Below are 453,737 nucleotides of genomic sequence, written 5' to 3'. Positions count from 1 at the left end.
GCAATCTCAGCGACTGCGCCTCCGGTTTGTAGCGATACTGCACATTGTCGGCATCATAGTTCAGCAGCTCGCCAATATCCGGTACGCTGACCCCCCGGCTGCCGGACATCAGGGCGATCAGCGGGCTGGGGCAGGCGTACTGTACCTGTTTCTGCTCGCCGGCGTACCAGACGCGGGCGATCGGCTGGACTTTCACCGGTCGTTTTATTTTCAGCCGCGCCCGCTGCGGCAGGGCGGCGATATCCTGATACTCCCTTTCCAGTTTGCTCTGCCACTGCTCCCGGGTCCACGGCGGCACCGCCCGCGGCGCTTGCAGGCTTTTCTCCAGCATCATCAACACCTGGTCGCGGGTCAGATTCTTGATGACGTGCTTATTGGCCCAGCCGAAGCGGATGGTGCTCGGGTCGACGAGGGGCGTCAGCGTGCGGTAGGCGCTAAGGGTGATCAACCCCGGCAAATGACGGTGTACCCACTCAAAACGGGCGGTGGGGGGCAGGCCGGAGTCGACGGTGACGATCTTCTCGAAGGTGGCCTTCAGGGCATTGATATGCTGAATACGCGCCAGCAGATCCTGCTGCTCCGCGGCGGTAACCTGCAGGCAGATAGCCCCCGGCAGGCGTACGGCGGCCTTGCTGCTGCGGTTTTCCGATTGCTGCTGGATAAACAGATGGCTGTAGTGGCGCAGGGCGCGCGCCAGGGCCGTCTTGCCGATGTGCTGCACCACTGGAATGGTGGCCAGCGGATCGTGCTCGGCATCCTTACCGATCGCCGGCAGTTCAAATACCCGGCCCGCCAGCAGACGGCAGTCACTTAACGCCTGCTGGAGCGCCTGCAGCTCCAGCTCGATCTGGCGAAAGGTATTATTCAGACGTTCAACGAGGTCGTAGCTGGCCATTATTACCACCTTAGTTACAACATACTATTAGATTTTTGCAGCATACCCAGCCCGCGGCTTCTGCGCAAGTTTTATTCAGGCAGAGGTGAAATCAGGCAGCTGATGATAGACCGGCCAGCTAAAGCAGAAGCGGGCGCCGCCGAGAGGGCTGGCCTCGCAGCGCACCTCGCCGCCCATCGCCTGGGCGATGCTGTGGACAATCGCCAGGCCGAGACCGCAGCCTCCTGTCGCCCGGTCCCGGCTGGGGTCAAGGCGGACAAAGGGCTCAAACACCCGCTCGCGCTCCTCGGGGGCGATTCCCGGGCCGTCATCCTCAACCAGCAACGATGCGCGCGAACCCTGCAGCGTCAGGCTGACCGCTACCCGCTGGCTGCTGTAGCGCAGGGCGTTATTGACCAAATTATCCAGCACCCGCTCCATCAGTCGCATATCCAGCGCGCCGTAGTTACCGTGGGTCAGCGTCGCCAGGGCGACCTCGCGCTGTGGGTTAACCATCTGGATATCCTCGACGTGATCGCTGATCCAGGCGGGAAAATCGGGAGTCGTCAGGCTGAGCTCCGTCTGCGGGCGGTCGAGGCGGGCGTAGGTCAGGAGCTCTTCAATCAGCGCCTCCAGCTGACCGATATCGCGGTTCAGCGCCTGCGATTCCGCCTCGGTGAGATTCTCGCTCATCTCCAGACGGTAGCGCAGGCGTACCAGCGGTGTCCTGAGTTCATGGGCGATGCCGTCAATCAGCTGCTTTTTGCTGGCAATAAGCGCATTAATGTTATCGGCCATTTGGTTAAAGGCCACCCCGAGCCGCTCGAAGCTGGACATACTGTCGAAGTGAATGCGCTCGCTGAGGTGACCTTCGCCAAAGCGCTGGGCGGCCGTCTCAATGCGCAGCATGTCCTGCCAGTGCGGGCGCATCCAGATAAACACCGGAAAGGCCAGAGAGATAGCAATAAACGCCATTAGCGCCACGTCCAGCAGGCGCATCTCATGCAGAAAATAGAGATAGGGCACCGGGCCCACCGACAGCACATAGTGGCTGCGGGGAATGCGCTGAATAAAGGTGTACTGATCGTCGAGGGCGACGATATCGCCGGCGCGCAGGTGCTGCATCGAGATTTCCGACAGCTTAAATTTGCTGATCGGCTCGATGTGCAGATCAAACGATAAATTCAGGTCCAGCTCTTTAAGGGTCTTGCTCCAGTCGCGCGGCGGTATCTCCCGCAGCTCGCTGCGCATCAGATACAGCGAGCTTTTCATCAAATCGTCAAGCGACTGCCGTCCGGCGCGCTCCGCGGTAAATTTATAGACCAGACCGACCAGCATGGTCATCACCAGAAAGCAGACGAAGAGCAGAAGATAGAACTGCACGAACAGCTTTTTCATTACATTACCGCGTATTCAAGAGAAACCTGTCTGGCGCCCCAGGGGCATCTTCTGCGCGTCGGGGAGTCAATGTTATCGATATCCCCGGGCGAGGCGCGGGGAAATCATAGATACGCTATCAAAGCAGGGTTTATGCCCCCTGACAATAGCCAGCCTGGAGACAGAACGGTGAAAAGGTGACAGTGTCACTCGATGCGGTGATTTCTTCACCCTCGGGGGGAGCAGGGCAATCGTATTTTGTGCGTCGATGGATACGCTACTCACGATAATAAGGAATGTCTACCGGATAGGTGGTCGTCAGACTCAGCAGCCGACAGCGCACCAGCTTTTCCGTTTCGGCATACCAGTAAGCAAACTCGCCGGTGGTCTGGTGGTAAATCATCTGATCGAGGTTGGCAAACGGGATCACCAGCAGCGGCCCCTGGCGAACGTGGCCGCCGCCGGTTTCAAAGTGATGCTGCCCCCAGGATTGCTGGGTATGTTCATAGCGATGAAGGATCACCTCGATTTGCCCGCGCTGCGGACAGAGGAGTCGAATATCGGCGTTGTCGAGGGAAAAAGCCCAGCCAGAGAGAGAAGTGAACAGTGAGAGTGCCAAAAGTACAACGTATTTCATCATGCAAAAGTCCTGTGTTTTCAGGCTTTATGCCACTCTGACAGCGGTAAGTCCTTGAGCACAATCATATTGAGGAGTTATGTGATGGGGTTCTGTACGGCTAATTCTAATGATTTAGTCAATATGACAAGTTCCGGTGATGAATGTGCGCGCCAGGGACGAACGCAGCAGGCAGCAAACGTGATAACTTTGCCGCCGGCGAGCGCGCGATGAGCGGGCCCCTCGCAGGGCCGCAGAAGGGCTGCTTAGTTATCCCAGGCGTGAGGGGCGAACAGGTAGCCTTTGTTGCGAACGGTCTTAATACGATATGGCTCCGTGGCGTTGTCGAGCAGTTTTTTGCGCAGGCGGGAGATAGCCACGTCGACGCTGCGATCCATCCCGTCATAGGTAACGCCGCGTAAATTTTTCAGCAGTGCGTCGCGGTCCATAATCTGCCCGGCGTGGGTGGCCAACTCCCACAGCAGATCGAAATCGGCGGTCGACAGGGCGACGTTTTCTCCGCCAAGCAGCACCTGGCGGTTGACCGGGTCAATGGTCAGCGAGCCGAAGGAGATGGTTTTATGTGGCGTGAGCGTTGAGGAGGCGGATCCGGCGCCTGCCGGAGCAATATGCTGGCGCAAATGCAGACGCAGTCGCGCGAGAAGTACCGCTGGCGGGGTGGTTTTCAGAATATAATCGCTGGCGCCCATCTCCAGGGAGAGGATATGGTTCATATCGCTGTCGAGCGAAGTCAGCAGGACAATCGGCCCTTGCCATTGCCCGCGCAGATCGCGACAGAGCGTCATTCCGTCCTTGCCGGGCAGCATAATGTCCAGCAGCACCAGATCCGGTTTCTCCCGCGCGATCACCTCCTCAGCGCGGTCGCCGCGAGGCTCGACCACCACATCCATATCATGCTTGCCGAGATAGGCGGCGATCAGCGTGCCTACCTCAGGGTCATCCTCAACAAAAACGATTTTATTCATGTCTATTGCACATCAGTAAAAGAAGTAACATACACCGCACTTATTTTACCCGCCATTACTCTTTTATAAACAGCGTTAAATCCGCTATGCTGCCCTAACTTATTGATTCACTGTTAAGGCATACGGGCATGGGGCTGTTAATCAAAGGGCTGTTGGGAGCGCTGGTGGTGGTGCTGATTGGCGTGCTGGCGAAAACCAAAAACTACGCTATCGCTGGCCTGGTCCCGCTGTTTCCCACCTTTGCGCTCATCGCCCATTATATTGTCGCCAGCGAGCGGGGGATCGAAGCCCTGCGCGCGACCATCGTATTCGGCATGTGGTCGATTCTTCCCTATTTTATCTATCTGCTGTCACTGTGGTATTTCACCGGGATTATGCGCCTGCCGTTGGCGCTGGCAGGCGCAGTGGGATGCTGGGGGCTGTGCGCCTGGCTGTTAATCCTCGGCTGGAGCCGTTTCCACTAGCGCAGCGGGCGGCCGCCGTCGACAGCGAATGAGCGGCCGGTAACGTAGCGGCTGGTAAACAGGTAATCGATGAGATCGCTAATCTCTTTTTCGCCAGGGGCGATTTTCATCAGCGATTTATCCAGCGCCTGCTGACGATAGGCCTCGTCGTCACCCTCATTAAACATGATTAGCGACGGCGCGATGGCGTTGACCTTAACCTCTGGCGCCAGCTTGCGAGCGAAGGAGCGGGTCATGTTATCCAGGGCGGCTTTGCTGGCGGCGTAGGCGATATGTTTGTCGCTCCCGCGCTCCACCACGTAATCGGTGATATGGATAACGTCGCTGGCGGCATGGCCGTGGCCGCGCAGCAACGCCTCCAGCGCATGGTTGAGCAGATAGGGGGCGTGGACGTGGATCTGCATCATGCGGTTGATGACGGTGCTCAGCGGGACGCCCGGCTTTTCCGCCATCCAGTCGCTGGCGTTATGGATGATGGCGCGCAGACCGTCGGTGTGTGATTTGACCGCTTCAGCGAAGGTCAGAATGCCGTCATCGCTGCTAAAATCGGCCTGCAGGCAGAGCGCGCCCGCTTCGCGCAGGCCGTCAATCGCCGGATAGGGCGTACGATAGCTGACGATGACCGGCTGGCGCTGCTGCAGAAAATGGTGTGCCAGAGCGAGGCCGATGCGGCGGCCTGCTCCTGTGATCAGAATCGGGCGGGGCTGTTGTTCAGCCATGGGTATCTCCTATGCGTTCTGCGGCAGGGCGACCGCTTACCCCACCAGCATCCACGTTGCCGGCACAGCGGCAACCAGCAATAAACCAATTAGCGCCACTTCGCGGCGTTTGAGCGAACGATCGTGCTGGTGCGTACGTCGGGCGTACAAAAAGACCAGAAGACCCGGAGCGTAAAGTACCACCGACAACAGCAAATGCACAGGCCCCGACGCGTATAATAACCATATGCCATAAATACAGGCGCCGATAGCCACCGCTTTATGCAGCGGGCGAGTGGCGATTTTCAGCAGAAAGGCGCCGACCAGCAGATAGGGCACGAGAATCATCTCAGAGGCAATGGTCAGCAGCGTGCCGTAGTCCGATCCGGTCAGCCAGATCAGCACCAGCGATACCTGAACGCTGATATTGGTCAACCACAATGAGGCGGAGGGGGCGTTGTTGCTATTCTGACGGGCAAACAGGCGCGGGAAGGCTTTATGAGTGGCGGCGAGGAAAGGCACCTCCGCGGCCATGATGGTCCAGCTGAGATAAGCGCCGCACACCGACACGATCAGCCCGGCGGCAATGACGATCTCCCCCCATGACCCCATCAGCCTGACCATCAGTCCCGCCATCGACGGGTTGCGCATTTCGGCCAGTTCGCTGCGCGGCACAACGCCCAGCGACAGCAGGGTGACCAGCAGATACACCGCGAGGGCCGACAGCACCGCCAGCAGCGTCGCGCGGCCAACGTCGCGCTTGTGTCGCGCCCGCGCGGACACGACTACCGCCCCCTCCACGCCGATAAACACCCACAGGGTGATCAGCATGGTGTTTTTGACCTGCTCCCATACCGGCACGCCCAGCGCCAGGCCGCTAAAATCGAGGCGGAACGTATCCAGCTGAAAGGCCAGGGCGGCGAGCGCGACGAAGGCGCCCAGCGGCAGAAGCTTGGCGAGGGTGGCCACCAGGTTAATCCCCGCTGCCGTCTGGACACCGCGCAGGACCAGAAAGTGGACGACCCACAGCAGAACCGACGCGCCAACGATAGACTGCCAGGTATTACCATCGCCAAACAGGCGCAGCTCAGGGGTATCGGTGAAAAAACTGAGCGCCGAAAAGACGATAACCAGATAGGAGACATTGGCGATCACCGCGCACAGCCAGTATCCCCAGGCGGAACAGAAGCCGATCAGTTCGCCGAATCCTTCGCGAGCGTAGGTGAAGATCCCGCCGTCGAGGTCGGGACGAATACGGGTCAACAGCAGCATGGCGAAAGCGAGAAACAGGATCCCGACGCCGGTGATGGCCCAGCCAATGAGCAGAGCGGAGGGGCTGGCCACGGCAGCCATATTTTGCGGCAAACTGAATACGCCAGCGCCGAGCATTGAGCTAAGGACCAGGGCGGTCAGGGCGCTCAGGCCCAGTTTCTTTTCCATTGCATTCCCGAGGTGAAAATGGCTGTTCCAGAATATTTATTTTGCGAAATCGCATAAAAATGGAGGATTGCGCTAAGGCGCGGGATTTTACGGAGTGTCCGGGGGCCATGCAATGGCGGGGGATGAAAAAAAATGAAAAGGCGGCAATGCGCCGCCTTTTTAGCCAGCCAGCAGCGATTATTTGTACAAATCGGCGCTGATGGTGATGTTGCCGCCGCGTTCCTGCCACTGGCGGGTGATGTGGTAGTACTTCGCCCCTTTCTTCGCCGCGCGTTTCGCCGTCTGATAGGAGATTTCGGTCATGTTGCCGTAGTTGCCGGTGAACTGGATGTTATCGAACGGCACCATTTGCGCCGCAGTCACTTTGTTCACTTCTTCGACCTTAGTGCCGTTCGGCAGAGTGACAGTGTAACGTCCACCTTTCGAAGACTGAGTCTCAAAGAAACGCCCAACGCCGGTACCCGAACCCACCGCGGCGGTGGTGGCAACGCCCGGAATTTCCACGTTCTTCGCCGCTTCGCCGCCTTTGGCCAGCGCTGCGCGGCCAGCTTCAGAGTCAGCCGGGATAGCGTCCGGGCTCTGCAGCACGCGTTTTTCAGCATCTTTTTTGTAGATATAAGCGGTAATGCGCTGGTTGCCGCCCTGGTTGGCGTCAACCTGGCGGACGATAAAGAACGCATAGGCGCCTTTTGCTTTCGCCGCTTTGGTGATGGCGTCGTTGACTTCCGGCTGGCTGCGATAGAAGCCCTGAACGGTGACGGTGTCGTAAGGCATCAGCTCAACGGCCTGATCTTTCGGCAACTCCATCACGCCGTTGATAATGCGATTCTTCGGCGCATCCGCTTTCGGCGCGTCTTCTTTATAAAGGTCAGCCGTGACGCGCCAGTTGCCGCCATTGCCGTAGTCCGACGTGTCGACAACATAGAATGAGGCCGCGCCGTCTTTGTCGGCTTTGCGCGATACTGCCTGTACCGCATCGCCAATGGCATTAAACCGGCCGGTGACGACAACGCGATCGTAGGGCTTCAGCGCAGCCGCCTGCTCCGGGGTCAACTCGGTCGCTGCATGGGCAGACAACGTGGCGGTTGTCAGGAGAGCAGACGCCAGGAGGGTGTTTTTAAGCTTCATAAAAATAATCCTTTGCCTTGCGCAAACCATATACTGGTGTTGTTGTTGACTGAAAACGTTTGATTATTGCATTTAATCGCCGTGACTGTCTGCGTCAATTTTTGCTTGCCGCCCGAATCGTATACTACGGAAAGATAACATTTTTCGATATGTTGAAAAAACAGGCGCTTGACCAGCAAAAACGATAATCAATACCACTTTTATTAGTTAATGTAATGTTAACACAATGATCTCAATGGCGATAAATGGCGTTTTATACCGCAGGATAAGCGGATTATCAGGCCTGAGCGGCAAATTCAGGTAAATATTGCTGCCCGGACCCATCTGAGCTGACAATAAGCAATAAAATCAAAATTTGTGTTTTATCGCAGTAGATCACAATCGGTATTTTCAGTAGGTTATAAAAAGTTTGTTACTGTTTCATTTTGTAGACAGCGAAAGATGGCGAGGAAGATTTTGCCGTCCTGGCGTTGTTGGGCAGAAAAGTAAACCATCATCAAAAACCGATGGAAGGGAAAACTATGCGTATTGGTGTACCACAAGAAAGGCTAGCCCAGGAGACCCGGGCCGCCGCCACGCCGAAGACCGTTGAGCAATTGCTCAAACTCGGCTTTAGCGTCGCGGTAGAAAGCGGCGCCGGGAAGCTGGCCAGCTTTGACGATGAGGCCTTTGCCGAGGCAGGAGCTGAAATCGTGACCGGCGACGAGGTATGGCAGTCTGATGTCATCCTTAAGGTCAATGCTCCGAATGACGATGAAATTGCCCTGCTGAATCCGGGGACCACGCTGATTAGTTTTATCTGGCCGGCGCAAAACCCGCAGCTGATGGAAAAACTGGCGGCCCGTAATATCAACGTAATGGCGATGGATTCCGTGCCGCGTATTTCCCGCGCCCAGTCGCTGGATGCGCTCAGCTCAATGGCCAACATCGCCGGGTACCGCGCTATCGTTGAAGCGGCGCATGAATTTGGTCGATTCTTTACCGGGCAGATTACGGCGGCAGGCAAGGTTCCGCCCGCCAAGGTGATGGTCATTGGCGCCGGGGTAGCCGGTCTGGCGGCGATTGGCGCCGCCAACAGCCTGGGCGCTATTGTTCGCGCCTTCGATACCCGTCCGGAAGTGAAGGAGCAGGTGCAGAGTATGGGCGCCGAGTTCCTCGAGCTGGATTTTAAAGAGGAAGCGGGCAGCGGCGATGGCTACGCCAAGGTGATGTCTGAGGCCTTTATTAAGGCTGAAATGGCGCTGTTCGCCGCGCAGGCGAAAGAGGTCGATATCATTGTCACCACGGCGTTAATCCCGGGCAAACCGGCGCCGAAGCTGATCACCCGCGAAATGGTCGACTCCATGAAATCGGGCAGCGTGGTGGTCGATCTGGCCTCGCAAAACGGCGGCAACTGTGAGTACACCGTACCGGGCGAAGTGGTGACCACCGCCAACGGCGTGAAAATCATCGGTTATACCGATCTTCCTGGCCGTCTGCCGACCCAGTCCTCCCAGCTCTACGGCACCAACCTGGTGAACCTGCTGAAGCTGCTGTGCAAAGAGAAAGACGGCAATATCGTTATCGATTTCGATGACGTGGTAGTGCGCGGTGTGACCGTTGTTCGCGAAGGTGAAATCACCTGGCCGGCGCCGCCGATTCAGGTCTCCGCTCAGCCGCAGGCCGCGGCGAAAAAAGTGGAAGCGCCGAAAGAAGCGGTGAAACCGGCGTCGCCGTGGCGCAAATATGCGCTGATGGCGCTGGCGATTATTCTCTTCGGCTGGCTGGCCAACGTGGCGCCAAAAGAGTTCCTCGGCCATTTCACCGTCTTCGCGCTGGCCTGCGTGGTGGGTTACTACGTGGTGTGGAACGTCTCCCATGCGCTGCATACGCCGCTGATGTCGGTGACCAATGCCATTTCGGGCATTATCGTGGTTGGCGCGTTGTTGCAGATAGGCCACGGCGGCTGGGTCAGCTTCCTGAGCTTTATCGCGGTGCTGATCGCCAGCATTAATATTTTCGGTGGTTTTACCGTGACTCAGCGCATGCTGAAAATGTTTCGCAAAGGATAAGGGGTAGCACATGTCTGGTGGATTAGTAACGGCTGCATACATTGTTGCTGCAATCCTGTTTATTTTCAGCCTGGCGGGCCTGTCGAAACACGAAACGTCGCAGCAGGGCAACTATTTCGGCATCGCCGGGATGGCCATTGCCCTGATTGCTACCATCCTGGGGCCGGACGCCGGCAACGTCGGCTGGATTATTCTTGCGATGGTGATCGGCGGGGCGATCGGTATTCGTCTGGCGAAGAAGGTCGAGATGACCGAGATGCCGGAGCTGGTGGCTATCCTGCACAGCTTCGTGGGGCTGGCAGCGGTGCTGGTGGGTTTCAACAGCTACCTGCAGCATGAAACCGGTATGGAGCAAATTCTGGTCAATATTCATTTGACCGAAGTGTTCCTCGGGATCTTCATCGGCGCGGTGACCTTCACCGGTTCGGTGGTGGCGTTTGGTAAACTGCGCGGCAAAATTTCCTCCAGGCCGCTGATGCTGCCCAATCGCCATAAGCTGAACCTGGCGGCGCTGGTGGTTTCCTTCATCCTGATGGTGATTTTTGTTCGCTCTGACAGCACCGGCACCCAGGTCCTGTGCCTGCTGGTGATGACCGCGATCGCGCTGGCCTTTGGCTGGCACCTGGTGGCCTCTATCGGCGGTGCTGACATGCCGGTGGTGGTCTCGATGCTCAACTCCTACTCGGGCTGGGCGGCAGCGGCGGCGGGCTTTATGCTGAGTAATGACCTGCTGATCGTCACCGGCGCGCTGGTGGGCTCTTCCGGCGCCATCCTCTCTTACATTATGTGTAAGGCGATGAACCGCTCCTTTATCAGCGTGATCGCCGGGGGCTTCGGCACCGATGGTTCCTCCAGCGGCGGCGATGAAGAAGTGGGCGAGCATCGTGAGATTAGCGCCGAAGAGACGGCGGAGATGCTGAAAAACTCGCACTCGGTGATCATCACCCCGGGCTACGGTATGGCGGTGGCTCAGGCGCAGTATCCGGTAGCAGAAATTACCGAGAAGCTGCGGGCGCGGGGTATCAAAGTACGCTTTGGTATTCATCCGGTGGCCGGGCGCCTGCCGGGGCATATGAACGTCCTGCTGGCGGAAGCCAAAGTGCCTTACGACATCGTGCTGGAGATGGATGAGATCAACGACGATTTCAGCGACACCGACACCGTGCTGGTGATCGGCGCCAACGATACCGTCAACCCGGCGGCGCAGGACGATCCGAAGAGCCCGATCGCCGGCATGCCGGTGCTCGAGGTGTGGAAAGCGCAGAATGTGGTGGTCTTTAAGCGTTCAATGAACACCGGTTACGCCGGCGTACAGAACCCGCTGTTCTTTAAAGAGAACACTCATATGCTGTTTGGCGATGCTAAAGCCAGCGTCGATGCGATCCTGAAAGCGCTGTAATGTAACATAATTGTTTTACAACGTTTGTTTATAAGCCGTCTCCTGTGAGACGGCTTTTTTATATGCAGGGGGATGCCTGGAATTGTTCATAAAATAAGCGGCAAGAGGTGATATAATGTTCCGGTTCTTACATCAGACAGAGGATATTATGGATACCGAGTTAACCCCAACGCAGATGGCCATCGAATTCTTACGCCGCGACCCCACCGTCATGACCCCAGCGCAGTATCTGAAAAAACTTAAACTGCTGGAGCTGGAGTTTGCTGACCTGATGGCGCTCTCCTCGCTGGAGCTGAAAGAAGAGATCGATCTGGCCTGGCGTCTGGGTATCCACTAAGCCATTCTCGCTGGACAGCGACAGGGGCCGCCAACGGCCCTTTTTTTGTGCCTGGCTGGCAGCAAGCAAAAAAATCCCCCGCGAGGCGGGGGAAGATGAGCGGTGGCGGTTAATCGTCGTCGTCGTCGTCCAGTTCCACCGGCGTCTGGTAGGCCTCCGGTTTCAGCACCAGCAGGTCACAGCGCAGGTGGTCGACAACCTGTTCCGCGGTATTGCCGAGGAACGCCGCCGACAGGCCGGTACGTCCGACCGTTCCCAGCACCACGATCCCCGCCTGCAGATGCTCGGCGAGGTCCGGGATCACCTCTTCAGGCAGTCCTTTTTCGACGTGGGTGAATTTTTCATCGATGCCAAACTTCTGCCGCAGCGCTTTCATCGCCAGCAGATGCTGGCCGCGGATCGCGTCGTTGTAGACGCTGGGATCAAAATCCGGCAGTTCTATCGCGATATTGATCGGCGTCACCGGGTAGGCACCGATCAGGTGCACTTCAGTGTGGTTGACTTCTTCCGCCAGCGACAGCGTCTCGCGAACCAGCTTCTCGTTAAGGGTGTTGTGATAATTCTCTTCGCTGGCGAGATTGACGGCGACCAGCGCTTTGCCGCCTTCCGGCCACGGCTGGTCTTTGACCATCCACACCGGGCAAGGGCATTTACGCAGCAGATGCCAGTCCGTCGGGGTAAAGATCACCGCCTCCAGTTTGTCGTGCTGGTGGGCCATCTTCAGCAGCAGATCGTGTTTCTCACTGACCACCTCCTGAATAATCGCTTCGAAGGGACGGTTGTGCCACACCACTTTCACGTCAATCGGCACGCCCGATTCCAGGTAGAATTTCGCCTGCTCGCGGATCCAGGCCGTTCGTTGGGCAATGACGCCCTGGCGCATTGCCGTCCGCTCGTCCGGCGACAGCAAGGTGGTCATTTCATAGGAAAAATCATAGATCGGCAAAAAGGCTTTGATGCGTCCACCAATCCGTTGGTGCAGGTACACCGCTCGCCTTAGCGCCGGCTGGTCGTCCTGGTTAGGATCGATTACTACCAGCATGCTCTGATACTTCGCCATACAGGGTCTCCTTACAACTGCAGCTACCGTCAGTTATTAAAAAGATAACCTATATGGATGAATTGAAACAGGGGAGGAGCCTGGTCAGATCAACAAATCTGAAAAAATTGCCGATCGTGACCAGGTATTGCGCAGAGATTAAGCGACGTTGCGCGCCTGTCCGGCCAGCTGGGCCAGCAGATCGCTGTTTTCAATAGTGATATATTTGCCTTTCACCGCCAGCATGCCGCTTTTCTGAAAACGGCCCAGCAGACGGCTGATGGTTTCGACGGTGAGGCCGAGATAGTTGCCAATATCGCCGCGGGTCATGGTCAGCCGGAACTCACGTGGTGAGAAGCCGCGCTGGGCGAAACGACGAGAAAGGTTATAGATAAACGCGGCCAGGCGCTCTTCGGCATTCTTTTTGGAAAGCAACAGGATCATATCCTGGTCGCCTTTAATCTCACCGCTCATCAGGCGCATCATCTGCTGACGCAGATTGGGCATTTTTCCGGAAAGATCGTCAAGGGTTTCGAAGGGGATCTCGCAGACCATTGAGGTTTCCAGCGCCTGCGCAAAGCTCGGGTGCAGACCGGTGCCGATGGCGTCAAAGCCCACCAGGTCGCCCGCCAGATGGAAGCCAGTGATCTGCTCATCCCCTTGCTCGGTGATGGTATAGCTTTTGATGGTCCCGGAGCGAATAGCGTACAACGACTTCAGCTCATCACCGGCTTTGAACAAGGTTTGACCTTTCTGGATAGGCTTTTTCCGCTCGATAATATTATCCAGCTGATCAAGCTCATGCTCGTTCAGAGTAAAGGGGATGCAGAGCTGGCTAATGCTGCAATCCTGACAATGGATTGCACAACCGCCAGACTGAATGCGTCGAATAATTCGCTTCTCAGGGATCATATGTCTGCTCAGGCCTTAATTGATATTGGTCAATTTTAACATCTTTTTGATCAGCAGGTAAGTCTTCAGACCCGGAAACACGTAATATCAGCAGGGTAAATCAAATCGCTTGTGTATCTATTTGATTAAAAACAGATTATTACGCCACTTTTGATTGTAAAATTACCTGAAAATTCCAGAAAAGGCATTTTCAGTCAAAGCAACAGATAGCCCTCGTGACGCAAAAGCCACTCTTTACGCTGTACGCCGCCGGTATAGCCGGTCATGGTGCCGTTGCGCCCGATGACCCGATGGCAGGGCACCACGATACTCACCGGATTGGCGCCATTGGCGGCGCCCACCGCGCGCGCGGCGCCGGGACGACCGAGCGCCTCGGCCAGTTGGCCGTAGTGCATCACCTGGCCACAGGGGATATCGCGTAACGCCTGCCAGACCTGGCGCTGAAAAGGGGTGCCGGCGGTGGCGGTAGGCAGAGTCTCGATAATGGCTAAATCGCCGGCAAAATAGTCGCTCAGCTTACTGCTGAGACCGCCGGGATTGCGGCAGTCGACGCGCTGATAGCCTTCCCGGCGATAGTGAACGTCGAGCAGCGTTTCCATCCGATCGCGGTGCTCGTCCCACTCGACGGCGCGCAAATTAAACTGTTCGTCGCAAAGCACCCACAACGGCCCCAGCGGGGTATCCATTTTATCCTGCAGCAAGGTCAACATCGTTTCTGTCATCCACCATCGTACATGAGAGGCACACGATACCACGCGCTGACGGCAGTCAACTATACTCCCAAAAGGTAAAACCGCATCGCCAGATAGCACGGCGGGCTATCCGCCGTGGAGGCATTCTGCGATCGCCACGATGATTTATTTTTGGATCGATCCTGGCGGGTTACCGGACAGGGTTTTTGCTACTTTTAAGCTGACGACGTCGGTCCTCCGCGCCGCTGTGCGCGCTCGGGAAAGTGCTACCGCGTCGGCGCGGCGCGGTTAATAACTCAGAGGTGGAGCTATGCAATATATACTGACTGGCGTAATCGTACTGATCTTCAGCGGTCTGGTTATTCACGGTATGTCGCTGTTGCTTGAGCGAGGGTATCGCGCGCTTTTCGGCATATTCGCCGGAGCCGGGGAAGCGACCCGTAAGTTCAAAGTGAAGATATCGCGTTAAGCTAAGGCGGCCGTCCCTGGCGCATCGGTGGGTTAAGACAGCCGCGGATAGATGCCAGGGCCGATCGGCAGTCCCACCAGATACCAGCCCACCAGCAACAGCAGCCAGACGGCGAGAAAAATCAGCGGGTAAGGGAGCACCAGCGAGTAGTAGGTGCCGAGGCGGGCATCCGGCCGGTAGCGCTGTAGAAAGCCGAGAAACAACGGCACAAACGGTGACACCGGCGCCAGCGGCAGCACCGATGAATCAGCGATACGAAACAGGATCTGCGCAAACGCCGGGTGAAAGCCCAACAGCATAAACATTGGCACGAAGATCGGCGCCAGAATCGACCAGATGGCCGAGCCGCTGGCGATAAACATACACAGAAAAGCCGACAGCAGCGCAAGACCGACAAACGCCGGAACACCGTTCATGCCTGAACTCTCCAGCAGATCCGTCAGCCCGACGGCCATAAACTTGCCCATGTTGCTCCAGTTGAACATCGCCACGAACTGCGCCAGCGGGAAGACCATCACGATAAACCCGGCCATCTCTTTCATCGGCTCAATCATCAACTGCGGCAGGTCGGCCTGGCGGCGAATTTTGCCGGTGGCGATGCCGTATGCCAGCGACACGACAAAGAAGAAAAAGATAATTAGCGGCACGATGCCTTTGATAAACGGCGAGGGCATGACCGTATGCTGAACCGGATCGCGAAGAATACCGTTTTCGGGGACCACCATCAGGGCGATGACCGCCACGAATACCAGCGTCGCCACGCCGGCGATGCGCAGGCCGAACCGCTCCGCGGGCGTCAGCGTCTGCAGCTTTTCATCACGACTGCCTTGCCACTGGCCCAGCCGCGGCTCGACCAGCTTATCGGTGATCAGTCCGCCGACGAGCGTCAGAACGATCACCGAGGTCGCCATAAAGTACCAGTTGTCGATCACGCTGACGTGCAAAGAGGCATCGATGGACTTTGCCGCCTCGGTGCTGATCCCGGAGAGCAGCACGTCGGTGGTGACAATCAGTAGATTGGCGGTAAAGCCGCAGCCCACGCCGGCTATCGCCGCCAGCAGACCAGCGACAGGATGCCGACCGACGGCAAGAAACATCAGCGCCCCCAGCGGCGGCATAATCACCAGCGCCGCATCGGAAGAGATATGGCTGAAAAAGGCGATAAACAGCACCATATAGCTGGCATAGCGGGCGCTGACGTGCGAGGCCATCTTGACCATCAACGCCGGTAACAGGCCCACCCGCTCGGCAAAGCCGGCGCCCAGCACCAGGGCGAGGATCGCGCCCAGCGGCGCGAAACCGCTGAAGTTTTTAATCACGTTCGGCAAAAACCAGTGCAATCCTTCCACGCTGAGCAGGTTTTTGACCACCACCCGCGAACCGTCAGTTGGGTTTTGTACCCCAACGTTGAGGGCGGAGAGGATTGCCGTGGCAGCGATCAGCACGGCGATGAGATAGATAAACAGCAAAAACGGGTGCGGGACCTTGTTACCGATCTTCTCTACCCAGCCATAGCGCTTTCCGCCGGGGGAAGATGACGGTATGGATGACATACTCATGGGCATTCCTCTGTTGTCGTTGTTGTGTTGGGCAGGCCTGCTCCCGTACTGCCGGCGGTTATTATGGGCGGTGCGTGCCGCGATCCGGTCAGCGTTGGCCAGGAGTAGCCTCTAAGTGGTTATCGTAAAACGGACGGACTCACCTCCGCCGGGATCGGGCAACGATAGGGGCGTTCGGCCAGTACCTGCCTGAGCTCTTGCTGGCTGGCCGCCAGCAGGGCGCTGTCGCTGAATAAACGGATGGCGGTCGCCGCGAGGACTTTCCCCGCCAGCAACATCCCTTTATGGGCAATGGAGGTTCTGCCCTGGCTCACCAGCTGCCAGCTGTGCAGCGGGGTACCCACCGCGAAGCACGGGCTGAAGCACTGGGCCACCGGCGCTTTCCAGCTAACATCGCCGACGTCGGTGGATCCGGCGAGGACGTTATCCGTGGCCGCCCAGGGCGCCACCTCATCAATCAGCAAGGTGTCGCGGTGGCGACGAGCGAACGTTTTGCCTTCCTCGCCACTGGTGCCGGCAATATTGTTCAGGCTGTTGTTAATATCATTGGCGCTGAGAGTGGCGCGGATCGCCGCGGCAAAAGCGCGTTCCTCGTCGCTCCAGGCGGGGGTACCGTAATGACAGACCGCCTGATACATCGCCGCCTCAAGCGTGCGGTTGGGCAGATAGCTGGAGCAGGCTTTTTCAAAGCGGCAGCTGACCTGGGTCTCGGTCATCAGCGCGGCCCCCTGGGCAATCTTCTCTATGCGGGCGAAGATTTGCTCAGCGTCGGCCATCTCCGGCGCGCGGATCAAATACAGCACTTCCGCCTGCGCCTGCACCACGTTGGGCGAGACGCCGCCGGTATCGGTAATGGCGTAATGGACGCGCGCCTTCTCGATGATATGTTCATTGAGGAAATTGCTGCCGGTGGTCATCAGGGTGACGGCATCCAGCGCGCTCCGGCCCAGGTGCGGCGAATTAGCGGCGTGGGCCGCGGTGCCGGTAAATCGCCATGCCGCCTGAATGTTGGCGAGGGTGCGGGTGCTGAACATCCCGGCCCAGGCTTCCGGATGCCAGGTCAGCGCCGCATCGACATCATCAAACAACCCTTCGCGCACCATAAAGGTTTTTCCCGAACCGCCTTCCTCGCCGGGACAACCGTAGAAGCGCAGAGTGCCGCTGTCGCCGTGCTGCTGCAGCCAGCCTTTGGCGGCGACCGCCGCGGCGAATGCCGCGGTGCCGAGCAGATTGTGCCCACAGCCGTGGCCGTTGGCTCCCGGTGTCAAGGGCGTCGGTTCCGCGCTGTGGGCCTGCTGGCTGAGTCCCGCCAGGGCGTCAAATTCGCCGAGCAGGGCAATGACCGGTTGGCCCTCACCGACGCTGGCGATAAAGGCATTCGGGATCCCGCCAGCATCGCGGGTGAGCTGAAAACCTTCCGCCTCCAGGGCGTCGGCCAGCCGTTGGGCTGACCAGAACTCCTCAAAGCGGGTCTCCGGGTGGTCCCAGATGTCGTCGGCGATGGCGCAGTAAGTGTCGCGTTGTGCCTCAACCACCTCGTCCACAAACTGAAAAATGGCTTCCATTACACCCCCCGCTGCCAGGGAAAGTTAAGCGCGACGCGCGCCAGGGTTTCGACCGCTACCGCCATCACGCTCTCGTCGAAGTCAAACTTTTCGTTGTGGTGACCGGCGCTGAGTTCAGTGCCGAAAATCATGTACGAGGCGAGGCCGCCGCGCGCCTGGACCCGGGCCATCATCAGGGTGGCGTCTTCCGAGCCCGCCGGGGCGGCGATGCGATCCACCGCCTGTTGCACGCCGGGCACCCGGGCGGCCTGTTCGCGCAGATAGTCCACCCACGCCGGCGACGGTGCGCTGGCGGTCGCCGCGCCCATCATGCGCAGTTCGTAGCGGGCTTCGTACATCACCGCAGCCCCGGCGACGACGTGCTGCGCCCGCTCGAACACGTACTGATTAATGGCTTCGCTTTCGCCGCGGGTTTCCACTTTTAACAGCGCGGAAGAGGGCACCACGTTGCGCCCGGTACCGGCCTGCATCACCCCGACGTTGACCCGCGAGGCGCCGGCGCTGTGCGGCGGGATGGCGTGCAGGCCAAGGGCGGCCTGGGCGGCGGCCAGCAGCGCGTTGCGCCCGTCCTCGGGCTTGCCGCCGGCGTGGGCGGCCACGCCGCTGAACTGCACGTCGAATTTGGTGGTGGCCATAAAGTTGTCTCCACCGCAGACGACGGTACCTGCCGGCACGCCGGTCCCAATATGGATCGCCGTGAAATAATCCACGTCATCAACCACGCCGGCGGCCACCATCGCGCGGGCGCCGCGGGTACCCTCTTCAGCAGGCTGGAAAATCAGTTTAATGACGCCATTGAGCTGGGCGGCATACTGCTTGAGCACATGCGCCAGCCCCAGCCCGATGGCGGTATGGCCGTCATGGCCGCAGGCGTGCATCATGCCGGCGTTGCAGGAGGCGAAATGATCGCGATGGGGGCGGTGGCTATCGTCATGCTGTTCGTTGAGATCGAGGGCATCCATATCGACGCGAAAGGCCAGGGTTGGCCCGGGCCGCCCGGTGTCGAGCGTGGCCACCACGCCGGCGAAACCACCTTCAAACGCCGGCAGCCAGCGCTCCGGCGCGCCCTGTTCGCGGGCGCGTTCGAAAGCCCGGGCCAGGGTCTCCTCGTCCGGCAGCCCCATCCGGCTGTCGGCATCGATGACGTCGCGGCCTAGCGCCAGCTGATAGCCGAGCCCGTCAAGAATATCCGCGACCTTACTGGCGGTGCGAAACTCCAGCCAGCCGGATTCAGCGTGCAGGTGAAAATCGCGGCGCCATTGGGTCATGGAGGGCGCCAGCTGGCGGAGGTATTCATCAAGTTGCGGCATAGCTTATCCTGTCATAAGTAAAAAATGTGACGGCGTTCACGATGTGATAGCTTTTGTTTATCACTTGCGTTTTACAGGCCGTATCCCACTTAACCTGCCACAGCCTGATGGATTACAGTAGATGTGAATTTCTTCTGTCTGATAAACAATGGTTATCACCGAAAGCATGGCATTTCAGATTAAATTTCATCATATCCGCGCCTTCGTCGAAGTGGCCCGGGAAGGGAGTATTCGCGGTGCCAGCCGGGCGCTGGCGGTCTCGCAGCCGGCGCTGACCAAAGCGATTAAAGAGCTGGAGGAGGGGCTTTCCGCCCAGCTGTTCGTCCGCCGCAGCCAGGGGGTGGCGTTAACCGACAATGGCGAAAGTTTTTATCAACATGCGAGCCTGATCCTTGAGGAGCTGCGGGCGGCGCAGGATGAACTGCTGCAGCGCCAGGGGGAACAGGCCGGGCAAATTAATATTGGCCTTGGCGCCAGCGTCGCCCGGTCGCTGATGCCGTCGGTGATCTGCCGCTTTCATCAGCAGCATCCGCAGGTGAAGGTGCGGATCATGGAGGGTCAGCTGCTGGCGATGATTAATGAGCTGCGCCAGGGGGAGCTGGATTTCACCATTAATACCTATTACCCCGGGCCGTACGACCATGAGTTCAGCTTTGAGAAACTGTTTGAGAAACCGTTCGCGGTGTTCGCCCGCGCGGGCCATCCGGCGGCGCAGGCCACCTCGCTGGGGGAGTTGATGGATCACCACTGGACCATGCCGACGCCGCGCGGCAGCTACTTCAAGCAGCTGCAGGAATGCTTCGAACAGCTGGGACGGGAGCCAAAGGTGGGGATCGTCTGCGAAACGTTCTCATCCTGCATCAGCCTGGTGGTGAAAAGTGATTTTCTCAGCATCCTGCCGGTGGAGCTGGGCAACGACCCGCTGATGGCCGACAAACTGGTGATGATCCCCATCCGTGAAGTGTTACCCACCGCCACCTATTATCTGATCCAGCGGCGCGATACCCGGCAGACGCCGCTCACGGCGTCGTTAATCACCCTGTTCCGCCGCCAGAGCCGACAATTGTTTCCTTAATCGTCCGTCGCGCTCACTTTGCCAGCGAACGCGGCTAAACGCGTTGAGAGGGGAGCGCGAGGCGGCTATAGTAGCTGGCGACAGCCGCTGGAGGAGAGCCCATGAACCTTGATGACAAATCCCTGTTTCTTGACGCCATGGAAGATGTCCAGCCTCTGAAACGTAATCATGACGTGCACTGGCATCCCGGGCGTAACAGCCGGGCCCCGCAACGCGTCGATACCCTGCAGCTGGATAATTTTCTCACCACCGGCTATCTCGATATCGTGCCGCTCGCCACGCCGCTGGAGTTTAAGCGAGAAGGGCTGCAGAGCGGCGTGCTGGATAAGCTGCGGCGGGGGAAATACAGCCAGCAGGCGAGCCTCTCCCTGCTGCGCCAGCCGGTGGAACAGTGCCGGCAGATGCTCTTCGCCTTTATGGTACAGGCGCAGAAAGAGGGGTTACGCAATGTGCTGATCGTTCACGGCAAAGGCCGCGACGACCAGTCCCACGCCAATATTATCCGCAGCTATCTGGCGCGCTGGCTGGAAGAGCTGCCGGAGGTGCAGGCCTTCTGCGCCGCGCTTCCGCATCATGGAGGCAGCGGCGCCTGCTATGTCGCGCTGCGTAAATCGGCGCAGGCGAAGCAGGAGACCTGGGAGCAGCACGCCAAGCGCAGTCGTTAGCGCAGAAGCAGCGTCAGCTCGCGGGCGGCTTTTTGCAGCTCCGGCAGCACGCGCTCGATCATCTCGCGGGCCGTCATCTGGCCCGCATGCACCCCGACGTTGAGCGCCGCCTGGACCTGCCCCTGAGCGTTAAACAGCGGGACCGCGAGGGAGCGCAGCCCCATCTCCAGCTCCTGATCGTTGAGGGCATACCCCTGCTGATGCACCCGTTTCAGTTCGGCGCGCAGCTTCGCCACCGAATCCACCGTCTGTGGGGTATAGCGGATCATGGTCACCCGGCCCAGCATATCGTTGAGCTTCTCCTCCGGCTGATGGCTCAGCAGCACCCGGCCCATCGAGGTCGCCCACGCCGGAAGGCGACTGCCGATATCCAGGTCGATGGTCATAATCCGCGAGCTGGAGGCGCGGGCGATATACAGGATATCGTCGCCGTCGAGGGTGGCGATGGAGCAGGACTCATTGAGCATTTCGCTTAGATGCCGCAGCACCGGCTGCGCCGAACGCGCCAGCGGCGTCGAGGCCAGCCAGGCGTGGCCCAGCGCCAGGATCCGCGGCCGCAGCTGGAAATTCTTACCGTCTTCGGCATACACGAACCCCAGCTTGCTCAGGGTATACAGGCAGCGGCGCACCGCGGCGCGCGGGATGCCGGTCTTCTGACTGATCTGTGAGATAGACAGCAGGGGCCGCTGCGGCGTGAACGCCTGAATCACCTCCAGACCCCGCGCCAGGGAGGCCATAAAGTTAGGATCGCCTTTAAACGGATCGCCGTCGCCGGTCAGTAAATCGTCTGGATGCTTGTCCATTTCTGTTCCCCATATTTGCCATCGATCACATTCTTTCGCTAAAGATAACCGATGTTCGATTATCGCACCATATTTCGATTATCGCCCTTGACCGACATCGTTAAGCGGGTCACATTTTGTGCGAACAACGAATAAAAGTGCGATTACCGCACATCACTGGAGCGACCTGATGATTGATAAAAGCGTATCGACGCTGAGCGAGGCCATCGCCGGGATCCACGATGGGGCGACTATTATGATCGGCGGCTTTGGCCCCGCCGGCCAGCCGACCTTTCTGATTGACGCCCTGATTGACCAGGGCGCTCGCGACCTGACCATCATAAATAACAACGCCGGCAACGGGGAAGTGGGTCTCGCCGCGCTGCTCAAGGCGGGCCGGGTGCGCAAAATGATCTGCTCCTTTCCGCGCCAGGTGGATTCGCAGATTTTCGATGATCTCTACCGTCGCGGCAAAGTGGAGCTGGAGCTGGTGCCGCAGGGCAACCTCGCGGCGCGGATCCAGGCGGCTGGCGCCGGGCTGGGGGCGGTGTTTACCCCCACCGGCTACGGCACGCCGCTGGCGGAAGGTAAGGAGACACGGGAAATCGACGGTCGCCACTACGTGCTGGAGTACCCGATCAAAGCCGATTTCGCGCTGATTAAAGCCCACCAGGGCGACCGCTGGGGCAACCTGGTCTATCGCAAGGCGGCGCGCAACTTTGGCCCGATCATGGCGACAGCGGCGAAAACCACCATCGTAGAGGTCTCGCAGCTGGTGGCGCTGGGCGACCTCGACCCGGAAAACATCATCACCCCCGGCATTTTCGTCCAGCGCGTCTTCTCGCTGGAAAACCTGACTGCCGCACAACGCGCCTGAGGAGCCCGACATGCAAAAACTGACCCGTGACGAAATGGCCCAGCGCGTGGCCCGCGATATTCCCGAAGGCGCTTACGTCAACCTCGGCATCGGCCTGCCGACCCGCATCGCCAATTACCTGCCCGCTGACAAAGAGGTGTTCCTGCACAGCGAAAACGGCCTGCTGGGGATGGGGCCGAAACCGCAGCCCGGGGAAGAAGATCCCGAGCTGATCAATGCCGGTAAAGAGTATGTCACCCTCCTGCAGGGGGGCTGCTATTTCCACCACGGCGACTCCTTCGCCATGATGCGCGGCGGCCATCTCGATATCTGCGTGCTGGGGGCCTATCAGGTCTCCGCCAGCGGCGACCTCGCCAACTGGAGCACCGGTGCGCCGGATGCGATCCCGGCCGTTGGCGGGGCGATGGATCTGGCCATCGGCGCCCGCCAGGTATTTGTGATGATGGACCACCTGACCCGTGACGGCGAGTGCAAGCTGGTGGCGCAGTGCAGCTACCCGCTGACCGGCGTCGGCTGCGTCAGCCGGATCTATACCGACCTGGCGGTGATCGACATCACCGACCGCGGCCCGGTTGTGCGGGAAATCTTTAACGGCCTCTCTTTTGAAGAGCTGCAGCGCATCACTCCGGTGGCGCTGACCTTTCAACAACTGGCGGAAAGCGCGTAAGGAACCTATGATGAATCAGGCATTTATCTGTGATGCGGTGCGTACACCCTTTGGCCGTTTCGGCGGTGCCCTGGCGACGATGCGCGCTGACGACCTGGCGGCGCTGCCGCTGAAAGCGCTGCTGGCGCGGAACCCGGGACTGGATCCCTCGCGCATTGACGATGTGATCTTTGGCTGCGCCAACCAGGCCGGGGAAGATAACCGCAACGTGGCGCGGATGGCGCTGCTGCTGGCCGGCCTGCCGGAGAGCGTGCCCGGGAGCACCATCAACCGCCTGTGCGGTTCCAGCCTTGACGCGATCGGCGTCGCGGCGCGGGCGATTAAAAGCGGGGAGACGCAGCTGATGATCGCCGGCGGGGTGGAGAGCATGTCCCGCGCGCCGTTTGTGATGGGGAAAGCGGAGAGCGCCTTTAGCCGCAGCATGCAGATGGAGGATACCACCATCGGCTGGCGCTTTATTAACCCGCAGATGAAAGCCCTGTACGGCGTGCATTCCATGCCGGAGACGGCGGAAAACGTCGCCGATGAGTTTGCCATCTCCCGTGCCGATCAGGACGCGTTCGCCTTACGCAGTCAGTTGCGTACCGCCGCGGCGCAAGAGGCGGGGCGTTTCGCCGATGAGCTGATCGCCGTCCAGGTGCCGCAGCGCAAAGGCGAGCCGCTGCTGTTTAGCCGCGATGAGCACCCGCGCAGCACCTCGCTGGAGGCGCTGGCTAAACTGCGCGGCGTGGTGCGCGCCGACGGCAGCGTTACCGCCGGTAACGCCTCCGGGGTTAACGACGGCGCCTGCGCGCTGTTGCTGGCCAGCGAGACGGCGCTGTCGGCTAACGATCTTCAGCCGCTGGCCCGGGTGGTCGGCGTGGCGACGGCGGGCGTTGCGCCGCGGATCATGGGGTTTGGCCCGGCGCCGGCGGTGCGCAAGGTGCTGGCGCAGACCGGCCTGACATTAGGCCAGATGGATGTCATTGAGCTGAATGAAGCCTTCGCCGCGCAGGCGCTGGCGGTGACCCGTGATTTGGGCTTACCGGACGATGCCGCCCACGTGAACCCTAACGGCGGGGCGATTGCGCTGGGCCACCCGCTCGGCGCCTCCGGCGGCCGGCTGGCGATGACCGCGGCTTATCAGCTGAAACGGACCGGCGGTCGTTACGCCCTGTGCACCATGTGCATCGGCGTCGGACAGGGGATCGCCCTGATTATTGAACGTGTTTAAGGAGCCAGAATGAGTTTGTTGACCCCGATGCTGCGCAGCAGTCCGCTAACCGACTGGTTCAGCGACGCGCAGCGGGTGCAGGGCATGCTGGATTTTGAAGCGGCGCTGGCGCAAGCGCAGGCCGCCTGCGGGATGGTGCCGCCGGAAGCGGTCGGGCCAATTGTGGCGGCCTGCCGCCACGAGGCCATCGATTTTGCCGCGCTGGGTGAGGCGGCAGTGGGAGCCGGTAATCTGGCCATCCCGCTGGTGAAACAGCTGACGGCGCAGGTAAAAGCGCGAGATCCCGAGGCTGCGCGCTACGTTCACTGGGGCGCTACCAGCCAGGACGCCATCGACACCGGACTGGTGCTCCAGCTGCGCGGGGCGCTGGATGCCGCTGAGACTCTGCTTGAGCAGCTGTTGGCGACCCTGGCTCTTCAGGCGGATCGTTATCGCGATACCGTGATGCCGGGACGGACCTGGATGCAGCACGCGCTGCCGGTGACCTTTGGCCTGAAGCTGGCGGGCACCCTCGACGCGCTCCTGCGCTGGCAGCAGCGGCTGCGCGAGATGCGTCCGCGGCTGCTGGTGCTGCAGTTCGGCGGCGCCGCGGGCACTCTGGACGCGCTAAAAGAGAAAGGTTCGGCGGTTGGCCTGGCGCTGGCGCAGATCCTCGGTCTGTCGCTGCCGGATACTCCGTGGCACAGCCAGCGCGATCGGCTGCTGGAGGCGGGCACCTGGTTTGCCGGCGTCTGCGGCACGCTGGGGAAATTCGCTAACGACTTTTCCCTGCTGATGCAGACCGAAGTGGCTGAGGTGGGCGAGCCGGTGGCGGAAGGTCGCGGCGGTTCGTCGACGATGCCGCATAAGCGCAATCCGGTGGCCTGCGCGGCGATCCTGACCGCCGCCCAGCGTACGCCGGGGCTGATGGCGACGCTCTACGCCAGCCAACTCCAGCAGCATGAGCGGGCGCTGGGCGGCTGGCAGGCGGAATGGGAGACCCTGCCGGAGCTAATTACCCTGGTGGGCGGGGCGTTGGCGCAAAGCGAGGCGCTGGTGCGCGACATGCAGGTTTTCCCGCAGAAAATGCGCGCCGATCTCGATATCACCCATGGGCTGATTATGGCTGAGGCGGTGACTCTGGCGCTGGCGGAATTCATTGGCAAAGCCGAGGCGCATCATCACATCGAAGCGCTGTGCCGCCAGGCGCTGGACCGTCACTGCCCGCTGGTCGATCTGCTCGCGGCTGACCCACAGGTCAGTCAGTATCTCTCTCGTGAACGCTTAACCACGCTGCTGGACCCGGCAACGGCGACCGGCAGCGCCGAACGCTTTGTGCGCCAGGTGCTGGCGCGTTATCAGGAGCAACGTGATGAATCTTGATTATCAACTCGACGGGCCGGATGGCGCGCCGGTTATCGTCCTCTCCAATTCGCTGGGCACCACCCGGGCGATGTGGCAGCCGCAGATCGAGGCGTTAACCGCCCATTTCCGGGTGCTGCGCTACGACACGCACGGCCACGGTAAAACGACGAAAAATGGCAAAGTGACCCTCGCCCAGTTGGGTGAGGATGTGATTGCGCTGCTCGATCACCTGAATATCGACCGCGCCTGGTTCTGCGGGATCTCGATGGGCGGTTTGACCGGCCTGTGGCTGGGACGCTTTGCGCCGGAGCGTTTTCATGGTCTGGCGGTCGCCAACACCGCGGCGCGCATTGGCGATCAGGCCAGCTGGCTGTCGCGGGCGCGGGCCGTACGTCAGGAGGGGATGGCGGTGGTGGCCGCCGGAGCGGCAGACCGCTGGTTCACCCACGCGTTTCGCCAGAAGGCGCCGGAGGTGGTCGAGGCGCTTTGTCACCAGCTGACCCATACCGATGCTGAAGGCTATGCCGCCTGCTGTGAGGCGCTGGCCGCCGCCGACCTGCGGGGCGAAGTGGGGCAGATCCCGCTGCCGACGCTAATCATCGCCGGGGAAAGTGACCCTGTCACCACGGTCGGTGACGCTCATTTCCTGCAGCAGCAGATCCCCGCCTCCGAGGTGGTGGTTCTGGCGGCATCGCATCTGTCTAACATTGAGGCGCCGAAAAGCTTTACTTCGGCGCTGCTGAGCTTTTTCCAGGGGGAACGCCATGGATGATAAACAGCGCTATCAGGACGGGATGGCGGTACGGCGCAAAGTATTGGGCGACGCCCACGTCGACCGGACGCTGCAGCATCTGACGCCGTTGAATGATGAGTTTCAGGACTTTATTACCCGCTATGCCTGGGGCGAGACCTGGACGCGTCCGGGGCTCGATCACCATACCCGCAGCATGATCACTATTGCCATGCTGATCGCTCTCAATCGCGAGGCGGAGCTGAAGATGCATCTGCGCGCGTCGTTTAACAACGGGGTGACCCGCGATGAGCTGAAAGAGCTGATCATGCACTCTGCGCTGTACTGCGGGCTGCCGGCGGCCAATGCCACGATGCATCTGGCGCAGCAGGTGTTTGACGACATCGACGCCGCGCAGGGTTGAGTCGTCGTCCGAGTCGGATTGCCCGGCAGTCGTTGTAGGCCGGGTAAGGCGCAGCCGCCACCCGGCGAAATGGCGGGTACGCGCCGATAGATTGCCCGGCGGCGCAGCGCTTGCCGGGCCTGGGAAGCGAAGATCGCCTGTAGACCCCGTAGGCCGGGTAAGGCGTAGCCGCCACCCGGCGAAATAACGGCACAACCGGAAATGTCCCTGTTCGCACTATGTTTGGCAGGGCCACAACGTTTGGCAGGGCTACAAATTCTATGTTAATTCCGGGCAGATTGCGCTCCCGGTTGATCTTCTGCGTTATGTCTCGTATGGCGCAGGGAGCGCACAGGGGGCGGCCAGTCGCCGCCGCCCCCTGTACCCCCGGGCTCCGGCCAGCAAAATCGCCGCTGCGCGGTCCCTTCGACTTATCCCTGCAGGCTGCGGGTCGGGCCGAGGCAGCGTCCCTGCAAAACACAGCCCTCAGCCCGCATCCATGCGGGCTGCCCCGGCCTTCCGGGAACGTCTCAGCGATTTTGAGGCCGCCAGCACCGGCAGTTTCAGTCGCGCAAGTGGGTAAATGAGTGACAGGCCGCACGAACCCCTGGCCGGGTAAGGCGCAGCCGCCACCCGGCGAAATGGCGGCACAACCGGAAATGTCCCTGTTCGCACTATGTTTGGCAGGACCACAACGTTTGGCAGGGCTACAACTTCTATGTTAATTCCGAGCAGATTGCGCTCCCGGTTGATCTTCTGCGTTATGTCTCGTATGGCGCAGGGAGCGCACAGGGGGCGGCCAGTCGCCGCCGCCCCCTGTACCCCCGGGCTCCGGCCAGCAAAATCGCCGCTGCGCGGTCCCTTCGACTTATCCCTGCAGGCTGCGGGTCGGGCCGAGGCAGCGTCCCTGCAAAACACGGCCCTCAGCCCGCATCCATGCGGGCTGCCCCGGCCTTCCGGGAACGTCTCAGCGATTTTGAGGCCGCCAGCACCGGCAGTTTCAGTCGCGCAAGTGGGTAAATGAGTGACAGGCCGCACGAACCCCTGGCCGGGTAAGGCGCAGCCGCCACCCGGCGGAAATGCCGCTACGTTAACCCTTATTTCTCAGGCTTCTGCGGCGCGACGGCCGGGGCGGCGTACCAGGCTTCCTGCGGCACCACTACCGCCGCCTTTGGCTGCATCACAAAGTTCGGCGACATAATCTGCACGCCGAATTCGTTAAACACATCAATAATGCTGCTATGCAATGCGTTGCGGCCATCCGGCAGCTTGGTTGTGGGGAGTAAGCGCACCTGCAGCTCATACGAGGTGTACCAGTCAAGCAATCCCAGCTTACGCACCACCGGCGCAATTTGCTGATCGATCCCCGGGGTGCGTCTCGCCGCCAGCTCCAGCAGCGCATGGACCTGACGCCACGGCGTATCGTAGCCGATGGTGACGCTGGTGGTGAGGTTGACTCCACCGTCGGCGCTTTCGGCGCTGAGATTAATAATTTTCCCGCTCACCACCACCGCGTTCGGGACGGTAACGATGTAATTTTCGCGGGTGAGAATTTTGGTCGCCAGCACGCCAATCTCGCTGACCTGACCCTCATTATCGGCGAGGCGGATCCAGTCGCCTTTGCGCAGCGCCCGAGAGTAGATCAGCACCAGGCCGCTCATCGCATGGGTCATCACTCCGGTTGACCCGAGGGTGAGCATCAGGCCGAAGAACACGCTAATGCCTTTGAAGGCGAGAGAGTTGGCGCCGGGAAGGAACGGGTAGGCGGCGGAGAGGGCAAACAACCAGATGACCACCGAGATAAGCCGACGGGTGGCGCTAACGGTCTCCGGATGAATGCCGGGAATCTGAATGCGGCCGGCGGCGACCTGGTCGAGAACCACCTTCACCAGGCGAATGATAAGCCAGGTGAGAAGGAAAATAAGCACCACGATCATCAGCCCCGGCAGGGAGGCGACAATCGACAGAGAGAGGTGGCGGATCACCCCCAGCGACCAGTCGCCCAGCGATTCGCTCCACACCCGCGTCCAGGGAAACAGGCTGAAGGCCCAGCTCAGCCAGAGATAACAGGCCAGCATGCCGAGAAGGATGACCAGCACAGCATAGAGCCGAACTTCAATATTGCCGAGATAGCGCCGCCAGTGCTGCGGTATGGCGCTACGTTTTTCGAGGATCCGCAGCAGGAAAAAACGTCGCACCCGCCGCCAGGCGCGGAAGGCGCCGTAGTAAAACAGCGCCAGCAGCAGCGCCCCGGCCAGGGCTTTACCGGCGGAGATGAACAGATAGCGGTTGTTGAACTGCTCCTGGAGGCTGGTGCGCTGGGCTTCCATACGCGCCAGCACCCGCTGGGCTGCCTGGTCGAGGGTTAAATCATCGCCCTCGTCGAGATCCGCCTGGCTCAGCAGCAGCACCGGTTTGCCGTTCATCAGCAACAGTCTGCCTGGCTGACCATAGCGGATAACCGGCACGACCCGCAGCGGCTGGCGAATATCATCTTCGGTGAAGGCGCGCAGGGCGCTACGGGTGCGCAAAACGCGCTCTTCGGGCGTGGTCTGGCCAAAGGTGGCCTGCAACATGACGACAGGTTGGTGGAAAATCGTGACCGTGCGTGCCTGCTCGCGCGCGGTTGGCTGCTGTCGCGGTTCGGCGGCCAGCGCCGGCTGGAGCACCAGCAGCGCCAGCGCCCAGAGGATAACGATGCTCATCCTGTTCATTGAGGCACCTGAGATAAGAATTATTGTTATTTTTCAGCAAAAAACGGAGGGCTTGTAGTTGAGCATAGCCTGGTGCGAAGTGAATTCAAGCTGGGTAAACGCGGACATAAAAAAGCCGTCGCCCAAACGGCGACGGCCTGATATCAGCGTCAGAGGATAGCGTTAGCCGTGCTGTTTACAGCCCGCGCACTGCTTATTCTGGATCTGCTGGAAGAAGTCGTTGCCTTTATCATCGACGAGGATAAACGCCGGAAAATCTTCCACTTCGATTTTCCAGATAGCTTCCATCCCCAGTTCCGGATAGGCCACGCACTCGAGGCTCTTGATACTCTGCTGGGCGAGCACTGCCGCCGGGCCGCCGATGCTTCCAAGGTAGAAGCCGCCGTGTTTATGGCAGGCATCGGTCACCTGCTGGCTGCGGTTGCCTTTCGCCAGCATCACCATGCTCGCGCCGTGGGACTGCAGCAGATCAACGTAAGAGTCCATGCGGCCGGCAGTGGTTGGGCCGAGGGAGCCGGAAGCGTAACCGGCTGGCGTTTTAGCCGGGCCCGCGTAGTAGATCGGGTGATCTTTGACGTACTGCGGCAGCGCCTCGCCGTTGTCGATAAGCTCCTTCAGCTTGGCGTGGGCGATGTCGCGGGCCACGATAATGGTGCCGTTAAGGCTCAGGCGGGTGGAGACCGGATGTGCCGACAGCTGCGCCAGGATCTCGCTCATCGGCTGATTCAGGTTGATACTTACCACTTCGCCTTCGCCGGCCTGACGCAGATGTTCAGGAATATATTTTCCCGGATTGCTCTCCAGCTTCTCGATCCAGATACCGTCGCGGTTAATTTTGGCTTTGATATTGCGGTCGGCGGAGCAGGAGACGCCCATGCCGATCGGACAGGAGGCGCCGTGGCGCGGCAGACGGATCACCCGGATATCGTGGGCGAAGTATTTCCCGCCGAACTGCGCGCCGAGGCCGAGGTTCTGCGCTTCCTGCAGCAACTCCTGCTCCAGTTGCACGTCGCGGAACGCCTGACCGTGTTCGTTACCTTCGGTCGGCAGACCGTCGTAATAGCGGGTCGAGGCCAGTTTGACGGTCTTCAGCGTCGCTTCCGCCGAGGTGCCGCCGATCACAAACGCGATGTGGTACGGCGGGCAGGCGGCGGTGCCGAGAGTGCGCATCTTCTCAACGAGGTAGTTTTTCAGCTTCGCCGGGGTGATCAGGGCCTTGGTCTCCTGGTACAGATAGGTTTTGTTGGCGGAACCGCCGCCTTTCGCCATGCACAGGAACTTATATTCTTCACCGTCGACGCTGTAGAGATCGATCTGCGCCGGCAGGTTGGTGCCGGTGTTAACCTCTTTATACATATCCAGCGGCGCGTTCTGTGAGTAGCGCAGGTTATCTTCGGTATAGGTGTTGTAAACGCCCTGCGCCAGAGCGGCTTCATCGCCGCCGCCGGTCCAGACGCGCTGGCCTTTTTTCCCCATGATAATCGCGGTGCCGGTATCCTGGCAGGTCGGCAGCACGCCCTTGGCGGCAATTTCCGAGTTGCGCAGGAACTGCAGGGCGACATATTTATCGTTATCGCTGGCTTCCGGGTCGAGCAAAATCGAGGCGACCTGTTGCTGATGGGAGACGCGCAGCATAAAGGCGGCGTCGTGGAAGGCCTGCTGAGCGAGCAGGGTCAGCGCCTGCGGCTCTACTTTCAGGACCTGCTGGCCGTCAAATTCGGCGACGGAGACGTGCTCTTTGCTGAGCAGATAGTATTCCGTATCGTCGTGCGCCAGCGGAAACGGATCCTGATAAACAAACGGTTTAGTCGACATAGTCACTTACTCCATAAAGATAAAAACCGCCGGGGTAGTCCCGGCGGTTATGAATCAGAACATCATGGACATCCACGGATAGCCAATCAGCAGCAGGGCGGCCAGGAAGATGGCGCCAAAGATGGTGCCGAGGCGCCAGTAATCTTTGGTCGGCAGGTAGCCGCTGCCGTAGTAGATTGGGCTTGGGCCAGTACCGTACGGGGTGATGATCCCCATCACGCCCAGCGAGGTGACCATCAGCAGGACAAACACTTCCATATTCATTCCCGGGATAGTCGAGGCAATGGTCAGCATGGCCGGCAGCAGCGCGGTGGTGTGCGCGGTGGTGCTGGCAAACAGATAGTGCAGCAGGTAGAACGCCAGCAGCAGGACGATGGTCGCCATCCCCGGGGAGATGCCGCTCATCAGCGCGCCGCCCTCTTTACCCAGCCAGGCGATAAAGCCGGTGGAGGAGAGGCCGTCGGCCAGTGCCACCAGGGTGGCGAACCAGACAAAGGTGTTCCATGCCGCTTTGTTGTTGGTGATATCGCTCCAGGAGAGCACGCCGGTCCACAGCATCAGCACGATAACCAGCAGGGCAGCCAGCGCCGGTTCGATCCAGTCGGCGGCGAAGATCCACATCATCAGCGCGAAGCAGACGAATACCAGCAGCAAAATTTCATTGCGCGACAGTTTGCCCAGTTTTTCCAGTTCACGCGCGGCCCACAGTGGCACTTCGTTATTGACTTTCACTTCCGGCGGGTAGAACCAGTAGGCCAGCAGCGGCATGGCCAGAATCAGCAGGATACCCAGCGGCAGGAAGGCGATGAACCAGGTGCCCCAGGAGATATTGATGCCAACAATGCTTTTGACCAGCGCCAGGGCCAGCAGGTTCGGGGCCAAAGCCGACAGGAACATCGAGCTGGTAATACAGGCGGCGGTGATCGCTACCCACATCAGATAGGAACCGATTTTACGTGCGCTCGGATCGTTTGGCTTTGAACCGTACAGCGGCGGCAGGTTAGCGATAATCGGGTAGATAGTCCCCCCGCTGCGTGCGGTGTTAGATGGCGTAAACGGCGCCAGCAGCAGATCCGCGAAGGTGATGGCGTAGCCGAGCGTCAGGCTGCGACGGCCAAGATATTTCACCAGAATCAGCGCCAGGCGGCGGCCGAACTGCGTTTTATCGTAGCCGGCGGCGAACATGAACGCGCCGAAGATAAGCCACACGGTGGAGTTGCCGAAGCCGCTCACCGCCCACTTAAAGGAGGCGCCAGCCATTTTGAAGCCTGGCGCGGCCATCTGATCCGGGCTGAACAGCAGCCACTGGCTGCACAAGGCAATAACTACCACGCCGGTGATACCGATAACGGCGCCGGGCAGCGGTTCAAAAATCAACCCGACGATCACCCCGACAAAGATAGCGAAGTAGTGCCAGGCGTACGGCGGCAGGCCTTCGGGGACCGGGACGAACAATAACAGCACGGCAACGATAATCGGCAGCGCCATCATCAGGAGAGGTTTTTTATTCGCAGTCGTTGGCTTGACTGCACCGGCAGGCGGTATGGTTGTCTTTTTCTCTTTCATAATGAGTATCTGCAAGTTGTTGAAAATAACGTTTACGCCAGCGTCTTACTCAGTGGTTTCTTTAATTACAAAAGTTACTTTAGTTTTTATTTTGCGTTTCTGAGTATCGACAGGGCGCTTATTTAACGCGTTTTATGAGGCGTTAAATTAAATTTGTTGGTTATTTATATATTGCGCTTTCAATGGCCGTTGCAATTGATCAAGATCAAGAAAAGCCGGTGATTTCACTATTTTTTTATTATCAGTATAACCCTATGTGATGAGGTGTTATTTTGGCGAAAATATCGATAGATGTTAAAGGAAAAAATGAACAATAAATGCTGAAATTATTTTCTGTTTTAGTGTCTTAATGATTTTATTATATTTTTTGTTGTTTCCTTGTCATTGTTTATGTTAACAAAAGTATCCTAATTGTTATCACGCATTTGTATTATGTAAATGCTATTTATTATTTTAATAATACAATAGAGGTAGCGATGTTATTGCTGGGGTTAAATAGTTTTATAACTAACGTAATTGGTTTAGTAATTAAAAAACGCGCTATATTATTGGCATGACAAAAGGAATTAAAAAACCAAAACCATTAATGATTCCGTCACCCCATTCTGAGCTTTTAATATTTTAAAATCTGGAGCGTAACTTATGACCAGTAACGAACGTATTTTGCAGCCATTTACTTTACCAAATGGTACCGAGCTGAAAAACCGTTTGCTCATGGCGCCAATGACCACCTGCACCGGTTATTTCGATGGTACTGTCACCAGCGAGCTGGTGGAGTACTACCGCGCGCGCGCCGGAAGCATCGGTACCATTATTGTCGAGTGCTGCTTTATTGATGACTACGGTCTGGCCTTCCCGGGCGCGATCGGCATCGATAATGATGAAAAAATTGCCGGCCTGGCGAAAATCGCTGAGGCGATCAAAGCCGAGGGTTCAAAAGCGATTCTGCAGATCTACCACGGCGGCCGTATGGTCGACCCGCAGCTGATCGGGGGGCGCCAGCCGGTGGCGCCGAGCGCTATTGCCGCGCCGCGTGAGGGCGCCGCCATGCCGCGGGCGCTGAGCGGAGAAGAAGTGGAAGGGATGATCGCCAAGTTTGGCGACGGCGTTCGTCGCGCCATTCTCGCCGGTTTCGACGGGGTCGAAATTCACGGCGCCAACACCTATCTCATTCAGCAGTTCTATTCGCCGAACTCCAACCAGCGCGATGACGAGTGGGGCGGTAGCCGCGACAACCGCGCCCGTTTCCCACTGGCGGTGCTGGATATTACCCACAAAATGGCCCGCCAGTATGCTGACGATGCCTTTATCATCGGCTATCGCTTCTCGCCGGAGGAGATGGAGGTCCCGGGGATCCGCTTTGACGACACCATGTATCTGCTGGAAAAGCTGGCCGCCCGCGGTGTCGATTATCTGCACTTCTCGGTGGGTGCCACCCTGCGTCCGTCTATCGTCGATACCAGCGACCCGACGCCGCTGATCGAGAAATACTGCGCGATGCGCTCTGACACCCTCGCCCAGGTGCCGGTGATGGGCGTCGGCGGGGTAGTCAACGCCGCCGATGCCGAGCAGGGCCTCGATCACGGTTATGACCTGATTGCGGTAGGCCGCGCCTGCATCGCCTATCCGGACTGGGCGTCACGTATCGCCGCCGGCGAAGAGCTGGAGCTGTTTATCGACAGCACCCAGCGTGAAGCGCTGCACATTCCGGAACCGCTATGGCGTTTCTCGCTGGTGGAAGCGATGATCCGCGACATGAGCATGGGCGACGCCAAATTTAAACCGGGGATGTTTGTTGAGACCGTCCACGATGACGCCAATGAGCTGGTGATCAACGTCAGCCTCGAAAATGACCATATTGCCGATATCGAACTGGCGGCGAGCCCGGTCCAGACTGTGGAATTCACCACCAGCTTCGAAGAGATCCGCGAACGTATTCTCACCGCCAATACCCCGCACGTCGATGCCATTTCCGGGGCCACCAGCCAGAGCGAGGCGGTGAAAAAAGCGGTCGCCAAAGCGATGCTGAAATCGAGTAAAGCGCTGGCGGCGGAAGAGGGCGGCAATGACGCCGCGCCGAAAAGCTATGATGTGGTGGTGGTCGGCAGCGGCGGCGCCGGCCTGGCGGCAGCCATTCAGGCCCACGACGAAGGGGCCAGCGTGCTGATCGTTGAAAAAATGCCAACCATCGGCGGGAACACCATCAAGGCTTCCGCCGGGATGAACGCCGCGGAAACCCGCTTCCAGCGCGTGAAAGGTATCGAAGACAGTAAAGAGCTGTTCTATCAGGAAACCCTGAAGGGCGGCCACAACAAAAACAACCCGCAGCTGCTGCGCCGTTTCGTTGAAAACGCGCCGCAAGCCATTGAGTGGCTGGCGGACCGGGGCATTATGCTCAACGACATTACCACCACCGGTGGGATGAGCATTGACCGTACCCACCGTCCGCGCGACGGGTCAGCGGTCGGCGGCTATCTGATTAGCGGCCTGGTGCGCAACATCACCAAACGCGGTATTGACGTCCTGCTGGATACCTCGGTGGAAGAGATCCTGATGCGCGGGGATGAGGTTAGCGGTGTACGTCTGATCAACGACGAAAAAGAAGTCATTGAAGTACAGACCAAAAGCATCGTAGTGGCCACCGGCGGCTTCAGCGCTAACAGCGCGATGGTCGTGAAGTATCGTCCTGACCTTGAAGGCTTCGTCACCACTAACCACAAAGGGGCTACCGGGAGCGGTATCGCGTTGCTGGAACGCATCGGCGCCGGCACCGTGGACATGGGCGAAATTCAGATTCACCCGACCGTCGAGCAGCAGACCTCGTATCTGATTTCCGAATCGATTCGCGGCGGCGGCGCTATTCTCGTTAACCAGCAGGGGAACCGCTTCTTCAACGAGATGGAGACCCGCGATAAAGTCTCGGCGGCGATTATCGCTCTGCCGGAACACTATGCTTACATCGTCTTCGACGAGCATGTGCGGGCGAAAAACAAAGCTGCCGACGAGTACATCGCCAAAGGCTTCGTCACCAGCGCCAGCTCACCGCGGGAACTGGCGGAGAAACTGGGGATGGATTACCATGCCTTCCTCGCCACCCTCGAGTGCTATAACGGGGCGGTGGAAAAACAGCATGATGAACAGTTTGGCCGGACCACCGCGCTACGCGCGCCGATTAACGAAGGCCCGTTCCACGCTATTCGCATCGCCCCCGGCGTGCACCACACCATGGGCGGCGTGACCATTAATACCGATGGCGAAGTGCTGAATGTGGCGCAGCAGCCGATTCGCGGCGCCTACGCCGCCGGTGAAGTGGTGGGCGGGATCCACGGCGGCAACCGTATCGGCGGTAACGCGGTGGCGGATATCATCATCTTCGGTACCCTCGCGGGCCATCAGGCGGCGAAACGTGCCAGAGGATAACCTGTAACCTTGCTCCTGCCGGGTTGGCGCTTTCGCCGCCCGGCTTGCCCCTTCTAAGGAGAGCCCGATGTCCGATAACCGCGTCTATAGCTACTCCGCCGTGTTGATGGGCTCGCCCATCCTGCTCAAACTCTGTTCCCACGATGAGGCGATGGCCTCCCGCGTATTCCAGCTTATCAAGCGCTACGAAGACCTGCTCACCGTTAACCGCGCCGAGTCGCAGGTGATGGATATCAACCATGCCGCCGGGCGTCATCCGGTCACCGTCAGCCGACCGGTCTTTCAGCTGATCCAGTGCGCCAAAGCCGCCAGCATGGTGCGCGACAGCGCCTTTAACCTCGCGATCGGCCCGCTGGTGAAGCTGTGGCGAATTGGTTTTCACGGGCACAGCGTGCCTGACGCGGCTGAGATCAGAGCCCGACTGGCGCTGACCCGCCCACAGGAGGTGATCCTTGATGAGGCAACCTGCAGCGTGTTTCTCCAACAGCCGGGGATGGAGCTGGATCTCGGGGCGATCGCCAAAGGCTATATCGCTGACCGCGTGCGCGATTTTCTCCGTCAGCAGCAGGTGGAGAAGGCGCTGGTCAACCTCGGCGGCAATGTGCATACCCTCGGCGAATGGGCCATTGGCCTGAAAAAACCATTTGCCGACGCGCAGGCGCTGATCGGTTCCCTGACGGTCAACAGGCAATCGGTAGTCACCTCCGGGACCTACGAGCGCTATTTCGAACAGGATGGCAAACGCTGGCACCATATTCTCGACCCGCGCAGCGGTTATCCGCTGGACAACGAACTCGACAGCGTGACGGTCATTTCCGCGGATTCTTTAGACGGCGACATCTGGACCACGCTGCTGTTCGGCCTCGGCGTGGAGAAGGGCTGCGCAGCGCTGCGTCAGCGGCAGGATATCGACGCGATTTTCGTTACCAAAAATCGCGACATTATTCTCTCATCGCCGCAGCGGCTGCGTTTTGCGCCGCTGGACAGCGGCTATCGGGTTATTGACTGTACTGCTTAAGCAAACTGTACTGTTCGGCGACCAGGCGGTAGCGATAGACCGGCCGCCCGGTAGCGCCGTAGTGGATAGTGGTATAGAGAATATTGATCTGCGCCAGCCAAATCAGATATTTGCGGCAGGAAACGCGGGAGATATTCACCGCCGCCGCCAGCTCATCGGTAGAGAATTCGACATCCGGATGGGCGTCAATCCACTGGCAGAGTGTGCGCAGCGTTTGCGCGGTTAACCCTTTAGGCAGCTTGCGCGCGTCGCTGGCCTCCGGCGCGCCGCCGTGCAGCAGGCGGTCGACATCGGCCTGTTCGTAATAGGGCTGGCCGGTTATTAGCTTGCGCTTCTCCCGCCAGGTGGTGAGCGCCTCTTCAAAGCGCGGAAACTGGAAGGGTTTGATCAGGTAATCGACCACCCCGTAATGCATCGCGGTCTGTACCGTGGCGGCATCCGCCGCCGAGGTAATCATGATAACGTCGATGGCGCGACCCGACTCGCGGATGGTCGGCAGGAGATCGAGCCCGCTGTCCTGCTGCATGTAGACATCCAGCAGCACCAGATCGATCTCCTGCTGCGGATCGTTAATCATCTCCTGGGCCTGACTGAGCGTCGAAGCGCTCCCGCTGCAACGAAAGCCGGGAACCCTTGCCACGTACAGGCGATTCAGTTCGGCCACCATGGCATCATCGTCAACAATTAAAACATTTATCACGCAGGTTTCCTTTTACTATCCCAGGGGAGATGAACAAAAAATTGGGTAAATACGCCGGGTTCCGATTCGACGGCGAGGGTGCCGCCGAGCTCGCGCAACTGCTGGTTGGCAAGAAACAGCCCGACGCCGCGATTCTCGCCTTTGGTGGAGAAGCCTTTGTTAAAGATAGCGTCGATGTTGTTCTCCGGGATCCCCGGCCCATCGTCGCTCACTTCACCGCTTAGCCAGCCGTCCTGGTAGTGCAGCAGCAGGCCGATCTCACCCTCCGCCTGGCCGCTCATGGCGTCCAGCGCGTTCTCAATAAGGTTGCCCAGCACCGTCACCAGCACCGTGACCTGTTTCTCGTTCGGACAATCCGGCACCAGGCTCTCCTCCGCCAGCGTCAGGGTAAAGCCGCACTCTGTGGCGCGCTGAATTTTACTTATCAGGAAGCCGGCCACCACCGGGGATTTAATGCGATGTTGAATGTCGCCGATGTCCGCCTGGTAGCGGTGGGCGGTCTGCAGCACGTATTCCTCGAGTTTGCCGTAGCTTTTCATATTCAGCAGACCGAGGATCACGTGCAGTTTATTCATAAACTCATGGGAGGTGGTGCGCAGGGCATCCACATAGCTCATCATGCCGTCCAGTCGCTGCAGCAATTGGCTGACCTCAGTTTTATCGCGGAAGGTACAGATGGCGCCGACCACCGCACCCTGGCTGCGAATGGGCACTGTATTGCCGATCAGCAGCAGACCATTGCACCCCAGTTCGCGGTCGTACATTGGCTCGCCGCTCTGCAGTACGGTCTGCAGATCGTCGAGCAGGGGGCTGTGAACGAGAGTCTTATCCGGGCCGGAAAAGAGGATCTCTTCCGCCGCGGGGTTGATGAGATTTACCTCGCCATGGGCATCGACCGCCACCACCCCCTCCTTGAGGGCGTGAAGCATGGCCTGACGCTGCTGAAACTGGGTGGATATTTCGTGCGGCTCCAGCCCCAGCAGTACGCGCTTCAGGCCGCGAACCAGGCTCCAGGTGCCCAGCGCGCAGACCAGCGCGCTGAACAGGATGGTCAGCAGCACGTCCCAACGGCTGTTGGCGATCTGTTCGTCCACTTTACTCAGTGAAATGCCGACCACCACCACGCCGATTTGCTGATGCCGTTCGTTGAACACCGGCGTAAACACCCGTAGCGCCGGGGCCAGCACCCCGTGGTTGATGGCGACATTCTCTTTTCCCTGCAGCGTTGGCTGAATATCGTGGCCGATGAACGGTTTGCCGATGATTGAGCTGTCCGGATGCGAATAGCGAATACCCTGCATATCGGTGACGATAGCGTACAACAGGTCGTTGCGGCGGGTAATGGCCTGCGCCAGCGGCTGAATGATCTGCTGCTGCGGGGGCGCCTCCAGTCCGCGCTTCACCTGCGGCATATCGGCCATGGTGCGCGCCACCGCCAGCGCGGTCTCTTTCAGACCGTCGCGGGTGGCGTTGCTGATCTGCATATACCACAAGGCATACACCAGCAGCAGCACGGCGCCGATGACGCTGCCGATCATCAAGGACACGGCGGTGCTCAGCTTTAACGGTAAGGCGCGTTGGCGAACGCGAGGCGGGTGCTCTGAAGCCTTCATGACGACCCCGGGTAGATTCAGTGAAAGATTATTATCGCCGATAGCGCGGCATACATAAAGCCGTGTAATAAAAGCAAAAGGCCGCTTTTGCTACGGCAGACTCCTCCAGCGCGCGGTACACTGCGGCTTTTCGCCACAGGCTTAAGGGAGACACTATGGAACTGGCTTCTCTGGTCCGGGATATCCTCCGGCAGCGGCACGTTGAACGTCTGGCGCAGCATCGTGAACAGGATAATGAAGCGGAAGCAGAGTGGGAGATCGCCCGCTGGCGGCATCGCAGCGGGGTGGTGATCCAGCGCCGCTATGAGCTCGAGATCGCGCAGCAGGATAGCGCATCCTGCCCGGAGTGCTGGATTGACTGGCAGGTTATCGACGCCGCCGGCCAGGAGGTCAACCCGATGCGCAAACAGTTTTATAACCTTTGCCAGCAATCCTTCTGGCTGGCTATGCAGGCGGGTGGTGAAGATGAGACCTCAGACAGAATTGCTCAGATAACCGACAATCACCCGTAAACGCGCGTTGGGGACGGTAAACTGTGACCCCGACGGCGGTAAAGCGCAGAACATTCCACTTATAGTGGCGGCAGAGGTTAAATAGTCCTGATGAATATAAGGATATGCATCAGGCCGCTGATTTTGCCGAGATGCGCTTTTTCTGTCGTAAATGGAGGTTGTTATGAGCAGTTCGCTAACCGCGTCAATGCAGGCTCGTCGTCACCCGGAGACCACCCACATCGATCGCCTCGCCACCGCCGATATGCTGGCGATGCTGCATCAGGATGATAAGCAGATATCGGAGGCGGTCGGCGCCTGTCTGCCGGATATCGCCCGGCTGATTGATATCGCCACCGCGACGATAAGCCGGGGAGGGCGCCTGGTCATTATTGGCGCCGGCGCTTCGGGCCGGACGGCCATTGAGGCGGTCAGCGACTATTCGCCGGAAGGTAAGCACGCGCTGGTGGGGCTGATTGCCGGTGGGCAGACGGCGGCGATGGCCGAGCGGGAGACTGCGGCGAATAATTATGACCTGGGCGCCTTTGAGCTGCAGTCGCTGGACTTCAGCAACCGCGATATGCTGCTGGCGCTGACCGTCAGCGGCAAGACGCCATGGGTGTGGGGGGCGATGCGCCACGCCTGGTCGCTGGGCGCCCCGATAGCGGTCATCACCCAGCAGCCGACCAGCGAGGCGGCGCAGCTGGCGGATATCATTATTGCTCCGCAGACCGGGCCGGAGGCGGTGGCGGGGTTAGCCAATCCGAAGGCTCAGTTGGCCCAGAGGCAGATCGTCAATATGCTGACAACCGGACTCGCCATCCGTGACGGTCGGGTGTACAGCAATTTGCGGGTGGACGTGCAGGCTGACAATTCGCACTGGGCGGAGCGGCAGATAGCGATTGTGATGGCGGCCACCGATTGCACGCGCAGTGAAGCAAAGGCCGCCCTGGCCAGCTGTCATCAGCACTGCCGCACCGCGATCCTGATGCTGCTCAGCGGGCTTGACGCCTGGCACGCGCGGGAGCTGCTAACCAAACATCACGATCATCTGCGTCTCGCCCTGCGTGAAGCCCAGCGTAGCGCTGTCACTCCCGCCCAGTAATCCCTTCTCTGCCAGGCGCGCGATGAGCATGCGCGCCTGGACTTTTGTAATTAAAGAAATTCTTATCTTTTATTTTACCCGGCAATAGATATTGAATTTTCGACCTTATTTTTTATCCGTCTTCGCTCTGTTTTTAAAATTGATTTTTTAAGTTAAATAACTGTTTTGTTTAAAATGCGAGAGTGTAAATGATATTTTAAAATAAAGTAAAAGTGCGTTAATATGCTGCCTCTTATGACCGTGTGCTACGTGATAATTCTATTATGCCTGCAATGAAAAAAACGATTATTTCCTTAACCGCATTAGCGATGTTCGTCAGCGCGGCGACGCATGCTGAAGCGGATACCTCGAAAAAAACCGACTTCCTGCTGATTGGCGGCGGGATCATGAGCGCCTCGCTCGGCACCTGGCTGCAGGCGCTGCAGCCGGACTGGGATCTGACCATGGTGGAGAAACTGGACGGCGTGGCGCTGGAGTCTTCCAACGGCTGGAATAATGCCGGTACTGGCCACTCGGCGAATATGGAGCTGAACTATACGCCGGAGCGGGCGGACGGGTCGATTGACGTCAGCAAAGCGCTCGATATTAACGAGCAGTTTATGATTTCCCGTCAGTTCTGGTCGGCACAGGTGAAACGCGGTATTTTGCACGATCCGCACTCGTTTATTAATTCCACGCCGCATATGAGCTTCGTCTGGGGTGATAATGTGGATTATCTGCAGAAGCGTTATAACGCGCTGCAGCAGACCACTTTATTCCAGGGGATGAAATTCTCCACCGATCACGCGCAAATTAAACAGTGGGCGCCGCTGGTGATGGAAGGCCGCGATCCGCAGCAGAAAGTGGCAGCCACCTGGACGCCGGTGGGTACCGATGTCAACTACGGCGAAATCACTCGCCAGCTGATCGGCAGCCTGAAGAAAAATAACCACTTCACCCTGCAGACCTCCTCTGAGGTAACGGATTTCAAACGTAATGCCGACAACTCCTGGCACGTAACGATTAAGAATGTGCAGAGCGGGGAAGCGCAGACTATTGACGCCAAATACGTCTTTATCGGCGCCGGCGGCGGCGCGTTGAAGCTGCTGCAAAAAACCGGTATTCCGGAAGCGGACAACTATGCCGGCTTCCCGGTGGGCGGCTCGTTCCTGATGACCGAGAACCCGGCGGTCACTGCGCAGCACCTGGAGAAAGTGTATGGCCAGGCTTCAGTCGGCGCGCCGCCGATGTCGGTGCCGCACCTTGATGCACGTTACCTCGACGGTAAGCGCGTGGTGCTGTTTGGGCCATTCGCCACCTTCTCGACCAAGTTCCTGAAAAATGGTTCGTTCTTCGATCTGCTCAGCACTACCACCACCAATAACGTGCTGCCGATGACCCACGTCGGTCTCGACAACTTCGATCTGGTGAAATACCTGGTTAGCCAGGTGATGCTCAGCGATGATGACCGTTTCGCTGCGCTGAAAGAGTACTACCCGGACGCGCGTAAAGAAGACTGGAAACTGATCCAGGCCGGCCAGCGCGTACAGATCATCAAGAAAGACGCAGAGAAGGGCGGCGTGCTGAAGCTCGGTACCGAAGTGGTGGTCGATCAGCAGAAAACCATTTCCGCGCTGCTCGGCGCTTCGCCGGGGGCTTCCACCGCCGCGCCGATCACCCTGAACGTGCTCAAGCAGATGTTCCCGCAGCAGTTTAACTCGCCGGAGTGGCAGAGCCGCATTCACGCTATTGTGCCGAGCTACGGCCAGAAGCTGAACGGTAACGTGGCGCTGACCCAGCAGGTTTGGGATGACACCGCTGCGACCCTGCAGCTGACGAAACCGCCGGTGATCCAGATGCCAGCGGCTGCGCCTACCGCGACCGCCAAGCCGGCAGAGACGCCGCGCGAGGCCTCGCCGCAGCACGATATGGCGCTGTAAAAGCAAACTCGACAGTGAACAAAAGGGAAGACCATGGTCTTCCCTTTTTTGCGTTATTTACCGGCTGAGGCCGCGCGCTGCCTGCAACTTTGGCGTCATAAAAGATATACTGGTTTGAATTGAAATAAGAAAATTAAACCAGGAGTGTGGAAGGGCCATGCAAGAGGATATTAACCAGGAGATCACCTTCCGCAAGCTGTCGGTCTTTATGATGTTTATGGCGAAAGGTAATATCGCCAGAACCGCCGAAGCGATGAAACTCAGCAGCGTCAGCGTTCACCGCGCGCTGCATACCCTGGAAGAGGGGGTGGGCTGCCCGCTGTTTGTCCACAAAGGGCGCAACCTGCTGCCGCTGCAGGCGGCGTGGACGCTGCTTGAATACTGCCAGGATGTGATAAGTCTGATGAACCGCGGGCTCGAGGCGACGCGCAAGGTTGCAGGCGTCGGTCAGGGGCGGTTGCGCATCGGTACCCTCTATTCTCTGACCCTGGAAACCGTTCCGCGCATCATTATGGGGATGAAGCTGCGTCGCCCGGAGCTGGAGCTGGACCTGACGATGGGTTCAAATCAGATGCTGCTGGATATGCTGGAAGACGATGCCCTCGATGCCATCCTGATCGCCACCAACGAAGGGGAGTTCAATAATACCGCTTTCGACGTGGTGCCGCTGTTTGAGGACGATATTTTTCTCGCCGCCCCGGCGACTGAACGGCTGGATGCCTCACGGCTCGCCGATCTGCGCGATTACGCCGACCGCAAGTTTGTTTCGCTGGCGGAGGGGTTCGCCACCTATGCCGGATTCCGGGAAGCATTCCATATCGCCGGCTTCGAGCCGGAGATCGTCACCCGGGTGAATGATATTTTCTCGATGATTAGCCTGGTGCAGGCTGGCGTCGGTTTTGCCCTGCTGCCGGGGCGGATGAAGAAAGTGTATGAGAAGGATGTACAGCTGCTAAAGCTGGCGGAACCCTACCAGATGCGCCAGCTGATCTCTATCGTCTATTCGCACCATCGCGAACGCGATGCCGACCTGCTGGCGCTGGCGGCGGAAGGACGGATGTACGCCCGCAGTATTAATCGCTAAGCCGCTGCGCCAGATGGCGGGCGACGTCCAGGCCGCTGCGCTCCAGCGCAATGGTCTCCCCGCGCCAGCCCGCCTGGCGGGTCAGGCAGGTGAGCACCCCGCCGGGGGGCATCTCAATGGCTAAGCGCGCATCGCGCTCATCGGCGGCGACCATCGCCTCCTGCCAGTGGACCGGGCGCGCCATGTTCATCGCCAGATCGTCGGCGATCCGCTGCGGATCCCACAGCACGCGCGCCGTCGAGCCGCTTAAATAGGCGCACCGTGGGCGCCTTAAGCTGGCGCCGGCAAAAGCTTTCGCCAGCTCAGCGGCGGGTTTATCCAGCAGCGCGCAGTGCGACGGCACGCTGACCGCCAGCCGCTGGGCTTTACTGGCCCCCGCTCGCAGCGCCAGCTGCGCCACCTCGGCCATTGCCTCATCACGGCCCGCAATCACGAACTGCGTTTCGGCGTTCAGGTTGGCGAGATAAACCTCGTGGCCCTGCAGCAGGGCTTCAATCTGCGAACGGGTCAGACCCATAATCGCCGTCAGACCGTAACCTTCGGGATAGGCCTGCTCCATTAAATCGCCGCGCAGGGCCACCAGCCGCAACGCGCTGGCGAAATCGAGCGCGCCGGCAATCACCGCGGCCGGAAACGCGCCGATGGACAGGCCGCTGACCATCTGCGGATCCACGCCCTGACGCTGTAGCTCGCGCGCCCAGGCTACCCCGGCGATAAGCAGACAGAGCTGGACCGCACGGGTGTGTTGTAGCGCGTCGGCGCTATCGAGGGTATCGACTTCATCCCCCAGCACGGCGCGCGCCTGGGTGAGGATCGCCTCGCGATCGGGGAGCGCCGATAGCATGCCGGGGCGCTGGCCGCCCTGGCCGGGAAAGGTAAATAAAATCTTCATTATTCCTCCCTGTGCCACGGCGTCGCGGTTAAGCGCGCGCCGCGGGACGTTTTCAGCAGCGCGCGCCCGTCGCGCAGCCATTCATTAAGGGCGAAGGCGCCGTACGGCGTTTCGACCTGGGTATCAGCGCGGCATGGGAGTTGGGCCACCCGGGTCTGCCATTCCAGCAGCGCCTCGCGGTCAAGCGGCTGTGGCGCGCGGATCAGCAGATCCAGATCGCTGGCCGCATGCAGCACCGGGATCTCGGTTGCCAGCGCGTAGCCGGTACTGCCGGTGACGCCCCAGCCCCAGGGCCAGCGGTGTAAGGTGAGGGCGATAGCCCCCTGGACCGGCGGCTGAGAGACAAAAGGCGAATGGAGTAAGACCTCACGATCAACAAGCATCTCCGGGGTGACGCTGCGCACGATATTGCGCGCCTGTACCCAGCCGGCGGCGCGCTGCTCGCGCTTCATGCCCCGCACCCCAACCGGGACGCGGGCCTGGTCGTCAACGTCGCGCCTCACCACCACCGGCAGCGCGGCTCGCCACTGCTGAGCCACCCACGGCTCGGCAATGTCTTCCAGGGCGCTGGCGCGGTTTAACCAAACTAGATCATGGGGACGCGGCGTTGCTGACATGGTTTACAGTCCTGAAGTCAAAGAGATAAACAGCGGTAGCGACAGGATACACAGAACCGAGCTCAACAGCAGCACGGCTTCAGCATCCGGAGACTGGACGCCGAAGCGGTTGCCGAAGACCACGCCAAAGAAGCCGGCGGCCAGGGCAATCATCAGGATCGCGGTAATGGCAATGGAACCGTGCAGCCCAAGTAACATCACCAGACCCCAGGCAATAAACGGCTGCACCAGCAGTTTCACGATGGTTGATGTAGCGATCAGCGCATTGAGCTGCAGTTTACGCGCCGACAGGATCACCCCGGTGAGGAACAGCGCGGCGGCGGTGGCGGCCAGGCCCAGCGGTTTGATCGACGCCAGCAGCAGGTCCGGCATTTTAATGCCGATCGCGGAAAGCACCACCCCAAGCAGCGGGCCCCAGACGATCGGTTTTTTCACCGAACGCCACATCAGCACCGGCAGCATCGCCAGCGTAGAACCGCTGTTTTCTCCCGCGGCGCGGGCTTTTTCACGTTCCAGAATCAGCAGGCAGAACGGGGTCATCAGCACCGAGCCGCAGGCGATAGAGACCGCTACCGACAGTGAGGTTGACGCGCCTTCACCCAGCACGCTGCCGAGGATCGGCAGACCTAACGCGGCATAGTTTGGCAGGGCGACGGTGAGGGTCAGCACCGCGGCATCCTGCGGCGTGCGTTTGAACACGCTGGTGGCGAGGAAGTAGATCGCGGCATAGGTGATCCACATCGCGCCGGTCAACACCAGCACCAACGGCGACTGGGCGACGATACCGGCCCACGGCGTTTGTACCGTCGCGCTAAACAGCGTGGCGGGTAAGGCAAAATCCATTACAAAAATATTAAGCAGCGAGACGTTTTTGTTATCTACCATCCCGGCCTTACCGGCCCAGAAGCCCAGCAGCCCAGCAGCATGATAACGAAAATCGGGGCAAGAGCATGAATAATCACATAAGTCATAAATCACCTGTAAATAAGATAGAGTACTGGCGCGATTGTTATTTTTTCTAAAAGCCGTCCCTACCCGGCGCGGTTATTACGCGCTCCGGGGGACGGCTTCCGGCAGGTTTTCTTCTACTACTTACGTACGAACGTCTTACCAGCTGGCGCGCATGCGATCGCGAACCAGTTGCGAGCTGCGGCGGTTTTCCGCGCCCAGGCGGCACTTCAGTGAGGTATCGGTGCGCGCGTCAGCGATGGCGTCGCGCAGGGTACGGCTGACCAGTGACAGATCGCCTTCGTCTGGCGCATCCGGATGGTTGATATCAAGCAGGGCGGAGAGCAGGCCGAGCGTAGCGTAGTTGCTGACGTCGTAGGCCATTGGCGGAATGGTAGCCGCCAGTTTCTCCAGCGCCTCTACGGTACGCAGCGTAATGCGCGCCGCCGACGCTTTACCCATCGCGTGGACCAGCACGCCGCTATCGTTAAAGGCGATCAGGCGGTTGGCCTGGTAGCCGTGGGCCAGAAACGCCCCGGACATCGCTTTGCCGACGATCAGGCCAATTACCGGGTGGCCGGCCAAACGGGCTTTGGCATAAGCGCCAGCCGCCCCGGCCAGCGCCTGGTGAATGCCGAAAGCTTCTTCGCGGCGGCCATAGGCCTGGCTTGGCACATCGATCACGGCGACGATCGGCCGTTTGACTGGCTGGTCGGCGTCGGCGGCAATGGTTTCATTAACCACTTTCGCCAGCGTCCAGCCTTCCAGCAGGCCGACTTCGCCGGCGGCGGCGCGCGGGTAGTGGTTGTTAGCATCCGGGACCACGGCGATAAAACGCACGTTTTCGCCATTAATCTGGCCGTCTGCCACCTGGACGGAAGGGCACAGGCCGCTCATCAGCGGCGCGTCGGGCGCCAGTTTGTTCAGCCACAGCGCGGCGCGGTTTGGGAACTGACTCATTATTTATCCTCCCGGGCAAAAAGCTGTTTAATCTGCGCGGTATCCGCCTGCTGGCGGGTGTCGAACTGGCTCAAGCGACGCAGATAATCGTCATAGTTGTCGCTTCGGTGCTGTACCGGTACGCCTTTGGCGATCGCCTCATTCATTGCGGTTTTAACGGCGTTAACGCCATCGTTAACCAGCGCGTCTACCAGCCCGCTGGCGGCGCGAATTTCGCCGCCGGTCATGCTCCAGATAAACGGCCGGTTGCGGGAGTCGTACTCTTCAATGCCGGCTTCCTGCTCGATAACCTGCGGGCCGTTGAGGCCGAGACGGGCTTCACGAGTGACGATAAGGTAACTGCACAGCGCGGCGGCGATAGACATACCGCCAAAGCAGCCGACGGTGCCGGCGATGATGCCGACCACTGGGGTGTAGCGGCGCAGATCGACAATCGCCGCGTGAATATCAGCGATGGCGGCCAGACCGAGGTTGGCCTCCTGCAGACGTACGCCGCCGGTTTCGAGGCACAGCACCGCCTGCGTCGGGATACCGTTGCGGTTATCTTCCGCCGCCAGCTCCAGCGCGGCGGCCATTTTGGCGCCGGACACTTCGCCCATACTGCCTCCCTGGAAGGTGCCCTCGATGGCAATCACCACCGCAGGCTGGCCGTTGATCGTGCCTTTGGCGACCACCATACCGTCGTCGGACTGCGGGACGATGCCCTGGGCGCCGAGCCACGGCGACATAATGCCTTCAAACGGATCCAGCAGTTCGCGGTAGCTGCCGTCGTCCAGCAGAGCGTGGGCGCGTTCGCGAGCGCGCAGTTCGATAAAGCTGCGATCGTTACGCATGAGCGGCCTCCTCAAAAACCTGTTCAATACGAATACGGGCGACGCCCGGCGTGGCGCCGAAGTCGTGGATAATCAACTGCCCGGCGGGCAGGCCGTTGATCAGGTTCAGCCTGTCGAACAGCGCCTGCCAGCGCGCCTGGCTGTTATCCACTGAGGTGGTGATCTGTACGTTGAGCGTGGCGCTCTGTGCGGCGGTATAAAGTACTTCCATATCGCCTGAACCCACGACTCCTGCCAGCGCTCGGCCGCTCAGGGCGCGGCTGGCAGGAAATGACAATGTAATCTGTTCCATAACATCCTCTGAATGCGTTAGCCAGCAACTCTGTCGAGAAACAGGGTGGCGGCAAGGAGATCGGCGGCGCCTCCCGGCGAGGCGTTTAGCGCCAGCATGATTGCGTCCAGGCGGGCCAGGGCGGCGCGCCCGGCGAAACTGGCGCAACCGCCAGCCGCCAGCACCTCGCAAGCGCCTTGCTGCATGGCCTGCAGCCCGGCCATACCGGCGCGCGACAGCACGCAGGTATCGCTCAGCGAGGTCATGATGGCCATCAGCGCATCAAGCTGCGCCTGCGGCTCACTGGCGCCTCGCGCCCGGCTTTGCTGTAGTTGCGGCAGCGCCAGGCGGGTGATATGCGGGAAACCACACTGCGCTTCCTCGCGGGCGCCTGGCACCTGCCAGCGGCGGCTGGCGCGAAGCCCTTTACTAAAGCTTTTCGGCGCGAAGCCGTCGGGCAGGCGGGCGAGGGCGGCGGCCGCGTCGGCGATCGCCTGTGACTGACCCTCTCCACCCAACATCGCCACCGCGCTGACCAGCAGGCCTAGCGCCCAGATAGCGCCGCGGTGGGTGTTAACCCCCCCCGTCGCCAGCATCATCTGCGCTTCGCCTTCGCGACCAAGGCGGCCGACGGTTTCGCGCAGCGCAATGTCCGCCGGGCGACGCCAGCTTTGCTCTGCCAGCGCGTGAAAGGTGGGCTGCAGGCTGCGGGCAGAGCGCTCCATCAGCGCCAGATTCAGGTCCTGATGCGCGCCGTTGCCGCGGCTATCCACCAGACCCGGTTTCGGGCTCAGACGGGCTTCGTCAATCAGACAGGCGCTGGCGGTATGCGCCAGCCAGCTGACGCGGCTTTCTGCGTGCAGGGAGGAGAGATTTTTCATTACCAGCTCCGGAATTTTGCCGGTGGGTTATACAGTCCGTCGGACCACTCCACCAGGTCGGCGACGCTGCCGGCGGCCAGCAGGGAGCGGGTGGCATCGCTGCGGCGAATCCCGAGATCTTCCGGGTAGACCACTTTGCCGCTCTGACGCAGCGCGGCGACGCGTTTGGCGTCCACACCAAGGCCGATATCGGTGATCCCGGCCACCGCGGCGACCATCGCCCGGCGCTCTTCAAGGCTCTCCGCACGGTACAGGTAGGCGATACCCTCTTCGGTCAGGACGTGGGTGACGTCATCACCATAAATCATTACCGGCGCCAGCGGCATGCCGGAGGTTTTCGCCACCTCAACTGCATCCAGCGTCTCAACGAAGGTTGGTTTCACGCCGGCCTGGAAGGTTTCGACCATCTGCACCACCAGCTTTTTCCCGCGCTGCATCGGGTCCGGCTCGGTGATCATATTGAGCCATGCCGGGGTGGCGTGGCGGCGACCGTGCGGGTCGTGGCCCATGTTCGGCGCGCCGCCGAAGCCGGAAAGACGGCCGCGGGTGACGGTCGAGGAGTTAGCCAGACCATCCACCTGCAGGGTTGAACCAATGAACATATCTACCGCGTACTGGCCCGCCAGCTGGCAGAAGGCGCGGTTAGAGCGCATCGAGCCATCCGGGCCGGTAAAGAAGATATCCGGGCGGGCGCGGATGTACTCTTCCATCCCCAGTTCGCCGCCGAAGCAGTGCACGCTCTCCACCCAGCCGCTCTCGATGGCCGGGATTAAGGTTGGATGCGGATTCAGGGTCCAGTGTTTACAGATTTTGCCTTTCAGGCCGAGCTGCTCGCCATAGGTCGGCAACAGCAACTCGATGGCGGCGGTATTAAAGCCGATACCGTGGTTAAGCGACTGCACCTGATGTTCCGCATAGATGCCCTTGATCGCCATCATCGCCATCAGTATGTGTTCTTGCTTAATCAGGCGCGGATCGCGGGTGAAGAGCGGTTCGATAAAAAACGGCTTGTCGGCAACCACCACGTAATCGATCCACGAGCCGGGAATATCGACGCGCGGCAGATCGCATTCGTCGTCCACCAGTTCGTTGACCTGGGCTATCACAATGCCGTCGTGGAAGGCGGCGGCTTCCACCAGCGCCGGGGTATCTTCGGTACTCGGTCCGGTATACAGGTTGCCTTTGCGGTCAGCTTTATAGCCGGCAATCAGCGCGACGTTTGGCGACAGATCGACGTACAGGCGCGAGTAGAGTTCGATATAGGTGTGGATGGCGCCGATTTCGAGCAGGCCATCTTCCAGTAGTTGCGAAATGCGCAGGCTCTGGGTGCCGGAGAAAGAGAAATCCAGCTTGCGGGCAATACCTTTTTCAAACAGGTCCAGATGCTCGCTGCGCCCGACGCTGGGCATAATCATATGCAGGTCGTGAATTTTTTGCGGATTAACTTCCGCCAGCATGCGCGAGAGGAAATCGGCCTGTTTCTGGTTGTTGCCTTCCAGCACAACCCGGTCGCCGGGGGCGAGCAGGTTTTCCAGTACGCTGACCAACTGGTCAGTCGGGATGACCTTACCTGGCATGTTCGCCTCGGCCAGCCGCCGCTGTTTTTCCGTTCGGCGACGGTTCCAGACCCGCCCCGTCGTTTGTTCGGCATTCATTAATAACCTCCTGATTCGACAAATCGTTTTGTTTGTCCTGGTGGAGATTAGTGTGCGACGCGAGGCTATGAGCATCAATTAAGCGCGGTGGCCGATCGTTAGCATCAGAGTAACGATTCCGCCGCAACGTTTGTGATGCGGATCAATAATCCATAAGGCGTAGTGGTCTACGGAGAGAGTGTAGGGCAGGGAGCAGGCCGGCGAAGCGCCGGCCTGCGGAAGGACTACTGTTTACTGACATCGCTTAATAAGAAAGCGATACTCTGCCCGCCGCTGGTCTGCTCGAGGGCAATTTTGACGATAATCGTCAACGGCACCGAGAGCAGCATGCCAACCGGACCCAGCAACCATCCCCAGAAGATTAAGGACAGGAATACCACCAGCGTCGAGAGGCCCAGCCCGCGCCCCATGATACGAGGTTCGAGAATATTGCCGAATACCAGGTTGACGATCAGGTAGCCGGCCAGCACTACCAGCGCCTCGTACAGACCACCGAACACCAGCACCTGCAGGATCGGCGGAATTGCCGCCAGCACGGAACCGATATTGGGAATATAGTTAAGCGCGAAGGCCAGTAGCCCCCACATAAAGGCGAAGCGCACATCCAGCAGCACCAGCATGCCCCAGACCACCAGGCCGGTGATCAGGCTTATCGCAGTTTTCAGCACCAGATAATGCGATACGCTGTCGATGGCCCGCTGGATGGCGCCCATGCCTTCTACTGGTCTGGACATTAACTGCTGCAGCTTAGCGGGAAGCTGCGGCACCTCCAGCAGCATAAACACCACCGTCAGCAGCAGCAGAAAAATAGAGGACATGGCATTCGACAGCTGAGTGAGCAGGCTGGTGACCAGGGTCATTACGGCGTTAGGGTCGATGTACTTATTGAGCTCGACCACCGAAACGGTGAATCCCATACGCTGCAGCCAGGGCGCGATGGTTTGCATCGGCTCATAAAGATAGTTGCGATACTGCGGCAGGGTGCGCGCCAGCTCGTTGAGCGAGGTCCCCAGCGAGGCCAGCAGCACAATGGCTAACATAACAATCAGGCCAATCAGTAGCGAGATCGCCAGCACGCGCGGCACCCGGCAGCGGACCAGGAGCTGGACCAGAGGATTGATGATCACCGCCAGAAAAAGCGCCAGGATAAACGGGACGATTATGTCCGCCGCAAAGCGAATGCCGGTAAGGATGATCACCAGCATGCCCAACATGATGACCATCTTTAATCCGTTAAGTGTAATAATGGGTTTAGCCATAGGATCCCGACCTCAAACTTCCTTGCCTATTAACAGGTTGCGTTACATTAGCATAATGACGCTTTTTTGCAGAACAAACGCATTGAAGAAAAACCGCGGCGTAAAGAATTGCAAAGTCTTTGAATTAAATGTAGCACTATGCTACAAATCTACCTGTGTTTAACTACTGAGGACAATTTTCATCCGCACCGGACGAGAAGCAACACCGCGGATAATTGTAATTTTATGGACAATCAGTTCAGGATGTATATTTTAAATCACCCCGCAGTATCCCTCACTTTTTCCCGTTTTGCCGGCGAACAGCACTGGCATTCGGCGCTATAGTCACCTTCTTTCTGCCTGAGCTGGCGCCAAGCGCACAGCGATATCTACGTCAGAAATTTTCCTGTTTACGTCTCGCGTAAACGGTAATGGATTATATTCTCAAGCAGGAGAAGGGATCATGTTTTATTGGATTTTATTAGCTTTAGCAATTATTGCTGAAATTACCGGCACCTTGTCTATGAAATGGGCAAGCGTGAGCGGCGGGCACACCGGCTTTATTTTAATGCTGGCCATGATTGCCCTGTCATATATTTTTCTTGCCTTTGCGGTTAAAAAGATTGCCCTCGGTGTGGCCTATGCGTTGTGGGAAGGGATCGGTATTTTACTGATTACCCTGTTCAGCGTGCTGCTGTTTGATGAGAGTCTGTCCCTGCTGAAAATAGCCGGCTTGACCACCCTGGTGATAGGGATCGTCTTAATTAAGTCCGGAACCCAGAAAAAAGCGTCTTCCAAGCAGGAGGTGGCCCATGCAGCAGTTTGAGTGGATCCACGCCGCCTGGCTGGCAATCGCCATTGTGCTGGAAATTATTGCCAACGTCTTTTTGAAGTTTTCCGACGGCTTCCGCCGCAAGATCTACGGCATCCTGTCCCTGGCGGCAGTATTGGGCGCGTTCAGCGCCCTGTCGCAGGCGGTTAAAGGGATCGATCTCTCGGTCGCCTATGCGCTGTGGGGCGGCTTCGGTATCGCGGCGACCATCGCCGCCGGCTGGGTGCTGTTTGGTCAGCGTCTGAATAACAAAGGCTGGGCGGGGGTTATCCTGCTGGTAGCCGGCATGGTGTTAATTAAACTCGCCTGACGTCTCGCCGCCTGCAAAGCCAGGCGGCAAACGGAAACTTCCTTCACGCCTTGCCCCGCTGTAATTGTGTCAGGTGACGCTGAGGGCTGCGCAGGTTCACTGCTTTCGGCTGGCGGAAAATCATTTCCGCCAGGACGATGTCAATAATGATATTCTTCACCGGCCTCGGTCCATTACTCACCGGCAAGCGCCTCCAGCTTATCGCGAAAGCCAGTCACCGCAATGGCGCGATTGTCCGCCCGCCAGCGATCCTGCGGGCCGGGGGCCGAACTCTGCACGGCGATCACCTGCCAGCCGTCCTCCGTTTTCAGCAGCAGCGGCGAGCCGCTGTCGCCAGGCAGGGTGTCACACTGATGCGACAGTACGCTGGTTTGCGCCCACCCTGTCACGATGCAATCCTGGTGGCTGTAAAGATTATCGAGATGATCTTCAGGATAGCCAGACTGGGTAACTTTACGGTCCGCCGCCTTCAGCGCGGCGGTGAGATCGGCCTTGCTGCCCGGAAAGAGCGGGATCGGCGTAATGCCAGACGGAGCATAGCGCAGCACGATCAGGCCAAAATCGGACGGCGCCGCAGCGGAAGGGACAATCCAGCCGTCGCCATCGGCTTTCAGGCGTCTGCCTAAGCTGGGATCGACTCGCCCGTCAATGCCGTGGATCTCATAGACCCAGTTGCCCTTGCGGGAAATAAAGCGCAGGGCGACCGCTTTGTCCGGCTTGCCGCGCGGGGGCGTTAACAGACAGTGGCCCGCGGTCAGCGCCAGATGCGGAGAGATGAGCGTCGCCGTACACAGATTGCCGCTGGCGGTTTCCAGCTGGCCAATCGCGTCCCACGGACTCTCCTCGGGGCGGTTCACCGCTTTGCGGTCATCGTGACCGAAAAACAACGTCTTAATATCTTTGGCGCTCAGTCCGCTATCATCGGCATGTGCGCCCAGAGGTAACAGATAAAATGAACACAGTAATAACAGAACGTCTCTACGCATATCACTCTCTGGGGAGGCTATGATGTCTATTGACAGTAGCAGGAGATTTAAGTTTTTGAAAGTAAACAATAATTCTAAACAGGCCAAACCGTATACCACATCAGCGCGCGGTGGGGTCTGGCGCTGGTAAAACCTCCTGATTTCAAGCGGTTAATACCAGTGTTCTGCTTGTGCTATTTCCGCAGAAAGTGGCGTCTTGCGCAACAAAATTCATGTATCAGAACGTACTGAATTCGGTTAATAATGCAGCAATTCATCCGTGGGATTATTCCTGGTTTGTCAGCATAATGCCCAAAAATAATACTTTTACCCACCAGATCTTCACCGGAATTCGCACTTCTTTACGCCTCTCGTAATTATTTTCAATGCGAAACATTTTCTCACCGAAAACGTTGTTACCGTCGCCCTGCCGTTGAGTAAATAGAGAGGTAGTACCGGCGATGATAGCCTGAACTCTATTTCCCCTGCGTTCGGAGGGCTTATGTCTAAAAAAGGTATTCGCGCACTGGTTTATGTTTCCCTGGTCTCAGTCGCTATCTGGGGCGCGACCGGCTATCTGGTGATGGAAGCCGTGCGTGCATTGTGATGGGCGCGCCACCCGGCAAGGGCCAGGCGTGCGACATATTACGACTAACATGTCTGGCGTCTTCTGGCGCCGGACATTTTTTTGCGCCGCAGAGAGTCACAGGATAATGGGAAGCGGGGAGCGGGTCAGCGATAGCCGCACGGTATTCATTTTAATGAAAAGCTGGTAGAAGCAGCAAAATGCGAACGCGGGATAAATAATTAAGAGAGGAAAAAACGGGTTGCAACCACTGCGCATATAATTAGCAGGATCAGGATGAGCTCAAAACGATAGCGCCGCAGCATAGTGCTCTCCAGAAAAAACGGCGCTGATACAGCGCCGATTATTAAGAAGGTTGGTTCACCGGGAGGAATTATGCTGCCGGCTGTGCAGTCGGTTTAGCGGCCTGGTGTTTAGTGGTTTTGTGGTGTTTTTTCGCTGCCTGCGCTTTCTGGGCTGCCGGTTTAGCCGCAGCTTTGTGATGCTTTTTCGCCGCCTGAGCTTTCTGCGGAGCAGCTGGTTTAGCTGCTACTTTTTTGTGTTTTTTAGCGGCCTGGGCTTTCTGAGCAGCGGCTGGTTTAGCTTCTGCTTTTTTGTGTTTTTTGGCAGCCTGAGCTTTCTGCTCTGCAGCCGGTTTTGCCGCGGCTTTGTGGTGTTTTTTGTGATGGGTGGTCTTGGCAGCCGTGCTGTGGGTGGCAGCCGGTGCCTGAGTGGTGCTTACTGCGTCAGCAGCGAAAGCGGCGGAAGAGAGACCCATAGCAGCGGCAACGACCAGAGCTAATACTTTTTTCATTCTGATATCCTCGAAAAGTTTTCTTAATTTCAACCCCACTGCGGGGCCGGTGAAATCACTATATGCTTGTCTTTTCGAGCTTTCCGTGAGTGTTTGGTATCGGCGTGTAACCGAATGTACAAGGCGGGAACGACAGGACGCGCCGGGTAGCCCGGCGCGTATGATTACAGGTAGCGAGTGGTCAGGTGCTCGCGGAAGTAGCGGCTATTAAGATCCTCACCGGTGGCCTGCTGAATCAACTGCGAGGTGGTGAAGCGGCTGCCATGCTGCCAGATATTCTGCCGCAGCCAGTCGAACAGGGCGCTGAAATCGCCTTCCTCAATATCGCGATCTAATGTCGGCAGCGCGCGGCGGGCCGCGGCCATCAACTGCGCGGCATACATCGCGCCCAGGGTATAGGAAGGGAAATAGCCGAATCCGCCGTCGGTCCAGTGAATATCCTGCATGCAACCATCCCGATAGTTGCCGGTGGTCGACAGCCCCAGCCAGTGCTGCATTTTCTCGTCCCACAGCGACGGGATATCATCTACCTCAATCTCGCCGTCGATCAGCGCACGTTCAATTTCATAACGCAGGATGACATGCGCCGGGTAGCTCACCTCATCGGCATCGACGCGAATAAAGCCGGGTTTCACCTGCTGATTCCAGGCGACAAAATTGTCCTGGCTAAAGGCCGGCCGATCGCCAAACCGCTCGCGCACCGCCGGTAACAGGCGGTTAAGAAACCGCTCGCTGCGTCCCAGCTGCATTTCAAAGAACAGGCTCTGCGACTCGTGGATAGCGGTGGAGCGGGCGAGTCCTACGGGCTGGTCGACCCACGGGCGAGGTAGATTCTGCTCGTAGCGGGCGTGGCCGGTTTCGTGGATCACGCCGAACAGAGCACTGAGCAGGTCGTTTTCGTTGTAGCGGGTGGTGATGCGCACATCCTGGGGTACGCCGCCGCAGAACGGGTGGGCGCTGATGTCGAGGCGCCCGCCGTCGAAGTCAAAGCCAAGAATGCGCATCGCCTGCAGGCCCAGCTCCCGTTGTTCAGCAATGGGGAAAGGCCCCTGCGGGGCGATTAGCGTCTGCTTCGCCTGCTTCTCCACCGCCTGGCTAAGCAGGGAAGGTAACCACGATTTGAGATCGGCGAACAGGCTGTCCAGCCGCGCGCTGGTCATATCCGGTTCGAAAATATCCAGCAGCGCGTCGTAGCGTGAGCCGCCCCTGGCATCGGCGCGGATCTGCGCTTCCTGGCGGCTCAGTCTGACCACCTCGCGTAGGTTGTCGGCAAAGCCCGTCCAGTCATTGGCGGGACGCTGGCTGCGCCAGGCATGTTCGCAGCGGCTGCCGGCCAGCGATTTTGCTTCCACCAGGCTCTCCGGCAGCAGCGCCGCCTGATCGTACTGACGCTGCATTTCCCGCAGGTTGGCCTGTTCAACATCATTAAGATCCTGCTGGCGGGCTTCCTGTAACCATTGTCCCACTTTTTTATCGGTCAGGATTTGATGCTGCAGCACGCCGAGCTCGGCCAGCGCTTCGCCGCGGGCGACGCTCCCGCCCGGAGGCATCATCGCGAACATATCCCAGCCGGCGATGGCGGCGAGATGCGAAAAGCGCGACAGGCGCTGAAAGGTACGGGTAAGCTGCTGATAAGGCGTATTTTCAGTCATAGTGGCGTTCGGTCCGTGACAGGTGAATAAAGAGATTATCGCTTTGCCTCTACACTATCCTGATACGCCCGGCGGGTCGAGCGTTGCGCACAGGGGAAGGGAAAGACACATGGCGGGAGAATAAGCTCACCTCTGTGATCGGTGTGACAGAAAACGGTAACATATCGGTACTAAACTGTGATCGATTACACAGGTCTGGAGGTTCGGGGGTGGTTTATGAATCCGTTCACCTGGCTGTTTATTGCACTGCTGTCCGTTGATGCCGTCAGAGAGCTGATGGGCTTGTCTTCCATAATGGGCATGTGGTGAAACGTGGCCCACAGGCCACGTCACACGCGACTATTTCAGTCGCTGATGTAAGCAGGTGCCGGTCAACAGCGCGGCAAGGAGAAGCAGCGCGATAAACCCACCGACGCCGTTCCAGCCGTAGTGATGCCAGAATACCCCGCCTAACGTCCCGGCAAGACTTGAACCCAAATAATAGCTGAACAAATACAGCGATGACGCCTGACCGCGGGCGCGGCGGGCGCGTGGGCCAATCCAGCTGCTGGCGACGGAATGCGCGGCGAAGAAGCCAGCGGAAAACAGCAGCATGCCGATGAAAATAAGCCACAGGGAAGAAAAGAGCGTCAGCAGCAGGCCGCAGAGCATCACCGCTGTAAAGCCAAGCATCACCGGCCCGCGGCCAAAGCGTACGGTCATGGCCCCTGCCTTCGGTGAACTCCAGGTCCCGGTGAGATAAGCTACCGACAGCAGGCCTACCACCGCCTGGCTTAACGACCACGGCGACATCATCAGCCGGTAGCCAATATAGTTAAACAGGGTGACAAAAGCGCCCATCAGCAGAAAACCTTCGACGAACAGCAGCGGCAGGCCACGGTCGCGCCAGTGCAGACGGAAGTTAATCAGCAGCGTTTTCGGTCGCAGCGAGGTCGGGCGGAAATGGCGCGACTCGGGCAGGATACGCCAGAACATAATCGCCGCGGCCAGCGCAAAGCCGCTGATCGCCGCCAGCGCCACGCGCCAGCCGAAGAAATCGGTAAAGACCCCGGTCAGCAAGCGGCCGCTCATGCCGCCGATGGAGTTGCCGCTGATATAGAGTCCCATCGAAAAGGCGACGAAACTGGGGTGGATCTCCTCGCTCAGATAGGTCATGCCGACCGCCGCTACGCCGCTCAGCGACAGGCCGATGAGCGCGCGCATAATCAGGATGCCGTGCCAGCTGGTCATCATAGTCGACAACAGTGAACAGCAGGCGGCCAGCAGCAGGGCGGTGACCATCACCGGCTTGCGGCCTATAGCGTCCGACAGCGGGCCGGTAAACAGCAAGCCCACCGCCAACATCGCCGTGGAAATTGAAAGCGAAATACTGCTGCTGGCCGGCGACACGCCAAACTCGTTCGACAGCACCGGCAGGATCGGCTGCACACAGTAGAGCAGGGCAAAGGTGGCCAGACCGGCGGAGAACAGCGCGAGAGTGACGCGCATAAACTGCGGGGTGCCACGTTTAATAAACGGATCCGGACGGGATGCACCAGCGACGCTGACCTCGCCCGCCGGCACGGTGTCAACGGTTGTAGTACGACTCACAGAGAATTCCTTGCGTAGAAGTTGCTGCTTACCAACAGAGTGTTGTGACCATTCAGCTCACATTTTTAGGGTATGAAAATGTAAATATTCTGTCTAATATATTAATAATCTCAAATAAGACGTTTTAAATATGAATATCGAGTTGCGTCATTTGCGCTACTTTGTCGCCGTCGCCGAGGAGCTACATTTTGGCCGCGCCGCGGCGCGACTGAACATCTCTCAACCTCCGCTAAGCCAGCAGATTCAGATCCTTGAGCAGCAGACCGGCGCTCGCCTGTTTGCCCGTACCAACCGCAGCGTCAGCCTGACGGCGGCCGGAAAGCAGTTTCTCGCCGATAGCCGACAAATCCTCGCCCAGGTGGATGAGGCGGCTGCTCGCGCCGCCCGTCTACACCATGGCGAAACGGGTGAGCTGCGCATCGGCTTTACCTCCTCAGCCCCTTTTATTAAGGCCGTCTCCGATACGCTATCGATGTTTCGCCAACGCCATCCGGATGTGCATATTCTCACCCGCGAGACTAACACCCGCGAACAGATAGTGCCCCTGAGCGAGGGGGCTCTGGATTTGGGGCTGCTGCGCAATACTCAACTGCCGGATACCCTGGCGTGGGAGCGGGTTCTGCGCGAGCCGCTATTGGCGATGGTCCCGGCGAATCACCCGCTGGCCCGCCAGCCCTCGGTCAGCCTGGCGGCGCTGGCGCGCGAGCCCTTCGTCTTTTTCGACCCGCACGTCGGCACTGGCCTGTATGACGACATCCTCGGCTTGCTGCGCCGCTACGGCCACACGCCGAAGATTGCCCAGGAGGTGGGGGAGGCAATGACGATTATTGGTCTGGTGGCCGCCGGACTGGGGGTATCGATCCTCCCGGCCTCCTTTCAGCGCGTCCAGCTCAGTGAAATGCGCTGGCTGCCGATCGACGAACAGGATGCGGTATCGGAGATGTGGCTGGTGTGGTCTAAACACCATGAGCAAGGGGCACTGGCAAAACGCTTTCGTGAGGCGCTGCTCTCCTGGAAAAGCGAGCATAATTGAGGCGAAAAGGGGCTGGAAATGTGCGGTAAATCACAAGGCTAAGTAAAAATTTGACGTTCACCGTCGAAGTGCTTCACCATAGCCGAAAGTTTATTTCGAAGCGCGAAAATAAGGGAGTCAATGGTGGTAGCGGATAGTCAACCAGGCCATATCGATCAAATAAAGCAGACCAATGCGGGCGCCGTGTATCGCCTGATTGATCAGCTCGGCCCGGTATCGCGTATCGACCTTTCCCGATTTGCGCAACTGGCGCCGGCCAGCATCACCAAAATCGTCCGCGAAATGCTGGAAGCGCATCTGGTTCAGGAGACCGAGATCCAGGAGCCCGGCAGCCGCGGCCGCCCGGCGGTGGGGCTGATGGTGGAGACCGAGGCATGGCACTATCTGGCGGTGCGCATCAGCCGCGGTGAGATCCATCTTTCGCTGCGTGATTTAAGCAGTCAGCTGGTGGTGGAGGATCAGCTGGAGTTGGCGCTCACCGACAGCACGCCGTTTTTGACGCGCGTTATCGACCATATTGATCGCTTCTTTATTCGCCATCAAAAGAAGCTGGAACGCCTTACCTCCATCGCCATGACGATGCCCGGTATTATCGATACCGAAAATGGCATTATTCATCGCATGCCGTTTTATGAGGATGTTAAAGATGTCCCGCTCGGCGAAGCGCTGGCCAATCATACCGGGGTGCCAGTCTATATTCAGCATGACATCAGCGCCTGGACTATGGCGGAATCTTTGTTTGGCGCCTCGCGCGGCGCCCGGGACGTCATTCAGGTGGTCATCGATCATAACGTCGGCGCCGGGGTGATCACCGATGGGCGCCTGCTGCACGCCGGCAGCAGCAGCCTGGTGGAGATTGGCCATACCCAGGTCGATCCCTACGGCAAACGCTGTTACTGCGGCAATCATGGTTGTCTGGAGACGATTGCCAGCGTAGAAAGCGTGCTGGAGCTGGCGCAGATGCGCATGGCGCAGTCGATGAGCTCGCTGCTGCACCAGCGTCCGCTGAGCGTGGAGTGGCTTTGTCAGGCGGCGCTGCAGGGCGATTTGTTAGCCCGGGACATCATCAGCGGCGTGGGTAATCACGTTGGGCGGATTCTGGCGATCATGGTCAATCTGTTTAATCCGCAGAAAATTCTGATTGGCTCGCCGTTCAATCTGGCGGCAGAAATTCTTTTTCCGGCAATTTCCAGCTGTATTCGGCAACAATCTCTCCCAGCCTATAGCCGGCATATTACCGTTGAAAGTACTCAGTTCTCCAACCGCGGAACGATGGCTGGCGCGGCGCTGGTCAAAGATGCGCTCTATAACGGATCCTTACTCATACGACTGTTACAGGGTTAACATTTTTTCATAGTCACACCAAAAATTGCGCTATCTCAAGCTGACCTCAGACGGCTTCACGTAGACTTTGCCCACCGTTGATTATTTCTCTCCCGTATATTTCATCGACAAAACTGTGGGGTTAGTGATGTTTAAGCGTTTCTTTATTACAGGTACAGACACCTCTGTCGGGAAGACAGTGGTTTCCCGTGCGCTGTTGCAGGCACTTGCTGCCAGAGGCAAAAGCGTGGCCGGGTATAAGCCTGTGGCGAAGGGCAGCAAAGAGACGCCGGACGGTTTACGTAACAAAGATGCGCTGGTGTTGCAGAGCGTCTCCACGCTGGCGTTACCTTATGAGGCTGTCAACCCCATCGCCTTAAGCGAAGACGAGAGCAGCGTGGCGCATAGCTGCCCGATCAACTACGGTCTGCTGTCCGATGGTTTGCAGCGTCTGGCCGCGCAGGTCGAACACGTGGTGGTTGAAGGCACCGGCGGCTGGCGCAGCCTGATGAACGACCTGCGGCCGCTCTCCGAGTGGGTGGTTCAGGAGCAGCTCCCAGTGCTGATGGTGGTGGGGATCCAGGAGGGGTGCATCAACCATGCGCTACTGACAGCCCAGGCGATCGCCAATGACGGTTTACCGCTGATTGGCTGGGTGGCCAATCGGATCAACCCCGGTCTGGCGCACTACGCCGAAATCATCGATGTCCTCAGCAAAAAGCTGCCGGCGCCGCTGATCGGCGAGCTGCCTTATCTACCGCGCGCCGAACAGCGTGAGCTGAGCCGCTACGTCGACTTAGACATGCTCGGCAACGTGATGGCGATAGATCGAATCCCGGCGTAACGTCCGCGACAGCACAGACGACACGACGCAGGTTATCAGCAGACCGGGCAGCAGCGTATACTGCCCGGTCATCTCGCAAATCATCAGGGTTGACATGATCGGCGCATGGGTCGTGGCGGCCAGAAACGCCGCCATGCCGGTCAAACCCATCATGATGGCCATTTCTTCACTTCCCGGTAGCCACAGCCTGCTGAAGCAGGCAAACAGCATGCCCATCGCCAGGCCGACAAACAGCGTCGGGGTGAAGACCCCGCCAGGCGCGCCGGAGCCGCTGCTGGCCAGCACCGCCAGCAGTTTGCAGATAAATATGCCCACCAGCAGCGCAACGGACGGCGGCAGCAGCAAATAGCTTTGCACTACGCTGTAGCCGTTGCCCCATACTGCCGGGGTGATGAGCGATAAGCCGCCGACAATTAGGCCGCCCAGCGCCAGCTGCCACGGCGGCGCCAGCTTTAGTTTAACGAACCCACGGTGGCTGTAGTCCATCAGCCAGATAAACAGCGGCCCGCACAGCCCGGCCAGCAGGCCAGTCGCCAGCATTAAGCCATAGTGCAGGGCGCTGAGGTTTTGCTGTAACACGACGTGATACAGCGGCGCGGCGCCGCCATTAAGAAACTGCGTCAACAGCAGGGCGATCACCGCCGAGATCACCACCGGCCCAAGCGAGGCCAGCATCAGCGTACCAAAGAGAATTTCAGCAATAAACAGGCTGCCGGCCAGCGGGGCATGATAGGCGCTGGCCATCCCGGCAGCCGCGCCGCAGGCGACCCATAGCTTCCATTCACTCTGCGGCGTGAAGCGACGGGCAAACAGCGAGGCCGCCAGCGCGGCCAGCAGGATCATGGCGCCTTCCCGGCCAATCGCGCTGCCGGTCACCACGACCAGCAATGACGCCAGCGATTTCACCAGGCTTGCCGGCGTATCGAAACAGCCGTCGCCGGTCTCCAGGGCTTCCATATAATCGGTGGCGGCATGCGGACGCGCGACGCTGCGTCGTTGCCAGAGCCAGAGTAAGGTTCCCGCCGTCAGGCCGCCCAGCGCGGGGGTAACCAGCCGACGCCACGCCGGCAGCGACTGTGCGGCGTTGACCAGGCTCCCGCTGTCATTACTGAGCAACAGCGTTTCCAGCACCACCATAGCGTGGCGAAACAGCGCCACCGCCAGGGCGGCGAGAAGGCCAATCAGGGTGGCGATCAGCAGGCGGCGAAACATCACCTGCACATCAGGATAGGGATGAAGACGATGCATTAGTCACGGCGAGGTTCAGAAAACATTGGCTTATTGTGATAGGGAATAACCTTAGATGCAAAAGCGATAAGTGCGGGTGAAAGGCTGGGAAGCGGCAAAATAAAACCGCGCCGGATACCGGCGCGGCGAAGGGTTAACGATAGAGCGGTTTTTGCGCCACGGCGATCGGCAGATTCTCCTGCCACTGCGCCAGAGTCGCCTGCGCCAGCTGACCCAGCGCCTGATAGAAGGGGTGGGCGGCATGGTCGACAAAGACGCTCAGGAAACGCCCGGACCACGGCAGCAGGTGCCAGGCCAGCAGCTGAGCGAACAACGCATCCTGCTCCGTTTCGCACAACCATGCCGCCAGGAGTAGCACGGTGCCGAAATGATCTTCCGGTTCGTTGCCATCGGCCTCCAGTGCGATACCGTTCTCGCGCATCCACTGGCGCAGAGCCAGCGTGGAATCGCCAAACAGCACAGACTCTTTATCCAGCCAGACAGAGCCCCAGGGCGGCGCCGGCAGGGCCCATGGCCCGATAAACAGGCGCTGCCAGGCTTCCGGCAACGTTTCTTCAGCCGATGCGGCAAACCCTGACGCCAGCGGGGCTGCGACCGGGAAGGGCCACTGCTGCTGCCAGCTCCCGTCCTGGAAGGCGGCGACCAGCGGCGCAATTTCCGCGCTATTCGGCGCATAAGAGAACAGCGCGCCCAGGGTGCGGGCGCTTAACGCGACGGCGTCGCGATTTGGGATCGGCATCATCACTTATTCCTTTCTGCGGCGCGCGCCTGCGCGCCGTCTCATTAACCGGCAACCGCCATACCGACGGTCATATGCAGACCATAAAACAGGCCGCGGCCAATACATTCGGCGATCAAGACCAGCAGCAGGCCGATCAGCAGCCCCGTAGCGCGCGGCGGCTGGCGGCGGATCAGCGGACATAGCCAGCAGCCGAGGCCCAGCGCCAGCAGTACCAGGCGTAGCGCCTGGAGTTTGCCGTAATCTGGCAGCAGGGTGGCCGCCTGCTGAACCGAGCTGTGAAGGGTACTGAGCCCGGCGCTTTGCATAATGATAACTGCGGCGCTGATGACCAGCGCGGCCACGCTCAGTCCGGCAAAAAACCAGCCGTTAAAGTCGACTTTCGCCAGCCGCAGCAGCAGGGCGGCAAACAGCGGCCCGCTGAGGAGCACCGTCAGAAAGAACGCGCTGGTGGTGTAGCCATTGTACCATGTTGGCACGGTATTGATTTGGTAAACCCGGGTCATTGCGAGGACAAACAGCAGCCCTAACAGCATGGCGATCGCCAGCCAGACTTTACCCAGCGTCGCCGGCATTTTTTCCAGCACCGCCAGCAGCCACCAGAATCCGCCCACGGCGAAGAACAGAGCGCCGCTGGCGATTTCGTTGCTCAGCGCCGAGGCGCCGATGCGGTTCAGCGAGTTAAACGCGCGCAGCGGTGAACCGAGATGCATCACCGAAGCAAGAAAACCAATGCCCATCAACAGCCAGATAAAAAACATATTGCGCACCAGCCGCCGCCGGGCTTCCCGTTGGTCCCCCAGCGCCAGCCAGCCAAGACCGCTGACGATGGTCGCGCCGACCACGCACTGACCCAGCACCGTAAACAGCACCAGCGGCCATTCATGCCATCCGTTTCCCATCTCACACCTCCTTCGGGTTCGCCAGGTAACCGGTGGTATCGCCACACGGCCGGGCATTGGCGTTAGGTTTGATAACGATACTCGGCCGGGTAAAGTGCGCCGACGGCAGCGGCGCTACCGCGGCCAGCTGGCCGTGCTTAGCGCGCAGTTCGGCAATTGGCCCGAAATCCAACGCCCGCAGCGGGCAGGACTCGACGCAGATCGGCTTTTTCCCCTCGGCGACGCGCTCGTGACAGCCATCGCATTTGGTCATATGGCCTTTGTCGGCGTTATACTGCGGGGCGCCGTACGGGCAGGCCATATGGCAGTAGCAGCAGCCAATGCATACCTCTTCGTTGACCACCACAAAACCGTCTTCGCGCTTATGCATCGCGCCGCTCGGACAGACCTTGGTGCAGGCCGGATCTTCGCAGTGGTTACAGGCGATGGAGAGGTAATAGGCAAACACGTTCTGCTGCCAGACGCCGTTGTCCTCCTGCCAGTCGCCGCCGGCATACTCATAGATCCGGCGGAAGCTGACCTCCGGAGTCAGGTTCTTGTAGTCCTTACAGGCCAGCTCGCAGGTTTTGCATCCGGTACAGCGAGCGGAGTCGATAAAGAATCCATATTGCGTGCTCATGGTTTACTCCTTAAACCTTCTCGATATCGACCAGGTTGGTATGCTGTGGATTCCCCTTCGCCAGCGGCGACGGGCGGTGGGTGGTCAGGGTATTCATGCAGGCGCCATGGTCGATCCGATCTCCGGTCATATTGGCGTCGTGCCAGGCGCCCTGGCCCATCGCCGAGACCCCCGGCATGATGCGTGGCGTCACTTTCGCCGGAAGACGGACTTCGCCGCGCTGATTAAAAACGCGCACCATATCGCCGTTTTTAATCCCGCGTTTTTCCGCGTCAAGCGGATTGATCCATACTTCCTGGCGACAGGCCGCTTGTAATACATCAACGTTGCCGTAGCTGGAATGGGTGCGCGCTTTATAGTGGAAACCAAACAGCTGCAGCGGATACTGGCTGCGCAGCGGATCGTCCCAGCCTTCAAATGTGGAGGCGTAGACCGGCAGCGGGCTAATAACTTCGTCTTTCTCCAGCTGCCAGCGGGCGGCAATCTCTGCGAGTCGGCTGGAGTAGATTTCAATTTTGCCGGACGGGGTTTTGAGCGGATGCGCTTCAGGATCGCGCCGGAAGTCGCGATAGGCGACGAAGTGGCCGTTCGGGTCTTTGCGCTTGTAGATGCCCATTCGCTTCAGATCCTCGTAGGCCGGCAGCGCCGGATCTTTCGCCACCATTTTGGCGTACAGATACTGCAGCCACTGTTCCTGGGTACGCCCCTCGGTAAAACGTTGATGCACGTCGTCGCCGAGCCGTTTCGCCACTTCGCTTAGGATCCAGTAAATCGGTTTGCGTTCGAACTTCGCCGAGGTGGCGGGCTGAATAAAAATCAGATAGCCCATATTGCCGGCGTAATCGTTAGGAATGATATCCTCCTGCTCAACGGTCATCAGGTCGGGCAGCAGCAGGTCGGCGTATTTCGCCGACGAGGTCATAAAGTTGTCGATAACCACAATGGTTTCGCACTTGCTTTCATCCTGCAGAATTTCGTGGGTCTTATTGATGTCGGAGTGCTGGTTGATGATGGTGTTGCCCGCGTAGTTCCACAGGAACTTGATCGGCACATCCAGCTTCTCTTTTCCGCGTACGCCATCGCGGCTGGCGGTCATCTCTGGACCGCGGGCGATGGCGTCGGTCCAGGTAAAGCAGGAGATGGCGGTCTTCACCGGGTTTTCCAGCACCGGCAGGCGCTCAATGGTGATGGTGTAGGTTGATTCGCGGGCGCCGCTATTGCCGCCGTTGATGCCGACGTTGCCGGTTAAGATCGGCAGCATGGCGATCGCCCGGGCGGTGAGTTCGCCGTTGGCCTGGCGCTGGGGCCCCCAGCCCTGGCAAATGTAGGCCGGCTTGCTCATGCCGATTTCGCGCGCCAGCTTAATGATGCGATCGGTGGGGATACCGGTTATACGCGAGGCCCACTGCGGCGTTTTAGCGATCCCGTCGTCGCCCTCGCCGAGGATATAGGCTTTGTAATGACCATTCGCCGGCGCCCCGGCCGGGAGCGTTTTCTCGTCGTAGCCAACGCAGTATTTATCAAGGAAAGGCTGGTCCACCAGATCTTCGTTAATCAACACCCAAGCGATACCGGCCACCAGCGCGGCGTCGGTGCCGGGGCGAATGGGGATCCACTCATCTTCCCGACCGGCGGCGGTATCGGTGTAGCGCGGATCGATGACGATCATTCGCGCGTTAGAGCGCTCGCGGGCCTGCTCCAGATACCAGGTAATGCCGCCGCCGCTCATCCGGGTCTCCGCCGGATTGTTGCCGAACATCACTACCAGCTTGCTGTTTTCAATATCCGAGGTGCTGTTGCCGTCGTTACTGCCGTAGGTGTAGGGCATGGCGCAGGCAATCTGCGCAGTACTGTAGGTACCGTACTGGTTAAGCGAGCCGCCGTAGCAGTTCATTAAACGCGCCACCGGCGACGCGGAAGGCGACGAACGGGTGATGTTGCCGCCGACGATCCCTGAAGAGTAGTTAATGTATACGGCTTCGTTGCCATACTGCGCTACCACGCTCTTCAGGCGGTCGGCGAGGGTATCCAGCGCCTCCTGCCAGCTGATGCGGACAAATTTGCCTTCTCCGCGCTTGCCGACGCGCTTCATGGGATAGTTAAGGCGATCCGGATGATTGATGCGCCGGCGAATCGAACGCCCGCGCAGGCAGGCGCGGACCTGATGGTCGCCGTAGCGGTCGTCGCCGGTGTTATCCGTTTCGACGTAAACCACTTCATCATCACGCACGTGCAGCCGCAGGGCGCAGCGGCTGCCGCAGTTAACCGAGCAGGCGCCCCAGACAATGCGGGTTGTGTCGCCTGTAGCCTGCTGAACTGCCGCCGCGGCGCGGCGCAGCGTAAAGGGCAGGGTCAGCCCGCCGGCGGCCAGCGCCAGGGAGCCGAGGGCTGTAGATTTTAGTAGCGCGCGTCGGCTGACGCCGCCGGGAGATTCCTGATTCGACATTGCTCACTCCATGATAGTTATGCTGTGCGGAGAAGGACCGCCACGTCATTAACCGACGCAGGGGTGAGCGATAATACGTTATGGGTAGCCAGTAGACCTTATCCCTGGTCAATGCAGGGATAAGATCTTTCACTTGAAACCGAATAGGGCCTACTGAGCGTCGTTTTCGGCGGGACTGTCGCTGTTACGCGTATAGGTGATTTTGAAGGTGTCGTTGGCGCAATGACCGACCACCTGAACCCCGGGCTGGTCTGCCTGATCGTTTGGCACAATGGCCAGGCTGAAGGCGGTTTCCGGTACGCCATTGTTGATGATCTTCTGCTGGATGTCGCTTTTGACCCGTTCACAGGAGTCGGGAGCCGCCAGTACGGCCGTGGAGCACAGCAGTAGCGCAGCGCCGGTGCAGAGGGATAGTTTCATCTTACGCTCCTTATCGATGTTATCCAGATTTAAGCATAGCAGAACTGGTGTAAACAATTGTATTTGCTAATATGATCGGATGTACACAAAAGGAATCGTCTGTGAAAAGATTGTATTGGCTGATCCCGGCAGCGCTGCTGCTGACGGCATGCGACCGTAAAAGCGCCCCGGACGCCTTCACCCCGGAGATGGCGAGTTTTTCCAATGAGTTTGAGTTTGATCCCCTGCGCGGGCCGGTGAAAGATTTTAGCCAGACGCTGCTGGATGAACACGATGTGGTGGTCAAGAAGGTAAGCGCTCAGCTCTCCAGGGAAGGGTGTTTCGATCTGCTGACCCTGGAAGATGTGGAGAACAAAACCGGCGCCACGCTGCTGCTGGACGCCAACTATTACGTCGACGGGCGCACCCACGAGAAGCGGCTGCGCCTGCAGGGCAAGTGTCAGCTGGCGGAGATGCCTGCTGTCGGGGTGAGTTGGGAGACGGATGATAACGGTTTTATTATCAGCGCACGCGGCAAAGAGACCACCGCCACCTACCGCTATGACAGCGATGGCTATCCGCTGGGAAAAACCACCACCGCCAAAGAGGAGCGATTTACCGTCGCCTCAACGCCGTCAAAGGATCCGCGTAAGAAATTGGACTATACCGCCATCAGCACCTTCAACGATCGCACGCTGGGCACGGTGCGTCAGACCTGCGACTACGACGATCACGACAATCCGCTGAGCTGTGAGCTGCAGGTGATCGATGAAAGCGTCCAGCCGCCGCTGACCCGCCACTACACCATTAAAAACCGTATCGATTATTACTGAGCCGTCGGCTTCAGCAGGGACGGCCCGGACGTTTTGTGCTCGGCCAGATACTGGTGCTGGAACAGGCACATGCGGATGGTGTTGCGGTACTCGCCGTTAATGAAAAACTCATGGATCAGTTCACCCTCGACCATAAAGCCAAGCTTACGGTAAATATGGATCGCTTTTTCATTCTCTTTATCAACGATTAAATACAGCTTATACAGATTGAGCACGGTAAAGCCATAGTCCATCGCCAGACGTGCGGCGCGGGTGGCGAGACCTTTTCCCTGGAAGTCGGGGGAGATGATGATCTGGAACTCGGCCCGGCGGTGCACATGGTTGATTTCAACCAGCTCCACCAGTCCGGCTTTATCGCCATTGCATTCGATGACAAAGCGGCGCTCGCTTTGATCGTGAATATGTTTGTCGTACAGATCGGAGAGCTCAACGAAGGCCTCGTACGGCTCTTCAAACCAGTAGCGCATGACGCTGGCGTTGTTATCGAGCTGGTGGACGAAGCGCAAATCTTCGCGCTCAAGCGGGCGGAGTTTGACGTGTAGCGCGTCGGTCATGGAGATTCCTGTGGTCAAAACGGAAAAGGGATTACAGAAAGGCGGCGCCCGCAGGCGCCAGCGTGGTCAGGGAGCGGCTCAGGGATTGATCGCGCGGCCGGTGCGACGGTCAAGACAGCGCAGGGTGTTTGGCTCCCAATAGGCATTGACGTTGGCGCTCTTCTGGCAGTTATCCTGCGCGTCGAAAGCGACATCGGCTTTATCCCACTCTTTTTCCGCCCGTTTGTTCACCTTCTGGCGCAGGCTGCGGGTGTCGTTCCATTGCTCTTTTTCCATCGACGCCTGCTGACGGCTCTGCGCGCTGTCGCCAGATTCAATCACCAGCCGGTCGGTGGCGGCATAGGAGCTGGAGGTGTAGACCACAGCGCTTAACGCCAGAATGGCGGTCAGGCACCAGCGTTTGTTCAGTGTCATGTTCATCACGATTTCCTTTAAGTGATGGGTTAACCCTCAGATTCAGTTTACTACAGCTCTTTTGTCGGGCATAGCCGGCAAAACAGCGTGGGGCAGAAGCTATTATCGCGTAGAATAGTTCAACGCTTTGTCTCTTTTACGAATCTTTTAATGCTCAAAACAACGCTGCTGTTCTTTGCTACCGCTCTGTGTGAAATCGTCGGCTGTTATCTACCGTGGCTATGGCTCAAGCGCGGGGCAACGCCGCTGCTGCTGATCCCCACCGCCCTGGCGCTGGCGCTATTCGTCTGGCTCCTGACGCTCCATCCGGCCGCCAGCGGGCGGGTATATGCCGCCTACGGTGGGGTGTACGTTTGTACCGCATTGCTCTGGCTGCGGGTCGTTGATGGGGTCAAATTAACCCATTATGACTGGGCGGGCGCGGCCGTCGCCCTGTGCGGCATGCTAATCATCGTGGCGGGGTGGGGACGGGCCTAAGCTCGTCATGTGTGATCCCTGCCGCTTTTTTCAACCCTAATTCTTGTATGGTAGTCGACCTGTTGCCTTACTTATCAGACATCCTATTTCATATGACTCTGTAAGGAACAACGATGGCTATCGAGACTCTTGTCGCCCGGACCGGGGCGACGCCGTTACGCATCCGTCGGGTGCAGAAGATCACCCTGACGCTGCTGTTTATCGCCGGTATCGTCAACTTTCTTGACCGCTCTTCGCTGAGCGTCGCCGGGGAGGCGATACGCGCCGACCTGGGCCTTAGCGCCACCGAGTTTGGGGTGCTGCTCTCCGCCTTTTCGCTCTCCTACGGCTTCGCGCAACTGCCCTCCGGTATTTTGTTGGATCGCCTGGGACCACGGATTGTGCTGGGCGCCGGGCTGATTTTCTGGTCCGCGATGCAGGCCCTGACCGGGATGGTCAATTCGTTCTCGCATTTTATTCTGCTGCGCATTGGCCTCGGGATCGGCGAAGCGCCGTTTATGCCAGCCGGCGTGAAATCGATCAACGACTGGTATGCGCAAAGAGAGCGCGGCACGGCGGTGGGAATATTCAACTCCTCGACGGTGCTGGGCCAGGCTATCGCCCCGCCGGCCCTGGTCATCATGCAGTTGGCCTGGGGTTGGCGAACGATGTTTGTGGTGATTGGTTTAGCCGGGATCGTGGTCGGCCTGTGCTGGTATGTGGGCTACCGTAACCGTCGGCAGTTTACCCTGCAGGAGGAGGAGCAGCAGTATCTGGCCAGTGAGGAGGCGGCCCGCCCGGCGCTGAAGTTTAGCGAATGGCTGGCTCTGTTTAAACGGCGGACTACCTGGGGGATGATCCTCGGCTTTTCCGGTGTGAACTACACCGGCTGGCTGTATATCGCCTGGTTACCCGGCTATTTGCAGGCGCAGCAGGGGTTAAGCCTGGCCCGTACCGGCTGGGTGGCGGCGATCCCGTTTCTTGCCGCGGCGGTGGGGATGTGGGTCAACGGCCTGGTGGTCGATGCCCTGGCGCGCAGAGGCTACGATCTGGCGAAAACCCGCAAAACGGCGATTGTTATCGGTCTGGTGCTGTCGGCGCTGGGCACCTTGCTGGTGGTGCAATCGTCGACGCCAGCCCAGGCGGTGGCTTTTATCTCCATGGCGCTGTTTTGCGTTCATTTTGCCGGGACGTCCGCCTGGGGGCTGGTGCAGGTAATGGTGGCGGAGCATAAAGTGGCTTCGGTGGCGGCGATCCAGAACTTCGGCAGCTTTGTGTTTGCCTCCTTCGCGCCGATCGTGACCGGCTGGGTAGTGGATACGACTCACTCTTTCAATCTGGCGCTGGTGATCGCCGCCGGGGTGACCTTTGCCGGGGCGCTGTGCTATTTCTTTATCGTCAAAACTCGCATCGATTAACAACGCTCGGCGATTCGTCAACAGCAGGCCCGCAGGGACGCGCGGCCGCCATGTTCTTCTCCTCCCGTTACCTGCGCTATCCTGTCACTGCGGCGATTGCAGCCACGTGCCCCGTGCTTTATCAGGCGAGATCTTCTTGTATGGTAGTTGACAGAAATCAAAGATGTTATACCAATTGCGTGAGATGGTTGAGGCACAAAGGCATTCTCCTCGAGAGTTCTCCCCGAGAATGGTTGATGGGCTACATAACAACGAGAGTCATCATGGAAAACACCCTCTTAACCGCTAACGCCACGCTGCCGACCTACGATCGCAGCGCACTGATCCCCCGTATCGTTCATCTTGGTTTTGGCGCGTTTCATCGCGCTCATCAGGCTGTGTATGCCGATATACTGGCCAGCGAGCACGGCAGCGACTGGGGCTACACCGAAGTTAATCTGATTGGCGGCGAGCAGCAGATCGCCGATCTCCAGCAGCAGGATCTGCTGTATACCGTCGCCGAAATGTCCGCCGACGCCTGGACCGCGCGCGTGGTTGGTGTGGTGAAGCAGGCGCTGCACGCCGGGGTTGATGGTCTCGAAGCGGTGCTGGCGGCGATGTGTCAGCCACAGGTGGCCATTGTCTCCCTGACGATTACTGAGAAAGGCTATTGCCATTCGCCAGCCAGCGGCGAACTGCAGCTCGATCACCCGCTGATCGCCGCCGATCTGCATAACCCGCACCAGCCAAAATCGGCGGCGGGGGTAGTGGTGGAGGCCTTATCTCGCCGCCGGGCGGCCGGCCTGCCTGCTTTTACCGTGATGTCCTGCGATAACATGCCGGAAAATGGTCACGTGATGCGCAACGTCGTCTGCGCCTACGCCCGGGCTTTAGACGAGGATCTTGCCGCATGGATAGAGCAGAATGTCACCTTTCCGTCGACGATGGTGGACCGGATTGTCCCGGCGGTGACTGCCGAAACCCTCGATAAAATTACCCAGCTGACCGGGGTGCGCGACCCGGCCGGGGTGGCCTGCGAACCTTTCCGTCAGTGGGTGATTGAGGATAACTTTGTTGCCGGACGTCCGCAGTGGGAGAAAGCGGGAGCGGAACTGGTCGCCGACGTGGTGCCTTTCGAAGAGATGAAGCTGAGAATGCTCAACGGTAGCCATTCGTTCCTCGCTTATCTCGGCTATCTGGCCGGTTATCAGCATATCAACGACTGTATGCAGGACGATAACTACCGTCGCGCGGCGCTGTCGTTGATGCTGGACGAACAGGCACCAACGCTGAAGGTGCAGGGGGTGGATCTGTCACGCTATGCCAGTTTGCTGATTGACCGTTACTGCAATCCGGCACTGAAGCACCGCACCTGGCAGATAGCCATGGACGGCAGCCAGAAGTTGCCCCAGCGCATGCTGGACTCCATACGCTGGCATCTGGTGCATCAGCGTGATTTTACACTGCTGGCGCTGGGCGTGGCAGGGTGGATGCGTTACGTTGGCGGCGTTGACGATGCGGGCCAGTCAATCGAGATATGCGACCCGTTGTTGCCGGTTATCCAGCAAGCGGTGGCTGCCAGCGCCGATGGCGAAGCGCGAGTCAAAGCGCTGCTGGGTATTGAGGCTATTTTCGGCGTCGAACTGCCGCAGGAGTCACGCTTTGTCACGGCGGTGACCCGCGCCTACTTAGCGCTGCAGCGGCAGGGGGCTAAAGCTACCGTCGCCGCGTGGGCCGCCGCGCAATAATCTTTTTCCGGTGTCGGTCCCGGGGTCGACACCGGCTCTTCAGTTATTTCTACGATACTCCGCTGATGTCTATTTTTTGCTAGCGATCGGTTTTAGCAGACGCAGAATATGATCGAACGCAATGTCTATACATAACTCTATATTTCCCTGATTTACTGAAGATAATTAGCTGTTATTTTTCCGAACAATGACTGGTATTTCACCGCAATAATGGCATAGTTAAGTTATTGAAAAAGAACTTTCTCTGCAAAAGGAGTACGGGCCATGTATAAAAAAATTTTATTGCCTGTTGATGTCTTTGAAATGGATTTAAGCGATAAAGCGGTGCGTCACGCGGAATTTCTCGCTTCGGCCGAAAATGGCGAGATCACCTTGCTCAACGTTCTGCCGAACAGCAGCCGTTCGCTATTGCGCGGTTTTACGGCGGATATTCGTAAGTTTGAAGCCTATATGGAAGAAGAGTCGGAGAAAAAAATGCGCGAGGTGGCGCGACTGTTCGCCATCCCCATGACGCGGATCCATACCCGCGTAGTCTTTGGCAACGTGCGTGACGAAATTCTGGCTATCAGTAACAACGAAGAGTTCGATGTCATTGTGATTGGTTCCCGCAAACCGGGGATCTCCACCCATCTGCTGGGCTCCAACGCCGAGTCAATTCTGCGCTACGCCAAAACGCCGGTATTGGTCGTTAGATAATCCCTTCAATGAGGACGGCTGCGTCGGCCATGCCGGCAGCCGTCTGACTCTTATTCTTCACTAAACCAGTCGCGGTTCTCCTGGCGAATCAGCAGTACGGATTCGCTGATTTCATGCAAATGGATACTCATGGCTTTTTCTACCGCCTCGGCATCGCGTTTTTCAAGCGCGGTGAAAATCTCATGATGCTGGCGCAGAAGCATCTCAGGAGAGGTGACATGGTCCAGACTCATATAGCGGACGCGATCGATGGCGGCTTTAATATTTTCCACTGTCTCCCAGGCCAGCTGACAGTCGGCGATAATCGACAGCTTCTGGTGAAATTCATCATCGAGCAGGAAAAAGTCGTTTAACTGCTGCCGATCAACAGCAATACGCTGCTGGTGAAGATTCTGTTCCAGCTGATAAAGTTGCTCTTCGTTAATCATGCCGGCGGCACGGCGAACCACCGCGCACTCAATCGCCTGGCGGACGAAGCAACCATTACGCACCTGCGACAATGAGATTTTATTGACGTAGCTACCGCGCTGGGGACGAATCTGGATAAGTCCGTTTTCCGCCAGCTTAATGAAGGCTTCGCGCACCGGCTGACGAGACACCGCAAAACGCACGGAGACTTCTTTCTCCGACAGCGGTGTACCAGGCGGGATCAGGCAGTGAACGATATCCCGGCGGAGGATGCGATAAATTTGCTGATTGACGGGTTGCGTCGGATTCAGTTGCGATTCTGCGGCCATTGATGGTTACTTTTTAGGGGGTTATGCGCACTATTTTACGCGTTTTTTGCGTTTCCGCCCATACCCGGCCCGCAGGCCGGGTGGCTGACGGTTAGCCCTGACGGTGAACGCTGAGTCCGGCAAAGCTGACTCACCGGCATCATCTCCAGGGTGTTGATGTTGACATGTTTCGGCAGGGTGGCGACCCACCAGACCGCCTCGGTCACATCTTCCGGCGTTAGCGCTTGGGTATTTTCGTAAGCTTTTTCGGCTTTAGCGTCATCGCCCTTAAAGCGGACGTTAGAAAACTCGGTGCCGCCCACCAGACCCGGCTCGATGTCGGTCACGCGCACCGCGGTGCCGTGCAGGTCGGTACGAAGATTGAGGCTAAACTGACGGACAAAGGCTTTGGTCGCCCCATAGACGTTTCCGCCGGCGTAAGGCCAGCTGCCTGCCGTAGAGCCGATATTGATGATATGGCCGCGATTGCGCTCAACCATCCCCGGCAGCACGGCGCGGGTCATGTACACCAGCCCTTTATTATTGGTGTCGATCATATCTTCCCAGTCTTCCACACTGGCGCGGTGCGCCGGCTCCAGACCAAGCGCCAGGCCGGCGTTGTTCACCAGCACATCGATAGCCAGCCACTCGGCGGGCAGGTCAGCAATCAGCGTCTCAATGGCGGCGCGGTTGCGGACGTCAAGTTGCGCGATATAAAGGTTATCGCCCAGCTCGTCTTTCAGCGTCTTCAGGCGCTCTTCACGACGACCGGTGGCAATCACTTTATGACCGTTAGCGATAAAACGGCGAGTAATACTTTCACCAAAACCGGCGGTGGCGCCGGTGACCATGATAATCATCTTACTGTTCCTCAACGCTTTTTGTGTTTTCATACCATAGCACGCACAGGCGGCGACCGGTAACGGAAATCATTGCGACCCCTTAAGGAGAGGCCTAATCTTACAGCATTAGCCTGTACAGGAGAGAAAGATGTCCGAACGAAACCCCTTTTTTAGCGTCAGTACGTTGCCTTACCAGGCGCCGCCGTTCGATGTGATTGACGACAGCCACTATCGCCCGGCGTTTGATGAGGGCGTCCGGCAGCAGCGGGCCGAAATTCGCGCTATTATCGACAATCCGCAGCCGGCCAGTTTCGCCAACACGCTCGAGGCGCTGGAGCAGAGTGGTCAGCTGCTGGCGCGGGTGACGCGGGTCTTTTTCGCCATGGCTGGCGCCCATACCAATCCTTATATTCAATCACTGGATGAACAATTTTCCGCCGAACTCGCCGAGCTGGGGAATGACATCTGGCTTAATGCGGCCTTGTTTCAGCGCGTGAACAGCGTCTACGAGCAGCGCGACGCGCTGGCGCTGGACAGCGAGTCCTATCGTCTCCTGACCCTGACGTGGCAACGTTTTGTTCACGCCGGGGCGACGCTGGCTCCCGAGCAGCAGGCGGCGCTGCGCACACTGAACACCGAAGCGGCTACGCTGCAAAGTCAGTTCCAGCAGCGACTGCTGGGAGCGGCAAAAAGCGGCGGCCTGGTGGTTGATTACCGGCATCAACTGGCTGGCCTGAGCGATGAGGAGATAGCGGCGGCGGCTGACGCAGCGCGTGAAAGAGGGCTTAGCGACCGCTGGTTGCTGACGCTGACCAATACCACCCAGCAGCCGCAGCTGCTTGCGCTGCGCGACCGGCAAACGCGGGAGAATCTCTTCGCCGCCGGCTGGACCCGCAATCAGCAGGGCGATGAGCATGATACGCGTGACCTGGTACTGCGGCTGGCGGCGATCCGCGCGCAGCAGGCTGAGCTGTTGGGAGCCGCTGATTACGCCAGCTGGGCGCTGACCGATCAAATGGCGGCTTCCCCGGCGGAGGCATTGGGCTTTATGCGTCAGATCGCGCCGGCGGCGCGGGCGAGGGCGGAACGAGAGCTGGCGGACATCCAGCAGGTGATCGACAACGAAGGCGGGGGTTTTCGCGCGACGGCATGGGACTGGCTTTACTACAGCGAGCAGGTGCGGCGGGCTGCCTATGCCATTGATGACGCGCAGCTCAAACCCTATTTTGCCCTCGAGCGGGTGCTGCAAGACGGTGTATTCTGGACGGCCTCGCAGCTCTTTGGTCTGCGCTTTGTTGAGCGCTTCGATATACCGGTCTATCACCCGGATGTGCGGGTCTGGGAGATCTTCGATCACAACGGCGAAGGGATGGCGCTGTTTTACGGTGACTACTACGCTCGTGACTCAAAGAGCGGCGGCGCATGGATGGATGTGTTTGTCGAACAGTCGACTCTGCGCGCGCAGCGCCCGGTTATCTACAATGTCTGCAACTACGTCCGCCCGCAGGCAGGGCAAAGCGCGCTGCTGTCGTGGGATGAGGTGATCACCCTGTTTCATGAGTTCGGCCATACCCTGCATGGGCTGTTCGCCAGCCAGCGCTACGCCAGTCTCTCGGGGACCAATACGCCGCGCGATTTTGTCGAATTTCCTTCGCAGATCTTCGAACACTGGGCCAGCCAGCCGCAGGTGTTTGCCCACTACGCGAAGCACTACCAGTCCGGGGAGCCGATGCCGCAGGCGCTACGCGACAATATGTTGCGTGCGGCAACCTTCAATAAAGGGTATGACATGAGCGAGCTGTTGGCTGCTGCGTTACTCGATATGCGGTGGCATAGCCTGTCGACCTCGGCATTACCGGAGGAGGTGGACGCGTTTGAGCAGCTGGTGCTTCGGGAAGAGAACCTGGATCTGGCGGCGGTCCCCCCGCGCTATCGCAGCAGCTATTTCTCCCATATCTTCGGCGGCGGCTATGCGGCAGGCTATTACGCCTATCTGTGGACCCAGATGCTGGCCGACGACGGCTATCAATGGTTCGTGGAGCAGGGCGGTTTGACCCGTGAGAACGGTCAGCGTTTCCGTGAGGCGATTTTATCACGCGGGAACAGCACTGATTTAGCTGAACTATATCGCCAGTGGCGCGGACACGATCCGCAGATTGAGCCGATGCTGAAAAATCGCGGGTTGAGTGCGTAGGGCAATTTTAGTCTGACAAGATAACCGGGCGTGCTGCCCGGTTTTTTGTCTGATCTAGTCGTAACCTTATATTTCTTTTACCTCACGCTGCCTAAATCTCTATCGCTCTCTCTCCCTTTAAGCATTAACGTGGCTTCTTCGATACGAATGAAGCGCCCGGAATCATCTATTTCAGCGAACATATAAACTTCCATGTCCACCTCTTCTCCGCTGCGCCTGGTGCACAGAACGCGATGCCTTGTGGCATAAAGATTCCCGTTACGAAGTTCGTCATGTAACTCAATTTTAGCGAAGGCGATAATTTCCCGGAGTCTACGCGCATGCTGAGCAAAGCCATCTAATCCTTCCCACTTGTTATCAGTGCGCTGCCGATAACCGGGACTAAAATAGCGACTGAGTATCCGATCCAGTGGTATCTGTTGGTGGTTGATAATGTCATCCAATACCCTAGTAATAGTAATCATTTTGATGGTTAGTCCTCTGTGAAAGCGATGAATACTTTACAATCGACTAACTGGCTTCAGTACGGTATAAAAGACATTAAACACCTCAAACACGCCAATATGCACGATCCATTGATTCCATTCGAACCGGTGTTTTCACCCCAGGGACCCACTTTACTCGTCGCGGTACGTCAGTCTGAGGTAATACGGGAGACTCCACGCCACCATCACAGCTGTGGGCAGTTAATCGGTGCCATACGTGGGCTACTTACGGTCGATGGCGGTGATTGTCGCTGGGTGGTACCGGCAACACATGCCGTCTGGATACCGCCAGGTGTTCCGCACGGCCTGCGCTCGCACGGTCCATATTCAGGATGGAGTGTTTATGTTTCTGCCAAAGCCTGTGGCGAGCTACCTGATAAGCCATCTGTTCTCTCAATGACAAATCTGCTGCGTGAAGCGATAACGCGAGCGGCTGCATGGCAAGGTGTAGAGCTTACTGCGTCCCAAAAACGTTTAGCTGGCGTTATTCTTGATGAAATTGGTTCCCTTCCCAGGGTTAATCTTGGGCTTCCAATGCCGCAAGATAGCCGATTGCTCAGAATCGCGCAGGCGCTGTCAGCAAACCCGGACGACGGGCGCAGGTTGGAAGAATGGGCAGCCTGGGCCGGCATGTCATCACGCACGCTCACGCGACGATTCCGAGCCGAAACGGGTTTTAGCTTCAATGAATGGCGACAGCGGATACGCTTACTCAGGGCTCTTGAGCTTCTGGCTGCCGGCAAGCCAGTGACGGCGATAGCGCTGGATCTGGGATATGACAATGTGAGTGCCTTCATAGCCTTGTTCCGTCGGATGTTCGGCACTACTCCAGGGCGGTATAAAATTTAATTATCTCTTCGCTGAACATGATGCGTTATCCGCCGCTTTGATTACGTTTGTCATGGGATGAGAGGGGCAAGTAATTCGGGCCCCTGATTTTTCACATTGCCGACCGCCCGCGTTACCGGGTGCCAGGTAAAATCGTCGGCGGAAACGGCTCCGTCGCTGGCTATCTCCGCCGCTTCCGCGCCGGTGACATCCTGCCTCATCCATTCCCGGGCGGCTTCAGGCGCCAGGACCAACGGCCGACGGTCATGAATATCGACAAGACCGCGATCGGCGGCGGCCGTCACGATCAAGAATCCTTCGGCATGGTCCCCACGTTCGAACGGAGTCCGACCAATCGCGGCCATAAAAATTGGCTGGCCATCCTTACGCTGGATAAAGTATGGCTGCTTTGTATTTCCTTCCTTTTTCCACTCAAACCAGCCGTCGGCGAAGCAGATCGCCCGTCCGTGCTCCCACAGCGGCTTGAACATCCTGCTGGAGGCTGCAGTCTCAACCCGGGCATTAATCAGCGGCGGTTTATCCCACCATCCTGGCGCATAGCCCCAGTAAACGGCATCGAAATGGAGTTGCTCATCGCGTTCATTGAGGAGTAAAACTTTTGTCCCGGGCGCGACGTTATAGCGCCCGATAGGCGGCGGGTCCCAGGCAATATCTCGTTCGGCCGCTTCAACGAGATGCGCCAGGTATTCCTCCCGGCTTTGCGCTTGCGCAAAACGTCCGCACATAGCCACCTCCAGCGTGATGTCTGACTAACAGTATAGATCAGCTGCAAAACGGTGTTTTCACCTGCCCAAATACCACGCTCCTTCCACGTTAGTAGACCATTATTTCAGGCCGTCATCTTGCCTGACGTCGCGACAGTACACGCTGGGCGTTAGGCCTGGCATTGTCCGTTTATGCTTCATCGTTATTGCCCTAACGCCTGTCTGATAAAGGAAATCGTTTTTACTCTTTTTATTATCTTTCAGAATTATCGCACAGAGTTTTACCTTTGTTTGAAATGGTTGTCGCTGGGTTGTATTTGAAAATATCCACCCCTTATTATTTAAAAAGTCATCTTTATCTTTTAAAAGGTTGTTATGAGTAACTTACTATTATTAGTCCTGGCGGTGGTGTTATTGTTTACATCTTTGTTTTTGGCCTGTCCTATGTTAGAGAAAGAAGAAAAATGAAGATGCGCTTTAATAAATTCCGACGTTAACCGATCCTTCCTGCGGAAAGCGCAAGAGCAACAGATGAGAATCTCGTTAACTCTTGTTTGGTAGCTATTTGGAATTTTTTCATAATATTGATTTTGTGAGAGAAGATCGTCTTATGACTGATGCCCAGTTTTTGCGCTATCTGCTGATTGTTCATTCCCGTTCTGATCGCATTGATAATATAAAGTTGTGATTTGGTCAAGGTTAACCGAGGGCATTTGACACAGCGTCTGCTGTCTTTTTCCAGCCCACCGCAACTAGATGTTGTCGACTCCGTCAGACGTTTTGCAATCTGATTTTTTACGCGGCGCAAGTCGCTGTTCATGCTGATAAAAGTGGCATCGCGTAGACAAAGTGGTAACTGTTCAACCTGCAAAGCGCTGTCGGTGGCGACGAAAATAAAAATAGACGTGTGCGGAGGAAGTTTTTTGAAAAACGGGTGGCATAGATAATGTTCACCAGCGGCCATTTCTGTGAACAGCATATCAATCGGATCTAATATATCTGTGGAACAGTCCACAACGGAATACGGTTCACGGATGTGTTCTTCTTTCGCGATCTCGCTAAGCAGTTCGCAAATTCCGCGATTAAGAAATATGTTTTCAGTGTTAATTAAAATATCAGGCATAGTCATGGCGATCGTGAAAGTTGTCATGCATTTAAAGTGGAGAACATTAAATGCGTATGCCTTTAGGATATTTCTAATAATCAACAAATGCAATAAGTCTAATTTTGGACTTTGAGCTGGCGAGTAAAATTAATGGTATATTAATCAATGGCTTATTTTTTAGCGTTGCGCGGGCATGACCGCTAATTTGGCACAAACTGCTTAAATTGCTTATATTGCATGCGTTAATTCTGGTCTCAAATATATTAATCAGAGTTACTTATTCACTGTATGAATTGCTTTTTCAAAAATACCTTTTGCAGGCGCGGGTCCTTGAGGAGATTGCGCCTGAGCGAAACCTGGGTGGTCATTGATAAAAAGGGGCGGGGTAGACCCGCCGCTGCGGAGGGTGAACAGCAACGGCGTACAACAGAATCAGTTATCAGGATTGTTGGAAATGCTTTTCCACACCATTCCCAGGCCGATCAACATCGACGCGAAGAGGGCGAACAGGGTGGTTGAGATAAAAATGCTGGTCATGGCGGTGCCTCAGAAAGTGCGTATGCAGATCATTAGGCACGGTGTCGGATGAAAGGTTCCTTACCCGGCCGGGTATATTTTCACCAGCGGCGTCCGGTTGACGGCAACAAGGCGAATGCCACGTCGAAGCGCCGCTGTTGGCAAGGGGACCCTGACAGGCAGCCGGGTTGCTAAACGCACTGTTCATGGGGAGAATACACGACGGCAAAGGGGGAGCGATTCGGACGTTGACATCCCCTTAAACAAGTTATATATACATGTCGCTTCTGTTTATTGAATGTTAAACAGCATCAGTTATGGGACTCAGAAGCGCCACAGCCCCCGCCGTCGGGCGGGGGTAACTTCGCCACCGGCATGCTTATTTTTCACTGAGGCTGGCGAAGAAAAATTTTTTATTTCGGGTCTTGAAAAACGCGCCTTAGATATTATTTTATATAGCGGACAAGCAATGCTTGCCTTTATGTTGAGCTTTTGAATGAATATTCAGGAGGTTAATTATGGCACTCAAAACCTTGTCAGCACTCCCGGTATTTGCTGATTCTCTTTTTGCCGATCGCTTTAATCGTATTGACCGTCTTTTCAGCCAGTTAACGGGCGATACGCCGGTGGGCACTTTACCGGCTTATGATTTACAGAAAGTCGACGACAGCAATTTCCTGCTCAGCGTCAGCGTGCCTGGCTGGAAAGATGATGAGCTGGAAATAGAAACCGTAGGGGGGAATCTGCATATTTCCGGGAAACGCCAGGAAACCGATGCCTCGACAGACAGCGGTGAGCGCTGGATTTATAAAGGTATCCGCCGCGCTAATTTCCAGCTCAGTTTCTCTCTTCCTGAACACGCCCAAATTAATCAGGCGCAACTGGATAGCGGCATCTTAAAAATAGCCATCCACCAGGAGATCCCGGAGAGCGAAAAACCGCGTAAAATTGCGATCGAGAATCAGGGGCGCGTGATAGAACATAAAGTTTGATTCACCGTTGTTCCGAGGATGTTACCTTAAAGGCCCGCCCTGCGGGCCTTTATCCTTTCCCCCCTGAAAATATAAATGGCCTCCCGACGACAAAGAAATCGATATGCTATTCTGTTAACAGACGCAGTGAGTCTGCTATTTCTTTCAATTTCGGCGAGGAGGAAGAATGACTGACGAGATCGATAGCGACGCAAACAGTACGCATGAACTAACCGCTGAAGTGGCTCGGGCGCTGATCGCGCGCGGTTGGCGACTGACCACGGCGGAGTCCTGCACCGGAGGGAATCTGGCGGCAGCGCTCTGTGCCCAGGCGGATACCGCGGCATTTTATGATACCGGCGTAGTGACCTTCAGCGATGAAGCCAAGCGCAACGTGCTGCAGGTTCGCGCGGAAACCCTGGCGGTACACAGCGCCGTCAGCGAAGCCTGCGTTCAGGAGATGTCCTCTGGTATTCTGGCGCTCGCCGGGGCCGATATCGCCATCGCCGTCAGCGGCTACGCCGGACCGGAGGGCGGGGAAGATGGTACCCCCGCCGGCACGGTATGGTTTGCCTGGAATTTTCGCGGCCAGACTGAAACCAAACGGATGTGCTTTGCCGGCGACTGTGAGACCGTGGTGGCGAAAGCGGTACGATATGCCCTGGCGGCGCTGAGCGAAAAGCTTGCCCACTGGCAGTGACGATGCCCGGGGGCGCGGCCTTACAGGTCCATTGCCTGGCGCGCTACCGGCCAGCAAATCTCCCCGATGCCGTTAAGGCAGGGTCGGGAAAATAGAAAGCCCTGAAACAGGCGTATGCCCACCGACTGCAGCCAGCACCACTCCTCCAGGGTTTCGACACCTTCAGCCACCACCGTAATGCCAAGATCCTCGCAGCAGCGGACGACCGAGGCGACAATCGCCTGTTTGGTGCCGCTAATATGGATATCGCGCACCAGTTCCGCATCCACTTTGATTTTATCAGGCTGAAAACGGGTAAGTAACGACAGGCCGGAATAACCTGCGCCAAAGTCGTCGATGGCCAGCTTCATGCCCGCGACGCGCAGGGCTTTGAGCACCTTGCGGAACTGGTCAAAGCAGGTTATCACCTCTGTCTCGGTCACCTCGATCAGTACCTGATCCGGTCTGAGGCCGGCCGCCAGCAGGCTGTCCATCAGCCAGCCTACGGCGTCAGGGTGGTGATACAGCGATCCGGGCAACAGGTTAATCGCCAGCTGATGTTTCCCGAGCGGCAGCTGGCCTGCGAGAGCGAATGCATACGCTTTGCTTTCAAGATCAAAACGGTAGCGATCCTCCGCCGCAATGGCGGCAAACATTTCCACGGGAGAGCCGCCGGTTGGGCTGCGGATCAGAGCCTCAAAGGAAGAAACTCGCTTTTTAGCCGGCTCGACAATAGCCTGCAGAGCAAACTGGCAAGGTTGACCGGGCAGGTGCTGCGGCGCGGCCGTACCTGACGCGGGCATCATCATCCAGCGAGAGGGCTGCAGCGGCTCGGGCAGGCAATAGCGGCCGCCGTCGGCAATGAAGGCGCTAAGCAGCCGGAACATCCGGTCGTTGACCGGTTCGGTGACCCCAAACGTGCTAAAGCGCAGAATTTCCTCCAGCGCGCCATCGGTTTCAAACAGCCGGAGATCCAGTATGCGCATTCCGGTGCCGTGAAAACGTCGGTAGGCTGAGTAATCGCGCATCAGCTCCACTACGTCGCGATGACGCGGGTCGCTTTGGATTTCGCTGAACAGCGACTCAAGTGCCTCCTCAGTCCCTTCCAGGACCTGGAAAAACTGCAGGCCGTTAAACAGCAGAATGCCGGTGATGCCAAGGGGCAAATTTTTACTGCTGGCGCGATGGACTAAAGCGTCGAGATCGACGGGCGGGCGGTCAGGATGAACCTGGCTGCGGTAAATCAGGGTGGTTAGCATAGTTGTTACGATCGCTCCCGCGGCGTAAGAACATCCGCGCTCAGCATGCAAGATGAGTATGGCCTGACCCTAAAGGAGGGCGAGGCTGATATGTACAAACATTCAACCAACCGTGATGTCCGCTACGCGGAACGCGAGCTTCACTTTGTGATTCCCTCCACTGTACAGGGAATTACACATTTGGCTATCTTTTTCTCATCCTCAATGCAAAAAGACGCTAACAGGCCTCTCATTCCCTCCTCAGACACTGGCGCTGCGTCTTATTTTACCTGTTAATATTCGCTACCAGGAATTATCCTACCATTCTATTTCCCACTCTCAAAAATGAGGCGCTGGTCTTGCCTGAATATAATCGAGTGAATATTATCACTCTAAATTAAATTCTTTTGTCAGGTTTGATATGAGCGACTTCTTTATTATTTTGTGTCTGACTTTATGTCCCATCATTTCTTTATGGAGTGGCTTTTCCTATATTCAGGAAAGGCGCAAGAGACGGTATGTTTTCCGTTCCAGAAGATGATTGTTTGACAGAATAAAATGACGAGTTGTATCAGCGTTTGGCGAGCAGTTGCACAAGGTTGTTAAACTGCTGACGGCTATTCAAATTAAATTTACTCATAATATTCTTTTTATGTGAATGAATCGTTTTGGGACTAATATTTAGCGCAGCGGCGACTTCATGCGGGCTCAGGCCAATACTGAACGCGTAAATGACTTTGGTTTGCGCGTCGCTGACCGACCTGCAGGCGCAATTAATGCAACGCCGCAGACGATTGAACGGCGGGTCTTGCCGCGGTAGCAGCGGACGTTCAATGGCGTTAGCTATCTCATCTTTCAGCCGCTGAACGCGAGCGTGAGGCGGCATAAATACCGCATGCTGCAGACAATTCGGTAAACCCTCATCTACGGTAGCGTGTTCATTGTCCGGGAAAATAAAAAGCGTATATTGTTCCGGGGCATGCTGAAAAAGATCCTGGCACAAGTACCACTCCCCCGCGACCATTTCCGTGAATATCACATCAGCTTGCGCCATCGATCCTGCATCCCATTGTTGAGAAAACTGATAGTGTGGCCGCCCGGCGGCCTTCATCGCTTCATCAACCAGTTCAGCAATAGCGACTCGCAAATAGTGATTTTTTATATTGAACAAAAAATTAGTCATATAACTTCCCTGTGGGCATTAAAAAACATATCTGGATAAATTAAAGAATATAATGATGATGCAGGTACTATTTTTAGCCGTGGTAATCTAAGGGATGTTTTCCATTAATGCAATATCTGGTGGGGAAAGTGAGATAACGGTATATTGATATGCGAAAGTTCCTAATAAACAAAACCTTAAGCATATATTTGTAACTATTTAAAGCCGTTTGCTGTTTTTTTATTTTTGCGATGCATAAAAAGCTTAGTGATAGCCGCGCTCTGTTGTTAAAATTAGCGGAGGACAAGAATACAGGATGTATGCCGTACTTATGAAGCAGATGCTCTATTTGAAAATGCTGGCGTGGCTGGAGGATAATATCTATTGTAACCCGGCGATCGATGACCTGGCGCTGTATATGGGCTATTCACGTCGGTTTGTGTACGACGTGTTTTACCAGTATGGCCAGTTACCCATCGGGCAGTATATTCGTCTGCGGCGGTTGACCATCGCAGCGGTCAGTCTGCGCTTAACACGGCAACCGATCGCCGCTATTGCCTGGCAGTTAAGCTATGACTCGCCGCAGACCTTTTCCCGGGAGTTTAAGAAGCGCTTTTCGCTCTCGCCACGTGAATACCGTTGCGCGGCGCACTGGGACACGGCAAAGCTGTTGAAAAAGTTTCACCCGGACGGAGAGAGCCTACCTCTGGCTCGTTTTTTTTCTCTTCCGGAACAGGTCTATTACGGCTATCCGATGAAGTATGAACTGCGCCTGTCGGATTTGGTGTTGCAAAGCACCGCTAAGACGAGCATCAGACAAAAGGTTGACCGTTTTTTCACCGCTGGCGGAGGCTCGCTTTCCGTACTTTCCGACTACGCCGCGGCGAGTAAAAATGAGCTTAACGTCGAGGTTAACGCTTTTGTCGGCTGTCATGAGGCGGGAAAGCTGCCCCCCGCGCTGGCCATGAAAAGCTCGCTGACCACCCGGTCAGGGCTTTATGTCGGGGTTGAATTCTACGGCAGCTGGTCACGTTATGCTCGTTTATCCAGCGATCTGTATATGGAGCTGCTGCCATCCCTGGGGGTAAGTCGTCGGGACGGCTATGACATTGAATGTTTTATAACCCGCCATGCGGAAGGCGAAGAGGCAGGGGACAGGCGCTATCGCGTACGCTATTTTATCCCGGTGACGCTGTCGGCAGCGGGTCTGCGGTCTGACAGCGGTAGTGGGTCAGGGCCTGCGCCGGGGCGAAGTTAAGGTGGCCGGAGCCACCCAGGTTAACATCAAAGCGCAAACCACAGCAGCCAGGTGATGAGAAAGCCCGTCACCCCCATGATGGTTGTCAAGACGGTCCAGGTTTTGAGTCCATCCGGCACCGAGAGTCCGAGATAGCGCGTGACGACCCAGAATCCGGCGTCGTTGACGTGCGACAGCCCGAGCGAGCCGAAGCAGGTCGCCAGCGTCACCAGCACCAGTTGCAGCGGCTCCAGACCGACAACCGCCTGCGACAGCAGACCGGAGGTGGTGAGGATCGCCACGGTGGCCGAACCCTGCGAGGCTCTGAGCACCAGCGATAGCAGAAAAGCGGCGGGCATCAGCGGCAGATGTATTGTCTCCAGCGCCTCGGCTAAGGCATTACCGATGCCGGAAGCGACCAGTACGCCGCCAAAGGCGCCGCCGGCGCCGGCGACGAGGATCACGTCCGCCGACGAGGGGATCGCGCTGCCGGTGACTTCGCCCAGCTTTTTCAGGCTCATCCGCCGACGGATGCCCAGCGTCCAGCTGGCCAGGCCCAGGGAGATCAGCAGGGCGACCGGCGGGGTACCAATGACGGTCATCAGCTGGCGAACCGCGTTTTCCGGCAGCAGAAGCGCCTGACACAGCGTCCCGGAAACAATCAGCATGATGGGCACCACGATCAGCCCACCGATAACCAGCGCATTCGGCGGCGGCAGACGGGTCTGCTGCGCGTTAACCGAGAGATCCGGTACTTCCGCCGTTTGTTGCTGCTCCAGCACGTTAATCGACAGATGATAATGGCGCCGATTGATAAACCGGGCGACAAAATAGCCCACGATACCGACGACCACCGACACCCCAATCCCCGCCAGCATCAGCCAACCGACATCGCTATGCAGAATGCCTGCCGCAGCCGCTGCGCCAGGATGGGTGGGCAGCGCCACGTGGACGGTTAACATCACGCCGGCCATCGGCAGGCCAAACTTCAGCGGCGATACGTGGGCGACTTTGCTGAAGCCGTAGATTAACGGAATGATGATGATAAAGCCGACTTCAAAAAAGACCGGGGTGCCGAGAATAAAAGCCACGATGGTTAAGGCGGCAATGGTTCGTTTTGCACCCAGTACGCCGGTCAACGTTTTCGCCAGCGATTCGGCGCCGCCGGACATTTCAATCAGTACCCCCAGCATTGAGCCCAGAATAATAATGCTGGCGATGTGGCCAAGCAGGCCGCCCATGCCTTTTTCAATGGTGGTTATAATTTTATCTGCCGGAATGCCGGTGGCGAATGCCACCAGCAGACTGACGATCAGGAGCGCCACAAAAGGATGTGCTTTCGCTTTGATCACTAACAGGAGCAACAGCACTACGCTGGCTAACGCAATAAGTAACAGCGCCGATGTCGACATAGGTTTGCCTCGGGTATTAACAGGTGTACAGAGAGTTATTTTTTTAGAAAACGGCGTTTATTTTTTCCGGTAGGGCGAGAACCACCCCAGCCCGGAAAGCGTGTCTGTCCGGGGGATATATTCGCAGCCGATCCAGCCGTCATAACCGGTTTTATCCAGTAGCGCATAGAGCCACGGATAGTTTATTTCGCCCTCATCCGGTTCATGACGGTCGGGCAGGGAGGCAATCTGAATATGGCGATACTGGCCGGCATATTCGGTAATAAGATGGCTTAAATTGCCGTCCACCTTCTGCGCGTGAAACAGATCTAACTGCACCGCCAGGTTCGGCCTGTCGACCCGTTTCACCATCGCCAGCGTCTGATATTGACTGTGGTAGAGATAGCCCGGTTTGGTCTGCGGATTCAGTGCTTCGATGAGTATCCGCTTGTCGTGGCGGGCAAAGCACTCCGCGGCGTAGCGCAGATTATCGATAAGCACGGCCTCGCAGGCTGCGCGATCCGCTCCCGGCGGCACCACGCCGGCCATGATATGCACCTGCGGGCAACTGAGCTGGCAGGCATACTCCAGCGCCAGCTCAATATCGCGTCGGGCCTCCGCGCTTCTCCCGGGAATGGCGGCGAGCCCCCATTCTCCGGCGTTGACGTCGCCGGGTGGGGTATTGAACAGCACCAGCTGCAGCTGGTTCTCCTGCAGGCGCTGTCTGATTTCCCCGGCGGCATACTCATAGGGAAACAGAAACTCAACGGCTTCAAATCCCGCCCGGGCAGCGGCGGCAAAGCGTTCCAGGAACGGCAGTTCGGTAAACAGCATGGATAAATTTGCAGCGAATTTTGGCATGGTTTTATCTCAGTTCTTTCACTTCGTCAGCGGTCAGGTAGCGGATCTCGCGGTTGCCGAGGGTAAATATCAGCCGTGCGGTCTCTTCCAGTTCCTCGGTATTGTTGGTGGCTTCGCGCAGCGATGAGCCAGTAACCACCGGTCCGTGGTTGGCCAGTAAAAAGGCGTTATAGCGGGGCGCCAGCCCGGCCAGCGCCTGGGCAATACGGTCATCGCCCGGCCGGTAGTAGGGAACCACCGGGACGTCGCCGACGCGCATCACCACATAGGGGGTAAAGGGGCGGATACAGTTGTGCGGATCGAGCCCCTGCAGGCAGGAGAGCGCGGTCAGATAGTGGCTGTGCAAGTGGACGATCGCCTTGCAGGCCGGGTTGTGCAAATAGACTGCCCGGTGAAAAGTGACCTCTTTCGACGGTTTGTCGCCGGAGATCCATTCTCCTTGCAGCGTCACCACCGACAACCGCTGAGCCTGCAGTTCGCCGAGGCAGGCGCCGGTCGGCGTCGCCAGCAGGTTGCCGTCCGGCAGCAGCAGCGACAGATTGCCAGCGGAGCCGGTGGCATAGCCGCGGCTAAATAACGAGGCGCCAATCTGCACCATTTCCTCTCGCAGTTGTTGCTCAGTCATGACGAAACTCCTGCTGGGCACGGGCAAAGAACTGGATATCGCCGAAGTTACCTGACTTCAGCGCCAGGGAGAGCGGCTGGCGGGTGTCACGCACCCAGGGCACGCCAGGGGAGATGGTCGGCCCAATATGGAACGCCTCAACCCCCAGGGTCTGCGCCACAATGCTCGACGTTTCCCCTCCGGCCACAATAAAGCGGGTAAATCCTTTCGCCTTCAGGGCGGCGGCAAGAGCGGCAAACAGCTGTTCCACCCGTTCGCTGCTGGCCTTGTCGCCATACTGCGCCTGGATCCGCTGCAGCGTTTGCGGCTCGGTGGTGGCATAGATCATCGGCGCCAGCGGCGCATCGCGCTGCGCGTCCACCCAGTCAGTCAGCGTCCTGACGTAGCTCTCCAGATCGGTAAAGCAGGCGCTTAAGTCGACGGCGCGGGCGGGGGCCTGTTGACGATAGGCCGCCACCTGGCTGTTGGTCATCACCGAGCAGGAGCCCGAGAGCACCACCGCCGGGCCGACCAGCGGCATGCCGGCCTGAGCGCTTTCACCCCGGGCGCCATGGCGCTGCGCCCAGTCGCGGGCGAGGCCGATGGCGAGGCCGGAACCGCCGGAGACCAGCTTCATCTCCCGCAGCGCCACGCCCTGGGTGAGCAGATCCTGTTCACTGAGGGCGTCTAGCACCACATAGCGCACCGCCGGATCGTTGACTGCCGCCAGCGCGGCGGCGACCGCCTCCGGCCCCCGGGCGACAATCGGCCAGGCAATCAGCGCGGCTTTTCCGCGCCCCTGGCGCTCAATTAAGCGGCCCAGGTGCGCATCCTCCATCGGCGTCACCGGATGGTGGCGCATCCCGGACTCATTCAGCAGTTGCTCACCGACGAACAGATATCCCTGATAGACCGTGCGGCCGTTAACCGGCAGCGCCGGGGAAATCACCGTCCGCGTCTCACCCAGCTCGGCCAGCAGGGCATCCAGCACCGGGCCAATGTTGCCCTGCGCGGTGCTGTCGAAAGTGGAACAGTACTTGAAATAAAACTGCTGACAGCCCTGGGCCTGCAGCCAGCGCAGGGCCGCCAGCGACTGGCTGACGGCCATTTCCGCCGGGCAGGAGCGAGTTTTCAGGCTGATGACCACCGCCTCGCTGGTCAGCGGAAGATCGCGGGTCGGCACGCCATTCAGTTGCACCGTCGGCATGCCGTTGCGCACGAGGAAGCTGGCAATATCCGTGGCGCCGGTGAAGTCATCGGCAATGACACCAAGCTGCATGTTGTCTCTCCTCACTGTTTATGGCCCGGCAGGGTGATGCCGTTGAAAATCTTGATCACCGCGCTGTCATCTTCCCGACCGAATCCGGCATTACTGGCGGAGGTGAACATATTCAGCGCGGTAGTGGCGAGCGGCAGCGGGAAGGTCAGCGCCCGGGCAGTGTCATTCACCAGCCCGAGATCTTTGACAAAAATATCGACAGCGGATTTTGGCGAGTAATCGCCATCCAGGACGTGCTGCATGCGATTCTCAAACATCCAGGAATTACCCGCCGCGTGGGTGACCACGTCATACATCGTCTCCAGTGGGATCCCGGCGCGGGCGGCAAGCGCCATCGCTTCGGCGGCAACGGCGATGTGCACCCCGGCCAGCAGCTGATGGATAATTTTTACCGTCGAGCCAAGACCAATGTCGCTCCCGATGCGGTAGACTTTGCCGGCCACGGCGTCCAGCACCGGCGCGAGGCGGGCAAAGGCGGCATCGCTCCCGGAGGCCATCACCGTCATGTCGCCGGCGGCCGCTTTCACGGCGCCGCCCGATACCGGCGCGTCGAGCATCAATAGCTGGTACTCCGCCAGCGCCTCGGCAATGGCCTGAGCATCGGCGGAGGCGATGGTGGACGACACCATCACGACGGTGCCCGGCTTCAGATGGGCGGCGAGGCCGCTCTCGCCGAACAGGATCCCCCGCACCTGGGCGGCATTGACCACCAGCAGCACAACTGCATCCAGTTCCGCGGCGAACGGCACCGCGCTGGGGCCCGCGCCTTTGGCGCCCGCCGCCAGCAGTGCGCGACAGTTGTCGGGATTGATGTCAACGCCCCAGGTGTTCAGGCCCGCCTGCAGGCAGGCGCGGGCGGCGCCCATGCCCATTGAACCCAGTCCAATCACGCAGACATTAGTGTGTGCAGCCATGCTGGTCTCCTTGTGAATATTAGTTAATTAATGTGATTTAATGATAGAATAAAGCGTTATCATGTGAAAATATGTGAGAGTTATCACGAATAACCCACATGAATATAAAAAATTCACAGGTGGAAAGAGGCTGCACAACGGCGATTCTTGCCCTAAAATAGCGTAAAAACAGCGGCAAAGCGCGATAACAACACCGGGTGTCGCCAGGGCCGTAGCCTGGGTGGTGACGCCTGGTGTGAAAAAATGGTAAGGGGAGAGCGGTGATTCCAATAGAACGACATCAGCGTATTTTAGCCCTGGTGGAGCAGCGTGGGGCGGTAAGCATTAACGAGCTGACGGAGATCCTCGGCGTGTCCCATATGACCATCCGTCGGGACGTCAGTAAACTGGAGGAGCAGGGGCTGCTGGTCAGCGTCTCGGGCGGCGTGCGCGCCGTCAGCCGGCTGGCCGCGGAACCCAGTCATCTGGTGAAAAGCACGCTGCAGAGTGAGGAGAAACAGGCGATCGGCGCGCTGGCGGCGAGTCATATCGCTAAAAACAGTTGCATCTATCTGGATGCCGGGACTACCACCCTGGCGCTGGCGCGGGCGATCCTCGACCGGAACGATCTCCAGGTGGTCACCAATGATTTTGAGATAACCCAGCTGCTGATCGATGCCAGCCAGTGCGGCGTGATCCACACCGGCGGCACTCTGTGCCGGGAGAACCGCTCCTGCGTGGGCGAATCGGCGGCGCGTACGTTACGCCACCTGGCTATCGATACGGCCTTTATCTCCGCCAGCGGCTGGGACAGTCGCGGGATATTCACCCCTGATGAGAACAAGGTTACCGTCAAGGAGACCGTCAGCCAGGTCAGCGCGAGAAGCATCCTGCTGTGCGACAGTTCGAAATACAATCAGGTGGCCACGTTTATGGCGTTACCTTTGACCCGGTTCACCACCATCATTACCGACCGGCATCTTTCCGATGCCGCCGCCAGTCATATCGCCCGGCACGCCTGCGAGGTGCTGCGGGCCGGATAACGCGCGCGGCCACCGCCGGGTTAGCGTTGCCAGTGTTCGATCAGCGCCGCGCCGATCCCGGCGATTTGCTGATTTCGCTCGGCCATGCTCGCCGGGGTATCCCGCAGATAAATCACCACAATGCGCTCTGCTTTGTTATTCGGGCCAAGCAGGGCGACAATCCCGCGCGCACCCCGCTCGCCAGCTCCGGTCTTATCGGCGATAAACCAGCCCGCCGGCAGCACGGAGCGGATCAACGGTCCGGCGACCCGATCGTCCACCATCCACTGCAGCAGCTGCCGTTGCGAACGGGCGCTCAGACGCTGGCTGGTCAGCAGCTTGCGCAGGGTCGCGGCCATGCTGGCCGGGGTAGTGGTGTCGCGGGCGTCGCCGGGAAGCGCCTCATTCAGTTCCGTTTCCCAGCGGTCAAGGCGGGTGACGTTGTCGCCGATCTGGCGCAAAAAGGCAGTCAATCCTGCGGGGCCGCCGACGGTGGCCAGCAGCAGATTGGCGGCGCTGTTATCGCTCATGGTAATGGCGGCGGCACAGAGTTCGCCGACCGTCATGCCGTCGGCAAGATGTTTTTCGCTGACCGGCGAGTAGTCCACCAGATCCTGCTGGCGATAGTGGATCTTTCGCTCCAGCTGTTCGTCACCGGCATCCACCCGCGCCAGCACTGCGCCGCAGAGCACTACTTTAAAGGTGCTCATCATGGGAAAGCGTTCATCGGCGCGCCAGGCGGTCAGCGTGCGGCCGCTGGCCAGATCCATTTCTATCATGCCTACGCGGCCCGACAGCTGGCTTTCGCTTTGTTTAATTTGCTCAAGCGGCTGCGGGCTGGCGTGTACCGCCAGCGGCAGGGTGGCTAACAGGGAGATAATACACAGGCGAATATAACGCATAACCACAATACATCCTTGAGTGAGGGCCGATAAAGGCGAGTAAAGAAGCGACAAATAAGAATAACCCGGCGTTTTGCTGATTCACAATTCCTCTTTTTTCCTTCATCATTTGTCATCTTTTATTTCGAATAATCAATATCTAGCCCTGCCTAAGCACGCTATTTTTTGACTCAAGGCCGTGATGAACTATAAGAAAGTACTAAGTACCGCACTCTGTCGGGCGTCGCTGTTTGCCGATCACCACGCCCGCCGGTCCCTGCGGTTCGCCAACGCTATATGCCATCCCGGGAGGAACTGGTGCACCCGATAATTAAGGTCATGCTGGTGGGCGGTAAGGCGGACGGGCTGTTGGTCAGCGTCGCCGATGACGCGACCGAGGTCTCGGTGACGCCTGCGCAGTACGGTGCGCTATCCGGGCAACCGTTGAGCTACCGAATTGTTAGCCAAACCATTGACGATGAACGCTATTTTTTTGGCGTTTTCAGCGACGCCCATCAGGATAGCGATAAGCTGACGCGGGTCGCCCTGACCCGTGGAATGAAAAAAATGTTCTGTTAAACCCTGCCCGAAAGGGGGCGTAAGAGGGTATGCCGGGCGCCGCTGTGCTACTGTGGCAGCCTTCTATTTCCAGGGCCGGACGCATAATGATTCAGTACATTCGTATTCAAAATTTTCGCTCAGTGAAGGATATCGCGCTGGAGCTCGGGCCGCTGAACATTGTCTTCGGCCCTAACGGCTGCGGTAAATCCAATATTTATAACGCCATCCACCTGCTGACCGCTGCCGCTGAGGGCAGGCTTTCGGGGTTTATCAGCGAAGAGGGCGGTCTGGAGAATATGATGTGGTCCGGGGAGCGTTCGCCCCTCGATCGTCACCCCCGCCGGCTGCAAATCGCCTGCCGGACCGACAGCTTCGATTATGAGCTGCAGATAGGCTTCCCTGAAAAATTGCCCTATCCGACGCAATTCATGCTCGATCCTATCGTTAAAGAAGAGAATATCTGGCTGGCCGGCTACTCCCGCCGGCCTTCCTCCCGCGTACTGCAGCGCAAGAATCAGGCGGCGTTTCTCGTCGATGTCACCGGGGAGAAAAGTACTTTCACCGAGAGTATTTATGAAAATGAGTCGGTGTTCGGTCAGCTTGGCGAGCCGCACCGTTTCCCCGAAGTATCGCGAGTGCGGGAGACCTTGCGCCGTTGGCGGTTTTATCATGAATTCGCGATTGGCCGTCATTCGCCGCTGCGTCAGCCGGCCGTGGGTTACCGTTCGCCAGTCCTCGACAGCGATGGCCAGAATCTCGCCGCCGCCTTTCAGACCATTGTCGAGATCGGCGCGGAGGAGATTTTGCATGAAATCCTTGCCGACGCCTTTCCCGGCTGCCAGTTTTATTGTGAAAACGAGCACTCGCGTTTCGCTCTGAAAATGCGTCGCGAAGGGATCCGCCGCCCGCTGCTGGCGGCGGAGATGTCCGACGGTACGCTGCGCTTTTTGTGCCTCGCCGTCGCGCTGCTCAGTCCACGCCCGCCGGCGTTTCTGGCGATCAATGAACCGGAGAACAGCCTGCATCGCGACATGTTGCCCGCGCTGGCCCGGCTGATTATCGAGGCCTCGCGCTACAGCCAGATCTGGCTGACCAGCCACTCGGCGGAGCTGGCGGAGCTTATCGCCGCCGGGGCGCCTTGTCAGCGCTATGCGCTGGAGAATCGCGGCGGTGAGACGCGGATTGTCGAGTGAAGCCCGTCATCCCTGACGGGGGCGCTGGAGTCAGGCGGGGCTCTGCGTCTCTGCGGTCGGCAGCAGACGGTTGCCGCCGCGTAGGGTGACGAACGAGAGCAGGGTGAAGCTCAGGGTTATGCAGCCGAGGATCAGATAGGCCTGATGGAAGCCGACGGTGTCGTACATCCGGCCCACCCAGGCGGAAAGCACCACCCCGGACAACTGTTTTGACAGATTAAAACCGATCAGGAACAGGGTGGCCGAGAGGCGCGGGTTAAAGGCGGAAGAGATATATTTAAAAGTTCCCACCAGCAGGAAGGGGATCTCAAACATATGCAGCATCTTGAGGATCACCACCTCGACTGCCGATGAGGCGAAGGACGACCCGAGAATACGCACCGACATGATCATCCCCGCGGTCAGCAGGGCGTTTTTGGCGCCGATGCGGTTAACGATGGCCGGCGCGCAGAACATGATCAGCGCGTTGAGCAGCTCGCCGCCGGTGGTGACGAAGCCAAACACTTCGGTACCGCGCTGCGGACTGGCGAAAAAGCTTTTGAAAAAGTTGGCGAACTGCTGGTCAAACACGTCGTAGACGCTGGCGACACCCACCACATAGACGATAAAGCCCCAGAAGCGCGGCATACGCAGCAGCTCTGCCGCCGTACGCAGCGAAAAGGCCTGGCGATTGGCGCCCAGCGCCTCGATAACCTGGGCGCTGTTGCTGCTTTCCGGCCGCGACAGCCAGAGCAGCAGACCGAGCACCAGCGCAAAGCCGGAGGCGATCCAGAAGGTGATATTGGGATCGATGCCGAACAGCACGCCGGTTATCGAGGCGCATAGCGCCCAGCCGACGCAGCCTGCGACCCGCACTTTGCCATATTCAAAGCGGTTGGCCCGGCTGACGCGTTCGATATAAGCTTCCACCGCCCCGGAGCCGCTGGAGAAAACAATCCCCAGGTAGATCCCGCCTACCAGCGAACCAGCGATAATATTCATCTGCAGCAGCGGAGAGAAAACGAAAATAAAGAATGGCGCGAACAGAATTAACAGTACCGTAATGGTCCACAGCAGATGTTTGCGCAGGCCGAGCTTATCCGACATCAGGCCGAACACCGGCTGAAAAATAATGGCGAATAACGAGATAGACGAGAAAACGATCCCGGTTTCCGTTTTAGTTAAATGGTTAACGTCCGCCAGCCACACCGGAAAAAACGGGAAGTAGGCCGACATAATGAAATAGTAAAAGAAAAAGAACAGCAGGAAATAGACGAAATTATGCCGTTCTCGTGGCGCCAGTTCTGAGAATTTCATCACCATGATCCCTTGTTATTCTGTTTGTGGGGTAGGGGCTGTCGCCCCCACGGATTAAAAGCAACGCAATGAGACCTCGTACTGCCAGCGCGTTTGGCTCAGGAGCCACTGCGGCAGCACGCTGGGGGTCCAGGAGTCATCGCCTCCCACCCCCATATGCAGGCCGTCGAGGGTGATCCACACGCCGTCTTCGGCCTGCATCTTGTGCCAGTGGTCGGTCTCCATCAGCTGACGGGTGCTCCATGGCTGAACGGAGAAGTGGAAATGACCGCTGATGTGCCAGCGCCCCCAGTCCAGCGCCTGGGTATCACAGCGCAGGCCGTTTTCCGTCGGGAAGATATAGGGGGTGGTCATCGCCGCCAGCGGCTGCTCCCAGCGGGCGAAGCAGGCGCTGCTCCGCCGGTCGGGGTAGTTCTCATGCGGCCCCAGACCCAGCCAGCTCACCGGCGCCTGCTGATCCGCCACCTGGAAGTGCAGCCCGACCCGCGGTAGCGGCGGCAGGGTTTCCGCCCGTTCGCCGTCCACCGCCAACCGCAGGGTTCCGTCAGCAGTGAAGTGCATGCGCCAGTGGCTGACAATCACTACCTCTTCGCCGCGCAGGTAGTGCCAGCGGCAGTCGACGAGGGTTTCATTTGCCAGGCGCTGCGCATCGCACTGGACGCAGTGCGCCTCAAGATCGTACAGGCCGGCGCTTTTCCAGCGCTCCACCCAGGCGTTGGGGTCGATACGCTCTACTTCGCTGACCCCGATGTCGTTGTCGAGCGGCGCGCGAATAAACTGGTCACGCAGGGGAGTCAACAGCTGCTCCTGACCGCCAACCGACCAGCGGCTCAGCAGACCCGTCCGGCGATCGATGGTCCAGCATTGCGAACCGGCGCGGATCTGCCAGACCTCATCGCTGACGATAAGATCCGGAGCGCCGGCAGACACGGTGGGCGCCGGCAGCGCCAGCGGGGCGGGCAGGGGAAACTGTTGCCAGGCGACGCGGTGCTCCGCTTCTGACCAGGCGGTCGCCTGGGGCTGGGTCACCTCCAGCGTCAGCCACACCGCGCGGGCGCCTTCAGGCAGGATCAGGCTATCGAGCAGCGTTATCTCGTCGCTGCCCTCAGGGGGCAGCGCCAGGGTCAGGTCGCCGTGATACAGGGGTTCACCGGCCGCCTGCACCTGCCAGCGCAGCACTTCGTTATCGGTTGGGCGGAACAGGTATTCGCTGATGATGCGCACCCGCAGCGGCGAGGTCGACAGCAGCGTGAACTGAAAATACTGCTGGGCGTGCTTCGCCTCCACCAGCGACGGATGCGGCGTGCGATCGGGAAACACCAGACCGTTCATACAGAACTGGCGATCGTTAGGCTTATCACCAAAGTCGCCGCCATAGGCCCAGCCGACGCTGCCGTCGGCAAAGGTTTTGCGGATCGCCTGGTCGGCCCAGTCCCAGATAAACCCGCCCTGCAGCCGCGGATACTCGCGAAAGGCCTGCCAGTAATCGGCGAAGTTGCCGAGGCTGTTGCCCATCGCGTGGGCGTACTCGCAAAGGATCAGCGGCCGCTGCTCACCGGGCAGGCTGATCCATTTTTTGATCCCCCATTTGGGGACCGCCGGGATCGGCTGGTCGCGTTCGACGCGGGCGTACATCGGACAGATAATATCGGTGGCGGTGGTATCCGCGCCGCCGCCCTCGTACTGCACCGGACGGCTCGGATCGTTGCGTTTCAGCCAGTGGTACAGCGCTTCGTGGTTGCCGCCGCCGCCGGACTCGTTGCCCAGCGACCAGATGATAATGCACGGATGGTTGCGGTTGCTCTGTACCATCCGGGTGACGCGGGCGCTGAAGGCTGGCAGCCACGCCGGATCGTCGGACAGCCGATTCATCGGCACCATCCCGTGGGTTTCAATATTGGCTTCATCGACCACGTACAGACCGTAGCGGTTGCAGAGTTCATACCAGCGCGGCGCGTTGGGATAGTGCGAGCAGCGCACGGCGTTAAAGTTGTTCTGCTTCATCAGCAGAATGTCCTGCACCATATCCGCCTCGGTGACCACCTGCCCGCGCAAATGATGATGCTCATGGCGGTTAACGCCGCGGATCAGCAGCGGTTTACCGTTGAGACGCAGCAGGCCATCGGCAATCTCGATGCGGCGAAAACCGATGTCCCACGCTTCGGCCTCCAGCAGTTCGTCGCCGCGCCACAGGGTGACCACGGCGCGATAACAGTTCGGGGTTTCCGCGCTCCAGTGCGCCGGCGTCGCCACCGCCAGGGAGAAATCGACCCGTTCCGCGTAGTGGCCGCGCTCATCCACCGTCGGGGTACCTAACGGCTGCCGCCCGGCGGCGATCTGCTCCTCGCCGCGCCACAGGCTAACCCCGACGCTGAGCCCGGCAAGCGCCGCCTCAGTCGCTTCGACGGTCGCCTGGACCTGCAGAGTGCCGTCGCGATAGAGGGCGTCAAGGGCTGGCGTCAACTGCACGTCGCATAGCCGTTGCTGCGGCTTATTCAGCAGCCATACCGAGCGGAAAATACCGCTCATCCGCCACATATCCTGGTCTTCCAGCCAGCTGCCGGCGCTCCAGCGCATGACCATCACGCACAGGCGGTTGTCGCCCGGACGCAGAAAGGGGCTGAGATCGAACGCCGCCGGCAGGCGACTGTCCTGCGAATAGCCGACCCACACGCCATTGCACCACAGATGAAACGCCGAGTTGACGCCATCGAAAATAATCTGCGTTTGCCCGTTCTCGCGCCATGTGTCCTCAACCGTAAAGTGCAGGGAGTAGCAGCCGGTCGGGTTATCCTCCGGCACCCGCGGTGGGGTGGTGTCGATGGGATAGCGTACGTTGGTGTAGATCGGCGCGTCATAGCCCTCCATCTGCCAGTTGGAAGGCACAGGCGTGCCGCGGCAGTCCGGAAGATCCTGCGTCAACCACTGTGCATCGACGGCAAACGGGCTGCGGGCGTAAGAGAACTGCCACTCGCCGTCCAGTTGACGGCGGCGGGATGAAGGTAGGTTATCGCGGGCGGCAAGCTCATCGCGCCAGCTGGCGAAAACGGGATGCGCTGGCAGGCGGTTAAGGTGGGTAATGCTCTGGTTCTGCCAGTCTTCACGGGCGAGGACGGCGTGAAAGTCAGGAGTGTAGCTGCGGCCGGTATCGCTAATTTGCATATTAAACCCCGGTAAGTCAGAAATTGTCGTTCGCTAAACAGGATGGTTAACGTTATCGGGTAATTTGTTTTGTCCAGCAATCTCGGGGGAATCGAAATTAACAGACGATCACGAAAGCGGGGGCGAAGCGCTGTTTTTTGTCGCGCGTTAAACATAAAATGTTAGCGCACAACATTGTTATTGCTGAGGAGAAAAGATGCCGCGTCGTACCGCAACCCTGGAGGATGTCGCCCGCGCCGCGGGCGTGTCCCAGCAGACGGTCTCCCGGGTGCTGAACCGTCCTGAGGTGGTGTCAGTCCGCACCCGCGAGCAGGTGATCCGCGCGATGCAGGCGCTGCACTATGTGCCTAACCGCTCGGCGCAGCTGCTTGCCGGCAAAGCGGCGCCCTCCATCGGGCTGATTACCGCCTCGCTGACGCTGCACGCCCCCTCGCAGATCGCCGCCGCGATAAAGAGCCATGCCAGCCTGCATCAGCTGGAAGTGGCGATAGCGATGCCGGCGCAGGCTGATTTTGTCGCGCTGCAGGCCCGGCTGGACGAGCTGCGCGCCCAGCATATTCGCGGGGTGATCGTCAGTCTGCCGCTGGAGAGCGCCACTGCCGAGCGGCTGGTGCAAGACAATCCGGATATGGCCTGCCTGTTTCTCGATGTCTCCCCGGAGGCCGATGTCTGCTGCGTGCGCTTCGACCACCGCGACGGCTGCGGGGCCTGCGTGCGCCACCTGTGGGAGCTGGGGCATCGCGAATTTGGTCTGCTGGCGGGACCGGAAAGTTCGGTTTCCGCCCGTCTGCGTCTCGCCAGCTGGCGCGAGGCGTTGCACAGTCTGAATATTGCCCGCTCTACTACGGTGTTTGGCGACTGGAGCGCCGCCAGCGGTTGGCAGAAAACTTTCGAGCTCCTCCACCTGCAGCCGCGGATCAGCGCCATAGTGGTGGCAAACGATCAGATGGCGCTCGGCGTGCTCAGCGCGCTGGCCCAGCTCAATCGCAGCGGCAGCCAGGCGGTATCGGTGACCGGCTACGATGACACCGCCGACAGCCTTTACTTCCAGCCGCCGCTCACCACGGTGGCGCAGGACTTCGATCTGTTGGGCAAAAGGGCGGTGGAGCGGCTGATTGCCCTGATGGCGGCCCCGCAGCTGCGGATCCGCGAGCTGCTGCCGACCCGGCTCATCGTGCGCCAGTCGGCCTGGCCTGTCGCCGCCGCGGAGGACCGGCAGCAGACCCTGGCGCAGTTGAAAGCGCTGGTGGAGAAGCTTTAGCTGCTGGTCGTTGAGGCTTTATTGAAGTTGAGCATGCTAACTTCGGCAGCAAACGTAGAGAGGTAAAGCTTATCTGTCTGCGAAAAATGCAAAACACAATCTATCCATGCAAGCATTGATTTACCGCCAGTCATATGGCGGTTTTTTTTTGCCCCTTCCACCCTGTACCGACTGCTTCAGTCCGGCTTTCCATCTGGCATATCCTGCCGCGGCATGCTAGATCTTGCTTCCGGGAGACGCCGGGAGACAAGGTCATGATGGTGATTGAGGGTAAAGAGGCGATCGGGCGGGTGGACTGGCAGCGAGTGCGAACGATCATCGCCGAGGCCGGGCTGAATGAGCGTGATGTTCAGCAACTGGAGCAGGCGTTCCGCCAGAGCACCTTCTGCTGGTTTGGCTATGAGAACGGTCAGCTGATTGCCGTGGCGCGAGCCATCAGCGACTGCACCTGGAGCAGCTATCTGGCGGATGTAGCGATCGTCCCCGCTCTTCAGGGACAGGGCTACGGGCAACAGCTGATGCTGGCCATCCGGGAGCAACTCCTGCCCTTTGGCAAAATATTTATCTATGCGGTGGCCGATAAAATTACGTTTTATCAGCGCTTTGGCTTTGCCATGTTGACTACCGGCATGGTCTGCGCCAGCGAGGAAGGCATGCAGAAAATGCAGGCGCAGGGCTATATCCGTCAGCCCTGAAAGCTGACGCTTAGAAACGCCTGGCTTAAACGTGTAAACCAGGCGCAGGCTATCAGAGGGGGCGTTCGAGCACGAAAAGATACGCTTCCCGCGACCAGAACAGGGCGGTACGGCGGCGCTCCACCGACATGGTTTTCACTTCCCATCCCTCACGGGTATAGCTGCTGAGAAACTGGCTCATTTTGTCAGGGTCGGCCTTGGCTTCGCCAAAAAACAGACTGCCCAGCAGCCCCTCTTTATAGATCACTACCCGACACTCTTTCTTCATCATCGACCCTCCTGGCGACCGGTTTACTGTGGCCGTCTATTGTCCGTGGCTGCGACGATTTTGCAATCGGAGAAGGCGTAAACTGTTTACGGTACTGCAGCGGGCTGAGCGCGAAGTGCTGGCGAAAATGGTGGCGCAGGGTGCCGGCGCTGGCAAACCCGCAGCGCTCAGCGATCTGATCGATGCCCATCGTGCTCTCCGTCAGGTGCTGGCGGGCGCGCAGCAGTCGTTCCTCCAGCAGCCAGCGGGCGGGCGTTTTACCGGTGGCCTCCTCAAAGCGGCGCAAAAAGGTGCGCGTCCCCATGCCGGCGCGCTGGGCGAGGGAAGCGACGGTATGGCTGGCGGCAAGATGCTGGTGCAGATAGTCAAACAGCTGACCGAGGCGCAGGCTCTCCCGGCTGCGGGCTACCGGGCGCAGGACCTGCTGCGCCTGACCGCCGTCGCGATGGGGAGAGACGACCAGGCGGCGGGCGACGACGTTGGCGGCTTCGCTGCCGAAATCTTCACGCACCAGATGCAGACAAAGGTCGATCCCCGCCGCGCTGCCGGCGGAAGTCATCAGCAAAGCATCGCCCACGTAAAGGACGTCCTCCACCACCTGGATCTGCGGAAAACGGGACTGCAGCGCCGCGGTGTAGCGCCAGTGGGTTGTCGCCTGGCGGCCATTGAGCAGCCCGGCGGCGGCGAGAACGAACACCCCGGAACAGATAGAAATAATCCGACATCCGCGGGCGTGGGCGGAAGCCAGCGCGGCGCACAGCGCCTCGGGGACCGGGGCGTCGACGCCGCGCCAGCCGGGGACCACGATCGTATCCGCCTGGGCGAGAAGTTCAGGACCGCCGTCGGTCATCAGGCGGATGCCGCCGGTGGCGCACAGGGGACCTTCATCGATCGCGGCGACGGCGAACTGGTACCAGTTGTCGCCCATTTCCGGGCGCGGCAGGCCGAAGATCTCCACGGCTACGCCAAACTCAAAGGTGCACAGGCCATCGTAGGCGAGGGCGACCACCTGATGACGTGACGGTGTCACAGAAGGGGTTGTCAGGATGTTAGCGTTTTCTGTCATGGTTGTCGGCAGATCAGGGTGATGGGCGTCAGTAAAGTAGTGTTATCACAGACAAGGAGAAGACGCCATGAGTGTAGTAACCCAATTTACCCCCGCCACCTCCGCTGAGGCTATCCGCTGGTTCAGCCATAAGCTGCATCTTGAGACCGACTGCGCCGATGTGCACAGCGCCCAGCGTGCCGGCGAGGTCGACTTCGTCCTGCTGCACGTGGTCGGCAGCGAGGAAGCTTTCGCCAGACGTCACCTGCCAGGCGCGCAGCATCTCCCGCACAGCCAGATCACCGCCGAGCGAATGGCGGCCTGGCCGGCGGATACCCTCTTTGTGGTCTACTGCGCCGGGCCGCACTGCAACGGCGCTGACGTTGCCGCGCTGAAGCTGGCCGAGCTGGGGCGGCCGGTGAAAATGATGCTCGGCGGACTCACCGGCTGGGAAGATGAGGGCTATGCGTTTGCTTCCGGTGATTGAAAATTTTTCATGTACCATGAAATATTCTCGTTTGCGACCCACCACTCTGCATGCCAGTATCTGGACATATAGCCATCCAGAAGTCTAAAAATTCAAGTAATGAACTATCACGGTGGGCAACTAACGCGCCCACCGCTAAGGAGACAGCATGCAACGTCAACAGGCCCCGTTCCGCGCAGACATCGTCGGCAGTTTTTTGCGCCCGGACAGCATTAAACAGGCGCGTCAGCAGCTGGCTGAGGGGATTATCGACGCCGCTCAGCTACGCGAGATTGAGAATAACGCGATCCGTCATCTGGTTCAGCAGCAATGCGACTGCGGCCTGCATGTGGTCACCGACGGTGAGTTTCGTCGCGCATGGTGGCATTTCGATTTCTTCGATGGCCTGCAGGGCGTTGAACGTTACGATGCCGAGCAGGGGATCCAGTTCAACGGCGTGCAGACCAAAGCGCACGGCGTTCGCGTCACCGGCAAGCTGGCGTTTGGCGACCACCCGATGCTGGAGGATTTCCGCTATCTGAAAAGCATCAGCGGCGACGCGCAGCCGAAGATGACCATTCCCAGCCCGAGCGTGCTGCACTTCCGCGGCGGGCGGAAAGATATCGATGCCACGGTCTACCCGGATCTTAGCGACTACTTCGACGATCTGGCCACCACCTGGCGCGACGCCATCCGCGCGTTTTATGACGCCGGCTGCCGCTATCTGCAGCTGGACGATACCGTGTGGGCCTATCTGTGCTCCGATGCCCAGCGCCAGCAGGTACGTGAGCGCGGCGAGGATCCGGATGCGCTGGCGCGTATTTATGCCCGGGTGCTGAACCAGGCGCTGGAGGGTAAGCCGGCCGATCTGACGGTGGGCTTGCACGTCTGCCGGGGTAACTTCCGTTCAACCTGGATCTCGGAAGGCGGTTACGAGCCGGTTGCCGAGGTGCTGTTTGGCAGCGTTAATGTCGATGCCTTCTTCCTGGAGTACGACAACGACCGCTCCGGGGATTTCGCGCCGCTGCGCTTTATTCGTCCCGGCCATCAGCAGGTGGTCCTCGGGCTGATCACCACCAAAAACGGCGAGCTGGAGAATCCGCAGGGGGTAAAAGCGCGACTCGCCGAGGCCGCGCAGTACGTGCCGCTCGAGCAGATCTGCCTCAGCCCGCAGTGCGGTTTCGCCTCCACTGAAGAGGGGAATGCCCTCAGCGAAGACCAGCAATGGCAAAAGGTCCGTCTGGTGACCTCCATCGCCGCCGACGTCTGGTAATTGCTTTCTTAGCGCAGCGTTGCACCGTGATGAGGCAACGCTGCCATCCTCTTCGCCACTATCGCCCACCTGCGCCGCATCCCGCTGTTTTCACAACCTGGCACCTTTTTTGCCTTATCACCTCTGGTTAGCTGTTAATTCTTTATTTTTTGCGCTAGTCAGGAGTGAATCATGCAACGTAGAACGTTATTAAAAGCTTTTGCACTCTCCGCCTCTGTTATGGCTATGGGTCTCTCCTTCCAGGCCTATGCCGCCGACACCATCAAAGTCGGGATCATGCATTCGCTCTCCGGGACGATGGCGATTTCCGAAACGCCGCTGAAAGACGTCGCGCTGATGGCCATCGACGACATCAACGCCAAAGGCGGGGTGCTGGGCAAGAAACTGGAGCCGGTGGTGGTCGACCCGGCCTCCAACTGGCCGCTGTTTGCCGAGAAGGCGCGCCAGCTGCTGGCCCAGGATAAAGTGGCGGTGGTGTTTGGCTGCTGGACGTCGGTCTCGCGTAAATCGGTCCTGCCGGTGTTTGAGGAACTGAACGGCCTGCTGTTCTACCCGGTGCAGTACGAAGGGGAAGAGATGTCCCCCAACGTCTTCTATACCGGCGCGGCGCCTAACCAGCAGGCTATCCCGGCGGTGGAATACCTGCTGAGCGAGGACGGCGGCGGCGCTAAACGTTTCTTTCTGCTGGGGACGGACTACGTCTATCCGCGCACCACCAACAAGATCCTCCGCGCCTTCCTGCATGCCAAAGGGATCCAGGACAAAGATATCGAGGAGGTCTACACCCCGTTCGGCTACAGCGATTACCAGACCATCGTCGCCAATATCAAAAAATTCGCCGCCGGTGGCAAAACGGCAGTGGTCTCCACCATCAATGGCGATTCCAACGTACCGTTCTACAAAGAGCTGGCTAACCAGGGTCTGAAAGCGACCGATGTACCGGTGGTGGCCTTCTCGGTGGGGGAAGAGGAGCTGCGCGGCATCGATACCAAACCGCTGGTCGGCAACCTCGCGGCATGGAACTACTTTGAGTCCGTCGATAATCCGACCAACAAAGCCTTCGTCGCCGATTATCGCGCGTATGCCAAAGCGCACAAGCTGCCGAATGCCGATACGGTGGTGACCAACGATCCGATGGAAGCGACCTGGGTGGGTCTGCATATGTGGGCGCAGGCGGTGACCAAAGCGGGCACCACCGATGTCGATAAAGTGCGCGAGGCGATGGCCGGGCAGACCTTCAACGCGCCGTCCGGTTTTACCCTGACCATGGATGCCACTAACCATCATCTGCATAAGCCGGTGATGATCGGTGAAATTGAAGGCAACGGCCAGTTCAACGTGGTCTGGCAGACCGATAAACCCGTTCGCGCGCAGCCGTGGAGTCCGTGGATCCCCGGTAATGATAAGAAACCTGACCATCCGGTGAAAACCGTCAGCCAGTAAGCGCCACGGCCGACGGGGCGGGAGCGTCGCGCCCGTCGGCCGCTGACCAGAGGAGAACGACATGAACGCATTGCGTCTCATGAATGTGTTGGCGCTACTGCTGATCCTGCTGCCATGGCGGGCGCAGGCCGCGGAGGCGGACGACTTCGTTGCCGCCAGTCGCAGCCAGCAGGCGCAGCTGTTGACCCAGTGGGCGGCAGCGCCGCAGGCGGATCGTCTGCCGCTGCTGCGGGCGTTGACCACCGAGAGCCTGGTGATGGACGACGGAAAACATGCTTTCCGCACCCGACAGGGCGGATTACAGCCATTGGGCGCTGTCGCCGCGCCGCAGGGCGAAACCCGGCCGGTCCGTCTGACCAACCGGCTGCGCAATCTGGCTGCCGGCGCGCTGGCCAGCCACCTTATTTTAAGTGACAACGTCACGGAGAGAGCTTCCGCCGCACGAACGCTACAGCGGGAAGCGACTCCGGCCATGGCCGCGCTGCTGCAACAGCGGCTGCAGGCGGAAACCGATGATAATGTGCGGGGTCTGCTGGAGGTGGCGCTGGCTCGCCTGCAGCTCACTCAGCCTGAGGCCAGCGCGCGGCTGGCCGCCGTGACGCTGCTCGGCCATTCCGCGGACCCGGAAACCCAGGCGCTGCTGATCCCCTTTACCGATGCCCAGCATGAGCCGGATGCGGCGGTGCGCGAGGCGGCCAGCGATAGCCTGCAAAAGATCAAACATCGTCTGCTGCTCGGCGATCTGCTGGGCCAGGCCTTTATGGGGCTGTCGCTGGGCTCGGTGCTGCTGCTGGCCGCGCTGGGGCTGGCGATCACCTATGGCCTGCTGGGGGTGATTAACATGGCCCACGGCGAGATGTTAATGATCGGCGCCTACAGCTGCTGGCTGGTACAGCAGGCGCTGGCGCAGCTCGCGCCGCAATGGCTGGCCTTTTATCCGCTGGTCGCGCTGCCGGTGGCGTTTCTGGTGACCGCCGGGATCGGCATGGCGCTGGAGCGCACCATTATTCGTCATCTGTATGGTCGGCCGCTGGAAACGCTGCTCGCCACCTGGGGGATCAGCCTGATGCTTATCCAGCTGGTGAGGATGCTGTTTGGCGCGCAGAACGTGGAGGTGGCAAACCCGGCCTGGCTCTCCGGCGGCGTGCAGGTCCTGCCGAACCTGATCCTGCCGTGGAACCGGCTGGCGGTGCTGGCGTTCGTCCTGCTGGTGCTGTGTTTTACCTGGCTCATCCTGAACCGTACCCGTCTGGGGATGAACGTCCGCGCCGTGACGCAGAACCGGGCGATGGCCGCCTGCTGCGGCGTGCCTACCGGGCGGGTGGATATGCTGGCCTTTGGCCTCGGCTCTGGTATTGCCGGGCTGGGCGGCGTGGCGCTGTCGCAGCTTGGCAACGTCGGGCCTGAACTGGGTCAGGGATACATCATCGACTCGTTTCTGGTGGTGGTGCTGGGCGGCGTCGGCCAGCTGGCCGGCAGCGTGGCGGCGGCCTTTGGGCTGGGCATTTTCAACAAAATTCTCGAACCGCAAATGGGTGCGGTGCTGGGCAAGATCCTGATCCTGGTGATGATTATTCTGTTTATTCAGAAACGCCCACAGGGTCTGTTCGCACTGAAAGGGAGGGTTATCGACTAATGAGCCAACCAATCACCTTAACGCTGGCGCAGCGCGCGCCGCGGCCTCTGCGCTGGCTGGGGATCCTGCTGGTGCTGGGGCTGCTGAGTATGCCATTCCTGGCGCTGCTGCCGGCCTCCCATCCGCTGGCGGTGCCGAGCTGGCTGCTGACGCTGAGCGGCAAAATCCTCTGCTACGCCATTGTGGCGGTGGCGCTGGATCTGGTCTGGGGCTATGCGGGCATGCTGTCGCTGGGGCACGGGATCTTCTTTGCCCTCGGCGGGTACGCCATGGGAATGTACCTGATGCGCCAGGCGGCGGGCGACGGTCTACCGGCGTTTATGTCTTTTCTCTCCTGGAGCGAGCTGCCCTGGTTCTGGTGGGGCACGCAGCATTTCGCCTGGGCGATGGCGCTGGTGGTGCTGGTTCCCGGTCTGCTGGCCCTGGTGTTCGGCTGGTTTGCCTTTCGCTCGAAGATCAAAGGGGTCTATTTCTCGATCATGACCCAGGCCCTGACCTATGCCGGTATGCTGCTGTTCTTTCGCAACGAGACCGGGTTTGGCGGGAATAACGGCTTCACCGGTTTTACTACGCTGCTGGGTTTTCCTGTCACCGCCACCGGCACCCGCGCCAGCCTGTTTATGGCCACGGTTTTGCTGCTGTTGCTGACCCTGTGGCTGGGCGCGGCGCTGGCGCAGAGTAAGTTTGGCCGGATCCTCACCGCGGTGCGTGACGCCGAAAACCGACTGATGTTCTGCGGGTACGACCCGCGCGGCTTCAAGCTGCTGGTGTGGACGCTGTCGGCGGTGCTCTGCGGTCTGGCGGGGGCGTTATATGTCCCGCAGGTCGGGATCATCAACCCCAGCGAAATGTCGCCGACCAACTCCATCGAGGCCGCCATCTGGGTGGCGCTCGGCGGGCGCGGCACCCTGATTGGCCCGGTGCTTGGCGCCGGATTGGTCAACGGTGCGAAAAGCATTTTCACCGTGGCGATGCCAGAGTACTGGCAGCTGTTTCTCGGCCTCATCTTCATCATTGTGACCCTGTTTTTACCCCGCGGGGTGATGGGCCTGCTGCGTCGAGGAGACCGCTAATGCAACCGGATGAAGGACTATTTACCCGCCAGCTGCCCGGCGATCGCTTTCGCGAACAAACCGATCCGGTGCTGCAGCTGGAGAACATCAACGTCAGCTTTGACGGTTTCCGGGCGCTGACGGATCTGTCGCTGGCGATAGGCGTCGGCGAACTGCGCTGTGTGATCGGCCCCAACGGGGCGGGCAAGACCACCCTGATGGACGTGATCACCGGCAAGACCCGGCCGCAAAGCGGCAAAGCGCTCTATGACCAGTCGGTGGATCTGACCACTCTTGACCCGGTGGCCATCGCCCGCCAGGGCATCGGGCGCAAGTTTCAGAAGCCGACGGTCTTCGAAGCGCTGACGGTGGCGGAAAATCTCGCCCTGGCGATGAAGGGGGATAAATCGGTGTGGGCCAGCCTGCGCGCCCGGATAAGCAGCGAACAGGACGATCGGCTGAATGAGGTGCTGCGCCTGCTGCGTCTTGACGGCGAGCGCTACCGCCAGGCCGGTCTGTTGTCCCATGGTCAGAAACAGTTTCTTGAGATCGGCATGCTGCTGGTGCAGGAGCCGCATCTGCTGCTGCTTGATGAGCCGGCGGCCGGCATGACCGATGCGGAAACGGAGTATACGGCGGAGCTGTTTCGTACCCTGGCTGGACAGCACTCCCTGATGGTGGTGGAGCACGACATGGGATTTGTCGAGACCATCGCCGACCGGGTGACGGTCCTGCATCAGGGCCAGGTGCTGGCGGAGGGATCGCTGCGGGAGGTACAGGCCAATGAGCAGGTCATTGAAGTTTATCTGGGACGTTAAGGAGCGCCAATGTTACAGGTGAGTCAGCTACATCAATACTACGGCGGCAGCCATATTTTACGCGGGGTGGATTTTTCCGCCCGCCAGGGCGAAGTCACCTGCCTGCTGGGGCGCAATGGCGTCGGTAAGACCACGCTGCTGAAATGCCTGATGGGGCTGATCCCGGCGCGCAGCGGTGAGGTACGCTGGCAGGATCAGAACATCACCCATCGCAAACCGCACCAGCGGGTGCAGGCCGGGGTCGCCTACGTCCCCCAGGGGCGCGAGATATTTCCGCGCCTGACGGTGGAAGAAAACCTGCTGATGGGGCTGTCGCGCTTTCCCGCCCGCGAAGCGCAGCAGGTGCCGGAGGAGATCTACCAGCTTTTCCCGGTGCTCAGGACCATGAAGCAGCGGCGAGGCGGTGACTTATCCGGCGGCCAGCAGCAGCAGCTGGCGATTGGCCGCGCGCTGGCCAGCCGCCCACAGCTGCTGATCCTTGATGAACCCACCGAGGGGATCCAGCCCTCGGTCATCAAAGAGATTGGCGAGGTGATCCGCCAGCTGGCGAGCCGCGGAGACATGGCGATCCTGCTGGTGGAGCAGTTCTATGACTTTGCCGCCGGACTGGCGGACCACTACCTGGTGATGTCGCGCGGCGCCATCGTCCAGCAAGGCAAGGGTGGTGATATGGAGAGCGACGGCGTGCGCGCCATGGTGACCATCTGACCATGCCGGCGGCGGTCGCGCCGCCGGTTTGCGGCCTATTTGCGCAGCAGCCGCTGCAGGCGCGCCTGGCGCCAGTTTTTAATCCATTCGCCGAACACGAACAGGCGTAATCCTCTCACCACCAGCAGGGCGCCCCAGATCAGGGCGACCCAGCCGGACCAGTAGTACTGTGGATTAGTGAAGCGGTTAAGCACCGCCAGCAGCACGCAAACCACCAGCGCCACCGACAGCGAACGGAAAAAGCGGCTCTCCTGATGCACCCGCGCTTTGGCTTCCTCTATGCGCAGATCCAGTGAGGCTTCCTGGCCCGGCGCGTCTTCCCGCCGGGCTTCGCCGCCGATCTCGGCCACCGTCACCTCAAAGACCGCGGCGAGGGCGCTGAGGGTCTCCAGCCCCGGGCGTTCGCCATTCTCAATGCGCTGGATCGTGCGGACGCTGAGACCCGCCATTTCGGCCAACTGCTCCCGGGACCAGGCGCGCTGCAGCCGTAATTGTTTGACCTGATTGTTGCTGTTCATATTCGTATGCTCCATAACGTTCTGCGGATGTAAACCTGTGATGGAGTATGGTGAACCGGGCCGCCAGCCACCACGACAGCGACCCGACAACGGCCCGACAGCAACCTGACAGCCGCATGCCAGCTGGCGTCAGGCGTTGGCCAGCGGAGAATCCGGTTGCCAGGGGCGGGCATTGATCCCGCGGAAAATCATCAGCCAGGCGGCGACAATCGCCACGATAAGAATGACAAAAAGCGACCAGTGCGGCAGATGGGTGAGGATCAACCCCGTCAGCATCGGGTTGAATGCCGCCCCCAGCCACCCCAGCGACTGGGCGGAGAAGTAGCTGGCCTTCATCCCCGGCGGGGCAATATGGTCAATCAGCATATACTCCCCGGGGGCATAAATCACTTCCCCGAGGGTGAAGATCGCCGCCGAGATCCCCCACGCCCACAGGCTGGCGCCAGAGAACATAAAGCCCACAAGGCCGATCACAAAGCAGACGGTGCCGAAGGTCATCAGCGGGCGGATATTTCTCGCGCTCAGCCGCCGGCCAACCGCGTACTGCAGAGCAACCACCACCGCGGCGTTGACCGGCAGCACCACGGCCACCACTTTCTCGGCGAAATCGCTGCTGGCGACCACCAGCACATACTGCGAGAGACAGGAGGCGAAGGCGCCGCCGACGAAGGAGGCCAGCAGCCCGGAGCAGGTAAACCACAGCAGCGCCCGGTCGCGCAGCAACACCGAAGGCGACCAGGGCGCGGCGCCCGGCTGGGCCGCGGCGGCGTCATCCCGCTGAAGAAACAGCTGAATAAACACCAGCGGAAAGGCGGCGCAGGCGGCCGCCAGCCAGAACGGCAAATTGATACTGTGCATTACCAGCAGGGTGCCGATGGGCGGCCCAACGGTCCAGCCGATGTTGAGGATGGTGTAGTTCAGCGAGAAGATGCGCGCTTTTTTCTCTGCCGTCAGCCGATCGGCGAACCAGGCTTTCAGGACGGTGGAAAAGACCGAGTAGGCGCAGTTGATCAGCGCAAAGAAGATCACCACCAGGAGGGCGTTATTGACCAGCGGTATTGCGCTGAAGCCGAGAATAAACACCAGCACTGACCACACCATATAGCGCTTTTTATCGAACCTGTCAGCGAGGATGCCAAAACCCATGCTGAACAACACCCCAACCACCAGCGCCAGCGACAGGGCATAGCCAATCACATCCACCTCCAGCTGAAAGCGTCGGGTGAGATAGATGGTCATAAACGGCAGTGTGGCCCCGCGGCCGATAGTCAACAGTAACGACGATGCCAGCAGCGCGATGGTGGAGCGCCGGAGAGTGGTGATCATGATTTCCTTGCCTGTCATGTTGTTATAATTTTATGTCTTCGATCACAAATAACACGGTCATTACGCCTTGTACAGGTCATCGCGGTCGACGGGCGCACTTCCGGGCCTGCCAAAAATAATGATCTATCCCGGCGGCCGCTTTTTCGCTACTTTGATTTTGTTCACAAAAATTCCAATAACGACAGAGGCAGGGGTATGACGAGGAAAGATGGACTACTGGCGCTGCTGGTAGTGGTGGTGTGGGGGCTTAACTTTGTGGTGATTAAGCTGGGGTTGCACAATATGCCGCCGCTGATGCTGGCGGGGCTGCGCTTTATGCTGGTCGCCTTCCCGGCGCTGCTGTTTGTCGCCCGGCCAGCTATTCCGCTGCGCCTGCTGCTGGGCTATGGCCTGACCATAAGTTTCGGTCAGTTCGCCTTTCTGTTCTGCGCTATCGGCCTGGGTATGCCGGCCGGGCTGGCCTCCCTTGTGCTGCAGGCGCAAGCCTTCTTCACCATCATCCTTGGCGCCTTCGTCTTTGGCGAACGTCTGCAGGGCAAGCAGCTGGCGGGGATCGCCCTGGCGATCTTTGGCGTGCTGGTGCTGGTGGAGGGCAGCCTTGGCGGGGAGCATGTGCCGCTGGTGGGCTTTATGCTGACCCTCGCGGCGGCGCTCAGCTGGGCCTGCGGCAATATTTTCAACAAGAAAATCATGTCCCAGGCGAGCCGGCCGCCAATCATGTCGCTGGTGGTCTGGAGTGCGCTGATCCCGGTGCTGCCGTTTATGCTGGCCTCATTGTTGATCGATGGTCCGCAGACCATGCTGGCGAGTCTGCAACACATCGATCTGCTAACGATACTGTCGCTGCTTTATCTGGCGTTTATCGCCACTATCGTCGGCTATGGCATCTGGGGATCGCTGCTGGGGCGGTATGAAACCTGGCGGGTGGCGCCGCTGTCGCTGCTGGTGCCGGTGGTGGGAATGGCCAGCGCTGCGCTGCTGCTCGGGGAGACGCTGAGCGGACTGCAGCTCACCGGGGCGGTGCTGATTATGGCCGGGCTCTACATTAATGTCTTTGGCTTACGTTTGGTGCGGCCTGGCATGGCGCGCGGATAAAAAAAAGCCCCGGAGACGGGGCTATACACAATTATGCGTGTAATGGCATCACAGGTCGTGCTGCTGGTAGTACGGCACGCCAAGTTCGTCAGATTTATCATTACCAGCCGCCATATGATTGAAATCAAACGGCGAATCATTATGTTCGGAAGGGATAATCATTGTATCACGCTGGTTTTGACGCACCGGCGTGGTGTTTTGCTCCGCATAGCTGAGGCTGGAGGCCAGCGACAAGAGTACGATAGCTGCGGCAGCGAATAGTTTCATGATTTCCTCAATACGTCTTTTATAGTGCAGGCGATTAACATCAGTTATTTAGCGGATGTAGATAGCGGGATTCGCCAGGTACATTCGTTATGCGATACTTGTGGGGCGGAACATCGAAATAGTTCTTGAACGTTCGCGTCAGGGTCTGCTGCGACTCGAAACCATAGCGTTCCGCCAGGTACAGGATTGGCTCATTGCTCTGCTTGAGCTTCTGCGCAATCTCCGTCAGCTTGCGGCTGCGGATGTACTGGCCGAGGGAATGGCCGGTCTCTTTCTTAAACATACGTTGCAGGTGCCACTTAGAGTAACCGGAGCGCTCAGACACTTTTTCCAGCGACAGGGGCGATTCCAGGTTATCCTCGATCCACGACAAAATACTATGGATAGTGATGGCGTCATTATTACGTCTGGACATCATCTTACCTCTTCTTATTTTTACGGCAGGACCTTCTTGAGCAGTTGCTCAAGCATGGCGACTTCGTCCGCCGACAGATTTTTCGTTAACTCCTGGTGTAACTTCTGACCCACAACCTGATGACACTGCTCGCAAAGGGCTGCGCCGTCCGGCGTCAACTGCACCAGCACGCCGCGCTTGTCAGCGGGGTTGGGTAACCGTTCAATCCAGCCTTTGCACGCCAGGCGGTCGAGCATGCGCGTCATCGCGCCCGGGTCGACGGAAAGCACGGTTTTCAGCTCAACGGGGGTAATACATACTTCGCAACGAATGGAGCAGAGCACGCGAAACTGGGTCGCGGTAATATCCATAGGTGAGAGGTAGTCATTGAGCAGGCGATCTTTTTTCTGGTTAACCATCTGGATCAAGCGACCCAGCGGGATCATTTCATTAAACAGGTCGCTGGTACTTTTCATAATGGTTGCCCAGGCAAGTAATTAGTTGCAGGTGATACTATTGCCCAGGCAATCATAAGTCAACATTATGAATTGGCCGATGCCACGATTTGCTAAAATGGAAAAGTACGATGTGGGTCACTCTTTATGATTTTTCTAACGCTTGTTATTTTTTTGCAGAAGTGATTTATCAGCAGGCTGGCGTCAAATTTGTTGAAGCCGATATACTCACGGAATGAAACCATTCTTAAAAAATGAATATTAACGGGACTTTAATTAACTATGTTCGATTTGTTTAAAGCAATAGGGCTCGGCCTGGCGGTGCTTTTACCGCTGGCGAATCCACTCACAACCGTGGCGCTGTTCCTTGGCCTGGCCGGTAATATGAACAACGCCGAGCGTAATAAACAGGCGTTAATGGCATCGGTGTATGTCTTCGCCATCCTGATGGTGTCGTGGTATGCCGGTCAGGTGGTGATGAATACATTCGGCATATCAATACCTGGGCTGCGTATCGCCGGCGGATTGATTGTGGCCTTTATCGGTTTCCGCATGCTGTTTCCCCAGCAAAAAGCCCACGATTCGATGGAAGCGAAGATCAAATCGGAAGAACTGCAGGATGAACCGACCGCCAATATCGCCTTTGTGCCGCTGGCGATGCCAAGCACCGCCGGTCCGGGCACCATCGCGATGATTATTAGCTCCGCCTCGACCGTTAAGCACGGCGTGGACTTCCCGGAGTGGGTGGTGCTGGCGGCGCCGCCGATCATCTTTTTGCTGTTAGGGGTGATTCTGTGGGCTTGTCTGCGCAGTTCCGGCGCGATTATGCGTCTGGTTGGCAAAGGCGGCATCGAGGCCATCTCGCGACTGATGGGCTTTCTGCTGGTCTGCATGGGCGTGCAGTTTATTATTAACGGCGTGCTGGAGATCATTTCGACCTGGCATCCCTGACCGCCCGCGATGCGCAGAGAAAAAAAGCCCGCCGGCGCGATACCGGCGGGCTTTTTTGTGCGACGGAATCAGGAGTGGTGCGGCTGATGGTCTTCCAGCGATACCGGCCAGCGACGGAATATCATCAGCGACCAGACCAGCGCGACCAGCGCCGGAATGGCGCCGACGTAGCCGACGGAGGCCATGGAAAGATGCAGACTCACCTGGCTGCCGACCAGCGCCCCGGCGCCTATGCCGATATTAAAGATGCCCGAGAACAGAGACATGGCGACGTCGGTGGCATCCGGAGCGGAGGCCAGCACTTTCACCTGCATGCCGAGACCGATAATCATGATCGCCACCCCCCAGAAGATGCTGAGCAGCATCAGGTGCTGCGGGTTATGCGAGGCCGGCAGCAGCAGCAGCAGGCAGGCGAGCAGCAGGGCAATCGCCAGGCTTATCAGCCCCGACGCGTGCTGGTTACCGAGTTTACCGAACAGAATGCTGCCGATAATACCGGCCCCGCCAAGGATCAGCAGCAGTACGGTGGCAAAGTTGCCGCTCAGGCCCGCTACCGTCTGGACAAAGGGCTCGATATAGCTGTAGGCGGTATAATGAGCGGTCACCACCACCACGGTCAGAATGTACACGCTGACCAGCGCCGGGCGGCGGAACAGCACCGGCAGGCTTTTCAGCGAGCCAGAATGTTCGCTCGGCAGGGTCGGCAGCAGTTTTACGAGGCAGGCCAGGGTGGCTAACGCGCCGAGGCCGATCGCCAGGAAGGTCATCCGCCAGCCAAAGTACTGGCCGATAATGCGCCCGATCGGAATACCAAACACCATCGCCAGCGCGGTACCGGTGGCGATCAGGCTCAGCGCCTGCGCCCGTTTGCCCGGCGGGGCCATGCGGATGGCCAGTGCCGACGTTATCGACCAGAACACTGCATGCGCAAAGGCGATACCAATGCGGCTGATCACCAGCACGTCAAAATTCCAGGCAAAAAACGACAGGACGTGGCTGGCGATAAACAGAATAAACAGGCCGATAAGCAGGCGCCGGCGCTCCACTTTGCTGGTCAGCAGCATAAACGGCAGCGACATTAACGCCACCACCCATGCGTAGATGGTCAGCATCATGCCCACCTGGGCGGTTTCCATGCCGAAGCTGTCGGCAATATCCGACAACAGACCGACCGGGGCAAACTCTGTGGTGTTAAAAATAAACGCGGCGATGGCCAACGTCACGACACGTAGCCACGCTACCTTGCGTGAGACCGTATTCGTAGTCATAAGCTCTGGACTGGTGATTCAGGGAAAGATGTGACGCTGATCTTAAAACGATTGTTGGCGAGAAGACAATCATTTTGTGATCTGCGTCTCATTTCATCGCAAGGGGCTGGCCGCGGTTAAGCGATTAATTTTGCTATGGATAGTGTCAAGGGGACGCTTTTATGTCATGTTGAAGGAAAGTAAAAAAAGTAAGGACAGGGTATGCAGGAAATTCAATTTTATCTGGTCGATGCTTTCAGCGATAAAAACTTTGGCGGCAATGCCGCGGCCGTCTGCCCGCTCAGCGAGTGGTTAGCCGACGATGTGCTCCTGAAAATGGCCCAGCAGCATAATCAATCCGAAACGGCTTTCTTTGTCCGTACCGACGAGGGCTATGAGCTGCGCTGGTTTACCACACTCGCTGAGATCAATCTCTGCGGCCACGCGACCCTCGCCGCTGCGCACGTTATTTTCGAATATCTCGACCATCCTTCGGCGACGATTCTCTTTAGCACCCGTTTTGTTGGTGAGCTGCGGGTCACCCGCAATGGCGACTGGCTGACGCTCGATTTCCCGGCGTGGTCGACCTCTCCGGTGGAAAACCCGCCGGCGGATCTGCTGACCGGGCTAGGACTCGAGGCCGCCGTTGAAGTTCGGGAAGGGCGCGATTATCTGGTGGTGCTGGCGGATCGCCAGCAGGTTGAAGCGGTGCGACCGGATATGGCGCGGCTGCGAACGCTTGGCAAAATGATCTGCGTCAGCGCGCCGGATGAAGAGTATGACTTTGTCAGCCGCTTCTTCTGCCCGGGAGAAGGGGTGCCGGAAGATCCGGTCACCGGCTCCGCCCATAGCATGCTGATCCCCTGGTGGGGCGAGAAGCTGGGGAAAACCACCATGATGGCGCGCCAGGTCTCCGCTCGCGGCGGCGACCTGCGCTGCCAGTGGCAGGGCGACCGTGTGCTGATTAGCGGCCAGGCCACCACCTATATGCGCGGAACGGTTTACCTGCGTTAATCATCGCCCCCGCGTCGCCCCGGGGAGCGGTAATCTACTTCCGCTCCCCGGGTGCGACATAGCATCAGGCCAGCGATGCGCCGCCACACATCACCAGCTCCTGTCCGGTCATCGCCGATGCGCCCTCGCTCAGCAACCAGCTCACCAGAGAGACCACTTCCTGCGGAGTAATGAGTCGCCCAAGCGGCGGAAGCCGCGGCGGGGAACTTTCTCTGCCTGGCTGATGAAGCATCGGCGTATCGGTTGCGCCGGGGGCCACGACGTTGACCGTCACCCCGGCAGGCGCCAGCTCTGCCGCCCAGCTCCTGGCGAGAGCGACCAGCGCGGCTTTGGTGGCCGCATACTGCGAGCGACCAGCGGCGCCTCGTGACGTACGGCTTCCCAGCAGAACGATCCTCCCGCCTGGCCCCATGGTCGGGGCGAAGTGATTGACCAATGTCTGAGCAGCATCGACGTGTAAACGCCACAACGACTCGCTGCGCTGAGGGTCCAGATTACCCAGGGTGGCGGCCGCCATTGAACCCGCGGCGTGAATGATGGCCTGAGGGGGTTCAATCTGCTCCAGCGCCGCCAGCAGCGCGCTGCGTTGGCTGACGTCGACCATCAGATGGCGAAAGTTCGGCTGTGAGAAGGGCGGCAGCGAACGGCTCATGCCGATCACCTGCCAGCCGTCCGCCAGCAACTGCCTCACCACTGCGGCGCCGATCCCGGAGCTGGCCCCGGTTACCATTGCCCGCTTCATCGCGCCTCCAGCATCTCAGCGGGGATTTTGAATACTGCCTTTCTGACCGGCGCTGGCGTCGAAACCGCACACAGCGCCTGGTGCGGTTCGCCGGGGTAAAAGACCGCGAAGTCGCCGGGACGCAGCAGAATAGAGACACTCTCCGGGGCCGGCTGACATATATAGAGGTCGGGCTTAAGCTCATGATCTTCCGGGCGCATCGCGGGAGCCATGCCCGCCTGGATGCGCTCCTCGCCGGCCAGGATGACCTGAACATCCGCCCACTGGCGATGATATTCCGTATGCCGCTCGGCCGCAGGCTGGGTTTGCACCACGCTGAGGGTGCAGAACCACGGCGCATCGTCGGGCTGGAAGCGGCCATTCTCTCTGGCACTGAGGGCGGCCAGCGAACAGGCCTCGCTGCTCAATAGCTGCTTTAACGCCGGCGGCAGACCAGCCTGCTGCAGCGCCTGCAGATTACCGATAATCATGCGCTTTCTCCTTTTACCCACTGTGGCGAGACACGAACATACTTGATCGCCTGGCGATACCAGGTGTAGGCGATATGCAAATTACCGTCTGCTCCCTGTTTGATGCTGGGGTAGGAGAACTCCCGGTTCAGCTTCTGCTCCGAATTATTGGTCATGCAGTAGCCGTCACCCTCATCGAGATTGCGCAGCCACGGCCAGCTTTCACCACCATCGGCTGAAATAGCGACGGTCATCGGCGCGCGTGGTGCGCCCCAGAAGGCGCTTTTCCCGGTCGCTTCCGGCTCCCTACGGCCATCGTCGTCAGCAATTTCATCATACAGCGAGGCGCGGCGTTCCGTGGCGCCGGCGGCGCTCATATTATTGAACACCAGCGCCAGTTCACCATTGTCCAGGGGGGTCGCCTGAATGGACGAGTTGTTGTTCGGAAGCGTCGTCGGTACCGGCGCAGACCAGCTCTCTCCCTGGTCGCTGGACTGGCTGAACCAGATATGATCCGCCCAGCGGCTGCGGAAGAAGGCTGCCAGTCTGCCGTCCGGAAGCGGAGTGATACTCATATGGACACAACCCAGGCTCTCCGGGACCGCCACGTCACGCCAGCTTTTTCCGCAGTCTGAAGAGATCTTCACCGCGCTGACGTCATTGTTACCCACCCATTTCTCGCCGGGTTCGGTACGGCAGTAAAAGACCGGCAGCAGCCAGTTGCCGTCAGACATAACGCTTATTGGCTGGCGAATAAAGGTACCCGGCTGATCCAGCAGCGTATCGATGGCCCCCCAGCTTCGTCCGCCATCGTGGGAGAGGCGGTAGCGCACAATGGCGGTATCCTGGTTTCCGGCAAATTGCGCTGTCCACAACAGCCACAGCACGTTATCGGGCGCCTGAAACAGCACCGGGTTTTGTTCTGAGCGGTCTGGGTCATCAGATAGCTTGACCGCCTCACTCCAGCGGTCACTGCCGGGGGCTAACCGCGATCCCCAGATAGAAATATCGGCTTTTCCCTCCTGGGAGCCGCCAAACCAGACGCACATCAGGCTGCCGTCATCCAGCGGCAGCAGATTGGCGGCATGGTTCTGCGGGCAGGCGCAGGGAAGCATTGCCCATGCGATGTGTTCATCTTGCTGGTGTTGGCGAATGACGCCGTCAAAAGGCGGAATTACGGTCATGTTTTATACTCCACGTTGCTCAACTGGGGCGGGGGATGGTTGTGATTTATTTGGGATCAGGCGGTCAATCACCATGATGATGGCCGGGGTCGCCAGGGCGACATACATGTTATTGATGCCGAACGGGTCGCCGAGTAAATACCAGACGGACGTCACCACACAGGCGCCGATCAGGCCGGCATTCGCGCCCCGAGTGCTTCTGAAGAAGGGGGCATAGAAGGCGATGACCGCCACCACGGTAATGGAGAGGCGAATGGCGCGGGTAAAGAAGGAGAGTTTCAGCACCTCCGGTACCAGCAGCACAAAGATCAGCGGCAGGAAGCCGATAATTAGCGACGCCCAGCGTGTGGCTCTGAATTCCTGGTCCGGCGTTGGGTTGCGCCATGGTACGTAAAAATCCTTCACCACCAGCGAGGCAATGGCCAGGGCTACGGTACTTACGCTGACGAAAATCGATGCCACAAGTGACGTTGTCACCAGACCTGCCAGCCACGGGTTCATGTCCTGCAGAAAGACCGGGAGGGCATACAGGCTGTTGATCTCGGGATGCAGGTATTTCGCCGCGACGCCGATAATGGCGATGGCAAAGGCGATAGGCAGGCAGAAAAAGAAGGCGATCCAGGTGGAGCGTTTCGCTGACCGAACGTCTTTGGTTGAGCTAATGGCCTGAATGACAAACTGGGTGCAAAAAATGGAGCCGATAGTGCCGATGAGCCAGGCGAAGATCGTGCCAGCACCAATGTTGCCATCCCATGTCCAGTAATAATCCGGCATCTTCTCCATCATCGGCGAGAAGCCGCCGGTTTTGGACAGGGCAAAACCCAGAATGATCAGCAGACCGGCGTATTTCAACGCGCTGTGTAACATGGTGACCCAGGCGACGCCCTTCATGCCGCCGAACGCGAAATAAAAGGTACTCACAATGGCGGTAATAAAGGCGGCTACCGGTAAATTCACTTTTAATACGGTGGAGATGGCTGCGGCACCGCTGACGTAATTGCCCACGTTAACCAGCAGCAGCGCATAAATCATAATCAGGGAGATAATATTTTTGGTACTGTTGCCATATTTTTCAGCGATGGCGCCGGAAATGGTGATTTTTCCGGTGTTATAGATGCGTTTCACCAGGATTAAACCGAACAGCGGAAAGCCGATGGCTGCCCCCAGCACGGACCACGAGGCGGCAATTCCGCTCTCAAAGGCGGCCTGGGCAGTACCGATGGTCGATTTGGCGCCAATATATTCTGACATCAGTAATATACCGACAATAAAGGCCGGCATGGCGCGCGAGCCTTCCATAAAATCCCCGGAATTTTTACTACGAATACGGAATGTCAGCCAGGTGGTAAACAGAATATAGGCAATAACAATGCCGACAATAATAAAGGTATCTTCAGCGGTAAAATGATTCATCTTAGCCTCTCTCTGGGCGTACGAATCCTGGGCACGGCGGTACCCGGTCTGTTTTATTAAAAAAGCGCAGCAAGTATTACGCTAAATAACGAGCGATGATGTCGCGTATCTGCTGCAGCTGGTGGTCACTAAACTGCACCGCGTAGCGGCTGTCGCCCACCTCGTGACCCATTAGCTGCAGGGCTTTCTTCACCGCCGCAGGCGAGAACGCCACTTTATACAGATCGGTGCGCAGGCCCGTTACCTGCTCCTGGGCCTGGCGCGATCCGGCGATATCCCCGGCGTGAAAGCGCGACCAGATGGCGTTAATTTCAGCGGGGGCGACGTTAGCAAGCCCCGAGATGCAGGCCGAGCAGCCGTCGACGAATCCCTGATGGATAAGCGAGTCCGGTCCGTTCAGAACGTCGAAACCGTCGATATCGCGCACCGCGTCGAGAAAGCCTTTCAGGCTGTCGTAGCTGCCGGCGCTATCCTTAATGCCGACGATATTCTCGTGGCGGGCCAGCTGGCGCGCGGTCTCCGGGGCAATAGTGTTCCCGGTGCGGGCGGGAATGTTGTAAAGAAAGAGCGGGACGCTCAGCGCGTCGGCGATCGCCGTATAGTGGTTAATCAGCTCTTCCTGCTTCAAGGGCACGAACCACGGGGTAATGGCCGATACCGCGTCAACTCCGAGGCGGGCGATATGCTGGCCCAGCCGGCGCGTCTCCCGGGTGGAAACCTCCCCAATATGGGCCACCACCGGCGCGCGACCGGCCGCCTCTTCCACGCAGGTTCTGGCGACGGCGATCTTCTCTTCCTCATTGAGGACAAAAAACTCGCCGTTGGTGCCGCCGCAGAAAATACCGTTGCCTGCGGCGAGCTGGCGCTGCACCTGCTGGCGTAGCGCCGGCAGGTTAAGCGCTCCCTCGGCGGTAAAGGGAGTGACAATGGCGGTGAGTACGCCGCTAATAGCTTTCCTCATTTAACTTTCTCCTGTTAGGCATGTTCTGGATACAGCGTTTGGTAGATGGCCGCGATCTCTTCGCGGCTGACGCTGCATGGGGCATTGTTCATCAGGCGTTTGACGTTTTGCGCCGCTGCGCTGAGGGCGGAAATACTCTCCTGAGGCACGCCTAGCGCGGCCAGGTTGTCCGGCAGCGGCAGTCGTTTGACCAGCGCCGCCAGCCATGCGACCAGCGCATGGGATTTCTCTTCCGCGCTGAGCGTGCGATCTGCATCGGGGATCAGGTCCCAGACTTGAGCGAACTTCGCCACCGCGTGAGGGCGGACCACTCGCATGCAGGGCGCCAGCAGAATGGCGTTGGCCACCCCGTGCGGCAGGTGCCAGGTACCGCCAAGCGGATAGGAGAGCGCATGCACCAGGTGAGTGCCGGCATAGTTGATCGCTGCGCCGCCGTACCACGAGGCCCAGAGCATCTCCAGCTTCGCCGTCAGATCCTGCGGCTGATTTACCGAACGCTCGATATGGCGTACCAGCTTGTGTAAACCGATTAACGCGGCGTTATCGCTCACCGGGTTGGCGACGGTGGAGGTAAAGCACTCCAGCAGATGACACAGAGCATCGATTCCGGTCGACGCCGCGATGCTGGGCGGCATGCTGGTGGTCAGCTCCGGCAGCAGGGCGACATAGTCCGGAAGCAGCACCGGGGAGATGATCCCCACCTTCGTCTGCTGCTCGGGGATCGCCAGAATGGCGTTCGGCGTCGCTTCGGATCCGGTGCCCGCGGTGGCCGGGATTAACAATGAGCAAATTCGTCGTTGCGGCTGCTCGCCTGCCAGCAGGGACGTCAGCGAGGGCGCCTCAGGGTGCAGAAGTACTGACAGCAGTTTTGCTACATCCAGTACGCTCCCCCCGCCGATACCAACGACCATCTGCGGCTGGCTGGCGCCCAGCTGGCTGACGATCTGCGTAACATCGTGATGGTTGGGCTCAGCTGGCACGCTGTCAATGATCTCAACTTCACGCCCTTCAGCCGCCAGCAGGCGATGAATCGCCTGGGTTGCCTCCAGCGCCCCGACGTTCTTGTCGGTCACCAGCAGGATTGAGGTTTTACCGGCCAGCAGCGGGAGCAGGGCCGATGAGGCGCCAGCCCCGCTGATGATTGTGCTGTGTATCGTCGCCACGCGTTTCTCCTTGGTAGTAATTGATTGAATTCAATCATTCATAAATCTTGCCACTCGTCTGATGGGGAAAAGTTATAATTTATACGGCAGCTTAATAACTTGAACTTGCTCACATTTAATCAAATATGATTGAATATAATCAATTTAAGATTTTATCGACTACAAGGCAGGACAATGAACGACGGCAATAACAGAGTGCTGGTGCTGGCGGATGACTTTACCGGGGCCAATGACGCCGGGGTCAGCCTGGCGGAGGCGGGTATGTCGGTGGAAGTGGCCTTCACCGCCGGACAGCCATCAACCGCCCGGGCATTAATTCTCAACAGCGACAGCCGGGCGATGAGCGCCGCGGCGGCGGCGGACAAGGTCGCCGCTCTGCTGCGCGGCGCGGCGACATTCGTCCCGCACTGGCAGGTAAAGAAGATTGACTCCACGCTGCGTGGTAATCCCGGCGGCGAACTGGAGGCAATGATGGCGGCGCAAGGCTGCCGGATGGCGGTAGTGGCCCCGGCTTATCCGTCAGCCGGGCGGCATACCCGGGACGGGCGCTGCTATGTGCATGGTGTGCCCCTCGATCAGACCGAATTTGCCAGCGATCCGAAAACGCCGGTGAGCCGGGCGGAGATTAGCGAAATTATCGCCATGCAGAGCCGTCATCCCTGTCTGACCCTGAACGCTGGCCAGCTTCCGGCGGCATTAGCGACGGCGGGCGAGGAGAAGCGAGTGTTGATTGTCGACGCCTGGGAAGACAGCCATCTGGACCAGGTGATCGACGCCGTTGCGCCCCATGCGCGGGAGACCCTGCTAGTCGGCTCGGCGGGTCTCTGCGAGGCGCTGGCTCGCCGCCTGCGCCGCAGCGAGCAGGGCCCGCTGCTGGCGGTGGTCGGTTCGATGAGCGAGATGGCGCAGCGTCAGGTTGCTGCGCTGCAGGTCCATTCCCGAGTACGGGTGATTGAAATTGATGTCGAACAGACCTTTAGCGGATCGCCGAAGGAGGAAGCTTCACGGATCGCCGAGGTGCTGCGTGAGGGCCAGCACTGCGTGGTGACCACCCGCCCGAATCACGCCGCCCGGCACGGGATTGAAGCCCGGTGCCGTGAACGCGGTCTCAGCCGCGCCGCCTACGGGGAGCACATCTGCGCCTGGCTTGCCGACGTCACGGCACTGGTGGTGGCGCTGTGCCCACCGGGCGCCCTGTACCTCTCTGGCGGCGATGTAGCCATCGCCGTCGCGCACGCGCTCGGTGCCACAGGGTTTCAGATCCGCGGCCGGGTGGCGGAGTGCGTTCCATACGGGCATTTTCTCGGCGGCCGCTGGTCGCGGCCGGTGATGACCAAAGCCGGAGGATTCGGCACCGACACCACGCTATTACATGTTGTGAATTTTATTGAGGAGAAACTGAGTGTCTAAGATGATTGCAGTGACAATGGGCGATCCGGCAGGGATTGGTCCGGAGATTATTATCAAATCCCTCGCCGAGGGGGCGCTGAGCGGCGCGCCGGTGGTGGTGGTGGGCTGCGCGCAGACGCTGCGGCGGATCCTGGCGCTAAATATCACGCCGCGGGCGGAGCTGCGCATCATTGACCATCCCGCCGAGGCGAGTTTTTCCCCAGCGACCATCAACGTCATTGATGAACCACTCAGAGACCCGCAGGGGCTGCGCCCTGGCGAAGTCCAGGCCCAGGCAGGGGATCTCGCGTTTCGCTGCATCAGGCGGGCGACCGCGCTGGCGCTGGAGGGCGCGGTCGCGGCCATCGCTACCGCGCCGCTGAATAAAGAGGCGCTGCATCTCGCCGGGCACGCTTATCCCGGCCATACCGAACTGCTGGCCCACCTGACGCAGACTACCGATTACGCCATGGTGCTCTATACCGAGAAGCTTAAGGTTATCCATATCACTACCCATATTTCCTTGCGCCAGTTCCTCGATACCCTCAACCAGCCGCGGATTGAGACGGTGATTGGCGTGGCGGATCGCTTTCTGCGCCGCGTCGGCTATCCGCGTCCGCGCATCGCGGTCGCCGGCGTTAACCCGCACGCCGGGGAGAACGGCCTGTTTGGCGATGAAGAGATCCGTATCGTCGCCCCGGCGGTCGCCGCCATGCGGGCGAAGGGAGTGGAGGTGACCGGCCCCTGTCCGCCGGACACGGTGTTTATGCAGTGTCACGAAGGCATGTACGACATGGTCGTGGCGATGTATCACGACCAGGGGCATATTCCGCTGAAGCTGCTGGGATTCTATGACGGGGTGAATATTACCGCCGGGCTGCCGTTTATCCGTACTTCCGCGGATCATGGCACTGCGTTTGATATTGCCTGGACAGGTAAAGCGAAGTCTGAGAGCATGGCAACCTCCATTGAGCTCGCCATGCACATCGCGCAGGAATAACATGAAGGGATATAACCGGTTAGAGCAGATTATGGACTTCCTGAAAAGCCATAATCTGGTGACAGTCGACCAGCTGGTGGCGGCGACCAACGCCTCGCCGGCCACCATTCGCCGCGACCTGATCAAACTCGATCAGGAAGGGGTGATCAGCCGAACGCACGGCGGGGTGACGCTGAACCGGTTTATTCCTTCCCAGCCGACGACGCTGGAGAAAGCCCAGCGCAGTCCGCTTGAGAAGCAGGCTATCGCCAGTGCGGCGGCAGCGCTGGTGAAAGCCGGCGACGCCATTGTGCTTGACGCCGGCACCACCATGATTGAGCTGGCGCGGCAGATCACCCATCTGCCGCTGCGGGTGATCACCAGCGATTTACATATCGCGCTGTTCCTATCGGAATTTAAGCAGATCGAAGTGACGATTATCGGCGGGCGCATCGATGACAGCAGCCAGTCGTGCATCGGCGATCACGGCCGCCGCCTGCTGCAGACCATCTGGCCCGATCTCGCCTTCGTCAGCTGCAACGGCTGGGACCTTGAGAAGGGGATCACCGCCCCGACGGAGGAAAAGGCCGCCCTGAAGCGCGATCTGATGGCCAATGCCCGGCGGCGTATCCTGCTGGCGGACAGCTCCAAATACGGCGCCTGGTCACTGTTCAACATCGCTCCGCTGGCGTCGTTGACCGATATCGTCACCGACGCCCACCTGCCGGATAAAACCCGCGAGGCGCTGGAGACCCTTTCCCCGCAGCTGATCATTGCCGACTGACTCGCAGGCTGCCGTCAGGGCAGACGGGCGATATTGGCCTTGATCACCTCGATCGACTGGCTGAACTTCGCCTGCTCTTCGCCGGCCAGCTGCAGTTCAATGATCTGCTTCACGCCACCCTGGGCCAGCACCGCCGGCACCCCAGCCGCCGCGCCGCTGACCCCGTACTCGCCGTCAAGAATGCAGGAGACCGCCAGCGCGCGGTGGCTGCCGGTGAAGATATTGCGGCAGATCTCGGCGATGGTCCCTGCCACGCCATATTCGGTGCAGCCTTTGCCGGCGTAGATCTCAAATCCCAGCTTGCGCACTTTGTCAGCCATCGCCTCGCGATCGAGCGGCAGGCCGGTGCGCTGCTGGTAGAGGTCGGCGATTGGCGTGCCATATACCGAGGAGTGCGACCACACCGGAAACTGGGTATCGCCATGCTCGCCGAGGATAAAGGCGTCGATGCTCTGGGCGCCAATCTCCAGTTCCTGCGCCAGCAGGCGACGCAGGCGGGTGGTATCCAGCCAGACGCCGGTGCCCAGCACCTGGCTGCGCGGCAGGCCGGAAAGCTGCCATACCTGCCAGGTGATGATGTCGCAGGGGTTGGTGGCCACCAGAAAGATGCCGTTAAATCCGTTGGCCATCATCGTCGGCACAATGCTCTTCACAATCTTCGCGGTGGAGGTCAGTTCATCCAGCCGGCTCTGGCCGGGGCGCAGCGCGCCGCCGGAGACGGTGATCACCGCGATATCGACATCGGCGCAGTCGCTGGCCTCGCGGGTGGAGATGGTCATCATCCCCGGCAGGTAGGCCGCGGCGTCGCTCAGGTCCTGAGCGTGGGCCTCAGCGCGCTGTTGGTTAAGGTCGACGAGGATCAGCTCCTCGCAAATGCTCTGGTTGAGCAGGGCGTAGGCCGCCGACGCGCCGACATTGCCGGCGCCAATAATCATCACTTTACGGGCTTTGGTGTGCATATTCAGATCTCAAGTACGAACGGCAGGGGATAAAATTACTGTGTTTCAGAGGGTTAGCGCAATAGGCGGGCGGCAATATAAGTTAATGCTATGTCGGGAAAAGCCGCCGGCCGCGCTACAGTGGGGTAAAAAAGGAGCTCACCTATGTACACCATCACCGACATCGCCCCTACCGACGCCGAATTTATCGCCCTGATTGCCGCCCTCGACGCCTGGCAGGAGACTCTCTACCCGGCGGAGAGCAACCACCTGCTGGACCTTAGCCAGCTGCCGCCGCAGACGGTCATCGCCCTGGCGATCCGCAGCCCGCAGGGCGAGGCCGTTGGCTGCGGGGCTATTGTCCTCAGTGAGGAAGGCTTTGGCGAGATGAAGCGGGTCTATATCGATCCCCAGCACCGCGGCCAGCAGCTGGGAGAAAAGCTGCTGGCGGCGCTGGAAGCGAAAGCGCGTCAGCGCGACTGCCATACCCTGCGCCTGGAGACCGGTATCCATCAGCATGCGGCCATCGCCCTCTACACGCGCAACGGCTACCAGACCCGCTGCGCGTTTGCGCCGTATCAACCCGATCCGCTCAGTGTGTTTATGGAGAAACCACTGTTTGCCGATCTTCGTTCAGCAGCGCTATAAACGCCTCCAGCTGGCGGGTTTTGGCGCCCCGGCGCCACACCAGCCAGGTGGTGAGCCAGCGCCACTCTTCGGCCAGCGGCCAGGCGGAAACCTGCTGATGGCCGGGCATACTCTCCAGCATGCTGCGCGGGATCAACGCCAGGCCGGCGCCGGCGATGACGCAGGCCAGCATCCCGTGGTAAGACTCCATCTCGTGGATCCTGCCCGGGGTCGCTCTGTCGGCATGAAACCAGCTCTCAAAATGCCGGCGATAGGAACAGTTGGCGCGAAAGGCGTAGACGTTGGCCCCGTTCACTTCGCTGGCGCGGGTGATGGGTGCGTGGCCGTAGGGGGCGACGATCATCATCTCTTCAGGGAACACCGGCAGCCCCTCCAGGCCCGGATGCACCAGCGGGCCGTCGACAAACGCGGCGCTCAGGGCGCCTTCCAGTACGCCGTCGATCATCGTCCCGGAAGGGCCGGTTGAGAGCGCCAGATGAATTTTCGGGTAGCGCTGATTAAAGTGGGCCAGAGTGCTGGGGATCCGTACCGCCGCGGTGCTCTCCAGCGAGCCAAGAGAAAACAGCCCCTGGGGTTCGTCGCCCGCCACCACCATTCGCGCCTCGTCCACCAGGGCGAGGATCTGCTGGCTATAGCGCAAAAAGCTGTGTCCCGCAGGCGACAGGCGCAGGCGCTGGTTCTCGCGGATAAACAGCTCAACGCCGAGGTCGGCCTCCAGCTGGCGGATGCGGGTGGTGAGGTTGGACGGCACGCGATGCACTTTCTGCGCCGCCTGGGTAATGCTGCCGGTGCTGGCGACAGCGTTAAACATCTCTAGCTGAGTCAGGTCCATTATATTCTTCTTTTGTGAATGCGTTGCTCAATATTATTCATTTTCAATGAATGGAAAGGTAAGCCAGAATACGGACACTTCGCAAGCAACGAGAGAGAATAATGATGAATTTATCTGCAACGCACGCCGTCTCCGTCAATCCGACTACCGGTGAGGTGGTCTCCTCGCTGCCGTGGGCCAGCGAACGCGAGGTCGACGCGGCCATCGCGCTCGCCGCGGCGGGCTATCGCCAGTGGCGTCAGACGCCGCTTGCCGACCGCGCCGATGCCCTGCGCCGCATCGGGGCCGCGCTGCGCGCCCGCGGTGAAGAGGTGGCCCAGATGATCACCCTTGAGATGGGCAAGCCGATCGCTCAGGCGCGCGGCGAGGTGGCGAAATCGGCCAACCTCTGCGACTGGTACGCTGAACACGGCCCGGCGATGCTGGCGACGGAAGCTACCCTGGTGGAAAATAACCAGGCGGTAATAGAGTATCGTCCACTGGGCGCCATACTGGCGGTCATGCCGTGGAACTTCCCGGTCTGGCAGGTGATGCGCGGCGCGGTGCCGATCCTGCTGGCCGGCAACAGCTATCTGCTGAAGCATGCCCCGAACGTGATGGGCAGCGCCCGTCTGCTGGGCGAAATTTTTGCCGCCGCCGGCCTGCCGGATGGTGTATTTGGTTGGGTGAACGCCACCAATGACGGCGTTTCGCAGATCATCAATGACGACCGCATCGCGGCGGTGACCGTCACCGGCAGCGTCCGCGCCGGGAAGGCGATTGGCGCCCAGGCGGGCGCGGCGCTGAAGAAATGCGTGCTTGAGCTGGGAGGATCCGATCCCTTTATCGTGCTCAACGATGCCGATCTCGATGAAGCGGTGAAAGCCGCCGTCACCGGCCGCTATCAGAACAGCGGCCAGGTGTGTGCGGCGTCGAAACGCTTTATTCTCGAAGCCGGCATTGCCGAGGCCTTCACCCGCAAATTTGTCGACGCCGTGGCGGCGCTGAAGATGGGCGACCCGCGCGATGAGCAAAACTACGTCGGACCGATGGCGCGGTTCGATTTACGCGATGAACTGCACCAGCAGGTAACGGCGACCCTTGATGAAGGAGCGACTCTGCTGCTGGGCGCGGAAAAAATCGAAGGGGCGGGCAACTACTATGCGCCAACGGTGCTGGGCAACGTCACCGCCGTGATGACCGGCTTTCGTCAGGAGCTGTTTGGTCCGGTAGCAACCCTGACCACCGCTCGCGACGCTGACCATGCACTGGCCCTCGCCAACGATAGCGAGTTTGGCCTGTCCGCCACGGTCTATACCACCGACGAGGCGCAGGCCCAGCGCTTTGCCCGCGAGCTGGAGTGCGGCGGCGTCTTCCTCAATGGCTACTGCGCCAGCGACGCCCGCGTGGCCTTCGGCGGCGTGAAGAAGAGCGGTTTTGGCCGCGAGCTGTCGCATTTTGGCCTGCACGAGTTCTGTAATGCGCAGACCGTCTGGAAAGACCGTCGCTAATCAACGTTAGCCCCTGACGACCGTCGTCCACGTCTGCTATACTCGCCCACCGAATTTTGATGGTGGGCAAGGAGCCGCGTGTGGCGACGGTTATCAATAATGCAATGCTGGAAGCCATTCTGGCAGAAATCAGGCCGCTGATTGGCCGCGGAAAAGTGGCGGATTATATTCCGGCGCTGGCCAGCGTCAGCGGCGACAAGCTTGGTATCGCGATCAGTACGGTGGACGGTCAGCACTTTGCCGCTGGCGATGCCCATGAACGTTTTTCCATCCAGTCAATCTCCAAGGTATTGAGCCTGGTGGTGGCCATGAACCACTATCAGGAGGAGGAGATCTGGCAGCGGGTGGGGAAAGATCCTTCCGGCCAGCCCTTTAACTCGCTTCTGCAGCTGGAGATCGAGCAGGGCAAACCGCGCAACCCGTTTATCAACGCCGGGGCACTGGTGGTCTGCGACATGCTGCAGAGCCGGCTCAGCGCCCCGCGTCAGCGGATGCTGGAGATTGTCCGTCGTCTGAGCGGCGTGGCCGATATCGCCTACGATCCGGTGGTGGCTCGCTCAGAGTTTGAGCATTCGGCGCGCAACGCCGCCATCGCCTGGCTGATGAAATCCTTTGGTAACTTCCATAACGACGTCGCCACCGTGCTGCAGAACTATTTCCACTACTGTTCGCTGGAGATGAGCTGCGTTGAGCTGGCGCGAACCTTTCTGTTTCTCGCCGACCGCGGCATTGCCCCGCATCTCGACGCGCCGGTTATTGCGCCCATCCAGTCCCGCCAGGTGAATGCCCTGATGATGACCAGCGGCATGTACCAGAACGCCGGTGAATTCGCCTGGCGCGTTGGCCTGCCGGCGAAATCAGGCGTCGGCGGCGGGATCGTGGCGATTGTCCCGCAGGAGATGGCGATCGCCGTGTGGAGCCCGGAGCTTGACGACGCCGGGAACTCGCTGGCCGGCGTGGCGATGCTGGAAAAACTAACTCAGCGGATGGGGAGGTCGGTGTTCTGATGGTCGATCAGGATCGCTTGTTTGCACGCCTGGCGCGCTCGACGTTTCGCTCACACTTCCGTCTGGGGGGGAAAGAGCGGCAATATTGTCTCGATAAGGGACCGGAGGTCATTGATCGGCATGCCGCAGACTTTATTCGCCAGCGGCTGGCGCCCGCTGCGCCGATCAATGATGGCAAGCAGACGCCGATGCGCGGTCACCCGGTGTTTATCGCCCAGCACGCGACCGCTACCTGCTGTCGCGGCTGCCTGGAAAAATGGCATGCCATTCCCCACGGCCGCGCGCTGAGCGAGCCGGAGCAGGACTATATCGTGCAGGTCATCCACCGCTGGCTGGTGCTACAAATGAATGCGCCGTCTGTGCGCTAATTTGCATTTGATCGGCGCCGGAGTATGCCTGATAAATATTCTCATGTTATGATAATCCGCTAACTAACTATTAACATAATAATTTCCTGAAACAATTAGACGGATAATTACTGAATGTCTTCACTGTCGATTCGGTCATTTACGCTGTTTCGTGAAGAACAACCCGTGCGCGATGCATTGGTCTTATTTACGTTAACGCTACTGCTGCATTTTCTTGGCGCTATGCTGCGTCTGGTGCAGGAGCTCTCTTTCTTCTGGCCGCTCAATGCAGTGATGGCCGGGATTTTTGCACGCTATGTATGGCTTAACCGCAGCTATTTTTATGCCGTCTGTTTTGCGGCAATGCTGGTCTATGACGGATTAACCTCGCGCTGGGGTATGGGCTTTGCCTCATTGCTGATTAACTTTTCCAATATTGTCTTTATTGTGACGCTGGCGCAGCTGGTGCTGTGGGATAAACGTCGCGCCGACTCCATGCCGGGCCCGATAAACGCGCTTAATTTATTCTGTTTCTGCCTGTTAGCCGCCTTACTGTGCGCAGCGGTCGGCGCGCTGGGGTCGGTGGATGTTGAACGCGCCACCTTCGTTCCCCAGCTGGCGGACTGGTTTAGCGAACAGTTCTCAACGGCGGTATTAATCCTGCCCTTTATTCTGACCCTGACGCTGCCTTCGGCATTAAGCGGTTTTCGCTTTCGCCAGCTGCTGCCGGTGCTGGCGCTGGTCCTGTCAATTGCGCTTGGCGTGGCGGTAGGCGGCGCGGGCAGCATTACCTTCCCGTTACCGGCTTTGATCTGGTGCGCTGTACGCTATCCGCTGCCGCTGACCTGTCTGCTGACTTTTCTCACTGGCATCGGCGAAATACTGCTGGTCGCTAATTCGTTAATTCACTTTTCGCCAGATGCGCGAATGCAGCCGTGGCAGCTGTTCTCCACCCGCCTCGGAATTGCCGCCATGCTGATTAGCCCGGTGATTGTCGCATCCAGTGTCGAAGCGATTAACACGCTGGTGAAGCAGCTGGCCCTGCGCGCCGATTTTGACTTTCAGACCCGCGTCTATTCTCGTTCCGGACTGAGCGAAGCGTTGAAGCGTCAGACGCTGCCGGCGGATAAGCTGCTGACGGTGATGGTGCTGGATATCGATGGCTTCAAACGGGTGAATGATGCTCTGGGCCATGAAGGCGGCGATTGCGTGCTGACCCAGTTTGCCCAGCAGGTTCGACAGCTGGTGGGTGAGCAGGGGATGGTGGCCCGTATCGGCGGCGAAGAGTTTGCGGTGGCCGCCGTCGTCGACAGCGCCCAGCAGGGCTATTTGCTGGCGGAAAAGATCCGTCACGGGGTGGAGTCGCAGCCTTTCGGCCTGGGCCAGAACCCGATCCACCTGACCATCAGTCTGGGACTGGAGACGCGCGAGGTAGGCCACGCCCGCATCACCGAGCTGTTTAACCAGCTGCTGTTGGCGGCGGACGATGAGATGGTGAAAGCCAAACAGAGCGGTCGTAACCAAATTTGTATGCCGACGCTGACCGAAAGCGCGCCATAAGAAAATCCTATCGGGATCCTACTTGTGCTAATTTTTGGTTAAAAACATAGTGATGTGGTCGATAACAGGGAGCTTTTATGACCACATCCTTTTCACTGCGCACGCTCTCGCGTGACGATATTCTCCATGACCTCCCGGCATTAAGCGAGATCCTGGCAAGCTGTGTCAACGGCGGCGCCTCGGTGAGCTTTATGCTGCCTTTCGCGCCGCAAACGGCGATAACGTTCTGGCAACGCACTGCCGACAGCGTGGCGGCCGGGGAGCGCATTGTGCTGGCCGCCTTCGACGCGGAGGAACGTCCCGTTGGCACCGTGCAACTTATCACCAGTCAACCGGAAAACCAGCCCCATCGAGCGGATGTCGCCAAATTATTGGTTCACCAAAATGTCCGCCGCCAGGGGATCGCCCAGGCGTTAATGAGCGAACTGGAGCGCATTGCCCGGCGGGAAAGGAAGACGGTGCTGGTGCTGGACACGGCGACCGGCAGCGGGGCGGAACAGTTCTATGCCCGCTGCGGCTGGGAAAAAGTGGGGGAAATTCCGCGCTATGCGCTGATGCCCGACGGCGAAATGACTGCCACCTCACTATTCTATAAGTTTCTGCCCTGACGGCCGCTATTGCAGATTGCTTTGATCAAAACAGGGTTTCACTGGTAGCAAAACCTGATAACTTATTGGACCAATTACTCAGGTTGTATGACTACTATTAGAGGGAACCCATTGTGAAAACTTTAAACCGTCGTGATTTCCCCGGCGCGCAGTACCCTGACCGTATCATCCAGTTTGGGGAGGGTAACTTCCTGCGCGCATTCGTTGACTGGCAGATCGACCTGCTCAACGAGCATACCGACCTGAATGCGGGCATCGTGGTCGTGCGGCCTATCGCCACAGATTTTCCGCCTTCGCTGAACACCCAGGATGGCCTGTACACGACTATTATTCGCGGCCTGAACGAGCAGGGCGAAGCGGTCAGCGATGCGCGTCTTATCCGCTCGGTCAACCGGGAGATCAGCGCTTACGCAGACTTCGACGCTTTTTTACGCCTGGCGCATAACCCGGAGATGCGGTTTGTCTTCTCCAACACCACCGAGGCGGGCATCAGCTACCATGCCGGGGATCGGTTTGACGACGCGCCGCCGGTCAGTTATCCGGCGAAACTGACCCGTCTGTTGTTTGAGCGTTACCAACATTTCGCCGGTGCGGCCGACAAGGGATGGGTGATTATTCCCTGCGAGCTGATCGATTATAACGGCGAGGCGCTGCAGGCGCTGGTGCTGCGCTATGCTAGCGAATGGGAACTGCCGCAGGCATTTATCACCTGGCTGACCTCAGCGAATACCTTCTGTTCGACGCTGGTGGATCGCATTGTGACCGGCTATCCGCGTGATGAAGTGGCGGCTCTCGAGGCGCAGACCGGCTATAAAGATGCTTTCCTTGATACCGCTGAGCATTTCTACCTGTTCGTTATCCAGGGACCTGCCTCGCTGAAGGCCGAGCTGCGTCTCGATAAACTGCCGCTGAATGTGCGCATTGTGGACGATATCAAGCCGTATAAAGAACGCAAAGTGGCGATCCTTAACGGGGCGCACACCGCGCTGGTGCCGGTGGCCTTCCAGGCCGGGATCGACACCGTGGGTGAGGCGATGAACGATGCGGAGATTTGCGCGTTTGTCGAAAAAGCGATTTATGACGAGATTATTCCGGTGCTGGATCTGCCGCGCGATGAGCTGGTGTCATTCGCCAGCGCCGTGACAGGGCGCTTCCGTAATCCCTATATTAAACATCAGCTGCTCTCGATTGCGCTCAACGGCATGACCAAGTACCGCACCCGTATTCTGCCGCAGCTGCTGGCGGGGCAGAAAGCGCATGGCGCGCTGCCGCCGCGTCTGACCTTTGCCCTGGCGGCGCTGATCGCCTTTTACCGGGGAGAGCGGGATGGTGAGAGCTATCCAGTACAGGATGACGCCGACTGGATATCGCGCTATCAAACGCTGTGGGCCCGCCATCGCGATGGCCAGATGAGCATTCGCGAGCTGGTCACCGCCGTGCTCAGCGTGGCGGATCACTGGCAGCAGGATCTGAGCCAGATCCCGGGATTGGTGGAGCTGGTGACTGCCGACCTTGACGCTATCCTGACCTGCGGTATGCGCGACGCCGTCAAACCTCTTTGCTGATAGTCCATCTATACACCCGGCTGCGGCCGGGTTGTGCAGGATTTTTATTAGTTACAACATACTATTATACTAACCTGTAACAGCCGGTCAGTGGCTCCTCTGCATACGGCTTTTTAGTGCCAAATCGTTCCGAACAGCAGGAGAATTATGGCCGAAGCGCTTGAACAAATATCTGCGCAGGAAAATAATGACCTCAACTCATATCTCCTGCCAATATTCGCAGGCTAATGCATTCATCTGTAAGGAAACTCTCATGGTCATCGATATCCGGGAAGTACGGCCCCACGACAAAGCCGAATGGCTTCAGCTTTGGCAAGGCTACACTCGTTTTTACGGTAGCCCGCAGCCGGAAGAGGTGACCGAATACACCTGGCAGCGGATGCTGGATGTAAACTCGTCTGTATTGGGTAGAGTCGCGGTGGTGGATGATGCGGTGGTCGGCTTCGCTATCTGTGTTCTTCATGAGGGAACCTGGGTTACCACGCCGATCTGCTATCTGGAGGATCTGTTTGTCGATCCCGCCTTCCGTGGACAGGGTATTGCCAGAACCATGATTAAGTCGCTGCAAAGCGAAGGGGCGGACAAAGGCTGGTCGCGGCTGTACTGGCATACGCGCCGTGATAATCCCGCCCGTCATCTGTATGATGAGTTTACCCTGGCTGACGATTACGTACGCTACAGGATCACGCTTGAGTCCTGAAGCGGTAAGAGGTTGTTAAGCTTTTCCCGCTATAACAGGGGAAACAGGCTCAGGAGAAGCAACGATGGAAAAACGTCTTGAAACAGTGGTCAATGTGATTATGTTTCTTTCGCTATTGGCAACGGCCTGGGATCTCTCGCTGGTGCATCATCTCGCGTGGTAGTAAATTATATCATCTGAAACGCGGCGCCTCTTGCGGCGCCGCCTGTCTCATTCATCCGCCATCTTCCCTGGGCTAAAACTCCAGTCCTCCAGTTGGTTAAACTGGATAACCACCATCACGTCTTGCGGGCTGACCGCCATCTCGTCGTCTAACTGCGCGCAGAGCCGACGATAGAGTCCCTGTTTCTGCGCCCGGCTGCGCGGTTTTCCGGCGAAAATATGAAACAATACGAAGTAATAGCTAACCGAGATATTTTAAACCGGGCAGGGTGCGAGGGAATATAAACAAAAGAGTAGAGTCAATATTACTATCAAGGCCATCGTTTTATAAGTATATTGAAAGGCCAGATGATCATAAGAAATATGTGCCGGAACAATGAATGATCTAATAAAGGAAGGATCTAATTATGTATTATAGGAATTTCATCATTACCTCAATCGAGGCGGAGCGTATTCTGGCCATGAAATTTGATGAAGCATTTGCTGGAGTAAAAAAGAATGTTATTGATACACTGAATCAAATGGGAAATGGTATAACCCGTGCTTCGTATTATACTTCCTGCTTAATGGATAATTATCAGGATGTTTGTTCTAAGTTAAAGCAAGAGGACACAAGATTTATTGCAGGGCTGGCGCAGTTAGTTAAAAGCCGTGATATCATTTTCCAAATGATTAAAATATATAGAAACCTACTTTCAAAATAAAAAAGAAGAAAAAGCTCAATATATTCTCAAGAAGCTTGTCGGCGCGGGAGTTTACATATCATCTTCAGGATTAACTAATCGTATTTTAATAATGGCAGTAGCAACCATGATTTGCCAGACTTCCAGGTTTAATACTGTTGTATATGGGCGTATCAACAGGGCAAGGTCATTAGTCCTTAAAGGGAGTGTAACTACTACCGCAGTGGTATTAAACGTGTATGGATTGATTCAGGATGCCGCTAATAGCGCTGACAATTTGAAAATGCATAATTCATTTTATTACAATGCGTTATACGCTAACCATCTGGAGATGATGTACTTTCTCATCGAACCTGTCATCACAGGCGTTCCTTATTTAAATCCGATGATTATTTCTGATGATGAACTTGCTGAATTACTTATTAAATTAATGAGGTGAATGGATGGATTTCTTGAAAAGATGGTTAAAAGAAGAATTCATTCTTTTTTTATGGGGATGGGGTATTGTATTATTAATCATTATATTTAGCATGATTGCAGTCTCTCTTTTTCCTGACATTGCCATTAACTTAATAGGACTTTTTGTTTTATTAATCATTGGGTTTCACGTTGTCGTTTGGTTTAAAGTTAAAAACTGATATGAAAGAGGAGGGGTAATGTCAAATCCAGCATATTTATGGTTAACTGATGAGAATGATTCGCCTATTATAGGTTCTTGCCTGATGCCCACACGCACGGGTTCCATCGAATTGCGCGCAGTGAATCATCATGTTTGGTTACCTACCGATAATAATACAGGAAAGCTGACGGGAACCCGTCTTCATACACCGGTTAAAATTCAAAAAGAGTTTGACAGAACAACACCTTTGCTATTTAGGGCTCTTTGTGAAGGTCGAACATTAAGATCGGCAACGCTAAAAATGTACAGAATAAATGAGGCGGGACTGGAAGTTGAATATTTTAACATAGCGATGGCGAATATTAAGATTACAGCAATCACACCAAATTTACATCCGGCCGGAATGACAAGTACTCACCTTGAAGACATTGATTTCCGTTATGAGACGATCACCTGGATATACACAGAAGGGAACATCATGTATCGTGATTCATGGAACGATCGCTGTTGTGCATGGTAGCAAATGATATAGTGCTGAAACGCGGCGCCTCTTGCGGCGCCGCCTGTCTCATTCACCCGCCATCTTCCCTGCGCTAAAACTCCAGTCCTCCAGTTGGTTAAACTGGATAACCACCATCACGTCCTGCGGGCTGACCGCCATCTCATCGTCTAACCGCGCGCAGAGCCGACGATAGAGTCCCTGTTTCTGCGCCCGGCTGCGCGGTTTTCCAGCGAAAATATGAAACAGCACGAAGCGGGCGCTGCGTCCTTCGCTGAGGTAGTGCGGGTCGTAAATGCGCTGCTCATCGGCGGCCCGTTCGATAAACTGAAATCTATCTGCTGACGGAACGTCGAACTCCGCCACCAGACACTCATGAAAGAGCGCCGACAATTGAGCAAACTCCGCGGGACGCCAGGCGGTGCCAAGCGAAATTCGGGTCAGGGGCATGACGCCTCCTGCGCGTTCAGGCAGGTCAGGGCGCTGGCCGCAGCCGGCCAACCGGCATAGAACGCCAGATGGGTAAACAATTCGACAATTTCTTCCCGGCTCAGGCCATTCTGATAGCCGAGCGCGATGTGCCACGGCAGCTGTTCAGTTTTGCCCTGCGCCGTCAGGGCGGAAAGGGTGATCAGGCTGCGTTCGCGGGGCGACAGCTCGCTCCGCGCCCAGATATCGCCAAACAGCACCGTTTCGGTCAGCTCGGCTAGCTTTGGCGCGATAGCAGCCAGCGTTCGGCGATCGACAGGAGGAGTACTCATAGTGATTCTCTTTGCAGGTTAAAGGAGTCATCACTGTCGCACGCTGACTAAGATATTGAATATCGCAACGTTCTGGATTGTCAATCCTGAAAATCAGGATGGTATAGCCGTTCCTTTACACCTTTCATCACTCCGCTTTTCTGCCCACCTATCCCAACGGTCAGGCGGCGATCTTTCGCGCCACGATAAACAGCCGTGGGAAACGCAGGAGCACCTTCCCGTTACACTGTAACGGGTAGTGTGCGGCCAGCAATGCGAGATAGCGTGTGAGAAACGCGCTTCCGGCCTGCTCGTCCAGGCCTGCCAGATAGGGGCGTAACCCGGTGCCCTGCAGCCAGTCGACAATCGCCTGATGAGAAGCAAGGGGATGAAAATAGGTGGTGCGCCAGATATCAACTTCGCAACCCTGGCGGCTGAGCAGATCGTACCAGGCGGCGGGCGGGAGTAACGGCTGGCGTCCACGGTCCGGCAACCCCATCTCGCTGGCAACCTGACGCATCAGGGTATGGGAAGGTTCCTGCCAGTTATCCGGCATCTGCACTGCCAGCGTTCCGTTGTCCGCCAGCTGGTTTACCAGATGGGGGAAAAGCGTCTCATGATCCGTCAGCCACTGCAGAGAGGCGTTGGCATAGATCACATCTGGCGGTTGCGCAGGCCGCCAGCGGGCAATATCGGCATCAAGGAATTCGCAGTCGGGTAAGGCCTGCGCCGCCTGGACCAGCATGGCCGGGGAGTTATCGATACCGACGATCGTCGCCAACGGCCAGGCGGCGCGTAGCAGGCGGGTGCTGTTTCCCGGCCCGCAGCCGAGGTCGACGGCGTGCTCGACCTGCAGATGGGCAATACGCGAGAGCAGGTCGGCCGCGGGGCGGGTACGTTCAGCGTCAAATTGCAGATACAACGAAGGATTCCAGTCGGCCATCGGGTGCAGTTCCTGTGTGAGGAGGGAGACAGGGTAAAGCATAGAACGCGTCAGGCGGCATGTCAGCGGTTAATGAACCTCAGCGGTCACCTTTGTGCGTGACAGTGTCACAAAATAGAACGTGGCTGGATTGCGCCTGCGCTGTTGGCCGAACCTGGGATTGAGACATGGCAGGGAAAGTCTCTGCGCCCGTGGCGGGCGCAGGAGCCTATTCGGCGTTTTTGAGCGCCTCGGCGCGGCTGGCGGTGGCGTAGACAAAATCCAGCATCGGCTCGAGATCGGTGTCATAGCCAGCCTGAATAATTTTTCCTCGCAGCCATTCGATTTCACTGGTGATATCGGGAGGAAAAATGTTGTTATCCTGCGCCCGGCGCAGCCATTTCAGCAGAAAGTTATTCTTTCCCCTGATACCACCCGCTTTTTTCGATTTTCCGTGCAACTTCAGCGCGACCAGGACGCAGTAATAGAAATGAACGCGCTGATTAAAACTTTGGTGCATGTCTGTGTTTCCCGCCAGAATCAGGAATTCACCGTGTGGGTCAGTGATTCGGATTGGACTACGGTACCGGGCTGGATCGTTGCGCGAACTCTGTTGTCTACCAGTACCGTCCATGCATCTGTTGCCAGACGCTGACGGGATGTTGGCACGGAAGCCGAATCGTCGTCAATTGCCGATTCATTTTTTGCCGGCGTCATCGGACCGCGGCGGCCCGCGAGCCGGGCCACACTACTCTCTGGCGACAAGCCGCTGTTGCCGATGTACGCGGAAAATCAGCAGGAATGCGAGCGCCACCACGATCGCCGCCAGCAGATACAGCGTGGCGAGATCGTAGAACCCGGCGACCCAGCCGGCCAGCGGCCCGGTCAGGCCCAGCGCCAGATCAAGAAACGCCGAGTAGGTGCCGAGGGCGGTTCCCTGATTTTGCTCTTCCACCTGTTTTACCGCCTCAACTCCTAAAGCCGGAAAGACCAGCGAGAAACCCGAACCGGTGAGAAAGGCGCCGACGCCGGCCATCCATGCTGATGGCGCCAGCCAGATAAGCAGCAGGCCGAGACTTTCGATGATGAAGCAGGCCAGGGAGACCGGGACTCCGCCAAAGCGGGTAATGGTATTTCCCAGCACCAGGCGAACGCAGATAAAGCCGACGCTGAACAGCGAAAGGGTAAACGCGGCGCCCTGCCAGCTGTGCGCGGCGAAGTAGAGGGTGATAAAGGTGGCGATAACGCCGAAACCGACGGTGCCAAAGGCCAGCCCCAGGCCGTAAGGCCAGATTTTTCGCACCACCGCGTGAAAGGGCGCTCTGGCGCCGGCGGTCACCTTGACGTCCTGGCGGGTACGAGCGAACAGCAGACCGATGGCCGCGACCAGCACTACCACCGTAGCAAAGCCGCTGATGCCAAAATAGTGATTGAGGGTAACTCCCAGCGGCGCCCCGACCGCCATCGCCACATAGGTCGCCACGCCGTTCCAGGAGATAACCCGTGACGTGTGGATCGCGCCGACGGTTTTGATCCCCCACAGGGTGGCGCCGGTGGCGGTAAAGCTCTCGCCGACGCCGAGAAACACCCGGCCCGCCAGCAGCGCGGCAATGGCCAGCATCGGCGTTGCCTGCAGGACTACCGCCAGTAGCGTGAAGGCGCCACTGAGCAGGCAGCAGACGATCCCAAGGCTGACCACTTTTTTCGGCCCCCAGATATCGGTATAGCGCCCGGCGTGCGGCCGGCTTATCAGCGTCGATATGTACTGCAGACTGATCACAATTCCGGCCACAAAGGTGCTGTAGCCCAGCTGATAGTGAATATAGCCCGGCAGTACGGCCAGCGGCAGACCAATGGAGAGATAGCAGATACAGGTAAAAACAACGATCGAAATAATGCGCAAATTGAGTTGTGTAGTGCTGACGGAAGTGCTCATAGGGATAAGAGGTTAATACAACGGGATGTGTAGCATAGCGCGCCGTGAGGGCGCTGGCGAGGCGCGACAGCGTTTTATCGGTAACCGACGGGAACGATATTTGTACGAATGTAAATAACTGCTTTTACAGCGCTTAACGCCCGCCTCGCTCAGCGTCAGCTCGCCGCCATACCCGACGAATCACACACCATGCCCCAGGCGCGGTTTTGCAATACCGTGCGGTAGCCGTCCCGGTCGACGAAAGTGACGCCATTGACCTCCCAGTAAGGGTTAAACGCCGTAACGCGCAGAAATCCGGCGGCATCCATGGCTGCGCACTGTGCCTCCCATGCCGCCTGCTGCGGATAGTACAGCACCAGCAGATCTTCATCGCCTGGCGAGGGGGTGACGGGATGGTGGCGGCAGTGGGTGAATTCCAGATGCCAGCCCGCTTCGGGCGCGCCGAGCATTATCCCGCTGAATCCTTCATGATCGGTAAAGCTGCCGAGCAGCTCGAGTCCCAGCCCGGCGCAATACATGCTGGCGGTGGTGTCCAGTTCACTGACCGGCCTGGCAATGCGCATATGACAGAACGACATAATGACTCCCGTGAGCATAAGTTGAGTTGATACTGTACCGGTAAATCGGCCCGGCGTGTGTTAAGCCGTGCCCAGGCGCACCTTCTCTCTGTAAATACCATAGCGGATTAACATCCGACTTGCGCCAACAATACCTCCTCATCATAATGAAAAAAGAATTATACAATATTATTGTTCTTAAATTGAGAATCATTGTGGGGTGGTGGATGAATAACCAATCGCGCCAGGCCTTATGGCTGGCACTGGCTGGATCGATAGTACTGATGATCGGCATGGGCTATGGGCGCTTTGCCTTCACCGGCGTGCTGCCGCTTATGCTTAATGAAGGTCTGTTAACCCTGCACGAGGGCAATCTCGCCGCGTCGGCCAATTACGCTGGCTATCTGGTCGGTGCGTTGCTGCTGGCGCGGGTGCAGCCTGGGGCCGCCACCCGACTGAGCATTATCTCCGCCGGGTTGACCATCGCCAGCCTGGCGCTGCTGGCCTGGGTGAGCTCGCCGTGGACCATTATTACGCTGCGCGCCGTCGCCGGCGCGCTGAGCGCGATAACGCTGATTGCAGGTTCGCTGTGGCTGCTGGAACATATGGGGCATCATCACGGGGCGCCGTTGCTGTATGCCGGGGTGGGGCTGGGGATATTTATCTCCGCGGAGGGGATCGCCCTTGGACATGCCCTGAGCCTCACCAGCCAGCAGATCTGGCTGCTCTGCGCATTATGCGCCGGTCTGCTGCTGGCGCTGGCGATCCGTTGGCTACTGACTCCGCCGGCTGCACTGGTGCGGGTTTCCCATGTTGAAACCTCCCTGCCTGCGTCCGGGAGCGATACCCGTCGCGCGGCGTGGCGACTCTTGATGGTTTACGGTCTGGCGGGCTTCGGCTATATCATCACCGCCACTTATCTGCCGTTGTTTCTGTCCGGTTCGCTGCAGAGCGTTGACCCGGTCCATCTGTGGGCGCTGTTTGGTCTGGCGGCCGCGCCGTCCTGCCTCATCTGGCATAAGCTGGTGCTAAAGTGGGGATACCGGCAAGCGCTGACCCGCAACCTGCTCGTCCAGGCGCTTGGCGTGATCCTTCCAGCCTGCAGCGCTTCATTGCTGTTTTGCGTGCTAAGCGCGCTTTTGGTGGGCTTTACCTTTATGGGCACCGTAACCATTGCGCTACCGAAGGCGAAAAGTCTCAGCCATCAGGTGAGCTTCAATATGATTGCCGCGATGACTGCACTGTACGGTGTGGGACAGATTGCCGGGCCGCTTATCGCCGGCGCGCTGTATCAGATCGCGGCTTCATTTAACCCGGCGCTCTATGCCGCGGCGCTGGCGCTGCTGATTGCCGCAGGGCTGGTCTTTACCGAACGCCAGGCTTAGCCAATCGCCACGCTTTGCAGCAGCTTGCGCCACTCGCTCAGGGCGGGGGCGCTCAAGCCGCTGCGCCAGATAAGCTGGGTGGTCGCCTCGCACAGCGGTTCGCTAAGGCAGTTTTCGGGAAGCGTCATCAGCGACAGCACGCTCTGCGGCAGCAGGCAGGCGTAGCGCCCGGACGCCACGCAGGCAAGCATGCTGTGATAGGAATTGACCTCATGCACCTCGACGGCCGCCTTCTGTTCCGCCAGCCAGCGTTCTCCCAGCGCGCGGTAGCTGCAGCCGCTGGCAAATGCCGCAAACCGCAGCGGACCCGGGGTCTGCGGACGGACCAGCATCAGGGTTTCATAAAACACCGGGGTGAATGCCAGCTCGTCGGGACAGGCCGGTTGCCCATCGGCCCCTGGCGGCAGGCAGACCAGCGCGGCATCAAGGGCGGCGGTTAACACCCCCTCGGTTAACTGGCGGGTCGGTTGGGTGATGAGGGTGATATCCACCTGTGGGCACTGCTGTTGGAAGCGGGTAAGCAGCGGCGGCAGCCGGCTGGCGGCGGTCGCCTCCATCGCGCCCAGACGCAGACTGCCGCCTGGGGTTGTCGGATGCAGAGCCTGCTTTGCCTCTTCCGCCAGGCTCAGGATCCGCCGGGCATAGCTGAGAAACTGCACGCCTGCCGGGGACAACACCATTTTTTTGTTGCCGCGAACGAAGAGCTCAGCGGCAAGCTCCTCTTCCAGCTGCTGAATGCGGGTCGTGATATTGGACTGTGCGCGGCCCAGCCGTTTTGCTGCCTGGGTGACGCTCTGCGTTTCTGCCACCTGAATGAAGATCTCGAGTGTGCTGTGGTTCATATTTTTCTTCTCAATACGATAATAATGTTGATCTTACCATCTTTAAAGGAGATGGTAAGCCTCCGGCATCGTTAATGCATGAGGAAACCATGAGCAACCCGCTGCTTTCGCTTCTTGATATTGATTATCCCCTGATTCAGGCCCCGATGGCGGGCGTCTCCACCCCCGCGCTGGCTGCCGCGGTAAGTAATGCCGGTGCGCTGGGCTCGCTGGGGCTGGGCGCTTCAACCGTTGCCCAGGCGGAAGCGATGATAGTCGCCACTCGCCAGCTGACGGACCGCCCGTTCAATGTCAATCTGTTCTGCCATGCGCCGCCCCGGCGCGACGCCCGGCGGGAAGCCGACTGGGCAACAACATTACGTCCCCATTTTGCCCGCTATGGCAGTACGCCACCGGATTCGTTAAGCGAGATCTACCAGACATTTATCGGTCATGCGCCGATGCTGGAGCTGCTTCTCGACATCTCGCCGGCGGTGGTGAGCTTTCATTTTGGTCTTCCTGAAGGTGAGACGATCCAGCGTCTGCGGCGGCAGGGGATCGTTACCCTGGCGACAGCGACTTCGCTGCAGGAGGCGCTGCTGATTGAACAGCAGGGGATCGACGTGGTGGTCGCTCAGGGCTATGAGGCGGGCGGGCACCGGGGGATCTTTGCTCCGCAGGCGCCTGACGCGCAGCTGAGCACCTTCACCCTGGTGCAACTTCTGCGGTGTCGACTAACCATCCCGTTGGTGGCCGCCGGGGGCATCATGGACGGAGCGGGGATCGCCAGCGTGATGCAGTTGGGGGCGCAGGGTGTACAGCTCGGTACGGCGTTTTTACTGTGTTCGGAATCGGCCGCCGACGCCGGCTACCGCGCGGCGATCCACAACAGCCTTGACGGGCGTACGGTGCTGACCTCCGCGATATCCGGGCGTCCGGCACGCTGTCTGGCGAATGCCTTCTGTGCGCTGGGGGAAGGCTATCCGGCGAGCGCCGTGCCGGATTATCCGCTGGCGTATGATATCGGCAAAGCGCTGGCCGCCGCCGCGAAAGCCCAGGGCGTCCATGAGTATGGCGCCCACTGGGCCGGGCAGGGGGTGGGGTTGATCCGCGAGTGTGACGCCGCCACTCTGGTCCGCCAGCTGGCGGCAGAGAGCGGCTGGAACTAATGACTGACGGCTAGCGGCGGTGGGCCAGGCTACGCACCAGCCGATCGCCGGCCATTTGCACCCCCTGGACCATCGCCACCAGGATCAGCACTGTGCCAAACATGACTTCATTATTAAACCGCTGATAGCCGTAGCGGATGGCGAGGTCGCCGAGTCCACCGCCGCCGATCACACCGGCCATGGAGGAGAAACCAATCAGCATCACGATGGTCAGCGTGATCCCGGCCAGCAGCGTTGGCAGGGCTTCCGGCAGCAGGGATTTAAAAATGACGTGCCAGACGTTGCCGCCCATCGACAGAATGGCTTCAATTCTCCCGTAGTCCACCTCGTCGAGCGCGTTTTCCGTCAGACGGGCAAAGAACGGAAAGGCGCCGATGGTCACCGGCACGATGGCGGCGGTGCTGCCCAGCGTGGTGCCGACGATCAGGCGGGTAAAGGGGATCAGGGCGATCAGCAGCACGATAAACGGCAGCGACCTGCCGATGTTGATCACCGCGCCTAACAGCGCGTTCAGTTTCGGCATCGGCGCCAGCCCGTTGGCGCGGGAAATAAATAACAGCACGCCGGTGGGCAGCCCGATCAGCACGGTAAACAGGGCCGCCAGGCCCACCATATAAAGCGTATCCAGCGTGCCGTCGAGTAATAACGGCCACAAATCTTCCCAGCTCATGCTACTCCGCATAATGGCCTCCCCTGAACGCCGTGGCGGGTAAGAAATTCCTGTTCAGCCTGCGGGTCGTGCAGCAGCGACTGGCGCAGCCGCGACCATGGGGTCACCAGCAGGTCGGCGAGTTTACCGCTTTCGACAATCTCGCCCTGTTCCAGCAGCGCCGCGTGGTCACAGATGGTTTTCACCACCTCCAGCTGGTGCGTAATCAGCACAATGGTCAGATTGAGGCGCTGGTTAATATCCGCCAGCAGGGCCAGCACCGAGGCGGTGGTCTCGGGATCCAGCGCACTGGTCGCCTCATCGCACAGCAGCACTTCCGGCCGGGCGGCCAGCGCCCGGGCGATGCCGACGCGCTGTTTTTGCCCACCGGAAAGCTGCGACGGGAAGGCGGCGGCCTTTTCGCTGAGATCCACCAGCGCCAGCAGTTCGCGCACCCGGGCCTCGCGAGCGGCCCTCGGCACTCCGGCAATCTCCAGCGGCACCGCGACGTTGTCAGCGACGGTGCGGGCATGCAGCAGATTGAAGTGCTGGAAAATCATCCCAGTGCGCAGGCGATAATCCCGCAGCGCCGCTTTGTTCAACTGGGTAATATCCTGTCCGTTCACCAGAATACGGCCCGAGGTGGGCCGCTCCAGTAAATTGAGACAGCGGATGAGCGTACTTTTGCCGGCGCCACTGCGCCCGAGAATGCCGTATATTGCCCCTTTCGGTATCTGCAACGCGATATCGTTCAGCGCCGGTCGGCCGGTTCCGGCGTAGGTTTTGCTCAGCCCTTCGATGGTTATCATGACTGAGGGGCCACCGGGATCACCGAGCCGTTGTAGGTTTTACGGATAAACTCCGCCACCTGCGGCGAGGTCAGGTCTTTCGCCAGCGCCTTAATGCGCGGGTCATTCGCCAGGGCTGGGGTGGTCACCAGAATATTTGCGTACGGGTTATGCTCGGCGCTTTCCAGCCCCAGGGCATCCTTCGCTGGCACCAGGCCGGCTTCCAGCGCGTAGTTACCGTTAATCACCGCCAGGTCGACATCGTCGAGGGAGCGCGGGATCTGCGGCGATTCAATCTCCAGAATCTTCAGGTGTTTCGGGTTCTCGACAATATCCTTCGGCGTCGCCAGGGTGGTGGCCGGGTCGGTAAATTTGGGATCCAGCTTAATAAGCTTCTGCGCCTGCAGCAGGAACAGCGCCCGGCTCAGGTTGGTGGTGTTATTCGGCACCGCCACCGTGGCGTTTTCCGGCAGTGATGAGAAATTTTTATGCTTATGCGAATAGATCCCCAGCGGCTCAATATGCACCGTGGCCGCGACGGTAAAGGTTTTACCCAACGCTTTCTCCTGATCCTTCAGGTAGGGGACATGCTGGAAGTAGTTGGCATCCACATCGCCACTGGCCAGCAGTTCATTGGCGTTGACCCCGCTGGTCAGCTCCACCACCTTCAGATCGAGGCTGGGATCGATTTTTTTGATGTAGTTGAGGATCTCCGCGTGGGGAACCGGGTCCGCGGCGACGCGCAGCGCGGCAGCCTGGGCAGACGTCCATGCCAGAGAAAGAGACAGTGCGACCCCTGCCAGTTTAAAAGCGGCATATTTCATGGTGTGTTCCTTTTTAGTTATGGTTAAACGATCAATTGCTCGGCGCGTTCGCGAAACACGTCCTGATAGTAGCGTTCCGCCACGTCCGGATGGGAACGCAGACGGCCCTTGAGATAATTCCAGCCGACATCGCGCAGCAGCGGATTGTGCGGGTCGCTGTCCGGCCCTCGTGCTTCACGCGCCAGCTCGGGCGGCAGGGTGTAAACCGGCACCACCGCGTCAAGCTGGGCGCCGAGGAAGAAGGCGATGGAGAGGCGCTGCTGCTGCGCCGGCGGCGACACCACGCGATGGACGGTAGCGCGCAAATACCCGTTGGTCGCCAGCTCCAGCAGTTCGCCAATATTGACCACAAAGCTGCCGGCCAGCGGCACGGCGTCGATCCATTCTCCAGGCGCGACCTCAACCTGCAGTCCTTTCTGCTCGTCCTGCAGCAGGAAGCTGAGAAACCCCGAATCTTTATGGGCGCCGACGCCCTGGCTGCTTTGGGTCTCCTGCTGGCCGGGATAGCGGATCAGTTTGATATGCTCGTTGGGTTTCTCGCCGTAGAGCTGATCGAAAGCATTCTCCGGGAGCTGCAGGGCTTCGGCAAAGGCGCGCAGCAGGCGGATGCCCACCTGGGTCATTTGCTGTTGCCAGTGAAGTAATACCGGTTTAAGCGACGGCAGGGCGGCAGGCCACAGATTCGGACCCTGCAGGCGCTGCCAGCGCGGGGCGACGTCGCTGAGGGTTAGCGCCGGACGTTCGGCGCCGATATCAAACTGTTCTCGCCAGTCAGGCTGGCCGCGCGTCAGCTCAGAGGCCGCGCGGTTATAGCCGCGAAAATGGGGGGAGTGGATCATCGCCACCTGCTGTTTTTGCGCCTCATCGAGAGCAAAAAAGCGCTGGGACTGGCGCTGAACTTCATATTGAAGCGCGTCGTCGACACCGTGGTTGATCAAATAGAAGAAGCCGATGTCGCGGGCGGCATGACGCAGGTCGGCCAGGAAGGCCGTTTTATCCGCGGGGTCCGCGTAGCGGGCCAGATCGAGAATCGGCAGGGTGGTCGCGTTCATTGTGTTCTCCGAAAACGGGGTAATAAGTTATGGGTTGATTCAGGTTCTGGGTTCGGGCACAACAGCAGCGCATGGTGATTTCCTCTGTCCGGGGCTGAACACAGCTTGCCTCAAGGCCAAATAAGCAACCAATAACGTTATTTTCTAATTTATGACCGCGCGGGGTTCAGTGCTTTTGCGTTAAATAGATATAGGCGCGAAGCGCGTAATGAAGCCGGTTGCGCCCGTCGGTGAGAGCCAGTAAGGTAAGCGCACTTTTTAATGCGGAACGGACGTATCGTAATGCACAGCTCGAAAGATCCCCTGCACGGCGTGACGCTGGAAGCGCTGCTCAATGCCCTGGTGGCGCGCTATGGTTGGGCGGAAATGGCCCGCCAGGTCAACATTAACTGCTTTAAAAGCGATCCCAGCATTAAGTCCAGCCTCAAATTTCTCCGCCGGACGCCGTGGGCGCGCAAAGAGGTGGAGGCTATGTATCTCGCCTCCCTCGATGATGACGCGCCGGTGGAGAAAGCGGATCCCTGGGCAAACTGGCAGAAAAAATAACCCTTACCACAGGACACCATCATGCAGAGCTGGAGCAGTAAAGATTTCACCGCCGACCGCGCGTGGGGCGCGCTGGATATTGCCAATTTTTCCGGCACCACCGTGCGTCTGCACTGGACCGACCAACCCTATATCTGGCACATCAATGATGGTCAGGAGGTGTTTGCCGTGATGGATGGTCAGGTGGCGATGCATGTGAAAGTCGACGGCGAGGAGCAGATCATCATGCTAAACGCCGGCGATATCTTCTACGCCGGGGTGGGATGCGAGCATGTCGCTCACCCGCAGGGGGCGGCGCGTATTCTGGTGATTGAGAAAGAAGGGTCGGTCTGACCCCGTGGCGGGCGGTTCTTTGCCCGCAGTTTCATCGCCCGTCAGATGCGACATACCGCGTTGATATAAATTACCTATCCTGCTTTCGATATATTTAATTCTTGTTTGCCATTCCCTTCACCCCAGCACTATCTTTTGCCGCAGGCGCCTGACCAGGCACAATCGCGGGAGAGATCATGGCAACCTTGCAGTGGGACCACGCAGTACAGTTTGTGAATCAGCCGGAAGCGGCGATTGAAATCTTTGCCGGGCAGCAGCTGCGGGCGGTGGCCGGAGGGCGGCATCCGGGGTGGGGAACCCGTAATGCGCTGAGCTATTTTGGCCTGACGTATATCGAATTCCTCGCCATTGCCGACCCGGACGAACTGCGCGCCGCGACGGACAAATTCCTCCTTTCGCGCGACGCCGCACGGCTGCTGCCGGAGAATGAGGCGCTGTTTCGGGTGGCGCTGCGCAGCGACGACATCGACGCCACCTATGACCAGTTGCGTCGTACAGGGGTGACAGTGTCACCGATTGTCGATGGCCAGCGCAACGATCCGCAGGGCAATATCATCCGCTGGCGGATCTTCACCATCTATGGCGACACTGACGGGCTGGTCTATCCCTTTGTGCTGCAGTGGGAAGAAGACGACGCCACCCGGCTGACGCGGCTGCGCGCCCAGAGGCTGGACGCGCCGCATCCGCTGGGCGACATTACGCTTGAGCAGGCGGTGTTCGAGGTGGTCAATCCGCAGGCGGTGCGCGATCGCTGGCAGGCGCTGCTGGGCTTTCCGCCACTGGGGGAGCAGGGACTGGACGTGGGCGGCCGGCAATTTATCTTCCGTGAAGGGGCTGCCAACCAGCTGACCGAACTGGTGTTCCGCGTCGCCAACCCGGCGCTTAAGGGGCAGCGCTTTCGTGTCGGCAACGGCGTGTATCGCTTTACATAAAGGCTGACTCTAGCGTGCCGTGGCGCGCAGGGCTCCCGGCGGCTGGCCGGTGATGCGTTTGAAAGCCCGGCTGAAGGCCGCCAGCGACTGATACCCGAGGCTGAAGGCGACCGTTTCCAGCGCCTGGCCTTCATGGGTGATGTACTGCACCGCCAGCCGCATACGCAGCTCGGTGAGATAGCGGGCGGGGGTGGTGCCGGTGGCGGCGAGAAAACGTTCCGCGAACAGCGAGCGTGAAAGACCCGCCTCCCGCGCCAGATCTTCCACTTTCCAGTTGACCCCCGGGCGCTGATGCATGGCGTAGATCGCTTTCGCCAGCCGGGGATCGCGCAGGACCTGTACCCAGCCGGTGGCGTTGCCGCACCCGCACGCTACCCAGCCGCGGACAATCAGCGCGGCCACCACGTCCGCCAGCCGGGCGAGGATCCCGGCATAGCCTGCCTGGCGGGTGAGGGATTCCCGCTCCATCGCCGCCAGCAGCGGCTGGATCTCCGGCCAGGTATTAAGCAGGCTGCTGACCCGCATCACCTCGGGCATGGCCTTGACCAGCGGCTGCATGCCGCCGAGCTCAAAGTCCATACAACCGCTGAAAATGACGGCGCGCTCCGGGCAGTCAGGCTGGTCGCCAGCGTTGATACAACTTACCGTGCTGCACACCGTTTCGCTGGGCAGCTGCGCCACATTGACCACCGTGGCCTGCGGATCTGAGAGCAGGGCGTGCCCGTCGCCGTTGGGAATAAACAGTGCATCGCCGCTCTCGAGGGTGAACTGTTCCCCGCTGGCCATGCGCAGTAGCACCGGCCCGCGGCTGATGAAATGGAACTGGGCTTTACCCGCCACGGCGCTAAAGCCGACGCCGAACGGGCGTGCGGTTTCGATGCGCCGGTAGTTAACGCCGGAGAGGCGCATACCGCGCAACAGTTCGCTGGTCAGGTCGATGGCAGGCTGGCTCATGGCAATTCCGGACGAATAATCAATAACTGAAGAGTATGTATCATATATCGTCCGAAAGTAAGTCCCTAAGATGACCAGGATGTTAATAAACCTGGAGAGTTGTATATGAGTTCCTGCATAGCTGCTGACGCGAGCCTGTCTCCCGCCAAACCTGCCTGGCGCGCCGTCTATGCCCTGGCCCTCGGGGTGTTCGGCCTGATCGTGGCCGAGTTTCTGCCCGCCAGCCTGTTAACGCCGATGGCCAGCAGCCTCGGCGTCAGTGAAGGGATGGCCGGACAGGCGGTCACCGCGACGGCGCTGGTGGCGTTAGTTACCGGCCTGCTGATCGCCACCGCCACCCGCAATATCGATCGCCGCTGGGTGCTGATGTTCTTTTCCGTACTGCAGATAGTCTCCAGCCTGATGGTCGCTTTTGCCGATTCGCTGGCGTTTCTCCTGCTGGGCCGTCTGCTGTTGGGGATCGCCATCGGCGGCTTCTGGGCGATGTCCACCGCCACGACGATGCGTCTGGTGCCGGCGGCCCATGTGCCAAAGGCGCTGGCGATCATCTTTTCCGCGGTGTCTGTCGCCACGGTGGTGGCCGCGCCGCTCGGCAGCTACCTCGGGGAGCTGATCGGCTGGCGCAACGTGTTTATTCTCTGTGCGATACCCAGCCTGCTGGCGCTGCTCTGGCAGCTGTGGGTGCTGCCCTCCATGCGCCCGGAGAGCGTCGGGACCTTCTCCACGCTGTTCAGGGTGCTGCGCCGTCCCGGTATGCTGGGCGGCATGCTGGCGACGATCCTGATTTTCAGCGGCCATTTCGCCTTCTTTACCTACCTGCGGCCGTTCCTTGAGACCGTCGCGCAGGCCAGTATCGAAGGGGTTTCGCTGATATTGCTCGGCTTCGGTATCGCTAACTTTATCGGCACTTCGGTGGCGAGCTATCTGCTGAGCCGTAGCCTGCATCTCACCCTGGCGCTGGTGCCGTTGATGATGAGCGTTCTGGCGCTGCTGATGGTGACGTTTGGCCATCTGACCGTGCTGGCCGGGCTGCTGGTCGCCCTGTGGGGATTTGCCTTCGGCCTGGTGCCGGTGGCCTGGTCCACCTGGCTTGCCACCACCGTGCCGGATGAAGCAGAAAGCGCGGGCGGTCTGCTGGTCGCCTCTATTCAGCTGGCCATCAGCGCCGGGGCCGCCGGCGGCGGGGCGGTGTTTGATTTGCACGGCGCCAGCGGCGTCTTCACCGGCAGCGGTCTGCTGCTGTTGAGCGCGATGGTGATTGTCTTCGCCGCCGTACGGGTGAAACCGGTCGCCCGCGCCGACCAGCCGGTGACGGGCCGCTTATCCCGCGAGATCGATAACTAAATTGGCCGACAGGCTGCGGGAGCAGCACAGCGCAATATGCTGCTCTGCGGCCTGTTTTTCCGCCTCCGACTGCACGGTATCCCGGTGGTCGACGGTTCCCTCGCGTACCGGCGTCAGGCAGGCGCCGCAGATCCCCATCTCGCAGGAGAGCGGCACCGCGACGCCATGCTCCTGCAGCACCTGGGCGATGGTTTTGTCCCCCGGCACCGGCCAGCGCTCCCCGGTGGAGGCGAGGGTGATGGTGAAGGTTCCGTCCGCCGCCGACGCCGCCGACGCCGCCGTCGGGGCGGGCGGCTGGAACGCTTCGCTGTGCAATTGCGCCTCCTCCCATCCGACCGCCCGCGCGGTATCGCGAACCCGGGCCATAAATCCGGGCGGACCGCAGAAGTAGACCCGGGTGTCGGCGTCCGGAGCCCCCAGATCCTGCGCCAGCCGCTGGCGCGGACTCTGCCCCTCGTCTGAGCAGTGGATCTGGCAGATTCCACCCGTTAGTTGGCGGGCGATCTCGGTGGCGAAGGCGGCCTCCTGCGCACGGCTAACGTAATAGTGCAGCGTAAAGCTGGCGCCGGACGCCGCCCGGGCGTGGGCCATCGCCAGCAGCGGCGTAATACCGATCCCGGCGGCGAGAAGCACCACATGGCCGCCCTCGTGCAGCGGAAAGTGGTTGCGCGGGGCAGAGATCATCAATGGCTGTCCCGGGCGCAGGGTGTCATGAATATAACGGGAGCCACCGCGAGACTGCGACTCGCGGGCGATGCAGAGCAGATAGCGATCCCGTTCGGCTGGGCTGCCGGTCAGGGAGTACTGACGGATCAGCCCGCAGGGAAGATGGAGATCGATATGGGCGCCGGGCGTCCACGCCGGCAGCGGTTGCCCCTCGGCGCTCACCAGACGAACGGCCAGATTTTTCGCGCCCTGGCGCCACAGGCCATCGACCACCACCGGGAGTATGTCGCGCATATGACCTCCACTCATACCAGAAAGAAATCGCCAAAGCCCATCTTCTTCAGCCCGCGCCGGTAGGCGATAGAGCTGCGGTCCGCCGGAATATGCGCCTCCAGGGTCAGATCCAGCGGCAACCGTTCCGGACGCTGGGTCTCGACCATCAGGCGGTCCTCTTCAAATACCCGCAGGTTGAACGCATGTACGTCTTCCACCGGCACGTGCAGATCGAAGTTGCGGGCAATAGGGGCAAACATCCGCGTCACCCGGGACGACACCGGCGAGGCGGCGTTCATGATCACCAGCCTGGCGTCGGCGGGAAAATGGATGGTCAGCGTAGCGGTGAACGGCAGATGCATTTCAAAGTGACGCAGCCACTGGAACCCTTCCGGCGCGCGGAAATCAGAGCTGGCCGGGTAATTGCCCACCGAGCTCCAGTAGTCGGCAACAAAGCCGAACGGCGTCTCCTGCGGGGTATAGTCCGGCACCTGCTGGTTGTCCGGATCGGCGAAGGTGTCGGTGTGGATCCACGCGAAGTGGGCGACATCGAGAAAGCCTTCGACCTGGCGGCCGGCAAATCCCTTCACCTCGAAGGCCGGGCAGTTGATTTGCTGAAATCCCGCGTCGTCCCAGTGCGGCATGGTCGGTAACGGCGGTGGATTGTCCGGATCGCAGGCCAGGCAGGTCCAGATCAGCCCGTAGCGCTCCTCCACGGCGAAGCTGGTGAGATGCAGTTTGGCCGGAATGGGTTGCCCCGGACTGGAGGGGATGCGGTTGCAGCGGCCATCCTCGCCAAAGCGCAGGCCATGATAGGGGCAGACGATGCCTTCTTCTTCATGAAACCCCAGGGTCAGCGGCACCCCGCGGTGCGGGCAGACGTCGCGGGCGACCACCACCTGGCCTTTAATACGATAGATAACCAGCTGTTCGTCCAGCAGGGTGGCTTTCACCGGGGCGCCGGCAATATCGCAGGTACGGGCCACCGGGTGCCAGCAGCGGGCCAGCCGCAGCCAGTCCTCTGGATCAAAGGTGCAATGGGCGGGGGGCGTGGGGATGGTTGTCTTCATGATTTCTCTTCCTGCTCACATCGGTGATTGTTTTATTGTTGTGAGATTATTGTTGTCATATTAGGGTGTTCACATCCATCACCATTAATTCACTCTGCTGTTGCAAAAAAGAGTACAGGGGCGCCATGAGTCCATTTTCCCGTTTCGCGCACTATTTCATCGCCGTGGCCCGCTGCGGCAGCCTGCGCCGGGCCGCCGAGCAGCTGCATATCTCCGCCTCGGCAATTAACCGCCAGATCCTGCAGGCCGAGGAGGCCTTCGGCACCCCGCTGTTCGAGCGCCTGCCGGAGGGACTGCGGATGACCACCGCCGGTGAGTTGCTGTATGACAACCTGCTGCGCTGGCAAAAGGAGTTTCGCCAGACCCGGCAGAAATTCGATGAGCTGCAGGGGATGAAGCGCGGAAGCGTTAGCGTTGGCATGGTGCAGGCGCTGGCGGAAGGGGGCTTCGCCGCCGCGCTGGCGGAGATCATCGCCAACTGGCCGTGGCTGGAGCTGGATCTGCAGGTGGCTGACAGCCACACCGTCAGCCAGAAAGTGCGTCAGGCGGACCTGGACGTCGGCCTGATCCTCGATCCGCAGGGGCAGGCTGGACTCAGCGTGCTGGCCTTTGCCGAACTGGAGGTGGGGATTGTGATGCGTCCGGACCATCCCCTGGCGGGGGCGAAGGCGCTGTCTTTGGGCGAGCTCAGCCTGGAGCGGCATATCGTGCCCGGCGCGCCGCTGATCGTCCATGAGCGGGTGGCGCTCCTCTATCGCCACCATGACTTTGCGCCGGAGAATACCATCAGCTGCAATGATATCCGGCTTATCAAGTCGTTGGTGCTGCGCGGCAGCGGCGTGACGCTCCTTAGCCTGCTCGACGTGCTGGACGAGGTCCAGCGTGGACAGCTGGCCTTTGTCCCGCTGCGCAGTACGCTGTTGCGACCGCTGACCCTGGCGCTGTGTACTGCGCCCTCGCGTCAGCTTTCGCGGCCCGCGCAAATGGCCATTCAGACGCTGAGTGCGGTGATCGAATCCATGGCGACGGTCAGCCCAGCGGCCCGCTGAGGATGGTGTCGCACATGCCGTTGATAATGCGCTCCCCGGTCTCCTCACGCAGCTCCTGGTACCAGGCTTCGGTGAGCTGCATATCCTTCCCGTGGGTAATATCGCACCGCTTGCGCGCCTTCAGCACCAGGTCACGAACCCGGTCGCAGCGCTGGGCTTCATACTCGCGCAGGGCGGCCGCAATATCTCGGGTCTGGCGGAAAACGGCGCCCAGCACCACTGCATCTTCCATCGCCGCGCAGCCTCCCTGGCCAATATCCGGGGTGGTGCTGTGTCCGGCATCGCCGAGCAGCGCGACGCGGCCGCGCACCAGGCGGCTGAAAGGTTCGATATCATGGATTTCAATGCGGTTGGTAGTCTGCGGGTCGAGGGCGGCGATCAGCTTCTGCACCGGCGGCGCCCAGCCGGCAAAGTAGCGGCTGAGGTCAGCGCGCAGGGTGTCACGATCCTCCGCCAGACCCGCCGGAAGCGGCACATCAAAGAAAAAGTAGAACCGGCCGGCGGAGACCGGCATCAGCGAGACGCGCTTGCCTTCGCCGACAAAGGTGGTCCACTGATCGCCGGGCGCCAGCGCTTCATCTATCTCCACCAGACCGTTCCAGTTGACGTAGCCGGCGTAGCGGCGCTGCGGGGTAAAGCCCAGCACCCACGGACGCAGTGCGGAATGGCTGCCGTCGGCGGCAATCAGCAGATCGCCGCTGGCGCTGCTGCCGTCGGTAAACCATACCGTCACGCCGTCGGCGTCTTCTTCACAGCGGGTGACGCGTTTGCCGAACTGCACGCTGTCCCGTCCCCAGTAATCCAGCATTTCCCGCTGCAGTTCTGCCCGGGAGACCGGGCAGGGGCGGCTGCCGGTGCGTTCGATCAGCGGGGCGAGACTGAACTGGGTCATGTTCTCGCCGCTGCGGAAATCACGATACGCCATCCGGCGCAGCGGCCCGCCGAAGGTCTCCATGATGTCGCCCATGCCGAGGTGGGCCATGCACTTCACGCCGTTGGGCCACACGGAAATCGCTGCGCCGACCGGTTTGATCTCTTTCACCGCTTCATAGACGTCGCAGTCGATCCCCGACTGTTTGAGCGCCACTGCCGCGCTTAAACCGCCGATGCCGGCGCCAATCACGATTGCTTTCATTTTTTTCTCCTTCTCCCGATGTTGTGACTGACTACAGCAATTTGCGTACCAGTTCGCCGGAGGGAGGAAAACCGCCTGCCTGAGGCACAGCGATGGCTCATGACGCACCGCATCGGTGCAATATGAGGTATTGGTTGCCTTTTTATGAATCAAAAGTTTCTGTATGTTGCATTAAGAATCTATCGTTTCAGACGCCTGGTTCAGCAGCGGAGAGGGGTGATGCATCACGAGCGTAATCTAAGTTGATGATTTTGGAGTGATAATAAATTTATTGGTGCCCTTTTGTCGTCTCTGGCCTGCTTTGTGCACTAGCCCATGCACTTCTCTTTGCTACGGGATATCACTATGTCTGACGAACATCACAGTGGCCTGCTTTACGGCCTTGAACAGCGGATCCCACCGCTTCCGGCCTTTTTCAGCGCTCTCCAGCATGTGCTGGCGGGCCTGGTGGGGATCATCACGCCGCCGCTGATCATCGGCGCTACCCTCGGGCTTGGCGACTGGCTGCCGTATCTCATCAGTATGTCGCTGCTGGCCTCGGGCATTGGCACTTTTCTGCAGTCCAATCGGGTATAGGGCATCGGCGCCGGGATGATCTGCATGCAGGGCACCAGTTTTGCCTTCCTCGGCGTGACGGTGGCCGGAGGGATGTGGGTAAAAGCCCAGGGCGGCGGGCCGCAGGATATGATGGCGATGCTGTTTGGCGTTAACTTTGTCGCCGCTCTGGTGCCGGTGATTGTCAGCCGCTTTATCGAACCGCTGAAGAAAATCTTTACTCCCATCATTACCGGCAGCGTGATTGCGCTGATCGGCATCAGCCTGATCAAGGTCAGCGTCATCAACTGGTGCGGTGGGGAAAAGGCCGAGGATTTCGCCAGCATGAGCAATATCGCGCTCGGGGCGGGCACCCTCGGGGTTATCGTCCTGCTGAGCTGCGCCAAAAACCGCTGGCTGCGGCTCTCCTCGGTGGTGGTGGGCATTGCCGTGGGCTGCATCGCAGCGGGGCTGAGCGGTCAGTTCCATCTTCACAGCCTGGGCGACACCCTGTTTCGCCTGCCGACGCTGTTTCCGTTCGGCTTTCAGTTTAACAGCGCGATATTTCTGCCGGTCGCCCTGGTGTCGCTGGTCTGTATTCTGGAGGCGGTGGGCGATCTGACGGCCAACTCGCTGATTTCGCAACAGTCTGTTGACGATCGCGCTTTCCGTAACCGGCTGAAGGGCGGTATCCTGGCGGATGGCGTCAGCTGTATGGTGGCGGCCATGCTCTGTGCTTTTCCGAACACCACCTTCGCGCAGAACAACGGCGTGATCCAGATGACCGGGGTGGCCAGCCGCTATGTCGGACGCTACATTGGCGTGATTCTGATCCTGCTCGGGCTGTTTCCCCCGGTGGGCGAACTGCTGCGGCAGATCCCGGCGCCGGTGCTGGGGGGCGCCACGATGGTGATGTTTGGCTGCGTGGTGGCGGCCGGGATCCGGATTATTACCCAGACTCCGCTGACTCGTCGCGATGTGCTGATCGTGGGGCTGGCGTTTGGCGCGGGTCTTGGCGTGGAGTCGGTGCCGGCGTTTCTCAGCCATTTTCCGCCGATGGTCGGCGATCTGTTCGGTTCGGCGGCCACCAGCGGTGGGCTGGTAGCGATAGCGCTGAACCTTATTCTGCCGCAGGAGCAGGCGGCGACGAAAACGATAAGGAGTCAGGATGATCGCGCTGAGTCAGTTTAACAGCCTGAGTACACATGAGGCAGTGGGGCTGCTGGCCCCCTGCGTGGCGATCCCGGCCTGGGGCGAGACGCTGGTGAGCTTGCGACCTTTCGCCAGCCGCCATACGCTGCTGCAGACCGCCCGGGAGGCGATGGCTAACTGGGGAGAGGACGAGCTGAACGCGGCGCTCAGCGCCCATCCGCGGATCGGTGAAAAGCCGACCGGCAGCCAGGCGCATGCGGCGCTGTCGCGCCAGGAGCAGTCGTCGGTGGACAGCGAGAATGAGCGGCTCGCGCAGGCCCTGCGGGAGGGCAATGCCCGCTACGAAGCCCGCTTTGGCCGGGTGTTTTTAATCCGCGCCAAAGGGCGCAGCGGCGAAGAGATGTTGCAGGCGCTGACGCGCCGGCTGCAGCATACCGCCGACGAAGAAGTGGCCGAGGCGCTTGCCCAGCTGCGAGAGATTACGATGTTAAGACTGGAAGGAGTGATTGGCGAATGAGTACCCTGAGCACCCATATTCTGGATATTTCCACCGGTACGCCGGCAGAAGGCGTAACGGTCAGCCTGAGCCGGGAGGGCGAGACGCTGGCGAACCTGGTGACCAACGCCCAGGGGCGTATCGCCACCTTTATCGCCGCGCCGTTGCCGGCGGGGCGCTATTGCTTAACAGCGGAAACCGGGGCGTGGTTTGCCCGCGCCGGGCGCGAGAGCGTCTTTACCCGGGCGCAGATTGATTTTGTTATCGGCGAGGCGGCAGAGGACCATTTCCATCTGCCGTTTCTCATCGCCCCGGGCGGGTGGTCGACCTACCGCGGCAGCTAAGCGCGGCTGCCCGCTGCCGGGCGGCGCTGCGCTTGCCCGGCCTGGATCGTTACGGAGCGGGTAGAGACAGCCCGTAGGCCCGGTAAGGCGCAACCGCCACCGGGCATTAAACCGGCAACAGAGCTGGCTGCCCGCTGCCGGGCGGCGCTGCGCTTGCCCGGCCTGGATCGTTACAGAGCGGTGAGAGACAGCCCGTAGGCCCGGTAAGGCGCAGCCGCCACCGGGCATGTACAGGTGGCTCCGGCGATCATCCTTCCTGTTTTATCCCCACACAAGGATAATTATTCTATTATCCCCACCAGGGGATATCCTTGACATTATCCCCTGTAGGGTATAAAACCAAGTTTATCCCGACAGGGGGATAAATGATGGTGAGGAACAAGGCGATGAATTCCCCGCAGATATACAGTCCCGTGCAGCTGGCCAATTACCTGAAGCTACTGCGCCAGCAGAACCACTGGACCCAGGATGCGCTGGCCAGGCGGATCGGCATTAAGCAGGCCACGCTGTCCAATTTTGAAAATCACCCCGACAAAACCACCTTAACCACGCTGTTTAAGATCCTCCAGTCGCTGGGGGTGGTGATGACGCTGAACGCCAAAGCTGCTGAGACGGCGCCGGCTCCCGATAACAACACGGACCTTGACTGGTAATGGCGACGCTTACCACCTGGATGAACAATGTGCGCGTGGGAACCTTAACCCGCCAGGCTAACGGGGCGCACAGTTTTCGCTATGACGAAGAGTGGCTGCGCAGCCCGCGCGCCAGACCGCTCTCCCTCTCACTGCCGCTGCAGTATGGCAATATCACTGCCGACGCGGTGTATCACTATTTTGATAACCTGCTGCCCGACAGCCCGCAGGTCCGCGACCGGATCGTCAGGCGCTATCAGGCGCGCTCGAAGCAGCCGTTCGATCTGCTGGCCGAAGTCGGGCGGGATAGCGTAGGGGCGGTGACCCTCCTGCCGCCGGGGGAAGAGGCGCACCTGGAAGGATTACGCTGGCAGACGCTGGACGAGGCGCAGCTCACCGCTTTGCTGACCGCTTACCAGTCGGATATCCCCCTCGGGATGATTACCGGCCAGGACGATTTCCGTATCTCGGTGGCCGGCGCCCAGGAGAAAACGGCGCTGCTGCGGATGGGCGATCACTGGTGTATTCCGCAGGGCGCCACGCCGACCACGCATATCATTAAGCTGCCCATCGGCGAGATCAAGCAGCCCAATGCGACGCTGGATCTGCGTGAAAGCGTGGATAATGAGTATCTGTGCCTGGCGCTGGCCAGAGAACTGGGCCTGGCGGTGCCGGAAGCGGAGATCATCGCCACCCCGCGGATCCGCGCCCTGGCGGTAACCCGCTTCGACCGGCGCTGGGCGCAGGAGGGACGGGTGCTGCTGCGTCTGCCGCAGGAGGATCTGTGTCAGGCTTTTGGTCTTCCTTCAGCGATGAAATATGAGTCTGACGGCGGGCCGGGTATCGCCGCGATCATGACCTTTCTGCTGGGCTCGAGTGAAGCGCTGAAAGATCGCTATGACTTTATGAAGTTCATGGTCTTCCAGTGGCTGACGGGGGCGACGGACGGTCACGCAAAAAACTTCTCAATTTACCTGTTGCCCGGCGGCAGCTACCGCTTAACACCGTTCTACGACATTATTTCGGCGTTTCCGGTGCTGGGCGGCACGGGACTGCATCTGCGCGATCTGAAGCTGTCGATGGGGCTCAATGCCACAAAAGGGCGTAAAACAGAGATTAACGCCATCTATCCGCGTCATTTTCTGGCGACGGCCAAAGCGGTGAACTTTCCCCGGGAGCAGATGCTGGCGATCCTCCAGGAGTTTGCCGGGCATGTGCCGCAGGCAATCGAAAGCGCTCGCCGGACGCTGCCGGCGGACTTTTCCAGCCACGTCTGGCAGGCCATTACAGAGAACATGCTGAAGCTGCACGCCCGCCTGCAGCAAGGGCTGCAGGCGCTATAGCAGAGCCGGCTGGCGGCTAGCTCTGCGGCTGCCCCCAGCGGCTGCGCAAATAGTTAACCGCCTGCCGGGTTTGCGGCTGATTGAGGTTGTTTTCGCGGAACAGGATGGTGCCCTGGATCTGCGGCAGAGTCTCATTGAGATCGAGCTGCTTTTTCAGCTCCGGCACGCCGCCATCCACCGTCCAGTCAGGCTCGTTTTTGGACGGTTCACCCACCTTGTACAGCGCCACGCCGATATACAGCCGGGTATGCGTCGGTTTAACCACCTCGGCCCACCAGTTGGCCAGCACATCATAGCGCGCGGCATCGCGGGCAAACGGCCAGTAGATCTGCGGCGCGATGTAGTCGAGCAGTCCCTGCTGCACCCAGCTGCGGGTATCGGCATAGGACTCATCATAGGCGGCCGCGCCCCGGGTATCGGACCCCGCCGGATCGTGCGAGCGGTTGCGCCACACCCCGGCCGGGCTCACGCCAAACTCGACGTTCGGATTGAGCTTTTTGATGGTGGTGGAAACCTGGGCTATGAGCTGCTGGGTGTTATGCCGCCGCCAGTCGCCCTTCGAGGCATAGCCCTGCCCGTAACGGCGGAAAGTCTCGTTGTCGTTAAGCGGGGAAGAGGCGGTTTCGGTATAGAAATAGTCATCGAACTGCACGCCGTCAATCGGGTAGTTCTGCACCACTTCAGCGACGATGCTGGTGATCCAGTCACGCGCTTCGGGAATGCCCGGGTCGAGAACAAAGCGATCGCTGGCGGTGCGGATCCAGTTACGGTGCAGGACGAACACGCTGGCCGGTACCTGGGTGAGGGTGTTGTTCAGCTCGGCAATCGTCGACGGTTTGGTGTTGACCGAGACGCGGTAGGGGTTAAACCACGCGTGAACCTTCATGCCGCGCTTGTGCGCTTCATCCAGCATAAACTGCAGCGGATCGTAGCCAGGGTATTCGCCGATTTTGCCGGTCAGCATATCGGACCACGGCAGAATATCCGACCGCCAGAGCGCCGTACCGTCCGGTTTCACCTGGAAAAAGACGGTGTTGATCCCCAGGCGCTGCAGGTTATCGAGTTTAGCGATCAGCGCCAGCTTCTGCTGCGTGATGCGGCTCTCCGGCGTGCTGGCGATAATCGACCCGACCGGCGGCCAGTCAAGGCGCGAAACGGTGGTGAGCCACACGCCGCGCACCGGCTCCCGGTGCGCCTGCCCGGCTTTGACGGCGGCAGCGTTCGGCGGCGTGACAAGGGATTTAGGGGCTTTACTGGTGCAGCTGAACAGCATGCCAGCGGCGATGAGCGCCGCGCCTGCCAGCGCCACTTTGCTGGCTAAGGGGAATCGACGAGAATGGCTGATGATGAACTCCCGTGTACTCAGATCGTCGCGTGTAGGCGCTATTCTCTTACGATTCGCCGGTCAGAGCAATTCCTTATCCGCTTCATCCGTCGGTTCGCCATCGCCTAGTCATAATGCAAGGTATAGGTCGCAACGGCCGACACCTGACCGGCGGTGATCCGGGAACGTGTCTGGTAGTAGCGGGCAGTGAGCGGCAGGGTAAACCGGCCCGCGCTCGCTCTGTCCAGCGTCATCTCATGATTCAGTACGACCGGCTGACGATGGTAAAGCAACTGCACGCCAATACCCTGCGCCCGATCGTCGGTGGCGTCATTGCGCAGAACGCCATGCCCCCGGGCGGAGAGGGGCTCCGCGCCGTCAACTCGCAGGGAAATCGTGACAGCGCTGTTGCAATCCAGCTGCAGCGCAAAAGGGGTGTCGCCGGTGGTTTTGCCGACGCCGCCGAAGTGGTCAAGCATCGCCGCAGGGAGCTTGATCAGGGCTGGCGTGGCGTCATTCACTGAACATCCCGCGGTGCTGATCCTGCCGGTTAAGTCTAACGCGGCCAGCGGGGTATGCTCCGCCATTAAAAAGCGCTCGCTGTGATACTCAAGCTCGCCCGGCGTCGCCGCGGGACCGGTTTTAATGAGCTCAATCGTCAGGCGGAAATAGCCCAGTTTCCACACCGCATCGGGCAAGGCGGCGGGATTGTCCACCCGTTGGCTAAACGGCGAGGGCGTCGGCCGGTCAGGAAAGCCGCCATAGCTGCCGATAGCACGCAGCGATACGCGAACGCCAATGCCGGCGAGATTAGTTTGATAAACCGTCGGTCGCGTCACTCCCCCGGACAGCAGACTGTCCAGCAGCAGCGGCGACAGCCCGTGCGGGTCGTCCGCGCAGCGGATCCACTGTTCGCCGCCGTCGCTAAGGCGGTTCCAGGCGAAACTTTTATGATACAGCGGGGTGCCGGGTCTGGCGTCAGCCGGAACCGTGAGCTGCCCCACGTTCAGCCGAAGGGTGGAGGCCTGGCCGCGGACAAACACTGGCGTACAGGCCCATCCGCTGGCGGCCGGTAACAGAGTGAATAACAGCGTCAGGGCGACCCGACGCAGGAGAGTTAAAAAGGACATGATAACGTCTGCTGTAAGATGAGTGGATGGGGGGTCTGCGCCAGCGTCGGGGTGAGATCGTAGCGGGCGCTACAGCGCTGCTGAGGGCCTGGCCCCCATTGCGCATACAGGGGGCCTTTTGGCGCCAGGCCGGCCAGGTACACCTGACCCTCGCTGGCAACGATGCTGTTGGTGTCTTTGGCGCGTACTTCGCTGCCAAAGGGCAGCGGTTGTCCCCGCGACTGCAGCGTAAACAGCGCCTTATAGCCAACGTGGGTGTGAAAGCGCGCCAGAACCACCGCGTCTTTGGTAGGGACCAGCGTCACGGTGCTGTTGGCCAGATCCACATTCTCCGGCAGCGAATGGCTGTCGAGAGAGACGTCGTTGCGGTGATAGGCGGTGGCGAAGGGCAGCACGGCGTACCCGTCACCATTGGTGGCGATGGTTTTCTGGTTGGCGAGGGTCACACCCCCGGCGCCACCGGCGTCAATCAGGACGACAGCGCCATTCATTTCCGGCGTAAAGACTACCCCGTGGCGGTGAATCAGAATGCCCCCGCTGGCGCCGTAGTTCAGACGAGCGGCCTGCGAATCGTGGCTGTAGCCGAGATTCAGATCGCCCCTTCCACTGCTGTACCCGGCCGTCAGGCTGCCGCTGGACCCGTTTTGCCGATCGCGGGTTTGGCTGACGGCGTAGCTAAGCGCGTGATTGTCCAGCAATGTGCCGTTGAGGCTGACCATCTGACTGCCAACGCTGTGGCGGGAGGAGGTCAGGGTATAGCCGGCATAGCTCCCCGGCAGCAGGTGGCCCAACGGCACGGAAAGTGACAACGTCACCACTTTGTCGGAATGCGGCTCGTCATCCTCCTCGTCACCGTGGCTGCTGCGGGAGTCGCTGTAGCTGAGCGACCACGCGATACCGTTAACCTGGCTGCTGATCCCCATATTGGCGGTACGCTGTGTGGCGCCCCCTGACCAGTAGCTGTCCTGGTCGAGACTCAGATAGAGGGTGATATCGTACGGCAGGCTCTGGCTGGCGGTGATTTGCAGGGTTGCTTTTTTGTTGTCGCTATCCTGCAGGTCGTCGTCGCTACCCGGGCTGGAAAACGCCTCGCTCAGCGTGGCATAGCGCTGATGCGAATAACGCCAGCCGGTGAAAGTCAACTGCGTGCCGAGACGATCAAAACCTTTGCTGTACTGGAGCTGCCAGGCCCGGCCATCGATCGGATCCTGCTGGTGCCGGTCGCGGGCGTTTAACAGCTGCAGCGAGAGCGCCCCGGCTTCTCCCAGCCCCTGTCCTGCGCCGAGCGAGAGGTTATGGTATTGCGCCGCGCTCTGCAGTCCGCCAAACAGCGTCAGGTTATGGGCGAACCCGCGCATCAGCGACAGCTGCATCATCAACGGCCGCTGGCTGGCATCGTCGCTATGGTAGCGCCCGGCGACCAGGTTGTATTTCAGGCTGCCTTCGCGCTGCATGCTGGTCACCGAAGCATACGGCTGGGTGAAGCGGCGGATTTCGCTATCCGACTCTTTGACGGCAACCTCAATATTGCCGCTGCTGGCGGTGGGATAAAGATCGTCAATCACGAACGCGCCGGGGGTGACGTAGGTTTGATACAGCACGTAGCCATTTTGCCGAACAGTGACCTGGGCGTTGGTTCTGGCAATCCCGCGGATGGTCGGGGCAAAACCTTTCTGCGAGTCCGGGAGCATTGCATCGCTGGAGGCGAGGGATATTCCCTGAAACTGTACCGCGTCAAACACATCGCCCGACGTGAAGGTATCCCCGAGGGTCAGTTCACTCTGCCAGCGCGTCAGGTCGCGCTCAAGCCAGGCGCCGCTGGTCGTCCACTGGGGCTTATCATCGCTGTTGGCGGTCAGGCTATTGCTGGCGCGCAGGCGCCAGGCGCCGACGTTCACGCCGCTTTTCAACATCAGATAGTTATCGCGCTCGGTGCTGCCCTCGCGGGTACGCTGGCTGGCGCCTGAATAACGATAGTTACTCTGAAAGGCGCTAATACCTTCGTCCCACAGCGCAGAGGGAACATTATCCCTCGCCCGGTGCGTCATCAGCGCCTGAGGAATGGTCATTACCAGCCGCTGATGAGCAAAATCGAAATTGACCGTGCTGCCCGGCAGCAGTGCGTTGAGTTCGGGACATGAGCGGGACGTTGCGCCGGGCGCCTGGGACAGCACGGCCGGGTTAACTCCGGCCTGCAGCAGATCTTCCGGCTTAAGGCAGGGCGTGAGCTGTCCGCGATCGTTCTGGCGAAACGTGACGGTCTTACGGGCGTCCAGCGTGACGCCGTTGACCTGCCAGCTCACCGGATAGTCGCCTGGCGGCTGGCCCGCCTGCTGATTGAAGCGTTGCAGATCCACTGCCGGCAAATGGTCGTTTTTCTCCAGCAGATCCATATTAAAGGTCGCCTGGGCGTGCAAGAGCGCGCTCTGTCCGCCCAGCAGGATGGAGAGGCTGACGACGGTAACGGTATGAGCCGGGCCGTGGCGCATCGCGACATCAGACGCTTAGTGCGCCGAAACGGGGGCGCTAAACGTCTGCACAGCGCCAAAGTCATCCAGAATGCGCCAGCTCACCTCGCGGGCGCAGGCCTCGCCGGGGAGGGCATACTCTTCACGGCTGTGAGGAGCAATCACGCTGCGCTCAAGCGGCGTTTTCTGGTTCTGGCCCGCGCAGCTGAGCGTGGTGATAGTCACATAATAGGGGGAGGCATTCTCCGCCTGCAGGTGGTTGCCGCTGACCCGCCAGCGCAGGTGCTGCGCCGCGTCGAGCGCCGAGCCAGGGAGCCCTGCCGGGCGATAAATGAGCTTCAGTTGATTCTTAATAGCAAATTGCAGAATGTTCTCGCCAGCCGGCGCGGTATTGGCGGGAATCACTTTGATATTCAGGGTGAATAAACTCTCACGGTCAGAGGGCAGTTGCGGCGAGGTTAATAACACGCGCAGATCGTTGCTGTCTCCAGCATCCAGACGGAACAATGGCGGGGTGACGATAAACGGTGATTTATTATTATCAGCCAGATCGTCTACCCAGCTCTGAATAAGCACCGGATCGTGAGGATTGGTGTTTTTTACCGTGATGTCTGCCTCATGGCTTTGTTCATTATAAATGACACGAGTGCCGGCAATGGCAACCCCGGCGGCAGACGCCAGGAACGGGCAAAAGAGAAGGCTCAGGATAAAAGCCGCTTTATAACACTGCATAATTGAGGATCCGGTCACGAGGAATGAGAATAAGGGCAGGGGGACGCTGCCCTTGGAAAATGGCAATCAGGACATTCTATTCGTACACAATATCAATATTGGCCGTGGCATTAATATTGCCGGCGGTGACATCCTGTGAGGAATCGCTCTTCAGATCGGCGATAAAGTTAAATGCAATATCACCGTTTTCGTCGGCTTGCGAAACCGCCGTTTTGCTCTGCTTGTCAAAGGTCAGCTGAGTGCCTTCCGTTGAGCCGTCAGGGGAAGAGAAGACTTCAATGCCCACCCCTTTGGCGGTATCCGCGGCGTCGGAGAGCGCCAGCACGGCGGCGCTGGTGCCGTTAGCGTTGGTGTCCGGAGTACCTTCCAGGCTGATACTGATGTTCTGCGCCAGTGGGCAACCGGTGAGGTTGATAGTGAACGGCGTTTCTGCGGTTTTCGCTTCATGGGATTTAAGCGCCGACATATCGACGTTGCCAAAATCGACATTAACATCGCCACCGTTATTGGCGATCTGGCAGGACTCGTTAATAATTTTACCGGTGAAATTCAGTGTACCCGCCGCGCGGGCGGTGGTCACAGTAGCCAGACTTAAGGCCAGCAGTGAACCAACAACCAGCAGGGTGCCTTTTTCTTTCATACTCAAACCTTATTAAATAATCACAAGTTAACAAAAGCATTTAACATTTTTAAAGCATGTTTTTTATTTCTGTTCACAAAAAACGGTAAGCATCGCTAATGTATATTACCGTCGGGGGCGGGATTATACGGAGAACATCGTAAAGGCCCATTGATAAGATGTATTAAGCTGTAACATTATTTATTTTTTGGTGTAAGTATAATCTCATTAAATATTAAAAAGAGTCCCATACGTATAATGCATTATTTCCGGGAGATAACTGTTCTGAGCAAATTTTACGAAAAAGTTGCTGTTAATCCCGGCAGTTGACCGGGTGGCCCGGAATAATCATTTACGCTGCCGCTATTTTGCAGTAGCGTGGAGTGACGGCAGGAAGCCGCAGGTTGTAGGGCACAGAAACGATGCTGTGCCGCGCAGTGTCACCCGTTATCAAGGAAGATTGCTATGTCTCCATTCCGTCTCGCTCTGCTATGTCTGTGCCTGGCGCCGCTGGCGTCGTCTGCTGCGCTTTCCGGGCAGGTTCATTTTTCAGGACGGGTCATCAATCCGGCCTGTGTTATCGCCCCCCGGCACGATCGTATCGATGTCTCGTGCCAGCACCATTCACCGGAACAGGTCGCCTTGACAAACAACCGTCCTCGCTACGCCATGCCGGACAATCGTGGTGAGGTCAGTATTCACTGGCGAAATGCGCAGCATAGTGAAGCGGATGTCATTATTCGCTATCGCTAAGGCGGGATAAAGGCAATGAAGAGTAAGCTGATGCAAGAAGGTAAAGGATAAACCGTTGTGCGGTTTATGCGCGCATCAGCCATAACCAGCGGGCAGGCGCGCGCGCAGAAAATCATTCATGAAAACAATTATTGCCGCCGCCCGGCGGCAGAATCAGGTGTCGTCTGGCGCCCAAGCGAGCTCCGGGATCGGAAAGCGGCCCACCGTCATAGAGAAAGGGAAGCAACTCAGCGGATCCGCGACTGTTCATCGTCGCGTAACGTCAGCACCTCAAAACCGTTGGCGGTGACGGCCACGGTGTGCTCCCATTGCGCGGAGAGTTTTTTATCGCGGGTAACCACCGTCCAGCCATCTTTTTTGGTTTTGATACGGCTGTCGCCCTGGTTGACCATCGGCTCAATGGTGAACACCATGCCTTCCTGCAGCACGGCGCCTTCTCCGGGGCGGCCGTAATGCAGCACCTGCGGTTCCTCATGCATTTCCCGACCGACGCCGTGACCGCAATATTCTCTGACCACGCTATAGCCATGTTCCTCCACCCAGCGCTGAATAGCGTGGCCAATATCGCCCAGCGTCGCGCCAGGCTTCACCACCTCAATGCCTTTCCACATCGCTTCATAGGTAGTCTTTACCAGCCGGCGGGCCAGCGGGGAGACATCGCCTATCAGGTACATCTTACTGGAGTCGGCAATCATGCCCGCTTTCTCGAGGGTGATATCGACGTTAACAATCATCCCGGAGCGCAGATGTTCGGTCGCTTTGGGGATCCCGTGGCACACCACATCGTTAATGGAAGTGTTCAACACATAGGGAAAATCGTATTGCCCCTTGCTGGCCGGGCGGGCGTGCAGCTGGTTGACGATAAAATCTTCCACTCGATCGTTAATCGCCATCGTCGTTACGCCGGGAACGATAAAAGTATCCAGCATATCAAACACCGACGCCAGCAGCTGGCCGGCATGGCGCTGCCGGGCGAGTTCGTCGGCGGTTTTAATGATTATTGATGGCATTGATCACCTCCAGCAGACGGTCAGAGCCGGATTTCAGCATCAGCAGTTTGATCTGCTGGTGGTTAAGCTCAGGGTAGAGTTCGCTCATCATGCCCAGACGGATCCAGTATTCCGCCTGGGCATTGACGGAGCGGGACATGGCTTTGCTGGCATCACGAATATCATCGTGCAGCAGATCGGAGATTTTGACGATTCCCATAGATATATACCGTAATGATTCGTATATACATCGTATACAATCCAGCGCGGGATGTCCTTGGCATTTTGTGGCGTGGATGGCGAGCACCATGCAAAAAAGCCCGACCAGCGGGCTTATATTCAGCATTTTTTCGGGTTAAAAATTCGCGCTGTGCACCATGGCGAAAATTACCCATTAGATTATCGGTATGCAGAAAGAAAATAACATGATGGCGACGCATCAATATATTTTATGCAGGTGTTAATTTTGCGTATTAATATTCTCCCGTCAGGCCGGGAATCCGAAGGATTTACAGCGCGTCAGTGAGTTTATCCACCACCACTTTACCCGCATTATCGAACTGCGTAATGCGGAAACTGTCGCTCCAGGAGCGGCGGGTGGTGAAGCGGTCGAACAGGGATACCCGGCCTTTGCGCTGGCCATCTTTACTTAAAATAACCCATTCGGTCACCGAAGAATAATGCTGGCTATTGTCATGCCGACTCTGTTGTTCAACAAGCTGGTCTTCTTTTTCCACTTTTAAATAATCACGCAACATATTTAACCTCCATAGAAAGTATTATTAACATTACTCCTTTTATTTATTCTTTCAATCAAACTTTTTAATCAATAAAAGTAACTATTAGTGGGCGACCTAAGTGCAAAAATCGCGGGGAATATCACTCCTTCGGACGGCCTGGTCCACTACGCTTAACGAGAGCGTCCGCCGCGCCTACTGCGGTGTCCGGGTCAGAAAGAGGCCAACAAAAGGCCATATCCTTGTATTCTTAATAGGAGTAATTCTGCTATATCTAATGCGTTTTGCCACGATCAAGCCACAGAGAGCGCTGTACCATGAGTAACGATCACCTGACGGATATTGCCTATCGCCACTTTATTGAAAGCGTTAAAGATTATGCCATCTATATGCTGAGCGCCGACGGCACGGTCATTAGCTGGAATGAGGGCGCCCGCCGGGCAAAAGGGTACCTGAGCGACGAGATCATCGGTCGCTACTTCGGTCTCTTCTATAGCGAAGCTGAGCAACTCTCCGGTGTACCCGCAAAAAACCTGGAAATCGCCCTGCGTAGCGGGCAGTTTGAAGGGGAAGGCTGGCGGTATCGCAAAGACGGGTCCCGATTCTGGGCGCATGTCATGATCGATACCATCCGCGATGAGCAGAACACCCTGCTGGGTTTTGCCAAAATTACCCGCGACATTAGTGAACAGAAGGCGATTAACGACCGCATCGCCTGGATGGCGCGCTACGATGCGTTAACCGGTTTACCCAATCGGGTGGAGTTTTTTGAACGGGTGGAGAAGCTGATCACTGGAAATGATGCCCGCCGCTTTGCCATTTTCACGATCGATTTAGACAAATTTAAAGAGATTAACGATCTGCAGGGCCATCTGATTGGTGACCAGCTGCTGCAGCGCGTGGCGGGCGCCGTTCTCAAAACGCTGCAGAAGGAGGAGATGGTCGCCCGCTTCGGCGGCGATGAGTTTGTGGCCGTTAAACCTTTTTCCGATGAGGGGGAAGTGGATGCCTTTGCTGCGCGCCTGTGGCACTGCTTCAGCGGTAAGCAGACGTTTGCCGCGACGGAAGTGGTTCTCTCCGCCAGCATTGGCATCTCAGTCTACCCGGAGGACGGCACGGATATTAATACGATACTGAGCAATTCCGATCTGGCTATGTATCGGGCAAAAAGCAGCCTCGACCATAAGATTTGCTGGTATGAACGTGAAATGGATGACAAGACGCGGCAGCGCAATATGATGGCCGCCGATATCCGGCGCGGTATTCACGCCGGGGAGTTTTCGCTCCACTATCAGGCTATCCGCAACATCAAAGATCGTAGCATCACCGGTTACGAGGCGCTGCTGCGCTGGCAGCATCCGCAGCTGGGGACGATCCCGCCGGACGTGTTTATTCCCATCGCCGAAGAGAGCGGCGCTATCGTGCCCTTAGGTTACTGGGTGCTCGAGCAGGTGTGTAACGAATCGCTGGAAAATGGTTTGAACAGAAAAGTTTCGGTCAATATCTCTCCGGTGCAGTTGCGCCATCGTAGCTTTATCGAAAAAGTCCGCGAGATCCTGATGCGTACCGCCTACCCGGTCAGTCTGCTGGAGTTTGAGGTCACCGAAACGGCGTTTGTGATCAATAAACAGCTGGCGTTCAGCGTTCTGCATCATCTGCAAAAAATGGGGATCAGTATTGCGCTGGATGACTTTGGCACCGGTTACTCCTCCCTGAGCATGCTGCGCGATTTTCATTTCGACGTCATCAAACTCGACCGCAGCTTTATGACAGATGTGGAGAGCAACCCTCAGGTACGCTCATTCGTGCGAGCCATTATTTCGCTGGGCAATTCGATCAATACGCCGCTTATCGCCGAGGGGGTGGAAACGGCTGGACAACTGCAGATCCTCGAAGAGGAGGGATGTGACGAGATGCAGGGATTTCTGTTCGGCGAGCCGGTCGATATCAAACACCTGCCCGACCGGCGCTGATGCGCCCACCCTCCGCTGGTGGGCGTAAGGGCGTTATTGATGCGCAAGCGCTGCCTGCCCGGAAAGATGCAGCAGCGCCGAGCGCAGCGAGACCTCGAACATCTGACCGTGCGTCAGGCCGGGGTAGCGCCAGAAGGCTACGGTCAACCCTTTACTGGCAAGCTGCTGTTGGGTTTGACGCAACACCTCAAGCGAGGCCTCGTGCCCGGACGGCTCTCCACGGGCTTTACCGTCACCCTCGAGTAGGTACAGCGATTTCCCGCGAAAGCGGACGGCATCAAGACTTTGGCTTGCCTGCAAAGGCGATTGCAGGGCCTGACCTAGCGACGGGCTGGCGGAATAGTAGATCCCGAACGGCGAAGCCTTCCTCCACGCGTCGAGCACAAACAATCCGCCGTAGGAGTGGCCCCAGATAGCGCGCTGGTGGGGATCTATTTTCAGGTTAGCTTCCGTCTGGGGAACCATCGTTTCGGTCAGCAGCTGGCGAAAAGCATCATTGCCGCCGGTTTTACGCGGCGGTAGCGCGGGTTTCCCGGCGCGAGGCTCATGCGTCTTTAGCGGTGGGGTGTAATCCCAGGCGCGGGCTGCGGTATCAAAGGGCAGCGCGGTCTGGTAGCCGATAGCGACGATCATCGGCGGGGAGCCGGCGAAGAGCTGCTGCAGAAACGCGTCGTCGAGTTTATCCATCACCGCGTTGCCATCCAACATATATAGTACCGGATAGCCGGCGGCGGGCGGGGCTTTGTCCGGCACTGCGGTCCATACCCGGTAGTGACGTTCGCCATCGGCAGAGTCATACTGGCGTTGCGTAAAGTGGTAAAACGCCGACCCTTTATCCGCAATGTTCGGCCCCAGCGGCTGAAGATCCGGCCGGGCAATACTGCCGCTGCTGTAGAAGAGTGCGCCAATCGCCAGCGTCAGCAGCCCGCTCGTACGACCTGTTGTGATGCTCCCTGAACTCAACTTCACCTCGTCTGTCCCCCTGTTTTGTTGCTTCTGGCGTTATTGTTGGGCTGACACGTTAGCACAGCTTTTATGATAATGGTTCTCATTTCTTTTTCTGGCGTTGCCACAAACTGTATGCTGGGGGAGCGGGTGGCGGGATAAACGGAGATGACGAAGAGAAGGCCCCCTGTAGGCGGTCATAAAAGAAAATTCAGGAACGATCGTGAAGGTGACTCAACAGTTTTTTGACCAGCGGAGTGAGCGCAATAAACAGCAGCGCAATAATTACGATCAGCAAGAGCGTCAGCCCTTTATGGTGGCTGATAAGCACCAACAGCATCGCCAGCGTCATGGTATGATCCTTTAATAAATGGCGTTAACCACCGCCAAGGTGAATAAAATTCAACAGAATGGTCATGACCACCCAGGCCAGCAGCAGATAGCGTCGTTTATCGCGTCGAGCTTCCAGCGCAGCAAAATAGTTAGCGCTGTACCAGGTCGATATGATAATAGCCAGCGTGATGATGACCTGCCAGATCGCCTCGCTGAAACCGGTGACGCTGCTTATGCCACGAAAGCAGAGGACAATCGCAATACCGTTAAACGCATTACACATCAGCCATCCCCACAGACTTGCGGGTCGGCTAAATAAATATCCCAATCGTAAAACCAATGTCGTATTCACCCTGCTAAAATAATCGCGCTGTAAAATGCATTTTAACGATCGAACAGGTATTGATATAAATCAAAACTAATGGAATACCGCAGGAATCACTGGCGTACGGTGCTAACAGCGCGAGCAATAAACCTGAGGGTCAGCAGCCCTGAAGAATATTTAACTCATTGTTTTAATGGGATTTTAGTTATGAGATGCCTGCGGTAACGTGCGTACTTCAAGCAAGTAGCAATACGTTGGTTTCTCTGGTTATTATTGCCATTGAGGTTATAACGGGGAGAATCAGATTATTCGCCATGTTTGCTGGGCGAGGGGTGAAAATCCGACCGGGGCCAGAGCTCCGGTCGGTGTCATACTTAATGGGGCAAGGCGTTATGCTGCAGAATTTTCAGGAAATCATGTTTGTCGGAGATTAATGACAGTGCGTTAGCGATCAGCTCATCGCTAAATATCGAGGCAATTTCCTTGAGTACGTCAATATGCTCTTTCTCTTTCGCGATCACGCCGATGGCAATAAACATTACATTGCTCCGATCCCAGATTACGCCATCAGGAAACTGATAGATCTCAATCCCGGTTTTAAGGATGATATCCGTCGCGGATTTCGGCAAATGCGGCAGGGTGATGCCATTGCCTAAAAAGGTCGAGACCTGATGTTCACGCTCCAGCAGAAAGTGGACACATTCCTGATTGACATAGCCTTTGGCTTTAAACTCCGCGCCGATCATGGCGATGACTTCCGCTTTATTACTGGCTTTGCAGCCAATATGCAGATTATCCAGCGTGATGTTATCGATCATAACCAACCTCCCTGGTGAGACGAGTGGATTTTTTATCTTCATGGTTTGCTGACAGCTCTGCTTCTAACTGCTCAAGCGATTTATTGGAGGTCTCGGGCAGGGCAAAGACCACGAAAAGAATGGCTAAATAGTTAATGGCGGCGAAGATAAAGAAGACTGGCCCAAGGCCCAGTTTTGCCTGCAGCAGCGGGAACAGATAGCTGACCACCGCGTTCATGATCCACATGAAAAATACCGAGATCCCCATCGACAGTCCGCGGAATTTCAGCGGGAACAGTTCGGCTAATACCACCCAGGTAATAAAGCCCATGGAGCCCTGCATCACGCCGACGAACAGCGCGCCCAGCAGCCAGATGGCGGTAGCTTTCAGGTCACCCACCAGGGTGTAATCGACAGCGGCGATAATCAGATGCAGGGTTGCCATAATGGCGAAACCGTAGATGATGATTGTCTTACGTTTGAAGCGGTCGACAAGGAACAGTACCCCGATCAGCATACCGCCCACGGAGAAAACACCGTTCAGCACGTTGCAGATCAGCGAAGTACGCTCTGAGAAACCGGCGGCACTCAGGATTTCCGTACCGTAATACATAATGACGTTAACGCCGGTGGTTTGCTGCAGTGCGGCCCAGGTAATGCCGACCAGCAAAATTTTGAGGATCCAGGGTGTTTTGACAATCGTCGCAAAGGTGCTCTGGGCGCTGTACTTATTACCAGCTTCAATTTTGATCAGGGTAGAGATGTCATCGTACTCCTTCTGCGCGCGTTCCGCCGGGCGGATTTGTTTGAGGATATGCAGCGCTTCATCATGACGATTTTTGCTGATCAGCCAGCGCGGGCTTTCCGGCGCGCGCCACATGCCAACGAACAGGCAGATGGCCGGAATCGCTTGTACCAGCAGCATATAGCGCCAGACGTCCGGCAGATGGCCCCAGATGATGCCAATGATCGCGTTGATGGCAAACGCCGCCAGCTGGCCAATGACGATGGCGACTTCATTCAGGCCGGTCAGCTTGCCGCGCATCTCGGTAGGCGCCACTTCTGAAATAAAAGTGGGGGCGGTGACCGAAGCGCCGCCGACGGCATAGCCCAGCAGGGCGCGGGCAATCAGCAGGGTAGTGATATCGGGGGCCGCGGCGGAAAGCAACGCGCCGATGAGAAAAACAAAGGAGAGAAAGAGTAAATATTTACGCCGGCCGAAGTAATCGGCAAATTTGCCGCCAAACACGCTGCCCAGCGCGGCGCCGACCAGCAGAACGCTCATTACCAGCCCTTCGGTGGTTGGGGTCAGCGCCATGTACTGCTTCAGTGAGGAAAAGGCGCCGTTGATAACGCCGGTGTCGTAACCGAAAAGCAGGCCGCCGAAGGTGGCCACTAAGGTGATCTGATGAAGTCGTTTTCTCTGTTGCTGGTTCAGGTTTGTTATAAATGACATGGTAGTCCCTTTATTTTGTTGAACGACACAAGATAAAAATACATCTCCCCAGTCAGGATTTATCACGCCTGTGTTGTCGTATCTAACTGAATTAAATGATTTTCTTCTTTGTGTAATTGCTCAGCACAAGGCAGGGTACGCTAAGCAATGGCGGTCAAAGAGGTTTACGGCTTGGTGTTGACATGGATGTAGTCGATATCCGTTCTCCTTTGCGGGTTAGCGGTCTTTAGTGCGTCAGTCGCGACGACATTTGCCGATGAACAGCGCTCTGGTGTGGCACGTTGCTGTCGCTCCGGCGATTTACCGTGGTAAGAATATGGCACAAAGAAATGGAATGAACATGCAACAAGATCACATTATGAAAATTTAATTTCAAATCAGTGTTGCAGAATGGTAAATGCATGAAGCCAATCACAAAGGCTAAAGGGAGTATATCCCCATGAAAAGCAGGTTAAATTTACAGTGAGGTAATAACGATGTTGTTTTCAGTGGGTTAATGTAAATCGGAGAATACTACGCAGATCACATTTTTACGCCATAATATTGAAGAATAGAATTTATATTTCATTGTCACGATCGGGGCAAAATGAAGATAGAGGCCTTTTACCTCCGGTCTGAAGGGGAAATGAGCGGTTCGCTTTGCCCACGGGGGCGGAGGTTAAGGATGAATGCATCACCGGGGGAAACACCGGGTAAAAATGCAGAGAAGGGGGATTCTCTGCATCTTACCCATCACGAAAAAGATCAGTGCAGTGCGGGCCAGTAGCCTTCGTTGGCGACGATCAGTTCATCGAGGATGGCTTTCGCCACCGAAGCGCTGGGCACCGTTTTCGACAGGGCGATGGCCTGCCACAGTTTCTGGTAACTGCCCTCAATCCAGGCGTCAACCACCAGTTTCTCAACTGCCACCTGCTGCTCCATCAACCCTTTCTGGAATGACGGGATTTTCCCCATCGCCAGCGGTTCCGGACCATTAACGCCCACCAGGCAGGGGACTTCCACCATCGCCGTCTCATCGAAGTTGGCGATGGCTCCGTTGTTCTCGACGATCAACAGCATCCGCTCCTGGGTGTTAAAGGCGATGGCGCAGGCGAGGTCGACGATAAAGGTGGCATGGGCCCCGGCATGGAAATGCGCGCCTTCCGCCGTGCCGCGACGGGTGATCTCCCGGGCCATATCAAAGACCTCTTTTTCGCGTCCGGCCATCACCTCGTTGGCCCGCGTAAACTCCGGGTCGGAATGCGCCACTTCATAGTCCGGGTAGAGATAGTATTTCAGATAGGTGTTAGGCAGCGTCGTCGGATCGAGGGCAAACACATCCTTCACCTTTTTAAAGGTCTCGATCCAACTCGGCGCCTTATGCTGAAAGTCTTCTTTTGGGCTGCTGTATCCCTGCTCCGCCACGTGACGCTTCAGCGCCGGCATCAAATCGTTACCGGCTTTATCGGTGATGCTGGTCCACCAGCCGAAGTGGTTCAGGCCATAGTAACGAACGTTCAGCGCTTTGCGCGACGGCAGGCCGAGGATGTCGGCGAACAGACCCTCGATAGCCACCGGCATATCGCAAATGTTGATGATGCGCGCGTCGGGCCGCAGGCGACGGGTCGCTTCCGCGACGATAGCCGCCGGGTTGGAGTAGTTGAGCATCCAGGCCCCTGGAGCGTACTGCTGCATATAATCGACCAGCTCCAGCACCCCGGCAATCGAGCGCATACCGTAGGCAATCCCACCCGGACCACAGGTCTCCTGGCCCGGCACGCCATATTTCAGCGGGATCTTTTCATCCTTTTCCCGCATCTCATACAGGCCAACGCGAATATGCGCCATCACGAAATCGACGTCGGTAAAGGCCGCCTGCGGATCGGTGGTATAGCTGAACTTCACCTGTGGGAAGCGTTCAGCCACCAGGATGGCGCAGGCGTCGCCGATAGTCTTCTGACGCTGGTGATGGTTGTCGTACAGACGGATCTCCCGCAGGGGAAAGCGCGACATATTTTCCAGTAACATCATCACAATCCCAGGGGTATAAGTACTGCCGCCGCCGGCAATGGTGACCACAAAATTATCTTTCATTTACCACCTCGTTATTCAATAACACCCAGACTGGCGTTGACCGCCGTTCGAATTTTGTTAACTCCCAGGCCATAGATAACCTGGACATGGTTTCCTTTAATCAGCACGCTGCTCCCGCCGCTCTCTTTCAACAGCGTCTGCTGGATAAGGGCGGGGTCCCGCACATCAACCCGCAGACGGGTAAAACAGTTGCCCACCGCACAGACATTCTCTTTCCCTCCCAGCCCGGCAATCACCAGCGCGCCTTTATCCGGATGCTCGCTATTAGCCTGTTGCGAATGCTCATCTTCGGCTGCGGTTTCGCGGCCCGGGGTGAGCAGCCGCAGACGGGTAATACAGAAGGTGCCGACCAGGTACATGGTCGCGGTTTCCAGCAGACCGAGGGCGACAAACACCGGCCAGCGCGTCGCGCCGACTCCCGCCGGGAGGTTATAGACGACGAAATCGATGAGGCCGTTAGTGGCGCAGACCCTGACGTGAAGCAGCCAGGCCAGCATCTGGAAAAAACCGTCCAGCAGGGAGTAGATAAGCCACAGCAATGGGGCGGTGAAGATAAAGAGAAACTCAAAAGGTTCGGTGATCCCCACCAGGACGGAGGTAACAATCAAGGGGATCAGCGTGACTTTCAGCCGCTGCTTATTCTCCGCTTTCGCCGTACGGTAGAAGGCGAGCGCCATGCCGGCGGTGCCAAAAATCTTCACCATCCCATAGGTGAGGAAACGGGCGGAATCACTGAGCGCGTCAACGGGGTGGCGGGCGATTTCGGCCAGGAAAATAGGCTTAGCGCCAATGACGGTCTGACCATCGATCAGCAGCTGACCGCCGATAGAAGTAAAAACGAACGGCGACCAGATCAGATGATGCAGCCCGGTGGGGATCAGGAACCGGTTGAGAAAGCCGTACAGGAAGACCCCGATGGCGCCAAAGGATTTCATAAAGCCGGTCAGCGCCGAGATGCCCAGCTCCACTACCGGCCAGAGATAGACGGTGGCGATGGCGAACATGCCAACCAGCGGCAGCATCACGATCAGCACCAGCTTACTGTTGCCGTAGATCGACAGCGCGCCGCGAAACTCAATCCCAACCACGCGATTATGGACAAAGGCGACAGCGCAGCCAAGGATAATCCCAAGGAATACGCCCATATCGATAACCTGAAAACCGAAGATAAAGGTTTGTCCGCTGCCGTACAGTTGCGCGTTGGTGGCTCCGGTCGCCAGGCGATGGGTGAGGGTTAGCCAGCTATTATTCGCCGCCAGGTACATCAGCCAGGTCATGGCCGCCACGAAGGCCGCTTCGGCCTTGCGGGTTTTCGCCAGACCGCTGGCCAGCCCAAGGCAGAACAGAAACCCAAGATGGTTCATCAGCGCCCAGAGCATACTGGAGACAAATTTCCCCATCAGGTAGAGCCCGCTGCTTTCATCCACCCACAGCCGGTTGGTCGTCATGCTGAACAGGGCGATCAACAGGCCGATAGCTGGCAGATACAGCACCGGCCCGATCATCGCCTTGGAAAAGTCCTGAAGCTTTTTCACTCCAATCATGGTTGTCCTCTCGTCTTTGCAGACCGCTGTCATCACCTGATGAATAGGCTTATCAGACTAGGAGCAGACCACCGGGAACCCGAGCAGGAAAAGGGCCATCTGTGACGAAAGTCATATATATTGTTGCTGGACAGATATATAAATATGGCGTGATTTATAGATGTGTCATTGTTGATTTTTTCGCTGAAAGATAAAAATAATCATTTAATTACATAAAGTTATTCATGTCTACCGTTGACTGGCGCCACTCCATCGAGACATCTAAAAGTGATTTATAAAAAGATTGCCACTGAACTGAAGGCCCGCCTCAACAGCGACGACTATGCCGTCGGCGATATGCTGCCCAGCGAAAAAGCGCTCGCCGCGGAGCTGAAGGTCTCGGTGATGACGCTGCGCAAAGCGCTGGCGCTACTGGAGGAAGAAAAGCTGATCGCGCGGCGGCACGGCAGCGGAACCTGCATTGTGCGTAAAAGTAACTATCATGGCGGGGAACTGGAGGGCTTTAACTACCAGATGCAGGTGGTGGGCGTCACCAACTACCGTAACAAAGTTATTGAATTTACGCTGCTTGATGCCCCGCCAGCCATTGCCCAGCAGTTAAAGATCCAGCCGGGGGAGAAAGTGTATTACGTCAGACGGCTGCGGCTGATCGATGAGGTCCCAATCCTGGTGGAAAACAGCTATATCCCCTTCGCCACCTTCCCCTGGCTCAGCGTGGGTAACCTCGAGCAGTCTAAGTTCAACTATTTCAAAAAAGAGTGCCATATCACCATCATCGAGAGCCACCGCAGCTATACCCCGGTGCTGGCGACCCGTGAGCAGGCGGAGCTGCTGCAGGTGGCGCCAAACAGCCTCCTGCTGCGGGTGCAGTCGATCAGCTACGCCCAGAACCGGGCGATCGTCGATTTCTCAGAGATCTACCAGAACACCAGTAAGTACAATGTGAAGCACATTACCCGCCGCTAGAGGATTCAGACCAGCCATCCCCGGGCGATCAGCTCTATCCCCAGCGCCAGCAGGAACAACAGAAAGCCCTGACGAAAGCGCTGCGGGCTGAGACGCGAGCGGATCCGCTGTCCCAGCCACATGCCGAGCAGCGCCGGCAACAGCGCCAGCGCCGACAATAGCCATGCATCATCATGCCAGCCATCGTGCAGGGCGAGGCCAGCCGCCAACGCCAGAGTGGAAAGGGTGAACGACAACCCCAGGGCCTGCACCAGCTCGTCGCGACGAAAGCCCAGCGCCTGTAGCCAGGGAACGGCCGGAATAACAAATACCCCGGTCGCCCCGGTGATAACGCCGGTCAGCCCGCCCATGAGCGGCGACAGCCACTTCTCCACGCGGCCGGAAACCTGAAACACCGGACTGCAGAGCGCATACCCGGCATAGACTATCAATGCGGCGCCAAGCGCCAGCGCCGACCACCGAGGATTGAGGCCGATCAGCAGTGAGGACCCGGCCAACGTGCCAATAATAATCCCGGTCATCATAAGCCAGAGACGGCGTACAATCTGCGCCAGCGCCGGGCCTGCCAGTAACTGCCAGAGATTGGTGAGCAGCGAGGGGAGGACCAGCAGCGCCGCTGCGGCCTGCGGCGGCATCAGCAGGCCAAGCAGGCCCATCGCCACGGTGGGCAATCCCATGCCGGTCACCCCTTTGACCAGCCCGGCGGCAATAAAGATCAACAGGAAAGAGATCGTGTGTAAATCGAACATTATGGCTCACTTTTCAGGGTAGAAAGGGGCATTGAAACAGCTGGTCGTGAGGGCCACAATGCGGTATGTTGGCCATAGACTACGGAAAAACCGAAGGGAAAGGAGGGCCTGATGCGACTGGATCTGGCCGATCTGCGGCTATTTATCGCCATCGTGGATACCGGTAGTATCACCGGCGGAGCGGCGAATGCCCATCTGGCCCTGGCGTCCGCCAGTGAGAGGCTGCGCAAGATGGAGGCCGAGATCGGCGTGCCGCTGTTGCACCGTCATGCCCGGGGGGTGACGATGACAGAGGCCGGGGAGGTACTGGCGCGCCATGCCCGCCCGCTTCTTGCGCAGCAGCAGCGTCTGCGCCAGGCGATGCACGCCTTCGCCTGCGGTCAGCGGGGGACGCTGCGCCTGTTCGCCAACACCTCGGCGATGTCGGCCTTTCTGCCGGGGAAGCTCGCCGCCTGGATGGCAGCGCACCCGGCGGTGCAGATCGAAACCGAAGAACGCACCAGCGCGGATATCGTCAGCTGTATCCTGGCGGGCGTGGCGCAGGCCGGAGTGGTGTCCGATGCGGTCGACCCCGGGCCGCTGCGCCTCGATCCCGTCGCTGACGACCCGCTGGTGCTGATCGTGCCGCCAGCTCGCCCTCTGGCCGAAAAACAGGAAGTGGCGTTTGCGGCGGTGCTCAACGAGCCGTTGGTCGCCCTCTATCAGACCAGTGCGCTACAGCAGCATATCGAACAGCACGCAGCTGAACTCGGCCAGGCGCTAAACGTTCGGGTCAGGATGAGCCATTTTACAGGGCTTTGCGAGATGGTGGCGCACGGCGCTGGCGGGGCGATCCTGCCGCGCGTTATTGCCGAGCGTTACCGGCAGCGCTATTCGTTTGCCGTCATCGGGTTACAGGACCGCTGGGCGCAGCGCCGTTTGTGCCTGTGCTACCAGGATGACGCCAGCCTGTCGCCAGCGATGCGCCGCTTACTGGAATGGCTTCGTCAGCCTTGAGAACATCAGTGACAGTGTCACTTTTCATGCCCGTTATTGCTACTGACATCCGTGCCAGAGATGCGATAGTAGAGGTCCGCTTTTATTAAGACGCGAATCAGGACAGACAAGATGAGTACATTACCAAAGGTCGCGGTGCTGGGACTCGGCGCCATGGGACACGCTTTTGCCAGTAACCTGCTGAAAAACGGCTTTACCGTTGCCGGCTGGAACCGTTCGCCAGCCCGCGGCGAAGATTTACAGGCGCATGGGTTATCTCTGCACGCCACGCCGCAGCAGGCGGTGGCCGATGCCGAGGTGATCATCAGTATGCTCGCCGACGGCGAGGCCACCCTCGAGGTACTGGCGCAAATCGCGCCCGCCTGTCAGCCGCAGGCGATCTATTGCCAGATGGGCACCATTGGCCTGCCGGAGACCCGGCAGGCCATCGCGTTGTTGCGGGAACTTCAGCCAGCGATGACCTATATCGATGCCCCGGTGTCGGGGACCAAAGCCCCAGCGGAGAAGGCACAGATCCTGGTGCTCGCCAGCGGCGATAGGGAAAAGGGCGCCGCTGCCGAACCGGTGTTTGCGGCTATCTCCCGCGGGACGCAGTGGTTTGGCGAGGCGGGCAACAGCCAGAAAATGAAGCTGGTCCTCAATGCCTGGCTGATTTCGATGATGCAGGGCATCGCGGAAAGCGCCCAGCTGGCGAAGACGCTGGGCTTCACCCCCGACCAGCTGTGGAGCGCCCTGGAAGGCGGCCCGCTGGCGGCGCCCTATGTCAAAGTGAAACTGGACGCCATCGCCAGCGAGCAGTTTACCCCGCAGATGCAGCTGGCGCATGCCCTGAAAGATGCCCGGCTGGCGCTTTCCCTGGCCGAGCCGCACACCATGCCGGGGCTGGAAAACATCGCCGAACTGTGGCAGCAGGCGGCGGACGCGGGATATGCCGGAGAGGATTTGTCTGCGGTATATCAGTGGCTGTCGCCGTCGTCAAAAGCGTAGTTTCCTACCCACGCCAGGAAAGAAGTGGCCATGGTGGCCACTTATCCTGGCGGATGGGGCATCAATTCGAATCTACCGTACGTTAGCTTAAGCTATCAATCCATTCGCTCTGGCGTGGATTCAGCCGGCGATAACAGTGTACCGACACCGCCAGCTGCGTCAGGTCGGTGAAGACCATCGGATCGAGCTGTATATGCTTTTTAATTTGCTGCAGCCGATAGGTGAGCGTATTACGATGAATCCCCAACAGCAGCGACGTTTTGCCCGGTTCGGCATTATTGGCAATAAAGCTGCTCAGGGTATCCAGCAGTACTTCGCCGGAATCATGCTCAAGTAGCTGGCGTACGTTATTGATAAAAAAATTGACCATATAGCTGTCTTCCAGCACCCTGAAAAGGCAGAGCATTGCCATTTCGCGAAAGTAGTAGATCTGCCGCTGCGGCTGCACTTTGCTACCCACTTCGATCACCGAGCGGGCGAACCGAATGGCCTCGCGAATGTCCGGGGCGCTGTCCGCCTGCACGCCAATTCCGATATAGTAATGGCTTATATGATTACTCAGTACAAACTCAATGCCCCGCAGCAGGGTTTCCTGGGCTTCGCTTAGCGCGTTGAGGATCAATATTTCATGGCTGCCCAGCAAAATAACGTCACTTACGCCGGAGAGCTGCGAGAATTCCCGCAACAGCGTACTCAGTATGTCGCTTAACTGATGCTGTTCGACCTGCACGGTCACTACGATCGGAACCCGCGGTGTATCAAAATCGAAACCAAGTTCCAGCAGGCGATGAAGCGCTTCTTGCCCGGCGGGCGTAGCCCCTTGTTCCAGATACTGACAAAACAAGGTGTCACGCAGACGTTGCCGCCAGTTGGTTTCCCGCATCTCTATGGCCTGGCGGACCAGCAGTTCGGCGGTGAGCACCGCCAGTTCAGCATAGCGGCTTATCGCCGCGGGATCGCCGCTGATGCCTACCACCATCACCACGCGATCGTCATAGATAATGGGATGATTAATACCAGGATGCACGTTGTGAAAACGCGCGGCTTCCGCGGCGTTGTTAATACAAATGCGTTTCCCGGTGCGTATTACCTCCCGGGCGACTTCATGCTGTTCGCCGATACGATGCCGTTCACCTGAGGCAATGATCTGTCCATGATGGTCAATCACATTCACGTTATGATGAATTATCGCCATTGCCCGGGCGACAATTTCATTAGCCAGCGCTGTTGTAATAATCATACAGTTATCCGCTTATGTGCCTCTCCGCGCCACCCGCTCAGAAAGGTTCGTAGAACATTCTCCGCGGCGTCGGCGAGGAGCGGTTCGCATGTGTTCATCGACTCTGCCAGCGCCATAGGGCGCTGGCAAATAGACCACATTGCGTCAATATGGTGTTGATATAATTGCCGGCTGCTCTCATCACGCCCGCCGCAAAGGGCCACAACCGGCACGCCATGGCGTGCGGCTTTGCCTGCCACGCCCACCGGGGCCTTACCAAAGGCGCTCTGCCGATCGAGCCAGCCTTCACCCACGATCGTCAGCGCGGCATCGCGAAGATGGTCGTCGGCGTTAAGCAGCTCCAGCACCAGGTCAATGCCCGGGCGCAGCGTGGCGCCGGTATAGGCGATAAGCGCAGCCCCCATACCGCCCGCGGCCCCGGTGCCGGGCCGTTCGCTGACGTCGTAGCCGAGCGTTTGCGTAAGCTGCCGACTGTAGTGCGCCATACCCGCCTCCAGTTCCCTGAGCGCGGCCTCGTCCGCGCCTTTCTGCGCGCCATACACCCAGGTGGCGCCATCTTCCCCAAGCAGAGGATTCGTGACGTCGCAGGAGGCCTGTATTTCGGCCTGTCGTAAGCGCGGATCCATGGCGCTCAAATCGATGCGCTGAATATGCGCCAGGTCCTGACCTGCCGCGGGAGCCGGCAGCAGGGTGCCGTCCTTACGCCAGAATCGTGCGCCGAGCGCCTGGGCAAAACCGATGCCGCCATCGTTGGTCGCGCTGCCGCCCAGGCCGATAATCAAGTGCCGACACCCGGCGTCCAGCGCCGCCTTTACCTGTTCGCCCAGCCCGTAGCTGCTGGCCTGACGCACATCCCGCTGCGCTGGCGGCGTGAGTTCGAGCCCACAGCTTTGCGCCATCTCGATAATGGCCCGCTCGCCGGGCAGGATCAGGAAATCCGCCTGCACGGAGAGACCGTAAGGCGAGGTACAGCGCTGCTGTTGCCACACCGCCCCCTTAAGCAACGGACTATCCGCCAGAGTCGACAGCAGTCCCTCTCCGCCGTCGGACACGGGCATTTCGACCAGCTCCAGCGTCTGGTCAACCCGGCGCAATCCCTGGGCTACCGCTGCGCAAGCGGCCTGCGCGCTACAGCTACCTTTAAACGAATCCAGCGCGATAACAATCTTCATACGTTCTCCTGCGTTAATGCGCTTTGCGCGGCGTTTTATCGGTGGTCATGAGCTGTAATAACATCCCCAGCAGCGCACATCCCGCCATGGTAAAGAAGGCGTAGATATAACCCGCTGGATTTTCCCAGCCGCCGCCAAACTGAATGAGCCAGCCCATAAGCAATGGCGAAATGCCGCCGCCGATAAACATCGCCGTGGTGATAATTCCGTTAGCGGTAGAGGTGGCGCGTTCTTCGGCGGAGTCCGACGCCATGGCGTAGTAGATAGGCCACACGGCGTTGGCCACCAGGCCAAAAAATAGCTGAATGGCGATAAGGCGCGGCATATTGGTGGCGAAATAGAACAGCGCAATGCCGATACTCATCCACAGACCGCAGACGATCAGGGTTCGTTTACGGCCAAAGCTATCCGACAGCCAGGGCCAGATTACCTGACCCAGGGTACCGGTAAGCGTGAAGATAATACTCAGCCCGGCGGACGCCGCCAGCGACAGGCCGGAGACGTGATAAAGATACGGGGGCAGTACAACGTTAATGCCCATATAGACGATTTGCGTCAGCAGGGTATTGCCCGCCGTCAGCGAAATATTGCGGTTGCGCAGGGTGCGTAAAAAGGTCTTCATCCCTTCGCCTTTGGCGACATGGCTGCTTTCCTGCGTCGCCGGGCGCGTCAACCCCTGGCTGTCGATATGCTGATAAAGCGTGTTGATGCGGTCGGCGGTAGAATATTTTGCCCAGAAGATCATTAGCGGGATGGCGACGAGCAGCGCCAGCAGGAAGCAGTAGCGCCAGCTGCCTTCGCCAAACGTGGCAAGCACCAGGCTTGCCACCACGCCGCTCAGCAGCGCGCCAATCGGATAGCCGGTATGATGCACCCCCAGCGCAAAACCACGCTTCTCTTTCGGCCACCACTCCGCGGTGTTGCTGACGCCGACGGGTTCGCCCCAGCCGGCCCCAAGGTTGACGCCCACGCGCAGCAGCACAAAGGCCGTCAGCCCGTGGCTGATCGCTTTAATCCCGGAAATAAAAGACAGCGCGGTATAGCCCAGCACCAGCGGTACCTGAAAGCGCGCTCGTTTCCAGCCAGACCCGTAGCGATCGCTCCAGATGGAGCCGGGAATATCCAGCACCGCAAGGGCTACCATGATCAGGGCGACGATATTGCCCCACTGTTCCGGCGAGAGCGAGAACTCCTTAGAGATGACCGGGCCAAGGCGCAGGATCATCTCGCGATCGTAGGCGTTAAGCACCCAGATTAGCCAGCAAACCAGTAGCGAAACCCAGGAAAAGCGATGTATCAGCCGCTTTTTGCCACGTTGTTCGCCGGCAGGTGTGTGATTGATTGTTGTCATAGTCGTGTTTACTCCGCGGCGTCGCGACAGCATGATGCGCGCCGCCTGGTGTCAGGGTCAGAGTCAGTTCGCCGGGTATTATTGTTATCGCGGCGAGCCGGTGGTTCGTTTAGCCGGCGAAGCGCCGTTCCGCTACGCCGGTCACGCCCAGGTCGTAAATGGCGAACAGGCTGCCGCGCAGCTGATTATCTTCCGGGAAGCGCGGCAGGGGCGGCTGCGCCATGGAGGTGACGTACAGCACATCAAGGTTTTCGCCGCCGAACATCACGCTGGTCACTTTTTTCACCGGCATCTCAATGATGCGATCGACCTTGCCCTCCGGGGTATAGCGCACCAGCTTGCCCGCGTAGACCAGCGCGTTCCACAGATAGCCTTCGCTGTCCACGGTGGCGCCGTCCGCCGCGCCGCCTTCGCTGCGATCGACATGGCAAAAGACCCGTTCGCCGGAAAGATCGCCGGTCGCGGTGTTGTAGTCCCAGGCGCAGATTTCGCCCGTCCAGGTATCGGCAAAATAGAACGTCTCGCCGGAGGGGCTCCAGCAGGGGGCGTTAGAGACGATAATGTCTTTCTTCAGCACGTGCAGTGACAGATCGGCGTCCAGGCGATATAGCGCGCCGCTCGGTTCCTCTTCGCGCATATCCATTGACCCGAACAGAAAGCGTCCCTGACGATCGACTTTGCCGTCGTTGAGCCGGTTAAAGGGTCGGTCCGCTTCCGGATGGTGCAACAGCGTCAGCTCGCCGCTGGCGAAGTCGAGCAGATGAACGCCATTCTGCAGCGCCACCACCGCGCCTTCGCCGTTCTGGCGCAGGGCGAAAGAGCCAATTTTCTGTCGCACGTCCCAGCTCTTAATCGCGCCGCCCTGCGCGTTGCAGGCGAACAGGCGCCCGTCGAGGCTGTCCACCCACCAAAGACGCTGCTGTTCGACATCCCAGACCGGGCTTTCGCCGAGTCGGGTTTTTAAATCCAGTAACACTTCAATGCGCATAATGGCCTCCTGATTACACTTTTTCACCGTGGGCCTGTTTCGCCGATACGGAGCCTGGGGATGAGGAACTTTTGAGAAACAGGGACACCAGCGCGCCGATAATCAGTAGCGCGACAGCGAACCATAAGCCGGACGTTGCCGCACCGGTGCGGTCCTCAAACGCGCCGAGAATAAACGGCCCGAGAAAGCCCCCGCACAGCCCGAGGCAGTTGAGCAGGCCGAAGCTGCCCGCCAGCATATGCCCGCTCATGATGGACGGGAGCCAGTTAAAGATGATGGATTGCATAGCGAAGAACATGAAAGCGGCCAGCGAGAAGCCAAGCAGCGCCACACCGTGGCCGGCAATGGAGCCAATCGCCATGCCGGTCGCCATGACCAGATATCCGGCCATCAGCATGCTGCGGGAACGCTGTTCCGTGCGGGCGAATCGCGGCAGCAGGATCCCACCCGCGGCGGCGGCAATCCACGGGATGGCGGTCAGCAGACCAATCTGCAGCGGAGTAAGCTGGCCCCAGCTACCGATGATCCCCGGCAGGAAATAACTCAGGCCGTAAACCGAAAACTGGTGGGTAAAGTAAATCAGCACCAGCAACAAAAACACTCGGGTGGACAGCGCGGTTTTCAGGGAGAAACGGCTCGGCGTATGGCGCGTTTCCTCGGCTTCTTTCGCCAGTACCGCGTTAATGGCTTGCACATCGTCGCTGTCCAGCCAGCGGGCGTCGGCTGGTTTATCCGGCAGTCTGCGCCAGACGACGAACGCCAGCGCTATCGCAGGCAGCCCTTCGATAAAGAACATCCACTGCCAGCCGTGCCAGCCGGACATGCCATCAAGGCTTAATAACAATCCGCCCAGCGGCGCGCCGATAATATTGGCCAGACAGACCCCCAGCAGGAACAGGCCGGTGGCTTTTGCGCGCTCTTCGCGGCCAAACCAGAGGGTGAGGTAGTAAATAATGCCCGGATAGAGTCCCGCTTCGGCGGCGCCGAGCAGAAGGCGCATCACGTAAAAGGACGTAGGCCCGGTGACAAACGCCATACCGCAGGAGAGGATGCCCCAGGTAATCATGATGCGAGCTATCCAGCGCCGTGCGCCAATCCGGGTGAGAAACAGGTTACTGGGGATCTCCAGCACTGCGTAGGTGAGAAAAAACAACCCGGCCCCGAGGCCGAATGCGGTTGCGGAAAGGCCGATATCCACCGACATGGTCGCTTTCGCCATGCCAATATTGGTACGATCAATAAAGCTGATGATGTACGCCACGATAAGCAGCGGCATCAAATGGCGGTAGATTTTTTTATGGGTGCGTTGCAGCTGCGTCCCGTTTACCGCCTTTTCATTTATTGCGGACATGGTTATTATTTCCCCGTATTCGTGGTCAGAAGCCTTGCCGGGATCGAGACGATCCCGTTCGTCAGCTCACAGGTTGTCGCCGGGTGCTGACCCGAACGACGCCCGGCCCGAAGCCCCACTTCGGGCCGTCTTTTGCTAAGCGCCTTCGCGCTCGAACAGCATAGAAATCCCCTGGCCGCCGCCGATGCACATGGTGACCAGACCAGTGCGTGCGCCGCTGCGCGCCATTTCATACATCAGTTTGACCGGCAGGATCGCACCGCTGGCGCCTACCGGGTGGCCGAGAGCGATCGCGCCGCCATTGACGTTAACGCGGGCCGGGTCGAGACGCAGATCGTTCATCACCGCCAGCGCCTGAGCGGCGAAAGCCTCATTGAGTTCAATTAAATCAATGGACTGCACATCTATATTGAGACGGTCCATCAGGCGTCGGGTAGCGGGAGAGGGACCAAACCCCATAATCTCCGCTCCGCAGCCGGCGACCGCCCAGCCGCGAATGCGCATGCGCGGGGTTAAGCCGCGTTTTTCCGCCTGCTGGCGGGTCATCATCACCAGCGCCGCCGCGCCGTCGTTAATGCCCGATGAGTTGGCCGCCGTCACCACGCCGTCGGCTTTAAACGCCGGACGCAGCGTGGCGAGCTTTTCACGCGGGGTGTCGCGCGGGTGTTCATCGGTCGCAAACAGGCGGGTCGCTTTTTTGCCGTCCGGCACCTCAAGGGCCAGGATCTGCTCGCGAAAGCGACCCTCCGCGATCGCCTTCAGCGCCTTCTGCTGGCTCGACCAGGCAAAATCGTCCATCGCTTCGCGGGTAATACCGAAGCGTTGCGCGACGTTTTCCGCGGTGATGCCGTTGTGATAAGGGCCTTCCGGCCAGGTGAGAATGGAGATCAGGCCATCTTCCAGCTCGCCATGGCCCATGCGATAGCCATCGCGCGCTTTACGCAGGTAGTAGGGCAGCTGGGTCATATTTTCAGTGCCGCAGGCGACGACCACCTCGGCCTGGCCGCTTTGCAGCTGCATCATGCCGTCCGCCAGGGCCTGAAGTCCGGAACCACACTGGCGGTTAACGGAATAGGCGGTGCTCTCCTGCGGGATCCCCGCGCGCAGTTGGCAGATGCGGGCGATAAAACCGCTTTCGGCGATTTGCCCGACGTTGCCGACGATCGTTTCGTCGATATCCTGCGGCGCAATCCCGGCGCGGGCGATCGCTTCGCGAATGACGGCGGCCCCAAGGTCATGCTGATGGGTATGTTTAAGACTGCCGTTAAACGTGCCAATAGCGGTACGGACGCCGCTGACAATCACAATATCATTAGCCTGGGTCATTGTTTTTCTCCTTACAGCACCATGCCGCCGCCGACGTTAATCACTTCACCATTGATATAGCGCGCGCCATCGGACGCCAGAAACGCCACGCACTCGCCGACGTCTTTCGCCTCGCCGGCGTAACCCGCGGGAATTTTGCTGATCATGATTTGCCAGACGTTTTCCGGTACGCCGCGCGTCATGTCGGTATCGATAAAGCCCGGGCAGATGGCATTCACCGTGACACCTTTTTTCGCCAGTTCGCGGCAGGCGGTTTTGGTCATTCCCACCACGCCGGCTTTTGACGCCGAATAGTTGGTTTGCCCGACGTTGCCAAGCCAGCTGGCGGAAGCGATATTGATAATGCGGCCCGCACCGCGCTCGCGCATGCGGATAGCGGCCTGCTGCATACAGAGGAAAGTGCCTTTCAGATTAACGTCGATAACCGTGTCCCAGTCCGCTTCCGTTAATTTATGCAGCATGGCGTCGCGGTTGATTCCGGCGTTATTCACCAGAATGTCTACCGGGCCAAACGCCTCTTCGGCCTGGGAAAACAGGGCTTCGACCTGCGTTTTTTCAGCGATATTGCAGCTGATAAACAGCGCCTGTGCGCCCGATTCGCGCAGGGAAGCGGCGGCGGCTTCGCCGTGTGCATCACGATCGGCGATAATCACTCGCGCGCCTTCCCGCGCAAGCACCTGGGCAATGCCAAAGCCGATACCGCGTGCGGCGCCGGTGACAATGGCGGTTTTACTGGCAAGTTTCATAGCAACGTTCCTTATGAGTCAGAGGATGAATTCCGGGACAGATGTTCCGCGAGACCGCAGGGCGGCGGGGCGAACAATCGGCTGTCCATAACCTGAAGATCCGCGGCGATCGCCGGATGAAAATCCATATGCGCCAGGATGTCGCGCTCAAGATCGATGCCGGGGGCGATTTCCGTCAGCACCGGTCCTTCCGGGCGCAGTTCGAAAACCGCCCGTTCGGTGACGTAATGCATGGTTTGTCCTTTGGCGCGGGCCAGTTCGCCGTTGTAAGAAATCTGGTTTACCCCGGCGACGAATTTACGCACCTCGCCTTCGCGGCGGATATGCAGCGCCCCGTGTTCACAGGCGATCTCCAGCCCTTTGACGGTAAAAGAGGAGCAGAATACGACGTGGCGGGCATTCTGGGTGATATCGATAAAACCGCCCGCGCCGGGGCAGGATGCGCCGAGCCGTGTGGCATTGACGTGCCCGTGCGGGTCCATCTCGCCGGCCCCCATAAAGGTGATGTCGACTCCTGCGCCGTTGTAGTAGAGCATTTGATCCTGGTGGCTAATCATCGCGCTCAGATTACGGCCGATACCAAAATCCACGCCACCCGCCTGCTGCCCGCCGTAGATCCCTGACTCGACGGTGATGGTGACCTGCTCCCCGAGCTGTTCCTCGTGAATGATGGCGCCAATCACGTCATTGGGAATACCGGTGCCGAGATTGATGACGCAGCCGGGGGTCAGATAGCGGCAGGCAATCCGCCCGATAAGCTTGCGCAGGTCCAGCGGCAGCGGCGCATTTTGCGCGGCGGGCAGCTGGATATCGCCGCACAGCGCTGGGTCGAAGGCCCAGCTTGAAGTCTGGCGGTGATCCGTCTGCGGCTCTTCGCACACCACAATGGCGTCGATCAGGTTGCCGGGAACGGTGATGCTTTTCGGATGCAGCGAGCCTTTCGCTACGCGATATTTCACCTGCGCCAGCACCTTCGCCCCGTAGCGTCTGGCGGCGAGAACGGCGTGCAGGACTTCCAGCTTCATCACCTCTTCATCGGTCGTGAGGTTGCCGTCTTCATCAGCATGGGTGCCGCGCACAATGACCACGTCCAGAGGAAGAGCCGGATAAAACAGATATTCGTCGCCGCGAAACGTGACGTGCTCGATCAGATTGGGTCGTTCGCGGGTGCGGGCGTTCATCCTTCCGCCCTCTATGCGCGGATCGACAAAGGTACCGAGACCGACGGGGGAAAGCCGCCCCGGCAGTCCGGCGGCCATCGCGCTATAGAGATGAACGATCTGCCCCTGCGGCAGGCACCAGGCTTCCACTTCGTTGTTGTTGATCATCGCCATCCAGCGCGGCGCCAGGCCCCAGTGCGAACCGATAAGGCGGGTCACCATACCCGGATGGGCAAAGTGCTGGATACCGCGCTGGCGATCGCTTTGCCCCGCGGCATGCAGTAGCGTCAGGTCACGCGGTTCGCCCGCGGTCAGAAAGCGCGCTTCGATGGCGCTTAAAATGGACTCCGCCGCGCCGATAAGCGTCATCCCGACGGTGCAGACGGTGTCGCCGCTGGCGACCCACCGCGCCGCCTCATGGGCGTCGATAAATTTGCTGCTCACTTTTTATCCTCCGTTGATAGCGTGATGATGGATTCTGCGAGACGCGTTTTGAGCTGCTGTTTACTCACTTTGCCGTTGTGGGTACGCGGTAAAGCACGGGTGAAAATAATGCGCGCCGGTAGCTTAAAACGGGCGATTTTGACCTTGAGCCAGTCGAGGATCTCTTCGCTGGTCAGGTGATGCTGGCCATCCGGCACGATAAACGCCACGGGCTCTTCGCCGTAGACCGGGCTGGGGGTCGGGATGACGGCAACTTCCCGTACTCCCCGATAGGTAGAGAGAATGTTTTCCAGCTCCAGTGAGTAAATTTTCTCGCCGCCGCGATTGATCATGTCCTTGCTGCGGTCTTTGATGTACAGCCAGCCTTCGTCGTCGAGATAGCCCAGATCGCCGGTACAAAACCAGCCCTGCGCATCGCAGCTCGGGCGTCGCTCGCTGTGCTGCCAGTATTCGCGGATCACCACATCGCCTTTTAGCCAGATATGGCCGATTTGTCCGGCGGGGAGGGGCTGCTGGCGATCGTTGCGGATGGTAATGGCGAGACCCGGGATCGCCTGACCTGAACTGCCGCATTTATCGCTGCCCCAGACGTCGCCCGGAAAAATCGTCGCAGGCGAGGTCGTTTCGGTGAGGCCGTAGATCGGCTGAATCGCGGTATGCGGGAACAGGGTTTTTAACTCCTTGATCAGTCCATCGCTCAGGTGGCCCGCGCCGCAGGCAATCGTGCGCAATGCCGGAAAATCGCCGGGATGGCTGGCGCTCTGCTCACGCGCAGCCTGGCAAAGAAGGATAAAAATGGTGGGCGAGCCGTGCAGAAAGGTAATGTTCTGCTCGCGCAGGGTGGTGATCACCTGCGGGGCATTGAACCGATGCTGCAGCCAGATGCTCGCGCCGAGGCTAATAAACAGCGCCAGCAGCGCCGACAGGCCGGTGATGTGATAGATAGGCACCGCCAGGATGGTGCTATCCGCGGCGGTGAGATTCAGTTTTTGCGCATAGGCGTCAATCGCGCAGAGCAGGTTATTGTGGGTGATAATCGCCCCTTTAGGCTCTCCGGTGGTGCCGGAGGTGAACATCATCACCGCCGTATCGTCGCGGTTAACCGGGACCGGCGGGCGGGTCAGCGGTTCGGGAAGGCAGAGCGCCTGCCATTCGCTGAGAGAAACCGCACGCGCGTCAGGGGTGTTTTTCAGCCAGTCCTGTACTGTCGCATCGAACAGGACAACCCGGGGAGCGATATGGCCTACCAGCGCCTCGCTTTCGGCCTGCTTAAGCTTGGTGCTGAAAGGCACCACTTCGATGCCCAAACCCAGCGCGGCAAAAAGGACTTCGCAAAAAGCGGGGTGATTGCCCCAGGCCAGCAGAATACGGTCGCCTTTGCGCAGCGACCAGCCGCGATCAAGCTGCGCCATCGCCCGCTTTACCCGCAGATGAAAATCGCGGTACAGATAGCGCCGATCCTCAAACGCCAGCGCCAGGGCATCCGGGCTGCGGGCGGCGCTGTGGCTCAGGGCCTGGTACAGATTCTGGAAGTCGGCGGAGGTGCTGTTCATGTGTCTCTCCTGATATCGCGTATTGAGTAGGAGTAGTCTGGGGAAATTCAGGAGAGGAAATTGCCGAATGGCTCACAATAGAAAATCAACAAAACAGAAGCAATTTTGTAACATTGCACAATGGGCAGGAGAGACCGGGTGGGGGAGAGATATCAGCGAATCAAACCGACGTGAATAATACCAGAGGACGCTATCTTTTAGACCCGTATTAACCGGGCCTAAAAGAGTAAAGGGGGGCTTCCTTAAGCACACGGTATGAATGTTCTGTTTGTGTTACGTGATGAACGTTTGCATACAATCTAAGACAAACGACCTTTCGTGTCTGGATCAAAACCCCAGGCACAGCTATGAGTTTTGTTTATTATGTGGCGAACACGTGAATCCCAAGCCATTGCCTGGAGCTGAAAAATTTACAGTGGTTCGATTTTGCTGGAGAGGTTGCCGGGATTTATGGCGTGATTAAACGCCTGAGCTTGCTCAATTATCCACGCTCGAAAATTGGCAATTTTCGGCAGACTATCGCATCCGGGCCTGTATACCAGATAATAAGATAGCGGGCTTGTCAGCGAAACATCGGGACATAAGCGAATAAGGCGCCCACTTTTGATGTCATCATCAACCATTATGCTCCGTGCCAGAGCGATACCGTGGCCATCAATAGCTGCCTGAAGTACTGCTGCGGAGTTATTTATCCGCAAGGCGGGTTTACGTGCTATCGACTGAACGTTAAAACGCCGTAACCAGCGATCCCAGGTGATAAAATCTTTGTGTTGCTCCATCGACAGATCGTGAATAAGCGTTTGCTCAGTGACTCCCGTTAGACAGTTAATCGCAGGATTCACCGATATGAGGGAGGGGGCGCACACCGGGAAAACCTCCTCCGACATCAAGCATTCTGCCTTCAATCCTTCCCATTGTCCCAGACCATAGCGAATACCCACATCCATACCCTGTGCAGTGAAGTCCATTAACTTCAGGCTAGTTTCCAGGCGAACATCGATATCAGGCCATTTATGCTGAAAATCTTCAATGCGTGGCAATAACCACTTAGCTGCAAAGGCAGGGCTGACGGTTACGTTCAGAATACCGTTTGTCGCGCCCTCCCGCAGGAGCGTCATCCCCAGGTTTAGGCTTTGAAAACCCATGCGTATATCGGGGAGCGCACGGAGCGCAGGCTCCGTTAAAACGAGGGCGGCGCGACGATTATTGCTGCGGTGAAACAGCGGAAAACCGATCACTTCTTCAAGTGAACGCACCAGTTGTCCGACGGCTGCTGGGGTGACGTTTAACTCCTCGGCTGCAAGAGAAAAGCTCTGGTGGCGCGCGCTGGCTTCAAATGCACGTAGTGCATTGAGATGAACGGGTGTCTTCATACCTGATAGAAAACCTTCTTACAAAACCAAGATTATCTCATTTGTTCATGAGGGCATTGCTTAACATAATGCAGAAACGGTGAGGATTACAAAATAAATTATTGTAACCCCAACACAGAGTGTTGAGTTTATGCGCAAAGCTTTTCTTTGCGATAGGCAAGCGGGTGTCACCGTAACGAAGTATGGCCTGAGGCTATCTTTATGACTTTAGCGATCAAATGAATTTAGGAGTTTTCAATGGCTTATTTGCAGATCACCCTGGATATCAGCGAAAAGAACAGAGCAGCCGCTGCAGCGGTATATCAAAAATACAAAGCACCATTCCTCTCAACGATCGACGGCGCTGTTTCAAAAGAACTGTTGGTACGTGCCGAAGATGTGCAGGTTCTGCATAGTTTCCACACGGCTAAACAGGCTGAAGCGTATCTCGGATCTCAGTTATTTACCGCAGATGTGGTTGAGGCGCTCAAACCCTATCTGAACCGCGCGCCTGACGTGCGTATCTACGACGTTGCCTGATAACGCATTGATCAAACGGAGATAGCAGTGATGGTTCACTGGACTGAAATGCGGAAAGAACTCCGGGCAGCGATCGGGAAATTCGCAGGTCTGCAACCCGATGTGATGCAAGGCATCGATAAGATGCAAAATGCGGCTGTCGTAACAGGCCACCTGGACGCCAAAACACATGAGCTCATCGCGTTGGCAGTGGCGGTCACGACCCGTTGTGATGGATGTCTGTCCGTCCATGCTGAAGCTGCTGCAAAACAGGGGGCGACGCGCGAAGAAATCGCCGAGGCTTTAGGTGTGGCAATCACACTGAACACTGGCGCTGCGTTGGTCTATTCCAGCCGCGCATTGGACGCCTTCGATAACCTACCTAAGTAAATAAATCTGCGGCTTCTGTACGGAGCCGCTTTTCCTATACTTTGGAAAGCAGCATGTTAATAAACCACGATTTCACCCGACGCGTTACCGTCTCCTGCGATGATTATTACTGGGTTCACTCCCCTCAGACAGGAATTGATCGTGTTATGTTGGATCGCATCGGTGGTGAGCAGGCCCGCGCCACCAGCCTGGTTCGTTATTTACCTCAGACATCATTCCCGGAACATCAGCATCCCGGTGGAGAAGAGATCCTTGTTCTGGAGGGGCAATTCTCGGAAGGCAACCGTGATTATCCCGCTGGCTGGTATTTGCGTAACCCTCCGGGCTCCTCTCACCAGCCTCACAGCAACAAAGGCACGCAGCTATTCGTCAAGCTTGGTCAGATGACAAAACGAGAAACTGTTCCGCTACGTATCGATAGCCGTGCGCCTGAAAACTGGCGTGAGGATGGCGGAATGTCAGTTTGTCCGTTGTTTGAGAGCGCAGAAGAACGAGTTTGTCTGCTGCGTATGGATTCTGGTTCGCTGCTGGTTGCCCCCTCTTTGAAGGGAGGGGCTGAGTTGCTCATCGTCGAAGGTAACCTAATTGAGGGCAACAGCATCCATGCTAAAGGGAGCTGGATACGCATCCCGTCCGGGCATGGAATGGCGTTTATTGCCGGGATCGACAAAACCCTGGTGTATCTCAAAGAAGGCCATCTCGATGTTGAGCAGGTAACGCTACCATGATGAATATTGAGGTCATCATTGTGGGAGGGGGACTCAGCGGGTTATACGCGGCCAGGTTGCTGGAGAAAGCGGGTATTAACTACCTACTTCTCGAATGCCGTGAGCGTATGGGGGGGCGTATCTTGCAGGCGAATACCGTTGAGGCTGATTTAGGCGCGACCTGGTTCTGGCCAACGATACAACCTGCATTGAAGCAGTTATTCAGAGAACTGAACATTGAGTCATTCAGTCATCAGGAGAGGGGGGACATGCTTTTTGAGCGTTCCAAAGATGCCCCTTCTCGCCATCCTGGATTTGTCTCTTCGCCTGCCGCCGCCCGTGTAAGTGGTGGGATGTCACGATTGCCCGATGCATTACTTGCGAAGTTAAAGCCTGAACGCATTCAGACCGGACTGCAGGTTAAACACATCGAACAGCAAAATGGCACCCTGAATATTTGCGGATCGTATGCCGATGGACGTCCGTTTAGCCGGCAGGCGCAACATGTACTGCTGGCATTGCCCCCCATGCTGGCTGCAGGGATCAATTTTTTCCCCCCGCTGCCCACGACGTTATTGCAGGCATGGCGTAACACCGGAACCTGGATGGCCCCCCATGCAAAGTATGTCGCTGTGTATCCCTATAATTTTTGGCACAGGAAGGGATTATCCGGAGAGGTAAGAAGCAACATTGGGCCTATGGTTGAAATTCACGATGTTTCAGAACCTGACAGGATGTTTGCGCTGTTCGGATTTATTGGCGTGCCTTTTCACGAGCGTCAGAAGATAGGTGACGCGGTCCTGAGAGATTTATGCCGAGCCCAGTTGATAAGACTGTTAGGCGAGGAAGCCGCCTATCCCCATGCTGAGTTTCTTAAAGACTGGGCGGCGGATCCCTTTACCTCAACCTCGCGCGACCTGGCCCTACCCGCAGGGCATTCTGTACCACCCGCCAGCGCAAATAACGGCTCGTGGCGTAACTGTCTTACCGGTATCGCTAGCGAATGGTCCACCGTCTTTCCTGGCTACCTGGCAGGAGCGATTGATGCCGCTGCGGCAGGCGTACAACACATAATCGAGAACAAAAGATGAAGCAGACTTATAAAGCAATGCAAGTTTCTCGTCCTGGTCAACTGGAATGTGTGGAAAAAGAACTTCCGGTTCCCGGCCCAGGTGAAGTGCTGATAAAAGTGGAGGCCTGTGGAATTTGCGGAGCAGATTCTGGCGTCGTTGAAGGTCTGGAAAAGAGTGTTGAGTATCCGCGTGTACCGGGTCATGAAGTGGTCGGTACGATCTGCAAAACATCGGGGCCGCTCCCGGCCTGGCTCAAGCCTGGTCAACGTGTCGGCGTTGGGCGACTTGGTGGTCATTGCAACGCCTGCGAGCAATGCCGTCTTGGACACTTTAACCTCTGTCAGAATCAACCGGTTACTGGCAGCACAAGAGACGGGGGTTATGCAGAATACATGCTGGCGCGTGAGACGGGGCTGGTCGCAATACCGGATGATTTGTCCTCCGTTGACGCCGCACCCTTACTTTGCGCCGGAGTAGCGACTTTTAACGCCTTAAAAAAATCTCAAGCGCAGGCTGGCGATACGGTTGTTATTCAGGGGATCGGGGGGTTAGGACATTTAGCTTTGCAATATGCACGCAAAATGGGTTTTCGCGTTATCGCCGTTGGCAGGGGCGATGATATTGCACGCGAAGTCATTGCGCTCGGTGCCCATTACTACATCGATACCAACAAAGAAGAGGCTGTTGAAGTCATTAAGGCGTTTGGCGGCGCCAAAGTTATTTTGTCGACCATCACTGACAGCCATGCCGTTGCCACTCTGCTACCCGCGCTGCTTCCCCAGGGAAGGCTGATGGTCGTTGGTGTGGGTAAAGCGCCATTGAGCTTTACCCCGGGTCTCATGGTCGGACGGGAGTTACAGATAAACGGATCCATGACCGGGACGGCAATTGAATTAGAAAAAACGCTTAATTTCAGCCTGCTGGTAGCTGTGCGCGCGCAGATTGAAACGCGTTCTCTGGCACAAGCACAAGAGGCGTATGAAAAAATGCGTAGCGGAAAGGCGTCTTTCCGCATGGTTCTCACCATGGGGCACCGTTGAATACATACCCCGTACAAGGCATTGCTAATGACAATTAAAGAAATCTCAACTACGGAATTTACTGCAGACGTGCTGGAATCCGCGATTCCTGTACTCGTCGATTTCTGGGCCCCCTGGTGCAATCCCTGTCGTACTGTCGCCCCCATCATCGATGCCCTTGCTCTGGAGCATGCCGGCAAACTGAAGGTGTACAAGGTAAATGTGGATAAGCACTCCGATCTGGCATCACAGCATGGCATTCGGACCATCCCATTTTTTAAGATCTTTGTGAAGGGGGAGTCCGTCATCGAATTTTCCGGCGCCAGACCGAAAAGTGACTTCGATGCGCTACTGACCAGCGTTATCAACTAAAAAATCATGAGCAACATTCATCTGCGAGGGTAATTATGAGCAAGACACGTGTGACACCGTGGCAGGATAAAGATCCTGTTCCCGCTGATTTGCTGAGAGCTATGCAGGCGCGTCGTCCCAACGGTGAACTCATTGGCATCGACAGGGTATTACTGAAAAGCGTTCCGCTGGCCACCGGTTGGAATGAGCTACTAAGCCGAGTTCGCGCTGATTTTAGCCTGGAGCTGATTTATCTGGAATTGATCATGCTGCGCGTCGCCGTTCTGAATGGTGCCCAATTTGAGTGGAGGGTGCACTATCCAGCCTATCTGCAGGCAGGGGGGACAGAAGAAAAGGCTCAAGCGCTAAAAAACGCTGTGCCGAAACGTGAAATGTTCGATGACCAGGAGTGGATGCTCATTACGTTGACCGATCAATCCACCATAAACGTTAATGTCGATGCCGCAGTTATTGCATCATTGAAAAATCTCTTCGGTGAAACCAAAACTGTTGAGGCCGTCGCGACCGTGGCAGCTTACAACATGGTTTCGCGTTTTCTGGTGGCGCTGGATATCTAGCTCCACAGTCCTCTCTTTTTTCACTATCGAAATATAACAGCAGAAGACGCTGCTGTAATGCTATGGGCCCAGCGTAACAGGCTTCAATGCCTGAGCACGAATACGCCCATAAAAAGGAGTACCTATGTTTGGTTTAGATGCTTTTCATCTGGCACGGATCCAGTTTGCATTCACAGTTTCGTTTCATATTATCTTTCCGGCGATAACTATCGGTCTTGCAAGCTATCTGGTCGTACTCGAAGGCCTCTGGTTGAAAAAACGCAGCGCAGTTTACCTGGATCTCTATCATTTCTGGTCGAAAGTCTTTGCCGTTAACTTTGGGATGGGCGTTGTTTCCGGACTGGTAATGGCCTATCAGTTTGGGACCAACTGGAGCGGTTTTTCTCAATTCGCAGGTAGCATCACGGGCCCCTTACTTACTTATGAAGTATTAACGGCCTTTTTCCTTGAAGCAGGTTTCCTGGGCGTTATGCTGTTTGGTCGCGACAAAGTAGGACCCGGCCTGCATTTCTTTGCTACCTGCATGGTGGCTCTCGGAACATTAATATCAACCTTTTGGATCCTGGCTTCCAACAGCTGGATGCACACGCCTCAGGGATACAGTATCGAGAATGGTGTAGTCGAGCCTCAGGACTGGATAAAAATTGTTTTCAACCCATCATTCCCATGGCGTTTGGTGCATATGACGACAGCCGCTTTCCTTGCAAGTGCGTTCTTCGTTGGGGCATCTGGCGCATGGCATCTGCTTAAGGGCAGGGACACGCCAGCAATCCGCAAAATGTTCTCTATGGCGTTATGGATGGCAGCCATTATTGCGCCGATTCAGGTATTTCTGGGCGATGGGCACGGGCTAAACACGTTAGAGCATCAGCCTGCAAAAATTGCGGCGATTGAAGGGCACTGGGAAAACAGGCCTGGTGTAGCCACGCCGCTCATTCTGTTTGGCATTCCAGATATGGAGCAGGAACGAACTAAATTTGCACTTGAAGTACCTTACCTTGGCAGCCTGATCCTGACTCACAGTCTGAACCAACAGATCCCCGCGCTAAAAAGCTTTCCGCCTGCTGACAGGCCCAACTCTACCGTGGTGTTCTGGTCATTTCGTATCATGGTTGGTCTGGGACTATTAATGATTACCCAAGGTATTTTAAGCCTATGGCTACGTTACAAAAAAAAACTGTACGCCTCTCGACCGTTCCTCTGGTTCGTCTTGCTAATGGGACCGTCCGGGTTGATTGCCATCCTGGCAGGGTGGTTTACCACCGAAATAGGAAGACAGCCCTGGACTGTTTATGGCCTTCAACGGACCCGTGAGGCGGTATCCGCACACGGCGAGCTGCATATGAGTATGAGTCTCATGGCCTTTATTATCGTTTACAGTGCGGTGTTCGGTGTGGGTTATATCTATATGATGCAGCTCATTAAGAAGGGGCCGCAAACCGGTGAAGGTCAGTATCTACAGGAGGGGGGCCCGGGGAAGTTGCGCACACCAGCCAGGCCACTTTCAGCTGGCAATTGTACTGAGGACGGCAATCATGATTGATCTTCCGTTAATTTGGTTCGGCATCATCATCTTCTCTATCCTGATGTATATCGTGATGGACGGTTTCGATCTGGGTATAGGGATTATATTTCCGTTTAACAGAAATGCAGAAGAGCGCGATGTTATGGTTAACTCGGTAGCGCCTGTATGGGATGGCAACGAAACCTGGCTGGTGATGGGAGGCGCGAGTTTGTATGGTGCGTTTCCGTTGGCCTATGCTGTTATTACTGATGCACTAGCGGCGCCCTTGACGTTAATGCTTATTGGTCTGATTTTCCGTGGCGTCGCATTTGAATTTCGCTTCAAAGCGACTCCAGCCCATAAACCATTTTGGGATAAAGCTTTCATTTCAGGTTCTATACTGGCCGCGTTCTGTCAGGGTATCGTTGTTGGCGCTGTGATTAATGGCTTACCGGTAAGTGGGCGAGCATATGCAGGGTCGGCATTTATCTGGCTCGATCCTTTTGCGCTGTTTTGTGGACTGGGGCTGCTAATTGCCTATGCACTACTGGGTAGCACTTGGCTGATGGTCAAAACAGAGGGGCATCTGCAGCATAAAATGGCAAAACTAACCCTCCCATTGTTGCTGGCCTTAATGGTCGCTATGGGAATCATTAGTCTTTGGACGCCATTAGCACATCCTCATATTGCCAACCGTTGGTTTAGTTTGCCAAACCTGTTCTGGTTTCTGCCTGTTCCGGTATTAGTGCTGTTCAGCTCATGGGGGATCGTCCGGGCTGTTAACCGCTGCGCGCACTACACCCCCTTTTTCTTAACGCTGATGCTGGTGTTTCTTGGTTTTTCAGGACTAGGAATAAGCATCTGGCCAACTATCATTCCTCCATCGGTTTCGCTTCGCCAGGCCGCTGCTCCAGTAATGAGTCAGTCGTTCATGCTGGCCGGTAGCCTGGTGATTATCCCCGTCATTCTTGTTTACACCTTCTGGAGCTATTACGTCTTTCGAGGAAAGGTCAGAACGGATGATGGATACCATTAAGGAGACGTATAGATGATGCATGCTGACAATAACCCCCCCGTGCTGCTGAAAAAGCTCGTGTGGTTGATCGTCATCTGGACGGTCAGTGTTCTCGCTTTAGGGGGAGTTTCAATGATTTTTAGGGCCTTAATGACTGCTGCAGGCCTGAAAGCATAATCGTACGAGCGCCATCCGGGTCTGGTGTCCGGATGGCGTTGCTAAAAGAAAAACTTTATTAGTCAGGAAGTTTATCTGCTTTGTTGTAACCTCAGTTTCCACTTCATACTGCCGTAGGGAGAGAATATCAGACACCACAGGCTTGACGGTTGAAAAGAACGATGACCATTCCATTGACGATCAAACAAATTGAAATGCTGGTAAAAATAAGTGAAGGGAAGGGACTGTCAGAAGCGGCGCGCTTGCTTAATTTATCGCCATCCGCCGTGAGTAAGGGGCTGGCGGTGATGGAAGAAAACCTGGGTGTTCCGCTCATCCAAAGAACAACCCGCTCATTTCAGTTGACTGAAGCCGGGGAGTACTTCGTTTCCAGAGCATCGGATCTGCTCAAAGAGTTCGACGATATCGTTAACACGACCTGTGGCTATTTCAATCATCCACATGGGGCCTTGAAGATCACCTGTTCTGTGGCGTTTGGATACGCACATTTGATCGATATTTTTGAAGAATATCGTAAAAAAAATCATGATGTTGAACTTATACTGGATCTCGACGATCACCTGACGAATCTGAATGAAAACAATGTTGATATCGCATTGAGGATTACCGCCACGCCCCCGCAGAACTACGCCGCCAGAAAACTTTCAAAAATCAGCTGGCTATACTGTGCTTCCCCTGATTATCTTGCACGGAAGGGCTCCCCGACTAAACGCACCGAGCTTGCAAGCCATGAGTGTCTGATCTATCCAGGATTAACGCCAGCCCTTCGCTATAACGATATCGCATCCCCGCATCCGCAGTGCGCAATAAAACCCAGAACACCGGTTCAGGCCAATAGTAGCCTGTTGCTCTTGAAGGCGGCTCTTTCAGGGCAGGGTATTGCCTGGCTTCCCTCTTATCTCATCAGCCAGCACATCGATGCAGGGGCGCTTGTTCCTTTAAAGCTTGACGGTAAATACGCTTACCCGACGCATAGCCTCTATGCACTCTATTTCCCCAGCAAGTTTCGTAATCCAAAGGTAAGATCATTTATTGATTTTTTGGTGGAAGAAAACCAGCCATGGAATCGTTGGGAAAAAGCGATAGGTAATTTGCTCTAATAAGCGCACAATCAACGTGCGGCAGATCACAATAATTAGCCAAAATGAAATTACCGACATAAGAAAAAACTATTGCATTGGTCACACTTTAAAGTGAAAACTTTTATATTTTGTGGTGTGCGTCATATTATGATGAAATAAATCCAATGTGAATAAAAGTATAAACTGTTTTCTCTAATATTCATTAGCCACTCTTTGTTTGCTGTGTAAAGCTTCATGCATTCAATCAAAGATATCTACCGCTTATTTGATTGAAATATCGTCAGGGACTTGTTGGTTTCTGGATTAAATGTAGACAAGTCATTCCAGTATGTAATTAAAACATGCGTAACTTTGTGTTTTTGTTAAATCTATTGGGGACTCCTATGACCGTAGGAATTAATACCGAAGCAATTAACCATAAGAATATTCCCTTTACCATGTATGATTTAGGGTGGGTGGTGCTTTGCATCGGAGCTGCCATTGGCTCCGGAATCGTCTTTTTCCCATTACAGGTTGGATTAAAAGGGGTGTGGGTCTTTGCCCTGGCCGTTATCCTGGGCTATCCGGCAGTTTATTACATGCAGAAGCTGTTCATCGAAACGATGGCGCGCAGCGATGAGCAAGATTCCTACCTGAGTATTATTACCAGCTACGTTGGCAGCCGCTGGGGCGTACTGCTTGGCGCGCTTTACTCCTTCACCATGCTGAAGTCGATGGTGGAGTATGCTCTTGCCATTACCAACGACAGCGCCTCGTATCTGAAAACCTTTGGCCTTACTAACCAGACGTTATCCGAACACTGGTGGTGGTCTCTGCTGTTAATCGCCGGGCTCTCTCTGGTCGCGTCGAAAGGAGAAAAGCTGCTCTTCAAAGTTTCAGGCAGCATGATCGCCGTAAAGCTGGTGATCATCGTAGCGATTGGTTTCGTGGTGATCCCTTTCTGGGATGTGAGCAATATTGGTGCATTCCCAACCGTTAGCCACCTTGTCGTAGGTACGTTCCCGACGCTTCCGTTCGCTATCTTCTCCATTATGTTTGTTGGGATACTAAATCCGATGAACATCGCCTATAAAAAACGTGAAGAAGATAAGGACGTGGCAAAATATAAAATTTTACGCGTACACAAAGTGGCTTATTTAGTTCTTGTCGCTACCGTGCTGTTGTTTGTCATGTCCATCGTACTTTCTATCAGCGAAGCCGATGCGCTACGAGCCTATCAGGATAATATCTCGGCCCTGGCGCTGGCCGCTAAGGTCATTCCTGGGGCCACGGTGAAGTATATGAGCGTTATTCTCAATGTGTTTTCCATCGTGACGGCATTCCTGGCGCTCTATCTGGCCGTACATGAATCTTTTGTAGGTCTGATCAAAGTCACTGTTGAAAAAATAGTTAAGCCTCAGGAAAACAATAGTAAGGCGATCTCAGTTGCCGCTTTTGTCATGGTTGTGCTGGTGCTGTGGCTGATAGTACTAACGAACTTTCCCATTCTGAAGGTGTTTGTGTTTGGTGGCGTGACTTACGGACTTATTAGCTGCATCATTCCTGGTTTTATTATTCTTAAGAATGACAAGTTTTCTGACCTTCGTGGCGTCTCGGTTTACTATGTGATTTTAATCGGCATGCTCATGTGCATTGGACCTTTTGTCATGCTGTTTTCACAATAATTTTTAACTCATATAACTTACACTTTACTGAGATTTTGTTTTTTGCATTGCGTCATCATGAATCCTGTTGCGGGTCATCATTAATTCAATTCATGTTGACCCGCAAATAAAAAGCGGGAGCAAAAAATAATTATCATTGCTGCGTGCCTGTGATATTAAAAGAGATATATAAAGAGGTTAGGGAGCTAAGATGTCACATACTAAAATCGCAAATAAGTTACAAAATCTTAAATCATCTGCAATTAGAGAATTATTGAAACACAGCAAAATGGACGGTGTTATTTCCCTGGGCGGAGGAATACCAGATCCAAACTTGTTTGATCGGGAAGGCTTACAGATTGCTATGGATCACATCTTGACCCACGGTTGGGAAGACGCGTTTCAGTATGGACTGAGTGAGGGTAATCCTGAACTGCGGGCAGCCATCTGCCAGATCATGCTTGACCGGGGAATTCACTGCGGCGTAGAGGATGTTGTTGTGACCACCGGTTCCCAGCAATCTCTGGATATTCTTGCTCGGGCACTGATTAATCCTGGCGATGTAGTGGTGTTAGAACGGCCTACTTACCTGGCGGCGCTGCAGGTATTTCAGCTTGCTGAAGCGAACCTGTTGTCGGTAGGAACTGACGCTGAGGGCATGATTGTCGATGAGCTGGAAACGCTGCTTCTAACGACCCGGATAAAAGCAGTGTATATCGTGCCCACGTTTGGCAATCCAGGAGGCGTTAGCCTCGCGGAGCAACGGCGTAAACAGCTGGTGGAACTCTCACTACGCTACGATTTTATCATCATCGAAGACGACCCTTACGGCGAAATTAATTTTACGGATTCGTCATTCATCCCGCTCAGAGCATGGTCTGCGGAAAGGGGTAACAATGATAACGTTGTTTACACATCAACCTTTTCGAAGATCCTCGCGCCAGGCGCTCGGGTAGGGTGGCTCGTGCTACCGGATTGGCTGAAAAGAGCGGTAGTCAATATCAAGCAAACCACAGATTTACATACAAGTGCACTCTCACAGTCGCTGACCTCTCACTATTTACACAGTGGCCGCTTGCCGGGACAGATCGCACTCATCCGGAAGGCTTATGAGCTCAAATGTCGAGTTCTAAGCCACCATCTGCTGAACGAACTAGGTGACCACCTCACTTTTCATCAGCCGATGGGCGGCATGTTTTTATGGGCGAAGTTTAAATATGCGATGGATACCACGCAATGGCTTCAGAAAACAATACGCAACGGCGTGGTGTTCGTGCCTGGTGAATTTTTCTACTGCGAAGAACCTGATCATTGCACTCTGCGAATGTCGTATGTCAGCACCACGGAAGAGAATCTGATAGAAGCGGTTAAGCGCCTGAAAATTTCGCTTAATTAAGCGTCCTCACCTGCTATACCCAGCGAGGACATTGGTAATAAACAAGACAGTTAGAGTTGTAAGTTGTAACCAGAGGAAGAGTAATAATGACTAATCATAGTTTTGATAACCAGATGTCTCCAGAAACGTATCTGTGCCATGGCCCATTCGATCCTGAGGTATTTGGTGGCGTGGTTAACCCGCCTGTATATCACGCCTCTACGGTCATCTTCAAAAACTGCAAAGAGCTAAACGAGCGTCACCAGGCTCTGTTTGAAGATGCGGAAGATGAAGTGATGTATTACGGTCGATTTGGAACGCCAATCACCTTCGCCGTGCAGAAAGCTCTGGCCGAACTGGAGGGGGGGTACCGATCTTTACTGGTGCCTACAGGGCTGGCAGCATGCACCAGTGCATTACTGGCTCTGGTAAAAAGTGGCGATCATATTCTTGTCAGTAGCAGCGTTTACGGCCCGACGCGTGGGTTCGTAAATAATGTGCTGGCCAAAATGGGCGTTTCGGCAACCTTTTTCGACCCTACTATCGGCGATGGCATTGGTCAACTGTTCCAGGAAAACACTACCGTGGTATTTACAGAATCTCCAGGCTCCCAAACATTTGATATCCAGGATATTCCGGCAATAACTCGCGTGGCGCATGCCCACAACGCTAAAGTGATAATTGACAATACCTGGGCAACGCCACTATTTTTCAAACCATTTGAGCATGGCGTGGATGTCTCCGTGCATGCCGCCACTAAATATATCGTTGGGCACTCTGATGCGCAGATGGGCTTGATCACGACGAATAAAGAAACCTGGCTTGCCATTCGTCGCTTTATCTATCTATTTGGTCTTCATGCTGCGCCGGATGATGTTTATCTCGCACAACGTGGATTACGCACGATGTCTTTGCGTCTCGGACGCCATCAGGATTCAGCGCTTAAAATTGCTAAATGGTTTGAAGAACGTGAAGAAGTGGAGCAGGTGCTACACCCGGCATTGCCTTCATGTCCGGGGCACGAAATTTGGAAACGTGACTTCACCGGTTCCAGCGGTTTGTTTAGCGTGGTGCTTAAACCGCACTACTCAAAAGAGTCTGTGGAGAAGTTTATTGATAGCCTGCAGTATTTCGGCATTGGTTTTTCGTGGGGCGGTTTTGAAAGCCTGGCCATTCCATTTAACCCGCGTAAAGATCGTCCGGAATATCACTGGCCGTACGAAGGGCACTCCTTCCGTTTACAAATCGGCTTAGAAGATCCAGTAGATTTAGTAAGAGACCTGGATCAGGCGCTGCGTCATCTGAAGGGGTAAGAACCAGCAAAAGCGCCAGTCAAGCTGGCGCTTGTTATACTAGCGCTATGACAAAACGTTGTGATTGGCGGAAGTAGTAATGGATATTCCGATAGAACTTAAGCACTTACAAACTCTTTTAGCATTGCGTAAAACAGGAAGTCTGACGCGCGCGGCCGCAGCTATGCAACTGACTCAATCGGCACTATCGCACCAGATCAAACAACTGGAAGAGCACTATAACGTTACTCTGTTTATGCGAAAAACATCGCCCGTAAAGTTTACCCTGGCGGGCGAGCGTTTGTTACACCTTGCTGAAACCGTGCTTAATGCAATGGAGGAAGCCAACAGGGATCTTTATAAGTTAGCGCTCGGAAAACAGGGCGCGCTCCGGATAACCCTTGAGTGTCACACCTGTTATGGCTGGTTACTACCGGTGATGGATGAGTTTCGTAAGAAATGGTCTGAGGTTGAAATTGATATATTGCCTGGTTTTCAGCCGGATCCAATAGGTCTTCTGTTGCAAGACAGAGCTGATGTTGCCATCGTGGATGAAACCGAGCAGACAGATCTGGTGAGGTACAGCTCTTTATTTAAATATGAAATGGTTGCTATTTTGGCAAATGAACATCCTTTAACGCGAAAGCCTTGGCTTGAAGCGGAAGATTTTCGTGGTGAATCGCTCATAACCTATGCAGTACCGGATGAACGCATCGATCTTTGTCGAAAAGTACTTAAACCTGCCGGCATTCCAATTAGGAGAAAAACCACTGAACTCACTATGGCTATCATTCAACAGGTTGCCTGCCAACGGGGTATTGCCGCATTGCCTATCTGGGCAGTATCAGAATATCTTGAAAAAAAATACGTCACAGCAAAGTCAATCACGGAAAATAAACTAATTTCAGAAGTTTGGCTTGCCACACTAACAGAAAACATCGACAAGGGCTATGTTAATGACTTTATTGGCTTTACCAGACAGCGCTGCTTGCGCTTATTAGATGAAATCTAAAATACGTAATAACAATGTAAGTGAGAGTTTTTTTGCATAAGAAGACGGCAATATCTTTATTTACAGGAGAAAAAATGAAAAAAATAATCAATACAAAAGCTGCTCCAGCAGCTATTGGACCTTATTCTCAAGGGGTATCATTCGGCAATTTAGTGATGACTTCAGGCCAACTACCTCTGGATCCAACAACGATGGCATTTCCCGAAGGAGGAGTAAGGGAACAGACTCGCCAGTCGTTATTAAATCTAAATCGAGGTTTTTATCATTGAAGTCATATGATGTACTATGAAGATCCCCTTGAGAAAGCGCATCGTTACCATTCCCAATCCATCCATATGCGCCAGGTACCTCCTGGAGCATAAAACCAAAATCTTCGGCGGTCATCGCTGGAAGAACATTATCATGAGCATTATTTTCACCAACAATTTCCCGCATCATTTTAGCCATAAAACGAGCTTCTTTGGGATGATTATTAGTATTTGGATAACCACCTTGTTTAATAATTACCTCAGCGTGCGCGCCATGAGCTTCTGCTATGCTGATGGCAATACGCTGCATATTATCCAGAATCAATGATTGAGCTTCGTTTGTTAAGGTACGGCATGTGCCCATAATTTTTGCTTCAGAAGGAATTATATTCGGTGAACTCCCCGCTTCAATTTTACCAATAGTCAACACGGCAGCGTCCAGAGGATTCATTCGACGTGATATTAAAGTCTGTAAATGCGACACAATAAAGCAGGCGACCGGCACAGGATCAATAGTTGACTGGGGGAGAGCTGCATGTCCACCTTTGCCAAAAACGGTGATCTCAAAAGTGACTCCCGATGCCATTATAGGGCCAATTTTTGTCCCCATTTGTCCTTGCGGAAGGTGAGGCCAGTTATGCAAAGCAAATACAGCCTGACAGGGAAAAAGCTTAAACAGTCCTTCGTTCATCATAACACGCGCCCCGGCACCGCCTTCTTCCCCTGGCTGAAAAATTAGATGTATGGTCCCATCAAAATCTCTATTTGCTGAAAGCAGTTCGGCTGCGCCAAGTAACATAGCGGTGTGCCCGTCATGTCCGCATCCATGCATACACCCTTTATGCTTACTAGCATGCGTGAATTTATTTGCTTCTTCTAATGGCAGGGCATCAATATCAGCTCTTATGCCTAATGCTGGTCCAGGATCATTAGCACTACGGTTTTTACCATATATACTACCAACGATACCCGTAGACGCTAGCCCTCTCTTGTAAGGGATATCCAGCTCAGTAAGAAAAGCTGCGATTTTATCGGATGTACGATGCTCCATAAATTTTAATTCTGGATGCATATGTAAATCATGCCTAAATTCTGTGAGCCTCTTCACATTAAGAGTCGTTCTATACTTAGATGACATGGGGATCTCTTTTTAGTTAGCGTTAACCTTCGAAAAGTAACAAATGCTTTATCTTTATTGATCTAGTTCACATAAAATCAACCTTCCCAAACTACTTTATTGAATTCCTGCCATAAAAATACTTGCTTGAATTCATTCAACATGGATGATAGATAATGCTAATCTTGTCGTAAAATACCTTTTCAACATCTAACTCATACCATTGAGGTATATCTATGGAATTGCGTCAATGCCGCTACTTCATCTCAGTAGCGAAGCTAGGTAGCATTAGTCAAGCTGCGTTAGAACTTCATATTGCTCAACCCGCTCTGACACGCCAGATGCAAAAACTGGAAGAAGATCTTAGAGTAACGCTCTTCAATCGAACAGGGCGCGGGGTGCAACTTACTGATGCAGGAAGCCAGTTCCTCGTTGACGCGGAAATATTGATCAACAATGTAACCGTCATAAAGGAGCGCGCTGTACGAGCCTCCCGTGGAGAATGTGGTAATATTTCGCTAGCGCTTCCTGTAATACAAAATGCGGCACCACCGATCACAACATTATTAAAAAAATTCAAGAAGGCATCACCGCTCGTCGGTATTACGCTTCATCACCTCATATCTGAAGTGCAACTTTCAAAGATCGCTGAGGGAGAGCTGGATGCTGGTTTTTTATTGTTTAGACCTCTTAATGATCCGCTTTTTGCAGGAATCCCCGTTTTCAAAGAAAAAATGTTATTAGCTTATCCGACTGAGTGGAAGTGGCCTGATAATAAAGAACCTCGTTACTTAAGAGAATTGCAGAATCTTGACTTTATATGGCTTCCTCGTACCGCGGCACCGGCGTGGCATGATCGACTTATTCATTGCTTTTACGATGCAGGTTTTACGCCACGTTCCGTTATGCACGGCGTTGATGCAGTATCGATGCTTACATTAGTTAGCGCAGGCATGGGATGTACCATCGTTGCAGAAGGGATGAGACATCTTGCTCCGTCAAACGTGTCGTTTGTGGTTTTAGAAGATTTAAACATTGTACAGGAATGGGAGTTAGTATGGCGCAAGGACAGGTGCTCTGAGGTTTTAAAAAGTTTAATAAATTTGATTTGAGCATATACCGCGCACTAATAGCGGAATAAATGACTGCTGCTTTTTGAGCGCAAGCGGTCAATCGGGACTAATGGCATGAGAATATGCTTTCGACTGACGATGAGGGAGGAAACCTCTATGCAGAAGTTTAGTCTCCTGAAACGTCGACCTGTGCGTCATCGTGCTGAATATGACCGGTTGTATCTAACGCGTGACCAGCAGTTGTCCTGCTTTGACCCGATCGCCAATAGGGAGCATCAGAGGGCCAGCACCACACGAGAGTATCGGCGCAACTGGCGGACTAGTAGTGTAAGACTAAAATAAAGCGTCACCCGTAGAGCTTTAATGCCTGAGTATACTGATTTCATGAGCGAGGAGTAGGGATTATGAAAAGGTTTGCTTACGCACACATACTCAATTTAACATAATATACATTATGCGCACTCATATTGCAGTAGCTAAATTGAGATGTCCGTCTCTGACCAAATAGACATGTCCGCGCTACAGTCTCACCACAGCGATCACTGCTTTTAAAGATAGTTTCCCAATCAAAGGATTCTGATGACGGATCATGCACCGGCATTTTTACTTTGGATGAAGTTAACCGACTCTAAATCATTCATGACGTTGTCGACCGGCGTCTGACCACTCAGATGGCCGCGCAGCGCCTGGGTATTCCCGATCGCCAGTGCCGACGCCTTCTCTCGCGTTACAATCAATCAGGCCCACTGAGTATGCCTAACCGCCGTCGTGGATAACCCAGCAATAACCAGCTGCCTGATGGTCTTGCCCGGTACGCACTCAATATTATCCGCGAACGCTATACCGACTTTGGACCTAGGCTGGCGTATGAGAATGTTGTCTACTTGTGAAAAAAACTCATAACACCATTCAATGGCGCATGCTGGTTCCCTTCATACCAGTGCAATACCCTGTCACATACATAATTGCTGGCAATAAAAGAAGGAACACCGAATGAAGTATGTGAATCTGGGTCGTAGCGGATTGAAAGTCTCCCGTCTTTGTCTCGGTTGTATGAGTTATGGCGAACCTGAACGTTTGCCTCAACCCTGGTCCCTGGATGAAAAGGCGTCACGTCCGCTCATTCGCCAGGCGCTTGAAGCCGGCATTAATTTTTTTGATACCGCGAATATCTACTCGGGCGGTAGTTCAGAAGAAATTACAGGAAAAGCGCTGAGAGAGATGGCCAGACGCGACGAGATCGTTGTAGCGACAAAGACCTTCTTTCCGTGGCGCAACTCACCCAATACCGGATTTCTTTCCCGCAAGGCCATTTTTCAGTCTATTGACGATAGCCTGATGCGCTTAGGCATGGATTATGTGGATCTCTTTCAGATTCATCGCTTTGACTACTCCACGCCTGTTGAAGAGACCATGGAGGCTCTGCATGACGTCGTTAAAGCAGGAAAAGCGCGTTATATCGGCGCATCTTCTATGGAAGCCTGGCGCTTTGCAAAAATGCAGCATACCGCTGAGCGTAACGGCTGGACCCGATTTATCACGATGCAACCGCAATACAACCTGCTTTACCGGGAAGAAGAGCGCGAGATGCTGCCCCTGTGTGAAGACCAGGGCGTTGGGGTGATCCCCTGGAGTCCAATGGCACGCGGCAGGCTCACGCGCGACTGGAGTGTCGCGTCCCGACGAACGCAAAACGATGCCTTTGCGTTAAAAATGTATGAGAACGCAGCCCTTCTGGATAAGCCCGTGATTGATGTTGTTGCCAGCATTGCCGAAAAGCACGCGGTGCCAAGAGCTCATGTTGCAATTGCCTGGCTGTTATCAAAATCCGTCATCACAGCACCGATCATTGGCGCAACGAAACCAGAACATCTTTCCACGGCTATCAGCGCGCTGGACTTTTCACTTAGCGATGCCGAAATCACGGAACTGGAAGCTCGCTATCTGCCGCACCCCGTTGACGGGATCATTCCCCCGCTTCCGGATACGCCGCCTTCCCTCACGCCGCCTTCAGCGATCCAGAACTATTAACACCCTGCCCTGGCCCGGCGTTGCCGGGTCTCCCAGACCACTCATTCCCGGTCACTGATGTGAAAAGGGAAACGGTGCCGGCGCGAATGCGCCCGATCGAAAAATCATCGCTCCACCAGGTTCGGTCCCGCTGTTAGCGACAATAAACAACTCGCGATGCCCGGGGCGGATCGCCAGACTTGTCGATTTAAGGTTACGGCCTTTGTCGCGGTCAGGCAGCACAATTTGCCCAATAGGCAGTCCGTTGCGGTTGAAGACCATGACGCGGCCCTGGCCTGAGATGGCCACATATACATTGCCTTCGCTGTCGACACGGGCCCCGTCTGGCGCCGGCCCGGTGAACTGATAGGTAACAACTGAACCAAACGGGGCGACCGTGGTGGCGTCTGACAGTCTTACGCGATGAAGCCTGTTTTTAGCGTGTTCTGTGGCCCATATCTGAGAGCCGACGGGGTCAATCGCTATGCCGTTCCCGACCGCGAGTCCAGGCAGGATGGCATGAATTGACCCGACATTGGGACTAACGTAGAACACCCCACCCTGTGGATCGGCTGAATTTCCCCGGCTGTCAGTGAAATAAAATCCGCCCTGATTATCAAAGACCAGATCGTTGACAAGAAATCCAGTATCAGGGGCAACAATCATCTGCTCACGGGTGCCGTTGGGTTCGATAGCCCGGACAGAACCTCGCTGCATATCGCCCACCGAGGCGATAAAGATCCGTCCATCTTTGTGTACCGCCAGGCCGGAAGCACCGAATGAATTCTCCTTAAGGACAATGGAAAGCTGCCGCTCCGGGGTGAGCTTAAACACGCGCCCCGTCGCCACATCAACAAACAGCAGGTTATTGTTCCGATCGAACACGATCCCTTCGAGCACGAGCGACGCCTGTGAAACGTTGAAGTACGGCTGGGCCTCCACGGTCTGGAGAGGACGCTCCCAGGGCGGTATGGGGACGGCACTGCATGTAAGCGCGTTATGATTTAGTCCATTCATGTGGTTTATCCCCGGCAATAATACAGAGGGAGACTTCACCTGCAGTCTCCCTGTGACAGCAGGTATTAACTTTTATCAAACTGACTTTCGGTAAACGGATCGGCGCGACCTCCCTGCAATGGGATTTTGGCAAGCGCCGCATCGATTTCGCGTAGCTCGCTGTCCGTCAACCGGACTTGCGGTGCGCCGCTGTTTTCTATCAGGTGCGGATATTGCGTCGTACCCGGGATTGGGACAATCCAGGGCCGCTGGGCCATTATCCAGGCCAGCGCGAACTGAACCGGAGTGGTGTTTTTGCGACGGGCCCACGACTGCGCAAATTCAAGCAGCACCATGTTTTTGGCCAGGGCATCGGGCTGGAAGCGTGGCAGGTTATGCCGCCGATCGGTGCTGTCGAACCGCTGGCTTGGATTGACTGCTCCGGCGAGGAAGCTGCGGGCAGTCGGGCAGTAAGGTACGAAACCGATACCCAGCTCTTCGAGCGTTGGAAATATCCGCGTCTCCGGTTCCCGCCACCACATGGCATACTCACTCTGCACCGCAGTCACAGGGAGTACCGCATGTGCGCGGCGAATTGTCCTGGCACTCGCTTCCGACAGTCCCCAGTGTTTCACTTTACCCTCCTGGATCAATGCCTTCGCGGTTTCCGCCACATCCTCGATCGGCACATTCGGGTCGGGGCGATGCTGATAAAGAAGATCGATGTGGTCCGTTTTCAAACGCTTTAGCGAGCCTTCTACGGCGCGGCGGATATGGTCAGGATGGCTGTTAAGGGAAGTGGGCTTCCCCTCCTCCACGCCGAAGCCGAACTTGGTGGCAATCACCACACGATCGCGAACGGGAGCGAGTGCTTCCCCGACAAATTCTTCACTGAGATGGGGGCCGTAGACCTCGGCAGTATCAAAGAACGTGATACCTTGTTCGAAGGCTGCCCGGATAAGCGAAACCATGGCTTTACGATCGCGCGGACCTCCGCCGTAATAACCCACCATCGGCAGGCACCCGAGTCCCATGCTGGACACCTCCAGCGAGCCGAGTTTACGCGTGGTTAAGGTTTCCTTCCGGACGGGAGCAGCATCCGAAGGGGCGTTCGGCGTGTCCTGACCAGCCGGTTTCGCCATCACGGCGCCGCTCCTGCCAAGGGTGGTTGCGGCCAACGCCAGACCGGCTCCGGCGATCAGAAAATTGCGCCGGTCCCGGGAAGCGGGTACGGCAGCAGAAGGCTGGTCATGGATCATCTTGCTCATAAACTGGAACTCCCTTTAACGCAGAAAGGATTCATTAATTTGGTCATTACCAGGCATAAGCCTGGGGCGCTTCTCCCCCGGGGCCGGGCCAGATTTCGTCGAGACAGCTCATGGTGTCGTCTGATAGCGTGATTGTCGTTGCGTGAAGCGCTTGCTGGAGTTGTTCGACCGTACGAGGCCCAATCAGTGGAGCGGTAACGACAGGATTCTGCAGGAGCCAGGCCAGCGCCACATCGGAAGGGGATTCGCCGAGGTCATCACATAATCCTTCATAGGCTTCCAGCTGCAGACGATAATCTTCAATTTGGCGGGCAAACGCGGGCCTGGCACGGCGCCCGCTTGCCATCTTTTTCAGTACGCCGCCAAGCAGCCCTCCGGCAAGCGGGCTCCAGGGGATCAACCCCAGGCCAAAATGGCGGCATGCGGGAATGACCTCCAGCTCAATGGTGCGGGCTGTCAGATTATAAAGACTTTGCTCGGCGACCAGGCCCAGGAAATGACGGGCCGTGGCGACTGACTGCGCAGTCGCAATGTCCCAGCCCGCGAAATTGCTGCTACCGATATAAAGAACCTTTCCCTGCTGAACAAGCAGTTCCATGGCCTGCCAGATCTCTTCCCACGGCGTATGACGATCGATGTGATGCATCTGATAGACGTCAATATGGTCGGTCTTAAGCCGTCGCAAACTGTCCTCGCAGGCTTTGCGAATATGGTAAGCAGAAAGCCGGCGATCGTTCGGGCCCGGTCCCATAGGCTGATAGACTTTTGTCGCCAGAACGATGCGTTCACGGCGGCCACCCTGCTGAAGCCAGCGACCAATAATTTCCTCGGACAGCCCCGAGCCTTGCTGGATATCGGGAGATTGTTCAGTGCCATACACGTCTGCTGTATCAATGAAATTGATACCCGCCTCAAGCGCCTCATCCAGAATGCGGGCGCTGGTCTTCTCGTCGGTGACGTCACCAAAATTCATGGTTCCGAGACAAAGGCGGCTGACTTTCAGGCCGGTGCGGCCAAGATGCGTATAGTTCATAAACGGCTCCGTTAGATGAGTGTTCCGCCCTGGCCTACCAGCCAGAGCGCATGATTTTCAAGAATAACGAAGCACAACGTGTACAGTGAGTGGACGTGCATGAATGGACTTGTGAAAAAAATTCAGCAATGGATTAGCCCTAATCGGTCTAAGGTGTATATCATTTCTTCATCAACGCATTCGGGTTTTAACGCCGCATAAGGAAAACTATTCTGTATGCAAATAAGCAGAGCTGATGTTGCCGATCTTATTTATTTCATGGCGATTGCACGTCATCGCAGCTTCAGCCGTGCGGCAATTGAATTAGGCGTCAGTGCATCAGCGCTGAGTCATGCCCTGAAGGGACTGGAAACCCGGCTCGGAGTTCGCCTGCTTAATCGCACGACCAAGAGCGTCACCCCTACGGCAGCCGGCGAGGAACTGGTTCAGTCTGTTCTTCAGCCTTTCGACACCATAGAAGGCGCGCTTGAATCGCTTAACCGGTATCGCAATACCCCTACCGGACGTATCCGCATCAATGCAGCCGTTGAAGCGGCAAATCTTTTGCTTGCGCCGGTCATGCCCGCTTTTATGGATCGCTATCCCGATATTGAAATCGATATTGTGGCCAGCAACCGAATGGTTGACGTGACTGATGCGGGCTTCGATGCCGGCATCCGCTACGGTGGTACCGTCCCGGAGGACATGGTTGCCCGGCGTTTATCTGCCGATATTCGCTGGGTTATCGCGGCCTCCCCTGATTACCTGGAACGCTACGGAACGCCTGAACATCCGGATGATTTATTACACCATCGCTGCATCAGCAATCGTCTCGGTGACGATCGGGTTTATCGCTGGGAACTTGCGCGAGACGGCGAAACATACCAAATGACAGTGCCAGGCTCAGTGACGGTCAATCATGCCGAAACGGGTCTGGTGGCCGTATTGGGCGGGGCTGGCCTAATGTATTTTCCGGAGCCTCTTGTTGCACCCTATGTCAAGGATGGACGGCTCCGTCTGGTGCTTACGGAATGGTCCCCACTGGAGGAAGGTTTTCATATCTATTATTCAAGCCGCCGGCAATTGCCGACCGGGCTTCGCCTTCTGATTGAGTTCATACAGGAGGCCAGGCCGCTGGGGTTGTGAAATAGTGCCTCCATACTGAACGATGCGTTATCGGCTTTATCGCCCCGTCGCTTATTCAGAATGCTCAGTTGCAGGAAGCCGCAGGGAGTCTGCAAGGCGTGCTGTTTGCTAATAATGGAGAAACAAGAGGTAACGCTGTGAAAAATTACAAAAAAAACATGGGTTATAGTTTATTTGAAGGCTAGCCCAGGTGACCCGCATCAATAAGCGCCATACGAAGATGTTTCTGAATGAAATCCGCTTTATAAATGCTGTATCGGTGGCTGTCATTTTCACATAATAACATCGCGCTTTTTTTCATTAAAGCGTACTGAATGGCTACGTCATTGTGTTTAATAAGGTAATCACGGAATGCCAGGTGTTTTATGATTTGAGCATCCCCGGTGGCAAACGCATGGATATGATGACTACGCTGATTTCCACCTTTTGTAAAGTACCTACGATTTAAAATGCCGTTTTCACCACGCACAGTATATCCTACACCCTCCATTGCCTGATTCAGGCTGTCCAGTTCTTCAAGATTAGCAACTTCGATTAATATATCTATTACTGGCTTAGCTGATAATCCAGGCACCGAGGTGCTACCAATATGATGAATTCGGGATATCACTTTACCAAGCGTCATCTGCAACAGAGTACGTTCGTTCTCGAATAAAGTCGGCCACATCTCATCATAATCAACCACAGTCAATATTCGCATGTTCAACAGTCACACCTTTTAAGGAAATTTAAGCAGTCACAATAACATAAATCGCCTCTGCTGACTTGAAGGCATTTATAATCTGTATCTGTCCTCATAATTTTCAACCATCGTCTGACAAGATGCCCTAAACCCCTTTGTAGTGCTCTTTATTCAGACCATACTTCTTCATTCTGAGATAAAGTTTTTTACGCGGTATCAGCAGATACTCCGCCACCTCATTAATACGTCCCTGGTGGATATTCAGCGCTTCGGTGATGATCTGCCGTTCGACGTCCTCAACCCGCTGATCCAGCGGCGTCGGCTCGCCGATGTGCATCAGCGGATTAACCGTTTCTGCGAGTGGTAATACCCCTACTGCAAACAGCTCGGCGGCGTTCGCCAGTTCGCGAACGTTATTTGGCCACACCCGGCGCATCATTCCCTTCAACAGACCAGCATCCACCTCCGGGACGGGATGATTCAGCCGTTGACAGGTTTTTTGCAAATAGTGATGAAACAGCGGCTCGATATCATCAGGTCGCTTTGACAGAGGCTGGCAGCCAATTTGCGTCATCGCGAAGCAGTAATAGAGTTCCGCCACTATCTGGCTGCTGGCGGCCAACTCCACCAGCGAAGCGCTACCAATACCAATCAGGCGAAAAGGCCGCTTCTCATGACTCTGCAGCTGTACCAACTGATGCTGTTGCTCGTGAGTCAGATGCTCGGGGTGACTTAAGACCAGCGTTCCGCCCTGGGCCTGGGCGATCAGTTCATTAAGCGTATGGGCGTTAGCCGGAGTCAGCTCGCAGGCGATAAACGGACCTTCAGCGTGCCGTCCTAACTGGTGCAGGTAACGCGCGCCGGTCATGCGGCCGGTTCCCGGCTCGCCGTAAAGCCATACCGCAATATCCGTTTCTGCCAGCTGCTGAAGGCGCTGGCGATACCGAACCGTCCATTGGCTGCGGCCAATAAGCTCAACCTGTAATTTTTGCTGACAATACTGGCGACGGGCGATAACCGATTGCCTCTGACGCAGCGCGGCGTCCACCAGCGTGAGCAGCTTGCCCGGATCGATCGGCTTTTGCAGGAAATCCCAGGCCCCTTTTTTCACCGCCTCCACCGCCATCGGCACATCGCCGTGACCGGTGATAAGCAGAATCGGCAGCAGATCGTCATCCTGATGAAACAACGTCATTAAATCGATACCGGAGCAGCCGGGCATGCAGACATCGCTTAAAACGATGCCGGGCCAGTCCTTCGGCACCTGCTCCCGCGCATCAAACGGATTATTACAGGCGCTGACATGATACCCCGCTTGCTCAAGCAGCTGCGTATAGGCATCCAGCACATCGGCATCATCGTCAATCAGCAGAATCGAACAGTTATTACTCACCATCTTTTACATCCGTCAAATTGAATTCCAGCACCACGCAGGCACTGCGTGTAAACGTCGACGCCAGGCGCAACGCCCCTTCCATTTGCGTCATCAGCGAAACACATATCGAAAGCCCTATTCCGAGCCCCACGGTTTTACTGGTAGTGAACGGCTTTAACAGCGAAGGGAGTAAGGCCGCAGGCCAGCCAGGGCCGTTATCGGCAATCAACACGCACAGCCTTCCGGCCTGGATTTGCCAGCTCACGGTGATTTGCGCGGCGTGCGGGCAGGCGTCGAGGGCATTGGACAGCACGTTCACCAGCACCTGATGGACGCGCACTTCGTCCCCCTGGATCCAGACAGTGTCATCCGGTATCACCAGCATCCCCTGCTGAGGCTTATGACGCATCGCCAGCAGTTCCCACGCCACGGTAAACGTCTGACGCAAATCGACCGGATGCAGCGGCGTTTCCAGTTCTGCGCGGCGGGTAAACTGGCGCAGGGAGCGGATAATCGCGTCAATGCGGTTGATCAGCCCTTCTGCTTTGCTTAACGTCGTCCGCGCCTGCTCCGCCTGTCCCTGTTCGATCGCCCTTCCCGCCGTAAAAAGATACATCGACAGCGCGTTCAGCGGCTGATTAATCTCATGCGCCAGGGTGGTCATCGTCTGCCCCACCACCGCCTCAACATCGTTCCACCAGACGCCATCGACCTTCATTGTACTGGCCACAATGACCCCCTGAGTCCGCCCGAGGATCTGCTTCACGTTAGCCGGTGTCACCCCGGAGCCCACCAGGAGCGGTAGTTCCGTCGCCGCGCGGATCTCGTCAATTTCCGCCATCGTGGCGCTATCGCCCGTACGCTGGCCGGTGGCGATCACCGCGTCAGCCTCGAAGAAATCGACATCGCGCGTCAGTTCCTGAATCGAACGATCGGCGACAATGGCATGGCTACCGTGCTTAACGTGGCTATCGGCAAAAACGCGAATATGTTCAGCGCGCAGCATACTGCGGTAGCGCAGCGTCTTAGCGGCCGCCCCTTCTATAAATCCTTCGTTGGCGATATAGGCGTTGGCCCACTGGTTTACGCGGACGAAATCGGCGCCTCCCGCCAGGGCGATCGCCATTGCCGGGATCGCCGCGTTAGCCAGAACGTTAATGCCCAGCGGCACAGCAAAACGTTCACGAACTTTCTCGGTAATGACCGCCATCAGCGCTGAGGTTTCATGGCCGATATCCTCAGGTTTAGAGAAAGGAATATCGCCATGATTTTCAATAATCAGACCATGAACACCGCCTGAAATATAATTTTCAGCATCGCGAAGCGCACGTTCAACAATATCCGAGACTGATTTTCCTCGATATTTTGGCGAGCCAGGAAATGGGTCGCAATGAATAACACCAATAACAGCCTTGCTTCGTGAAAAAATAGCTTGTATTGCATTCGTTTTTTCTGCTGAGATAGCAACCATCTTATCCATCCTGTTAAGGGAACACTATGCGTGTTTACGTTACTGGTAATATTACCGTAGATGAAACCTGGTCCATTCCGGATATACCGAAAAAAGGAGCCTCCATTCACGGCGTTAAAGTGTCGCAGGATATCGGCGGTAAAGGCGCGAACCAGGCGATTATATTATCCCGCTGCGGAATAGAGACGCGCTTAATTGCCGCCACGGGAAATGACAGCAACGGCGCGTGGATCCGCCAGCAGATAAAAAATGAACCACTGACGCTACTACCCGACGGCCATTTCAATCAACATAGCGATACCTCGATTATTTTAAATAGCGCTGATGGCGACAACGCCATCATTACCACTACGGCGGCGGCCGATACATTCAGCCTGGATGAAATGATTCCGCATATGGCGGATGCCGTCGCTGGCGATATTCTGCTACAGCAGGGCAATTTCTCCCTCGATAAAACGCGGGCGCTGTTCCAGTACGCCAGAAGCCGCGGCATGACGACGGTATTCAACCCCTCACCTGTCAATCCTGACTTTTGCCATCTGTGGCCCCTCATCGACATCGCGGTGGTCAATGAATCCGAGGCCGAGTTGCTCCAGCCATACGGGGTGAAAACCTTAGTGATTACCCAGGGCGCCGCAGGCGCCTGGCTGGTCCAGGAGGGCCAGCGTCAGTTTTGTCCCGCCGTGCCCGCCGAGGCGCTTGATACTACCGGCGCGGGCGACACGTTCCTCGCCGTCATGTTGGCCTCCGCCCTGCTGCGCGGCGTCGCGCCGGATGCGCTGGCGCTGGCGCACGCCAGTCGCGCTGCCGCCATTACGGTTAGCCGCCGGGGGACGCTCAGCGCGTTTCCCGGCAGCCGTGAGCTCGCCGCCCTGTTAACCACGGACGGGGCGCGCTGACCTACTTAAACAGCGGACAGTATGAATCGACGTTCGCTTTGGTTACCACCGTCGCCGGAACCAGAATGGTTTTCGGCACGGTTTTACCCGACGTGATGCTGTTCAGCGCATTCAGGGCTTCGGCGCCCATCTTTTCCGGGTCCTGCTGCAGTACGGCGGTGACGTAGCCGCCGTCAATACCGGAAATCGCCTTCGCCGTCAGATCCCAGCCAAAGACTTTAATATCCTTCTGCCGCCCCTGGTTTTCTACGGCGGCGATAGCGCCGAGCAGCGCGGGTTCGCCGGTGGCATAAATCGCTGTCAGATCCGGATTACCGGTGATCAGGTTTTCCGCCGCGGTCATCGCTTTATCCTGCACATTCTGCCCGTCGACCACGTTAGCGATAGCAATCTTCGGATTGCTTTTCAGCGTCTCTTCGAACCCTTTCTGCCGCTGGTTCTGAATGGCCGAATTCAGCGCGCCGACTATACCCAGTCGCGCCTGGCCGCCCATCTCTTTCTGCACGTAGTCCACGAAGTATTGACCGATAATTCTGCCGCCCTCAATATTATCAACGCCGACCTGAGCTGCCTGTGGCCCGGCCGGTAATACGGCATCAATCGCAATCACCGGAATGTTTGCGGCGGCGGCTTCTTTAACCGCTGGCATGATCCCGTTAACGTCGATAGCAGCAACCAGAATGCCTTTAACGCCTTGCTGAATATAGTTTTCTATCGCGTCGTTTTGCGCCACGGGATTATCGTTAGAGTTAAAAATAACTAAATCCTTGCCACTGGCTTTGGCCGCATCTTGTGCGCCTTTATTCATCAGATTAAAGAACAGCGCCTGTTGGTTGATTTGTACCAGCGCATAAGTCGGACCGGCAGCGCTGGCGGCAGAAATAAAACTCATTGATGCCAGCATGGTCGTGGCGACAGCAAGTAAACGCAGTTTTCCGGTGTGAAATAACATCATCAGTATCCTCGTCGGGAATAGTTGATAGCCAGCAGAGTTCCGCGCCGCATGCGAACGCAGAAGGATTATTTTTTTGGCGGGCAAATATCGTCTATATCGCCAGAACAATCATTGAACGTTCGGCGGATACCTGCTTAATGTCATCCCGGCAACCGGTCCGTGTCGGTGCGCGACTGGAATAACTTAAACGGGGTTGGGAATGACTTCCCGAATGATGCGGTAAACTGCCTATACAATTCTCCGCTGATTAAAATTTGTCAAGCATTTATTTTTGGTGATTGTTCACAGAGAAATTGCTGTATCCACCGCGCTTAACTATGTTACAGATAGCCGATTCTGGCAGAAATGGCGCAGGAAATGAGTATAAAACGTGTATTGTTATCCGATGTGGCAAAGCTGGCCGGGCTGTCGAAGGCGACCCTGTCGCGCTATATGAACAACAGTATTGTGCTGCCGCAGGACACCATCGACCGCATCGAAACCGCCATTCGCGAACTGGACTATCGCGGCAATAGCCTGGCACGCCGTCTTAGCAAAGGCGGCAGCGAAACGCTTGGCCTGGTGCTTCCCGATATTACCAACCCCTTCTTTGCCGAACTGGCCGACGCAGCCGAAGAGGCCGCTTCTGCCAGCGGCTACAGCCTGGTGCTGTGTATCACCCGCAACAACCCGGAAAAAGAGTGCCAGTTCATTCGCTGGCTGGATACCTGCCAGGTCGACGGTCTGCTGTTCACCACCAACCGCCCCGATAATGGCCTGCTGCGCAAGGAAGTCCAGCGTCACGAACGGATTGTCCTGCTGGATGAAGATATTCCCGGCAGTAAGGTACCGAAAGTGTTTGCCGATAACGTCCAGGGCGGGCGGATCGCCACCGAAAAACTGATCGCCGCCGGGCATCGCCATATCGCTTTCGTCGGTGGCCCGGACAAGCTGATGAGCGTCCGCGAGCGCTATCAGGGCTTTTGCACCGCGATGGAGCAAGCGGGCCTGAGCTGGCCGCCCGAATGGGTGATGTATGGCGACTACCAGCGCGAGTTTGGCCAGCAAGCGTTGCGGTACCTGTTCAGCCAACAGGTTCGCCCTACCGCCGTCTTCGCTGCCAGCGACTATCTGGTGCTCGGTCTGCTCGACGGCTTGCGCGCCAGTGGGCTCCAGGCGCCAGAGGCGCTATCGTTAGTCGGCTTCGATGACGCCAACTATGCCGATTTTACCCAGCCGCGGATCTCCACTATCCGTCAGCCCGCCCGCGAACTGGGCCGCACTGCGGTGAACATCATGATGCGCCTGCTAAACGACGATCCGGATATCCCTGCGGAAACCCGCCTGCCGGTTGAATGGATTGGCCGCGACTCGATCAAGATTTGTTAAGCCCGTCCCAAAATGGCGCAAAAGCGCCCGCTTTTGGCGCAAAAAACGATCAATTAACAATTTATTCACTATAATCAGTAAACCGGTTTACCGGATTGTATTCAATTAAGTGTATTGAATACATAAGGTTAAGTTACAGGGCTGCTGTGTGGTTACTGCCCTGGCACGGATGCTGCAATGTTCTTACTGGCGAACAAATATCTTACATAGCGTTTGTCCTGACTGCACTGGCGAGTGCTCTGGTCCGCAGGTAAACCGGTTTACTAGATTGTAAACCGTGTCGGATAGAGTCTCTCCCGCAGGATGGCGAACATTTTCCCGGCCACAGCGATGGGAGTTATCAGATGCAGCAGCCACAAACTACCCCGCCAAGGGTAGAGATGATCAATATCACCAAGACCTACGGGTCGATACGCTCATTGCGCGGAGTCAACCTTGAGCTGGCCCCGGGCGAAGTGCTGGGCTTAGTGGGCGATAACGGCGCGGGGAAATCCACCTTGACCAAAGTGCTCTCTGGCGCGGTGATCCCCTCCAGCGGCACGATTCGTATCGACGGTGAACAGCAACAGTTTACGAATCCGGCCGATTCACGCCGTTGCCATATCGAGATGGTCTACCAGGATCTGTCGCTCTGTGACACGGTCGATGTCGCGGGCAATCTGTTTATGGGCCGTGAGCCGATGAAATCGGTCCTCGGCATCCCCTTTCTCGACGAGGCCAAAATGCACGCCGATGCCAGAGAGATGCTTAAAGGGCTCGGGATCTCCATTCCGGATACCCGGCTGCTGGTGCGAAATCTCTCCGGCGGCCAGCGCCAGGCTATAGCCATCGCCCGCGCCGCGGCCTTTGACCCGAAAGTGCTGATTATGGATGAACCCACCGCCGCGCTGGCCGTCGCGGAAGTTGAAGCGGTTCTGGAGCTCATTCGCCGCGTTTCCGCTCGCGGGGTGAGCGTGATTCTGATTACCCACCGCCTGCAGGACCTGTTCATGGTCTGCGACCGGATCATGGTGATGTATGAAGGTACCAACGTCGCCGACAGACGGGTGTCCGACACCAGCCTGAGCGATATCGTTAACCTGATTGTGGGCGAAAAATTCACCGCCCGCTCTGCGGCAGCACATTGAGGTAACAGGATGAGTATCATGAATTTAAGCAGCTCACGCATGATCCAGCATTCGCTGCCGCGCCGCCTGCTGCATAACCATTCAGGCGTAGTCAGCATCGCGCTCTTTTTCGTCTTCTGCTGCGTGGTGTTTTCGCTGATCACCAGCAACTTTCTCACCGGCACCAACTGGCTCAACATTATCCGTCAGAGCGCCCCGCTGCTGATCGTCGCGACGGCAATGACTCTGGTCATTACCACCGGCGGTATCGATCTGTCGGTAGGCTCCACCCTGGCGCTGGTCGGCGCGCTCTCCGCTATCGCCCTGAATAGCTGGGGTCTGCCGTGGCCGGTGGTACTCCTCGGCGGCTTGCTGCTAGGCGGATTCGTTGGCGCCATCAACGGCTTCTTTATTGCCTATGAAGGCATTCCGGCGTTTATCGTCACGCTCGCCACCCTGGCCGTAGTTCGCGGCATCGCGCTGCTGGTCACCCAGGGCTACTCGATTCCGGTGCCGGCTGACAGCCTGTTTACCTTTATCGGACGCGCGTGGGTCGTCGGGATCCCCATGCCCGCACTGCTCGGCATTCTGATTCTGCTGATCGGGCATATCGTTCTCAACCATATGCGCTTTGGCCGCTACGTGACCGCCATCGGCGCTAACGCCGAAGGCGCGCGGCGCAGCGGCATTAACACCAAAGCGGTCACCATGAAGGTCTATATCATCAGCGGAATGGCCGCCGCGCTGGCGGGGATGATCATTACCGCACGCCTCGGCAGCGGCTCCTCCAACCAGGGCGAAGGCTTTGAACTGCAGGTCATTGCTGCCGTTGTGCTAGGCAGCACCAGTCTGTTTGGCGGCTTCGGAACTATTATTGGCACGCTGCTGGGCGCACTGTCGATTGCGGTCATTCAGAACGGGCTGATCCTGTCGCATATTTCGCCGTTTTACACCCAGATAGCCACCGGCACCATTATCCTGCTGGCTATCTGGCTGAACACCCGCATTCTCAACCCGACGCGCTCCGCGGCAAAAGGATAGCTGATGAAAGGATCAATTTTTCGCCATCCCTCCCCGCTGCCGGTTGGCGTTAGCAGCGGTTATGTAATGACTGTGCTTGGCCCACTGCCGATTAACGAAATGGGCGTTACTCTGATGCATGAGCATATTCTGCTGGATGCCTCCGGCAAATGGGTGCCGCCCTGCTGCTGCAGCGATCGCCATCTTGCCGAAATGCCGGTGAAAATGGAAAACCTTGGCGAACTGTCGCTCAACCCGCTGATGAGCCGCGATAACTGTCAGCTGTTTGATGTCGACGTTGCGATTGACGAGCTGACTAAATATCGCGCCCTTGGCGGAGAAACGGTAGTCGACCCGACCAATATCGGCATTGGCCGCGATCCGAAAGCGCTGGCGCGCATCGCGCGGCTGACCGGTCTGAACATCATTATGGGTACCGGGCTCTATCTGGAACCTTCGCACCCTGAGTGGGTAAAAATCAGCAGCGTCGAACAGCTGACCGAACGACTGATTTACGATCTTGGCGGCGCGGAGGAGAAACCGGAGGTGCTCGCCGGGCTCATCGGCGAAATCGGTATCTCCAGCCGCTTTACGCCGGATGAGGAGAAATCCCTGCGCGCTGCGGGTCGGGCCAGCGCCGCGACCGGCGTGCCGATCGAGGTCCATCTGCCCGGCTGGGAGCGGCTGGGCCATCGGGTGCTGGATATTCTCGAGCAGGAAGGCGCCGATTTACGCCATACCGTGCTGTGCCATATGAATCCCAGCTTTGCCGATAAGCGCTACCAGCGCGAACTGGCGCAGCGCGGGGCGTTTCTCGAATACGACATGATTGGCATGAGCTATTACTACGCCGACGAGTCGGCGCAGTCGCCCTCCGACGAGGAGAACGCCCGCGCGATCCGCGAGCTGATTGACGACGGCTACATCCAGCAAATTCTGCTGTCGCAGGACGTCTTCCTGAAAACCATGCTCACCCGCTACGGCGGCCACGGTTATGGCTACATACTCAAGCATTTTGTTCCCCGTCTGCGGCGCCACGGCGTCAGCGGCGAACAACTTGAAACCTTAATGATTGGAAACCCCCAGCGGGTCTTTGGCGGATAAAAGGAAACGTCATCATGCAGAAAAAAATCTTACTGGTCGGTGAGTCCTGGACCAGCACGTCAACGCACGTTAAAGGCTTCGACCAGTTTGCCACCGCCACCTGGCACACCGGCGCAACGGACTTTCTGGCCGCGCTCGCCGAAAGTCCCTATGCCATTACCTATATGCCCGCCCACGCGGCGGCGACCGACTTTCCGCTGACGCTGGAAGCGCTGCAGGAGTGGGATGCGATTATTCTCTCGGACATTGGCGCCAATACGCTGCTGCTGCATCCGGACACCTGGCTGAAGAGCCGCCGAACCGCCAACCGTTTAACGCTCCTGCATGATTACGTGGCCGGCGGGGGGGCGCTGATGATGATCGGCGGCTATTACAGCTTCCAGGGAATCAACGGCGGCGCGCGCTACCGCCATACCGAGGTGGAGAAAGTGCTGCCGGTACGCTGCCTGGCCTGGGACGATCGCATTGAAACCCCGGAAGGCTGCTATGCCGAAGTGACGGAGGCTCACCCCCTGTTTAACGATATTCCGGGCGAATGGCCGTGGCTGCTGGGCTATAACGAAGTTGAAATGCACCCGGAAGGCAAACTGCTGGCGACCGTGGCCGGTACCGGTCATCCGCTGTTGGCTGTTCGCGAATATCAGCAGGGTCGCTCGCTGGTGTGGACCAGCGACATGTCGGCGCACTGGCTGCCGGAAGAGTTTGCCAAATGGCCCGGCTATCGCCAGCTGTGGATTAACTGCCTCGACTGGCTGACGGAACGCCGCTGATGACCGCGACCCTTGAGCTCGCCCGGCAGCTGCTGGGCTTTAACACCATCAACCCGCCGGGCAGCGAAGCCGACTGCATGCGGTTCTTCGCCGACTGGCTTGACGATAGCGGTTTTGAGGTTTCGCTGTCGTCGTTCGGCGAAGGACGCTGCAATCTTATCGCCAGCCTGCCCGGGGCGAAGAGCGGTAAACCGCTGGCCTTTACCGGACATCTGGATACCGTCCCGCTGGGAAATGCCCGCTGGCAGTACGATCCTTTCGGCTCGCAGATGGAAGACGGGCGTCTTTATGGCCGCGGATCCAGCGATATGAAAGCGGCGATAGCGGCGTTTGCCGTCGCCTGCGTTCATCAGCGGGAAGCGATCCTCGCCGGACGCGGCGCGGTATTGCTGATAACCGGCGGAGAAGAGACCGGCTGCGACGGCGCGCGGGCGCTGATCGCCTCCGCAACGTTGCCGGAGGTGGGCGCGCTGATCGTCGGTGAACCCACCGCCAACTATCCGGTTATCGGCCATAAAGGCGCGCTCTGGCTACGCTGCGAAACGCGGGGGAAAACCGCCCACGGCGCGATGCCGGAGCTGGGGATCAATGCTATTTATCTTGCGGCGGATGCGTTGGGTAAGATTCAGCATTTTTCGCCAGGCGCGCCGCATCCGCTAATGAAGCAACCCACCCTCAACGTCGGACGCATAGAAGGCGGACTCAATATTAATTCCGTACCGGACCGCACGCGTTTTGATGTCGATATCCGCAGCGCGCCCAATTTACAGCACGCCACTATCCGGGAGCGCTTGACGACGCTGCTTGGCGAAAGCGTCACCGTCTCCACGCTGGTCGACCTGCCCGCCGTCCTCAGCCGGGAGGATCATGCGTGGATTAAGCAGGTTTATCAACTCTGTCAGCCGCTGCACGCTGAGCCGATTGCGCCGCGCGTGGTGCCCTACTTTACCGACGCCTCGCTGCTGCTGCCTGCATTGGGCGATCCGCCCTGTATTATTCTCGGCCCCGGCGAGCCGTCGATGGCGCATCAAACCGACGAATATTGCCTGCTCAGCCGACTGGCGGAGGCCGAACAGCTATACGGTAACATCATTCGCGACTGGATGGCATCACCGCCCGCGACGAAAGTAAAAAATGAGTGACACTGTCACTGAAAGCGCGTCCCATGCAATTCAGCGTTTGAATAATATCGCGGAATAACAGAGGATAACCGCCTCGTACACGACGGTATCACCACCAGCAAGGAGGCTTAGCATGTCCGTGAAAACCAACGCTGTGCTCGTTTGCACCCTCTCTTTACTACTTTCCGCCTGCTCGGGTCGTGCTTCTGCGCCGGGCAGCGCCGAAGACGCTAAAATACCGGCTGAAGTGGATAAGATACTTCGCGATTATCAAACGGGTTCCGATACTTCACCCCAGGCCAATGCCTCACGCTATCTGGCACGGATCCAGGCGGCTATCTTCGCTAACATAGACCAGCCGGCCTCCTGGCAAGGGCAAAAATGCTCGGTGCGCTTTATGCTGCAGCGTGACGGGACGGTGCAGGAGCCAACGGTCGAGAGCGGCGATCGGCCATTCTGCGCGCAGGTGATGTCCGCGCTGAAAAAAGCCAACATCCCGCCCGCGCCGGACGAAAAAACCTATCAAACCTTCAGTCATGTCGTGCTGGACGTGAAGCCCTGAGCTTGCCCGCAGAAATGGCCCCGGCCATCACCAGGGCCATTTCGAACAAGATAAGCTGACAGCCCTGCTTAACAGACGCTTTTTGGCGATCAGCGAGGAATGATTCAATAGTAACAGGCTGGCGCAAGCCTGTTTTTTTTCCATTCTTCAGGATCGTGGCCGGGTATGAATACCGCATGATATCGCTCGGTAAGCTGACGCAGCTTTCGCACAGACTGAGCGACATCAGTAGCAGACGTCATTAGCCCCGGGAGCGCCTTCTCATGGTAATGATCTAAGGTATAAGCCGCATCAATCGCTAGCGTAAAATTTGTACCACCCGGTAAGCGGATAAGAAAAGATTGATGGCCCGGTGAATGCCCTGGGGTGAAAATACATTGTAACGTGCCATCACCGTAAAGGTCATAGTGATCATCGGACAACCCGTTCAGTAATAGCCAGTTAAGTTGGGGACGATCGAAATCGCGTCGGCAATAGGCTCCCGAAGTAAACCAGTCAGGGGCAAAGGCATATTCATACTCTTGCCTCTGGACAACATGCGTAGCATGGGGGAAGCGACCAATTGCTCCCGTATGATCAGAGTGCAAATGGGACAGGACCACATAGCGGATATCCTCAGGAGCAATGCCAATCCTCTTAAGTTGTTCCACGCAACCCTGTTCTTCTGACATCACCGGTTTAAACTGCTCTACAGCACTTCCCCAATAACCGCTGGGATCTTTCAATCCTTCGACAGCCAGACCGCCGTCAATCAGCGTAAACCCATCCGGATGGGTCAGCAGAAACCAGGGGACAGGGATCTCATAATGCTCTCCCACGCCCTGATTCATCCGGATATGCTGATATCGACAATGCTGTGTTCCTGACTGGAACATGAAAAGCTTTATCTCTGGCATCATTATTTTCCACCAATAAATCAATTAAATAGATTGAAATTTAGCCTGACTCAGGCCTTGAGTCTGGATTTTTCATCATTTCGCAGTAAAGCAGTAGATACCTGTCCCCACTTACATTTATCGGTAAAGCCAATATAATTGGTGAATGGATCTCTTCTCAGCAATGCGCATATTTATCAGGGTGGTTGAACGGGGCAGCATGTCGGCTGCAGCCCGCGATCTCGGTATTGGCCAGCCCGCCGTGAGTGAAAGAATAGAAAAACTGGAAGCTCATCTTGGGACACGTTTGCTTAGGCGCAACACGCGTAACATGTCTCTAACGCAAAGCGGTAACGTGTTTTATGAGCGAAGCAAAACGGCCGTTCAGGCGGCAGAGCATGCTCTTTCTGTGAATGAGGAAAATCAGGGGCTGCAAGGCAAAATCCGTATTGCCGCGCCCTATTCCGCCGGAGAAAGCCTGCTGATGCCTGCATTGTTGCAGCTTCAGAACGAGCATCCGGCGCTGCAGGTCGATGTCATTTTTAACGACCGCGTCATCAATCCCGTCACCGAGGGGGTCGATTTATCGCTGAGATTAGGTGATGTCTCCGAAGGTTTTTTTGTCGCACGCCCGCTTGGCACCGTGCGCAGAGTGTTACTCGCCTCTCCGGCTCTGCTGGCGAAAATGGGTCATCCTGACACGCCGGATGCGCTGACAGATTATCCATTTGCTGCTGTTTCCGGTGTATTCGCCAGTAATCGCATTCAATTGGTCGCTTCCGAAGATCAACTCATTAATGTTCCCGTCAATATTCAATTTCAGTCCACGCACTGGCGGAGTGTCCTCTCCTGGTTATTAGCGGGACATGCCATTGGTGTTTTGCAAAGTCCGGTTTGCAGAAAAGAAATGGCAGACGGCGCGCTCATCCCCCTCTTAAGCCACTATCCGATCCCGCCATTTAGTGCCTGGTTGCTCCATCCACCAGCTGGGATGATGTCGTATGAAACGCGAATTTGTGCCTCCCTGCTGGAGGGCTATATCAGAGATTTGTTGCTTGAGCCGGCCGGCTGAATAAAACAGCGCTGCCCTGGCGCGCTGAAGATGGCCTCTTGTTAATGACTCAATCTCTGATGCATGAAATCAATAAGCGCTCTTGTTTTTGCCGGCAAGTAACGCCGATCTGAATACAGAGCGAACAATTGCAAGGGGGCTGCCGATTGTTCAAATTCAATCTCGATTAACCGCCCATCATCAATATAGGGTTGGCAGGCTTGTTTCGACAGGATGGCAAAACCGACACCTGAGATGGCCGCTCGCCCTGCCATCTCTCCGCTGTTGACCCGATAACGACCGTTAACCTTGATCGTCTCGAATCCGCCCTTTTTATTCACAAACTGCCAGGGAGCGCCTTTAAGCGCATTCACCGTTGTAATACAGGGTAACTCTTCAAATTGCTGTATTCGAGAAGGCGTGCCATAACGCTGGATGACGGAGGGGGCCGCAACGATGGTGCAAGGGATCGTCACCAGATGACGGGCGATGTAGTCACTGTCATCCATCTGACCACGGCTAACAATGACAGCTAAATCCAGATCATCTCGCAGGGATTCATAACCCGACAAATTTGTGACGCAACTCATCTCCAGATCCGGATGCTGACAGGCGAAATCAGCAACAACAGAGCCCAGCAATACAGGACCGATTTCATTGGGAATACAGATACGTAATGGCCCCTTGAATTGCATTTGTCGCAACGTTAATTCGGTTTCAGTTTGCTCAAGTGCTTCCAGTAATGGCTTCGCCCGGGTATAGAGTAGATGCCCAGCCTGTGTGAGCTTCATATGTCGGGTACTGCGCTCAATGAGCTGAAGGTTCAGTTTGTCTTCTAACTGAGAAATGCAACGGCTCACATTTGATGTCGGCATTTCCAGGGCTTTCGATGCCCCGACAAAACTGTCTCTTTCCACCACAGCAATGAAGATTTTCAGCGCATTAAAGTCAAGAACTGGCCGCATCAACTATCCCACATATGATAATAATGAGTGCCATTTTTACCATCTAATCGACAAGTTTGATAGCAGTTAAGCTAGGATATCTTTCATCCACAGGTCGCTTGCTATGCCACTGGTCACCACAACATTTAATCAAAAGACGCTCATTCGGATTGCTATGGTAATCGCTTTTGTCCAGTTTACTAATGCGCTGGAATATATGATGTTCAGCCCTGTTTTTACATTTATGGCTGCAGATTTCGCTGTTCCCGTCACCTTCTCAGGCTATGTATCCGGTATGTACACATCTGGAGCCGTCCTGTCGGGAATTATCGCCTTTTACTGGATTGATCGTTGCAATAAGAAGCATTTTTTAATCGCTAATATGGTACTGCTAGCCATGGCGACACTGTTGACGACATTCACTACCAGTTTTCCTCTTCTTCTTACATTGCGCTTCTTCGCAGGACTGGTTGGCGGTACGACAATGGCTGTGGGGATCACTATTTTGATAAACCACACACCGGCTGACTTGCGCGGAAAAATGTTGGCGACGGTGATTGCGTCATTTTCGATGGTCAGCATCGTGGGGATGCCCGCTGTACTATTTTTGTGTACTCATTACGGTTGGCATGTCGCGTTGTGGTTAATTTGTACACTGTGTTGGTTGGCATTGCCACTGATCGTCTCCATCATCCCTCAGGATCCCGTCACTTTCGACACGTCCCACGCGCTGCCCCTCGATGTAGATACTTTACTGTTTGCTTCCGGTAATGCGCTGGTACAGTTTAGTCCAATGCTGATCATTCCTGTCCTGGCGCCATTAATGACGCAGCTGTTGGGGGCTTCTCAAGGTCTGCTGCCCTGGTTGTTCTTCGGCGGGGGCCTGGCGGGGTATCTGTCTACCAGAATGACAGGCGCATTAACCTCTCGTGTTTCTGCTTTGAGTTTGGCGACCGGGTCGACCCTCGTTTTTATCCTGAGCTTACTGATACCCGTGATGGGCTATCCGCATCCAGCGCTATTTATTACGTTATTTCTCGGCGCAGCTTACAGTCGTCTGGTGTCATCGTCGGCGGTGACGATTCAGTTTCCTGATAACAAGCAACGAGCGGGATTCTCTTCATTACAGACATCCATGATGTATCTGATGACAACTGCCGCATTTTTCCTGTCTGCTTTTTTGTTACCCGACCATCGCATGGCGCTACAAAATATGGATACGCTGTTGGCGGTATGTGCAATTACCGCATCAGGAACCCCAATTATTGTCATCGTTTTGCAAAAGAAACTGGCTAAACGTACGTTCGAGCCCGATCGTTTCACCACTGAGTAGTACTCCACGGGTTGCTCATTTTTTAAGGCAAAAACAGGGGCATACGCCCCTGCGTGACTACCGCCGACTCATGGCCAGCTTCGCGGCAAACAACAGAAACAGGCAGCCGGTCGTTCGGTCCATCCATTTCACTACGGCCGGTTTTTTCAGGATGCCGGCGGCATAGCGAGTGGCGGTAATCAGCGTTAACGACCACAGCGTACCAATCAAAACATGGATAGCGACAAGGAGAAAAGTCCAGCTCACGGGTGAATGCCCGGCGGGGATAAACTGAGGTAAAAACGAAACGTAGAAGACGCCCATTTTGGGGTTAAGCACATTCCCCAGCATCCCACGCAGGAACCAGTTACTCGTGGAATCTGATTCGGCCGGGTGGGTGTTAAATTGCTGGCGTGGTCGCAGGAGCATCTGGATGCCCAGCCAGCAAAGGTATCCTGCTCCGCACCATTTCAATAAGGTATAAGCCAACTCAGAAACCGCCAGTAGCGCACCTAAACCAAAGGCCACCAGCGCGCCCCAGATAAAGCACCCGAGATCGATGCCTAACGCGGCATGCAAGGCTTTGCGTCCCCCTTCAGCAGTCGCCGTGCGGAGAATAAGAGCAGTATCAAGACCTGGCGTCAGGGTAAGCAGTGTAGCAGCGAGGGTGTAAGCAAGAAGTGAATCAGTGACGAGCATTTCCTGTCTCCGAAAGAGACAAGGCTACTGAAGGGTTCACATTTTTGCAACAAAATTATTTCCCCTGATCTTCTGCTTACCCTGCTCCATTTTACTTCGGGGATGACAGATGCAAAGGGTAGCCCATGACTAAGTAATGCTTAGTCATGGGCTGATGTTCTTACAGGAAGAGCTTAATGTTGATTTAAAATAACCCTGGGATACGTTAGCTCACTTTAATATCATCCAGGTCGATATCCTCTTCTTCGTAATCATTATCAACAATCACGTCGCGAGGGATATCTTTTTTGATGACGGCATAGACCGTGGCGGTAACAACGATATTCACCAGCAGGGCCATGATGCCTGCCATCGGATGTGACATCGTGGGGATCATCAATACTCCGCCAAAAGGAACCGTCGCATCCGCACCATAGACCATGGTGACCGCCCCGCCGCACGCGCCGCCGATAGCCGCCGCCGCGATACCGCGCACAATATCATTCATGACGATCGGAATAGAACCCTCAACGATATTCACAATCCCCATCGGAACCGCTGATTTTAAGGTTTCCACTTCTTCACGGTTATAGATATTTTTACGCAGCAGTTTGGCAATAAAGAAAGCCAGGCCAAATCCGATAGGCGTAGCGGTGTTAACTAACTGAAGCGCGGTAATGGGTTCATTTATCCCCTGCGCCTGCAGGGTCAGCACGAAAGCAAAGCATGTCTTATTTAGCGGGCCGCCAAAGTCAACAATACACAATGCGCCTATGACTGCGCCTAACACCAAATTCGACGACGTGCCCATGCTTCTCAGGAAAGACGTAAGCGCTTCCGTAAAGATACCGATAGGCGTACCGATGATATAGACCATAATCAGGCAGCTGATAATGGAGGCAAAAAAGGGAACGATCAGCGTCGGCATCAACCCGCGGGCCCAGTCAGGCACCTTGACGTTTTTAATGATCGCCAGCGCAATATACCCCGCAATATAGCCACCAATCATCCCACCGATAAAGCCTGCGCTTATGGTATTCGCCGCCAGCCCGACGACAAATCCTGGCGCGATGCCTGGTTTGCCGGCAATCGAGCCAGATATTCCCACGGCAATCACCACCGGCAACAGCCCAAGAGCCTTGGCGCCCAGGGTGGCCATCGCCTGCCATACATCAAATTGTCCCGGAGTTAACGTGTCCTGCACCGTTCCGCCAAGCCCCATGCCGATGGCGATAATAAACCCAGAACCACAGACAATGGGGATCAGAAACGAGATAGCGGTCAGCAGATGTCCTTTAGGGTTTGCTGCTTGCCATATTTGTTTTAGAGACATAAGTCACGCCCTTTAATGTAGAGTCGCCAGGCCGAAATAAAATTATGAATTGACTAGTTCACTGAGTTTTTCAATCAACTTATTGGGGGATTTGACTGCCGTTTCCGTCGCGACTTTAACGACTTTCTTGCCGGCAAATCTCTCCTCGCCCGTTACTTTGACATCGGCAGCAAGCAGGACAATATCTGCTGCGGCAATCTCATCAGCGGTTAACGAGTTCTCAATGCCGATGGTTCCTTGCGTCTCGATTTTAACGTTATGTCCGGCTTTTTTAGCCGCAGTTTCAATTTTCTTTTGCGCAATATAGGTATGTGCAATCCCCACCGTGCAGGCGGTAACGCCGACAATATTCATAATGTTTCTCCGTTAATTAATTTAATAAATTACTAATCGATATTAGCAAGTTGGTATTAAGCATCGGCGTTTTCTGTTTCTGAATTGAAAAGCGCAATGATTTTATGTGGATCAGATTCAACAAGTAATTTAGCGATAATGTCTTCATCCGCCAGTGACCCAGACACTTGTGCCAACAGGCGAATATGGGTGGCATTTTGATCCACCAGGCAAACCGCAAATAAAATAACACAGCGGACGTCGCTGCCATCCATGGTCTCCCAGGGAATGGCATGTTGCGTGCGTCCGATGGCTAATGCGGTACGGGAAACACCGGAAGATTTACCATGTGGAATAGCGATATGGTTTTCAAAGCCGGTAGAGCCTAGCTCCTCGCGTAACCAGACATCACGAATAAAGTCTTCCTTATTGGTGACGGCGCCATCCTGGATAAGTAAATCGGTGAGTTCTTCTATCACCTCTTCTTTGGTTCTGGCGGTCATATTTAACTTGATGTTTTTAACATTAAGCACTGTCGAAATATCCATGATTCACCCGCATTCATATAGAGTGGTCGTTAAATAACAAACCAGCATCGCTGGCGTGATGCAGATCTTTTAAGGCTTATTCAAATACACACTGTGGTTCGAAGAGAAATAACCCGTTATGCAGCGACAGTTTCCCGCTGGAAGATCTCGATCATTCTGTCCCACGCCTGGCTGACATCCTCATGGAGCGAAAACAGACCCGATGTGCCGACGATAAAGACATCTACCCCGGATTCAGCAATCTGACCGAAGGTTTTCTCATTGCAAGAGCCATCAATTTCCGTCAGATAGTGATAACCATTATTTTTGCGCATGTTGATGAGCTTTCTAATCTTGTTCAGCGACTCAGGAATAAACTTTTGTCCGGCATAGCCAGGGTCAACCGACATGACCGTCACTTTATCCAGCAGATGCGCATATTCGGCAATGCTTTCTGCCGGTGTCGCCGGGTTCAGCACCACCCCGCACTTTTTGCCCGCATCCTTGATCTGATTCAGCAGGCGGAATATTTTGTTATTCGCCGTCTCGGGATGAAAGCTGATGATATCGGCGCCGGCCTCGAGACACATGGGAATGATATCTTCCGGATGATTCACCATCAGATGAACATCAATGGGCACAGTAGTAATTTTTTTCAGATTCTCAATAAAAAAGGGAGACAGTGTGATATTGCGGACGTAATTGCCATCCATTATATCAACATGGTAAAAATCCGCTTTTTTATTCATTGCCGTGATCTGCTCTTTGAACTGCGTTAAATCCATGCACATCAGTGACGGTGAAAATTTAGCGCTCATAAACCACCTCCGATAAATAGTTAGTTAAACATTGCGATGATATGACCCAGCACGATGCCGACAACGCCAAAGTCTGCGTCTCCAAAGGTTGTGGAGCCCAGTCCCATATCCCCCATCATGGGCAAGAGAATGGCAGGCAGGAACGAAATGAGCAGACCGTGAGCAAAAGCCCCTACCACCGCCCCGCGACGTCCGCCGGTAATGTTGCCGTAAACCCCCGCTGTGGCCCCGCAGAAAAAGTGGGGAACCAGGCCCGGGACGATGACGCTCAAGCCGAACAGCGGGCAGAGGAACATACTGACCAGTCCTGCGACAAAGCTTGCGAGGAAGCCGACGATGACGGCATTCGGAGCGAAGGGAAACACCGTCGGACAGTCCAGCGCCGGCTTCGCGTCTTTAACCAGTTTGTCCGCAATCCCTTTAAACGCCGGGACGATCTCGGCAATCACCATCCGAACCCCGGCGAGGATGATATAAACTCCTGCAGCAAACGTGAGGGACTGAATAATGGCGAAGATAATAAAGTTCTGACCAGCGCTCAGGGTCTCCTCGACAAAGGATTTGCCCGCAACGAGCACCAGCACCAGAAACAGAATCATCATGGTGAGAGAGATGGCCACCGATGAGTCGCGAAGGAAATTGAGCGACTTAGGTACTTTGATCTCTTCAATCGAGGGACTACCTTTACCAATAATTTTGCCCACCAGCGCGGACAGCAGGTAGCCAATAGATCCAAAATGCCCGAGCGCCAGATCGTCGGTGTTGGTTATTTTACGGGTAAACGGCTGCAAGATAGCCGGGGAGATGACCATCATCGCACCGAGAATAACCGCCCCGATGGCCACCACCCATCCCCCTGACAAGCCCCCTACAGACAGGATAACCGCCAGCATCGCAGCCATATAAAGCGTATGATGTCCGGTCAGAAAGATGTACTTTAATGGCGTTAGACGCGCCAGGGCGATATTGATCAGCATGCCCAATACCATAATGGTGGCGGTTTCCGTGCCGTAATTCTTCTGCGCCAGAGCGGCCATGGCATCAGTGTTGGGCACCACGCCCTGAATATGGAAAGAATGCTCAAATAACTGGCTAAAGATGGTTAACGTATAGGCTATAATACCGGCGCCGGCGGTCAATATGACAAAACCCATGATGGTTTTCAGCGTGCCTGAAATAACGTCTGAAATTCCTTTTTTTTGCAACAGCAGACCGATCAGTGAAAATAAACCAACCAGTATCGCCGGTGTTCCTAGCACATCATAAATAAGAAAATGAAGCATGTTAAACTCCACGAATCAGATAGCCGTTGCTTAAATGTTTTCTGCTAAAATTTCTTTAATTTTATTGTTATCAAGTAAATTACTTAATCCAACGACCTTTGCAGAGTGACTGCTAAGATGTTCTGCAATGTCTTTGGCGCTGAGAATAAGATCGGCAGTTTCGCTTTTTGCCGACGTCAGATCGGTATGTGCGACTTCAGCTTCTTTATTCATTTCGGCAAGGATCTTTTTGACATTCATTTCAACGATGAAGCTGCTGCCTAAACCATTACCGCACACGATAAGCACTTTTTTCATTCTGTTTTCCTTCAGTCAATAACGGCCTAAATCGCCTTGCTATCATCGGCATTTAACAATCGGTGTAACTTTTGCTGATCGCTAAAGATTTCAGCCAGTTCACCAATCATCGTGATATGTTCATTTCCGGAACGAGCGCATAGTATGATTACCACGTATACCGGATCGTTCTCTGTCGAGCCGAACGACACCCCTTCTTTAATATGAAGAAGCGATAATCCATTTCTTAATACCCCCTGTTCAGGACGGGCATGAGGCATCGCCAAGCCGGGAGCTAATACGTAATAGGGCCCAAGTTCTTTATGGCTTTGCAAAATCGCCTCAATATACGACCCGGCTATATACCCTTGCATCAGCAAGGGTTCTGCTGCAAGTCGAACAGCATTTTCCCAGCTATCTATTGAGTTAATGACTTTAATTTTATCCGGGGTTAACCAGTCTCTGATCATATGCTCTCCCGAGGGGGGCTATGTGTTGCACTATAAACAGCTAAATAAAATGCAACTGTGATACACCTCCCAAAGTTAGCGCTAACAAAGAAAAGTGTTAAAAAGTGCGTTACCGCTAACACTGGCTATAATGTGCTTTCCCCCTCGCTGTGGTAAGTTATAATGCGATTCGCAGATATACTTTCGTTATATTTTATTTTTCAAACGGTTGGTGATTTTGGTGAAGAGTTTAGACGCGGACGGTAGCCCGAAAGAAAAACGACGTAAAGGAACGGGTAAGATAACCCTGACCGAGGTGGCTGAGTTTGTCGGTGTGAGCGCCATGACCGTCTCGCGAGCGCTGAGAATGCCTGAAAAAGTGAATCCTGAGCTTCGCGATCGCATCGATGCGGCCGTCAGTCAACTCGGCTATGTCCCTAATCTGCAGGCACGTAATCTGGCGTCGGTCCATTCCGATCTTATTCTCGCCGTCGTTCCCACCTTCTCTTCGCCGGGTTTTTTGCCGGTCTCTGAAGCGCTGCAAAAAGTGCTGACCGAACGCGGATATACCATGATGTTTATGGAATCCGGGCATGACGGTCAAAGTGAACAAAAGACGTTTGAAAAAATGCTCGCCTATAACCCGGCGGCCATTATTCAGTTCAATATCGATACCATTGAGAGCTGCACCCAGTTGCTGGCCAACGTGGATGTTCCTATTCTGGAAATTGGCGCGCTAAATACCCACCCTGTGGGTATGTGCATCGGCGTGGATTACGGTAAGGCCGTAAAACAGATCGTGACTCATCTGGCCGACGCCTCATTAAAAAACATCGCACTGCTCTGTACCCCGGCTAATAACACAATGTTTCGCCAGTTGCTGAGCGGATGGAATACGGCGATGCTCGCTCTGAACCGCTCCCCGCACCGGGTGGTAACCACGCATTTGCCATCTACCATCGCCACAGGCGTCAATATATTCAAGGATATGATGATTACCTGGGGCGATCTGGATGCGTTAATTTGCACGTCGGATGAAATGGCCTGTGGATGTATGATGGCCTGCCACAGTGCCGGCATTAAGGTGCCCAATACCGTAGCCATTGCGAGTTTAGGCGGAGGAGTGTTATCGACAGTCTGTTCCCCTGCCCTGACAACCGTTGAGTTTCCCTGGCATGACATTGGGGTGAAAGCCGGTAAAGCTCTTCTCGAACTGCTTAACGATAAGCCTGGTGAAAAGTTCATTGAAATTCCGTCAGTGCTCAAAGTCCGGGCCAGTACCGCGGCATGAGTTTAATATAGGGCGATAAGGCTTCCCCTATCTAGTATCTGTGTGTGGTAGCCAGGGTTTCTACCAGGAAGAATGTCTCTCTGCGAGAGTCCATACAATAAATGCCCAGCTCATAAAGCAAAAAATAGTCGGGACAGTAGCGTTTTTTCGCTACTAAGCGGGTAAACCGCCAGCCTCATTTCCCGTTTATCTTGCCAGCCGCCCCAGGCGGTGATTTCGTAGCCTCGACCCGCCTGGGCGGCTTTGCACTGAAGTCCGTCTAGCGCCAGTCCAGGATATACGATGTCTCCTACGCCAGTTAGCAGGTAAAGCGCACCGCGATAATTCATTTGCACCGCCCTGGTGCCGCACATTCACCATGCCGCCCCCCGTCAGACATGCCCTCATTACATTAACCAGTTGAATATAAAAAATTATTTTATATGGCACGATTAATGCTCTTCGCTTGTATACCGCAATGTGGACAAGAACGTATGCCATATGGCCACAACAGGTCGCCAGTCTGCGGTCGCAACCTTCCCCTTTCTGTGAGGCATCCAGGGTGGATGCGTTTCACGGAAGCCTGCTTACTGAAAACGGAGAACAACATGACGACACTCAGCGAACCGTTGGTTACCCCGAAATATGGCAAGTGGCGCCAGCTGGTGCTGGGCCTGATCTGTATGGCCGCCATCTCCAGTCCGCAATATGTCTGGACGCTGTTGACAAAACCCCTGGCCGCCAAACTTGGCGTCGGTCTGCCAGAATTGCAGGTCACCTTCTCGCTGCTGATCATCCTGCAGACCTTCTTTTCCCCTTTTCAGGGGCGGTTAGTGGAAAAATTTGGCCCACGGCGGCTGATCGCTATTGGCACAGTGATGGCGGGAATGAGCTGGGTGCTTTCCGCGCAGGTGAATGGCCTGGCAACGCTCTGGCTGGTTTATGGCTGCATGGGCGGCCTCGGGACCGGGATCGTCTACATCGGCGTTGTCGGCCTGATGGTCAAATGGTTCCCACAGCAGCGGGGATTTGCCGCCGGCGCGGTGGCGGCGGGCTACGGGATGGGGGCCATCATAACCACCTTCCCCATCTCCCTGTCGCTGACCACTAACGGCCTTGAACACACGATGACGACTTTCGGGATCCTTTTCGCCCTCGTCGGCTTCCTCGCCAGTCAGGGGCTGAAGCTGCCGCCCCTTGCTGTCTCCCAGCCCGTCAGTCAGACGGTGGTGCAGAGCAGCAGATCGTTTACTTCCCGGGAAATGCTGCGCCAGCCGCTGTTCTGGCTGATGTTCGCCATGATGGCGATGATGTCGACTTCCGGGCTGATGGTCACTTCGCAGATGGCGGTGTTCGCCGAGGATTTCGGCATTAGCCAGGCGGTGGTGTTTGGCATGGCGGCGCTGCCGCTGGCGTTAACGATAGACCGCTTTACCAACGGCTTAACCCGGCCGCTGTTTGGGTTTATTTCCGACCGCTTCGGCCGCGAGCAAACCATGTTTATCGCCTTTGCGCTGGAGGGGGTAGCGATGATGCTCTGGCTGGCGTGCCGGGAAGATCCGCTGCTGTTTGTCCTGCTCTCCGGGGTGGTGTTCTTTGGCTGGGGGGAGATCTTCTCGCTCTTCCCGTCGACGCTCACCGATACGTTCGGCAGCGAGCATGCCGCCAGCAACTATGGCTGGCTGTATATTTCGCAGGGCATCGGGTCAATCTTTGGCGGTCCGCTGGCGGCACTGCTCTATCAGCACACTCACGGCTGGCATGTGGTCTTCAGCTGCGCGATTGGCCTTGATTTTGTCACCGCCGCCCTCGCGCTGTGGGTGCTAAAACCGTGGCGCGCGCGCTTTATCCGCCAGCATAGCTAATCGTCCGCCGGGCAGAAGTGACGGCTCGCCCGTCACTTCACTGATATTCGCTACGCAACAGCGCGTACAGGTACTCATCGCCCCACTCGCCTTTAAAAAAGATATTCTGCCGGTAATGCGCCTCGCGACGAAAGCCCAGCCCTTCCAGGAGTTTGATCGCGCCGGTATTGCGGGTGTCTACCACCGCTGTCAGCCGGTGGTGGGCTAACTGTTCAAAGAGTAAGGCCATCACCGCCCGCATGGCTTCCCGGGCATACCCCTGATGCTGATACGCAGGGGAAAAGGTCATCCCCAGCTCGGCTTGTCTGCCGTGATCTAAGAAGTGGATCCCCACATCTCCCGCCAGCGCACCGTTGGCCTGAATCTCTACGGCAAGCTGGAACCAGCTCTCATCCTCAGCAAAGGCCTGCGAACGCTGTTGTTCATAGAAGGCTGTCGCCTCTGTCATGCCGTAGTGGGTCCAGCTCTGAAAGCGGGCCACCTCCGGCAGATTGCGATAATGGCTGAAAGACGGCAGATCTTCCGTTCTGAACCGGCGCAGCAGCAGCCGGGGCGTGGTCAGGGGTAATTTCATCTCTTCTCTTCTTCTCAATGAGACGGGCAATGGCGGGGCCATCTTAACCTGCGCAGCCTCAACCCAGCCATCGCACTTCCTTGTCAATTTAATATAAAGTTAAATTTCGATATTAAAATTTCACAAACCGATAAAACATTACAATAACAAATACGAAAAACAGGGGAACAAGCCAGAGAGGCGTCTCTGGAAAAAAGAGCCCTTGCGCCACGGCGAAGAGGATGGTCAGTACAGCTGGGCCATAAGATGAAATTAACGACCTGAATATTCTTCGCAGCAATCTTTTAATAAGATTCATCATAGTTATCGGATCATCCTGGTAATGATGTCTGTAATACCCTCATTCGATGCCTGTCCTGCTGTAACCGTCTCAGACTTCAGAAAGTACATCATTCACAGCTTATGTGTATAAAGGTCCGAATAATACGCCGGTTCAGAAACATAAGGACATGACTTGTGTATGTCTACGCAATCTTGTTTTTATTGAGGGAACCGACGCCGCATAAACCGCGGCTGATTTACTTTTTGCCCGTCTGGCGGCAAGATCCGGCATAATGCACCGCTGTCGCAGGACGGCCGTGTCACCGGCAATCGTGACAGCGAACCATTCGACAGGAAAACGCATGAAGCCAAAACAAGCGGACATTCTCCGCCACGCCAGCACGCTGTTTAATCGCGAAGGATATCAGTCGCCCAGCATCGAGCGGATTGCTGAACATGCTGGCATCTCCAAAATGACCTTCTACCGCTATTACGCCGATAAAGAGGCGCTCATTCTGGCTATCCTCAAGCAGAAAGAGAGCGAATTTATGCAGGATTTGGCGCAGATCACCGCGGATAAAGCCAGCGCGCGGGAAAAGCTGTTCGCCGTGTTCGACTACTACCATCGCTGGTTTACCTGCGAAACGTTCCACGGCTGCATGTTTACTCGCGCGCTGTTTGAATATGGCGCGTCATCGCCGGCGATCCGGGAGCAATGCTCCCGATTTAAGTCGCTCCTCTGGCAGTTCTTCCGCGATATCCTCCTGCAGGTGTTAAAACCGGAACCTGCCGAGCGGGTGGCCATGATGATGGTGATGCTCATCGATGGCGCCATCGCCGCCCAGCAGGCCGAGTCCGCCGAATGCCGGGAGATCCCGCCAGGGGTGACCGCCTGGAGCGCGGCCAAAGCGCTTATTTACTCAGAAGGCGGTACGCTGTGAGATGATAAGCTGCCGCCCAGCGACTGCAGGGCCGCCAGCAGACCATCATAGTAATCGTTGCAGGTTTGCAGACGCAGCGCGGCGCCAAAGAAGACCTCCTCCATCGCCGCCGGATGTTTTTTGCCAATCGGCACAATCACATTGTTCAGCCAGCCATCCGCATGACCGATGTCGACCGTGATATGTTCGGCATAGTAATGCACGTCGCGCTCGGAAAGCCCAATCCGCCGACAGCCCGCCACCAGTTTTTCATACTGCGGCGGGTCGAGCAGCTCGGTCATCGCCATGACCCCCAGCGATTTGTAATAATGCTGACGGTTTACGCCGCCCAGCATAAAGGCGTTATACCCGGCCAGCCCCTGCCACTCGTACAAATGGGCAAAATGATTGTCCGGCAAAGCGATATTCCGCCGCTTCAGTAAATCCTTGTACAAATTGACGTGGGTGATCTCAGTGCTGCCCTGGCCTATCTCATCCCACAGATTTTGCGCAATCTCAGCGCGGGTTTCCGGCAGCGAGCCCACCAGCCCCATCGCCACCAGATCGAAGAAAAGCAGATTGAGGGCGCTGTCGCTTTTGAAGAAATAGTCGATTTGCGCCGCAGAGGCCTCGCTGGCAAGGAAATCGAACAGCGGATGATGAGACGCCGGGTGCTGCTGGCATAAGGCGCGCAGTTCGTCGACGATATTGCCGGCGTTAAGCATTGGTCTCTGGTGGTGGAAGCGTTTGCTTTCCGCCCGCAGCCACTCAGACTCGATGTAATTTCTGATCCCGGAAAGCAGCGGATGAAACTGATTGGCAGCCGCTGGCGAGAGCGGGTCGGCAAGCCAGGACTGATAGAGAATGAACAGCGCGTGGTGCGCACGCTTTTTGGCCTGTGGATCGTCAGCGGAGAAGGCGCGGATGCAGGTATTCTCAGTGAGATGCCAGGCTCTGTCGGCCACCAGCGGGTTGGCCGTCAGCTTCAGCGACAGCGCGTTGCTGTGCAGAAGCTGGTCAATTAACTCATCCAGCGCCAGCCTGGCCATCACCGCGGTCTGGTCGCTTCCAATCACCCCATTATCTGTGTTACGCATGATTTATCCCTGTGAAATACATGGCTACTATACGGTATAGTACCGTCCATAATGCGGCAACGTAAATTTCACACGTGCCTTCAATTTACTGATTATCAAAGAATTTAAATGAATACAATAAAAACCACTAAAATATTATTGATATTATAAAAACAATAACATTACCATTCAGTACAGTGACAAACGACACAAGGAACCATCATGCCTTATCTGTTACTGACGCTGGCGGCTCTGTTCTGGGGCGGGAATTATGTTGTCGGGCACGTGCTGGTGCAGGGCGTGGATCCGATCCTGATGACCGAAGCGCGCTGGGCGCTGACGGCGCTGCTGCTGGGCCTGCTCTACCGACGGCAAATCGCCGGCAGTCGCCACCTGCTGCGGGCAAACGCGCCAGCGGTGGTGGTGCTAACCCTCTGCGGCCAGGTCAGTTTCCCGCTCACGCTCTATATTGGCCTGCAAACCACCTCCGCGCTCAACGCCGCCATCTATATGTCCGCCACGCCGAGCATGGTACTGTTGATTAACCGACTATTTTTCCGCGATCCGGTATCAGGGCGTAACTGGCTCGGAGTGGCTTTTAGCACCCTCGGCGTGATGATCCTCTTATTTCAGGGAAATCCGCTGCACGCCGCCTCTCTGCACACCTTTGCCATCGGCGACCTGTGGGCGATGGGGTCGGCGCTGAGCTGGGCGCTCTACTGTTCGCTGTTACGTCTGAAGGACCGCCGAATCCCGGCGAATGGCTTTGTCGCCGTCAGCTCGCTGCTCGGCGCCCTGATCCTGGTGCCAATCGTCATCTTCTGGCTGATGCGCCACCCGGCGCAGGACTGGGCAGCCTGGCGCGAGCCGTTTTACCTCAGCGGCCTGGCGTATCTGGTAATTTTCCCGTCATGGCTGGCCTATCTGTTCTGGAACAAAGGTATCGCCAGCATTGGCGCTACGCGGGGCGAAATTTATACCCACATCATCCCCCTCTCCGGCGGGGTGTTGAGTATCCTCTTCCTGCACACCCAGCTGCAGGCCTGGCACCTGTTCAGCGCGCTGTTTATCATGCTGGGGATTGTCATTTGCTCCCTGGAAAAACGCCAGGCGACCGGGCGCCTGACCACGCCCGGTCACAAAAGTTAACGGCTGGTGGAGAGCGGCTGGTGATGTCCCGCTCCTGCGGATTGGATCACCCGGCCTTCGCGACCAAAAAAGGTCAGGACGGTAATGACAATCGCCACCGTCCCGGCCACCAGGGCCATTGCCAGGCCGTAGTTATGCCCATGATGCTGGGCGATTGATGCCTGCAGCGTGGCGTTCACCGAAGCCAGCAGATTGCCCAGCTGATAGACGAAGCCGGGCAGCACCGCCCGGGTGTTGGCCGGCACCAGTTCGTTGAGCCAGGTAGGGATCACCCCCCAGGCGCCTTGCACCATAAATTGCATCAGAAATGCCCCAGCCCCCAGCGCCAGCGAGCCGCTGGCGAAGGCCCACAGCGGGATAACCGGCAGCGCCAGCAGAGCGGCAATCATAATCGCTTTGCGCCGGCCAATTTTCTCCGACAGCGAACCGAAGAACACTCCACCAATGATCGAGGCGATGTTATAGCAGACCGCGATGATGCTGACCGTTTTAGGCTCGAAGCCGTGCTGAACTTTCAAAAAGACCGGGTAAAGATCCTGCGTCCCGTGGGAGAAGAAGTTGAAAGCCGCCATCAGCACCACCAGGTACAGGCACAGCTTCCAGTGGCTACGCAGTACCGGCAGCAGGGCCGTACTCTCTTTATTCTGCCTGGCCGCCTGCCAAACCGGAGACTCCTCGACGCAGAAATAGATAAACGGCAGCAGCAGCACCGGCGCGGCGCCAATGACAAACATCCCGCGCCAGCCGAGTTGTTCAAACAGCAGCCCATAGGCGACGGCCGCCAGCAAATAGCCGAAGGGGTATCCCGCCTGGAACAGGCCGGACATCAGGCCGCGCGAGCGGTCGGGGATCGTCTCCATCGCCAGCGAAGAGGCCACGCCCCAGATCCCGCCCATCGCCACGCCGTACAGCACCCGCAGCAGGAAAAACAGCATCAACGACGGCGCGGCGGCGGAGAGCAGCTCAAAAGCCGAGAAGAACACAATGTTGAGCATCAGGATTGGTTTGCGACCAAACTTCTCCGCCGCCCTGCCGAAAATTAGCGCGCCGACGGGCCGCACGGCCAAAGTCAGCAGAATCGCCAGGGTGACCTCCTCAAGGTCGACATGAAACGAGTGGGCGATATCGCTCAGTAAAAAAACTAACAGGAAAAAGTCGAAAGCATCGAGCGTCCAGCTTAAAAAACTGGCTATCGCCGCATTACGCTGTCGTGAGGTCCAGCCGTGCATCTTGTCATCCCTATCCCGACGGCATTGCCGGGAGTGTGCGCGGCGTCCAGCAGAGCGAGCTGGGGTCACCGCCTGTGTAAATTGTTTGTATAGAAAGTTGCTCTTTTGTTAATTACACCCCTTTTACGACAATCGGCAAGTTTATTAGCATGCTAATTTGTTTCAAATTGCGTGTTCCCCTCACCGGTTCGGTAATTTTCGACCAGAATTAAAACCAGGTTCGCTTAAGCGAAGCGTCATCAATGCCGCATCTGCCCACAGGAAGGGAGAGAATCATGAAGAGAATTGCCATCGTCGGCGTGGGGCCGACGGGGATTTACACCTTTTATGAACTGGTGAAGCGCGGTGAGCCGCTGGCCATCACTCTGTTTGAAAAAGAGGCGCAGGCCGGGGTGGGTATGCCCTACAGTGACGATAATACCGCGGCGCAAATGCTGGCCAATATTGCCAGCATTGAGATCCCCCCCATCGACCTGACCTACCTGCAATGGCTGCAGCAGCAAAGCGATGACTGGCTGGCGGCGCGCGGGCTTGAACGGCACGCCCTGCATGAGCGCCAGTTTCTGCCGCGGGTGATCCTCGGCGAATACTATCGCGACCGTTTTCTGTACCTCGTTGAGCGGGCCCGGGACGTCGGCTTTGTGATTAGCGTTTGTGAATCCTGTGAAGTCACGGATATTGCGGTTCAGCCCACCGGGATCGCCATCCACACCGATAGTGCAGCAGACCCGGTAATTGTCGACCTGGTGGCGATTGCCACCGGCCATCTGTGGCCTGAAGAAGAGCGCGCCAGCCGACAGTACTTCCCCAGCCCGTGGACCGGCCTGATGGAGGCCCGCATTGCCCCCTGTCGGGTGGGGATCCTTGGGACTTCATTAAGCGCGATTGATGCCGCCGTGGCGGTAGTGGCCCGCCACGGCGTTTTCCATACCGAGGACGACAAAACGACCCATTTTTCCCTCCATCCAGGCAGCGAAGCGCTGGAGATCACCCTGATGTCACGCCACGGCGTGCTGCCGGAGGCCGATTTTTACTGCCCGATCCCGTGGGAGCCGCTGGAGATTGCCACTCCCGCCGCCCTCGAAGCGGCCATTGCGGAGGGTAGCGACGCTCTGTTAGATCGGATTTTTGAGCTGATCGTTAAAGAGCTGGAATATGCTGCCCCCGGCTGGAGCGAGGCGATCGGGCTTCGTCAGCTGACGCCTGACAGTATCGCCGACGCCTGGTTTGCCGACCGCCTCACCCATGACCCCTTTCAGTGGGCGCAGCGCAATCTGCAGGAGGTGGAGCGCAATAAGCGCGAACACCACACGGTGCCCTGGCGCTATGCCATTCTGCGCCTGCATGAGGCGATTGAAACCGTGGTGCCGCAGTTCAACGACGCGGACAGCCGTCGCTTCCGCCAGGGCCTCGCTCGGGTATTTATCGATAACTACGCCGCCATTCCGCCGGAGTCCATACGTCGGCTGCTGGCCTTGCACCGGGCTGGCATTCTGCGGATCCTGACGCTGGGCGAAGATTATGAGCTGCAGCGGGAGCCTGACCGGACGCTGATTGTTCATCATCGTCAGCGCTGCGAATTCGATGTCTTTATCGATGCCCGCGGACAAAAAGCGCTGAAAACCCGGGATCTGCCCTTCCCTTCACTGCGCCAGCAGCTGCTGGCCTGCGGCGACGACATTCCGGACGTCGGTGATGACTACACGCTGCAGGCGCCGGAGACAGTGCGCGGCCGGGTCGCCTTCGGCGCCCTTCCCTGGCTGATGCACGATCGCCCCTTTGTGCAGGGGCTGACGGCCAGCGCCGAGATTGGCAGCGCAATGGCCCGCGCCGTGTCGCAGCAGGCCGCCGGCCGACGGCGCCGTCTCTGGTATATCGAATAGCGGAGCGCTTAAGCGCAATATCTGAATACTGGGGGGGTGAACAGGCGTGCTATAAACAGCAACTGTCCGTCCCCTGCACGACCACGTTTAACATTTACGAGGTATTCATGAGTCATCTTTTTAGCGCGACGCGAATTGGTCAACTCACCCTTGATAACCGTATCGTTATCGCCCCGATGTGTCAGTACTCCGCCGACGAGGGTAAGGCGACCTCCTGGCACCGGATCCATCTTGGCCAACTGGCTTTCTCCGGCGCCGGCCTGTTAATTCTGGAGGCCACGGCGGTAGAGCCTGCGGGGCGTATCTCCCCGGGGGATCTGGGGCTGTGGGATGATGAAACCGAAAACGCCCTGCGCGGCGTAGTCGAAGATATTCGGGCCTGGTCGCCGATCCGTCTGGGGATCCAGCTGGGTCATGCCGGACGCAAAGCATCCTGCGCCGCCCCGTGGCAGGGAGGCCATCAGCTGGCGCTCAACGATGGTGGCTGGCAGACCGTCGCCCCTTCCGCCGTGGCGTTTCACGATGGCGATCGCGCCCCCGCTGAACTGAGCCATGCCGATATGGCGCGCATCAAAGCGGCCTTCGTCGCCAGCGCGCTGCGCGCCCAGCGGCTGGGCTTTGAGCTGATTGAACTGCACGCCGCCCACGGCTATCTGCTGCACCAGTTTCTCTCGCCGCTCAGCAACCAGCGCCGCGACGAGTACGGCGGTTCGCTGGAGAACCGAATGCGCTATCCGCTGGAAGTCTTTAAGGCGATCCGCGAGGCAGTGGGCAACACCATGGCGGTGGGCGTCAGGCTGTCGGCTACCGACTGGGTCGAAGGCGGCTGGGACTGCGAGCAGTCCATTAAGTTTAGCCAGCAGCTGGAAACGCTGGGCAGTGACTATATTCACGTCTCCAGCGGCGGTTTGTCGCCGCAGCAGGCGATCACCGTTGGGCCGGGATACCAGTTGCCTTTCGCCCGCGATATTCGCCAGCAGGTAGCCATCCCGGTGATTGGCGTGGGGCTGATCACCGACCCGCAGCAGGCGGAAGCGGCGCTGGAGAATGGCGATGCCGACCTGATCGCCCTCGCCCGCGCGGTACTCTACGATCCGCACTGGCCGTGGCACGCTGCGGCCAGCCTTGGCGCCCAGGTCCGTGTGCCGTCGCAGTATTTGCGCTCGGAGCCGCATGGCCTGAAAGGCACCCTGCTGCCAAACCGTTGAACCCACGGCGGGCATAAAAAAGGGGTATCGTAAGATACCCCTGAGCAGGATGTTATTGCGGTCCATGTGCCGGGCGGCGGCGACACCTTGCCCGGCCTACAAAAGGGTGATACCCGGTCATTGCGCAGCCAACGCGCTCCTGCGTAGGCAGCGCAAGCGCAGCGCCGCCGGGCAATCTATCAGGCTCCGCTCCCTATATTTCCGGGCGGCGGGTCAGGCAAACACCGCGAGTTACTGCTGTGCGGCAGGCGGCGCGGCGTTCTGTTTATCCTTCGCGATACTGTCCTGGATGGCTTTGGTTTTGCTCGCCGCTTCAGCCGAGAGCTGATTGGCGTCACCGATGGCGTTGTCTTTGATCTGACCCGCCTCTTTGACTATGCGGTCACTTTCCTGCTTTGCGTTCTGCTTCACCGCATCGGCTTGGGCTTTCGCCTGCTGGGCGATGGCGTCCGCCTTCTTGTCCGCCTCGGCCTTGATGGCGCTGGCCTGATCCTTCAGGCGATCGGCCTCGGCGTCAGCCTGGCTTTTCAGCGTATCGATTTGTTTATCCGCATCCTGTTTAATTGCCTGCGCTTTATCCGCCGCGGCATCCTTCATCTGCTCCGCATTATCTTTAGCCTTATCCAGTTTGTTATCAACTTTCGACGCATCGTCGCAGCCAAACAGGGTCAGGCACAGGGCGGAAGCGAGTAGTGTTTTATTCCAGAGTTTCATCAGCATTCCCTTACAGGTTAAGTCGTTATCCAGCTTTGTGATTCGTTGCATTAATAGCATTCACATTTTATATATAAACGCTCAGCCGATAGAGTCAAGGCGACAGCGCCGATTGTCAGTCCAGGGTCGCTACCAGCCCCTGCAGCCAGTCGGCAAAGACCCGAACCTTATGCGAGAGATGACGGTGCGGATAGAGCAGCGACAACGGTCGACGCGGCGCCGGAAAGTCCGGCAAAACTTCCACCAGTTGCCCGCTGTCGATATAAGGTTGCAAAAAGAAACGCATCCCCTGCAGCATCCCCAGCCCCGCCAGCCCGGCAGCAGTAAAGACTTCAGAGTTGTCCAGCACCAGTTTACCGGGAATGGCGATCTGCCTGATGCCCTCCGGGGTCTGGAATCGCCAGGGCATAATCTGCCGGCTGCTGCTGTTCACCCAGTTCACCGCCAGATGCGACTGCAGGTCCTCCAGCGTCGCGGGCGCCCCATAGCGCGCCAGATAGCCCGGACTGGCGCAGGTGGTTAACGCCACCTCCCCCAGTGAACGCGCCACATAGTCGCCATCCTCAAGATCCCCCACCCGCAGCAGGCAATCCAGACCATCGCGCAGCATATCCCGGCGTACGTCGGAGCTGCTGAGGACAATCTCCACCTCCGGATGGGCCTGATAAAAATCCGGCAGATGCGGGATCACCAGCAGCCGGGCAAAGGCGATCGGCATATCAACGCGCAGCTGACCGCGGATCGGCCGGTCCGGCGCGAACGACTCCAGCAGATCGTCGGCCTGGGAGAGCAACGGTTTGCTGCGACGATAAAACTCTTCCCCCTCCGGCGTAAGATACAGACGCCGGGTGGTGCGCTGCAGCAGCCGGACCCCGCTCTCCTGCTCCAGCTGCTGCAGTGCTTTGGTCACCGCCGGTCGGTGGATCTGCAAATTTTCCGCCGCCTGGGCAAAGCTGCCGGCATCGACGATTTCAATAAAAATTTTAATATTTTCAAACAGATTCATTTGCATGATGGCCCGCCTCCCACCTCTTCATCAGTTCACATTATTACTAATTTAATAATAGTGATGAAAGTTTTTGCTCATTTTTTAAAACAATAAAGACGCCTACACTGCCCTCATTGCCGCATCGCTGGGGCGAACACATTTATAACTTATTAACATACAAGGAAAAATAGCATGCAACCTAACCGCGTCGCCCGCATTCTGGGTATTGAAAAACCGGTGGTCCAGGGGCCCCTCTCCTGGCTAACCGATGCTCGTCTGGTGGCGGCCGTCGGCAACGCCGGTGGGCTTGGCGTGCTGGGCCCGAACGCCGGACTGACGGCGGCAACCGCCGTCTCCACCCCGGAGGCCACCGCCGAGAAAATGCGCGAAGAGATCCGCAAAACCAAACAGCTGACGGAGAAACCCTTTGGCGTCAACCTGATCCCGACGGCGGAAAATGACATCTGGACGCCGGCGATCCTCCCGGTGATCAAAGAGGAAGGGGTTAAGGTGGTGGTCTACACCGGCTACGGCGACGGTTCGTTAAAACCGGCGCTGTTCGACGAACTGAAAGCCGCCGGGATCACCATTATCTATCGTGACATCAACCCGACGCCGGAGAACAGCCGCCGCGCGGAGCAGGCCGGAGCGGATATTATTGTCGCCACCGGCTTTGACGAAGGCGGCACGCTGCCGGGTACCGCCCTCGGGACCTTCACCATCGTCCCGCTGATCGTTGACGCGGTACAGCGGGTTCCGGTGATGGCCGCCGGAGGGATCACCGACGCCCGGGGCGCGCGCGCCGTTCATGCCCTGGGTGCGGAGGGCGTCTTCGCCGGTTCGGTATTTATCAGCACCATCGAAAGCCGGGTTCCCGACTCGGTGAAAGCGAAAATTGTGGCCGCCAACGGTCTGGATCTGCGCCTGTTCCGTACCCTGCCGGACTACTACCGCGCGCTGCCCGGCAAACTGAGCGACACACTGGTGGCCATGGACCGGGCCGGCGCCTCAAAAGCCGAGCTGGCCCAGGCGATGGGCGGGCTGCGCGGGATGCGGCTGGGCATGCTGGAGGGGAATACTGATGAGGGATATATCTCGGTGGGCGCGGGGATCGGCAACATCCGTGCCATCACCTCTGTGGCCGAGGTGGTCAACCAGCTGGCGGTGTAAAGCCGCCAGCCGGAGCACGGTGACCGGCGCGATCAGGCGTCGGCCACCTTCTCTACCGCCCGGGAGAACGCGTCGATAGCCAGCCCGACGTCGGCGGCGGTCACCGACTCCGCCGGGTGATGGCTGACGCCCCCCAGGCAACGCACAAACAGCATGGCCGATGGCCAGCGCTCGGCGATAGCGATGGCGTCATGCCCTGCGCCGCTCGGCAGCGTCAGCGAACGGCCCTGCACCGCCGTCACCGCCTCGCTCAGCACCGCCTGCAGGTGACGGTCGCAGGCGGTGGCGGCGATGCGATAATACTCCTCGGCGGCGAAACTCAGTTGGCGGCGCCCGGCAATGGCCTGCGCCTGCGCCAGTAGCTCATCCAGCAGCGCCGTCAGCGGCGCATCCTGCGGGCCGCGAATATCCAGCGTCAGCTGCACCTCGCCCGGTATCACGTTCACCGCGCCCGGCGCACAGCGCAGGGTGCCGACCGTCGCCACCAGGTTACCGCCGCGCTGCCGGGTCAGGTTTTCCACCTGCACCATCCATTCCGCCGCCGCGGCGAGGGCGTCCTTGCGATGTTGCATCGGCACCGTGCCGGCATGGCCAGCTTCGCCGGTAAAACGGCAGTTCAGCCGTCTGGCGCCGTTAATCGCCTCCACCACGCCGAGCGCCATCCCCGCCTGCTCCAGGCACGGCCCCTGCTCGATATGCAGTTCCAGATAGGCGGCGATATCCCGCGGGTGACGGGCCGCGTGGGCGATCCGCGCCGGATCGAGTCCGGCATTCACCAGCGCCTGGGCGACGCTCACCCCGTCGGTATCGCACTGTGACAGCCAGCTTTCAGGCCAGGTGCCGGTGACGCCGCGACTGCCGAGCAGGGTGATGCCAAAGCGGGTGCCCTCTTCATCGCCAAAGCCGACGATCTCGATTGCCTTCGCCAGCCGTCGCCCCTGCTGGTGCAGACGCTGGACCACCTCAATCGCCGCCAGCACGCCGAGCATGCCGTCGTAGCGTCCGGCGTTGCGCACGGTGTCAAGATGAGAGCCCAGCAGCAACGCCGGCGCCCCCTCCTGTTGTCCTTCATAACGTCCGCAGATGTTGCCGACGCTGTCCTGCCACACCATCATGCCGGCAGCCTGCATCCACTGCCCCACCAGCTGGTTGGCCTGCAGATGCTCGGGCGACAGATAGACCCGGGTCAGGGCGTCGGCGGTTTCGCTGAAGGCGGCCAGCCGATCGGCGCGGGCCATCACCCGGCTGGCCGCCGCCTCTCTCTCCGCCTGCTGGCGGACGGTGTCACTCATAGGGTGGCCTCGGTGCGGTAGTGATCCCAGGCCGCCTGCATCGCCGCGCCCTGAGTGGTGGTGAACCTGAGGTAGTTCAGGACCGCTTCCAGCGCGCTGAGCGTCTGCATCACGCAGTCTTTACGCGCGTTATAGCCCATGGTGCCAATGCGCCAGACTTTACCGTGCAGCGGACCAAACGAGGTGCCAATTTCAATGCCGAAATCTTCCAGCATCAGTTTGCGTACCTGATCGCCGTTGACCCCGTTGGGGATCACCACCCCCAGCACGTTATTCATTTTGTGCCGCAGGTCGCCAAAGATCTCGAGCCCCATCGCCTGGATGCCCTTCAGCAGCGCATCGCCGTGCAGTTTGTGGCGGGCGATGCCGTTGTCGAGTCCCTCCTGGAGGATCAGGCGCGCGCACTCCCGGGCGGCGAACAGCGCCGAGGTCGCTTCGGTATGGTGGTTAAGGCGCTCCGGCCCCCAGTAATCCATCACCATGCCGAGATCGAAATAGTTGGAGTAGATCATCTCGTCGACGCCATCGTGATGGGCATCGGTGCGGATCCCCTGCTCAATGCAGCGGCGGCGGCGGATGACCTCTTCCATCCGCGGGCTGAGGGTGATGGGCGAGGTGCCGGAAGGACCGCCCAGGCACTTCTGCATCCCGGCGGACACGGCGTCCAGCTGCCAGGCGTCGGTTTCCAGCGGGTTACCGCCGAGCGACGCGGTGGCGTCGGTATAGAACAGCACATCGTGACGACGGCAAATCTCCCCCAGCTCCGCCAGCGGCTGCAGCATGGTGGTGGAGGTATCGCCCTGCACGGTGAGCAGCAGGCGCGGCCGCACGCGCTTGATCGCATCCTCAACCTGATCCGGCGTAAAGACCTCGCCCCACGGCACCTCGATGGTGTGCACTTCTGCCCGGCAGCGACGCGCGATCTCGCACAGCAGATGACCAAACCGGCCGAACACCGGCACCAGCACCTTGTCACCGGGACGGATCGCCGACAGCAGAATCGCTTCGATCCCGGCGCGCGAGGTGCCGTCGACCAGCATCGTCCAGCGATTTTCGGTGCGAAACACGCCGCGGTAGAGCGCCATGACTTCATTCATGTAGTGGGTCATCGCCGGATCGTACTGGCCAACCAGCTGGCTCGACATGGCGCGCAGCACGCGCGGGTCGGCATTGATCGGCCCCGGCCCCATCAGCAGGCGCTGCGGCGGGTTAATTTGCGAAAACTGAGTGATATCCATCTGCCATTCCTTACGTTAGTTAAGACCGCGCACCGAGGAGATAAACTGTTTCAGTTCGCTGGTCTGCGGGCTGGCGAACAGCGTTTTGCTGTCGCCCTGCTCCCAGACGCGTCCCTGATGCATAAACACCACGCGGTCGCCCACTTCGCGGGCAAAATTCATTTCATGGGTGACGAGGATCAGCGTCATACCTTCCGCCGCCAGTTGCTCCAGCACCTTCAGCACTTCACCCACCAGTTCCGGGTCAAGCGCCGAGGTGATTTCGTCACAGAGCAAAACTTTCGGCGACATGGCCAGCGCCCGGGCAATGGCCACGCGCTGCTGTTGGCCGCCGGAGAGGTTGGCCGGGTAGTAATCCAGACGGTCGCCGAGCCCGACCTTCTCCAGCATCCGCTGCGCCAGCTCCCGGCATTCTGCCTGGGACTTCTTCAGCACCCGCCGCGGGGCCAGCATGACGTTCTCCAGCGCCGTCATGTGCGGAAAGAGATTAAAGTTCTGGAACACCATGCCGATGGAGCGGCTGATCTCCCGGGCCTGGGAATCGCGGTTGGTGATGGTCATGCCCCCGAGCTTGATGCTTCCCTCCTGGTAGCCCTCCAGACCATTGATACAGCGTAGCAGGGTGCTTTTACCCGAGCCGCTGCGGCCGATGATCGAGATCACTTCCCCCATGTCGATATCCAGATCGACGCCCTTCAGCACATGGTTGTCGCCGTAGTACTTCTGCATCTGATTAATGGTGATGAGAGGCATTGAATTTGTTCTCCAGATAGCGGCTGTAGCGGGACAGCGGATAGCACAGAATGAAATAGCCCAGCGCCACAAGGGCAAACACTTTAAATGGCTGATAAGTGACGTTGGTCAGCATCGTCCCTGCCTTGGTCAGCTCCACAAAGCCGATAATCGATGCCAGCGCCGTGCCTTTGATCACCTGTACGGCGAACCCGACGGTCGGCGCGATAGCAATGCGCAGCGCTTGCGGCGCCACCACCCGGTACAGGGTCTGGCCGAAGCTCAGCCCGAGACAGCGCGAGGCTTCCCACTGGCCTTTCGGCAGCGCGCGAATGCTGCCGAACCAGATATCCAGCAGAAAGGCGCTGGTGTAGAGCGTCAGGGCGACCGAGGCGGCGGTCCACGCCGAGACGTCAACCCCGAACAGCGCCACGCCAAAGAATGCCAGAAACAGCTGCATCAGCAGCGGCGTGCCCTGGAACAGCTCAATATACCCGCGGATCAGCCGTTTCACCTGGCGTCCGCCGGTGAGACGCAGCAGCAGTAACGGTAAGGTCACCAGCGCCCCGCCGGTGAACGCGACCAGCGACAGCAGCACCGTCCAGCGACCGGCCAGTAGCAGGTTGCGGATAATGTCCCAGTCAGTAAAAGTGGTCATCAGGCCTGTACCCCCAGCCATTTACGCCCCGCCGCCATCAGCAGCTGGCGCATCGCTATCGATAACGCTAAGTAGATCCCGGTGGCTACCAGATAGACCTCAAAGCTCAAAAATGTCCGCGACTGGATCAGGTTGGCGGCGAAGGTCAGCTCCTCATAGGAGACCTGGGACACCACTGACGAGCCGAGCATCACGATGATGCACTGGCTGACCAGCGCCGGATAAATCCGCTGCAGCGCCGGGGGCAATACGACGCGAACGAAGGTTTGCGTCCGGCTGAGCCCGAGCACGCGACCGGCTTCCCACTGGCCCTTCGGCGTCACCTGGATGCCGGCGCGGACGATCTCGGTGCTATAGGCGCCGAGGTTGACCACCATCGCCAGCAGCGCCGCTTCACCGGCGGTCATCTTCAGTCCGAGGTTCGGTAAACCAAAGACGATAAAAAAGAGCTGCACCACAAACGGCGTATTACGGATGATTTCCACATATCCGCCCCATACCCGGCTGAGCATTCCCGGGCGACCGCTGCGGATCGCCGCCCCGAGGATGCCGATCGCCAGTCCGCCGATCGTCGCCAGCACCGTCAACTGCACCGTCACCCACAGGCCGGCCAGCAGCTCCGGCCAGTGCGGCCAGAGCTCAGAGAAATGAAGTTGCTCCGTCATCCCCAGACCTTACGCGCCGAGGCTGGCAGGCAGTGGCGCTTTCAGCCACTTCTCAGACAGACCGTTGAGGGTGCCGTCCTTAATGCCCTGCTCAATGAGGGTATCCACTTTCGCCTTCAGCGCCGGTTCGTTCTTTTTCAGACCGATAAAGCACGGCGAGTCCTTCAGCATAAAGCTCGGCACCGGCGCTTTGTCGGCGTTCTGCCGGGAGATGGCCGCCACCACCAGATTGCCGGTGGCGACATACTGCACCTGACCGGACAGGTAAGCCGACAGCGTAGTGTTATTATCCTCGTAGCGCTTAATCTGCGCCGCCTGCGGCGCCACGCTGGTCAGTACCATATCTTCCACCGCCCCGCGGGTCACCCCGATGCTTTTGCCGCTCAGCGCGGCCGCGTCCTTCAGTTCCGCCCCTTTCGGGCCAAACACGCCGAGGAAGAACGGGGCGTAGGCGCGGCTGAAGTCGATCACCTTCTCGCGCTCGGCGTTCTTGCCGAGGCTGGAGATCACCAGGTCCACCTTATCGGTCTGCAGATACGGCACGCGGTTGGCGCTGGTCACCGGGACCAGCTGCAGCTTGAGCTTCATCGATTTCGCCAGATAGCGCGCCATATCGATGTCATACCCCTGCGGCTGCAGGTCGGTGCCCACCGAGCCGAACGGTGGAAAGTCCAGGGGTACGGCAATGCGGATGACGCCGCGTTTTTCAATATCCTGGAGCTGGTCAGCCTGCGCGGCAGAAACAGACGATAGGAGACAAGCGGCCCCGGCCAGCGCGATCAACAGTTTCTTCATGATGTTTACCCGTTACGTTAGCATGAAACAAAAGATTCTTTGAATCTGTTTTTGCAACTAATGTGCCAGATACAGACGAGGCGAGGGTTGGCGAGGAATTAAAACAAAAAGTGAGAAAGGACAAGCGTTAACGGAAAAGTGTTCAGAGAGCGGCGGCGCCATGACGTGGTTTTTATTGCACCATAATAATGCACAGCACCACGCTGGCGCCCCATCAGCGTTGTTCCAGCTCGTCCAGCTGCTGGTAAAGCGTGGCGATATCGTGGATGCGCGGACGACCGCTGTCGAGCGTTTCATGGAGAAAGGCATTGGCCAGCAGATTAATCAGGCTGTTGACCGAGGCATAGCTATCGTAGGCGGAGACGCTGTCCAGCGGCGCGCAGAGCTGCCAGCGGGAGAGCGGAAACAGGCTGTGGGCCTGCGGCTCGCACATTAACAGGACCGGCACCCCGTCGCGCTGCAGCTGCTGCAGCAGCGGGCGTACTATTCGCGGCCGGCGGCGAAACGCCATCATTACCACCAGATCATCGGCGGTCAGATCGACCAGCTCTTCGCTGAGACTCTGACCCGGCTGGGGCAGCACCAGCACCTGGCCGCGGGCCTGCAGCAGCTGCTGGCGCAGATGCAGCGCCGCCGGATAGGCGTTGCGCATGCCAATCACCACAATGCGGCGGGCGGCCACCATCGCCGTCAGCGCCTCAGCGAACTGGCGGGCGTCGAGGGCGTTGACCCACTGGGTGAGGTTTGCCATCTCCTGCTTATAATGGCGCGCCAGCAGCGTGTTACCCTGCACCGCGTCGCGCTGGTCGGTGAGCGGCATCCCGCTCTGACGCAGAGTGCGCAGTTCATCGCGCATATCCTTATATTTGTCGTAACCGAGGCGCTTAAACAGCCGGCTGACGGTGGCTTTCGACACGCCGCTCAGCTGCGCCAGCTCGGCGCTGTTGTAGCTTATCAGGTCGTCAAAGTGGTCAAAGATGAAATCCGCCACCCGCTGCTCCTGCGGCGACAGCGAGGCGTATTGCCCTTTCAGTCGTTCATCGAGTTGTTGCATAGCGCCCCTGTAACTTTCGTTTCATCATCCATTCCTCATCATACTGTATCTGCTATGCCTTACACATAGCGTGCCAGTGGGAAAATTCTGGTCATCGTTTTTATCAATGAAACGAAACGTTCAGAGATGGAACAGCTTTTGCAGTGTTCTGCGGGTGATTCGTTCAGAAAGGATAATTTATGCACAGTAGCAACGTTTCGACCCACGGCATGGCGGTGGCCCCCCACCACCTCGCCAGTCAGAGCGCGCTGGCGATCCTGCGCGAGGGCGGCAGCGCCATTGAAGCGATGGTGGCTGCCGCGGCGGCCATCGCCGTCGTCTATCCCCATATGAATGGCCTCGGCGGCGATGGCTTCTGGCTGATCGTGCCGCCTGAGGGAGATCCAATCGCCATTGACGCCAGCGGGGCCGCCGGATCGCTGGCGACCCTCGAGGCCTACGCCGGACAGCGGCATATTCCCCACCGGGGACCGCAGGCCGCGCTGACCGTCGCCGGCACCGTCAGCGGCTGGGACGAGGCGCTGCGTATTTCTCGGGACTTAACCGGCCGCGCGCTGCCGGTGGCCCGCCTGCTGGCCGATGCGATCGGCTATGCCGAAGACGGCATTCCGGTCACTGCCTCGCAGGCCCACGCCACCGCCAGCAAACTGGAAGAGCTGCGCCATCAGCCGGGCTTCAGCGAAATCTGGCTGGTCGCGGGCGAGGCCCCGCGGCCCGGCAGCCGCTTCCGCCAGCCCGCCCTCGCCGGTACCCTGCGCATGCTGGCCAGCGACGGTCTCGACAGCTTTTATCGCGGGCCGCTGGCCGAGCGTCTGGCGCAGGGTATGGCCGCGCTGGGGATGCCTGTCACCCTCGGCGACCTGCAGGCCCACCGCGCCCGGCGTCCGGCGCCGCTGACGCTCCAGCACCAGCAGGGCACGCTGTGGAATCTTGCCCCACCCACGCAGGGGCTGGTATCGCTGGCGATCCTTGGCATCACCGACCGTCTGAAGATGGCCGATGCCGACGACGCGCAAACGGTGCACCGTATCGTCGAAGCCACCAAGCGGGCATTTGCCCTGCGCGATGCGCATATCACCGATCCGCGCCATCTGGATGTGGATGTACAGCAGTTGCTCACCCCGGAAGCCCTGCAGCCGCTGGCCAACAGCATCGACGACGCCAGCGCTTCCCCCTGGGGCGGCGGCAAAGGCCCGGGCGATACCGTCTGGATGGGCGTCGTGGATAACAGCGGACTGGCAGTGTCGTTTATTCAGAGTATCTATCACGAGTTCGGCAGCGGCGTGGTACTCCCGGACACCGGGATCGTCTGGCAAAACCGCGGGGCGGCCTTCAGCCTCGATCCGCAGCATCTCCTGGCGCTGGCCCCTGGCAAACAGCCATTCCACACCCTCAACCCTGCCGCCGCGCGCCTGAACGATGGCCGGGTGATGGTCTATGGCTCGATGGGCGGCGACGGTCAGCCGCAAACGCAGGCGGCGCTGTTTACCCGCTATATCCTGCAGGGGGTGCCGTTGCAGGAGAGCATCTCCCGTCCGCGCTGGCTGCTGGGCCGCACCTGGGGCCAGTCCTCCGACTCACTGAAGCTGGAGGGACGCTTTGCCCCCGCCTGTATCGCGCGCCTGCGCGAGCTGGGGCACGACGTAGAAGTGCTGGCCGATTTCAGCGAAGCGATGGGCCACGCCGGGGCCATTGTCCGCCATCCCAACGGTCTGCTTGAAGGGGCGACCGATCCACGCAGCAACGGCGCCGCCGCCGGGTACTAAGGAGCAGACCATGACCACACAGCCAGACTGGAGCGAGTATCTGACGCAGATGACTCACCTGTTGGATATGGAGCTGGATGCGCCGCGCCGTAAGGAGCTGGAGCGCCAGTTTGCCCGCATCGCCGCCATGGCGCAGCCGCTGATGGACTATCCCCTCGGGCCGCGCGAGGAGATTGCGGGGGTGTATAAAGCATGACTCTTCAACACTTCACCATTGCCGATCTCCAGCGTGCGCTGCACGAGGGCGAACTGAGCGCCCGGGAGATCGCCCGCCAGACGCTGGACGATATCGCCCGCGTGAATCCGCAGATCAACGCCTGGACCGAGGTCACCGCCCAGCGCATGCTGGCGGAGGCCGACAGCATCGACGCCCTGCGCCGGGAAAAGCGCCCCCTGCCGCCGCTGGCAGGGATCCCTTACGCAGTGAAAAATCTGTTTGATGTCGCCGGGCATACCACCCTCGCCGGCGCCGAACTGCTGAGCGACCGGCCGCCAGCGACCAGCGACAGCTGGGCGGTGCGCCAGCTGCACAGCGCCGGCGCCCTGCTCAGCGGGATGCTCAATATGGACGCCTACGCCTACGGCTTCACCACCGAAAACAGCCACTATGGCGCGACGCGCAACCCGCACGATCTGTCGCGGATCGCCGGCGGATCTTCCGGCGGTTCGGCCGCGGCGGTGGCGGCCGGACTGGTTCATTTCAGCCTCGGCAGCGACACCAACGGCTCGATCCGTGTCCCCGCGTCGCTGTGCGGGATCTTTGGCCTGAAACCCACTTTCGGGCGCCTGTCGCGCTCCGGCAGCCATCCGTTTGTCGCCAGTCTGGATCATATTGGTCCTTTTGCCCGCCGGGTGGCCGACCTCGCCGCGGTGTATGACGCCCTGCAGGGGCGCGACCCGGCCGATGACTTTCAGGCTGATAAAGCCAGCGAGCGCACCGGCAACCTGCTGGATCGCGGACTGGAGGGGCTGCGCTGCGCGCGGCTGGGGGGCTATTTCACCACCTGGTGCGATGACGACGCCCGGGCGGCCGTGGATCTGGTCGCCCACGCGCTGGGCGCCGACAGCGAGCTACAGTTCGCGGATGCCGCCCTGGCCCGCTCGGCGGCCTTTATCATCAGCGCCAGCGAAGGCGGCAATCAGTACCTGACGGATCTTCGCCACTCGCCCGAGCGCTTTGAACCTCACTCCCGCGAGCGGCTGCTGGCCGGCGCGATGATCCCCTCCGCGTGGTATCTGCAGGCTCAGCGTTTTCGCCGTCATGCTCGCCAGGCAATGAAATCCCTGTTCAGCCAGGCCGACGTGCTGATCGCCCCGGCCACCCCATGCAGCGCCACGCCAATAGGCGCGGAGGAGATGGTGATTAACGGCCAGCCGCTGCCGGTGCGCGCCAGCATGGGAATGCTGACGCAGCCGATCTCCTTCCTCGGCCTGCCGGTGGTGACCGTGCCCCTGCGTACCGCCAGCGGCAAGCCGATTGGCCTGCAGCTGATTGCCGCGCCGTTTAACGAACAAGCCTGTCTTCGCGCCGCGCGGGCGCTGGAAGCGATGGGCATTACCGATGCCCGAGTGGCGGAGAGTGCAGCATGATCAATCTGGATAATGTAGACCGCCCGGCGATCCTCGCCGAGGTGACGGCGGCGTTTTATCAGTATGAAGAGGCGCTGGTCAGCAATAACATCGAGGCGCTGGATGCGCTGTTCTGGCACGACCCGCGCACCGTACGGCTGGGAGCCGGCGAAAATCTGTATGGCATCGAGGCGATCCGCGCCTTTCGCGCCGCCCGCCCCGCCGCCGGTCTGGCCCGCGATCTGCGCCATACCACCATTACCACCTTTGGTGCGGATATGGCGGTGTGCAGCACCGAGTTCACCCGCGAGGGCAGCGCCCGCCTGGGCCGCCAGCAGCAGACCTGGGTACGCTTCCCCTACGGCTGGCGGATTGTCGCCGCCCAGGTCAGTCTGATGGACTGAGTGGAGTATACGGGAGCGGACCGGAGACTAAGGTATCCGCCGGCCCGCTTCCGGTCCGGTAACATGCTATTTGGAGTCGAAGATCATGGTGTTCATCAGAGCGGCTGAAGCAGAAGATATCCCCTCGCTGCAAACGCTATTTCTGCAGCTGGGTTATCAGACGGAGACGGCGATCTTAGCGCAACGCATCACTGCCCCGCAGAGCATGATGAGTGCGCTGGTGGCGGAAACAGAAAACGCCGTGTGTGGCGTAATCGTTATCAATTTTATTTTACCGGTACATGAGAACCGTTTATGGGCATTAATTTCCGCGCTGGTCATCGAGGAATCGTCACGTGGATCAGGGATAGGCCAGCAGCTTCTCCAGGCCGCAGAGCGCCTCGCCCGCGATAAACAATGCGCTCAGATCGAACTTTCAAGTAGTGAAAAAAGAATCAGAGCGCATCAATTTTATGAAAATAACGGCTACAAGGAGGTTCGCAAACGCTTCGTTAAACATTTGTCTTAACCGCCTGCGCGCGAGGGCTTTCCCCGGATGACCGTAACTATATTTTGCCCAGCAGGATATTTAACATGCGGCGCAGGGGCTCCGCAGCGCCCCACAATAGCTGATCGCCAACCGTTAACACCGAGTAGACTGGGTCATTATTTAGCGACATTTTCTTGTAGCGGCCAATACCTACCTGCAGCGAACCACTAATAGCAGCCGGGGTCAATTTACTGACACTCTCTTGCTTATTATTGCGGACATAGTTTACCCACGGATGGGAATGGGTGACTAACTCAGCAAATTCTGCTTCGCTGACCTCACGTTTAAGTTTCAGCGTAATCGCCGCGCTGTGACAGCGGATCACCCCGACCCGAATGCATAAACCATTGACCGGGATGGTACCCGGCGCAAGGCCAAGAATTTTATTAGTTTCCGCCTCGCCCTTCCATTCTTCGCGGCTGTTTCCATCGCCCAGATCGCTGTCGATCCACGGAATGATGCTGCCCATGAGGGGGACGCCAAAATTCTCCACCGGCATGCCCGCGCTGTTAATCAACTCACTCACTTTATTTACCAATGGCAGCACGGAACCTGATGATGTCAGTTCATCCGCAGATAAATGCTGACTGATATACGCGCTTTGCGCGATTAATTCCCGCACCTGTTTGGCGCCCGCCCCGGAGGCAGACTGATAGGTCATCACGCTCATCCATTCGATAAGATCCGCTTTTATCAGCCCGGCCAACCCCATCAGGCTCAGCGTAATGGAGCAGTTGCCGCCGACAAACAGTTTAATTCCCGCTTTTACCGCACTATCGATATTTTCGCGGTTGACCGGGTCGAGAATAATGCAGGCTTTTTCATCCATCCGCAGCGCCGAAGCCGCATCAATCCAGTAACCTTGCCAGCCATGGTTAATTAACGCCGGATAGATGGCTTTGGTATAATCCCCGCCCTGACAGGTGATGATGATATCCATTTCGGCGAGTGCGCTAAGGGAATTCGCATCTTTCAGCCTGTCGCTTTTACCATTAATAACCGGGCCCGGGGCACCCGCACTGGAGGTACTAAAAAAATGCGCTGTAATATCGTCGAAATCATTTTCTTCGATCATGCGTTGCAACAATACTGAACCCACCATCCCTCGCCAACCAACAATACCCACCTGCTTCATTTATTTAACCTTTATAAGTTATGAGAATGTTAATTTGAGTGTCGCCATACCTTATATCGTATCCCCCAATAAAGGTCATTACCCAGCACATCGATTTTTATCATTATTAAAATGTTTCATCTGCCATCAGCGATATTTATCTCTTATTACGGTCAAGCAGATATAAGGCGGCGGCGACTGTCCAGTTTTCGGCATTCAAAGGTGAAACGGCGTAGCGAAACGGCAACAGCTTCTTCTCTGGGTACCATGAAGAGTAACTTGCATTTTGATAGTTACTATGTCAATTTGCTGGCAAAAGCCACCTGGTTACTGGACAGCCAATGAAAAATGAACCGCTTTGCCACGCTCCCTGCCCCATCGCCCGCAGCCTTGGCCGCATCGGCGACAGCTGGAGCATCATGATCCTGCGTGACGCCTTCGCGGGCTTTACCCGCTTTGACGAGTTCCAGAAAAGCAGCAACGTCGCGCCCAATATTCTGTCGCGCCGCCTGAAGGCGCTGGTCGACGACGGGCTGCTGGAGAAGGTGTGCTACAGCAGCACCCCGCCGCGCTACGAATACCACCTCACGCCGCGCGGCCGCGATTTCCGCATGGTGCTGCTGGCGCTGGCGGAATGGGGTAACCGCCACTTCGCCCCCGATGGGCGTCAGATGCAGCTGGTGGAAATGGCAACCCAGCGCCACGTGGAGCCAGTCATGGTGGATAAAGCGACTGGGGAAGAGATTATCCCGGGTAAATACGCCATGGTGCCGGGCCCCGCCGCCTCGCCGCTGATGAAATATCGTCATGAATATCTGCTGCGCAAACGCGAAGGCGATAGCGGACAAAAATTCCAACCGGAACCTTACAGAGATGCCAGCAATGAATCCGGCCAGTAAGAAAAATATTCTTGTCCTGGCGGCCCTGGGCGCTGCCGCCCTGGCGGCAGCGAGCTACGGCGCTTACTGGTGGCATACCGGGCGCTTTATGCAGACCACCGATGATGCCTATGTCGGCGGCGACATTAGCGCCATCTCCAGCAAAGTCTCCGGCTATATCCAGCAGCTAGCGGTGCAGGACAATATGGCGGTGAAAAAAGGTGACCTGTTGATCCGCATTGACGACCGCGATTATCGCGCCGCCCTCGCGAAAGCCGCCGGAGAAGTGGCGGCGCAGCAGGCCGCGCTGGCCGATATCCAGGCTACCCGCCAGCTTCAGCAGGCGACCATTGCCGGCTCTGCGGCCTCGTTACTGGCCGCCACGGCGGCAACCGAAAAACTGGCTAACGACAACCGACGCTATAACGCCCTGGCCGCGTCGAGCGCGATTTCCGCACAGATCCGCGATAACGCCTCCGCCGATTATCGCCGGGCGCACGCCGAGCAGGAGAAGGCCAAAGCGGATAAAACCGTGGCCGAACGTCAGCTGGCGGTGCTGGATGCTCGCCAGCAGCAAATCCTGGCTGCCCTGGCGCAGGCCCAGGCTAACCTCGAGATGGCCAGGCTGAACCTCAGCTATACCGACATTCGCGCACCGTTCGATGGGGTGATTGGCAACCGCCGCGCGTGGTACGGCTCCTTCGTCAGCAGCGGTACGCAGCTGCTCTCCCTGGTACCCGCGCACGGCCTGTGGATTGACGCTAACTTCAAGGAAAACCAGCTGGCGCATATGCGTGCCGGCCAGCCGGTGACCATCGTCGCCGATGTGCTGCCGAACCATACCTTTAAGGGGCATGTCGCCAGCCTGGCGCCGGCGACCGGCTCACGCTTCAGCATTCTGCCGGCGGAGAACGCGACCGGGAATTTCACTAAAATCGTGCAGCGGGTGCCGGTCCGCATTGCGCTGGAAGGTGACGGGGCAAAGCTTGACGTCCTGCGCCCGGGACTGTCGGTGATCGTCACCGTGAACGAAAAGAGCCCTCGATGAGTACCGTTCAGGCGCTGTCCGCCCCGCAGGGTCTGTCGATGCCGACGGCGAAGAAGATCTTCGCCTTCGCCAGCATGTGCGTGGGGATGTTTATTGCCCTTATCGACATCCAGATCGTCTCCGCCTCGCTGCGGGATATTGGCGGCGGCCTGTCGGCGGGCGACGATGAAACCGTCTGGGTACAAACCAGCTACCTGATCGCCGAGATCATTATTATCCCGCTTTCCGGCTGGCTGGCCCGGGTCATGTCGACCCGCTGGCTGTTTGCCGCTTCCGCGGCGGGCTTCACGCTGATGAGCCTGCTGTGCGGCTGGGCGTGGAACATCCAGAGTATGATCGCCTTCCGCGCCCTGCAGGGACTGGCGGGCGGGTCGATGATCCCCCTGGTGTTCACCACCGCTTTCGCCTTTTTTCAGGGCAAACAGCGGGTTATTGCCGCGGCGACGATCGGCGGCCTGGCCTCCCTCGCCCCTACGCTGGGTCCAACGGTGGGCGGCTGGATCACCGAAAACTACAACTGGCACTGGCTGTTCTTTATCAACGTTGTTCCGGGGATTTACATCGCGGTGGCAGTGCCGCTACTGGTAAAAGTAGACAGCGCCGACCCCACTCTGCTGCGCGGCGCCGACTATCTCAGTATTCTGCTGCTGGCCTTGTCCCTCGGCTGCCTGGAATATACCCTCGAAGAAGGTCCGCGCTGGGGCTGGTTTGATGACGCGACCCTGACGACCACCGCCTGGGTCGCCCTGCTCTGCGGCGTGGCCTTTGTTATCCGCACCCTGCGCCATCCGCAGCCGGTGATGGATCTCCGCGCCCTGCAGGATCGAACCTTCAGCCTCGGCTGCTATTTCTCGTTTATGGCCGGCGTCGGCATCTTCGCCACCATCTATTTAACCCCGCTGTATCTGGGGAGCGTGCGCGGTTTCAGTGCGCTGGAGATCGGCCTGGCGGTATTTTCCACCGGTCTGTTCCAGGTCATGTCTATTCCGTTTTATTCGTGGCTCGCCAACCGCGTCGATCTGCGCTGGCTGCTGATGGCCGGGCTGATCGGCTTTGCGGTGTCAATGTACAGCTTTGTTCCGATCACTCACGACTGGGGGGCGGACCAGTTGCTGCTCCCGCAGGCCTTTCGCGGACTGGCGCAGCAGTTTGCCGTCGCGCCAACGGTGACCCTGACGCTGGGCAGCCTGCCGCCCGCGCGCCTGAAGCTGGCCTCCGGGCTGTTTAATCTGATGCGCAACCTCGGGGGCGCCATCGGCATCGCCCTGTGCGGGACGGTGCTTAACGACAGAACCAATCTGCACTATAGCCGCCTGGCGGACCATCTGAATAACGCTAACCTGGCAATGAGCGATTTTGTTCAGCGCAGCGCGGCAAACTTCACCGTCCAGGGGATCTCGCCGGATGCCGCGCAGACGGCGGCGCTGAAAAATCTTTCCGCGCTGGCGCTACGGGAGGCGCGAACCCAGGCATTTTCCGATGCTTTCTACCTCATCATGATGGGTTTTTTACTTGCCGCGCTGCTGGTTCCCTTGATGAAAAAGCCGCCGGCACACTGATACTACAGGAGAGTTAACTATGGGCGTTTCCGTTAAACGCATTGTCGTCACCGGGATGGGGATTGTCAGCCCGCTGGGCTGCGGCGTACAGCACGTCTGGCAGTCGCTGCTGGCAGGTAAATCAGGGATCACCCGACTCAGCGAGCAGCTGGTCGCGGATATTCCCTGCAAAGTGGCCGGCCAGGTGCCGTCCATTGACAGCGATCCGCTGCACGGCTTCGACCCGCTGGCGACCATCCCGGCGAAAGAGCGCAAAAAAATGGATCGCTTTATTGAGTTTGCGCTGGTCGCCGCGCGCGAAGCGCTGACCCAGGCCGGTTGGACGCCGGCATCAGCGGCCGAACAGGAACGTACCGCCACGGTGATCGCCACCGGGATCGGTGGCTTTAGCGAGATCGCCAATGCGGTACATACCACCGATGAACGCGGGCCGCGTCGTCTCTCGCCGTTCACTATCCCCTCTTTTCTGGCCAACCTGGCCGCCGGGCATGTGTCTATCGCCCACGGCTTCCGGGGCCCCATCGGCGCGCCGGGCACCGCCTGCGCAGCGGGTGCCCAGGCCATCGGCGATGCAGCGCGGATGATCCGCAGCGGCGAGGCGGATATTGCCCTCTGCGGCGGCGCGGAAGCGGCAATTCATCGCGTTAGCCTGGCCGGGTTTGCCGCGGCAAGGGCGCTGTCCAGCGCCTACAGCGCCAGCCGGAAAGCGCTTCCCGCCCCTTTGACCGTGACCGCGATGGTTTTGTGATGGGAGAAGGCGCCGGGCTTATTGTGATCGAATCTCTGGAGCACGCGCTGGCGCGCGGCGCCACGCCGCTGGCCGAGCTGGTGGGCTACGGCACCAGCGCAGATGCTTATCACCTGACCGCAGGCCCGGAAGACGGGAACGGCGCACGTCGGGCCATGGAGATCGCTATTCGCCAGGCCGGGGTGACCGTCGAAGAGATTGATCATATCAACGCCCACGCCACCTCGACGCAGGTCGGTGATAAAGGTGAACTGGCGGCGATTAAAACGCTGTTTGGCGTCCATCCGGTCGCCATTACCTCGACGAAATCCGCCACCGGCCATCTGTTAGGCGCGGCCGGCGGGATCGAGGCCATCTTCACCATTCAGGCGCTGCGTGACCAGGTGGTGCCGCCGACGCTGAACCTGCATCACCCCGATGAAGAGGCGGCAGGTCTCAATCTGGTGGCGCTGCAGGCCCGCCCACAGAAGATGCGTTACGCGCTGTCGAACGGTTTTGGCTTTGGCGGCGTTAACGCCAGCCTGCTGCTGAAACGCTGGGAATAATCGTCAGCTCCCCTGCGGTACTGGCCGACGGGGGATTTCCACCGTTGCGGCTTTTGCCCTGCTGCTGGAGTAAATCAAGTACAGCGCGATACCCAGGGAGACAATGGCGCCGATTCGGCTCATCGAGAATGGAATCGACGCATTGTCCAGCCAGCCGAAGTTATCGATCAAGGTCAGTTTTGAGCGAAGAACGGACCACACTATCTAAAGAATGATATCGCCTATTATGTTGGGACCGCTCATGTTAAAAAAGGGATAGCTTTTCTTTTCATTGACGATAACGAAGGAATTTTCATGGTTGAGGTTGAGGAAATAAAAAAGAAATATCCCGGCGCAGATGCCTGGCAAATGGGTGACAGTCCGGAACTGGCTAACGAGCTTGCTGACCTGATCAAAAAAGGGATCAAAACGGCCTCTTGCGGATCTTTTGCCTCTTACCAGCAGGAAGAATCCGCCCCGAGAATCGGGAGTTATAACATTATTCTTGATGGTCAGAATGTTCCAGTTTGCGTGATCAGACTGATTTCGATGCAGCTGGTTCGTTTTTGTGATGTCACTGAAGCGTTCGCCCGCAAAGAAGGTGAAGGCGATTTAAGCCTTGAATACTGGAAGAAAGAGCATCAGAGATTTTTCAGCTCTGAAGGTCATTTTTCTGAAGATATGGAGTTGATCGCAGAAGAATTTGAAGTGGTTGAGGTGCTTTAAGGCAAGGTCAACGGGCTGACGTTTTATCACTGGCCACTCATAACACTGTTCGCTTCTGGCGCGGAGCGGACAAGCTGTCGAGCTAAAGGTCCGCATTGAGCAAGGAGCTGACGTGCCAGCTATAATTGGTAATAAAATGAGAGTAGAACTATTCTGATTTGTTTAAAAAAACATTTTTACATCCAAGGGCAAAATATTTTTTATGCTATCTTACATGCTATCTCAATATGCCAGGCTACCTGTGCCTGAAGTTACTCTACGTTCATGGTTAAAACAATGGTTGTCAGAGCAGGAATCGAGGTGTACAGACAGAAGTTTCTCGGCGCGATTTCCCTGGAGAGAAACTGGATTATGTCAGGAATATTTTTTACAACGAAAACTCAAAATTGATGGAAAGCAATTTCTTACTGGCCCCCGTTATCAGGGCGGAAATATTAACAAACCTTTTATTGATATTGTAGGTATGGATTCTGACCTAAATCATACTGCATTAGAACTCATTAGTAAGGAATGGTCACAACTCAGAGCTCAGTATGTCCGCATTCTTGTACCCGGCCAGTCCTTCCTGCAGGGTATTCCCGACCAGTATATATATGCCGCGTCTTTTTCTGAACCCCCTGAGTTCAATGATAAATCTCTTACTTTGCAAGTGGCGACATACGAAGATTTTGACTGGTGTTGTCAGGCCCTGGGTGATGCCTATAAGCATACATGGCAGACAGTTCGCGAACTGTCTGCAAGCAATTTGGTAGCAGTTGATAACGAAGAGTTGTGTGACCATATTTCAGAGAGAGAAGTATATATTATCTATGAAAACGATGTTCGCGCCGGGTTGCTAATATGCCAGAAAGGAAACCTCGCTTTTCTGAGAGGATATCGTATTACTGACAAAGTAATACTTCCTGCTTTTCGTGGTCGATCATTGTCGGCCCGAGCGCAACGCCTGCTGTACCGATTATTAACTCATTCCGATTCGGAACTATCTTTGTATATGGGCACAATTATTCCGCAGAATATCCCCTCGATGAAAACTGCAGAAAGAGCGGGACGAACTTGCATCCTAAGTTATCAATTTCTACCCATCTGCAGAACCCACGATTAACAGCAATGCTAATTTATCTTCAGCCTACACAGGGGACGTCCAGGGCCCGGGAGTACTCCCCTGGACGCATTAATGGGCAGGATGTGATTGTTGCGCAGGCTATCATATGGCGTGAGGTACAGCAGAATCAGGCTTCGTAGCAATGAGGGGCTCACAGCGTCCGGAATCCACCCGGTGCCGTAAATCACCGTAAGGTCTGTCATAAGGTAATTTCATCACGCATCGCGACACCTTTTTTCTTCATGCAGGCCTTCTCTTTCACGGTTTGTCAGAACTGTGGACCGCAGTAATCTCCACTCCGTGCTTTAATCAATGAGAGTGTGTCGGGTGCAAATTAAACTACCTTTCTCAACAGCAAAGGCGGGATACCCCTGCCCTCGCAGGGTTTCTGCGTCTGGTAATATGCCCATGACAGTCTCAAAGACCGCTTTGAGGGTTTCCCGGTTTAAGGCACAAAATCGCGTGGCGTTGCCCCCAAAATGCAGCGAAAAGCAGCGGTAAAGGCCGCCGGGCATGAGAAACCAAGCTGGTAAGCGACCTGTTTGATTGGAACACCGTTCGCGAGAAGATCCAACGAAGCGCAAATTCTGGCTCTCTGCTTCCATGTTCTAAAACTAAAGCCTGTATCCTTCATAAACAATCGGGAAAAGGTCCGTTCCGACATGGCCGACATAAAAGCCAGCTCGCTCAGCGATGCTTCCCAGCGCTGATTGACCAGTAGCGATCTGGCAGCGCTGAATAATCGCTCATCATTCGGCATGGGAAGCGCCATCGTTAAAGGTGGAGCCTCGCTGAGAATTTCCAGAAGCAACAACGCTATCTTCCGTTGACTCGGTCTGGCGTAGTCCTCACTGAACAGCCCAGCGATAAGCTCTTTGACTAAGGGCGTAGCCGTGATCACATGCACCTGTTGACTCTTCGTAAAGCTCGTACATTCTGCGATAAGGCTACTGCTGAAATAGATCGCCCTGAGATCGGTTTGTGAAAGCAGATGATAACTATGGATATGCAGAGGCGGTAGCCATAATGCCCGTTGAGGAGGGATCACCCAACGGTCGCTCTCTGTTTGCACCAGCATAACCCCTCTGGTGGCGAAGAGTAGCTGCCCCTCAACATGATGATGGGGAGGATCTGCCTCGCCGCGTTGATAGCTTATCGCAGTACTGGACCAGCCTGTGGTTTCATCATGTCTTGGCGCTTTATCTATACTACCTGGCATTTCAGATTTAGCCCCTGCCATTATCATATCGAAACTGGAACCACCCGGAGTAGAGCCTTAGGCAATGGGTGCGTGACTTATCATCCTGATCATCAAAGATATTACAGGAGCTTAACCTCATGCGTGTACACTTTATCGTACATGAAAGTTTTGAAGCCCCGGGCGCATATGAAACCTGGGCAATAAACCAGGGTCATGATGTAACTTACTCACGCGTCTATGCAGGCGATCGGCTACCTGATGACGCCGTAGGCATCGATTTTCTTATCGTTATGGGCGGTCCGCAAGATCCTGACACCACGCTTGAAGAGTGCCCGCACTTTAATGCTAAAGCGGAACAGGCGCTGATTGCTTCCGCGGTTAAAACCGGTAAGGCGGTGATCGGTATCTGCCTGGGTTCACAGCTAATCGGTGAAGCGCTGGGCGCGCCGTTCTCTCATAGCCCGGAAAAAGAGATTGGTAAATTCCCGATCACATTGACCGAAGACGGCAGGAAGGATGAGATGTTCTCTCACTTTGGGAAAACACTGGCAGTGGGTCACTGGCATAACGACATGCCAGGTTTGACGCCGGAGGCTAAAATTATTGCTTACAGCGAAGGCTGTCCGCGGCAGATCGTTGCCTATTCAGACCGCGTCTTTGGTTTCCAGTGCCACATGGAGCTCACATTGGACGTTGTAGAACGGCTGATCGCTCATTCTGAGAAAGACCTGAGCCGTGCAGCAGAATATCGTTTCGTTGACACGCCTGAAGCGCTCCGGGCGCACGATTACAGTGAAATGAACCAAGTGCTTTTTGACTTTCTGCATAAGCTGGAAGCACGTTACAAAGCAGCGCAAGCATAATGTTATGCTCGGTGAGCTTGCCATCGGTTTTGATTTTAATGTCCGCTCCTGGCACAGAGCGGACAAGCTATCTGAGTTGAAGGTCTGATATGAGCGATCAGCGGACGTTGGCTACACTGTTAAACGTCGCAGACTCAGCTTCTGACTGCCAGTTTTTCGCGAGTTGGGCCTTCAAAGTAGATGCTCCTGATATGGCAATTACGGGGTTGAGTCAGCACAAAGCGAATTGTTTCCCAGACTGAACGCCCATTCATCAGACGTTCCCCCATTTTGGGCTGGCTATCGACAAACGCCTCTAACCCTGTCAGCTCGAAATCCGGGGGATACAACCCAGTCACACGTATATTTTCTTTAGACAACTGGTACGAAAGTTTAGTTGTAAACCCGCTAAGCCCGTGTTTACTGGCAAAAAAAGCGGGGTGCGCAATTGAATCTGTAAAATTAGGAATCCCACATGAAGATATAATTGAGACGATATCCGCACTTTCTGAACGTCTTAACCCGGGTAGCAATGCCTGAGTCAGCAGAATAGAACCTGTCAGGCCTGAACTGATAGTATTTATGATTTCTGTGTCTGATTGATCGTCTAACGTTCCTGAAAGCCACTGAGCAGCATTGAGGATTAAAATGTCTATGGGCTTGTCTAAAGTTAATAACTGTGAAGAAAACTGAGAAAGGGATTCAGGGAGGGTTAAATCACAGAGATGCCCTTTCGCCATTCCGCCTTCAGCCGTAATGATACTGCAAGTTTTTTGAATGTCATCAGCGCGCCTCGCGCAAAAATCCACCTCGACGCCTTCTCGCGCTAACCATACGCTCAGCGCCTGACCAAATCCCGTGCCACCACCGGTAATTACAGCTCTTTTACCTCTCAGCATCTTCATCCATCCTTTATTAATGAATAGGGGGGAATGTAGATATATATGAGGAAGCAGATTGACATCTTTCAGTTAGTGCCATTTTTTGACGATAGGGATAAGTTGTACTGCTACATTTCCATCGCGCTCCTGTGGGCATGCAACATCCGCTCCTGGCACTAGTCTGCCGTAAAGGGCAGCTTTAAGGGAGGAGCGGACGAGCTAACGCAGGTGAAGATCCGCTGTGAGCGAAAAGCGGATTTTTGTCGTTCTGTCATCAAAACTGGCGACTTATATTAGGATATCGCAATACCCCTCGCCCTCAGGCTACGTCTGCTTGAATTGATTGCCTCAAGAAGGCGGAGGCGGCTTTCCGCTGATTGCCGCTACGCGCACAGCAGGCGTACCGGTCATTTATGTCAGCGTCGGATTCCGCAAGGGGTATCCAGAGGTCAGCAAAAACAACACTATCTTCGCTTCGATTAAGGAGAATGGAGTTTTTATGGCTGATAACGAGAGCACGGCTATTCATCCTGATGTTGCTCCAGCAGAAAATGAAGTCGTCATCGTCAAACGCAGAGTCGGAGCTTTCTCGTTTACTGAACTTGAGATGATCCTTCGTGCTCAAGGCATCGAAAACCTGATTCTTACGGGTGTAACTACCAGTCGTGTGGTGCTTTCCACAGTCGGACAAGCTTTTGATCTGCATTACCGCCTTATCGTTGTGAATGATTATTGCGCAGATCCAGATCCTGACACCAATATGTTTTTACTTAAAAAAGTTCTACCTCAACATGCTTTTGTTACCAGTTCCTCTGAAATATCAAAACCTGGGCATAAAACTATGAATTTCTGACGTCAAAAAACGGGAGGATATAACCGGGGATCCCCAGTCATCTGAACGTCCGCTCCTGGTGGCGATAGTCAGCATCATGTCTGGCCCAGGAGAAATCTCCAGAAGCGTCAGTGCGAGAAGGAAAGTCATAAACGTTTCGATGGAAGGCATCCTGGTAGAGTCCGAAAACATATTTCCGCTACGTTACCTCCGTTCGATGCGGGCAAGAAGCGGACGTTGTACTTCAATCATCATCGATTTGAATGACAGCAAGGTAACGGCTAATCCAGGTGACGTAAATGTGTCGCGATCCCCCAGCTTAGAACGGTACAGCTTCCATTAATCAGCTCGAAAACGGCGTAACTCGCATTGGGTTGTGCATAGCGGTGAAAATCATCCACAGATCCACTTTTTAATGTCGCAAGCACGCCCTGAATGACCTGCCCGTGAGACACAATACATATTGTTCGATGATGATGTTTTTTTTCCAGACTGGATAAAAAATGTATCATTCGCTGCGAAGCATCTGAGAGAGACTCCCCCCCTGGCGGACAATACTCTGCATCCAGGGTGAATAATGCTTCTGCGGCGTCCGGATTATTTTGCAGCAGCGCTACGGTTGTCATGCCTTCAAACTGACCAAAAGCCTGTTCTTTCAGAGCCGGTTCAGCTATCAGTGAACAATAAAAACGCTCAGCCAGGCGCTGTCCCATTTGCCAGGCCCGGCCAAGTGGAGACGCGTAAACACATTCTACCCGGTAATCACTCTCTGCAAACGCTGCCAATAAAGCTGATGTTTGACGCTCCCCACGAAGCGTCAATGCGCTATCACTGTGTCCCTGAATAATATTTTTTACATTCCATTCTGTTTCCGCGTGTCGAACCAGTATCACTTGCATCATTGCAGGGTCACATAAGCCGTTATTTGAAATGTTATCATCTAAAAACCCTCCTTTGATATGCAGGCAAGTTCTCAGCTCTCGACGAAAAACAGGAACAAGTGTAGCTGATAATGGTTATGTTCAGCTTCAGAAGTGACGTAGTTATCGACGTTAACGTCTGCTCTGGCACAGAGCGAATGCTTCCCCTTGTCGACGCGAAAAGCAACTCTGCCCATGCCTCTATCTCAGTAAAACCTGAATCAGCTGCACGACGATATACACTCCCGCTACCACCTGTATGATTCGAAATCCCCATCTCAGATAGCGCCATTGATAACGTTCGCTGGCATCAGCCGCTTCAATCGCGGGATCATAGCGTTTTCTTTTCCTGGTTCTGAAGGTATCGAATCCCCACAGGATGAGAAGAATGATGATGATGATTTTTTCAACGATAAGATGGTTCACAAAGAGAGACTCCGGTCTTCTCACGGTTACAGGCAGAATAGATAAACCGCCTGGATGTAGCCACCACTAAATGTAGGGGTACCTGAAAACGAAGCCAGGCCTTCCTGGATTATCTGTCTTATGACCGCGTAAACGCATAGCAACGCCATAAAAGCGACATTCATTTCCGACACATGCTGCGGGAGTCCCCTTCTCCGACGCCTCAGGCTGGGTGATAAAACGACGGCGGCTGCCCGGTCACGCGGCGGAACATGGTGGCGAAAGAGGACGCATTGTCGTATCCAAGGGATAATGCCACTTCGTTCACCGGTTTGCCTGCTATCAACCATGCCAGGGCGCTCACCACGCAGGCTCGCTGTCGCCAGGCGGAAAACGACAGGCCCAGCTGCTTCAGGAAATGGCGGCGAAAGGTACTAGGACTCATAAACAGCGCCCTGGCCCAGCGCGCCGCAGGATCATGGATAGAGGGGTTAAGCAAAAAAGCCTGACAAAGCGCCAGCAGCGCCGGATGCTGCGGCAACGGTATGTCAAATTCGCGGACCGGCATGGCGGCCAGTTCCAGCAACATCAACTGTATCAGCGTGCGATCGCGTGGGCTGTCGTACAACGGTGGTAAATCCACAGCCTCAAGCAGTAGCTGGCGCAACAGCGGCGAGACGCTGATCACTTCGCAACGACGGTGTTTAATGAAAGCGGCCACACAATCTGGCTCAATATACAAGCTACGCGTGGTCACCCCTGCAAATCTGACGGCATGCACGGTTTCAGGGGGGATCCAGACAGCGTGTTGCGGAGGAACCACCCATTCTCCGTCTTGCGTAGTGACATACATCAGTCCGGTCGCGCCATACAGTAGCTGTGCGCGACGATGCTGGTGCGGGGGCAGGATAAATCCCTGCGCATAGTCATTACCTAACGCCACCACATCACGATCGAGTCGATCGAACTCGTCAATTTTTACGTTGCGCACACCTGCCTCCCTCTGACCGATTTACAAAGGTAATTGAGCGCTACGCAAATGGGAAGCAGTACGCGACCGGTATAAGCTGCTCGCTCATTTTCAGGTCGGGGATACTCTCTTGAATGAGATCGTTATTATTGCGCTGGCAGGCTTTACTACCGGCATTACCACGGTGCTGTTCGGCTTCGGCGGCGGCTTTGTGGTGGTGCCCTTTGTCTATCAACTGATGCTCCGGCAGCCGGCGATCGCGGGCAACGCCATGCATGTCGCAGTGGCTACCTCAACGGCGGTGATGATATTTAACGCCGGCTGGGTCAGCTATCGAAACTGGCGGGCGGGCAGGCTTGCCGCGCAGACGCTGTTTCCGTTGTTATGGTTTATTGCCATTGGGGCGGTGGTGGGCTCCTGTCTGGCGGGGATATTGAGCGAGAATATTGTTCGCGCGCTGTTTATTCTCTATATGCTGGCAACCATCAGCGATTGTTTGTTGCGCAAGGGTTTTTTCACGGGCAGCGCTCGGCGTCGCCTGTCCCTGCCAGTGGTCACCGGCGGCGGTGTGATTATCGGTACGATCGCCGCATTGCTGGGCGTGGGCGGCAGCGTCATGACGGTGCCCCTGCTACGGCGACACGGGTATGCAATGCAGGAGTGCGTTAGCGCATCCAACCCGCTTTCTTTGCCCGTGGCGCTATGCGGGGCTGTGACCTATGCCGTCATTGGCTGGCACAGCATTCCGCTGAGCGGATTTCTGGGGTTTATCAGCCTGAAAATTTTAGGCCTGCTCGTCCTGACCGGCTGGGCCGGGATAGTGTTTAGCCGCCGGGCAATCCCTGCGGTACCTGATGTATGGTATGCGCGCATCTATGTGCTGCTGCTGTGCCTGGTACTCCTCGCCATGCTTATTCAATAATCAAATTACATTCTGGTAAACCGGTGTAACAGACGCGACCGGGCGGAGCCCTCTCCCTGAAGAGAGGGCCAGGATCAGGGGCAACAAGCTACCCGCGATACGGATGGGTTTCGCGCCAGTGGTCGGCAATCTGCTGCCGGGTGCAGACCCACACCTTGTCGTGCTGCTGGATATAATCAAGGAAACGCTGCAGCGCGCGGAAACGGCCTGGACGCCCAAGCAGTCGGCAGTGCATCCCCACGGACATCATCTTCGGTGCGGTTTCACCCTCGGCGTATAGCACGTCAAAGCTGTCTTTCAGATAGGTATAAAACTGCTCCGCGGTGTTGAATCCCTGGGCGGTGGCGAAGCGCATGTCGTTGGCGTCGAGGGTATAAGGCACGATCAGGTGCGGCCGCTGGCTGCCGTCGCTGCAGGCCACTTCGCTCCAGAAAGGTAAATCATCGCCGTAATAATCGCTGTCGTAATCAAAGCCGCCGTGCTCCACCACCAGCTGGCGGGTGTTAGGGCTGTCGCGGCCGGTATACCAGCCGGTGGGCGGTTTGCCGAACAGGTCGGTCAGTACCTGCACCGCTTTTTGCAGATGCTCGCGCTCCTCGGCAATATCCATGTGCTGATAGTGGATCCAGCGCCAGCCGTGGCTGACCACATCGTAATCCGCAGCCTTGATCGCCGCCACAATCTCCGGATGCCGCGCCAGCGCCATCGCCACGCCGAAGACCGTCAACGGCAGCCCGCGCTGGCTGAACTCGCGATGGATGCGCCAGAACCCTGCCCGGCTGCCGTACTCATAGAGTGAATCCATCGACATATGGCGCGCCGGGTAGCTGGCGGCGCCGATAATATCGGACAGGAACTGTTCCGAACCCGCATCGCCATGCAGGACGTGATTCTCCGCGCCTTCCTCATAGTTGAGGACAAACTGCACCGCGATCCGCGCCCCGCCCGGCCAGCGCGCGTGCGGCGGCTCCCCTGCATAACCTCGCAGATCGCGAGGATAGTGTTCCTGGTTCTCTCCCATCTCCTGCCCCTTTTAAAATGGATTTAACGACTGAAACTGTCCGCTTAACGCTTTTTTCTCCGGGAACGCTAAGTCCCCATGCTTGCTGGTCGCCAGGCCCAGCGCGACCAGCGACTCCACCATCTTCACCGCCGCGCTGACGCCATCGATCACCGGCACCCGCAGCTCGCGGGTCAGCTCCTGCGCCAGGGTCGCCATCCCGCCGCAGCCAAGAACAATCGCCCCGCTGCCATCCTCTTTCAGAGCGCGAATGCAGCGCTCACGCACTTTCTCCTGCGCCAGGCCACTGCCGTCTTCCAGCGCCAGCACCGGCAAGTCAATGGCGTGCAGCGCCGCGCAGTGTTGATGAAATCCGTACTGGTGCAGCAAATGACGGGCGATGATCAGCGTGCGCGGCAGCGTGGTCACAATGGAGAAACGGGTGGCGACCATCGTCGCCATATGCATTGCCGCCTCCGCGATACCGATCACCGGCCCCTGGGCCAGCTCCCGCGCCGCCAGCAGCCCCGGGTCGCCGAAGCAGGCGATCACATGCCCATCCACCCCCTGCTCGCGTCCGGCCCTGATCTGCTCCAGCACGCCGACCGCCGCGATGGCTTCGTCAAAGTGGCCCTCAATTGACGGCACCCCGGCGCGGGGACAGACCGCAAGGATCTCGGTGCCCGGTGCAGCGACCGCACGCGCAGCGGCGCCTATCGTTTCAGTCATCGCCAGGCTGGTGTTGGGGTTAATCACTTGTATACGAACGGAAGACATCACGACTCCTTGTGGCCGGCGAACAGCCGGGAAAAATCGGGCAGGCTGACGCCATCGCGCTCGAAGCACAGGCTGGCGACAATATGATCAAAATGGTGCATCAGCGCCTCGCTGAGCGGCTGCAGGGCTTTATCCCGCAGCAAACCGACCAGCTGCTGGTGATCGTCGCAACGGCAGCCCTGTCGCCAAGGGGCGCCCCAGGCGGCAATCACTAAAGAGGAGCGCTGGCTGAGGCGGGTCACCATCTCGGTGAGCACCGGGTTGCCGGAGATAGCCTGCAGCTGAATATGAAAGTCAGCGGAGTGGCGGATCGCCGCCGGGCCGTCGTGCGCCGCATGGGCCTGCTGTTCACGCTGAATAATGTTCTCCAGCGCCGCCAGATGCGGCGGCTGACAGCGCGCGATCACATCGGGGAGATTGGCGACCTCGAGCAGCGCCCGGGTGCGAAAGATCGCCTGGGACTCTTCCACGCTCGGGCTGGTGACGTGTGCACCACGTTTGGGCGTCAACGTGACCAGTTGCACAGCGGCGAGTCGTTGCAGCACCTTTCTGATGCCGGTGCGGCTCACGGCGAACACCTCCGCCAGCGCCTCTTCCGGCAGTTTGCTGCCCGGCGGCAGCTGATGTTCGACGATAGCCGTCATCAGCGCCTGGTAAATGCTTTCGTCCTTGTCCTGCAGCGCTGGCGCGGCCTGGAGACGATGTTCATTATTCATTAACCCACTCCGGTTTCACTTATCGATGGCAGATCGTATACATAAAATTTAATTTTTGTATACAAGATTCATCATTCTGGCCTGGATCCTGCAATAGCCTCAGCAATCCATATCAAAGGGTTTTCATTCAGAGGAGCAGGTTTCATGCCACATTCATCCCACACGCAGCAGACGAAGACTCACAAGGCGGCCGCCGGCTACAGTCCGCGGCTATGTAATGACGATCTGGCGCCGACCCGCGACCAGAACTGGAGCTGGTACAATATCTTTTCATTCTGGATGTCGGACGTGCACAGCATGGGCGGCTACGTAGTGGCGGCGAGCTTCTTTACGCTTGGGCTGGCCAGCTGGCAGGTTCTGCTCTGCCTGCTGGTGGGCATCTGTATTGTCCAGCTGTGCGCCAACCTGGTGGCGAAGCCGAGCCAGATGGCCGGGGTGCCTTACGCGGTGATTTGTCGTCAGGCGTTTGGCGTTTTCGGCGCCAATATCCCGGCGGTGATCCGCGGGCTGATCGCCTTTGCCTGGTACGGCATTCAGACCTATCTGGCGGCGAATGCCCTGATGCTGGTCCTGCTCAAGTTCTGGCCCTCCCTTGCCTCGCTGACCAGCAGCAGCTTTCTTGGGCTGTCGCCCCTAGGCTGGCTGTGCTTCGCCACTATGTGGCTGCTGCAGGCGATGGTGTTCTGGCATGGCATGAACGCCATCAAACGCTTTATCGATATCGCCGGTCCGGCGGTTTATGTGGTGATGCTGGCGCTGGCCGGCTGGATTGTATACAAGACTGGTCTGGACGGTATCTCCTTTACCCTCGCCAGCAAATCCCTGAGCGCCGGCGAGCAGACCTGGCAGATGATCACCGCCACGGCGCTGGTGGTCTCCTACTTCTCCGGGCCGCTGCTTAACTTCGGTGACTTTTCCCGCTACGGCAAAAGCATGGGCGAGATCCGCCGCGGTAACCGCTGGGGACTGCCGTTTAACTTCCTGCTATTCTCGGTGGTGACCGTGGTGATTGTCTCCGGCACCCAGTCGCTGTTCGGCAAAATGATCACCGACCCGATCGAAACCGTCAGCCGCGTGGGTAACGATCTGGCGGTGGCCATCGGCCTGCTGACCATGATCACCGCCACCATCGGCATCAATATCGTGGCTAACTTCGTCTCGCCGGCCTTCGATTTTTCCAACTGCGCGCCGCAGAAAATCAGCTTCCGTACCGGCGGGATGATTGCCGCGGTGGGCTCGATACTCCTGACGCCGTGGAACCTGTTTAACTCGCCGGAGCTGATCCACTATACCCTCGACGTGCTGGGCGCCTTTATTGGCCCGCTGTTTGGCATCCTGATCGCCGACTTCTACCTGATCAAACGCGGCCGGGTGTCAGTGGACGATCTGTTTGACGATACGCCGCAGGGTAAATACTGGTACCGCAACGGCTTTAACCCGAAAGCGATTGCCGCCCTGCTGCCGTCGGTGGGCCTTGGGCTGATTATCAGCTTTATTCCGGCCCTGCATGAAGTGGCGAACTTCAGCTGGTTTATCGGCGTCTTTCTCGGCGCCACCGCCTACCGCTGGCTGGCTCGCGACGAGCGTGAAGTGCAGGCGAAAGCCGCCTTCCGCTCCGGCGCGGTGGCGCAAAAAGAGTAACCTTCCCCTTCTGCCGCGGCGTCTGGCCGCGGCAGGCTGCAAACTGGCACCAATCTTGCTGTTTATCACTATTCCCAGAGCGTTAAGAGAAGGCAGGTTCGATGATGGATTACCAGACCGCGGTGCGCGGTGCATTTTTTGATATCGCCGGCGTGGCGGAGACCCCGGATGAGGTGGCCGCCCAGGCCCGATATCTCGATGATGGCCTGTTGTTCCTGCAGGAGGGGAAAATTATCGCCCTGCTGCCATGGCAGCAGGGGGAAGCCTTTCTGCATCCGCTGAAGGGCTATGTCGATCTGAGGGGTAAGCTGCTGCTGCCGGGGTTCGTTGATGCCCACGTTCACTATCCGCAGACCGAGATGATCGGCGCCTTTGGCGAACAGCTGCTTGAGTGGCTCACCACCTACACCTTCCCGGTGGAGAGCCAGTTTGCCGATGCGGAGTATGCCCAGGAGATAGCGCAGTTTTTTGTAAATCAGCTGATAAGCCATGGCACCACCACCGCGCTGGTGTTTTGTACCCTGCATCCGGCCTCGGTGGAGGCGTTATTCAGCGAAGCGCTGCGTCTGAATATGCGCCTGATCGCCGGGAAAGTGATGATGGATCGCCATGTGCCCGACTACCTGTGCGAAACCGCCGGGGAGAGCTACGAGCAGACCCGGGCGTTGATCCGCCGCTGGCATCAGCGCGGCAGGCTGGGCTATGCCATCACCCCGCGCTTTGCCCCCACCTCAACCCCGGGGTTGCTGGAGGCGGTGCAGCGCCTGCGGGCCGAGTTTCCCGACACCTGGCTGCAGACGCATCTCAGTGAAAACCGGGAGGAGATCGCCTGGGTTAAACAGCTGTGGCCTGAGCATGCGCGCTATCTGGATGTCTATCATCACTATCAGCTCACTGGCGAACGCAGCGTCTTCGCTCATGGGATCCATCTCGATGATGCCGAGTGGCAGTGCCTGCATGACACCGGGTCCGCCGTCGCCTTCTGCCCGACGTCGAATCTGTTTCTCGGCAGCGGGCTGTTCCGCCTGCCCGCCTGCTGGCAGCACCAGGTGCGGATGGGCATCGGCAGCGACGTCGGAGCCGGGACCACCTTCAGCATGCTGCGGACGCTGGGCGAGGCCTACAAGGTAGGACAACTGCAGAGCTATCGCCTGCGCGCCAGCGAGGCCTTCTATCACGCCACCCTTGGCGGGGCGCGCGCCCTGCGGCTGGAGGAGAAAATTGGCAATTTCCAGCCGGGCAAAGAGGCGGATTTTGTGGTGATTGACCCGGCGGTCACCCCGCTGCAGCGCCTGCGCATAGGCCGCTGCCATGACATTTATGAGCAGCTGTTCGTGCTGATGACCCTGGGTGATGAACGCAATATCAGCGAGACGTGGGTGAATGGCGAGCGGGTGTGGTGTCAGGACTGACCCCTCAGCCAGTCCCACTTCCTGAAAAGAACGAGAAAACGCACCATACCTTGTTTGCCACCTTAACGCAGGCTAACCCACTACAGGCGGGGGCTTATTCAGGCGGCGCCATCTCTACTGCGCCGTCGCTCAGAGCTGTCAAAAGGCATGCGCGTCACCCGATTACGCCCGTCATTTTTTGCCGCATACAGCGCTTTATCGACGCGGGAAAACAGTTGATCAACCGTTTCGCCGTCATGATGTTCAGCCACGCCGATGCTGACGGTCACCGACAGCGTCTGGTATTCGCTAACCGCCTGGCGGATCCCCTCCGCCAGTATCAGCGCGCGGCCGATCGGCGAACGGGGCAAAAAAAGCAGAAACTCTTCTCCACCCCAGCGATAAATTTTATCTTCGCGGTCGACCGACGTTTCCAGAATACGAGAGAGCACCAGCAGGACCTCATCGCCTTTTTGATGGCCGTGAATATCATTAATGCTCTTGAAATGATCGATATCGATTAACAGCAGACAATAACCCCGGGGGATAAAAGTTGGCGCCTCAACCAGACGGTGAAACTCCCGGCGATTAAGCAAGCCGGTTAACGGATCGTGGGCGGCGGAAAATTCCAGCTCTTTTTTCAGATGCACTTCTTCGGTGATATCGTGAATGATGCATAGCATCAGTCGAATATTATACAGCACCACCGGCCCGGCATAAGTTTGGACATGACGTAGCGAGCCGTCAGCCAGAATATGCGTAAAATTAAGCGGTTTATGACCGCCAGGCAGACTGGCAATATTATTCATAATGGGGATGACGTCCCGGCCCAGGGTATTTATTTGCCAGGTATGTTTGGTGCGCATTTCCTCATCGGAATAATGATAAAAACGTAGCGCGGCAATATTGGCATCGACAATCCGGCCATCTTTATGAGGGTCGATCAACAGCATCGGCGCGGTATTGGTCATAAAAAAGCGAGCGAAAAAGCCATTGTTACGCCGCTGGTAGCGGCGGGAGCCGGTATGAATCGACTGATTTTGCGCCAGCAGCTTCACGGCTTCAAACAGCAGCAAGCAACCACAGTCTTCGGTATCAATCAGGGTGGTTTTGCAATACACCGACTGCAACCCATTGGCGGTGGGTAACGTCCAGACTTCGAATATCTCGCTCATGGTGTCGAGATAGCGAAGGTAGTGCTGCAGTTGCGTTTCCGGACAGGTGGAATAAATACCGTTACGCATCTCATTGAGCGACATCTCGCCGCTCAATGTCCGGGAAGCCTGATTGGCATAGACCACCCTTTCGTTAAAAGGATGAACTACCCATATCGGGGTGCTTAAGACCTCAAAAACAGCCAGCTCTTTTAATAACATACAGGCCCCAAACCGACCCACTGCCGGCGCGGAACGGCACTTAACGCTGTGCAGCCCCAACGCTGGTTTAAAGTGAAAGCAAAATAGACACCGAGAAACCGCAATTACGCGCGAGCGCGCCAAGTATAGTCGGTTATGCGCCCAGTAAAGCCCTCTGAGGGTGACTTTGCGCGCAGTTTAACCAACAGAAGCGATGCTGCCTTTAATAATAATTTTATTTCAACAGCATAGCAGCAATGCCAGAACGGGTAGTCGCTTTTGATCACAGAGTGTGCATCGCCAACAGGGGTTACCCGGCAGGCGCAGCGGCATAGGCCAGGGCGGGCAGAGAGTCGCTTTTCTGCCCAGGCTAACCGTGATAGTTTCTATCATTACGCTCATTCATAGCGACAATTACCTTGAAAAAAATCGCCACTAAAATCACCCTTGCCGACATTGCGCGTGAAGCGCGCGTCGGCGTAGCCACCGTCGACCGGGTGCTCAATAAGCGCGCGGCGGTGAAAGAGTCCACGGCGCGGCGCGTGCTGGAGGCCGCCCGCCGGCTGGGTTTTACCCTCGAGCAGCCCCACTATCGCCTGGCTGCCGGCAAAGCGCCGGTCACGATCAGAATGGGCTTTATCCTGCTGCAGGAGAGCCACTCCTTCTACCTGCCGTTGGCCCGGGCGCTGACGCGCGAGGCTGCCCCATGGCTACCGGCGGGCCAGGCGCCGGTGATACTGCATTTTGCCATCGATGCGGTGGAAGCGATGGCTCAGGCCATTCACCGACTCAGCGATGAAGTGGAGGTGCTCGGCCTGGTGGCGCTGGATCACCCGCTGATTCGCCACGCGGTGGCCCGGGCCGCCGCCCGCGGCGTGCGCGTGTTCACCCTGCTTTCCGATCTGTCGGTCCCCCAGCGCAGCGGGTATATCGGCCTCGATAATCATAAAGCCGGGCGCACAGCCGCCTGGTTTATCGAGCGCTTATGCCGGGGGAATGGCGAAATTGGCATTATCATTGGCGATAATCGTTTTACCTGCCAGGAAAGCTGTGAGATCAGCTTTCGCTCCTGCCTGCGAGAACAGGGCAAGGGGCAACAGATCCTTGAGCCGGTTCGCAGTCATGAACGGGCGGATATCGCCAGGACCGTGACGGAACAGATGCTGACTCAGTACCCGGCCCTGCAGGCGATCTACGCCCCCTGCGGCGGCGTCGAAGGGATCGTCGACGCGCTGCGCGACAGCGGCCGTCAGCAGGAGATCGCTCTGGTCTGCCACGGTCCGCTCAGCGACAGTGAACTGGCCCTGATCGATGGCACCATCGACATCATGCTTAACCACCGGCTGGATGAGTTTGCCGCCGTTACGCTGCGCGCCATGGCGGACGCCGCTTCACGCCCCCATAGCGAGGTGATTTCACTCCCTCAGCCTTTCGATATCATCACCAAAGAAAATATGTAAATTTCCGGCTCCGTCTCCAGCGGAGACGGTTATCGGGCGGACCGCGCCACCTCTCGACTTGATAAAAAATTATCAAAAAATCCATCAATTAAAATCATGATGATTATCATAAAATCAAAATTCCATCATTGTTGATAATGAAATCTTTATTCAATACTCAGCGGCATCCCTTGTATGAAAAAGGAAGCCGACATGATACATCCTATCGCTAACGCCCCCTGCAGCTGGGGCGTCGATGACCCGAAAAACCCTAACCTCCCTGCCTGGGCTACCGTGCTTAAGGAGGCGGCGCAGGCTGGCTATCGCAGCATTGAGCTCGGCCCCTGGGGTTATCTCCCCACCGATCCGGCCAGCCTGCGCGCGGCGCTGGAGCAGCATCAGCTGTCGCTGGTCGCCGGCACGATCTTTGACGATCTGGTGAGCGAGGCCCATTTCCCCACCCTGGTGGCGCTGACCCATCAAATCTGCCGCAATCTGTCGCAGGTAGCCGCTGCCGAACCGATCCCGGGCCGCCCTTTCCAGCCGCCCTATCTGGTGATTATCGACTTCGGCAACCCCGAACGGGCGCGCTTTGCCGGGCGCGGCGCGCTGGCTCCGCGCCTCAATGACAAAGACTGGCAGCGCATGATGGAGCACATTATCGCCCTTAGCACCCTCGCCTGGCAGGAGTACGGTGTGCGGGCGGTTATCCATCCGCACGCCGGGGGCAGCATTGAATTAGCGGATGAGATCGAGCGGCTGGCCAACGATATCCCGCACAACGTCGCCGGGTTGTGTCTGGACACCGGACATCTCTATTACGCCGGGATGGATCCGCTCGACTGGCTGGATCGCTATTACCACCGCCTGGACTATCTGCACTTCAAGGATGTCGACCCGCAGGTTTATCAGCGCGCTATCCATGAAGGTATCGACTTCTTCACTGCCTGCGCCGAAGGGGTGATGTGCCCGCTCGGCAGCGGCGCCATTGACTATCCGGCTATCAAAGACTTTCTTGCCCGCCGGGGGTATCAGGGCTGGATAACCATTGAACAAGAGCGCGACCCGCGCCATGCCGCAGGCAGCCTGCAGGCGGTCACGGAAAGTCTGCGCTATCTGCGCGACGTCGGATTCTGACAGGAGGCACGACATGATTAACGGTTTAAAACCTCTCGACCGCACCCTGCGCTGGGGCATGGTCGGCGGCGGCGGCAGCAGCCAGATCGGCTATATTCACCGCTCTGCAGCGCTGCGCGATAACACCTTCACGCAGCTGGCCGGCGCCTTTGATATTGATGCCGAGCGCGGACGCCAGTTCGGCCAACAGCTGGGGGTGGATCCCGACCGCTGTTACGCCGACTATCAAAGCCTGTTCCGCAGCGAGGCTGCCCGGCCTGACGGCATTCAGGCGGTGTCAGTTGCCACGCCAAATAACACCCACTATGCCATCTGCCGGGCCGCGCTGGAGGCCGGGCTGCACGTGGTGTGCGAAAAGCCGCTGTGCTTCAGCAGCGAGGAAGCTGACGAGCTGGTGGCGCTCAGCCAGCGGCGGCGCAAGATTATCGGGGTGACCTACGGCTATGCCGGCCACCAGCTGATCCTGCAGGCCCGGCAGATGATCGCCGACGGGCTGCTGGGCGATATCCGTATCGTTAATATGCAGTTTGCCCACGGTTTTCACGCCCAGCCGGTGGAACAGGAAAATGCCAGTACCCGCTGGCGGGTCGATCCCCGCTTCGTCGGCCCCAGCTATGTGCTGGGCGACCTGGCCACCCATCCGCTGTTTCTGGTCGAAACCATGGCCCCGCAGCTGAAGATCACCCGGCTGATGTGCGCCAGACAAAGCTTCGTCAAAAGCCGCGCGCCGCTGGAAGATAACGCCCATGTACTGATGGAGTATGACAACGGGGCCATCGGCTCACTGTGGAGCTCCGCCGTCAACTGCGGTTCGATGCACGGGCAAAAGGTGCGAATCATCGGTGAAAAAGCCAGTCTCGAATGGTGGGATGAACAGCCCAACCAGCTACGCTACGAAATCCAGGGCGAACCCGTGCGCATCCTCGAGCGCGGTATGGACTATCTCGATCCGCTGGCGCGTCAGGATGATCGCATCGGCGGCGGCCATCCCGAGGGCCTGTTTGAGGCATGGTCGAATCTCTATCGCCGCTTCGCCATCGCCATGGATGCCGCCGACCGTCGCGACGAGGCGCTGCTGGCCGACTTCTGGTACCCGGACGCCCGCGCCGGGGCGTTCGGCGTCCGCTGGGTGGAAAACTGCGTGCGTTCTGCCGACAACGGTGCCTGCTGGGTCGACTTCCGCTAACTCGCCGGCTCAGGGCGTTCGTCCGGAGCCTTTACGGCTATTTTTCTGTCCGCGCCAGCTGGGTTTTATCCGCCTCATGGGCGCGGTCCGCCAGCCCCTGGAACGCTCCGGCGCCATAGTATTGCGCGGGAACCGGCAATGCCTGCATATCGTGCCCTGGATAGATCTGCAGTTCGCCGAGGTCGCGTAAGCGGAATCCCCCGACCTGCTCCGGCATGGTCAGGCGATACGGCGGCATGGTTTCGAATGGGACCGGCGTCGGCAGCCGGTTTTCCTGTAGATCGTAGTTACGCTTCAGTACCAGAAACTTATCCGGCACCCGCCGGTGACTGTTCCACCAGTCGCCGTCGATCTGCTGAAACATCGCTTCCGTCTCTCCGCGCGTCGCCACCAGCAGCCGGGTCAGCACTTGTTTCAGCGCCGCATCCATGGCCTGGTTATAATCCTCCAGCGAACCGCCGTGGCCGCTGAGGATGACATTAATCGCCAGCCTCGCGCCCAGTAAATTGGAGTAGAGATCCTCGGGCGAAAAAGCGGAAATCTCTTCGGAAAACCCGGGGACCGACTGGAAGCCATACCACTGGGCGATCTCATGCCACTGGGCGATTTCGAAGGCCAGATGCCCGGCGAGCCAGGCCGCCAGCTGATAGCGCTGCCTGACGCCCGCCGGCGGCGTAAAGGCATTCAGCTGCACGCGGCGCACGCCCAGTTCTTCACTGTAGAAGATCCGCCCCGCCTGACCCAGCGTCGGCGCAATACGATTGAACAGATAAAAGGTGTTGTCCGCCGTATCGCGCACATGGGCGATATCAATAAACCCGCCGCGGCGGGTATAGATAAGCCCGTTCTGCTCCTCGCTGAGCCCCAGCAGATTTTTCACCGCACCGAACGCGCTGTCGTTGTAATGGTGCTTACCCAGCGTACCCAGAGTCAACACATTACCGATCTGGTACATCGGGATCGGAATGCCCGCCGCGCGCACGTGCAGGTCGTAACCAAAAGCGCAGCACGGTCGCAGCGACTCCGGCGGCGGCAGCTCACCGAGGGTGGGCGCCGTATGGATCGCCGTCACGGCGGGTAGCACCGGATCCTGCGCCAGCGCCGGCAGCGCCAGCGCGAATAATAGCCAGAAGGCTTTACGCATCAACAGCCTCTCCACAGCAATAAAAGTGCGCGCATCTTACCGGCAGATAGCGCCTGCGGTTTTAGTTAAAAACGGTATTCAGCGCCGACAACGAAACTATTGCGCGCGTAAAAGCCGCTCTTCCGTTCGTCGCGGCCCGGTGGTTAGTAGTTCTTGCGCGGAAAAGCGCTGGCTATCCCCCATTACCATCATCCTGCGTCAAGGTGGCGCGGTGATTGTATTCAAAAGGTGAATGTCGTATAACATAGCGCTACCGAGGGGTGTCCCGTGAGGGCTGAGATGGCGCAAGCCGAACCCTTTGAACCTGATCTGGGTCATGCCAGCGAAGGGACGGGTCGGCAATTTTGCCAGCATTACCGCCATTGCCTGTTCACACCCCTGCACGCCCGGATCTCCCCTGAATAAATGGAGGTCCTGTGATCGTTCCCGCTTTTAGCCAAGGTCTTTACGGCCGTTTACGCCAGCTGGCCGCCGCTGACTGGCAGCGCTATGTGGCGCATCCTTTCGTCCAGCAACTTGCCGATGGGACGCTGGCGGAAAACGCCTTTCGTCGCTATCTGACCCAGGATTATCTGTTTCTGATTCACTTTGCCCGCAGCTACGCGCTGCTGGTGAGTAAACTGCGCGCGCTGCCGGAGATGCGGGCCGCGGCCGCCTCAATGAATGCCATCCTCAACGAACTGCCGCTGCACGTCGGCTACTGTGCCCAGTGGGGGATTAGCGAACCGGAGATGGCCGCCCAACCTGAAGCCCCCGAAACCCTCAACTATACACGCTACGTGCTGGATATTGGCCACTCGGGTGACGCGCTGGATCTACTGGTCGCGCTGATGCCCTGCGTGGCCGGTTATGCGGAAATCGGTCTCGGCCTGCTGCAGCATCCCGCCACCCGACTGGACGATAACCCCTACGCCTCGTGGATCCGCAACTATGGCGATGAAGGCTATCTGCACGGCGTCAACGCCGCGCTGGCGCTGCTGGAAACGGTGTGGCAGCAGCGCGGGAGCGAGGCCCGGATCACTGAGCTGAGCGAGATTTTCACCACTGCCACCCGCCTTGAGGCGCAGTTCTGGCAGATGGGCCTCAACGCCGCGGCGGAGACCCGGGCGTGACGGCGCCGGGTATCGAGGTCCGTGGCCTGAGCCTGCATGTCGGCGACCGTCGGCTGTTCGACAACCTGTCGTTTACGGTCCCCGGCGGGCAGTGGGTGTCGCTGCTCGGCGCCAGCGGCGCCGGCAAAACCAGCCTGCTGCGGGTGATGGCCGGTCTGGCGCCCGCCACCCGCGGAGAAGTGGTCGCCAGCGATGGGCAACCGATTCAGGGCCGTCTGGCGTGGATGGGGCAGAAAGATCTGCTCTACCCCTGGCTGAGCGTTCGGGACAACGTCGCCCTCGGCGCGCGGCTGCGCGGTGAAAAAGTCGATCGTGCCCGGGTCGCCGCTCTGCTTGAACAGGTTGAGCTTTCATCCTGCGCCGACGCCCGCCCGGCGACTCTCTCCGGCGGCATGCGTCAGCGCGCCGCGCTGGCGCGCACGCTGTATGAGGATCGCCCCATCGTGCTGATGGATGAGCCTTTCTCGGCGCTGGATACCCTCACCCGTACGCGCATTCAGACCCTGGCGGCCACCCTGCTGGCCGGTCGCACGGTGGTGCTTATCACCCACGATCCGCAGGAGGCCTGCCGGTTGAGCCACCGCCTGCTGGTCCTCTCGGCGGCCGACGGCGACATTGATGATAGCCATCACCTCGCCGGCACACCTCCGCGCGCGCCGGACGCGCCCGATCTCCTGATCGGCCAGGCCGCCCTGCTGCAGCAGCTGATGAGGGCCCAACCATGACCGGACGTCTCTGGCGCGGCGGCATGGTATTCGGCGGGCTGATGCTCCTCTGGGGTCTGGCCAGCCGCAGCGGCATTCCCCATTTTCTTTTACCGTCCCCGATGGCGGTCGCCGAGGCGCTATGGGTTAATCGCGCCTATCTCGGCTGGCATACGCTTATCACGCTCAGTGAGATCCTGAGCGGCCTGGCGCTGGGCGTGACGCTCGGCGTCACCCTGGCGCTGGGCATGATCCTCTCCCCCCGTCTGCAGCGCTGGCTGATGCCGCTGGTGCTCACCAGTCAGGCGATCCCGGTCTTTGCCCTCGCCCCGCTGCTGGTGCTGTGGCTGGGCTTTGGCATGAGCGCCAAAGTGGCGATGGCGGTGCTGGTGATTTTCTTTCCGGTAACTTCCGCCTTCTTTGATGGCTTGCGGCGGGTCAACCAGGAGTATCTCGATCTGGCGCGCAGCATGAATGCCTCCTTCGGCGCTCAGCTGCGACATGTCCGCCTGATGGCCGCCCTGCCGGCGCTGGGCTCTGGCCTGCGCATGGCGGCGGCGGTGGCGCCCATTGGCGCGATCATCGGCGAATGGGTCGGCTCCGCCGAGGGGCTGGGCTACGTCATGCTCAACGCCAATGCGCGACTGCAAACCGATATCTGCTTCGCCGCGCTGTTTATTTTAGTACTACTGACCCTCCTGCTGTGGCTGGCGGTAGATACCCTGCTACACCGGCTGATCGACTGGTCGCCGGAATAAGAATGACGTAATAAAGGAAAACAGATGAAAAAGTCGCTATTCGCCGGGGCAACCCTGACGGCACTGGTCAGCGGCCACGCGCTGGCTAATGAACCGCTGACGCTGGTGCTGGACTGGTACATTAATCCCGACCATGCGCCGATTATGGTGGCCGAGCAGATCGGCGCCTTTAAGGCCCAGGGGCTGGACGTCAGGATTGTCCCCCCTTCCGATCCCGCGCTGCCTCCGCGCATGGTGGCCGCCCGTCAAGCGGATCTGGCCATCACCTACCAGCCGCAGGTGCACTTCTTCGCTGACGAAGGGTTACCGCTGGTGCGTGTAGGGACTCTGATTAATTCGCCGCTGAATACGGTTATCGCCCTGGATAAGCAGATCAAAACCCCGGCAGATCTACAAGGCAAGAAGGTGGGCTACTCGGTCAGCGGAATTGAGCAGGCCACCCTGGCGACCATGGCGCAACATGCAGGGATCGATCCGGCCAGCATCAAACTGGTGAACGTCAATTTCCAGCTGACCAGCGCCCTGCTGGCCGGCCAGGTGGACGCGGTTATCGGCGGCTATCGTAATATAGAAGCGCAGGAGCTGAAGCTGCAGGGCAAAACGCCGGTGGTGATGAACGTCGAAGATTACGGCGTGCCGGCCTATGACGAGCTGGTGATTGTCGCCCATCGCGACGCAATTCATGAGGCGAAGATCCGTAAATTCCTCACCGCCCTGCAGGCGGGTGTGGGCTATCTGCGCGCCCATCCGCAGAAGAGCTGGGAGGCGTTCGCCGCCGCCCACCCGGAGCTTAGGACCGAACTCAACCACCAGGCGTGGTTGCAAACCGTGCCCCTGTTCGCCACCGATCCGGCAGCGCTGGATAAAGCGCGCTACGAGACTTACGAACAGTTTTTATATAACAATAAGTTGGTGAAAAAAGTTACACCTTTAACAAATTATGCGGTGGAACTGCATTGAGTCTTGCTATCGCTGACGGAAGGCATTCCGTCAGCGCTTTAACGTAGCGGCAATAAAAATATAGAGACTTTCTCACTAATAATTACACTTTAAAGGGTTATAGTGACAGAGCGTTGTTCTATTATAATTCAGCAAGTTACGTTAATTTTGCCCCTGGTAAGAATAACGTCAAAATAGCGCAATCAATAAAACGTTGAATGCAGATTTAAAAAGCCATATATTGTGCGCGCTTTATGAATGCCAATTCAATTTCTTACACCAATTATTCAACCAGCGTTCAACCGCAATGCTGGTTGTGGGAGTGATATGATGACGGATAAAGTCCGTATTGATACTTTACGTGCCGATTTATTAGACGCAAACAACGAAACCTTTTTGGCCCGTCAGGCCGAATTCGAATCGAATGTCAGGAGTTACCCGCGTAAGCTGCCGCTGGCTATCACTAAAGCCGAAGGCGTGTGGCTGACGGATGCGGATAACAAACAGTACCTGGACTGCCTCGCGGGCGCCGGTACTCTCGCTCTGGGCCACAACCACCCTGATGTATTGCAGAGCATCCAAAGTGTCATTACCAGCGGCTTGCCGTTACATACTCTCGATCTTACCACCCCGTTAAAAGATCGCTTCTCCGAATACCTGCTCTCTTGCCTGCCGGGCGAAGGGAAAGAATATTGCCTGCAGTTCACCGGCCCGTCCGGCGCTGACGCCGTGGAAGCCGCGCTGAAGCTGGCGAAAAAATACACCGGTCGTACCGCGGTGATCAGCTTCTCCGGCGGCTATCACGGGATGACCCACGGCGCGCTGTCCGTCACCGGCAACCTGTCGCCGAAAGCGGCGGTTAACGGCATGATGCCGGAAGTCCAGTTCATGCCTTACCCGCACCTGTATCGTTGCCCGCTGGGCATCGGCGGCGAAGCCGGCGTGAAAGCCCTGACCTACTACTTCGAAAACCTGATCAACGACGTGGAGAGCGGCGTCCGTAAACCGGCGGCGGTGATCCTTGAAGCCGTTCAGGGCGAAGGCGGTGTGAACCCGGCGCCGGTCGAGTGGCTGCAGCGCATCCGCAAAGTGACCGAAGAGCACGGCATTCTGCTGATCGTCGATGAAGTGCAGGCCGGCTTTGCCCGTACCGGTAAATTCTTCGCCTTCGAGCACGCCGGTATTCAGCCGGACATCATCGTGATGTCGAAAGCGGTTGGCGGCGGGCTGCCGCTGGCGGTGCTGGGCATTAAAAAGCAGTTCGACGCCTGGGAACCGGGTCACCACACCGGCACCTTCCGCGGTAACCAGCTGGCGATGGCCACCGGCCTGACCACCCTGCGTCATCTGCGCGACAACAAGATCGCCGACAAAGTCGCCGCCCAGGGCGAGTGGCTGAAAGGTAAACTGGCCGAGCTGCAGAAACGCTACCCGGTGATTGGCCACGTTCGCGGTCTCGGTCTGATGATCGGTATCGAAATCGTCAAGCCGAACGAAGCGCAGGATCACATGGGCTGCTACCCGGCTGACGGCGAACTCTCTGCCCTGCTGCAGAAGAAATGCTTCGAAGCGGGCCTGATCCTCGAGCGTGGCGGTCGTCACGGCTGCGTGCTGCGCCTGCTGCCGTCCCTGCTGATCAGCGACGCGGAGCTGGACGTGTTCCTCGACAAATTTGAACAGGCCCTGCTGGCCGCCGGCGTAAAACCGGTCTGAGTGGAGTAAGTGACCGCCATGTCCACATTGAATCCGATTCTTGCTGGTTCAGCGCAGAGCGTTGAAGCCTATCAGCAGGTTATCGAGCAGACCAGCCAGGCCGTTGTGCAGTGGCTGAAGCAACCTGAGATGTATCAGGGGAAAAGCGTTGACGAGCTGCGTGAGCGTATCTCCCTAGAATTTAACGAACAGGGTTTGGGTAACCAGGCGGCGATTGATCGTGCGATCGAGTACTTCCTGAAAGACAGCCTGTCGGTGCATCACCCGCAGTGCGTGGCGCACCTGCACTGCCCGAGCCTGGTGATTAGCCAGGCGGCGGAAGTGCTGATTAACGCCACCAACCAGAGCATGGACTCCTGGGATCAGAGCCCGTCGGCAACCATTATCGAGATGAAGCTGATCGAATGGCTGCGCGCCCGGGTCGGTTTTCCGGCGGGCGACGCCGGCGTCTTCACCAGCGGCGGCACCCAGAGCAACCTGATGGGCCTGATGCTGGCGCGCGACGCCTTCTTCGCCCGTCAGGGGCACTCCATCCAGCAGGATGGGCTGCCGGGGGATATCCGCAAGTACAAAGTCTTGTGCTCGGAAAACGCCCACTTCTCGGTGCAGAAGAACATGGCGCTGATGGGCCTCGGCTACCGCTCGGTAACGCTGGTGAAAACCGACGAATTCGCGCGGATGGACGTGTCCGACCTGCAGGCGAAGATTGCGCAAGCGCAGGCTAACGGCGAGCAGATCATGGCGATCGTCGCCACCGCCGGCACCACCGACGCGGGCGCTATCGACCCGCTGCGCGACATCGCCGGTATCGCTGCGGAACATCAGATCTGGCTGCACGTTGACGCAGCCTGGGGCGGCGCCCTGCTGCTGTCTGAGCAGTATCGCGACTACCTTGACGGTCTGGAGCTGGTGGATTCCGTTACCCTGGACTTCCATAAGCAGTTCTTCCAGACCATCAGCTGCGGCGCATTCCTGCTGAAGGACGCGCGCCATTACGAGCTGATGCGTTATCAGGCGGCCTATCTGAACTCCGAGTTCGATGAAGAACACGGCGTACCGAACCTGGTGTCTAAGTCGCTGCAAACCACCCGTCGCTTCGATGCGCTGAAGCTGTGGATGGGTCTGGAAGCGCTGGGCCAGAAACAGTATGCGGCGATCATCGATCACGGCGTCACGATGGCGAAAAACGTGGCGGAGTACGTGAAGTCGCAGCCGACGCTGGAGCTGGTGATGCAGCCGCAGCTGGCGAGCGTGCTGTTCCGTTCCCGTCCGGCGCAGATGGCCGGAAGCGACGCGGCGGCTATCGCGCTGCTCAACCAGCGCGTCGGCGACGCCCTGCTGGCCTCCGGCCGCGCTAACGTCGGCGTAACCGAGCACAACGGCGTTACCTGCCTGAAGCTGACCCTGCTGAACCCGGTGGTGACGCTGGATGACGTGAAGGTTCTGCTGAACCTGGTGGAGCGCACCGCTCAGGAGCTGCTGGCGCAATAACCTGCCTTAGCGAGGCGGCGCCTGCCGCCCCGCTGTCAGCCTTGCCTGCAATAAGCCGATAATGTCCTTATCGGCTTTTTTTTATTTCTTTCCGCACCGCTAATGCTCTCTTCGCAGGGCCCGTTGACCCCTGCCCCTCGCGATGCCACAGTACTATCCCGAAAATAACAACGTTCAGGATAAACGTCCTGAAAATGGGGATGATGATGGAGAAACGCTTACCAGGGCTGGATCTCGACGCCCTGCGCAGCTTTGTGACCGGCATGGAGTGCGGCAGTTTCGCCCAGGCAGCGCTGCGCCTGTCGCGTTCCACCTCCGCGGTCAGCGCCCAGCTTAAAAAGCTGGAGAGCCAGTGCGGTGCGGCGCTGGTGACCAAACAGGGGCGGCATCTGGTGCTCACCGCGGAAGGCGAAAAGCTGATGAGCTACGCCAGACGCCTGCTGGCGCTCAATGATGAAACCCTGCGCGCGCTGCAGGGTGAGCGGCTCACCGGCGAGATCCACCTTGGTATGCAGGAAGATTTTGGCGAATCGCTGATGCCGGAGATCCTCGGGCAATTTAAACGGCATCATCCGCAGGTGCGGATAGTCGCCAGGGTGGATCGCAATGGTCCGCTGCGCCAGGCGCTGGCGGAAGAGGCGCTGGATCTGGCGCTGCTGTGGCAAACCGAAGATCAGGGTTCCGGGCTGGGCCTCTGCCCGCTGGCGTGGATTGCGCATCCTGACCTGGATATTCGCGCTCTGCTGGTCTCCGGCGAGCCGCTGCCGCTGGTGATGTTCGACAGCCCGTGCCTGATGCGCTCCCGCGCCATTGCCTGTCTCGATGCCGCGGGGATCCCCTGGCAGGTGGTGTTCGTCAGCCACAGCCTGAGCGGCATCTGGGCGGCGGTGCAGGCCGGGCTGGGCCTGACGATACGCACCCGCATCGGCATGCCAGGCAACCTGCGCCCCGCAGGAGGACTGCTGCCAGCGCCAGGAAGTCTGGCCGTCAGCCTGCGACAAACCCCGCGTGAGGAACACCATTCCGCCGCCGTGGCGCTGCTCGGCGAACTGATGACCGAGGCCCTGCAGGGATGGCTCGACAGGTGACGCTGTCACGTCATTTCCATTCACCCTCACCCTAACCCTCTCCCTGAAGGGAGAGGGAACCGTACGGCAGCATCTGTTACCCCCTCCACATTCTGTCTCCCGGGCAAGCGTAGCGCAGCCCAGCCCAGCGCCTCTCCCGCTTCAATGCCCGGTGGCGGCTGCGCCTTACCGGACCTACATTCTCCCTGCGCGCTCATGTAGGCCGGGTAAGCGCAGCGCCGCCCGGCAACAGGCACAAGAGATGAACGGAACCGCCCGGCAGCCACCGACAATGGGCATTCTGCGCCTCTCCCGCTTCAATGCCCGGTGGCGGCTGCGCCTTACCGGGCCTACATTCTACCTGCGCGCTGATGTAGGCCGGGCAAGCGCAGCGCCGCCCGGCAATGGGCACAAGAGATGAACGGAACCGTTCGGCAGCCACCGACAATGAGCATCCAGCGCCTCTCCCGCTTCAATGCCCGGTGGCGGCTGCGCCTTACCGGGCCTACATTCTCCCTGCGCGCTCATGTAGGCCGGGCAAGCGCAGCGCCGCCCGGTATCAGGTATAAGGGCTGGAGGGATCCGTCCGCCAGACGCCTGCGCCGCGGGTCAGGCTTTGCTCTCCTGCAGCAGCTGCTGGATCACCTGCTCCTGGCGGGCATAATCCCCTTCGCCGAAGGCGGTATAGCGCAGCTGTCCGCGAGCGTCGAAAATGTAATGCGCCGGCCAGTACTGATTGCCGAAGGCGTTCCAGATGGCGTACTCATTATCCGCCACCACCGGGTAGGTTATCCGCCAGTCCTTCACCGCCTGGCGCAGCAGGGGCAACGAACGCTCCCAGGGATATTCCGGGGTATGAACGCCAATCACCACAAGGCCTGCCGCGCGGTATTTGTTCGCCCAGTCGCGCACGTAAGGCAGGGTATGCTGACAGTTGATACACTCCCGGGTCCAGAAATCCACCAGCACCACTTTGCCCTTCAGACGCTGCGGAGTTAACGCCGGGCTGTTGATCCATGCGCTGCCCCCCGCCAGAGAGGGCATCGCGCTGCTGGGCTGCGGCGCGGCGATCGGCTGGAGGCTGGTCTTTTGCTCCGGCTGCGGCAGACGGGCTGCCAGCCGCTGCTCCAGCGCCTGGCTCAGTCCACCAGCGCTCTGCAGATAGCGATCGCCGCCGCTGGCGATCAGCGCCACCGAGGCCAGCATCGCCCCCCCTGCCAACCGGCGCAGCCGTTCGCCGAACGCCTGTCCGCGACGCAATCTGGCGATCAACGCCGCCCCGCACCACCCCAGCAGGAATAACATCAGCGCCCCGCCGCTGCCGTAGGCCAGCAGCAAGCCGCCGGTAGTCGCCTGCCCCGGATGCACAAAGCCCAGGCTAAGTATCGCCCCCAATACCGGCCCGGCGCACGGCGCCCACAGCAGGCCCACCGCCAGCCCGGCCAGCAGAGAACCGATCCAGCCGCGCTGGCGTGAACTGGCATCGTTAAGCTGATTCCCCAACGCTACCAGGGGTGAGGTCAGCCGTTGCGCGACGCGTTGCGAAAGCAGACTCAGCCCGACCAGGGCGAAGAACGCCAGCGCCAGACCGCGGCCTGCGAGGGTCAGATTCACCACCCAGCCGCTGGCGACCGTCACCAGCCAGGAGACAGCGCCGAACATCAGCGCCATTCCTGCCAGCATGATCGCCAGCTGCCCCCGGCGGCCCCGGACACTGGCGAACAGCAGCGGGATCACCGGCAGCGTACAGGGGCTCAGCAGGGTTAACATTCCGCCCAAAAATGCAATTAATATCGACATCGCCTTCTCCTCATTATGCCGTCGCTGCCGAGAGTGGCAGCCACGACATTACAGCAAGGCCATGTAAGGCGAATGTGTCGGGAAAGGGGGAGAATTGTCGGCTTAGTTATCCGTCTTTCCCGGAGATACAGCAGGATACAATCCCGCCGCGGCAAGGCGAACGCTGGCGTCCAGGCCGCCCTGCGGGCGGTTGGCCAGGCGCAGCGCGCCGTCCATCTGGCTGACCAGCTGCGCGGCGATCGCCAGTCCCAGACCGGTGCCGCCGGTATCGCGATTGCGTGAGTCCTCCAGGCGATAAAACGGCTGCAGCACCGCCTGTAGCGCGGCCTCCGGGATCCCCGGCCCCTCATCCAGTACATGGAGGGTGACATCCCCGGCGGCGTCGCGGGTCAGGGTTACCGTGACCGTGGTGCCGAATTTCAGCCCATTATCGATAAGGTTAGTCATCACCCGGCGCAGAGCCTGCGGCGGGATCCACACCACCCCGGCGGTCTCTTCGGGACAAAACTGGACCGGCCGGCCGACATCAGCATAATCGCAGACGATGGTGTCGAGAAACGCATCGAGATTCAGCCGCTGTCGCGCCTCCTCCAGCGGCTGCGAGGTGCGGGCGAAGGCGATGCCCTCCCGCACCAGACGGGTCATATTGTCGAGATCCTGCAGTAGCTTATCGCGCAGTTCCGGCTGGTCGGCCATCTCCACCCGCAGCTTCATTCGGGTTATCGGGGTTTGCAGATCGTGGGAGATGGCGGCAAGGATCCGCGCTCGCTCCTGCAGATGATCGTGGATGCGCGCCTGCATCGCGTTAAACGCGCGGGCGGCGCGACGCACCTCCTCCGGCCCCTGCTCGGCCATAGTTCCCGCCGTGTCGCTGGCCGGCTCCAGGGCATTTACCGCGTGGGTAAAGCGGGAGATGGGCAGCAATACCTGGCGAACCGCGTACCAGGCGCAGGCCAGCAGGAGGACAAACTGAGCGATCAGCACCACCGGCAGCCAGCGGGCGATGGCCGGTAGTTTCGGCCACAGGTCGAGGGTCAACGGCGCGCCGTCGTGAAGGGTAATATGGGCCTGAATATGCTGCCGCGGGCCGGGGATCGCCACAATACTTACCGGATACTGCGCGCTCAGCGCCTCCTGCAGGGAGCGGGCCGCGTCCCGGGCGCGCCAGCTGGCCGGGTAATCGCCGCGCTCCCCGGCGTCCAGCAGATAGCGATAATTGCCGCGCGCCAGCTTCGGCAGCCATTGTGGGCGCTCAGCGGCCGGCAGGCGGTCAAGGATCGCCACGCTGGTGGCGACATCGGAAGCCAGATTGCCCAGCATCACGCTGCGAGCGCTGCTCATACGCTCATAAAACAGCAGCGACAGGGTTAAGGTATTCGCCAGCAGCAGCGCCAGAAACAGCAGCGCCATCAGCCTCGACTGCAGCGAGGCGGGCCAGAACCTCATTCATGCCTCTCGCGAATGGAGACCGGCACCGACAGCACATAGCCTTCGCTGCGCACCGTTTTAATGTAGGCCGGCTCGCGGGCATCCTCCCGTAGCCGCTGGCGCAGTCGGCTCACCAGCAGGTCAATCGACCGCTCAAACAGTTCCGCGTCGCGTCCCTGGGTCAGATTGAGCAGCTGATCGCGGTTCAGCACCCGCTGGGGATGGTCGAGAAACACCCGCAGCAGCCGATACTCCGCCCCGCTGAGGGCGACAATCGCCCCGCTGTCGTCCAGCAGATGACGGGCGGCGGTATCGAGCAGCCAGTCGCCAAAGGCGATCAGCCTGCCCGCCTCGGTGATCTGCAGGTTGGGCGGCAGCGCCCGGGTGCGGCGTAAAATAGCTTTGATGCGCGCCAGCAGTTCGCGGGCCACAAAGGGCTTAATCAGATAATCGTCAGCCCCCATTTCCAGGCCGAGGATCCGGTCGCTGTCATCGGTGCGGGCGGTGAGCATCAGCACCGGGATATCCTGCTGCGGGTTGGCGCGCAGCTGGCGACAGAGCGTTAAGCCATCCTCGCCCGGCATCATAATATCCAGCACAATCAGGTCAATTTGATGGTTTTTGAGTACCGACCACATGGCTTTGCCGTTCGCCGCGCCGCTGGCGCGATATCCCGATTTTTCCAGATAGTCGACAATCAGTTCCCGGATGTCGCGGTCGTCGTCGACGACCAGGATGTGGTCAATACGCTCCAAAGGCTGCTCCTGCGGCAAAATAAACTCTTCACAAGCATAAGCCGTGTTGCCGGAAGCGCAACGTCGCGCCTCCGGCAAGGCGCGGGTTACAAACGATCGGCGTCCACCACCGCCTGCACAAACGCCGTCGGATCCTCCTGCGGCGGGTTATGGCCCACCGCTCCCGGCAGATCCCGGTGCTCATATTTACCGGTAAATTTGGCACGGTAGCTGGCGGGAGCCGGATGCGGCGCGCCGTTATTAGCCCCTTCCAGGGTGATGGTGGGCACGGTTATCGGCGGTAGCGCCGCCAGCCGTTGTTCATAGCCGGCATACTTCGCTTCCCCTTTCTCCAGCCCCAGGCGCCAGCGGTAGTTGCTGATGGTGATCGCCACATGGTCCGGGTTATCCAGAGCCCGGGCGGTTTTGGCAAAGGTCGCGTCGCTGAATTGCCACTGCGGCGACGCCTGATGCCAGATAAATTTCGCAAAGTCGTGGGTGTTTTGCCGGTAACCGGCCTCCCCACGCGGGGTGGCAAAATAGAATTGATACCACCACGACAGCTCAGCCTGCGGCGGCAGCGGTTTTTCGCCAATCTGCTGACTGCTGATCAGATACCCGCTCACCGAGACCAGGGATTTCACCCGCTGCGGCCACAGCGCGGCGACGATATCCGCCGTGCGCGCGCCCCAGTCAAAACCGGCCAGATCCGCCTGCCTGATGTTAAGGGCGTCCATCAGATGGACAATATCGGCCGCCATCGCCGACGGCTGACCGTTACGCGGCGTGCTGGCGGAGAGGAAACGGGTCGTGCCGTAGCCGCGAAGATACGGCACGATCACCCGGTAACCCTTCTGCGCTAGAGCCGGCGCCACCTGGGCATAGCTCTGAATGTCGTAGGGCCAGCCGTGCAGCAGGATCACCGGCTGGCCGTCGCGTGGGCCGATATCCACGTAGCCAATATTCAGGTCGCCGGCGCGGATCTGCTGGATCTTGTCGAACGCCCCCGCGTCTTCAGCGGCGCAAACGGCGGCGGACCACAGGGTGGATAACCCCAGCGCCACGGCGCTGGTATAGCGGACAAGGGATAATCTGTTCATCGTTTTCTCACCTTTTATCGTCATCAAGAGAGTACGTGACCAGTAAAGCGGAAATTTGTATCCGCCATGTGCCCGACCGGGGCCATTTTTATCTCTTAATGTCAGCGCTGCGCCGCGAGATACAGTGTGATACAAAGTCGAGGTTGGCAATTGTTGCGGGCATGTGAATTTATGCTTGCCCCGGGAGATAAATCCGTTACCGTGGCAGGCATTTTTCACCACTTGAGAACGCAGGAACCCGCTATGGCGATTTTTGATGGTCACAATGACCTGCTGCTGAATCTCTGGCTTCACCATCGCGCGGATCCGGTGAGCGCCTTCTTTGCCGGGATAGAGAACGGCCATCTCGACTATCCGCGCATGCTGCAAGGCGGATTTGCCGGCGGGCTATTCGCGCTATTCGTGCCACCGCAGGAATATATTGCCCGTATGACGCCGCAATACGCCAGCCAACGATGGGATCCGATCGATATCCTCTGGCAGCAACTGGCCATCCTGAAGCAACTTATCGCCCACTCCGCTGGACGCTTGAGATTGTGTCTGAGCGCGGCGGATATCGAACGCTGCCGCGAGGATAAGGTACTGGCGATGGTGGCGCATATTGAGGGTGCCGGAGGTTTTGATGGCGAGGGCCGCGACCTGCAGGCCTTTTATGCCGCCGGGGTCCGCAGCATTGGTCCGTTCTGGAATATTGCGAACCGCTTCGGCAGCGGCGTTAACGGTTCGTTTCCCGGTAGCCCGGACACTGGGCCTGGACTGACTGCGTCAGGTATCGATCTGATTAAGCAGGCCAATGCCTTGAAGATGCAGATTGACGTGTCTCATATGAATGAAAAAGCGTTCTGGGATACCGCCCATCACTCAACGTCACCGCTGGTGGCCACCCACTCCAATGCCCACGCCCTGTGCCCGCAGCCGCGCAATCTGACCGACCAGCAACTGCGGGCGATCCGCGACAGCGGCGGCGTGGTGGGCGTCAATTTCGGCAATGCTTTCCTGCGCGCCGACGGCCGGCGCGATAGCGACACGCCCTTAACCACCATTGTCCGGCATATCGACTATCTTATTAACATAATTGGTGAGGATCATGTGGCTCTTGGCTCGGATTTTGACGGCATCACCCTGCCGGACGAGCTGGGCGATGTGGCCGGCTTACCGCGGCTTATCAATACGTTGCGCGCTAGCGGCTATGATCAATTGGTGCTGGATAAGCTGCTGTGGCGTAACTGGCTACGGGTATTAAAAAATGTTTGGCAACAATAGGTTATATTGTAAACATAAAGTTAATTCCTTACAGATTCCGGGTTGATCTCTCTCCCGGTGAAGCGCAATATGCGGCAGCCGTCACAGATCCACCATTATCCGTGAGGCCTGTAGTCATTTTTAAGAGGAACAAAACATGTGGAAGAAACCTGCTTTTATCGATTTACGTCTCGGTCTGGAAGTGACGCTGTACATTTCTAACCGTTAATCGCCCCGCCCGCCGTTCGCGCGGGCACCTTCATTCATTACCCGGTCCGTCTTCATGTTCATTAAAGTCCTCGGTTCCGCCGCCGGCGGCGGTTTCCCGCAATGGAACTGCAACTGCGCCAACTGTCAGGGTCTGCGCGATGGCACCATTCAGGCTGCCCCCCGCACCCAGTCGTCAATTATCGTCAGCGACAACGGTAAAGAGTGGGTGCTGTGCAACGCCTCGCCGGATATCAGCCAGCAGATTGCCCATACCCCCGAGTTAAATAAAGCCGGCGTACTGCGCGGAACACATATCGGCGGCATTATTCTCACCGACAGCCAGATCGACCACACCACCGGGTTGCTGAGCCTGCGGGAAGGCTGCCCACATCAGGTCTGGTGCACCCCGGAGGTTCATGAGGATCTCTCCACCGGCTTCCCGGTGTTTACCATGCTGCGGCACTGGAACGGCGGCCTGGTGCATCATCCCATCGCTCCGCAGCAGCCTTTTACCGTTGACGCCTGTCCTGATTTGCAGTTTACCGCGGTGCCTATCGCCAGCAACGCGCCGCCCTATTCGCCGTATCGCGACCGGCCGCTGCCGGGTCATAACGTGGCGCTGTTTATCGAAAACCGCCGCAACGGGCAGACGCTGTTCTATGCCCCGGGGCTGGGTGAGCCGGATGAAGCCCTGCTACCGTGGCTGCAAAAAGCGGACTGTCTGCTGATCGATGGCACCGTCTGGCAGGATGACGAGCTGCAGGCCGCCGGCGTCGGGCGCAATACCGGCCGCGATATGGGCCACCTGGCGCTCGGCGACGAGCACGGGATGATGGCCCTGCTGGCCTCTCTGCCGGCAAAACGCAAAATTCTCATTCATATTAATAACACCAACCCGATCCTTAACGAGCAGTCTCCCCAGCGCCAGGCGCTAACGCAACAGGGGATCGAAGTGAGCTGGGACGGGATGGCAATCACCCTTCAGGATACCGCATGCTGATCACTGACACGCTGTCGCCGCAGGCCTTTGAAGAGGCTCTGCGGGCTAAAGGCGCCTTCTACCATATTCACCACCCTTACCACATCGCCATGCATAACGGCGACGCGACCCGCGAGCAAATTCAGGGTTGGGTGGCGAACCGGTTTTATTACCAGACCACTATTCCGCTGAAAGACGCGGCGATTATGGCCAACTGCCCGGATGCGCAGACCCGGCGCAAATGGGTGCAGCGGATCCTCGACCACGACGGCAGCCACGGCGAGGACGGCGGGATTGAAGCCTGGCTGCGGCTGGGGGAAGCGGTCGGTTTGAGCCGCGACGATCTGCTCAGCGAGCGTCACGTGCTGCCCGGCGTGCGCTTCGCGGTGGATGCCTATCTTAATTTCGCCCGTCGCGCCTGCTGGCAGGAGGCGGCCTGCAGCTCCCTGACCGAGCTGTTCGCCCCGCAGATCCATCAGTCGCGCCTCGACAGCTGGCCGCAGCACTATCCATGGATCAAAGAGGAAGGCTATTTTTACTTCCGCAGTCGTCTGAGCCAGGCTAACCGCGACGTTGAGCATGGCCTGGCGCTGGCGAAGGCCTACTGCGACAGCGCTGAAAAACAGAACCGGATGCTGGAGATCCTGCAGTTTAAGCTCGACATTCTGTGGTCGATGCTCGATGCCATGACCATGGCCTATGCCCTGCAGCGCCCGCCCTATCACACGGTCACCGACAAGGCGGCCTGGCACACGACCCGACTGGTGTAATCATGCAGAAAACGTCCATCGTTGCCTTTCGTCGCGGCTACCGACTGCAGTGGGAAGCCGCCCAGGAGAGCCATGTGATCCTCTATCCGGAGGGTATGGCCAAACTCAATGAGACCGCCGCGGCGATCCTCGGGCTGGTCGATGGCCGGCGCGACGTCGCGGCGATTATCGCCATGCTTAATGAACGTTTCCCGGAAGCCGGCGGCGTCGATGACGACGTCATCGAGTTCCTGCAGATCGCCTGTCAACAGAAGTGGATCACCTGCCGTGAGCCAGAGTAAACCCACCGTCAATCCGCCGCTGTGGCTGCTGGCGGAGCTGACCTACCGCTGCCCGCTGCAGTGTCCCTACTGTTCCAATCCGCTGGACTTCGCCCGGCAGGATAAGGAGCTGACCACCGAACAATGGATCGAGGTCTTTCGCCAGGCGCGGGCGATGGGCAGCGTTCAGCTGGGCTTTTCCGGCGGCGAGCCGCTGACCCGTAAAGATCTGCCGGAGCTGATCCGCGCCGCGCGCGACCTCGGGTTCTATACCAACCTGATCACCTCCGGGATAGGGCTGACGGAGAGCAAACTGGACGCCTTCAGCGAGGCCGGGCTGGACCATATCCAGATTAGCTTCCAGGCCAGCGATGAAGTGCTCAACGCCGCGCTGGCCGGCAACAAAAAAGCCTTCCAGCAGAAGCTGGCCATGGCCAAAGCCGTGAAAGCGCGCGACTACCCGATGGTGCTCAACTTCGTTCTCCACCGGCACAACATCGACCAGCTCGATAAAATTATCGAGCTGTGCATTGAGCTGGAAGCCGATGACGTTGAGCTGGCCACCTGCCAGTTCTACGGGTGGGCGTTTCTTAATCGCGAAGGGCTGCTGCCGACCCGGGAACAGATCGCCCGCGCCGAGCAGGTGGTCGCTGACTACCGGCAGAAAATGGCCGCCAGCGGCAACCTCACCAACCTGCTGTTCGTCACCCCGGACTATTACGAAGAGCGGCCGAAAGGCTGCATGGGCGGCTGGGGATCGATTTTCCTCAGCGTCACCCCGGAAGGCACCGCCCTGCCTTGCCACAGCGCGCGCCAGCTGCCGGTGGCGTTTCCGTCGGTGCTGGAGCAGAGTCTGGAATCGATCTGGTATGACTCATTCGGCTTCAATCGCTACCGCGGGTATGACTGGATGCCGGAGCCGTGCCGCTCCTGTGATGAAAAAGAGAAAGACTTCGGCGGCTGCCGCTGCCAGGCCTTTATGCTGACCGGCAGCGCCGATAACGCCGACCCGGTGTGCAGCAAATCCCCGCATCATCACAAAATCCTCGAGGCCCGGCGCGAAGCGGCCTGCAGCGACATAAAAGTCAGCCAGCTGCAGTTCCGCAACCGTACCCGCTCGCAGCTGATCTTCCAAACCCGGGACCTGTAATGACGCTGGCGACCCGCACCGTCACTTTGCCGGGCGGCCTGCAGGCCACCCTGGTCCATCAGCCGCAGGCGGATCGCGCGGCTGCCCTGGCGCGGGTCGCCGCCGGCAGCCACCACGAACCGTCGCGCTTCCCTGGGCTGGCGCACCTGCTGGAACATCTGCTGTTTTACGGCGGAGAGCGCTACCAGGATGATGACCGACTGATGGGCTGGGTGCAGCGCCAGGGCGGAAGCGTGAATGCCACCACCCTGGCTCGCCATAGCGCGTTCTTTTTCGAGGTTGCCGCCGATGCTCTGGCTGATGGTGTCGCGCGTCTACAGGAGATGCTGCAGGCCCCGCTGCTGCTCAGGGAAGATATTCAGCGCGAAGTGGCGGTGATTGACGCCGAGTACCGCCTGATCCAGCAGCATGAGCCATCGCGCCGGGAAGCCGCGGTGCGCCACGCCGCCAGCGCGCCCGCGGCCTTTCGCCGCTTTCAGGTAGGCAGCGCCGACGCGCTGGCGGGCGATCTCGCTGCGCTGCAGGCCGCCTTAGGCGATTTTCACCGCACCCATTACGTCGCCCGGCGAATGCAGCTCTGGCTGCAGGGGCCGCAGTCGCTGGAGGCGCTCGGCGAGCTGGCGGCCCGTTTCGCCACCGGGCTTGCCGCAGGCGAGGCGCCGCCGCCGGCGGCGCCGCTGCGCCTGGGCGAGTTCACTGCACTGCAGCTGGCGGTCTCCAGCCAGCCCGCGCTGTGGCGCTGCCCGCTGATCGCTTTAAGTGACAACGTCACGTTACTGCGCGAGTTTTTGCTGGATGAAGCCCCCGGCAGCCTGATGGCCGGTCTGCGCCAGCGCCGGCTGGCCGGGGATGTGGCGCTGAACTGGCTGTATCAGGATCGGCACCTCGGCTGGCTGGCGCTGGTCTTCGCCAGCGACCGGCCGAAAGAGGTCGACCGGCAGATAACCCACTGGCTGCAGGCGCTACAGCAAACGACGCCTGAGCAGCAGCTACACTACTATCAGCTATCCCGCCGCCGCTTTCAGGCGCTGTCGCCTCTCGATCAGCTGCGCCAGCGGGCATTCGGCTTTGCCCCCGGCGCGCCGCCCGCCGGGTTCGCCGATTTTTGCTCCGCCCTGCAGGCCGCCCCGTCGGTCAGCCTGGCCTGTCAAACCGTTTCCCCAGGGGAGCCTGTTGCCACCCAGGGCTTTAGCCTGCCGCTTAGCCGCTGGCGCCGCCGCCCTGAGTCTGACCCGGCGCTGGCGTTCGCTTTTTATCCGCAGGCCGCTGGCGATCTCGTTGCCAAATGCCCGGAGAAAGCCGCGCCGCTGCTCCATCTCCCGTTACCGGAAGAGCCGCCGAGGCTCCTGCTGCGACCGCCCTTCTACTGCTCGCCCGATCAGGCCGAGGGGATGGCGCGTGGGGAACAGCTGCGCCCACTGCTTGCCGCCCTGCGCCATGCCGGGGGACACGGCGAGTGGCATCTGTTCGACGGCAGCTGGCAGTTGACCCTCCAGCTGCCGGAGCCCGGCCGACGGCCGGAGGCGATCCTGCAGGCCATTCTGCGGCAGCTCGCGCTCCCGGTCGCCTTGCTGACCCCACCGCCGGAAAGTATCGCTATCCGTCATCTCATGGCTCAACTCCCCGAACGGCTGGGTACATCCGGGCATCAGAAAGGTTGGCTGGCGGCCCTGGCCGGCGGCAGCGCAGAAGATGCGCAGTGGGTAGCGCGTCAGCTGAGCCTGATTACCGCCCCGGTTAATCCGCCGATGCCCGCTCCGGCGCCCTGCCGCCGCGGCGTCGAACGTCTGGTTTATCCGGGAGGCGATACGGCGCTGCTGGTCTTTATTCCGCTGCCGGATGGCGCCTCGCTGGCGGCCCTGCGGCTGCTGGCGCAGCATTGTGAGCCGCTATTTTTCCAGCGCCTGCGGGTGGAGCAGCAGATTGGCTATGTGGTGAGCTGCCGCTATCAGCGGGTCGCCGATCGCGACGGGCTGCTGATGGCGCTCCAGTCCCCGGATCGCCGCGCCGGGGAATTGCTGCGCTGTGGTAAAGACTTTCTGCGCCAGCTGGCCCCCATGGATGAGGCGACCTTCAGACCGCTACAGCAGCGCCTGGCCGCTCAGATCCGCGCCAGCAGGCCGCCAGAGGCGCGGGCGCTGTCCGCCCTGCGTCAGGAGTATGGTTTACCAGAGCTAACGCCGCAGGCGGTTGACGCGCTGCGCGTTGCAGAGGTGGCCGATCTGGCACGCGAAATGACCCGCCGGCGTCGCCGCTGGCAGGTGCTGTTCACGACAGGGGATTAATGGCCGGGGGCATCCGGGGTCAGAAAGGCGCTGACGAAGCGCGTAAGGATCGCCGCGCCCTGCGGGCTCTCCTGCACCTCGTCGTGTAACCGCTGCGCGTCAATACCTTCCGCCTGCAGCACCGCCTCCCGGTGGCGGATCAGCGAACGGGCTATCGGCGCGGTAAATTCCGGGTGAAATTGCGTAGAGACCGCGTGCAGCCCATAGCGCACAATCTGGTGGGGATCGTGGGCGGACGCGGCCAGCACCGTGGCCCCTTCCGGCAGACGAGTCACGGTTTGCAAATGGCTCAGATGCGCAGGAAATGTAGCCGGCAGGCCGCTCAGCAGCGGATCATCGACACCCCATGGCGACAGCGTAATGGTTTGGCTGCCGCTTTCCCGCCCGCCAGGATGATACGCCACCTCGCCCCCCAGGGCATGGGCCATCAGCTGATGACCATAACAAACGCCGAACAGCGGCATGTCGATAGCCACCGCCTGCCGGATCCAGTCGGCGGTCCGTTCGCTCCACGCCAGACGATCGGTTACCATCGCCCACGAGCCGGTTAGCACCGCTAAGGTTTGGTTATCCGGCGTCGGCAGCGGTTCATCTTCAAACACCCGCACCGTGGTGAGCTGCGTCTGCCACGGCGCCAGCAGCGTGCGAAACCAGCGCGGCAGATCGCCATGCGCCTGGCGAATGGCCGTCGGCGGCGTGCCGGTCTGGACCAGCAGTAATCGGTTACGTGTCACCTTTTCTCCTCGCTCCGGGTCATGTTCCCGTAAAACACTATGCCGCCGGGAAGACGATGGGACAAATAACCAATTACTATGGACGATGCGCCTGCGGAATAAGTCCTATCGCTTACTGGGCATCGGCGCTATCACGCTGCGGCACATCGGCTGCCGCCGAAGATGCCTGCTGCGGGACAAAAATATGGTCCAGGATGGCGCGCGCCGTCGGTCCGGCTACCACCCCATCCCCGCCGCCGTTCTCCAGAATCAGCGCCATCGCCACCTTCGGATGCTGATAAGGGGCAAACAGGGTGTAGAAGATATGGTCGCGCAGACGCACCGGGATCATTTTGGCGTTATAGGTCTGGTTTTGCTTCAGGCTAAAGACCTGCGAGGTACCGGACTTCGCCGCGATCTGATACGGCGCAGTATGAAACAGCTTATAGCCGGTGCCGTTGGGCTGATTCGCCATCCCATACATGCCGTTGCGCACAATGCCCCAGTACGGGGATTTCGGGTCACCCACCTGCGGCAGGTTCGCCGGCTGCTGATAACGTTCCACATGGTTGCCCTGCTTCATCGAATAGAGCAGATGCGGATCCTGTACTTTACCATTGTTCAGCAGAGTGGTAAGCGCCTTCACCATCTGGATCGGGGTGGCGATCCAGTACCCCTGGCCGATGCCGACCGAGATGGTGTCCCCCTGATACCAGGGCTTTTTATGCACCCGCTGTTTCCACTCCCGGCTGGGCAGCACCCCGGCGTACTCCTCATTAAGGTCGATGCCGGTGGACTGGCCGTAGCCGAACTTGCTCAGCCATTCATGGATCCGGTCAATGCCCATCTCGAAGGCGACCTGATAGAAAAAGGTGTCCGCTGACTCTTCGATGGCTTTAGTCACGTTGAGCATGCCGTGGCCGGTTTTCAGCCAGTCGCGGTATCGGCGTTGCGTGCCCGGCAGCGTCCACGTCGGCGCCCCGAAGAAGGTGGTGTTCGGGGTGATGACCCCAGCGGAGAGCGCCGACAGCGCCATATAGGGTTTGACCGTCGAAGCCGGAGGATATAGCCCCTGGGTGACGCGGTTGATCAGCGGCCGGTCCGGATTCTCCAGCAGCGATTTATAGGCCTGATAGCCGATACCTTTGACGAACGGATTAGGATCGTAGCTGGGACTGGAGACCATCGCCAACACGCCGCCATCCCGCGGGTCGACCACCACCACCGCCGCCCGCTGTCCCTTCAGCACCGACTCAATATACTGCTGGAGATGAAGGTCGAGAGTCAGATAGAGGTTTTTTCCGGCCACCGGCGGCACCTCTTTCAGTAGACGCACCACCCGGCCGTGGTTATCCACCTCCACTTCCTGATAGCCGGTGGTGCCGTGGAGCGCTTTTTCATAATAGCCCTCGATGCCCTGCTTACCGATATTGCGGTCGGCGGCGTAGTTCTCCTCTTCGCCGTTTTTCGCCAGCCGCTGCAGATCGCTGTCGTTGATTTTCGACACATAGCCCACCACGTGCGCCAGCTCTGCGCCGTAGGGGTATTCCCGTTGTTGGTAGCTCTCCACCGTCACGCCGGGGAAACGGAATTCGTTGACCGCGAAGCGGGCCACCTCCACATCGCTGAGGTCTGACTTGAGGGTGACCGCTTTGTAGCGGCTGGTGTGGTGCATATCGTCGCGAAAGCTGGCGATGTCGTCCGGCGTCAGGTCGACGATAGGCGTCAGCTGCTGCAACAGCGCGGCCATATCGGGAATTTTGCTCGGGATCACCTGCAGGCGATACAGGGTGATATTCTGCACCAGCGGAATACCGTTGCGATCGAATATCAGCCCGCGGCTGGGGGCGATGGGCAGCATTTTGATGTCGTTCTGGTTTGACCGGGTCTGGTAAAAATCGTGCTGCTCCACCTGCAGATGGTAGAGGTTAACGATCAGCACGCCAAAGCAGACCACCACCAGCAGAAAAGCAATTGCGGCCCGGCGGATAAACAGCATCTCTTCCGCGGAGTGGTCGCGAATTTCATCTCTCAAAAGGGGCATTAGCGGTACATCACCTGAATCACTGGAAAAGCCAACGGCGTAACGGCCGGGAAGCATAGCCTTATCGCAGCGTCAGCCCTACTGAAAGGTTGCTAATGATCTGGCAGAAATGTTTCAGCATGTTAGAGGGATCGTTATTCTTAACCTTGCCCGTGACGCGTCAGGCTATATTCACGATGCCCGACGCGTCGGCGCAGCTCACTGTTCTGCGCGGGCCGCCACGTGGGAGGTAGCCGACTTCCCTGAGGTATAGATTAAGTACAGCGCGAGGGCCAGACATATCACCGCCGCCAGTCGCGCCGGCGAGAACGCCATCGTGCTGTTGCCCAGCCAGCCAAAGTTGTCGATCAGCAGGCTCATCGTCAGCTGGCCAAAGATCACCGCCACGGTGGCCGTAGCGGTGCCTATCCGCTGCACCGCCAGCACCATAATGACGATGTAGGGCACGCCGCAAAATGCGCCCAGCAGCTGCCACTTAGGCACCTGTAGCAGGTTTAGCGACGTCGCTGGAGCAAAAAACAGGATCAGCAATCCCGTCACCAGCGCGCCGGTGGCGAAGGTTAAAAAGGCGCTGCGCAGCACCCCCACCTGGCTGCCAAGACGGCCATTTATCGCCGCCTGGACGCTAAGCAATGCGCCGCCGCACAGTGCCAGAATGATCACTATCGTATCCATTTCCCCTCCTTAACCCAGAGCCACCAGCAGTAACGCCGCCATAATCAACATCAGCGCCATGGCGCGCCGCGGATCGATTTTGCGCCGTGGGCTGCCGAATAACCCGTAATGGTCGATCGCCAGGCTTTTCGCCACCTGACCCGCCAGGATGCCGATCATGGTCATGGCAATACCAATCACCGGCGTCGCCATGGTCAAGATCACCACGTACCCCGCCCCCAACAGACCGCCGGTGAGTTGCCAGCCGGGCAGAGAAAAGAACGACGGGCTGCTACGCGGGCTGAAAAAGAGCATCAGAAAAAAGGTTAACACTGCGCCAATCCCAAAGATGCTCATGGTTGCCCACAGATCCCCCACCTGGCTCGCCAGCGGCCCCAGCAGGCCGGCCTCGACCGATAATCCCATGCCGCCGGCAATCACTAATAAAATGAATAATAACGCCATTACTGCGCCTCCTCTGTACAACAGGCGGCTGAGGATAAAACAGCGTGCTGATGCGATAAACGGTATAATGCAGAAAACACTATTGCAGGAATTGCACAGATGGCCGATGCCAGCAGCGTCGATTTTCGCGCCCTTCAGCTTTTCATCGCGGTTTACGATAACCAGAGTTTTTCCGTAGTGGCCCGCCGCGAAGGGGTCTCTCCCTCGTTGATCTCGCGAACCATCCAGCAGCTGGAAGATGCCCTCGGGCAGCAGCTGTTCTACCGCAACACCCGTGCCGTGGTACCGACCGAAGCAGGACGCCTTTTCGCAGCGTCCGCCCGGGAACTGCTGGGACAGTACGCCGACGCGCAACGGGCGTTACAGGATCGGGCACAGGTCCCCGGCGGACTGGTGCGGATCAATGCGCCGGTCTATTTTGGTCAGCGGCATATCGCCCCCTGGCTTCCGGAACTGGCGGCCCGACATCCCAAACTGCAGTTTGACCTGACGCTGACCGACGATTTTATCGATCCCCATCGCGATGCGACGGATATCCTTTTTCGCATCAGCAGCCTGCCGGACGCGGGCTATCACGCCAGAGTGTTTGGCAGCCAGCGCTATTACCTGACCGCCTCCCCGGAGTATGTTTCACGGTACGGCAGCCCGACTTCGCCGGAGGCATTGCATCAACATCGCACGCTGGTGTATGGCGGTTCGCAGGGAGCCAACCGCTGGCTGTTTCGCCAGCGCGAAGAGGCATGGGTGCACTATCCGTTGACCCCGCTCATGACCTCGAACAATGCCGATGCCCTGCTCACTTCAGCCATCGGCGGGATGGGGATCGTGTTATTTCCCGACTGGATGGTCAGCGAAGCGCTGCACAACGGGACATTAGTCACGCTGATGGATCGCTATTCGGCGGCCATCAGCCACACGCCATCGTATATCGCGGCGATTTATCCTTATACCCGCCATCCCTCTCTCAACGTGCGGACAGTGATTGACTATTTTGCCGACGTGTTTGGATCGCCGCCCTACTGGCAGCGCTAATGCGAGTTTCGTAGTAAAACTTGTCATATCTCAAACAATTAGCATTCCTTCGCCCAGCTTGTCGCGGATCGTTTCCTTTGCCGCCTCGTTACGGCTATGGTTACTAATGAGGTTAATCTCAATCTCCAGGCCGACACGGTCCCACCAGGGGGTTGCCTAACCCTTCATTGAACGGAAATAGCTATTAAATCCGTAGATTCATTCAAATATCGCTTATTGGTAGCAGTGTATATCGTAACGGCATTCACAAAAGCAAACGGAGCCTGATATGAGCACGTCTAACGACCCATCCAACAATGCATCCGCCGGGAAGTGCCCTTTCCACGCCGAGACGCCAAAACAGAGCGCCGGCAGCGGCACCGCCAACCGCGACTGGTGGCCGAACCAGCTGCGTGTCGATCTGTTAAACCAGCACTCCAATCGCTCCAACCCGTTGGGTGAGAATTTTAACTACAGGGAAGAGTTTAAAAAGCTCGATTACTCCGCGCTGAAGGCTGATCTCAGAGCGCTGCTGACCGATTCGCAAGAGTGGTGGCCGGCAGACTGGGGTAGCTATATTGGCTTGTTTATTCGTATGGCCTGGCACGGCGCCGGCACCTACCGCACCGTTGACGGTCGCGGCGGCGCAGGTCGTGGACAGCAGCGCTTTGCTCCCCTGAACTCCTGGCCTGACAACGTCAGCCTCGATAAGGCCCGCCGTCTGCTGTGGCCGGTGAAACAGAAATATGGCCAGAAAATCTCCTGGGCCGACCTTTACATGCTGGCGGGTAACGTCGCTCTGGAAAACGCCGGCTTCCGCACCTTTGGCTTTGGCGCCGGTCGCGAAGACGTCTGGGAACCGGATCTCGACGTCGACTGGGGCGATGAGAAAGAGTGGCTGGCCCACCGTCATCCGGAAAGCCTGGCGAAACAGGCCATCGGGGCCACCGAAATGGGTCTGATTTATGTCAACCCGGAAGGTCCGAACGCCAGCGGCGAGCCGCTGTCCGCCGCGGCGGCCATTCGCGCCACCTTCGGCAATATGGCGATGGACGATGAAGAGATCGTCGCGTTGATCGCCGGCGGCCATACGCTGGGCAAAACCCACGGCGCCGCAGAAACCAGCCACGTCGGCGCCGAGCCGGAAGCCGCGCCGCTGGAAGCGCAGGGTCTGGGCTGGCACTCCAGCTACGGCAGCGGCGCAGGCGCGGACGCCATCACCTCCGGTCTGGAAGTGGTCTGGACGCAGACGCCCACCCAGTGGAGCAACTACTTTTTCGAAAACCTGTTCAAATACGAATGGGTGCAGACCCGCAGCCCGGCTGGCGCGATCCAGTTCGAAGCCAAAGACGCGCCGGAGATTATCCCGGATCCGTTTAACCCGGAGAAAAAGCGCAAACCGACCATGCTGGTCACCGACCTGACCCTGCGCTTCGACCCGGAGTTTGAAAAAATCTCCCGTCGCTTCCTCAACGATCCGCAGGCCTTTAACGAGGCGTTCGCCCGGGCGTGGTTCAAGCTGACCCACCGTGATATGGGGCCAAAATCCCGTTACCTCGGGCCGGAAGTGCCGAAAGAAGATCTGATTTGGCAGGATCCGCTGCCGGCAGCGACCCATCAGCCGAGCGCGGAAGATATCGCCAGCCTGAAAAGCGCCATCGCCGGCGCCGGCCTGTCGGTCAGTGAGCTGGTCTCGGTCGCCTGGGCGTCCGCCTCCACCTTCCGCGGTGGCGATAAACGCGGCGGCGCTAACGGCGCGCGTCTGGCGCTGGCCCCGCAGAAAGACTGGCCGGTTAACGCCATCGCCAGCCGGGTGCTGCCGACCCTGCAGGCGATCCAGCGCGCCTCCGGCAAAGCGTCGCTGGCCGATATTATCGTGCTGGCCGGCGTGGTCGGCGTTGAGCAGGCGGCCGCTGCCGCCGGCGTCAGCGTCAATGTGCCGTTTACCCCAGGCCGCGTCGACGCTCTGCCTGAGCAGACCGACGTCGAGTCGTTTGATCTGCTGCAGCCGCTGGCGGATGGCTTCCGCAACTATCGCCGTATCGAAGGCGGTGTCTCGACGGAAACCCTGCTGATCGATAAAGCGCAGCAGCTGACGCTAACCGCCCCGGAAATGACCGTGCTGGTCGGTGGCTTGCGCGTACTGGGCGCGAACTACGACGGCAGCAAACACGGGGTGTTTACCGACCGCGTCGGCGTGCTCAGCAATGACTTCTTCGTTAATCTGCTGGATATGGCTACCGTCTGGAAAGCGGCCGATGATAACGCGGAGCTGTTTACCGGCAGCGACCGTAAAACCGGCGAAGCGAAGTACAGCGCCACCCGCGTGGATCTGGTGTTTGGCTCCAACTCGGTACTGCGCGCCCTGGCGGAAGTGTACGCCTGCGCCGACGGGCAGCAGAAGCTGGTGCATGACTTCGTTGCCGCCTGGACCAAGGTGATGAACCTCGACCGCTTCGATCTGTAATCCTCTCGCCCCGGCTCCCGCCGGGGCGTTTTTCTTATACCGCCCGCGGCAGCTGTTGCAGTCGACTCCGCGTTCGTTGAATATCCTCCAGTTCCACCCCTGCCACCAGCGTCTCCAGGTCGCAGCGGGTCACCAGCAGCAGGCGGATCTGCTTTTCATACAGCACATCAATCACATTGATAAAGCGCTGCTGGGCCGCCGGCCCCACCGTAGCCAATGGCGGCACCTCGTCCAGTAGCCAGACGGCATAGCTTTCGCAGAGCGTCAGATAGTCCATCACCGCCGTGGCGGCCTGACAAAGCTGGGTAAAGGTGAAGTGCAGCAACGCGGGCGACGCCGCGGCCGCCAGCAGCGTGCGATAGCCTACCGTCAGCGAAACCGGTTCGCCAGGCAGCGACGGCAGGTCATACAGCTGACGCTGTTGTGCATTCGGATTAACCCACATCCGCCCGCTGCAGAAGGCGTTATCCTGGCTCAGATGCCGTACGCGATAATCCTCCTCGCCGTTCAGCGCCACCACCGTTAGATGGGCGCGGATCAGCGCGATCGACGGTAAAAAGCGATCGTGATACAGCGGATTGGGCAGCAGCATCTCCGGCGGGTAGTTTGAGGTGGCCAGCAGCACGATACCGTGTTGAAAGAGGTGTTCCAGCAAGGCTTTAATCAGCATGGCGTCGCCGGGGTCGTGCAGATGAAATTCGTCGAAGCATAGCAGGCGGCAACCGGATGTCATCTGCCTCATCACCGTCTGCAAGTCGGGCGCTCCGGGGGCATTCAGCCGCTGGTGCAGTTCGCGGAAGAAGTGATGAAAATGGACCCGCCGCCTGGCGGCGAGCGGCAGGCTGGCGAAAAAGTGGTCGAGGATAAAGCTTTTCCCTCGCCCGGTACGTCCCCAGACGTATACCCCCTGCGGGCTGCCTGTCGTGGACACCAACTGCTGACCGAGGGCGTCAAGGCGGGCGATGAGTGACAGCTGATCGTCGTCCAGCGTCAGACGCGCCCGCGCCGCCTGCTCGGCCATCACGCGGGTAAAACGAAAATCAGCCGTCACCTCTGTGGGACCAGATTCCGAGGGTACACATCCATTATTTAACATTCTTATAACCTCCTGCGAGGAGGCCATTCTAGCCGCTTTCCCGCGGGATGGCGAATCGCGCGACGAGCGGCCATTTCCGCTGCTCCGCCGCCAGCCCCTACGCCTCTCCGACACGCCAGTGCACCGATGTGACGTTCTGCTGAACGCCCATTTGCGCCATAATTTGCGCCAGCGTTTTTTGGTGCTGCTTATGGCTAATCAGCTGCGCGCAAATCTCCAGATGGTCCGCTGTGTCCGCCGCCGCCGACTGCAATCCCTGCAGGGTAAACCGCTGCTGCTGCGCAATATTCAGCAACAGCTGACGCACGGCATTTTCATGTTCGCGCAGACAGGTGACGCGTAAGACATAGCGTTTCTCTTCGTCACCGGCCCCCGGCAAGGCATGAATGCGCTGCGCCGCCTCGCGCAGCAGGATATTGGCGCACAGAATAATCAGCGTAGCCGCCGTCGCGTTCCAGAACTGTCCCAGGCCGCAGAGTACGCCGATCCCGGCCGAACACCACAGCGTGGCGGCGGTATTGAGGCCGCGGACGTTCATGCCATCGCGCATAATCACCCCTGCCCCAAGGAAGCCGATACCGGAGACGATCTGCGCCGCAATACGCCCCGGGCTGTCCGGCGAGGCCGACATCGCGCTGAGAATAAACACCGCCGCGCCGGTGGCCACCAGGGCATTGGTGCGTAAACCGGCCATACGTTGCCGCCACTGTCGTTCCGCGCCGATCAGCGCCCCCAACAACATTGCCGCGAGTAAATGAGTCATATAAGGAAATACCATCGCGCCTTCCTCCAGAAAACAGAAAGCCAAAAATTACAGATGTAGCGCTCAGCCGCGCCGGGCGATTAGCCGGTGGATGATGGTGGAGGAAATAAGGGTCTGGAAAACATAAACATAACGCTGCCTCTCGCGCTCAATGGCGCATAAATTATTGAGGGAGGCAATCCGGAACTGAGAGATTGCTGCCCGCCGGGACGGCAAGCAGCGAAATGATCGCGTTAGCTTGCCGGAAAATCGCAATAAGGGTGACTGTCCAACGTATGACTCCTGAATAAAAGTGGGCACATTATAGCCCGGTGTAATGATGGGTAAAGCACGAAAACGCCGCCGGTGACGATTCGTTTAGTTTGTCTTTCGCGGGTCCTGCGTAGCGTGACATCGCCAGGCGACTAAAATGCCGTCAGCGGTGATTTACTTCAATTCCGTCGCTGGGATGCGGCGAAAACCAGCATGAATATCAACTTTATGTCTCCCCAGCGCGATCTTACGCTAAAGAATGTCGCTAAGGCTAAGGATTAAAAATTTAAAACTATTAACAATCAATTAACATTAGCAGGCAAACCATTCTTCCTGAGGAACACAACACCATGTCTACCACCCAGGTTCTCGGCGAAACGCCCTATGCTTCGCCAGGACAACCGCACGCCAGCTTAACCGGACGCATTGATGCGCTGCCCGCCTCATTTGGGTTATGGTCGTTTATTACCCTGCTCTCACTTGGCGGCTTCTTTGAGCTCTACGATCTCTTCCAGACCGGGTATATCAGCGCGGGCCTGCTGGCGGAGGGCATTTTCCACACCGGACAGGCGGGCATCTTCGGCATCGCCGACCAGGCGGCCTTCGCCTCCGCCACCTTTATGGGGCTGTTTATCGGCGCCAGTCTGCTGGCGCCGCTGGCGGACAAACTGGGCCGCCGCCTGACCTTTATGGTGGCGCTCGCCTCGTACGGTCTTTTTTCGCTGCTGATGGCGACGCAGAGTAGCGCGGAAGGGGTGATCTTCTTCCGCTTTCTGGTGGGGATCGGCCTCGGCATTGAGCTGGTGACCATTGATACCTACCTCAGCGAATGGGTGCCAACCCATCTGCGCAATAAAGCCTTTGCCTTTGCCTTCTTCATCCAGTTCCTCTCGGTTCCGGCGGTGGCGCTGATGTCCTGGATGCTGGTGCCGACCACCCTGTTCGGCCTCAGCGGCTGGCGCTGGGTGATCATCTTTGGCGCACTGTTCTCGCTGGCGATCTGGTTTATCCGCAAAAAGCTACCGGAGTCAGCCCGCTGGCTGGAAAGCAAAGGGCGGCATGATGACGCGCATACGGTGATGTGTGAGATGGAAGCCCGCTGCGGCCTGACGCCGTCGCCGAAGCATGCGCATGCGGCACAGAGCGTCGTCAAACGCGGCACCTTCCGCGAAATCTGGGCGCCGCAGTATCGGCAGCGCACCCTGATGCTAATGGTGATGAACTTCTTCCAGGCGATCGGTTTCTTCGGCTTTGGCAACTGGCTGCCGGCGCTGCTCTCCGGTCAGGGCGCCAGCATCACCCATAGCCTGCTGTACGCCTTCTTTATCACCCTCGCCTATCCGCTGGGCTGCCTGTTCTGCACCCGCTTCGTGCATCGCTTTGAAAACAAGTGGCAGATTGTCCTCTCCGCGCTGATGACCGTTATCTTCGGCACCCTGTTCGCTCTGCAAAACAACCCGATTCTGTTGGTGATCTGCGGGTTTATGATCACCTGGTCCAACGCCTGGCTGACCATCAGCTACCACGCCTACCAGGCCGAGGTCTTCCCGACCCATATTCGCGCCCGCGCCGTCGGCTTCTGCTACTCGTTCAGCCGGCTCTCGACCGCGGTGACCAGCATTCTGATCGGCATTATTCTGCAATACGCCGGCACGCCGGGAGTAATTAGCTTTATCGTCGTCAGTATGCTGATGGTGATGCTGTCGGTGGGGATCTTCGGCCCGAGAACGCGGGGCATTCGTCTGGAGAATATCTGATGGCGGTCGCCGCCGGAGCTGCAAATACATATCGGTTGTTGTTAACTTAAATGACGGCTGTTGCCATAGTTAATATTTGTGATGTGTACTGCAGGAGGGATAAAAAATTGTCATTAAGGCTTGTAACTCCTGGACAGCATTAAGCGGCGCCGCAATACCGCTTTTACCAACGGTCCAGCATCACCGGGGCTATATTGACACTCTCCCATCAGAGGGGCGTTTAGGCATTTTAGTGACAAGCCGCCAGGTCGGCGGCCCGGCCTCAGCCAAATATCCCCTGCGCCTCGGCGAAGCATTTTTCCGCCAGGGTCGAGACTGGTTCCTGCTGGCGCATAATCAGCGCCAGCTGTGAATCAACATGGGTTTCGGCGATCGGCAGAATTTCAAGATTATCGCTTAGCACTTCGAGGCCGTTGTTAAGCGGCATAATGGCGCAGCAGATCCCCGCCTGCACCGCCTGGATAATCTGAAACGTCGAATCACTTTCAAAGACATACCTTGGCGTTAGCCCTTTGGCCTTAAAGCTGATTTCAATCGATTCCCGGTAATACATCCCCTTGGTCAGAAAGCCGAGGGGCAGCGTCGCCAGCGTCTCCCATCCCGGCGTCCCGGCGCTGAAGTCGAAATGGCGTTTATCGTGCAGCAGTCCCATCCGGGTTTGCGGCAAGCGAGCAATCTTGAACTGACCTTCATCCAGATGCTGCAGATAACAGATCCCCAGATCCAGCTGATTACGGCTGACGCCATCGATAATCTGCTCCGAGGTCATCGACAACAGGCTGAACTGCAGCGCCGGATATTTCTCCGCCAGGGGTTTAATCAACTGCATCGGATTGAGGCTCGCCAGCGGCACCATACCGACCCGCAGCTGACCGACCATCTGCCCGCGACAGATGGCCGCCTCTGCCGCCAGGCCGTCATGGGCGGCCAGCACCGCCCGCGCCCAGGCCAGGATCCGCTCTCCCTCCGGGGTAAACCCCTCAAAGCGTTGGCCGCGCTGGATCAGCGTCAGGTTCAGCTCCTCTTCCAGGTTACGAATGCGCATGGAGAGCGTCGGCTGGGTAATATGACAGGCCGCCGCCGCCTGGCCAAAATGGCGCGTCTGATCGAGCGCGATCAAATACTTGAGTTGCTTAATATCCATTCTCTTTCCCGTTTGAACCCCGCCGTTCACCCCCGGGGCCGCGCACAGGTTACCAGAATGTTAGTTTCGCTAGCGATAAATTCAAGCGAGGACACCACGAGGTGCTGCGGGGCGCAGGACGGCGCAACGCCGCTCTGCGCTATACCTTTTTAGCGCCCGCCGGCCAGCGGACGGATCTCTTTCGAGCGCAGCGTCAGGCGAACGGGAACCGACTTATACGAAGGGGTGCCGCTCTCTTCATCGAGATAGTTCAGCGGCACCAGCACGTTGGCTTCCGGATAATAGGCCCCGACGGTGCCCGGCGCGATGCCGTAGGCCACCACCGTGATATCTTCCAGCGTCAGCTCGCTGTCTGGCAGCGCGGTATGGATATCCACCCGATCGCCATGCTCCAGCCCCTGGGCGGCCATATCCTGCTCGTTCATAAACAGCACGTCGCGGCGGCCAAAGACGCCACGGTAGCGGTCATCCATCGCGTAGATGGTGGTGTTGTACTGGTCATGACTGCGCAGCGTCACCAGGCGCATCACGTCCTCACCCTCCACCACCACGTTCTCATGCACCCCTTTAAATACCGAGAACATGGCTTTACCGGTGGCGGTAGGCCAGATGCGCTCGGTCGGCGGCAGCGGCATGCGGAAGCCTCCAGGATGGCGAATGCGCTGGTTATAATTCTCGAACCCTGGAATGGTCTGTTCGATCAGATCGCGAATGCGATCGTAGTCTTCCACGAGGTACTGCCAGTCCACTTTGCTGGCGGGCAAGGTGGCCTTCGCCAGACCGGCGACAATCGCCGGCTCCGAGCGCAGCATCGGCGAGGCGGGCTTAAGCTTGCCCGACGAAGCATGCACCATCGACATCGAATCCTCGACGGTGATCGACTGCCGGCCGCTGGCCTGCAGGTCAAGCTCGGTGCGGCCCAGACACGGCAGAATAAAGGTCTCTTTCGCCGTCAGGAGATGTGAGCGGTTGAGCTTGGTGCCGACGTGAACGCTGAGCTCAAGGCCGCGCATCGCCGGGAAGGCGCGTTCGTGGTCCGGCATCGCCACGGCGAAGTTGCCCCCAAGGCAGATCAGCGCTTTGGCTTCGCCGGCGATCATGGCCTCCAGGGCTTTTACCGCATCGTGGCCATGATGCCGCGGCGGCGTAATCCCCATCACCCGCTGCAGGCTGTCGAGGAAAGCCGCGGAGGGTTTTTCGCTAATCCCGACAGTGCGGTTACCCTGGACGTTCGAGTGACCGCGCAAAGGACAGATCCCGGCCCCCGGCTTGCCGATATTGCCGCGCATCAGCAGCAGGTCGGCAATCAGACGCACGTTGGAGGTGCCTTTGTTATGCTGGGTGATGCCCATACCGTAGGTGACGATGGTGGCCCTGGATTTGGCGTAAGCCGCCGCAACCTGGGTCAGGGATTCGCGCGTCAGGCCAGACTCCTGTTCGATGTCCTGCCAGCGGGTGGCGTGGAGGTCATCGGCGAAGGCGGTGAATCCCTGGGTATGTTGGGCAATAAACGCGTGGTCGAGCACATTGCCCTGCTCCTCCTCCAGCTGCAGCAGCGCTTTGGCGATCCCTTTCAGCGCCGCCGCGTCGCCGCCGGCCCGTACCTGGTAGTAGGTCGAGGCGATCGGCGTCGAGCGCCGGGTCGCCATCTCCATCACGTTCTGCGGATCGGCAAAACGCTCCAGCGCCCGTTCACGCAGCGGATTGAAAACGATAATCGGCACGCCGCGGCGGGATAGCTCATGCAGGGTGCCCATCATCCGCGGGTGGTTGGTGCCCGGATTATGGCCGATGGAGATCACCAGCTCGGTCTGGTCAAAATCGTCGAGGGAGACGGTGCCTTTACCAATGCCGATCGACTGTGGCAGGCCCACGCTGGTGGATTCATGACACATGTTGGAGCAATCGGGGAAGTTGTTAGTGCCATACTCGCGGGCAAACAGCTGGAACAGCCACGCCGCTTCGTTGGAGGCTCGGCCAGAGGTGTAGAATTCAACCTCATCCGGCTGTAGGCCGCGGAGGATCTCGCCGATACGGGCGAAGGCTTGCTCCCACGCCACCGGACGCAGGGTATCGCTGTCCCGGTCGTAAACCAAAGGATGGGTTAAGCGGCCGTAGCCCTCCAGTTCAAAATCGCTTTTTGCCAGCAGGGAAGATACGGTATTTGCCGCGAGGAATGCGGGCGTCACCCGTTTGGTGGTCGCCTCCCAGGTCACGGCTTTGGCGCCGTTTTCGCAAAACTGGAAGGTCGATTTATGTTCTTTATCCGGCCAGGCGCAGCCCGGGCAGTCAAAACCGTCCGGCTGGTTGGTACGCAGCAGCGTGGCGGGCGCCTCAAAGGCATCCATCTGGGTGCGCACGGCGATGGCCGTGGCCTTCAACGCGCCCCACCCGCCTGCCGGACCGTCATAGGGGTGAACACCGGGAACCGCGCGTCTTTTATTGGTCATCTCTTTACTCCTGCTGCTCTGTTCTGGCGGTCGCTAGCCGAAAAAGGCGTACGACAACCCCGGCGACGAAGCGTGAATCGCATGGCGTCACCTGAAAAGAATGCTGTTTCTCAAGGATAGTACGATGGGAAAGCGTAGGTACTGCGTTTGTTAACTGAATAATAACATACACCACAATTCTGTATAATTGATGTTATCTATCAGGTGTTAAATTTAACTTATTTGCAAATTTTGCGGTTTTCACCGCGGTGCTGTGACGGATAAATTACTACGGAAAGTGATGACCGGGCAGCGGAAACCGCCCGGTGGGCCAGGCTCAGGTCAGATTGAAGTAACGGTCCGGACGCAGCGTCTCCGGCAGCGGATGCTGACCGGTCATGTCGAGCAGATTGCGCTCGATGGTATTGCACATCGCGTTCAGCGGCAGGTCATTGGCTGCGGTGCCGAACGGATCTTCCAGCTCTTCCGCCAGCGAATCCCACGATAAAAAGGTGTAAGAGATAAAGACCGAGACAAACGGCGTCATGTAGTGCAGATCGCCGACCAGGGCGAACGGCAGCAGCGTACAGAACAGGTAGACGGTACGCTGCAGGATCAGGGTATAGGCGAAAGGCACCGGGGTGGTGGCCAGCCTTTCACAACCGCCCAGCACGTGCGCCAGCTCGTCGAGTTTGTTGTCCATCAGCCCGTAAGTGATGTCGCTGAGCTTGCCCGCCTCCCGCAGCTGGCCAATTTCGTTGCCGGCCAGCAGCAGGATCCGGTTGGTGGGCATTGAGCTGGCGAGGATCTCCGTCACCCTCTCCTCCGGTAGCAACCGCCGCAGGTCAGCCGTCGGATCGGTTTTGCGCAGCTGGTGCTTCAGGCTCCAGCTAAAGGCCACCAGATAGCTGACGATGCGGCGATGGGCATCGTGTTCCGCCGGCAGGATATTGCGCAGCTGACGCACCAGCGTGCGTTCGGCGATAAGCACCGTCCCCCACAGATTGCGCGCCTCGACGAAGCGGCTGTAGCTGGCGCTGTTGCGAAAGCCGAGGAAAATCGCAATCGCAATCCCCAGCAGGCTGAACGGCGCCACGGTTAAGTGGATCCCCAACTGTTCGTACCATTGATAGCTGATAATGGCGATGATCGACATCAGCACATTTAGCAGCAGGCGAAAGATGATTTTCGACAGCACGGAGCCGTGCCAGTCAAATAGGCGAAGAAACCAGTGTTGTTCTGGCCGAATGATCATTGTCTGACTTCCTGAATTACCGCTCTGGTCATTATCTCTGAATACAGAATAGAGATTATCTATGAGCCGATTGGTTTATTTTATCGTTAACTGCGATGGGCAGATCTGCGCCATTATTTAGCGATGGTAATGGCGTTTTTAGTATGGGCCTTTTTTATATTTCAGGCAATCAATGCGCCAGCAATAATGGCTCAGAAGAAAAAATAACCGCTGAGCCAATTCATTTTTCCGCTTATGCTACCGGGTGTATCAGACCGCTTTCTTCAACCCCATGCTCATCGCAGGGATCGAGATGCACCATCACATTAAGCACCGGATGCTGCGCCAGCACCCGCTCCCGCGCGTGACGGGCAATCTGATGCCCTTCGGCTACCGACATCTCGCCAGCCACCTCGAGATGGACATCCACCAGCACCAGATCCCCCGCCTTACGGGTTTTCAGATCGTGGAGGCCCGCCACGCCCGGCGTGGTTCGCAGCGTATCGGCGATCGCCTGCTGCATCTCTTCATCAACCGCACGGTCCATTAAATCATGCAGCGCGCTGACGGCGAAACGATAGCCCATGCGCGCAATCAGCAGCCCCACCGCCAGCGCGGCGAGCGGGTCGAACCAGGCGAACCCGGCCAGATTACCGATAATCCCCAGGGCCACCACCAGGGAGGATGCGGCGTCAGAGCGGGCATGCCAGGCATTGGCGATAAGCAGCGACGAATTCAGCCGCCTGGCGGCCGCCAGCATATAGCGAAACAGCCCCTCCTTGACGGCCAGCGCCACCAGCGCCATCCACAGCGCCGCGCTGTGCACCGGCGGAATAGTTTGCGGTTGCGCGAGATGGCCCGCCGCGGACCATAGCATGCCACCCCCGACGAGCAGCAGCATCGCGCCGATGATTAGGGAGGCGCCGTTCTCATAGCGCCAGTGGCCATAGTGGTGATCGTGGTCAGACGGTCGACGGCTCTTTTTATTCGCCATCAATACCACGCCATCGGCGACCAGATCGGAAAAAGAGTGCATTCCGTCGGCAATTAATCCCTGAGAGCCGGAAAATATTCCCACGACTACCTGTAAGGCAGAAAGGAAAATATTAACCACCACGCTTACAAGGGTACTCTTTCGCGCCTGCACAGAACGCTCATGATATTTATTATCATTTTCAAAATTATGTTGTGTCATTATTTCTCTCCCTTTGTGAGCGGGAAGAATAAACTGACAAACTGAGTTTATGCTTAACAATATAAAAGCCATTGCCTTGCCGTTTAACGATATCGCGGCGGTCGGTAATGACTATTTACTGTATGTGCCGTTGGAACGCTGCAACCTTGCGCCTATGAACTATCTTTTGAAGGGTGGCCACAGGTCGGGCCACTTTAGCTTAGCCACCACAGGAGTCAGCGATGTCACATAACAAACCATCCCGGCTGCGTTTCGCCATTAATCTGGGCAATGCGGTCCTGGCCCATCTCGGGGAGACAGGAAAGCCAGCGGGCATCACCGTCGAGCTCAGCCATCGGCTGGCGACGCGCTGGGGCGTCAGCGCCGAATTCGTTCCCTATCCTGCCGCGGGTAAAGTGGTGGCTGACGCCGGTGGCGAGCACTGGGATATTGCCTTTCTGGCCATCGATCCGGCGCGGGAAGCCACCCTGCGCTTTACCTCGCCCTATATCACCATCCAGGGCACCGCGCTGGTCAGCGTTGATTCGCCCTGCCAGAGCGTGGCCGACATGGATCGCCCGGCAACCACCATTAACGTCGGACAAAACGCCGCATACGATCTATGGCTAACCCGCCATCTGCAGCACGCCAGCCTGCATCGCCTTCCCTCTTCGCAGGAGGCAATCGACGCCTTCCTCGCCGGTGAAGGGGATATGGTCGCCGGCATCCGCCAGCCGCTGGAGGCGACAGCCCGTCAGCACGCCGGGGTGCGGGTACTGGCGGATAATTTTACCGAGATCCAGCAGGCCATCTGCGTCGCCCGGGCGGACGTGGACCGTTTTCACGCGGTAAACGACGCGCTTAGCGAGTGGCGGGCGGATGGCAGTCTGCAGGCGCTGATTGCCGGTCACCTGGGCCAAGCGAACTGAATCACGCCTCCGTCATCCGGCGCATGGCGCAATGCCAGGCGCCGTTGCGTACCGAGGCGCGCAGTACGCGGGCCACGCCATGCACCATCAGGCGCGTCGTGCGCCGCTGCAGCGGCGTGAGCGACAATCCCAGCATCTCCTGCGCCCATTCCGGCAGGAGGTCAATTCCTGCGTTCATCATCACCCGGCCGACCGGCTGGCTCATCCGCCCCGGCAGACGGGTGGAGAGCAGCACCTCGGCTACCTCCCGGGTACGTTCGTCGCAGCGCAGTCGCGGGCGCATCGCCTCGAGATAGTCCGCCACCTCCTGCGGTGTCTGAGGGATATCCCGAGCCCCCAGCCGCCGGGCGATTTCCGCCGACTCACGAAAATAGTCCTCCTGGCGCTCGGGACTGACCACCGTCCGCTTGTAGCGCAGGTGGGAGGCCATAAAGCAACTGCACTCGGCGACGTGCACCCAGGTTAACAGCGCCGGGTCGCTCGCCTGATACGGGGTTCCGTTCTTATCCACCCCGGCGATCCGCTGATGGATCCCCTGTACTTTGGCGATTAGCCGTTCGGCGTCGGGGGTAGTGGCAAAAGTGGTGGCAGAAATAAACTGGCTGGTGCGGCGCAGGCGGCCCAAAATATCCTCGCGAAAACGAGAGTGATCCCAGACGCCGGCCAGCGCCAGAGGATGCAGCATCTGCAGCAACAGCGCGCTAATGCCGCCGCAGAGCATCGAGGTAAAATCGCCGTGCACCTGCCAGATGGCCGACTGGGGACCAAACAGCCCCGGCTCTCCTTTGGGTCGTTCAAAGTCGATCTCTTTTAGCGCCATGCCGGTCAGGCCGAGTACCTGCGCCTCGATCATCCGGCGAATGCCGATCATGATGGTATCCCTTACGTGCAACTAAAGGACAAAAGATACCACTGTTGGACAGCATTGGGAGAGATATTGCGGAAAGAGTGCCCGCAGCACGCGGGCACGACGGCTTACGGATTCAGCTGGTAATCGAGGGTAATGTTGGCCTTCAGCACCTGCGATACCGGGCAGCCTGCTTTCGCTTTCTGGATGATCTCATCGAACGCCGCCGGAGACACGTCCGGCAGGACGATCTGGCTTTGCAGCGCGATATCGGTAATTGCAAAGCCGCCGTCGGTTTTATTGAGGGTGACCACTGCGGTAGTGTCGATGGACGTTGCGGTATATCCCTCTTCGCTGAGCATCAGCGACAGGGCCATCGAAAAGCAGGCGGCATGTGCAGCGCCGATCAGCTCCTCAGGGTTGGTGCCCTTCACCCCCTCAAAACGGGTGTTAAATCCGTAGGGCTGCTGGCTCAGCGCCCCGCTTTCTGTCGACACGGTGCCTTTGCCATGCTTCAGGTCGCCTTCCCAGTGCGCTAGCCCTTTCTTATGAATCGCCATTTGATTCCTCCTGTAGTGATGTCGAACAAAAAGTATAGTGCGTGATGCCGAAGCTGCGTCTTTTTGCAGCCTCTGGCTCCCACGTTCCCCTGGTTTTCGTGTCGTTGGTGACGCTATCGGCCATCCTGCGGATGCCAGGGATCGGATTTGTCATCCTTGCTGTCGTCCCGTTTACGCGGAACTTCGCCCTGCTCCCCGGGCGCCTCACGGGCAGGTTGCTTACCGCGCTCTTCGTCTTGCGAGTGAGAAAAGGTGCTCATATCGACGTGCTCCGCTTACTTAGGCGACTGCTTGAGCAGACGATCGATTCGCACGACCGGCGGCGTCATTTTGCGATCCAGACTGCCGTTGATATTGACCAGATCGTCTGGCTCTACGTGTTGTTCGTTAAACGCGGCGACCGGGATAATAACGGTGATGGTGCCGCTTTTATCACGAAACTGATAACGGTCATCTCCCTGCCGCTTGAGCAGATTGCCGCGCAGCGAAACGGTCGCGCCATCGTGCATGGTTTTCGCCTGCTCAACGGTCATGATCCGGCCATCCTCGACGCCGCGATAGCCGTCATCGAGTTTGTGCGGCGGCGGCGGCGCGGCATCCTGGCTAAACCCTCCCTTATCGTCCGCCTGCGCGACACCTACGGCAAACAGACATGCCATGGCCAATGCTAGTTTTTTCATCATGCCTCCGTTTTTTGCTGACGATGAGAATAAAGCCTGGCTGATGCTGGCCATTTTTACAAAGTCAATTGTTCTGATATCGTCTAATATAAGAATGTCCTTATCGTTACGCTCCTGGCGAAACGAAACGCGGGGAAAATATTAATGATTAAGAATCAACAGCCTTGTCCTATCGTCGATGAGAATGAACGCTCCTTACGCTTTGAATATCGTTTCCGCCGCTATGGGATAATTGTTTTGAGTCTCATCATTCTTACCGCGTTAAGCGGCCTGTGGTCCTCCGGTTATTTCAGTGAAGCACACAGGGAAACCAGTGGAGGCGAATTAAGCGTCGATTATCAGCGCTATGCCAGGCTGATGAGTGAAACCGAGTTTAATATTCAGATTAAACCGGATACGGCCAGCGACACCATTATCAGCTTCGCCGCCCCGTTATTAACCCGCTACCAGATCGGTGATATCCGTCCGCAGCCGGATAAAATGTATAGCGCCGACGGGAAATTACATCTCGTCTATCAGCGGTCGAACCCCTCTTCACCGATATCTGTGTGGTTAGCCGTTACCCCAAAAACGGCCGGTAATATCTCTCTGCAGGCGGTAGTTAACGATCGCTATTCTGTAACCTGGCAGCAGTTTGTCTATCCGTAGGAGTCGCTATGGAAATGGTCCTTAGAGCCGCAGCAATCTATCTGATCCTGTTGATTATTTTTAAGATTGCCGGCAGAAGAACTCTGATGCAATTAACCAACTTTGACCTGATACTGTTGCTGATTATCAGCGAAGCCACCCAGCAGGCGATGCTCAGCACAGACTATTCGGTTACCGGGTCGATGCTGACTATCGTTACCCTGGTTAGTATTGATATTTTGTTCGGCTATATTAAGAAAAAATTTGCTCAGGCAGAAAATTTTCTCGATGGTACGCCGGTTATCGTGGTGGAAAATGGTGCTGTCATCGACGAGAAGATTAAGCTCGTCAATATCTCTGTCGATGATATCCTGCTGGCGGCCAGGCAGCACCATGGCATCTATGAATTGAAAGCGATCAAATTCGCTATTCTCGAGCGTAACGGCCAGATATCCATTATTCCTGAGCAGGAATAGTATCGGCTTCGCTATTTATCACGCTCCGGTTGTTTATCACCTGATTCCGGAGCGCGAGTGGCGTCATCCTCTTCTTTTTCACCGTTAACAACGTTCAATATTAACATTTTTCCTCCTCGCTGGTTGTCAGGGATCCTACAAATTATAGAACGCCTTCGCCGAAGTATGTAGGATCTGCCGAAACTAACCAGGAGATGCCGCCTGATTCACATTGCGCTTATTCCAGGATATTTCCCACCTCGTCATTGCCATTGGTGAGAAATAATTAACCGATCCGTACAGTCAATATTGTGAAAGCCAAAACATAATGAGGTCACTATGTCTGTGATGGTTATTACCGGTGGAACCGCGGGAGCGGGCAAAGCTACCGCGCTGCGTTTCGCCCGCGCTGGATATCACGTGGCGCTGATCGCCCGAGACGAAACGGGTTTGCAGGAGACGCGACAGGCCTGTGAACGGTTTGGCATTAAAACGCTGGCTATTAGCGCCGATGTCGTCGATGCCGGGGCGCTGCAGCGCGCCGCCGCCGAGGTGGAAACCACCCTCGGGGCAATCGACGTCTGGATCAACAACGCCATGACCACCGTGCTGGCGCCCTTTCGTCAGATGAGCGAGGAGGAGTTTCGCCGGGTGACGGAGGTGACCTATCTCGGGTACGTGAACGGCACCCGCGCGGCGCTGGAGGTCATGATCCCCCGGGATCGGGGGGTGATTATTCAGGCCGGCTCGGCGCTGGCCTGGCGTTCAATCCCAATGCAGTCGGCTTACTGCGGAGCGAAAGCGGCGATCCGCGGCTTTACCGATGCCGTGCGTACCGAACTGATGCATGAGAAAAGCCACATCCAGTTAACCATGGTGCAACTGCCGGGGATGAACACCGCCCAGTTTGGCTGGGCGCGAAACAAAATGGATCAGGCCATGCAGCCGGTGCCCCCGGTCTATCAGCCGGAAGTCGCCGCCGAGGCTATTTACAGCGTCATCCAGCGCCCGGTCAACGAGCTGTGGGTCGGAAAAAGCACCATCCAGTCGATCCTCGGCCAGGTCTTCTTCCCTCGCCTGCTCGATCGGCTGATGGTGAAAAAAGCGTGGGAGGGACAGTTTACCGGTCAGCCAAAGTCGTCAGACCAACAGGACGACCTGTTCACGCCGGTGCGCGGCAATCATCCGGGCCACGGCCCCTTTAACGATGGCGCACGGCGTAAAGCAGTCACCATCAGCGCCGATCTCCCGGGTAAAGTCGCCGCCGGCGTCGGGGTAGCGGTGGCGACGATGGCGCTGCGGGCGTTGTTCCGTCGTTCCGGAAAACGGCGCTAACTCAGGCTGCGGCTGAACCAACGGTAACCATACCCGGAGAGTGCCAGCCGCGCATCTTTCCCGCCGTGCAGCCCATCCTGATAGAGCTTATCTTCCAGAATTGGGCTCCAGTAGCCCTCGGCCAGCGTCGGGAGCAGGACCTCTACCGCCTGCTGGCTGCAGTTGGCCAGCATCAGTACCTCCCGCGATTCGCTGCGATAGAGCAAGCCCAGCACCGCGTCGGGCTTTAGGGTAAGGAGAGTAAAAGGGAGGGATCCCGGTTCAGTATATTCCGTGCGCGCCAATACCATATTGCGTACCCGATGCAGCAGCGACCTGGGATGGCGCAGCGCCGTTTCGACATTGATCCGTTGGTAGCGGAACCGCCCGCTGGCCACCGGTTTTACCGGCAAATCATCCCGCGCCGCCCGGGAAAAGCCGGCGTTGGCCGCGGCTGACCACTGCATCGGCGTTCTGACCGCGTAGCGCTCCGGTAAGGAGAGATCGTCACCCATGCCAATCTCGTCGCCATAGCGCATCACCGGCACGCCGGGCAGCGCCAGCAGGATAGCATGGGCTAACGCTATGCGTCGGGTATCGCCGTCCAGCATCGGCGCCAGTCTTCGGCGTACCCCGCGCTGGTAAACGGACATCGATTTATCAGGGGCAAAGGTGCGGATAACCTGGCGCTTGTTGCGCTCGCCAATCCCCTCAAGATCCAGTTCATCATGGTTGCGCAGCCAGTTGACGAAGCAGCACCCGTCCGGCGGGGTCACCATCGCCTGCAGGGCCTTCACCACCGGCGCGGCGCGCTGCTGCGCCAGGCTGAGGTAGAGGTATTTGTTAAGCCAGAAATTAAGCACCATCTGCAGCCGATCGCCCTGGCCGAAATAATGACGGTAATCTTCTACCGCGACGTCCACTTCACCCAGGAGTATCGCATCGGGATTGAGGCGCTGTACAACCTGCCGGAGATGGGTCAGCAGCGGGTAGCCGCGCGTCTCGTCGCCCTTTCCGGCCTGCTTGACCAGATGTGACGCGGCATCGAGACGAAAGCCAGACACCCCAGCCTGCAGCCAGAAGGTGATAATGTTTTCGATTTCAGCGATCACCGGCGGATGGGCGAGATTCAGGTCGGGCTCGTGGTGATAAAACATGTGGCGATAATATTGCCCAGCCTGTTCGTCCCAGCGCCAGACGCTCTCCTCAACGCCGGGAAACATGGGAGGATCGTCGTTTTCCGGCGGCCGATCGGCCCACAGATAATACGGCCGCCACGGCGACCGGGGATCGCGTCGCGCCGCCTGGAACCACGGGTGCTGCGCGGAGGTGTGCTGGATCACCAGCTCAACGATCACCCGCAGTCCCAGCTCGCGGGCGCGGGCAATCAGCTCAATCACGTCAGCGATAGTGCCGAACCGCGGATCGGGCTGCAGATGATCGCTGATATCATAGCCATCATCCTGCAGAGGAGTGAGATAGAACGGAGTCAGCCAGAGCACCGTCGCTCCGAGGCTGCGAATGTAGTGTAGCTTTTGGCGAATGCCCGCGAGATCGCCAAAACCATCGCCATTGGCATCATAAAAGAGCGAACTGTCAACCTGATAGATGACCGCTCTGTGAAACCACTCTTCCCGTTGCATCACTCTCACCTCGCGTTCTGCCCGTCCCTGTCAGCCGCCTCAGCGCGATCCGGACCCCGCCCTGGCCTTCGCGCGCGGTTTGCCGACAGGCGATACGGGATTGCGTTCCGCTGGTAGCATCCTGTTCGCTACCGCGTCCACCAGCGCCTGCTGCCTGGCGGTTAATACCAGCGGAACCTCTTCCTCGGCGGCGAGGAGCGCGATGGTTTGCCGTTTGACCATAGCGTTCTCCGGCGGCTTAATGCCCGGCCTCAACGCCAGGCATATCGGTATCCATAAGATATTGCCCGGTCAGCGCTGGCAGATAATGGAGCAGCCAATCAGCCATTCCTCTCTCTTCAGCCAGGATACCCTCCAGTGTGTGCATCGCGCTGTGGTCGCCTACTCTTTTCGCCGCCGTTAATAAAGCGGTATAGCAGGCGACCTCAAAATGGGCAAAAACGTAGGCAGTGATAATCACTTTAATAACCTCATCACCGGGCAGCATGATGCCAATGGTCTGTCCTAACGCCGCCACCCGGCTCATCGCATCCTTCAGCGCGGAGCGGGAAATATGGTTGCGGGCGATGATATCCTGCAGGGCGGACAATTGCCGTCGGGTTTCATAGAGATGTTGTTCAAGGCGGGTGCGTAACTGCGGTTCATTATCGAGGCGTCTGATGGTGGCCACCAGCAGCGACTCAGCCTGTTTTTCCATGGCATGCGCATCGCGAAGCCAGTTGTGATAATTTTCAATATCCGTCATATACACCTCTGATCATTAACCTTTTATTTTGACGTGGAATCTTCACTCTCTTCCGCCGCCTGGTCAGCTCGCGCTGCGCTATATCCGGATAAATGGCCAACAATATTGGCATAAATACTGATGAGAATGACCCACAGTACGCTGTCTTTCCACCAGATTAACGAGGGTATCGCCAGACCCACCCACATAACGGCGGCGACAAGATGACAGCGCTTAATAAACACTGGCGTCAACTTCATTTTATTACCTTAGGACCGAACAATATTGAGCGACCATTTTATCGACGCTCTGACCGCTGCGTCAGGCGCTAAACCTTACGCTGAAAATGTCTTTCTTTTGCCTAAGCATAAAAAAGAAAACAGCGTTGCGTATTGTCCCGTTCCGTTATTTTCTGTCTTTACCGTCCGGCTAATTTATTGCCGCTGCGGCCGTCTTTAATTGCTAGTGATGCGGCGATTTCCTCCTCACCTTTTAGTTTCCCCACATCGCGGATAATGAATGTCGTTATAGATAAATAAACCCTGAATATGCAGAAACCTGCGGACCATCTGGCCCACAGGTTTTGTCTCAACGCCGATTTGTCGGCGTCACAGCTCATCAGTCGCTAGCTGTCACCGGATTTACGGCCGCCGCCATGACTGTTCTTACCACCCTTCTTACCGGCTTCGGATGCACGTTCAGGATCATTTTTAAAGTTCCCGCCGCTGTGCTGTCCGCCTTTACGCCCGGCTTCGGATGCTTTCTCACGATCTTCTGCAAAATTACCTGAACCGCCTCTATGCTCTGCCATAATTTTCACCTTTGGTTTGATCAATATCGGTTGGTAAATGGAAAATGACCCTGTTACAAATCATCGCCCTCGATATCTAACACTAGAGGAATGCCTGCAGGAGTCAAATTAATTTCAGATACCCATCCGCGCACTGACAAAATAAAGCTTTACTAACGAAGCGGTAAGATAAAATACACCTCACACAACTCCTTTATTTGACGTAGGTTATGTTCACCGGCGGGTAAAACAGAAACGTCCAACGGCCGTTTGTAAAAAAATGCAAACAATTTAATGAATAAATATTTCTTTATCTCGCGGAACACAATATCCAGAAATATTACCCCTAAAGAGGTATCACCTTATAGACCATGGTTTGCTAATGAACATCTTCATCGTTTATTCATGCAGCACCTTCATCGTAACTTGAGAAAAAGATCATGCGCGTTACGAAAATAGCCCTTGGCCCTTGATTAAGGATGGAATAATCCTAATTTAACGTCAGCAATAATAACGCAACGCTATCCCCCGAAATACGCCAAGGATCAGTCGGTTAAGGCATACCGTTACGCCTACGATTGGCCATTGACTGCGATGTTGCGAGTCATCCAGGGTCTGTCGCCAGGAGAAGCTGACCTATTCTTAGAGCTGGCCCGTTCTGTCTGAAGGAGATGACTATGCAAGATGAAAAACCGCCAATGAAGAAGTTACCCACCTCCATGTTGCCAGAAGAGACGGCTCCACGTCCGGAGTTCCCGGAGCAAGAACAAACCCCGCCGGGTCTGGATGCGGAAATGGAGCCATCCCCGGACCACGGTGAAACCAGCTACACCGGCTCCGGGCGACTGGCCGGTAAGAAAGCGTTAATTACCGGCGGCGACTCCGGTATTGGCCGTGCGGTGGCGATCGCCTTTGCCCGCGAAGGCGCCGACGTCGCGATAAACTATCTGCCCGAAGAGCAAAAGGATGCGGATGAAGTTATCGCCCTGATCAAAGCCGAAGGGCGCACCGCGGTGGCCCTCCCGGGTGATATTCGCTCCGAATCCTTCTGCCAGTCGCTGGTGGCCGACGCGGTGGAACAGCTGGGAGGTCTGAGCATCCTGGTTAATAACGCCGGGCGTCAGCAATACTGTGAAACCCTTGAGGAACTCACTACCGAAGATTTCGACGCTACCTTTAAAACCAACGTCTACGCGCCGTTCTGGATCACCCGCGCCGCACTGCCTCACCTCCAGGCCGGAAGCGCGATTATCAATACCACCTCGGTGCAGGCGTATAAACCCAGCCCGATCCTGCTCGATTATGCGCAGACCAAAGCCTGTCTCGCGATCTTCACTAAATCGCTGGCTAAACAGGTGGCGAAACGAGGCATTCGCGTGAACGCCGTAGCGCCTGGCCCTTACTGGACGGTGCTGCAATCCAGCGGCGGCCAGCCGGACGAGAAGGTGAAACAGTTTGGCAAAGACACGCCGATGGGGCGCCCGGGACAACCGGTAGAGATCGCCCCGCTGTATGTCACCCTGGCATCCGATGCCTGCTCATATACCTCCGGACAGGTGTGGTGTTCTGACGGCGGGGATGGTGTGGTCTAAGCCTCCCGGCATACCGACGCGCGCCAGCGCGCGCCGGTATTTTCCCGGCCAACCCTTGCGGCTATATACTGGCCCCTCGCCTCCCGGTTGCGGCAATTTTTTCTTTCCTCCACTCCGCTACTCTGGCCGCATGCTATGATGTCCGCCCGCCGCTGTGCGCTAACCCTGGCCCCGACGCCACCCCTGAGGACGACAGATGAGTAATGACATCCCCCTGAAATTTTATGACATCGTGGACGAATACGAGACCGAAGCGGCTGCGCCGGTAAAGGATGAAGAACGCGATGCGCTGGCGCGCTATTTCCAACTGCTGATTGCGCGGTTAACTAATAACGAAGAGATTGACGAAGAGGCGCAGCGAGAAATGGCCCGCGAGGCGGCCATTAACGAAAACCGCATTGACGATATCGCTAATTTCCTTAATCAGTGGGGCAACGAATAAAGCTCAACGTCAGCCTACCGGCGGAATTGCCTTCCGCCGGTGCTGTCGGGGCGCGAAGCGCCAAGACTCAGCCGTGGCCAGTCTCCTCTCCCAGACGCCTCTGCAGCGCATCAAGAAATAGCGGTAATCCGTCAGGTTGGTAGTCGCGGGAAAGATAGATGCCGTAAACGCTCAACGCCTTCGGCGTCCACTCCGGAAGCACCACCTCCAGCGTGCCGCTGGCAATCGCGCCCCGGGCCTCCAGTTCGGGAAGCATCGCAATGCCGCACCCGGCAACCGCCGCCTCCAGCAGCAATGAAGATATCCCTGCGCTCAGATTACCGTTCACCGCCACCGACGCTTCCCGCCCCTGCGCATCGCTGAACTGCCAGTGCTGGCTGGCGAAATGGCTGTATAGCAGGCAGTTATGTCGTTGCAGATCGTCGGGCGTCGTCAATGGGCCATGCTGGCGCATCCAGCCCGGCGCGGCGCAGAGCAGCGAACGGCACACTCCGAGGCGACGAGCGATGGCCCCCGCCTCCGGGTTGTCGGTAATGCGAATGGCCACGTCGATACGCTCGCCGATCAGGCTGACCGGATGGTTATTGATATCCAGCTCCAGGCGCAGCAGTGGATAGCGGGCGAGAAAGTCCGGCAGCAGCGGAGAGATCAGCTGCATGGCGGTAAAGTGCGCGCAGGCGACGCGCAGTGTGCCGCTGGGATCGGCCCGCTGACGCTCGCCGGCGATTTCATCGGCGATCCGCGTCAAACCGCGGGTCTTGAGCAATACCTTCTCCCCGGCCGGGGTCAGCGTCAGCCGCCGGGTTGAGCGATGGATCAGCCGGGCGCCGGCCCAGCTCTCCATTTGTTCCAGATAGCGGCTCACCATCGGGCGCGACATCCCCAGCGCCCGCGCCGCGGCGCTAAGACTTCCCAGCTCGCAGATGCGCAGATACACCTGCGCAGCAATCACCCTGTCCATCACTCCCCCTGATCTGCACGTTTTATGAAACTCAGCATCTCTTGTTTCAGGAATTCTATCAAATAGCGAAATCCGTACAATGGAACGCATTCACCTGTTACTGAGAATAAATCATGAAATTATCTGCCCTTGCTGTTGCTACCGCCCTGTTCAGCGGCGCGGTCTTCGCGGCGCCTCTGACGCTGCAAACTTACAACCCGCAGGAAAAAGGACTTTTTGCCGTCAACTCGACCCTCGTTTCCGGTCCGCATGAAGCGGTACTTTTCGACGCGCAGTTCAGCGTCAAAGATGGGGAAAAGCTGGTGGAGATGATCAAGAAAAACGGCAAACCGCTATCGCGGATTGTGATCACCTCTGGCGATCCGGATTTCTATTTTGGTCTTGAGCCGCTGGTAAAAGCCTTCCCGCAGGCGGAGGTGGTCGCCACGCCGGAGGTCGTCAAACATATTGCAGCCACCAAAGCGGCCAAACTGGCGTACTGGGGCCCGCAAATGAAAGACGGCGCGCCGACGCAGGTGTATGTCCCGCAGGCGCTGGAGGCCAACAGCTTTACCATCGATGGCGAGAAAGTGACCATCATGCAGCCGCATGACTACGCGGCGTTCGTCTGGATCCGGGCGAACAAAACGATCCTCGGCGGCACCGGCGTGGCGTGGGGTATGCATCTCTGGACCGCCGACACCCAGACGCCGGCCAGTCGTCAGCAATGGCGTAATACGCTGGACCAGATGATCGCCCTGCACCCGCAGCGGGTGATCCCGGGCCATTATCTAGGCACCCCGCCGGAGGGAGACAGCGCAGTGCGCTTTACAAAAACTTATCTCCAGCAGTTCGAGCAGGCGCTGAAGACGCATTCGGATTCGGCCGGGGTGATCAAGGCGATGGAGGCACAGTGGCCGGGCCTGGCGGAGACCAGCTCGCTGGAGTTAAGCGCCAAAGTTAATACCGGTGAGATGAAGTGGTGACCCCTGCGGCGCGCAAGAAGGACTGTTCTTAATCTGGCTCCCCAGGGTTGCTATTACCGAGAAAATGGACCACCCTACCTGTGGCCGCACAAAAAACGCGCGGCCGACTTTGGGTTACATTTCATCCGGTCATTACCGGGTTTGCCCTTGAAACCAGAACAGGATAAAGGAGTCAGAATGAAATCGAACCATCAGGCACGTCATCTTCTCGGTCTGAACTATAAGCTTTCCCGGCAGAAAAAAGTGGTGCTGGAAGGCGATGAAGAAACCACCATCAACCACATCCATGCTACCGGCCGCAAACGCCGCGGTGGTTAATTTTCAGCCTGAGTGATGATAAACAACACCGTCCTGTTGCCAGGATGGTGTTTTTTTATGGCAATTGACTGCTTGTTTACCCGCTTGAAGACCTTCTGCTCTATACTCTGCCCGCTGCTTTCCACCCGCCCTTCGCTTATCGCCGCGCCGGGACTGTGGTCATGATCAAGGAGTTAGTGCGATGCAATTTACCCATAAGAAAAACCGTTCCCTGTACATCCCCTACGCGGGTCCCGTTCTGCTTGAATTCCCCCTGCTCAACAAGGGAAGCGCCTTCAGTATGGAAGAGCGCAGCAATTTCAACCTGCTCGGCCTGCTGCCGGAAGTGGTTGAAACTATCGAAGAGCAAGCGGAACGCGCCTGGATCCAGTATCAGGGATTCAAAACTGAAATCGACAAACATATTTATCTGCGTAACATCCAGGACACCAACGAAACCCTGTTTTATCGCCTGATCGGCAACCACCTTGAAGAGATGATGCCGGTTATCTATACCCCGACGGTAGGCGCGGCCTGCGAACGGTTCTCCGAGATCTATCGTCGCGCCCGCGGCGTCTTTATCTCCTACCAGAATCGCCATAACCTTGACGACATCCTGCAGAACGTCCCGAACCACAACGTGAAAGTGATTGTGGTCACCGATGGCGAGCGCATTCTCGGCCTCGGCGACCAGGGGATCGGCGGAATGGGGATCCCGATCGGTAAACTGTCGCTGTACACCACCTGCGGCGGCATCAGCCCGGCTTACACCCTGCCTATCGTGCTGGACGTCGGAACAAACAACCAGCAGCTGCTCGACGATCCGCTGTATATGGGCTGGCGCCATCCACGCATTACCGACGACGAGTACTATCAGTTCGTTGACGACGTGATCCAGGCGATTAAGGCCCGCTGGCCGGACGTGCTGCTGCAGTTTGAAGATTTTGCGCAAAAGAACGCCATGCCGCTGCTCAACCGCTACCGCAATGAAATCTGCTCGTTTAACGACGATATTCAGGGCACCGCGGCTGTGACCGTCGGGACGCTGATCGCCGCCAGCCGCGGCGCCGGTAGCCAGCTGAGCGAGCAAAAAATTGTCTTTCTCGGCGCGGGTTCGGCCGGCTGCGGTATCGCTGAACAGATTATCGCCCAGATCGTCCGCGAAGGACTCAGTGAAGAAGAGGCCCGCCAGCGCGTGTTTATGGTTGACCGCTTCGGCCTGTTAACCGACGGCATGCCTAATCTGCTACCGTTCCAGAACAAGCTGGTGCAAAAGCGTGAGCAGCTGCAGAGCTGGGATACCACCAGCGAGGCGCTGTCCCTGCTGGACGTAGTGCGCAACGTGAAGCCGAACATCCTGATCGGCGTCTCGGGTCAGCCGGGACTGTTCACGGAAGAGATTATCCGCGAGATGCACAAGCACTGCCCGCGGCCTATCGTGATGCCGCTCTCCAACCCAACCTCACGGGTGGAAGCGACGCCGCAGAATATCCTGAGCTGGACCGACGGCGAAGCGCTGGTCGCCACCGGCAGCCCATTCTCCCCGGTTACCGTGAAAGGCAAGCAGTATCCCATCGCCCAGTGCAATAACTCCTATATCTTCCCGGGTATTGGACTGGGGGTGATCGCCTCCGGCGCGTCGCGGGTCACCGACGAGATGCTGATGGCTGCCAGCGAAACCCTGGCGCAGCACTCGCCGCTGGTCAACAACGGCGAAGGTCCGGTGCTGCCGGAGCTGAAGGATATCCAGACCGTCTCACGGGCAATTGCCTTCGCGGTCGGCAAGGTGGCCCAGGAGCAAGGCGTGGCGGTGAAAACCTCCGCCGAAGCGCTGCTGCAAGCGATCAGCGATAATTTCTGGTTACCGGAATATCGCAATTATCGCCGCACCTCGATTTAATCACTGTCACCGGGTCGACATATCGGCCCGGTTATTAATAACGTCAGAATAATACCTCCCGCCACAGAAACGTTTTTTTCGCCCATATTCATTCATCGTAAAAATATAAAACGGATAGCATTTGCCGCGCGCCCTCCGCTGTGCAAAATAGTTGTTTCTCACCCCCTCACAACGGAATGTGAAATGCTAAAATTAACCCCTGGCGCGAATAAAGCGAATGCGATTCTGATCCGTATTGTCTTGTTTCTTATCGGCGGTATCGCCATCATCACCGGAATGTGCCTCTTCAGCGGTGATATGTGGATGCTCACCCCGCGGGCGGAACAGTATCAGCCCGCCACTGGCGATCTGGTGGATGTCGTCATCTATGAACCGAGTAAATTTTTCTTCGCTCTGCTCTACGTGTTTATTATTACCCTGGTCTGGCTGTTGGCGGTACGTAAAATCCCCTGGCGGCCGATACAGCATCCTATATTACCGCTGATGATACTGATTGCCGCCGGGATATTTATTTTCCTCCACCCGGAGGTCACCCCGGGTCGGGATGCCAGTATTCAGTACGGTAAACACAATACCTATTATGCGTCCATATTCTGGATGAAAACCCGGTCAGGTAGTCATTCCGCTAAGCAATCAAAATATGAAACCTTTGTTGAAGCGAAAGATCCCCGCTGGCTTATCGACAGAAACAATCTTCGCCGCGCCTGGCGCTGTGAAGTGCAGCGGCATACCCAGTTTTACACCCTGTCATTCAATGAGGGCTGGTTCCCGAACGGCGATCCGCAGGTCCTTGCCAACCAGTGTAGTCAGATTGCCGATCTGGATACGGTCTCTGAAGACGAGCTGCTTGTCACTAAAACCATCAGGAGCCGTAAATGAGCCAGCAAAAAATGGTTTTGCAGCCGATATTACGCCTCTGGCTGGGGCTGTTTAGCGGACTGTTGCTGTTGAGCGCCATCAGCGCCTTTCACGGTGAGTACTGGTATTTCGGCGATAAGCAGGCGTTTTACGCGGCGAAAGCCGGCGAGGTCTCTGTGCATGAACTCTATACGCCGGCGAAAATCCTCTTTGCTTTTATCGTCAGCACGATCCCGCCGCTGCTGTGGCTGCTGCTGGTTAACCGTCGGGCGCCGCGGCTGCTGACCCACACTCTCCCATCGGTGTTACTCCTGCTGGCGGGTTTGCTGTTTTTCTTCCTGAGACCCGACGTGATTCCCGGCGGGGAAACCCCTGTCTATCGCTACGGCGAGCGGGAGCGCTACTACCAGACGATACGCTGGCAGAAACCGGAGCCTGGCGCGTGGCGGGGTACCCGCTCTGAGTACAACGTGTATATCGAATATCGTGATCCCAGGGGATATCGCAAAGTCGACAATATTAAAAACGCCTATACCTGTGAAACCCACCGGGAGTCTCGCTTTTTTACCTTAACGACCGAAGAGGATTGGTATCCGGATTCGTATCCGAATATTCTCGAGGCTCCCTGCCAGGCGATAAAGGATCCCCAGGCGATGACGGAATATACCCGCGACCACGCCCGCTGGTTTCCCATTACGTTTTAGCAAACACACTAGCCTTCTGCGCCAACAATATCTCGCCGGTAATGGCACTGAACACGAAAACTGGTGGGTATCGGCCCCTGCCAGTTTTGTCACTGGCGCGCTTTCCCTTTCCCCACTACACTGCCATCACCCATCCACTTACTGAATAAAAAAGGAGGCCCCCCATGCTGTACTGTGAAATGTTTATTGTTTCACATGCCTTAGGCAATTGCGCCAGCTCAAGCGTTATCGGTATCGTGCTGCGATAACTATGGCTTGAGCGAAGACCCTTCACGCAATCCCTTCTCTCCGGCTTACCGGGTTATCGTCAGCGAGTTTTGACGAGGCATTTGCATGCCTGTAACTCTTGAGTAAGTTGACTATGAGTACATTACTAACTGCCCATGCGCTCCACGTGGAGACGGCTTTTGGGCCGCTGTTTAACTCCCTCTCCTTCACCCTGAAGAAAGGCGACCGGATCGGTCTCATCGGCCATAACGGTTGCGGCAAAAGCACCCTGCTGCAGGTGCTGGACGGCACCCTCGCGCCCACCTCGGGCAGCGTCTCGCTCGCCGGTCAGTGTCTGATGGCCCGCGTTGAACAGCATCTGCCGGAGGCGCTGCATACGCAGTCGCTGCTGCAGGCGGTGCTGGCCCCATTACCCGCCGACGCGCGGGAAGCACAGCGCTGGCTGGCCGAGCGCCTGCTGGCGCAGATGGGCTTTACCCCGGCGGTGATGGAGCAGCAGACCGCCACCCTGAGCGGCGGCCAGCACACGCGTCTGCTGCTGGCCCGGGCGCTGATCCGCCAGCCTGATCTGCTCTTGTTGGATGAGCCTGGCAACCATCTCGATCTGCCCACCCTGCTGTGGCTGGAAAGCTTCCTGCAAACCTGGCAGGGTAGCTTCGTACTGGTGTCACACGACAACACCTTACTGGATGCTGTAACTAATGCGAGTTGGATCCTCCGCGACCAGACGCTACATTGCTTCGCCTTGCCCTGCAGCGCTGCCCGTCAGGCACTGCAGGAGCAGGATGAAAGCGCCGCGTTACGTCATAAGGGGGAGCAAAAAGAGATCGACCGGGTCAGCGCCAGCGCCCGGCGGCTGGCCACCTGGGGTCGGGTCTATGACAATGAAGATCTCGCCCGCAAAGCCAAACAGATGGAGAAGCAGGTCGCCCGCCTGAAAGACGAGCAGACCGAGCTCAGCGTCGGCCCGCCGTGGCGCCTGGTGTTACAGGGGGACGCCCTGCCGGCCGACCGCCTTTTGGAGATGGACACCCTTCCCGTCTCGCCCGCGCCGGGTCAGCCATCCCTCTTCACCACCGGCGTGGCGCGCCTGCGCAGCGGCGATCGCGTGGCCATCATGGGACGTAATGGCGGCGGCAAATCGTCCCTGCTGCGCCTGCTGTGGCAGCAGATGAACAACGCATCGCCTCTCCCGGGGCTGCGCCTGCATCCCCGGTTGCACCCCGGCTACTATGACCAGACGCTGGCGCAGTTGCCGGACGAGGCCAGCCTGCTCGAGGCCCTGACGCCGTTTGCCCCGTCGGCGGACACCCGTAAACGGGCGCTGATCGCCGCCGGGTTTGGCTGGGCGAGACATAGCCAGAAGGTCAGCACCCTCAGCGGCGGCGAGCGATCGCGGCTGCTGTTCGTTGGCCTGTCGCTGGCGCGCTACAGTCTGCTGCTGCTGGATGAACCCACCAACCATCTTGATATGGAGGGTAAAGCGGCGCTGGCGCAGACGCTGCGCGATTACCCCGGCGGCGTGCTGCTGGTCAGTCATGACCGCCAGCTGATTAGCGAAAGCTGTAACCGCTTCTGGCTGATTGACAGCGCCGGGCTAACGGAGTGGCACAGCCTGGAGGAGGTCTATGCCCGTCTGCAGGCCGTGGCGCCCGCCCCGGACAGTCGGCTCGCTTTGCAGAGTACACCCGCCGGGGCTGACGATGATGAGGAGGCGCTGCTGGCGCGGCTGATTGACCTGGAGCAGTGGCTGGCTGACGACATGGCCCGCAAGCCAAAACATCAAAAGCCGTCACTGCAGGCACAGTGGCAAGAGGAGATTGCCCGCCTGCTTAACCAACTGACGTAATCTCCATGTCCCCCCACCGGCTAAGGCGCCACGCCCTTAGCCGGTGTTTCCGGACCGGGTAAACTGCTGCTCGGTCATTACCTTTCCCCACTGCTCCCCCTGCCATTCGCGGATTAACGTGAAGCCAAAGGATTCATACAGTTTGCGGGCCGCGTCCAGCCCTTTAAAGGTCCACAGCTGCACCGCGCTAAACTGGCGACTATCGCAGAAAGCCATCGCCTCGCTGAGGAGCCGCCTGCCAATGCCGCTTCCCCGGCAGCTGTCATCGAGAATGAACCAGCGCAAATGCGCCTCCTGCTGGCCGAGGTCCTCGCCATCGATAGCCAGCGAGCCGACGATTTTCTCTTCGCGGATCGCCAGCCAGATCTGGTTGGCCGGGGAGGAGAGCCGGGTGGCAAATTCCGCTACGCCGCTGGCGACCTTGCCTTCAAAAAAAGCGCCAAAGTCATGATGACGGGCGTAATACTCCCCGTGCATCTGGGCTATCCGGCCGATCATCCCCGGCTGGTAGCCGGTCATCAGCGAAATTTGCGGAGCCGTATCCGCAAGCGCGCTATCCCGACACTGCGCCAGCGCCCGGGCATAGGCCGCCAGTCCAGTGGCGACAGTTTGCTGCTGCGTCTCATCCAGATGGTCTAACGCCTCCACCACCTGACGGGTACCCCAGGCGTTAATTTTCGCCACCGTATCGTGCCCCTTTGCCGTCAGGGCGAGTGATTTCGCGCGCGCATCCTCCGCGCAAGGACGCTCCTCCAGCTCACCAGCCGCCAGCAGACGAGAGACCATCCGGCTGACGCTTGATTTTTCCAGTCCCAGCAACGTGACCAGCTGCGCGGCCGTCATCTCCCCCCTCATCGATACCTCAAGCAGGGTGTGCACCGCCGAAGGTGAATAATGGGTGGCGGCCAGCGTGGTGCTCATAAAGCCCAGCTCGCGCACCATTAACCGCGAGGCGGTACGAATCTGTTGGATTAAGGGGGTATCAGGCATGGCGGCGGGTCCAGAAAATGAAATAGTTGTACAATACAACCATCGCCTTCATCCTGCGTCAAGATGCAATATGGTGGGATAAGCGTTGTCGTGTGACGTGTGACGTGTGATTTTGCCGCCATAGGGATCGTGAAAGCGAATGCCGCGGGCGCCGGACAGCGCCCGCGATGAATATTATTGCGGGTTCTTCGCCTTCCAGGCCTCCCAGGCCGATTTGATCTCCTGCTTCGCGGCCGCGGCGTCATTAAAGCCGGCCAGCTCGACCTTTTTACGCCCCTCCGGCAGTTCTTTATAGACCCGGAAGAAGGCCTCCAGCCGCTGCTGTTCTATTTTCGGCAGATCGGAGATGGTCTTGATGTCGTCGTAGGTCGGGTCAATTTTACTGGCCGGTACGGCGATGATTTTGTCGTCTTTCTCACCGCCGTCTATCATCTTCAGCACACCAATTGCCCGCAGCTTAATCAGCGTGCCCGGGGCCATCGGCGCGCGGGTATAAAACACCACGTCCAGCGGGTCGCCATCCCCGGCCAGCGACTGGGTCAGCGAGCCGTAGTTCGCCGGGTAGGCCACCGGCATCGACTGAAAGCGGTCGGCGACGATAAACCCCGTTTTAGCATCGGTTTCGTACTTAATGATCCCGCCCGTCGGGATCTCAGTGACGGCGTAAAATTCTTCCGGGTTGTTTTCCGGCTGGGGAAATTCCAGCACATTGTGGGCCTGGGCGGCGGCGGACAAAAGCAGACCGGCGGTGAGGATGGTTTTTACCAGATGCATTGTTGTATCACTCTGTTGTTATAAGAAATTGATGCGCAAAACAATAGATTCGAGTGATGACAAAAACATGACCATTCAGCGTCAATATTATTACCTACCAAATATAGCGATATTGTCTGAATTTTGTGCTATCTCTGTAGCAAAAAGCCACATTCTGTACTAAGCGCCTTGTATTTTACCGCTCAGCGTCTAATCCTTATTGGGTACTATTGCATTAATAAAGTTAATCAATTCCCCCACAAGGAGACAGGCATGAAGGCAGCTGTTGTTACCCACGACCATCAGGTTAACGTCACGGAAAAAACGCTGCGCCCGCTGGAATACGGCGAAGCGCTGTTGAAAATGGAATGCTGCGGCGTGTGTCATACTGACCTGCACGTGAAAAACGGCGATTTTGGCGATAAAACCGGCGTCATTCTCGGCCATGAAGGGATCGGGGTGGTACAAAAAGTCGGCCCGGGCGTCACCTCCCTGAAGCCGGGCGACCGCGCCAGCGTGGCGTGGTTCTTCGAAGGCTGCGGCCACTGCGATTACTGTAACAGCGGCAACGAGACGCTCTGCCGCTCGGTGAAAAACGCCGGCTATACCGTCGATGGCGGCATGGCGGAAGAGTGCATCGTCACCGCCAACTACGCGGTAAAAGTTCCGGACGGCCTCGACTCCGCCGCCGCCAGCAGCATCACCTGCGCGGGCGTCACCACCTACAAAGCGGTCAAGGTCTCCCACATCAAACCGGGCCAGTGGATCGCCATCTACGGCCTCGGCGGGCTGGGTAACCTCGCGCTGCAGTATGCGAAGAATGTGTTTAACGCCAAAGTGATCGCTATCGACGTCAACGACGGACAGCTGGAGCTGGCGGCCTCGATGGGCGCCGACCTGACCATCAACTCCCGCAATGAAGATGCGGCGAAAGTGATTCAGGAAAAAACCGGCGGCGCCCACGCTGCGGTAGTAACCGCGGTGGCCAAAGCGGCCTTTAACTCGGCGGTGGATGCCGTTCGCGCCGGTGGCCGCGTGGTCGCGGTGGGCCTGCCGCCGGAGGCGATGAGCCTCGATATTCCGCGTCTGGTGCTGGACGGCATCGAGGTGGTCGGTTCGCTGGTCGGCACCCGTCAGGATCTGGTGGAAGCCTTCCAGTTTGCCGCCGAAGGCAAAGTGGTGCCGAAAGTCACCCTGCGTCCGCTGGAAGATATCAATGCTATCTTCAAAGAGATGGAGCAAGGTCAGATCCGCGGCCGTATGGTTATCGATCTGCGTAGCTAATCACCCGCGCCTCTCCCGTCCGGGAGAGGCGATCCCCCCTGGCACGTCCTCTCGCTTCCCAACCCGGGAAGTAAATGCAATTTCCGCAAATGCTTAGCGCAATTCCTTGGTTCCTTTGTTTTTAGCCGCGCCCGATGATGGCAACACAATAGATAACAAAGGAATTCACCATGCATCGTCATTTTCGCCTGCCCGCGCTGGCCGCGCTGTTTCTCACCGGCGCCTTTTCCGTCTGGGCCGCCGACACGCCGGTTAAAGGCGGCACCTTAATTTATCTGGAGCAGCAACCGCACACCAATCTCTATCCGCCCGCCGGCGGCTTTTACCCGAATGGCGGGATTCTCAATCAGATAACCGACAAGCTCACCTGGCAGAACCCGAAAACGCTGGAGATTGAGCCGTGGATCGCCGAGAGCTGGACCAGCAATGCCGATAAAACCGAGTACACCTTCCACCTGCGCAAAGGGGTCACTTTCTCAGATGGCACACCGCTGGACGCCGCCGCCGTCGCCAAAAACTTCGATACCTATGGTCTGGGAGATAAAGCCCATCGCCTGCCCGTCTCGGAGGTCATCAATAACTACCAGCGCAGCGAAGTGATCGACCCGCTGACGGTAAAATTCTACTTCAACAAGCCGTCGCCGGGCTTCCTGCAGGGAACCGCCACCATCGGCTCCGGTCTGGTATCTCTCAGCACCCTGCAGCGTAATTTTGAAGAGCTGGGCGATGCCCGACATATTATCGGCTCCGGCCCCTTCGTCGTGCAGGATGAAAAACCAGGCCGCGAGCTGACGCTGGTGGCGCGCAAGGATTACCAGTGGGGGCCGAAAAACATTACCCAGCAGGGGCCCGCTAACCTCGACGGCATCACCTATATTGTGACGCCGGAAGACAGCGTGCGTATCGGCGCGCTGCTGGCTGGTCAGGCGGGCTTTATTCGCCAGGTGCAGGCCTACGATGAAAAGCAGGCTACCGATCAGGGATTTAAGATCTACGCCGCCCCTACCCGCGGGGTCAACGACAGTCTGAGCTTCCGCCCGGATAACCCACTGGTCGCCGACCTGCAGGTGCGTCAGGCCCTGCTCCATGCCACCAACGCCAGGCAGGTGGTGGAGACGCTGTTCTCCGCTAACTACCCGCAAGCCACCTCCGTGCTGGCCAGCTCTGCCGCCGGCTATGTCAATCTCAGCGATAAACTCACCTTCGACCAGGCCAAAGCCCGGCAGTTGCTGGATGACGCCGGCTGGAAGCCCGCCGCCGACGGTATTCGCAGCAAAGACGGTCAGCGGCTGGCGCTGACCGTCTATGAGTCGCTGCCGCAGCCGCAAAATAAGGAAGTGCTGCAGCTGATCGCCCAGCAGTGGCGCCAGGTGGGTGTGGCGTTGACGGTCAAAGCCGGGGATGCTGGTAGCCGTACGCTGGATAACCTCGACCCGCAGAAAACCCCGCTCACCGTCTCAGAAGTGGGCCGCGCCGACCCGGACGTGGTGAAAAGTATGTTCTTTCCCAACAACCGCGATGCGCTGCTGCAGAAAGGCGGCTCCAGCGATAAAGTGCAGCACTTTCGCGATGATAAGCTAAATGACCTGCTGACCGGCATCTCCGCGGCGGTAGAGCCGCAGCAACGCCTGCAGTTAACCGGGGACGCCCAGCGCTATCTGATCGACAACGCCTATGTGATCCCCATTTTCGAAGAGCCGCAGGTGTTCGCCGGCGCGCCATGGGTCAAAGGCGTCAGCTTCGAGGCCGTCGGTCGCCCGTCGTTCTACGGCGCGTGGCTGGACAAGCACTAAGAGGCCGGATATGAGCGCTTATCTTCTGCGACGATTCGGCCAGGGGCTGCTGGTCCTGTGGGCGGCCTTTACCCTCACCTTTTTCCTGCTGCAGGTCCTGCCGGGGGATGCGGTGCTGATCAAGTTTCAGAACCCGGACCTCGGCCTGAGCCCGGCGCAAATTGCGGAGATGCGGCTGGCCTACGGCGCCGATAGCCCGCTGTGGCGCCAGTACCTGCACACGCTGCTGGCGATGCTGCACGGCGACTTCGGCTATTCCCTGCAGGCGGGTCTGGCGGTCAGCAGTCTGATTGCCAGCAACCTGCCGGATACCTTAAGCCTCGCGCTGCCGGCCTTCCTGCTGGCCGTGGCGCTGGCGTTCGCCCTCGCTTTCGCCTCGCGGCTGCCGGGGCTGCGCTGGCTGAGCAATTTTCTGCAGTCGCTACCGGTGCTGTTTATCTCTCTACCTACCTTTTGGTTGGGTATCGCCCTGATCCAGCTCTTCTCGTTTCAGTTGCGCTGGATCCCGGTGATCAACCCCGGCCCACTGGAAGGACTGATTTTACCGGTTATCGCCGTCGCGCTGCCCATCTCCGCCCCGCTGGCGCAGATCCTGATGCGCAGCATGGATCAGGTGGCGGTTCAGCCCTTCGTCGCGGTCGCCCGCGCCAAGGGCATGAGCGAAACGGGCGTCCTCTGGCGCCATGTGATGGGGAATGCTCTGCTGCCGGCGCTGAATATTGCCGGGCTGCTGCTCGGCGAACTGATTGCCGGGGCGCTAATCACCGAGACCGTCTTCGGCCGCAGCGGCCTCGGCCTGCTGACCCAGCAGGCGGTCAATAACCAGGATATCGCCGTACTACAGGCGGTGGTGATGATCTCCGCCCTCGGTTTCGTCCTGATCAACCTGCTGGTCGACCTGGTCATGCCGCGACTGGATCCCCGACTCCATTTACAGACCGGAGGTGCGAAATGAGCCTGGTCGACTATACCATCGCGGTTCGCCGCCGCCCGGAGTGGCGTAGAGTGCGCCTGCAGCCTGGCCTGTGGCTGGCGTGGGCGGTGATGATCGCCGCCCTGTTAATGGCCATTGCCCCACAGTGGTTTACCTCCGCTAACCCGCTGGAGGGGATCCCCGGCGCTCAGCGCCTGGCGCCGCAGGCGCACTACTGGCTGGGTACCGACCAGCTGGGGCGCGACCTGTGGACGCGGGTGGTTTACGGCGCGGTGCATTCCCTGTCGGCGGCGCTGATCGCCGTCGCCATCGGCCTGGTGGTGGGTACCACCCTTGGCGCCCTCGCCGGGGCGCTGGCCGGACGCGTGGAATCCACCATCATGCGCCTGGTCGATGTCCTGCTGGCCATCCCCTCCCTGCTGCTGCAGCTCACGGTGATTATTCTGCTGGGTTTCGGCACGGTGAATGCGGCGGTGGCGGTTGGCGTCGCGGCTATCGCCAGCTTCGCGCGCCTGGCGCGAGCAGAAGTGGTGCGTGTGCGCCACAGCGATTACGTCGAGGCGGCCCGGGGCAGCGGCGGCACCTTTTTCGCCGTCTTCTGGCGCCATATTCTGCCCAACTCGCTCACTGCGGTGCTTGCTTTCGCGACGCTGCAGTTCGGTCAGGCGATGTTGGCCCTGGCCACCCTCAGCTTCCTCGGCTACGGCACTCCGCCGCCGGTCCCGGAGTGGGGACTACTGATCGCCGAAGGTCGCAATTACCTGTCAACCGCCTGGTGGCTGACCACCTTCCCCGGCCTCGCCGTGGTCGCCGTGGTCCTTGCCGCCAATCGTCTTAGCCGCCAGTGGAGTGGAGTACGCCCATGACCGTTCTGTCCGTTGAAGATCTGCGCATCAGCTACCGTTCGCGGGGCGAATGGCGCGAAGTGGTGCACAACGTCAGTTTTTCCATCCAGCGAGGCGAAATGCTGGCCTTCGTCGGAGAATCCGGCTCGGGGAAAACCACCACCGCGCAGGCCATTATCGGCCTGCTGGCGGATAACGCCCGCCGCGACGCCGGGCGGATTGTCCTCAATGGAGAAGTGATTAGCGACTGGTCGGCAAAACGCCTGAACCGCCTGCGCGGAGTGAGCATCAGCCTGGTGCCGCAGGACCCCGGCAATTCGCTCAACCCGGTAAAAACCATTGGTCAGCAGGTGGAAGAGATCCTGCGCCTGCATCAGTCCCTCTCCGCCGCTGAACGCCGACAGCAGGTCCTTAACCTGCTCACTAAAGTCGGTCTCAGCCACCCGGAACAGCGTCTTGACCAGTACCCACACCAGCTGTCTGGCGGGATGAAACAGCGAGTGCTGATCGCCATCGCCATTGCCCTGCAGCCGGATCTCATTATTGCCGACGAGCCCACCAGCGCTCTCGACGTCACGGTGCAGAAGCGCATTCTCGACCTGCTCGATATCCTGCGTCGCGAGTCGGGTACCGCCGTGCTGTTTGTCACCCACGATCTGGCGCTGGCCGCAGAACGCGCCGACCGGATTATGGTGTTTCGTCAGGGAGAGATTCAGGAACAGGGTGCCACCGAGGCGATTGTCCAGCGTCCGCAGCACCCTTATACCCGCCAGCTGCTCCACGATCTGCAGGATGCGCCGCTGAGACTGACGGCGGCGCGTCACCGGCCGCTGGCCACGCCGGCTATTCGCGTGGCGGGGATTAGCAAACGCTTCTCGCTGGGCAAACAGGCGCTGCAGGCGCTCGACAGCGTCAGCTTTGAGGTCAAACGCGGCAGCACGCACGCGCTGGTGGGGGAATCCGGCTCCGGGAAAACCACCCTGGCGCGGATCCTGCTGGGTTTTGAGCACGCCGATGCCGGACAGGTGACCATCGACGGTATCGACGCCGGGCATCTCAGCCGCGAGGCGCAGCGGCAGCTGCGGCGCAAAATCCAGTTTGTCTACCAGAACCCCTTCGCCTCGCTCGACCCGCGTCAGACGCTGTTTGCGATTATCGAAGAGCCGTTAAAAAACTTCGAACGCCTTAGCGCCCCGGCGCGTCGCCTGCGCGTGGAGAACGTCGCCGCGCGGGTGGCGCTGGCTCCGGAGCTGCTGTCGCGTACGCCGCGGGAGCTCTCCGGCGGCCAGCGACAGCGGGTGGCGATTGCCCGGGCGCTGATCCTCGAGCCGGCGATACTGGTCCTTGACGAAGCGACCTCGGCGCTCGACGTCACCGTTCAGGCACAGATCCTCGCCCTGCTGCAGCAGTTACAGCAGCAGCTGGGTCTGAGCTACCTGTTCATTACCCACGATCTGGCGACGGTCAGGCGGATCGCCGACAGCGTCACGGTACTGCGCGCAGGCCAGGTGGTGGAGCATGGCGACGTTGACCGCCTGTTCGCTACCCCGCAGCAGGCCTACACTCGCGAACTGATCGCCGCCATCCCCCAGGTTTCACCCCGCTTAGCACAGGCCCACACGGAGAACGCATAATGCCTAAACGCCTCGGCTTTTTTACCCGTCTGCTCGATCAGGGCTCCGCGCAAACGCGCTACCGGCTGGCGGCCGAACAGATCCGCCACGCGGAGCGCGTAGGCTTCGACAGCGCCTGGATTGCCCAGCACCATTTTCATGAACAGGAAGGCGGCCTGCCATCGCCGCTGGTGTTTCTCGCCCACGTCGCGGCGCAGACCGACCGGATCCGTCTCGGCACGGCGATTATCACTCTGCCAATGGAAAATCCGCTGCGCGTCGCCGAAGACGCGGCGGTACTGGATTTACTCACCGACGGGCGTCTGGAGGTGGGGTTTGGCTCCGGCGGCACGCCAACCTCGTTTCTGCCCTTCGGTCTGACCAGCGAGCAGCGCGGGGCGGTATTTGCCGAGCACCTGCACCTGATCCACAGCGCCTGGCGCGGCGACACGCTGAGCCACCCGGACAACCATCTCTACCCGCCGGCGCCGCAGCTGGCGGAGCGGATCTGGATCGCCACCTTCTCGGCGGAGGGCGCCATCCGTGCCGGTCAGGCGGGACACGGGCTGATGCTGTCGCGCACTCAGCCACGGCCACCCGGTGAGCCACGTCTGCCGCTGGACGCCATTCAGAACCCGATCATCGACGCCTACCTGGCGGCGCTGCCGGACGGCGTTGCACCGCGGATCCTCGCCTCGCGCACCGCCTTCGTCGCCGACAGTCACGCCCATGCCCTGCAGGTCGCCGAGCCCGGTCTGCGCAAGCAGGCAACTCAGCACCGGGCGGCGGGTCATACGATAGAAGGTGACAGTGTCACCGACTATCTGCAACAGCTGGATGCCCACGTTGGCGATCCTGAGCATGTTATTGCCTCCCTGGCGCAGGACAGCGTGCTGGCCCGCGCCACCGATATTTCGTTTCAGGTGCACTCGGTCGAGCCTTCGCACCGGGATACGCTGCGTTCCATTGAGCTGATCGCTCAGCATATTGCCCCCCACATCAGATAAGGAGTCCCCATGACGCTGAGTCAGGATATTCTGGCCGAACTGGCGGAGATTGCCCCCGGTTCCCCGCTCGATCAGGCGCGCGCCGTCCGCGATGCCGCCACCCGTCACGCCCAGGGAAGTTATGAAGTGCTGTTCCGCCAGCAGGACGCTGACTTTCCTCTTGATGAACGCTTCGCGGTGGCCGCGAAGGTGGCGAAACTGCACCAGGCGGACGCGCTGGCGGCGCACTATGCCGGTTTCGGCCTCGCCGATCCGACCACCGATCGTCTGGTCCCGGCGCTGGCCTTTGCCCGCCTGCTCACCTTCACCCCCGTTGAAGCCACTCCCGGCGCGCTGCACACCTTAACCAGCGCGGGCTGGAGCCTGCGGGGCATCGTCACCCTGGCGCAGCTGGTAGCCTTTGTCAGCTTCCAGAGCCGACTGCTGCTGGGCCTGCGGGCGCTCAACCATAAGCCCATCGTCAGCGCAGATACGCCGCTGGTCGCCGGATACTGGCATACCACCCCGTACGCGCAGAGCGGCAAAGCGGCCCCGGTTCGCTTCACCCGCGACGAGCTGCACTGGGAACCCTGGCTGGCCGATAAACCGCTGGCGGAATTCAACGCTGAAGAACAGGCGATTCTGGCCAAATATGGCCATAGCGACTCCCCCTACTTTCGCCTGCTGGCGCGCAACCAGCCGGTGCTGGAGCAGCGGACCCTGACCGATAGGGGCATTTTCTATACCGCGGGAGGATTGCCGCGCGCCGAACGCGAGCTGGCCGCCACGGTCGCCAGTAAAATCAACGGCTGTATCTACTGCGCCTCGGTGCATGCCCGCAAAGCGGCGCAGCTGGCGAAGGACGAGACCGCCGTCGACACGCTGCTGGCGGTGACGCCGGGAGAGGATCTGCGCGACGGGCAATCGCCGCGCTGGCAGGCGGAAATCGACGCCGCCGCCGCGCTATCGGTGACGCCACCCGCGTTAAACGCCGATCATCTGGCGGCGCTTGATGAGCAGGGCTTAGATACTCTGGCCCAGCTGGATCTGCTGCAGTCCGCGGCCTTTTTCGCCTGGGCCAACCGCCTGATGCTTACCCTGGGCGAACCCTGGCGTGAGTAGGCGTCGTTAGTAAGCTTGTCGCCGCTGATGGCAGCCATAGATGAGCAAGGCGCTCATCGCCAGAAACGACAGCGCGGCGGCGGGGAGCGCCACGCTGTTCCAGCCAAAGCCCTGGGCGATCATCATTCCGCCGCAGAAGGCGCCGATGGCGCTGCCGAGGTTAAAGGCGATCTGTCCCCCGGCCGCCCCCAGCATCTCGCCGCCTTTGGCGTTCTGCAGCAGCAGGATCTGCAGCGGCGCCGACAGAGCAAACAGCCCGGCGCAGCAGAGAAATGCCAGCGCCAGCGAAGCGACTTTCTGTTCACCGAAGGCAAAGATCAGCAGCAGCGTCACGGCTATGACCCCGTCGGTCATCGCCGCAATGCGCAGCGGGCTGTAGCGCCCGGAAATTTTGCCGCTGAACAGATTGCCGACCACCATTCCCAGCCCCGCCAGCATCATAATCAGCATCATCTTGCTTTCAGCAAAGCCGGAGACGTTGAGCATAAAGGGCTTGATATAGCTGAACCAGGCAAACACGCCGGCGTTACCGAACATGGTGGCGGCGAAAATCAGCCACGGCGCCGGGGAGGCCAGAAAACGGAACTGCTCGCGCAGCCGCGTGCTGGCCCGGTCATAAAGCGTGGGCACCCAGCAGAAGATCGCCAGAAATACCGCCACGTTAAATACCGCGATAAGCGCAAAGGTATAGCGCCAGCTGAAGTGATGCCCAAGCCAGGTGCCACCCGGGACGCCCACCAGGTTAGCGATCGTCATGCCGCCAATCATCCCCGCCACCGCGGCGGTCACCTTCCCCGGCGGCGCGATTTTCGACAGGATAATCGCGCCGACGCCAAAAAACGCCCCGTGGGGAAACCCGGAAACCAGCCGGCCAAGCGCCAGCATGGCGTAGCTACTGGAGAAGGTAAACAGGGTATTGCCGAGAATACACAGGCCAGCCAGGAACAGCATCACCGATTTCAGGGAAAACCGGCTGGAGAGCAGCGCCATGATCGGCGCGCCGATCACCACGCCGAAGGCATACCAGGCAATCATATTGCCGGCGGCGGGAATGGATATTACGACATCGTGCGCCATATCCGGCAGCACGCCCATAATGCCAAACTCCGCCATGCCAAGTCCAAAGGTGCCCAGCGCCAGTGAAAAGATTGTTTTTTTCATACATCTTATAGGGGTATTGAGAGCCGGCCGGCATTATTTACCATCCCGCCCCGACACACCAGCTAAAAACGCCCGACGGCAGTTTCCTCCATACAACAGCCTGATTCGTTCATGTTCCCCAGCCGCGTGGCATACCGGCGGCGTGCTTTCGCAGTAACAATCCCCTATCAAAATCAGTGAGCTCAAAGAGATAAACACCTCATTGATCTCAAGTTAACTTGAGGTTGTAAAGTCAAAACATCGTTCACCTTGGGAGAATTATCCATGCAAAGTGTTGATGTCGGTTTTACTCATGTCGCCTTTACCGTCCGCTGTCTGGCCAGCAGCATCGATTTTTATACCCGCTATACCGCGATGACCGTCATTCACCAGCGCGAGCCCGACCTCCCCTCGGCGCGGAAAGTGGCATGGCTCAGCGACCGCACCCGGCCTTTCGCCCTGGTGCTGGTGCAAAGTGACGATCCGGCCGATACGCCGCTGGGACCGTTCGGCCATCTCGGCGTCGCCTGCGCCACCCAGGCCGAGATCGATGAGAAAGTGGCCCTCGCACGGCGGGAAGGTGTTTTACGCCGGGAGCCGGAGCAGCTGGGCGATCCGGTGGGCTATTTCGCTTTCTTTGCCGACCCGGACGGTAACACCCTGGAGCTGTCGTGGGGGCAGCGGGTGGGACTGGAAGTCATCCTGGCGGGAAAACCCGGCGAATAATTTTCCACCGCCTCGCCGGGGGAGGATTACACTTCAAAGGGATACCTCGGCAACACGGAGCATGGCGATGGGCAACAAGAAAAGCGGTAATCCGGTCGACACGGCGGCAAAAATCGCGCCGCTCGACAACAAAGCGTACGAGAAAGCGCTGCGCAAACTCCACGTTGAGCTGGTGAAACTGCAGCGCTGGGTGGTACACAAAGGACTGAAAGTGTGCATTGTCTTTGAAGGCCGGGACGGCGCCGGGAAAGGCGGCACCATTAAGGCCATCACCGAGCGCGTCAGCCCGCGTATCTTCCGGGTCGTCGCCTTACCCTCGCCCACCGAGCGCGAAAAAAGCCAGCTTTACTTTCAGCGCTATATCAAGCATCTCCCGGCGGCCGGCGAAATCGTGATTTTCGATCGCAGCTGGTATAACCGCGCCGGCGTCGAACGGGTGATGGGCTTTTGTACGCCGGAGGAGGTGCAGAAGTTCCTCGACGGCGCGCCGATGGTGGAGCGCGGCATGGTCGAATCGGGCATTATTCTGCTCAAGTACTGGCTGGAGGTCTCTCCGCAGGAGCAGGAGCGCCGTCTGCGGGATCGCATCGACGACGGGCGTAAAATCTGGAAGCTCTCGCCGATGGACATTAAGTCTTTCAACCGCTGGGATGAATATACCGCTGCCCGCGACGCCATGTTCGCCGCCACCGATACCGCCTGGGCGCCGTGGTTCGTCGCCCGCTCCAAGGATAAATATAGAATTTGACAGCTTTTTACTTTGTACGCCAATGAGCAGTAACTTAAATAATAAAAGGATCCCGCCACAGGATTTCGTCTGCAATCTGAGTCATGCGCGCCAGGGCGTTATCGATTCAATCGATACACTTATCACGAACTGCTGACTGCCGGGAACCCGCTCCGACATCTCCGGAGCGGGTTTCGCGCCGTGAAGGCTTACTTCATCCCTTCACGACTCTCTTTCATCGCCTCCAGGCGTTCGACATCGCGATACCAGCGCGGGTGGTGTTTCTTCGCCCAGCGGCGGCTCACCTTGCCTTCAATCATTCCCTTAATCGACCCCTTCACCCAGAACGCCATATACATATGGATAAGGATGGCGTGGATCAGAATGATGGCCGACGTCGCATGAATCAGCAGGCTATAGCGAATCACCTGCATCGGGAAATATTCCGCAAAATATGGGCGCCAGATAATCACCCCGGTCACCAGCAGCACAAATATCATGCTCATGATGGTCCAGAACATCATCTTCTGCCCGGCGTTATACTTACCGACGCGCGCCACCTTATGCTCGTTGCCTTTCAGCACCTCGACGATGCCTTTCAGCCACGGAATATCCTGTTTATCAGGGATGTTGTGGTGGACAAAGCGCACGAACATAAACATCAGCGCGACAAAAATCAGCACCCCAAAGAACGGGTGCAGAATACGCCCCATCTGCGGCGTGCCGAAGGTTTCCGTTAGCCACTGTAGCGTCGGAAAGAAGAACGATATTCCCGACAGCGCCACTAGGAAGAAACAGATAACCACCGTCCAGTGACAGGCGCGATCGATAAACGTTGTGCGCACAATCATCTTCGATTTACTCATCATGCTTCTCCTCGTCGTCGTCAACTTCCTTGTTCGGCCCGATACCGATGTAGTGGTAAATCAGCCCGGCGAAGGTGGCGATAAAGCCCGCTGCCGCCAGCAGCCCGGCTCTGCGCAGTGCATACAGCCATCCTTGCAGCGTTTAATAATGTCTTGGGTTTCCATCGCCATTGAATCGCTCCTTACGCTTTCTCGATGTTGACCAGGAACGCCTTGTATTCCGGCGTTTGCGAGTTGGAATCGCCAACGTTAGGCGTCAGGGTGTTGGCGATGTAGCCTTTGCGGGCCACGCCTTCAAAACCCCAGTGCAGCGGGATCCCGACGGTCTCCACCTGCTGGCCGTTGACGTTCAGCGTGCGCAGTCGGCGAGTCACCACGGCAACCGCGCGAATGAAGCCGCGCTTGCTGCTGACTTTCACCCAATCGCCGTTAGCGATACCTTTGCTTTTCGCCAGCCCTTCGCTGATTTCGACAAACTGTTCCGGCTGCGCGATGGAATTGAGCAACGCATGCTTGGTCCAGGTGTGGAAATGCTCGGTCAGACGATAGGTGGTCCCGACATACGGGAATTTATCCTTCTTACCTAAGCGAATGGCGTCCTCTTCATACAACCGCACCACCGGGCTGGAGACCACCTTCGGGTGCAGCGGGTTAGTGCCAAGCGGGGTTTCCATCGGCTCGTAGTGCTCCGGGAACGGCCCTTCCGCCAGTTTATCGAGCGCAAACAGGCGACCCAGCCCCTCCTGCTGCATGATAAACGGCCCGGTTTTGCTCCCTGGCGGCGCGGTATTGAAGTCCGGAATATCATTCCCGACCCACTTGCTGCCGTTCCACTGGATCAGCATCCGCTTCGCATCCCAGGGCTTGCCGTTGATATCGGCCGAAGCGCGGTTGTACAGCACCCGACGATTGAGCGGCCATGCCCAGGCCCATCCCAGCGTATTGCCCAGGCCCGAAGGATCGGCGTTATCACGATTCGCCATCTGGTTACCCTGCTCGGTCCAGCTGCCGGTATAGATCCAGCAAGACGACGCGGTGCTGCCGTCATCGCGCAGCAGCGCGAAGCTATTGAGCAGTTGGCCTTTTTTCGCCAGCAAAGTGCCATTTTGATCGTAGAGATCCGCCAGCGCGTAGCCGTTGTTCTCTTTTGCCACCTCTTCCGATTCCGGATGGTCCGGCTGCTTGTAGCGCCAGCTCATCTTCAGCAGGGGTTCCGCGCCCTTCCCGCCTTCGGTGCGGTACAGTTCGCGCAGGCGATGGTAAATCCCGGCAAGGATTTCGCCATCATTGCGCGCTTCACCTGGGGCATCCTGACCTTTCCAGTGCCACTGCAGCCAGCGGCCGGAGTTGGCGATCGAACCGTCCTCTTCGGCAAAGCAGGTCGACGGCAGACGGAAGACTTCGGTCTGAATCGCCGACGGGTCGACATCATTAGACTCGCCGTGGTTCTGCCAGAAGGTCGAGGTTTCGGTCACCAGCGGGTCGATAACCACCATATATTTCAGCTTGCTGAGGCTGCGAACCACTTTGTTTTTATCCGGGAAGGAGGCAACCGGGTTAAAGCCCTGGCAGATATAGCCGGTGACGTTGCCGTTATCCATCATGTTGAAGTATTTGATAACGTCGTAAGCCTGGTCCCACTTCGGTAACCACTCAAAGCCCCAGTCGTTCTCTTTTTGCGCCGCCTCGCCGTAGAAGGATTTCATCAGGCTAACGAAGAATTTCGGGTAGTTGCTCCAGTAGTTCACCTGCTCGGGCAAGGTCGCCTTCGGCGTGTTGGCGCTGAGGTAGCTATGCAGATCGGTCTGTTTGTCCGATGGCAGCGTCAAATAGCCCGGCAGACTGGTCGACAGCAGGCCCAAATCGGTCAGCCCCTGAATATTAGAGTGGCCGCGCAGGGCGTTGACGCCGCCGCCGGCCATCCCCATATTGCCGAGCAGCAGCTGGATCATCGCCATGGTACGGATGTTCTGCGCGCCGACGGTGTGCTGCGTCCAGCCCAGGGCATACAGAAAGGTGGTGGTGCGGTCCGCGGCGCTGGTTGAGGCCAGCACGTCGCACACTTTAAGGAAGTCCGCTTTCGGCGTACCGCAGATGTTTTCGACCACCTCGGGCGTGTAACGGGAAACGTGCTGCTTCAGCAGATTCCACACGCAGCGCGGGTGGGTGAGCGTTTCATCGCGTTTGGCGTAGCCGTTTTCATCGAACTGGTAGTTCCAGGACGATTTATCGTACTGGCGTTTTTCCGCATCGTAGCCGCTGAACAGCCCCTCTTCGAAGGCAAAATCATCCCGCACCAGCAGGCTGGCATTGGTGTAATGCTTAACGTACTCGGCATTGATCTTATTGTTTTCGATCAGGTACAGCAGCACGCCCGACAGGAAGGTAATGTCGGTACCGGAACGAATCGGCGCATAGATATCGGCCACCGACGCGGTGCGCGTAAAGCGCGGGTCGACGACGATCAGCGTGGCGTCGTTATTGTTTTTCGCCTCCATCGCCCAGCGGAAACCCACCGGATGGGCTTCGGCAGCGTTACCGCCCATCACCACCACGACGTTGGCGTTTTTGATATCCACCCAGTGGTTGGTCATCGCACCGCGACCAAATGTTGGAGCAAGACTTGCTACCGTTGGTCCGTGTCAGACGCGCGCCTGGTTGTCTACCGCCAGCATACCCAGCGATCGCACAAATTTTTGCGTTAGCATGCCGGTCTCATTGCTTGCCGCCGAGGCGCACAGCATGCCGGTGGAAAGCCAGCGGTTAACCGTCACGCCCTGTTCGTTCTTTTCAATAAAGTTGGCGTCGCGGTCGGCTTTCATCAGTCGGGCGATGCGGTTAAAGGCTTCATCCCACGAGATGCGCTGCCATTTATCCGAGCCCGGGGCGCGGTATTGCGGATAACGCAGACGGTTTTCGCTGTGGACATAGTCCAGCAGGCCTGCCCCTTTCGGGCACAGCGCGCCGCGGCTCACCGGATGGTCCGGGTCCCCTTCGATATGGTAGATCGCTTCTTTGACGTTTTTCGCACCGTCGCCGAGGCTATACATTAATAGCCCGCAGCCCACGGAGCAGTAAGTGCAGGTGTTGCGGATCTCTTTCGCACGCAGCAATTTGAAATTGCGTGCCTGAGCCAGCGCCATTTTAGGGGCAAAGCCCAGGGCGGCGGCGGTGGTTCCGGCCATACCGCCTGCGCAGATCTTAAAGAACTTTCTGCGGCTGACGTCCATTGCATTCCTCCATGCAGGATGTTGATTCATCGCGCGGAGGAAACTAACAGCAAAATCCCGGGAAAATTTGCGTCAAATCAAGGAGGAAAACCTTCGCCCCCTTAATCGCCAGCCCTGGCCATTTTCGCTAATCCCTAAGGGTTAGCAACGGCGGAAAATTTCGCCCCTCACCGATAAAAAGATGATATATATGCCGGCTGCATTTGCGTAACCATCAGGAAAAGCATGGAGAAAAAGAGAGCCACGACGATCGGCTTCGCCGCCATTATCTTATGGAGCACGATTGTCGGATTGATTCGCGGCGTCAGCGAAGGACTGGGAGCGGTCGGCGGCGCGGCGATGATTTACAGCCTTAGCGGCCTGCTGCTGATCTTTACCGTCGGCTTTCCCAACCTGCGCCAGATCCCGCGTCGCTATCTGCTGGCCGGCAGCGTGCTGTTTGTCAGCTATGAAATCTGCCTCGCGCTGTCGCTGGGCTATGCCGCCAGCCGCCAGCAGGCCATTGAGGTGGGAATGGTCAATTACTTGTGGCCCAGCCTGACGATTTTATTCGCCATTCTCTTTAATGGCCAGAAAAGCAGCTGGCTGGTGATCCCCGGCCTGATTCTCGCCCTGCTGGGCGTTGGCTGGGTGTTGGGCGGTGAGCATGGGCTACAGACCGATGAGATTATCAGTAACGTCATTTCCAGCCCGCTTAGCTATCTGCTGGCCTTTGTCGGGGCGTTTATCTGGGCCGCCTACTGCACGGTGACGGCCAAATATGCCCGCGGTAAAAACGCCATTACGCTGTTCGTCCTGTTAACCGCCCTGACGCTATGGCTGAAATTTCTCGCCAGCGACCAGCCGCCGATGCTGTTTAGCTGGCCGGTGGTCATTAAGCTGATGACGGTCTCCGTGGCGCTGGGGCTGGCCTACGCGGCGTGGAACGTTGGCATCCTGCACGGCAACGTCAGCCTGCTGGCGGCGGCCTCCTACTTCACGCCGGTGCTCTCCTCTGCGCTGGCGGCGATCCTGCTGAGTGCGACCCTGTCGTGGTCCTTCTGGCAGGGGGCCGGGATGGTATGTCTCGGCTCCCTGCTCTGCTGGTACGCCACCCGCCGTTAGCCGAGATCGCCTCCGGCTACCGGCAGCGTCACGCCGGTGATATAGCTGGCCTCATCGCTGGCGAGAAACAGGATCGCATTCGCCTGTTCCGCCAGCGTGCCGTACCGGTGCAGCAGACTGCTCGCCACCGTCTGATCGACGACCTGCTGATACCACGCCTTTTCCTGCTCGCTCGGCTGCTCTTCGTTACGCGGCGTCAGGCGCGGCGGCGCCTCGGTCCCGCCCGGGGCCACGGCGTTAATCCGAATACCGCTGCCGCTGTACTCCATGGCAATCGACCGGGTCAGCGCGTTAACGCCGCCTTTCGCCGCCGAGTACGGCACCCGATTCACTCCCGCCGTCGCCACCGACGAAATGTTGACGATGCTGCCTTTGCCCTGCTTCAGCATCCATGGCAGCGCCGCGCGGCAGCCCCATAGCGTGGGGAACAGCGAGCGACGGATCTCTTTCTCAATCTGCTCCGGCTGGTATTCGGCAAAGGGGCGCGCCCAGATGGTGCCCCCAACGTTGTTGATCAGCACGTCGATACGGCCAAAATGAGCGACCCCGGCGGCAAACGCCTGCTCGGTACTTTCCCACGCTTCCAGATCCGCCTCCAGCGCCAGCACCAGACAGCCGGATTGCGCCAGCGTCGCCGCCAGCTCATGGACGTATGACGAGCGATCGATGAGCAGCAGAGCCGCGCCTTCTGCAGCCGCCTGCTCCGCCGTCTGGCGGCCAATGCCCTGCGCCGCGCCGGTGATGACGACGACTTTATCGGTAAAACGCATTTTGCCTCCTTATGCCGCCGCGCTCTGGCTGGCGATAAATTTCTCATACCAGAACCCCGCCGGGGTGATCCCGCGGTCGCGCAACGCCGTGGCAACCGCGTTAACCATCGGCGGCGGGCCGCAGAGATAGATGTCCACGTCGCCGTTGTTCAGCATCGCGTCGTCGAGATAGTCGGTGACAAAGCCGCGCTGCGGGCAAGTGCTGTTTTCATCGGCCACCACCGGTAGCCAACGATACCCCGTCAACTGTTGAGTAAAGGTATCCAGCGCGTCGGTTTTCACCAGATCGCAGTCACGAGTAACACCGTACAGCAGCATCACCGGACGCTGTCTGCCCTGTGTCTGCAGGGTATGGAGCATGGAGAGCAGCGGCGCCAGGCCGGTACCGCCCGCCAGCATCAGCAGCGGACGTTCGCCGTGGCGCAGATAGAAGCTGCCCATCGGGCCGCTGAGGGTAAGACGATCGCCGGGCCGCGCCCGCTGGGTTAACCACTGGCTCATCATCCCGCCAGGCACGTTACGGATCAGAAAACGCCCTTCGAGAGAACCCGGCAGCGAGCTGAATGAGTAGGCGCGGACATGAAGCGTGCCCGGCACCTGAATGTTGACGTACTGCCCCGGCAGGAAGGCCAGCGGCTCATCGAGGGCGACCACCAGTTCGATGGCGGTATCGGACAGTAAATTCACCTGCCGCACCTGCGCCCCGGTGTTGGTCAGCGCGGTTTTACACTGTGCGGCGGCCACCGGCACATCGATCACGCAGTCGCTGGTCGGGACCATCTGACAGGTCAGCACCTGACGGGCCTGCGCTTCGTCGTCGCTTAACGCCTCGTCGAGATAATCTTCGCCCAGGTCGTACTCACCGCTGGCGCAGTGGCATTTGCAGGTACCGCAAACGCCGTCCGAGCAATCCATCGGCAGATTCACCCTCTGGCGATAGGCGGCATCCAGGACTTTCTCTCCGGCATGGCATTGAATAAAGCGGGTAATGCCGTCCTCAAAATTAAGAGCAATATTGAAGGTCATAAGCGCCTCTTAAATGTGGTAAACGTCAATCACCTGACGGATATAGTCGTTATTCAGGCGCACAGTTTTACGGATGATTTGCGGTCTGCCGTCCTGTTCGATTAGCGTGCAGCAGGTAGAGCCAAAATAGGCATCCGTGTGCTGATAGCGATGGCTCCAGGTGACCCAGCTGTAACGCACCTCCAGACCCTCGTCGCTTTCGCCCAGCAGCTCAACGTTGCTGATGATATGGGTGGTCCGCGGCTCTGGCGTGCTGGCCCCGGAGCGCTCGGTTTTAATGCGGTAGACGCGATCCTCCAGCCCTTCGCGGTTGGGGTAGTAGATAAGCGAAATCTCTTTTTGCGGGTCGCGGGTCAGCTGGTCATCGTCGCCCCACGCCGGCATCCAGTAGACCACCTGCGGGCTGTAGCAGCTGAGCCATTCGTCCCACTGACGATCGTCCAGCAGACGGGCTTCGTAGTAGAGAAACTGGCGAACCTGTTCGAGGTTAAGCATCAGGCCACCTCCACGCGCTGGGTAATGGACTGGTCGTAACGCTGTTGTTCCTGTTCAATGGCCGCCAGCATCAGCGTCTGCCAGTGGTGGTGATGGGCGATGTACAGCGCTTCGTCCTCCGATTTTACCCCGCTTAACCGCGGCGAAAAGCCGGCATGTTGCGCATGCTCATCCGCGCCATCGACCCAGCGCAGCGCGCCACGGCTGAGGTCGCTCCATGGCAGATTTTCGCCGAGATAGCCGCGCTGACAGGCGCTGAACTCTTCGAGGTCGTCCGGCGTCCCCATCCCACTGACGTTAAAGAAATCCTCGTACTGGCGGATACGCAGCGCTCTGGCCTGGTCGGATTCCCCTTTCGGCGCAAAGCACCAGATGGTGACTTCGGTTTTATCCACCGCAATGGGGCGGATCACGCGGATTTGCGTCGAGAACTGATCCATCAGGTAGACATTGGGGTACAGGCACAGGTTGCGGGTTTCGTTGACCATCTGGTCGGCACGGCGTTCGCCAAATTCCGCCTGCAGCCGTTCGCGGTGGGCATAGACCGGGCGCACTTCCGGGTTGAGCGCCCGGGTCCACAACAGCATATGGCCGTTATCAAATCCATAGCCGCCGCCGAGGCTTTTTGACCAACCGTTGGCATCCACCGTGTGCGTCCCTTCCGCTTCATAGTTGCGGCGTGACATGGTTGAGGCGTAGTTCCAGTGCACCACGCTGACGTGATAGCCATCGGCGCCGTTTTCCGCGCCCAGTTTCCAGTTGCCCTCATATACATAGCTCGACGAACCCTTGAGTACCTCGAGCCCCTCCGGCGCCTGGTCGACGATCAGGTCGATAATCTTGCAGGTTTCCCCGAGATAGGCCTCCAGCGGCTGCACGTCGGCCTTGAGGCTACCGAATAAGAAACCGCGGTAAGACTGAAAACGCGGCAATTTTTGCAGATCGTGAGACCCTTCATGTTTGAAGGTTTCAGGATAGGCGCCGGTGCTCTCATCTTTGGCCTTTAATAATTTGCCGTTATTGCTGAAGGTCCAGCCGTGAAACGGACAGGTAAACGAATTTTTATTTCCGGTTTTGCGTCGACATAACATGGCGCCGCGGTGAGCGCAGCTGTTAATTAGCGCGTGCAGCTCATTCTTTTTATCGCGAGTAATAATAACCGGCTGCCGTCCCAGCGTCAGGGTATAATAATCTCCCGGCTCGGCAATCTGGCTTTCATGGGCAAGAAAAACCCAATTTCCTTCGAAGATATGTTTCATTTCAAAATCAAATAACTGCTGGTCGGTAAATATAGAGCGGTGGCAACGGTAAATATGATTTTCACGGTCGACAACTAAGGCATTATTGATTTTGTCTTTGAGCGTCGAGAGCGTTTTTTGCATGAGTCGGTCCCTCCTGCAGGATTCAGGATGAAAGAAACAGGGTGAATTCTTCGTTTTCGAGTGCAATATCTGGCCCGGGCAGTAGCGTGCCCGGGGCCGATAATGCCGCTTACTCTTTGGCGCGCACGCGGATCCCGCGCTGCTCTTCGTCGGCGCTCAGCGCTTTACACAGGGTGAAATCAAAACAAACCTCGGTGTGCTCTCCCTCAAGATTGCGCTGCGCGATGATCTCGCGGTCGGTCACTTTTACCGGATCGGCAATCAGGCCGTCGCGGGTGGCAAAGGCAAAATCGTCCCACAGGTATTTATCGCCATTGAGGTTAATCTGGCTGGTCAGATGTTTATGACCCGGCGCGGAGACGAAAAAGTGAATGTGCGCCGGACGGTTGCCGTGGCGACCCAGTCTGTCCAGCAGTTTCTGGGTTGGGCCATCCGGCGGGCAGCCGTAGCCGGAGGGCATGATGCTGCGCACGCTGTAGCGGCCATCGGCGCCGGTGCGGATCCGCCGGCGCAGGTTGTACTCACTCTGGCCTGGGTCGAAGAAGGAATAATTTCCGAGGGTGTTGGCGTGCCAGATATCAACAATAGCGTTGGCCACTGGCCGACCTTCGGTGTCTTTGACTTCACCGTGCAGCCACATCACTTCTCCGGCGTCGGCGCCGTCATCCATGCGGGCGTGACCCTCGGCCAGCGGCGCATTAGCCACGTACAGCGGCCCTTCGATGGTGCGCGGGGTGCCGGTTTCCCGATGCGCTGCCGCGTCGATGGCGTCCTGGCGCAGATCGAGGAAATGCTCCAGTCCCAGACCCGCCGCCAGCAGCGCCGCCTCCTGGCGCCCGCCCAGCTCGTGCAAATAGTTTACCGCGTGCCAGAACTCTTCTTCCGTAACGTTATAGTCGTCGATGAGCGTGCAGATATTTTCCAGCAGACGATGAATAATCGCCTTAAAACGTTCATCGCCGCCGGCAACATCTAATCCGGCACTGTCGCGTAATAATTTTTGAATAGCTGGTTGTTGTACGAATACATTACTCATACTGGTTCTCTCTTATATTTTGCAGGGTATACGCCGGTAATACCGGCGTGAGGTCAGATATTATTATTAGCGATCGTCATCGCGAATTGATGACGGATGACGACAGAGGGCTTCCACTTTTATCGCCATAAAGGGATATAGCGGCAATCCCATTAATATTTGATGCAATTCTTCGGCATCTTGAACATCGAAAATACTGACGTTGGCATAAAGGCCGGCAACGCGCCAGATATGCCGCCATTTGCCTTCCCGCTGTAATTGTTGCGAATAGGCTTTTTCGCGTTTTTTTATTTCCTCCGCCTCGTTGGCGGGAAAGCCAGGCGGAATATTGACGGTCATCTCCACTTTAAATAACATTTTTTTCTCCTGTTCCCCGCTACGGCTGGCGGGTATAAAAATGCAGTTTGTCTTCATCCAGCTCGACGCCAAGGCCCGGCGTTTGCGGCAGGGCCACCTGACCGTCGGCAAAGGTGAGCGGCACGCTGACAATATCGTCTTTCAGCAACAGCGGGCCGAACATCTCGGTACCCCACTGCAGCGGCAGCGTCGACCAGGCGTGCAGAGAAGCCACGGTCCCTACGGTGCCTTCCAGCATGGTGCCGCCGTACAGGCCAATCCCTGCCGCCTGCGCGACGCGGGCCAGCGCCAGCACACTGTTCGGCCCCCCGGCTTTGGCGATTTTCAGCGCGTAAGCGCCGGTAAAGCCCTGCTGCGCCAGCTGATAACCATCGTAAGCGGTCGCGACCGCTTCATCCGCGAGGATCGCGGTTTCAATTTGCTGGCTTAACCGCACCAGGGCGGCATTATCGTGGGCGCTGACCGGCTGTTCGATAAGATCGACGCCCATCGCCGCCAGTTCGCGGCAGCCTTTCGCGCCGGTGGCGGCGTCCCAGGCCTGGTTGACGTCGACACGGATGCTGGCGCGGTCGCCTAACGCTTCAACGATGGCGCGGGTATGACGCAGGTCGGTGGCGAGTTCACGCGCGCCGATCTTCAGTTTGAACGCCCGGTGGCGGCCTTCGGCCAACAGTTTTTCTCCTTCAGCGATATCTTTCGCGGTATCGCCGCTGGCTAAGGTCCACAGCACCGGCAACGCCGTTTGCAGCGCGCCGCCGAGCAGGGCTGATACCGGCAGACCTAAGGCTTTGCCCTGGGCGTCGAGCAGCGCGGTTTCGATGGCGGACTTCGCAAAGGTGTTGCCTTTAATGGCGCCGTTCATACGGGCGGTCAGCGCATTCAGGTTATCGGCCGGCTGCCCTTTCAACAGCGGCGTCAGATAATGGGTGATCGCCGACGAGATGGCCTCGGGGCTCTCAACGCCATAGCTCAAGCCGCCGATGGTGGTGGCTTCGCCGATGCCGCAGATGCCGTCGGAACGGGTAAGGCGCACAATCACCAGCGACTGGCAGCCCATGGTGGTCATCGACAATTTATGCGGCCGGATGGTCGGGACATCCACAATCCAGCTCTCGATTTGCTCTACGGTGGCAGTCATTTTCTGTTCCTGATGAGATATATAACTTTTTGTACCCACATCCATAACGGGGGTCTGTGCCATTGACAATAGGGTTCAGCCTGGCGGATGGTCAACGGCGATAATCGAAATGTTGTGCGATTATCGACGCGTTTGTTAAAAGACGGTTATTAATGTGATCGTGGTGGTAAAACCGGCACAATTCAGCGCGCCCCATTTTGCGCAAGGTATAGTGATCTGCCGTGAGCTTTACGCTGCAACGGAGAAGGATGCGATGAGCGACAATATCCCCAATACGCTGAGCGCCAGGCAGGCCGAGCACGACCCTAACTTTATGCTATCTCTGGCCCGCGGGCTGGAGGTCCTTAACGCCTTCACCCCCCAGCGCCAGCGGCTGACCATTTCCCAGCTCAGCCAGAAAACGCAAATCTCGCGCGCGGCGGTACGCCGCTGTTTGTATACCCTCGCCGCGCTGGGCATGGTGCACAGTCCGGATGGCCGTAGCTATGAACTGCTCCCCCGGGTGCTGGCCGTCGGCCACGCCTATCTGGCAGGCACGCCGCTGGCCAAGGTGGCGCAGACGGCGCTGGATAATCTTGGCAAAGCGCTCGGCGAATCCTGTTCGGCGGCGACGCTCGACGGGGATAACGTGCTCTATATTGCACGCGCGGCGGTCAATAATTTACTGAGCATCGATCTGGGGCGCGGCAGCCGCCTGCCGGCGTGGGCCACGTCGATGGGGCGGGTGTTGCTGAGCGCGCTGCCGGAGGAACAGCTGGAAGTGACGTTGTCACGAGCTACGCTTATTCGCTACACTCCGCATACCCTGTGCGATTTGTCCGGTTTACGTGCAGAGATCGCTCGGGTGCGCATGCAGGGCTATGCCCTCGCCGACCGGCAGATCGAGGTAGGCTTGTGCTCGCTGGCGGTACCCGTGCTGTCGCGTCACGGTCAGGTGGTGGCCGCCCTGAATGTCGGGGTACCTGCCGCGACGGTCTGCGCCGCGGCGTTAAAAGAGAAGGCCCTCGCTCCGCTACGGCGCGCGGCGATGGATCTGTCGCTGCAGCTATAGCGCCGACTGCGGTTTCGCCACGGTGGCGAGGCTGCGCCAGATCCCGGCGGCCAGCAGCAGAAGCAATACACCCGCCGTCGCCAGCACCAGGCTATGAGCCTGAATAAAAGCCGTCTTCGCCGCCGCCATCAGCGCCTGCGCCACCCCGGCGGGCAGCGCCTGGGACAGACTCACCGCCTCGCCAATCGATGACGCCGCCTGCTGCGCCATGGCGCCACTCAGGCCAGACGGCAGCGCAATAGAGGCGCTGTAGCTGCGGGTCAGGATCAGGCCGAACAGCGCTATGCCGAGACCGGCGCCCAGCTCATAGGCCATGGTTTCAATCGCCCCCGCGGCCGCCGCTTTCTCCTTCGGCGCTGCCGCCATAATCGCGGAACTGGAGGCCAGCAGCGCGCTGGCCACGCTAAAGCCCAGCAGCGTCATCAGCCCCCAGGCCAGCCACTGCTGGGTACTGAAATCGGTCAACGCCAGGCCGAGAAAGCTGAAGGCGCTGAGCAGCATCCCGCCGGTCGCCACCTCGCGCAGCCCAAGCCGCGACACCAGCAGGCCGGCAATCGGGCCGCTGAAGCCGCTGGCCACCATTACCGGCAGCATAAATATCCCCGCCTCGAACGGCGTTTTCTGGTGCACAAACTGCAGCTCCTGGGCCATCAGCAGCTCAAAACCGACCAGGGTAATCAGGGCCGTCATCGCCATCATCACCCCGCTTAAGATTATGCGATGGGTGAACAGGCGCATATCCACCATCGGGCGGGCCGCCGACAGCTGCTTGCGGATAAACCAGGTTAACATCGCCGCCCCGCCGAGCGCCACCAGCGCGGTGAGCCACAGCGCCAGCTGGCCCTTCAGCGCCGATTTCGCGCTAAACACCAGCATCAGGATCGCGGCAATCAAAACGAGCGCCTGCAGTAGATTGAGCGGCTGTTCGCGGCGCGCGGGCTGGCGCGGCACCACTTTCGCATTAATCGCGATAACCACCAGCACGATCGGCACATTGATCAGGAACACCGACCCCCAGTAGAAATGCTCCAGCAGGATACCGCCCACCAGCGGGCCGAAGGCCGCGCCGCCGGAGCCGACCGCTGCCCACAGCCCCAGCGCCATATTGCGCTGGCTGGCCTCGGCAAAGGTGCTGCGGATCCCGGCCAGCGTCGCCGGGACGATCATCGCCGCCCCCACCGCCAGCAAAGCGCGTGAGGCAATCAGCGTCATGGCCGTCGGCGACAGCGCGGCGCACAGCGAGGCGATGCCAAAAATGGCGCTGCCGAGCAGCAGCAGGCGCTTAAAGCCGATCTTATCGCCAAGGGCGCCCATCGGAAGCACCATCCCGGCCATCACTAATGAGTAGATATCAATGATCCACAACAGCTCATTGCCGCTGCTACCCAGCGCCACGCTGAGGGTCGGCGCGGCCACATGCAACACCGTAGCGTCAATCGCCACCGGAATATAAACCAGCAAAATCGCCATCAGCGTCATCCATTGCCGTGACATAGCTTGTACCTCAATCAATATTGAATATTGGACACACGTCCAGGATGGCGATCCTGCCGGATTGTTGAACACATGTCCAACTATTTGTTACACTCGGCCAAAGCCAGATGACAGCGGGGTTCTATGCACTATTTACAACGTGATGCGCGACGGGAAGGGATTATGCAGGCCGCCATGCGCCTGGCGCTGCGCGGCGGCTTTGCCGCCATGACCGTGCGGCAGATCGCCCGCGAAGCCCAGGTGGCCGCCGGGCAGCTGCACCACCACTTCACCTCCATCGGCGAGCTGAAAGCGCAGGTTTTCATCCGTCTGATCCGCGAGATGCTCGACATGCCGCTGGTGGCTGAGGACGCCAGCTGGCGCGAGCGCTTGTTCTCGATGATCGGCAGCGAGGATGGCCGACTGGAACCCTATATCCGCCTGTGGCGCGAAGGCCAGGTGCTGGCCGACAGCGATCCGGACATCAAAGCGGCCTACCTGCTGACCATGAATATGTGGCATGCCGAGACCGTCGCCATCATCGAGCAGGGCCTCACCAGCGGCGAATTTCGGTCGGCTGAGCCTGCGGCGGATATCGCCTGGCGCTTTATCGCCCTGGTGTGCGGCCTCGACGGGATTTATGCGCTGGACGCGCAGGCCCTGGATGAGGCGGCGTTTAGCCGCTATGTAAATAAGATGATTACGCTGGAGTTGTTTTAGGCATATTTACATTTAGTAACAATTAATTCCGCTACGCTTACCACGTGCTCTCTGTCAGCACGTTTTTTTTATCTACGCTTCATAGATAACGCAAATTAAGCGTTATTCACTATCCCCTTGTATTCAGCTGTTGACCTTATTTATTTACTCCTTTCCGGGCAAGTAGAGGGCAATATGTCGGTGCAGAATGATAAAGATAATCATTACCTTTTGAACAACTGGCGGCCTGAAAACAAGGCGTTCTGGGAAAATAAAGGCCAAGCCATTGCGCGAAGAAATCTATGGATATCAGTGGCCTGCCTGCTGCTTGCTTTCTGCGTATGGATGTTATTCAGCGCCGTAGCGGTGAATCTCAATAAGGTCGGTTTTCATTTCACCACCGACCAGCTTTTTTTATTAACCGCCCTGCCTTCACTTTCCGGCGCGATATTACGGGTCCCCTACTCCTTTATGGTACCCCTTTTTGGCGGGCGCTACTGGACCGTATTAAGTACCGTTATCCTGATCGTGCCTTGTATTTGGTTAGGGGTGGCAATCCAGAATATTACTACTCCGTTCTGGGTATTTATTATTATTGCGCTGCTGTGCGGTTTTGCCGGAGCGAATTTTGCTTCCAGCATGGGAAATATCAGTTTCTTTTTCCCCAAAGCGAAACAGGGCAGCGCGCTGGGAGTCAACGGCGGCCTTGGCAATCTGGGCGTAAGCGTGATGCAGATGGTCGCCCCGGCGGTCATCTTCCTGCCGCTCTTCACCTTTCTCGGCGTCCATGGCGTCACCCAGCCCGATGGTTCGACAATCACCCTGAGTAATGCGGCGCTCGTCTGGGTACCGCTGCTGCTGCTCGCCACCGTCGCGGCATGGTTCGGCATGAACGATATCGCCGGTTCAAAGGCCTCGATTCGCGATCAGCTTCCCGTGCTCAAGCGACCGCATATGTGGCTGTTAAGCCTGCTCTATCTGGCGACGTTTGGCTCGTTCATCGGCTTTTCCGCCGGCTTTGCCATGCTGGCGAAAACCCAGTTTCCCGCGGTCGATATCCTCAAGCTCGCCTTCTTTGGACCGTTCATCGGCGCGCTGGCGCGCTCGTTCGGCGGGATCATCTCCGACCGTCTCGGCGGCGTGCGGGTGACGCTGGTTAACTTCGTCCTGATGGCGCTGTTTACCGGCCTGCTGTTTCTGACCCTGCCAGGCAGCGGCTCCGGCAGCTTTCTCGCTTTCTACGTGGTGTTTATGGGGCTCTTTTTAACCGCCGGTCTGGGAAGCGGCTCCACCTTCCAGATGATCGCCGTCATCTTCCGCCAGCTCACCATCGACAGCGTAAAACAGCGCGGCGGCAGCGATGAAGAAGCGCAGCACGAGGCGGTCACCGATACCGCTGCCGCGCTGGGCTTTATCTCGGCGATCGGCGCCATCGGCGGCTTCTTTATTCCGAAAGCCTTCGGCACCTCGCTGGCGATGACCGGCTCACCGGTTGGCGCGATGAAAGTCTTTTTTGTCTTCTATGTGGTTTGCGTGCTGGTAACCTGGCTGGTCTACGGCCGCCGTAAACCCGCTTAACCATAACGATTTATCTGCCGGATAGCGGCTTACGCCTTATCCGGCCTTACGAGTTCGTTCGCTCATCCGGCCGGGTGGCACGATGCCGGACATCATCGGAGCAGGAGAAATGTCATGAGTAAACTTCTGGATCGCTTTCGCTACTTTAAGCAGAAGGGCGAGACCTTTGCCAACGGCCACGGCCAGGTCTACAACAACAACCGTGACTGGGAAGATAGCTACCGTCAACGCTGGCAGTTCGACAAAATTGTCCGCTCCACGCACGGTGTGAACTGCACCGGCTCCTGCAGCTGGAAAATTTACGTCAAAAACGGTCTCGTTACCTGGGAAACCCAGCAGACCGATTATCCGCGCACCCGGCCGGATCTGCCAAATCACGAACCGCGCGGCTGCCCGCGCGGCGCCAGCTACTCCTGGTATCTCTACAGCGCCAACCGCCTGAAGTACCCGCTGGCGCGTAAACGACTGATTGAGCTGTGGCGCGAAGCCCTGGCGAAGCATCCCGACCCGGTGCTGGCATGGGATAGCATCATGCAGGATCCGGCAAAAACCCGCAGCTATAAAGCGGCGCGCGGCAAAGGCGGTTTTGTCCGCTCCAGCTGGAAAGAGCTGAACCAGCTCATCGCCGCCGCCAACGTCTGGACCATCAAACACTATGGCCCGGACCGCGTCGCCGGCTTCTCGCCGATCCCGGCGATGTCGATGGTCTCCTACGCCGCGGGCACTCGCTATTTATCGTTGATTGGCGGCACCTGCCTGAGCTTTTATGACTGGTACTGCGATCTGCCCCCCGCCTCGCCGATGACCTGGGGCGAACAGACCGACGTGCCGGAATCGGCCGACTGGTACAACTCCAGCTACATTATTGCCTGGGGCTCCAACGTGCCGCAGACCCGAACCCCGGACGCCCACTTCTTTACCGAAGTGCGCTACAAAGGCACCAAAACTATCGCCATCACGCCGGACTATTCGGAAGTCGCTAAGCTCTGCGACCAGTGGCTGGCGCCGAAGCAAGGCACCGACAGCGCGCTGGCGATGGCCATGGGCCATGTGATCCTCAAAGCCTTCCACCTCGATAACCCGAGCGATTACTTTCTCAACTACTGCCGGACCTACACCGACATGCCGATGCTGGTGATACTCGAGCCGCGCGACGACGGCAGCTATACGCCGGGCCGTATGCTGCGTGCTTCCGACCTGCTTGACGGTCTCGGAGAAAGTAATAACCCGGAATGGAAAACCGTGGCTTATAACAGCGACGGCGAACTGGTGGCGCCGAACGGCTCCATCGGCTTTCGCTGGGGCGAAAAAGGCAAATGGAATCTCGAACAACGGGCAGACGGCAAAGATGTCGAGCTTAAGCTGTCGCTGCTGGATATTCGCGACAGCGTGGTGTCGGTGGGCTTCCCCTACTTTGGCGGCAACGAAAACCCGCATTTTCGCAGCGTAGCGCAGTCACCGGTGACCCTTCACCCGCTACCGGCTAAACAGCTGACGCTGGCCAGTGGCGAAAGCGGCCTGGTGGTCAGCGTCTATGACCTGATTCTGGCCAACTACGGTCTGGATCGCGGGCTTGACGATGTCAATGCGGCGAAGGATTTCGCCGAGGTCAAAGCCTATACCCCGGCATGGGCGGAGCAGATCACCGGCGTACCGCGTCAACATATCGAACAAATCGCCCGCGAGTTTGCCGATACGGCGCATAAGACCCACGGCCGCTCAATGATTATCCTCGGCGCCGGGGTGAACCACTGGTACCACATGGATATGAACTACCGCGGGATGATTAATCTGCTGGTATTCTGCGGCTGCGTCGGCCAGAGCGGCGGCGGCTGGTCGCACTATGTCGGTCAGGAGAAACTGCGCCCGCAGACCGGCTGGCTGCCGCTGGCGTTCGCCCTGGACTGGAGTCGTCCGCCGCGGCAGATGAACAGTACCTCTTATTTCTACAACCACGCCAGCCAGTGGCGCTACGAAAAACTGACCGCGCAGGAGCTGCTGTCGCCGCTGGCCGACGCCAGCAAATTTAGCGGCAGCCTTATCGACTTCAACGTCCGTGCGGAACGGATGGGCTGGTTACCTTCTGCGCCCCAGCTCAACGTCAACCCGCTGACCATTAAGCAGCAGGCCGAGGCCGCCGGGCTCTCCCCCGCGGAGTTCACCGTCCAGTCGTTAAAATCAGGCGATATTCGCTTTGCCGCCGAGCAGCCGGATAGCGGCAAAAACCATCCGCGCAACCTGTTTATCTGGCGCTCAAACCTGCTGGGATCGTCCGGTAAGGGGCATGAGTACATGTTGAAATACCTGCTCGGGACCGACAGTGGTATTCAGGGTGATGAACTGGGCGCCAGCGATGAGGTAAAACCTGAGGAAGTCGAGTGGCAGACCGCAGCGATTGAGGGCAAACTCGACCTGCTGGTGACCCTCGATTTCCGCATGTCCAGTACCTGTCTCTTCTCCGATATTGTCCTGCCGACCGCCACCTGGTATGAAAAAGACGATATGAACACCTCGGACATGCACCCGTTTATCCACCCGCTCTCCGCCGCCGTCGACCCGGCCTGGGAGGCGAAAAGCGACTGGGAGATCTACAAGGATATCGCTAAATCCTTCTCGCAGGTCTGCGTCGGCCATCTTGGCAAAGAGACCGATGTGGTGCTGGTCCCACTGCAGCATGATTCCCCCGGCGAACTGTCGCAGCCGTTCGAGGTGCTTGACTGGCGCAAAGGCGAATGCGATCTCATTCCAGGCAAAACCGCACCGTCGATTGCCCTGGTGGAACGCGACTACCCGGCCACCTGGGACCGCTTCACCTCTCTCGGCCCGCTGCTCGATAAGCTCGGCAACGGCGGGAAAGGCATTGCGTGGAATACGCAAAGCGAAGTCGATTTCCTCGGCAAGCTTAACTACGTCAAGCCCGACGGTCCGGCCGAAGGCCGGCCGCGGATCGACAGCGCCATTGACGCCTCCGAAGTTATTCTCAGCCTCGCGCCGGAAACCAACGGCCAGGTGGCGGTGAAAGCCTGGCAGGCGCTGGGAGAGTTTACCGGCCGCGATCATACCCATCTGGCGCTCAATAAAGAGGATGAGAAGATCCGCTTTCGCGATATTCAGGCGCAGCCGCGCAAAATTATCTCCAGCCCGACGTGGTCCGGACTGGAAAGCGAGCACGTCTCCTACAATGCCGGTTATACCAACGTGCATGAGCTGATCCCATGGCGCACCCTCTCCGGCCGCCAGCAGTTGTATCAGGACCATCCGTGGATGCGCGCCTTCGGCGAAAGCCTGGTAGCCTATCGCCCGCCCATTGATACCCGCAGCGTCAGCCAGATGAAGGCCGTGCCGCCAAACGGCTTTCCGGAAAAAGCGCTGAATTTCCTGACGCCGCACCAGAAGTGGGGGATCCACTCAACCTATAGCGAAAACCTGCTGATGCTGACGCTGTCGCGCGGCGGGCCGATCGTCTGGCTTAGCGAAACCGACGCGAAAGAGCTGGGCATTGAAGATAACGACTGGATTGAAGCGTTCAACGCCAACGGGGCTCTCACCGCGCGGGCGGTGGTGAGCCAGCGGGTGCCGCCGGGGATGACCATGATGTACCACGCTCAGGAACGGATTATGAATATCCCGGGTTCGGAAGTGACCGGTCGTCGCGGCGGCATTCATAACTCGGTAACCCGCGTCTGTCCGAAGCCAACGCACATGATTGGCGGCTACGCCCAGCTGGCCTATGGCTTTAACTACTACGGCACCGTCGGATCGAACCGCGACGAGTTCATCATGATCCGCAAAATGAAGAATATTGCCTGGCTGGATGACGAAGGTCGCGATCAGGTACAGGAGGCGAAAAAATGAAAATCCGTTCTCAGGTTGGAATGGTGCTGAATCTGGACAAATGCATCGGCTGTCACACCTGCTCGGTCACCTGTAAAAACGTCTGGAGCAGCCGCGAAGGCATGGAGTACGCGTGGTTCAATAACGTGGAGACCAAACCGGGTATTGGCTACCCCAAAAACTGGGAGGACCAGGATCAGTGGCAAGGCGGCTGGATCCGCGGCATTAGCGGTAAGCTGACGCCCCGCCTCGGCAATCGGGTCAGCGTGTTATCGAAGATTTTCGCCAACCCGGTGCTGCCGGCGATCGACGATTACTACGAACCCTTTACCTACGACTACCAGCACCTGCACAACGCGCCGGAGGGCAAATATCTGCCGACCGCCCGCCCGCGCTCGCTGATCAGTGGCGAGCGTATGGATAAGATTAACTGGGGCCCGAACTGGGAGGAGCTGCTCGGCGGCGAATTCGAGAAACGCGCCCGCGACCGTAACTTCGAAGCCATGCAAAAAGAGATGTACGGCCAGTTCGAAAATACCTTCATGATGTATCTCCCGCGCCTGTGCGAGCACTGCCTCAACCCGAGCTGCGTGGCCACCTGCCCGAGCGGCGCCATCTACAAGCGTGAGGAAGATGGCATCGTACTGATCGATCAGGACAAATGCCGCGGCTGGCGGATGTGCATCAGCGGCTGCCCGTACAAAAAAATCTACTTTAACTGGAAGAGCGGTAAGTCGGAAAAATGCATCTTCTGCTATCCGCGCATTGAGTCCGGGCAGCCAACGGTCTGCTCAGAAACCTGCGTCGGGCGCATCCGCTATCTTGGCGTACTGCTGTATGACGCCGACCGCATTGAAGAGGCGGCCAGTACCGAACATGAAACCGACCTCTATGAGCGCCAGTGCGAGGTGTTCCTTAATCCAAACGATCCGGCGGTCATCGAGGAAGCGCTAAAGCAAGGGATCCCGCACAACGTCATTGAGGCGGCGCAGAAGTCTCCGGTATATAAGCTGGCGATGGACTGGAAGCTGGCCCTGCCGCTGCATCCGGAGTATCGCACCCTGCCGATGGTCTGGTACGTGCCGCCCCTGTCGCCGATCCAGTCGGTTGCCGACGCCGGCGGCTTACCGAGCAACGGCAACATCCTGCCGGCGGTTGAGAGTCTGCGCATCCCGGTGCAATACCTGGCGAATCTGCTGAGCGCCGGCGATACCGGACCGGTCTTGCGCGCGCTGAAACGGATGATGGCGATGCGCCACTACAAGCGCTCGCAAACCGTCGAGGGCGTCACCGATACCCGCGCCATTGAAGAGGTGGGCCTCAGCGTTGAGCAGGTCGAAGAGATGTATCGCTATCTGGCGATCGCCAACTACGAAGACCGCTTCGTGATCCCCACCAGCCATCGCGAACTGGCGGAGGATGCCTTTCCGGAACGTAACGGCTGCGGCTTTACCTTCGGCGATGGCTGCCACGGGTCAGATACGAAATTCAACCTGTTTAACAGCCGGCGGATCGACGCCATCGACGTCAGCGGCGTGCGTAAGCATGGGGAGGGCGAGTGATGCGGATCCTGAAAGTGATCGGTCTGCTGCTGGAGTACCCCGACGAGTTACTGTGGGAGAACCGCGACGACGCCCTGGCGCTGATCAGGGCCGATGTCCCTTCCCTGACGCCGTTTGTCGGTGAGCTGTTGACGGCTCCGCTGTTGGATCGCCAGGCCGAATGGTGCGAGGTATTCGAGCGCGGGCGCGCCACCTCGCTGCTGCTGTTTGAACATGTGCATGCCGAATCCCGCGACCGCGGCCAGGCGATGGTCGACCTGATGAATCAGTATCAGCAGGCGGGTCTGCAGATCGATTGTCGCGAGCTGCCCGACCATCTGCCGCTGTATCTGGAGTATCTCAGTATTCTACCTCCCGCGGAGGCTCGGGAGGGGCTGCAGAATATCGCGCCGATTCTGGCGCTGATCGGCGGCCGTCTTAAGCAGCGAGCCTGCCCGTACTACCAGCTGTTTGACGCCCTGCTGGCGCTGGCGAAAAGCCCGCTCACCAGTGACAGTGTCACAAAACAGGTGGCGGGAGAAAAGCGCGACGATACCCGTCAGGCGCTGGACGCCGTGTGGGAAGAAGAGCAGGTGAAGTTTATCGAAGATAATGCGACCGCTTGCGATAGCTCGTCGATGCAAGCTTATCAACGACGCTTTAGTCAGGATGTGGCGCCGCAGTACGTTGACATCCGCGCCGGAGGCCCGAAATGATCCAGTATCTGAACGTCTTCTTTTACGATATCTACCCTTACCTGTGCGGCACCGTCTTTCTGGTGGGCAGCTGGCTGCGCTACGATTACGGGCAGTATACTTGGCGCGCCTCATCCAGCCAGATGCTGGATAAGCGCGGGATGGTGCTATGGTCGAACTTATTTCATATCGGCATTCTCGGCATCTTCTTTGGCCATCTCTTTGGCATGCTAACCCCACACTGGGTCTACTCGTGGTTCCTGCCGATGTCCCAGAAGCAGCTGATGGCCATGATCCTTGGCGGCATCTGCGGCGTGCTGACCCTGGCAGGCGGTATCGGCCTGCTGATGCGCCGCCTGACCAACCCGCGAATTCGCGCCACCTCCACGACCGCGGATATTTTGATCCTGTGCATTCTGCTGATTCAGTGCGCGCTGGGGCTGACAACCATCCCCTTCTCCGCCCAGCATCCGGACGGCAGCGAAATGCTCAAGCTGGTGGACTGGGCGCAGGCGGTGGTCACCTTCCACGGCGGCGCCTCGGCGCATCTGGACGGTGTCGCATGGATTTACCGCGTCCACCTGGTGCTCGGAATGACCATCTTTCTGATCTTCCCCTTCACCCGCCTGGTTCACGTCTGGAGCGCGCCGGTGGAGTATTTCACCCGGCGTTACCAGGTGGTACGCTCCCGGCGCTGAGCGCTGGCGGCGTTTACCATTCATCCTTACCGGTAGCCCGGACGAGGCCTTCGCACCAAGTTCGGGTATTTATCGTACCTGGCTCCAGGCTTTATGCCGGATGGCGGCTACGCCTTATCCGGCCTACAGGGGACTCTCACAGGCTCATACCCCGTAGGCCCGCGCAGGCGCAGCGCCGCCGGGCAAGGTATCAAACACGGTACCTGTAATTTCGCCGGGTGGCGGCTGTCGCCTTGCCCGGCCTACAGGGTCCTCTTACAGGCTCATACCCCGTAGACTCTCACAAGCGCAGCGCCGCCGGGCAAGATATCAGGCACGGTACCTGTATCGCCGGGTGGCGGCTGTCGCCTTGCCCGGCCTACAGGGTCCTCTTACAGGCTCATACCTCGTAGGCCCGCGCAAGCGCAGCGCCGCCGGGCAAGATATCAGGCACGGTACCTGTAATTTCGCCGGGTGGCGGCTGTCGCCTTACCCGGCCTACAGGGTCCTCTCACAGGCTCATACCCCGTAGGCCCGCGCAAGCGCAGCGCCGCCGGGCAAGATATCAGACACGGTACCTGTAATTTCGCCGGGTGGCGGCTGTCGCCTTACCCGGTCTACAGGGTCCTCTTACAGGCTCATACCCCGTAGACTCGCACAAGCGCAGCGCCGCCGGGCAAGATATCAGGCACGGTACCTGTAATTTCGCCGGGTGGCGGCTACGCCTTGCCCGGCCTACAGGGGCCTCTCACAGGCTCATACCTCGCAGGCCCGCGCAAGCGCAGCGCCGCCGGGCAAGATATCAGGCACGGTACCTGTAATTTCGCCGGGTGGCGGCTGTCGCCTGGCCCGGCCTACAGGGGCCTCTCACAGGCTCATACCCGTAGGCCCGCGCAAGCGCAGCGCCGCCGGGCAAGATATCAGGCACGGTACCTGTAATTTCGCCGGGTGGCGGCTACGCCTTGCCCGGCCTACAGGGTCCTCTTACAGGCTCATACCTCGCAGGCCCGCGCAGGCGCAGCGCCGCCGGGCATGAGGAGATTTACTTCCCGGCTTCCGGATGGGTAGCGAACGCCGCCATCACCGCCGCCAGCGCCGCTTCGCTGAAGCCATGTTTAGGATCGTCCACCCCCAGGCCGAAACGGGTCTGCAGCCCTTCATACAGCGCGGAGACATCGGCAAAATCGATCTTCTCCACCACATGGTTATTCTCCCAGTGGGTAAAGTGGAAGTTGGTGAGGGTCATTTTGCCGCCGTCCGGCAGATGACGACACATCAGCAGATGGTGACGGAAGTGGGACTGCGGCCAGTGCGCCGACCAGAAGTTGCCCATCACATAATCAGACGCATACTGGCGGCCTAAATCGAAATGGTACATCGACTGCCAGTGTTCGTGATGGTTGAACTGCAGCGTCCACTCATCCCCTTCATGCACCAGACGATAGCTGCCGTGCGGCGTTTGCTGTGGGATATCGGCCAGCAGTTTGATCGGCGCGGTCAGCGTCTGGCCGCCGAAGCCGACGTCGGCGATCCAGCGCTCCCCCGCCACCTCCACCAGCAACAGACGGTGAGTACGCGGCGGCATCTGCGGCGGGTTGGCCAGCACCACGCGGCCCAGCAGGCTGCGGACGTTAAAGCCTATCTCGCGCAGCGCGCGCTCCAGCAGGCCATTCTGTTCAAAACAATACCCCCCGCGGCGGGCGGCGATCAGCTTCTCTTCCAGCGCCCCATCGTCAAGGTGGATTTCACGCGGCAGCAGGACGTCGAGGTTTTCAAAGGGGATGGCGCTGTTATGCTGCAGATGCAGTTCCCGCAGGATATCAATGGAAACATCAGGCTCACCCGTCCAGCTCAGACGGGAAAAATAGGCGCGTAAAAAGGGACTCATCAGGGCCTCCAGCTGTAGGTGTCCGACATTTATAGCCTATTTTTCCGCGCCGACCGTCTTTTTTGTGCGCTTAGCGTTAACCGCACGTGCGGCGCTGCATCAGCGCCAGCGCCGTCAGCATCAGGACCAGACCGGTCAACAACGTCAGGCTGGCCATCGCCATGCCCTGACCGACGGAACCCTGTTCGAACTGGCGCCAGATAAACACCGCCACGGTTTGCGTACCGGCCGGAGAGAGCAGCAGCGAGGTCACCAGCTCCCGGGAGGCCACCGCGAACACCATCAGCATCGCCGCCAGCAGCGCCGGAAAGACCAGCGGCAGGACAATCAACCGCAGCGCCTGCAGTGGCGACGCCCCGTGCACCCTGGCGGCGGGCTCAAGGTTCGGGCCCAGCTGGCGCAGCGCGCTGCCGACATAGCGCACCGGCCAGGGCATCAGCAGGCAGCAATAGGAGAGCAGCAGCATCCACAGCGTGTTATAGGGCGAGCGCGGCCAGAAGGGCTGATTCCACAGCAGGATCAAACCGACCCCCACCACCACGCCCGGCAGCGCCGCCGGCATCAGCGACAGCGCGTCCACCATCCCGCGCCCTTTAATCTTCTGCACCATCACCAGCCAGGCGGCCAGCAGGCCCAACGCGCCGACGATTAGCGCCGAACCCAGGGCCAGCGACAGGCTGGTGCCGAGGGCCGAAAGGGCATCTCCCTGCTGGTCAAACAGCGCCGCGAAATGACGCAGCGTGACATTCTCAACACTCACACCACCGGAGAGCGTGCCCATCACGCTGGTGAGCATCATCGAGACGGCGGGGACGCCGACCGCCAGGCCGCCGACGGCCGCCATCGCCAGCACGGCGGGCAGCGTCATCCAGCCCAGCGATGCCCCGTGGTTCTCCCCCGGCTTACCGGTGACGCTGGTGACCTCTTTCTCCCCCACCAGCCGCCTTTGCAGCCACCAGGCGAACAACGCCACCGCCATCAGCAGCAGCGACAATAGCGCGGCGCCAGGGAGATCCACCGGCCAGTCGGCCAGCTTTTTCTCAATACCGACCGTCAGCATCACCACTCCCGCCCGGCTGCCCAGCGCCGCCGGTACGCCAAACTCCTCGATGGCGAGGGTAAACGCCAGCAGCATCCCCGCCGCCAGCGCCGGAGAGAGCATCGGTAGCGTCACGTGCCAGAAGGCGCGCCAGGCGCTGGCGCCATGGACGCGGGCGACCACCGCCAGCCGGGTCCCGCTCGCCAGCAGGCTGCGGGAGACGGCAAAGTAGACCACCGGAAATATGTTAAAGGTCATCACCAGCACGATCCCGCTGCGGCTGAACAGCAGATCGTTCAGCTGCCAGCCGGTCAGCTGCTGCAGATAGCCCTGGCTTTGCAGGGCCAGCATCCAGGAGAGCGCCGAGATATAGGGCGGCGTCAGAAAGGGGATCAAAAACAGGAGATCCCACAGCCGGGGCAGCGGCAGCGAAAACATACCGCGCAGGATGCCGAGCGGCAGGCCAATCATTACGCTGACCAGCGCCACGCCGGCGGCGATCCACAGCGTACCGCCGAGCATCGCCGCCAGCTGAGGATCGGCCAGCAGCGCCGGGATGCCGCCAAAGGCGTCCCCGAGCGAACCGGCGCTAAAATGGGGAAAAATCGCCTGCAGCAGAATAAACACTAACGGTAACGCGACCAGCATCACCAGGGCGGCAAGGGTCGCGCCGGAAAGGAATGTTTGTTTCACAACCGGTTCCTGAAGCTGAGGGTCCTCCGGCGGCCAGCGCCGGAGAAACGGGATCAATTACTGCGCGTACAGCTGACTGAAGCGGGCGAGCACGGCGCCCCGCTCGCTGCTGCCCTCGCTGGTGGTGGGCAGCACCTTCAGCGCGTCCAGTAGCGGACGTTTAGCCGCCACGTCGCGGCGGGCGGGCATCAGCCAGGCGTCGGCGACCTTCGCCTGACCTTCCGGCGACAGCACGTAATCGATAAAGGCTTTAGCCTCGCCGGGATGCTGGCTGGTTTTGAGGATCATCATCGGGCGCGGGGCAATCACCGTTCCGCTGGCCGGGAAGATCACCTTCAGCGACTCGCCCTGCTGAATATTGCCGTAGGAGACATAATCCACCGCGCCAAACACCGCCGCTTTCGCTCCCTGCATCACCGGCGTCACCGCCTGGGCGTTGGGTCCGCTGACTACCATGCCGTTCTTTTTCAGATCGTCAAACAGTTGCCAGGCCTGGTCGCCCATGCTGTTTTGCAGCCCGATCAGCAAATCCAGCGACGCGCCGGAGAGCGCCGGGTCGGGGGTTGTCACCTTGTCTTTAAACGCCGGCTGGGTGAGATCCCGCCACTCTTTCGGTTCCGGGGTGCCGCTTTTACTGTTCCAGACAATACCCAGGGCGGAGACGCCCTGGGCGATATAGTCCGCCGATTTCAGGTTCGCCGGTACCTGGTCGGCGTTGACGCTCGCAAAAGGCAACAACCAGCCCCGCTGGTGCAGATCTTCGGCGGTATCCCATGAGGCGGAGATCAGTACATCCGCCTGCGGGTTGGCCTGCTCGGCCTCCAGTCGGGCCATCACTTTGCCGGTGGTGGCCTGAAAAACGGTCACCTTCACCCCGGTCTGTTGTTCAAAACCGCTGGCCAGGCTTTTCGCCAGCGAGCCGGGTCCGGCGGTGTAAACGGTCAGCGCATGGGCGCTGGAGAGCATCATGGCGGAGAGAGCCATCGCGAGTACCACTCCTTTCTTAACGGTCATAACGGTGTTCATGCAACTTCCCCTGAGGTTGGCGTAACGGCGCGGACAGCGGCCACGCGGCCCGCGGATAAATAGACAATCTGGTCGGCTAACAGCTCGGCTTCACGTCGGTCATGGGTGACATACAGGGCGGTGATGCCGAGCTGTCGCAGCAGGCGGCTCATTTCGCCACACAGCGATTCGCGCAGTTCGCTGTCCAGGTTGGAGAGCGGTTCATCAAACAGCAGCACCCGCGGCGCGGCGACGATCGCCCGCGCCAGCGCCACCCGCTGCTGCTGACCGCCGGAGAGGCCTGAAGGCTTACGTTCGGCAAAGCCATTGAGGCCTACCCGCGCCAGCGCCTCGCTGACCCGGCGCTCGCGTTCGCTGCGGGAGACGCCGCGCATGCGCAGCGGAAAGGCGACGTTCTGCGCCACGCTCATATGCGGCCAGAGGGCATAATCCTGAAAAACCATGCCGATATCGCGCTGCTCCGGGGGCAATCCCCATCCTGCGCGGGCGACCAGCCTGTCGCCAAAGCGGATTTCGCCGCTGGCCGGCACGCTCAGCCCGGCCAGCAGACGCAGCAACGTGCTTTTGCCGCAGCCGGAAGGGCCCAGTAGCGCCACGATGCGGCCGGGTTCGATATGCAACGTGAAGCGGTCAAGAATAGGGGTCTCTGCGAAGGCGAAAGAGACCTCCTGCAGGGTGATAGGGGTCAGCGTGCGCATCATCGTCCTCCCTTTCGGGACAGCGAGACCAGCCCGGCGGTCGACATCCGACGGGGCACGCTCACCTGGGATAGCATCAGGGGAGCCAACATATTGTGATCCTCTTTGGGACTTAGTGCTGGCGACTATAGTCAGACGAGATGACGTATTGATTACATTTTCATTGCGGCTTAACGTGTTACCTGCCAACCGACCCATTATTCAAGGAACGCCTATGAGCCGCTTTCGCCACGTTGAACTGCAGTACGCCAGCCGTCTGCTCAACCACGGCCCAACCATTTTGATCACCAGCTACGATGCCCCGTCCGACCGGCGCAACGTTATGGCCGCCGCCTGGTCAATGCCGGTGGAATTCGCCCCGCCGCGGGTGGCTATCGTGGTGGATAAAAGCACCTGGACGCGGGAGATCATCGAGCGCAATGGCACCTTCGGCATTGTGGTGCCCGGCGTCGCAGCCGCCAGCTGGACCTACGCCGTCGGCAGCGTCAGCGGCCGCGATGAGGACAAATTCAATGCCTGGGGGATCCCGGTAGTAACCGGTCCGGAGCTGGGGCTGCCGCTGATCGAGGAGAAATGTCTGGCATGGATGGAGTGCCGGTTGCTGCCGGCGACGGCGGCCCAGACCCAGTACGACACCCTGTTCGGAGAGGTGGTCTCTGCCGCCGCCGATGAGCGCGCGTTCGTCACCGGACGCTGGCAATTCGACGACGATAAGCTCAATACCCTGCATCATCTTGGCACCGGCAATTTTGTCGCCAGCGGCCGTCATGTACGGGCAAACTCCCTCGACGAATAAACCGTTCTCGACGATTTCGGCAGCAAAGGCTTTACCGCCGGTGGGATATGGAACTTCGGCGTGCAGACGGAGATTTGGTTCTGACCGAGTGTCACTGGCGGACATCATGCCCGCCAGTGGCAACTACATGCTATAACCCGGCTTCTTAATCAACTGCGCCATCTGTGGGGCGATCTCGCTGTCCCACACCGCCTGCCACGCGTCCGGCTCAATCTGAGTGAGTGCGACGCTGACCGCGCCCTCTTTACTGTTCAGATGGCGGATCAGCACCTCGGTAATGTCGGCGGCCAGCGCGGTTTTTTGTTCATCAGTCAGTTCACGGGGAAAGCATTTAATATCAACATGCGGCATAGCAAAGACTCCTTGTGATCAGAGCCATAACGCTACCACAGAATGGCCGTTATGGTTGGCATCGCGTGCGTTAAATCAGCTTGTTACGGCGTAGCGCCGCGGCCAGCTCCGGTCGCTGACAGAACGCCCGGGCGATGGCGGCGAATTTTGGCGCGTGGTCGTCAAACCACGCCTGGCGGGGTCCCCAGCGGTACATCGCCGCGATATAGCAATCCAGCAACGTTACCGACGCGCCCAGCGCCCACGGCCCGGCGGCCAGCTGCTGTTCGAACCAGAGATAGAGATTTTTCCGGTACTGGAGACAATTCTCCACCAGCTGCTCCGCGGCGGCGGGCGCCCAGCGTTCCGGGTAATCGGCATAGGTAAAGGTAGGATAGACATTGGCCACCAGCCAGACCAGCAGGCGCTGAAACTGCGGACGCTGTGGCGTCCCCGGCGCGGGGGCCAGATCGGGACGCTGGTCGAGGATCATCAGCGCGATGGCGGCGGTTTCGGTCATGATGCTCCCGTCGGCCAGCCTCAGGGTGGGCACCTGGCACAGCGGGTTAATCTGCCGCAGACGCTCGCGCGCCGGACCGGGCTGGTCAAAGCCCTCCACGTCAACCACCTCGTAGGGAATATCGGCCAGGGAGAGCATCAGCTCGCTAATCGTCGAGCCCCATCCCGGCACGCCATAAACGGTTATCATGGTCGGCCTCCAGGGTAAAGCCTAAGTGTAGGCAGAAATTTGCCGCTCACCCACCCGGCACACCATGCCACTGGGGGTTAGTAGGTTATCCCCGGCGGGTTGACCACCGACTGCGCCACCGCTTCGCCCTGCTCCCCCCAACGCGCCAGCACCTGCTGATATTCACCGCGGGCAATCGCCCCGTCGAGGGCTGCCTGCAGGGCATAGACCAGACCGTTGCCTTTTTTGGTGGTTGTCGCCACCCACGCTTTTTTCGGCCCCAGGCCCACCACCCGGGTCTGGCCGTTAAGCGCCGCTTTATAGGCTGCCACCGACTGCGGGCCGAAAAAGATATCCGCCCGCCCGGACTGGATATAGAGATTGCCGGAGGCATCATCGGTCAGGTAGACCGGCTGGGCCTGCGGCCGTCCGGCGGCGCGGTTGTCCTCGTTCCAGCCCAGCAGGATCCGCTCCTGATTGGTGCCGGACCCGACGATCACTTTGCGCCCCGCGAGATCGGCGGGTCCGTTTACCGCGGCGATATCGCTGGTGGATTTCACCGAGAAGGCCAGGGAGTCCACCCGGTAAGTCGCAAAATCGAACTTCTCTTTGCGCTTCTCGGTTACCGCGATATTGATCAGCGCCACATCGTAGCGGCCGGAGGCGATGCCCAGCGGCCAGTCCTCCCACGCGGTGGGCACCAGCCTGAGCTTCAGGCCAAGGCTTCCGGCCAGCAGGCGGGCTATATCCGGGTCGCTACCGATCCGCGTGCGGTTGTCGCTGGCCAGCAGGGCCAGCGGCGGCGAATTGAGCGCCGAGATCGCCACCGTTAGCGTCCCCGGCTCGACGAAGCGATAGCCCGGCGGAATTTTCGCTATCGCCTGCGGGTCGCGGGTGACCGGCAATGGCTGCTCATTGGCGCGCAGTTCCAGCGCCGCGTAAGCGCTCATGGCAAAAGCGCTGAGAACAAGGGTCATTAGCGCTCTGTTCATGACGGCAGCACCCTGGATAAAAACTGCCGGGTACGCGGATGCTGCGGATGGTTGAGCACCTCGTCGCTGCTGCCCTGCTCGACGATCCTGCCGTCGACCATAAACACCACCTGGTCGGCCACCTCGCGGGCAAAGCCAATCTCATGGGTGACCACCACCAGGGTGGTGCCCGATCGCGCCAGCTTTTTGATCACATCCAGCACCTCGCCCACCAGCTCCGGATCCAGCGCCGAAGTGGGCTCATCAAACAGGATCACCCGCGGGTTCAGCGCCAGCGCCCGGGCAATGGCGATACGCTGCTGCTGGCCGCCGGAGAGATGCCGCGACCAGGCGTCGGCTTTATTGCGCAGTCCGACGACGTCCAGCAGTTCATAGGCACGGGCAATGGCCTCTTTGCGCGTGACCTGCTGGTGGGCGATCGGCGCCTCTATCAGGTTCTCCAGCACCGTCAGGTGCGGAAACAGGTTAAAGTTCTGGAACACGTAGCCGACGTTGATCCGCTGGCGGAGGATCTCCTTTTCTTTCATCTCATACAGCTTGTCGCCTTTGCGGCGATAACCGATATAGTCGCCGTCAATCTGAATAAATCCCTCATCGACCCGTTCGAGGTGATTTATGGTGCGCAGCAGCGTGGACTTGCCCGAGCCGGAAGGGCCGAGGATCACCGTCACCGTGCCCGGGGGGATCTCCAGCGACACATCGTCCAGCGCCTTGTGGCGGCCATAGTATTTGCTGACCCCGGTGATAGAGATATGGCCATTATGAGAGCTGGGCATGAACGGCCTCCTGCGGCTGCGCTTGACGTGCGGATTGAGTGGTTCGGCTGCTGCGGGCGCTGTTTACCGCCGAGCGGCGCTCGCTGCGCGCCAGGCCCCGTTCCACCAGATACTGAATGGCGGAGAGGACGCTGGTGATCGCCAGATACCAGGCGGCGCCGACCATCAACAGCGGGATCACCTCCTGGGTACGGTTGTAGATCATCTGGATGGTGTAGAACAGTTCCGGCATCGCCAGGACGTACACCATCGCCGTTCCCTTGGCCAGACTGATGATCTCGTTGAAGCCGGAGGGCAGGATGGTGCGCAGCGCCTGCGGCAGAATAATGCGCAACGTGCGCCGCCAGGCGGGTAGCCCCAGCGCGGCGGCGGCTTCATACTGCCCGTGGTCGACGCCGAGAAAGCCGCCGCGAATAATCTCCGCGGTATAGGCGCTCTGCACCAGGGTCAGGCCCACCACCGCCGTGGAGAATTGCCCCAGCACGTTAATGGTCTGATAGCTGGCCCAGGTGACGCCGGTAAACGGGATCCCCAGCGACAGGGTGTCGTAGAGATAGGAAAAGTTATAGAGAATGATCAGCACCACAATCAGCGGCAGCGAGCGAAACAGCCAGATATAGCCCCAGGCGAGACTGCTGAGCAGCCACGATGAGGACAAACGGGCCAGCGCCAGCAGGCCGCCGAAGATCACGCTTAACACCGTGCCGAGCAGGGTCAGGAGCAGGGTTTGCCCCAGCCCCTCGAGGATCACCGGGTCGAAGAACCAGCGGGCGAAGACGCCCCACTCCCAGCGCGGGTTAAAGGCCACCGACTGGATCACCACCGCCAGCACCAGCAGGGCGACCAGAGCCCCGACCACCCGCAGCGGATAGCGCGCCGGCACCACTTTGATCGTTTCAGATGAATGCATAATGCCTCCTCAGGCGCTGTGGCTGTAGGCGCTCACCGCCAGCGCTTTAGTGAACCGCAGCCGGCCATCGTACGGCGGCTGACTGTACTCTTCCGGGTCTCGCGTGAGGTCAAACTGCGCCTCATACCCCTGGCTGAGATAGAGCTTTACCGCCTCCGGCTGACGGAAACCGGTGGTCAGGTAGATATGGCTGTACCCGGCCAGCACCGCCCGTCGTTCCAGCTCCTGGACCACCTTCGCCGCCAGCCCCTGCTGGCGCAGACGGCGGTGCGTCCAGATACGTTTGATCTCTGCGGTGTGGCGATCCTTCGGCTTATACGCGCCGGTGGCGATAATTTCGCCCTCACGCTCAAGGACAATAAACAGCCCCTGCGGCGGCACATACCACTCACTTAACTCCACTTCCGCATCGCGGGAAAAATAGTCGCCGTAGCGGGCGGCATATTCGGCAAACAGCCCGCTAATAATCGGCTGCAGCTCCGGAGCCTCCGGAGAAATATCGCGGAATGCTTCGCTCATCGCGCCTCCTGTCAGTCGCCCAGTCCGGGCGGATTGATTTCCGATTGCGGAATGCTTTCCACCCCTTCGCCCCAGCGGTTAAGCACTTTGGCGTAGTCCCCGCTGGCGATAGCCCCGTTCAGCGCCGCCTGGACGGCATTCACCAGCCCGCTGTCTTTTTTCAGCGTTACCGCGATGTGCGCCGCTTTTGGCCAGCCGCCATCGACGCTGCCCACCAGTTTGGTTTTGCCGGTCAGCGCCGCCTTCCACGCGCCAATCACGTTGGGGCCGAAGAAGGCGTCGGCTCGTCCGGTCTGCAGGGCCAGCGTCTGGGCGGCATCATCCTTGGTGTAGACCGGGATAAACGGCTTCAGCCCCTTCTTGACGTTCTCCGCGTTCCACGCCAGCAGGATCGCCTCCTGGTTGGTGCCGGAGCCGACAATAATCTTTAGCCCGGCGATATCTTCCGCTTTGTCAATCTTGCTCAGCGGGCTGGTGCTTTTGACGTAGAAGCCCAGCGAGTCTTTGCGGTAGGTGGCGAAATCGAACTTCTCTTTCCGCTCTTTGGTGACGGTAATATTGCTGATCGCGGCATCATATTTGCCGGAGGTGACGCCCAGCGGCCAGTCTTCCCATGAAGTGGGAACCACGTTTACTTCCAGCCCGAGGCTCTCCGCCACCAGCCGGGCGATATCCGCCTCGCTGCCGAGCAGGGTTTTGTTGTCATCGGCAAAGACCGTCAGCGGCGGAGAGTTCAGGGCCGCCACCGCGACGGTGAATTTCCCCGGCACCGCCAGATGCAGATCTTGCGGCAACAGGGCAATGGCCTGCGGATTTTTCGCTGTATGAATCGGCGTTTTGTTGGCCTCCAGGCTCACTCCGGTGCCATTGATCTTGACGTCCTGACCCCACGATGAGGCGCTAAATGCCAACGCGACGGCCAGCAAGAGTGTTGTTTTCTGCATAGCGTGATTCTCTTTTATTATTTTTGGAATTGATTAGCGGGTAGCGCCAGACCCAGACTTTCCCGCAGGGTGGTGCCCGGATAGTCGCGACGGAACAGTCCGCGCGCCTGTAACAGCGGAACCACCTCATCCACAAAGCGCGGGAAGGTTTCCGGCGTGCCGCCCTGAATAATGAAGCCGTCCGCCGCGTGCTGCTCGAACCACAGTTGCAGGCCATCAGCGACATCGCTGGCGGTGCCGGTAAAGCGCGGACGCGGGCTGGCTGCCTCCAGAGCCACCTGGCGCAGGGTTAAGCCCCGCTCGCGGGCGTGACGTTTAATCTCGTCGGTGGTGCTGCGGAAGCTGTTTTGTCCGAGGTCGCCAATATCCGGGAAAGGTTCGTCGAGCGGGTACTGCGAGAAATCGTGGTGTTCGAAATAGCGCCCGAGATAATTCAGCGCATCTTCGATGGAGACCAACGCCGCGGTGGTCTGGTACTGCCGCTCCGCGTCCTCGGCGTCATCTCCGACGATGACGCTGACGCCCTGGAAGATATGCAGTTGGTCCGGACTGCGCTGATATGCGGCGAGTTGGCTTTTGACATCCCGATAAAATGCCTGCGCCTCGGCCAGCGAGTCCTGATGAGTAAAAATGGCATCGGCGTGGCGCGCGGCTAATTTTTTGCCGTCATCCGACGCGCCGGCCTGGAAAATAATCGGTCGGCCCTGCGGCGTGCGGGCAATATTTAGTGGCCCGGCGACTTTAAAGAAATCGCCGTGGTGGTCGAGCGTATGCAGTTTATTTTTATCAAAGAACTGGCCAGTCTCCTTATTGCGCACAAAGGCATCTTCTTCCCATGAATCCCATAAGCCTTTCACCACCTGCAGGTATTCATCGGCAATGCGATAGCGCAGCGCATGATCCGGATGTTGGGCCCGGGAGAAGTTTTTCGCCGACCCCTCCAGCGGGGAAGTGACCACGTTCCACCCCGCCCGTCCCTGGCTTAAATGGTCAAGGCTGGCGAACTGGCGGGCGGTGGTAAACGGCTCGCTGTACGAAGTCGATAAGGTCCCCACCAGCCCCAGTCGCCGGGTGATCGCGGCCAGCGCGGAAAGTACCGTTAAGGGTTCGAAGCGATTTAAAAAATGGGGAATCGATTTTTCGTTAATATATAAACCGTCGGCGACAAAAATAAAATCCAGCTTCCCCGCTTCTGCTTTTAGCGCCGTCTGGGTGACGAAATCAAAATTAATACTGGCGTCCGCCTGGGCCGCCGGATGACGCCAGGCGGACATATTTCCCGATGCGCCATGCAATATGGTTCCCAGACGCAATTGTCGATTTTCAGACATAGCTACCCCTTCCCCTGTCATTCGTTAAATGTGTTGTAACGCTTCTTCCGCGAGACGGGCGAAATAGTGCGCCGCGGGCGCAATCAGCCGTTCATCCGGATTAAATGCCGGATGGTGCAAACCATATTCGCTGGCGCTGCCGATGCTGACGAACGCCCCGGGAATATGCTGAAGATAGACCGCAAAATCTTCGCCACCGAGATGCAGATCGGCATGGTGGGTGCGATACCCGGCCTGGGCTGCCACCTCGCTGGCGAAATCGGCCCAGCGGGCGTCGTTGACCAGCGCCGTCGGGCCGGCGTACCAGAAGACGTCAATCTGCGCGCCAAAGGCGCTGGCGAAACCGGCGGCAATCTCGCTGACCCGGGCCTTGACCCGCTGCTGCACTTCACTGCTGTGGGTGCGCAGCGTCCCCTCCAGCTCGACGCTCTCCGGCAGCACGTTCCAGGTATTGCCTCCCTGGATCCGCGTCACGCTGAGCACCACCGAGTCGAGGGTGTTCACTTCCCGGCTGGCCACGCTCTGCAGCACCGTCACCAGCTGGCTGGCCAGCAGGATCGCATCCCTTCCTTCATGTGGGCGGGCGGCATGCGCCCCCTTCCCGGTCACTTTGAAGACGAAGCGGTCGACGTTGGCGTAGAACGCGCCGCCGCGGGTGGCAAATTCGCCCACCGGCAGGCCGGGCTCATTGTGCATGCCGAAGATCGCCGACACCTCCTCCAGCGCCCCGGCGCGGATCAGGGTTTTCGCGCCGCCAAAATTTTCCTCCGCCGGCTGAAACAGGATCCGCACCCGCCCCGGGAGTTCCGCTTCCCGCTCCTTCAGCAGCAGCGCCGCCCCCAGCATCACGCTGGTGTGAATATCGTGGCCGCAGGCATGCATTACCCCTTGATTCTGCGAGCGGTAAGGCAGACCGGTCGCCTCCTCGATGGGCAACGCGTCGATGTCCGCCCGCAGGGCAATCACCTTGTCGCCGCTGCCGACTTCGGCGACCAGCCCGGTTTTCAGATCGTAGGGCAGCAGGGTCAGCCCGCCGCTCTGCAGCCAGTCGCGGATCCGCGCGGTGGTGGCCACCTCCTGCAGGGAGAGCTCCGGGTTCTGGTGCAGCTCGCGCCGCCAGCTAATCAGTTGTTGTTCAAAGGACATTCAGCACCTCCTTGCCGTAGTGAGCCTGCGCCAGCAGGCGCAGGGAGTGCAGGCGCGCTGGCCCGTCGCTAATGGGGGTATCAATGATGAGTTCATCCAACTGTTCTTCCGCCTGCAGCGCGTCAAGCCGGGCTTTAACCTGTTCGGGAGTACCGGAGATCAGCGAAGATTCACGGCGGGCAATGCGCGTCGGTCGGCTGCCGGCCTGGCGGGCAAAAGCGACGGCCTGCGCCTCACTGCCGACGGTCACCCGCTGGCCGTTCTCCAGCTCGACGCCCCACACCTCGACCTGCTGCGCCAGCGCGGCGGCGGTGGCCGAATCGTCAGCGACCACCACCTGGACGGCGACCATCGCCTCACGCGGGCTGAGCTCGCGCCAGCGGTTGAACACGGCACGGCGCAGCGCGCTGTCGCCATTGAGATGGGCGGCAAAGACAAAGTTCCAGTCAAGGCGGGCGGCCAGTTCAGCACTCTCCAGGCTGGCGCCGAGGAGAAAACCGTCTGCCCGGCGCGGCGGGATCGGCGTGGCGCGTAGGCTCTCCTCTCCCCCGGGCTCAGTCAGCGACAGCCAGTTATCCAGCTGCGCCAGCTGATCGGCAAAGGTCCCTTTCTCCTCTTGATGCAGGCCCTGCTGCAGGGCGCGGGTGGAGAGCGGCAGGCCGCCAGGCGCCTTGCCGACCCCGAGATCGATGCGGCCCGGCGCGAGGGCGGCCAGCAGGTTAAAGTTTTCCGCGACCTTATAGGGGCTATAGTGCTGGAGCATGACGCCGCCGGACCCAAGACGGATCCGCCGGGTGTGGCCCAGCAGCCAGGCGATAACCAGCTCCGGCGAGGGGCTCGCCAGCTGATCGGTATTGTGGTGTTCAGCGACCCAGAAGCGGTGGTAGCCCCAGGCTTCGGCGTGTTGCGCCAGCGTTAATGTACGCGCCAGCGCCTGCGCGGCGGTTTCCCCGGCGGCAAGCGGACTTTTATCCAGAATACTGATTCGATAAGACATTTCGCAGGCTCATATGAAAGTACGTGCCTGCATTATTAAAATCTCTGCTAACTATTGAGAAACAATTAATTCACATGTGTACTGCTGAAAATTAGATATGCCCGGCTGAACGCTGCGCTTCCAGCTCGCGGAGCAGCGCCTCGGCCTGCCGCGGATTGCGCACCCGGACGAAGCGAATATGACGATATTGCGGATCCTGCATATCGGCCAGATAGCGTCGGCGATGCTGCCGCCAGGTTTTCAGCGTCCAGAGGATGATGGATTCCCGGCTGCAGAACGAACGGCGAAAACTCTCGCAGTTGCCCGTGCCCGGCCACAGCTCCTGATGTCGCCACGCCCGGCTCGCCGCCCGCCATACCGCCTGGCGCAGCGTGCGCCAGAAACCATAATCTACCCAGATCACCAAATCCACCGCACGCCATTTAACGCTGCGGCTGCGATTGTAATTGCCATCCAGCACCCAGCCCGGCGTGGCCGTCGCGGCGGCAATGGCGGCGAAAAATGCCTCATCCGGCGCGCCCTGCCAGTTCGGCCGCCAGTACAGGCGATCGAGCTCGATCCAGGGTAATTCCAGCCTGTGCGCCAGGCGCCGGGCCAAAGTGGATTTGCCTGAGCCGCTGGTGCCGACCACGTTGATATTCATCTCTGTTTCTCCCCGGTTACCAGACTCTGCCTGGCGATACTCTTGAATCATCTTTCAGGCTGCCGTCCCCCCGGTCATGCCGCGCCAGCGAATGTCGGTTCACCTGGCGCTGGCGTTTTTTGGGCCTACTACAATACCTGCCCTGCACAGAGGAATAAATCATCCGCCATAACCATTCTGCTCCACTGCGTCCGGCCATCAGGCTGGCACAATCCTCAGGCCGGGCATACACTCTGCGTACCTGTGAGCAGTATTCATCAATCCGGAAAGATTATGCTAAAAGAGAACGTAAACGATCTGCTCTCCTTTATGGTGGTGGCGCGTGAACGCAGCTTTACCCGCGCGGCGGCCCAGCTTGGCGTGTCGCAGTCGGCGCTCAGCCATGCCATGCGCCATCTCGAAACGCGGCTCGATGTCCGGCTGTTGACCCGCACCACCCGCAGCGTGGTGCCGACCGAAGCGGGCGAGCGACTGATTCAGCGCCTCGGTCCGCATCTGGAAGAGATCGAGCAGGCCCTGGCTGCATTGCGCGACACCCGAGAACGCCCGGCGGGCAACCTGCGCATTACCGCCGGGGAGCATGCCGCCAGCGCGGTACTCTGGCCGGCGCTAAAGCCATTTATGCTGCAATATCCTGATATTAACATCGAAATCACTGTTGATAATGGGCTCACGGATATCGTGGGTGACCGCTTCGACGCCGGGGTGCGTCTCGGCGAACAGGTGGCAAAAGACATGATTGCCGTGCGCATCGCCCCGGATATGCGGATGGCGGTGGTGGGTTCGCCGGCCTATCTGCAGCGGGCCGGTACGCCGCAAACGCCCTGGGATCTTGCCCAACATCGCTGTATCAATCTGCGCCTGCCGACACGAGGGGGACTTTACGCCTGGGAATTTGCCCGCGATGGCCGGGAGATTCAGGTGCGGGTGGAGGGACAGCTGATCCTCAACAGCCTGCCGCAGCGCATCGACGCGGCGGAGGCGGGCCTCGGGCTGGCCTACGTGCCGGATGACTGCGTGGCGGAGGCCTTAGCCAGCGGCCAGCTGGTGCGGGTGCTGGCGGAGTGGACCCCCGCCTTCCCCGGCTACCATCTCTATTACCCCAGCCGGCGCCAGCATACCAGCGCTTTCACGCTGTTACTGGAAACTCTGCGACGCTGATCTCATTGATAAATCTGTCAAATGCTCTCGGTAAATGTTTTAGGTGCGTAACTATTAGGTTACGTGTAGGATTCAGCGCCATGTCTGAGCTTATCTCCTACGTCAGAATGATGAGAAAGCCAGCATAATGTGCCAGCCGTCCTCCATTCCGGCTGCAAACATGGGCATTGACAGGAAACTGATACATCAATGAATACGAAACACGAAAATGCAGCGGAGCATCATGCTGCAAAACGCCACTGGCTTAACTCACATGAAGCGGGTTATCACAAAGCGATGGGCAACCGTCAGGTACAGATGATCGCCATCGGCGGCGCTATCGGTACCGGTTTGTTCCTCGGCGCCGGGGCACGTTTACAAATGGCAGGGCCAGCGCTCGCCCTGGTCTATCTGGTCTGCGGCATCTTCTCCTTCTTTATTCTTCGCGCCCTCGGCGAACTGGTCCTCCACCGCCCCTCGAGCGGCAGCTTCGTCTCTTATGCAAGGGAGTTCCTCGGTGAAAAAGCCGCTTACGTGGCCGGCTGGATGTACTTCGTTAACTGGGCGATGACCGGGATTGTCGATATCACCGCCGTGGCGCTGTATATGCACTACTGGGGCGCGTTTGGCGATGTGCCGCAGTGGGTCTTCGCCCTCGGCGCGCTGGCTATCGTCGGCACCATGAATATGATCGGCGTGAAGTGGTTCGCCGAAATGGAGTTCTGGTTCGCGCTGGTTAAGGTGCTGGCGATCGTCGCCTTTCTCGTGGTCGGCACCATTTTCCTCGGCTCCGGTAAGCCGCTGGACGGCAATGCCACCGGCTTCCATCTGATCACCGATAACGGCGGCTTCTTCCCGCACGGCCTCCTGCCGGCGCTGGTGCTGGTGCAGGGGGTGGTCTTCGCCTTCGCCTCCATCGAGCTGGTGGGGACCGCGGCCGGAGAGTGTAAGGATCCGGAGACAATGGTGCCGAAGGCCATCAACAGCGTGATCTGGCGTATCGGTCTGTTCTATGTCGGTTCGGTGGTGTTGCTGGTGCTGCTTCTGCCGTGGAACGCCTACCAGGCCGGACAGAGCCCGTTCGTTACCTTCTTCTCAAAGCTGGGCGTGCCATATATCGGCAGCGTGATGAACATCGTGGTGTTAACCGCGGCCCTCTCCAGCCTTAACTCGGGTCTCTACAGTACCGGGCGTATTCTGCGCTCGATGTCGATGGGAGGCTCCGCGCCGAAGTTTATGTCGAAGATGAGCCGTCACCACGTCCCTTACGCCGGGATCCTGGCGACGCTGGGGGTATATGTAGTCGGGGTTTTCCTCAACTATCTGGTGCCATCTCAGGTATTTGAGATCGTACTCAACGTCGCCTCGCTGGGGATCATTGCCTCCTGGGGCTTTATCGTGGTGTGTCAGATGCGTCTGCGCAAAGCGATCAAGGAAGGGAAAGCGGCAAAGGTCAGCTTCAGAATGCCGGGGGCGCCGTTCACCTCCTGGCTGACGCTGCTGTTCCTGTTCAGCGTGCTGGTGCTGATGGCCTTCGATTATCCGAACGGTACCTACACCATAGGATCAATTCCGCTGCTGGCGGTATTGCTGGTGGCTGGCTGGTTTGGTGTGCGTAAACGCGTGCATGAGATTCACAGCACGGCGCCGACGCTGAGGAAGTAACTGGCAGGACTCCCGGTTTGTCCATCGCGGGCAAACCGGGAGGTCAGAACTTAATTATCTTCAACCAGCTGCGACACATCGCTGCTGTTAATTTCCCGCTTATTACCTGACTCATCGATATAGCTGGTCATCCCCGTTTCTTTATCCAGCTGCGGCTTGCCGTGGGTAACGATAGTTTGACCGCTCTTCGTGGTCATAACGTAGTTTGACGAACAACCTGCCAGCAGCGCCAGCATCGCGCCGGCGCAAATCACCATGAATGGCTTTTTCATTTTATCTCCACTGATTACCACTGCCCGCACGTGGCGGGAAAGGGTTAAGTGTATAACCATCTGGTTTGTCAGGCCAATAGGCGTTTGTAACAGAGGGTGAGTCGCCGGGCCTGGCCCGGCGGCATGCGGAGCGCGACCACCGTTTTCCGGTTTCGTCGCGCTGAGGTCTTACAGGGCGATGCGGATCACATCGTCCGGCGCGGTGGCCTCTTTCTCACGGCTGGAAGCTTGTTTCACGCTAACGTACAGCGTTTTGCCGTCCTCGGAGAGCGCCAGGCTGTTGGGGTGAGTCGGCGTTTTAAAGGTCTTCACTACCTTGTAGCTCTTGCCGTCGATAACGCTGACTTCCCCGGCCTTACGATGCGTCACATAGGCTTCGTTGCGCGCCGGGTTAAACAGCACCGCCAGCGACTCCGGCGCGGCGATTTTCTCCAGCACCTTGCCGTCGCGGGTATCGACCACCAGCACTTCCGGCTGCTTGCTGTCGGTAATAAAGGCACGATGGCCGGCGGTATCGAGACTCAGGTTAAGATAGAAATGCGCTTTGCCGTCATCCTGCAATTTTTTGCGCGACGCAATCGTGTTGCTCTCGCTGTCGATGGTCAGCAGTTCGCCATCGGCGTTGGTGGTATACAGACGCTTAGCCTGCGGATCGATCGCCAGACCCGTCGCCATTGCCCCGGTGCCGGTAATGGTCGTTTTCAGCTTCAGGGTTGCGCCATCTACCACCCAAATCACGCTCTCTTTGCCCAGACCGGTAATGTAGACCGTGTTGGTCTGCTCATTGACCGCCAGCTCGCGCGGCTGCAGCGGACGCACGGTTTCGCTGCGCTGACGCTCGTCCAGCACCAGGCGCCCCTTCACGGCGCCGGTTTTGGCGTCAATAGCGGTGACAGTGCTGTCGACGGTATTGCCAAACCACAGCGTGCCGGTGGCATGGTTGATAGCGGCGCCGAACGGCTTCAGATCGTTGTGAATAATCTGCGTCACGTCGAGGGTGGCGGGGTCAAGACGGTAAACCACCCCGCCTTTGTCCAGCGAACGACTCTGTGATGTGGCGACCCACAGCGCATTCTCCTGCTGGCTGTAGGCCATTTCGTAGGCCCCTTTTCCGACGGCCTTGCGCAGCATCTCTTCCGCGGCGTGGGCGCTAAAGCTGCCTGCCAGCAGCAGAGAAGTGACGAGCAGTGAATGGCGCAGACGCGGCGCGGCAAAATGACGTAATGACATGACGACTCCCTTTGATAAACCAGTATGTGCTGACCCGACATCGCTTCCGGCGGTAAAGTCCTGGCTTTACCCTTATTTTTGAATGCGAATAGTAATCATTATTTATATCAAAGTGGAGCGTTAATTGTTGTTGTGCGGTAAATTCATGCCTGGCGAGCACTATCCGTTAACCAGCAGCAGTTAATAATTTTCAAATATTTTACAAACGAGGTAACATATATACATATGTTCCATTTGGTTCGTCTTTGAGTATTATCGATGAAAATCCTGTCCGTGCGTCACGTCGCCCTCCCGGCCCTGCTCTTGCCGCTCATTGCCGCAGCCCAGGCCGCTGATGAACAAACCATGGTGGTGACCGCCGCGCCAACCACGGTTTCTGAACTGGATACCCCCGCCGCCGTCAGCGTGGTGAATGGGGATGAGATGCGCCAGGCCGCGCCGCGCGTCAATCTCTCTGAATCGCTGGGCGCCGTGCCGGGCCTGCAGGTGCAGAACCGGCAAAACTATGCCCAGGATCTGCAGCTGTCGATTCGCGGCTTTGGCTCGCGCTCAACCTATGGCGTGCGCGGACTGCGCATCTATGTGGATGGCATTCCGGCCACCATGCCCGACGGCCAGGGGCAGACCTCAAATATTGATATCGGCAGCGTTGACACCATTGAGGTGCTGCGCGGCCCCTTCTCTGCCCTGTACGGTAACTCGTCCGGCGGGGTGATCAACGTCACCAGCCAGACCGGCACCCAGCCGCCCACCGTGGAAGCCAGCAGCTACTATGGCAGCTTCGGCACCTGGCACTACGGGATGAAAGCCACTGGCGCCGTTGGCGACGGCAGCCACGCAGGCGATGTGGATTACACGGTCTCAACCAATCGCTTCACCACCCATGGCTATCGCGATCACAGCGGCGCGCGCAAAAATCTGGCGAACGCCCGGCTGGGGGTGCGCATCAACGACGTCAGTAAGCTGACTCTGCTGCTGAATAGCGTGGATATCAAAGCCAATGACGCCGGTGGCCTGACCGCCGATGAATGGCGCGATAACCCGCGCCAGTCACCGCGCGGCGACCAGTATAATACCCGCAAGAATACCCGACAGACCCAGGCCGGCCTGCGCTATGAGCGCCAGCTCAGTGCCCAGGACGATCTCAGCGTTATGATGTACGCTGGAGAACGTGAAACCACTCAGTTCCAGTCGATCCCGCGCGCGCCGCAGCTGAAGCCGAGCCATGCCGGCGGGGTGATCGACCTTACCCGTCACTACCAGGGGATTGATACCCGGCTGACCCATCGCGGAGAGCTGCTGGTGCCCGTCACGCTCACCGCCGGTCTCGACTACGAGAACATGAGCGAGCGGCGCAAAGGGTATGAAAACTTTGTGATGGTCAACGGCGCGCCGCAGTATGGCGAACAGGGCGCGCTGCGCCGTAACGAACGCAACCTGATGTGGAACGTCGACCCCTACCTGCAGACCCAGTGGCAGCTCACTGACAAACTCTCGCTCGATGCCGGGGTTCGCTACAGCTCGGTATGGTTCGACTCGAACGACTACTACATCACCCCAGGCAATGGCGATGACAGCGGTGATGCCAGCTATCACAAATGGCTGCCCGCGGGCTCGCTGAAATATGCCCTGACCGACGCGTGGAACGTCTATCTTTCCGCCGGCCGCGGCTTCGAGACGCCAACCATTAACGAACTCTCCTACCGCTCCGATAACCAGAGCGGCCTCAACTTCGGCCTGAAACCCTCCACCAACGACACGGTGGAGATCGGCAGCAAGACGCGGATCGGCAATGGGCTGTTCACCGCCGCCCTGTTCCAGACCAATACCGATAATGAGATTGTGGTCGACAGCAGCAGCGGCGGGCGCACCAGTTATAAAAACGCCGGCAAGACCCGCCGTCAGGGGATGGAGCTGGGGCTGGATCAGCAGTTTGGCGAGAGCTGGCGTCTGAAGGCGGCCTGGACTTGGCTGGACGCGACCTATCGCACTAACGTCTGCGACGACGCCAGCTGCAATGGCAATCGCATTCCGGGGATCGCGCGCAATATGGGCTACGCCTCCTTTGGCTATCAGCCGGAGCAAGGTTGGTACGCCGGGAGCGATATACGCTATATGAGCGATATCATGGCCAATGACGAAAACACCGCCAAAGCGCCCTCCTGGACGGTGGTTGGCCTGACGACTGGCTATAAATGGAGCTACGGCAGGATGGATATGGATCTGTTCGGTCGCATCGACAACCTGTTCGACCGGGAGTACGTCGGGTCTGTCATCGTTAACGAGTCTAACGGGCGTTACTACGAGCCTGCCCCGGGACGTAACTACGGCATCGGCCTGAACCTCGCCTGGCGCTTCGAATAACACGCCCCTTCCCCGCCGATGCCTCTCGCGATCGGCGGGCGAAGCGCTTTTCCTTACCGTCTATTCCACCGCCAGGCGGACACCCGCCAACCACCCGCGCTTGACACTCCACCCCCTTCGTAGTCATATAGTCACCACATAATCACCATGGTTACTATTTATATTGATCGGCACTTTTATCAGCCAGGGAGGGATAAATGGATAATGTCGTTTATGCGGACTGCGTATTGATTAACGGCAAGGTCGCCACGGTGGACTCACATTTTAGTTTTAAGCGCGCCATCGCCGTGAAGCAGGGATGGATTATTAACGTTGGTGAAGACCAGGATATTCAGCAGCATATTGGTCCCCAGACGCAGGTCATTGACCTTAAGGGCAAACTCATTTTACCCGCCGCGCATGACTCACATATCCATATCGGCTGGCTCGCTGACAGCTGGCATTGCCTGAACTGCCAGGACGTGCGTTCCCTGGCAGTACTGCGGGAAAGACTGCGCGACCAGGCAGCCCGCACTCCCGCCGGGGCATGGATTCGTGTCTGCGGTCTGGATCCAAACGCAATCAAGGAGTGCGCGGCCGAGCAGCGCTCTCTGACGCGCTGGGATATTGACGACGTCACGGCCGATCATCCCACCCTGCTCGCCCTGTGGGACGGTCACTCCTGCATCGTCAACAGCCGGGCGCTGGCCCTCTCCGGTCTTGACGCCAGCACCCCTGATCCCCTCGGCGGACATCTGGGGCGAACGGCCAGTGGCGAACTGGACGGCAATTTCATCGACCTGCCCGCCCTGCATCTCGCATCCGGCACGATGCCGCGTCTGACCGTAGCGGCCCTCAAAGAGAACCTTCTGGCAGCCCAGCGCCTGATGAACAGCGAAGGGTATGCCAGCTACACGGAAGGCGCCATGGGTCCGGGGGAAAATACGCGCGAGGTAGGCGCCGCGGGGGATCGCGCCATCGCCGCCTACCGTGAACTGCAGGATGAAGGAAAACTCACCGCCCGGGTATCCATCGCCTTTTACTCTGCCGAGCGGGGGGTTCAATCCTGCGCCACCCTGAAGCGCGATCTGGATAGCTTTGATTTCTCCCAGTTCACCGACCGGGACTGGCTGGACTGTCGGACCATAAAACTGTTCTGCGATGGCGTTCCCACATCGCACACAGCGTGGATGAATCAGGATTACGCCGACCGGCCGGGATATCGCGGACGCTCGGTGTTTGGTGGCCCCGAGGCGACCGAGGAAGCACAAGTTGAGGCGCTACAGCAGATGATTCTGCTGGCTCACCAGCGCGGTTTTCAGGTGGCAGTCCATGCGGTCGGCGATAAGGCGGTAAAAGTCACGATTAACAGCTTCGTGCAGGCGATTCAGCGCTATCCGGGGGAGAGCCGACGGCATTATGTGCTGCACGGCTCCATGGGCGATCGGCAAGATTTCGTGACGGCGGCAAAATACGGCATTCTGCTTTCCGAACAACCCTCACCTGGCGGCCCGGCATATGACTATGAACAGCGCGCCCGCTACTGTGGCATCAAGGGGGAAATCTGCAAAGGGCTACGGGATATCATCGACCTTGGGGTCATCGTCGCCGGCGGGTCAGATGGCATTATGGCGCTGGTGAACTGGCGCAAAATGGTTCAGGCAGCGGTCACCCGCAAATCATCTTCCAGCGGCAACGTTATTCGCCCGGAGCTGGCAATTAGCGTGGCGGACGGCGTGCGGATGTACACCATCAATGCGGCCTATCAGGAAGGGAAAGAAGCGGTACGCGGATCGATAGAGGTCGGCAAAGTCGCTGATTTTCAGGTGCTGGACCGCGATATTTTCGCCGTAGCCCATGAGGAGATTGGCGCCAGCCGCGTGGTGATGACCATGGTTGGCGGAAACGTCGTCTTTCAAGACTAACCGCGCTCACCCGGCTCAGGTCGCCGGGCGGGCAGCGTGCTGCATCAGCGGAAGACGTCTGCCCACCAGAGCATCGCGCTTCCGCTACAGGAGCGAATTAAAGCAGATTTCGCAGGGATAACTCGAAAATGATCTTTTCTGCCTGGCAGGAGAAGGCGATGGAGAGGTCGAGTTTCACCGCGTCGCCAGCGGCGACGATGGTGTAATCGACCTGCGGCGGTTCACTGGCCGGCGCTGCGGCGGCAGCACGTTCGCGCACGGCGGCTACGGTGGATTCCGCTTCTTCGCGGCTTGGGAACACCTTCTCGGCCCGGTAGACGCAGTCCTCGTTATCAATGATCGTCCCGACATCAATGGCGCAGCCTTTGGTGCTGCATTTATCTACAACATCTTTCATCGTAATAACCTCTTGAGTTTTCTTAAGGATAAGAACCCGCCCGCCGAAAAGCAAACCATTAATATCCGTAAGGATTAGCAATTTTTCTATTATATCGCGCCGCGCCGGGCGCCATCTTGCGCCACCGCAAAACGAGGCACCATGTTTACGGACGGTCGCGTAACGATATGCGTTGCCCTCGCAGCAATCGTGGTCTCCATCACACTATTCTGCACACCATCTCGTCTGCCCCGACTCGCAGCGTTAGTCTGGTCACAGAACATCGCCAACAAGGAGCTGCTATGGCACTGCCGATTATGATTGATTGCGATCCGGGACATGATGACGCGATCGCCCTGGTCCTCGCCCTCGCCTCGCCGGAGCTGGAGGTGAAAGCCGTCACCGCTTCCGCGGGCAACCAAACCCCGGAGAAGACCCTGCGCAACGTGCTGCGTATGTTGACGCTGCTGAACCGGCCGGACATTCCGGTTGCCGGCGGCGCGTGGAAGCCGTTGATGCGCGATCTGATCATCGCCGATAACGTGCACGGCGAGAGCGGACTGGATGGCCCGAGCCTGCCTGAGCCGGCCTTTGCGCCGCAGAACTGCACCGCCGTCGAGCTGATGGCCAGCGTGCTGCGGGAAAGCCAGGAGCCGGTGACCCTGGTGGCCACCGGGCCGCAGACTAACGTGGCGTTGCTGCTCGCCAGCCATCCGGAGCTGCACGCGAAGATCGCCCGCATCGTGATCATGGGGGGCGCCATGGGGCTGGGCAACTGGCAGCCGGCGGCGGAGTTTAATATTTACGTTGATCCGCAGGCCGCGGAAATGGTCTTTCAGTCCGGGATCCCGGTGGTGATGGCGGGCCTTGACGTCACCCATAAGGCGCAAATCCTTCCCGCCGATATCGAGCGATTCCGCCAGATTGGCAACCCGGTGTCGACCATCGTCGCCGAGCTGCTCGACTTCTTTATGGCCTACCACAAAGATGAAAAGTGGGGCTTCGACGGCGCGCCGCTGCACGATCCCTGCACCATCGCCTGGCTCCTCAAGCCGGAGATCTTTACCACGATCGAACGCTGGGTTGGCGTAGAAACGGAAGGCAAATATACCCAGGGGATGACGGTGGTCGATTACTACCATCTGACCGGCAATCGGCCCAATACCACCCTGATGCTGGATGTGGACCGCGAAGCCTTTGTGGATCTGCTCGCCCAGCGGTTAGCCTTCTACGCCTGACCTCTATGCCAGGCCCCTTTTCCCTGGCGGGAAAGGGGCCTGTTAAGTCGAAGCCCGCCAGGCTAGTCGTCCGCCGCGACGCGGATCACTACCTTACCGAAGTTCTCACCTTTTAACAGGCCGATCAGCGCCTGCGGCGCCTGGTCCAGACCGTCGATCAGCTGTTCGCGATATTTAATTTTCCCCTCCTGCACCCAGCGCCCCATCTGCTGCTGGAATTCGGCGATCCGATGCCCGTAATCCTGGCCGATAATAAAGCCCTGCATCCGGATGCGCTTTTTGAGGATGGTCGCCATCAGCAGCGGCAGACGATCTGGCCCGTCCGGCAGCCCGGTGGCGTTATAGCCGCTCACCAGCCCGCAGACGGGTACCCGCGCTGCGGTATTCAACAGCGGCAGCACCGCGTCAAAAACCTTGCCGCCGACGTTTTCATAATAAACGTCAATACCCTGCGGGCAGGCCTGGGCCAGCTGTTCGGCAAAATCATCCGCACGATGGTCAAGGCAGAGATCAAAGCCTAACGTCTCAACCGCATAGCGGCATTTTTCCGCGCCGCCAGCGATGCCGACGGTGCGGCAGCCCTTAATTTTGCCGATCTGTCCAACCGTGGCGCCAACCGGCCCGGTCGCCGCGGCGACCACCAGCGTTTCGCCCGCCTTTGGCTGGCCGATGTCCAGCAAACCCATGTAGGCGGTGAAGCCGGGCATCCCCAGAACTCCCAGCGACCAGGACGGGTGTTGCGGATTGTCACCCAGCTTCACCAGTCCGCTGCCGTCGGAGAGTTCATAATCCTGCCAGCCGCTGTAGCCCAGCACCCAGTCGCCGGGTTGATAATCGGCATGATTTGAGCTGACCACGCGACTCACGGTCCCTCCCACCATCACCGCGCCAATGGCCACCGGCGGCGAATAGGACGGCGCGTCGCTCATGCGCCCGCGCATATACGGGTCGAGCGATAAATAAACGGTACGCAGCAGCACTTGACCCGGGCCTGGCGTCGGCACTTCGCTCTCTTCCAGGCGGAAATTCTCTGCCGTCGGTTCACCATGGGGACGGGAAGCCAGCACCCAGCGGCGATGGCGTTGCGGTTGATCTGTCATAGCAAACTCCTCTTGTTAGCAGACTGTACTGAGGCTAGCTGCTTTATGCGTATTATGCTTTAACATTAAGAGCCGGATGGCGATTGATTAAGGCGAACCACCAGATAGACGCAGGTCTCTGCGGATTCATTAATAAAGCGACAATCGTTGGGCGGGCCAAGCTCCAGACAATCCCCCGCCTGCATCTCATGGCGGGTATTGCCTTCGACAAACACCAGCTCGCCCTGTTGCAGCCAGATTAGCTGGCGGGCAAGCGCATAGGACGCGGCGGGCATCGGCACATCGCTACCGGGCGGCAGCTCAATCTGCACCAGATCGATCGGCAAATCGCTGCGCGGCGAAACGTGGCGGCGGAGATAGTGGCTTTGCGGGTCGCGCCATACCGGCTGGCTGGCAAAGCGCAGCAGCTTGCCCTCCTGCATTTCCGCGCGGGCGATCAGGGTCGACATACTGATGCCGAAGGCACCGGAAAGGCGGCCCAGCATCGAGGCGGTCGGGCTGCTTTCGCCACGCTCGATTTTATGGATCATCGCCCGCGAGGCGCCGGCCCGTTCGGCGAGGTCGTTCAGCGACCAGCCGCGGGACTCGCGCTCGATGCGGATGCGCGCGCTGATGCGCTGATTGAGGTTGTCTTCTATAGTATTCATAACGTAACACTATAGTGTGCGCCCCCCCATTACACAACCATCCACCGAGACGCGTTATTCCCGGGTTAGCCGTTAAAATTATGCTGAAAACGGATGACAGCGTGGCGTTCATTATTGTAATAGTATTGTACTACTATAGTGTACGAAAAATTGAGGTTTGCTATGTCCATTCGCCCTGCCATTAAAGACGACTGCGCGGCGATCGCCGAGATCTATAATCATGCCGTCGTCCATACCGCCGCCATCTGGAATGATAAAACTGTGGATACCGACAACCGCATCGCCTGGTTTGAAGCCCGCCAGCTGGCTGGATTTCCGGTACTGGTGAGCGAGGAAGACGGCGTCATTACCGGTTATTCCTCGTTTGGCGACTGGCGGGCATTTGACGGCTTTCGCCATACCGTTGAGCATTCGGTGTACGTTCATCCCGAACATCAGGGGAAAGGGCTGGGCCGCAAGCTGCTGGTCGCCTTGATCGCCGAAGCGCGACGGCTGAATAAACATGTGATGGTCGCCGGCATCGAGTCGCAGAATCACGCTTCGCTGCATCTGCATGAAACGCTGGGCTTTATCACCACCGGGCAGATGCCGCAGGTGGGCACCAAATTTGGCCGCTGGCTGGATCTGACCTTTATGCAGCTGCAGCTGGATGCGCGCCAGGACCCGGACGGCAAAGCATGAACGCGTCGCTCACTCTCGCCTGCCTGATCGCCGCCGGCGTTGGCCTGGTGGTGCAGAACACTCTGATGGTGCGCATCACCCAGTCGGCGTCGACGATCCTTATCGCTATGCTGCTCAATTCGCTGGTCGGGATCGTTATCTTCGTGACGATGTTACTGCTGCGCCAGGGCGTCGCCGGCTTTCAGGAGCTGGCCCTGAGCGTGAAGTGGTGGACGCTGATCCCCGGCCTGCTGGGGTCCTTTTTCGTCTTCGCCAGCATCAGCGGTTATCAAAACGTTGGCGCGGCGACGACCATTGCGGTACTGGTGGCCAGCCAGCTGGTGGGCGGGTTGATCATGGATTTAGTTCGCGCCCACGGCGTGCCGGTGCGGGCGCTGATCGGACCGTTATGCGGGGCGGTGATGCTGGTGGTGGGCGCCTGGCTGGTGGCCAGACGCCAGTTCTGAGCGCATCTTCAGAGGATCGCGCCGCCTTTGGTCAACTGCTCGCGGCGCGCGTCCTGCTCTTCCTGATGCTGTCGCCCATGATGGGCGATGGCGGTGCGCAGACGCTGCTGTTGGATATAGCGTTCCTCACGACTGAGTTGCGCATCATCACTCAGGGCGATTAGCAGCTCATTCATATGCGCGATAACGCCCTCGGCCAGGGTGTCATCGACTTTGACGATAACCTCATCCAGATGTGCCATCCTGTTCTCCTTTCGCTTAATTCAGCTTCGCTTTGGAAAAATCGCTCCCCATCATGCTGACGGTGTAGCCGCTGACGTTGCTGCGCGTCGCATAGAAGGTTTTCCCGGTCGCCAGGGTAATCCATGGCGCCTGCTGATAAAAAATCTCCTGCGCCTGTTCGTAGAGTTTGGCCCGCGCCTGCGGATCGCTCACCAACAGCGCTTTCTTTACCAGCGCGTCATAGGATTTGTCACACCAGCGGGCGGCGTTGGAGCCGGTCTGGATATTATCACAGCTGAGCAATGTGCCAGCAAAGTTGTCCGGATCGCCGTTGTCCGACATCCAGCCATACAGGGCGCTGTCGTGCTCCCCTTTACGCATACCGGCAAGGTATTCGCCCCATTCATAGCTGACAATTTTGGCTTTCACCCCCACTTTCGCCCAGTCGTTTTGGATCATTTCGGCAATGCGTTTTGAGTTTGGGTTGTAGGGGCGCTGGACCGGCATTGACCACAGGGTCACTTCCGCGCCTTGCTCCAGACCCGCCTGCTTGAGCAGCGCTTTGGCTTTCTGCGGATCGTAGTCATAGTCCGGGAGATCTTTCTTATACCCGAGCATCGTCGACGGGATCGGTGATTTCGCCACGCTGCCGGAATCGAGGAATACCGCCTTGACGATCGCCTGCTTGTCGGTAGCGTAGTTTAACGCCTGGCGCACCAGCACATTATCAAACGGTTTTTTCTCGGTGTTAAACGCCAGATAGCCGACGTTTAGCGCCTCAACCGCATGCAGCGCCAGATCTTTATTGCCCTTAATCACCGGGAACTGTACCGGCGACGGCGCGGGAATAATCTGGCACTCGTTGGTCTGCAGTTTCGCCAGACGAGTCTCGACGTTCGGCGTAATGGAGAAGATTAAGTGCTTGGTCGGTACCTCGCCTTCCCAGTAGTGGGGATTGGCAATATAGCGGATTTGCGAATCCACTTTATACTGCTGCAGCGCATACGGCCCGGTACCGACAGGCCAGTTATCAACGTTTTCCGGCGTTCCTTTCTTCAGCATCGCCTCGCCATACTCTGCCGACAGAATAGAGGCGAAGTCCATGCCCCAGTCGGCAAGAAACGCCGCGTTCGGCTCGTTGAGCTCGAACTGGACATGGTAATCATCCACCTTTTTCACCGATTTAATCAGCTTATCGAGGCCCACGTCGTGGAAGTATTCATAGTTCCCCTGCGACACCTTATGATAAGGATGCTGAGGATCCATCTGGCGCAGCACGGAGAACAGGACGTCGTCGGCGTTAAAATCGCGGGTCGGTTTGAAGAATTTGTTGCTGTTGAACTTCACCCCCTGACGCAGAGTAAAGGTCCAGGTTTTGCCATCCTCAGAGACGTGCCACTTGGTGGCCAGCGACGGGATCGGCGTATTTTTCACCGGGTCAAAGCTCACCAGACGGTTATACAGTACCTGCGAGCTGGCGACGAACGACGGACCGGAGCTGGCGATCTGCGGATTGAAGGACTCCGGAGAGGCTTCTGAGCAGTAGACCAGAGTGTCATTGCCTGCGGCCCAGGCGGCGCCGGCCGGCAGCAGTGCGCTCAGCAGCAGCGCCAGCGTGGTTTTCCCTGTAGACATGGTTATAAGTCCTGATTATTGATTATAAGAACGGTAATAACAGCACAGCCGCCTGACGGCGGCAAATAATCAATGGCTATCACCTTATGCAAAACGCGTGGAATTTGCTGGTTTAATCGACGTTGCGCTGCTTTTTACGCCAGAGGGCTTCGGGATGTTGTGAGCCACACAAAATTCCTGCAAAAAAATGTGCGATAACCGCCCAGCTCACGCTTCCCGTCAGTGCCGCCCGGTACACTGGGGGAACCGCAGAACAAGAGGTTTCCACCATGACAATCACCTGCAATCTGTACATTAACGGCCAGTGGCACGATGCCGAAGGCCGCCGCACCTTTACCCGACGCCACCCGGCCCACGATGAGGCAGCCTCGGTGGCCGCTGCCGCCAGCCTCGCCGACGGCAAACGCTGCGTCGAAGCCGCGGCCTGCGCCTTTCCGCTGTGGCGCGATACTGCGCCGGCGGAACGACGTCGCTTACTGCTCGAGGCGGCGGAACAGATGCTGTTGCGGGAGGCGAAATTTATCGCCGCCATGGCGGCGGAGACCGGCGCGACCGCGCACTGGGCCGGATTTAATGTTCATCTGGCGGCAGATATTCTGCGTGAAGCGGCGGCGCTGACCACCCAGATTGAAGGGCAAATAATTCCGTCCAACGTGCCGGGTAACCTGGCGATGGGCGTCCGCCAGGGGGCGGGAGTGGTGCTGGGCATGGCGCCGTGGAACGCGCCGCTGATTCTGGCCACCCGGGCCCTGGCGACGCCGCTGGCCTGTGGCAACACGGTGATCCTTAAGGGCGCCGAACTTTCCCCCGCCACTCAGGGACTGATTATCGACGCCCTTGACGCGGCGGGCTTCCCGCCGGGCGTGGTGAACTATCTTACCTGTGCGCCTGAAGATGCGCCGGCGCTGGTGGAATCGCTGATCGCCCACCCGGCGGTGCGGCGCGTTAACTTTACCGGCTCCACACCGGTGGGGCGCATTATCGCCCGCACCTGCGGACAGTATCTAAAACCAGCGGTGCTCGAGCTCGGTGGAAAAGCGCCCCTGCTGGTGCTGGACGATGCTGATATTGAGCAAGCGGCGGCGGGCGCTGTTTTTGGCGCCTTCGCCAACGCCGGGCAGATCTGCATGTCCACCGAGCGCATTATTGTCGACAATGCCGTAGCGGAGGCGTTTATCCCGCTGCTGGCCAGGCGCGCCGCCGCCCTGCCTGCCGCCCTCACGGGCCCGGTTGTCGATATGAACACCATCGCCCGCTGCAACGCGCTCATTGACGATGCGTTAGCGAAAGGCGCTCGCCTGCTGACCGGTGGTAGAGCCAACGATACCCATATGAGCCCGACCCTGCTGGACGGCGTGACCCGCGAGATGCGGCTGTGGCGTGAAGAGTCCTTCGGTCCGGTGAAAGCGATTATTCGCGTTCATAGCGAAGAGGAGGCGCTGGCGGTGGCCAACGACAGCGAGTATGGTCTTTCCGCTGCGGTCTACAGCCGCGACAGCGCCAGAGCGTGGAACGTAGCGCAACGTCTGCATACCGGGATTTGCCATATCAATGGCCCAACGGTGCATGATGAGGCGCAAATGCCATTTGGCGGCTGCAAAGCCTCCGGCTATGGCCGCTTTGGCGGCCGGGCCGGGATCGCGGAATTCACCGAGCTGCGCTGGATAACGATCCAGACCCAACCCCGCGAGCTTCCCTTCTGAGGCCCAGCGCCTCTTAACTATGGCTGGCGATAAGCTGCGCCAGCCCCTGCGGATTTTCCCACGCCATCGAGTGTCCGGCATGGGGCACGATGCCGACCGGGATCCCTTGTGCCTGAACGAGGTCGCTATCCGCATAAGGGAGCGACCGCTCTCCGACGATCAGCATTTTCTGGCAGCGCAGCTGGCATAGCTGGGTAAACCAGGGCGTGTCGCTGCCGCGTATCAGGCTGCTGGCGGCCCGCCAGACGGCCCAGGGGGCGCTGTTTTGTAAACAACCCGCCCACGGCGAGCGCTCCTCCGCCAGCAGCCTGGCATAGCCGTCAGCGACAAAGGCTGTCTCTGACTGCGCCGCAATGCGCCTGCTGTACTCGCCGCCGCCGGCGAACAGGTTGGGTTCCGAGACCAACAGCGTGGTCACCCGCTCGCCCAGTAGCCCCGCCGCTTCGATGGCGATGCTCCCTCCCATGCTATGCCCGAACAGCGCGAAGCGCTGCAGGCGCAGGTGGCTGAGGAACTGCTCCAAAACTAAAGCCTGCTCATGTATGTTGTAACTAAACGCGCGCGGTTTATCGCTATAGCCGAAGCCCGGCAGATCGATGAGTATTTTGCGCCGTTCGCGGAGCGCAGGATCGCTGGCAATGCGGGGATAATCGTAGGATGACGCGCAGCCAAGGCCGTGGATAAACACCACCGGAAGGCCATCTCCCGGGAAATCGTGCCAGCGCAGCGTGGCGCCAGCGACGGACGAATAAAAACCGTTCACCTGTATGCCTCCATGATAAGGTTACTGGTTTTTTATACAGTAACCTCATCCTTTGTGCTACCCTTTTCTGCCGTCTAGCGCCTGAGGGTTAAAACAGCGAGACGAGCAGCGCCATCGGGAAGCTGAACGGCCAGGTGGCGCCGATCAGCAGGGCCGCCAGCAGGCGGATCATCCGGCTCTCTTTGGTTAAAAACCAGCTAATCACGGCGCATATCACGCCCATAATGGCGTAAAACACCAACATTTTTTGATATAACGTCATTCTTACTTTTTCCTTCCCTGAGGGCGTTCCATGGTGGGATGATTATCTGCCATGACGTCGTGATTCAGAGATACCTGTATAACAAAATCAGAAACGGGCTGAATATTCAGAATAAAGCCTGATTCGTCTTAATCTGATAGCGCAACCGCTGGCGCCGTACTATACCTTTAGGACTTACTCATTAGGGTGGCGCTATGGATGTCTCCAGTAAAACCGTCGTTATGATTAATGTCTGCGCCGCGTTCGCGCTTATCAGCCTGCTGTCCGTAAGATTTGGCTGGTTTTAATCATTTAATTCAGCAACGAAACCTAAAAAAGCAGCCCCGAAGGCTGCTTTTTTACGCGCGAACAACAGAGTTGTTATCTTGCTGTCGGGCGGCGGGGGCTAACTGCGCGGCAGCTATTACCTTATTAAGGCTGGGGTTATAGCGCGGCAGTACATTGACTTTTTCACTATCCAATTCGGCGGCGGCGCAGACGGCCTGCCCTACGCCCATCTTCTCACAGCTTTGGATTCGTTTCGCCGGGGCATTACCATAGCTCAGCGCCACAGCGCCGATAGCCAGCAGAATAAAAGCAAAAATTTTCACAGCGACATCAACGTCAAAACCTAATATGCCCTAAATGATCGCATGAGCGGCGGCGGAAAGTCAAACCCGGGGGCGCTGCCGGGCGGCATCCGGTATTTGCCTCTGCCTCAGGGCTATAAAATATTCAGAACAAATATCATGCGATAACCGTAAATATTAAAAGCTTATCTCTAGCCGTGAAATACTTTCTGTTCAGGGGAGTTAATTTCGCTAATAAGGAAAATATTTCGCCGTCGGCAAGGGGAAAAGGATCGCCGCCTTCGCCACAGGCGCAATATATCGCGCGGGCCGTCATCGTAAGAAGATAAATGGCGATGGCAAGCCGTTGTAACATAACCTCTTCATCTCCGTCATCACGGATAAGAGCCAGAAATAGCGCTAAATGACAACAAATATCATTTGCCTTCGCGTCAGATAATACTTACATTCATAACCATTGGTAATGCTTTAGCGCAGTTCGCGCTGTGAATTTCGAGGTGGATATGTCCGGAATCATCACGCTGGTCATCGCGCTAATCCTGCTGGTCGCGGCGGTGTATAATATTATTTCCTACATTCGTGACCGGCGCAGCGCCAGCCTGCCCAGCAAAAAAACCAAGCGCTGAAAGTAATTAAAGCGGTATTCTCGTTACCCCGGCGCGACTGGCCGGCTCATCTCTTCGCTCTTCTGCGAGCACAAAAAAGCCCCTGCCGACAGACAGGGGCCGCAATTCGGTCGCGAACCGCGATGTTGCCGCCCCACCCGCCGGGCGCTGTGCGCCCAGGGTGACTGGCGGACCCCATCCGGCGCTTATCTCCGGCACTCATGATGGCTTAGCTCTTGAAGGGGCATCAGAATAATCTCATATCCCCTGGGTTGAGTTTTGACAATTTTTGCCATTGTGACTATTAGCGGCCTAACACACCCATCGCGCAATAGTCGCCTGGCGCTAAATGATCAATCCTTTAGCTATGCTTAACCATCACATGGCGGACCACGGTATAATCCTCAAGGCCATACATCGACATGTCCTTGCCGTAGCCTGACAGCTTCTGGCCACCGTGCGGCATTTCGCTGACCAGCATAAAGTGGGTATTGACCCAGGTGCAGCCGTACTGCAGCCTGGCGCTAAGACGATGGGCGCGACCGACATCTTTCGTCCATACCGAGGAGGCCAGGCCATACTGAGAGTCATTCGCCCAGCTCAGGGCCTGCGCTTCATCGCTGAAAGGCGTCACGCTGACTACCGGACCAAACACTTCGCGCTGGACAATAGCGTCTTCCTGCCGGGCGCCGGCGAGCAGCGTCGGCTGGAAGTAATAGCCCGCGCCGTCAGCCCGACTGCCGCCGGTGACCACCTTAATGTGCGGCAGCGCCCTTGCGGCTTCCACCGCCGCGCTAACGCGCTCAAGATGGGCCAGCGAGCTCAGCGGACCCAGTTCGGTGGCAGCGTCCTCCGGCGCCCCCATTTTCAGGCTGGCCACCGCCGCCCCAAGTTTCTCCACCAGCTGGTCATAGATACCCTGCTGGGCGTAGATCCGGCAGGCGGCCGTGCAGTCCTGGCCGGCGTTGTAAAAACCGAAGGTCCGCACCCCATCCACCACCGCATCGATGTCCGCATCGTCAAAAACGATCACTGGCGCCTTACCCCCCAGCTCCATGTGGGTGCGTTTAATCGACGAGGCGGTATGGCCAATGATATGGGCTCCGGTGGCAATCGATCCGGTCAGGGAGACCATTCGCACTTTAACGTGGGCGGTCAAGGGGTCGCCCACCGTTTTACCACGGCCAAACAGCACGTTGATAACCCCCTCCGGGAAGATATCTTTTGCCAGCTCCGCCAGCTTCAGCGCCGTCAGCGGGGTGATCTCCGAGGGTTTTATCACTACGCAGTTGCCCGCCGCCAGCGCCGGGGCCAGCTTCCAGGCCGCCATCATCAGCGGATAGTTCCACGGCGCGATGGAGGCCACCACGCCCACCGGATCGCGGCGGATCATTGAGGTATGCCCTTCGAGATACTCTCCGGCCGCCATCCCCGGCAGGCAGCGAGCGGCGCCGGCGAAGAAGCGGAAGACGTCGGCGATGGCCGGCATTTCATCATTAATCACGCAGTGCAGCGGCTTGCCGCAGTTCAGCGACTCCAGCTGCGCCAGGGTTTCAGCCTGCGCCGAGATGGCGTCCGCCAGCTTCAGGAGACATTCCGCACGCGTCTTCGGCGTCGTCTGACTCCAGGCATCGAATGCCCGGTCCGCCGCCTCAACGGCGGCATCGACCTGGGCCGCTGTCGCTTCGGCAATCTCCAGGATCACTTCGCCGGTTGCAGGGTTATATACCGGAACCTTCTCGCCTTCACCTGCCACTAACTTACCGTTTATCAATAGGTTGTGTTGCATAGCATTATCCTGTTTCATGGTTTTATTTCCCGTTTCCGGCGTCGTTATCGCCGTCGCGGGTGAGCCACCAGGCCCCTAAGATTGGTATCGTCGTTACCAGCATCACCAACAGCGCGACAACGTTGGTGACGGGCACATCTCGCGGCCGCCCCAGCTGATTCAGCAACCACAGCGGCAAGGTGCGTTCATGCCCCGCGGTAAAAGTGGTAACGATAATTTCATCAAACGACAGAGCGAATGCCAGCATTCCCCCCGCCAGCAGCGCCGACCCCAGATTGGGCAGCACTACGTAACGAAAGGTCTGCCAACCGGTAGCGCCTAAATCCATCGAGGCTTCCACCATACTCCACGAAGTCCGGCGGAAGCGGGCGATGACGTTGTTAAACACCACCACCACGCAGAAGGTCGCGTGCCCCACCACTATCGTCAGCAGGCCAGGCTCAAGGCCGACCGCTTTGAACGCCGTCAGGAGCGCCAGGCCGGTAATGATCCCCGGCAGGGCGATAGGCAGCAGCAGCAGTAGCGACACCGCATTTTTGCCAAAAAAGGCGCTGCGCCACAGAGCTCCTGCAGCCAGCGTGCCAAGCACTAAGGCAATGGCGGTCGACAGGGCGGCGATCTTAAGTGACAGTGTCACTGCCTGCAGAATGTCGCTGCGCCCGGCCGCCTCGCTGAACCAGCGCAGCGTCAGCCCCTGCGGCGGAAAGCTAAAGGCTGCATCTTCCGTATTAAAAGCATAGATGGCGATAATCAGCAGCGGAAAGTGGAGGAATATCACCCCGCCCCAGGTCGCCAGTCGCAGATACCAGGGCGCACGTTCAGAGTGCATCGAAGGCTCCCAGACGTTTCACGAACGCCAGATAGAGGGCAATCAAGACGATAGGCACCAGGGTAAACGCCGCCGCCATCGGCATATTGCCGATCGCCCCCTGCTGCGAGTAAACCATATTGCCGATAAAGTATCCCGGCGGGCCCACCAGCTGCGGCACGATAAAGTCGCCTAGCGTCAGCGAAAAGGTGAAGATCGACCCAGCGGCGATGCCGGGAATGGCCAGCGGCAGCACCACGTAGCGAAAGGTCTGCCGCGGGGCCGCGCCCAGATCGGCCGAGGCCTGTAGCAACGATCCCGGAATACGCTCCAGCGCCGCCTGCACCGGCAGGATCATAAACGGCAGCCAGATGTAGACGAACACCAGAAAGCGTCCAAGGCCGGAGGTGGACAAGGTATTGCCGCCGACCGCCGGGACGCTCAACAGCGCGTTCAGCGCCCCCTCCAGTCCAAGATGACCGAGGAACCACTGCGCCACGCCATCTTTCGCCAGCAGCAGCACCCACGCATAGGCTTTGACGATATAGCTGGCCCACATTGGTAGCATGACCGCGATATAAAAGAAGGCCTTCATTTTGCCGCTGGTATAGCGCGCCATATACCAGGCCATCGGCAGCGCCAGCAGCGCGCTGGCCAGCGTGACGCACAGCGCCATCACCAGGGTCCGCACAATAATATCGTAGTTGGCAGGGTTGAACAGCGCCCGCAGGTTAGCCAGCGTGAAGTCGCTGGTCACCGACATGGTGAAGTCGTCAAAGGTATAAATGCTCTGCCACAGCAGGGTCAGCAGCGATCCCAGATAGACGATGCCAAACCACATCAGCGGCCCGAGCAGCAGTAAAAACAGGCCCAGCGCCGGTCGGCGCCAGAAGATCCCCGATATGCGCCCGGTCTGAGCAGGAGTTATTGCCATGGTCATCTCAGCCTCCGCTTTCCAGCGGGGTCATCGCCGAGCGCGACCATGACGCCTGTACTATTTGCCCGGTTCGCGGAACGCTGGCCGCCGCCGCGCCATCGATGTTGGCCTGGCTGACCAGCAGTTTGTCGCCATCCGCGAGGCGGAGCTCGATCCGCGTCGCCGCCCCCTGATACTGCACCGCCTGCACCACACCCTGCACCTGCACCTCGCCGCCGCCCTGCAGGCGAACATGCTCCGGACGCAGCGACCAGCTGCCCGCCATCCCGCACAATCGTCGGGCCGCCTCGGCTGCAAAAACGTTGGCGGTGCCGACAAAACCGGCCACAAATGCGGTCCTGGGGTGCAGATAGAGATCCTGCGGGGCATCCACCTGCTCAATGCGCCCGTTGTTAAACACCGCCACGCGATCCGATATCGACAGCGCTTCGCTCTGGTCGTGGGTCACGAAGATGAAGGTGATCCCCAGCGACTGCTGCAGCTTTTTCAGCTCCACCTGCATCTGCTCGCGTAGTTTCAAATCCAGGGCGCCCAGCGGCTCATCGAGCAGCAGCACCCGCGGCTGGTTCACCAGCGCCCGGGCAATCGCGACCCGCTGCCGCTGGCCGCCGGAGAGCTGGGAGGGCTTGCGATGATGAGCAAAGCCAAGGGCCACCTTCTCCAGCGCCTCCTGGGCGCGGGCATGGCGCGCTTTCTTCGCCATGCCTTTGACCATCAGGCCGTAGGCGACGTTGTCAAGGATCGACATGTGGGGAAATAGCGCGTAGTCCTGGAACACGGTATTCACATCCCGCTGCCAGGGCGGCAGTTCGCTGGCCGGCTGACCAAAGATATGGATGGTTCCGCCGGAGAGCTGCTCAAAACCGGCAATCAGCCGCAGGCAGGTGGTTTTACCCGAGCCGGACGGACCCAGCATCGAGAAAAATTCTCCATCGCGTATGCCAATGCTAACCCCATCCACCGCCCGCACATCGCCATACAGGCGCGATACATTCTGAAACTCGACCGCGTACGTCATTGTTTGCCTCCGATCCTTAGCGGCCGCCCATTATCGCAATATAGTCCTGAGTCCAGCGGCTATAGGGCACGTATTTCCCGCCTTCCGCAACCGGCGTTTTCCAGAAGTGAATGCGGTTAAACTGCTCATAGCCGTTGGTCTCACAGCCTTTATCACCGAGCAGCGCGCTGGCTTTACAGCCCTCAGGCACCACCGGCAGCGAACCGAACCAGGCCGCCACATCGCCCTGCACCTTCGGCGTGAGCGACCAGTTCATCCATTTATAGGCGCAGACCGGGTGCTTCGCCTCGCTGTGCAGCATGGTGGTATCCGCCCAGCCGGTTACCCCCTCCTTCGGGAACACGGTGGCGACCGGCTGGCCTTCCGCCTTCAGGCCGTTGGCTTGATAGGGCCACGAACTGGAGGCGGCTACCCCTTCGTTTTTGAAGTCGTTCATCTGTACGGTGGCGTCATGCCAGTAGCGATGGATCAGCGGTTGCTGGTCGCGCAGGACTTTCAGCACCGCGTTGTACTGGGTTTCGGTCAGTTGATAGGGGTCTTCGATCCCCAGCTGCGGCTGGGTGGCTTTGACAAACAGCGCGGCGTCGGCGATATAGATCGGGCCATCATAGGCCTGCACCCGCCCCTGGTTGGTTTTACCATCCGGTAGATCCTGCTTGACGAACACCACGCGCCAGCTGTCCGGCGGCGTCGGGAATACGCGGGTGTTGTACATCAGCAGGTTCGGCCCCCACTGATACGGCGTGCCATAGACTTTACCGCCGACGTTAAACCACGCCCCCTTCGCAATACGCGGATCAAGGGAGCCCCAGCCGGCAATCAGCGCCGTGTTGATCGGCTGCACGCGTTTGCCCATGATCAGGCGCAGCGAAGCATCACCCGAGGCGGTGACCAGATCGTAGCCGCCTTTGGCCATCAGACTGACCATCTCGTCAGAGGTGGCAGCGGTTTTGACATTAACCTGGCAACCGGTGTCCTTTTCGAACTGACTCACCCAGTCGTACTGTTTGTCGGTCTGACCGCGTTCGATATATCCCGGCCAGGCAATAATATCGAGCCGCCCTTCCGGTTTATCCAGCGAGGTGAGCGGCTCTGCCGCCTGAACGGTCAAACAAGCCATACCCAGCACATAAAGGCTGCAACGGGCAATTTTTTTGCTCATCAGGTGTTACTCCTGTCACAAAGGAATTAGCGGCAGCCGTGCCGTAAAAATATCTCCTGAAATAAGGGTAGTCAGCGGATTAACGCCCCCAGGGGAATTTATTCAGGTTGTGACCCGGGACGCATTACGTAAAAATCGCCAACACAAGCAGGACTTTATGGATTATAGACAACGAGTTAGGGAATGAGGAGGGGTATGCATATTTCCTATGGTGAGCGCCGGTAAAATAATGACCGGCCTCGATAAAAATCCTCTTTCGCTTATTTTCGCAGAATGTTTATGATGAGAAAAATAAACGACAGGGTCAGGCAAGCTGTTCGCGAATAAGCTCCCCCAGGCGCTTCACCCCCTGCTCTTCGCGTTCCCCCCAGCCCCAGGCGGTATTAAAACGGAAAAACGAGGTCCAGCTGTCGGAGGTGGAGAACATTTTCCCTGGGGCAATACTGATGTGCGACGCAAGCGCCCGGGCGCTAAGTGCGCTAGCGTCGGCCCCTTCCGGTAGTTCGATCCACAGAAAGTAGCCGCTGTCGCTGTGGTGGACGATGACCTCCGGCGGCAGATGGCGCAGCAGCGCCTGCCAGGCCTGCTGTTTACGCTCCGCCAGCTGACGACGTAGACGGCGCAGGTGGGCGTCATAGCGCTTGGTGGACAGGTAATCCACCAGGGCTAACTGCATCGGCGAACTGGTGGAAAGCGTACTCATCAGCTGGAGCTGCTGGATCCGCCGCGCCTGTTTGCCGGCCGCCACCCAGCCGATACGAAAGCCGGGTACCAGACATTTTGAGAACGAGCTGCAGTGCAGCGTCATCTCCTGGCGATCCCAGAACTTCGCCGGTAACGGCTTTTCGCGGCCAAAATAGAGCTCGCTGTAGACATCATCTTCGATCAACATCACGTTATAGCGCGTCAGCAGCGCCACCAGCGCCGCTTTTTTTTCAGCGCTGAGGGTGAAGCCGAGCGGATTCTGGCCGTTGGTCATCAGCCAGCAGGCCTTCACCGGATAGTTTTGCAGGGCCGCCTCCAGCGCCGTCAGATCAATGCCTTCCCTGACGTCAGTGGCCACCGACAATGCTTTCAAACGCAGCCTCTCCAGCGCCTGCAGGGCGCCGTAGAAGCAGGGGTTTTCCACCACCACCCAGTCTCCCGGCTCGGTCACCGCCTGCAGGCTGAGGTTAAGCGCCTCCAGCGCCCCGGCGGTGATGACGATCTCGTCCGGCGAGACGTTCATCCCCTGCAGGGCATAGCGACGGGCAATGGCATGCCGAAGTTCTGCATTGCCCGGCGGCAGATTCTCAATGACGCTCATGGCGGTGGCGGTTTTACTCACCTGCGCCAGCGAGCGGTTGAGCTGCTGCAGCGGGAAGAGACGCGGGTCCGGAAAGGCCGAGGCAAAGGGCAGCATCGACGCCTGGCGGCTGGCCTGGAGCACCTCAAAGATATAGGTATTGATATCGACGGCTTCATCGCGAGTGACCTGGGCAGGCGGCGCCGGCTGGCGGAGCTTCACCGGCTGGGGGGCAACATAATAACCCGACTGCGGACGGGCGACGATGCGCCCCTGGCTTTCCAGCAGCTGATAGGCATGGCTGACGGTCATAAAGCTCATGCCGCTGCTGATCACCTGCTCGCGCAGCGACGGCAGCCGATCGCCAGGCAACCAGACGCCAAGGGCGATCTGCTCGGTCAGTTGCTGCGCCAACTGTTGATACTTTTTCATTGCGGCCGTCCCCGTACGATAACGTCCCATTATCATATATCAGTTATAAAAAAATCATAGTTTCCTGTAACTGTTATATCTGCAGCGGCGGCCGCGTCGCCGTGATAGCACGGGATGGGTTTAAAATATCACCACCCAGAATAGCGAGATTAAAACAAACCAGAAGATAATCATTACGCCAAGCGTAATGCACAGACTCTGTAATCCTTTTTCAGACATTGGCATTCCCTTTTATTTATTCCCGAGCTCATACAGTACAAATTAGCCGCGGAGCCGACAATTTATTATTATTTAATTTACGATTAACCGGCTCAGCGTTTTTACTTATTCTCATACTAATGAGTGACAATAAATCAGAGTAAAAATCCGTGGCGGATTTCGTAAGCCAAAATATGAGCTACGGCGGGTGGTAAGGATATATTATGCCGACCAGGTGACTACGCCATACCGGCGGCAGGGCCGCGTAGCCAGCCGTTAGCAATAATATGACAGACAGCGGAATAGACGCCTAATCACCTTCCGCAGGGATTAATCAAGCTTGCGCAAGGATATTTTCTCGCCCTGGCAACAGCTGAAAAATCATAACAGCGGCCAACTGTTATGATAAAAAATGGCGTGACTGCCTCTGCCCCTCAGTCGTCACCCCACCTAAAATTGCGCTGAATCAATTTTGTTGTGGAGTCCTGCATGTTCGGTCTTGATGCATTCCATCTGGCGCGAGTTCAATTCGCTTTTACGGTCTCATTTCATATTATCTTCCCCGCCATTACCATCGGACTGGCCAGCTATCTGGCGGTGCTCGAAGGCTTATGGCTAAAAACAAAAAATCCCGTCTGGCGCTCGCTGTACCATTTCTGGTCGAAGATTTTCGCCGTCAACTTCGGTATGGGGGTCGTTTCCGGGCTGGTGATGGCCTACCAGTTCGGCACCAACTGGAGCGGTTTCTCACAGTTTGCAGGCAGCATAACCGGCCCTCTGCTGACCTATGAAGTCCTGACGGCGTTCTTTCTGGAAGCGGGCTTCCTCGGGGTGATGCTTTTCGGCTGGAACCGCGTGGGGCCGGGGCTACACTTTTTCGCCACCTGCATGGTGGCGCTGGGTACTATCATCTCCACCTTCTGGATCCTCGCCTCTAACAGCTGGATGCAGACCCCGCAGGGGTTTGAGATCGTTGATGGCCAGGTCGTGCCCGTCGACTGGCTGGCGGTGATCTTTAATCCGTCGTTCCCCTACCGATTATTGCATATGACAGTAGCGGCGTTTCTCAGTAGCGCGCTGTTTGTCGGCGCCTCGGCGGCCTGGCATCTGCTACGCGGCAATCAGTCGCCGGCGATCCGTAAGATGTTCTCAATGGCGCTATGGATGACGCTGCTGGTCGCCCCCGTCCAGGCGCTGATCGGCGATATGCATGGCCTGAATACCCTGAAGCACCAGCCGGCGAAAATCGCCGCCATTGAGGGGCACTGGGAAAATCCGCCGGGTGAACCAACGCCGTTGCTGCTGTTTGGCTGGCCCGATATGGACCAGGAGCGCACCCGCTACGGGCTTGAGATACCGGCCCTGGGCAGTCTGATCCTCACCCACAGTCTTGATAAACAGGTGCCAGCGTTGAAAGAGTTCGCTCCTGAGGAGCGCCCGAATTCTACTGTGGTGTTCTGGTCATTTCGCCTGATGGCCGGGCTGGGCATGTTGATGCTGCTGCTGGGCGTGCTGGCCCTGTGGCTGCGTCGCGGCGACCGGCTATACCACTCGCGGCCGTTTCTGCGTTTTGCCCTGTGGATGGGGCCATCCGGCCTGATCGCTATTCTCGCCGGCTGGGTGACCACCGAGGTGGGCCGCCAACCCTGGGTGGTGTATGGCGTTCAGCGCACCGCCGATGCCGTTTCCGCTCATGGCGATCTGCATATGTCGGTCAGTTTATTGACCTTTATCGTAGTGTACAGCGCCGTCTTCGGCGTCGGCTACAGCTATATGCTGCGCCTGATCCGCAAGGGGCCGCAGGAGATGCTCCCGGCGACAACCGGTACGCCAGCCCGCCCGCTGTCCGCCGCCACTGAAGGTTATCTGCAGAAGGAGTCCCGCTAATGGGTATCGAATTATCGGTGATCTGGTTCGTGATTATCGTCTTTGCCACGCTGATGTACATCGTCATGGATGGCTTTGATCTGGGCATCGGCCTGCTGTTCAGCACGGTGCGGGGCGGCGGGGATCGCGACGTAATGGTCAACAGCGTCGCGCCGGTATGGGATGGCAATGAAACCTGGCTGGTGCTCGGCGGCGCCGGCCTGTTTGGCGCCTTTCCCCTCGCCTACGCGGTGATCATCGACGCCCTGTCGATCCCCCTGACCCTGATGCTGATCGGCCTGATTTTTCGCGGCGTCGCCTTTGAGTTTCGCTTCCAGGCTACGCCGTCGCACCGGCCATTCTGGGATCGCGCCTTTTTTGGCGGCTCCCTGCTGGCAACCTTCAGCCAGGGCGTGGTGGTCGGGGCGGTGATCAACGGTTTCACCGTCAGCGGTCGCGCCTTCAGCGGCGGCATGTTTGACTGGCTGACCCCGTTCAGCCTGTTCTGCGGATTCGGACTATGCGTGGCCTATGCGCTGCTCGGCGCCACCTGGCTGGTGATGAAAAGTGAAGGCGCGCTGCAGCAGAGAATGCGCAGCGTATCGCGGCAGTTGCTGGGTGCCCTGCTGGTGGTGTTTGCCGTCATCAGCCTGTGGACTCCGCTGGCGCACCCGGCGATTGCTGCCCGCTGGTTCAGCCTGCCGAATCTCTATTTCCTGCTGCCGGTGCCGCTGCTGGTGATCCTCGTTAGCGGCTGGCTGTGGCGCACGCTGCATCAGCGCGACCGCCATGTTTCGCCCTTCACGCTGACGCTGGGCCTGGTCTTTCTCGGCTTCAGCGGACTAGGGATCAGCATCTGGCCGCATATTATCCCGCCGGCCATCACGCTGTGGCAGGCTGCCGCTCCCCCGCAAAGCCAGGGCTTTATGCTGGTGGGCGCCCTGCTGATTATTCCGGTCATTCTTGGCTACACCTGCTGGAGCTATTACGTGTTCCGCGGCAAAGTTCAGCCTGGGGAGGGATATCACTGATGCGTACTGCCTGGCCTAAACGTCTGCTGTGGCTGATCGCGCTCTGGGGAGGCAGCGTACTGACGCTGGCCGCCATTAGCCTGCTGTTTCGCCTGCTGATGACCGCCGCAGGGCTAAAAGTCTGAGGGTGGATGCAGAGAGGTCCGAAAAGGGACTTCTCCATCTTATCTTCACTTTTGCCTGATGAAATACGGCGATACATCTGAAGAAAGGATATTGCTATGAAGAAGTTAGCTTTACTCTCCGCCGTAATGACGCTTGGAATGTCGTCATGGGCTTTTGCTGCCGACAACCCGCCGCCGCCGCCGGAAAAAGGCGCGCAGCATCAGGGTAAACCGCCGGTGAAAAACGGCCAACACGATGGTAAGCAAGCGCAATACAACAGCAAACAGCCACAACGAGACGGCAAACAGCCGCAGCACGACGGTAAACAGCCGCCGCACAACGGCAAGCTGCCGCCAAAAGGGAGCGAGCACAGCGGGAAACCGCTGCCGCCGAAAGCGTAACACTCTGGCCTGGCCTTCCGCGTCAGGCCTTTTTTCATCCTTCGTCAGCCATCGTTGACAAACTCTTGCCGTTCTTTGAGATGCCCGGAAAAAAGCCTGCATTGCGCCTGACATAGTATGTCCACGCCATTGTTCCGTCGAGAAAAGGTATGTTAAAGAGAAGCATAAGCGCCCTGCTGTTGCTGTGCGCATTATTTTCCGGGCATCTGTTGGCCCATCGTCAGGGACACGAGTACTTTCCGGTGCAAAGTCTCGAACAGCAACTGCTGCACGAAGCGGATAGCGATGAGCTTCGCAGCCAGCACGAGGAGGCCGCCGCAGACCTGCGCGAACATCACCGCTGGCAGGACGACCGTAAACCGCGGGCATCCTGCCAATAGCATCGACTCGAATCAGGCCCCTTTGCGCTTCGGCAGCGTCTTCATCAGATCGTCCGGGCTGACGGAGGCCACAATGCTGCCCGGGTGCGGCATTTTGAGGATATGGTTTTTGATCTTGCCGACCACGTGCATTTCGCACGGACGGCAGTCAAACTTCAGGGTCAGGACCTCATCGCCATGGATCAGCTGCATCGGCGTGGCTTTCCAGCTCTTGATGGAGCCTTTCGCCTGCTTCGGGCAGAGGTTGAAGGCGAACCGCAGACAATGCTTAGTGATCATCACCGGCACATCGCCCTTCTCTTCGTGCGCTTCATAAGCGGCGTCGATCAGCTGTACGCCATAGCGCTGGTAGAACGCCCGCGCCTTGTGGTTATAGACGTTGGCGAGGAAGGAGAGATGGGTCTCCGGGTAGACCGGCGGCGGTACGGAGACCGGCTTGCGGGTGCCACGCTGCCAGGCGTTGAGGCGCGCTTCATCCAGCATCTCCGCAGTTTCCCGACGCAGCTGGTTGAGCAGGCTGTTGGGCACAAACAGCGGCGGCAGATTAACCTGCACCTCGCGCGCATAATAGATGGTTTGCCCCAGTTTTGTGACACCGTCACGCAGGTGGGCCAGCGCTTTCTCCGCCTGGTTAGCTTCGGCGAACTCCCCGTCAAGGGTGTGGGTCACGCTGACGCCATCTTCACAGGTCATGGTGAGAACCAGCTGCTCCTGCCAGCCGCTCAACGTCACATCTACCGCGATGCGGCGTTCGCTGGAGGTCTTTAGCAGCGCCTGTTGCCAGTTATGATCGAGGTTGCGGTTGAGCGGCTGATGGGGGCGCACTTTATGCAGATCCGCTGGCATCTCGTTCGGCCATACCCGATAACGGTTTTCGCCGGTTTTTTCCACGGTATTAGCACGGAAGCCCACCACTTCGCGCTTAATCATCACGTTGAGACCATCGCCGTTGGTTAACGGTTCACTGACTTCAACGTCGAGATGGTCTTTGCCTACCTTCAGAACTTCACCTACCGGCAGGCCGATAAATTTCGGCGAATCAAAGGCGCCGATATCGCCTTTGCGGGCATTAACAAAGTAGTCAGTGCTGCCCCGGTGGAAGGTTTTATCCGTGGACGGGATAAAGAAATGCTCGGTGCGTCCAGCCGAGGCGCGCGCCAGGTCGCCGCGATCTTCGATAATGGCATCCAGCATTTGACGGTAGTGCGCAGTGATGTTTTTCACATAACTCATGTCTTTGTAACGGCCTTCAATTTTGAAGGAGCGTACGCCAGCGTCGATCAGCGCCGCCAGGTTGGCGGTCTGATCGTTATCCTTCATCGACAGGAGATGTTTCTCATAGGCCACCACCCGCCCCTGATCGTCCTTCAGGGTATACGGCAAGCGGCAAGCCTGCGAGCAGTCGCCGCGGTTGGCGCTGCGTCCGGTCTGGGCGTGCGAAATGTAACACTGCCCGGAATAGGCCACGCACAGCGCGCCATGGATAAAGAATTCGATAGTGGCGTCAGTGTGGTCGTAAATGGCTTTGATTTGACTGAGGTTCAGTTCGCGCGCCAGCACGATCTGACTGAAGCCGGCGTCGGAGAGAAACTTCGCTTTTTCCACACTGCGAATATCGCACTGGGTGCTGGCGTGCAGCTCAATCGGCGGCAGATCCAGCTCCATGATCCCCATATCCTGGACGATCAGCGCATCGACGCCTGCGTCGTAGAGATCGGTAATCAGCCGCTGCGCCGGCTCCAGTTCATCGTCATGCAGAATGGTGTTCAGCGTCACAAATACCTTTGCGCCAAAGCGATGAGCGAAAGGCACCAGCCCGGCGATATCGCTCAGACTGTTGCTGGCGTTGTGGCGGGCGCCAAAGCCAGGTCCACCGATGTAAACGGCATCGGCGCCGTGAAGGATCGCTTCGCGAGCGATACCGGCGTCGCGGGCAGGACTAAGAAGTTCAAGACGATGATTGTGCAGGCGCATACGCGTGTTGTTATCCAGTATAAGGGGGTCGAAATGGCGGCTATTGTAGTCAGAACCGGGCGCAGACGAAAACCTTTTCCGCCGTCACACGACGACGAATTTTCACTTTTCAACAAAGTATTGACGGAAAAGATATTTCCCTCAAATCACGGCGAAGAGTACTGTCATCACGTATTCCGGATTTTCCTCGTCACGTTGTGAGTGGTTATCATCAGTCATCTTGTCTGGCCGCGGGTTCGCTCGCGGTTTTTTCTTTTGGATAATGGATAAGAGAATGGAAATGGGCCGCCTGGGCGCCGCGGTTACGATACGCATGCGTCGCGTCGCCGGCGAAACGCCTACCCTCACCCGCCTGCAGCGAGTGCCACTCCCCTTGTAAGCACAAATCCAGCGTACCACTTATCACTACCACATGCTCAATCACCCCTTTCTCATGCGGCGTTGATTCGCTCAGCGCGCCGGGGGCAAGGGTTATCGAAAAATGGTCAAAGCGCAGCTCGGGATCCCACGGGAATACTGGCGTCACCACCATCGCCTGCTGCTGCGGATCAAACGCGGAGGGCGCGGCGCTGGCGTCCGGGACGATGAACGCCGAAAACGGTACGTTCAGCCCGGTGGCAATCTTCCACAGCGTCGCCACCGTTGGACTTGATTCATTCCGCTCAATCTGCCCGAGCATGGCTTTCGACACCCCGGTCTCTTCCGCCAGTCGCGACAGGCTCCAGCCTCGCTGCTGGCGCAGGGTTTTAAGCGTTGCCGCCAGATGTTGCGCAATATTCATCCTTCCTCCTGTTTTTACTGCGCAAAGTATACCGCCATTTGTCTGATTTTTTCAGGACGTTTAACGGCATCGTACGCCACTGGCGGCGAGTTTTTCTCCCAGGGTTGCTGCGCGAACCACCGCTTGTGCGTTATAACGCACAATGATACAGTGAATGGATGTTATAACGCACATGAGAATCATCGATGCGCTCGTTTAGTCTTCCGCTTCCCACTCTGTTTGCTGGCTTCGTCGCCGTGTTGGTGGGGTACGCCAGCTCCGCCGCCATCATCTGGCAGGCCGCCGCCGCGGCCGGCGCTACCCCCGGGCAGATCGCCGGCTGGATGACGGCTCTTGGCCTCGCCATGGGCATCAGTACTCTAGCGCTGAGCGCCTGGCGGAAAGTTCCTGTGCTCACCGCCTGGTCAACGCCGGGCGCTGCGCTGTTAGTTAGCGGCCTGCAGGGGGTGACCCTCGCCGAGGCCGTGGGGATCTTTATTTTCGCCAACGCGCTGATCGTTATCTGCGGCGCCACCGGCCTGTTTGCCCGGCTGATGCAGATCATTCCCCATTCGCTGGCCGCCGCGATGCTGGCTGGGATCCTGCTACGGTTTGGTTTGCAGGCCTTCGCCGGCTTACAGGATCATCTGCCGCTGTGCGGCGGGATGCTCGCCGCCTGGCTGCTGTGTAAAGCGCTGTGGCCCCGCTTCGCCGTGGTGGCCGCGCTGGTGATTGGAGCGCTGATTGCGGCGGCGTCCGGGGATGTGGCTAGCGCCGCCGTGCCGCTGGCATTTGTGACGCCGGAATGGGTCGCCCCGCAGTTTACTCCGGCGCTTTTGCTCAGCGTCGGTCTGCCGTTCTTCCTCGTCACCATGGCCTCGCAGAACGCTCCAGGGTTCGCCACCCTGCAGGCATCAGGCTATACCGTACCGGTCTCCGCACTGATCGTCGTTTGCGGGGGGTTGGCACTACTGCTGGCGCCGTTTGGGGTTTATTCCATCTGCATCGCGGCGATCACCGCCGCCATATGCCAGAGCCCGGAGGCGCACCCGGATCCGAACCAGCGCTGGCTGGCGGCCATAGCCGCGGGCGGTTTTTATCTGCTGGCCGGTCTGTTCGGCGGGTCAATCACCGCCCTGATGTCGGCCCTGCCGCCGGCGTGGATCCAGATGCTGGCGGGTCTGGCGCTGCTCGGCACCATCGGCGGGAGTCTGTTTCAGGCAGTGCATCAGGCCAGTGAGCGCGATGCGGCAGTGCTAACCTTCCTGGTCACCGCCAGCGGGGTGACGCTGGCGGGAATTGGCTCCGCCTTCTGGGGCGTGGTGCTCGGCGGGGTGAGTTACGGCGTGCTATCCGCGCTGCGCCGCCCGTAGCTGGGAGGGCGTCAGGCCGGTGGCGGCTTTGACCCGATGGCTGAAATGGCTGGGGGAGCTAAAACCACAGGCCAGCGCTATCTCGGTTAACGGCAGCGCGCTATGGCAGATCAGGTTTTGCGCCTTCGCCATTCGCTGCTGCATGACGTACTGATGCGGAGCCATATTTAGCGACTGACGAAACATACGAGCAAAATGAAACTCACTCAGACCCGCCTGCTGCGCCAGGTCGGCCAGGGTCAAGGGCTGATCGAGATGAGCATCGATCCAGGCTAGTACGTGACGCTTTACGCCTGGCGCCAGCCCGCCGGTGACCGTCGGCAAACGCCACTGCACGGTGGAATAGTGCTGGATCAGATGGGTGAGCAGTAAGCTGCTGGCGGCGCTGAGGGTCAGCTGGTTCGCCGGCTGCCGCCAGTCGTTAGCCAGCAAAAACTGACGATACACTGCGGTGATTTTATCATCGCTGGCGAAGGTCTTTTCCTGCAGGGTGAAGTTCGCCGGGCTGCGGTCCCACACCTCCTCGCCGACGCGACGCAGGTGCGCATCGGTACAGTAAAGATGCACAAACGACAGATCGCCGCGGATATCCCATACGCTTTCATCGCCTTTCGGCATCAGACAAAAACGATCCGGGCCGCCGCCATTTTTCCAGCCGTGCGGCGTCTTTTGATAGCTTTCGTAGCCATCAGCGACGTACAGACTTAAGGTATGATGGTCGCTGCGCACCGTCACGGTATCGCAATTGTTATACCAGGCGGCCAGTTGAATACCGGAATTCAGCTCCACGGTTCCCTTCAGCACCGCGTTCTGTCGCCGTAATGTTTCAAATGTCCCGTAACCCATCGTCTTCACACATTGTCTGTAAAAGCCCTAGTCTAGGGAGACTACGGCGCGGTTTCCAGTCCTCACCGCCAGCGGAGGGCAAATAAGCGCAAGAATTTGCAAGCCGACAACAAACCGGTGAAAGCCGCAGCAGGCGGCAGCCGGCATACTCCTCCCATCAACAGGTAGAGGAGAACCAGGGTGAACGCATTACTCTATGCACTCGTTGTCGTGATCTGGGGTACAACGTGGATCGCGATTTTTTTACAACAGGGACCGGTGGCCGCGCCGGTATCGATTTTCTGGCGTTTCGCCGTAGCCAGCGTCACGATGCTGGCGATTCTGCTCGTCACACGACGCCTGCGGCCGCTGGGCGCGAAAGATCATCTCTGCTGCCTGCTGCAGGGCTGCTGCGTCTTCTGCTTTAATTTCTGGTGTTTTTATACCGCCGCCGCCTGGATCAATACCGGTCTGGAATCGGTGATCTTTTCGATGGCGGTACTGTTTAACGCCATCAACAGCTTTCTCTTTTTCCGCCAGCAGCCGCCGGGCCGCTTCTGGGCCGCCGCCGCGCTGGGTCTCGCCGGTATCGTCATCCTGTTCTGGGACGACCTGCTGGCCAACGGACTGAACGCCTCGCTGCTGTGGGGGATCGGGCTGAGCGCCCTGGGTACCTACGGTTTTTCGCTCGGCAATATGTTCAGTATTCGCCACCAGCGCCGCGGGCTGGAAACGCTGACCACCAACAGCTGGGCGATGCTCTACGGCACGCTGGTGATGGGGGCGATCGCTCTGCTGCGCGGCGATAATTTTATGCCAGAATGGACCGTCAGCTATCTGGGCGCCCTGCTTTACCTGGCGCTGTTCGGCTCGGTCATCGCCTTTGGCGCCTATTTCACTCTCGTGGGGCGCATCGGCGCCAGCAAAGCCGCCTACAGTACGCTGCTGTTTCCGCTGGTCGCCTTATCCATTTCCACCGTTTATGAAGGGTATGTCTGGCACAGCAGCGCCGTGATCGGGCTGGCGCTGATCCTGCTGGGTAACCTGGTAATGTTTGCCAAACCGGAACAGCTATTGCTGCGCCGAAGGCTGGCCTGAGGAGGCTGAAGAAAACCAGCGCCGTCGTCAGACGGCGCTGGCACGATTAACGCTGAGAGGGATCGAATTTAACGGCGTCGACCGCCATATCATCGATAACCTGCTTCAGGGTATCGACGGTCAGCGGTGTATTCTCATTCGCCAGGGTTTTGCCTTCCCCTTTACGAACGACCTTGATGACCGGCTTATTGGTGCTGGCGTCAATGACCTCCGCCTCAAAGTACAGATTGGTGTCCATGGTACGATGGCCGGTGGCGGCCTGGGTGCCGGCGACAATCATAGCGACCGGGATCACTTCATAGAACTGCAGCCCCTCTTTGCTGGAGTCCACCCCGGTGATCGCCCCGCGGAAGATGAGGCTGCGCTTGCCGGCGGTAGTGGCCAGCGGTTTACGCTCGGAAATAGCCTGTTTCAGCTCTTTGTTGGTGTAGTTAAGAATATCCTGCAGCGCCTTCTCCCCTACCTGGGTGGTCGGCTTCGGTACCGGATAGTAGGTCACCGGGTGATAAACAATATTGTCATAGTTGGCCGGATTGAAGTTCGGATCGATCCAGCGCAGCTCCGGCTTGCCGGAGGCAGAGGTCGTTTCTTTCAAACTGGAATAATCTTTTAAGAAGCCCGAATACTGATCCGGTTGCGCCACTTTCGCCGCGCAGCCGGTCAACGCCAATATTCCCGCCAGAGCGGCGACTTTCAGTAAAACGCGAGTACGCATAGAGAGATCCCTGTAAATGCAGTTTTTTTTCGGCAGACGTTATAGCAAATAGGACCCACTAGTTTTGTGACAAAAAAAGGGCTTCGTCAAGGAAGATTTATAAATATTGATGGCCTGAACATTACGTTAATAAATAATCACTTAAAAGGGGTATCGCGCGGTTTTCCAGGCTCATTTTCGCCGCAACGGGTCTCTGTCTTGCCCAGGCTCTGGCGGGGAATGCGGCGCGGGCCATGCTCAGCTTCCCACGCCGCGGCGAATCAGGCAGGCTTGCGCGCCAACAGGGTGGCGAAGCGCAATTTGATGCGATTGCCGTTGGCGTCGGTGCGATGCAGCTCGCCGACGTCCTCATTGTATTTCAGCAGCTCCCAGCCCTGGTAATAATCACGAAGCTCATCAGGTTTAAAGGCAAACGGGAAGCCGACGGTGCAGGGATAGTCTTCGGTATCCATCGCCGCCACAATCAGGTTATAGCCGCCGGCGGCGGTGCAGCGCTGCATATTGGCGATCAGGCCCGGGATGGTGTCAGGCTCGAGGAACATCATCACTACGGTGGAGAGGATCAGGTCATACTCGCCGTCAAAGCTCAGGCTGTTGAGGTCTTTCACCGCCGTTTGCAGATTATCCAGTCGCTCGGCGGCGCGAATACTTTCCAGATTGTTGACGCTCATCGGATTTTTATCCCACGCCGTCACCGCGAAGCCGTTCGCCGCCAGATAAAGGCTGTTACGCCCGTTGCCGCAGCCCAGATCCAGCGCCCGCCCCGGCGGCACAATCGTCGCGGCATGCAGCACCTCGGAATGGGTGCGGGTCAGGCTGTATTTTTGACTAAAATAATCCGCGTCACGCTTTGTCATGATCCTTCCTTCTTATTCAGGAGTGTTTCCCGGTCGACCTGGAGCAACAGTTTCCCGCTGACCAACAGCAACGCTGTACGCAGCAGCAGCAGGCCGACAACCAGATTGCTAAAAATAAATAGCGGCATCGCCAGATGATGAAAAAAGCCGTCTCCCCTGGCCTGGCCGAGATGCAGACCGGTGGTGGCCAGCGCGGAAATGCCGAACGAAAAGCTCCAGAAAGAAGCATTGAACGGCTGACGAAGATACCAGGGCATCAGACGGAGCATAAACAGCAGCTGCAGCAGGCCGTAACCAAACAGCAGCTTAGCGAAGGTATCGGCCTCCCCGCCGTTGACGCTGAGCCAGGCGCTGCAGGCCACCAGCGCAGGCGCCAGCTGGATCCCCAGCGAGGTGCGCAGCGGCGTCGGCAGCTCGCCTGCGCTGCGCAGACGCTGGAGGATCGCCGGCTCGAGGCTCAGCCAGGAGAAGACCCCGGCGCCGAGGAACACCAGTCCGGCATCGGAAAATCCCAGCGCGCCGCAGGCCATCGCGCTGATAAAATTATTGGCTACTGTCGGCAGATACAACCCCGGCGTGGTGGCCTCGCGAGGATGGTTCCCCCGCCATAGCCCACCGCTTTGCCAGGCGGCATAGGCGAGCTGCAGCGCCACGCCCGGCACAAACAGCCCGATCGCCAGCGGCCTGCACCAGGGAGCCAAACCAATCGCCACCAACAGCGTGGTGGCCGGAAACAGGCTGACGAAGCTGCTGCTCACCGGATGACGCATCTCCCGCAGCACGCTCGCCGGAAAGCGGATCGCCCGGCTGATAAACGCCATGCTGAGCAGGACCCACATCGCCATCGCCAGCGTCACCAGCCCATCACCAATGCTGCGGCTGACCGGCCAGAGGGTGCTGGCGTAACGCCAGGCGAAGCCCATTCCGATAGTGCCGAGCACCATGCCAAAATAACCCGCCGGCAGGTTTAGCACCTGCCGCGGCGTTTGCGTTTTATTCATTTTATTGATGATATCAATTTAATTTGAAGTTGCATTCTAATGGAACCTTATCCCGCGCGCTATGGCGATCTTTGCTATGTTTATGTTAACCATAAGTAATAAGGATCGGCCATGCGTAAATACCGTCTCAGCGAACAGACCCGGCAGTATTGTTATGAGGAAGAGCATGGCAAACAAAGCGTCACCCTGCGCCAGATCGTGGCGCTTATTGATTTCGCTGACGTTAAAGCGGGCAGCGAAGGCGGCTGGGTGGATGAGGAATGCGCTCTCAGCCAGCAGGGGGAGTGCTGGATCTACGATGTCAACAGCGTGGTCTTCGCCGGGGCGCGCATCCGCGACGACGCCCGCTTAACCGGGTTCTGCGTGGTCAGCCATGAGGCCACCATCGGCGGACGGGCCTGCATTCACACCTCGCAGATCAGCCATCACGCGCAGATCAGTGACAACGTCACGGTTACGCAGAGCCAGGTGCGCGGTTATTGTCGCCTTGCCGACGAGGCGCGTCTTCTCCCCCACTGCCAGGTGATTGCCGCGCGCGGGTTAACCGCCGATCGCGACAAAGTCCTGCAGATCTATCAGCGAGCCACCGTCAGTGCCTCGCGCATTCTCCACCAGGCGCAAATCTACGGCGATGCCTTCGTTGAGCATGCGTTTGTCGAACATCGGGCGGAAGTGTTTGACCAGGCAAGACTTGAAGGGAACGAAGAAAACGACGTCTGGGTGTGCGATAACGCCCGGGTATACGGGAACGCGCGCCTGATCGCCGGTCGCGGAGAGGATGCCATTCCCACCGTACGCTACAGTTCGCAGGTGGCAGAGAATGCGGTGATTGAAGGCAACTGCCTGCTGAAGCATCGGGCGATGGTCGGCGGCGAGGCGCAGCTGCGAGGTGGTCCGATTCTGCTCGACGACGATGTGCTGATCCAGGGGCGGACAGTCATCATCGGCGATGTGATCGTTGAGCACCAGGTCTCCATCAATGACGAGGTGCAGATTGCCGCACAGGAGGGAGAGGCCATTCATCTGCGCGGCCCGAAAACGCTTGACGGCCAGCAGCACATCACCCGCACGCCGCTGTTAGGCGCGCTTTAATGCCTCATCGCGGTCAATAATGCGGGCGTAGATATTCTGATCGTCATAGCTACCGTTCAGATACTCGGCTTGTCGGAGACAGCCTTCCAGAACAAACCCGTTGCGCAACGCTACCTGGTTGCTGCGGGTGTTCGCCACCCGGCATTTGATCACAAACCGGCGCACCAGCCCGCTGGCGGCATAATGGCGGATAAAGGCCTGTAATGAACGGGAAAGCAGCCCTTGCCCCTGGTGCTCTTCATCGATCCAGTAGCCAATATAGGCCGTTTTATTCTGCGGCTCGATCTGATTGAACGACAGGACCCCGACTAGCTGCTTATCGAGAAACAGCAAAAACATTTTGGCGTAATCCCGCTGATGCAGCATCACGTTGCCCTGCACATGACGTCGGGTCTCGTCTTCGCTGCGCACCTCGGCGGGCCAACTGAGCGACTGCTGTAGCCAGCGCTGGTTTTTGACCACCAGCTGGTGCAGGTCGCTAACGTAGCGCTCATCAATGGCGATTAGCGTCAGCGCGTCGGTTACCGGGATCGACTCAGGTACTGCTGGGATATCTGCGGTCATAGCGCTCTCTTCTGGCCCGCAGGGACTGCCTGCGGGCGTCGGGTGACTCAGGGTTATTTCATGATCCGATCGTCAACGTAGTTTCGTTTATCTGCTGCCGGCGGGAAATACTGATAGAGCCAGGTTTCGCTGATGGCTTCTCCCTGACAGCGCAGGAACAGACGCATCTCCACCGGGTCGGTTGAGTCGGTGGTCGGATACCAGTCGAAAAGGATCCGGTAGCCATCGAACGGCTCGACGTAGAGGATCTCAATCTGCTTCGCTTCCCCGCTGGAGAGGGTGATCACCGGTTCAATACCGCGCGGCGCGGCCGCCTTCAAATCGCCGCCGACAAAGTCGATGGCAAAACGACGCGCCCACTTATCCGGGTAGTGTTCACCCGGCGCCCATCCCTCGGGGAAGCCCCCCATCCCGGTGCGGGTGGCCAGAACGCGCGCCAGCGGAGTGCTCACCGGCGGCTGCGCGCTCCAGTAAAGACGGTAGCGGAAGTCCAGTTCGTCGCCCGCCTTCACCGCCTTTTCCGGCTGCCAGAAGCAGACGATATTATCCAGCGTTTCGCCGGTAGTTGGGATCTCCATCAGGCTGACCGCCCCTTTGCCCCACTGGTTACGCGGCTCAACCCACAGGCTGGGACGCTTGTTATACCAGCCCATCACATCCTGGTAGTGGGAGAAATCACGGTCCAGCTGCAACAGACCAAAGCCGCGCGGGTTCTTGTCCTGGAAGGCATTGAACTGCAGCTTCTGCGGGTTATTCAGCGGCCGGCAGACCCATTCCCCGTTGCCCAACCACATTGACAGCCGATCGGAGTCGTGGATTTGCGGATGGATGGTGTCGCACATCCGCCGCTCATTATTGCCGCAGCTGAACATACTGGTCATCGGCGCGATACCCAGCTGTTTGATATCCTTGCGGGCGTAAAGGTGGTTTTCCACGTCCATGATAACCTGGGTATCCTGGCAGTGGATGGTGAACTTGTAGGCGCCAGTGATGCTCGGGCTGTCCAGCAGCGCGTAAACGGTAAACACCGTGGCGTCCCCTTTGACCGTTTCGAACCAGAACGACGTAAAGTCGGGAAACTCTTCCGGGGTATCGGTAAAGGTATCCACCGCCAGACCGCGGGCCGACAAGCCATACTGATAGGTGCTGTCTACCGCGCGGAAGTAGCTGGCGCCGAGGAACGCCACGATATCGCGGCGCGCCAGCTCCGGCGCTTTAAACACCCGGAACCCGGCGAAGCCGAGGTCAGACTGTCCTTCCAGCTGACGGGTATCCACACCGGCGTCATTGTACTTAAACAGCTCCGGACGGAAGTGGATCTCGCGCGCCTGCTGGGTGCTGGCGTCTAAAGAGAACATCCGCACGCGGCGACGGAACCCCATCCCGACGTGGAAAAACTGGATGTCCAGCTTACGCTCTTCAATATTGTTCCACAGCGAGTGGTTGGCATCGTACTGGATGCTGTTATAGGCCTGCGGGGTGAGATTGGCGAGCGTCGGCGGCAGATCGCGCGGGGCGCCGCCCCATGGCTGGCGCGCCAGATCGTGAGCCATCGCCTGCAGAACAGCATAATCAAAACGACGCGTTTGCCCGTCGGCAATGCCCGCGTCTTCGGCAAAAGCGGCCTGACTGAATAAGGAAGCGACTCCTGACGTTCCGCATACGGCGGCAACAGCCATGGAAGATTTAAGAAAACGTCTGCGGTTCATGCCTGAGAAAGCGTCCTTCTGCACGGGTGAATTGATTCGCAACGCGTCATCACGCTGCGTGATAATTTCCGCCCACTCTAGACAAAAACGATTAATAATCCAATTGTTGCCAGCAGAAAAAAGGTAAAAAAGCCCTGTCCAGAGGAACAGCCTGTTTTTTTCATTTCCTCTGACGTGTAGCCTGGGCATACACGCTGCCTGCCGCTTTTTACCCCTGACTATTCAAGGGAAATCTATTCTCCAGTGCTGAATATTCACCCCATGTATCGCTCCTCGCCGCGCGCGTTTTTTCGGCACGATTCGCGCAAATTTCCATCGCGCCTGGTGCTAACTTTTCCCCGATAACCGCTATCTTTCTTCACGTTAGCGGCCAACAGGGGAGAGCCGTTCGGGCTGTCCCGCCACGCTCTCCAGGGAATTCATTCAGGAGTCATGCCATGCAAGTGAAAGCAGCCGTCACGCTGGGCTACCAGCAGCCTTTTGTCATCAAAGACGTCGAGGTCGCCCCGCCGGGGAAGGACGAGATATTAGTGAAAATTGTCGCCACCGGCGTCTGCCATACCGACGCCGTGATGCGCGACAACCCCGGGGTGGTGCCTATGCCGGCGATCCTCGGCCATGAAGGCGCCGGGATCGTTGCCAGCGTCGGCGAGGCGGTTAGCGGCATCAGAGTAGGAGACCACGTGGTGCTCAGCTACGCCGCCTGCCACCACTGCGAAAATTGTTTAAGCAACCACCCTTCGGCTTGCGAAGATTTTAATACGCTTAATTTTGGCGGCCGACGCGAGGATGGCACCACCCCCTACCGGCTGGGAGACCAGGATCTGTCCCTGTTCTTTGGCCAGTCGTCTTTCAGCCAGTATGTGGTCACCCGCGCCAGCAACGCGGTCGTGGTCGACCCGGAGGTTGATCTCACCCTGCTCGGCCCGCTGGGCTGCGGTATCCAGACCGGTAGCGGGACGGTGCTCAACCGCCTGAAACCGGTGGTCGGCGAATCGCTGGTGGTGTTTGGCTGCGGCGCGGTGGGGCTCAGCGCCATCATGGCAGCGAAATTAACCGGCTGTTCACAGATTATCGCGGTGGATATCCATGCCAGCCGCCTCGCCCTGGCGGGCGAACTGGGCGCCACCCATCAGATCAACGGCAAGGAACAGGATGCCGTCGCCGTGATTAAACAAATCACCGGTAAAGGCGCCCACTACGCGGTGGAAACGACCGGCGTCTCCGCTATCGTTCTGCAGGCCGTACACGCGGTGAAACCGCTGGGAACGGTGGCGATTGTAGGCTTTACCGGAGATATCACCCTTAACGTGCAGAACGACCTGATGGCGGAGGGAAAATCGCTGGTCGGGGTGATTGAAGGCGACGCCGTGCCGGCGCTGTTTATTCCGCTGTTGGTGCAACTCTATAAACAGGGAAAATTCCCTATCGATAAGCTTATCGCCCGCTATCCGTTGGCCGATATCAACCAGGCCTTCGCCGATTCGGCGTCCGGCAAGGTGATCAAGCCGGTGGTGGTCATGTGAGATAACGTCGCCACCGGTCGGTGGCGACAGTTGCGCATTATGGGATTTATTCCAGCGTCACGTGATGCTTCATCACCCGGCGAAACAGCGCCAGTCTGGCGCGCATAAAGCGGTTCTCCACTTTAAACCCGGCGCGCTTATGCAAGCCAATGCGCAACAGGCGATCCCGCCCGCGCAGGCACGCCGGCCAGCGCACCGCGCCGGAAAGCGTCTGCTCGCCGCTGGCGAGGCGGGCAAACTGCGCCCAGTAGTCAGCGACCTGAGCGGCGAAGGCCAGATCCGCTTCGCTGGCGTACTGCCGCACCGGGTCGGTCAACCGCAGGTTATCAAACACGTAGGGCACCTCGTTGCCATGCCAGGCCCCATGCGGGTAGGCGTCATGCTCCGCTTCCGCGACATAATCAAACCAGTAGCGCCAGCACGGCTGACCCACGCGCTGTTGCGCCTGCATCACTACATAACCAAGGGTGGTGAAGGCCATGTCGCGGCATACTTCCCGCCCCAGCGCTTCATCGCCCTTCACGCCGGGATAGAGGAGTTTGATCAGCCCCAGCCCCAGACGGCGCTCTCGGCGCAGCTTCTGGATCTGCCCGGCAATATCGACGCCGAACACGGCCATCACGCTGGCTTCATCGCTATTGGAGCCGATCATCACCGGTATCGGATGCTGGCGGCCGGCAAAGAAGGTCTCCAGCATCGGCTGCGGCAGCACCGCGTCTCCGGCAATAGGCGCTGGCCCGGTATTCAGCGGCGCGGTGAGCGACCAGAAGGCCTCCGCGGGGATCGCCCGCAATTCCTCAGCGCTGGCTTGCGGTAAGGCGAAGTGTTCCGCCAGCAGGCGCCCTTTTTCCAGCGCTTTTTCCCGCGGCAGATCGGGTAGCGTATACCCGCTCTGAATAATCGCTTTATGAAACAGCCCTTTCGCTTTCGGGGAGGCCATTAGCGACAGCACACTGCGCGCCCCGGCGGATTCGCCAAACAGCGTGACGTTGGCGGCATCCCCGCCGAAGGCGTGGATATTCTCCTGAACCCACTGCAGAGCGGCAATCTGATCGAGCAACGCGAAATTATAGAGACGTTCGCCCGCCTCTTCTTCCAGCGCCGGATGGGCGAAAAAACCGAGATGGCCCAGCCGGTAGTTAACTGTCACCACCACCACGTCGCGGCTGGCAAGCGCTTTGCCATCGTAAGGCGGCAGGCTGCCGGCGCCGATGGTAAACCCGCCGCCGTGCAGCCAGACCATCACCGGCAGCGGCTGCGCTGCGCTGGCCGGGGCCCAGACGTTGAGATATAAGCAGTCTTCGCTGAAGGCGCCAGGATCGCCGCCGCCGAGCTCGCGGCAGTAGTCAATGTCCTGCCAGCTGGCGGCGGAAAAGGTCTCGGCTGGACGTACCCCCTGCCAGCGGGCGGCTGGCTGCGGCGCGCGCCAGCGCAGCGGGCCCACGGGCGGCGCGGCGTACGGAATGCCGCGCCAGATATGAATCCCCTGTTCTGCGCTCCCGGCCAGCGTTCCCTGACGGGTTTTCGCCAACGGTTTCGACGGATGTTGCATAACCTGCTCCCTGTAAGGCTGATGCCAGCAGGGTACTGATTTTACAGCAGACCGCAACGTCGTTTGCTGCGCTCCTCCGCCTGTCGGTATAGTTCAAACTCATCCTGCACCGGGCAGCCCAGAGCTGCCTCAAACGCCTCGCGACTGGCGTTCCCGTGGCTGCGCGCCTGGGTTTCGTTGCCCAGATTGGACTGAAAAATGCCCGCCGCGCTGACCGGTAAAAAATCTTCATAAATAATCGGCTGGGCGACCACCCACCCGCGCTCAATCAGCGGCTGCGGATCGTCGCCCGGGCGAAACGCCTGGCGATGTGCCTCACCCGTGGGCGTCAGGCGGTAGCGAAACCAGGCCAGCCCCTGCTGACGGAGCAGAAATTCGCTGTCGGGAAATTCGCTAAACACCTCCTGTAGATGTTGCTGGTGGCTGAGATTGTCTTTCCCGGTTCCTGCCGCCTGCAGCAGCCGATCGTACAGCGCGCGCCCTTTCGGCGTCAGCGCCACGCCCCGCTGCTCAATTTCGCCAAAGCGGGCGCTATGGGTGCCTCGGTGTTCTCCGGCGAACATCACCGGCTCCTCAAGCGCCTTAAAGCTGGTCTGCCGCAGGAGGATCGGGACCTCCCGGCGCGGTGGCCCTTCAATCAACGCTTTGGGTTCAATACCGCACTCCGGCATCAGGGACTGGACGCGGTCAATATCCAGCGTCCGCGGCGTGAGATGGTTGATATGACACCCCGGGAAACAGACCACATCGGCAATCAGGCGGTGCTCGCGATGCAGAGCATGGTAAGTCTCCTCATCGACGGTGGCTTGCCGGTGCCAGCGGAACGTCTCCAGCGCCTCCTGGACAAACTCGCGCGCGTCGGCAGAGGTGAATTCGCCCTCTGCTTCATACTGCGCAATCAGCGCCAGGCAGCGGGGGGTGAAGATTTTGCGCCGCGCGAGGATCGCCTCGGCCCGCTCGCGCAGGGCGCGATTTTCAATCAGCTCCAGGCGTAGCAGCGAGGTGAAAATCCGAAATGGATTGCGCGCCAGCGCGGCATCGTCGATGGGACGAAACGCCGTGGAGTGGACCGGCACGCCGGCCTGCGAGAGATCGTAATAGCTAACGGGATACATCCCCATGATGGCAAACATGCGACGGAGCGTCGCCAGTTCTTCCGCTGTGCCCACGCGAATCGCGCCGTGGCGCTCCACGTTTAAGCGCGCCAGCTCGTCAGCGTTAGCGAGCTGTTCATGCAGCTGCGGATTATTTTCCAGTACCGCCAGGTTGACGTCAGCCACCAGCTCCAGCAGCGTTCCGTACTGCGGAACTTCCTGCTGGTACATGGCCGACATGGCCTGCGAAAAGTGCTCCCGAATCTCATCAGCCGTGATGGTGTTCGCCATGATGTGTTACCTCCAGTGAATACTTCCTGGAGTGTAGGAAAGCTGCCTCGCGGCGGGGGGAAGAATTTACAAACTGTGATGGCGATAACCTGCCGCCGGCCCAGGTCGTTGCTCAAAACATAACCCATAGTTATGAAAAACACCCGGTAATTTCACTTTAAATTAACAATACATTTACACACACTGCTTCTGGCGACATTACAACAATATGCCCCTCTACCGTCTACACGGAGTACCCTATGAACGACAAATGGTCCCCACGTGAGGTTGTCCATCGCGATTACAGTAGCCACCCGCCCGCTTACGCGCCGGGCTATAAAACCAGCGTCCTGCGCTCGCCAAAAAACGCCCTCATCTCTCTGCAGAACTCGCTGTCAGAGATCACCGGCCCGGTATTTAGCCGCGACGACCTCGGCCCTCTGGATAATGACCTAATCCTGAACTATGCCAAAGAAGGCCTGCCGATCGGCGAGCGGATCATCGTCCACGGTTACGTGCGCGATGGATTCGGCCGACCGATGAAAAATACGCTGGTGGAAGTCTGGCAAGCCAATGCTGGCGGTCGCTACCGGCATAAAAAAGATCAGTATCTGGCGCCGATTGACCCGAACTTTGGCGGCTGCGGCCGGGTGCTTACCGATGAAAACGGCTATTACTGTTTTCGCACCATCAAACCCGGCCCCTACCCCTGGCGCAACCAGGCCAGCGACTGGCGTCCGGCGCATATCCATTTTTCTCTCTCGGGCGACGCCTGGGCCCAGCGCCTGATCACCCAGATGTATTTTGAAGGCGACCCGCTGATTAAGCAGTGCCCGATCGTCAGGACTATTAAGAATGACGACGCCGTGCGCACGCTGATCGCCGAGCTGGACATGCACGCCGCCGTACCGCTGGATTGTCTGGCCTACCGCTTCGACCTTGTTCTGCGCGGCCACCGCGCCACGCTGTTTGAAAATCGCACTCAGGGGGCCGCCCGATGAAAGAGTATCTGCCTGAAACCGCCTCGCAGACGGCGGGACCCTATGTTCATATCGGCCTGGCGCCGGACGCCGCAGGCTTTCATATTTTTGAGAAAAATTTTGGCCCGGTCCTCACTACCGCCGATACCGCCGGGGAGCGCATCACCATTGAAGGCCGGGTTATCGACGGCTCCGGGACGCCGGTCCGCGATGTGCTGCTGGAGATCTGGCAGGCCAACGCCGCGGGTCGCTATAACCATCCTGACGATCGTCAACAGCAGAAAGCCGTCGACCCGGCCTTCCGCGGCTGGGGGCGAACCTGCTCTGATTTCACCTCCGGCATTTGGCGCTTTGAAACCATCAAGCCGGGCCCGGTGGTCGGTCGCGATGGCCGGCTGATGGCGCCGCACGTCAACCTGTGGGTGGTGGCGCGGGGGATCAATATTGGCCTGAATACGCGGATGTACTTTGCCGATGAACACGCGGCCAACGCCAGCGACCCGGTGCTGAATCTCATCGAGTGGGAGGTGAGGCGCAAAACCTTAATCGCCGAGCGCGAGGTTCGCGGTACGGAAGTGGTCTATCGTTTTGACATTCATCTGCAGGGCGAGAACGAAACCGTCTTTTTCGATATTTAGCCGTCGCGGTGACCGCCATCTTCGCCCCGTTTCTGCGGGGCGAAGGTGTTTTCAACCACAGGGAAAGATCTTGTCATGTAACCAACTCAAATGTTAATAATATTTTGCTATCTGGTTATCAAATTTAAACAAGTCCGCTTGTCTCTTTCACCGCTGTGTTTTTAACATCATCTTACTATGGAAAAAAATGGTCTCTTCAGTCAGCGCATTCGCTTGCGCCATCTACACACCTTCGTGGCCGTCGCTCAACAGGGAACGCTGGGGCGCGCGGCTGAAACATTAAATCTGAGCCAGCCAGCACTCTCGAAAACGCTTAACGAGCTAGAACAGCTGACCGGTACCCGGCTGTTCGAGCGGGGTCGTCTTGGGGCGCAGCTAACCCTGGTCGGCGAACAGTTTCTGACGCATGCCGTTAAGGTGCTTGACGCCCTTAATTCGGCCGGCCAGGCGCTGAACCGCAAAGAGGGCCTGAATAACGACATCGTGCGCATCGGCGCGCTGCCCACCGCCGCGCTGGGGATCCTGCCGACGGTGATCGGCCAGTTTCACAAGCAGCAAAAAGATATCACGCTGCAGGTCGCCACTATGAACAACACCATGCTGCTTGCCGGCTTAAAATCCGGGGAGATCGACATCGGCATTGGACGTATGTCCGACCCGGAGCTGATGAGCGGGCTGCATTACGAACTGTTGTTCCTTGAATCCCTGAAGCTGGTGGTTCGCCCGGGACATCCCCTGCTTCAGGAGACGGTGACCCTTAGTCGGGTGATGGAGTGGCCGGTGGTGGTCTCACCTAAAGGCACCGTGCCGCGGCAAAACGCCGAAGCGCTGCTCCAGAGCCAGGGCTGTAAGATGCCCGCCGGCTGCATCGAGACCCTCTCCGCCTCCCTGTCGCGCCAGCTGACGGTGGATTTTGACTATGTCTGGTTTGTCCCTTCCGGGGCGGTAAAAGACGATCTTCGCCGTGGCGTGCTAACCGCCCTGCCGATCGCCACCCAGGGCGCCGGAGAGCCCATCGGCATTTTAACCCGCGTCGATGCGACACTGACTCCGGGTACGCAGACGCTGCTCAGCGCTATCCGTAAGTCCATGCCTGCCTGACCCCCTTTCTCCCCGGCCCGCAGCGGCCGGGGAACCTGCAAACGCGCCGACGCCGCTCCCCATAACGTTAGACATATTCGGCAAAATAATCATTTAGTGCGAAATTATTTATTAACATTTGCGCAAACTTCTTTAACAGATCTATCATGCCTCGATTTCACCAAATGGTTCACTCGAAATCAGATCAAGCAACAAATACAGTTTTATGAAGGTTAAAACCACTTCATTCAAAAATGATTCAATAGCAACATGTTTCATTTGGTTCACAGTGAGGTGGCTAGTGTGGTTAAGGAGATTACATGGCAACTGGCAATGCGCCGCGCGGATTCCCCCGGATCCTGCAGTGGCTTCTCGCCGGACTGATGCTCATCATCGGTCTGGCTGTGGGTATTCTTGGGGCAAAACTGGCCCTCGTCGGCGGTACACTGTACTTCGCGCTGATGGGCGTGGTCATGGTCATCGCGGCGGTGTTGATTTTCCGCAACCGCCGCGGCGGTATTCTGTTATACGCCGTGGCGTTTATCGCCTCGGTGATCTGGGCGATTAGTGACGCTGGCTGGAACTACTGGCCGCTCTTCTCGCGCCTGTTTGCGCTCGGCGTACTGGCCTTCCTGGCCGCCCTGGTCTGGCCTTTCCTCGCCAGCCCACCGGCGAAAAAAGGCCCGGCCTATGGCGTCGCCGCCGTTCTCGCCGTGGCGCTGGCGGTGAGCTTTGGCTGGATGTTCAAATCCGCACCGCTGGTCAGCGCGACTGAAGCGGTACCAGTCAAGCCCGTCGCGTCAGGCGAACAGCAGAAAAACTGGGCGCACTGGGGTAACACCACCCACGGCGACCGTTTCGCCGCCCTCGACCAAATCAACAAACAAAACGTCAACCAGCTGCAGGTTGCCTGGGTAGCGCATACTGGCGATATCCCGCAGAGCAATGGCTCCGGCGCGGAAGATCAGAACACCCCGCTGCAGATTGGCGATACTCTCTACGTCTGTACCCCTTACAGTAAAGTGCTGGCGCTGGATGTGGACAGCGGAAAAGAGAAATGGCGCTATGACTCCAAATCCTCTTCACCCAACTGGCAGCGCTGCCGCGGCTTAGGCTATTACGCAGATAGCCGGGCGCAAACCGCGCCAGCGGCAGGCACGCAGCCGGCCGCCTGTTCCCGTCGTCTGTTCCTGCCGACCATCGACGCCCGCCTGATCGCCATTGATGCCGATACCGGCAAACTGTGCGAAAGCTTCGGCGATCGCGGTATTGTCGACCTCAGCGTCGGCATGGGTGAAGTGAAAGCGGGTTACTATCAGCAGACCTCCACCCCGCTGGTGGCGGGCAATGTGGTGGTGGTGGGCGGCCGCGTCGCGGATAACTACTCCACTGGCGAACCGCCGGGCGTGGTCCGCGCGTTTGATGTCCACACCGGCAAACTGGCATGGGCGTGGGATCCGGGCAATCCAGCGCTGACCGGTGTTCCGCCGGAAGGCCAGACCTACACGCGCGGTACGCCAAACGTCTGGTCGGCGATGTCCTACGACGCGAAGCTGAATCTGATCTATCTGCCCACCGGCAACGCCACGCCAGATTTCTTTGGCGGCGAACGTACCGCGCTGGACGATAAATACAGCTCCTCTATCGTGGCTGTGGATGCCACCACCGGCCAGGTGCGCTGGCACTTCCAGACCACACACCACGATCTGTGGGACTTTGACCTGCCGTCTCAGCCGCTGCTGTACGATCTGCCTGACGGCAAGGGCGGCACCACCCCGGTGCTGGTGCAGACCAGCAAGCAGGGCATGATCTTTATGCTCAACCGCGAGACCGGCGAGCCGGTGGCCAAAGTGGAAGAGCGTCCGGTGCCGGCGGGCAATGTCAAAGGTGAACGCTACTCGCCGACGCAACCTTACTCGGTAGGGATGCCGATGATCGGCAACCAGACGTTGACCGAGTCCGATATGTGGGGAGCGACACCGATCGACCTGCTGCTGTGCCGTATTCAGTTCAAAGAGATGCGCCATCAGGGCGTCTTTACCCCGCCAGGTGAAGACCGTTCCCTGCAGTTCCCGGGCTCGCTCGGCGGCATGAACTGGGGCAGTGTTTCGCTGGATCCAAACAACAGCCTGATGTTTGTCAACGATATGCGTCTGGGCCTGGCCAACTATATGGTGCCGCGCGCGAAGGTGGCGAAAGACGCCAGCGGGATCGAGATGGGCATCGTGCCGATGGAGGGCACGCCGTTTGGCGCGATGCGCGAACGTTTCCTGTCGCCGCTGGGCATTCCGTGCCAGAAGCCGCCGTTCGGCACCATGTCCGCGGTAGATCTGAAAACCGGGAAACTGGTGTGGCAGGTGCCGGTTGGCACCGTAGAAGACACCGGGCCGCTGGGGATCCGTATGCACATGCCAATTCCAATCGGCATGCCGACCCTTGGCGCATCGCTGGCAACGCAGTCCGGACTGCTGTTCTTCGCCGGCACCCAGGATTTCTACCTGCGCGCCTTTGATACCGCGAACGGCAAAGAGATCTGGAAATCGCGTCTGCCGGTCGGCAGCCAGTCCGGCCCGATGACCTACGTCTCACCGAAAACCGGTAAGCAGTACATCATTATCAATGCCGGCGGCGCCCGCCAGTCACCGGATCGCGGCGATTACATCATCGCCTACGCGCTCCCAGACCATCACTGATCGACATACACAAAAGGGCCCATCCGGGCCCTTTTTTATGGGTGACGATTCGCCTTCAGCGTCGGGGATTACTGGTCGCCAAAGTGGATCACGGTGCGAATCGATTTACCTTCATGCATCAGATCAAAGGCCTCGTTAATCTGCTCCAGCGGCAGGCGATGGGTAATAAACGGATCGAGGCGAATTTTACCCGCCATGGCGTCTTCCACCATGCCCGGCAGCTGACTGCGCCCTTTTACGCCGCCGAAGGCGGAACCGCGCCACACGCGGCCGGTCACCAGCTGGAACGGACGGGTCTTGATCTCCTGCCCGGCGCCGGCTACACCGATGATCACGCTCTCACCCCAGCCTTTATGGCAGCACTCCAGCGCCGCGCGCATCACATTTACATTGCCGATGCACTCGAAGCTGAAATCCACCCCGCCGTCGGTCAGCTCAACAATCACATCCTGAATCGGCTTATCGTAGTCGTTCGGATTGATAAAATCGGTCGCGCCCATCTCTTTAGCGAGAGTGAACTTATCCGGGTTGGTATCAACCGCCAGAATGCGCCCGGCCTGTGCCTGCACCGCGCCCTGGATCACCGCCAGACCAATGCCGCCCAGACCAAAGACCGCGACGCTATCCCCGGCCTTGACCTTCGCCGTGTTATGCACCGCGCCGATACCGGTGGTTACGCCGCAGCCCAGCAGGCACACTTTATCCAAAGGCGCCTGCGGATTGACTTTCGCCAGCGAAATCTCGGCGCAAACCGTATATTCGCTGAAGGTGCTGGTGCCCATATAGTGATAGATCGGTTCGCCATTGTACGAGAAACGAGTGGTGCCGTCCGGCATCAGTCCTTTACCCTGGGTGGCACGCACCGCCTGACAGAGGTTGGTTTTACCCGACTTACAGAATTTGCACTCGCCACATTCGGCGGTATACAGCGGAATGACGTGATCGCCCGGCTTAAGGCTGGTGACGCCCTCGCCTACTTCCACGACAATCCCGCCGCCCTCGTGGCCCAGCACCGCCGGGAAGACACCTTCCGGATCGTCACCGGAGAGGGTGAAGGCATCGGTATGACACACCCCGGTGTGGGTGATTTTCACCAGAACTTCGCCTTTTTTCGGCGGCGCGACGTCAATCTCAACGATTTTTAACGGCTGACCGGGTCCGAAGGCCACTGCTGCGCGTGATTTCATAACTGTCTCTTCCTCGTCGTGATGTTA

At 58.3% G+C, this 453,737-nt stretch carries 443 protein-coding genes, 23 pseudogenes and 1 riboswitch (2 of these 467 cut by a window edge); of the genes and pseudogenes, 218 read left to right on the top strand and 248 right to left on the bottom strand.

Features of this window, described 5'->3' with window-relative positions:
* The 4 genes from tus to rstA all read right to left on the bottom strand — a co-directional run.
* On the bottom strand, positions 1-895 hold the 5' portion of the coding sequence (tus, locus tag AB1E37_RS13455; protein ID WP_004148259.1) for a DNA replication terminus site-binding protein. The gene continues 38 nt to the left of window position 1, outside the view; the window shows 895 of its 933 coding nt (coding positions 1-895); its start codon is at positions 893-895; the stop codon falls past the left edge of the window.
* Between the two features lie 75 nt (positions 896-970).
* Positions 971-2,272: a two-component system sensor histidine kinase RstB gene (rstB, locus tag AB1E37_RS13450; protein WP_032447530.1), complete on the bottom strand. Its 1,302-nt coding sequence runs from the start codon at positions 2,270-2,272 to the stop codon at positions 971-973.
* 256 nt (positions 2,273-2,528) lie between these two features.
* A complete protein-coding gene (locus tag AB1E37_RS13445; RefSeq protein ID WP_002903374.1) occupies positions 2,529-2,891 on the bottom strand; it encodes a hypothetical protein in 363 nt (120 codons plus the stop codon).
* Between the two features lie 242 nt (positions 2,892-3,133).
* Positions 3,134-3,853, bottom strand: coding sequence for a two-component system response regulator RstA (gene rstA / locus AB1E37_RS13440; RefSeq protein WP_002903377.1), 720 nt, complete (start codon positions 3,851-3,853; stop codon positions 3,134-3,136).
* Between the two features lie 128 nt (positions 3,854-3,981).
* On the opposite strand from rstA, the gene AB1E37_RS13435 reads away from it, so the two are divergent.
* Entirely contained in the window at positions 3,982-4,317 is a 336-nt protein-coding gene (locus AB1E37_RS13435) for a GlpM family protein (protein ID WP_002903379.1), read from the top strand.
* Here the strand turns inward: AB1E37_RS13435 and folM are convergent.
* From folM to ydgH, 3 genes are all read right to left on the bottom strand, one after another.
* The gene (gene folM, locus AB1E37_RS13430) at positions 4,314-5,036 is read right to left on the bottom strand and encodes a dihydromonapterin reductase (RefSeq protein ID WP_004183890.1); all 723 of its coding nucleotides are present in this window, start codon (positions 5,034-5,036) and stop codon (positions 4,314-4,316) included. The genes AB1E37_RS13435 and folM overlap by 4 nt on opposite strands.
* A gap of 36 nt (positions 5,037-5,072) precedes the next feature.
* On the bottom strand, positions 5,073-6,455 hold the full coding sequence (locus tag AB1E37_RS13425; protein ID WP_004183892.1) for an amino acid permease: 1,383 nt from the start codon (positions 6,453-6,455) through the stop codon (positions 5,073-5,075).
* A 177-nt stretch (positions 6,456-6,632) separates the two neighbouring features.
* On the bottom strand, positions 6,633-7,583 hold the full coding sequence (gene ydgH / locus AB1E37_RS13420) for a DUF1471 family protein YdgH (protein ID WP_002903384.1): 951 nt from the start codon (positions 7,581-7,583) through the stop codon (positions 6,633-6,635).
* A 521-nt stretch (positions 7,584-8,104) separates the two neighbouring features.
* Between ydgH and pntA the strand changes: the two genes are divergently transcribed.
* From pntA to AB1E37_RS13405, 3 genes are all read left to right on the top strand, one after another.
* Positions 8,105-9,634, top strand: coding sequence for a Re/Si-specific NAD(P)(+) transhydrogenase subunit alpha (pntA, locus tag AB1E37_RS13415; protein WP_004148265.1), 1,530 nt, complete (start codon positions 8,105-8,107; stop codon positions 9,632-9,634).
* A 10-nt stretch (positions 9,635-9,644) separates the two neighbouring features.
* Positions 9,645-11,033 carry a Re/Si-specific NAD(P)(+) transhydrogenase subunit beta gene (gene pntB / locus AB1E37_RS13410; protein WP_002903386.1) on the top strand — a complete coding sequence of 463 codons (1,389 nt, stop codon included), beginning with the start codon at positions 9,645-9,647 and terminating at the stop codon, positions 11,031-11,033.
* Between the two features lie 148 nt (positions 11,034-11,181).
* A complete protein-coding gene (locus AB1E37_RS13405) occupies positions 11,182-11,370 on the top strand; it encodes a YdiH family protein (RefSeq protein ID WP_002903388.1) in 189 nt (62 codons plus the stop codon).
* A gap of 109 nt (positions 11,371-11,479) precedes the next feature.
* On the opposite strand, the gene uspE is transcribed toward AB1E37_RS13405, so the two are convergent.
* The 3 genes from uspE to ogt form a co-directional block, all read right to left on the bottom strand.
* Positions 11,480-12,430, bottom strand: coding sequence for a universal stress protein UspE (gene uspE / locus AB1E37_RS13400; protein ID WP_002903391.1), 951 nt, complete (start codon positions 12,428-12,430; stop codon positions 11,480-11,482).
* Positions 12,431-12,568: 138 nt separating this feature from the next.
* Positions 12,569-13,321 (bottom strand): fumarate/nitrate reduction transcriptional regulator Fnr, encoded by a 753-nt coding sequence (gene fnr / locus AB1E37_RS13395; RefSeq protein ID WP_002903394.1) that lies wholly within the window; start codon positions 13,319-13,321, stop codon positions 12,569-12,571.
* 194 nt (positions 13,322-13,515) lie between these two features.
* The gene (gene ogt, locus AB1E37_RS13390) at positions 13,516-14,031 is read right to left on the bottom strand and encodes a methylated-DNA--[protein]-cysteine S-methyltransferase (protein ID WP_032447531.1); all 516 of its coding nucleotides are present in this window, start codon (positions 14,029-14,031) and stop codon (positions 13,516-13,518) included.
* 292 nt (positions 14,032-14,323) lie between these two features.
* Between ogt and AB1E37_RS13385 the strand changes: the two genes are divergently transcribed.
* Positions 14,324-14,482 carry a hypothetical protein gene (locus tag AB1E37_RS13385; RefSeq protein ID WP_002903398.1) on the top strand — a complete coding sequence of 53 codons (159 nt, stop codon included), beginning with the start codon at positions 14,324-14,326 and terminating at the stop codon, positions 14,480-14,482.
* A 32-nt stretch (positions 14,483-14,514) separates the two neighbouring features.
* On the opposite strand, the gene abgT is transcribed toward AB1E37_RS13385, so the two are convergent.
* The 3 genes from abgT to AB1E37_RS13370 all read right to left on the bottom strand — a co-directional run bounded on the left by abgT (position 14,515) and on the right by AB1E37_RS13370 (position 18,916).
* Entirely contained in the window at positions 14,515-16,041 is a 1,527-nt protein-coding gene (abgT, locus tag AB1E37_RS13380) for a p-aminobenzoyl-glutamate transporter (protein WP_014907663.1), read from the bottom strand.
* 119 nt (positions 16,042-16,160) lie between these two features.
* Positions 16,161-17,606 carry a M20 family metallopeptidase gene (locus AB1E37_RS13375; protein ID WP_023283652.1) on the bottom strand — a complete coding sequence of 482 codons (1,446 nt, stop codon included), beginning with the start codon at positions 17,604-17,606 and terminating at the stop codon, positions 16,161-16,163.
* On the bottom strand, positions 17,606-18,916 hold the full coding sequence (locus AB1E37_RS13370) for a M20 family metallo-hydrolase (RefSeq protein ID WP_032414878.1): 1,311 nt from the start codon (positions 18,914-18,916) through the stop codon (positions 17,606-17,608). Before AB1E37_RS13370 ends, AB1E37_RS13375 begins: the two co-directional genes overlap by 1 nt.
* Before the next feature lie 166 nt (positions 18,917-19,082).
* Between AB1E37_RS13370 and AB1E37_RS13365 the strand changes: the two genes are divergently transcribed.
* Positions 19,083-19,991 carry a LysR family transcriptional regulator gene (locus tag AB1E37_RS13365; protein ID WP_032447972.1) on the top strand — a complete coding sequence of 303 codons (909 nt, stop codon included), beginning with the start codon at positions 19,083-19,085 and terminating at the stop codon, positions 19,989-19,991.
* Between the two features lie 101 nt (positions 19,992-20,092).
* A complete protein-coding gene (smrA, locus tag AB1E37_RS13360; RefSeq protein WP_009760676.1) occupies positions 20,093-20,656 on the top strand; it encodes a DNA endonuclease SmrA in 564 nt (187 codons plus the stop codon).
* On the opposite strand, the gene AB1E37_RS13355 is transcribed toward smrA, so the two are convergent.
* The gene (locus tag AB1E37_RS13355; protein ID WP_004143057.1) at positions 20,653-21,459 is read right to left on the bottom strand and encodes an IclR family transcriptional regulator C-terminal domain-containing protein; all 807 of its coding nucleotides are present in this window, start codon (positions 21,457-21,459) and stop codon (positions 20,653-20,655) included. The two genes, smrA and AB1E37_RS13355, sit on opposite strands and share 4 nt — an antisense overlap.
* A 169-nt stretch (positions 21,460-21,628) precedes the next feature.
* Here AB1E37_RS13355 and AB1E37_RS13350 point away from each other — a divergent pair, with 169 nt between their 5' ends.
* The 6 genes from AB1E37_RS13350 to pcaC are packed head-to-tail and all read left to right on the top strand — an operon-like array spanning position 21,629 to position 26,693.
* Positions 21,629-22,315, top strand: coding sequence for a 3-oxoacid CoA-transferase subunit A (locus tag AB1E37_RS13350; protein WP_002903522.1), 687 nt, complete (start codon positions 21,629-21,631; stop codon positions 22,313-22,315).
* Positions 22,316-22,325: 10 nt separating this feature from the next.
* Positions 22,326-22,982 (top strand): 3-oxoacid CoA-transferase subunit B, encoded by a 657-nt coding sequence (locus AB1E37_RS13345; RefSeq protein WP_004151559.1) that lies wholly within the window; start codon positions 22,326-22,328, stop codon positions 22,980-22,982.
* A gap of 10 nt (positions 22,983-22,992) precedes the next feature.
* Positions 22,993-24,195 (top strand): 3-oxoadipyl-CoA thiolase, encoded by a 1,203-nt coding sequence (gene pcaF, locus AB1E37_RS13340; protein ID WP_004179693.1) that lies wholly within the window; start codon positions 22,993-22,995, stop codon positions 24,193-24,195.
* A gap of 9 nt (positions 24,196-24,204) precedes the next feature.
* Entirely contained in the window at positions 24,205-25,557 is a 1,353-nt protein-coding gene (locus AB1E37_RS13335) for a 3-carboxy-cis,cis-muconate cycloisomerase (RefSeq protein WP_032447532.1), read from the top strand.
* The gene (gene pcaD / locus AB1E37_RS13330) at positions 25,547-26,311 is read left to right on the top strand and encodes a 3-oxoadipate enol-lactonase (protein ID WP_004151556.1); all 765 of its coding nucleotides are present in this window, start codon (positions 25,547-25,549) and stop codon (positions 26,309-26,311) included. The genes AB1E37_RS13335 and pcaD overlap by 11 nt, the downstream gene beginning before the upstream one ends.
* Positions 26,304-26,693 carry a 4-carboxymuconolactone decarboxylase gene (pcaC, locus tag AB1E37_RS13325; RefSeq protein WP_004143067.1) on the top strand — a complete coding sequence of 130 codons (390 nt, stop codon included), beginning with the start codon at positions 26,304-26,306 and terminating at the stop codon, positions 26,691-26,693. Before pcaD ends, pcaC begins: the two co-directional genes overlap by 8 nt.
* A gap of 1,076 nt (positions 26,694-27,769) precedes the next feature.
* Here pcaC and AB1E37_RS13320 read toward each other — a convergent pair.
* The 3 genes from AB1E37_RS13320 to AB1E37_RS13310 form a co-directional block, all read right to left on the bottom strand.
* On the bottom strand, positions 27,770-29,386 hold the full coding sequence (locus AB1E37_RS13320; RefSeq protein WP_032447533.1) for a mechanosensitive ion channel family protein: 1,617 nt from the start codon (positions 29,384-29,386) through the stop codon (positions 27,770-27,772).
* 162 nt (positions 29,387-29,548) lie between these two features.
* Positions 29,549-31,201, bottom strand: a complete 1,653-nt coding sequence (gene fumA / locus AB1E37_RS13315) for a class I fumarate hydratase FumA (protein ID WP_004152246.1) — start codon at positions 31,199-31,201, stop codon at positions 29,549-29,551.
* A 54-nt stretch (positions 31,202-31,255) separates the two neighbouring features.
* Positions 31,256-32,767, bottom strand: coding sequence for an anion permease (locus AB1E37_RS13310; protein ID WP_004148278.1), 1,512 nt, complete (start codon positions 32,765-32,767; stop codon positions 31,256-31,258).
* Between the two features lie 642 nt (positions 32,768-33,409).
* On the opposite strand from AB1E37_RS13310, the gene AB1E37_RS13305 reads away from it, so the two are divergent.
* Positions 33,410-36,187 (top strand): flavocytochrome c, encoded by a 2,778-nt coding sequence (locus AB1E37_RS13305; RefSeq protein WP_004152245.1) that lies wholly within the window; start codon positions 33,410-33,412, stop codon positions 36,185-36,187.
* Between the two features lie 67 nt (positions 36,188-36,254).
* Entirely contained in the window at positions 36,255-37,205 is a 951-nt protein-coding gene (locus tag AB1E37_RS13300; protein ID WP_367776805.1) for an FAD:protein FMN transferase, read from the top strand.
* On the opposite strand, the gene dcuR is transcribed toward AB1E37_RS13300, so the two are convergent.
* Both dcuR and AB1E37_RS13290 read right to left on the bottom strand, forming a co-directional pair.
* A complete protein-coding gene (gene dcuR / locus AB1E37_RS13295) occupies positions 37,186-37,905 on the bottom strand; it encodes a two-component system response regulator DcuR (protein ID WP_004176303.1) in 720 nt (239 codons plus the stop codon). The two genes, AB1E37_RS13300 and dcuR, sit on opposite strands and share 20 nt — an antisense overlap.
* Positions 37,902-39,518 carry a sensor histidine kinase gene (locus tag AB1E37_RS13290; protein ID WP_004183910.1) on the bottom strand — a complete coding sequence of 539 codons (1,617 nt, stop codon included), beginning with the start codon at positions 39,516-39,518 and terminating at the stop codon, positions 37,902-37,904. The genes dcuR and AB1E37_RS13290 overlap by 4 nt, the downstream gene beginning before the upstream one ends.
* A 155-nt stretch (positions 39,519-39,673) precedes the next feature.
* Here AB1E37_RS13290 and AB1E37_RS13285 point away from each other — a divergent pair, with 155 nt between their 5' ends.
* From AB1E37_RS13285 to AB1E37_RS13270, 4 genes are all read left to right on the top strand, one after another.
* Positions 39,674-40,030, top strand: a complete 357-nt coding sequence (locus AB1E37_RS13285) for a hypothetical protein (protein ID WP_004179716.1) — start codon at positions 39,674-39,676, stop codon at positions 40,028-40,030.
* Between the two features lie 163 nt (positions 40,031-40,193).
* A complete protein-coding gene (locus AB1E37_RS13280) occupies positions 40,194-41,114 on the top strand; it encodes an N-acetylmuramic acid 6-phosphate etherase (RefSeq protein ID WP_004179719.1) in 921 nt (306 codons plus the stop codon).
* Positions 41,115-41,422: 308 nt separating this feature from the next.
* Positions 41,423-43,033, top strand: a complete 1,611-nt coding sequence (gene mqo / locus AB1E37_RS13275; RefSeq protein ID WP_076750587.1) for a malate dehydrogenase (quinone) — start codon at positions 41,423-41,425, stop codon at positions 43,031-43,033.
* Positions 43,034-43,190: 157 nt separating this feature from the next.
* Entirely contained in the window at positions 43,191-44,117 is a 927-nt protein-coding gene (locus tag AB1E37_RS13270; protein ID WP_002903632.1) for a LysR substrate-binding domain-containing protein, read from the top strand.
* On the opposite strand, the gene mdcH is transcribed toward AB1E37_RS13270, so the two are convergent.
* From mdcH to AB1E37_RS13225, 9 genes and pseudogenes are all read right to left on the bottom strand, one after another.
* Complete coding sequence (gene mdcH / locus AB1E37_RS13265; protein ID WP_032447535.1) at positions 44,107-45,009, bottom strand: malonate decarboxylase subunit epsilon; 903 nt, start codon at positions 45,007-45,009, stop codon at positions 44,107-44,109. The two genes, AB1E37_RS13270 and mdcH, sit on opposite strands and share 11 nt — an antisense overlap.
* On the bottom strand, positions 45,009-45,626 hold the full coding sequence (locus AB1E37_RS13260; RefSeq protein WP_032447537.1) for a malonate decarboxylase holo-ACP synthase: 618 nt from the start codon (positions 45,624-45,626) through the stop codon (positions 45,009-45,011). The genes mdcH and AB1E37_RS13260 overlap by 1 nt, the downstream gene beginning before the upstream one ends.
* A 3-nt stretch (positions 45,627-45,629) precedes the next feature.
* Positions 45,630-46,597: pseudogene (locus AB1E37_RS13255) on the bottom strand (AEC family transporter).
* A 136-nt stretch (positions 46,598-46,733) separates the two neighbouring features.
* Complete coding sequence (gene mdcE / locus AB1E37_RS13250; protein ID WP_032447538.1) at positions 46,734-47,534, bottom strand: biotin-independent malonate decarboxylase subunit gamma; 801 nt, start codon at positions 47,532-47,534, stop codon at positions 46,734-46,736.
* The gene (locus AB1E37_RS13245) at positions 47,534-48,367 is read right to left on the bottom strand and encodes a biotin-independent malonate decarboxylase subunit beta (RefSeq protein ID WP_032105170.1); all 834 of its coding nucleotides are present in this window, start codon (positions 48,365-48,367) and stop codon (positions 47,534-47,536) included. The genes mdcE and AB1E37_RS13245 overlap by 1 nt, the downstream gene beginning before the upstream one ends.
* Positions 48,360-48,659 (bottom strand): malonate decarboxylase acyl carrier protein, encoded by a 300-nt coding sequence (gene mdcC / locus AB1E37_RS13240; RefSeq protein ID WP_004143106.1) that lies wholly within the window; start codon positions 48,657-48,659, stop codon positions 48,360-48,362. Before mdcC ends, AB1E37_RS13245 begins: the two co-directional genes overlap by 8 nt.
* Positions 48,660-48,676: 17 nt before the next feature.
* Positions 48,677-49,519: a triphosphoribosyl-dephospho-CoA synthase gene (locus AB1E37_RS13235; RefSeq protein WP_021469330.1), complete on the bottom strand. Its 843-nt coding sequence runs from the start codon at positions 49,517-49,519 to the stop codon at positions 48,677-48,679.
* Complete coding sequence (mdcA, locus tag AB1E37_RS13230) at positions 49,519-51,174, bottom strand: malonate decarboxylase subunit alpha (protein WP_004176297.1); 1,656 nt, start codon at positions 51,172-51,174, stop codon at positions 49,519-49,521. The genes AB1E37_RS13235 and mdcA overlap by 1 nt, the downstream gene beginning before the upstream one ends.
* 224 nt (positions 51,175-51,398) lie before the next feature.
* Positions 51,399-52,433, bottom strand: a complete 1,035-nt coding sequence (locus tag AB1E37_RS13225) for an AI-2E family transporter (RefSeq protein WP_002903679.1) — start codon at positions 52,431-52,433, stop codon at positions 51,399-51,401.
* 442 nt (positions 52,434-52,875) lie between these two features.
* Here AB1E37_RS13225 and kpnE point away from each other — a divergent pair, with 442 nt between their 5' ends.
* Together kpnE and kpnF are read left to right on the top strand one after the other, a co-directional pair.
* Complete coding sequence (gene kpnE, locus AB1E37_RS13220; RefSeq protein WP_002903681.1) at positions 52,876-53,238, top strand: multidrug efflux SMR transporter subunit KpnE; 363 nt, start codon at positions 52,876-52,878, stop codon at positions 53,236-53,238.
* Positions 53,225-53,554 (top strand): multidrug efflux SMR transporter subunit KpnF, encoded by a 330-nt coding sequence (kpnF, locus tag AB1E37_RS13215; RefSeq protein ID WP_002903683.1) that lies wholly within the window; start codon positions 53,225-53,227, stop codon positions 53,552-53,554. The genes kpnE and kpnF overlap by 14 nt, the downstream gene beginning before the upstream one ends.
* 43 nt (positions 53,555-53,597) lie before the next feature.
* Here the strand turns inward: kpnF and AB1E37_RS13210 are convergent, their stop codons facing one another.
* The 4 genes from AB1E37_RS13210 to AB1E37_RS13195 form a co-directional block, all read right to left on the bottom strand.
* Positions 53,598-53,714 (bottom strand): hypothetical protein, encoded by a 117-nt coding sequence (locus AB1E37_RS13210; RefSeq protein ID WP_004224649.1) that lies wholly within the window; start codon positions 53,712-53,714, stop codon positions 53,598-53,600.
* A gap of 13 nt (positions 53,715-53,727) precedes the next feature.
* The gene (locus AB1E37_RS13205; RefSeq protein WP_002903687.1) at positions 53,728-54,540 is read right to left on the bottom strand and encodes a serine protease; all 813 of its coding nucleotides are present in this window, start codon (positions 54,538-54,540) and stop codon (positions 53,728-53,730) included.
* Between the two features lie 938 nt (positions 54,541-55,478).
* Positions 55,479-55,898: an acid resistance repetitive basic protein Asr gene (asr, locus tag AB1E37_RS13200; RefSeq protein WP_002903693.1), complete on the bottom strand. Its 420-nt coding sequence runs from the start codon at positions 55,896-55,898 to the stop codon at positions 55,479-55,481.
* A gap of 164 nt (positions 55,899-56,062) precedes the next feature.
* Positions 56,063-57,550 carry a carboxypeptidase M32 gene (locus AB1E37_RS13195; RefSeq protein WP_002903695.1) on the bottom strand — a complete coding sequence of 496 codons (1,488 nt, stop codon included), beginning with the start codon at positions 57,548-57,550 and terminating at the stop codon, positions 56,063-56,065.
* Positions 57,551-57,766: 216 nt separating this feature from the next.
* On the opposite strand from AB1E37_RS13195, the gene AB1E37_RS13190 reads away from it, so the two are divergent.
* Positions 57,767-57,859, top strand: a complete 93-nt coding sequence (locus AB1E37_RS13190) for a hypothetical protein (RefSeq protein WP_004206050.1) — start codon at positions 57,767-57,769, stop codon at positions 57,857-57,859.
* Positions 57,860-57,889: 30 nt separating this feature from the next.
* Here the strand turns inward: AB1E37_RS13190 and AB1E37_RS13185 are convergent, their stop codons facing one another.
* The gene (locus AB1E37_RS13185; RefSeq protein WP_004176293.1) at positions 57,890-59,140 is read right to left on the bottom strand and encodes an MFS transporter; all 1,251 of its coding nucleotides are present in this window, start codon (positions 59,138-59,140) and stop codon (positions 57,890-57,892) included.
* 130 nt (positions 59,141-59,270) lie between these two features.
* Between AB1E37_RS13185 and AB1E37_RS13180 the strand changes: the two genes are divergently transcribed.
* The 3 genes from AB1E37_RS13180 to bioD all read left to right on the top strand — a co-directional run bounded on the left by AB1E37_RS13180 (position 59,271) and on the right by bioD (position 62,340).
* The gene (locus AB1E37_RS13180; RefSeq protein WP_021469331.1) at positions 59,271-60,173 is read left to right on the top strand and encodes a LysR family transcriptional regulator; all 903 of its coding nucleotides are present in this window, start codon (positions 59,271-59,273) and stop codon (positions 60,171-60,173) included.
* A gap of 123 nt (positions 60,174-60,296) precedes the next feature.
* Positions 60,297-61,517, top strand: a complete 1,221-nt coding sequence (gene mlc, locus AB1E37_RS13175; RefSeq protein ID WP_002903701.1) for a sugar metabolism global transcriptional regulator Mlc — start codon at positions 60,297-60,299, stop codon at positions 61,515-61,517.
* Positions 61,518-61,644: 127 nt separating this feature from the next.
* A complete protein-coding gene (bioD, locus tag AB1E37_RS13170; protein WP_002903703.1) occupies positions 61,645-62,340 on the top strand; it encodes a dethiobiotin synthase in 696 nt (231 codons plus the stop codon).
* On the opposite strand, the gene clcB is transcribed toward bioD, so the two are convergent.
* The 6 genes from clcB to AB1E37_RS13140 form a co-directional block, all read right to left on the bottom strand.
* Complete coding sequence (clcB, locus tag AB1E37_RS13165; RefSeq protein WP_032447542.1) at positions 62,293-63,588, bottom strand: voltage-gated ClC-type chloride channel ClcB; 1,296 nt, start codon at positions 63,586-63,588, stop codon at positions 62,293-62,295. The genes bioD and clcB overlap by 48 nt on opposite strands.
* A gap of 133 nt (positions 63,589-63,721) precedes the next feature.
* The gene (gene dmsD / locus AB1E37_RS13160) at positions 63,722-64,330 is read right to left on the bottom strand and encodes a Tat proofreading chaperone DmsD (protein ID WP_004209765.1); all 609 of its coding nucleotides are present in this window, start codon (positions 64,328-64,330) and stop codon (positions 63,722-63,724) included.
* A gap of 41 nt (positions 64,331-64,371) precedes the next feature.
* Positions 64,372-65,229, bottom strand: a complete 858-nt coding sequence (locus AB1E37_RS13155; RefSeq protein WP_002903710.1) for a DmsC/YnfH family molybdoenzyme membrane anchor subunit — start codon at positions 65,227-65,229, stop codon at positions 64,372-64,374.
* Position 65,230: 1 nt separating this feature from the next.
* On the bottom strand, positions 65,231-65,848 hold the full coding sequence (locus AB1E37_RS13150; protein WP_032447543.1) for a DMSO/selenate family reductase complex B subunit: 618 nt from the start codon (positions 65,846-65,848) through the stop codon (positions 65,231-65,233).
* Between the two features lie 10 nt (positions 65,849-65,858).
* A complete protein-coding gene (gene ynfE / locus AB1E37_RS13145; RefSeq protein WP_032438454.1) occupies positions 65,859-68,294 on the bottom strand; it encodes a selenate/tellurate reductase subunit YnfE in 2,436 nt (811 codons plus the stop codon).
* A 150-nt stretch (positions 68,295-68,444) separates the two neighbouring features.
* A complete protein-coding gene (locus AB1E37_RS13140; protein ID WP_002903714.1) occupies positions 68,445-68,714 on the bottom strand; it encodes a DUF1161 domain-containing protein in 270 nt (89 codons plus the stop codon).
* A gap of 101 nt (positions 68,715-68,815) precedes the next feature.
* On the opposite strand from AB1E37_RS13140, the gene AB1E37_RS13135 reads away from it, so the two are divergent.
* Entirely contained in the window at positions 68,816-69,526 is a 711-nt protein-coding gene (locus tag AB1E37_RS13135) for a YnfC family lipoprotein (RefSeq protein WP_009308921.1), read from the top strand.
* On the opposite strand, the gene speG is transcribed toward AB1E37_RS13135, so the two are convergent.
* Positions 69,520-70,080, bottom strand: coding sequence for a spermidine N1-acetyltransferase (gene speG, locus AB1E37_RS13130; RefSeq protein WP_004179730.1), 561 nt, complete (start codon positions 70,078-70,080; stop codon positions 69,520-69,522). The two genes, AB1E37_RS13135 and speG, sit on opposite strands and share 7 nt — an antisense overlap.
* Positions 70,081-70,158: 78 nt before the next feature.
* Positions 70,159-70,500 carry a DUF1283 family protein gene (locus AB1E37_RS13125; protein ID WP_002903720.1) on the bottom strand — a complete coding sequence of 114 codons (342 nt, stop codon included), beginning with the start codon at positions 70,498-70,500 and terminating at the stop codon, positions 70,159-70,161.
* 108 nt (positions 70,501-70,608) lie between these two features.
* Between AB1E37_RS13125 and AB1E37_RS13120 the strand changes: the two genes are divergently transcribed.
* The 4 genes from AB1E37_RS13120 (at position 70,609) to AB1E37_RS13105 (ending at position 74,791) form a co-directional block, all read left to right on the top strand.
* Complete coding sequence (locus AB1E37_RS13120) at positions 70,609-70,971, top strand: YnfA family protein (protein WP_072143281.1); 363 nt, start codon at positions 70,609-70,611, stop codon at positions 70,969-70,971.
* Positions 70,972-71,084: 113 nt separating this feature from the next.
* Positions 71,085-72,368 carry an MFS transporter gene (locus tag AB1E37_RS13115; RefSeq protein WP_032447545.1) on the top strand — a complete coding sequence of 428 codons (1,284 nt, stop codon included), beginning with the start codon at positions 71,085-71,087 and terminating at the stop codon, positions 72,366-72,368.
* A 263-nt stretch (positions 72,369-72,631) separates the two neighbouring features.
* Positions 72,632-74,095, top strand: a complete 1,464-nt coding sequence (locus AB1E37_RS13110) for a mannitol dehydrogenase family protein (RefSeq protein ID WP_002903726.1) — start codon at positions 72,632-72,634, stop codon at positions 74,093-74,095.
* Positions 74,096-74,359: 264 nt separating this feature from the next.
* Positions 74,360-74,791, top strand: a complete 432-nt coding sequence (locus AB1E37_RS13105; protein WP_004176285.1) for a universal stress protein — start codon at positions 74,360-74,362, stop codon at positions 74,789-74,791.
* A 50-nt stretch (positions 74,792-74,841) separates the two neighbouring features.
* Here the strand turns inward: AB1E37_RS13105 and AB1E37_RS13100 are convergent, their stop codons facing one another.
* Positions 74,842-75,528 (bottom strand): GntR family transcriptional regulator, encoded by a 687-nt coding sequence (locus AB1E37_RS13100; RefSeq protein ID WP_002903730.1) that lies wholly within the window; start codon positions 75,526-75,528, stop codon positions 74,842-74,844.
* Between the two features lie 91 nt (positions 75,529-75,619).
* Positions 75,620-76,367: pseudogene (gene ydfG / locus AB1E37_RS13095) on the bottom strand (bifunctional NADP-dependent 3-hydroxy acid dehydrogenase/3-hydroxypropionate dehydrogenase YdfG).
* 130 nt (positions 76,368-76,497) lie between these two features.
* Between ydfG and dcp the strand changes: the two are divergent.
* Positions 76,498-78,543, top strand: coding sequence for a peptidyl-dipeptidase Dcp (gene dcp / locus AB1E37_RS13090; RefSeq protein WP_004179736.1), 2,046 nt, complete (start codon positions 76,498-76,500; stop codon positions 78,541-78,543).
* A 77-nt stretch (positions 78,544-78,620) separates the two neighbouring features.
* On the opposite strand, the gene AB1E37_RS13085 is transcribed toward dcp, so the two are convergent.
* Complete coding sequence (locus AB1E37_RS13085; RefSeq protein WP_002903735.1) at positions 78,621-79,007, bottom strand: nuclear transport factor 2 family protein; 387 nt, start codon at positions 79,005-79,007, stop codon at positions 78,621-78,623.
* A 27-nt stretch (positions 79,008-79,034) separates the two neighbouring features.
* On the opposite strand from AB1E37_RS13085, the gene AB1E37_RS13080 reads away from it, so the two are divergent.
* Positions 79,035-79,877: a helix-turn-helix domain-containing protein gene (locus AB1E37_RS13080; RefSeq protein ID WP_004179738.1), complete on the top strand. Its 843-nt coding sequence runs from the start codon at positions 79,035-79,037 to the stop codon at positions 79,875-79,877.
* Positions 79,878-79,927: 50 nt separating this feature from the next.
* Here AB1E37_RS13080 and AB1E37_RS13075 read toward each other — a convergent pair whose 3' ends face one another.
* Entirely contained in the window at positions 79,928-80,602 is a 675-nt protein-coding gene (locus AB1E37_RS13075) for an SOS response-associated peptidase (protein ID WP_020804998.1), read from the bottom strand.
* Between the two features lie 171 nt (positions 80,603-80,773).
* Here AB1E37_RS13075 and AB1E37_RS13070 point away from each other — a divergent pair, with 171 nt between their 5' ends.
* Positions 80,774-80,902: a hypothetical protein gene (locus AB1E37_RS13070; RefSeq protein WP_032447547.1), complete on the top strand. Its 129-nt coding sequence runs from the start codon at positions 80,774-80,776 to the stop codon at positions 80,900-80,902.
* A 172-nt stretch (positions 80,903-81,074) separates the two neighbouring features.
* Here the strand turns inward: AB1E37_RS13070 and AB1E37_RS13065 are convergent, their stop codons facing one another.
* The 3 genes from AB1E37_RS13065 to AB1E37_RS13055 form a co-directional block, all read right to left on the bottom strand.
* Positions 81,075-81,710: a LuxR C-terminal-related transcriptional regulator gene (locus AB1E37_RS13065; RefSeq protein ID WP_020805000.1), complete on the bottom strand. Its 636-nt coding sequence runs from the start codon at positions 81,708-81,710 to the stop codon at positions 81,075-81,077.
* Between the two features lie 67 nt (positions 81,711-81,777).
* Positions 81,778-81,900, bottom strand: coding sequence for a hypothetical protein (locus tag AB1E37_RS13060; RefSeq protein WP_004225117.1), 123 nt, complete (start codon positions 81,898-81,900; stop codon positions 81,778-81,780).
* A 218-nt stretch (positions 81,901-82,118) separates the two neighbouring features.
* Positions 82,119-82,214: a YnaM/YnfT family protein gene (locus AB1E37_RS13055; RefSeq protein ID WP_271229884.1), complete on the bottom strand. Its 96-nt coding sequence runs from the start codon at positions 82,212-82,214 to the stop codon at positions 82,119-82,121.
* Here AB1E37_RS13055 and AB1E37_RS13050 point away from each other — a divergent pair.
* The 4 genes from AB1E37_RS13050 (at position 82,174) to AB1E37_RS13035 (ending at position 83,873) form a co-directional block, all read left to right on the top strand.
* Entirely contained in the window at positions 82,174-82,275 is a 102-nt protein-coding gene (locus AB1E37_RS13050; protein ID WP_223174880.1) for a hypothetical protein, read from the top strand. The two genes, AB1E37_RS13055 and AB1E37_RS13050, sit on opposite strands and share 41 nt — an antisense overlap.
* Positions 82,276-82,500: 225 nt before the next feature.
* Positions 82,501-82,698 carry a hypothetical protein gene (locus tag AB1E37_RS13045; protein WP_004190251.1) on the top strand — a complete coding sequence of 66 codons (198 nt, stop codon included), beginning with the start codon at positions 82,501-82,503 and terminating at the stop codon, positions 82,696-82,698.
* 22 nt (positions 82,699-82,720) lie between these two features.
* Positions 82,721-83,194, top strand: a complete 474-nt coding sequence (locus AB1E37_RS13040; RefSeq protein WP_002903808.1) for an Hsp20 family protein — start codon at positions 82,721-82,723, stop codon at positions 83,192-83,194.
* A gap of 166 nt (positions 83,195-83,360) precedes the next feature.
* Positions 83,361-83,873, top strand: coding sequence for a 2-oxo-tetronate isomerase (locus tag AB1E37_RS13035; protein ID WP_004190248.1), 513 nt, complete (start codon positions 83,361-83,363; stop codon positions 83,871-83,873).
* Between the two features lie 20 nt (positions 83,874-83,893).
* Here AB1E37_RS13035 and AB1E37_RS13030 read toward each other — a convergent pair whose 3' ends face one another.
* Positions 83,894-85,111, bottom strand: a complete 1,218-nt coding sequence (locus AB1E37_RS13030) for a diguanylate phosphodiesterase (RefSeq protein ID WP_004143607.1) — start codon at positions 85,109-85,111, stop codon at positions 83,894-83,896.
* 400 nt (positions 85,112-85,511) lie between these two features.
* On the opposite strand from AB1E37_RS13030, the gene AB1E37_RS13025 reads away from it, so the two are divergent.
* Positions 85,512-85,631: a small membrane protein gene (locus AB1E37_RS13025; protein WP_138920006.1), complete on the top strand. Its 120-nt coding sequence runs from the start codon at positions 85,512-85,514 to the stop codon at positions 85,629-85,631.
* A 30-nt stretch (positions 85,632-85,661) separates the two neighbouring features.
* Here the strand turns inward: AB1E37_RS13025 and kbvR are convergent, their stop codons facing one another.
* Complete coding sequence (gene kbvR, locus AB1E37_RS13020) at positions 85,662-86,273, bottom strand: LuxR family transcriptional regulator KbvR (protein ID WP_002903816.1); 612 nt, start codon at positions 86,271-86,273, stop codon at positions 85,662-85,664.
* Between the two features lie 310 nt (positions 86,274-86,583).
* Here kbvR and AB1E37_RS13015 point away from each other — a divergent pair, with 310 nt between their 5' ends.
* Positions 86,584-87,510 (top strand): helix-turn-helix domain-containing protein, encoded by a 927-nt coding sequence (locus AB1E37_RS13015; RefSeq protein WP_020316502.1) that lies wholly within the window; start codon positions 86,584-86,586, stop codon positions 87,508-87,510.
* Positions 87,511-87,536: 26 nt separating this feature from the next.
* On the opposite strand, the gene AB1E37_RS13010 is transcribed toward AB1E37_RS13015, so the two are convergent.
* From AB1E37_RS13010 to ltnD, 5 genes are read right to left on the bottom strand one after another with little or no spacing between them, the layout of a single operon-like run.
* Positions 87,537-88,901, bottom strand: coding sequence for a GntP family transporter (locus tag AB1E37_RS13010; RefSeq protein ID WP_002903916.1), 1,365 nt, complete (start codon positions 88,899-88,901; stop codon positions 87,537-87,539).
* A 57-nt stretch (positions 88,902-88,958) separates the two neighbouring features.
* Positions 88,959-89,741 carry an HPr family phosphocarrier protein gene (locus AB1E37_RS13005; protein ID WP_032438440.1) on the bottom strand — a complete coding sequence of 261 codons (783 nt, stop codon included), beginning with the start codon at positions 89,739-89,741 and terminating at the stop codon, positions 88,959-88,961.
* A 4-nt stretch (positions 89,742-89,745) separates the two neighbouring features.
* Positions 89,746-90,366, bottom strand: a complete 621-nt coding sequence (locus AB1E37_RS13000) for an aldolase (RefSeq protein ID WP_002210516.1) — start codon at positions 90,364-90,366, stop codon at positions 89,746-89,748.
* Positions 90,359-91,624 carry a 3-oxo-tetronate kinase gene (otnK, locus tag AB1E37_RS12995; RefSeq protein WP_004224682.1) on the bottom strand — a complete coding sequence of 422 codons (1,266 nt, stop codon included), beginning with the start codon at positions 91,622-91,624 and terminating at the stop codon, positions 90,359-90,361. The genes AB1E37_RS13000 and otnK overlap by 8 nt, the downstream gene beginning before the upstream one ends.
* 11 nt (positions 91,625-91,635) lie before the next feature.
* Complete coding sequence (ltnD, locus tag AB1E37_RS12990) at positions 91,636-92,538, bottom strand: L-threonate dehydrogenase (RefSeq protein ID WP_002903955.1); 903 nt, start codon at positions 92,536-92,538, stop codon at positions 91,636-91,638.
* A 260-nt stretch (positions 92,539-92,798) separates the two neighbouring features.
* Here ltnD and AB1E37_RS12985 point away from each other — a divergent pair, with 260 nt between their 5' ends.
* The gene (locus AB1E37_RS12985; protein WP_002210513.1) at positions 92,799-93,560 is read left to right on the top strand and encodes a DeoR/GlpR family DNA-binding transcription regulator; all 762 of its coding nucleotides are present in this window, start codon (positions 92,799-92,801) and stop codon (positions 93,558-93,560) included.
* A 20-nt stretch (positions 93,561-93,580) separates the two neighbouring features.
* Here the strand turns inward: AB1E37_RS12985 and AB1E37_RS12980 are convergent, their stop codons facing one another.
* A complete protein-coding gene (locus AB1E37_RS12980; protein WP_004176269.1) occupies positions 93,581-94,441 on the bottom strand; it encodes a broad-spectrum class A beta-lactamase SHV-11 in 861 nt (286 codons plus the stop codon).
* 297 nt (positions 94,442-94,738) lie between these two features.
* On the opposite strand from AB1E37_RS12980, the gene AB1E37_RS12975 reads away from it, so the two are divergent.
* Positions 94,739-94,999 carry a hypothetical protein gene (locus AB1E37_RS12975; protein WP_004176262.1) on the top strand — a complete coding sequence of 87 codons (261 nt, stop codon included), beginning with the start codon at positions 94,739-94,741 and terminating at the stop codon, positions 94,997-94,999.
* Positions 95,000-95,085: 86 nt separating this feature from the next.
* Entirely contained in the window at positions 95,086-96,174 is a 1,089-nt protein-coding gene (locus tag AB1E37_RS12970) for an AAA family ATPase (protein ID WP_001620097.1), read from the top strand.
* Positions 96,175-96,204: 30 nt separating this feature from the next.
* Here the strand turns inward: AB1E37_RS12970 and AB1E37_RS12965 are convergent, their stop codons facing one another.
* Complete coding sequence (locus tag AB1E37_RS12965) at positions 96,205-97,470, bottom strand: MFS transporter (protein ID WP_004176258.1); 1,266 nt, start codon at positions 97,468-97,470, stop codon at positions 96,205-96,207.
* A 54-nt stretch (positions 97,471-97,524) separates the two neighbouring features.
* The gene (locus AB1E37_RS12960; RefSeq protein ID WP_023313136.1) at positions 97,525-100,632 is read right to left on the bottom strand and encodes a beta-galactosidase; all 3,108 of its coding nucleotides are present in this window, start codon (positions 100,630-100,632) and stop codon (positions 97,525-97,527) included.
* A 196-nt stretch (positions 100,633-100,828) separates the two neighbouring features.
* Between AB1E37_RS12960 and AB1E37_RS12955 the strand changes: the two genes are divergently transcribed.
* Together AB1E37_RS12955 and AB1E37_RS12950 are read left to right on the top strand one after the other, a co-directional pair.
* Complete coding sequence (locus AB1E37_RS12955; RefSeq protein WP_023313137.1) at positions 100,829-101,893, top strand: LacI family DNA-binding transcriptional regulator; 1,065 nt, start codon at positions 100,829-100,831, stop codon at positions 101,891-101,893.
* A gap of 254 nt (positions 101,894-102,147) precedes the next feature.
* Positions 102,148-102,588 carry a GNAT family N-acetyltransferase gene (locus AB1E37_RS12950; RefSeq protein ID WP_032447548.1) on the top strand — a complete coding sequence of 147 codons (441 nt, stop codon included), beginning with the start codon at positions 102,148-102,150 and terminating at the stop codon, positions 102,586-102,588.
* Between the two features lie 52 nt (positions 102,589-102,640).
* Here the strand turns inward: AB1E37_RS12950 and AB1E37_RS12945 are convergent, their stop codons facing one another.
* Complete coding sequence (locus AB1E37_RS12945; protein WP_004205985.1) at positions 102,641-102,856, bottom strand: DUF4177 domain-containing protein; 216 nt, start codon at positions 102,854-102,856, stop codon at positions 102,641-102,643.
* The gene (ftrA, locus tag AB1E37_RS12940; RefSeq protein WP_023280044.1) at positions 102,825-103,922 is read right to left on the bottom strand and encodes a transcriptional regulator FtrA; all 1,098 of its coding nucleotides are present in this window, start codon (positions 103,920-103,922) and stop codon (positions 102,825-102,827) included. The genes AB1E37_RS12945 and ftrA overlap by 32 nt, the downstream gene beginning before the upstream one ends.
* 67 nt (positions 103,923-103,989) lie before the next feature.
* On the opposite strand from ftrA, the gene AB1E37_RS12935 reads away from it, so the two are divergent.
* From AB1E37_RS12935 to urtE, 7 genes are all read left to right on the top strand, one after another.
* Positions 103,990-104,388 (top strand): rhodanese-like domain-containing protein, encoded by a 399-nt coding sequence (locus AB1E37_RS12935; protein ID WP_025862031.1) that lies wholly within the window; start codon positions 103,990-103,992, stop codon positions 104,386-104,388.
* Between the two features lie 148 nt (positions 104,389-104,536).
* Complete coding sequence (locus tag AB1E37_RS12930; protein WP_004148338.1) at positions 104,537-105,640, top strand: cobalamin-independent methionine synthase II family protein; 1,104 nt, start codon at positions 104,537-104,539, stop codon at positions 105,638-105,640.
* A 171-nt stretch (positions 105,641-105,811) separates the two neighbouring features.
* Entirely contained in the window at positions 105,812-107,083 is a 1,272-nt protein-coding gene (gene urtA / locus AB1E37_RS12925; protein ID WP_004176249.1) for an urea ABC transporter substrate-binding protein, read from the top strand.
* A gap of 61 nt (positions 107,084-107,144) precedes the next feature.
* Positions 107,145-108,719 carry an urea ABC transporter permease subunit UrtB gene (gene urtB, locus AB1E37_RS12920; RefSeq protein ID WP_004179758.1) on the top strand — a complete coding sequence of 525 codons (1,575 nt, stop codon included), beginning with the start codon at positions 107,145-107,147 and terminating at the stop codon, positions 108,717-108,719.
* Positions 108,719-109,792, top strand: coding sequence for an urea ABC transporter permease subunit UrtC (gene urtC, locus AB1E37_RS12915; protein ID WP_004148341.1), 1,074 nt, complete (start codon positions 108,719-108,721; stop codon positions 109,790-109,792). Before urtB ends, urtC begins: the two co-directional genes overlap by 1 nt.
* On the top strand, positions 109,792-110,589 hold the full coding sequence (gene urtD / locus AB1E37_RS12910; protein ID WP_004148342.1) for an urea ABC transporter ATP-binding protein UrtD: 798 nt from the start codon (positions 109,792-109,794) through the stop codon (positions 110,587-110,589). The genes urtC and urtD overlap by 1 nt, the downstream gene beginning before the upstream one ends.
* A 9-nt stretch (positions 110,590-110,598) precedes the next feature.
* Positions 110,599-111,297: an urea ABC transporter ATP-binding subunit UrtE gene (gene urtE / locus AB1E37_RS12905; RefSeq protein WP_004176246.1), complete on the top strand. Its 699-nt coding sequence runs from the start codon at positions 110,599-110,601 to the stop codon at positions 111,295-111,297.
* 35 nt (positions 111,298-111,332) lie between these two features.
* On the opposite strand, the gene AB1E37_RS12900 is transcribed toward urtE, so the two are convergent.
* Positions 111,333-111,815 (bottom strand): helix-turn-helix domain-containing protein, encoded by a 483-nt coding sequence (locus AB1E37_RS12900; protein ID WP_117116803.1) that lies wholly within the window; start codon positions 111,813-111,815, stop codon positions 111,333-111,335.
* 129 nt (positions 111,816-111,944) lie between these two features.
* Positions 111,945-113,141 (bottom strand): efflux MFS transporter YdeE, encoded by a 1,197-nt coding sequence (gene ydeE, locus AB1E37_RS12895; RefSeq protein ID WP_023313140.1) that lies wholly within the window; start codon positions 113,139-113,141, stop codon positions 111,945-111,947.
* A gap of 195 nt (positions 113,142-113,336) precedes the next feature.
* On the opposite strand from ydeE, the gene eamA reads away from it, so the two are divergent.
* Positions 113,337-114,236 carry an O-acetylserine/cysteine exporter gene (gene eamA, locus AB1E37_RS12890; protein ID WP_004143566.1) on the top strand — a complete coding sequence of 300 codons (900 nt, stop codon included), beginning with the start codon at positions 113,337-113,339 and terminating at the stop codon, positions 114,234-114,236.
* 48 nt (positions 114,237-114,284) lie between these two features.
* On the opposite strand, the gene marB is transcribed toward eamA, so the two are convergent.
* The 3 genes from marB to marR are packed head-to-tail and all read right to left on the bottom strand — an operon-like array spanning position 114,285 to position 115,373.
* Positions 114,285-114,503 (bottom strand): multiple antibiotic resistance protein MarB, encoded by a 219-nt coding sequence (marB, locus tag AB1E37_RS12885; RefSeq protein ID WP_002904394.1) that lies wholly within the window; start codon positions 114,501-114,503, stop codon positions 114,285-114,287.
* A 40-nt stretch (positions 114,504-114,543) separates the two neighbouring features.
* Positions 114,544-114,918 (bottom strand): MDR efflux pump AcrAB transcriptional activator MarA, encoded by a 375-nt coding sequence (gene marA, locus AB1E37_RS12880; RefSeq protein ID WP_002904397.1) that lies wholly within the window; start codon positions 114,916-114,918, stop codon positions 114,544-114,546.
* Between the two features lie 20 nt (positions 114,919-114,938).
* Positions 114,939-115,373 (bottom strand): multiple antibiotic resistance transcriptional regulator MarR, encoded by a 435-nt coding sequence (gene marR / locus AB1E37_RS12875; protein ID WP_004143563.1) that lies wholly within the window; start codon positions 115,371-115,373, stop codon positions 114,939-114,941.
* A gap of 89 nt (positions 115,374-115,462) precedes the next feature.
* Here marR and AB1E37_RS12870 point away from each other — a divergent pair, with 89 nt between their 5' ends.
* Both AB1E37_RS12870 and AB1E37_RS12865 read left to right on the top strand, forming a co-directional pair.
* Positions 115,463-115,591 carry a hypothetical protein gene (locus tag AB1E37_RS12870; RefSeq protein ID WP_004217987.1) on the top strand — a complete coding sequence of 43 codons (129 nt, stop codon included), beginning with the start codon at positions 115,463-115,465 and terminating at the stop codon, positions 115,589-115,591.
* 43 nt (positions 115,592-115,634) lie between these two features.
* The gene (locus tag AB1E37_RS12865) at positions 115,635-116,303 is read left to right on the top strand and encodes a MarC family NAAT transporter (protein WP_002904403.1); all 669 of its coding nucleotides are present in this window, start codon (positions 115,635-115,637) and stop codon (positions 116,301-116,303) included.
* A gap of 68 nt (positions 116,304-116,371) precedes the next feature.
* On the opposite strand, the gene AB1E37_RS12860 is transcribed toward AB1E37_RS12865, so the two are convergent.
* Complete coding sequence (locus tag AB1E37_RS12860; protein WP_002904407.1) at positions 116,372-117,571, bottom strand: sugar transporter; 1,200 nt, start codon at positions 117,569-117,571, stop codon at positions 116,372-116,374.
* Positions 117,572-117,772: 201 nt separating this feature from the next.
* Here AB1E37_RS12860 and AB1E37_RS12855 point away from each other — a divergent pair, with 201 nt between their 5' ends.
* Positions 117,773-118,564 (top strand): PhzF family phenazine biosynthesis protein, encoded by a 792-nt coding sequence (locus tag AB1E37_RS12855; protein ID WP_004183975.1) that lies wholly within the window; start codon positions 117,773-117,775, stop codon positions 118,562-118,564.
* A gap of 64 nt (positions 118,565-118,628) precedes the next feature.
* Here AB1E37_RS12855 and AB1E37_RS12850 read toward each other — a convergent pair whose 3' ends face one another.
* The 6 genes from AB1E37_RS12850 to AB1E37_RS12825 form a co-directional block, all read right to left on the bottom strand.
* Positions 118,629-119,306: an SDR family NAD(P)-dependent oxidoreductase gene (locus AB1E37_RS12850; protein WP_032447551.1), complete on the bottom strand. Its 678-nt coding sequence runs from the start codon at positions 119,304-119,306 to the stop codon at positions 118,629-118,631.
* Positions 119,303-119,776, bottom strand: coding sequence for a YhcH/YjgK/YiaL family protein (locus AB1E37_RS12845; RefSeq protein ID WP_004190215.1), 474 nt, complete (start codon positions 119,774-119,776; stop codon positions 119,303-119,305). Before AB1E37_RS12845 ends, AB1E37_RS12850 begins: the two co-directional genes overlap by 4 nt.
* Complete coding sequence (locus AB1E37_RS12840; protein ID WP_004183980.1) at positions 119,773-120,939, bottom strand: exo-alpha-sialidase; 1,167 nt, start codon at positions 120,937-120,939, stop codon at positions 119,773-119,775. The genes AB1E37_RS12845 and AB1E37_RS12840 overlap by 4 nt, the downstream gene beginning before the upstream one ends.
* A gap of 3 nt (positions 120,940-120,942) precedes the next feature.
* Entirely contained in the window at positions 120,943-122,352 is a 1,410-nt protein-coding gene (locus AB1E37_RS12835; protein ID WP_004151621.1) for a sodium:solute symporter family protein, read from the bottom strand.
* Positions 122,353-122,428: 76 nt separating this feature from the next.
* The gene (locus tag AB1E37_RS12830; RefSeq protein WP_032447552.1) at positions 122,429-123,313 is read right to left on the bottom strand and encodes a dihydrodipicolinate synthase family protein; all 885 of its coding nucleotides are present in this window, start codon (positions 123,311-123,313) and stop codon (positions 122,429-122,431) included.
* A 14-nt stretch (positions 123,314-123,327) separates the two neighbouring features.
* Positions 123,328-124,476 (bottom strand): iron-containing alcohol dehydrogenase, encoded by a 1,149-nt coding sequence (locus AB1E37_RS12825; RefSeq protein ID WP_004224721.1) that lies wholly within the window; start codon positions 124,474-124,476, stop codon positions 123,328-123,330.
* A gap of 174 nt (positions 124,477-124,650) precedes the next feature.
* Between AB1E37_RS12825 and AB1E37_RS12820 the strand changes: the two genes are divergently transcribed.
* From AB1E37_RS12820 to AB1E37_RS12810, 3 genes are read left to right on the top strand one after another with little or no spacing between them, the layout of a single operon-like run.
* A complete protein-coding gene (locus tag AB1E37_RS12820) occupies positions 124,651-125,886 on the top strand; it encodes a four-carbon acid sugar kinase family protein (protein WP_004224723.1) in 1,236 nt (411 codons plus the stop codon).
* Positions 125,879-126,865 carry a D-threonate 4-phosphate dehydrogenase gene (locus AB1E37_RS12815; protein ID WP_004224724.1) on the top strand — a complete coding sequence of 329 codons (987 nt, stop codon included), beginning with the start codon at positions 125,879-125,881 and terminating at the stop codon, positions 126,863-126,865. Before AB1E37_RS12820 ends, AB1E37_RS12815 begins: the two co-directional genes overlap by 8 nt.
* A 1-nt stretch (position 126,866) precedes the next feature.
* Positions 126,867-127,628 carry a DeoR/GlpR family DNA-binding transcription regulator gene (locus AB1E37_RS12810; protein ID WP_002904489.1) on the top strand — a complete coding sequence of 254 codons (762 nt, stop codon included), beginning with the start codon at positions 126,867-126,869 and terminating at the stop codon, positions 127,626-127,628.
* Between the two features lie 14 nt (positions 127,629-127,642).
* Here the strand turns inward: AB1E37_RS12810 and AB1E37_RS12805 are convergent, their stop codons facing one another.
* The gene (locus AB1E37_RS12805) at positions 127,643-128,587 is read right to left on the bottom strand and encodes an L-lactate dehydrogenase (protein ID WP_004224725.1); all 945 of its coding nucleotides are present in this window, start codon (positions 128,585-128,587) and stop codon (positions 127,643-127,645) included.
* A 144-nt stretch (positions 128,588-128,731) separates the two neighbouring features.
* Between AB1E37_RS12805 and AB1E37_RS12800 the strand changes: the two genes are divergently transcribed.
* Positions 128,732-129,214, top strand: coding sequence for a GNAT family N-acetyltransferase (locus AB1E37_RS12800; protein WP_002904493.1), 483 nt, complete (start codon positions 128,732-128,734; stop codon positions 129,212-129,214).
* Here the strand turns inward: AB1E37_RS12800 and AB1E37_RS12795 are convergent.
* Positions 129,168-130,046, bottom strand: coding sequence for a LysR family transcriptional regulator (locus AB1E37_RS12795; protein ID WP_002904495.1), 879 nt, complete (start codon positions 130,044-130,046; stop codon positions 129,168-129,170). The genes AB1E37_RS12800 and AB1E37_RS12795 overlap by 47 nt on opposite strands.
* A gap of 101 nt (positions 130,047-130,147) precedes the next feature.
* On the opposite strand from AB1E37_RS12795, the gene sad reads away from it, so the two are divergent.
* The 7 genes from sad to AB1E37_RS12760 all read left to right on the top strand — a co-directional run bounded on the left by sad (position 130,148) and on the right by AB1E37_RS12760 (position 137,323).
* Entirely contained in the window at positions 130,148-131,536 is a 1,389-nt protein-coding gene (gene sad / locus AB1E37_RS12790; RefSeq protein ID WP_014599163.1) for a succinate-semialdehyde dehydrogenase, read from the top strand.
* A gap of 80 nt (positions 131,537-131,616) precedes the next feature.
* Complete coding sequence (gene glsB / locus AB1E37_RS12785; RefSeq protein ID WP_004179782.1) at positions 131,617-132,543, top strand: glutaminase B; 927 nt, start codon at positions 131,617-131,619, stop codon at positions 132,541-132,543.
* Positions 132,543-132,911, top strand: a complete 369-nt coding sequence (locus AB1E37_RS12780; protein WP_004224727.1) for a DUF4186 domain-containing protein — start codon at positions 132,543-132,545, stop codon at positions 132,909-132,911. Before glsB ends, AB1E37_RS12780 begins: the two co-directional genes overlap by 1 nt.
* A 114-nt stretch (positions 132,912-133,025) precedes the next feature.
* Entirely contained in the window at positions 133,026-134,450 is a 1,425-nt protein-coding gene (locus AB1E37_RS12775; protein ID WP_004148352.1) for a GGDEF domain-containing protein, read from the top strand.
* 77 nt (positions 134,451-134,527) lie between these two features.
* Positions 134,528-135,058 (top strand): GNAT family N-acetyltransferase, encoded by a 531-nt coding sequence (locus AB1E37_RS12770; RefSeq protein ID WP_004224728.1) that lies wholly within the window; start codon positions 134,528-134,530, stop codon positions 135,056-135,058.
* Between the two features lie 113 nt (positions 135,059-135,171).
* Entirely contained in the window at positions 135,172-136,623 is a 1,452-nt protein-coding gene (locus tag AB1E37_RS12765) for a tagaturonate reductase (protein WP_004224730.1), read from the top strand.
* 253 nt (positions 136,624-136,876) lie between these two features.
* Positions 136,877-137,323 carry an N-acetyltransferase gene (locus AB1E37_RS12760; protein ID WP_004224732.1) on the top strand — a complete coding sequence of 149 codons (447 nt, stop codon included), beginning with the start codon at positions 136,877-136,879 and terminating at the stop codon, positions 137,321-137,323.
* A 210-nt stretch (positions 137,324-137,533) separates the two neighbouring features.
* On the opposite strand, the pseudogene AB1E37_RS12755 reads toward AB1E37_RS12760, so the two are convergent.
* Positions 137,534-137,719 (bottom strand): annotated as a pseudogene (locus AB1E37_RS12755) (tautomerase family protein); the annotation flags it as partial.
* Positions 137,720-137,892: 173 nt separating this feature from the next.
* On the opposite strand from AB1E37_RS12755, the pseudogene AB1E37_RS12750 reads away from it, so the two are divergent.
* The 3 genes and pseudogenes from AB1E37_RS12750 to AB1E37_RS12740 all read left to right on the top strand — a co-directional run bounded on the left by AB1E37_RS12750 (position 137,893) and on the right by AB1E37_RS12740 (position 139,307).
* A pseudogene (locus AB1E37_RS12750) lies at positions 137,893-138,607 on the top strand (hypothetical protein).
* Positions 138,608-138,611: 4 nt separating this feature from the next.
* The gene (locus AB1E37_RS12745; protein ID WP_002904612.1) at positions 138,612-138,806 is read left to right on the top strand and encodes a hypothetical protein; all 195 of its coding nucleotides are present in this window, start codon (positions 138,612-138,614) and stop codon (positions 138,804-138,806) included.
* A gap of 18 nt (positions 138,807-138,824) precedes the next feature.
* Positions 138,825-139,307, top strand: a complete 483-nt coding sequence (locus tag AB1E37_RS12740; protein ID WP_002904614.1) for a type VI secretion system tube protein TssD — start codon at positions 138,825-138,827, stop codon at positions 139,305-139,307.
* Positions 139,308-139,355: 48 nt separating this feature from the next.
* Here AB1E37_RS12740 and AB1E37_RS12735 read toward each other — a convergent pair whose 3' ends face one another.
* The 6 genes from AB1E37_RS12735 to AB1E37_RS12710 form a co-directional block, all read right to left on the bottom strand.
* A complete protein-coding gene (locus AB1E37_RS12735) occupies positions 139,356-139,736 on the bottom strand; it encodes a tautomerase family protein (protein WP_004190202.1) in 381 nt (126 codons plus the stop codon).
* Positions 139,727-140,047: a carboxymuconolactone decarboxylase family protein gene (locus AB1E37_RS12730; RefSeq protein ID WP_004143517.1), complete on the bottom strand. Its 321-nt coding sequence runs from the start codon at positions 140,045-140,047 to the stop codon at positions 139,727-139,729. Before AB1E37_RS12730 ends, AB1E37_RS12735 begins: the two co-directional genes overlap by 10 nt.
* Positions 140,048-140,207: 160 nt before the next feature.
* Positions 140,208-140,969: a trans-aconitate 2-methyltransferase gene (gene tam / locus AB1E37_RS12725; protein ID WP_004224735.1), complete on the bottom strand. Its 762-nt coding sequence runs from the start codon at positions 140,967-140,969 to the stop codon at positions 140,208-140,210.
* Between the two features lie 208 nt (positions 140,970-141,177).
* On the bottom strand, positions 141,178-141,468 hold the full coding sequence (locus AB1E37_RS12720; protein ID WP_004224737.1) for a hypothetical protein: 291 nt from the start codon (positions 141,466-141,468) through the stop codon (positions 141,178-141,180).
* Positions 141,469-141,696: 228 nt separating this feature from the next.
* A complete protein-coding gene (locus tag AB1E37_RS12715; protein ID WP_004179791.1) occupies positions 141,697-142,884 on the bottom strand; it encodes an MFS transporter in 1,188 nt (395 codons plus the stop codon).
* A 155-nt stretch (positions 142,885-143,039) separates the two neighbouring features.
* On the bottom strand, positions 143,040-143,462 hold the full coding sequence (locus AB1E37_RS12710) for a VOC family protein (RefSeq protein ID WP_002904629.1): 423 nt from the start codon (positions 143,460-143,462) through the stop codon (positions 143,040-143,042).
* 206 nt (positions 143,463-143,668) lie between these two features.
* On the opposite strand from AB1E37_RS12710, the gene AB1E37_RS12705 reads away from it, so the two are divergent.
* On the top strand, positions 143,669-144,826 hold the full coding sequence (locus tag AB1E37_RS12705; RefSeq protein WP_004213417.1) for a YbfB/YjiJ family MFS transporter: 1,158 nt from the start codon (positions 143,669-143,671) through the stop codon (positions 144,824-144,826).
* Here AB1E37_RS12705 and AB1E37_RS12700 read toward each other — a convergent pair.
* Positions 144,823-145,668, bottom strand: coding sequence for a LysR family transcriptional regulator (locus AB1E37_RS12700; RefSeq protein WP_004224743.1), 846 nt, complete (start codon positions 145,666-145,668; stop codon positions 144,823-144,825). The two genes, AB1E37_RS12705 and AB1E37_RS12700, sit on opposite strands and share 4 nt — an antisense overlap.
* A gap of 74 nt (positions 145,669-145,742) precedes the next feature.
* Between AB1E37_RS12700 and AB1E37_RS12695 the strand changes: the two genes are divergently transcribed.
* Positions 145,743-146,816 (top strand): nitronate monooxygenase family protein, encoded by a 1,074-nt coding sequence (locus tag AB1E37_RS12695; RefSeq protein ID WP_077254810.1) that lies wholly within the window; start codon positions 145,743-145,745, stop codon positions 146,814-146,816.
* A 10-nt stretch (positions 146,817-146,826) separates the two neighbouring features.
* Here the strand turns inward: AB1E37_RS12695 and AB1E37_RS12690 are convergent, their stop codons facing one another.
* The 4 genes from AB1E37_RS12690 to AB1E37_RS12675 are packed head-to-tail and all read right to left on the bottom strand — an operon-like array spanning position 146,827 to position 150,129.
* The gene (locus tag AB1E37_RS12690; RefSeq protein ID WP_004217626.1) at positions 146,827-147,486 is read right to left on the bottom strand and encodes a methionine ABC transporter permease; all 660 of its coding nucleotides are present in this window, start codon (positions 147,484-147,486) and stop codon (positions 146,827-146,829) included.
* Entirely contained in the window at positions 147,483-148,274 is a 792-nt protein-coding gene (locus AB1E37_RS12685) for a methionine ABC transporter ATP-binding protein (RefSeq protein ID WP_004176216.1), read from the bottom strand. The genes AB1E37_RS12690 and AB1E37_RS12685 overlap by 4 nt, the downstream gene beginning before the upstream one ends.
* Positions 148,271-149,077, bottom strand: coding sequence for a MetQ/NlpA family ABC transporter substrate-binding protein (locus AB1E37_RS12680; RefSeq protein ID WP_016530804.1), 807 nt, complete (start codon positions 149,075-149,077; stop codon positions 148,271-148,273). Before AB1E37_RS12680 ends, AB1E37_RS12685 begins: the two co-directional genes overlap by 4 nt.
* Before the next feature lie 23 nt (positions 149,078-149,100).
* Complete coding sequence (locus AB1E37_RS12675) at positions 149,101-150,129, bottom strand: isopenicillin N synthase family oxygenase (RefSeq protein WP_032436330.1); 1,029 nt, start codon at positions 150,127-150,129, stop codon at positions 149,101-149,103.
* Between the two features lie 282 nt (positions 150,130-150,411).
* Between AB1E37_RS12675 and AB1E37_RS12670 the strand changes: the two genes are divergently transcribed.
* The 3 genes from AB1E37_RS12670 (at position 150,412) to AB1E37_RS12660 (ending at position 151,940) form a co-directional block, all read left to right on the top strand.
* Entirely contained in the window at positions 150,412-150,675 is a 264-nt protein-coding gene (locus AB1E37_RS12670; protein ID WP_002904643.1) for a VF530 family DNA-binding protein, read from the top strand.
* A gap of 21 nt (positions 150,676-150,696) precedes the next feature.
* Complete coding sequence (locus AB1E37_RS12665) at positions 150,697-151,008, top strand: cupin (protein WP_002904646.1); 312 nt, start codon at positions 150,697-150,699, stop codon at positions 151,006-151,008.
* 176 nt (positions 151,009-151,184) lie between these two features.
* Entirely contained in the window at positions 151,185-151,940 is a 756-nt protein-coding gene (locus AB1E37_RS12660) for a VOC family protein (RefSeq protein WP_016946387.1), read from the top strand.
* 9 nt (positions 151,941-151,949) lie between these two features.
* Here the strand turns inward: AB1E37_RS12660 and AB1E37_RS12655 are convergent, their stop codons facing one another.
* Entirely contained in the window at positions 151,950-152,894 is a 945-nt protein-coding gene (locus AB1E37_RS12655) for an AraC family transcriptional regulator (protein WP_023286419.1), read from the bottom strand.
* A gap of 105 nt (positions 152,895-152,999) precedes the next feature.
* On the opposite strand from AB1E37_RS12655, the gene AB1E37_RS12650 reads away from it, so the two are divergent.
* Entirely contained in the window at positions 153,000-154,238 is a 1,239-nt protein-coding gene (locus AB1E37_RS12650; RefSeq protein ID WP_032436332.1) for an MFS transporter, read from the top strand.
* Here the strand turns inward: AB1E37_RS12650 and hpxE are convergent.
* Both hpxE and hpxD read right to left on the bottom strand, forming a co-directional pair.
* Complete coding sequence (hpxE, locus tag AB1E37_RS12645) at positions 154,215-155,198, bottom strand: molybdenum cofactor-independent xanthine hydroxylase subunit HpxE (RefSeq protein ID WP_020804977.1); 984 nt, start codon at positions 155,196-155,198, stop codon at positions 154,215-154,217. The two genes, AB1E37_RS12650 and hpxE, sit on opposite strands and share 24 nt — an antisense overlap.
* Before the next feature lie 11 nt (positions 155,199-155,209).
* Positions 155,210-156,247: a molybdenum cofactor-independent xanthine hydroxylase subunit HpxD gene (hpxD, locus tag AB1E37_RS12640; RefSeq protein ID WP_032436333.1), complete on the bottom strand. Its 1,038-nt coding sequence runs from the start codon at positions 156,245-156,247 to the stop codon at positions 155,210-155,212.
* 125 nt (positions 156,248-156,372) lie between these two features.
* Between hpxD and hpxR the strand changes: the two genes are divergently transcribed.
* Positions 156,373-157,296, top strand: a complete 924-nt coding sequence (hpxR, locus tag AB1E37_RS12635) for a LysR family hpxDE operon transcriptional regulator HpxR (protein ID WP_032436334.1) — start codon at positions 156,373-156,375, stop codon at positions 157,294-157,296.
* Here hpxR and hpxO read toward each other — a convergent pair.
* Positions 157,277-158,431 carry an FAD-dependent urate hydroxylase HpxO gene (hpxO, locus tag AB1E37_RS12630; RefSeq protein WP_002904783.1) on the bottom strand — a complete coding sequence of 385 codons (1,155 nt, stop codon included), beginning with the start codon at positions 158,429-158,431 and terminating at the stop codon, positions 157,277-157,279. The two genes, hpxR and hpxO, sit on opposite strands and share 20 nt — an antisense overlap.
* A gap of 345 nt (positions 158,432-158,776) precedes the next feature.
* Between hpxO and AB1E37_RS12625 the strand changes: the two are divergent.
* The 5 genes and pseudogenes from AB1E37_RS12625 (at position 158,777) to AB1E37_RS12605 (ending at position 162,932) form a co-directional block, all read left to right on the top strand.
* Positions 158,777-160,156 (top strand): annotated as a pseudogene (locus AB1E37_RS12625) (nucleobase:cation symporter-2 family protein).
* Entirely contained in the window at positions 160,134-160,634 is a 501-nt protein-coding gene (uraD, locus tag AB1E37_RS12620) for a 2-oxo-4-hydroxy-4-carboxy-5-ureidoimidazoline decarboxylase (RefSeq protein ID WP_032436335.1), read from the top strand. The pseudogene AB1E37_RS12625 and the gene uraD overlap by 23 nt, the downstream one beginning before the upstream one ends.
* Positions 160,631-160,957 carry a hydroxyisourate hydrolase gene (gene uraH / locus AB1E37_RS12615; RefSeq protein WP_032436336.1) on the top strand — a complete coding sequence of 109 codons (327 nt, stop codon included), beginning with the start codon at positions 160,631-160,633 and terminating at the stop codon, positions 160,955-160,957. The genes uraD and uraH overlap by 4 nt, the downstream gene beginning before the upstream one ends.
* 386 nt (positions 160,958-161,343) lie before the next feature.
* Positions 161,344-161,610 (top strand): type II toxin-antitoxin system antitoxin HipB, encoded by a 267-nt coding sequence (gene hipB / locus AB1E37_RS12610; protein ID WP_002904790.1) that lies wholly within the window; start codon positions 161,344-161,346, stop codon positions 161,608-161,610.
* A complete protein-coding gene (locus AB1E37_RS12605) occupies positions 161,610-162,932 on the top strand; it encodes a type II toxin-antitoxin system HipA family toxin (RefSeq protein ID WP_032436337.1) in 1,323 nt (440 codons plus the stop codon). Before hipB ends, AB1E37_RS12605 begins: the two co-directional genes overlap by 1 nt.
* 16 nt (positions 162,933-162,948) lie before the next feature.
* Here the strand turns inward: AB1E37_RS12605 and AB1E37_RS12600 are convergent, their stop codons facing one another.
* The 5 genes from AB1E37_RS12600 to AB1E37_RS12580 form a co-directional block, all read right to left on the bottom strand.
* Positions 162,949-164,241 (bottom strand): glycoside hydrolase family 10 protein, encoded by a 1,293-nt coding sequence (locus tag AB1E37_RS12600; RefSeq protein ID WP_002904794.1) that lies wholly within the window; start codon positions 164,239-164,241, stop codon positions 162,949-162,951.
* Positions 164,242-164,381: 140 nt separating this feature from the next.
* Entirely contained in the window at positions 164,382-165,386 is a 1,005-nt protein-coding gene (locus tag AB1E37_RS12595; protein ID WP_032436338.1) for a fimbrial protein, read from the bottom strand.
* Positions 165,374-167,875, bottom strand: a complete 2,502-nt coding sequence (locus tag AB1E37_RS12590; protein ID WP_367777085.1) for a fimbria/pilus outer membrane usher protein — start codon at positions 167,873-167,875, stop codon at positions 165,374-165,376. Before AB1E37_RS12590 ends, AB1E37_RS12595 begins: the two co-directional genes overlap by 13 nt.
* 15 nt (positions 167,876-167,890) lie before the next feature.
* Positions 167,891-168,586: a molecular chaperone gene (locus tag AB1E37_RS12585; RefSeq protein ID WP_023285117.1), complete on the bottom strand. Its 696-nt coding sequence runs from the start codon at positions 168,584-168,586 to the stop codon at positions 167,891-167,893.
* Between the two features lie 76 nt (positions 168,587-168,662).
* Positions 168,663-169,226 carry a fimbrial protein gene (locus tag AB1E37_RS12580; protein ID WP_004143457.1) on the bottom strand — a complete coding sequence of 188 codons (564 nt, stop codon included), beginning with the start codon at positions 169,224-169,226 and terminating at the stop codon, positions 168,663-168,665.
* Between the two features lie 444 nt (positions 169,227-169,670).
* Between AB1E37_RS12580 and AB1E37_RS12575 the strand changes: the two genes are divergently transcribed.
* On the top strand, positions 169,671-169,958 hold the full coding sequence (locus AB1E37_RS12575; RefSeq protein ID WP_004176193.1) for a hypothetical protein: 288 nt from the start codon (positions 169,671-169,673) through the stop codon (positions 169,956-169,958).
* Positions 169,959-170,185: 227 nt separating this feature from the next.
* Here the strand turns inward: AB1E37_RS12575 and map are convergent, their stop codons facing one another.
* The 3 genes from map to AB1E37_RS12560 form a co-directional block, all read right to left on the bottom strand.
* Complete coding sequence (gene map, locus AB1E37_RS12570; protein WP_019705667.1) at positions 170,186-170,968, bottom strand: type I methionyl aminopeptidase; 783 nt, start codon at positions 170,966-170,968, stop codon at positions 170,186-170,188.
* Positions 170,949-171,167, bottom strand: a complete 219-nt coding sequence (locus tag AB1E37_RS12565; protein ID WP_002904808.1) for a ParD-like family protein — start codon at positions 171,165-171,167, stop codon at positions 170,949-170,951. The genes map and AB1E37_RS12565 overlap by 20 nt, the downstream gene beginning before the upstream one ends.
* Positions 171,168-171,456: 289 nt before the next feature.
* Positions 171,457-171,705, bottom strand: a complete 249-nt coding sequence (locus AB1E37_RS12560; RefSeq protein ID WP_002904810.1) for a hypothetical protein — start codon at positions 171,703-171,705, stop codon at positions 171,457-171,459.
* 296 nt (positions 171,706-172,001) lie between these two features.
* Between AB1E37_RS12560 and AB1E37_RS12555 the strand changes: the two genes are divergently transcribed.
* Positions 172,002-173,657: a bifunctional diguanylate cyclase/phosphodiesterase gene (locus AB1E37_RS12555; protein ID WP_004143447.1), complete on the top strand. Its 1,656-nt coding sequence runs from the start codon at positions 172,002-172,004 to the stop codon at positions 173,655-173,657.
* A gap of 33 nt (positions 173,658-173,690) precedes the next feature.
* Here AB1E37_RS12555 and iroE read toward each other — a convergent pair whose 3' ends face one another.
* From iroE to AB1E37_RS12520, 7 genes are all read right to left on the bottom strand, one after another.
* A complete protein-coding gene (iroE, locus tag AB1E37_RS12550) occupies positions 173,691-174,626 on the bottom strand; it encodes a siderophore esterase IroE (protein ID WP_032436341.1) in 936 nt (311 codons plus the stop codon).
* 187 nt (positions 174,627-174,813) lie between these two features.
* Positions 174,814-174,954 carry a hypothetical protein gene (locus AB1E37_RS12545; RefSeq protein ID WP_002904814.1) on the bottom strand — a complete coding sequence of 47 codons (141 nt, stop codon included), beginning with the start codon at positions 174,952-174,954 and terminating at the stop codon, positions 174,814-174,816.
* A gap of 24 nt (positions 174,955-174,978) precedes the next feature.
* Complete coding sequence (locus tag AB1E37_RS12540) at positions 174,979-175,218, bottom strand: hypothetical protein (protein WP_002904816.1); 240 nt, start codon at positions 175,216-175,218, stop codon at positions 174,979-174,981.
* 416 nt (positions 175,219-175,634) lie between these two features.
* Positions 175,635-176,078: a PTS sugar transporter subunit IIA gene (locus AB1E37_RS12535; RefSeq protein WP_002904819.1), complete on the bottom strand. Its 444-nt coding sequence runs from the start codon at positions 176,076-176,078 to the stop codon at positions 175,635-175,637.
* The gene (locus AB1E37_RS12530) at positions 176,068-177,513 is read right to left on the bottom strand and encodes a sugar porter family MFS transporter (protein ID WP_004143440.1); all 1,446 of its coding nucleotides are present in this window, start codon (positions 177,511-177,513) and stop codon (positions 176,068-176,070) included. Before AB1E37_RS12530 ends, AB1E37_RS12535 begins: the two co-directional genes overlap by 11 nt.
* A 744-nt stretch (positions 177,514-178,257) precedes the next feature.
* A complete protein-coding gene (locus tag AB1E37_RS12525) occupies positions 178,258-179,586 on the bottom strand; it encodes a 6-phospho-alpha-glucosidase (RefSeq protein ID WP_004151635.1) in 1,329 nt (442 codons plus the stop codon).
* 11 nt (positions 179,587-179,597) lie between these two features.
* Positions 179,598-181,130 carry a PTS transporter subunit EIIC gene (locus tag AB1E37_RS12520; RefSeq protein ID WP_032436343.1) on the bottom strand — a complete coding sequence of 511 codons (1,533 nt, stop codon included), beginning with the start codon at positions 181,128-181,130 and terminating at the stop codon, positions 179,598-179,600.
* Positions 181,131-181,397: 267 nt separating this feature from the next.
* On the opposite strand from AB1E37_RS12520, the gene AB1E37_RS12515 reads away from it, so the two are divergent.
* The gene (locus AB1E37_RS12515) at positions 181,398-182,096 is read left to right on the top strand and encodes a GntR family transcriptional regulator (RefSeq protein ID WP_032436345.1); all 699 of its coding nucleotides are present in this window, start codon (positions 181,398-181,400) and stop codon (positions 182,094-182,096) included.
* A 5-nt stretch (positions 182,097-182,101) separates the two neighbouring features.
* Here the strand turns inward: AB1E37_RS12515 and AB1E37_RS12510 are convergent, their stop codons facing one another.
* Positions 182,102-182,845 carry a sulfite exporter TauE/SafE family protein gene (locus AB1E37_RS12510; protein WP_002904827.1) on the bottom strand — a complete coding sequence of 248 codons (744 nt, stop codon included), beginning with the start codon at positions 182,843-182,845 and terminating at the stop codon, positions 182,102-182,104.
* Between the two features lie 111 nt (positions 182,846-182,956).
* Here AB1E37_RS12510 and AB1E37_RS12505 point away from each other — a divergent pair, with 111 nt between their 5' ends.
* Both AB1E37_RS12505 and AB1E37_RS12500 read left to right on the top strand, forming a co-directional pair.
* The gene (locus AB1E37_RS12505; protein WP_032436346.1) at positions 182,957-183,841 is read left to right on the top strand and encodes a LysR family transcriptional regulator; all 885 of its coding nucleotides are present in this window, start codon (positions 182,957-182,959) and stop codon (positions 183,839-183,841) included.
* Between the two features lie 111 nt (positions 183,842-183,952).
* Positions 183,953-184,828, top strand: a complete 876-nt coding sequence (locus tag AB1E37_RS12500) for an NAD(P)-dependent oxidoreductase (RefSeq protein WP_002904832.1) — start codon at positions 183,953-183,955, stop codon at positions 184,826-184,828.
* An 82-nt stretch (positions 184,829-184,910) separates the two neighbouring features.
* Here AB1E37_RS12500 and AB1E37_RS12495 read toward each other — a convergent pair whose 3' ends face one another.
* The 10 genes from AB1E37_RS12495 to gcvA all read right to left on the bottom strand — a co-directional run bounded on the left by AB1E37_RS12495 (position 184,911) and on the right by gcvA (position 197,532).
* Positions 184,911-186,068, bottom strand: coding sequence for a sugar diacid recognition domain-containing protein (locus AB1E37_RS12495; protein WP_023301933.1), 1,158 nt, complete (start codon positions 186,066-186,068; stop codon positions 184,911-184,913).
* The gene (locus tag AB1E37_RS12490) at positions 186,065-187,240 is read right to left on the bottom strand and encodes a glycerate kinase (RefSeq protein WP_032447559.1); all 1,176 of its coding nucleotides are present in this window, start codon (positions 187,238-187,240) and stop codon (positions 186,065-186,067) included. The genes AB1E37_RS12495 and AB1E37_RS12490 overlap by 4 nt, the downstream gene beginning before the upstream one ends.
* A 13-nt stretch (positions 187,241-187,253) precedes the next feature.
* Positions 187,254-188,624: an MFS transporter gene (locus AB1E37_RS12485; protein ID WP_004176181.1), complete on the bottom strand. Its 1,371-nt coding sequence runs from the start codon at positions 188,622-188,624 to the stop codon at positions 187,254-187,256.
* A gap of 76 nt (positions 188,625-188,700) precedes the next feature.
* On the bottom strand, positions 188,701-189,579 hold the full coding sequence (locus tag AB1E37_RS12480; RefSeq protein ID WP_009308862.1) for an SMP-30/gluconolactonase/LRE family protein: 879 nt from the start codon (positions 189,577-189,579) through the stop codon (positions 188,701-188,703).
* Between the two features lie 13 nt (positions 189,580-189,592).
* Entirely contained in the window at positions 189,593-190,930 is a 1,338-nt protein-coding gene (locus tag AB1E37_RS12475; protein WP_032436349.1) for an MFS transporter, read from the bottom strand.
* 135 nt (positions 190,931-191,065) lie between these two features.
* Positions 191,066-192,256: a thiolase family protein gene (locus AB1E37_RS12470; protein WP_004179834.1), complete on the bottom strand. Its 1,191-nt coding sequence runs from the start codon at positions 192,254-192,256 to the stop codon at positions 191,066-191,068.
* 11 nt (positions 192,257-192,267) lie between these two features.
* Complete coding sequence (gene fabG / locus AB1E37_RS12465; protein WP_002904841.1) at positions 192,268-193,002, bottom strand: 3-oxoacyl-ACP reductase FabG; 735 nt, start codon at positions 193,000-193,002, stop codon at positions 192,268-192,270.
* A gap of 11 nt (positions 193,003-193,013) precedes the next feature.
* Positions 193,014-194,606 (bottom strand): acyl CoA:acetate/3-ketoacid CoA transferase, encoded by a 1,593-nt coding sequence (locus AB1E37_RS12460; RefSeq protein ID WP_117116806.1) that lies wholly within the window; start codon positions 194,604-194,606, stop codon positions 193,014-193,016.
* Positions 194,603-196,159, bottom strand: coding sequence for a class I adenylate-forming enzyme family protein (locus tag AB1E37_RS12455; RefSeq protein ID WP_032436350.1), 1,557 nt, complete (start codon positions 196,157-196,159; stop codon positions 194,603-194,605). Before AB1E37_RS12455 ends, AB1E37_RS12460 begins: the two co-directional genes overlap by 4 nt.
* A gap of 410 nt (positions 196,160-196,569) precedes the next feature.
* Complete coding sequence (gene gcvA / locus AB1E37_RS12450) at positions 196,570-197,532, bottom strand: transcriptional regulator GcvA (RefSeq protein ID WP_004179838.1); 963 nt, start codon at positions 197,530-197,532, stop codon at positions 196,570-196,572.
* A 237-nt stretch (positions 197,533-197,769) separates the two neighbouring features.
* Here gcvA and AB1E37_RS12445 point away from each other — a divergent pair, with 237 nt between their 5' ends.
* The 16 genes and pseudogenes from AB1E37_RS12445 to AB1E37_RS12370 all read left to right on the top strand — a co-directional run.
* The gene (locus tag AB1E37_RS12445; protein ID WP_004179839.1) at positions 197,770-198,051 is read left to right on the top strand and encodes a hypothetical protein; all 282 of its coding nucleotides are present in this window, start codon (positions 197,770-197,772) and stop codon (positions 198,049-198,051) included.
* 27 nt (positions 198,052-198,078) lie between these two features.
* The gene (locus AB1E37_RS12440; protein WP_031280615.1) at positions 198,079-198,420 is read left to right on the top strand and encodes a carboxymuconolactone decarboxylase family protein; all 342 of its coding nucleotides are present in this window, start codon (positions 198,079-198,081) and stop codon (positions 198,418-198,420) included.
* A gap of 146 nt (positions 198,421-198,566) precedes the next feature.
* Positions 198,567-199,148: a cupin domain-containing protein gene (locus tag AB1E37_RS12435; RefSeq protein ID WP_229386256.1), complete on the top strand. Its 582-nt coding sequence runs from the start codon at positions 198,567-198,569 to the stop codon at positions 199,146-199,148.
* Positions 199,145-200,218, top strand: coding sequence for an FAD-dependent oxidoreductase (locus AB1E37_RS12430; protein ID WP_032436353.1), 1,074 nt, complete (start codon positions 199,145-199,147; stop codon positions 200,216-200,218). Before AB1E37_RS12435 ends, AB1E37_RS12430 begins: the two co-directional genes overlap by 4 nt.
* Positions 200,215-201,240 (top strand): alcohol dehydrogenase catalytic domain-containing protein, encoded by a 1,026-nt coding sequence (locus AB1E37_RS12425; RefSeq protein WP_032436355.1) that lies wholly within the window; start codon positions 200,215-200,217, stop codon positions 201,238-201,240. Before AB1E37_RS12430 ends, AB1E37_RS12425 begins: the two co-directional genes overlap by 4 nt.
* Positions 201,241-201,267: 27 nt before the next feature.
* The gene (gene trxA / locus AB1E37_RS12420) at positions 201,268-201,591 is read left to right on the top strand and encodes a thioredoxin (protein WP_048293071.1); all 324 of its coding nucleotides are present in this window, start codon (positions 201,268-201,270) and stop codon (positions 201,589-201,591) included.
* Between the two features lie 35 nt (positions 201,592-201,626).
* Complete coding sequence (locus AB1E37_RS12415) at positions 201,627-202,148, top strand: carboxymuconolactone decarboxylase family protein (RefSeq protein WP_032420051.1); 522 nt, start codon at positions 201,627-201,629, stop codon at positions 202,146-202,148.
* A 124-nt stretch (positions 202,149-202,272) separates the two neighbouring features.
* Positions 202,273-203,691 carry a cytochrome ubiquinol oxidase subunit I gene (locus tag AB1E37_RS12410; RefSeq protein WP_004179850.1) on the top strand — a complete coding sequence of 473 codons (1,419 nt, stop codon included), beginning with the start codon at positions 202,273-202,275 and terminating at the stop codon, positions 203,689-203,691.
* The gene (gene cydB / locus AB1E37_RS12405; RefSeq protein ID WP_004179851.1) at positions 203,684-204,688 is read left to right on the top strand and encodes a cytochrome d ubiquinol oxidase subunit II; all 1,005 of its coding nucleotides are present in this window, start codon (positions 203,684-203,686) and stop codon (positions 204,686-204,688) included. Before AB1E37_RS12410 ends, cydB (AB1E37_RS12405) begins: the two co-directional genes overlap by 8 nt.
* Before the next feature lie 12 nt (positions 204,689-204,700).
* Positions 204,701-204,844 carry a DUF2474 domain-containing protein gene (locus tag AB1E37_RS12400; protein WP_071556791.1) on the top strand — a complete coding sequence of 48 codons (144 nt, stop codon included), beginning with the start codon at positions 204,701-204,703 and terminating at the stop codon, positions 204,842-204,844.
* A gap of 161 nt (positions 204,845-205,005) precedes the next feature.
* Positions 205,006-205,944, top strand: coding sequence for a LysR family transcriptional regulator (locus AB1E37_RS12395; RefSeq protein WP_004179853.1), 939 nt, complete (start codon positions 205,006-205,008; stop codon positions 205,942-205,944).
* Between the two features lie 365 nt (positions 205,945-206,309).
* Positions 206,310-207,590, top strand: coding sequence for an amino acid permease (locus AB1E37_RS12390; protein WP_004179854.1), 1,281 nt, complete (start codon positions 206,310-206,312; stop codon positions 207,588-207,590).
* Between the two features lie 190 nt (positions 207,591-207,780).
* Entirely contained in the window at positions 207,781-208,965 is a 1,185-nt protein-coding gene (locus tag AB1E37_RS12385; RefSeq protein ID WP_032436358.1) for a PLP-dependent aminotransferase family protein, read from the top strand.
* Between the two features lie 86 nt (positions 208,966-209,051).
* Positions 209,052-210,257, top strand: coding sequence for a cystathionine beta-lyase (gene metC, locus AB1E37_RS12380; RefSeq protein ID WP_004884445.1), 1,206 nt, complete (start codon positions 209,052-209,054; stop codon positions 210,255-210,257).
* 79 nt (positions 210,258-210,336) lie between these two features.
* Complete coding sequence (locus AB1E37_RS12375; protein ID WP_032420052.1) at positions 210,337-211,248, top strand: LysR family transcriptional regulator; 912 nt, start codon at positions 210,337-210,339, stop codon at positions 211,246-211,248.
* A 74-nt stretch (positions 211,249-211,322) separates the two neighbouring features.
* Positions 211,323-211,496, top strand: a pseudogene (locus tag AB1E37_RS12370) (Rid family hydrolase); the annotation flags it as partial.
* A 64-nt stretch (positions 211,497-211,560) separates the two neighbouring features.
* Here AB1E37_RS12370 and AB1E37_RS12365 read toward each other — a convergent pair.
* Positions 211,561-212,547: pseudogene (locus tag AB1E37_RS12365) on the bottom strand (amidohydrolase); the annotation flags it as partial.
* Positions 212,548-212,849: 302 nt separating this feature from the next.
* Here AB1E37_RS12365 and AB1E37_RS12360 point away from each other — a divergent pair.
* Positions 212,850-213,725 carry a LysR family transcriptional regulator gene (locus AB1E37_RS12360; RefSeq protein ID WP_004179864.1) on the top strand — a complete coding sequence of 292 codons (876 nt, stop codon included), beginning with the start codon at positions 212,850-212,852 and terminating at the stop codon, positions 213,723-213,725.
* A 548-nt stretch (positions 213,726-214,273) separates the two neighbouring features.
* On the opposite strand, the gene AB1E37_RS12355 is transcribed toward AB1E37_RS12360, so the two are convergent.
* Complete coding sequence (locus tag AB1E37_RS12355; protein ID WP_223168828.1) at positions 214,274-214,393, bottom strand: hypothetical protein; 120 nt, start codon at positions 214,391-214,393, stop codon at positions 214,274-214,276.
* Between AB1E37_RS12355 and AB1E37_RS12350 the strand changes: the two genes are divergently transcribed.
* Positions 214,358-214,462 carry a helix-turn-helix domain-containing protein gene (locus AB1E37_RS12350; protein WP_077257447.1) on the top strand — a complete coding sequence of 35 codons (105 nt, stop codon included), beginning with the start codon at positions 214,358-214,360 and terminating at the stop codon, positions 214,460-214,462. The two genes, AB1E37_RS12355 and AB1E37_RS12350, sit on opposite strands and share 36 nt — an antisense overlap.
* A 217-nt stretch (positions 214,463-214,679) precedes the next feature.
* Positions 214,680-215,717 carry an aldo/keto reductase gene (locus AB1E37_RS12345; protein ID WP_032436360.1) on the top strand — a complete coding sequence of 346 codons (1,038 nt, stop codon included), beginning with the start codon at positions 214,680-214,682 and terminating at the stop codon, positions 215,715-215,717.
* 51 nt (positions 215,718-215,768) lie between these two features.
* Here AB1E37_RS12345 and AB1E37_RS12340 read toward each other — a convergent pair whose 3' ends face one another.
* From AB1E37_RS12340 to AB1E37_RS12330, 3 genes are all read right to left on the bottom strand, one after another.
* Entirely contained in the window at positions 215,769-216,713 is a 945-nt protein-coding gene (locus tag AB1E37_RS12340; RefSeq protein WP_032447562.1) for an SMP-30/gluconolactonase/LRE family protein, read from the bottom strand.
* A gap of 65 nt (positions 216,714-216,778) precedes the next feature.
* Entirely contained in the window at positions 216,779-217,960 is a 1,182-nt protein-coding gene (locus AB1E37_RS12335; RefSeq protein ID WP_032447563.1) for an aldo/keto reductase, read from the bottom strand.
* Between the two features lie 46 nt (positions 217,961-218,006).
* Positions 218,007-218,993, bottom strand: coding sequence for an aldo/keto reductase (locus AB1E37_RS12330; RefSeq protein ID WP_032436366.1), 987 nt, complete (start codon positions 218,991-218,993; stop codon positions 218,007-218,009).
* 216 nt (positions 218,994-219,209) lie between these two features.
* On the opposite strand from AB1E37_RS12330, the gene AB1E37_RS12325 reads away from it, so the two are divergent.
* A complete protein-coding gene (locus AB1E37_RS12325; RefSeq protein WP_002904893.1) occupies positions 219,210-220,118 on the top strand; it encodes a LysR family transcriptional regulator in 909 nt (302 codons plus the stop codon).
* 181 nt (positions 220,119-220,299) lie between these two features.
* Here AB1E37_RS12325 and AB1E37_RS12320 read toward each other — a convergent pair whose 3' ends face one another.
* The 4 genes and pseudogenes from AB1E37_RS12320 to AB1E37_RS12305 form a co-directional block, all read right to left on the bottom strand.
* The gene (locus AB1E37_RS12320) at positions 220,300-220,818 is read right to left on the bottom strand and encodes a GrpB family protein (protein ID WP_004213042.1); all 519 of its coding nucleotides are present in this window, start codon (positions 220,816-220,818) and stop codon (positions 220,300-220,302) included.
* A 127-nt stretch (positions 220,819-220,945) separates the two neighbouring features.
* Entirely contained in the window at positions 220,946-222,196 is a 1,251-nt protein-coding gene (locus AB1E37_RS12315; RefSeq protein ID WP_032436370.1) for a sigma-54 dependent transcriptional regulator, read from the bottom strand.
* Positions 222,186-222,857, bottom strand: a pseudogene (locus AB1E37_RS12310) (ATP-binding protein); the annotation flags it as partial. The pseudogene AB1E37_RS12310 and the gene AB1E37_RS12315, both read right to left, overlap by 11 nt.
* Positions 222,858-223,646, bottom strand: a pseudogene (locus AB1E37_RS12305) (BtpA/SgcQ family protein); the annotation flags it as partial.
* 26 nt (positions 223,647-223,672) lie between these two features.
* Here AB1E37_RS12305 and AB1E37_RS12300 point away from each other — a divergent pair.
* Entirely contained in the window at positions 223,673-224,545 is an 873-nt protein-coding gene (locus AB1E37_RS12300; RefSeq protein ID WP_004213032.1) for a PfkB family carbohydrate kinase, read from the top strand.
* A gap of 1 nt (position 224,546) precedes the next feature.
* Here the strand turns inward: AB1E37_RS12300 and AB1E37_RS12295 are convergent, their stop codons facing one another.
* On the bottom strand, positions 224,547-225,500 hold the full coding sequence (locus AB1E37_RS12295) for a substrate-binding domain-containing protein (RefSeq protein WP_117116808.1): 954 nt from the start codon (positions 225,498-225,500) through the stop codon (positions 224,547-224,549).
* A gap of 345 nt (positions 225,501-225,845) precedes the next feature.
* Between AB1E37_RS12295 and AB1E37_RS12290 the strand changes: the two genes are divergently transcribed.
* From AB1E37_RS12290 to AB1E37_RS12260, 7 genes are all read left to right on the top strand, one after another.
* Positions 225,846-226,868 (top strand): LacI family DNA-binding transcriptional regulator, encoded by a 1,023-nt coding sequence (locus tag AB1E37_RS12290; protein ID WP_004176158.1) that lies wholly within the window; start codon positions 225,846-225,848, stop codon positions 226,866-226,868.
* A gap of 380 nt (positions 226,869-227,248) precedes the next feature.
* Positions 227,249-227,995, top strand: a complete 747-nt coding sequence (locus tag AB1E37_RS12285) for an ATP-binding cassette domain-containing protein (RefSeq protein WP_116794882.1) — start codon at positions 227,249-227,251, stop codon at positions 227,993-227,995.
* Between the two features lie 18 nt (positions 227,996-228,013).
* Positions 228,014-229,015, top strand: a complete 1,002-nt coding sequence (locus tag AB1E37_RS12280) for an ABC transporter permease (RefSeq protein WP_002904978.1) — start codon at positions 228,014-228,016, stop codon at positions 229,013-229,015.
* Positions 229,016-229,018: 3 nt separating this feature from the next.
* Complete coding sequence (locus AB1E37_RS12275) at positions 229,019-230,098, top strand: phosphotriesterase (RefSeq protein WP_004176149.1); 1,080 nt, start codon at positions 229,019-229,021, stop codon at positions 230,096-230,098.
* A 14-nt stretch (positions 230,099-230,112) separates the two neighbouring features.
* The gene (locus AB1E37_RS12270; protein WP_004199914.1) at positions 230,113-230,868 is read left to right on the top strand and encodes a glutamine amidotransferase; all 756 of its coding nucleotides are present in this window, start codon (positions 230,113-230,115) and stop codon (positions 230,866-230,868) included.
* A complete protein-coding gene (locus AB1E37_RS12265; RefSeq protein WP_032436377.1) occupies positions 230,868-232,010 on the top strand; it encodes a M20 family metallopeptidase in 1,143 nt (380 codons plus the stop codon). Before AB1E37_RS12270 ends, AB1E37_RS12265 begins: the two co-directional genes overlap by 1 nt.
* A gap of 112 nt (positions 232,011-232,122) precedes the next feature.
* The gene (locus AB1E37_RS12260) at positions 232,123-232,551 is read left to right on the top strand and encodes a cell envelope integrity protein TolA (protein WP_032436379.1); all 429 of its coding nucleotides are present in this window, start codon (positions 232,123-232,125) and stop codon (positions 232,549-232,551) included.
* A gap of 104 nt (positions 232,552-232,655) precedes the next feature.
* On the opposite strand, the gene attM is transcribed toward AB1E37_RS12260, so the two are convergent.
* Positions 232,656-233,450, bottom strand: a complete 795-nt coding sequence (gene attM / locus AB1E37_RS12255) for an N-acyl homoserine lactonase AttM (RefSeq protein ID WP_024622645.1) — start codon at positions 233,448-233,450, stop codon at positions 232,656-232,658.
* A gap of 160 nt (positions 233,451-233,610) precedes the next feature.
* On the opposite strand from attM, the gene AB1E37_RS12250 reads away from it, so the two are divergent.
* Positions 233,611-234,498: a LysR family transcriptional regulator gene (locus tag AB1E37_RS12250; RefSeq protein WP_032447567.1), complete on the top strand. Its 888-nt coding sequence runs from the start codon at positions 233,611-233,613 to the stop codon at positions 234,496-234,498.
* A 41-nt stretch (positions 234,499-234,539) separates the two neighbouring features.
* Here AB1E37_RS12250 and AB1E37_RS12245 read toward each other — a convergent pair whose 3' ends face one another.
* Complete coding sequence (locus AB1E37_RS12245) at positions 234,540-235,442, bottom strand: LysR family transcriptional regulator (RefSeq protein WP_004176143.1); 903 nt, start codon at positions 235,440-235,442, stop codon at positions 234,540-234,542.
* Between the two features lie 103 nt (positions 235,443-235,545).
* Between AB1E37_RS12245 and AB1E37_RS12240 the strand changes: the two genes are divergently transcribed.
* The gene (locus tag AB1E37_RS12240; protein WP_004176142.1) at positions 235,546-236,754 is read left to right on the top strand and encodes an MFS transporter; all 1,209 of its coding nucleotides are present in this window, start codon (positions 235,546-235,548) and stop codon (positions 236,752-236,754) included.
* A 57-nt stretch (positions 236,755-236,811) separates the two neighbouring features.
* Here AB1E37_RS12240 and AB1E37_RS12235 read toward each other — a convergent pair whose 3' ends face one another.
* The 8 genes from AB1E37_RS12235 to AB1E37_RS12200 form a co-directional block, all read right to left on the bottom strand.
* Positions 236,812-237,432, bottom strand: coding sequence for a LysE family translocator (locus tag AB1E37_RS12235; protein WP_029496905.1), 621 nt, complete (start codon positions 237,430-237,432; stop codon positions 236,812-236,814).
* 205 nt (positions 237,433-237,637) lie between these two features.
* A complete protein-coding gene (locus AB1E37_RS12230; RefSeq protein ID WP_004176140.1) occupies positions 237,638-238,744 on the bottom strand; it encodes a PTS fructose transporter subunit IIC in 1,107 nt (368 codons plus the stop codon).
* Between the two features lie 42 nt (positions 238,745-238,786).
* The gene (locus tag AB1E37_RS12225) at positions 238,787-239,098 is read right to left on the bottom strand and encodes a PTS fructose transporter subunit IIB (RefSeq protein ID WP_004190049.1); all 312 of its coding nucleotides are present in this window, start codon (positions 239,096-239,098) and stop codon (positions 238,787-238,789) included.
* A 56-nt stretch (positions 239,099-239,154) separates the two neighbouring features.
* Positions 239,155-239,625: a PTS sugar transporter subunit IIA gene (locus tag AB1E37_RS12220; RefSeq protein ID WP_002905131.1), complete on the bottom strand. Its 471-nt coding sequence runs from the start codon at positions 239,623-239,625 to the stop codon at positions 239,155-239,157.
* A 116-nt stretch (positions 239,626-239,741) separates the two neighbouring features.
* The gene (gene alsE, locus AB1E37_RS12215) at positions 239,742-240,422 is read right to left on the bottom strand and encodes a D-allulose 6-phosphate 3-epimerase (RefSeq protein ID WP_004179925.1); all 681 of its coding nucleotides are present in this window, start codon (positions 240,420-240,422) and stop codon (positions 239,742-239,744) included.
* A 20-nt stretch (positions 240,423-240,442) separates the two neighbouring features.
* Positions 240,443-241,705, bottom strand: a complete 1,263-nt coding sequence (locus AB1E37_RS12210) for a PTS ascorbate transporter subunit IIC (RefSeq protein ID WP_004176135.1) — start codon at positions 241,703-241,705, stop codon at positions 240,443-240,445.
* Positions 241,706-241,735: 30 nt separating this feature from the next.
* The gene (locus AB1E37_RS12205; RefSeq protein WP_004176134.1) at positions 241,736-242,002 is read right to left on the bottom strand and encodes a PTS sugar transporter subunit IIB; all 267 of its coding nucleotides are present in this window, start codon (positions 242,000-242,002) and stop codon (positions 241,736-241,738) included.
* A 26-nt stretch (positions 242,003-242,028) separates the two neighbouring features.
* Entirely contained in the window at positions 242,029-242,451 is a 423-nt protein-coding gene (locus AB1E37_RS12200; protein WP_117116809.1) for a PTS sugar transporter subunit IIA, read from the bottom strand.
* A 217-nt stretch (positions 242,452-242,668) separates the two neighbouring features.
* On the opposite strand from AB1E37_RS12200, the gene AB1E37_RS12195 reads away from it, so the two are divergent.
* On the top strand, positions 242,669-243,721 hold the full coding sequence (locus tag AB1E37_RS12195) for a LacI family DNA-binding transcriptional regulator (RefSeq protein WP_004151868.1): 1,053 nt from the start codon (positions 242,669-242,671) through the stop codon (positions 243,719-243,721).
* A gap of 110 nt (positions 243,722-243,831) precedes the next feature.
* Here AB1E37_RS12195 and AB1E37_RS12190 read toward each other — a convergent pair whose 3' ends face one another.
* Positions 243,832-244,050: a hypothetical protein gene (locus tag AB1E37_RS12190; protein ID WP_020805169.1), complete on the bottom strand. Its 219-nt coding sequence runs from the start codon at positions 244,048-244,050 to the stop codon at positions 243,832-243,834.
* Positions 244,051-244,266: 216 nt separating this feature from the next.
* Between AB1E37_RS12190 and oxlT the strand changes: the two genes are divergently transcribed.
* Entirely contained in the window at positions 244,267-245,565 is a 1,299-nt protein-coding gene (oxlT, locus tag AB1E37_RS12185; RefSeq protein WP_075201678.1) for an oxalate/formate MFS antiporter, read from the top strand.
* A 37-nt stretch (positions 245,566-245,602) separates the two neighbouring features.
* On the opposite strand, the gene AB1E37_RS12180 is transcribed toward oxlT, so the two are convergent.
* Both AB1E37_RS12180 and AB1E37_RS12175 read right to left on the bottom strand, forming a co-directional pair.
* The gene (locus AB1E37_RS12180) at positions 245,603-246,181 is read right to left on the bottom strand and encodes a GNAT family N-acetyltransferase (protein ID WP_014907574.1); all 579 of its coding nucleotides are present in this window, start codon (positions 246,179-246,181) and stop codon (positions 245,603-245,605) included.
* Between the two features lie 70 nt (positions 246,182-246,251).
* Complete coding sequence (locus AB1E37_RS12175) at positions 246,252-246,440, bottom strand: hypothetical protein (protein WP_004148407.1); 189 nt, start codon at positions 246,438-246,440, stop codon at positions 246,252-246,254.
* A 322-nt stretch (positions 246,441-246,762) separates the two neighbouring features.
* Here AB1E37_RS12175 and AB1E37_RS12170 point away from each other — a divergent pair, with 322 nt between their 5' ends.
* Complete coding sequence (locus AB1E37_RS12170) at positions 246,763-247,341, top strand: TetR/AcrR family transcriptional regulator (RefSeq protein ID WP_004199932.1); 579 nt, start codon at positions 246,763-246,765, stop codon at positions 247,339-247,341.
* Here AB1E37_RS12170 and AB1E37_RS12165 read toward each other — a convergent pair.
* Entirely contained in the window at positions 247,317-248,417 is a 1,101-nt protein-coding gene (locus AB1E37_RS12165) for an iron-containing redox enzyme family protein (RefSeq protein ID WP_004148409.1), read from the bottom strand. The two genes, AB1E37_RS12170 and AB1E37_RS12165, sit on opposite strands and share 25 nt — an antisense overlap.
* Before the next feature lie 201 nt (positions 248,418-248,618).
* Between AB1E37_RS12165 and AB1E37_RS12160 the strand changes: the two genes are divergently transcribed.
* Entirely contained in the window at positions 248,619-249,545 is a 927-nt protein-coding gene (locus tag AB1E37_RS12160) for a DMT family transporter (RefSeq protein WP_032447569.1), read from the top strand.
* Here AB1E37_RS12160 and AB1E37_RS12155 read toward each other — a convergent pair.
* Positions 249,542-250,774, bottom strand: coding sequence for an MFS transporter (locus AB1E37_RS12155; RefSeq protein ID WP_004148411.1), 1,233 nt, complete (start codon positions 250,772-250,774; stop codon positions 249,542-249,544). The genes AB1E37_RS12160 and AB1E37_RS12155 overlap by 4 nt on opposite strands.
* Before the next feature lie 275 nt (positions 250,775-251,049).
* On the opposite strand from AB1E37_RS12155, the gene AB1E37_RS12150 reads away from it, so the two are divergent.
* Together AB1E37_RS12150 and AB1E37_RS12145 are read left to right on the top strand one after the other, a co-directional pair.
* On the top strand, positions 251,050-252,657 hold the full coding sequence (locus tag AB1E37_RS12150) for an FAD-NAD(P)-binding protein (RefSeq protein ID WP_020805167.1): 1,608 nt from the start codon (positions 251,050-251,052) through the stop codon (positions 252,655-252,657).
* A 107-nt stretch (positions 252,658-252,764) separates the two neighbouring features.
* Positions 252,765-253,865, top strand: a complete 1,101-nt coding sequence (locus tag AB1E37_RS12145; RefSeq protein WP_004176123.1) for an NADH:flavin oxidoreductase/NADH oxidase — start codon at positions 252,765-252,767, stop codon at positions 253,863-253,865.
* Positions 253,866-254,096: 231 nt separating this feature from the next.
* Here AB1E37_RS12145 and AB1E37_RS12140 read toward each other — a convergent pair whose 3' ends face one another.
* Positions 254,097-254,630 (bottom strand): hypothetical protein, encoded by a 534-nt coding sequence (locus AB1E37_RS12140; RefSeq protein ID WP_004179939.1) that lies wholly within the window; start codon positions 254,628-254,630, stop codon positions 254,097-254,099.
* A gap of 64 nt (positions 254,631-254,694) precedes the next feature.
* Positions 254,695-255,585, bottom strand: a complete 891-nt coding sequence (locus tag AB1E37_RS12135) for a LysR family transcriptional regulator (RefSeq protein WP_004218747.1) — start codon at positions 255,583-255,585, stop codon at positions 254,695-254,697.
* A 174-nt stretch (positions 255,586-255,759) separates the two neighbouring features.
* Between AB1E37_RS12135 and AB1E37_RS12130 the strand changes: the two genes are divergently transcribed.
* Entirely contained in the window at positions 255,760-256,737 is a 978-nt protein-coding gene (locus AB1E37_RS12130; protein WP_032447570.1) for a nitronate monooxygenase family protein, read from the top strand.
* Positions 256,738-256,769: 32 nt separating this feature from the next.
* Here the strand turns inward: AB1E37_RS12130 and hpxK are convergent, their stop codons facing one another.
* From hpxK to hpxU, 7 genes are all read right to left on the bottom strand, one after another.
* Entirely contained in the window at positions 256,770-258,029 is a 1,260-nt protein-coding gene (gene hpxK, locus AB1E37_RS12125; protein WP_032447571.1) for an allantoate amidohydrolase, read from the bottom strand.
* Positions 258,026-259,267 carry an alanine--glyoxylate aminotransferase family protein gene (locus tag AB1E37_RS12120; RefSeq protein ID WP_032447572.1) on the bottom strand — a complete coding sequence of 414 codons (1,242 nt, stop codon included), beginning with the start codon at positions 259,265-259,267 and terminating at the stop codon, positions 258,026-258,028. Before AB1E37_RS12120 ends, hpxK begins: the two co-directional genes overlap by 4 nt.
* A 15-nt stretch (positions 259,268-259,282) precedes the next feature.
* Positions 259,283-260,020 carry an amino acid ABC transporter ATP-binding protein gene (locus AB1E37_RS12115; RefSeq protein WP_004143660.1) on the bottom strand — a complete coding sequence of 246 codons (738 nt, stop codon included), beginning with the start codon at positions 260,018-260,020 and terminating at the stop codon, positions 259,283-259,285.
* Positions 260,001-260,657, bottom strand: a complete 657-nt coding sequence (locus tag AB1E37_RS12110) for an amino acid ABC transporter permease (RefSeq protein WP_004176118.1) — start codon at positions 260,655-260,657, stop codon at positions 260,001-260,003. The genes AB1E37_RS12115 and AB1E37_RS12110 overlap by 20 nt, the downstream gene beginning before the upstream one ends.
* The gene (locus AB1E37_RS12105) at positions 260,657-261,322 is read right to left on the bottom strand and encodes an amino acid ABC transporter permease (RefSeq protein WP_023313206.1); all 666 of its coding nucleotides are present in this window, start codon (positions 261,320-261,322) and stop codon (positions 260,657-260,659) included. The genes AB1E37_RS12110 and AB1E37_RS12105 overlap by 1 nt, the downstream gene beginning before the upstream one ends.
* Positions 261,323-261,331: 9 nt before the next feature.
* Positions 261,332-262,117, bottom strand: coding sequence for a transporter substrate-binding domain-containing protein (locus AB1E37_RS12100; protein ID WP_032447573.1), 786 nt, complete (start codon positions 262,115-262,117; stop codon positions 261,332-261,334).
* 214 nt (positions 262,118-262,331) lie between these two features.
* The gene (hpxU, locus tag AB1E37_RS12095; RefSeq protein ID WP_004176115.1) at positions 262,332-263,171 is read right to left on the bottom strand and encodes a MurR/RpiR family transcriptional regulator HpxU; all 840 of its coding nucleotides are present in this window, start codon (positions 263,169-263,171) and stop codon (positions 262,332-262,334) included.
* A gap of 179 nt (positions 263,172-263,350) precedes the next feature.
* Here hpxU and hpxW point away from each other — a divergent pair, with 179 nt between their 5' ends.
* From hpxW to AB1E37_RS12070, 5 genes are all read left to right on the top strand, one after another.
* Entirely contained in the window at positions 263,351-264,937 is a 1,587-nt protein-coding gene (hpxW, locus tag AB1E37_RS12090) for an oxamate amidohydrolase (protein ID WP_032447574.1), read from the top strand.
* Between the two features lie 10 nt (positions 264,938-264,947).
* Positions 264,948-265,133 (top strand): oxalurate catabolism protein HpxX, encoded by a 186-nt coding sequence (gene hpxX, locus AB1E37_RS12085; RefSeq protein WP_004176113.1) that lies wholly within the window; start codon positions 264,948-264,950, stop codon positions 265,131-265,133.
* Positions 265,130-266,527, top strand: coding sequence for an AtzE family amidohydrolase (locus AB1E37_RS12080; protein WP_032447576.1), 1,398 nt, complete (start codon positions 265,130-265,132; stop codon positions 266,525-266,527). Before hpxX ends, AB1E37_RS12080 begins: the two co-directional genes overlap by 4 nt.
* The gene (hpxZ, locus tag AB1E37_RS12075; RefSeq protein WP_002905421.1) at positions 266,524-266,910 is read left to right on the top strand and encodes an oxalurate catabolism protein HpxZ; all 387 of its coding nucleotides are present in this window, start codon (positions 266,524-266,526) and stop codon (positions 266,908-266,910) included. Before AB1E37_RS12080 ends, hpxZ begins: the two co-directional genes overlap by 4 nt.
* Positions 266,911-266,995: 85 nt before the next feature.
* Positions 266,996-267,418, top strand: a complete 423-nt coding sequence (locus AB1E37_RS12070) for a GNAT family N-acetyltransferase (protein WP_004212128.1) — start codon at positions 266,996-266,998, stop codon at positions 267,416-267,418.
* A 37-nt stretch (positions 267,419-267,455) separates the two neighbouring features.
* Here the strand turns inward: AB1E37_RS12070 and asd are convergent, their stop codons facing one another.
* Positions 267,456-268,574, bottom strand: a complete 1,119-nt coding sequence (gene asd / locus AB1E37_RS12065) for an aspartate-semialdehyde dehydrogenase (RefSeq protein WP_014907567.1) — start codon at positions 268,572-268,574, stop codon at positions 267,456-267,458.
* A gap of 201 nt (positions 268,575-268,775) precedes the next feature.
* Between asd and AB1E37_RS12060 the strand changes: the two genes are divergently transcribed.
* The 5 genes and pseudogenes from AB1E37_RS12060 (at position 268,776) to fabF (ending at position 273,331) form a co-directional block, all read left to right on the top strand.
* Positions 268,776-268,898, top strand: a complete 123-nt coding sequence (locus AB1E37_RS12060) for a hypothetical protein (protein ID WP_032447577.1) — start codon at positions 268,776-268,778, stop codon at positions 268,896-268,898.
* Positions 268,895-269,452, top strand: a complete 558-nt coding sequence (locus AB1E37_RS12055; protein WP_032447578.1) for a helix-turn-helix domain-containing protein — start codon at positions 268,895-268,897, stop codon at positions 269,450-269,452. The genes AB1E37_RS12060 and AB1E37_RS12055 overlap by 4 nt, the downstream gene beginning before the upstream one ends.
* Entirely contained in the window at positions 269,436-270,479 is a 1,044-nt protein-coding gene (locus AB1E37_RS12050; RefSeq protein WP_032447579.1) for an HlyD family secretion protein, read from the top strand. Before AB1E37_RS12055 ends, AB1E37_RS12050 begins: the two co-directional genes overlap by 17 nt.
* Positions 270,476-272,038, top strand: coding sequence for a DHA2 family efflux MFS transporter permease subunit (locus tag AB1E37_RS12045; RefSeq protein ID WP_015958439.1), 1,563 nt, complete (start codon positions 270,476-270,478; stop codon positions 272,036-272,038). The genes AB1E37_RS12050 and AB1E37_RS12045 overlap by 4 nt, the downstream gene beginning before the upstream one ends.
* Before the next feature lie 19 nt (positions 272,039-272,057).
* A pseudogene (gene fabF / locus AB1E37_RS12040) lies at positions 272,058-273,331 on the top strand (beta-ketoacyl-ACP synthase II).
* 3 nt (positions 273,332-273,334) lie between these two features.
* Here fabF and AB1E37_RS12035 read toward each other — a convergent pair.
* Positions 273,335-273,526 (bottom strand): annotated as a pseudogene (locus AB1E37_RS12035) (hypothetical protein); the annotation flags it as partial.
* Positions 273,527-273,679: 153 nt separating this feature from the next.
* Between AB1E37_RS12035 and AB1E37_RS12030 the strand changes: the two are divergent.
* Together AB1E37_RS12030 and AB1E37_RS12025 are read left to right on the top strand one after the other, a co-directional pair.
* Positions 273,680-274,036, top strand: coding sequence for an ASCH domain-containing protein (locus AB1E37_RS12030; RefSeq protein WP_014343081.1), 357 nt, complete (start codon positions 273,680-273,682; stop codon positions 274,034-274,036).
* Positions 274,037-274,238: 202 nt separating this feature from the next.
* The gene (locus AB1E37_RS12025; RefSeq protein WP_072001692.1) at positions 274,239-275,138 is read left to right on the top strand and encodes a hypothetical protein; all 900 of its coding nucleotides are present in this window, start codon (positions 274,239-274,241) and stop codon (positions 275,136-275,138) included.
* Between the two features lie 445 nt (positions 275,139-275,583).
* Here the strand turns inward: AB1E37_RS12025 and AB1E37_RS12020 are convergent, their stop codons facing one another.
* Positions 275,584-276,384, bottom strand: coding sequence for a helix-turn-helix domain-containing protein (locus AB1E37_RS12020; protein WP_024622652.1), 801 nt, complete (start codon positions 276,382-276,384; stop codon positions 275,584-275,586).
* Positions 276,385-276,476: 92 nt separating this feature from the next.
* Here AB1E37_RS12020 and AB1E37_RS12015 point away from each other — a divergent pair, with 92 nt between their 5' ends.
* Positions 276,477-277,202 (top strand): type 1 glutamine amidotransferase, encoded by a 726-nt coding sequence (locus AB1E37_RS12015; protein WP_032447580.1) that lies wholly within the window; start codon positions 276,477-276,479, stop codon positions 277,200-277,202.
* A gap of 134 nt (positions 277,203-277,336) precedes the next feature.
* On the opposite strand, the gene AB1E37_RS12010 is transcribed toward AB1E37_RS12015, so the two are convergent.
* A complete protein-coding gene (locus AB1E37_RS12010; RefSeq protein ID WP_165453462.1) occupies positions 277,337-277,540 on the bottom strand; it encodes a hypothetical protein in 204 nt (67 codons plus the stop codon).
* 6 nt (positions 277,541-277,546) lie between these two features.
* A pseudogene (locus tag AB1E37_RS12005) lies at positions 277,547-278,080 on the bottom strand (SDR family NAD(P)-dependent oxidoreductase); the annotation flags it as partial.
* 325 nt (positions 278,081-278,405) lie between these two features.
* Between AB1E37_RS12005 and AB1E37_RS12000 the strand changes: the two are divergent.
* On the top strand, positions 278,406-278,915 hold the full coding sequence (locus tag AB1E37_RS12000; protein WP_032447581.1) for an isochorismatase family cysteine hydrolase: 510 nt from the start codon (positions 278,406-278,408) through the stop codon (positions 278,913-278,915).
* 60 nt (positions 278,916-278,975) lie between these two features.
* Here AB1E37_RS12000 and AB1E37_RS11995 read toward each other — a convergent pair.
* The 4 genes and pseudogenes from AB1E37_RS11995 to AB1E37_RS11980 all read right to left on the bottom strand — a co-directional run.
* Positions 278,976-279,065, bottom strand: a pseudogene (locus tag AB1E37_RS11995) (LysE family translocator); the annotation flags it as partial.
* A 110-nt stretch (positions 279,066-279,175) separates the two neighbouring features.
* Complete coding sequence (locus AB1E37_RS11990; RefSeq protein ID WP_004189986.1) at positions 279,176-279,796, bottom strand: histidine phosphatase family protein; 621 nt, start codon at positions 279,794-279,796, stop codon at positions 279,176-279,178.
* 219 nt (positions 279,797-280,015) lie between these two features.
* A complete protein-coding gene (locus AB1E37_RS11985) occupies positions 280,016-280,240 on the bottom strand; it encodes a hypothetical protein (RefSeq protein WP_004176101.1) in 225 nt (74 codons plus the stop codon).
* Between the two features lie 202 nt (positions 280,241-280,442).
* Complete coding sequence (locus tag AB1E37_RS11980) at positions 280,443-281,210, bottom strand: helix-turn-helix domain-containing protein (protein WP_004189983.1); 768 nt, start codon at positions 281,208-281,210, stop codon at positions 280,443-280,445.
* A 109-nt stretch (positions 281,211-281,319) separates the two neighbouring features.
* On the opposite strand from AB1E37_RS11980, the gene AB1E37_RS11975 reads away from it, so the two are divergent.
* Complete coding sequence (locus AB1E37_RS11975) at positions 281,320-282,111, top strand: sulfite exporter TauE/SafE family protein (protein WP_004184144.1); 792 nt, start codon at positions 281,320-281,322, stop codon at positions 282,109-282,111.
* An 88-nt stretch (positions 282,112-282,199) separates the two neighbouring features.
* On the opposite strand, the gene puuE is transcribed toward AB1E37_RS11975, so the two are convergent.
* From puuE to AB1E37_RS11960, 3 genes and pseudogenes are all read right to left on the bottom strand, one after another.
* On the bottom strand, positions 282,200-283,132 hold the full coding sequence (gene puuE / locus AB1E37_RS11970) for an allantoinase PuuE (protein ID WP_004179983.1): 933 nt from the start codon (positions 283,130-283,132) through the stop codon (positions 282,200-282,202).
* Positions 283,017-283,888, bottom strand: a pseudogene (gene hpxA / locus AB1E37_RS11965) (allantoin racemase). Before hpxA ends, puuE begins: the two are co-directional and overlap by 116 nt.
* Positions 283,888-284,604, bottom strand: coding sequence for a GntR family transcriptional regulator (locus AB1E37_RS11960; protein WP_004179987.1), 717 nt, complete (start codon positions 284,602-284,604; stop codon positions 283,888-283,890). The pseudogene hpxA and the gene AB1E37_RS11960 overlap by 1 nt, the downstream one beginning before the upstream one ends.
* 144 nt (positions 284,605-284,748) lie before the next feature.
* Here AB1E37_RS11960 and AB1E37_RS11955 point away from each other — a divergent pair, with 144 nt between their 5' ends.
* Positions 284,749-286,245, top strand: a complete 1,497-nt coding sequence (locus tag AB1E37_RS11955; protein WP_021440172.1) for an NCS1 family nucleobase:cation symporter-1 — start codon at positions 284,749-284,751, stop codon at positions 286,243-286,245.
* Between the two features lie 101 nt (positions 286,246-286,346).
* On the top strand, positions 286,347-287,657 hold the full coding sequence (gene guaD / locus AB1E37_RS11950; RefSeq protein ID WP_023301907.1) for a guanine deaminase: 1,311 nt from the start codon (positions 286,347-286,349) through the stop codon (positions 287,655-287,657).
* Between the two features lie 98 nt (positions 287,658-287,755).
* Here the strand turns inward: guaD and AB1E37_RS11945 are convergent, their stop codons facing one another.
* Positions 287,756-289,012 carry a sensor domain-containing diguanylate cyclase gene (locus tag AB1E37_RS11945; protein ID WP_032447583.1) on the bottom strand — a complete coding sequence of 419 codons (1,257 nt, stop codon included), beginning with the start codon at positions 289,010-289,012 and terminating at the stop codon, positions 287,756-287,758.
* A 398-nt stretch (positions 289,013-289,410) separates the two neighbouring features.
* On the opposite strand from AB1E37_RS11945, the gene AB1E37_RS11940 reads away from it, so the two are divergent.
* The 3 genes from AB1E37_RS11940 (at position 289,411) to AB1E37_RS11930 (ending at position 292,753) form a co-directional block, all read left to right on the top strand.
* Entirely contained in the window at positions 289,411-290,451 is a 1,041-nt protein-coding gene (locus AB1E37_RS11940) for a LacI family DNA-binding transcriptional regulator (RefSeq protein ID WP_004148452.1), read from the top strand.
* Between the two features lie 192 nt (positions 290,452-290,643).
* Positions 290,644-291,567 carry a TIM barrel protein gene (locus tag AB1E37_RS11935; protein ID WP_032447584.1) on the top strand — a complete coding sequence of 308 codons (924 nt, stop codon included), beginning with the start codon at positions 290,644-290,646 and terminating at the stop codon, positions 291,565-291,567.
* A 13-nt stretch (positions 291,568-291,580) separates the two neighbouring features.
* Positions 291,581-292,753, top strand: a complete 1,173-nt coding sequence (locus AB1E37_RS11930; protein ID WP_032447585.1) for a Gfo/Idh/MocA family protein — start codon at positions 291,581-291,583, stop codon at positions 292,751-292,753.
* A gap of 37 nt (positions 292,754-292,790) precedes the next feature.
* On the opposite strand, the gene AB1E37_RS11925 is transcribed toward AB1E37_RS11930, so the two are convergent.
* Positions 292,791-293,897, bottom strand: coding sequence for a DUF4056 domain-containing protein (locus AB1E37_RS11925; protein WP_002905531.1), 1,107 nt, complete (start codon positions 293,895-293,897; stop codon positions 292,791-292,793).
* A 246-nt stretch (positions 293,898-294,143) separates the two neighbouring features.
* Positions 294,144-294,245, top strand: a riboswitch (TPP riboswitch).
* Positions 294,246-294,313: 68 nt separating this feature from the next.
* On the opposite strand from AB1E37_RS11925, the gene tenA reads away from it, so the two are divergent.
* The 7 genes from tenA to AB1E37_RS11890 all read left to right on the top strand — a co-directional run bounded on the left by tenA (position 294,314) and on the right by AB1E37_RS11890 (position 301,702).
* Complete coding sequence (tenA, locus tag AB1E37_RS11920; protein WP_032447587.1) at positions 294,314-295,009, top strand: thiaminase II; 696 nt, start codon at positions 294,314-294,316, stop codon at positions 295,007-295,009.
* Positions 295,006-295,734, top strand: coding sequence for an ABC transporter ATP-binding protein (locus tag AB1E37_RS11915; protein ID WP_004180001.1), 729 nt, complete (start codon positions 295,006-295,008; stop codon positions 295,732-295,734). Before tenA ends, AB1E37_RS11915 begins: the two co-directional genes overlap by 4 nt.
* Positions 295,731-296,471 carry an ABC transporter permease gene (locus tag AB1E37_RS11910; RefSeq protein WP_004143673.1) on the top strand — a complete coding sequence of 247 codons (741 nt, stop codon included), beginning with the start codon at positions 295,731-295,733 and terminating at the stop codon, positions 296,469-296,471. Before AB1E37_RS11915 ends, AB1E37_RS11910 begins: the two co-directional genes overlap by 4 nt.
* 24 nt (positions 296,472-296,495) lie before the next feature.
* Entirely contained in the window at positions 296,496-297,431 is a 936-nt protein-coding gene (locus tag AB1E37_RS11905) for an ABC transporter substrate-binding protein (protein ID WP_032447588.1), read from the top strand.
* A gap of 306 nt (positions 297,432-297,737) precedes the next feature.
* A complete protein-coding gene (locus AB1E37_RS11900; protein ID WP_002905540.1) occupies positions 297,738-299,123 on the top strand; it encodes a diaminobutyrate--2-oxoglutarate transaminase in 1,386 nt (461 codons plus the stop codon).
* A gap of 9 nt (positions 299,124-299,132) precedes the next feature.
* Positions 299,133-300,614 carry an aspartate aminotransferase family protein gene (locus AB1E37_RS11895; RefSeq protein ID WP_004217942.1) on the top strand — a complete coding sequence of 494 codons (1,482 nt, stop codon included), beginning with the start codon at positions 299,133-299,135 and terminating at the stop codon, positions 300,612-300,614.
* A gap of 194 nt (positions 300,615-300,808) precedes the next feature.
* Positions 300,809-301,702 carry a LysR substrate-binding domain-containing protein gene (locus AB1E37_RS11890; protein WP_032447589.1) on the top strand — a complete coding sequence of 298 codons (894 nt, stop codon included), beginning with the start codon at positions 300,809-300,811 and terminating at the stop codon, positions 301,700-301,702.
* 588 nt (positions 301,703-302,290) lie between these two features.
* Here the strand turns inward: AB1E37_RS11890 and AB1E37_RS11885 are convergent.
* The 4 genes from AB1E37_RS11885 to AB1E37_RS11870 form a co-directional block, all read right to left on the bottom strand.
* Positions 302,291-303,481, bottom strand: a complete 1,191-nt coding sequence (locus tag AB1E37_RS11885; protein WP_032447590.1) for a cytochrome c biogenesis protein/redoxin — start codon at positions 303,479-303,481, stop codon at positions 302,291-302,293.
* A 102-nt stretch (positions 303,482-303,583) separates the two neighbouring features.
* Entirely contained in the window at positions 303,584-304,927 is a 1,344-nt protein-coding gene (locus AB1E37_RS11880) for a HAMP domain-containing sensor histidine kinase (protein ID WP_085855803.1), read from the bottom strand.
* Complete coding sequence (locus tag AB1E37_RS11875) at positions 304,924-305,664, bottom strand: response regulator (protein WP_004180014.1); 741 nt, start codon at positions 305,662-305,664, stop codon at positions 304,924-304,926. Before AB1E37_RS11875 ends, AB1E37_RS11880 begins: the two co-directional genes overlap by 4 nt.
* A gap of 86 nt (positions 305,665-305,750) precedes the next feature.
* Positions 305,751-306,743 (bottom strand): alpha/beta fold hydrolase, encoded by a 993-nt coding sequence (locus AB1E37_RS11870; RefSeq protein ID WP_004189934.1) that lies wholly within the window; start codon positions 306,741-306,743, stop codon positions 305,751-305,753.
* 243 nt (positions 306,744-306,986) lie between these two features.
* On the opposite strand from AB1E37_RS11870, the gene AB1E37_RS11865 reads away from it, so the two are divergent.
* From AB1E37_RS11865 to pqqF, 7 genes are all read left to right on the top strand, one after another.
* Positions 306,987-308,006, top strand: a complete 1,020-nt coding sequence (locus AB1E37_RS11865; RefSeq protein WP_032447592.1) for a dipeptidase — start codon at positions 306,987-306,989, stop codon at positions 308,004-308,006.
* A gap of 136 nt (positions 308,007-308,142) precedes the next feature.
* A complete protein-coding gene (gene pqqA / locus AB1E37_RS11860) occupies positions 308,143-308,214 on the top strand; it encodes a pyrroloquinoline quinone precursor peptide PqqA (RefSeq protein ID WP_002905689.1) in 72 nt (23 codons plus the stop codon).
* Between the two features lie 54 nt (positions 308,215-308,268).
* A complete protein-coding gene (gene pqqB / locus AB1E37_RS11855) occupies positions 308,269-309,195 on the top strand; it encodes a pyrroloquinoline quinone biosynthesis protein PqqB (protein WP_004143684.1) in 927 nt (308 codons plus the stop codon).
* Entirely contained in the window at positions 309,189-309,944 is a 756-nt protein-coding gene (pqqC, locus tag AB1E37_RS11850; RefSeq protein ID WP_004143685.1) for a pyrroloquinoline-quinone synthase PqqC, read from the top strand. Before pqqB ends, pqqC begins: the two co-directional genes overlap by 7 nt.
* Positions 309,945-309,946: 2 nt before the next feature.
* A complete protein-coding gene (gene pqqD / locus AB1E37_RS11845) occupies positions 309,947-310,225 on the top strand; it encodes a pyrroloquinoline quinone biosynthesis peptide chaperone PqqD (protein WP_023282622.1) in 279 nt (92 codons plus the stop codon).
* Positions 310,212-311,354, top strand: a complete 1,143-nt coding sequence (gene pqqE, locus AB1E37_RS11840) for a pyrroloquinoline quinone biosynthesis protein PqqE (RefSeq protein ID WP_004212061.1) — start codon at positions 310,212-310,214, stop codon at positions 311,352-311,354. Before pqqD ends, pqqE begins: the two co-directional genes overlap by 14 nt.
* Positions 311,354-313,639 (top strand): pyrroloquinoline quinone biosynthesis protein PqqF, encoded by a 2,286-nt coding sequence (gene pqqF / locus AB1E37_RS11835; protein ID WP_032447593.1) that lies wholly within the window; start codon positions 311,354-311,356, stop codon positions 313,637-313,639. Before pqqE ends, pqqF begins: the two co-directional genes overlap by 1 nt.
* Here pqqF and AB1E37_RS11830 read toward each other — a convergent pair.
* From AB1E37_RS11830 to AB1E37_RS11815, 4 genes are all read right to left on the bottom strand, one after another.
* Positions 313,636-314,373, bottom strand: a complete 738-nt coding sequence (locus AB1E37_RS11830; RefSeq protein ID WP_032447594.1) for a glutamine amidotransferase — start codon at positions 314,371-314,373, stop codon at positions 313,636-313,638. The genes pqqF and AB1E37_RS11830 overlap by 4 nt on opposite strands.
* Positions 314,374-314,485: 112 nt before the next feature.
* A complete protein-coding gene (mrdA, locus tag AB1E37_RS11825; RefSeq protein WP_002905759.1) occupies positions 314,486-316,396 on the bottom strand; it encodes a penicillin-binding protein 2 in 1,911 nt (636 codons plus the stop codon).
* 198 nt (positions 316,397-316,594) lie between these two features.
* Positions 316,595-317,071: a DMT family transporter gene (locus tag AB1E37_RS11820; protein WP_032447596.1), complete on the bottom strand. Its 477-nt coding sequence runs from the start codon at positions 317,069-317,071 to the stop codon at positions 316,595-316,597.
* A gap of 9 nt (positions 317,072-317,080) precedes the next feature.
* The gene (locus tag AB1E37_RS11815; RefSeq protein WP_004143693.1) at positions 317,081-317,515 is read right to left on the bottom strand and encodes a DMT family transporter; all 435 of its coding nucleotides are present in this window, start codon (positions 317,513-317,515) and stop codon (positions 317,081-317,083) included.
* Between the two features lie 99 nt (positions 317,516-317,614).
* On the opposite strand from AB1E37_RS11815, the gene AB1E37_RS11810 reads away from it, so the two are divergent.
* Both AB1E37_RS11810 and katG read left to right on the top strand, forming a co-directional pair.
* The gene (locus AB1E37_RS11810; RefSeq protein WP_002905767.1) at positions 317,615-318,547 is read left to right on the top strand and encodes a LysR family transcriptional regulator; all 933 of its coding nucleotides are present in this window, start codon (positions 317,615-317,617) and stop codon (positions 318,545-318,547) included.
* Between the two features lie 268 nt (positions 318,548-318,815).
* Positions 318,816-320,993, top strand: coding sequence for a catalase/peroxidase HPI (katG, locus tag AB1E37_RS11805; protein ID WP_004180028.1), 2,178 nt, complete (start codon positions 318,816-318,818; stop codon positions 320,991-320,993).
* Positions 320,994-321,027: 34 nt separating this feature from the next.
* Here the strand turns inward: katG and zapE are convergent, their stop codons facing one another.
* Positions 321,028-322,089: a cell division protein ZapE gene (gene zapE, locus AB1E37_RS11800; RefSeq protein ID WP_032436431.1), complete on the bottom strand. Its 1,062-nt coding sequence runs from the start codon at positions 322,087-322,089 to the stop codon at positions 321,028-321,030.
* 97 nt (positions 322,090-322,186) lie between these two features.
* The gene (locus tag AB1E37_RS11795) at positions 322,187-322,867 is read right to left on the bottom strand and encodes an MgtC family protein (RefSeq protein WP_002906011.1); all 681 of its coding nucleotides are present in this window, start codon (positions 322,865-322,867) and stop codon (positions 322,187-322,189) included.
* A 587-nt stretch (positions 322,868-323,454) separates the two neighbouring features.
* Here AB1E37_RS11795 and AB1E37_RS11790 point away from each other — a divergent pair.
* Positions 323,455-324,861 (top strand): MFS transporter, encoded by a 1,407-nt coding sequence (locus AB1E37_RS11790; protein ID WP_117116810.1) that lies wholly within the window; start codon positions 323,455-323,457, stop codon positions 324,859-324,861.
* 262 nt (positions 324,862-325,123) lie between these two features.
* Here the strand turns inward: AB1E37_RS11790 and AB1E37_RS11785 are convergent, their stop codons facing one another.
* The 4 genes from AB1E37_RS11785 to AB1E37_RS11770 all read right to left on the bottom strand — a co-directional run bounded on the left by AB1E37_RS11785 (position 325,124) and on the right by AB1E37_RS11770 (position 330,863).
* Entirely contained in the window at positions 325,124-326,005 is an 882-nt protein-coding gene (locus AB1E37_RS11785) for a LysR family transcriptional regulator (RefSeq protein ID WP_032447597.1), read from the bottom strand.
* A gap of 149 nt (positions 326,006-326,154) precedes the next feature.
* Positions 326,155-328,455, bottom strand: a complete 2,301-nt coding sequence (locus AB1E37_RS11780; protein ID WP_032447598.1) for an FdhF/YdeP family oxidoreductase — start codon at positions 328,453-328,455, stop codon at positions 326,155-326,157.
* Positions 328,456-328,771: 316 nt separating this feature from the next.
* On the bottom strand, positions 328,772-329,689 hold the full coding sequence (locus tag AB1E37_RS11775; protein ID WP_004148478.1) for a bestrophin family protein: 918 nt from the start codon (positions 329,687-329,689) through the stop codon (positions 328,772-328,774).
* A 232-nt stretch (positions 329,690-329,921) separates the two neighbouring features.
* Positions 329,922-330,863, bottom strand: coding sequence for a cation diffusion facilitator family transporter (locus AB1E37_RS11770; RefSeq protein ID WP_032447599.1), 942 nt, complete (start codon positions 330,861-330,863; stop codon positions 329,922-329,924).
* 49 nt (positions 330,864-330,912) lie between these two features.
* Here AB1E37_RS11770 and AB1E37_RS11765 point away from each other — a divergent pair, with 49 nt between their 5' ends.
* A complete protein-coding gene (locus AB1E37_RS11765) occupies positions 330,913-331,095 on the top strand; it encodes a hypothetical protein (protein WP_004143707.1) in 183 nt (60 codons plus the stop codon).
* On the top strand, positions 331,085-331,771 hold the full coding sequence (locus tag AB1E37_RS11760; RefSeq protein WP_004184165.1) for an ABC transporter substrate-binding protein: 687 nt from the start codon (positions 331,085-331,087) through the stop codon (positions 331,769-331,771). Before AB1E37_RS11765 ends, AB1E37_RS11760 begins: the two co-directional genes overlap by 11 nt.
* Position 331,772: 1 nt before the next feature.
* Here the strand turns inward: AB1E37_RS11760 and AB1E37_RS11755 are convergent, their stop codons facing one another.
* The 4 genes from AB1E37_RS11755 to AB1E37_RS11740 all read right to left on the bottom strand — a co-directional run bounded on the left by AB1E37_RS11755 (position 331,773) and on the right by AB1E37_RS11740 (position 333,858).
* Complete coding sequence (locus tag AB1E37_RS11755; RefSeq protein WP_032431839.1) at positions 331,773-332,642, bottom strand: oxygenase MpaB family protein; 870 nt, start codon at positions 332,640-332,642, stop codon at positions 331,773-331,775.
* A gap of 104 nt (positions 332,643-332,746) precedes the next feature.
* Positions 332,747-333,178, bottom strand: coding sequence for an OsmC family protein (locus tag AB1E37_RS11750; RefSeq protein ID WP_002906030.1), 432 nt, complete (start codon positions 333,176-333,178; stop codon positions 332,747-332,749).
* 113 nt (positions 333,179-333,291) lie between these two features.
* The gene (locus AB1E37_RS11745) at positions 333,292-333,438 is read right to left on the bottom strand and encodes a hypothetical protein (RefSeq protein ID WP_002906033.1); all 147 of its coding nucleotides are present in this window, start codon (positions 333,436-333,438) and stop codon (positions 333,292-333,294) included.
* 15 nt (positions 333,439-333,453) lie between these two features.
* Entirely contained in the window at positions 333,454-333,858 is a 405-nt protein-coding gene (locus tag AB1E37_RS11740; RefSeq protein ID WP_002906035.1) for a YdeI family stress tolerance OB fold protein, read from the bottom strand.
* Between the two features lie 144 nt (positions 333,859-334,002).
* On the opposite strand from AB1E37_RS11740, the gene AB1E37_RS11735 reads away from it, so the two are divergent.
* The 3 genes from AB1E37_RS11735 (at position 334,003) to AB1E37_RS11725 (ending at position 336,275) form a co-directional block, all read left to right on the top strand.
* Positions 334,003-334,506, top strand: coding sequence for a hypothetical protein (locus tag AB1E37_RS11735; RefSeq protein WP_032447601.1), 504 nt, complete (start codon positions 334,003-334,005; stop codon positions 334,504-334,506).
* 8 nt (positions 334,507-334,514) lie between these two features.
* The gene (locus AB1E37_RS11730) at positions 334,515-334,961 is read left to right on the top strand and encodes a DUF421 domain-containing protein (protein ID WP_004148482.1); all 447 of its coding nucleotides are present in this window, start codon (positions 334,515-334,517) and stop codon (positions 334,959-334,961) included.
* A gap of 318 nt (positions 334,962-335,279) precedes the next feature.
* Positions 335,280-336,275 carry an SDR family oxidoreductase gene (locus tag AB1E37_RS11725; RefSeq protein ID WP_004176030.1) on the top strand — a complete coding sequence of 332 codons (996 nt, stop codon included), beginning with the start codon at positions 335,280-335,282 and terminating at the stop codon, positions 336,273-336,275.
* Here the strand turns inward: AB1E37_RS11725 and AB1E37_RS11720 are convergent.
* The 5 genes from AB1E37_RS11720 to AB1E37_RS11700 all read right to left on the bottom strand — a co-directional run bounded on the left by AB1E37_RS11720 (position 336,272) and on the right by AB1E37_RS11700 (position 339,432).
* Positions 336,272-337,897 carry an alpha-amylase family protein gene (locus AB1E37_RS11720; protein WP_023285186.1) on the bottom strand — a complete coding sequence of 542 codons (1,626 nt, stop codon included), beginning with the start codon at positions 337,895-337,897 and terminating at the stop codon, positions 336,272-336,274. The two genes, AB1E37_RS11725 and AB1E37_RS11720, sit on opposite strands and share 4 nt — an antisense overlap.
* 39 nt (positions 337,898-337,936) lie before the next feature.
* Positions 337,937-338,119: a hypothetical protein gene (locus AB1E37_RS11715; protein ID WP_020324736.1), complete on the bottom strand. Its 183-nt coding sequence runs from the start codon at positions 338,117-338,119 to the stop codon at positions 337,937-337,939.
* A 16-nt stretch (positions 338,120-338,135) separates the two neighbouring features.
* Positions 338,136-338,642, bottom strand: coding sequence for a ferritin-like domain-containing protein (locus tag AB1E37_RS11710; protein ID WP_004151243.1), 507 nt, complete (start codon positions 338,640-338,642; stop codon positions 338,136-338,138).
* A 23-nt stretch (positions 338,643-338,665) separates the two neighbouring features.
* Positions 338,666-338,881 (bottom strand): hypothetical protein, encoded by a 216-nt coding sequence (locus AB1E37_RS11705; protein ID WP_004143717.1) that lies wholly within the window; start codon positions 338,879-338,881, stop codon positions 338,666-338,668.
* Between the two features lie 365 nt (positions 338,882-339,246).
* The gene (locus AB1E37_RS11700) at positions 339,247-339,432 is read right to left on the bottom strand and encodes a general stress protein (protein ID WP_004143718.1); all 186 of its coding nucleotides are present in this window, start codon (positions 339,430-339,432) and stop codon (positions 339,247-339,249) included.
* Between the two features lie 656 nt (positions 339,433-340,088).
* Between AB1E37_RS11700 and AB1E37_RS11695 the strand changes: the two genes are divergently transcribed.
* Both AB1E37_RS11695 and AB1E37_RS11690 read left to right on the top strand, forming a co-directional pair.
* On the top strand, positions 340,089-341,003 hold the full coding sequence (locus tag AB1E37_RS11695; protein ID WP_004151242.1) for an SDR family oxidoreductase: 915 nt from the start codon (positions 340,089-340,091) through the stop codon (positions 341,001-341,003).
* Between the two features lie 196 nt (positions 341,004-341,199).
* Entirely contained in the window at positions 341,200-341,445 is a 246-nt protein-coding gene (locus AB1E37_RS11690; RefSeq protein ID WP_004180069.1) for a YmjA family protein, read from the top strand.
* A gap of 67 nt (positions 341,446-341,512) precedes the next feature.
* On the opposite strand, the gene AB1E37_RS11685 is transcribed toward AB1E37_RS11690, so the two are convergent.
* On the bottom strand, positions 341,513-342,406 hold the full coding sequence (locus AB1E37_RS11685) for a LysR family transcriptional regulator (protein WP_004184171.1): 894 nt from the start codon (positions 342,404-342,406) through the stop codon (positions 341,513-341,515).
* A gap of 113 nt (positions 342,407-342,519) precedes the next feature.
* On the opposite strand from AB1E37_RS11685, the gene AB1E37_RS11680 reads away from it, so the two are divergent.
* Positions 342,520-343,371, top strand: coding sequence for a Vmh family MBL fold metallo-hydrolase (locus AB1E37_RS11680; RefSeq protein ID WP_004189881.1), 852 nt, complete (start codon positions 342,520-342,522; stop codon positions 343,369-343,371).
* Between the two features lie 177 nt (positions 343,372-343,548).
* Entirely contained in the window at positions 343,549-343,689 is a 141-nt protein-coding gene (gene sra / locus AB1E37_RS11675) for a stationary-phase-induced ribosome-associated protein (RefSeq protein WP_004143727.1), read from the top strand.
* Here the strand turns inward: sra and AB1E37_RS11670 are convergent.
* Positions 343,686-343,814: a hypothetical protein gene (locus tag AB1E37_RS11670; protein ID WP_002906122.1), complete on the bottom strand. Its 129-nt coding sequence runs from the start codon at positions 343,812-343,814 to the stop codon at positions 343,686-343,688. The genes sra and AB1E37_RS11670 overlap by 4 nt on opposite strands.
* 56 nt (positions 343,815-343,870) lie before the next feature.
* On the opposite strand from AB1E37_RS11670, the gene AB1E37_RS11665 reads away from it, so the two are divergent.
* The 4 genes from AB1E37_RS11665 to AB1E37_RS11650 all read left to right on the top strand — a co-directional run bounded on the left by AB1E37_RS11665 (position 343,871) and on the right by AB1E37_RS11650 (position 349,207).
* Complete coding sequence (locus AB1E37_RS11665; protein ID WP_002906125.1) at positions 343,871-345,568, top strand: NAD-dependent malic enzyme; 1,698 nt, start codon at positions 343,871-343,873, stop codon at positions 345,566-345,568.
* A gap of 183 nt (positions 345,569-345,751) precedes the next feature.
* On the top strand, positions 345,752-346,447 hold the full coding sequence (locus AB1E37_RS11660; RefSeq protein ID WP_023313240.1) for a hypothetical protein: 696 nt from the start codon (positions 345,752-345,754) through the stop codon (positions 346,445-346,447).
* Positions 346,444-347,130: a hypothetical protein gene (locus AB1E37_RS11655; RefSeq protein ID WP_032447604.1), complete on the top strand. Its 687-nt coding sequence runs from the start codon at positions 346,444-346,446 to the stop codon at positions 347,128-347,130. The genes AB1E37_RS11660 and AB1E37_RS11655 overlap by 4 nt, the downstream gene beginning before the upstream one ends.
* A gap of 361 nt (positions 347,131-347,491) precedes the next feature.
* Positions 347,492-349,207, top strand: coding sequence for an ABC-F family ATP-binding cassette domain-containing protein (locus tag AB1E37_RS11650; protein ID WP_032447606.1), 1,716 nt, complete (start codon positions 347,492-347,494; stop codon positions 349,205-349,207).
* 36 nt (positions 349,208-349,243) lie between these two features.
* Here AB1E37_RS11650 and AB1E37_RS11645 read toward each other — a convergent pair.
* Positions 349,244-349,570, bottom strand: a pseudogene (locus AB1E37_RS11645) (GNAT family N-acetyltransferase); the annotation flags it as partial.
* Here AB1E37_RS11645 and AB1E37_RS11640 point away from each other — a divergent pair.
* Positions 349,502-349,645 (top strand): annotated as a pseudogene (locus AB1E37_RS11640) (hypothetical protein); the annotation flags it as partial. The pseudogenes AB1E37_RS11645 and AB1E37_RS11640 overlap by 69 nt on opposite strands.
* Before the next feature lie 315 nt (positions 349,646-349,960).
* Here AB1E37_RS11640 and AB1E37_RS11635 read toward each other — a convergent pair.
* A pseudogene (locus AB1E37_RS11635) lies at positions 349,961-350,050 on the bottom strand (MarR family transcriptional regulator); the annotation flags it as partial.
* Positions 350,051-350,371: 321 nt separating this feature from the next.
* Positions 350,372-350,971 (bottom strand): inorganic diphosphatase, encoded by a 600-nt coding sequence (locus AB1E37_RS11630; protein ID WP_002906218.1) that lies wholly within the window; start codon positions 350,969-350,971, stop codon positions 350,372-350,374.
* 252 nt (positions 350,972-351,223) lie between these two features.
* Between AB1E37_RS11630 and adhP the strand changes: the two genes are divergently transcribed.
* The 7 genes from adhP (at position 351,224) to AB1E37_RS11595 (ending at position 359,527) form a co-directional block, all read left to right on the top strand.
* Positions 351,224-352,234: an alcohol dehydrogenase AdhP gene (adhP, locus tag AB1E37_RS11625; protein ID WP_002906221.1), complete on the top strand. Its 1,011-nt coding sequence runs from the start codon at positions 351,224-351,226 to the stop codon at positions 352,232-352,234.
* A 170-nt stretch (positions 352,235-352,404) separates the two neighbouring features.
* Positions 352,405-354,027 carry a TIGR04028 family ABC transporter substrate-binding protein gene (locus AB1E37_RS11620; RefSeq protein WP_032447609.1) on the top strand — a complete coding sequence of 541 codons (1,623 nt, stop codon included), beginning with the start codon at positions 352,405-352,407 and terminating at the stop codon, positions 354,025-354,027.
* Positions 354,028-354,037: 10 nt separating this feature from the next.
* Entirely contained in the window at positions 354,038-354,982 is a 945-nt protein-coding gene (locus tag AB1E37_RS11615; protein ID WP_023313244.1) for an ABC transporter permease, read from the top strand.
* Positions 354,979-355,827, top strand: coding sequence for an ABC transporter permease (locus AB1E37_RS11610; RefSeq protein WP_004200037.1), 849 nt, complete (start codon positions 354,979-354,981; stop codon positions 355,825-355,827). The genes AB1E37_RS11615 and AB1E37_RS11610 overlap by 4 nt, the downstream gene beginning before the upstream one ends.
* Positions 355,824-357,440, top strand: a complete 1,617-nt coding sequence (locus AB1E37_RS11605) for an ABC transporter ATP-binding protein (RefSeq protein ID WP_032447610.1) — start codon at positions 355,824-355,826, stop codon at positions 357,438-357,440. The genes AB1E37_RS11610 and AB1E37_RS11605 overlap by 4 nt, the downstream gene beginning before the upstream one ends.
* Positions 357,440-358,426, top strand: a complete 987-nt coding sequence (locus AB1E37_RS11600) for a putative FMN-dependent luciferase-like monooxygenase (protein WP_032447611.1) — start codon at positions 357,440-357,442, stop codon at positions 358,424-358,426. Before AB1E37_RS11605 ends, AB1E37_RS11600 begins: the two co-directional genes overlap by 1 nt.
* Before the next feature lie 9 nt (positions 358,427-358,435).
* A complete protein-coding gene (locus AB1E37_RS11595) occupies positions 358,436-359,527 on the top strand; it encodes an alkylhydroperoxidase domain protein (protein WP_015874843.1) in 1,092 nt (363 codons plus the stop codon).
* Between the two features lie 6 nt (positions 359,528-359,533).
* On the opposite strand, the gene araJ is transcribed toward AB1E37_RS11595, so the two are convergent.
* Entirely contained in the window at positions 359,534-360,688 is a 1,155-nt protein-coding gene (gene araJ, locus AB1E37_RS11590) for an MFS transporter AraJ (protein WP_032447612.1), read from the bottom strand.
* A 264-nt stretch (positions 360,689-360,952) separates the two neighbouring features.
* Here araJ and AB1E37_RS11585 point away from each other — a divergent pair, with 264 nt between their 5' ends.
* The 3 genes and pseudogenes from AB1E37_RS11585 to AB1E37_RS11575 form a co-directional block, all read left to right on the top strand.
* Positions 360,953-361,393, top strand: coding sequence for a VOC family protein (locus tag AB1E37_RS11585; RefSeq protein WP_002906451.1), 441 nt, complete (start codon positions 360,953-360,955; stop codon positions 361,391-361,393).
* Positions 361,394-361,460: 67 nt separating this feature from the next.
* A pseudogene (gene ppk2, locus AB1E37_RS11580) lies at positions 361,461-362,138 on the top strand (polyphosphate kinase 2); the annotation flags it as partial.
* Positions 362,119-362,277, top strand: a pseudogene (locus tag AB1E37_RS11575) (CcdB family protein); the annotation flags it as partial. The pseudogenes ppk2 and AB1E37_RS11575, both read left to right, overlap by 20 nt.
* 52 nt (positions 362,278-362,329) lie before the next feature.
* On the opposite strand, the gene fdnI reads toward AB1E37_RS11575, so the two are convergent.
* The 3 genes and pseudogenes from fdnI to fdnG all read right to left on the bottom strand — a co-directional run bounded on the left by fdnI (position 362,330) and on the right by fdnG (position 366,216).
* Entirely contained in the window at positions 362,330-362,986 is a 657-nt protein-coding gene (fdnI, locus tag AB1E37_RS11570) for a formate dehydrogenase-N subunit gamma (protein ID WP_002906457.1), read from the bottom strand.
* Positions 362,979-363,086 (bottom strand): annotated as a pseudogene (locus tag AB1E37_RS11565) (formate dehydrogenase N subunit beta transmembrane domain-containing protein); the annotation flags it as partial. The gene fdnI and the pseudogene AB1E37_RS11565, both read right to left, overlap by 8 nt.
* 82 nt (positions 363,087-363,168) lie before the next feature.
* On the bottom strand, positions 363,169-366,216 hold the full coding sequence (gene fdnG, locus AB1E37_RS11560; protein WP_087833487.1) for a formate dehydrogenase-N subunit alpha: 3,048 nt from the start codon (positions 366,214-366,216) through the stop codon (positions 363,169-363,171).
* 225 nt (positions 366,217-366,441) lie between these two features.
* Between fdnG and yddG the strand changes: the two genes are divergently transcribed.
* Positions 366,442-367,320: an aromatic amino acid DMT transporter YddG gene (gene yddG / locus AB1E37_RS11555; protein ID WP_032447615.1), complete on the top strand. Its 879-nt coding sequence runs from the start codon at positions 366,442-366,444 to the stop codon at positions 367,318-367,320.
* On the opposite strand, the gene benD is transcribed toward yddG, so the two are convergent.
* The 7 genes from benD to AB1E37_RS11520 all read right to left on the bottom strand — a co-directional run bounded on the left by benD (position 367,317) and on the right by AB1E37_RS11520 (position 373,569).
* Entirely contained in the window at positions 367,317-368,090 is a 774-nt protein-coding gene (benD, locus tag AB1E37_RS11550; RefSeq protein WP_004143751.1) for a benzoate diol dehydrogenase BenD, read from the bottom strand. The genes yddG and benD overlap by 4 nt on opposite strands.
* A gap of 9 nt (positions 368,091-368,099) precedes the next feature.
* Positions 368,100-369,116, bottom strand: coding sequence for a benzoate 1,2-dioxygenase electron transfer component BenC (gene benC, locus AB1E37_RS11545; RefSeq protein ID WP_032447616.1), 1,017 nt, complete (start codon positions 369,114-369,116; stop codon positions 368,100-368,102).
* 9 nt (positions 369,117-369,125) lie between these two features.
* A complete protein-coding gene (gene benB / locus AB1E37_RS11540) occupies positions 369,126-369,611 on the bottom strand; it encodes a benzoate 1,2-dioxygenase small subunit (protein ID WP_004175988.1) in 486 nt (161 codons plus the stop codon).
* A complete protein-coding gene (locus AB1E37_RS11535) occupies positions 369,611-370,993 on the bottom strand; it encodes a Rieske 2Fe-2S domain-containing protein (RefSeq protein ID WP_032436445.1) in 1,383 nt (460 codons plus the stop codon). Before AB1E37_RS11535 ends, benB begins: the two co-directional genes overlap by 1 nt.
* 109 nt (positions 370,994-371,102) lie before the next feature.
* Positions 371,103-372,029, bottom strand: coding sequence for a catechol 1,2-dioxygenase (catA, locus tag AB1E37_RS11530; RefSeq protein ID WP_004175986.1), 927 nt, complete (start codon positions 372,027-372,029; stop codon positions 371,103-371,105).
* Between the two features lie 66 nt (positions 372,030-372,095).
* Positions 372,096-372,386 carry a muconolactone Delta-isomerase gene (catC, locus tag AB1E37_RS11525; RefSeq protein WP_004180100.1) on the bottom strand — a complete coding sequence of 97 codons (291 nt, stop codon included), beginning with the start codon at positions 372,384-372,386 and terminating at the stop codon, positions 372,096-372,098.
* A gap of 19 nt (positions 372,387-372,405) precedes the next feature.
* Positions 372,406-373,569 (bottom strand): muconate cycloisomerase family protein, encoded by a 1,164-nt coding sequence (locus tag AB1E37_RS11520; protein WP_072143290.1) that lies wholly within the window; start codon positions 373,567-373,569, stop codon positions 372,406-372,408.
* A gap of 115 nt (positions 373,570-373,684) precedes the next feature.
* On the opposite strand from AB1E37_RS11520, the gene AB1E37_RS11515 reads away from it, so the two are divergent.
* Positions 373,685-374,575, top strand: coding sequence for an IclR family transcriptional regulator C-terminal domain-containing protein (locus AB1E37_RS11515; RefSeq protein WP_020806255.1), 891 nt, complete (start codon positions 373,685-373,687; stop codon positions 374,573-374,575).
* Here AB1E37_RS11515 and kmrA read toward each other — a convergent pair.
* On the bottom strand, positions 374,570-376,069 hold the full coding sequence (gene kmrA / locus AB1E37_RS11510; RefSeq protein WP_004175980.1) for an efflux MFS transporter KmrA: 1,500 nt from the start codon (positions 376,067-376,069) through the stop codon (positions 374,570-374,572). The genes AB1E37_RS11515 and kmrA overlap by 6 nt on opposite strands.
* A gap of 123 nt (positions 376,070-376,192) precedes the next feature.
* On the opposite strand from kmrA, the gene AB1E37_RS11505 reads away from it, so the two are divergent.
* The 6 genes from AB1E37_RS11505 (at position 376,193) to narI (ending at position 385,093) form a co-directional block, all read left to right on the top strand.
* A complete protein-coding gene (locus AB1E37_RS11505) occupies positions 376,193-376,768 on the top strand; it encodes a TetR family transcriptional regulator (RefSeq protein ID WP_032447618.1) in 576 nt (191 codons plus the stop codon).
* 174 nt (positions 376,769-376,942) lie between these two features.
* Entirely contained in the window at positions 376,943-378,325 is a 1,383-nt protein-coding gene (locus AB1E37_RS11500; protein ID WP_004151231.1) for a NarK family nitrate/nitrite MFS transporter, read from the top strand.
* Between the two features lie 114 nt (positions 378,326-378,439).
* Complete coding sequence (locus AB1E37_RS11495; protein ID WP_032447620.1) at positions 378,440-382,180, top strand: nitrate reductase subunit alpha; 3,741 nt, start codon at positions 378,440-378,442, stop codon at positions 382,178-382,180.
* Entirely contained in the window at positions 382,177-383,721 is a 1,545-nt protein-coding gene (narH, locus tag AB1E37_RS11490; RefSeq protein ID WP_004148517.1) for a nitrate reductase subunit beta, read from the top strand. Before AB1E37_RS11495 ends, narH begins: the two co-directional genes overlap by 4 nt.
* Positions 383,721-384,416 carry a nitrate reductase molybdenum cofactor assembly chaperone gene (gene narW, locus AB1E37_RS11485; protein WP_002906547.1) on the top strand — a complete coding sequence of 232 codons (696 nt, stop codon included), beginning with the start codon at positions 383,721-383,723 and terminating at the stop codon, positions 384,414-384,416. The genes narH and narW overlap by 1 nt, the downstream gene beginning before the upstream one ends.
* Positions 384,413-385,093, top strand: coding sequence for a respiratory nitrate reductase subunit gamma (narI, locus tag AB1E37_RS11480; protein ID WP_032447621.1), 681 nt, complete (start codon positions 384,413-384,415; stop codon positions 385,091-385,093). The genes narW and narI overlap by 4 nt, the downstream gene beginning before the upstream one ends.
* 1,021 nt (positions 385,094-386,114) lie before the next feature.
* Here narI and nhoA read toward each other — a convergent pair.
* From nhoA to AB1E37_RS11460, 4 genes are all read right to left on the bottom strand, one after another.
* Positions 386,115-386,960 (bottom strand): N-hydroxyarylamine O-acetyltransferase, encoded by an 846-nt coding sequence (nhoA, locus tag AB1E37_RS11475; RefSeq protein ID WP_032447622.1) that lies wholly within the window; start codon positions 386,958-386,960, stop codon positions 386,115-386,117.
* Positions 386,961-387,036: 76 nt separating this feature from the next.
* Positions 387,037-388,692 carry an iron ABC transporter permease gene (locus tag AB1E37_RS11470; protein WP_032447623.1) on the bottom strand — a complete coding sequence of 552 codons (1,656 nt, stop codon included), beginning with the start codon at positions 388,690-388,692 and terminating at the stop codon, positions 387,037-387,039.
* Positions 388,693-388,749: 57 nt separating this feature from the next.
* Complete coding sequence (locus AB1E37_RS11465) at positions 388,750-389,718, bottom strand: ABC transporter substrate-binding protein (RefSeq protein WP_016530099.1); 969 nt, start codon at positions 389,716-389,718, stop codon at positions 388,750-388,752.
* On the bottom strand, positions 389,715-390,419 hold the full coding sequence (locus AB1E37_RS11460; protein ID WP_004189827.1) for an ABC transporter ATP-binding protein: 705 nt from the start codon (positions 390,417-390,419) through the stop codon (positions 389,715-389,717). The genes AB1E37_RS11465 and AB1E37_RS11460 overlap by 4 nt, the downstream gene beginning before the upstream one ends.
* Here AB1E37_RS11460 and AB1E37_RS11455 point away from each other — a divergent pair.
* Positions 390,316-391,035: pseudogene (locus AB1E37_RS11455) on the top strand (flavin reductase family protein); the annotation flags it as partial. The gene AB1E37_RS11460 and the pseudogene AB1E37_RS11455 sit on opposite strands and share 104 nt — an antisense overlap.
* Before the next feature lie 162 nt (positions 391,036-391,197).
* A pseudogene (locus AB1E37_RS11450) lies at positions 391,198-391,296 on the top strand (hypothetical protein); the annotation flags it as partial.
* A gap of 39 nt (positions 391,297-391,335) precedes the next feature.
* Here AB1E37_RS11450 and pptA read toward each other — a convergent pair.
* The 10 genes and pseudogenes from pptA to AB1E37_RS11400 form a co-directional block, all read right to left on the bottom strand.
* On the bottom strand, positions 391,336-391,563 hold the full coding sequence (gene pptA / locus AB1E37_RS11445; protein ID WP_004898536.1) for a tautomerase PptA: 228 nt from the start codon (positions 391,561-391,563) through the stop codon (positions 391,336-391,338).
* A 70-nt stretch (positions 391,564-391,633) separates the two neighbouring features.
* Positions 391,634-392,251 carry a glutathione S-transferase family protein gene (locus AB1E37_RS11440; RefSeq protein ID WP_004898537.1) on the bottom strand — a complete coding sequence of 206 codons (618 nt, stop codon included), beginning with the start codon at positions 392,249-392,251 and terminating at the stop codon, positions 391,634-391,636.
* A gap of 77 nt (positions 392,252-392,328) precedes the next feature.
* Positions 392,329-393,180: a transporter substrate-binding domain-containing protein gene (locus AB1E37_RS11435; RefSeq protein WP_367777086.1), complete on the bottom strand. Its 852-nt coding sequence runs from the start codon at positions 393,178-393,180 to the stop codon at positions 392,329-392,331.
* Positions 393,181-393,218: 38 nt separating this feature from the next.
* Positions 393,219-393,998, bottom strand: a complete 780-nt coding sequence (locus AB1E37_RS11430; RefSeq protein ID WP_002906697.1) for an amino acid ABC transporter ATP-binding protein — start codon at positions 393,996-393,998, stop codon at positions 393,219-393,221.
* On the bottom strand, positions 393,982-394,908 hold the full coding sequence (locus tag AB1E37_RS11425; protein ID WP_004184216.1) for an amino acid ABC transporter permease: 927 nt from the start codon (positions 394,906-394,908) through the stop codon (positions 393,982-393,984). Before AB1E37_RS11425 ends, AB1E37_RS11430 begins: the two co-directional genes overlap by 17 nt.
* Positions 394,909-394,917: 9 nt before the next feature.
* Positions 394,918-395,427 (bottom strand): GNAT family N-acetyltransferase, encoded by a 510-nt coding sequence (locus AB1E37_RS11420; RefSeq protein WP_002906702.1) that lies wholly within the window; start codon positions 395,425-395,427, stop codon positions 394,918-394,920.
* An 11-nt stretch (positions 395,428-395,438) separates the two neighbouring features.
* Positions 395,439-397,702, bottom strand: a pseudogene (locus AB1E37_RS11415) (NtaA/DmoA family FMN-dependent monooxygenase).
* A 24-nt stretch (positions 397,703-397,726) separates the two neighbouring features.
* Entirely contained in the window at positions 397,727-398,848 is a 1,122-nt protein-coding gene (locus AB1E37_RS11410; RefSeq protein WP_004180131.1) for a M20 peptidase aminoacylase family protein, read from the bottom strand.
* On the bottom strand, positions 398,838-399,845 hold the full coding sequence (locus AB1E37_RS11405) for an MsnO8 family LLM class oxidoreductase (RefSeq protein WP_004898544.1): 1,008 nt from the start codon (positions 399,843-399,845) through the stop codon (positions 398,838-398,840). Before AB1E37_RS11405 ends, AB1E37_RS11410 begins: the two co-directional genes overlap by 11 nt.
* Before the next feature lie 91 nt (positions 399,846-399,936).
* Entirely contained in the window at positions 399,937-400,488 is a 552-nt protein-coding gene (locus AB1E37_RS11400; RefSeq protein WP_004180132.1) for an adenylate kinase, read from the bottom strand.
* A gap of 273 nt (positions 400,489-400,761) precedes the next feature.
* Here AB1E37_RS11400 and AB1E37_RS11395 point away from each other — a divergent pair, with 273 nt between their 5' ends.
* Together AB1E37_RS11395 and ansP are read left to right on the top strand one after the other, a co-directional pair.
* On the top strand, positions 400,762-401,649 hold the full coding sequence (locus AB1E37_RS11395) for a LysR family transcriptional regulator (RefSeq protein WP_032447624.1): 888 nt from the start codon (positions 400,762-400,764) through the stop codon (positions 401,647-401,649).
* A 189-nt stretch (positions 401,650-401,838) separates the two neighbouring features.
* Complete coding sequence (gene ansP, locus AB1E37_RS11390; RefSeq protein WP_002906778.1) at positions 401,839-403,293, top strand: L-asparagine permease; 1,455 nt, start codon at positions 401,839-401,841, stop codon at positions 403,291-403,293.
* 50 nt (positions 403,294-403,343) lie between these two features.
* Here ansP and AB1E37_RS11385 read toward each other — a convergent pair whose 3' ends face one another.
* Both AB1E37_RS11385 and AB1E37_RS11380 read right to left on the bottom strand, forming a co-directional pair.
* The gene (locus tag AB1E37_RS11385; protein ID WP_002906779.1) at positions 403,344-403,565 is read right to left on the bottom strand and encodes a YgdI/YgdR family lipoprotein; all 222 of its coding nucleotides are present in this window, start codon (positions 403,563-403,565) and stop codon (positions 403,344-403,346) included.
* Positions 403,566-403,733: 168 nt separating this feature from the next.
* The gene (locus AB1E37_RS11380; RefSeq protein ID WP_004898548.1) at positions 403,734-404,795 is read right to left on the bottom strand and encodes a YncE family protein; all 1,062 of its coding nucleotides are present in this window, start codon (positions 404,793-404,795) and stop codon (positions 403,734-403,736) included.
* Positions 404,796-405,053: 258 nt separating this feature from the next.
* On the opposite strand from AB1E37_RS11380, the gene pqqU reads away from it, so the two are divergent.
* Entirely contained in the window at positions 405,054-407,159 is a 2,106-nt protein-coding gene (pqqU, locus tag AB1E37_RS11375; protein WP_004189794.1) for a TonB-dependent receptor PqqU, read from the top strand.
* 197 nt (positions 407,160-407,356) lie between these two features.
* Positions 407,357-409,063, top strand: a complete 1,707-nt coding sequence (locus AB1E37_RS11370) for an amidohydrolase (RefSeq protein ID WP_004898550.1) — start codon at positions 407,357-407,359, stop codon at positions 409,061-409,063.
* Positions 409,064-409,160: 97 nt separating this feature from the next.
* Here AB1E37_RS11370 and AB1E37_RS11365 read toward each other — a convergent pair whose 3' ends face one another.
* Both AB1E37_RS11365 and AB1E37_RS11360 read right to left on the bottom strand, forming a co-directional pair.
* Positions 409,161-409,460 (bottom strand): DUF406 domain-containing protein, encoded by a 300-nt coding sequence (locus AB1E37_RS11365; RefSeq protein ID WP_002906788.1) that lies wholly within the window; start codon positions 409,458-409,460, stop codon positions 409,161-409,163.
* Positions 409,461-409,549: 89 nt separating this feature from the next.
* On the bottom strand, positions 409,550-409,780 hold the full coding sequence (locus tag AB1E37_RS11360; protein WP_032414321.1) for a hypothetical protein: 231 nt from the start codon (positions 409,778-409,780) through the stop codon (positions 409,550-409,552).
* On the opposite strand from AB1E37_RS11360, the gene rihA reads away from it, so the two are divergent.
* The gene (gene rihA, locus AB1E37_RS11355) at positions 409,742-410,677 is read left to right on the top strand and encodes a pyrimidine-specific ribonucleoside hydrolase RihA (RefSeq protein WP_002906791.1); all 936 of its coding nucleotides are present in this window, start codon (positions 409,742-409,744) and stop codon (positions 410,675-410,677) included. The genes AB1E37_RS11360 and rihA overlap by 39 nt on opposite strands.
* Positions 410,678-410,739: 62 nt before the next feature.
* Here the strand turns inward: rihA and AB1E37_RS11350 are convergent, their stop codons facing one another.
* Both AB1E37_RS11350 and AB1E37_RS11345 read right to left on the bottom strand, forming a co-directional pair.
* On the bottom strand, positions 410,740-411,777 hold the full coding sequence (locus AB1E37_RS11350) for an NADP-dependent oxidoreductase (RefSeq protein ID WP_002906792.1): 1,038 nt from the start codon (positions 411,775-411,777) through the stop codon (positions 410,740-410,742).
* Positions 411,778-411,842: 65 nt separating this feature from the next.
* Positions 411,843-412,424 carry an XRE family transcriptional regulator gene (locus tag AB1E37_RS11345; protein WP_002906794.1) on the bottom strand — a complete coding sequence of 194 codons (582 nt, stop codon included), beginning with the start codon at positions 412,422-412,424 and terminating at the stop codon, positions 411,843-411,845.
* 162 nt (positions 412,425-412,586) lie between these two features.
* On the opposite strand from AB1E37_RS11345, the gene AB1E37_RS11340 reads away from it, so the two are divergent.
* Together AB1E37_RS11340 and AB1E37_RS11335 are read left to right on the top strand one after the other, a co-directional pair.
* A complete protein-coding gene (locus AB1E37_RS11340) occupies positions 412,587-413,105 on the top strand; it encodes a GNAT family N-acetyltransferase (RefSeq protein ID WP_002906796.1) in 519 nt (172 codons plus the stop codon).
* Positions 413,102-413,551 carry a DMT family transporter gene (locus tag AB1E37_RS11335; RefSeq protein ID WP_004180135.1) on the top strand — a complete coding sequence of 150 codons (450 nt, stop codon included), beginning with the start codon at positions 413,102-413,104 and terminating at the stop codon, positions 413,549-413,551. Before AB1E37_RS11340 ends, AB1E37_RS11335 begins: the two co-directional genes overlap by 4 nt.
* A gap of 8 nt (positions 413,552-413,559) precedes the next feature.
* On the opposite strand, the gene AB1E37_RS11330 is transcribed toward AB1E37_RS11335, so the two are convergent.
* Both AB1E37_RS11330 and AB1E37_RS11325 read right to left on the bottom strand, forming a co-directional pair.
* Positions 413,560-413,793 carry a YdcY family protein gene (locus tag AB1E37_RS11330; protein WP_002906801.1) on the bottom strand — a complete coding sequence of 78 codons (234 nt, stop codon included), beginning with the start codon at positions 413,791-413,793 and terminating at the stop codon, positions 413,560-413,562.
* Positions 413,794-413,809: 16 nt separating this feature from the next.
* Complete coding sequence (locus AB1E37_RS11325; protein WP_004898553.1) at positions 413,810-415,408, bottom strand: ABC transporter substrate-binding protein; 1,599 nt, start codon at positions 415,406-415,408, stop codon at positions 413,810-413,812.
* A gap of 269 nt (positions 415,409-415,677) precedes the next feature.
* Between AB1E37_RS11325 and AB1E37_RS11320 the strand changes: the two genes are divergently transcribed.
* Positions 415,678-417,111 carry an aldehyde dehydrogenase gene (locus AB1E37_RS11320; RefSeq protein ID WP_004180137.1) on the top strand — a complete coding sequence of 478 codons (1,434 nt, stop codon included), beginning with the start codon at positions 415,678-415,680 and terminating at the stop codon, positions 417,109-417,111.
* A 13-nt stretch (positions 417,112-417,124) separates the two neighbouring features.
* On the opposite strand, the gene AB1E37_RS11315 is transcribed toward AB1E37_RS11320, so the two are convergent.
* Complete coding sequence (locus AB1E37_RS11315) at positions 417,125-417,874, bottom strand: alpha/beta fold hydrolase (RefSeq protein ID WP_004189779.1); 750 nt, start codon at positions 417,872-417,874, stop codon at positions 417,125-417,127.
* An 88-nt stretch (positions 417,875-417,962) separates the two neighbouring features.
* Positions 417,963-418,136 (bottom strand): GhoT/OrtT family toxin, encoded by a 174-nt coding sequence (locus tag AB1E37_RS11310; RefSeq protein WP_002906888.1) that lies wholly within the window; start codon positions 418,134-418,136, stop codon positions 417,963-417,965.
* Positions 418,137-418,330: 194 nt separating this feature from the next.
* Here AB1E37_RS11310 and yncL point away from each other — a divergent pair, with 194 nt between their 5' ends.
* Positions 418,331-418,423, top strand: a complete 93-nt coding sequence (yncL, locus tag AB1E37_RS11305) for a stress response membrane protein YncL (RefSeq protein WP_002906891.1) — start codon at positions 418,331-418,333, stop codon at positions 418,421-418,423.
* A 51-nt stretch (positions 418,424-418,474) separates the two neighbouring features.
* On the opposite strand, the gene AB1E37_RS11300 is transcribed toward yncL, so the two are convergent.
* Both AB1E37_RS11300 and AB1E37_RS11295 read right to left on the bottom strand, forming a co-directional pair.
* Positions 418,475-418,726 (bottom strand): hypothetical protein, encoded by a 252-nt coding sequence (locus AB1E37_RS11300; protein ID WP_004898555.1) that lies wholly within the window; start codon positions 418,724-418,726, stop codon positions 418,475-418,477.
* A gap of 136 nt (positions 418,727-418,862) precedes the next feature.
* Complete coding sequence (locus AB1E37_RS11295) at positions 418,863-419,060, bottom strand: hypothetical protein (RefSeq protein ID WP_004189776.1); 198 nt, start codon at positions 419,058-419,060, stop codon at positions 418,863-418,865.
* A gap of 148 nt (positions 419,061-419,208) precedes the next feature.
* Here AB1E37_RS11295 and AB1E37_RS11290 point away from each other — a divergent pair, with 148 nt between their 5' ends.
* Positions 419,209-419,331, top strand: coding sequence for a small membrane protein (locus AB1E37_RS11290; protein ID WP_004898558.1), 123 nt, complete (start codon positions 419,209-419,211; stop codon positions 419,329-419,331).
* A gap of 340 nt (positions 419,332-419,671) precedes the next feature.
* Here the strand turns inward: AB1E37_RS11290 and patD are convergent, their stop codons facing one another.
* From patD to AB1E37_RS11260, 6 genes are all read right to left on the bottom strand, one after another.
* Entirely contained in the window at positions 419,672-421,099 is a 1,428-nt protein-coding gene (gene patD, locus AB1E37_RS11285) for an aminobutyraldehyde dehydrogenase (protein ID WP_004175939.1), read from the bottom strand.
* A 22-nt stretch (positions 421,100-421,121) separates the two neighbouring features.
* Complete coding sequence (locus AB1E37_RS11280) at positions 421,122-421,928, bottom strand: ABC transporter permease (RefSeq protein WP_004143773.1); 807 nt, start codon at positions 421,926-421,928, stop codon at positions 421,122-421,124.
* Positions 421,918-422,847, bottom strand: coding sequence for an ABC transporter permease (locus AB1E37_RS11275; protein WP_002906903.1), 930 nt, complete (start codon positions 422,845-422,847; stop codon positions 421,918-421,920). The genes AB1E37_RS11280 and AB1E37_RS11275 overlap by 11 nt, the downstream gene beginning before the upstream one ends.
* A gap of 1 nt (position 422,848) precedes the next feature.
* A complete protein-coding gene (locus AB1E37_RS11270; RefSeq protein WP_004898560.1) occupies positions 422,849-423,862 on the bottom strand; it encodes an ABC transporter ATP-binding protein in 1,014 nt (337 codons plus the stop codon).
* A 16-nt stretch (positions 423,863-423,878) separates the two neighbouring features.
* The gene (ydcS, locus tag AB1E37_RS11265) at positions 423,879-425,024 is read right to left on the bottom strand and encodes a putative ABC transporter substrate-binding protein YdcS (RefSeq protein ID WP_002907384.1); all 1,146 of its coding nucleotides are present in this window, start codon (positions 425,022-425,024) and stop codon (positions 423,879-423,881) included.
* Positions 425,025-425,328: 304 nt separating this feature from the next.
* Positions 425,329-426,741: a PLP-dependent aminotransferase family protein gene (locus AB1E37_RS11260; RefSeq protein WP_004898563.1), complete on the bottom strand. Its 1,413-nt coding sequence runs from the start codon at positions 426,739-426,741 to the stop codon at positions 425,329-425,331.
* A 687-nt stretch (positions 426,742-427,428) separates the two neighbouring features.
* On the opposite strand from AB1E37_RS11260, the gene AB1E37_RS11255 reads away from it, so the two are divergent.
* From AB1E37_RS11255 to AB1E37_RS11235, 5 genes are all read left to right on the top strand, one after another.
* Positions 427,429-428,826 (top strand): cytochrome ubiquinol oxidase subunit I, encoded by a 1,398-nt coding sequence (locus AB1E37_RS11255; protein ID WP_004151214.1) that lies wholly within the window; start codon positions 427,429-427,431, stop codon positions 428,824-428,826.
* Positions 428,826-429,836, top strand: coding sequence for a cytochrome d ubiquinol oxidase subunit II (gene cydB, locus AB1E37_RS11250; RefSeq protein ID WP_004898566.1), 1,011 nt, complete (start codon positions 428,826-428,828; stop codon positions 429,834-429,836). Before AB1E37_RS11255 ends, cydB (AB1E37_RS11250) begins: the two co-directional genes overlap by 1 nt.
* A complete protein-coding gene (locus AB1E37_RS11245; protein WP_004180143.1) occupies positions 429,836-429,961 on the top strand; it encodes a DUF2474 domain-containing protein in 126 nt (41 codons plus the stop codon). Before cydB (AB1E37_RS11250) ends, AB1E37_RS11245 begins: the two co-directional genes overlap by 1 nt.
* A gap of 96 nt (positions 429,962-430,057) precedes the next feature.
* Positions 430,058-430,342, top strand: a complete 285-nt coding sequence (locus tag AB1E37_RS11240) for a hypothetical protein (protein ID WP_029884163.1) — start codon at positions 430,058-430,060, stop codon at positions 430,340-430,342.
* Between the two features lie 149 nt (positions 430,343-430,491).
* Entirely contained in the window at positions 430,492-430,722 is a 231-nt protein-coding gene (locus AB1E37_RS11235) for a DUF2554 family protein (RefSeq protein WP_004143781.1), read from the top strand.
* A gap of 12 nt (positions 430,723-430,734) precedes the next feature.
* Here AB1E37_RS11235 and AB1E37_RS11230 read toward each other — a convergent pair whose 3' ends face one another.
* Entirely contained in the window at positions 430,735-432,696 is a 1,962-nt protein-coding gene (locus AB1E37_RS11230; protein WP_029884162.1) for a U32 family peptidase, read from the bottom strand.
* Between the two features lie 33 nt (positions 432,697-432,729).
* Here AB1E37_RS11230 and AB1E37_RS11225 point away from each other — a divergent pair, with 33 nt between their 5' ends.
* Entirely contained in the window at positions 432,730-432,897 is a 168-nt protein-coding gene (locus AB1E37_RS11225; RefSeq protein WP_004220096.1) for a hypothetical protein, read from the top strand.
* A gap of 10 nt (positions 432,898-432,907) precedes the next feature.
* Here the strand turns inward: AB1E37_RS11225 and AB1E37_RS11220 are convergent, their stop codons facing one another.
* Complete coding sequence (locus AB1E37_RS11220; protein ID WP_002907473.1) at positions 432,908-433,477, bottom strand: helix-turn-helix domain-containing protein; 570 nt, start codon at positions 433,475-433,477, stop codon at positions 432,908-432,910.
* A gap of 185 nt (positions 433,478-433,662) precedes the next feature.
* Here AB1E37_RS11220 and AB1E37_RS11215 point away from each other — a divergent pair, with 185 nt between their 5' ends.
* Positions 433,663-434,829, top strand: coding sequence for a benzoate/H(+) symporter BenE family transporter (locus tag AB1E37_RS11215; RefSeq protein WP_004214979.1), 1,167 nt, complete (start codon positions 433,663-433,665; stop codon positions 434,827-434,829).
* On the opposite strand, the gene AB1E37_RS11210 is transcribed toward AB1E37_RS11215, so the two are convergent.
* The gene (locus AB1E37_RS11210; RefSeq protein WP_004151213.1) at positions 434,806-435,675 is read right to left on the bottom strand and encodes an AraC family transcriptional regulator; all 870 of its coding nucleotides are present in this window, start codon (positions 435,673-435,675) and stop codon (positions 434,806-434,808) included. The two genes, AB1E37_RS11215 and AB1E37_RS11210, sit on opposite strands and share 24 nt — an antisense overlap.
* 180 nt (positions 435,676-435,855) lie before the next feature.
* Here AB1E37_RS11210 and AB1E37_RS11205 point away from each other — a divergent pair, with 180 nt between their 5' ends.
* Complete coding sequence (locus tag AB1E37_RS11205) at positions 435,856-436,752, top strand: DMT family transporter (protein ID WP_004180146.1); 897 nt, start codon at positions 435,856-435,858, stop codon at positions 436,750-436,752.
* A gap of 46 nt (positions 436,753-436,798) precedes the next feature.
* Here AB1E37_RS11205 and AB1E37_RS11200 read toward each other — a convergent pair whose 3' ends face one another.
* From AB1E37_RS11200 to tehA, 3 genes are all read right to left on the bottom strand, one after another.
* Complete coding sequence (locus AB1E37_RS11200; protein ID WP_002907480.1) at positions 436,799-437,467, bottom strand: DUF3313 domain-containing protein; 669 nt, start codon at positions 437,465-437,467, stop codon at positions 436,799-436,801.
* A 260-nt stretch (positions 437,468-437,727) separates the two neighbouring features.
* Complete coding sequence (gene tehB / locus AB1E37_RS11195) at positions 437,728-438,324, bottom strand: tellurite resistance methyltransferase TehB (protein WP_002907481.1); 597 nt, start codon at positions 438,322-438,324, stop codon at positions 437,728-437,730.
* Complete coding sequence (gene tehA, locus AB1E37_RS11190; RefSeq protein WP_002907483.1) at positions 438,321-439,325, bottom strand: dicarboxylate transporter/tellurite-resistance protein TehA; 1,005 nt, start codon at positions 439,323-439,325, stop codon at positions 438,321-438,323. Before tehA ends, tehB begins: the two co-directional genes overlap by 4 nt.
* Before the next feature lie 111 nt (positions 439,326-439,436).
* Between tehA and ydcK the strand changes: the two genes are divergently transcribed.
* Positions 439,437-440,417 carry a YdcK family protein gene (gene ydcK / locus AB1E37_RS11185; RefSeq protein WP_004148564.1) on the top strand — a complete coding sequence of 327 codons (981 nt, stop codon included), beginning with the start codon at positions 439,437-439,439 and terminating at the stop codon, positions 440,415-440,417.
* Here ydcK and rimL read toward each other — a convergent pair.
* On the bottom strand, positions 440,403-440,981 hold the full coding sequence (rimL, locus tag AB1E37_RS11180; protein ID WP_002907487.1) for a 50S ribosomal protein L7/L12-serine acetyltransferase: 579 nt from the start codon (positions 440,979-440,981) through the stop codon (positions 440,403-440,405). The genes ydcK and rimL overlap by 15 nt on opposite strands.
* Positions 440,982-441,034: 53 nt before the next feature.
* Positions 441,035-442,690 carry a glucan biosynthesis protein D gene (locus tag AB1E37_RS11175; protein ID WP_002907489.1) on the bottom strand — a complete coding sequence of 552 codons (1,656 nt, stop codon included), beginning with the start codon at positions 442,688-442,690 and terminating at the stop codon, positions 441,035-441,037.
* A gap of 437 nt (positions 442,691-443,127) precedes the next feature.
* Here AB1E37_RS11175 and AB1E37_RS11170 point away from each other — a divergent pair, with 437 nt between their 5' ends.
* A complete protein-coding gene (locus AB1E37_RS11170) occupies positions 443,128-444,216 on the top strand; it encodes an NAD(P)-dependent alcohol dehydrogenase (RefSeq protein WP_002907491.1) in 1,089 nt (362 codons plus the stop codon).
* A gap of 46 nt (positions 444,217-444,262) precedes the next feature.
* Here the strand turns inward: AB1E37_RS11170 and AB1E37_RS11165 are convergent, their stop codons facing one another.
* Positions 444,263-445,768 (bottom strand): carboxylesterase/lipase family protein, encoded by a 1,506-nt coding sequence (locus tag AB1E37_RS11165; RefSeq protein ID WP_004151211.1) that lies wholly within the window; start codon positions 445,766-445,768, stop codon positions 444,263-444,265.
* A gap of 41 nt (positions 445,769-445,809) precedes the next feature.
* Positions 445,810-447,153: a VOC family protein gene (locus AB1E37_RS11160; protein ID WP_002907549.1), complete on the bottom strand. Its 1,344-nt coding sequence runs from the start codon at positions 447,151-447,153 to the stop codon at positions 445,810-445,812.
* Positions 447,154-447,392: 239 nt separating this feature from the next.
* On the opposite strand from AB1E37_RS11160, the gene pcaH reads away from it, so the two are divergent.
* From pcaH to AB1E37_RS11140, 4 genes are all read left to right on the top strand, one after another.
* Positions 447,393-448,133: a protocatechuate 3,4-dioxygenase subunit beta gene (gene pcaH, locus AB1E37_RS11155; RefSeq protein ID WP_004214973.1), complete on the top strand. Its 741-nt coding sequence runs from the start codon at positions 447,393-447,395 to the stop codon at positions 448,131-448,133.
* Positions 448,130-448,750 carry a protocatechuate 3,4-dioxygenase subunit alpha gene (gene pcaG / locus AB1E37_RS11150; RefSeq protein WP_004143799.1) on the top strand — a complete coding sequence of 207 codons (621 nt, stop codon included), beginning with the start codon at positions 448,130-448,132 and terminating at the stop codon, positions 448,748-448,750. The genes pcaH and pcaG overlap by 4 nt, the downstream gene beginning before the upstream one ends.
* A gap of 177 nt (positions 448,751-448,927) precedes the next feature.
* Positions 448,928-449,851: a LysR substrate-binding domain-containing protein gene (locus AB1E37_RS11145; RefSeq protein WP_004143800.1), complete on the top strand. Its 924-nt coding sequence runs from the start codon at positions 448,928-448,930 to the stop codon at positions 449,849-449,851.
* A 299-nt stretch (positions 449,852-450,150) separates the two neighbouring features.
* Positions 450,151-452,523 (top strand): membrane-bound PQQ-dependent dehydrogenase, glucose/quinate/shikimate family, encoded by a 2,373-nt coding sequence (locus tag AB1E37_RS11140; RefSeq protein ID WP_004898584.1) that lies wholly within the window; start codon positions 450,151-450,153, stop codon positions 452,521-452,523.
* Positions 452,524-452,591: 68 nt separating this feature from the next.
* Here the strand turns inward: AB1E37_RS11140 and AB1E37_RS11135 are convergent, their stop codons facing one another.
* Entirely contained in the window at positions 452,592-453,710 is a 1,119-nt protein-coding gene (locus tag AB1E37_RS11135; RefSeq protein ID WP_004143804.1) for an S-(hydroxymethyl)glutathione dehydrogenase/class III alcohol dehydrogenase, read from the bottom strand.
* 24 nt (positions 453,711-453,734) lie between these two features.
* A protein-coding gene (locus AB1E37_RS11130) for a metal/formaldehyde-sensitive transcriptional repressor (RefSeq protein WP_002907563.1) crosses the window boundary here: on the bottom strand, positions 453,735-453,737 show its 3' end. 273 nt of this gene lie beyond the right edge of the window; 3 of the gene's 276 nt are visible here — the last part of the coding sequence; the start codon falls outside the window, past its right edge — the gene reads right to left on this strand; it ends in the stop codon at positions 453,735-453,737.

Origin of the sequence: Klebsiella sp. Shm-1 (assembly GCF_040804525.1) — a bacterium.
In the GTDB taxonomy this organism is placed as follows: domain Bacteria; phylum Pseudomonadota; class Gammaproteobacteria; order Enterobacterales; family Enterobacteriaceae; genus Klebsiella; species Klebsiella pneumoniae.
This window is presented reverse-complemented; position numbering and strand designations above follow the sequence as displayed.

Coding starts and splice junctions, on each gene's coding strand:
- rstB (WP_032447530.1), bottom strand. CDS start 2,272: ATGAAAAAGCTGTTCGTGCAGTTCTATCTTCTGCTCTTCGTCTGCTTT.
- AB1E37_RS13445 (WP_002903374.1), bottom strand. CDS start 2,891: ATGATGAAATACGTTGTACTTTTGGCACTCTCACTGTTCACTTCTCTC.
- rstA (WP_002903377.1), bottom strand. CDS start 3,853: ATGAATAAAATCGTTTTTGTTGAGGATGACCCTGAGGTAGGCACGCTG.
- AB1E37_RS13435 (WP_002903379.1), top strand. CDS start 3,982: ATGGGGCTGTTAATCAAAGGGCTGTTGGGAGCGCTGGTGGTGGTGCTG.
- folM (WP_004183890.1), bottom strand. CDS start 5,036: ATGGCTGAACAACAGCCCCGCCCGATTCTGATCACAGGAGCAGGCCGC.
- AB1E37_RS13425 (WP_004183892.1), bottom strand. CDS start 6,455: ATGGAAAAGAAACTGGGCCTGAGCGCCCTGACCGCCCTGGTCCTTAGC.
- ydgH (WP_002903384.1), bottom strand. CDS start 7,583: ATGAAGCTTAAAAACACCCTCCTGGCGTCTGCTCTCCTGACAACCGCC.
- pntA (WP_004148265.1), top strand. CDS start 8,105: ATGCGTATTGGTGTACCACAAGAAAGGCTAGCCCAGGAGACCCGGGCC.
- pntB (WP_002903386.1), top strand. CDS start 9,645: ATGTCTGGTGGATTAGTAACGGCTGCATACATTGTTGCTGCAATCCTG.
- AB1E37_RS13405 (WP_002903388.1), top strand. CDS start 11,182: ATGGATACCGAGTTAACCCCAACGCAGATGGCCATCGAATTCTTACGC.
- uspE (WP_002903391.1), bottom strand. CDS start 12,430: ATGGCGAAGTATCAGAGCATGCTGGTAGTAATCGATCCTAACCAGGAC.
- fnr (WP_002903394.1), bottom strand. CDS start 13,321: ATGATCCCTGAGAAGCGAATTATTCGACGCATTCAGTCTGGCGGTTGT.
- ogt (WP_032447531.1), bottom strand. CDS start 14,031: ATGTTGACCTTGCTGCAGGATAAAATGGATACCCCGCTGGGGCCGTTG.
- AB1E37_RS13385 (WP_002903398.1), top strand. CDS start 14,324: ATGCAATATATACTGACTGGCGTAATCGTACTGATCTTCAGCGGTCTG.
- abgT (WP_014907663.1), bottom strand. CDS start 16,041: ATGAGTATGTCATCCATACCGTCATCTTCCCCCGGCGGAAAGCGCTAT.
- AB1E37_RS13375 (WP_023283652.1), bottom strand. CDS start 17,606: ATGGAAGCCATTTTTCAGTTTGTGGACGAGGTGGTTGAGGCACAACGC.
- AB1E37_RS13370 (WP_032414878.1), bottom strand. CDS start 18,916: ATGCCGCAACTTGATGAATACCTCCGCCAGCTGGCGCCCTCCATGACC.
- AB1E37_RS13365 (WP_032447972.1), top strand. CDS start 19,083: ATGGCATTTCAGATTAAATTTCATCATATCCGCGCCTTCGTCGAAGTG.
- smrA (WP_009760676.1), top strand. CDS start 20,093: ATGAACCTTGATGACAAATCCCTGTTTCTTGACGCCATGGAAGATGTC.
- AB1E37_RS13355 (WP_004143057.1), bottom strand. CDS start 21,459: ATGGACAAGCATCCAGACGATTTACTGACCGGCGACGGCGATCCGTTT.
- AB1E37_RS13350 (WP_002903522.1), top strand. CDS start 21,629: ATGATTGATAAAAGCGTATCGACGCTGAGCGAGGCCATCGCCGGGATC.
- AB1E37_RS13345 (WP_004151559.1), top strand. CDS start 22,326: ATGCAAAAACTGACCCGTGACGAAATGGCCCAGCGCGTGGCCCGCGAT.
- pcaF (WP_004179693.1), top strand. CDS start 22,993: ATGAATCAGGCATTTATCTGTGATGCGGTGCGTACACCCTTTGGCCGT.
- AB1E37_RS13335 (WP_032447532.1), top strand. CDS start 24,205: ATGAGTTTGTTGACCCCGATGCTGCGCAGCAGTCCGCTAACCGACTGG.
- pcaD (WP_004151556.1), top strand. CDS start 25,547: ATGAATCTTGATTATCAACTCGACGGGCCGGATGGCGCGCCGGTTATC.
- pcaC (WP_004143067.1), top strand. CDS start 26,304: ATGGATGATAAACAGCGCTATCAGGACGGGATGGCGGTACGGCGCAAA.
- AB1E37_RS13320 (WP_032447533.1), bottom strand. CDS start 29,386: ATGAACAGGATGAGCATCGTTATCCTCTGGGCGCTGGCGCTGCTGGTG.
- fumA (WP_004152246.1), bottom strand. CDS start 31,201: ATGTCGACTAAACCGTTTGTTTATCAGGATCCGTTTCCGCTGGCGCAC.
- AB1E37_RS13310 (WP_004148278.1), bottom strand. CDS start 32,767: ATGAAAGAGAAAAAGACAACCATACCGCCTGCCGGTGCAGTCAAGCCA.
- AB1E37_RS13305 (WP_004152245.1), top strand. CDS start 33,410: ATGACCAGTAACGAACGTATTTTGCAGCCATTTACTTTACCAAATGGT.
- AB1E37_RS13300 (WP_367776805.1), top strand. CDS start 36,255: ATGTCCGATAACCGCGTCTATAGCTACTCCGCCGTGTTGATGGGCTCG.
- AB1E37_RS13290 (WP_004183910.1), bottom strand. CDS start 39,518: ATGAAGGCTTCAGAGCACCCGCCTCGCGTTCGCCAACGCGCCTTACCG.
- AB1E37_RS13285 (WP_004179716.1), top strand. CDS start 39,674: ATGGAACTGGCTTCTCTGGTCCGGGATATCCTCCGGCAGCGGCACGTT.
- AB1E37_RS13280 (WP_004179719.1), top strand. CDS start 40,194: ATGAGCAGTTCGCTAACCGCGTCAATGCAGGCTCGTCGTCACCCGGAG.
- mqo (WP_076750587.1), top strand. CDS start 41,423: ATGTTCGTCAGCGCGGCGACGCATGCTGAAGCGGATACCTCGAAAAAA.
- AB1E37_RS13270 (WP_002903632.1), top strand. CDS start 43,191: ATGCAAGAGGATATTAACCAGGAGATCACCTTCCGCAAGCTGTCGGTC.
- mdcH (WP_032447535.1), bottom strand. CDS start 45,009: ATGAAGATTTTATTTACCTTTCCCGGCCAGGGCGGCCAGCGCCCCGGC.
- AB1E37_RS13260 (WP_032447537.1), bottom strand. CDS start 45,626: ATGTCAGCAACGCCGCGTCCCCATGATCTAGTTTGGTTAAACCGCGCC.
- mdcE (WP_032447538.1), bottom strand. CDS start 47,534: ATGAGTCAGTTCCCAAACCGCGCCGCGCTGTGGCTGAACAAACTGGCG.
- AB1E37_RS13245 (WP_032105170.1), bottom strand. CDS start 48,367: ATGCGTAACGATCGCAGCTTTATCGAACTGCGCGCTCGCGAACGCGCC.
- mdcC (WP_004143106.1), bottom strand. CDS start 48,659: ATGGAACAGATTACATTGTCATTTCCTGCCAGCCGCGCCCTGAGCGGC.
- AB1E37_RS13235 (WP_021469330.1), bottom strand. CDS start 49,519: ATGAAAAATCTCTCCTCCCTGCACGCAGAAAGCCGCGTCAGCTGGCTG.
- mdcA (WP_004176297.1), bottom strand. CDS start 51,174: ATGAATGCCGAACAAACGACGGGGCGGGTCTGGAACCGTCGCCGAACG.
- AB1E37_RS13225 (WP_002903679.1), bottom strand. CDS start 52,433: ATGGCTAAACCCATTATTACACTTAACGGATTAAAGATGGTCATCATG.
- kpnE (WP_002903681.1), top strand. CDS start 52,876: ATGTTTTATTGGATTTTATTAGCTTTAGCAATTATTGCTGAAATTACC.
- kpnF (WP_002903683.1), top strand. CDS start 53,225: ATGCAGCAGTTTGAGTGGATCCACGCCGCCTGGCTGGCAATCGCCATT.
- AB1E37_RS13205 (WP_002903687.1), bottom strand. CDS start 54,540: ATGCGTAGAGACGTTCTGTTATTACTGTGTTCATTTTATCTGTTACCT.
- asr (WP_002903693.1), bottom strand. CDS start 55,898: ATGAAAAAAGTATTAGCTCTGGTCGTTGCCGCTGCTATGGGTCTCTCT.
- AB1E37_RS13195 (WP_002903695.1), bottom strand. CDS start 57,550: ATGACTGAAAATACGCCTTATCAGCAGCTTACCCGTACCTTTCAGCGC.
- AB1E37_RS13190 (WP_004206050.1), top strand. CDS start 57,767: ATGAATCCGTTCACCTGGCTGTTTATTGCACTGCTGTCCGTTGATGCC.
- AB1E37_RS13180 (WP_021469331.1), top strand. CDS start 59,271: ATGAATATCGAGTTGCGTCATTTGCGCTACTTTGTCGCCGTCGCCGAG.
- bioD (WP_002903703.1), top strand. CDS start 61,645: ATGTTTAAGCGTTTCTTTATTACAGGTACAGACACCTCTGTCGGGAAG.
- clcB (WP_032447542.1), bottom strand. CDS start 63,588: ATGCATCGTCTTCATCCCTATCCTGATGTGCAGGTGATGTTTCGCCGC.
- dmsD (WP_004209765.1), bottom strand. CDS start 64,330: ATGATGCCGATCCCAAATCGCGACGCCGTCGCGTTAAGCGCCCGCACC.
- AB1E37_RS13155 (WP_002903710.1), bottom strand. CDS start 65,229: ATGGGAAACGGATGGCATGAATGGCCGCTGGTGCTGTTTACGGTGCTG.
- AB1E37_RS13150 (WP_032447543.1), bottom strand. CDS start 65,848: ATGAGCACGCAATATGGATTCTTTATCGACTCCGCTCGCTGTACCGGA.
- ynfE (WP_032438454.1), bottom strand. CDS start 68,294: ATGTCGAATCAGGAATCTCCCGGCGGCGTCAGCCGACGCGCGCTACTA.
- AB1E37_RS13140 (WP_002903714.1), bottom strand. CDS start 68,714: ATGAAACTATCCCTCTGCACCGGCGCTGCGCTACTGCTGTGCTCCACG.
- speG (WP_004179730.1), bottom strand. CDS start 70,080: ATGACCGACGCGCTACACGTCAAACTCCGCCCGCTTGAGCGCGAAGAT.
- AB1E37_RS13125 (WP_002903720.1), bottom strand. CDS start 70,500: ATGAACATGACACTGAACAAACGCTGGTGCCTGACCGCCATTCTGGCG.
- AB1E37_RS13115 (WP_032447545.1), top strand. CDS start 71,085: ATGGCTATCGAGACTCTTGTCGCCCGGACCGGGGCGACGCCGTTACGC.
- AB1E37_RS13110 (WP_002903726.1), top strand. CDS start 72,632: ATGGAAAACACCCTCTTAACCGCTAACGCCACGCTGCCGACCTACGAT.
- AB1E37_RS13105 (WP_004176285.1), top strand. CDS start 74,360: ATGTATAAAAAAATTTTATTGCCTGTTGATGTCTTTGAAATGGATTTA.
- AB1E37_RS13100 (WP_002903730.1), bottom strand. CDS start 75,528: ATGGCCGCAGAATCGCAACTGAATCCGACGCAACCCGTCAATCAGCAA.
- dcp (WP_004179736.1), top strand. CDS start 76,498: ATGTCCGAACGAAACCCCTTTTTTAGCGTCAGTACGTTGCCTTACCAG.
- AB1E37_RS13085 (WP_002903735.1), bottom strand. CDS start 79,007: ATGATTACTATTACTAGGGTATTGGATGACATTATCAACCACCAACAG.
- AB1E37_RS13080 (WP_004179738.1), top strand. CDS start 79,035: ATGAATACTTTACAATCGACTAACTGGCTTCAGTACGGTATAAAAGAC.
- AB1E37_RS13075 (WP_020804998.1), bottom strand. CDS start 80,602: ATGTGCGGACGTTTTGCGCAAGCGCAAAGCCGGGAGGAATACCTGGCG.
- AB1E37_RS13070 (WP_032447547.1), top strand. CDS start 80,774: ATGCTTCATCGTTATTGCCCTAACGCCTGTCTGATAAAGGAAATCGTT.
- AB1E37_RS13065 (WP_020805000.1), bottom strand. CDS start 81,710: ATGACTATGCCTGATATTTTAATTAACACTGAAAACATATTTCTTAAT.
- AB1E37_RS13045 (WP_004190251.1), top strand. CDS start 82,501: ATGTTAAACAGCATCAGTTATGGGACTCAGAAGCGCCACAGCCCCCGC.
- AB1E37_RS13040 (WP_002903808.1), top strand. CDS start 82,721: ATGGCACTCAAAACCTTGTCAGCACTCCCGGTATTTGCTGATTCTCTT.
- AB1E37_RS13035 (WP_004190248.1), top strand. CDS start 83,361: ATGACTGACGAGATCGATAGCGACGCAAACAGTACGCATGAACTAACC.
- AB1E37_RS13030 (WP_004143607.1), bottom strand. CDS start 85,111: ATGCTAACCACCCTGATTTACCGCAGCCAGGTTCATCCTGACCGCCCG.
- AB1E37_RS13025 (WP_138920006.1), top strand. CDS start 85,512: ATGAGCGACTTCTTTATTATTTTGTGTCTGACTTTATGTCCCATCATT.
- kbvR (WP_002903816.1), bottom strand. CDS start 86,273: ATGACTAATTTTTTGTTCAATATAAAAAATCACTATTTGCGAGTCGCT.
- AB1E37_RS13015 (WP_020316502.1), top strand. CDS start 86,584: ATGAAGCAGATGCTCTATTTGAAAATGCTGGCGTGGCTGGAGGATAAT.
- AB1E37_RS13010 (WP_002903916.1), bottom strand. CDS start 88,901: ATGTCGACATCGGCGCTGTTACTTATTGCGTTAGCCAGCGTAGTGCTG.
- AB1E37_RS13005 (WP_032438440.1), bottom strand. CDS start 89,741: ATGCCAAAATTCGCTGCAAATTTATCCATGCTGTTTACCGAACTGCCG.
- AB1E37_RS13000 (WP_002210516.1), bottom strand. CDS start 90,366: ATGACTGAGCAACAACTGCGAGAGGAAATGGTGCAGATTGGCGCCTCG.
- otnK (WP_004224682.1), bottom strand. CDS start 91,624: ATGCAGCTTGGTGTCATTGCCGATGACTTCACCGGCGCCACGGATATT.
- ltnD (WP_002903955.1), bottom strand. CDS start 92,538: ATGGCTGCACACACTAATGTCTGCGTGATTGGACTGGGTTCAATGGGC.
- AB1E37_RS12980 (WP_004176269.1), bottom strand. CDS start 94,441: ATGCGTTATATTCGCCTGTGTATTATCTCCCTGTTAGCCACCCTGCCG.
- AB1E37_RS12970 (WP_001620097.1), top strand. CDS start 95,086: ATGATTCAGTACATTCGTATTCAAAATTTTCGCTCAGTGAAGGATATC.
- AB1E37_RS12965 (WP_004176258.1), bottom strand. CDS start 97,470: ATGAAATTCTCAGAACTGGCGCCACGAGAACGGCATAATTTCGTCTAT.
- AB1E37_RS12960 (WP_023313136.1), bottom strand. CDS start 100,632: ATGCAAATTAGCGATACCGGCCGCAGCTACACTCCTGACTTTCACGCC.
- AB1E37_RS12955 (WP_023313137.1), top strand. CDS start 100,829: ATGCCGCGTCGTACCGCAACCCTGGAGGATGTCGCCCGCGCCGCGGGC.
- AB1E37_RS12950 (WP_032447548.1), top strand. CDS start 102,148: ATGATGGTGATTGAGGGTAAAGAGGCGATCGGGCGGGTGGACTGGCAG.
- AB1E37_RS12945 (WP_004205985.1), bottom strand. CDS start 102,856: ATGAAGAAAGAGTGTCGGGTAGTGATCTATAAAGAGGGGCTGCTGGGC.
- ftrA (WP_023280044.1), bottom strand. CDS start 103,922: ATGACAGAAAACGCTAACATCCTGACAACCCCTTCTGTGACACCGTCA.
- AB1E37_RS12935 (WP_025862031.1), top strand. CDS start 103,990: ATGAGTGTAGTAACCCAATTTACCCCCGCCACCTCCGCTGAGGCTATC.
- AB1E37_RS12930 (WP_004148338.1), top strand. CDS start 104,537: ATGCAACGTCAACAGGCCCCGTTCCGCGCAGACATCGTCGGCAGTTTT.
- urtA (WP_004176249.1), top strand. CDS start 105,812: ATGCAACGTAGAACGTTATTAAAAGCTTTTGCACTCTCCGCCTCTGTT.
- urtB (WP_004179758.1), top strand. CDS start 107,145: ATGAACGCATTGCGTCTCATGAATGTGTTGGCGCTACTGCTGATCCTG.
- urtC (WP_004148341.1), top strand. CDS start 108,719: ATGAGCCAACCAATCACCTTAACGCTGGCGCAGCGCGCGCCGCGGCCT.
- urtD (WP_004148342.1), top strand. CDS start 109,792: ATGCAACCGGATGAAGGACTATTTACCCGCCAGCTGCCCGGCGATCGC.
- urtE (WP_004176246.1), top strand. CDS start 110,599: ATGTTACAGGTGAGTCAGCTACATCAATACTACGGCGGCAGCCATATT.
- AB1E37_RS12900 (WP_117116803.1), bottom strand. CDS start 111,815: ATGAACAGCAACAATCAGGTCAAACAATTACGGCTGCAGCGCGCCTGG.
- ydeE (WP_023313140.1), bottom strand. CDS start 113,141: ATGATCACCACTCTCCGGCGCTCCACCATCGCGCTGCTGGCATCGTCG.
- eamA (WP_004143566.1), top strand. CDS start 113,337: ATGACGAGGAAAGATGGACTACTGGCGCTGCTGGTAGTGGTGGTGTGG.
- marB (WP_002904394.1), bottom strand. CDS start 114,503: ATGAAACTATTCGCTGCCGCAGCTATCGTACTCTTGTCGCTGGCCTCC.
- marA (WP_002904397.1), bottom strand. CDS start 114,918: ATGTCCAGACGTAATAATGACGCCATCACTATCCATAGTATTTTGTCG.
- marR (WP_004143563.1), bottom strand. CDS start 115,373: ATGAAAAGTACCAGCGACCTGTTTAATGAAATGATCCCGCTGGGTCGC.
- AB1E37_RS12865 (WP_002904403.1), top strand. CDS start 115,635: ATGTTCGATTTGTTTAAAGCAATAGGGCTCGGCCTGGCGGTGCTTTTA.
- AB1E37_RS12860 (WP_002904407.1), bottom strand. CDS start 117,571: ATGACTACGAATACGGTCTCACGCAAGGTAGCGTGGCTACGTGTCGTG.
- AB1E37_RS12855 (WP_004183975.1), top strand. CDS start 117,773: ATGCAGGAAATTCAATTTTATCTGGTCGATGCTTTCAGCGATAAAAAC.
- AB1E37_RS12850 (WP_032447551.1), bottom strand. CDS start 119,306: ATGAAGCGGGCAATGGTAACCGGGGCCAGCTCCGGGATCGGCGCCGCA.
- AB1E37_RS12845 (WP_004190215.1), bottom strand. CDS start 119,776: ATGATTATCGGTAATCTGCAGGCGCTGCAGCAGGCTGGTCTGCCGCCG.
- AB1E37_RS12840 (WP_004183980.1), bottom strand. CDS start 120,939: ATGACCGTAATTCCGCCTTTTGACGGCGTCATTCGCCAACACCAGCAA.
- AB1E37_RS12835 (WP_004151621.1), bottom strand. CDS start 122,352: ATGAATCATTTTACCGCTGAAGATACCTTTATTATTGTCGGCATTGTT.
- AB1E37_RS12830 (WP_032447552.1), bottom strand. CDS start 123,313: ATGAGGAAAGCTATTAGCGGCGTACTCACCGCCATTGTCACTCCCTTT.
- AB1E37_RS12820 (WP_004224723.1), top strand. CDS start 124,651: ATGAACGACGGCAATAACAGAGTGCTGGTGCTGGCGGATGACTTTACC.
- AB1E37_RS12810 (WP_002904489.1), top strand. CDS start 126,867: ATGAAGGGATATAACCGGTTAGAGCAGATTATGGACTTCCTGAAAAGC.
- AB1E37_RS12805 (WP_004224725.1), bottom strand. CDS start 128,587: ATGCACACCAAAGCCCGTAAAGTGATGATTATTGGCGCCGGCAATGTC.
- AB1E37_RS12800 (WP_002904493.1), top strand. CDS start 128,732: ATGTACACCATCACCGACATCGCCCCTACCGACGCCGAATTTATCGCC.
- AB1E37_RS12795 (WP_002904495.1), bottom strand. CDS start 130,046: ATGGACCTGACTCAGCTAGAGATGTTTAACGCTGTCGCCAGCACCGGC.
- sad (WP_014599163.1), top strand. CDS start 130,148: ATGATGAATTTATCTGCAACGCACGCCGTCTCCGTCAATCCGACTACC.
- AB1E37_RS12780 (WP_004224727.1), top strand. CDS start 132,543: ATGGTCGATCAGGATCGCTTGTTTGCACGCCTGGCGCGCTCGACGTTT.
- AB1E37_RS12775 (WP_004148352.1), top strand. CDS start 133,026: ATGTCTTCACTGTCGATTCGGTCATTTACGCTGTTTCGTGAAGAACAA.
- AB1E37_RS12770 (WP_004224728.1), top strand. CDS start 134,528: ATGACCACATCCTTTTCACTGCGCACGCTCTCGCGTGACGATATTCTC.
- AB1E37_RS12760 (WP_004224732.1), top strand. CDS start 136,877: ATGGTCATCGATATCCGGGAAGTACGGCCCCACGACAAAGCCGAATGG.
- AB1E37_RS12745 (WP_002904612.1), top strand. CDS start 138,612: ATGGATTTCTTGAAAAGATGGTTAAAAGAAGAATTCATTCTTTTTTTA.
- AB1E37_RS12740 (WP_002904614.1), top strand. CDS start 138,825: ATGTCAAATCCAGCATATTTATGGTTAACTGATGAGAATGATTCGCCT.
- AB1E37_RS12735 (WP_004190202.1), bottom strand. CDS start 139,736: ATGCCCCTGACCCGAATTTCGCTTGGCACCGCCTGGCGTCCCGCGGAG.
- AB1E37_RS12730 (WP_004143517.1), bottom strand. CDS start 140,047: ATGAGTACTCCTCCTGTCGATCGCCGAACGCTGGCTGCTATCGCGCCA.
- tam (WP_004224735.1), bottom strand. CDS start 140,969: ATGGCCGACTGGAATCCTTCGTTGTATCTGCAATTTGACGCTGAACGT.
- AB1E37_RS12720 (WP_004224737.1), bottom strand. CDS start 141,468: ATGCACCAAAGTTTTAATCAGCGCGTTCATTTCTATTACTGCGTCCTG.
- AB1E37_RS12715 (WP_004179791.1), bottom strand. CDS start 142,884: ATGAGCACTTCCGTCAGCACTACACAACTCAATTTGCGCATTATTTCG.
- AB1E37_RS12710 (WP_002904629.1), bottom strand. CDS start 143,462: ATGTCGTTCTGTCATATGCGCATTGCCAGGCCGGTCAGTGAACTGGAC.
- AB1E37_RS12705 (WP_004213417.1), top strand. CDS start 143,669: ATGAATAACCAATCGCGCCAGGCCTTATGGCTGGCACTGGCTGGATCG.
- AB1E37_RS12700 (WP_004224743.1), bottom strand. CDS start 145,668: ATGAACCACAGCACACTCGAGATCTTCATTCAGGTGGCAGAAACGCAG.
- AB1E37_RS12695 (WP_077254810.1), top strand. CDS start 145,743: ATGCATGAGGAAACCATGAGCAACCCGCTGCTTTCGCTTCTTGATATT.
- AB1E37_RS12690 (WP_004217626.1), bottom strand. CDS start 147,486: ATGAGCTGGGAAGATTTGTGGCCGTTATTACTCGACGGCACGCTGGAT.
- AB1E37_RS12685 (WP_004176216.1), bottom strand. CDS start 148,274: ATGATAACCATCGAAGGGCTGAGCAAAACCTACGCCGGAACCGGCCGA.
- AB1E37_RS12680 (WP_016530804.1), bottom strand. CDS start 149,077: ATGAAATATGCCGCTTTTAAACTGGCAGGGGTCGCACTGTCTCTTTCT.
- AB1E37_RS12675 (WP_032436330.1), bottom strand. CDS start 150,129: ATGAACGCGACCACCCTGCCGATTCTCGATCTGGCCCGCTACGCGGAC.
- AB1E37_RS12670 (WP_002904643.1), top strand. CDS start 150,412: ATGCACAGCTCGAAAGATCCCCTGCACGGCGTGACGCTGGAAGCGCTG.
- AB1E37_RS12665 (WP_002904646.1), top strand. CDS start 150,697: ATGCAGAGCTGGAGCAGTAAAGATTTCACCGCCGACCGCGCGTGGGGC.
- AB1E37_RS12660 (WP_016946387.1), top strand. CDS start 151,185: ATGGCAACCTTGCAGTGGGACCACGCAGTACAGTTTGTGAATCAGCCG.
- AB1E37_RS12655 (WP_023286419.1), bottom strand. CDS start 152,894: ATGAGCCAGCCTGCCATCGACCTGACCAGCGAACTGTTGCGCGGTATG.
- AB1E37_RS12650 (WP_032436332.1), top strand. CDS start 153,000: ATGAGTTCCTGCATAGCTGCTGACGCGAGCCTGTCTCCCGCCAAACCT.
- hpxE (WP_020804977.1), bottom strand. CDS start 155,198: ATGCGCGACATACTCCCGGTGGTGGTCGATGGCCTGTGGCGCCAGGGC.
- hpxD (WP_032436333.1), bottom strand. CDS start 156,247: ATGAAGACAACCATCCCCACGCCCCCCGCCCATTGCACCTTTGATCCA.
- hpxR (WP_032436334.1), top strand. CDS start 156,373: ATGAGTCCATTTTCCCGTTTCGCGCACTATTTCATCGCCGTGGCCCGC.
- hpxO (WP_002904783.1), bottom strand. CDS start 158,431: ATGAAAGCAATCGTGATTGGCGCCGGCATCGGCGGTTTAAGCGCGGCA.
- uraD (WP_032436335.1), top strand. CDS start 160,134: ATGATCGCGCTGAGTCAGTTTAACAGCCTGAGTACACATGAGGCAGTG.
- uraH (WP_032436336.1), top strand. CDS start 160,631: ATGAGTACCCTGAGCACCCATATTCTGGATATTTCCACCGGTACGCCG.
- hipB (WP_002904790.1), top strand. CDS start 161,344: ATGAATTCCCCGCAGATATACAGTCCCGTGCAGCTGGCCAATTACCTG.
- AB1E37_RS12605 (WP_032436337.1), top strand. CDS start 161,610: ATGGCGACGCTTACCACCTGGATGAACAATGTGCGCGTGGGAACCTTA.
- AB1E37_RS12595 (WP_032436338.1), bottom strand. CDS start 165,386: ATGTCCTTTTTAACTCTCCTGCGTCGGGTCGCCCTGACGCTGTTATTC.
- AB1E37_RS12590 (WP_367777085.1), bottom strand. CDS start 167,875: ATGCGCCACGGCCCGGCTCATACCGTTACCGTCGTCAGCCTCTCCATC.
- AB1E37_RS12585 (WP_023285117.1), bottom strand. CDS start 168,586: ATGCAGTGTTATAAAGCGGCTTTTATCCTGAGCCTTCTCTTTTGCCCG.
- AB1E37_RS12580 (WP_004143457.1), bottom strand. CDS start 169,226: ATGAAAGAAAAAGGCACCCTGCTGGTTGTTGGTTCACTGCTGGCCTTA.
- AB1E37_RS12575 (WP_004176193.1), top strand. CDS start 169,671: ATGTCTCCATTCCGTCTCGCTCTGCTATGTCTGTGCCTGGCGCCGCTG.
- map (WP_019705667.1), bottom strand. CDS start 170,968: ATGCCATCAATAATCATTAAAACCGCCGACGAACTCGCCCGGCAGCGC.
- AB1E37_RS12565 (WP_002904808.1), bottom strand. CDS start 171,167: ATGGGAATCGTCAAAATCTCCGATCTGCTGCACGATGATATTCGTGAT.
- AB1E37_RS12560 (WP_002904810.1), bottom strand. CDS start 171,705: ATGTTGCGTGATTATTTAAAAGTGGAAAAAGAAGACCAGCTTGTTGAA.
- AB1E37_RS12555 (WP_004143447.1), top strand. CDS start 172,002: ATGAGTAACGATCACCTGACGGATATTGCCTATCGCCACTTTATTGAA.
- AB1E37_RS12545 (WP_002904814.1), bottom strand. CDS start 174,954: ATGACGCTGGCGATGCTGTTGGTGCTTATCAGCCACCATAAAGGGCTG.
- AB1E37_RS12540 (WP_002904816.1), bottom strand. CDS start 175,218: ATGTGTAATGCGTTTAACGGTATTGCGATTGTCCTCTGCTTTCGTGGC.
- AB1E37_RS12535 (WP_002904819.1), bottom strand. CDS start 176,078: ATGATCGATAACATCACGCTGGATAATCTGCATATTGGCTGCAAAGCC.
- AB1E37_RS12530 (WP_004143440.1), bottom strand. CDS start 177,513: ATGTCATTTATAACAAACCTGAACCAGCAACAGAGAAAACGACTTCAT.
- AB1E37_RS12525 (WP_004151635.1), bottom strand. CDS start 179,586: ATGAAAGATAATTTTGTGGTCACCATTGCCGGCGGCGGCAGTACTTAT.
- AB1E37_RS12520 (WP_032436343.1), bottom strand. CDS start 181,130: ATGATTGGAGTGAAAAAGCTTCAGGACTTTTCCAAGGCGATGATCGGG.
- AB1E37_RS12510 (WP_002904827.1), bottom strand. CDS start 182,845: ATGTTCGATTTACACACGATCTCTTTCCTGTTGATCTTTATTGCCGCC.
- AB1E37_RS12505 (WP_032436346.1), top strand. CDS start 182,957: ATGCGACTGGATCTGGCCGATCTGCGGCTATTTATCGCCATCGTGGAT.
- AB1E37_RS12500 (WP_002904832.1), top strand. CDS start 183,953: ATGAGTACATTACCAAAGGTCGCGGTGCTGGGACTCGGCGCCATGGGA.
- AB1E37_RS12495 (WP_023301933.1), bottom strand. CDS start 186,068: ATGATTATTACAACAGCGCTGGCTAATGAAATTGTCGCCCGGGCAATG.
- AB1E37_RS12490 (WP_032447559.1), bottom strand. CDS start 187,240: ATGAAGATTGTTATCGCGCTGGATTCGTTTAAAGGTAGCTGTAGCGCG.
- AB1E37_RS12485 (WP_004176181.1), bottom strand. CDS start 188,624: ATGCTGTCGCGACGCCGCGGAGTAAACACGACTATGACAACAATCAAT.
- AB1E37_RS12480 (WP_009308862.1), bottom strand. CDS start 189,579: ATGCGCATTGAAGTGTTACTGGATTTAAAAACCCGACTCGGCGAAAGC.
- AB1E37_RS12475 (WP_032436349.1), bottom strand. CDS start 190,930: ATGTCCGCAATAAATGAAAAGGCGGTAAACGGGACGCAGCTGCAACGC.
- AB1E37_RS12470 (WP_004179834.1), bottom strand. CDS start 192,256: ATGACCCAGGCTAATGATATTGTGATTGTCAGCGGCGTCCGTACCGCT.
- fabG (WP_002904841.1), bottom strand. CDS start 193,002: ATGAAACTTGCCAGTAAAACCGCCATTGTCACCGGCGCCGCACGCGGT.
- AB1E37_RS12455 (WP_032436350.1), bottom strand. CDS start 196,159: ATGAACAGCACCTCCGCCGACTTCCAGAATCTGTACCAGGCCCTGAGC.
- gcvA (WP_004179838.1), bottom strand. CDS start 197,532: ATGAAGACACCCGTTCATCTCAATGCACTACGTGCATTTGAAGCCAGC.
- AB1E37_RS12445 (WP_004179839.1), top strand. CDS start 197,770: ATGGCTTATTTGCAGATCACCCTGGATATCAGCGAAAAGAACAGAGCA.
- AB1E37_RS12435 (WP_229386256.1), top strand. CDS start 198,567: ATGTTGGATCGCATCGGTGGTGAGCAGGCCCGCGCCACCAGCCTGGTT.
- AB1E37_RS12430 (WP_032436353.1), top strand. CDS start 199,145: ATGATGAATATTGAGGTCATCATTGTGGGAGGGGGACTCAGCGGGTTA.
- AB1E37_RS12425 (WP_032436355.1), top strand. CDS start 200,215: ATGAAGCAGACTTATAAAGCAATGCAAGTTTCTCGTCCTGGTCAACTG.
- trxA (WP_048293071.1), top strand. CDS start 201,268: ATGACAATTAAAGAAATCTCAACTACGGAATTTACTGCAGACGTGCTG.
- AB1E37_RS12415 (WP_032420051.1), top strand. CDS start 201,627: ATGAGCAAGACACGTGTGACACCGTGGCAGGATAAAGATCCTGTTCCC.
- AB1E37_RS12410 (WP_004179850.1), top strand. CDS start 202,273: ATGTTTGGTTTAGATGCTTTTCATCTGGCACGGATCCAGTTTGCATTC.
- cydB (WP_004179851.1), top strand. CDS start 203,684: ATGATTGATCTTCCGTTAATTTGGTTCGGCATCATCATCTTCTCTATC.
- AB1E37_RS12400 (WP_071556791.1), top strand. CDS start 204,701: ATGATGCATGCTGACAATAACCCCCCCGTGCTGCTGAAAAAGCTCGTG.
- AB1E37_RS12395 (WP_004179853.1), top strand. CDS start 205,006: ATGACCATTCCATTGACGATCAAACAAATTGAAATGCTGGTAAAAATA.
- AB1E37_RS12390 (WP_004179854.1), top strand. CDS start 206,310: ATGACCGTAGGAATTAATACCGAAGCAATTAACCATAAGAATATTCCC.
- AB1E37_RS12385 (WP_032436358.1), top strand. CDS start 207,781: ATGTCACATACTAAAATCGCAAATAAGTTACAAAATCTTAAATCATCT.
- metC (WP_004884445.1), top strand. CDS start 209,052: ATGACTAATCATAGTTTTGATAACCAGATGTCTCCAGAAACGTATCTG.
- AB1E37_RS12375 (WP_032420052.1), top strand. CDS start 210,337: ATGGATATTCCGATAGAACTTAAGCACTTACAAACTCTTTTAGCATTG.
- AB1E37_RS12360 (WP_004179864.1), top strand. CDS start 212,850: ATGGAATTGCGTCAATGCCGCTACTTCATCTCAGTAGCGAAGCTAGGT.
- AB1E37_RS12350 (WP_077257447.1), top strand. CDS start 214,358: ATGGCCGCGCAGCGCCTGGGTATTCCCGATCGCCAGTGCCGACGCCTT.
- AB1E37_RS12345 (WP_032436360.1), top strand. CDS start 214,680: ATGAAGTATGTGAATCTGGGTCGTAGCGGATTGAAAGTCTCCCGTCTT.
- AB1E37_RS12340 (WP_032447562.1), bottom strand. CDS start 216,713: ATGAATGGACTAAATCATAACGCGCTTACATGCAGTGCCGTCCCCATA.
- AB1E37_RS12335 (WP_032447563.1), bottom strand. CDS start 217,960: ATGAGCAAGATGATCCATGACCAGCCTTCTGCTGCCGTACCCGCTTCC.
- AB1E37_RS12330 (WP_032436366.1), bottom strand. CDS start 218,993: ATGAACTATACGCATCTTGGCCGCACCGGCCTGAAAGTCAGCCGCCTT.
- AB1E37_RS12325 (WP_002904893.1), top strand. CDS start 219,210: ATGCAAATAAGCAGAGCTGATGTTGCCGATCTTATTTATTTCATGGCG.
- AB1E37_RS12320 (WP_004213042.1), bottom strand. CDS start 220,818: ATGCGAATATTGACTGTGGTTGATTATGATGAGATGTGGCCGACTTTA.
- AB1E37_RS12315 (WP_032436370.1), bottom strand. CDS start 222,196: ATGGTGAGTAATAACTGTTCGATTCTGCTGATTGACGATGATGCCGAT.
- AB1E37_RS12300 (WP_004213032.1), top strand. CDS start 223,673: ATGCGTGTTTACGTTACTGGTAATATTACCGTAGATGAAACCTGGTCC.
- AB1E37_RS12295 (WP_117116808.1), bottom strand. CDS start 225,500: ATGATGTTATTTCACACCGGAAAACTGCGTTTACTTGCTGTCGCCACG.
- AB1E37_RS12290 (WP_004176158.1), top strand. CDS start 225,846: ATGGCGCAGGAAATGAGTATAAAACGTGTATTGTTATCCGATGTGGCA.
- AB1E37_RS12285 (WP_116794882.1), top strand. CDS start 227,249: ATGATCAATATCACCAAGACCTACGGGTCGATACGCTCATTGCGCGGA.
- AB1E37_RS12280 (WP_002904978.1), top strand. CDS start 228,014: ATGAATTTAAGCAGCTCACGCATGATCCAGCATTCGCTGCCGCGCCGC.
- AB1E37_RS12275 (WP_004176149.1), top strand. CDS start 229,019: ATGAAAGGATCAATTTTTCGCCATCCCTCCCCGCTGCCGGTTGGCGTT.
- AB1E37_RS12270 (WP_004199914.1), top strand. CDS start 230,113: ATGCAGAAAAAAATCTTACTGGTCGGTGAGTCCTGGACCAGCACGTCA.
- AB1E37_RS12265 (WP_032436377.1), top strand. CDS start 230,868: ATGACCGCGACCCTTGAGCTCGCCCGGCAGCTGCTGGGCTTTAACACC.
- AB1E37_RS12260 (WP_032436379.1), top strand. CDS start 232,123: ATGTCCGTGAAAACCAACGCTGTGCTCGTTTGCACCCTCTCTTTACTA.
- attM (WP_024622645.1), bottom strand. CDS start 233,450: ATGATGCCAGAGATAAAGCTTTTCATGTTCCAGTCAGGAACACAGCAT.
- AB1E37_RS12250 (WP_032447567.1), top strand. CDS start 233,611: ATGCGCATATTTATCAGGGTGGTTGAACGGGGCAGCATGTCGGCTGCA.
- AB1E37_RS12245 (WP_004176143.1), bottom strand. CDS start 235,442: ATGCGGCCAGTTCTTGACTTTAATGCGCTGAAAATCTTCATTGCTGTG.
- AB1E37_RS12240 (WP_004176142.1), top strand. CDS start 235,546: ATGCCACTGGTCACCACAACATTTAATCAAAAGACGCTCATTCGGATT.
- AB1E37_RS12235 (WP_029496905.1), bottom strand. CDS start 237,432: ATGCTCGTCACTGATTCACTTCTTGCTTACACCCTCGCTGCTACACTG.
- AB1E37_RS12230 (WP_004176140.1), bottom strand. CDS start 238,744: ATGTCTCTAAAACAAATATGGCAAGCAGCAAACCCTAAAGGACATCTG.
- AB1E37_RS12225 (WP_004190049.1), bottom strand. CDS start 239,098: ATGAATATTGTCGGCGTTACCGCCTGCACGGTGGGGATTGCACATACC.
- AB1E37_RS12220 (WP_002905131.1), bottom strand. CDS start 239,625: ATGGATATTTCGACAGTGCTTAATGTTAAAAACATCAAGTTAAATATG.
- alsE (WP_004179925.1), bottom strand. CDS start 240,422: ATGAGCGCTAAATTTTCACCGTCACTGATGTGCATGGATTTAACGCAG.
- AB1E37_RS12210 (WP_004176135.1), bottom strand. CDS start 241,705: ATGCTTCATTTTCTTATTTATGATGTGCTAGGAACACCGGCGATACTG.
- AB1E37_RS12205 (WP_004176134.1), bottom strand. CDS start 242,002: ATGAAAAAAGTGCTTATCGTGTGCGGTAATGGTTTAGGCAGCAGCTTC.
- AB1E37_RS12200 (WP_117116809.1), bottom strand. CDS start 242,451: ATGATCAGAGACTGGTTAACCCCGGATAAAATTAAAGTCATTAACTCA.
- AB1E37_RS12190 (WP_020805169.1), bottom strand. CDS start 244,050: ATGAATTATCGCGGTGCGCTTTACCTGCTAACTGGCGTAGGAGACATC.
- oxlT (WP_075201678.1), top strand. CDS start 244,267: ATGCGTTTCACGGAAGCCTGCTTACTGAAAACGGAGAACAACATGACG.
- AB1E37_RS12180 (WP_014907574.1), bottom strand. CDS start 246,181: ATGGCCCCGCCATTGCCCGTCTCATTGAGAAGAAGAGAAGAGATGAAA.
- AB1E37_RS12175 (WP_004148407.1), bottom strand. CDS start 246,440: ATGATGAATCTTATTAAAAGATTGCTGCGAAGAATATTCAGGTCGTTA.
- AB1E37_RS12170 (WP_004199932.1), top strand. CDS start 246,763: ATGAAGCCAAAACAAGCGGACATTCTCCGCCACGCCAGCACGCTGTTT.
- AB1E37_RS12165 (WP_004148409.1), bottom strand. CDS start 248,417: ATGCGTAACACAGATAATGGGGTGATTGGAAGCGACCAGACCGCGGTG.
- AB1E37_RS12160 (WP_032447569.1), top strand. CDS start 248,619: ATGCCTTATCTGTTACTGACGCTGGCGGCTCTGTTCTGGGGCGGGAAT.
- AB1E37_RS12155 (WP_004148411.1), bottom strand. CDS start 250,774: ATGCACGGCTGGACCTCACGACAGCGTAATGCGGCGATAGCCAGTTTT.
- AB1E37_RS12150 (WP_020805167.1), top strand. CDS start 251,050: ATGAAGAGAATTGCCATCGTCGGCGTGGGGCCGACGGGGATTTACACC.
- AB1E37_RS12145 (WP_004176123.1), top strand. CDS start 252,765: ATGAGTCATCTTTTTAGCGCGACGCGAATTGGTCAACTCACCCTTGAT.
- AB1E37_RS12140 (WP_004179939.1), bottom strand. CDS start 254,630: ATGCAACGAATCACAAAGCTGGATAACGACTTAACCTGTAAGGGAATG.
- AB1E37_RS12135 (WP_004218747.1), bottom strand. CDS start 255,585: ATGAATCTGTTTGAAAATATTAAAATTTTTATTGAAATCGTCGATGCC.
- AB1E37_RS12130 (WP_032447570.1), top strand. CDS start 255,760: ATGCAACCTAACCGCGTCGCCCGCATTCTGGGTATTGAAAAACCGGTG.
- hpxK (WP_032447571.1), bottom strand. CDS start 258,029: ATGAGTGACACCGTCCGCCAGCAGGCGGAGAGAGAGGCGGCGGCCAGC.
- AB1E37_RS12120 (WP_032447572.1), bottom strand. CDS start 259,267: ATGGATATCACTCAGTTTTCGCAAATTAACCCGCCGCAGCGCCTGCTG.
- AB1E37_RS12115 (WP_004143660.1), bottom strand. CDS start 260,020: ATGCCTCTCATCACCATTAATCAGATGCAGAAGTACTACGGCGACAAC.
- AB1E37_RS12110 (WP_004176118.1), bottom strand. CDS start 260,657: ATGACCACTTTTACTGACTGGGACATTATCCGCAACCTGCTACTGGCC.
- AB1E37_RS12105 (WP_023313206.1), bottom strand. CDS start 261,322: ATGACGGAGCAACTTCATTTCTCTGAGCTCTGGCCGCACTGGCCGGAG.
- AB1E37_RS12100 (WP_032447573.1), bottom strand. CDS start 262,117: ATGAAGAAACTGTTGATCGCGCTGGCCGGGGCCGCTTGTCTCCTATCG.
- hpxU (WP_004176115.1), bottom strand. CDS start 263,171: ATGCAACAACTCGATGAACGACTGAAAGGGCAATACGCCTCGCTGTCG.
- hpxW (WP_032447574.1), top strand. CDS start 263,351: ATGCACAGTAGCAACGTTTCGACCCACGGCATGGCGGTGGCCCCCCAC.
- hpxX (WP_004176113.1), top strand. CDS start 264,948: ATGACCACACAGCCAGACTGGAGCGAGTATCTGACGCAGATGACTCAC.
- AB1E37_RS12080 (WP_032447576.1), top strand. CDS start 265,130: ATGACTCTTCAACACTTCACCATTGCCGATCTCCAGCGTGCGCTGCAC.
- hpxZ (WP_002905421.1), top strand. CDS start 266,524: ATGATCAATCTGGATAATGTAGACCGCCCGGCGATCCTCGCCGAGGTG.
- AB1E37_RS12070 (WP_004212128.1), top strand. CDS start 266,996: ATGGTGTTCATCAGAGCGGCTGAAGCAGAAGATATCCCCTCGCTGCAA.
- asd (WP_014907567.1), bottom strand. CDS start 268,574: ATGAAGCAGGTGGGTATTGTTGGTTGGCGAGGGATGGTGGGTTCAGTA.
- AB1E37_RS12055 (WP_032447578.1), top strand. CDS start 268,895: ATGAAAAATGAACCGCTTTGCCACGCTCCCTGCCCCATCGCCCGCAGC.
- AB1E37_RS12050 (WP_032447579.1), top strand. CDS start 269,436: ATGAATCCGGCCAGTAAGAAAAATATTCTTGTCCTGGCGGCCCTGGGC.
- AB1E37_RS12045 (WP_015958439.1), top strand. CDS start 270,476: ATGAGTACCGTTCAGGCGCTGTCCGCCCCGCAGGGTCTGTCGATGCCG.
- AB1E37_RS12030 (WP_014343081.1), top strand. CDS start 273,680: ATGGGTGACAGTCCGGAACTGGCTAACGAGCTTGCTGACCTGATCAAA.
- AB1E37_RS12025 (WP_072001692.1), top strand. CDS start 274,239: ATGCTATCTTACATGCTATCTCAATATGCCAGGCTACCTGTGCCTGAA.
- AB1E37_RS12020 (WP_024622652.1), bottom strand. CDS start 276,384: ATGATAATGGCAGGGGCTAAATCTGAAATGCCAGGTAGTATAGATAAA.
- AB1E37_RS12015 (WP_032447580.1), top strand. CDS start 276,477: ATGCGTGTACACTTTATCGTACATGAAAGTTTTGAAGCCCCGGGCGCA.
- AB1E37_RS11990 (WP_004189986.1), bottom strand. CDS start 279,796: ATGATGCAAGTGATACTGGTTCGACACGCGGAAACAGAATGGAATGTA.
- puuE (WP_004179983.1), bottom strand. CDS start 283,132: ATGGGAGAGAACCAGGAACACTATCCTCGCGATCTGCGAGGTTATGCA.
- AB1E37_RS11960 (WP_004179987.1), bottom strand. CDS start 284,604: ATGAATAATGAACATCGTCTCCAGGCCGCGCCAGCGCTGCAGGACAAG.
- AB1E37_RS11955 (WP_021440172.1), top strand. CDS start 284,749: ATGCCACATTCATCCCACACGCAGCAGACGAAGACTCACAAGGCGGCC.
- guaD (WP_023301907.1), top strand. CDS start 286,347: ATGATGGATTACCAGACCGCGGTGCGCGGTGCATTTTTTGATATCGCC.
- AB1E37_RS11945 (WP_032447583.1), bottom strand. CDS start 289,012: ATGTTATTAAAAGAGCTGGCTGTTTTTGAGGTCTTAAGCACCCCGATA.
- AB1E37_RS11935 (WP_032447584.1), top strand. CDS start 290,644: ATGATACATCCTATCGCTAACGCCCCCTGCAGCTGGGGCGTCGATGAC.
- AB1E37_RS11930 (WP_032447585.1), top strand. CDS start 291,581: ATGATTAACGGTTTAAAACCTCTCGACCGCACCCTGCGCTGGGGCATG.
- AB1E37_RS11925 (WP_002905531.1), bottom strand. CDS start 293,897: ATGCGTAAAGCCTTCTGGCTATTATTCGCGCTGGCGCTGCCGGCGCTG.
- AB1E37_RS11910 (WP_004143673.1), top strand. CDS start 295,731: ATGACCGGACGTCTCTGGCGCGGCGGCATGGTATTCGGCGGGCTGATG.
- AB1E37_RS11905 (WP_032447588.1), top strand. CDS start 296,496: ATGAAAAAGTCGCTATTCGCCGGGGCAACCCTGACGGCACTGGTCAGC.
- AB1E37_RS11900 (WP_002905540.1), top strand. CDS start 297,738: ATGATGACGGATAAAGTCCGTATTGATACTTTACGTGCCGATTTATTA.
- AB1E37_RS11890 (WP_032447589.1), top strand. CDS start 300,809: ATGGGGATGATGATGGAGAAACGCTTACCAGGGCTGGATCTCGACGCC.
- AB1E37_RS11885 (WP_032447590.1), bottom strand. CDS start 303,481: ATGTCGATATTAATTGCATTTTTGGGCGGAATGTTAACCCTGCTGAGC.
- AB1E37_RS11880 (WP_085855803.1), bottom strand. CDS start 304,927: ATGAGGTTCTGGCCCGCCTCGCTGCAGTCGAGGCTGATGGCGCTGCTG.
- AB1E37_RS11870 (WP_004189934.1), bottom strand. CDS start 306,743: ATGAACAGATTATCCCTTGTCCGCTATACCAGCGCCGTGGCGCTGGGG.
- AB1E37_RS11865 (WP_032447592.1), top strand. CDS start 306,987: ATGGCGATTTTTGATGGTCACAATGACCTGCTGCTGAATCTCTGGCTT.
- pqqB (WP_004143684.1), top strand. CDS start 308,269: ATGTTCATTAAAGTCCTCGGTTCCGCCGCCGGCGGCGGTTTCCCGCAA.
- pqqC (WP_004143685.1), top strand. CDS start 309,189: ATGCTGATCACTGACACGCTGTCGCCGCAGGCCTTTGAAGAGGCTCTG.
- pqqD (WP_023282622.1), top strand. CDS start 309,947: ATGCAGAAAACGTCCATCGTTGCCTTTCGTCGCGGCTACCGACTGCAG.
- pqqF (WP_032447593.1), top strand. CDS start 311,354: ATGACGCTGGCGACCCGCACCGTCACTTTGCCGGGCGGCCTGCAGGCC.
- mrdA (WP_002905759.1), bottom strand. CDS start 316,396: ATGCCCCTTTTGAGAGATGAAATTCGCGACCACTCCGCGGAAGAGATG.
- AB1E37_RS11820 (WP_032447596.1), bottom strand. CDS start 317,071: ATGGATACGATAGTGATCATTCTGGCACTGTGCGGCGGCGCATTGCTT.
- AB1E37_RS11815 (WP_004143693.1), bottom strand. CDS start 317,515: ATGGCGTTATTATTCATTTTATTAGTGATTGCCGGCGGCATGGGATTA.
- AB1E37_RS11810 (WP_002905767.1), top strand. CDS start 317,615: ATGGCCGATGCCAGCAGCGTCGATTTTCGCGCCCTTCAGCTTTTCATC.
- katG (WP_004180028.1), top strand. CDS start 318,816: ATGAGCACGTCTAACGACCCATCCAACAATGCATCCGCCGGGAAGTGC.
- zapE (WP_032436431.1), bottom strand. CDS start 322,089: ATGTTAAATAATGGATGTGTACCCTCGGAATCTGGTCCCACAGAGGTG.
- AB1E37_RS11795 (WP_002906011.1), bottom strand. CDS start 322,867: ATGGTATTTCCTTATATGACTCATTTACTCGCGGCAATGTTGTTGGGG.
- AB1E37_RS11790 (WP_117116810.1), top strand. CDS start 323,455: ATGTCTACCACCCAGGTTCTCGGCGAAACGCCCTATGCTTCGCCAGGA.
- AB1E37_RS11785 (WP_032447597.1), bottom strand. CDS start 326,005: ATGGATATTAAGCAACTCAAGTATTTGATCGCGCTCGATCAGACGCGC.
- AB1E37_RS11780 (WP_032447598.1), bottom strand. CDS start 328,455: ATGACCAATAAAAGACGCGCGGTTCCCGGTGTTCACCCCTATGACGGT.
- AB1E37_RS11775 (WP_004148478.1), bottom strand. CDS start 329,689: ATGATCATTCGGCCAGAACAACACTGGTTTCTTCGCCTATTTGACTGG.
- AB1E37_RS11770 (WP_032447599.1), bottom strand. CDS start 330,863: ATGACACAACATAATTTTGAAAATGATAATAAATATCATGAGCGTTCT.
- AB1E37_RS11765 (WP_004143707.1), top strand. CDS start 330,913: ATGCTTAACAATATAAAAGCCATTGCCTTGCCGTTTAACGATATCGCG.
- AB1E37_RS11760 (WP_004184165.1), top strand. CDS start 331,085: ATGTCACATAACAAACCATCCCGGCTGCGTTTCGCCATTAATCTGGGC.
- AB1E37_RS11755 (WP_032431839.1), bottom strand. CDS start 332,642: ATGATCGGCATTCGCCGGATGATCGAGGCGCAGGTACTCGGCCTGACC.
- AB1E37_RS11750 (WP_002906030.1), bottom strand. CDS start 333,178: ATGGCGATTCATAAGAAAGGGCTAGCGCACTGGGAAGGCGACCTGAAG.
- AB1E37_RS11745 (WP_002906033.1), bottom strand. CDS start 333,438: ATGAGCACCTTTTCTCACTCGCAAGACGAAGAGCGCGGTAAGCAACCT.
- AB1E37_RS11740 (WP_002906035.1), bottom strand. CDS start 333,858: ATGAAAAAACTAGCATTGGCCATGGCATGTCTGTTTGCCGTAGGTGTC.
- AB1E37_RS11735 (WP_032447601.1), top strand. CDS start 334,003: ATGATTAAGAATCAACAGCCTTGTCCTATCGTCGATGAGAATGAACGC.
- AB1E37_RS11730 (WP_004148482.1), top strand. CDS start 334,515: ATGGAAATGGTCCTTAGAGCCGCAGCAATCTATCTGATCCTGTTGATT.
- AB1E37_RS11725 (WP_004176030.1), top strand. CDS start 335,280: ATGTCTGTGATGGTTATTACCGGTGGAACCGCGGGAGCGGGCAAAGCT.
- AB1E37_RS11720 (WP_023285186.1), bottom strand. CDS start 337,897: ATGCAACGGGAAGAGTGGTTTCACAGAGCGGTCATCTATCAGGTTGAC.
- AB1E37_RS11715 (WP_020324736.1), bottom strand. CDS start 338,119: ATGGTCAAACGGCAAACCATCGCGCTCCTCGCCGCCGAGGAAGAGGTT.
- AB1E37_RS11710 (WP_004151243.1), bottom strand. CDS start 338,642: ATGACGGATATTGAAAATTATCACAACTGGCTTCGCGATGCGCATGCC.
- AB1E37_RS11705 (WP_004143717.1), bottom strand. CDS start 338,881: ATGAAGTTGACGCCAGTGTTTATTAAGCGCTGTCATCTTGTCGCCGCC.
- AB1E37_RS11700 (WP_004143718.1), bottom strand. CDS start 339,432: ATGGCAGAGCATAGAGGCGGTTCAGGTAATTTTGCAGAAGATCGTGAG.
- AB1E37_RS11695 (WP_004151242.1), top strand. CDS start 340,089: ATGCAAGATGAAAAACCGCCAATGAAGAAGTTACCCACCTCCATGTTG.
- AB1E37_RS11690 (WP_004180069.1), top strand. CDS start 341,200: ATGAGTAATGACATCCCCCTGAAATTTTATGACATCGTGGACGAATAC.
- AB1E37_RS11685 (WP_004184171.1), bottom strand. CDS start 342,406: ATGGACAGGGTGATTGCTGCGCAGGTGTATCTGCGCATCTGCGAGCTG.
- AB1E37_RS11680 (WP_004189881.1), top strand. CDS start 342,520: ATGAAATTATCTGCCCTTGCTGTTGCTACCGCCCTGTTCAGCGGCGCG.
- sra (WP_004143727.1), top strand. CDS start 343,549: ATGAAATCGAACCATCAGGCACGTCATCTTCTCGGTCTGAACTATAAG.
- AB1E37_RS11665 (WP_002906125.1), top strand. CDS start 343,871: ATGCAATTTACCCATAAGAAAAACCGTTCCCTGTACATCCCCTACGCG.
- AB1E37_RS11660 (WP_023313240.1), top strand. CDS start 345,752: ATGCTAAAATTAACCCCTGGCGCGAATAAAGCGAATGCGATTCTGATC.
- AB1E37_RS11655 (WP_032447604.1), top strand. CDS start 346,444: ATGAGCCAGCAAAAAATGGTTTTGCAGCCGATATTACGCCTCTGGCTG.
- AB1E37_RS11650 (WP_032447606.1), top strand. CDS start 347,492: ATGAGTACATTACTAACTGCCCATGCGCTCCACGTGGAGACGGCTTTT.
- AB1E37_RS11630 (WP_002906218.1), bottom strand. CDS start 350,971: ATGCATCTGGTAAAAACCATCCTCACCGCCGGTCTGCTTTTGTCCGCC.
- adhP (WP_002906221.1), top strand. CDS start 351,224: ATGAAGGCAGCTGTTGTTACCCACGACCATCAGGTTAACGTCACGGAA.
- AB1E37_RS11620 (WP_032447609.1), top strand. CDS start 352,405: ATGCATCGTCATTTTCGCCTGCCCGCGCTGGCCGCGCTGTTTCTCACC.
- AB1E37_RS11615 (WP_023313244.1), top strand. CDS start 354,038: ATGAGCGCTTATCTTCTGCGACGATTCGGCCAGGGGCTGCTGGTCCTG.
- AB1E37_RS11610 (WP_004200037.1), top strand. CDS start 354,979: ATGAGCCTGGTCGACTATACCATCGCGGTTCGCCGCCGCCCGGAGTGG.
- AB1E37_RS11605 (WP_032447610.1), top strand. CDS start 355,824: ATGACCGTTCTGTCCGTTGAAGATCTGCGCATCAGCTACCGTTCGCGG.
- AB1E37_RS11600 (WP_032447611.1), top strand. CDS start 357,440: ATGCCTAAACGCCTCGGCTTTTTTACCCGTCTGCTCGATCAGGGCTCC.
- AB1E37_RS11595 (WP_015874843.1), top strand. CDS start 358,436: ATGACGCTGAGTCAGGATATTCTGGCCGAACTGGCGGAGATTGCCCCC.
- araJ (WP_032447612.1), bottom strand. CDS start 360,688: ATGAAAAAAACAATCTTTTCACTGGCGCTGGGCACCTTTGGACTTGGC.
- AB1E37_RS11585 (WP_002906451.1), top strand. CDS start 360,953: ATGCAAAGTGTTGATGTCGGTTTTACTCATGTCGCCTTTACCGTCCGC.
- fdnI (WP_002906457.1), bottom strand. CDS start 362,986: ATGAGTAAATCGAAGATGATTGTGCGCACAACGTTTATCGATCGCGCC.
- yddG (WP_032447615.1), top strand. CDS start 366,442: ATGGAGAAAAAGAGAGCCACGACGATCGGCTTCGCCGCCATTATCTTA.
- benD (WP_004143751.1), bottom strand. CDS start 368,090: ATGCGTTTTACCGATAAAGTCGTCGTCATCACCGGCGCGGCGCAGGGC.
- benC (WP_032447616.1), bottom strand. CDS start 369,116: ATGACCTTCAATATTGCTCTTAATTTTGAGGACGGCATTACCCGCTTT.
- benB (WP_004175988.1), bottom strand. CDS start 369,611: ATGCTTAACCTCGAACAGGTTCGCCAGTTTCTCTACTACGAAGCCCGT.
- AB1E37_RS11535 (WP_032436445.1), bottom strand. CDS start 370,993: ATGCAAAAAACGCTCTCGACGCTCAAAGACAAAATCAATAATGCCTTA.
- catA (WP_004175986.1), bottom strand. CDS start 372,029: ATGAGTAATGTATTCGTACAACAACCAGCTATTCAAAAATTATTACGC.
- catC (WP_004180100.1), bottom strand. CDS start 372,386: ATGTTATTTAAAGTGGAGATGACCGTCAATATTCCGCCTGGCTTTCCC.
- AB1E37_RS11520 (WP_072143290.1), bottom strand. CDS start 373,569: ATGGATGTGGGTACAAAAAGTTATATATCTCATCAGGAACAGAAAATG.
- kmrA (WP_004175980.1), bottom strand. CDS start 376,069: ATGTCACGGCAATGGATGACGCTGATGGCGATTTTGCTGGTTTATATT.
- AB1E37_RS11505 (WP_032447618.1), top strand. CDS start 376,193: ATGCACTATTTACAACGTGATGCGCGACGGGAAGGGATTATGCAGGCC.
- AB1E37_RS11500 (WP_004151231.1), top strand. CDS start 376,943: ATGTCGGTGCAGAATGATAAAGATAATCATTACCTTTTGAACAACTGG.
- AB1E37_RS11495 (WP_032447620.1), top strand. CDS start 378,440: ATGAGTAAACTTCTGGATCGCTTTCGCTACTTTAAGCAGAAGGGCGAG.
- narH (WP_004148517.1), top strand. CDS start 382,177: ATGAAAATCCGTTCTCAGGTTGGAATGGTGCTGAATCTGGACAAATGC.
- narW (WP_002906547.1), top strand. CDS start 383,721: ATGCGGATCCTGAAAGTGATCGGTCTGCTGCTGGAGTACCCCGACGAG.
- narI (WP_032447621.1), top strand. CDS start 384,413: ATGATCCAGTATCTGAACGTCTTCTTTTACGATATCTACCCTTACCTG.
- nhoA (WP_032447622.1), bottom strand. CDS start 386,960: ATGAGTCCCTTTTTACGCGCCTATTTTTCCCGTCTGAGCTGGACGGGT.
- AB1E37_RS11465 (WP_016530099.1), bottom strand. CDS start 389,718: ATGAACACCGTTATGACCGTTAAGAAAGGAGTGGTACTCGCGATGGCT.
- AB1E37_RS11460 (WP_004189827.1), bottom strand. CDS start 390,419: ATGATGCGCACGCTGACCCCTATCACCCTGCAGGAGGTCTCTTTCGCC.
- pptA (WP_004898536.1), bottom strand. CDS start 391,563: ATGCCGCATGTTGATATTAAATGCTTTCCCCGTGAACTGACTGATGAA.
- AB1E37_RS11440 (WP_004898537.1), bottom strand. CDS start 392,251: ATGATAACCGTTTATGGCGTGCCGGGATGGGGCTCGACGATTAGCGAG.
- AB1E37_RS11435 (WP_367777086.1), bottom strand. CDS start 393,180: ATGAGCGCTTACGCGGCGCTGGAACTGCGCGCCAATGAGCAGCCATTG.
- AB1E37_RS11430 (WP_002906697.1), bottom strand. CDS start 393,998: ATGCCCAGCTCTCATAATGGCCATATCTCTATCACCGGGGTCAGCAAA.
- AB1E37_RS11425 (WP_004184216.1), bottom strand. CDS start 394,908: ATGCATTCATCTGAAACGATCAAAGTGGTGCCGGCGCGCTATCCGCTG.
- AB1E37_RS11420 (WP_002906702.1), bottom strand. CDS start 395,427: ATGAGCGAAGCATTCCGCGATATTTCTCCGGAGGCTCCGGAGCTGCAG.
- AB1E37_RS11410 (WP_004180131.1), bottom strand. CDS start 398,848: ATGTCCTTTGAACAACAACTGATTAGCTGGCGGCGCGAGCTGCACCAG.
- AB1E37_RS11405 (WP_004898544.1), bottom strand. CDS start 399,845: ATGTCTTATCGAATCAGTATTCTGGATAAAAGTCCGCTTGCCGCCGGG.
- AB1E37_RS11400 (WP_004180132.1), bottom strand. CDS start 400,488: ATGAATATCAACGTGGTCGGCACCAGCGGCTCAGGCAAATCCACTTTG.
- AB1E37_RS11395 (WP_032447624.1), top strand. CDS start 400,762: ATGCTAAAAGAGAACGTAAACGATCTGCTCTCCTTTATGGTGGTGGCG.
- ansP (WP_002906778.1), top strand. CDS start 401,839: ATGAATACGAAACACGAAAATGCAGCGGAGCATCATGCTGCAAAACGC.
- AB1E37_RS11385 (WP_002906779.1), bottom strand. CDS start 403,565: ATGAAAAAGCCATTCATGGTGATTTGCGCCGGCGCGATGCTGGCGCTG.
- AB1E37_RS11380 (WP_004898548.1), bottom strand. CDS start 404,795: ATGTCATTACGTCATTTTGCCGCGCCGCGTCTGCGCCATTCACTGCTC.
- pqqU (WP_004189794.1), top strand. CDS start 405,054: ATGAAAATCCTGTCCGTGCGTCACGTCGCCCTCCCGGCCCTGCTCTTG.
- AB1E37_RS11370 (WP_004898550.1), top strand. CDS start 407,357: ATGGATAATGTCGTTTATGCGGACTGCGTATTGATTAACGGCAAGGTC.
- AB1E37_RS11365 (WP_002906788.1), bottom strand. CDS start 409,460: ATGAAAGATGTTGTAGATAAATGCAGCACCAAAGGCTGCGCCATTGAT.
- rihA (WP_002906791.1), top strand. CDS start 409,742: ATGGCACTGCCGATTATGATTGATTGCGATCCGGGACATGATGACGCG.
- AB1E37_RS11360 (WP_032414321.1), bottom strand. CDS start 409,780: ATGTCCCGGATCGCAATCAATCATAATCGGCAGTGCCATAGCAGCTCC.
- AB1E37_RS11350 (WP_002906792.1), bottom strand. CDS start 411,777: ATGACAGATCAACCGCAACGCCATCGCCGCTGGGTGCTGGCTTCCCGT.
- AB1E37_RS11345 (WP_002906794.1), bottom strand. CDS start 412,424: ATGAATACTATAGAAGACAACCTCAATCAGCGCATCAGCGCGCGCATC.
- AB1E37_RS11340 (WP_002906796.1), top strand. CDS start 412,587: ATGTCCATTCGCCCTGCCATTAAAGACGACTGCGCGGCGATCGCCGAG.
- AB1E37_RS11335 (WP_004180135.1), top strand. CDS start 413,102: ATGAACGCGTCGCTCACTCTCGCCTGCCTGATCGCCGCCGGCGTTGGC.
- AB1E37_RS11330 (WP_002906801.1), bottom strand. CDS start 413,793: ATGGCACATCTGGATGAGGTTATCGTCAAAGTCGATGACACCCTGGCC.
- AB1E37_RS11325 (WP_004898553.1), bottom strand. CDS start 415,408: ATGTCTACAGGGAAAACCACGCTGGCGCTGCTGCTGAGCGCACTGCTG.
- AB1E37_RS11320 (WP_004180137.1), top strand. CDS start 415,678: ATGACAATCACCTGCAATCTGTACATTAACGGCCAGTGGCACGATGCC.
- AB1E37_RS11310 (WP_002906888.1), bottom strand. CDS start 418,136: ATGACGTTATATCAAAAAATGTTGGTGTTTTACGCCATTATGGGCGTG.
- yncL (WP_002906891.1), top strand. CDS start 418,331: ATGGATGTCTCCAGTAAAACCGTCGTTATGATTAATGTCTGCGCCGCG.
- AB1E37_RS11295 (WP_004189776.1), bottom strand. CDS start 419,060: ATGTTACAACGGCTTGCCATCGCCATTTATCTTCTTACGATGACGGCC.
- AB1E37_RS11290 (WP_004898558.1), top strand. CDS start 419,209: ATGTCCGGAATCATCACGCTGGTCATCGCGCTAATCCTGCTGGTCGCG.
- patD (WP_004175939.1), bottom strand. CDS start 421,099: ATGCAACACAACCTATTGATAAACGGTAAGTTAGTGGCAGGTGAAGGC.
- AB1E37_RS11280 (WP_004143773.1), bottom strand. CDS start 421,928: ATGCACTCTGAACGTGCGCCCTGGTATCTGCGACTGGCGACCTGGGGC.
- AB1E37_RS11275 (WP_002906903.1), bottom strand. CDS start 422,847: ATGACCATGGCAATAACTCCTGCTCAGACCGGGCGCATATCGGGGATC.
- AB1E37_RS11270 (WP_004898560.1), bottom strand. CDS start 423,862: ATGACGTACGCGGTCGAGTTTCAGAATGTATCGCGCCTGTATGGCGAT.
- ydcS (WP_002907384.1), bottom strand. CDS start 425,024: ATGAGCAAAAAAATTGCCCGTTGCAGCCTTTATGTGCTGGGTATGGCT.
- AB1E37_RS11260 (WP_004898563.1), bottom strand. CDS start 426,741: ATGAAAAAGTATCAACAGTTGGCGCAGCAACTGACCGAGCAGATCGCC.
- AB1E37_RS11255 (WP_004151214.1), top strand. CDS start 427,429: ATGTTCGGTCTTGATGCATTCCATCTGGCGCGAGTTCAATTCGCTTTT.
- cydB (WP_004898566.1), top strand. CDS start 428,826: ATGGGTATCGAATTATCGGTGATCTGGTTCGTGATTATCGTCTTTGCC.
- AB1E37_RS11245 (WP_004180143.1), top strand. CDS start 429,836: ATGCGTACTGCCTGGCCTAAACGTCTGCTGTGGCTGATCGCGCTCTGG.
- AB1E37_RS11240 (WP_029884163.1), top strand. CDS start 430,058: ATGAAGAAGTTAGCTTTACTCTCCGCCGTAATGACGCTTGGAATGTCG.
- AB1E37_RS11235 (WP_004143781.1), top strand. CDS start 430,492: ATGTTAAAGAGAAGCATAAGCGCCCTGCTGTTGCTGTGCGCATTATTT.
- AB1E37_RS11230 (WP_029884162.1), bottom strand. CDS start 432,696: ATGCGCCTGCACAATCATCGTCTTGAACTTCTTAGTCCTGCCCGCGAC.
- AB1E37_RS11225 (WP_004220096.1), top strand. CDS start 432,730: ATGGCGGCTATTGTAGTCAGAACCGGGCGCAGACGAAAACCTTTTCCG.
- AB1E37_RS11220 (WP_002907473.1), bottom strand. CDS start 433,477: ATGAATATTGCGCAACATCTGGCGGCAACGCTTAAAACCCTGCGCCAG.
- AB1E37_RS11215 (WP_004214979.1), top strand. CDS start 433,663: ATGCGCTCGTTTAGTCTTCCGCTTCCCACTCTGTTTGCTGGCTTCGTC.
- AB1E37_RS11210 (WP_004151213.1), bottom strand. CDS start 435,675: ATGGGTTACGGGACATTTGAAACATTACGGCGACAGAACGCGGTGCTG.
- AB1E37_RS11200 (WP_002907480.1), bottom strand. CDS start 437,467: ATGCGTACTCGCGTTTTACTGAAAGTCGCCGCTCTGGCGGGAATATTG.
- tehB (WP_002907481.1), bottom strand. CDS start 438,324: ATGACAAAGCGTGACGCGGATTATTTTAGTCAAAAATACAGCCTGACC.
- tehA (WP_002907483.1), bottom strand. CDS start 439,325: ATGAATAAAACGCAAACGCCGCGGCAGGTGCTAAACCTGCCGGCGGGT.
- ydcK (WP_004148564.1), top strand. CDS start 439,437: ATGCGTAAATACCGTCTCAGCGAACAGACCCGGCAGTATTGTTATGAG.
- rimL (WP_002907487.1), bottom strand. CDS start 440,981: ATGACCGCAGATATCCCAGCAGTACCTGAGTCGATCCCGGTAACCGAC.
- AB1E37_RS11175 (WP_002907489.1), bottom strand. CDS start 442,690: ATGAACCGCAGACGTTTTCTTAAATCTTCCATGGCTGTTGCCGCCGTA.
- AB1E37_RS11170 (WP_002907491.1), top strand. CDS start 443,128: ATGCAAGTGAAAGCAGCCGTCACGCTGGGCTACCAGCAGCCTTTTGTC.
- AB1E37_RS11165 (WP_004151211.1), bottom strand. CDS start 445,768: ATGCAACATCCGTCGAAACCGTTGGCGAAAACCCGTCAGGGAACGCTG.
- AB1E37_RS11160 (WP_002907549.1), bottom strand. CDS start 447,153: ATGGCGAACACCATCACGGCTGATGAGATTCGGGAGCACTTTTCGCAG.
- pcaH (WP_004214973.1), top strand. CDS start 447,393: ATGAACGACAAATGGTCCCCACGTGAGGTTGTCCATCGCGATTACAGT.
- pcaG (WP_004143799.1), top strand. CDS start 448,130: ATGAAAGAGTATCTGCCTGAAACCGCCTCGCAGACGGCGGGACCCTAT.
- AB1E37_RS11145 (WP_004143800.1), top strand. CDS start 448,928: ATGGAAAAAAATGGTCTCTTCAGTCAGCGCATTCGCTTGCGCCATCTA.
- AB1E37_RS11140 (WP_004898584.1), top strand. CDS start 450,151: ATGGCAACTGGCAATGCGCCGCGCGGATTCCCCCGGATCCTGCAGTGG.
- AB1E37_RS11135 (WP_004143804.1), bottom strand. CDS start 453,710: ATGAAATCACGCGCAGCAGTGGCCTTCGGACCCGGTCAGCCGTTAAAA.